Origin of the sequence: Streptomyces sp. NBC_01237, from assembly GCF_035917275.1 — a bacterium.
In the GTDB taxonomy this organism is placed as follows: domain Bacteria; phylum Actinomycetota; class Actinomycetes; order Streptomycetales; family Streptomycetaceae; genus Streptomyces.
In genome coordinates this window covers 3,903,059-4,364,431 of record NZ_CP108508.1, presented here as the reverse complement: position 1 = coordinate 4,364,431, position 461,373 = coordinate 3,903,059, and the positions used below count along the sequence as shown (strand labels likewise).

Genomic DNA, 461,373 nt, shown 5'->3' with positions numbered 1-461,373 from the left:
GGCGGGGGAGGGGGAGGGGACGGGGGTTTCGACGGGCTTGGAGGTCTCGGGGACCTCGGGGACCTCGGCTGCCTCGGGGACCTCGGCTGCCTCGGGGGCCTCGACAGGCTTGACGACCTCGGGAGCCTTGGCGGGCTCGGGGGTTGCGACGGCCGCGACGGGCTCGGAAGCTGCCTCGGGTGCGGGTGCGGGTGCGGGTGCGGGCTCCGGCACCGGGTCGGCATCCGGCTCGACGCTGGCGGACGGCTCGGCTTCGGTGACCGGCGCGGTCTCAATGACCGGCGTGGCTTCGGCGGTCGGCGCCGTCTCGGCGGCCGGCGTGCTTGCCGGTGCCGGTGCCGGTGCCGGTTCCGGGTCCAGGTCGATGGTGATCGGTTCCGCCGTGGCGTCCGACGTGACCTCCGGCTCGACGGCCGACGCGGCCTCGACCGGCTCGGCCTTCTCGGCGGCGGCTGCCGCCTCGGCGGTCTCGACCGGCTCCACGACCTTCACCGGTTCGGGTGACGGCTTCGGCTTCGGGGCCGAGCCCTGGGCCGGGACCGTCGGCGTGGCCGCCTTGTCGAACGCCGCCGCGACCAGGTCCGACGCCAGCCCGCTCCCGTGCCCGGCAGAACCAGAACCGGAACCCGAACCGGAACCGGAAGAAGGCGAAGGTACGGAAGAGACGGAAGAAGAGGAGGAGGTCGAGGAAACCGAAGAAACCGAGGAAGCCGAAGAAGGAGAGGCCGGGGCAGGAACCGAGACCTTCGGTTCCGGTACGGACGCCGCCGCCGGAGTGGTCTCCGGCTCCGACTCCGTGGGCTGGGTGCGCTCGGCCTGGGGCGGGACGGTGGCCGTGGTCGGCTCGTCCCGCTCCGTGCGGCCGAACACCTTGCGCAGCAAGCTCCGAATGCCCATGGGCGAGGCCTTTCGCATGAGTTGAGAGCGGTAAATGCCCGACCTGCGGAATTTGATCCCTGGCCAGGGCGGATACGTAAGGTTAGCGGCCGGATCCGGCCGTTCGGCGGTGCGGCCCGCCCCTGGGGCAGCTGAGCCGCAACCGATCCCTGTCCGAGTCCGGACCGAGCCTCAAGAGAGCAGCGGTGGCCCGGACTTCACTGTCCGTTCACCGCGAGTCCGTCATACCGCGTGGATGCACACCTACCGTCACGCAAGACACATAGACGGAGGGAAACCACGTGCGCAATCTGCTGCCGCTCATCAGCTCGCACCCGGGCGGGCGCTCTGCGCTGACCTGCCGCTACCGCTGCGGTGACGCCTGCTTCAAGGAGATACCGAACACCAGCGACAACGAGTACGCGGGCGATGTCATCGCCGGCGCGCTGTCGCGTCGCTCGATGATGCGTGCCGCCGCCGTGGTGACCGTCGCGGCTGCCGCCGGTACCGCCGCGCTGACCGGCCCGGCCGCTCCGCAGGCCGAGGCCGCGGCGCTCGCCGGCCAGGGTCACAAGCCCGGTCACCCGCACCGGCCCGCCCCCTCCGGCGCCCGTGGCCTGCGGTTCTCGCCCGTCGCCCCCAACAAGAACGACAAGGTCACCGTCCCGGACGGGTACGGCCAGAACGTGGTGATCCGCTGGGGCGAGCCGATCCTGCGCGGGGCCCCCGCCTTCAACCCGGACAAGCAGTCCGCGAAGGCGCAGGCGGGCCAGTTCGGCTACAACAACGACTTCCTCTCCCTGCTCCCGCTCCGTGGTGAGCGCGGTCGTCAGGTCCTGGTCGCCAACCACGAGTACACGGACGAGATCCTGATGTTCCGTGGGTACGATCCGGCCAACCCGACCCGTGAGCAGGTCGAGATCGCCTGGGCCGCGCACGGACTCTCCGTGGTCGTCGTCCAGGAGGAGCACCGCACCGGCAAGCTCGGCCCGGTCAACCGGCACCCGCTGAACCGCCGCCTCACCGCGACCAGCGAGTTCCGGATCACCGGTCCGGCCGCCGGCAGCCCTCTGCTGCGTACGTCCACCGACCGCACCGGGCGCAAGGTGTACGGCACGCTCAACAACTGCGCGGGCGGCACCACGCCGTGGGGCACGACCCTGCACGGCGAGGAGAACTTCAACCAGTACTTCGCCAACGGCTCCACCGACATGCACAAGCGGTACGGCATCGCGGCGGGCGCCACGGAGCGCAAGTGGGAGCGTTTCGACAAGCGCTTCGACCTGGCCAAGGAGCCCAACGAGGCCAACCGGTTCGGCTGGGTCGTCGAGCTCGACCCGTACGACCCGGACTCCACCCCGCGCAAGCGGACCGCGCTGGGCCGGTTCAAGCACGAGGCCGCGCAGCCGCGACTGACCTCCGACGGCCGTCCGGTCGTCTACATGGGCGACGACGAGAAGTTCGACTACTTCTACAAGTTCGTCTCCAGCAAGCGGATGAAGAAGGGGAACTCGCGGGCGGCCCACGCGCACAACCTCACCCTGCTGGACGAGGGCACGCTGTACGTCGCCAAGCTGACCGGTGACTCGCCGGTCAACGAGTTCGACGGCACCGGAAAGCTGCCCTCGGACGGCGAGTTCGACGGCAGCGGCGTCTGGATTCCGCTGGCCACGGGCAACACCTCGCACGTGCCCGGAATGACGGCCGAAGAGGTGTACGTCTACACGCGCCTGGCCGGTGACAAGGTCGGTGCCACGAAGATGGACCGCCCCGAGGACGTCGAGCCCTCGCCGCGCACCGGCCGCGTGTACATCGCGCTCACCAACAACTCCGACCGCGGCAAGGCGGGCAAGGCCGGCGCGGACGAGGCGAACCCGCGTAACGCCAACAAGCACGGTCAGATCCTGGAACTCGCCGAGAACTGGGACGACCCGGCGGGCGACGGCTTCGCCTGGCGGCTCTTCCTCGTCGCGGGCGACCCGAACGACCCGGCGACGTACTTCTCCGGCTTCCCCAAGGAGAAGGTCAGCCCGATCTCCTGCCCGGACAATGTGGCCTTCGACGCCCACGGCAACCTGTGGATCTCCACGGACGGCAACCAGCTCGGTTCGCACGACGGGCTGTTCGGAGTCGCGACCCAGGGCGAACGCCGGGGCGAGCTGAAGCAGTTCCTGACCGTCCCGACCGGCGCCGAGACCTGCGGCCCGCTCATCCAGGACCGCCGGGTCCTGGTCGCCGTGCAGCACCCCGGTGAGATCGACGGCGCGTCCGTCGAGAAGCCCGCGAGCAACTGGCCGGACGGACCCGGGAAGATCGTCCGCCCGTCGGTCGTCGCCGTGTGGCGCAAGGACGGCCGCGACATCGGCGTGTGACCCCCTTGCGAGTGAATGTCCTTCCTGCGGTGCAGTGAGGAAACATCAGGCCCGCGCCCATGGAGGCGTGGGCCTGATGGGCGTGGCCCAAATATGTGTACCCGGACCGGAGTTGCCTGTCGGGGCGGCCGGACGGCGTGAACCGCCATACGGTCGGTGACGTCGTGATCGGCGATCGGTGCCCGGTGATTCCTGATCCGTGCCGGTCAGCGATCTGTGTTGATCCGTACGCGCTCTCAAGAAGGGCTCCTCCATGGGACATCCATCCCGCAGAACACGTCTGGTGGCCTGCGCCGTGGCGGCCGGGGCGATGCTGACCGGACTCGGTCCGGCGGCCGGTGCCGTCGCCGCACCGGTCACCGCCGCCCCCGCCGAGGTTGCCGCGTCCGGCGACCCCGTACCGGGCGACGCCGGCCTGCCTGATGACGGCTTCGCCAACGAACACGAGGGTGAGCAGGACGACCTGGTGGGCCCCGGCGGGACACCCACCGCTTCCGGCCTGGAGGCCGCCCCGGTTCCCGGACGGGTGGCCGACTTCAAGCTGGCGGCGGGCACCAGCCTCTCCGGCCTGGTCGGAAAGCTGGACGCCGCGCTGCCCGCACAGGGCCTCACCGCGCTGATGGAGCAGGCCAACCGGCCCGCCGGCTGGAATGCCGACTGCGGCACCACCGCCATCTACGGCTCCGATCTGTCGACCAGCCACCGTGTCTGCTGGCAGAGCGACGACCTCTCCTCCACCGAGTGGATTCCGCAGGCCATCACCGGGGTTTCGGACGCCCAGGAGGACGAGGACTGGGGCACGTCGAACGCCGAGCCGATCGCGGTGGCCTCGTACGATGACAGGAATCCGGGCCGCAGCGACTACGCGGTCGGCCGTGACGACTGCCTCAAGAGCTCCGCGTCCGATGCCTGCAACGAGAAGGGCGTCCGGGTCAGTTTCTTCGACCAGGCCACGAAGCGGTACCGCCATGTCCTGCTGGCCTGGCCGTACATGAACTCCCAGGACCACATCTCCTTCGACGCGCTGCACGCACGCGAGGGCCTGTGCGATTCCGCGGTGACCACCAGCTGTGCCGCTCAGAACGGCATTCACGCGGGTGGCATGGTCTGGTACGGCAACTATCTGTACGTGGCCGACACCGCCAACGGCATGCGGGTCTTCGACCTCCGCAGGATCATGGACCTCAACCCCGACAACGATGCCGAGAAGAACGACCCGACGCCGGACGGTCTGGTCAGCGACGTCACGGACAAGAAGCGGATCGGCCGGCAGAACAACGTCTGGTACTCCTACGGCTACCGGTACGTGATGCCCCAGGTCGCCTCGTTGAAGTTCACGACGGCGAAGAACGGCGGAACCACCTCGGGCAACCAGTGCTACGCCACCGGGCGCCCCAAGGCTTCGTACATCTCCCTGGACCGGACGGGCACCGATCATCTGATCCTGGGCGAGTACTGCAACCGCAACAACGGCGGCGACAGCACCGGCCGTGTCGGTACGTACCCGATGACCGCGCTCACCGCGGCGGTCGAGGGCGCCGCCGGTACCGCCGCGAGCGCGGACCTCGCCTATGGTCTGCCGACCGAGGGGACGTTCAACGGCGAGCGGCTGTGGCACAAGATCCAGGGCGTGCTGCGCTACGAGGGCACGTGGTACTTCCACCGCAGCAACGCCTACAGCAAGGGCCGGCTGCTCCAGGCCACCCCCGGCGAGGTCGGCGGGGCCACTCAGCTCGTCGGGAATCCGAAGATCCTGGAATCGGCGGTCGGCCCCGAGGACCTGTACCTGGCCCATGGGCGCGGGGACGGCTTCGCTCCGCAGCTGTGGTCGCTCAGCGAACATGCCCCGAGTGCCGAGTGCTCGGGCTGCAAGCGCGAGCTGTACAGCTACGACATGGGTGAAGTGATCGGCGGCTTCGGCTCCTGACGCCATCGGTCGGACCTGGACACCGGTCGGGCGGGGCGGGGCAGGTCGACCGGGGCAGACGGGCCGGGGCAGGCGGACCGGGGCAGGTGGGCGCCGGTCGGGTGGGGTCGGACGGGTGGGGTCGGAATCCCGCTCGTCCGGCGACCGCGTGCGTTCGGCGCACTAGAGTCGGAGCCATGGTTTCCGGTGACGCACCGCAGGCGGAGGGAAGCGTCCGGGTCGACGTCTGGATCTGGTCGGTCCGGCTGACGAAGACCCGTTCGCAGGCCGCTGCCGCCTGCCGGGCAGGACATGTGAAGGTCGCGGGGGAGCGGGCCAAGCCCGCCCAGCCCCTGCGCGTCGGCGACGAGGTACGGCTCCGGCACGCGGGGCGGGACCGGATCGTCGTCGTGTCGAAGATCGTGAAGAAGCGGGTCGGCCCGCCCGTTGCGGCGGAATGCTTCGTCGACAACAGCCCGCCCCCGCCGCCCCGCGAGGTGGCGATCCAGGTCCCGGTCCGTGACCGGGGCGCGGGCCGCCCGACCAAGCGCGACCGGCGGGAGATGGAGCGCCTTCAGGGCCGGTCTCCGGAACGGGCGCCGGGTCCGGAGCAGTAGCCGGTACGCGCCCGGTGCGACGTTTCACGTGAAACGTCGCACCACGCGCCTTACCCGTGAGCCGAGTTGAGCTGAGCCGACTCCGTACCGGGCCAGGCACGGCTCGTGCCGGGTCAGGCGCCGCATCTGTCGGGTCAGGCGCGGCATGTGCCGGGTCAAGGCTGGGGTGAGGCGATCGCACGCGCCGCGGCCACCTCCTGGCGCAGTGGCTCAAGGACGCTGTCCTCGTCGCCCGGCAGCTCGGCCCGTACCTCCACCAGGACCTCGCTGCTGCGTATGCCCTCGGCCAGCTCCCGCAACTGCTGCTCGATGCCGGCCACCTCGTCGGGCGAGGGCTCCGTGGCGCCGTGGTTCACCCGGACCCGGGCGGCCGTCGTCGCGTCCACGATCCGTTCGACGGCGACGACCAGTGGCCACCACGCGGTGGCCCGGGTGCCTACCGGCGGTGGTTCGGTCAGGGCCCGCTGGAACTCGGAGCGCACGGAGGACAGGTCGCGGTAGAGGCGACGCCGGGCCCGTACTCGCTCCGCCTGGTCGGTGCCGCGGCCGTCGAAACCGCACGCCACGTAGTCGGCGATGTCCGTCACGGCGTCCGCGAGCCGGGAGCCGATCCGGGTGTGCCAGCTCTCCGGCCACAGCAGATATCCCGCGATCAGCACGATGCCGCAGCCGATGAGACTGTCCAGGAACCGTGGCCAGACCAGCCCCACGCCCTGGTGGTTCAGCAGGTCGGACAGCAGCAGGATGACCGGTGTGATGGCCGCTGTCTGGAACGCGTACCCCTTGGCCGTGAGCGCCGGGATCAAGGCCGCGAGCACCACCATCGCGGGCACGTCCCACCAGCCGATGGGCACCTCGGACAGCACGGGGGCGGCGACGACCAGCCCCGCCGCCGTGCCCACCGCACGCAGCACGGCACGCGAGAACACCGAACCGAAGTCGGGCTTCAGGACGAAGGTGACGGTCAGCGCGACCCAGTACGAGCGGGGCACCGGGATCAGCGAGGTGAGCGCCTGCGCCAGGCCGATGCAGAGGGCCAGCCGCAGCCCGTAGCGCCAGGACGTCCCCGAGAACAGCACGCTGCGGGTCGCCCGCCGGATGCGCACACCGAGCGCGGCGGGCCGTCCGAGCCGGTCGTCGACGTTGTACGGGTCGGGGTCGGCCTTGTGCACGACGGCCGCCGCGTGCCGCAGGGCGCTGTCCACCGCTCGGGTCGCGGGGGAGTCCGGCGTGGGAAGCCGCAGTTCGGGCTCGCCGGTACGGCTCAGCTCCACGTCGTCCGCGAGCTCACGTACCGCCGCGGGGATCTCGGCGGACAGCGAGAGGTGCCGCACATGCACGGCGGGCGCCGCCTCGACGAGCGGGATGACGACGTTGAGCTGGGACAGCAGCCGCACCATGCGGGCGCTGCGTCCGTGGTAGCGGGCACGCCGGGCGAGAATCAGGTCGTAGGAGGTGTTGAGCGACTGGGTGACCGCCTGGCGCTGCTGCTCGTACTCCGGTGTCCCGGCGGCGGCCAGCAGGTCGGCGCAGGCACGGTAGGTGTCGGCGACCGCGACGCGTTCGGGGAGCTGCCGGCGGAACGGCCAGGACAGCAGGGTCAGGACCAGCACCACCAGGCCGCCGAGCGTGAGCAGGAGCGGGGCCACCCACCACGGGTCGGGCATCGGCAGGCCGGCCCCGACCACCGAGTTGAGCAGGAGGAGCAGGCCGGAGACGGAGGCGACGGCACCGATCGTCGACATCATGCCGGAGACCAGGCCGACGAAGGTCAGCACGGCGACGGCGGCCCAGCCGGTTCCGAACACGAATGTGCCCAGCATGATGCCGAGGGCGCCGAACAGCTGCGGCACGGCGATGTTGAAGATCCGCATCCGGTAGGCGTCGGCGGTGTCGCCGATGACACCGGACAGCGCGCCCATCGAGACCAGCGCGCCGTACGTCGGCCGGTCGACGGCGAAGCCGACGGCGAGCGGGGCGGCCAGGGCGATGGAGGCGCGCAGGACGGCGGCCCAGGGGATGGGCGCGGACTGCGGACGCAGCCCGTTCAGCAGCCACGGTGGTGGCGCGGCCCGCTTCCGGTCGGCGTCGGCATCGGAGTCTGCGTCGGCGGCGTCGGCCGTGGCCACTGCGTACCCCCTGTTTGTTCCGCGCGGTCCTCGGTCAGCTCTGGTACCCCTCCACCTCGTCGGCGGGGCGGACCTTCGCCACCGACGGGTCCTCGCCGTATTCGCTGAGCGCACGCCGCTGCCGCAACAGGTCCCAGCACTGATCGAGTTGGACCTCCACCGTACGCAGGCGCGCTTTCTCCTCGGTGGACAGGCCCAGGTTCCCGGTGGACCGGTCGCGCAGGGTCCGTTCCTCGGAGACCAGCCCGTCGATGTGCTCAAGGATGTCGTGGTCGGCCATGAGTGGCTCCTTCAGTGGGTCCGCCAGGTACGCGCCGGCCGCGACGGCTCGCATGTCGACCGTGACGGCTCGTACGGGGAAGACCTCCCGGTCGCTCCCCGGCAGTCATGATTCCTACTGTCGCCCGGCCCCTGCCCGACCGCACATCGGGTCGGCGGCGGCCGCCTTCGGGCACCCGGTGCTGTTCACAAGGGGGCCTGTCCGGCGATCCGGGGTGTCCGCGCCCTGCGGCGCATCAGCAGCCGCGCCACCACCGCCCCCACCAGAAGGACCGCTCCCACCGCCAGAACCACCCATACCGTCGTCCGCAGCGACGCGGTCAGCGCGTCGACGACCGCCGCGGCCGCGTCCCGGTCACTGTCCGGTACCTCGTCCAGCACCCGGCCCCGGCCGACCGCGACCAGGACCCGCAGCACGATCGCGCCGAGTACGAACCCCGCCCCGACGACCGCCGTGGCCGTCAGCGCGGCCCGCCGGCCACCCCGCACCGTCGCGATGCCCACCACCAGCACCAGGAACACCAGCGTTCCCACGGCCGGCCAGACGCTGCAGTACCGCAGCCACCGGAACGAGCCGCGCAGCTGGTCGGCCTGGTCGGCGGTGAGCACCGTGATGTCCGTGTGCTGGACCGGGATCTGTTCCGCGAACGGCACCCCCTTGCCCACCAGCTCCTGCTTGACCTGTTCGATCACCGGAGCCAGGTCGATGTTCACGGCCTCCCCGCTGTTGCCGTCCAGCGCCGACGTCACCGCCTTGTGCGCCGTGCGGTTCGCGGTGTCCCAGGCCGTGCGGAAGGCATCGGTGTCGGTGAACGACCGCACGCTCTCGTGGAGAAAGTTCCGGACGGTGTCCTGGAGCGGGCCGAGGTCGATCTGCTTCATGGCCTCGTCGGTGATCAGATCACTCACGGTGTCCTGAACGGCGGGATCGGAGGCGAGCGGGGAGACGGCGGCCACGTACCGGTCGGTGTCGTCGATCTCCAGGTCGACCCAGGCGGAGAGCGCGCTCAGCGGCACCAGGACCGCGAGCAGGAGGAGCAGTACTGCCGACAGGGTGGCTGAGAGGGAGGTCCGCACAACCCCAGGGAATCCCGCGGGGAGGCCGCGCGCCCCGGGTCGTACGCCATTCGAGTTGCCGTGCGGCGCGGTCGGGTGTGCTCTGGAGGGACGGGGGCGTGCGACGGGGGCGACGGAAGGAGCTGTCCGCCATGGCCACACACGCAGCCATGCCGACCCGTGGGGGTTCCCGGGCTCGCGCACGGGCACGCCACCACAGCCCGCTCGCCTGGGCGGTACCGCTCACGCTGGGCGTGATCTTCGGTTTCTACGCGGCTTTCATCCGCCGGGACGGTGGCCCGAGCACCGGCGGGCAGGTCCTTCTCGGGCTGGTCTCCGGAGTCGCGCTGGCCGCGCTCTGCTTCGCGCTGGGCCGGATCCAGCATGCGCTGCCGCGCGAGCTGAGGGCGGCGGCGTACGGGGCGCTGACCGCGTGCGCGATCGGGTTCCTGGTCAGCCTCACCGATACCAGCGTGCTGCGGTCCACCGGGCTGGGGGTGCTGGTCGGGGCCGTGATGCTCTGCGTTTCGTTCTACATCTTCTACACGAGGGAGGACTGAGCGCGAAGGCTGGTTTCTCTCCAGGGCGCGACCGCCAGATCGAATCTGGCGGCCGCGCCTCGCCGTCTGGCGCCCATGGGGTGAGGGAGCGGGCTGTGCGGGACCTACGGGGCCCGGCAGCGGGACGGGAGAGGAGGAGAGGGATGACGGGAAGCGCACGGCCGCTGCGCGTCGCGGTGATCATCGGCAGTACGCGCGAGGGGCGTATCGGTGACGCCGTCGGCCGCTGGTTCCTGGCGCGGGCCCGGCTCCGCGACGAGCTGGAGCTGGCCGTGCTGGACCTCGCCGACTTCGACTTCCCGGTGCACTATCCGGAGCGGGCGACCGACCAGATGACGGAGTTCGCCGGATCCATCGGGCGGGCCGAGGCTTTCGTGGTGGTGACCCCGGAGTACAACCGCTCGTTCCCGGCCTCCCTGAAGCAGGCCGTCGACTTCGCGTACGAGGAGTGGCAGGCCAAACCGGTCGCCTTCGTGAGTTACGGGCACGGCTCCGCAGGTCTGTACGCGGTCGAGCAGCTGAGATCGGTCTTCACGGAGCTCCACACGGTGACCATGCGCAACGGGGTGGCCTTCGACTTTCTGACCGAGCGGCTGGACGACAGGTCGGAGGACTACGGGCGGGACCGGGCCGTGGGGCTGATGCTCGACCAGCTCGGCTGGTGGGGCACCGCGTTGAGAGACGCGCGGGCGGCCCGCCCCTATGTCTCATGACGCAGCCCGGCCCCGCCCCCGAACCGACAGCTCCGCAGCTCCCCGGCCCCCGGCCCCCGGCCCCCGGCCCCCGGGGAAGGCTCCTCCGGATCATCAGAACCCACCCGTCGACGTACAAGGAAGGGAACATGAGCACTGAACTGGCCATCGAGACCACGGGGCTGGTGAAGGTCTTCGGCGACAACCGCGCGGTGGACGGCGTCGACCTCGCCGTCCCGGCCGGCACGGTCTACGGCGTCCTCGGACCCAATGGCGCCGGGAAGACCACCACCGTACGCATGCTCGCGACGCTGCTGCGACCGGACGACGGCGAGGCACGGGTGTTCGGCAAGGACGTGGTGAAGGACGCCGACGCGGTCCGCAGCAAGGTCTCCCTCACCGGGCAGTACGCCTCGGTCGACGAGGACCTGACCGGCGCCGAGAATCTGGTGCTGCTCGCACGTCTCCTCGGGCACGGCAAACCGGCCGCCCGGACCCGGGCGGAGCAGCTGTTGGAGGGCTTCGGGCTGAGTGCGGCGGCCGGAAAGCAGGTGAAGAACTACTCGGGAGGCATGCGGCGCCGCATCGACATCGCCGCCTCCATCCTGAACACCCCGGACCTGCTCTTCCTCGACGAGCCGACGACCGGGCTGGACCCGCGCAGCCGTAACCAGGTGTGGGACATCGTGCGAGCCGTCGTCGCCCAGGGCACCACGGTCATGCTGACCACCCAGTATCTGGACGAGGCGGACCATCTGGCGTCCCGGATAGCCGTCATCGACCACGGCAGGGTGATCGCGGAGGGGACGAAGGGCGAGCTGAAGGCATCGGTCGGCTCGGGCTCCGTCCATCTGCGCCTGCGGGACCCCGAACAGCGCCCCGAGGCCGAGCGGGTGCTGGCGATCGCTCTGAACGCGACGGTGCAACTGGACCCGGACCCCGTGGCGCTCACGGCCAGGGTCAACGGGCACGGCACCGAGCAGGGCGCGGCGGAACAGGCCGCCCGGGCACTGGCCGAACTGGCCCGGTCCGGCATCACCGTCGACAACTTCTCGCTGGGGCAGCCCAGCCTCGACGAGGTCTTCCTCGCACTCACGGACAAGAAGGGAGTGGCGGCATGAGCACCGCGACCGCCAAGACAGAGCTCGACGAGGTCGCACTCGCAGCCCCCGACGCGGAGCGCCTCGCCTCCCTCCTGGTCGGTCAGGAACGGCCGCCGAGGCCCAGCGCGCTGTCGGCCTCCCTCACCTTCGGGTGGCGGGCCATGCTGAAGATCAAGCACGTGCCGGACCAGCTGTTCGACGTGACGGCGTTCCCGATCATGCTGGTCCTGATGTACACGTATCTCTTCGGCGGGGCGCTGGCCGGTTCCACCGAGGAGTACATCCAGTTCCTGTTGCCCGGCATCCTGGTGATGAGCGTCGTGATGATCACGATGTACACGGGTGTCTCGGTCAACACCGACATCACCAAGGGAGTCTTCGACCGTTTCCGTACGCTGCCGATCTGGCGGCCCGCACCGATGGTCGGCTATCTGCTCGGCGATGTCCTGCGCTATGTGATGGCCTCGGCGGTGATGCTGACTGTCGGCATGATCATCGGCTTCAGACCGGACGGCGGAGTGGTCGGGGTGCTGGCGGGCGTTGCCCTGTTGCTGGTCTTCGCCTTCGCGTTCTCCTGGATCTGGACGATGTTCGGTCTGCTGCTGCGCTCCGAGAAGTCGGTGATGGGCGTCAGCATGATGGTGATCTTCCCGCTGACGTTCCTCAGCAATGTGTTCGTCGACCCGAAGACGATGCCCGGCTGGTTGCAGGCATTCGTGAACAACAGCCCGGTCACCCATCTGGCCTCGGCGGTACGTGAGTTGATGGCCGGGAAGTGGCCGATGGCGGACATCGCCTGGTCGCTCGGCTGGGCCGCCCTGTTCGTGGTGGTGTTCGGCCCGGTGACGATGCGGCTCTACAACCGCAAGTGACGGGGGTGGGCGAGGTGGTTCTGTCGGTCACGGTGCCTCGCTGACCCTGGATCCTTGACCTTCCCCGCAGGGGAAGCCCCAGCATCGGTGGGGCCGGGCGGAAGCCGCCCGGTACGAGGAGGTACGCGGTGAAACGCGAGGGTCGCGCGGTGGGCTCCGAGGGTGCCGGTGGCGCCGGGGACACCGGTGACACCAAAGGCGCTGATGGTGCCGGTGGTACTGGTGGTGCCGGTGGTGCCGGGCTGGTGTCGATCGGGGAGTTCGCCCGGTTGTCCCGGCTCTCCGCGAAGGTGCTGCGCCGCTACGACGAGCTGGGCCTGCTCCGCCCCGCCCTGGTCGATCCGGTGAACGGCTACCGGTACTACGACCGGGCGCAGGTGGAGACGGCCCGGCTGGTGGCGTGGCTGCGCAGGATCGGGATGCCGCTCACCCGGATCAGCGGGGTGGTGGCACTCGACGCGGGCGCCGCCGCGGCGGAGATCCGCGCCTACTGGGCACGGGTGGAGGCCGAGACGGCGGCCCGGCGCGATCTGGCGACCTTCCTCGTCGACCATCTGTCAGGGGAGGACAGCACGATGTCGAAGGTGCCGAACGATGCACGGGGCGGCCAGGAATCAGGGCCCGGTGACGGCCTGCGGGACAGCAACGGCCGTCCGGGCAGCGCAGGTTCGTGGGCCGGCAGCGGATCAGGGGGCGGGGGCGGTTCACGGGGTCAGGGCGGTTCGGGAGGCGGAGCCGGCGCAGGGCTGGGCACCCTCGGGATTCGGTACGCGGCGCTGTCGGACATGGGGACGGTGCGGGAGTCCAACCAGGACGCGGTCCACGCGGGGGCCCGGTTGCTGGCCGTCGCCGACGGTTTCGGGGCGAGCGGTGCCGAGGCGAGTGCGGCGGCGATCGGTGCGCTGAGGCCCGCCGCGCAGGCGGCGGTGAGCGCGGCGCATCTGCTCAACGCACTGGAGGACGCGGCGGACCTCGCGTCGCGGGCGGTCCGGGACGCGGTTGCGGGGCGCGCCGTTCCGGAGGAGTCGGGGACCACGCTCACCGCGATGGTGTGGACCGGCTCCGGGCTGGGTCTGGTGCACATCGGGGACTCGCGCGCCTATCTGCTGCGGGGCGGCGAGCTGTTCCGGATCACGCACGACCACAGCCTCGTCCAGTCGATGATCGACGACGGCTCGCTGACGGCGGAGGAGGCACGCTCGCATCCGCAGCGCGCGTTGCTGCTCAAGGCGCTGGTGGGCGGGGCATCCACGACCCCGCACCGGCCGGATGTCCGACTGTACGAGGCCCGTCCGGGGGACCGCTACCTCCTGTGCTCGGACGGACTGTCGGCGGTGGTGGACGAGGCGGACCTGACCCGTGCGCTCTTCGCGGCGGACGGTCCCGACACGGCCGTACACGAGCTGGTCGCCCTGGCCGTCGACGCGGGCGGACCCGACAACGTGGCGTGTGTCGTCGCCGATGTCGTGGCCCTGTGAGGCGAGGCATGCGCAGGTCCACCTGATCCTGCACGGGCTGCGGGCTGCGGGCAGGTGAGAACCGCGAGGGGCGGGGGAGAGCTGCGTGAGGAGGGAGGGCGGCGCGAGGGCTCACAGACGCCAGTCGGGGGTGCGGCCGGGGCGGTAGGCGCAGGTGGTGCCTGTGGTCACGGACTCCCGCAGGTGGGAGGCCAGCTGGGGGTGAAGCCCGTCGAGCTTGCGGAGGGTGTCGCGGATGCGGGCGGTGACGGTCTTGCGGGCCCGCTCGGTCTCGTCGCCCAGACGGCGGGTCCTGCCACCGAGACCGGCCGCGCTGCGGAGTTCGTCGAGCAGCGCCTGACGCTCCCGGTCGTACTCCTCGACCCGCCGCACGTCGTCCCGTGCCGCCGCGCGGTCTATCTCCACGTCGAGCCGGTCCAGGCGTTCCTTGTAGCGGTGCTTGGCCTCGTCGTCGAGCACCGGGTCGCCGCCGAGCTGCCGGGCGGCGACGACGAGTTCGCCACCCTCGGGGGCCAGCAGCTGCACGGCAGGGACGTCCGAACCGGGCAGTCCCAGCAGGGTGTGCAGGTCCCGGAGCCCCTTGGCGTCGGGTACGTGCACGGTCACCCCGTGCCAACGGAGCATCCACACAGGCCCGTTCCGCCGGAACTCTCCCGCGGGTGCGGTGGTGTCGCCGGGCGGCACCTGCCGGGCGGCCCCGGCCTGGGGGGAGACGTGCGTTTCGGACGGGGTGCGGGACGTGGGCGTGGCGGCGCCGGGGGCGGGCGCGGTACTCATCCCGGCGCTGCCGGAGGCGGGCGCGTGCAGGGACGCGGTGCTGGTCCCCGCCCGCTGCGCGTGCAGGGACGCGGCACGGGACGTCAGATGGCGCAGGCCCAATTCGGCTGCCTCTCTGCTGACTTCAGCGAGCAGCCGGCCGGCCCGCGCGACATCCCGTGCGGCTTCGCCCGCGATATGCCCTGCGATATCCCCTGCGGCTTCGCCCGTACGGCCCGTACCCGCCGCCGTACCGCCCGTGCCCGCCGTCGTACCGCTCGTACTCGCTGTACCGCCCGGGTCCTCCGCGTCCGGCGGTCCCGCTGTTGTGCCGGCCGTCGCGTCCCTGCCCCGGGCGAGGAGGGATTCCGCCAGGTGGAGGCGGGCGCGTACGGACCAGGGGCGGGCGCCCAGGCGGTCCGAGGAGGCGATGGCCTCGGTGAGCGCGGCCACCGCCGCGTCGCGGTCCCCGCGGGCCGCGGCGAGCAGGCCGAGCCAGAGGTCGACGGGCCCGCTGATGTCGCATCCGTACAGCGAGACGACCCACTGCCCGGCGTACGGCGCGAGGGCGTTCTCCGCTCGGGCGATGAGCTGCGGGTCACCGGTCACCGTGGCCGTCTGGGCCATCAGCCGGAGCCACAGCGGGGTGAAGGCGCGCGGATAGGGGGCCGCCGGGGCGGACCGCTCGGCGATGTGGCGCAGTGCGGGTGCCGCGTCGCCCTGTTCCACCGCCGTGATCGCCTCCAGCAGCCGGGGGTAGGGATATCCGGCGGCGGGCAGCTGGGCGAGGACCTCCTCGGCGTTCTCGTACTGCCCCCGGAGCAGGTGGAGGGCCCAGTGCAGATGGCCCGCCATGAAGCCGAACGGCGCGTGCTCGGACGCCTGTTCGTTCATCGCCTCGTCCGCGAGGGCGGCGTCCGCTTCGGCGAACCGCCCTTGCAGGGAGGCGATCAGGCTGGTGTCGACGGCGATGCCCAGGTCGAACCGGGGCAGGTCGGCGCGCTCGGCGAGCGTGACGAACGTCCGGAACTGGTCCACGAACCCCGGATCGCCCAGCTCCAGCAGGGCCACCCACCGCATCGACGTGGCATGGAGTTCCATTTCGCGGTGGTGGGTGCGGCGGGCGACGTCGATCATCTCGTCGGTCAGCTCAAGGCGTTCCACCGAGGAGCCGAGACCCCATACGGAGTCGTGCCGCGCCCAGAGGGAGAAGGCGAGCGCCTCGTCGTCCGTGCCGCGCCGGGCCAGCGCCACGATGTTGATGGCCAGCTCCTGGGCGAGCCGGTCGGGGGAGAGCTTTTCCTGACCGTCCTTGCCGGTGACCTTGCGGTGCGCGTCGCGCAGCAGGGCGACGGTGGACGCCTCCCGGGACCCCAGGGGTCCCTCGCGATGCAGCGTCATCGCGACCCGGGCGAGCAGCTCGGGGTCGTCCAGTTCCTGCGCGAGGGTGACGGCCCGGTCCAGATAGCGTTGCCCCTCCGCCGGGTCGGCGCCGTGCCGCAGCTGCCCGGCGAGGTCCAGGCAGATCAGTGCCGTCCGGCGGCGGTCCGGTGCCTCCCCCTCCGCCGAGTCCCCGGTCGCCGCGTCCAGGGCGCGCCGGTAGTGGCCGACGGCCTCCTCGTCGGCCAGCCGTCCCGAGGCGTCCTGGGCGGCCGCCGTCATCAGCTCGATCCGGCGTTCGCGCTCCAGCGCGCCGCCCGCGAGGTGGGCGTGCCGGGCGAGATCGCCGGGAAGGACGGACTCGCCGAGCCCGCCGTGCGCGTCCAGGGTCCGTACGACCTGTGCGTGCCGCCCGCGGACCGCCGTCCCGTCCAGCGAGGCGTACAGCGTCTCGCGCACCAGGTCGTGGGCGAAGGCGTAGTGCCCGGTCGGGTGGGCGACGACGACACGGGCCGCTACCGCCCGTTCCAGGAGCCGTTCCACATGGGGGACCGGCTCCCCGTGCACCACGGCGAGGACCTGGCGGCGGAAGTCGCGGCCGAGGACGGCGGCGGTCGTCAGCAGAGCGACCACGGGCTCGGGCAGCAGGGCCAGCCGCTGCCCGACCGCCTCGCGTACGCCCGGCGGAATGGTGGAGACCGGGCTTCCGCTGTGCCAGAGCCGGGCGGTCTGCTCGACGAAGAACGGATTGCCGCCCGTACGCCGGTGGACCTCGTCGACCAGCTTCGGTGCCGGCTCCCGGCCCGCGGTGACGGCCATCAGCGCGCCCACCTCGTCGCGTCCCAGCCCGGTCAGGGTGAGGGTGGCCGAGGCCCGTGAGACGAGCGGCAGGATCAACGGCTGGAGCGGGTGTCCCGGGGCCTCCACCTCCACGTCCCGGTAGGTGCCGACGAGCAGCAGGCGCTCGAACCAGGCGTGCTGGGCGGCGAATCCCAGGAGCCGCAGAGACGCGGGGTCGGCGCTGTGGAGATCGTCGAGGACGACTATCAGCGGGCGGCTCTGGGAGACCGTGACGAGGGCGGTGGTCACCGCGTCGTACAGCCCGAACGCCTCCGCGGCGTCGGACGGACCCGCACCGGAGTCCGCCGTGCCCGAGCCAGGCCCCGTACCCGAGCCGGGCCCCGTACCCGTACCCGTGCCCTCGATCGGCCCCGTACCCGCGCCCGAGCCAGGCCCCGTGCCCGAGATAGGCCCCGTGCCCGGCCCCGTACCCGAGCCCGGCCCCGTACCCCCGCCGGGCCCCGTACCCCCGCTGGACGCCCCGCCCGGTCCTGGGCCCTCGCGGTCCGCCCCGGTCAGGAGTCCGGCCACGGATCCGCCGCCCGGCTCGCCGAGGAGTATCCCCAGCCGTCCGTCAGACGCTTCCTGGGCCGCCGCCCACTCCGCCGCCGTGGCGGAGCGGCGCACGCCGCGCAGCACCTGCACCCACGGCCAGTAACCGGGGGCGCTGTCGGAGTCCCAGCAGGAACCGCCGACCACGAGCGCGCCGCGCCGCCGTGCCTCGTGCGCGGCGTCCGTGACGAGCGTGGTCTTGCCGATGCCGGCCTCGCCCGTGACGAGCACAAGACCGCCGTGGCTGTCCGTCGCCCGGCCGATCTCCGCACGGAGGACGCCTGCGGGATGGTCGCGCCCGAACAGAGCAGGGGTCATGACCACACGATAGGAGGCCCCACTGACAACGGGCGGGCCCGCGCGACATCGCGCAGGTCCGCCCGCCCGCCCGGAAAACCCGGACCGCTCAGCGATCACTCACCGGCAGCTTCCGCACCGTGCCCCGGCAGCGGTCCGTCAGTCGCGCACCACGGTCACCGGGCAGGGCGCGTGCTGGGTGACATGGAGGCTGACCGAGCCGAGGAGCGTCGCCTTGAAGCCGCTGTACCCGCGGGCGCCCACCACCAGCAGGTTCGCGCCCTTGGCCCGGTCGAGCAGGGCCTGGGCCGGGTTGCCGATCACCACGATCTTGCTGACCGCGGCCGCTCCCTCGGCGCCGAGGGACTCCTCAAGGGCCTCGCTGAGGGACACGGTCGCCAGCGCCTGCGGATCGAAGTCCTCCGGCATGCCCGGCATCATGGACGCCCAGCTGGTCGCGGGGTACTCCCAGCTGTTCACGGCCTCCACCGAGTCACCGGTCAGTTCGGCCTGACGTACGGCCCAGCGCAGTGCCTTGATCGACGAATCGGAGCCGTCCACGCCCACGACGATCCTGCCCATATCTGCCTCCAGCTCGGTCACAGCTCGGTTCGATTACGGTCGGTCGGCCGAGGTCGGTCGAGTTTCGCCAAGTCCGGTCAAGTGCGGCCTTTTCTTGGCTTTGCTGTTCTTTGCTCGGCTTTCCAGCCAACTGTAATCAAACAGGACAACCTGCCACGCGGCGGGTCGGTCCGGTCAGTCCAGTCGCAGGTCCGCGAGCTGCTGCTCGAACGGCACGACCGCTTCCTCGCCGTCGTCCACGCCGGGCGTCCTGGCCGCTCCGGAGACCGTCCGGCCCATGACCGCCGAGGCCAGTTCGCCGCCCGCCCGCCTGATGCGGGAGGGCAGGCCCTCGGTGTACTCGTCACCGGACGAGCCCCAGTCCTCCGACGCCGCGTACACGGACGTCGGTACGGTGACCGCCCGCAGGTAGGCGAAGAGCGGACGCAGCGCATGCTCCAGGACCAGCGAGTGCCGGGCCGTGCCGCCGGTCGCCGCGATCACCACCGGCTTTCCGGTCAGGGCCGTGTTGTCGATCAGGTCGAAGAACGACTTGAACAGTCCGCTGTAGGAGGCCGTGAAGATCGGCGTCACCGCTATCAGCCCGTCGGCCTCCGTCACCGCCTCGATCGCCTCCTTCAGGGCACGTGGCGGGAAGCCGGTGACCAGGTGGTTGGCGATGTCGACGGCAAGGTCGCGCAGCTCGACGACCTGGATCTCGACGGTGCGGTCCTGCTCCGCCCCCAGCCGCTCGCGGGCGGCCGCTGCCAGCCGGTCGGCCAGCAGCCGGGTGGAGGAGGGCTGACTCAGCCCGGCCGAGACGGCCACGATCCTCAGCGGCTCGTTCGTGAACGTGGTGGACACGGGGTCAGACCTCCTTCTGGGCGGTAAGGGCGGTAGGGGCGGTACGGGCGGTGTCGTCGGCGTCGGCGATGCGGGCCGCGCGGGCGGCGGTGACCGCCGGGTGGATGGGGGCGGAGTCCGGGACTCCGGCGGGGCGCAGGTTGGCGAACTCCTTGCGCAGTACGGGCACGACTTCCTCGCCGAGGATGTCGAGCTGCTCCAGGACCGTCTTCAGCGGCAGTCCCGCGTGGTCCATCAGGAACAGCTGGCGCTGGTAGTCGCCGACGGACTCCCGGAAGGACAGGGTCCGCTCGATGACCTCCTGCGGGGAACCGACGGTCAGCGGCGTCTGCTCGGTGAACTCCTCCAGGGACGGCCCGTGTCCGTAGACCGGTGCGTTGTCGAAGTACGGGCGGAACTCCCGTACCGCGTCCTGCGAGTTCTTCCGCATGAACACCTGGCCGCCGAGACCCACGATGGCCTGTTCGGCGGTGCCGTGGCCGTAGTGGGCGTAGCGCTTGCGGTAGAGGTCGACCATCTTCCTGGTGTGCTCCATGGGCCAGAAGATGTTGTTGTGGAAGAAGCCGTCGCCGTAGTACGCGGCCTGTTCCGCGATCTCCGGGGAGCGGATGGAGCCGTGCCAGACGAAGGGCGGGATGCCGTCCAGCGGGCGCGGGGTCGCGGTGAACGACTGGAGCGGCGTACGGAACTTGCCCTCCCAGTCGACGACGTCCTCGCGCCACAGCTTGTGGAGCAGGGCGTAGTTCTCGATGGCCATCGGGATGCCCTGGCGGATGTCCTTGCCGAACCAGGGGTAGACCGGTCCGGTGTTGCCGCGGCCCATCATCAGGTCGACGCGGCCGTCCGCGAGGTGCTGGAGGGTGGCGTAGTCCTCGGCGATCTTCACCGGGTCATTGGTGGTGATCAGTGTGGTGGAGGTGGACAGGATCAGGTTCTCGGTGCGGGCGGCGATGTAGCCGAGCGTCGTCGTCGGCGAGGACGGGACGAACGGAGGGTTGTGGTGCTCACCCGTCGCGAAGACGTCCAGACCGACTTCCTCGGCCTTGAGCGCGATGGCGAGGGTCGCCTTGATCCGCTCGTGCTCGCTCGGTGTCGTGCCGGTCGTGGGGTCGGTGGTGACATCCCCGACGGTGAAGATCCCGAACTGCATGGCGCCCGCCTCCAAAGAAGTGGAATCCGCTGTGCGGATAGTTGAACATTGAACTATGTGAACACACCCTACAACGGGTCACCCCATGGTCCTATTCCCTTCCCGCCCCGAGGCCGTCCCGGCCGTACGCTGGAGGCCGGGCCGGAGAGGCCGTAGCCCGGCGCGACAGAGGGCGGCGGCATGAGCGAGAGCGAGCGCTGGAAGGAGCGGGGCGTCGCCCTGCGTGTCTTCGTCTACGTCTTCGCGACGCACATCTTCGCGGGCTTCATCTGGATCCTCTTCTACGTGGGTGAGCACGCCAAGAAGTAGCGGCGGGGGCCGAGGCGGCCGGTTCGGGGCCGAGAGCGCTCAAGCGATCGCAGACCGTAGTGTTTGCGAACTCCCTTTGGTGGAGGCCATGTTCGGCTGCGCACGGGGGTAGAGGAACGGCTGTTCCCGCTTTCCCGTACCCGTACCTCCATCCCCCACATCCGGAGGAAGCCCATGCGCAGAAGGACATGGTTGCGCGGCCTCGCCGTCGCGGCGCTGGCCCCCGCGGGCGGCGCGCTGGTCGCCGCCCCCACGGCGTCGGCCGCCCCCGTTCCCGTTCCCGCTCCCGGTCGCCGGACCGCCGCGCCGGCCGCCGTGGCCGAGCTGCGGGGCATCGACGTCGGCACCACCCAGGCCGGAATCGATTTCGCACTGGCCCGCTCCGAGGGCCAGGAGTTCGCGATCGTCAAAGCGGGCGGCAGCCAGCTGGCCGAGGGGCCCTACGTCAGCCCGCACTACGCCGAGCAGGTCGACGGCGCCCGTGCGGCGGGCCAGCGCGTCGGCCACTACTGGCTGTCCGGCGACTTCCAGACCCCGGCGGACGCGGCCGGATACTTCGTGGACCATCTGCACGACTACCGCCCCGGCGACGTCCTGGCCCTGGACGACGAGGTGCTGGACGACTCCACCCGGCTCTGGGACGACGCTCAGGCGGCGGAGTGGTTCCGGACGGTCCAGGCCCGGCTGGGCGAGATCGTGCCGTGGTTCTACATCGGCGCCGCCAACCTCCGCGCGGGCACCTGGGACCGCACCATCGCCACCGGCGCCCGGCTGTGGGTGGCGGTCTACGGCCCGAACGACGGCACCCGCCACGACGAACCCGACCTCGGCGGCCGGTACCCCGACTGGGCCGTCCACCAGTACACCTCGGTCGGCTCTGCCGGTGGTGCCCCCGCCGTGGACCTCAACCTGGCGCGCGGCTGGGCCTTCGACCCGGTGGACGGGGGCGGTGACCCGCCCGGCGGCACGCTGCCGAAGACACCGACGGAGCAGAGCGGTGTCCCGGACACGGCGTTCTGGAAGCGGGCGCAGCACTGGCTGTCGATCGAGTCGGGCTACACCGGCCCGGTGGACGGGGTACCGGGCCCGAACACGTACGCCGCGCTGCAGCGCAATCTGCGCGACCACTACGGGTACACCGGCCCGGTCGACGGCGTACCGGGCACGAACACCTACGCGGCGCTCCAGCGCTTGGCCGCCGGGCACGGCTACACGGGGCCGGTCGACGGGGTGATGGGCCCCCGGTCGTGGCGGGGAGTGGCACGCTTCCTGAACGAGGACCGCTGGGACTGACGAGGACCGCTGGGGCCACCGGGGCTGACAAGGACCGCTGGGACCACCGGGGCTGACAAGGACCGCTGGGACCACCGGGGCTGACAAGGACCGCTGGGACCGACGGCGTCGGGGCCGACGAGGACCTCCGTGGCCGGTCGCCGGGAGTTCTGGCGGGGCCGGTCGGTGAAGGGCCGTGACCCGGTGACAGGTGCGGGATACACTCGGGCCATGACCTCCGTACTGTGCCGGAATTGGTGGCGCTCCTCCTAGGAGCGGCCACAGCACCTGCACGGGACAAGGGCCGTTCGACAAGGACGGCCCTTTTCGCTGCCCTCGTACGGCACCTCCCGTACGGCAGGGACACGGACAGACACCGGAACCGGCGGGCCGTCCTCCACGCACTCCACCAGCGAGGAGAGACCCCATGACCACCACCCCCACCGATGCCACCACCATGCCCACCCCCGCCGACGCCACCGCTGATCCAGCCGCCTCAGCCGCCTCAGCCGCCTCAGCCGTCTCCGCCGCCTCGGACACCCGGACCGACCCGCTGTCCCTCACCCCCGCCCTGCGCCGCAGCGCCGAGCTGGAGCGGCAGCTCCGGCAGACGCCCGGCCGCTTCCGGGTCCTGACCGGCGACCGTCCCACCGGCGCCCTGCACCTCGGGCACTACTTCGGCACCCTGCACAACCGGGTCCGGCTCCAGGACCTCGGCGTCGACGTCTTCGTCCTCATCGCCGACTACCAGGTCCTGACCGACCGGGACGTGGCCGAGCGGCTCGGCGCGTACACGGACGGGCTGCTGCTCGACTATCTGGCCATCGGCATCGACCCGGCCCGCTCCACGGTCTTCAACCACAGCGCGGTCCCGGCCCTCAACCAGCTCCTGCTGCCCTTCCTCAGCCTCGTCTCCGTCGCCGAACTGGGCCGCAACCCCACCGTCAAGGACGAGATCGCGCACTCCCGGCAGTCCACGGTCAGCGGGCTGATGTTCACCTACCCGGTGCATCAGGCCGCCGACATCCTCTTCTGCAAGGGCAACGTGGTGCCGGTCGGCCAGGACCAGCTGCCGCACCTCCAGATCACCCGTACCGTCGCCCGGCGCTTCAACGAGCGGTACGGGGCCGTCTTCCCGGAACCGGACGCGCTGCTCTCCGACGCGCCGCTGCTCCTCGGCACGGACGGGACCAAGATGAGCAAGAGCCGCGCCAACTCCATCCCCCTCGGGGCCACCGCCGACGAGACGGCGCGCCTCATCAAGGGGGCGAAGACCGACACCGACCGGCACATCACCTACGACCCCGAAGGCCGGCCCGGGGTGTCGAGCCTGGTGCTGCTCGCCGCGCTGTGCCTCGGCCGGGACCCGCACGACGTCGCGGCGGAGATCGGGGGCGGCGGCGGCGCCGCGCTCAAGCGGACCGTGACCGACGCGGTCAACACCCACCTGGCACCGATCCGCGCCCGCCGGGCGGAGTACGCGCGGGACATGGCGTACGTACGGTCGGTGCTCCGCGCGGGCAACGAACGGGCCAACACCGTCGCGGAGGCCACCCTGGACGAGGTACGCGGGGCGATGGGAGCTCTCCGGTAGGGCCACCCCCTCAAGCCCCTGCTCACGTCCCCGCCAGGAGGGTCAGCGGTGCGGTGACACGGAGCTCCGGCGGCGCAGCAGTTCGGCCAGGCCACGGCGGGTCGCGGCGATGACCACCCGGTCCTCGGCGCGCAGGACGTAGCCGGGGTGCAGGTCCCAGATCAGGCCCGAGGGCTGATCGGTGCCTTCCGGGTCGTACGGGGGGACGGCGGCCAGGTCCGGGTTGCGGTCGGCGGGCGGGGTGGCGTCCAGGGCGAGGACCCGCCAGGCGCCCGCGCGGAACGCCTGTTCCACGGTGTGGTCCTCCAGTTGGGGGTGCCCGGCGACCTCCAGCGCGGCGAAGAGCATGACCTTGCGTTCCACCGGGACCGCGCCGAGGATCTGGCGGCCCATCATGGCGACCGCGAAGGATGGGGCGGCCAGGTGGGACACGGAACGCGAGCGGGTCAGGGCCTGGGGGTGTGCGGTGCGCAGGGTGCGGTAGACGGCGGTGGCGAACTCGTCGTCGTACAGCCGCAGAGCCACCCTGAGGTCCGGCTTCACCGAGCGGGCGTACAGCGCGGCCTCCAGATTGGTGGTGTCGATGCTGGTGAGGGCCAGCAGGGCGCGGGCGCGGCGGATCTTGGCCGCTTCCAGGACCCCTTCCTGGGTGACGTCGCCCAGCACCGTCGGGACGTGCAGGCTCCGCGCCAGCGGGATGCCGCGGGCCTCGGGGTCCTCCTCCACGACCACCACGGGAATGTCGAGTTCGCGGAGGTGGACGAGGACCCTCGTACCGATCTTGCCGAGGCCCAGGAGGACGACATGGCCGGAGAGACCGCGTGGCGGGCGGCGCAGCGAGGACGCGGTCCGCAGCGAGCCGAACGCCTCCAGGACCGCGGCGACCAGGAGCGGCAGCAGCATCAGGCCGGCGAGGCCGGAGAGGAGCTGGATGATCTGGCGGGCGGGCCGGTCGCCCTCGGCCGGGTCGCCCATGGCGAACAGGTCCAGCAGGGTGAGGTAGGCGGCGTGCAGCGCATCGTCCCCGGTCGTCAGTACGGAGGCGACGGCCAGGGCGACCACGGCCGTCCCGACCCCCAGCGCCGACCAGCGCAGCCGCCGGGAGAAGACCTGGGCGAGCGGTGCGCCCCTGCCGCCCATCCGTCCGGCGGGCCGGTCCGGATCCGCCCGGCTGATCGCTTCCAGGACGACGGTGCCCCGCCCCGTCGCGGCGGCCACCGAAGCCTCGTCGGGCAGCAGCTGGGGGCCTTCGTCCCCGCTGCTGTCGGAGCCCTCGGCGCCTGCCGGGTCGTGGGTGGTGGAGGAGAGCAGGGCGAGCGTGCACAGGCCGGGGTCGGCCGTCTCGCCCGGCCGGGGCGGGGTGCGTTCGGCGGCGCGCAGGAGCAGGCCCTCGGCCTGTATGACCTTGCTGCTGCCGGTGAGCGCCGTGGCCGCCAGGGCGGGGGCGGCGGTGTCCGCGTCGGACAGGACGGTGGTGGAGGCATCCAGCGCGGTGGGGTCCAGGCCCGGCACGGAGACGGCCGCGGCCTGGTCGAGCAGGGTCTCCAGGTGCTGGCCGAGCTTGCGGTTGTAGAGCCGGATGACCAGGCGCAGACGCGGGTTGAGGCGACGGGCGGTCAGGGCGGCCCGGATGTTGCGCTCGTCGTCGTCGTACACGAGCGCGAGCGCGGCCGCCCGGTCGACACCCGCCTCTTCGAGTACGTCGTCGGAGGGCTCCGGCGCCTCCATGATGCGGACCGCCTCGACCCCGGCGTTGGTGTCGTTGTCGGCGGTCATGGCGCCGGGTCCGGTGCCGTTGGCGGTGCTGCCGTTGCGGTTCATCGCCGACGACATCCGGCCGAACAGGGCGGCGGCCCGGCCCCGTTGGGTCAGCGGCAGCTCCGGGCGGCCGGCGTCGCGGCCCGGCGGCAGCAGGAGGGTGACCCGTTCCCCGTACACATACCGCAGTTCCACGGCGAGCCTGCGGGCCAGCGCGTCGTCGCCGCAGATGACCATGTGTCCGCTGGACGGGGGGCGTTGAGGCTGCGGAGGGAGGGGGAGTGGGGTCACGAAACCCAGCATGCCTTGCTCCGTCCCGATCGGTAAGGAGTGTTGGTGATCATTGCGTGACGGGGCGGGTGGGGCCGCAGCGCTTGCCGGGGCGAGGCGGGCAGGCGGGGGCGGGCGGTACCGAGCCGTCGGGGCGGGGCGGCGGTGACGTCGGTGGGTACGGGCGGTCGGGGCCCGGTGCCGCGGCGCTGAGGACAGCGCCGCAACAGCCGGGTTGTTCCCCTTCGCTCCCCCGTGCTTCCCCCGATTTCCCCCGTGGGTCCCCCGTACTTCCCCCGTGGGTCACCCCGGTTTCCCGCTGTGTTGCTGACCGGATCGTGTCACTGGAGAGCGGACCGACGCACTGCCGGAATCCGGCAATCTTTATGTCCCCCTGATGCCGGGCACCGGCACCGGCCCATGTGCGTTAAGGAAGTGACAAGGAACTTTGGGACTGGAGGGACGTGCGTGGCCGAGCCGGAGATATCCGAGGTGCTTCTGGGGGACTATGCCCGCATTCTGGGGGAAGTCGCCGACACCGGCCGCCGGCTCACGCGTGAGGAACTGGAGACCCGCCGTTCCCTGGGCCGCCAGGCCGCCGAGGCCGGGCACCAGCTGCGCGCCCTGGTGACGCTGCATCTGTCGGTGACCCGCTCCGACTGGCCCCGCATCGCCCTCGCGGGCGCCGACACGGTCACGGATTCCGTGCTGGCCGCGGTGGAGCAGGCCGTCGACGCCTTCGCCGAGGGCTTCGAGCGGGCCCAGCGGCTCACGGTGCGGCGCGAGGAGGCGGCCCGCCGTGAGTTCATCGACGACCTGCTCTACGGGCGCAGCGACCTGGGGCGGCTCGCCGAGCGGGCCACCCGCTTCGGGCTGCGCCTGTCCCGGGCCCACGCGGTCGCGGTGGCCGCGGGCCCCGAGGCGTACACCGAGACCGATGCCGTGCCGCGCCGGGTAGAGGCGGCTCTGCTGGCCCGTTTCAGCGGCCGGAAGATCCTGCTGACGACGAAGGACGGGCGGCTGGTCTGTATCGCCCCCGGCAGTCAGCCGGACGTCCTGAGGTACTTCGCGAAACAGGCCCACGCGGCGACGGACGGCGGCCAGGTCGCCGTCGGCCGCCCGCACCGGGGCCCAGGGGGCGTCGTCCACTCGTACGACGAAGCGCTCGACGCCCTCGACCTCGCCGGCCGGCTGGGACTGGACGACCCCGTGCTGTACTCCGCCGACCTGCTGATCTACCCGGTGCTGACCCGGGACCGGCAGGCGATGGCCGACCTCGTACGCAGCGAACTGGGGCCGCTCCAGGAAGCCAGGGGCGGTGCCGAGCCGCTGCTGAAGACCCTTTCCGTCTACTTCGACGCGGGCTGTGTCGCGGCCGAGACCGCCCGGCGGCTGACACTGAGTGTGCGCGCGCTGACGTATCGGCTGGAGCGCATCCATCAGCTGACCGGGTCCGACCCGTCCGACCCCGCGCACCGCTACACGCTCCAGACCGCGGTGATCGGCGCCCGGCTGCTGGACTGGCCGGCCAAGGAACTCTGAGACCCGGGGCCGGGCGTCCCGAGGTCATGCGTCACGGGGCCGGGCGTCCCGGGTCCACGTGCCCCGACGCCGGGCCACGTGAGCGGCGGCGTCACTCGCCACGCGGCGCGCACCCGGCCGCGCCATTGCCGTAACCCGGCAGCCTCCGCCTGCCGCCGCCCCTGTCTCCGCTGCCCGTCGTCCCTCCCCGCATGCGGGGAGGGATGCCTGCGCCTAGCGTGTGATCCGGGGGTTTTCGGGGTGGGCAGGCGCGCACCGAGGGAGATCCACACATGGCTCGTCGTCCCAGGCAGTCCCGGCAGTCCGGGCAGGCCCGCCAGGCGCGGGACGCCGACACGGACACCGCCGCGGGCGGCGGCTCGGCCGTCCCGGCCGCGGGCCCGGCCGGCGGAACTCCGCAGGAGCGACCCTCCCACCGCTGGTGGGTGCTCGGAGTCATCGGTCTGGCGCAGCTCATGGTGGTGCTCGATGCCACGATCGTGAACATCGCCCTGCCGTCGGCCCAGAAGGATCTCGGCTTCAACAACGGCAATCGGCAGTGGGTCGTCACCGCCTACGCCCTGGCCTTCGGCTCACTGCTGCTGCTCGGCGGCCGCATCGCCGACCTGGTGGGACGCAAGATCGTCTTCCTGGTGGGGCTGGTCGGATTCGCGGGGGCCTCCGCGATCGGCGGCGCCGCGCCCAGCTTCGAGGTCCTGGTGATGGCACGGACCCTCCAGGGAGTCTTCGGCGCACTCCTGGCTCCCGCCGCGCTCTCCCTCCTGACCACGACGTTCACGGTCCCGAAGGAACGGGCGAAGGCGTTCGGGATCTACGGTGCCATCGCGGGCGCGGGCGGCGCCGTCGGGCTGCTGCTCGGTGGTCTGCTCACCGAGTACCTGGACTGGCGCTGGTGCCTGTACGTGAACATGATCTTCGCCGTCGTCGCCTTCGTCGGAGGCTCCCGGCTGCTGACGGCCGGAGCGCCCGGCGACCGTCCGAAGCTCGATGTCCCGGGCGCCGTTCTCGCCTCCTCGGGGCTCTTCTGCATCGTCTACGGATTCTCCAACGCGGAGAAACACGCCTGGGGTTCCGTCGACACCTGGGGCTTCCTGCTGGCGGGCGTCGTCCTCCTGGCGGCGTTCGCCCGGTGGCAGACGCGGGCCGCCCATCCGCTGCTGCCGCTGCGGGTGGTCCTCGACCGGAACCGCGGGGCCTCGTTCCTGGCCATCTTCGTCTCCGGCGCCGGGATGTTCGGCGTGTTCCTCTTCGTCACGTACTACCTCCAGCAGAGCCTGCTGTTCTCCCCGGTCCGCACCGGTCTCGCCTTCCTGCCGATGGTGGCGGTGATGGTGGTGACCTCGGTGGTGACGACGAACTTCTTCGTGCCCCGGTACGGTGCGAAACCGATCGTGCCGCTCGGCATGGGGCTGGCCTCCGCCGCCATGATCTGGATGACGACCTTCGACCTGAACAGCGGATACGCCACCCATGTGCTGCCACCACTGCTCGTTCTGGGCCTCGGTCTCGGGCTGATCTTCGCGCCCGCGATGAACCTGGCCACCTCGGGGGTCGCCCCGCGCGACGCGGGGGTGGCGTCCGCGATGGTCAGCACGATGCAGCAGGTGGGCGGCTCCATCGGCACGGCGCTGCTGAACACCCTCGCGACCAGCGCCGCCGCGAGCTACATGGTGGGCCGCACACCGACCCCGGCCGCCGTCGCCCAGTCGCAGCTGCAGAGTTACTCCACCGCGTACTGGTGGTCGGCGGGCTTCTTCGCCGTCGGCCTGCTGATCACGGTGCTGCTGTACCGCAGGGGAGCGCCCCGCATGTACACGCCGGACACGACGGGCGCGAAGGACACGACGGGCGCGAAGGACACGACGGGCGCGAAGGACGCGACGGGCGGCCCCGCCACCACGTGACAGGGCCGCCCGCCACCGCCTTCACGTGACAGCGCCACACGCTGCGCCCCCACGTGACAGGCGTGCCCGCCCGTCGGCTACGCCCCCACGTCGCGTCGCTGCATGTCGTCCAGCGACTCCCGGCGCACCAGCAGCCGTGCCGTCCCGTCGTCGACGGAGACGACGGGCGGTCTGCCGATCAGGTTGTAACCGGACGCCATCGACAGGTGGTACGCCCCGGCGGCCGGTACCGCGAGCAGGTCCCCTGGCCGTACGTCACCGGGCAGTTCCACACCGTCGGCCAGTACGTCACCCGCCTCGCAGTGCCGTCCCACGACGGTCACCACCCGGTCCGGGGCGGTGGAGGCGCGGCCGACGAGGCGGGGCGCGTACCGCACCCCGTACAGCGCGGGCCGCGGGTTGTCGCTCATCCCGCCGTCGACGGCGACGAAGGTGCGCGCGCCGGTCCGCTTGACCGCGAGGACGCGGTAGACGGCCACCCCGGCGGGCCCGATCAGCGCCCGCCCCGGTTCGACGGTCAGCCGCGGTACGGGAAGTCCCGCCCGCGTACAGCCGTCGTGGAGTTCGGCGCGGACCCGGGCCGCGAGGGCGGGGACGTCGAGGACCGGTTCGCCCGGCCGGTAGGCGATGCCGTGGCCGCCGCCGATGTCGAGCTGGGGCAGGGCGATGCCGTGCTGTTCGCGGACGCGGGCGAGCAGCCCCACCATGCGGCGTACGGCGGAGACGTACGGCTTCACGGCGGTGATCTGCGACCCGATGTGGCAGTGCAGACCGACGAGTTCGAGGCGCGGCTGGCCGAGTACCCGGTCGATGGCGTGCTGCGCGGAACCGTCGGTGAGGGACAGCCCGAACTTCTGGTCGTCGGTGCCGGTACGGACGGCCGCGTGCCCGCCCGCCGAGATGCCCGGCACCACCCGCACCATGATGGGCTGCCGGCTGCCCTGCGGCACGAGGGCCGCGAGCCGGGCGATCTCCGAGGTGCTGTCGACGACGATCCGTCCGACGCCGAGCCGTACGGCGGTCCGCAGATCCTCCGGGCTCTTCGCGTTGCCGTGCAGGACGATCCGCTCGGCGGGGAAGCCCGCGCCGACGGCGAGCAGCAGCTCACCGGCGGAGCAGACGTCGAGCCCCAGCCCTTCCTCGCGGACCCAGCGGACGACGGCCCGGCAGAGGAACGCCTTGGCGGCGTAGACGACATCGGCCTCGGCCGGGGGGAACGCGGCGCGGTAGGTGCGACAGCGTCGGCGCACCTCTCCCTCGTCGAGTACGTAGAGCGGCGTACCGAACCGGTCGGCGGCCTCGGTGAGCGACACCCCGCCGACGGCGACGTCCCCCTCGGGGCCGGGTTGCGCGGAGGCGGGCCAGAGGCCGGAAAGGGAGTCGTCGGCAGCGGCGCCGGACAGGACCTCGGCGGTGACACCGGGCAGGACCCCGGCAGCGGCGCCGGGCAGGAACGTGGCAGGGGCGCCCGGGACGGCATCGGCCGGGGCGGAGGTGCGGACAACGGGCGTGGTGGTCATGGCGCGTGCCTCTCAGCAGCCGTGGCGGACGAGAGCGGCGGCCTGTTCGGTCACCGGTGTCCGGGGGCCGACGCAGGGCGGCCAGGTCGCGGCCCGGGGCGCGGAGAGCTGCGGATCGAGGGTGAGGGCGCTGACCCCCAGCGGGGCCGCGAGCGCGCGCAGGGCCGGTTCGGAGAGCAGGATCCACGGCTGTCCGGCGCCCAGGGTGGCCACGAGCTGCGATACGGAGGTGAAGGCGACGGCCGTGCGGTCGCCGAGGGGGGTACGGAAGAACCGTGCCGTGAAGGAGGGCGAACAGCGGGGGAGGCCCGGCCGGACGGGGACGAAGAGAGGTCCGGCCGGGACGAGTTCGAGAGGGTCGGGGTCCGACATGGTGTTCCTCCTGGCGTTTGCGGGCCGCTGCTGTCACGGCCCTTCTGCCGAAGCTATGCCCAGCCGGGAGGGGGACGGATACGGCCTTGACGCGCACTTGACGCAAAACCCCGCCCCAGTGACGCGATGCTGACGCGCGTACGGGGGCGGGGTGCGGGCGCGCGCGGCGCGAACCGTGCCCGGAGGTGCGGGCCGTGCGAGCCGTGCGGGGGAGGAGGGTGGCCGGGGGTGTGAAGGGGGGGTGACACACCCCCGGCCGTGCCGGGCGCGGACCGGTGGTCAGCCGGTCCGCGGTCTTCCGGCAGTACGGGGGTCGTCCGCCCGCACGGAGGTGTGCCTACAGGTCGAACTCGTGCGGCGGGAGGTCGAGCGCGAAGCACGCCTCCCGCACGACGGCCTGCTCCGACTTGTCGAAGTCGCCGTCGGCGCCGCCGATGATGATGCCGATCTGGATCACGGCACGCGCCTCGGCGGGCTTCTTCTTCGCCTTGGCGATCTCCTGGAGCACGCTGACCTTGCCGAAGGCGAAGTCGGCGGTCAGCTTGTTCACGTAGTCGTTGAAGCGGCGCTGCAGGTCGTCCGCGGGAAAGTTCTGCAGGACGTCGTTGCTCGCGATGAGCGACGCGACGCGCTGCCGCTCGGACGGGTCGATGGAACCGTCGGCGGCGGAGACCAGGGCGCACATGGCCATGCTGGCATCACGGAACGCCCCGCTCTTCAGGTCGTTCTTCTTCGCCTCGAGCTGCGTCTGCATCGTCGACGCGGATTCCTTGATCCGATCCCACAGGGCCATGACATCTCCATACGTTGCGTTGCGGGGCTGTGCATTGCTGTGCATGCCGGAACCAAGGGAAACTCTACAGTTGTGTAGAAGCAGGCGGGAGCGGTGCCCCCCCGTGCCCGGAAGCGGGCACCCAGGGAATCGGGCGTTACGGGACGATCGCCATCCCGAAGGCGGCGGGGTAGAAAGAGGCATGGCCGATCACCGAGAGGCGGGCGGGAGCGATCGCGGCACTCCCGATGCCGCGCGTACGCCGGACGGCGATGTGGAAGCGGTGACCCGGGCGGTGCTGACCGCGTCGCGGTTGCTCGTCGCCGTCGCCGCGCGATCGCTCGCGGAGGTGGAGGAGCGGGTGACGCTGCCCCAGTTCCGTCTGCTGGTGGTGCTCTCCACCCATGGCGACGCCAAGCTCGTGGCGCTGGCCGAACGGCTCGGCGTGAACCCGTCCACCGCGATGCGGATGCTGGACCGGCTGATCACCGCGGGTCTCGCCGAGCGCCGGGTCAACCCGGCCGACCGGCGCGAGACGGTGCTGAGCGTGACCCCGGCGGGGTACCGGCTGGTCGAGGACGTGACGGCGGGCCGCCGTCGGGAGATCGGCGCGATCGTCGAACGGCTCGCCCCCACGCAGCGCACGGCCCTGGTCGAGGCGCTGACGGCGTTCACCGAGGCGGGCGGCGGGGCGGGCGGCGGGGCGAGCGGCGGGGCGTCCGTGCCGACGGACGGCACGGACGCGTACCCGCTGGGCTGGACGTAGACACGTACCTGTTGTGCCGGTCCGGCCGTGGCCCCGCACCGCTGGGGCCGGTCGTGGCCCCGCACCGCTGGGGCCGGTCAGGGACGTCCGGCACCCGGCACGCCCCGGTCCCTAGTCGCGCGGGTCGCCCACGGGTTCGGGCGTGAGGTCGTCGTGCGAGGGCATCCGGCCCTTGGCTTCGGCTCCGGTGCCGGTTCCGGCTCCGGGTGCGACCGTGACGCCGGCCGTCCCGGCTTCGCCCGCCGTGCCGCTCTTGCCTTCCCCACGCCCGCGCAGGCCCTGGATCCTGGCCACGACGGGCTGGGTCCAGCGGGCGGTGAGCGGTCCGACGATGACGAGAATCAGGACGTACGCCGTGGCGATCGGCCCTATCCGCGGCTCGGTGGCCACGGCCAGGCCCGCGATGACGATGGAGAACTCGCCGCGCGCCACGAGCGTGCCGCCCGCCCGCCAGCGCCCGCGCGAACCGATCCCGGCCCGCCGTGCCGCGTACCAACCGGTGAAGATCTTGGTCAGGACGGTGACGACGGCCAGCAGAGCGGCCGGAAGCAGCACCGGCGGGATCTCGGCGGGGTTCGTGGAGAGGCCGAAGAACACGAAGAACACCGCGGCGAACAGGTCGCGCAGCGGCATCAGCAGCTTGCGCGCGCCTTCGGCGACCTCGCCCGAGAGCGCGATACCGACGAGGAACGCGCCGACGGCGGCCGACACCTGCAACTGCTGGGCCACACCGGCCACCAGAACGGTGAGACCGAGGACGACGAGGAGCAGCATCTCCGGGTTGTCGGAGGACACCGCCCGGCTGATGAGCCGCCCGTGACGCAGCGCCAGGTACAGCACGAAGCCGACCGTTCCGAGGGCGATCAGCAGGGCGATGCTGCCACCGGCGAGGCCGACCCCGGCCAGCATCGCGGTGAGCAGCGGCAGGTAGACGGCCATCGAGAGGTCCTCGATGACGAGGACGCCCAGGATGACGGGGGTCTCACGGTTGCCGAGCCGCCCCAGGTCGGTCATCACCTTGGCGATCACGCCGGACGAGGAGATCCAGGTGACTCCGGCGAGCGCGACGGCCCCGACCGGTCCCCACCCGAGCAGCAGGGCGGCGACGGCACCGGGTGTCGCGTTGAGGAAGAAGTCGACGGCCCCGGACGGATACTGCGTCTTGAGGCTGGTGACGAGTTCGGAGGCGCTGTATTCGAGTCCCAGCAGGAGCAGCAGCAGGATGACGCCGATCTCGGCGCCGACGGCGGTGAACTCCTCGCTGGCGCCGAGCGGCAGCAGGCCGCCCTCACCGAAGGCCAGCCCGGCGAGCAGATAGAGCGGAATCGGCGAGAGACCTATCCGGCCGGCGAACCGGCCGATGATCCCCAGCCCGAGGATGACGGAGCCCAGCTCCACCAGCAGTGCTGTGGTGTCATGCACGGTCAGCCCTCCGCAATGATCTCGGAGAGCGTGTCGACGCCCTCACGCGTACCGACGACGACGAGCGTGTCCCCGATGGCCAGGCGGAAGTCCGGTCCTGGCGACGGGTGCGCACTGTGCGTCCGCAGCACGGCGACGATGGACGCCCCGGTCCGGGTCCGCGCCCGGGTGTCGCCCAGCAGCCGTCCGCCGTAGGGGGAGCGGGAGCCGAGCGGAATGTGTTCGGTGACGAGGTCGATCCCCTCGGTCCGTACGGCGTCGATGGGCGCGGGATCGATGAGGTGGGCGAGTGCGGTGGCTTCCGACGTCGTCAGGGGGACCGACAGCCGGCATGAATCGGGGTCGTCCTGTTCGTAGAACCCGATGAACCGCCGTCCGTCGTGGTGGACGACGACGGAGATGTGCTGTCCCGAATCGGTCGTGAAGTCGTACTGAGCTCCGACTCCGGGCAGCGACGTGTGACGGGTTCCCATGACTTCCTCCCGGAGGCGTGCGGCTGTACGCGGCGCACTTGATGATCTCTTTATCTGTTCATGACCCTATCTGGAGGGTTCCACCGCCTCCGATCGAGACGGCCCGCCCTCTCATGGCCCCTCATGGCCATGACCGCGCCGCTTCGGCCGGACGAAGAAAGTTTCCGGAGGCCGCGGAGGGGGCGCGGAAAAGGTCGCGGACGAGGCCGCTGGAGTGGCCGGCGGGGGCCGGGACGCGCCCGTGCCCGGCGGTGATGCTCCACTGCCGGGCACGGGTACTGGGGACGGGGATCGGTTCAGTCAGTGATCTCGATCTTGCCGTTGGCCGTGTTCGACGGCGCGGTCGCGGCCGTCTCCTCGCCCTGGGCGGGCACGTTCGCCGCGGCGGAACCGGGCGTGCGGCCCTTCAGGTTCTGGAGGAGGGCGGCGAAGTCGACACCGGTGGTGGCGTTGAGGAGCTCCATGCCCTGGGCCACGTTGTCGGTCACCGTCCGGGCCAGCTGGCCGGCGCCGTCCGTGGAGATCACGGTCAGCTTGTCGACGGCGCTCAGGGGCTCGGACGCCTTGGCGACGACCTGGGGCAGTACCTCGACCAGCATCTGGAGCACGGCCGCGTCGCCGTACTGGGCGAAGGCGTCGGCCTTCTTCTGCATGGCCTCGGCCTCCGCGGAGCCCTTGGCGGCGATGGCGGCGGCCTCCGCCTCACCCTCGATGCGCACGGCGTCGGCGAGGGCCGAGCGGTGGAGCTTCTCGCCCTGACCGGTCAGGCGGGAGCGCTCCGCGTCGGCCTCGGCCTCCTTGACCTGGGCGATGCGGCGGGCCTCCGCCTCCTGCTCCGCCCGGTAGCGGGCGGCGTCGGCGGGCTTGCGGACCTTGGTGTCGAGTTCGCGGTCGGTCAGGGCGGCCTGGCGCTCGGCGACCTTCTCCTGCTCCTGGAGGACTTCCTGCTGACGGGCGGCCTCGGCGAGCGGGCCGGCCGCGTTGGCCTTGGCGGCCGCCGCCTCCGTCTCGGCCTTGATTTCGGCCTGCTTCAGGTAGAAGGTCCGCTCGGCGATGGCGATCTCCTCGGCCGCCTTCAGCCGGGCCTGCTCCGACGCACGCCGCGCGATCGCCTCGGCGATGTCGGCCTCCTGCTTGGCACGGGCGGCCTCGGGGCGGCCGAGGTCCTCCAGGTAGGAGCCCTCGGTGGTGATGTCCTGGATCTGGAAGGCGTCCAGGATCAGGCCCTGGCCGGAGAGGCTGGCCTCGGCCTCCTCGGCGACCTGCCCGGCGAACGCGGCCCGGTCGCGGATGATGTCCTCGACCGACATCCGGCCGACGATGGCGCGCAGCGCACCCGAGAGCACTTCCTGGGTGAAGCCGACGATGCCGTCCTGCTGCTGGAGGAAACGCTGGGCGGCGGCCCGGATCGCGTCCTCGCTGCCGCCGACCTTGACGATCGCGACGCCTTCGAGGTTGGACTTCACGCCGCGCAGGGTGACGGCCCCGCGGACGGCGATCGGGATGTGGCGGCTGGAGAGGTCCAGGGTGAACTTCTGCTGCACGAACGGCACGACGAAGACGCCGCCGCCGACGACGACCTTCTGACCGCTGTTGTCGATGCTGGTGCGGCCGGTCACCGGGTCGGTCGACTTCTTGCCGCGGCGGCCGGTGATGATGAACGCCTCGCTGGGCCCGGCGACCTTGTAGCGCGTGACGACGGCGAGGGCGAGGAGTACGAGAAGTACGACGATGCCGATGACGGAGATCAGAACTGGACTCATAAGAGGTGTCCCCCCTGCCTCCCGAAGTGGGGACGGCAGATCGTTTTCGGAACAAGTGCGAAACAGTGCTCAACGGTGCGGACAGTGGGCGGCCGGGCAGGTCCGGTCGGTCCGGCGGTCCCGGTGGGCCGCGGCGGTCGGGTGGGCCGCAGCGGTCCGGACCGGCCATCGGGCCGGCCGCGGTGGCCGGGTGACCGGCCGGTTCCGGTCGGGCGTGGTCAGCGCTCGACCGGGCGTACCGCGACCGAGGTGGTGGACAGCGTCGCCTCCACCCAGATCTCGGCACCGCGTTCGACGGGTGCCGTGCTCTTCGCCGCGTACTTCACGGTCTGACCCGCGAGCCGCAGCAGCACCTCGCCGTACCCGTCGGCCGGGATGGAGGTCACGACGGACCCCGAGGTGCCGACGAGATCCTCGCCGCGGGGTGTCGCCGTGGTCTGGTCCCGCATCAGGGTCCGGCTGAGCTTCCAGGTCAGCCAGGCGGCGACGATCCCGGCCAGTGCTCCGGCGGCCGTGGCCACGACCGTTCCGGCGCCGGTGGTGCCGAGGACGATCGCGCCGCCGAAGCCGAGCATCGACAGGAAGCCCGCGATCACCGGCAGCGAGAGGAAGCCGTCGAAGAAGCCTCCCAGTACGCCGCCGAAGAGCCCTTCGAGGATTCCGTCGAAGATCAGGGAGAGGGCGAGAAGAGCGATTCCCGCAATGCCGAGACCCAGGAACAAGGTCACGTGATCACTCCCCCGGCTTTCGATTCCCCCGACTGTTTTCCGTCGAACTGGCTGGATGATCCCATACACCACCACATCGGGACACTGCCGGGATCCGGCAGTCTTTACGCCGCTTTGATGCCGGACAGGCGGTCGGCGAGGGTGTCGAGCGACTGGAACGTGGCCCCGAGCAGCGCGACGTGCTTCCAGCGCAGGATCCCGTCGGGGCCGATGAGGAAGACCGCGCGCCGTACTCCGATGCCGGGCGCCGCGACTCCGTACGTCCTGGCGGTCTCCCGGCCCTCGTCGGCCAGCAGCGGCATGCGCAGTCCGTGGGTGCGGGCGAACGACTCATGGCTGTCCACACCCTGTGGACTGATTCCCCACACCTCGGCGTCGAGCCCGTCGAAGGTCTCCAGACCCGACGAGTACGAGCAGAGCTGCTTGGTGCACACGGGGGTGTTGTCGCCCGGGTAGAAGGCCAGGACCACGGCCCGGCCCAGGGAGGCGGAGAGGCGGTAGTCGCCGCGTTCGAAGTCCTCGCCCGACAGAATCCCCCCGGGAAGGGTGAAGTCGGGTGCGGGACTGCCCGGTTGTGGTCCTGATGCCATGACGGCTCCCTTGTCGGCACTACACGGATGGGTACGGGACTCGTACAGTGAACGGCACTTCTCGCTCATTGACACGTTTGACCCATCCGTAGTCCGCCCCGCACCGAATATGGGGTGAGCGGGTGCGCCGGCCCGCGCCCGGAACTGGAGGTACGTGTGGCGCAACGACCGCCGTCGGCAGCGGTGCTCATCCTTCACGGCGGTCACGAGACGGGGATGGAACCGCCTCCGCCCGGACTCCTGAACCTGGCCGGCCTGCGCATGAGGCCGTTCGCGCGGGCCGTCGCGCGGGCCACTCGCCGCGAAGGAACCCACGAGGCCCACGACTCCCACGAGGCCGGTGACCACCACGAGGCCCACGACGAGCGCGAGGGCGGTGACCACCACGAGGCCCACGACGAGCGCGGGGGCGGCGGGCGCGGCCCGGTCCTGGTGCGGAGTGTCCGCTACACCCACCGGGGCTGGAACGGCGCCCGTGAGGATCCGCTCCATGACGCCGTACGCGCCCTCGACGATCTGACGGAGGAGACGGGCGGCATCCCGGTGGTCCTCCTCGGCCACTCGATGGGCGCCCGTGCGGCACTCCGCGCCGCGGATCACCCCTCGGTCCGTGCGGTGGTCGGTCTCGCTCCGTGGTGCCCGCCGGGCGACCCGGTCACCCAGCTCGCGGGCCGCGACGTCGTCCTGCTGCACAGCACCCGCGACCGTGTCACGAGCCCCCAGGCGACCCAGTCGCTCACGGCGCGGGCCCGTCGCGCGGGTGCCCGTACGTGCATGATCACCGTCCGGGGCGGCGATCACGCGATGATCCGTCGCGCCCCGGTCTGGCACCATCTGACGGCGGCGCTGGTCACCGGACTGCTGGGTCTCACCTCACTGCCGGACCCGGTGACGACGGCCCTCGGCCTTCCGCTGCACGCCGAGGCGACCGAGGGCACCCTGGACCTCGACCGGCTGCGCGCCGACCGGGCGGGCCCGGCGCCCGCCGAGCCGCAGCGGTGACCTACGGCGTGCGGCCGGGGCTGCGGATGCGGGGCGGGGGGCGGCGGCCGACGATGGAGTACCGGTGGCCGACGACGGCAGGAGGTCCTCTTGCAGGACGAACCGCACGACGACGAAGCGCCGGTGCCGTTCGATCCCGCGCCGGTGGCCGCACTGCTCGGCGGTACTACGGTCGGGGTGGCCGTCTTCGACACCGGGCTGAACTACCTCTACGTCAACCCGGCACTCGAACGGATCAACGGCATCCCGGCCGCTGCCCACCTCGGCCGGACCCCCGCCGAGATCCTGCCGGAACTCGACGAGCACAAGGACCTGATGCTGCTGGTACTGGCCGACGGCAAGCCGCGCGAGACCACGGTCAGGGGGCGGACCTGGGTGGCATCGCCACTGGACCAGCGGTACTGGCACTCCGCTTACCACCGCCTGGAGACGGCCGGCCGGGTCCAGGGGCTCGTCGCGATCGTCCTGGACATCACCGACCATGTGCGCCAGCAGCAGGAGCTGGAACGGGCCCGGAGCCATCTGGCCCTCCTGGACACCGCGGCCGTCCGCATCGGTACGACGCTCGACATGGACACCACCTGCCGCGAACTCGCTGACTTCGTCGTGCCCGCGCTGGCCGACATCGCCGCCGTGGAGATCTTCCCGCCGGACATCGGGCACGAGGTGCGGCGCGCGGCGCCGGGGGTGCTGCGGTTGCACCGGGCCGCCTTGTCCGCGGTTCCCGAACTCGCGGAACCAGTACAGCAGTTCGGTCACCCGGGCGAGTACATCGACTACCAGGAGGACGCGGGCGTCGCCCGGTGCCTGGCGGCCAACCAGGCGGTGGTGGAGAACCGGGACGACGACGCGGAGAGCGCGGACGGGTTCGACGGACCGCTGCTCACGGCCGGATTCCGCGCCGCCTACCGTGCCTTCGGCCTGCGCGGGGTGGCCTTCGTGCCGCTCGTGGCGCGCGGTCGTGCGCTGGGCGCCCTGAACCTCGTACGGGCCGGGAAATCGCCCGCGTTCACCGATGAGGACATGTTCGTCGCCCGCGAGCTCGCGGGCCGGGCCGCCGTCGACCTCGACCACGCCCGCCGTTACGCCCACGAACACGGCGTCGCCCTGGAACTCCAGCGCTCCCTGCTCTCCGAACCCTGGGGCCCGCACCCGCACGTGGAGATCGCGACCCGCTATCTGCCCGCCGAGCACGGCGTCCTGGTGGGCGGCGACTGGTTCGACGTCGTACCGCTGCGCGACGGGCGCCATCTGAAGGCGATGGGCGATGTCATGGGCCACGGCGTGGAGGCGGCCGTCGCCATGAGCCACTACCGCTCGCTGCTGCGCCTGCTGGCCGGTGACGACCTGCCGCCGCACCTCATTCTGGAGCGGCTCGACACCATGGTCGAACGGTCCGGCCTGGACCGGGCGGCGACCTGTCTGCTCGCGGTCGTCGACCGGTTCGGCGAGAACTGCGAGGTGGCCAGCGCGGGCCATCTGCCGCCGGTGTTCATCGATCCGGGCAAGGCCGGGCGGGTGGTCCGGGTACCGGTGGGACCGCCGCTCGGCACCGGGTTCGGCGGGTACCGGACCGCGTCGGTGCGGTGCGGTCCGGGGACGGTGCTGTTCATGTACACCGACGGTCTGGTGGAGCGCAGGGGCGAGGACATCGATGTGTCCGTGGGGCGGCTGGCCGAGCTGACCCTGCCGGTGGGCGGGCGGCTCGAAGACCTGCTGGACGCCGTGCTCGACCGGTTCGGGGACGGGGCGGAGGACGACATCGCGGTGCTCGCCTCACGCATCCGGGAGGGTGCGCTGCCGGGCCGCTGAAAGGGCGTTGTCAGTACCCGGTGCGAGGATACGGGGCATGGAGACCGGCACCGCACCGTCCACGCAGCCCCGTACCGACACCCGTACCGATTCCCGTGCCGCTCCTTGGCTCCTCGGTGACATTGAGGCCGCCGTGCGCGGCAGTTGGGACGCCTCCACGACCACACCGGAGCACCGGCCGTCGTGGAGCGCGGACAACCCCGCCCGTGATCAGTGCGGGGTCACCGCACTGGTGATCAACGACCTGCTGGGCGGCGATCTGATCCGCGGCGAGGTGCACGCCGACGGTGAGTGGACGGACTACCACTGGTGGAACCGGCTGGGAGCGGGTGTCGAGATCGACCTCACCCGTGAGCAGTTCGGGCCGCACGAGCGCGTCTCGGGCGGCACGGTGACAGCGCGGCCCGAGGAGATCGTCCGGCTCCGTGAGGAGTACGAGCTGTTGCGCGACCGGGTCCTGGAGCGCCTGCGGCGGGAGTAGGACGTCGGAGCACGGGGACGCCGGCCGATGTGCCGCCCGGTCCGTCCGGCGGGTCAGCCCAGTTCGAGGCTGGTGATGCCGTACAGGCCCGTCCGGTCGAAGACCGGCTCCGGCCCGGTGTACATGCGCGCCGTGTCGAACGACGGTGTCAGACCGAGCTGTTCCGCGAGACGTACCGCCGACGGGTTGATGTCGGGGACATCGATCGCGACGGGGGTGTCCGGCGCGGTGGCCGCGAGGGCGCTCACGAGCGAGGCGGCGACCTCCGGCGAGGCGGCGTACAGCGGACCGATACGGGAAGCGGCCCGGCAGGCGCGCAGGACGCCGAGGCCCTGGAGTTCGCCGTCGCGGACCGCGGCCACCGCGGCGTGCCCGGCGGTCGTGATCCAGGGCGCCAGGAAGCTGTCCCGGGCGGCCGGGAAGAACTGCCGGTCGTACGCGGCGATCCGGCCGAACGGGAGCGTGCGGGCATCGACCAGGGTGATGCCCGGCGGCGCGGCGATGCCCGTGTCGGGCTTTCCTTCGTACCGGGCGTTGCTCCAGCACGAACGGAAGCCGGACCTGCGGTAGTTGTCCTGCTGCGCGGGTACGCCGTCGAGGCCGACGGTACGCCCCGAGAGCCGGGCCATCCCGGCACGCCAGATCTGGATCCCGTACCCCCGGCCCCGCAGCGGGGGGCGGGTCAGATAGAAGCCCAGGAAGCCGAAGCCGTCGCCGTAGCGCACGACCGAGACGGAGGAGACGGGCTCGCCGTCCAGGCGTCCGATCAGGAAGCCGCACGGATCGGTGGCGAAGAAGGGCCGGGTGTCGGCGAGTCCGGGGTTCCAGCCCTCGTCATGGGCCCACCCGGCCAGGGTCGTCATGTCGGCGGCGCTCGCGGTGGTGATCTCGAAAGTCGGCACGGACCAGTCGTACCCCGTCCGGGAGCCGTTCAGCGGTCGTGCCGACAGCCTGGCCGGAAGGGGTACGGCGGGTGGGCGGCCGAAGGGGCCGGCCGGTGTGTCCCGCGCGTCAGCCGAAGGCGTACGCCACCGTCGTGGCCGCGCCCAGCGCCGCCCCGGCCACGGTCTGCGCGACCGAGTGGTACCGCAGCGCCACCCGGGACCAGCACACGGCCACGGTCAGCGTGCCGGCCAGCAGCCACCACGGGGAGTGCACCACGGCGAGCAGCGCGACCACCGCCGAGGCGACCGCCGAGTCCACCGAGATCTTCCAGACGGTGTTGACCGTCAGCAGGACGATCGTCATCGCCCAGAGGGCGAGCATCGCGACGAGGATGCCCGTGGGGGCGTTCCCGACGACCATGACCACCGAGCCGACGCCGATGGAACCGAGGATGACGAAGAAGATCGGGGCCCGTTTGGTGCGGTCGACGACATGGCGGTCGCCCCAGGTACCGCGCTTGCGCTCCCACTCGATGTAGCCCGCGGGGATGAGCCCGGCGCACAGCGCGCCGAGGAAGCCCCAGAGGAGACCGGTCCAGTCGCCCGCGGCGGCCAGCCCGACGCCGAGCATCCCGGCCAGCAGCATGTTGCGGGGCTGGAGCGCGTCGGTGACGGCGCGGGCCACGGGCGCGGTGGCGGCCGGAGGTGCTTCGGGTGCTCCAGGCACTGCCGGTGCCTCGGGTGCGCCAGGTGCCTCGGGTGCTGCCGGTGCTTCAGGTGCGGCCGCTGTTGCCGGTGCTTCGGAACCGGGATCGTTCTCGGTGGTGCTGTTCATGCCGTCTTCGCTGCCCTTCCCGGCTCTTGTGCGGATTCCGCCGCCGGTGCCCCCACGGACGCGAGGAGCCGGCGGGTACGTGCTTCGGTGACCGTCCGGTACGCGTCGGCGACCCGCACCAGCCGGGCCACCTCGCCGTCCTGGTCGGTGGCGTGGTCGCCGTCCTGGTCGGCGTTCTGCTGGGCCGCCACCACCGCCGCGCCACCGGCGGGCGCGCCCGCGGCTCTGGCGGCGAGCGCGGCCTTGATCCAGTACGCGTCGACGAGCGGGCCGGTCCGCCGCGGGTCCCGGGTCTCCTCGGCCGCCGCGCGTTCGGCGGCGGCGAGCAGATCGTCGGGCACGTAGTGCCGCAGCTTCTCGACCGCGTCCGCGATATCGGCGGCCCACCGGTCGACCCGGAGGTCCGACGGGGTGTCGAACCGGGTCAGCTCCCGGGCCAGCGACGCGGGCGGGTCGAAGGGCTGGTCGGGGAAGGCGGTCATCAACTCGTACCAGAGCGCGTGGAGTTTCACCTGGGCCCGCCACAGCTTCGCCCGGTGCGCGCCCTTGCTGAAGGCCGGGATCGAGGCGCCCAGCGCGAAGAACGCGAACAGCACCAGCTGTGCCGCCTCGGTGATCTCGTCGAACCGGAGGGCGAAGTCCTCGCCGGGCGTGTCGATCACGCTGATCCACAGGAACAGGGTCCGGCTGACCGTGTAGCCGACCCCGATGAACATCGCGAAGGTCATCATCCCGAGGCCGACGCGGAGATGGCGCAGCCGTGCGTCGGCGGTGGCCAGGGCCCACTGGTACGCGCACACGGCGGAGGCGGCGCCGAGGTAGAGGTAGAAGACGCTCATGTAGAGCGTGGCGCCCCACTGCCCCGCGTGGTCGGAGACGAACCGGTCCGAGGGGACCGAGCGGTCGACCACGGTGAAGAAGAGCACGGTCAGCAGGATCAGCGTCGCCACGGACGCCTTGGCCGCCACCTGCTGGACGAGGCGGGCGAAGCGGACGTGCCGGGGGACGCCGCCCCCCTCGGGGTAGCGGCCGTAGATGGCGACGATGTAGCTGAGTATGGCCAGGATCGCGATGGTCGCCGTGTAGTGCTTGATCAGTACGGCGAGGTCGGTCACGGCGCTGTTGTTGAGCCCGATGCGTACGGCGCTGGTCTTGGTCCACAGGGCGATGGCGAATCCGGCGTAGCAGCCCCACAGGGCCCGCCGTCGTTTGTCTTCCTCGCCGCCCCACAGGGCTGCGGGCATGCGCCACAGGGCAACGGCCGTCATCAGGCCGGCTATCAGGTAGCCGGCGAGATCGAGGGGGGTCACGGCGGTCCTTGTTCCTTCGGGTGAGGGGAGCGGAAGGGGGTCAGGCGTCGTCCCGCCGGCGGAACAGGCCGCGGCGGCGGTGGGCGACGGGGCGGGACAGCGAGTTGGCGAGCCGCCCCACCATGTCATCGGTGGTCATGTCCCTGGCCATCCGGGGAATCAGCGACGCACCGAATTCGGCCATCCGCTCGTCGTGGGTGTCGTACTGGGCGCGGGCCTGGACCGTGCTGTCCTCGGCCCCGAACGCCTCGGCGACCGTGGGGGAGACCATCCGGGAGATCAGCGAGGTGTCGAAGACCGGGAGGAGCGTGCGGAGTTGGTCCGCCGAGAGGGTGGTTCCGTGGTCGAACCACTCGTGGCACAGCTCATGCAGGATGACGTGCTGGGTCTGGTACGCGGTCGGGCGTCGGCGGTAGAGGACGAAACTGGTGGTGCCCGCCTTCAGACGCAGTCCGCAGGCGGCGTTGACGCGCGCCAGCCGGTCCGGCAATTCGTGCAGACGGATGGTGCGGCCGCGTGCCGCCTCCATGTTCGCCACCAGGCCCGGCAGCGAGAAAGGGGTCGGCAGGGGCAGGTCGGCCAGGCCCGCCTCGCACTCTTTCCGCAGCTTGCGCAGAGACATGGCGCTGACGCCGCCTACGCGGCCGGGCCGCTGGAGCTTCCGGAGCTCCCGCGGCTGTCGGGCCCGGAGCGTGCGGAACCGCCCGGTTCCGGGTCCCTGTCCCGGCCTCTGGAGGCGTCCTCCAGCAGCGACATCGCGAACTGCAGCAGTTCCGGGGAGAGCCCGTCGTCGCCGATGCCCCGGCCCGCCAGGCCGCTGATCTCCCCCGTGCGCCGCTTGGCGAGGAACTGGAGTCCCGCCACGACATCGTCGACGACCTCGGACTCCTCCTTGAAGAAGTGCCAGTCCACGCCGAACCCCAGACCGAGCGCCTTGAGGATCTCCTCGGAGGGCTGGGTGACCTTTCCGGCGAGGATGTTGGAGAAGTAGCTGTGCGAGAGCGAACCGCCGCGCTCCCTGACCAGCTCCGCGAAGACCCGGCCCGAGATCTTCTGGCCGGGGAAGGTCTTCTCGACCATGTACTCGACCTTCTGCCGCAGCGAATTCAGCTCCGGCGCGTGCTCTTCACCGTTGTCCATTGCCATCCGGCCCCCCACGATCACGTCCACCACGGGGCGCTCGGTCGTGCGCTGCGCGATGTTCGATTCGGTCAACGGGCTCGTACTGTAACGAACCCCGACAGGGTTCCGGCAGCGTGGGTGACGAAGCGGACCAATCGGCTTCAGAGCCGGAATGAGCTTGCGCAAACACTCTACGTCACTGTTAACTCAAAAAAACATGGGCAGGGGACCACGAGGGGAGTCCCTTGCCCATGTTTCGTGCAGCCCGGATGCGAGGCCCGCGCGGGAAACGGGGTCCGGGAAACGGGCCCGCGCCGTGGAGTGTGACGCGTGCGGTAAACGCGATATCCGGAATCGTGAAGTCCGTTTGCTGTCACCGGACATGGGTGTAGCCCTTCACGACGGGGGATGCGTGAAGGGCTACGCGTGCATTATGGCCCTTACTCCATCCGGCGACAACTGACCGGTCGGTCAGCTGTGCCGCGCGCCCCGTCCGGCACCCCGCCCCCCGCGCCGGGAATCTGTCCTGGCCGCGATAGACATGGCGTTCTCGTACGATTAGGGTTTCTTGTGCGGTCGAGCTAAACAGCGGTACGCGAGCAGAGGGACACCCTGGGGGCGTACGGCGCCGAGGGTCCTCGGGCACGCGTGGCGGAACATGTGTGACACGAAGAGGTGCAGATGCCCCCGGAAACCCCCTCGCACGCGGGCGATCGGCTCGATGACGACGACTACCCCGCTTACACCATGGGGCGCGCCGCCGAGATGATCGGTGCGACACCGGGTCTCCTGCGGGCGATCGGCAAGGCGCGCCTGATCACCCCGCTGCGTTCCGAGGGCGGCCATCGCCGCTACTCCCGCTACCAGCTCCGCATCGCGGCTCGCGCGCGCGAGCTGGTCGACGCCGGCACGCCGATCGATGCCGCCTGCCGCATCGTGATCCTGGAGGACCAGCTCGAAGAGGCGCTGCGCCTCAACGCGGAGATGCGGCGGCCGACGGACTCCTGAACATATCTGCATTCGCCAGCACAGAATTTTGTGCAATGTGCGATGAGGGTTTATGCCGCGTCAGACGGAGTGATATTACGTACAGCCCTCTTCCGCTCGCATCGTGCTACGGTTGATCTCAGTTGCAGTTGTGGTTCCCAAAACTTCAAGTGCTCTCGCCGGTTCTGTACCGGTGGGTGCGCTTTTGTATTTCCGGTTGTTTTTCCGGACGGGGTAATCATCGCGGCGACGTCGGGCTCGCACAGTGTGAGCCCACGTGGGCACAGCCCCGAAGGAGATATGACATGGCTACTGGCACCGTGAAGTGGTTCAACGCCGAAAAGGGTTTCGGCTTCATCGAGCAGGACGGCGGCGGCGCTGACGTCTTCGCCCACTACTCGAACATCGCCTCCACCGGCTTCCGCGAGCTGCAGGAGGGCCAGAAGGTGAACTTCGACGTCACGCAGGGCCAGAAGGGCCCGCAGGCCGAGAACATCACCCCCGCCTGATCACTCAGGTCGTACTGCGCAGCTGGGGCCCGCACCTTGGGGTGCGGGCCCCGGCTCGTTGTCGTTTCCGGGGCTGGTATTCCGCGCCCCCTCCCGAAGCCGTGTCCGGTGCAGTGATTCCCGGCGGCCGGGCTTCGATTTCCTTTTTCATTTCATCGGCTCGTTCTTGCGATTCTGGGCGCCGTTCCAAGGCTCCTGCCCAAAAAGAATCCCTCGATACGTGCCCCACATCGAGGAAAGGTTCTGCATGAACCGCGAACGAGCATCTCGCACGAACGACCGATTTTCCCGGACCCGCTCGGGCGGTTCCAGCGGCGGCCGCACCGGTGGCGCGCCGAAGTACTCCGGCGGCGGATCGTATTCCGGTGGCGGGTCGCAGCGCTCCGGCGGTGGACCGAAGCGGTCCGGCGGCTTCGGCCGCCGGCCCGCCGCGAAGCAGGGTGAGTTCGCCCTGCCGGTCACCATCACTCCGGCGCTGCCCGCAGCGGCCGCCTTCGACGAGCTCGACATGCCGGCCCCGCTGAAGGCGGCTCTCGTCGCCGAGGGCATGACGGTGCCGTTCCCCATCCAGGCGGCGACCCTGCCGAACAGCCTCGCGGGCCGTGACGTCCTGGGCCGCGGCCGGACCGGATCGGGCAAGACGCTCGCCTTCGGCCTGGCTCTGCTGGCCCGTACCGAGGGCCGGCGCGCCGACGCCCGCCGCCCGCTGGCCCTGGTCCTCGTCCCCACCCGGGAACTGGCCCAGCAGGTCACCGACGCGCTCACCCCGTACGCCCGGTCGCTCAAGCTGCGCATCGCCACCGTCGTCGGCGGCATGTCGATCGGCAGGCAGGCCAGTGCGCTGCGTGGCGGTGCCGAAGTCGTCGTCGCGACCCCGGGCCGGCTCAAGGACCTCATCGAGCGCGGTGACTGCAAGCTGGACCGGGTCACCATCACGGTTCTCGACGAGGCCGACCAGATGGCCGACATGGGCTTCATGCCCCAGGTCACGGAGCTTCTCGACCAGGTGAACCCGGAGGGGCAGCGGATGCTCTTCTCGGCCACCCTGGACCGCAACGTCGACCTCCTGGTCCGTCGCTACCTGCACGACCCGGTCGTCCACTCCGTGGACCCCGCGGCCGGTGCGGTGACGACGATGGAGCACCACGTGCTCTACGTCCAGGGCGCCGACAAGTACGCCACGACCACCGAGATCGCGGCCCGCGACGGCCGCGTCATCATGTTCCTGGACACCAAGCACGCCGTGGACAAGCTGACCGACCACCTGCTGCACAGCGGTGTCCGGGCGGCCGCGCTGCACGGCGGCAAGTCGCAGCCGCAGCGCACCCGCACCCTGGAGCGGTTCAAGACCGGGCACGTCACGGTCCTGGTCGCCACGAACGTCGCCGCCCGCGGCATCCACGTCGACAACCTCGACCTCGTCGTGAACGTCGACCCGCCCAGCGACCACAAGGACTACCTGCACCGCGGCGGCCGTACCGCCCGTGCCGGTGAGTCCGGCAGCGTCGTCACGCTGGTGCTGCCGGGGCAGCGTCGCGAGATGACGCGTCTGATGGCGGATGCCGGGATCACCCCGCAGATCGCCCAGGTCCGTTCCGGCGAGGCCGAGCTGAGCCGGATCACCGGGGCGCAGGCGCCCTCGGGCGTCCCCGTCGTCATCAGCGCGGCGCCCAAGGAGCGGTCCAGGAGCACCGGCGGAGCGTTCATGGGCCGTGGCAGCAAGCGCGGCGGCGGAGCGCCCTCGCGCGGACGCCGTCCGGGCGTGCCCACGCCGGAGGCGCGCGCCGCCGCCTCGCAGCGCCGGAACAACCGCGCCGCGTAGCCTTCCCGGTAGGAGACGGCCGGTACTGGTCTGTTCCGTACCGGCCGTCTCGCATTGGCCGTTCGCTCCTGGCAGTCTCGTACCGGCAGTTCCGTGCCGGCCGTCCCGTGCCGGTAGTTCTCGTACCGGCAGTTCCGGGCCGGTGGTTCGTACCGCCGTCCCGTGCCCGTCCCGTACCGCCAGTTCCTACCGGCAGTCCCCGTCCGGTTTCTCTTCGACTCGACCTTGCTGAGGCACCATGCGCTGTGTCATCGCCCGCTTCCCCTTCGATCTGTTCAAGAACGAAGTGGAGGATTCGATGAAGGGCATCAAGCCCGAACCCGTCACCGGAGACGCCGTGGTCATCAGCCGCCGCGTCTACCCCGTCAAGCAGGTCGGGGAAGTGATCACCCGGCAGGACCGCCGCGACTTCTCCTCCGCCGAGGTGACCAGGGCGCTGACCCGCCTCGGCTTCACCTGCCGTACGGCCCAGGCGGCCGTCCCCGCTCCCGCGCTGACCCCGCTGGAGACGGCGTCCGCGCTGCTCGGGACGCCGGAGCCGCGGCCGGAGCCGGTGCTCCCGGCAGCGGAGCCGCTGCCCGCGCCGGGTGCCGGCCAGGTGTGAGCGGAGGCCGGGTCACCCCGGCCGCCTTACGAACGGGCCCTGTCGGCCGGCGACTTCACCCTCGCCCGGCCGGCCGGGCCCGTTCGGCCGTCCCGGTGCGCGGCCGGTACTGCCGGTGGGGCCGGGACGCGCCCGGGGGCTGCCCGGCCGTGACGGCGACGATGTGACAAGCCGACTGTGCCCAGGTGTGATCGTGTGTAACAAAGACTCCGCCAAACGGATGTGATGCGCAGGTTCCGCTTTCCCGGCAGGGGGAGGATCGGTGCCATGAAGAGCAAGCTGACCGCGCTCGGCGTGACGGTTTTCGCGTCCGTGCTGCCCGCCGCAGGGACCGCGTACGCCGACGAGACACACACGAACGCGCACAACGGCCCTCAAGTGGCTCTGATCTCCACGGGCCAGATCGACGATCCGCTGGAGGACGTGCTGGAGCACGCCACGGTGCTCGGCAGGACGTACGTCATCGGCTGAGGACCCCGGCCGGGCGGCGCGCCACGCCTGTCAGCCGTGTGACGCCAGGTGTGTGCCGTCCGGCCCCGGGGGGCTTTCAGACCCGACGGGGCGCTTCGGACCCCGCGCGTCCCTGCCTCGCCCAGTTCATCCGCGGCTCCACCACATGACGCAGCACCCGCCGGACGGGCGGCGTGCACAGCAGGGTCACCACGACCGCGCCGCCCACGGTCACCGCGACCGTGCCCAGCGGGGTGGAGAGGAACGGCTCGTCGTAGACGCCCCGGTACAGCGCGGTACGGATGACGAAGCCGTGCAGCAGGTAGCCGTAGAGGGTGCACGCTCCCAGCGCGCTCATCCAGGTCCGGCGGTTCGGCACCCAGGCGAGGAAGCACGCGCCGAGCAGTACGGCGCAGCCGAACAGGAGAAGCGTCGCCGACGGCCCCGCCCACGCGGGTGAGCCGAGTTCCTGCGCGCTGTACTGCCGGTAGAACCAGAGGGTCGTCGTCCGCGGCACCGCCCAGTACGCCGCGAGCAGGGCCAGGGCGAACACGGGGAGGGACACGACGCGCACCCAGGTGCGGCGTACGAGGTCGAAGTGGTGGGGGCCCAGCCGCAGGCCCAGCACGTAGAACGGCAGGAACTGGAGCATCCGCTGGACCTGCATCCCCTGGTCGATGCCCAGGGACATCGACGCCAGTGCCGCGACACCCAGAGCCACGGCCACCGGGGCGCGGACCGCCTGCCAGAGCGGTGTGGACAGGCGCCAGAAGAACAGGGCGGGCAGGAACCACAGCAGCCAGTACGGGGCGAACAGCGACGGGAACACCGAAACGGTGGGGTCTCCCACGGCGCGGTGGAAGTACGCGAAGACGATGTCGAAGACGGCGTACGGGACGAGGATCCCGGTGACCAGCTTCCACACCCGGTCGGGCCGCAGCTCGAAGCCGCGCGAGAAGTAGCCCGCGATCATGATGAACACCGGCATGTGGAAGGTGTAGACGAAGGTGTACACCGTCTCGACCAGCCGGCCGCTGTCCGGCAGCGGCTCCCAGGCGTGGCCCATCGCCACCAGCACGATCGCCAGGTACTTGGCGTTGTCGAAGAAGTGGTCCCGCCCGGCGGGGCGTTCGCCGGTGGCCGCGGGCGTGGCCGTCGCCCCCGCGCCGGCGGCGGTGGGGCGTGGCAGCCTGGCGGCCAGTGAGGTCAGCGAAGTCAGCGAGGGCACGCCGACACCCTAAGGGCTGTCCCCGGCCCCCCGCCCTTTCCCCTCCGCGTCCAGATGCGGCAGGATCCGGTCCAGCCAGCGCGGTGTCCACCAGGCGGATCTGTCCAGCAGGGTCATCACGGCGGGCACCAGCAGCAGCCGTACGACGGTGGCGTCGATCAGCACGCTGGCGGCCAGGCCCAGGCCCAGCATCTTCACCACGATGTTGTCGCTGATGACGAAGGCGGCGAACACGCTGACCATGATGAGCGCCGCGCAGGTGATGACCCGGGCGGTGATCTCCAGCGCGTGCGCCACGCTCGCCTTCGGGTCGCCGGTGCGCAGCCAGGCCTCGCGGATGCGGGAGAGCAGGAAGATCTCGTAGTCCATGCTGAGCCCGAAGACGATGGCGAACATCATCATCGGCACATAGCTCTCGATCGGGACGGCCCCCGACACTCCCAGCGCCGGACCGCCCCAGCCCCACTGGAAGACGGCCACCACGACGCCGTAAGAGGCCGCGATCGACAGGACGTTCAGCACGGCTGCCTTGACGGCGACGAGCAGGCCGCGGAACACGGTGAGGATGACGAGGAAGGCGAGGGCGACGACGACCGCGATGATCAGCGGCAGCCGGCTGGAGACGATGTCCAGGAAGTCGACCTGGGCGGCGGTCGTGCCGGTCACATAGGAGCTCGCCCCGGTGCCGGAGACGGCCTGCGGGAGGACGTCGTCGGTCAGCCGGTTCACCAGGGCGGTGCTGCGCTCGTCCTGCGGGGCGGCCACCGAGTACGCGGTGCCGGTCAGGACGTCGCCGTCCGAGGTGGCGGTGAGCGGGGTGATCACGGCGGCGTCGGGCACCCCGGTCAGTGCCTTCTGCGCCTGGTCCGCCAGCGCGGAGCGGTCGGACTGCGGGACCCGGCTCTGGTCGATCACGAGCGTCAGCGGGCCGTTCGAGCCGGGTCCGAAGGCGGTGGACATCAGGTCGAAGGCGCGGCGGTCGGTGAACGACTTCGGGTCGGCGCCGTCCCCGATGTGGCCGAGCTGGATGAAGAAGAGGGGAAAGGCGAGGACGGCCAGGGTGACCACCCCGCCGGCCAGGAACCACCAGGGGCGCCGCTCCACCCGCTGGGCGTACCGGTGCCAGCCGCCGTGTGCCTCCTCGCCGGGCGCCGCGTCGGTCTCCGCGACGGGGGCCCGCACCCGGAGCCGGTCGATGCGCCGTCCGATCAGGCCCAGAACGGCCGGTACGAGGGTGAGGGCCCCGATCACGGCGGTGACCACGGTGACCGCCGCGGCCAGGCCGAGCTTGCCGATGAAGCCGATGCCGGAGACCCACAGCCCGGACAGGGCGATGATCACGGTGCAGCCGGAGAGCAGGACGGCCCGCCCGCTGGTGGCCGCCGCGTTCCCGGCGGCCGTCACCGGGTCCTCGCCGTCGAGGAGGTTCTGGCGGTGCCGGGTGACGAGGAACAGCGCGTAGTCGATGCCGACGCCGATGCCGATCATCGTGGCGAGCGTCGGTGACACGGTGGCGAACGTGGCGGCGGCGGCCAGCAGCCCCAGCAGGGCCAGCCCGCACAGGGCGCAGATCAGCGCGGTCACCAGGGGCAGCACCGCGGCGAGCAGGCTGCCGAAGCCGATCAGCAGGACAAGGATCGCGACGCCGAAGCCGATGGCCTCGCTGGTGCGGTCGTCGGCCTCGGGCCGGGCCAGTTCGCCGAGCGGTCCGCCGTACTCCACCTCGACGCCCGCGGCCCGCAGGGGCTGGACGGCGGCATCGACCCCGTCCAGGTACGACGGGTCGAGCGTGGACGGCTGGACGCTGAACCGGACGGTGATGTACGCCGTCCTCCCGTCGGTGGAGAGCGGCCCGGTGTTCGGCGTGCCGGTGGGCGGCGGGGGCGGTGTCGAGCCGGACGGCGGCAGCGGATTCTGGACCGAGAGCACGTCGGGCAGCTTCTGGAGGTCGGTGACGGCCGTGGAGACCTGGCCGCTGAACTCGCTGAGTGCCTTGGACCCGTCGTGCAGCACCACCTGGCTGCTGTAGCCGCCGGCGGTGGGCGCGTGGGCCCGCAGGACGTCGAGGCCGTCCTGCGACTGGGTGCCGGGGAGCGAGAAGTCGTCCGAGTAGTCGCCGCCGTACGCGTGCTGGAGGGCCTGGAGCCCGGCGAGGGCGGCCAGCCACAGCACGAGGACGATCACGAAGTGCCGGGCGCACCATGCGCCGGTCCGGCGCAGCACACCGGTACGGCGGTCGGCGGCGGGTCCCGGCCCCCGGTGCCCGCGGGCCTGTGTCGACGGCATGGGGGCTCCCGCTCCCGGAGAGGGGCGCCCCGCGGGGCGCCTCGGACACTCCGTATTCAAGGTCGGTTGCCGGGCCGCGGCACGCCGGTGCGGGGGAACGGGTGACGGGCTCCCCGACGAGGCGTACGGCAGGCCGTCCGGCATGCCGCCCGGCGGGAACCCCGACGGGCACCCTGACGGGTTAGCCCCACCCCGGGTCTCGGGTCTGCCGCATGGGAAATGGACGCCACGTCAACAACCCTTGTCCCATGACTACTTGTACGCGAAAGACCCTCCTGCTGGCCCTCTCCGCCACCGCCGTCGCCTCGGCGCTGACCGCCTCCGTCACTCCGGTGGCCCACGCCGGGCCCCGGGCGTCCCCGGCTTCCTCTCCGCCCTCCCTCACCTGGCACGGCTGCGAGCTCCCCGACGGTTCGACCGGTGCCGACGGGCAGCAGTGCGCGGAGCTGCCCGTACCGCTGGACTACCGGAATCCGGACGGCCGCACCCTCACCGTCGCCGTGACCCGGCTGCGCTCCGACCGGCCCGCGGCGCGGCGCGGGACGCTGGTCGTGATCCCCGGCGGGCCGGGCTCGTCGGGCGTGGAGCGGCTCGCGCAGAAGGGGGAGGCGTTGCGGACGGCGACCCGGGGCGCGTACGACCTGGTCAGCCTGGATCCGCGGGGCGTCGGGGGCAGTACCCGGGCGGGCTGCGGAATCGCCGAAGGGGACCGGCAGTTGGTGACGCTGCGGGCCTGGCCGGGGGCGGACGGGGGCATCGCGGAGAACATCGACCGGTCCCGGCGCACCGCCGAGGCGTGTGCCCGTAACGGGGGCGAGGTCCTGCGCTCCTTCTCCACGCAGAACGAGGTCCGCGACATCGACCTGTTCCGGCAGTCGCTGGGCGAGGAGAAACTGTCGGCCTGGAGCACCTCGTACGGGGCCTATGTCGGCGCGGTCTATGCCCAGAAGTACCCGCGGCACACCGACCGTTGGGTCCTGGACGCCAACGGCGACCCGGACCCGGCGCGGGTCGGGCGCGGCTGGATGGAGAACATGGCGGTGGGCGCCGCCGACCGCTTCCCGGACTTCGCGGCCTGGGCGGCGGACCCGGCCCGCGAGGAACAGGGCCTGCGGCTGGCCGAACGGGCCGAGGACGTCGAGCCGTTGTTCCTCGCACTGGCCCGGAAGCTGGACCGGGAGCCGAAGGAGTCGGACGTCCCCGGCCTGCCGCTGACCGGCAACCGGCTGCGGCAGGCACTCCAGAGCGCCCTGTTCAGCGACAGCGCCTTCGCCCCGCTGGCCGGGATGATCCAGGAGGCGCGCGATCCGCAGGGGAGCCCGGTCCTGACGCCGGACCTCGCCCAGGTGATCCCGGACGAGGACGCGGCGGTGATGGTCGCGGTGATCTGCAACGACGTGCGCTGGCCGGGGTCCGTCGCCGGGTACCGGCGGGCGGTGGCCGCCGACCGGGAGCGGAACCCGCTGACGGCCGGGATGCCCGCGAACATCACGCCGTGCGCGTTCTGGAAGGACGCTCCGGCCGACAGGCCCACCCGGATCACGGACGAGGGTCCGTCCAACGTCCTGATGATCCAGAGCCTGCGCGACCCCGCCACCCCGTACAGCGGCGCCCTGAAGATGCGTGCCGCGTTCGGGGACCGGGCCAGGATGGTCACGGTCGGCCGGGGCGGTCACAGCATGTATCTGGGCGGTGGGAACGCGTGCGGCGACCGCACGGTCAGCGAATTCCTCGTCACCGGGCGGCGGCCCGCGCAGGACACGCACTGCGCGAACTGAACCGGAGGGGCGGGAGCGGGGGACCGGTGGGGCGGGCGGGGCGCCCGGACCGGTGGGGCGGGCGAGGCGCCGGAGACCGGTGGGGACTCGGCGCCGGAGACGGGCGGGGCGGGGCGCCGGAGACCGGTGGGGACGGGGCGTCGCCCCGGAGGGCGATATCGGATGATCCGATGCGGTTTCTTGCTATACACGAGCGATGGAGCACCCCGGGACCCTCATCCTGATCATGGCCATGGCGGTCCTCGCGCCGCTGCTCGCCTACGCCGTCGGGCGCAGGCTCTCCGTCCCCGTGGTGATCTTCGAGATCTCGCTGGGCATCATCATCGGACCCGATGTGCTCGGCTGGGCCCATCACGACGCGGTCATCGACGCGCTCTCCGATCTGGGCCTGTCGATGCTGATCTTCCTGGCCGGGTACGAGATCCAGTTCGCCGCCGTGCGCGGCGACACCCTGCGCCGCTCGGGGTGGGCCTGGGCGGTCTCGTTCGCGGCCGGACTCGGTATCGCCCTGGCGCTGACCGGGGCGGACCTGGCGAAGAGCCTGGTCATCGGCACCGCGCTCACCAGCACCGCTCTCGGAGCCGTCCTGCCGATCCTGCGTGACTCGGGGCGCCTGGAGGGGCGGTTCGGCACGGTGGTGATGGCGTTCGGGGCGGTCGGCGAGTTCGGCCCGATCATCGCGATGGCCCTGCTGTTCAGCGGCCGCAGCCCCGGGGCGGCCGGTGCGGTGCTGGCAGCCTTCGCCCTGGTGACCGCGGGCGCGGTGTTCTGGGCGGTGCGGCCCCGGCCGCCGTGGTTCGCCCGGATCATCGCCGGGACCCTGCACAGCAGCGGTCAGTTCGCCGTCCGCTTCGTGATGCTGCTGCTCGCCGGGATGCTCGGCCTGTCCCATGTCTTCGGCCTGGACACCCTGCTCGGCGCCTTCGCCGCCGGAATGCTGACCCGGCTGGTGCTCCAGGGCGCGGTGCCCGACAGCAGTACGGAGATCCTCGGCCGGATCGAGGCGATGGGCTTCGGCTTCCTGGTGCCGTTCTTCTACATCGTCACCGGCATCGACTTCGACCTCGCGGCGCTCCTCGACGGCGGCCGTCCGCTGGTGCTCCTGCCGGTCTTCCTGCTGCTCTTCCTGCTCGTCCGGGGCGCTCCGGCGTATCTGCTCGCCCCACGCGATCTGGCGGGCGGGGCGGAGCGGCCGGCACTGGCGCTGTTCGCGTCCACCTGTCTGCCGCTCGTCGTCGCGATCACCACCATCGGCCTGGACGAGAAGGTGCTCGGGGCGGGCGAGGGCGCCGCGCTCGTGGCGGCCGCCATGGTGTCCGTGCTGACGTTCCCGCTGCTGGCCTTCCGGCTGCTGCGCCGGGGGGCGGGCGCGGCGGGGCCCGGTGCGCCGTCCCTGTCCGCGGAGGGCGCGGACCCGTGGTGAGCGGGGCGTGAGAACGGCGCCGCTCTCACCCGGTTGGCCCGCTCCTCTGCGAAGCGGGGGGCCGGAGCGCAGTCTGGGACCCATGTGGTCCCGCCGACTCGCCCCGGGCGTCCTGCTCCTGCCGCTGGCCTTCCTGGTGTTCCGCGACGCCCCGGCCGGGATCGTGCCGCCCGCTCCCGCCGCGATCGGCCCGGCGGCGCCGCGCGGGCTGCCGCAGCCGGTGATCGTGAGCCGGGCGTCCTGGCACGCGGACGAGGGGCTGGTCAAGGAGGTGCCGCGCTACACGGGGGCGGCGAAGGCGGTGTTCGTCCACCACACGGGCCACTCCAACGGGTACGACTGCGCCGATGCCCCCGAACTGATCCGCGGCGTGCAGGCCGACCACGTCAGGAGCGAGGGCTGGGACGACATCGGCTACAACTTCGTCGTCGACCGGTGCGGAACCATCTACGAGGGCCGCGCGGGCGGCGTCGCCCGTCCGGTGCGCGGGGCTCACACCAAGGGGTTCAACGCCGACACCGTGGGCATCGCGGCCCTCGGCAGCTTCGGCGCCGGTACGACGGTGCCGAAGGCGCTCGCGGACGGGATCGCGAAGGTCGCCGCCTGGAAACTGCGCCCCGGCGCCGATCCGCGCGGCACGGTGGAGCTGGTCTCGACGAACGACGAGAGCCTGTACGACAAGGGCGAGACGGCCAGGCTCCACGTCATCTCGGGGCACCGCGACAGCTACGGGACCCGTTGCCCCGGCGAGGTGCTGTACGCACTGCTGCCCGTGCTGCGGGACAAGGTGGCCGCGCTGCGGGCGAAGACCGGACGGCAGATCGCCACGGCCCGGCTCCGCCCGACGCTCTGACACCGGGCGCCGCACACCGGGCCCCACGCATCAGGTGCCGCACATCCGGCGCCGCACACCGGGGACCCGGCGAGCCCGGGGCGGGTCACGGGGCCCGCGGGCCCTACCGGGCCACGAACTGGGTCAGGATCGCCTGCACTTCGTAGATGTCGACGCCCTTGGTGAACGTCTTCTCGATCGGGGTGGCGCTCCCCGAGATCCAGATCTTCAGCTCCGCGTCCAGGTCGAACGTCCCGGCCGTCTCCACCGCGAAGTGCGTGATGCTGCGGTACGGGACGGAGTGGTACTCCACCTTCTTGCCGGTGATGCCCTGCTTGTCGATGAGGAGGAGCCGACGGTCGGTGAAGAGCATGGTGTCGCGGATCAGCTGGTACGCGGCGTGCACCTGCTCGCCCTGGCCCAGCAGCCGCGCGTAATCCTGCTGCGCCTTGGCCGGGTTGACCGTGTGCGCGTTGCCGAACAGTGCCATGGGGGTCCCCGTCTTTCCTGCGTGTCCACCGTGGATCAAACGTCCCGAGTCGGACGATCTTCGTACGGTATTACGCACCGGACAGGGTCTCCGGTTCCCGGAACGGGCCCCATGGGGAGCGGCGTCTCTAGGATTCCGTTGTGCATCCTGACGACGAGCCGGTATTCAAGCGCAGCAAGTGGGGCTCCAACCGGTACGTGTACAACCCCCAAAACCCCGTCGGCCTGGCGCTGATCGTGATCAGTCTGCTCATCGGGGGCGTGATGATGCTCCTCATGGAGACGCGGTCGGGCCCCTTCGCGCCCCCGGAACCCACCCCGACGCCGACGACCTCGCCGTACGGCGCACCGTGGCCGGTCCACTCGGGCGCGGCGGGGAGCGGCGGGACGCCCGGGACGGCGGATCCCTGAGCCGCCCCGGGCCTCTGAGCCGCCCCGGGCCTCCGAGCCGCAGAAGCACACCGCCGCGGCACCCTCGGAACACAGCGTTGATCAGGACACGGCGGTGATCAGGACACAGGGGTGATCGTGGGCATCTCGCCCTGGACCGTGCCGGTGTCGATCACGGCGAACGTCGCACCCTGCGGGTCGCTGAGCGCGGCGAACCGGCCGAAGGGGCTGTCCATCGGCCCGAACCGCAGCACTCCGCCGTGCTCGGTCGCCTTCGCCACCGCCGCGTCGCAGTTCGCGACGGAGAAGTACACGCTGATGTACGGCGGTACCTCGGGCGGGAAGTCGTCGCCCATCTTCATCCGCCCCAGGATCGGGTCACCGCCGACGTCGAACACCCGGTAGTCGATCTCGCCGCCCTCCATCTGCCGCATGCGGTACGGGAATACGGCCGAGAAGAACGCGTCCGTCGTCGCGGGCTCCCGGGTGAAGACCTCGGCCCAGCAGTACGCGCCGGGCCCGGACGTGGCCTCGAAGCCTTCGTGGGTACCGGCCTGCCACACGCCGAAGACGACCCCGCTCGGGTCGCGCGCCAGCACCATCGTGCCGAACCCGCCGACCGTCATCGGCTCCATCAGCACCTCGCCGCCGTGCTCACGGATCTTGGCGGCGGTCGCGGCGGCGTCCGGTGAGGCGAGGTAGAGGCACCAGGCGGAGTGCCCTTCCGCTCCCGGCATCGGCGGGACGACGGCCGCCGCCGCTCTGCCGTCGGCGTACGCCTGCGTGTAGTTGCCGTACTCCGACGACGACTCGCCGAACGTCCAGCCCAGCACGTCACCGTAGAAGCTCTTCGCGCCCTCGACATCGGCGAACATCGCGTCCGCCCAGCACGGTGTGCCCTCAGGTTGTACAGCCATGGCTCCGACTCTTTCCGCTCGCTGGCGTGGTCCCGCCCCGCACTGTCACGCTAGTCAGCGACCGGGCTCCTCGCGCGTTGGGAACGCACAACGGCTCTTTGCGCTAGTGCATAAAATTATCTGGCTAGTTCAAAGTGGCCTAGACGGCCTAGACTCTCGCCATGCCTGCGACAACCCCACGGCCCGTGACTCTGACCGGGCGCCACATCAGCCTCGTGCCGTTGACGACGGACCACCTCGACGACCTCTTCGAGGCCGGTGGCCGGGACGACGAGGTCTGGCGCTGGCAGGGCGGCCCGACCCCGCGGACGCGCGACGAGCTCGGGGCCAAGCTCACGGGCCTGCTCGAAGCCGCGCGGGAGGGCACGTACTTCCCGTTCGCCGTCATCCACCGGGCGAGCGGCCGGGCGATCGGCTGGACGACGTTCCTGGACGTCGACGAGCAGCACGAGCGCCTGGAGATCGGCTGGACCTGGTACGGCCGCGCCCACTGGCGGTCGGCGGTCAACACCGAGGCGAAGCTGCTCCTGATGACCCATGCCTTCGAGGAGCTGGGCATGGGCCGCGTACAGCTGAAGACCGACCACCTCAACGAGCGTTCGCAGGCCGCGATAGCCCGCCTCGGCGCCCGCCGCGAAGGCGTACTGCGCCGCCACCGGCTGCGCCACGACGGCACCTGGCGGGACACGGTCTACTTCTCGCTGCTCGCCGGGGAATGGCCCGCCGCCAAGGCCCGCCTCGCCGCCCGCCTGGACGCCGGCTCCGGGCGGGGTCGGGCCCCGGCGGACCCGGCCGGCTCCGCGGGCGTGGGGAGCGGGGGCACGATCGCCCCGTGACGTACGAGCACCTGACGCAGTTCGGGCAGCGGTACGGAGACGAGGTCGCCGCCCCGGTCCGCCGCGAGGGCCGCGAGCGCGCCGGCCGCCTGTCCGGTCGCCATGGCCGTGGCCTGGACGCGGAGCGCGGAGTTGGCCGCCTGGTCGGAGCCGATGCAGCGCCCCGCGACCACCGCGTACGGGTTGCCCGCCGGGATCATCGCGTCGCGCGGCACGGACGGGACCACGCCGCGGCGGAGGTAGGTCTTGTCGATCCCGTCGCCGTCCGGGCGGTGGATGTCGATCGGGTAGAAGCTATGGCACACCGCGTCGGGCCGGACGATTCCGCTCAGGTAGTCCTCGCCGGTCACGTTCCTCCGGGCGTCGATCGTCAGACTCTCGCGGACGCCGACCTCCGCCGCGCGGAAGTCGAGCCGGACGCCGTCGAGCCCCGGCAGGGTGCGCAGGAAACGGTAGATGCGCAGGATCGCCGCCCCGCCCGCGAGCTCCGCCGCCGTACGGCCCTCGCTCGTCGCGCCCTCGATGCCGGTGAGATGGATCGCGTTCTCGCCCCTCTTGTCCAGGAACGGCAGCAGCGGCCGCCCCCTGCTGCCCAGGTCCGCGGGGTGCAGCGCCCCCGACCCGACCGCCTGCGTGTACCGGCGGTCCAGTTCGTCCCGGTCGAGGGACGCGACGTCGTAGCCGGACAGCCGGATGTCGATGGTGCCGGGCTGCCGGTCCGGGTTGCGCCTGCGCGGCAGCCCCGCGAGGCCGATCGCGTCGGCGTCGCCCGAGCAGTCGACGAGCCGCCGGGCAAGGACGGGCCGGAGCCCGTCCTTGCCGCAGAGCTGGAGTTCCCACGCCTCGCCGGTCCACCGCGCCGACGCGGGCATCGTGTGGAGGCGCAGATCGACGCCGCGGCTGTGCACCTCCTCCATGAGGAGCGCGCCGTACAGCGGGGCGTTCAGCCGCACCTGGCGCTGCCAGTGGGGCCGTACGTCGTCGTCGGAGAAGTCCGGCAGCTCCTCACCGCTCAACTCGACGGCCCGGCACACCAGATCCCAGCCGATCCCGGCGATGACCTGCTTGCCCCAGGCGTGGAAGAGCCCGGGAAAGGCGATGTTGGCGTACGTGGTGGTGCCGCCGAGGCCGGCGTTCTTCTCCACGAGCAGGGTGCGGGCACCGAGGCGGGCGGCCTGCACGGCGGCCGGGACCCCCGAAGGGCCACCGCCTATGACAACGATGTCGTACGTACTCATGGATCTCTCACACCTCTGCCGATGGGATTGATTCGTTTCAATCGTAGCGACGAAGGTGTGCGCTGGACAGTGGTACGTCGTGCTTCACGCGGATCGTGCGCGGCCGGGCCGGACCGTCGAAGGGGTCCTCACGGGTGGGCTCCATGCCCCATGGGCTGCGCGTTCGCCCGGTGATCGGCGCAGTCGGGGTTCTCGCACGGGCCGGGGCCCCAGACGGGGACGAAGATCCCGAGGGTCTTGTGTCGTTTCAGTTCGGTCGTCACGGGGCGTTTGCAGGTCGGACACATGAATTCGGCCTGCGGCTTGGTCTCATGCTCGGTGCTGGCCATTACCCCACGATAAGCCCGTCCGGGGAATTTGGAAAATTTTTCCTTTTCCTTTGTTGGTGCATGGTCCGCGGGGTCGCGCTATTTCTGGGGGTGACGCAGACTCGCCACGACCGAAACCGTGAGGACCACGACGATGACCGCCAGGCTCAACAGCGACGGGATTTCCGGGATGGATTCATCGATCATCTTGTGGGACGCCTGGAGGATCAGCTTGACGCCGATGAGGGCGAGGATGACGCCGAGCCCCCGGCTCAGGTAGCGGAACCGGTCCAGCAGGCCCGCGAGCAGGAAGTACAGGGCCCGGAGCCCCAGGATGGCGAAGGCGTTGCTGGTGTAGACGACGAAGGTGTCGTCGCTGACCGCGAGCACCGCCGGCACGCTGTCGACGGCGAAGACCAGGTCGGCCGCCTCGATCGCGGCGACGACCGCGAGCAGCGGGGTGCCGACGCGCCTGCCGGCCTCCCTGACGGTGAACTTCGCACCGGCGTAGTCGTCCCGGACGGGAATCGCTCTGCGCAGCAGGCGCACGGCGAAACTCCTGCCCGGGTCGAAGGTTTCCTCTTCACCCCTGAGGATTTTATAGGTGCTGTAGAAAAGGATGGCGGCGAAGACGAACAGCACGGCGGTGAATCGGCCGACGACCGCGACACCGAGGGACAGGAATATCCCGCGAAAAACGAGTGCGCCGAACACGCCGAAGAAAAGGACGCGGTGCTGATAGGCGCGGGGCACCTTGAAATAGGCGAAGATCAGGGCGAAGACGAAAAGGTTGTCGACCGACAGGCTCTTCTCCAGCAGCCAGGCGGTGGCGTACTCCGTTCCCGCCCTCGGTCCGAGGACGAGGAGGACGACCGCGCCGAACGCGAGCGCGAGGCTCACCCACACCCCGCTCCAGAGGGCTGCTTCCTTGAAGCCGATGACATGAGCTGTCCGGTGCGCCAGGAGGTCGATCACCAGCGACACGATCACGGTCGCCGCGAACGCCCCCCACAGCCACCACGGCACGTCGAGCACGTGGGTGACCTCGCAATGATCGCGAGAGGCGGATGGGGCCTCGTTCTACGAGTGTGCACCGGGGGTCCGCGCGTCGCGCGACGGTGGGGACCGCTGCCGATACCGGCCCGCACGGTCCACGTCAGTCCCCGGTACCGCTCCCCGGCCCCGCCGGCAGATGCGCGGTGAACCAGTCCCGCGCCAGCTCCGCGACCGTGTCCAGCGCACCCGGTTCCTCGAAGAGATGGGTCGCGCCGGGGACGATCTCCAGCCGGTTCTCGCACGTCAGCTCCGCTGCGGCCCGCCGGTTGAGGGCCAGCACCGTCGTGTCGTGGCCGCCCACGATCAGGAGCGTGGGCGCGCGTACGCCGCCGAGCCGCGGCCCGGCCAGGTCGGGCCGGCCGCCGCGCGAGACCACCGCGCCGATGTCCGCGTCGGCGGCCGCGGCGGCCCGCAGCGCCGCCGCGGCCCCGGTGCTCGCCCCGAAGTAGCCGATCGGGAGCGGTACGCGCTCGCGCAGCAGGCGGGTGGCCCCGGCCAGGCGCCCGGCCAGGGTCCCGATGTCGAAGACGTGTCCGCGGCCGGCCTCCTCGGCGGGGGTGAGCAGGTCGAAGAGGAGGGTGCCCAGGCCCGCCCCGTTCAGGGCCGCCGCGACGGACCGGTTGCGAGGGCTGTGGCGGCTGCTGCCCGAGCCGTGGGCGAACACCACGACCGCCTCGGCGCCCTCCGGCAGGACGAGATCCCCGACCACCACCAGGCCGCCCGCACCGCCTCCCGTACCGCCCTCACTAGCCGCACCGCCCGCACCGCCCGCACCGCTCAAGTCCAGCCGGAGTTCTCCGTTCCTGGCGGGCCGGGGGTGTCCGGGGCCGTCCGCAGCCCGTGCCAGCAGGGCGACGACCTCCTCGTCGGAGGTCTGGGAGAAGTCCCGGTACCACTCGCCGACCGAGGAGAACGGGTGCGGCGTGGCGAGACACACCACCTCGTCGGCCCCGGTGCGCAGCCGGGCCACCGCGTCCGGTGGTGCCACGGGGACGGCCAGCACGACGCGGGCCGCGCCCTGCGCCCGTACGACCGCGCACGCGGCCTCGGCGGTGGCACCGGTCGCGATCCCGTCGTCCACCACGAGGACCGTCCGGCCGTCCAGGTCCTGCCGCGGCCGGTCCGCGCGGAACCTGCCCGCCCGCCGCAGCAGCTCCGCCTCCTCGGCGCGCTCGACCGCGGCGGCGTCCTCCTCCGTGACGCCGCCGCGGCGCACGATCTCCTCACTGATGACCCGTACGCCGCCTTCGCCGATGGCGCCGAAACCCAGCTCCCGGTGGTACGGGACGCCGAGCTTGCGGACGACGATCACATCGAGCGGCGCACCGAGTGCCCGCGCCACCTCGAAGGCCACCGGGACCCCGCCGCGGGGCAGGCCCAGGACGACGGGGTGTTCGCCTTCCAGCTGCTGGAGCGCCCGAGCGAGCCGGAGTCCGGCATCCGTGCGGTCGGTGAACAGCACGGCGGTTCCACCTCCAGCGGGGAGCGGGGGAGACCACGTACGTACGGCGTACGACCGCGTCCCCACCTCGACGCAACCCCGTCAGCGGCCGTTGCGCAAGTCGGACCCCACCGCCGGCCCGCTTCAGGGGACCCGCACCGCACCGGACTCCCCGCTGTCGCGGGTCCGCCGGGTCGCGGCGGCCACGGAGGCCATGAGTTCCGCGTCGAGGAAGGACGGGTCGGCCAGGCGGGTCGCGGAGGCGTAGGAGCTGAGCAGGGCCTTGGTGACGCGCAGGGCGGCCTCGGGGCGGCGGACGACGGGTCTGGCCCAGGCGGAGACGGCTTCGTCCAGGGCGTCCTCGGGCACGACGCGTTGCAGGATCGACAGACCGTGCGCCTCGGCGGCGTCGAAGGCCCGCCCGGTGAGGATGAGTTCGCGTGCGCGGGCGGCGCCGACCTCGTGGATCAGGCGCGGCAGCACCCCGCCCCAGGCGGTGGGCAGCCCGAGTGCCAGCTCCGGCAGCCGGAATCCGGCGGTGTCGGCCCCGACCCGCAGGTCGCAGGCGAGGGCGAGCGCCAGCCCGGCGCCGATGGCCTTGCCCTGTATCCGGGCGATGGTGACGGCCCGGTTGCCGGAGATCGCCTCGCAGACCCGGCGGGCCTTGTCACCGGCGAGCCGGATGCCCCGCCCGGTCGGGTCCTCCTCCAGCCAGTCGGCGAACTCGTTCCGGTCGCCGCCGAGGCAGAAGTCGTCCCCGGCACCGCTCAGCACCAGCACCCGGACCTCGGGGTCCGGTACGGCCAGGACGTCCAGCAGATCGTCCAGCATCGCCTCGGTGACCGCGTTGCCCGTGGCGGGGCTGTTCAGCTCCATGTGCAGGACGGGGCCCTCGCGAACGGTGCGTACCGTGCCGGGCCGGCCGTAGGGGGTCAGGAAGTCGGGCAGGGAGAGCTTCATATCGCCACGCCCATCGAGGTCACGCGCCGGAAGACCATCCGGGACGCGTAACTGGGCGGCGCGCAGACGCGCAGAGCCGGGAAGCGCTCCAGGAGAGCGGTCAGGAGCGTACGGGCTTCCAGGCGGGCGAGGGCCGCGCCCAGGCAGTAGTGCACGCCGCCGCCGAAGGTGAGGTGGCTGCCGCCCCGCAGGACGTCGAAGGCGTCCGGGTTCTCGTTGCGCCGGGGGTCGTGGTTGGCGGCCCCGTACATGACGTGGACCATGCTGTCCTTCGCGATCGGGACCCCGGCCAGAACGGTGTCCTCGGCGGCGACCCGGCTGTTGATGTGTATGGGCGGGTCGTACCGCAGGACCTCGTCCACCGCGGAGTCGATGTGTTCGGGGTGCTCCCTGAGCCAGGTCCAGCGGCCGGGTTCGCCGAGCAGCAGGTTCACCATGGCGGACAGCAGCGTCGCGGTGGTCTCCAGCGAGGCGATCGTGACGAACATGGTGAGGCGGTAGAGGATCTCGTCCGCCGCCTCCCGGTCGGGTTCGAGCCCGTCCCAGGTGTGGATCCAGCCGGTCAGCACGTCATCGGCGGGTGCGGCGCGGCGTCGCGCGACCAGGTCGGTGAAGTACGCCCGCAGCCGCACGGTCGCCTCGGCGGACACGGCGAGCTGGCTCTTGGTGGGCAGCAGTTCCTGGGCGTGCACCTGGTTGTGGGTGATCTCCAGGATGTGGGGGTGGTCCTCGGGCGGGATGCCCAGCCAGGAGCCGATGGTGCTGATCGGGAGCTGTTCGCTGACGGTGCTGACGAGGTCGGCCTCGCCCCACCGGAGCTTGTCCGCCAGTTCGTCCAGCAGGCGGCCGACGTGCTCCTCGACGACCGGGGTCAGCCGGTCGATGGTCGAACGGTCGAAAAGGTTGCCGAGGGTGCGGCGCTGGCAGGTGTGCGCGGGGGCGTTGAGGCGGGAGAGGGTCTTGGTCATCTCCCGCGTGGCGATGGCGTCCCAGCGCCCGGTGCCGTCCTGGCGTTCCTGCCACGCGAAGTCGGGCGTCAGCCAGTTCCGGCCGCGCAGCACCTCGTTGCACGCGTCGAAACCGGTGACGAAGTAGCCGTTCCACGGAGCGCGTACGACATCCCCCATGGCCCTCAGTTCACCCAGGAGCGGGTAGGGGTCCGCCTGTCCTTCCGGGGAGTTCAGGCGGCGGAGGAGCGAGATCAGGGCGCGACGGTCGACAGGCGGCGTGGCTATGCCACTCACAGTGCTCACGCAGAGTTCCTTGACCTAGGCTCCGGGTTACCGCCAGAACCTACCCCTCCGCATATCGCCGCCAAGCGTCGATCTCTGTTGCCCCCGTCACATGCAAAAGTCGTGAATGCCCTTTGTCATAGGCGAATGGGCATATGCGGAATCACTTGGTGAGCGGCGTCCGCACTCATTCGCGTACCCCCGGACTCATCTGCGCACCCGCCGGGGTCCTGCTACGGGTTTTCACCGGTACGGGGACTCCGCGTGCGTATACGCGGAGTCACCATCGGTATTCCTCCGGAACATTCCGGAGGACACCCGTCGGCCCTTTCCGCACTCACACGCGGAAGACGTCGAGGAAGGAACTCCACCATCCCTTCGACTTCTTCTGCGCGTGCGCGGCGTGATGGTGCGGGGTGGCGGCGGGGGCGGGGGAAGCCTGCCCGGCCGGTTGCGCCGTCGGCGTCGCCGGCGTGCGAACCGCCGTGCCGCTGCCGCGCGCGGGAGTCGGGCTGAAGCGCACCGGCAGCGCGACCAGGGCCCGGTGGAACGGTCCCGGCCGCCATTCGACGCCCGAGGGGTGCACGGCCAGAGCGAGGTCCGGCACGGTGTTGAGGATCTTCTCGATGGCGGTGAGGGCGATCAGCTGGGCGGGCGACTTGGCCGGGCAGACGTGGGGACCCGCGCCCCAGGCCAGGTGGGCGCCCTTGCTCAGGGTCTGGCGCGCGTCGGTGAGCGCGGGGTCGCTGTTCGCGGCGGCGAAACTGATCAGGACGGGGGTGCCCGCCTTCAGCGTCACACCGTCCAGTTCGATGTCCTGGACCGGGTAGTGCGTCGCGTAGTTGGCGATCGGCGGGTTGTTCCACAGCACATCGTCCAGCGCGTCCTCGACCAGCATCCCGGAACCCCGCCGCTCCGAGCCGGGGCCCGGAGTGTCACCGGACAGCAGGAGCAGCAGCGCGTTGGCGATCAGATTGCGCTCCGGCTCGACACCCGCGCCCATCAGCATGACGAGCTGGTCCTTCAGCTCCTCGTCGCGCAGGCCCGCCGGGTGCTGGATGAGCCAGGAGGTGATGTCCTCGCCGGGCTGGCGGCGCTTGAGCGCGACGAGTTCCATCAGGCATTCCGTCAGCTCGTCGTTGGCGCGCAGGACGTCCTCGCCGTCGAAGATGGCGGACATGCTGCGGGTCAGCCGGTCGCCGATGTCGCCGGGGCAGCCGAAGAGCTGGTTGAACAGCAGCAGCGGCAGCAGCTTGGCGTACTCGCCCAGCAGGTCGGCGCTGCCGCGCTCGATGAACTGGTCGATGAGGTAGTCACCGATGCGCTCGACATCGCGGCTCAGCCGGCTGAAGTTGAGACGCCCCAGGCTCTCGGTCACGGCCTTGCGCAGCCGCAGATGCTCGGCGCCGTCCGTGAACAGGCAGTTGGGCCGGTAGGCCATCATCGGCAGCACCGGCGAGTCGAGCGGTACGCGGCCCTCCCGCAGCGCGGTCCACCGGCGCGAGTCGCGGGCGAAGAGGGCCGGGTTCTGCAGGACCCGGAGCGCGGCCTCGTGCTGCACGACGAGCGTGGCCTCCACCCCGGGGGCCAGCTCGATCGGCGAGGCGGGCCCGTTCGCCCGGAACGCGTCGTACACACGGTGCGGATCGGACGCGAACTCCGGCCCGTAGAGGGAGGTCTGGCGTTCCTCGTGCATCGGGCACCCAGCGGGGGCGCTGTACGGGGTGGCTCCCGGCTGAGAGTCCATGTGTGATTCCTCGGTGTGATCGCGGGGCTCCGGGAGCCCCGGGCTTCGGGGGAACGGGGGTCAGGCCACGTGCGCGAGAAGGTGCTGTACGAGGGTGATCAGTGCCTGGGCCGACGATCTCTGGTCCCGGGCGTCGCAGTACACGACCGGGGTGTCGGGCAGCAGATCGAGAGCCTCGCGCAGCTCCTCCTCGGCGTGCTGGGATTGCGCGTCGAAGCTGTTGACCGCGACCGCGTACTCCAGGCCGTACGTCTCGACCAGGTCGATGACGGGGAAGGTGTCGGCGAGCCGGGCCGGGTCGACGAGGAGGAGTGCGCCGAGCGAGCCCCGCGCCATGTCCTCCCACAGTTCGACGAAGCGCTGCTGGCCGGGCGTGCCGAACAGGTACAGCACCAGCTCGTCGCTCAGCGTCAGCCGGCCGAAGTCCAGCGCGACCGTGGTGGTCTTCTTGTCGGGCGCGCCCCGGAGATCGTCGATGTGCGCCCCGGCCTGCGTCATCCGCTCCTCGGTGCGCAGCGGGGTGATCTCGGAGAGGGTGCCGATGAGCGTCGTCTTGCCCACGGCGAAGTGCCCGACGACGAGGATCTTCGCCGCACGCTGCACCGCGTCCGGCACATAGATGCTCTCAGCCGAACCGGACCTGGAGTCCATGCAACACCTCTTCGAGGATCTTCCTGTCAACGAGTTGGGCCGGCGGCGGGGCTTTGCGGCGGAGGAGATGCCCCTGTTCCGCTAAATCCTTCAGCAGCAGGCGCGCCACTCCGACGGGCAGTTCCAGGTGCCCCGCCACCTCGGCCACCGACAGATAGCCGCCGGAACACAGCTCCCAGATCGCCCGGACCTCGGGGCTCGGGCTCGGCGGGGGCTGCCGGTCGGGGGCGAGCGTGACCAGGGTGACGAGGGAGAGATCGTCCGCGGCGGGCAGACCACGCCCGCCGGTGATGACGTAGGAGCGGACGAACCCGCTGCTGACCTGCTGCTCCTCGCCCGGCGCGGTCATACGTCGCTTCCCGCGTTCTGGCGGGGAGGAGTGGTCATCGCCTTCCCCAGTGCGGTGACCTGCTGCTGCATGCGGAAGGACATGGCTTCCATGTCCACATCGGCCGCGGCGGTCGCCGCGAGGTAGGCGCCGGTGCCCGCGGCGATCAGGAAGATCCAGCCGTCCTCGTACTCCAGGAGCGTCTGCCGCCACCGGCCGGGGGAACGGGTGCCGATGAAGGGGGCCACGGCCCGGCTGAGCGACTGCATGGAGCTCATGGCCGCGGCGACGGTCTCCGCGTCGTCCCGGCCGATCTCACTGGAGTTGGCCAGCAACAGGCCGTCGGCGGAGACGAGGATCGCGTGGCGTGCACCGGGTACCTGGAGCACATCGTTCAGTACCCACGACAGATCGGGGTTCACTGGATCTCGGGTCCTTCCATCGTCGTCATGTCACGCCCGGACCGTGTTCCGCGCTGGAACGCACCCAGACGCGAAGCGGTCTCCTCGTTGCTGCGTGCCGGCCCGGCGTCGGCCGACGGCACCGCTGACACGGGGCTCTTGCGGCGGCGCTTGGGCAGCCCACCGGCGGTGGTGACCGGAGCCGCGGAGTGCGCGGCGTGGTCCGGCAGGGCCGTGGCCGGCGGGAACAGTGGCGTGGGCGGCGGTGTGGGAGCCTCGCGCCGCGAGAAGTCCGAGGGGGCCGCGTCGTAGCGGTCGGCGGCCACGGGGGCCGGGGGTACTTCGCTGGTGAGAAGCTCGTCGGGCAGAAGAACCACCGCGCGTACGCCTCCATAGGGGGAAACGGAGTCCACCGAGATCCTGAACCCGTAGCGGGCGGCCAGCAGGCCGGAGACGGCGAATCCGAACTGCGGCGGGATACCCAGGCTGGAGACGCTGATGGCCGCACGGGGCGAGAGGAGAGCCGCCGCGCGGTCCTTCTCCTCCTGGCCCATGCCGAGTCCGGCGTCGTCCACGATCAGGCAGACGCCCGTCGGCACGGCCTGGATGTTGATCTCCACCGGGGTACCGGGGGCGGAGTAGTTGGTGGCGTTGGCCAGCAGCTCGGCGAGGACCACGGCCACCGGCTCCACGGCCTTGCTGACGACCGAGAAGTTCACCTGCCCGTTGATCCGCACCCGGTCGAACTGCCGGATGCGCCCCTGCGCGCTGCGGGCCACGTCGAAGACGGAGGCGACGGTCTCGCGGCGTCCGAGCCAGCCGCCGCAGAGCACGGCGATGCCCTGGGCCCGGCGGCCGAACTGGCTGTTGGCGTGGTCGATGGCCATCAGGTCGGCGAGGATCCCGGGATCGTCGCCGTACTTGTGCTGGGCCTTCTCAAGGACCACCTGCTGCTCGTCCGCGAGCCCCTGCAGGGTGCGTACCGCCGCCTTGAGGACGGCCTTGGTCTCCTCCTCGGCGTCCTTGCGGACCTCGGAGAGCTCCGAGGCGTGCCGGTGGAGCAGACCGTTGTGCGAGACATGGAGCTCGTCGCGCTGCCGCAGCAGCGTGTCGCGTTCTCCTTGGAGTTCGGAGTGGTGTCTGCGCAGTCTGATGTTGGTCGTGCGAGCCCGCAGCACGGCACCCACAGCGACCAGTGCGACGACAGCAAGTGCCCAGATGACGGGGCCCTGCGGAAAGGTCATGAGACTCACTTCAAGTGCCATGGCTGGAAGACGGTGTGACGCTCCCTCATGTGAGGCACCGTCAGGACATGGTCGAGCCCTGGGTGCTCCCGCTTCGGGAAGGCCCCTCCGAACGTGGGGCCGAGGAATTCATCCCTCCCGGAATGCCCCCATACGCCATCAGCCCACTGGAAGTAAGATGATCTTACCATCGGGGTGTCGGCTAATTGTCAAGAAGCCCACGCCAGTTGATTTCCATGCGGAATGTTCACACGGGGCCCGACAAGGACGACAACGCGGACAGAGCCGATTTCTTACCGGGAATCACGGGGAATCGGGGCCATCGGCGCGGCCGCGTCCGCAGGCACCGCCGGACCGGACGATGGCCGACTCGACGGCGGCGATCCGGTCGGCCAGCAGTCCGAGCGCGGCGACGGCGCGGGTGACCGGCTCGTCCTCGGGGCCGCCGAGCGCCCGGGCGCGTACATGCGCGGCCTTGACGGCGGCCCAGCGTGCGGACTGCTCCGGCGTGAGGGCGGAGCGCAGCTCGGCGAGCTTGAGGAGATTGGCCTCGGCGCCGGTGGTGAGGGTCTGGGCCTCGCCGGTGTAGTGGTCCTCGATGACCGCGGCGAGCTCGGCGTCGTTCATCACGGGGTCGATGCGTGCGGCGATCCTGTTCATGTTGCGGTAGGAGCCCTGGAGCTGGAACGGCGGCTCGGTGCGCCCGGCGTCGGGCTGCCCGGCGGAGGCGATATAGGCCGCGTTGACCGCCAGGACGGCCGAGCGTGCGGTGAGCAGGTGCCGCAGTACGGCGAGGACGCGCTCCCGCTCGGCGGGGGCGTAGGGATGGACGAGCCGGTCGGCGCGGGCGGTGGGGTCGCCCTCCGCGAGGCGTACGAGCAGGTCGAGGTCGGTGCGCTCCCGCCCGGCGAGCGGGGCGAGGACGGGGTGGGAGGTGAGGGCGTTCTCGATGAAGCTGAACGCGAAGGCGTCCTCCTTCCCGGTGAGGACATCGCCGAGATTCCAGACATCGGCCCGGTTGGCGAGCATGTCGGGAATGCGGAAACGCCGGCCCGCCTCGGTGTAGGGATTGCCCGCCATGCAGACGGCGAAGCGCTTGCCGCGCAGGTCGTACGTGCGGCTCACGCCGTCCCGGACGCCCTCCATGCGGCGGGTGGTGTCGCACAACGAGACGAACTTCTGGAGGAGTTCGGGTGACGTGTGCTGGATGTCGTCCAGGTGGAGCAGGGTGTTGTTGCCGGTCTCCAGCGCGAAGTTGATCTTCTCTACCTCCCGGCGGGCGGTGGCGTTGGGTGCCTCGGCGGGGTCGAGCGAGGTCACGGCGTGCCCCAGAGCCGGGCCGCTGACCGTGACCAGGACCAGGCCCAGCCGGTCGGCGACGTACTCCATGAGCGTCGTCTTGCCGTAGCCGGGCGGCGAGATGAGCAGCAGCAGGCCGTGCGTGTCGGTCCTGCGGGTGTCGCCGGTGGTGCCGAGCTGCTTGGCGAGACTGTCGCCGATGAGGGGGAGGAAGACCTCGTCCAGGAGGCGGTTGCGGACGAAGGAGGACATGACCCGGGGGCGGTACGCGTCGAGGTGCAGCCGGGCCCGCTCGGCGGCGACGAGCGCGGCGCGCCGCCGCTGGTAGTCGCGGAACCCTTCCGCCCCCCGGGTGCTGAAGTCCCGTCCCCGCGCCAGCACTTCGTCGATACGGAGGGTGAGCCGGCGGCCGGTGACGCGGGGGTGGGTGCCGAGGAGTCCCTCGACCGTCTCGGACAGCGGGGCATGGACCTCGTACCGGTCGAGAGCGGGGCAGAGTTCGACGGCCACGGCCTCCGCGAGTTCGCCGGGTCCAAAGGCCTCGCCCGTCGTGGCGGTGAACGAGGTCAGCCAGGCCTCGACCAGCTGGCGGCGGTCGGCCGGCGAGTCCAGCCGCACCAGATCCTCGTCATAGGCGGCGGTGCCCGCCGCGCGGCGGAACGCGGCGAGCAGGGTGCGGGCGGCCGGACTCGTGGCGAAGCCCTCCGGACCGCTGGTCAGCTCCTCGAAGAGGTACTCGGCGGCGAGCTCCTGGCCGGGACCGCCCATGGCGGTGGCCAGCTCGGCCCGCAGACCGGCGATCGCCGGTGCGGCGCCGAAGACGGCCCGTGCGCGGGCCAGCGACGTCATGCGGCGCACCCACGTCGAGCGCTCCGGCCCGGTCGTACCGTGCGCCCAGAACAGCTGGGCCCCGGCGCGCACCGAGGGCGGGTAGCGCAGCAGCCCCGCGCCGTCGTGCAGGCGCAGCAGGGCACGGAGGAGGGCGGTCGCGTCATGGTCGTGGACACCCCGCTCGTACCCCTCGTCGTAGGCGGCCTCGGCGGCGCTCCGTACGAGGGCGGGAAGGTCGGCTTCGGCCAGGGCCGCGGCACCGTGTGCGGTGAGCAGACGTACGGCGAGGTGTTCGGCGCGGTAGACGTCGGCGTTCTCCGAAGGCAGCGACTGCTCCCAGTACGGGCGGGTGGCCGCGAAGTCCGGGTCGGTGACGGGGGAGCGGTAGTCGGTACCGGTGAGGGCGAAGGCCAGGCCGTCGTCCTGCGGGACCAGGGTGAGTTCCAGGGGCTGGGTGTTCACCGCGAACCGGTGCCGGCCCAGCCGGACGGTCCGGCCGCCGTCCGCGTACAGCTCGGTGCGGTCGCGCAGGGCGCGGGCGGCCTCCTGCCGGGCCGCCTTGAGCCGGCCGTCGAGCTCTTCGGCCCGCACTTCCTCGCCGAGTCCGCGCAGCTCGTCGGCGGTGCGGCGGATCCGGGCGGCCATGGGATCGGAGGCGAAGTAGGTGCTGACCGCGTCGGGATCGGCCAGGGTCGCCGCCCGGCGGGCGATGGTCTCCAGGACGCGGGTGGCCGAGTCCGCCAGACGTTCGGCACGGCGGGCGCGGGCGTCCTGGAGCGTCTGCTTGCGGGCCGAGAACGCCTCGTACACCTCGGTCCGCCTGGTGCCCAGTTCGGCGAGGAAGGCATCGGAGTCCGCGAACCGGGACTCCAGGTTCTCCAGCTGGAGGAGGAGGCCGGCCAGCTGTTCGTCGCACGACTCCGGCGTGTCCGCGGCGGCGAGTGCGCCGGTGACGGCCTGACCGAGCAGGGCGAACTCGGCGGCGAACTCGGCCCGGCCCTCGTGGACGCGGAGCTCGCGGCGGCGGGCGTCGAGGATGGCGCGGGACCGGTTGACGCCCGCGAGTACCTCGGCGATCCGCTCCAGGACGGACGTACGCAGGGTGGCGTCCCCGATGTCGAGTCCGGCCACGACCTCGGTGACGGTCCGGAGCCCCACGGTCCGCTCGTCCAGCCGGGAGGCGATCGGCTCGGCCTCGGCGACGGTACTGATGGCCCCGGCCGCCTCGGTGAGCTGCTCGATGTCGTCGTGGTAGTCGCTGAAGGCGTCCTTCCGCTCCAGGAACGCGATGGCGCGCCGGGCGAAGGACACGATGTCCGTGTCGATGTCGGCGGCCAGCGCGTCGATGCGCCCGGTGTCCGCGTGACGCATCTCCTTGAGGGTGAGCAGGTGCCCCTGCGCACCGCGTAGTTCGGTCAGCCGGTCCACCCATGCACCGGCCCCGCCGGGTACCTCCCCACGGGCGCGGCGTACCAGCGAGGCGATCCGGTCGGCGGACTCCCCCAGTGCGTCGGCGGCCCGGCGGGTCAGGGTCCGCACGGTCTCGAACTCCGACAGCACCTGCTCGGCCGTGGCCCGCACCTCGTCCAGCGGCGTTCCCAGGTCACCGGCCTCCGGATCGCCGAGCCAGTGGTAGCGGTCCCCGGCCCGGACACAGGCGGCGACGAGTGTCTCGTACACGCCGCCGGTGGGCTCGGTCTCGAACACGCCGCGGGCGATCGAGAGGCAGTCGGAGATGCCGCGCACCAGGTCCGCGTTTCCGATGCGGGACAACGCCCCGGAGCCGGTGGCCCGCCCGGCGGCATAGGTGTCGGAGACGTACGAGGAGTGCCACCGCTGGAGGGGATGCACCCGGGACGGTTCGTCGGAACCGGCGCGCAGCACCATGAGCGTGCCGTCGTCGAAGAGCGCGTGGCCGTGGCAGGAGATCGGGGTGGCGACGGCCTTGCGGATGACGTTGTACGGGAGGAGGAGACCGCGCCCGGTCACCGGGGCGTGGAACGCGTACAGCACGTCCTCGCCGTTGGGCGAGCGCACCACCCGCTCGAACTCCATGCCCTCGGTTCCGGTGTCGGTGTCGAAGGTCTTCGCCTCGCCGGAGGTCAGGTAGTAGCCGCCGGGGAAGACGATTCCCTGGTCCTCGGGGAGCCGTCGGCACGCCCGGCCGATGCCGTCGAGGCGCGTGACGGTCCCGGTGACGCCGTTGAAGACGAGGTGGCGCCGCGTCTCCTCCTTGTACGGGCGGACGCGCAGCAGGACCAGCGGTCCCACCCGCGCGTACGCGATCTCGGCGTCGGCGAGCGATTGCAGGGGCTCGTCGACCGGCTCGGAGTGGATGCCCTCGCCGGTCTCGGTGTCGTCCTCGGTCTTCACGGTGAGGGTGCCGCCGACCGCGGCGACGAACACCTGGCCGTCGACGGACACATGGGGGTGACGGCCCAGGACGTGATCCTCGCGGGTGGTGGCGGTCCACTCGACGTCGTGCGACGGGGGGAGGACGTGGTCGCGCTCTCCCCGGGCGTCCAGGAAGGCGGTCCCGCCGTCCGCGTCCAGGGCCCAGCGCAGGACGCGGATGTCGTCGCTCTTCTCCCCCGTCCGGAAGACGGCCAGGAGTCTGCCGTCGACCCGCCGGAGCCGGAGGAGCCGGGCCTCGCGGTAGTAGCGGTACAGGTCGGCGAATTCCCGCAGGAACGCGGGATCGTCGAGAAGGCCGGGGACGGCGTCCTCGGGGAGCGGCTCCAGATCACGGTCGTGCAGGGCGAGGACATCGCCCACGGCCGTCCCGGGCCTGAGGCCGGGCAAGGTGTCGTAGCCGAACAGCAGCCGGTCCCCGACGGCCACGATGTCGCGGGGTACGCCGAGCTGTTCGGTGCGCAGGTGCTCGGTGCCCGCCAGGGTCAGCTCGGTGGAGCCGAACTCCTCGGTGCGGCGGGCGTTGAGCGCCTCGGCCCGGCGGGCCAGTTCGCCGGCCTGTGCGCCGAGTCGGTCCCGCAGCACCTCGTAGGTGCCCGCGTCCATGGGGGACGTGCTGGTCATGGTGATGGCTCCCTGCGGATACGTACGGTGCTCGGCGGTGCTCGGCGGTGCGGTTCCACGGCCGGGGGGTGTGGGTGCCGGCCTGAGCGGTGCGGGGTCGTCCTGAGCGGTCGCACGTGTCGCTCTTCGCGCGACCGCTCCGGCCGTGGCCGTGGTGGTCAGACCTTGGCCGTCCCGGCCCCGTCGAGGCCGGCCCCCAGCTCCGCCAACGGCATGTCCGCTAGCCCCAACTGACCTGCCTTGTCGAGGAGTTCGCGCCACTGACCGGACTGGGCGCCGCCCGAATTCATCAGCTTCATCAGCAGGGCCGACACCGTCAGGTTCCGTACGTCCGCGGTGGAAACGGAGCCCAGGACGCGGGTCAGGTCCTCGGTGAAGTCGGACGTGCCGTCCAGCCAGTTCCTTCCCAGCGCCTGCGCGGTGTCGGAGTGCTGGACGAAGGCGTCGACCCCCTTGCCGAGCGAGATGGAGGAGACCAGCCGGTCGAAGAAGACGGACTCGCCGCCGACGATGTTGATGTCGGCGCTCTCCAGGCCGGTGGCGATCATCGTGGCCTGCGCCTCGGCGACATGGCGCTGTGTGTCGAGCCCGGCCAGCCGGATCTCCTTCTCCGCCGCCAGCCGCAGCCGGTACTCCTCGTGACCGCGCGAAGCCTCGTCCAGCGCCGCCATCGCCGCGGCCTTCTCGGTCAGCCCCGCCGCCTCGGCCTTCAGCTTCTCGCCGATCACCGCCGCGTCCGCCGTCGCCTGCGCCAAGGTGCCCTCCGCGACCGCCAGGGCCTTGAGCTTGGCCCCTTCCGCCTCCGCCCGCAGCCGGGCGGACGTGGCCTCGGCCTCCGCGCGGCCCGCCTTCTCGATCACGTCGGCCTCCTTCTCCCGCACCTGCACCGCGGCGAGACCGGCCGCCGCCGCCTCGGCCTGGTTGCCCTCGGCCAGCCGCAGCTTGGCCCGGGAGTCGAGCTCGGCCGCCTTGACCCGCGCCTCGGCGAGGGTGATCTCCTCGGCGGCCCGGTGCACGGCCGCCGCCTCCGCGGCCTCCGCCGCCTTGATGTCCTTGACCAGCAGCTCCTGGGCCTCGGCCTCGGCGGCGATGACGATCGCCTGACGGTTGCGCTCGGCCTCCTCCACGGCCCGCAGCCGCTTGATCGACTCCTCCTGCTCGGCGACCGTACGGTCCACCGCGACCCGCTCCCGGATCACCTCGGCGATGTCCCGGCGCTCCGCCTCGACCTCCTTCTCGGCGGAGATACGGCTGAGCTGTGTCTCCCGCTCCCGGGCGATGACCTCCAGGAGACGGTCCTTCTCGATGCGCTCGCTCTCGATCGCGATGACCCGCTCACGGTTCTTCTCGGCGACCGCGACCTCACGGGCCTGGTTCTCGCGCTGGATGCCGAGCTGCTCCTCGGTCTTGAGGAAGGCGGCCTGCGAACGGAGCCGCTGCTCCTCCTGGACCTGTGCGGTCTCGGCCTCCTCGCGGGCCCGGACGGTCTCGATCTCACGGTGCTGCTTGATCTCGGCATCGGCCTGACGCCGCTCCAGCTCCAGGATGGCCTCGCGGGCATCGACGTTCTGCCGCGTGATCTCCTTCTCCTCCGTGCGCTGGAACTCATTGGTGCGCACATGCTCGATCGCCGTCAGCTCGGTGATCTTGCGAATGCCCTGGGCGTCGAGGATGTTGGTGGCGTCCAGCTGCTGGAGCGGAGTCTGCTCCAGGTAGTCGATGGCCGCGTCCTCCAGGCTGTACCCGTTCAGGTCGGTGCCGATGACCTGGATGATCCGGTCCCGGAACTCGTCGCGCTTGGTGTAGAGATCGGTGAAGTCGAGCTGCTTGCCGACGGTCTTGAGCGCCTCGGAGAACTTGGCGTTGAACAGCTCCTGCAGCGTCTCCTTGTCGCTCGCCCGTGCCGTGCCGATGGCCTGCGCGACCTTGATGACGTCCTCGACGGTCTTGTTGACGCGCACGAAGAACGAGATCCGGATGTCGGCACGGATGTTGTCCCGGCAGATCAGCCCGTCCCGCCCGGTCCGGCTGATGTCGATGGCCTTGACCGAGATGTCCATGGTCTCGGCCTTGTGCAGAACGGGCAGCACGACCTGCCCGGTGAAGGTGACGTCGACCTTCCGCATCTTCGAGACGATCAGCGCCTTGCCCTGCTCGACCTTCCGGAATAGCCGGCTGACGACGAAGAGCAGAGCGACCGCGATGAGCAGGACAACGGCGATGAGCACGCCGATGCCCAAGGAGATGGCATCCATGGTGAAGTCCTTGCGATGAAGGTACGGCGACAGCCGCCGAAAGTGGGATGAAGTGCGGGCCGGGCGTGAGCTCGTGCGGCTCAGGTGGCGGTGCGTGGGTCGAGCGCCGCGTCGAAGGGCGCGACCCAGAAGAACTCGCCGTCGTCGTCGTACGCGTACAACAGCCCGGTACTGCCGCGCGTCAGTGCGGCCGCGAGGTCCTTGTCGAGGCGGCGGACCTGGACGACGGCGGTGGAACCGTCCTCCGCGGCGACCTCGGCCTGACCGAATCCGGCGTCCACCCGCCCGGTGCGGATGGTGCAGGTCAACCCGATGAAGTCGGACCGGGACGGCCCGGGTTCCTCGGGGAAGAGCGAGGCCAGGGGGCGTACGAGCAGCCGGGTGACCCACCACGCGAGAAGCAGCGAGGCGGCCAGGACTCCGACGGCGAGCGCGGCACGGGCCGGCCCCTCGGCTCCGGCGCGACGCAGCGCCAGGGTCCCGGCCAGGGCGGTGAACCAGGCGGTTCCGGTCAGCAGCGACACCCCGACGGTGACCGGCACACCGTCGGCGATGCCCAGCGCGCCGCCCGGCAGATCCCCGTCGAAGCTGTCGTGCTCGGCGGCACCGAACAGGACCAGCAGCCAGAAGGCGACGACCACGACGAGAGCCGCGCTGAACAGCGAAGCGGGAAATCCGAACGCGGCATCAAGGAATTCCCCCACTGTTCCGCCCCCCCAGTCCGTGATCACCCGCCGCCGGGGGCGCGGTGTCCCCGACGGGACGCGGCGTCGTCCCCGCCCGGAAGCCGCTTCCGTGTTCCGGCAGCGGGGTGGTGCCTCGCGCTCCCCACCGCCATCCTGGCAAAGGGGCACGAGCGTTCGCATTGCCGGAAAGCGGCAATCTTTACGCGTTCTTGATGCCGGGTCCTGTCGGCGGCGGAATGGCCGCGTTCCTCCCGTTCCGGCGCCGTGGCGCGGGGCGGGGGATTCGGGGAGACGGGGAGCGGCGTCCGAGCGCGGGGCCCGGCGCAGGGGGCGTGGGCGTGGCGGCGATACCCACCTGATACACAGCCGTGCGGTGCCCGAAGCGCGGCCCTGACCGGCCGGAAGCGCGGCTGGCGGAGGCTGTGCGGGTACCCGACCTTCGGTGTACGAGAAGGCTGGGAGGCACGTGCCGTGCTGAGTTCTCCGGAGGTTTCCGCACCCACCACCCACGTGGAGCCCACCACCCACGTGGAGCCCGCCACTGACGTGGAGCCCGCCACTGACGCGGAGCCCGCCGCCGATGCCGAGCCCGCCGCCCCGCGCCGTTCCCTCACCGGCGGCCGTCGCGACGGTCTGCTGCTCGCCGTCGCCGCCCTGCTCTGCGCGGCGCTGATGGCGGCGCACGCCCGGATCCCGAACGGGATCGGCAACCTCGGCAGCCTCTTCCAGACGCTGCTGCCCTGGACGGTCCTGAGTGTGCCGGTCCTGCTCGTGCCGGCCGCCCTGTGCCGCTCCCGGCCCGCGGCCGCGGCGGCACTCGTACCCGCCGTGGTGTGGGTGACGCTCTTCGGCGGTGCCCTCACCGACAAGCGCTCCGGGGGCGGAGACCTGACGGTGGTCAGCCACAACGTGGACGAGGGGAACACCGACCCGGTGGGGACCGCCCGGATACTCGCCGACGCGCACGCGGACGTGGTGGCGCTGGAAGAACTGTCGCAGCGGGCCGCACGGGTCTATGAGCGCGAGCTGGCCCCCGCCTACCCGCACCACGCGGTGATCGGCGGTGTCGGCCTGTGGAGCAAGCACCCGCTCAAGGATGTGGAGGCGGTGCCGATCATGCCGTGGACCCGCGCGATACGGGCCACGGCGCAGACGCCGAAGGGGCCGGTCGCCGTCTACGCGGCCCACCTCGCATCGGTACGCGTCCAGCCGGCCGCCGGTTTCACCACGGCCCGCCGCAACGAGGCGGCCCGGGAGCTTGCCGCCGCGATACGGGCGGAGCCGTCGCCCCGCACCGTGGTGGTGGGCGACTTCAACGGCACGTACCAGGACAGCGCGCTGGCCCCGGTGACCTCGCAGCTGCGTTCGGCGCAGCGGGAGTCCGGGGACGGCTTCGGCTTCACCTGGCCGGCGGCGTTCCCGGTGGTCCGTATCGACGACATCCTGGTGAAGGGGATGACTCCGCTCTCCTCCTGGAACCTGCCCGCCACCGGCAGCGACCACCTCCCCGTGGCGGCGTCCCTGCGGCTGTGACCGGCCCGGCCCCGGCCCCGCCCCCGGCCCGCACCACCCCGCGCCCGGACTGCCGACTGACTACGATGCGAGCGACGAATGACCCAGAACGGCCAGGTGGGTGGAGTGTCGGAAGCCCGGGTCCCGGACCCAGTCAGCGTGCTCGTCGTCGAGGACGACGCGACCATCCGCCGCGCCGTCCAACTCGCCCTGCAGCGTTACGGCTACGAGGTCGCGGTGGCCGCCGACGGCCTCAGCGGCCTGGAGGCGTTCCGCGCGGGCGGACACGACCTGCTGATCCTCGATGTGATGCTGCCCGAGCTCGACGGGATCGGCCTGTGCTACCGGATCCGCGAGTCGAGCCTGGTCCCGGTCCTGATGATGTCCGCACGCGGCGACGCCCTCGACGTGGTCGCGGGCCTGGAGGCGGGCGCCGACGACTATGTGATCAAGCCCGTCGACACCGGCGTCCTGGTCGCCCGTATCCGCGCCCTGCTGCGCCGCGCCACCTTCGATCAGCCCGCCGGAGGACCCGCACGGTCCACCACCACGACCGCCTCCACGGCCTCGCCCGCCGCCGGAAGCGCCGGCCGGGACCCCGACGGCGACGGGCTGCTGGTCTTCGGAGACCTGAGCGTGGACACCCTCGGCATGGAGGTGCGCCGGGCCGGGCGGATCGTCCCGCTGACCCCCACCGAACTGCGTCTGCTGCTGGAGTTCGCCGCCGCCCCCGGCGCGGTACTCGACCGCCGCCGCCTGCTGCGCGAGGTGTGGGACTACGGCTGGGAGGGCGACACCCGCGTCGTGGACCTGTGTGTGCTGCGTCTGCGCAAGAAGATCGGCAGCGCTCGGATCGAGACCGTCCGCGGCTTCGGCTACAAACTCGTCCGCGGCTGAGCGCCGTGCGCTTCGTGAACCCCCTCGCCCTGCGCTGGAAGATCGCCGCGCTGACCGCCGCCGCCTGCTGCGCGGTCGCGGCCGTGATCGGCTTCCTCGTCCACGACGCGACCCGCGACAGGGGGATGAAGGTGGGGCGGGAGCGGGTCACCGCGGCCCTGTCCGCGGCGGAACGGGAGTACGCGCGGACGGGAGAGAGGCCGCCCAGCGCCGACATCATGTCCCCGGACCAACTGCCCGAGCCGCTGGCGCGGAACCTGGCCGAGGACACGGGGAGAGGCGGGGCCTACGGCATCTGGTACGACGTCAAGAGCCCCAACTGGTACTGGATGTGGGGAGTCGTGGCCGTCGGGGACCAGATGCTGGTCGTACGGACGGACATGAGCTCCGAGGTGCGCGGCCTCCAGCTCCTGGACCGCAGCATCCTCACGTCCGTGGTCGCCGCACTCGCCGTCGTCGTCCCGCTCGCCGCCCTGGCCACCGAGCCGATCAACCGCCGTCTGCGCCACGGCGCCCGCACTGCCCGCGTGATCGCCGACGGCGACCTCGACGCCCGTATCGGCCGCACCGGGCGGGCCCGCGACGAGATCACCGAGATGTCGGCGGCCGTCGACGGGATGGCCGAGGCCCTGCAACGCAGACTGGAGAACGAGCAGCGCTTCACCGCCGACGTCGCGCACGAACTGCGCACCCCGCTGATGGGGCTGGTCACCGCGGCCGGGCTGCTCCCGGAGGACGACGAGGCGACCGAGCTGGTACGGGACCGGGTGCGGGCGCTGCACGCGCTGATCGAGGACGTGCTGGAGATCTCCCGCCTCGACGCGGGTGCCGAACGGGCCCGTCCCGACGCGGTGCCCCTGGCCGAACTGGTCCTCGACGTGGTGCGGCGCACGGGGACGGACACCCACGTCACCGCCGGGGACGCCACGGTGGTGGAGACCGACCCGCGCCGGGTGGAGCGGGTCGTGGTCAACCTCGTCACCAACGCCCACCGCCACGGAGCCGGTCCCGTCGAGGTCACCGTCACCGGCGCCCGGATCGTGGTGCGCGACCACGGGCCGGGCTTCCCCGCCGCACTGCTCGACCAGGGCCCGCAGCGTTTCCGTACCGGAGCGAGCGAGCGGGGATACGGGCACGGGCTCGGGCTGACCGTCGCGCAGGGGCAGGCAGGCGTCCTCGGGGCCCGGCTGACCTTCGCGAACTCCCCGGACGGAGGCGCGGTCGCGACGCTCGACCTGGCCCCCGGAACGGCCTGAAACGGAACCGATACGCAGTCTCGCGGCGGCGGAAACGGCGTCGCACCGGTCCGGAAGAACGGCTCCTCGAAGGTGATGAGTGTGTGCAAACGGCACACGTCCCCTGGAGGTGCCCATGCTCGCCGTCCGCTCCGGCTTCCGCTGCTCCGTCCTCGTACCGCTGTCCGCCGCCGTCGTACTCGCGACCGGCGCGGGGACCTGGTACGCACTGGCCGGTGACGCCCTGTCCCACCCCGCCGGGTCCACGACCGCCGCCGCGGCCGCTGTGCCGCCGGTCGCTCCCGCCGCGAAGGCCATGGACCTGCCCTGGCCGGCCGAGGGCCAGTCGAGCGTGGAGGTCGAGGGGATCGGCAGCCTCGGTACGAGGGGCGGGCGGACGCCGGTCCCGATAGCCAGCGTCACCAAGGTCATGACCGCCTACGTGATCCTGAAGAACCACCCGATGCGGGCCGACGCCCCCGGCGCGAAGCTGGTCGCCGACCAGCGGTCCGCGGACGAGTCGTACTCGTCCGTGGAGACGACAGCCCCGGTGCTGGCCGGGCGCACGTACACCCAACGCCAGCTGCTGGAACTGATGATGGTGCCCTCGGGCAACAACGTCGCCCGCCTGCTGGCCCGTTGGGACGCGGGGAACGAGAAGGCATTCGTCAGGAAGATGAACGAGGCCGCCGCCGCACTGGGCATGAACCGCACCACCTACACGGGGGTGACCGGCATGGAGGCCAGTACGAGGAGCACGGCCACCGACCAACTGAAGCTGGCCCGAGCCGCCATGAAGGACCCGGCCTTCCGCCGGATCGTGGCCACCCCCACGGTCACGGCCCCCGGCATCGGCGTAGAGATCCCCAACACCAACAGACTCCTCGGCGAGAACGGGGTCATCGGTCTGAAGACGGGCTCCTCCACCCCGGCGGGCGGCAACCTCATGTGGGCCACCACCCAGAAGATCGAAGGCACCTCCCGCCTGATCCTCGGCGTGGTTCTGCACCAGCGCGCCAACACGACCCCCACCGAGGGCGGCATCGCGGCCCAGGAAGCCAGCCGCACCCTGATCACCGCGATCCGGTCCGAGCTCCCGGCAGCCCTCGCCGCTACGGCCGCGCCTTCGCGCGACGGTGGGTCTGCTCCGAACCCGTTGGATGGCCGAATCGCCCGAGCGGCGTGCGCGCCTCGCGCGCTCGCGCCGCCGCCCATGTCAGCCTCGTCCCACCGCGGTGGTTTCACCTGCGCGCCGGTCTCGTGAGCAACCGAAGTCCCGGGGCCGTCCCGCCCCGATGATCTGTGGTGGTTCGTATGATTGACCTTTACGCGATTGGTTCTCGGAATCCAGGCACCGATCCCACCTGGGCCACTGTCGATATCCAGGGCACCGTGAGCCAACAGCCCATCGGCACGGCGAAGGACCTGGCGGGACTGACCTACCATCCGGCGACGCGGCTCTACTACACGGTGGCACCGACCGGCCCGGACGGTCCGCGCCTTTGCAGCCTGAGCACCGGGGGAACGCTGCAGAGCGTGGCCGCGGTCGGCCCGGGACTGAACGGCGGGATCGCCTACCGCGGCCCGGAGAACTGCTTCTACGCGGTCTCGAACGACTCCGACGGAATCGCCCGACTCCATCGGATCACCATGGGCGGCGAGGACACCGTACTGTTCGCGCTCGCGGTCGGTGTGGTCAACGGTCTGACCTACGTTCAGGGGAGCGACACCTTCTACGCACTGGTCACGCTCGACAACTTCACCTGGTTCTACTCCATCAAGCTGAACGGAGTCGTGACCCGGCTCTTCGGTGCCGGACTGCGCGTCTTCGGCGGTCTGTGCCATTCGCCGTCGGAAGACCTCTTCTATTTCGCGGCAAACCAGGCCGACGGCTTTTCCCGGCTGTGGACACTCGCGCTCAACGGCAGCGTCGTCGACCGGATGGGGCTCGGATACAGGTTCAACCACGCCGGGATCAGTATGTCCCCGTGGTTCGGCGGGTCGATGAACATCAAGAGCCCACTTGAGGGAGAGCGATTCGTCAGCGGAGAGAGAACTCCGCTCGACGCGAACATCCTCAACACGACCGGGCCGTCCTGGAACAGCGACGGCATCACCTGGGAGTCGAATCGTGACGGCCCGCTCGGCACGGGCAGCCCCACCGCCACGCTGTCACCGGGAACCCATGTGATCACCGCTTCGAAGGAGCGCTTGAAACGGAGCGTCAACGTCCGCGTATTCGACGATCTATGGGCGCTGTACCGGGCGGCACCGTCACAGGCGGAGATCGATCGAGTGCTCGGCGACTTCGCCTTCGAGTGGGTGGACGGCGCTGCCGGTGATCCGACCCAGCAGTGGGCCTCGTACCCCGGCTATCCGTTCGACCAGACGTCCGCGAATCCGTCGCGGACCGCCGTCATCTGCAAGCTCGACGCGCTCCGGCATCAGCGGTTCCTCCAGCCACTCCCCTTCGGGACGGCCGAGTCCGCCTACGAACACGTACGGCTGCATACCCACACCGTGCGCGTCTCGCTGGGTGACGCGGTCAACATGGCGGGCGGTGGCGTGATCAACCTCAATCGCACGTTTGCGTTGTGGTCGAACAACCCGTCGCAGCCGACCGTGGTCACTCCGTACGTCCACTCGTTGTACCTGTTCAACCACGAGAGCCGTCACAACGAGCCGGGCGATCCCCTGCATGCCTCGTGCGCCACCGCGTGGACGGGCACCGCCGGTATTCCGAACGGCATGGACGCGCAATTCGACCCCGGCAGCGGCTATGCGCGCGCCGCGCTCTACCTCATGTGGGTCTACAAGTACGGCCGATACGACCCCATGTCGATCCGCACGGAGGCGAGGGACGTCGCGGTCTCCCTCAAGGACCGTTTCTGCGCGCACCCCACGAGCACGAACCCCCTCGTACAGGCGCTGCTCGCCGAACTGTGGAACGCCACGTAGGCACTCCCATGAGGGGCTGGTGCCCGTACCCGCGCCGAGCGTCCTGGAACCACGGGTGCCGGACGACGCCACCTGGACGGCTACGGCCGTCGGCCGGCCTCGGTGAGCCCGACGGGCCTCGGTGCGGGGGGAGTCCGTTCAGGCAGAATGGGCCCATGCCGAATCGATCTGTTCTGGTCTACGACGGTGACTGTGCCTTCTGCACGACCTCGGTGAACTTCCTGGTGCGGCGGCTGCGCCCGAACTGCGCGGTCACACCGTGGCAGTTCGCGGACCTGGAGGATCTCGGCGTCACCCAGCGGCGGGCCGAGCACGAACTGCTGTATATCGCCCCTTCCGGCAGGGTGTACGGCGGTGCCCAGGCAGTGGCCAAGCTCTTGTTGAGCGCCGGCGGTGTCTGGGCCTGGCCGGGCGGCCTGCTCACCCTGCCGCCGGTGCGCTGGATCGCCCACGGTGTCTACCGGCTCGTCGCCACCAACCGCGACCGCCTGCCCGGCGGTTCGCCGGCCTGCGCATTGCCGGCGGACCGCAGGCCCGGCGCACGTCCCAGGGGCTGAGGACGACCGCGCACGGGAGACAGCGGGACCGCTCCGCTTCGTCCCCGCGCCTGTTCCTCCCTGTACGTGTCCCTCCCTGTACGGGAAAGTGTCCGTGCGCCGAAGATTTTCGAGCGGGCGCACAGAACTCCGCTCGGCTTTGATTCGCTGTAAACAGACAGCGCGGCGAATGTGTATTTCTTCTTGTGCTGCCCCTGGCTCCCCCCCCCCCGGGTTATCCGGTGATGCGCAAGGAATTGTCCGATGCACTCCGAGTGGTGATTTCTCGCTGGACGACCGGGGTCATGGCGAGCGCCAAGTCGTGTGCAATGAGAAGTGGTTGACCCTTTTCGTGGTAGAGTATTAATGAATTCACAGGACGCCGCGATAAAAGGGGAATGGCGTGAATACCGAGAAGGTTACGGCTCGACGTCTTACGGCCGAAGAGGTTTCAGGCTTGGGCCTCCAGGACGGCATCTTCGTCTCGGCAGGGATGGATGGCCTTCCTCTCGACTGCTACGCACCGGCTTTCCTTACGGAGCCGGGCAAGAATTTCGAGGGAGGGTCCTTCGCCGCGAGGACGGTCTTCGGCGAGGAGATCCACGTCCTCCCGGACAACGCTGAAGAGGGTGGGATCTGGATCGCCGACAAGGCGGGGGAGGAAATCGAGGTTCTCCAGAGTGCCGGCGTCCTCCTGAACCTCGCCCTCTTCGTGCCCAGCGGGAACATGGAATCCCTGGACTCGCTCTACTCCGCCGCGCGGGACGCGTTCGGTGCGGGGGTCGTTCAGCGCTGGAGCGAGGAAGTCGTCGCGGTGCCGGACGTCAAGGTCGACCTGTACGAGGAGCCGGCCCGGGGGCGGAAGAACACGAACAACCAGAACCGCGACCGCCGCGCCCTGGACATCTACCCGACCCGGGTGCGGTTCCTGGAGCCCAGCGAGGGCTGGAAGTTCATTGTCGAGCCGCACAAGGAGATCGTCGACGAGACGCCGACGATCTGACCTGACCTGATGGCAGGTTAGCTCGACCCTTCGCGGGAGCCCGTCAGCTTGCTGACGGGCTCTTCTCCGTCCGCGGGGGGTGTGCGACCCGGAGCGGCTGAGCGAAGGACCCCGCTTCGCGGCGCCTTTCCGGGGCCGTTGCGGCCCCTCGTCCGTCCCGGAGCCTCTGCGTTTGTCGCCGGTCCCCTGCGGGTTCGTCCGCGATCGGTAACAGGGGATCTTGTGGGGGCGTTCCTGTGTCTTCATAGGGGCACGGCATCGGCGGAGAAGGCAAAGGGGTGGGCGGACATGGCGAAGCACAAGGGAAGGGGATGGCACGGCCGGCTCCTCGCCGCGGCGCTCGGGGTGACGGCGGTGGCCGCTGCCACCTCGGTGTGGTCCGCGCAGGCCGACACCGTCGGAGGACGTCAGCCGGAAGCGGGTGTCTCGGCGCCGGATTCCCGGCAGGGCGGGCCCGTGGCCAAGGTGGCGGCGGACATCGCGCATGCCTCGGACCGCGGTGACCGGGGAGTCAACATCACCATCGACGACGGACCGGACCCGGTCTGGACGCCGCAGGTGCTGCGACTGCTGAAGGACAGTGACGTGAAGGCCACGTTCTGCATGGTGGGCACGCAGGCCCAGGCACACCCGGACCTCGTCAAGGACGTGGTGGCGGCCGGGCACCGGCTCTGCAACCACACGGTCTCGCACGACACCGCCATGGACACCAAGTCCGAGGCCTACCAGTCCCAGCAGATCCTGGATGCCGAACGGATGATCACCAAGGCATCCGGAGGCGTCCGGCCGCAGTACTACCGGGCCCCGGGCGGCGCCTTCACCCCGTTCAGCCGGCAGCTCGCCGCGTCCCGCGGGATGCGGCCGCTGGGCTGGAACGTCGACTCCAAGGACTTCGAGCGACCCGGTGTGGACACCATGGTCGCCACCGTCAAGAGGGAGATCTCCAACGGGCCGACCGTCCTCTTCCACGACGCCGGAGGGGACCGCTCCCAGACCTTGGCCGCTCTGCGCGAGGTCCTGCCCTGGCTGAGGGAGCAGGGGTACTCCTACGGGTTCCCCGTGCGCTGAACGAGGAACGCCCGTACCGCCATCACGCCCCGGACCTCCGCTGACGGCGGACCGGGGCGCGGACCGACAACACCGCCGCCCCCGTTACGTCCTGGTCGAGCCGGGCTGCGTCGTCGGGATCCGGTGGGTGAAGAACAGCGCGAGGAGAGCGCTGAGCGCGAGGATGGCGAGCGCGGCGCGCAGACCGTCGAGTCGCGCCTCCGCGTTCGCGTCGAGCGCCGCGTCGGTCACTGCCGCGCTCGCACCGGCGTCGTCGAGGGCGGTCCTGAGCTGAGTGTCCGACAGGAAGGGCGCACCGCCGCGCAGCTGGGTGCTCGCCCGGTCCTTCACCGCGGACGGGACCGCCGGGTTCTGCTCGACGCTGGTCAGGAACGACGTACTGAGCGTGGCGATCAGGATCGACCCGGCGAGTGCCGTGCCGATCGAGGCTCCGAGGTTGGTGACGGAGTTCTGTACGCCGCCGACCTCCGCGCTCTGCTCGTCCGGCACGGCGGACACGGTGACCGAGCCGAGCTGGGAGGCCAGGGCGCCCATGCCCAGCCCGATCAGCAGCAGCGGGACCATGACGGCCTCCGCGCCCGCGTCCGCGTCGAGCGCGGCCATCAGGACGACCGCCCCCGCGAGCATCGCGAGGATGCCGAGCCGTACGACCCGCCGCGGTGAGACGTCCGGGAGGAGACGCGGGATCAGGATCGCGGCGGCCAGCAGGGTCAGCGAGAGCGGCAGGATGCACGCCCCGGTCCTGAGCGCCGACAGGCCGAGCGCGACCGACAGATAGAGCGGTACGACGAAGAACACGCCCATCTGTACGAGGTACTGGAAGAAGAACATCGTCAGGCCGCCGGTGAGCTGCTTGTTCTCCAGCAGTGCCGGATTCACCAGCGGCTCCCTGCCCCGTCCGACGAGCCGGGCCTCCCAGCGGAGGAAGAACCAGATCAGGAACAGACCCGCGAGCATCAGCCACACGACCGGTGAGACCCCCAGCCAGGAGGGCGCGTCGGGCTTCGGCCGGAACCAGCCCCACTGGTCGGAGCGCAGGACACCGAACACGAAGATGCCGAGGCCGAGGGCGGACAGCACGGCCCCGACGACATCGATACGCGGACGCCTGTCGGGCGCCGCGTCGGCGGCCCGCCGGGCGAGCACCAGGATGCCGAGCACCAGTACCACCTCCCCGGCGAACACCCAGCGCCAGGAGAAGTACGTCGTGGCCACACCCCCGACGAGCGGCCCCACCGCGATGGCCGCGGCCCCGGCGGCGGCGACGAGTCCGTAGGCGGCGGGGCGGCGTTCCACGGCGAAGTTGCCGGCGACGAGCGCCACGATCGCGGGCAGGATCAACGCCGCCCCGATGCCCTCCAGCAGTGCCCAGCCGATCAGCAGCACCGGCAGGTTCGGGGCGAGCGCCGTGGTCAGCGACCCGCATCCGTAGATGACACAGCCGATCATGAACGCCCGCTTGCGCCCGATCAGGGCGCCGATCTTGCCACCGGGGATCATGAGCATCGCCATCACGAGGGTGTACGCCGTGATCGCGCCCTGGATCCCGGTGACGGTCGAGTCCACGTCCTCGGCCACCGTGGCGATCGACACGTTCATGACGGAGCTGTCGAGTGCCATCAGGAACTGCCCCGCCGCGAGTGTCAGCAGGACGATCCGCGCTGTCGACGAGCTTCCGTGCGAGTTGGCTGTGGGGGGCATGGGTGGATCGTCGCAACGTACATCGGCTGTCGGTCCGCGACCCGCCGTGGCGATCGGCCGGTTGGCGGGTGGTCCCTTCCGGAACCCGGTCGGCGCGCCCGTGCCGGGCACGGACGGGCGCGTGGTGCCGATCGTGTGCCGGGTGGAGGAGACCACCGAACGCGTCCGGTCCCGCGAAGGCCCCGACCGCACCCGTCACGCCGTGGCCCGCCGCTGCTCACCCAGGTTCGCCTCGTGTCCGATTTGACTCCTGTGCCGTTTCTGTCAGCGTTGTCAGTGCCGTATCCCGTCCATCCTGTGCGTTCTCCGGCGAAGCGACACCTGACCATCAGGGACCGTTCCGCTTCACGTGCGGCACCGGCGACGCGGTCGTGAACGACGCGAAACGCAGCAGTCGGCACGACTCGGCGCGCCGTCCGCTCCAGGGTGACATCGCCGACGGGGCGTTCAGTCGCGGCAAGGAGAAGATCCTGCACCGACCTCGGCCCGGCACAGGGGATCGCGCCATGCTCCGAAAAGTGCTCCCCGTGTCGTCCGGCAGCCATCGCCACCGCCCCGGGCGTCGGCGAGACCACCTCACGGAGCCGCAGCCATGACCGACAACCACCTCGACGGACGCGATGTGCGGCACCGCACCCCGCAGGAGCGGGCCGCGCTGGGCAAGGCCGTGCGGGCCGACGTACCCCGCTCCAGCCACGCCGAGTTCGCACCCGGATCAGGGCGGCCGGACCCATTGAAGATCATCGAGAAGCAGTCGGCGTCCCGGCTGCCCGATCTCGTGCCGGTCCGCTACGGCAGGATGTCCGAGTCACCGTTCCGGTTCTACCGGGGTGCGGCCGCCATCATGGCGTCCGATCTCGCGGGCACCCCGACGACGGGCCTGCGCACACAACTGTGCGGTGACGCGCACATGTTGAACTTCCGGCTGCTGGCCTCCCCCGAGCGCCGCCTGATGTTCGACATCAACGACTTCGACGAGACGTTGCCGGGCCCCTGGGAGTGGGACGTCAAGCGGCTGGCCGCCAGCCTCGTCATCGCGGGCCGGGCGAACGGCTTCAGCACCAAGGAGCGGGCCGCGATCGTACGGGCCACTGTGCGGTCGTACCGCGAGGGCATGAGGTCCTTCGCCGGAGTCGGCAACCTGGCTGTCTGGTACGCCCAGTTCGATGTGGACCGGGTGCAGGACCGCTTCGTGGCCGACCTGTCCGCGCGGGGCCGCGAGCGCTGGGCGCAGGCCGTGACCGAGGCACGTTCGCGCGACACCCTCCAGGTCTTCGGCAAACTCACCCATGTCGTCGACGGCCGGCGCCGCATCACCTCCGACCCTCCGCTCGTCACCCGTCTCGAAGACGTGCTGCCGGACGACCGGCGCGGTGCCGTGGAACAGGAGATCCGCACACTGATCGAGCGGTACGGCGAGACTCTCCAGTCCGACCGGCGGTTCCTGCTGGAGCAGTACCGGGTGGCCGACATGGCCCGCAAGGTCGTCGGGGTCGGCAGCGTGGGCACCCGTTGCTGGATCGTGCTCCTGCTCGGCAAGGACGAAGGCGATCCGCTGTTCCTCCAGGCCAAGGAGGCCGACGAGTCGGTGCTGGCGCCCCACGCGGGGGACAGCGTGTACCGGACGCAGGGCGAGCGGGTGGTCGCCGGACAGCGGCTGATGCAGGCCACCAGCGACATCTTCCTGGGATGGGAGCGCGTCGAGGGCATCGACGGCCGACGCAGGGACTTCTACGTACGGCAGTTGCGCGACTGGAAGTGGGTCGCCACCGCGGAGGACATGGTGCCCCGGGGCATGCGTACCTTCGGCGCACTGTGCGGCGCGACGCTGGCCCGTGCCCACGCGAGATCCGGCGATCGCATCGCCATCGCCGCCTATCTGGGCGGTGGAGACGCCTTCGACCGCGCGCTGGTGACCTTCGCCGAGCGCTACGCCGACCAGAACGAGCGTGACCATCGGAGACTCGTCGACGCCGTCCACGCCGGGCGGCTGTCCGCCACAGCGGTCTGAGGACCTCTGGGACCTTCGGGCGGCACGCCCTTCTTCCCGCTCCACGGCGTGAGCCACGCCGCTGGGGCGCCCGAAGCCCCTCGCAGTCCCAGGAAGTAGTCACAGGCGCAGGCCCGGCGGAGACAGGTGCTCCCGCGGCTACGCGCGCGGGCTGATCGCGCTGTCCTTGTCGTAGATGTTGTCCGGTGTGGCGACCGTGGTGATCGCTCGGGCGAGAAGGGTGGACGGCTCCTGGCCCTCGTACTGGATGTCCGTGTTGATCATGATGACCAGGGTGGCCCTCTTCGAGGGCAGATAGACCGTCACGGTCTCGTAGCCGGGGATCGAGCCGTTGTGCCCGGTCCATCCGTTGGTCCTGAAGATCCCGAGGCCGTAGCTGGTGCCCGGGAAGCCGGTGGGCAGCGTCTTGAGCCGCTGCCGCTGGGTCTCGGGGCTGAGCAGCTTCCCGGTGGCGACGATCGGGGCCCAGCGGCGCAGATCGTGGAGGTTCGAGATCATCGCTCCGGCCGCCCAGGCCCAGCTGGGGTTCCAGTACGTGGTGTCCGCGGTCCCACCGCTCAGCGTCTGGTCGGTGTAGCCGTGCGGGTGCGGCGCGGGGAACTCGGACCCCGTCGGGAACAGCGTGTGGTGCAGGTGGGCCGGGTCGAGCACGCGCTCGTGGATGAAGTCGGCGAGCCGGTGACCGCTGACCTTCTCGATCACCAGGCCGAGCAGGACGAGGTTGGAGTTGCAGTACTGGAACCGCGTCCCCGGCGCGAAGGTGTTCGGGTGCCTGAAGCCGTACGCGAGCGTTTCCCGCGGGGTGAAGGTGCGCTCCGGGTCGCTCAGCAGGTCGTGCGTGAAGTCGGGGTCCGAGGTGTACGGGAACAGGCCGCTGCGCATCTCGGCGAGGTGGCGCAGCGTGATCCGGTGACCGTTGGGCACGCCGCGGACGTAGTCGGAGATTGGGTCGTCCAGCCCGATCCGGCCGTCGTCCACGAGCTCCAGCAGCGCGGTGACGGTGAACGTCTTGGTCTCGCTGCCGATCCGCACGGAGGCGCCGGCGGACATCGGCCTGCCGGTGGCGGTGTCGGCCACGCCGGTCGCGCGGACGTAGCTTCCCACCCCCGGCATCCACAGTCCGACGACGACGCCGGGGATGCCCGCCTGCTCGCGGACCTCCTCGATGGTCCTGTCCAGCCGGGCGGCGAGCTCAGGGCCGAGACCGTCCGGCGTGGGGCCGGCCTTGTCGTGCCGGGCCGTCCCCGTGGCGGGGGCGGCCGTGGCGGGGGCGGCCGTGGCGGGAATCGCGGCCATCGGCGCCAGTACGGAGGCCGCGAGCAGCACCGCGGCGACCAGACGGCGGGAGGGAGTACGTCGCATGGGGGCGCCTCTTCCGGGAAGGGGGCGGACGGCCCGCCTCCGGGAGAGAGCACGGACGGCAGAACATCACCATCCGGACCCGTGACTCAGGCCCCCTTGACGTCCGCGCGCCAAGGAGTCCACTCGTTCGGAGCCACCCGGGCCACCTGCGCGCCCGTACGTCGGCGGGGTGGCCTCGGCGACGTACTCCCGGATCACCACCACTCCTGGCCGCCGCCCCGGAACCACCCCGTCATGGACCCGCCCCTTAGGCTGCTGCCGTTGGCCGAGGCAGCACATGTGGGGGAGCAGGCCGATGGATGAGGTGACGGATGTCTTCCAACCGCTTCAGGCGGCCGACCCGCCCGTGGTGGCGGGTTACCGGCTCGCGGCCCGGCTGGGGGCGGGTGGCATGGGACGGGTCTACCTCTCGCACACCCAGGGCGGACGGCCCGTGGCGATCAAGGTCGTGCGGCCGGAGCTGGCGGACGACCCGGACTTCCGGCGGCGGTTCGGCCGGGAGATCAGGGCGGCCCAGCGGGTCCGGGGGGCGTACACCGCCGAGTTGATCGATGCCGACGCGGATGGCGTACCCCCCTGGCTGGCCACGTTGTACGTACCCGGGCCGTCCCTGGCGGAGGCCGTGGCCCGGCGCGGTCCGCTGTCGGTGACCGCCGTGCTGTGGCTGATGGCGGGGATGGCCGAGGCGTTGCAGGCCATCCATGCCGAGGGCATCGTGCACCGGGACCTCAAGCCGTCGAACGTGCTGCTCGCCGCCGACGGGCCGCGTGTGATCGACTTCGGGATCGCCCTGGCCGCCGACGGAACCTCGTACACAGCGACGGGGCAAATGATCGGCACGCCCACGTACATGGCCCCGGAGCAGGCGTCCGGGGAAGAGGCCACCGCGGCGACCGATGTCTTCGCCCTTGCCCAGACGGCGGCGTTCGCGGCGCTGGGCAGGCCGCTGTACGGCGATGGCCAAGGTGTCAACGTGCTGTACAGGATTGTGCACTCCAGACCCGAACTGTCCCTGCTGCCCGAACCGTTGCGTCCGCTGTTCGCCCGTTGCCTGGCCGCCGACCCGGCTGACCGGGCCACTCCGGCAGAGGTCGTGGAGTGGTGCCGGCAGCGGCTGGGCGCGGACGCCGACGGGGGCGGGGCACCGGCCGTGTGGCGGGAGATCAGCGGGCCGGACGTCGTGGTTCCGCCACCGGTGCCCGATCCCACCCCGGTGCAGCCGCAGCCGCTGATCGGGTACCCGCAACCGCCTGCCGGTTCGCGGCGGCCGACGCGGGCGGAGGGGAAGGGGCGCAGGCGGCGCACCGCGCGGATCATGGTCGTCGGTGCGGTGGGGGGCGTGCTGCTGCTCACGGCCCTGGCCTGGCGGGTCATGGACGCGCAGAGCCGGGGCGATCACCGGGACTCCGCCGGACCGTCGGCGTCCGCCGCGGGACCGGCGGCCGCACGGTCGTCGGATTCCGCGCGGGGATCCTCCTCGGAGTCCTCGGACCCGGCCGACTCCTCGGACCCGGCGGCTTCGGGCGCCGGTGAACCTCCGGCGGGGACGCCCCGGGAGCCGCGACCCGAGCCGTACCCCCTGGTCATGCTGGACGCGAAGAACTCGGTGAACCTCAAGGACCCGGAAGCGGAGGCGAAGGGCCGCACGGGGGACATCCGTTTCGGCTGTGAGTCGGCCGGTTGCCGACTGGAGAGCGACACAAGCGTGTTCCTCCAGCTGTACGGCAAGCCGGGCGGCACCCTCGACGAGTGCCGTCGGATGCTCAAGGACGGAAAGAGCCACCGCCTCCCACTCGCCGGCGCGGCGAACGGCAGCGAGATCTGCATCAAGGGCCCCTCGGGGGACATCGCGCTGTTCGTGATCACGACGAAGTCGACCGCGATGCCGGACATCGCCTTCCTCCAGGGCGCCCTGACGATCTGGCGGGGAGCGGCCTAACCGCTCGGTCGACCGAGCGGTGCCCGCTTCACGACCGAGCCCCGGGACAACGGCCCGGGGCTTTGGTCGTGGAGCGGGTGACGAGAGCCGAACTCGCGCTCCGAGCGCGGGAATCACTCGCCGCTCACGCGCGCATATGCCACTCGACCAGGGCGAACGGGCCGGTGCCGCCCAGGTCCACGTGAGGTGTCGGCACTGGCTCCGACCCGCTCTTCGCCGGTCGCCGCCGGCTCGTTGTGGCGTGGCCGCAGCCGGTGCGGTCCGCGAACCGCCGCCCGGCCGGTGCCGTGGAGATCAGGCTCCGTACCGGCCGCGTCCGCTTCGTTGCGTGTCGCGTGCTGGGGCGCCTCATGTCCCCGGATGGCTGAGGGTGCGCATGAACTGTTCCGCGAGCTGTTCGGTGTCGATGCCGTCCGCGCCGCGCCCGGACAGGATGTGGAAGAAGGGCGGGCCGATCAGGAGGGCGGTCGCCTGTTCGAGCGAGAGGGCGGTGCCGCTCGACTTCCGCGCCGCCTCCACGACCTGTGCGGCGCTTTCTCCGAGGATGTCGCGGGAAGCGAGCAGCGCGGCGACGTCCGCGTCGTGCTGGGCTTCCCCCAGGAGCGCGCGGTAGGCCGCGCCCGCGTGGGAGCGGGACAAGAAGGTGACGAGGGCGTCGAGATACGCCTTGAGGTCCTTGCGGGGGTCGTCGCTGCCGGACACGGACAGTTCGTGCTGGGCATCGATGGCGCTGGCCTCATAGAGGACCTCCGCCTTGTTCGACCACCAGCGGTACACGGTCTGACGGCCCACGCCCGCCCGCTCGGCGATGCCCTTCATGGTCAGGGCCGCGTACCCGACTTCCACCAGAAGGTCGTCGACGGCGTGCAGCACTGCGACGCGTGCGCTTTCACTGCGGGGCCGTCCGCGACCACTTCCATCCACCATGTCGCCACTGTATACGAGGCACGGTGTCTCGTATGTGTTACCTTTACGGTGCACGGTGACTCGTAAAAGGATGTCCGGCCTTCCCCCGCCCTGTCCCGGGAGGCATGCCGGGTGGTGTCCCACCGTGCTTCGTGTACGGCAATCCAGAAGGAATCGAGAGCGATGGCCTACCTACCGGAGGGCGCTCCGCGCCCGGCACAGCGGTCCGGCCCGGTGCTCGCCTGCGTGAGTGTGTGCACTGCCCTGGTCGTCGGATTCGTCGCGGCGATCAACCTGGCAGTGCCGCAACTGGCCGCGAGTCCGCTTCGGCCGACCTCGTCGAACCTGCTGTGGATCGTCGACGCCTATGTCGTGATCTTCGCCTGCCTGGTCATCCCCGCCGGTGCGGCCGGCGACAAGCTCGGCCGCAAGGGCGTCCTCATGGCGGGGCTTGGCATATTCGCGTGCGGCGCCGTTGTGTCGGCGATGGCGCCGAACGTGCCGATCATGCTGATCGGGCGCGCCATCACGGGTCTCGGCGCCGCGTGCGTCCTGCCCAACTGCGTCGGTGTCCTCCTCCACGCCACTGCTCCCGAGCGGCGCCCTCACGCGCTGGCCGTCTGGGCGGCGGCCACCGGTATCGGCGGCGTCGTCGGCAACGTCGGAGGCGGCGCGGTGCTCAGCGCGGGCTCCTGGCGCGCGTTGTTCGCGACGGTCGCCCTCATCGCGGCCTGCTGCCTGGCGTGGGTGGCACGGTCCGTGCCGCGCAGCGCTCGGCTCGACCGCACCCTCGACCTGCCGGGCACGCTGCTGTTCGTGGCAGCCTTCGTGGCACTGCTGACCGGAATCATCGAAGGGCCCGAACAGGGCTGGGGCAGCCCGGTCGTCCTCACCGCCTTCGCCTGCGGCATTCTGCTGAGCCTGTGCTGGGTCCGTGTCGAGCTGCGCGTCCCCCATCCCATGCTCGACCCGCGGCTGTTCCGCAGCCCGGCACTCAGCAGCGCCGCCCTCGGCATGACCATCACCTTCTTCGGAAGCTTCGGGCTCTTCTACGTCAACGCCTCACTCCTGCAGTACGGGCGAGGCTTCTCCGTCCTGGAGGCAGGGATCGGGATCATCCCGCTGACCCTCCCGCTCCTGGTGGGCACCCGCTACGTCCCCGGGCTCATCCGCCGCTTCGGTATCCCCGCGACGCTCTCCGCGGCCTTCGCGCTCACCAGCGGCGGCCTGCTCGGACTCTCGTACGCCTCGACCATGGCCTACCCCGTGTACGCGGCCGGTCTGTTCGTCATCGGGCTCGGCATCATGCTGGCCGCGCCCTGTCTGACCACGCAGATCGCTTCCGCCCTGCCCGTGGAGAGGGCGGGTATCGCCGGAGGTCTGCAGTCCGCGACCCGCGAACTGGGCAGCGCCCTGGGTGTGGCTGTCGTCGGCACCATCCTCACCGCCGGGTTCACCCACCAGCTGGCCGCCGGGCCGACCCGGCCCACGCCGCTCCCGCGAACGGTGCAGGAAGCGCTCGCGTCGGCACCGGCCGACCACACCGCCGTCACCGAAGCGTTCACCCATGGCGCCAACACCGCGCTGCGCGCAGCGGCCCTCGTCGTGCTCCTGGCCGGAGCCCTGGTCGTCGTCGGCTCCCGCCGCGCCCACCGGAGCCCCGCGGTAGCGGAGGGCCTCACGCCGGCTGACTCGGCGTCGGCGCCGTGATCAGGGCACTCCCACCCATCTCCGCCATTCTCATGACCCTTTCAGGGCAAAGGAGGACACGCTGATGACCGCGTCCGCACGGGCGGCGCCCCGGTGCGGCGAGGCGGGATCATCCAGGTCCCCGCGGACGACGCCCGCCTCCTTGGCCGCGACGAATCCGTCGCACCAGGGGACGCCGGAGCCCATTTCGGCTTCGTCGGCAGCTTCTTCGCCCCCGCCATGACCGCGTCCGACCATGCGACCAGGCAGCTTCTCGCCTGGGAGCCCAGCGGGCCGTCCCCGCTCGTGGACATTGACGCAGGTGCCTGCACGGGCTGACGACACGGCCCGGCGCGGGCACGGGAGGACGGTCTGTCAGGTCCGCCCTCCCGTGACACCCATCCACCCATCGCACCGACCCCAGGAGCCCAGTACCGTGCCCACGCATCCCTGCACCCTCGCGGAACCACGTGTCTCCGCCGCCCTGACCCGCATGTTCGAAGCCGCCGCCCGTGACGATGAGACCGCGGCACGTCTGTGGGGCGTTCAGCCCTGGGACCGGGAGTCGCTCACGGCGCAGGAACATGCCGACGCAGCGCAGGAGATCTACATGCCGGTCTCCGCCGACGGCGGCAGACTCCTCTACAACCTCATCCGCGCCGTCAAGCCGGCCGTCGTCGTCGAGTTCGGTACCTCGTACGGCATCTCCACCCTGCACCTGGCCGCTGCCGTTCGCGACAACGGCACAGGCCAGGTCATCACCACGGAGATGAGCCGGACCAAGGCGGCCTGTGCCCGTGACACCTTCGCCGCCACCGGCCTCGACGACGTGATCACCGTGCTGGAGGGGAACGCTCTACAGACACTCGCCGCACTGCGGCAGCCGGTCGACTTCCTGTTCCTGGACGGGTGGAAGGACCTCTGCCTGCCCGTCCTGCAGCTCCTTGAGCCACGCATCGCCCCCGGCACCCTTGTCGTCGCCGACGACGTGGACCTCCCCAGCCTCGGCCCCTACCTCGACCACGTCCACGACACCGCCAACGGCTACCACAGCGTCACGTTCCCCGTTGAGGACGGCCTCGAAATCAGCTGCCGCCTCTGATCAAGCCATGCCCCTCCGGCCGACCTCGGCGGCCGGTTTCCGCCGCCGCCGGTCCGCCGCCGTCCGCCGCCGCCGTCGTCGTCTGCCGCCGTCGTCGTCCGCCCGTTGCGGCCGATGCGCTTTTCCGGGCCCCGGCCGGACGGGCGGATCAGCGCAGTCCGGCGAAAAGGTCGTTCTCGGGCACGGCCGCGCCGGTGGTGTCCTTGACACGGGTGAAGGTCTCCATGCCCATCAACTCGCCGAACCTCTCCTTGCCCATCTTGAGGAAGAAGATGTTCTCGCCCTGACTGGCGTGCGCGGCCAGCGCATCGAACTTCTGACCGCTGAAGGCGGTGGTGTCCACCCACGTGCTGATCTCGTCGTCGGGGAGGCCGATCTCGGCCATCGCGGCGACCTCGGCAGGGTCCGGCTCCGGCATGTCCTCCTGAAACTCGCGCATGGTCTCCCCGAACCGCTGCATCGTCGAGTGGGGCATCGTCGTCCAGTACACCTTCGGTGTCAGCGCGGTCATCTCCAGGGCCGCCATCGTGATGCGGTGGGCCTGGATGTGGTCGGGGTGACCGTAGAAGCCGTTCTCGTCGTAGGTGACAACCACATCGGGCCGGTAGTGCCGCATGAGTTCCGCAAGCCGGGCGGCGCCCTCCGCCACGGGGGTCTGCCAGAAGGATCCGGGGGCGTCGTTGCTCGGCCAGCCGGTCATCCCGGAGTCGGCGTAGTCCAGCATCTCCAGATCGCTGACCTTCAGGACGTCACAGCTCGCCTTGAGCTCTTGACGGCGCATCGAGGCGACGGCCGCCGGATCGTGCCCGGGATCGCCCGGCTTGGCACCCCCCGTTCCGTCACCGCACCCGCCGTCGGTACAGGTCACGAGGACCGTGCGGATGCCTTCCGCCGCGTACCGCGCGAGGACCCCTCCGGTGCTGGTCGCCTCGTCGTCGGGGTGGGCGTGTACTGCCATGAGCGTCAAGGGCCGGTCAGTCATGGAACAGTCCTTCTGTAGAAATACGTCTTGGTCCGAGTACGCGGCGGGGCCGCCGCGATCCTGGAGCCCGGTTCCCGGCGGGGCCGACGACCGTGTGGTCTCCGTGTTCCCCGCCCGTGCGGGGCCGGGCCCCCCGGTCGATGCAACCGTGCCGACCGGACCGGCTGTTCCCGGCGAGGCCGCCCGGCTTTCCGGGCGCCATGCGGTACCGGCGTTAAGATCCCGGGATCCGGCATCGGGCCGGTCATCGCCGCCCACCGGCCCGAGCCCCCGCTCCCTGGCCAAGCACGCTGGAGTATGCACGAGCCGGCCCGGGCTTCTGTCCTCGGCACTGACGGCCGGGACCGCATGCTCCGGGTGGGGACGTCGGGCCGGGGCTGCCCTCGATCGGCGAGCCAGGACTCTGATCGCTGGGGCCGGGCGGGCGAGCGGAGAGCCGTGACCGTCCAGGACCGGTTTCGACGACTCAGGCCAGGCCTGCCCGCAGGGCGCGGCGCACGGCGTCGGCGCGGTCCTTGATGTCCGCCTTGGCGAAGAGGTTGTTGATGTGCGTCTTCACCGTGGCCTCGCTGATGAAGAGCTTCTCGGCGATGGCGCGGTTCGGCAGGCCCTGGCCGATCAGGGTGAGGACCTCGCGCTCGCGCGGGGTGATGTCGTCGGGCAGCGGCTGTCCGGGGGCCGGGGGCTTGGTGCGGACCGTCTCCAGGAGGCGGTTCTGGACTTCGCGGTCGAGGACGGACTGCCCGGCGGCGGCGGCGCGGATGGCGCGGGTGATGTCCTGGCGTCCCGCGTTCTTGGTGAGATAGCCGCTGGCGCCGGCGCTCAGCGCGGCCAGGATGGAGTCGTCGTCGGCGAACGTGGTCAGGATGACCACGGCGACCTCGGGGTGCTCCTCGGTGAGCCGCCGGGTCGCCTCGGTGCCGTCCATCACCGGCATCCGCAGGTCCATCAGGACCACGTCGACCGGGCCCGCGGCGACCGCGGCGAGTACTTCGGTGCCGTCGGCGGCCGAGGCGACGACGTCGATGTCCTCGGCCAGCCCGAGGACCGCGGCCAGCGGCTCCCGTACGGCAGCCTGGTCGTCGGCGACGATCACACGCAGCCGCTGGGGATTCTGCGTCGGTTCACTCATCCCGGTATCACTGCCTCCACTTGCCAGCCGCCTTCGTCCGGTCCTTCGGTGACCGGGCCCGCAGTGATCGTGCCACCCAGCAGGGCGACCCGTTCCCGCATGCCGATCAGCCCCATTCCGCTGCCGACGCCCGCACGCACCGCACGGGTCGCCGCGCTGTTACGGATTCTCAGTGTCGTCGATGCGGCATCGAACGTCAGCTCCACGTGGACCTCGCCGCCGGGCGCGTGCCGGACGGCGTTGGTCAGCGATTCCTGTGCGATCCGCAGCAGATTCTGCGTGACCTGGGACGGTACGTCGCGCGCGGTGCCGGTGAGGGTGAGGGCGTCGTGGTGGCCGGACGAGTCGAGCATCGCGGTCAGGCTGCCCACCAGCGGCAGGGAGTCCTCACGGAGCGCGTGCACGGTCCACTGGGCCTGCTTCAGGCTCTCCTTGACCATGCTGTGCGCCTTCTGGTTCGCCTCACGGACCTTCTCCAGATCTCCGGTTTCGATCAGGGCGTCCGCCAGTTCCAGCTGCATGTTGATGCCCGCGAGGGAGTGGGCCAGGACGTCGTGCACATCGCGGGCGATCCGTCCCCGCTCGGTGAGGACGGCGGCCTGGGCCTCGGCGCGGGCAGCCCGCTCGGCGGACTCCGCGGCCTCGATCACCGCCTGGACGGCGCGCCGGCGGCTGCGGTTGATGATGCCGAGGACGACCGGGGCGCCGGTGGCCAGACCGATCGCCCAGGGCAGCAGGTGGTGGCCGGGGCCGATGCGGAAGTACAGGACTCCGCCGCACAGCAGACCGCAGAACGCCGCGAGGGCCAGGGCCGGCTTGGGCTGTAGCCGGTATCCGGCGTGGCCGACGATGAAGAACGCGAAGAGGTAGCTCGATCCGCTACGGCTGACGGCGATCAGGGCGGCCGCGGCGACGATGCCGAGGGTCAGCCAGACCGGGGCGACGCGGGGCGGGACCCTGTGCTCGGGCAGGTGCCGGGCGAGGAGGGCGAGCGAGTTGACGACGATGAGCGCGGCGACCACGAGTCCCCGGCCGCCGAGACCGATCGGCCGCACCGTGATGAACGCGGAGGCGATGACGCAGAGGGTCAGGACCCAGCCCACGCGAGGATCGTGACCTGTGAAGGGCAGGGGGCCGGACGCCCGGTCCGGGGCCGAGCCCGTATCGGGCGCGCTCTGCTCCGTAGGGGTGCTCTGCTTCTCCGGGACGCTCTGTGCTTCGGGCACGGCGTGACCATAGTCCACGGTCAGGCCGCGCGGTCGAGAGAGGGCGCCGGGTGCGTCGCTGCGATCGTCCGCGCCTGCCCGCCGTTCACCATCCGGCTCCGGACAAAGATCGTCGCGAGTCGCGTGACGACCTCGGTGAGTGCCATCAGGACGAAGGCCGCGACCCAGGCCTGGTCGCTGGTGATGTGGTGGGCGATGCTGAACCGCGCGACGTTGTCGGCGCCGCCGTGCGAGACCCAGAACTGGAAGCCCATGCGGGCGCCCATGCCGAGCACCCAAAGGATGGCGGAGACCGCGCCGGCCTTGATCAGCAGGTGCTCGCCCACAACCCGGATGCGGGTGTAGACGCCGCCCGCGATGCCGAGCGCCGCGCCGACGGCCATGAGCACGCCGATCAGCACCAGGTCGTTGCCCGCGGTGGGCACGCTGTCGAGGTACGTGTGGGCCACGAAGGCCACGATCCCCAGCGGGATCAGGAAGGTCTTGAGGTCGAGACGGCCTTCCCGCAGTTGCCGGAAGACGATCAGGACGAGGGCGATGTCGGTGATCCACTCGGTCGTTGTCATGCCCTCAAGACTGCTGGCCCAGGGCCTCTCGCACCTGGACCCACGGGTGGAACGACGGGTGGAGATCGCCGTCCCACACTCATCCACCCCCCTGTCCCGGCACCGCCAACCGGGCCTGAGCCGCGCCGGCTGATCTACCAGCACTCCACCAAGGAGCACCAGGGCCGGCTCGCGGATGACATCGACGCCGATGTCCGACACCGGCACGCGCGAGTGGAGCGGCGCTCGCACGGCAATGCGCTCACCGGATCGAGGTGGGTGCGGCGAGGGCGGGGCCCCTCGGTCAAGACATTCCGCGCAGCGTTGTGCCACCGCACGCTGGGTAAAGTGCAGCGCCACGAGCGGAAGTGATCACGCCTGATCAGGGAGAGAAACCTACTGTGTGGGATGACCTCGTTGCCCGGTACGCGTGGGCTGATGCGGACGAACTGGAGACGTACACGTTCTCCGTGATCTCGGGGAAAACCGAAAACGAAGTGATCCGAGCGTTCGGCGGCGATCCGGCAGTGTGTCGCACGATGACCTTTGCCGAGGCTGCCGACGAGCAGGCGCGTCACCTCTACGAGGAGTACGCGCTACTGCGCGTCGTCACCGTTGACAAGCACGTCATCGCCATCGAGTCGGGCTACCACGGCAGCATTCCGGAGATCTCCAGGCGGGCCTCGTCGGACGGGGGTGAGTTCTTCAGCGTCTTGAGGACGGTCAATGCTCGGTACCAAGTCATGCACGCGCTCGACGGGCGGGTGGACGGCATGTTCGACCCCTTCGAACTCGAAGACGCCGCTTGGATGGAACCTGAACCCGAGGTTCCCGCATGGGCGGACGGCGTCGCCTTCCACATGGGCACCTTGTGCGCCGAGTCCTTTGCACTGATGGAACACGTGATGGGCATACCGGTCGATCCAGCATGGACGGACGCAGCGCTCCGTACCGTGCTTCTCGCCTCCCCGGACACGCTCTTCAGCGACCCGGAGGCGGCCTGGGTCCCCTGACCGCCGACGCAGACGGAGACCGCGTGTGCTGCGCCGGTGCAGCACACGCGGCTGACATCAATTGACCTGCGGTAGAACTCGGTTGCGATGCATCCGTGATGCACGGTGGTATTCCGGCATGAGCAGAATCGCTGAGGTCATCGTGCTGGCGCAGGACGCGGACGCGGTCATGGAGCCTCTGACGCGGCACGACGGCACACGTACCTGGAACGGCGTGTTCTTCGAGATGCGCCCAGGCGGGAACTGGGGGTTCGGCTGGGGTACGGAGTTCGTGCGGATGCACAGCAGATCCGGACTTCTCAAGCACCTGGAGTCCTTGCCGTGGCCCCGGCCGGAGACGGTGCAGGTCCTGATCCACGACGAGGAGGACGACTGTTTCGGGCTGTGGATGATCCACGACGGCAGGCTGGTGGAGATACCCCTTCCGCGCACGCGGCGGGCCTACTGGTCCGGACCGCACGACGAAGAGTTCCCACCCGACCCCGGGATCCTGAGCCGGACGGATGGCGCCACCGTTGACTGGCCGAAGGAGATCGAGGGCGGCGACCAGTCTCGCCCTCCCGCCTGGTGAGGGCAATCAGGCTTCGAATCGCGCGCTCACGGGCTCCGGCCGGGGCGCTCGGCCCGACCTGTCGCGACGAGTGGTGGCTGAAGCCTCAATCTGACGCGCCGTGAGGGGCACTCATGGCGCGCGAATGGCATGCGGGCCATGAGAGGTCTGGACAACAACGAAGCCCCGGGCCGTTGGCCTGGGGCTTTTTCATGGAGCGGGTGACGAGAATCGAACTCGCGCTCTGAGCTTGGGAATCAGCGGTGCTTGAGTCTTCGGAACGGCTCTGACCTGTACTTTTCTGCGAGGAAGCTGAGGTTGCCATGGTCTCTGGGGGCTGTACCTGACCGCTGTTATCCGCTCTGCTGGGCACGGATGGGGCACGGCCGGGCGTGGGCCGAATGGCCTGGCGTGCACCGTGCTGAGCGCGTCCGGCCTCCATGCGGCCATCAGTCTTCGTGCGGAGTCTCCAGCTCTTGGAGCCGTTCGCCGATGTCGGTGGCCCATGCCTGCGCCCACTGGCGCAGCCCGGTGATCGCTTGTTCGTCGAGTCCGTAGGCGGCGAATTCCGTGTCGTCGATCCAGTCGGCTCCCATCAGTCGCGCTTGGAGCTCGCTCAGGTCGAAGGAGTCGCGGGCGTGGCGTCGACCGAGCTCTTCGAGTTCGATATGGCTCCAGCGGTTCGCGGCAGCCTGTACGTCGATCAGGTCCCTGGCGAGTCCGCGGTCGAAGAGTGCGCGGACTTTGGTTCCGACGACATCTTCGAGGGACAGCACCAATCCGTGGTCGGTGTGTACGGGCGGTCGCCAGAGCGCTTCCTTGAGGATGTCGACTTCGCATTTTTCGTGACTGACGGGATCGGTGACGATCAGGCGTGCGGAGAGCGGGTCTGTTTCCCGAGCGCTGACCTGCCACCCGTGTTGTTCCAGGCCGACGCGCACGGCAGCAGCGATGTCCTCCATGCGATCGGGGTTCTCGGTCGCTACGTCGAGGTCCTGGCTGAGCCGGTCGACCAGGCCGTGTGCCTGAACTGCGTAGCCGCCGGTAAGCGCCAGAGGGTAGGCACCGCCCACGGTGAGTACATCAGCCAGCAGGCGACGGTGCAGGTCGGTGAGGTTCACGCAGCAGCCTGGGCGCTGTTGGCCAGCTCGTCGAAGGAGTGCTCCCAGACTTCACGGACATCACGGCTGATCAGTGTGCGCAGTGTGGGCCACAAGCTGACGAGGACGCCGCGGTTGAGGTACCGGACCAGGTCGTTGTGCTGGCCCTCGGCCAACACGATGCGGTAATAGCTCATCCGTAGCCGTGGCTGGTCGAGGTCGAACATGGTCAGCCCCGACCATGCCAGGTGAAGTGGCAGGCGCACCGTGCCGTGCTCGGGGCCGACAAGCTCGGAGAGCGCTGCGGGCGTTCGCCGGGCGAACTTGGCACGGCGGAGATCAGAAAGACTGGGCTGTGATGCCATACGTCGATTATCCAGGGAGAGGCCACCGAAGCCGACCGGACGCATCCAAGGTGACCCGAACAAAGAAGCCCCGGGCCACTGGCCTGGGGCTTTCATGTGGAACGGGTGACGAGAATCGAACTCGCGCTCTGAGCTTGGGTCAACGGTGCCTGGGCTACCTGATGGGATCTGACCTGTGCTTTCCCGTCGGGCGAGGTGTATGGCTATGCGTTCCGGAAACCGTACATGACCGCTGTTGTCCGCTCTGCTGGGCACGGATGGGGCACCATGGCAGCGGTGCGGCGGACCCTGGCAGGGGGTGTGCTCGGTGGTGGTCCGGCGGGTCAGAGTCAGAGCCGGATGGATGTGGACTGTGTGCCGCGGAGTTGGATCATGTCGGACCCCGCGAGTCGGCCTGAGCCAATCGAGAGGCCTCAGGCCGCCCGATCGACGTCCGGCGGCCCTGTTGAGATCGCCGCTCCTCACGCGGGCCCCCTACAGGCCAAGGGAGATGACGTCCAGAGCGGCGAGCGGCCCCGCCAGACCGATGGCGACCAGGGCTGCGGCCATGACGAGGGACAGCAGGCAGACACAGCCGGCGAAGACCAGAGTTCCCGTGGTGCGGCGGCCGATCTGGGCCGTGTCCCAATCTGGGGCGGGATCGTGGAGGATCTCCACTCGCTCGCCGGACGTGTAGTCGTCGGTGAGACGGCGGGTGCGCCCGGCCCCGCGACGACTCTTTCGGCGGGGCCGGTGGGGTCGCGACGCCAGCCTCGGCAGGCGTCGCGTCCGATGTCATGCAGGCAATCTAGAGCTTGATCCACAAGGCAGGCCCTAGCTGGGACATCATGATTTTTTCCTCTTATATTCAGATAATGCGCTCGACAGAGGTCACACCTTCCCCCGCCAGGTCGACGGAGGCCGCAGGATGAAGGACTCCGGAAGGCTGGAGGCGCTGCGGCTGGCGGGGCTGACCGCGGCAGCCGACCCCGGCATGGACCGCTTCGCCCGGTTGGTCACGCGCGTTCTGCGCGTTCCGGTGTCCCTGGTCTCGCTGCTGGAGGCCGACCGGCAGGTGTTTCCCGGGATGGTTGGGTTGTCCGGGATCTGGGCGGCCCGGCGCGAAACCCCCTTGAGCCACTCCTTCTGCCAGCACGTCGTCGCGGACGGCAAGCCGCTGATCCTCAGCGACACCCGGTCGTCTCCCCGCACCTGCGACAGCCTCGCCATCCCCGATCTCCAGGTGGTCGCGTACGCCGGTATGCCGCTCACCGACGCGGACGGGCGTGTCCTCGGATCGCTCTGCGCTATCGATCACGAGCCTCGCGAGTGGACGGCGGACGAGCTGCGCGACCTTGAGGATCTGACCGCGGCGTGCTCGATGGAGCTGAGGCTGAGGATCGCCTCGGAGCTGATCCAGCGGGACCGCGACCACGCCGGCCTCCTTCTGCGCGCGGCCATCGAGCTCGCCCACGCCCGCGATCTCACGGATCTGACCCGGCGCCTGCGCCACCTGTTCCAGGGGCCGGCCGAGCCCACGTTCGTGGGCCTGCTCCTGGCGGACGGCGGAAAGCTGTGGCGCGTGATCGACGCGGAGGACGTACGGCCGGTGGAGAGCGCCATCGACCATCTGGAGTGGGACGCCTCCTTCCCCAGCGCCCTGGCCATGCGCGAGCAACGCGCCGTCTTCGTACCGGACCGCCCCACGCTCCTGCGCGGCTTCGGGCCCGAAGCCGTCGCCGGGTACGACTCGCTGGGTCTCGAGTCCGTGATGTGCGTTCCGCTGCCGGACCGGCGCGGTGTCCTGACGTGGTGCTGGTCCAGCCCCCATGTGCTGGCGCCGACGGAGGAGGCCGTCCTCACCACGGTCGCGGGGTACGTGAGCCAGGCGGTGGAGCGCACCCGTTTCGTGGCCAACCGGCTGAGCACCGCGGAGCAGCTGCAGGCAGCGATGCTCACCGAGCTGCCGGACGTGCCGGGCCTGGACATGGCGGCCCTGTACCTGCCGGCCGCCGACCAGGACATGGTCGGCGGCGACTGGTACGACGCGTATCCGCTGCCGACGGTGCCGCCCGCGATCCGGCCCGCCCTGATGGTCTCGATCGGCGATGTCATCGGGCACGACGTCCAGGCCGCCACAGTGATGGGCCAGATCCGCAGCATGCTCCGACAGGCGAGCCTCGACGACCCGACCCACTCTCCCTCCGCCGCCCTCGACGCGATCGACCGGGCCATCGGCACCCTGCCCCTGGGTCTGGGTGCCACAGCGGTCCACGCCCGCCTCGACCTCGACGACGGTCGGTGGCGGCTGACGTGGTCCAACGCCGGACACCCGCCGCCGCTGCTGCACACCCCGGAAGAGGGCGTCTTGTCCCTGGGCGACCACGATCTGCTCCTCCTCGGCACGTCGGAGGACGACCCGCCCCGCCACGACCACACGCGCGACCTCCCGCCGGGCAGCGTGCTCCTCCTCTACACCGACGGCCTGGTCGAACGCCGCGACGCGGACATCGACGTCGGCACCGCCCGCGCGACTGCCGTGCTCGCCCGCCACGGTGACAGACCCCTGCCCCTCCTCCTGGAAGCCCTCTCCGAGGACCTGGCGGACATCCCACAACGGGACGACGTGGCGGTACTCGCCGTCCGCGTCACCCGGACGGAGCTATGACGGAACGCCGGCTCCTGATAGGCGCGGACCTCACGCGCCGTTACCCGTGCCACAGCCATCCGCAGCTGGAAAACGTCGGCTGCCGCTACTCTCTGTGGCACGGCTCCGGCCATGGCATTCGGGACCGCGGGCGTGACAGCGTCGGCGCCCTCAAGGAAAGCCGAAAGCCGGCCAGCGGCAGCGTCGAGAGCTTCCTGCTCGGTGAGCCCTGGGGTCGGGCACCATCAACCGTGATGGCGACAACGCCCTCGTGCAGCTCCACCGGGTGGCCGACAGCACCGGGCCGGGCGAGTCACACGGGCCCGGTAACCGGACACGCCACGGCTCCATACGGGCGGACATTCATGATCGACAACCACTGGACAGCCGGTCATGCGCTCGCCGACGCCCATGGAGTCGGTGATCAGCTCACAGCCGAAGCCGAGGTCATGATCTCCACGATCCTCTCCGATCCCGAGTATCTGCCGAGCGTGGCAGCCAGGGCCTGGCGCTGGGCGCCCGAGATGGAAGAGGTCGCCGATACCCTCCGGGCGGCCGACCTGCCCGCCGACATGGCCGAGGCCACGGCTCGGGCCCTTTCGTTCTGGGAACAGGACAAGGACCAGTACGACTTGCCGGTCTCGCAGGTCCTCTCTCAGCTTCGGAAACGCCCCACTTGATCGCAGTTCGGGAGAGGGGAGCCGTACTGCGTGGCACACCGTTCGACCGACAGGCTTGGGCTGCTCGCAAGTTTCCGTTCCTACCGCTCAAGGTGCGGTGGTCCGGGCAGCAAACAGGCCCCAGGTCATCGACCCAGGGCCTTCATCATGGAGCGGGTGACGAGAATCGAACTCGCGCTCTGAGCTTGGGAATCAACGCCTCCCTGGCCCGTCCCGCGCCGCTGACCTGCGGAGATGGGCGCTATGGCGAACCCAGGGGCTGACCTCGGCACCTGTGGTTGACCGTGATTCACCGCCTCGCCGGGCACGGATCGGGCACGGGGTCCTTCTAATCCGTAGCTCTATGCAGCGCGGCTATTGACGGCCATACGGGCCGAACAACGGCTACGGTGGCTCACTGCGGTGTGGCGATGGTTGATGTGGTTGCGGTACTTCGGCGCTGTACCGACTGCGCCAGAAAGTCGCGCGCTCGCCGACTGCATCACAGACCGGTTCGGTGGATGTAGGAGATGACGGTCAAGGTCTCCTCCTCAATGGTCCACGGCGAGGTGCAGTGAAGGACTCCACCGGTTGCGATCACAGGATCAGCGGTGCGGTCCAGCCCGATGGAATGGACGATCACAAGGGCGTTGTCCGGCTCGAACTTGCGCTGCCATTCGACCTCGGCCCGCGTCAGGATGATCTGGCTACCGTCGGACGTCGTGCCCTTAACCTCGAAGTTTCGTGACGGGCCGCCGACGGAGTCGGTGGCCCGTTTTCGTGCCGTGAGCTGAGGGTGGGCAGGCCGAGGGCCCGAGTGTCGTCTCGGGGTGGCGCCGGGTTCCACTGTTCCGGGTGGTGAAGGGCTGTCGTAGGGATGGGTGTCCGCTGTTCAGCCGGGGTTCGGCAGGAGTGCGAGCCGTTCGAGTGCGGCGGTGATGTGGCCGGTCCAGGGCCAGTGCCGGGCCAGGCGGAGGATCCGCTGGCGGCCGGTGGTGACGAGTTGTCCGGCCGCGGTGAACAGGCGGAGCCGCAGGCGGCGGGGCTCCCAGAGCCTGGCTTTGCCGGTGAGCGCGAGCATGGGCATCCAGGCCAGCAGGTCGAGGGCGATCTGGACGATCTCGAGCCAGACCTTGTTCTGCGCTGTGGTGTGGAGGGGCAGGTTGCGCAGGCCGGTGGCCCGGGCGGCCCGGATCCGGTCCTCCGCCCGGGCCCGTAGCCGGTGACGGAGCTCGAGTTCGGCGACCGGCCGGCCAGCGGTGTTGGTCGCGAAGCACGTGATCCGCATGCCGTCCGCGTCCGTGATCCTCAACTGGGCGCCGGGGTGGGGCCGCTCCTTCCGGACGACCAGTCGCATGCCCGCGGGCCAGCCGTCCAGCAGCTTGCCGGTGAGCTCGGCGACCCAGGCCCCGTCACGGACCTCACCATCGGTCTCGACGGCCGCCGTCCAGGCCGAGGCGGGGACTTTCAGCACGTGTTCGTGGATCGCTTCGGTGACCGTCATGCCGACCGAGTAGGACAGCCATCGTCCTCGCCTGGTGAGCCAGGACACGAAGTCGTGGGTGCCGCCCGCGGAGTCCGTGCGGATCAGCGTCTGCCGGCCTCGCCGGTAGCGCTTGGGCAGCTGGGCCAGTGCGAGCTGGGCTGTGGTGATGTGGTCGGCTGCTGTGTTGGAACCCGCGTTTCCCGGCCTGAGGAGGGCGGCGACCGGCTCGCCGGTTCCGCCCGGGCCGTGGTCGACGAAGGCCGTCAGCGGATGGTGGCCGTAGGTCTTCTTCCAGGTCGCGGCCGCGTCCTCCTTGTCGGAGTGCGCGATCACGAGGACGCCGTCAAGATCGACGACGACCTGGCCATCAGCGCCCGGGGCATTCTCACCGGCCAACGACCAGACGCGGTCACGGACTTCGGAGCGTGCGGACCGGATCGCCTGCAAAGCTTTCCCGCCGGAGGCAGCGAGGGTGTCGATCAGGCGGGAGACGGTCGGGTCGGAGGCGACCGGACCGAAGACGGCCGGTTCGGCCCGCAGCACGGCGACATCCGCGAGGCAGTCCCCGCCCAGTGCGACCGCCAGGGCGACATCCAGGAGGGCCTTGCCGGGATCGTGGACGGCCCGCGGTTTGCGCCACGGCGCCAGAGCTGCCGATATGACCTGGTCAAGACCGGTCTTGCGGGCCGTTTCGGCGAGCAGGACCGACCCGGCCTGGGAGACGACCCGGCGGCCGTCGTCCTGGACGCGGACACGGGGATAGGACCCGATAGAGTGCTTCACCTGGGAAGTGCCTCCGGCGATGGCAGGAACAAGGACCTCGACAATCCTCATTCTTGCTGGTCAGAGGCACTTCTGCTTACTTGGCCACCCATCGGACAGCCTGCTTCATGAAAGCGCGAAACTGCATGTTAAACCTCATTTTCGCAGTTCTCGTCCTGGTCCTGGCAGTCCTGCTAGCAGGGCTGTTGAAGCTGCGTCGCGGCGTTAGAGCTCCATGGGACGCGCAGCCTATTGCGCTCGTCGGTGTCGCCGGGGCCGCCTGCGGCTTCATGGCCGTGGTGTGGGGGGTCGGCGTCTTCGCAGGAGGGCTGGACGATCGGGAAACCTGCGAACTTACCCATCACACCAACTACGACCAGGCATGGCGTGACCGCACGGGGGCGGACGGCAAGTCCTTCTTCCCGTTGGCCAACGCATGCAACGAGCACATCAGTCTCGTGCCCGCGTGGGTGAACCCCACGATCGTCTTTCTCGCTGTCCTCGCCGTCAGCGCTCTAGCCCTTGCTCTGTTCCGGATCGCTCATGCGATTTCCCACAGGAAGAAGCTGATCTCCGTGTGAACGGATCAGCGTCTGGCGTCCGGGCGCGCTTCTTCACCCGGGAAGTGCCTCCGACGGCGGCAGGAGCAAGGACCTCGCCGCTCCTCATTGTTGCTGGTCAGAGGTGCCTTTCGCTTACCTGACCACCCGTCGGGCTGCCAGCTTCATGAAAGCGCGAGGTTAACCTCTACATGAAGCTTCTCGTCCCCTCGCGTCAGGTGCAGGTCATACGGCTTGCTGGCGCCGACGTCCTTCACCGTCCATCCCTGGGCTTTGAAGTGATCCATGGCGAGCAGGACGCTGCGCTTCTCGATTGCACTACGTTCGGTGGCGGTCAGAAGGAACCCTTGACCGCCTTTGCGGGCGGTCCTGCGGTTCGCGGTGGTCGCCGCGCTCTGGGTTGCTTCGCGGACTTCCACGGGCAGATCGCCGGGTACATGCGTGGCGTTGTCCGCGGCCTTGTAGAGAAGGCCCAAGAGCCGCGCCATGAAGAGCAGATCTCTGCCCAGTGCATCCGAGTCGGGGATCGAGTCCCGCCGGTACTCGATGGCCACGACGTTGCCCGGCTCGTAGCCCCTGCCGAGCTTCGTGCGGGCGTTGAGACGGATCTCCGTCAGCAAGTCGGCTCGCTCCGCGGCAGCTTGCTCGATGAGCGGGTGTGCCCATTCGATGCGCTTCTTCAGGGCGGCCGGCTCTCGGGGCTTGAGCTCACCGGCGATCCACTCGGTTGTGCCCTGGTTAAGCGACAGGTAGACGCGCTCACCGTCGCCGCTGAACAGGTAGACGACATACCAGCCGTTGGTAGCGCTCGGTGTCCTGCTCTTCGAGTGGACGCGGGTCCACGCGACTTCCGCTCTTTGGCCAGCTCCGTCCTTACCCTCGACCCCCACGTCGTCAACGGGTATGCCCATGGCCTTAGAGAGAGCGCCGACGTGCTCGCGCAACCACGCGCGGATCTCCGTGCGCACGATGACGCCGCGCCGCTGCATCGGCTGGCTGTTCTTGGCTTCCCAGACCTTCTGAAGGTCAAGTACCTCGCTCAGGAGTTCATCCACGCCCCGAACCGTAGCTTGGGGTACTGACATCGAACTGGAGCTCGTCTCGACTGCATACGCGCTGAGCGCAGCCGTCTAGCCTGGGACCCCACACTGTCAGTGGCCAGAACTAACGTTCGAGCATGCGATCAACCTGGGGGATGCGTCTAGTCACGGAACGTAACTCTGATCTATCGTGGCCTTCTCTGTACTTGACCGGGGGGCTGCGGGTGGTGGAACTGATTGGTACGGGCGGCATTGGCAAGCCCCGTGCGAATCACATCGAGGCTGTCGACCCGTCTTCCGTCACTGACATGATGGAGCAGTTGCAGCAGGGATACCTGATGAGTATCGCGGCCTCGGCTGGTTGCACTATGGAGCTGGTCAACAAGGACAAATGGGGCGTCGATGCCCAGTTCGTCCGCCCGCCTCGCTCCCCGCATGAGGAGGAGGGCCTCCTCTTCGCTCAGCTCAAGTGCACGACGCAAACCGTCCCGGATCCGTCAAAAGGGTTCTTTAGTTACCAGTTCACCAAGCGTCAGTATTTCGACCATATGGTCAAGTACAGGAAGAACCTCAAGGCGATTCTGATCGTTATGACGGCGCCTCGACGCCAGAGGGACTGGACGACGGTTGACCATGCCGGCCTACGGACTGCCCGCGCGTGTTACTGGGCACATCTAGAGGGTGTGACTGCCGACCCGAGCGTCATGCGCCCTACGGTACGAGTACCCACGGGTAATTTGCTGGATTCGGATGCTTTGACGGAGATCTTCGATCGGATCGATAGGGGTGAGTCACTTGATGGGTGAGAAGTCGAGCATGAGACTCCCTCGAAAGGTCGATCCAGGAAAACTCGTCGGACTCATGGAAGAGGCAGGGTGGCAGCCTCTTGGGGGGCGCCGGGGTGTCTACAAGAGATTTTCTCCACCACTCTCGACGGAGGCGGGTCGAAGCTCTTCAAGTCTCGTCATTCCGCTAGATGAAGATTCTCCCGAATATACCGACCTGATGCATTCGGCGCTCCAGCAGCTATCGGAGGATAGCGAATCGTGGGTGCGCTTGATCTATCCGCGCCTTCTCATCGATGCTTCTGACCAGTTTAAGTTTCGGCGCGAATCTTCTGCACCTAGCGGTTTCATCGATTGGCGAAGTGGTGAAAGGCTAATCGAATCTGCTAGGCGGACTCTATTGGCTGGAGCCAAGTTCTACTTGAACCCTGATCGCCATTACGTGAACCGAAATGGAAGATTTGCCGGACGGTATCTGGATCAGGTTTTGATGGGCCAAACCTCACCTGGTAGCTATATCGTCACTGCTTACGCTCCTCCCGAAGCGGGCGTATCTCTTTCGTCGGCGGACGCATTTTCGCTTCCGCATGTCGGCTCAGCACCTGCTCGGGACGTATCGCTGGCCGTGGTCAAGGCCGTGGAAGCGACCGCAGAGGCGATCGACCACTACAAGACAAGCGGTTCCCTCTCGGGGTTCGAAGACGGTGTCTCGCGCGGCATTTCGTACGAGATGGCTCAAGCATTGCTTGGGTTGACCGAACACTCCGACGGTGCCGACGTCAGCGTCGAATGGGATTCTGGGGTGGATGTGTTTGCGCCGCCCCCTGTTCGAATTGAGTTCAGCGGTGCGGATGCGGCACCTTTGGCCAAAGCGGCTGTTAGCCTGGCAGAAGACAAATCGTCGCGGACTGTCACCATCATTGGTCGAGTTCACCTATTGGCCAAGAAGCAAGCCGGCAGTCCAGGGGTTTTCGGCGTTGAAGCTTTGGCGCCAAGCCCCGCGCGAAAAGTTCGCGTGCGTTTGGCGGACGAGGAAGATTACCATGAGGCAATTAGGGCCCACGAAGAAGATTTGGCCATTCAGGTTTCCGGAAACCTTGAGAAAGAGGGAAATCTAAGCTGGCTTTACAATGCCACGGTCATTCGCACGATGGGTCATGTAGATGACTATAGGCAAGATAAGCGGCGACGTATCTCGGATGTCGATTCGAGGCAACTAGATTTCTTTTCCGGGGAGTAGCGTGCGAGGCGAGGAAATACCTTAACCACCTATCCCCGCTCCCATCCCGTCCGCCTTCGACCCACACGTCGTGGAGCGGTCGTGGTTCAGGGCGTCAAGGTGGAGCGCGCCACTGTACGAACGACCTTGACGCCCTGGGCCGCGACTGCTCGGCTCTGCCTGGGTCGAAGGTGGTCGGGATGGGAGCCCCACGACGCTCGCCACGCTCCGGCCGGCACTCGCGCACGGCGCCTCTCCCATCCCGGAGTCTGAGCGCCCCCGCCGGAGGCATCGTCTTGAAGCCGCGGGCTTGGTTCTCATCTCATGCCCCGGGCCTATCCAGTTGTGGGCGCGCGTCGGCGGCGGCAGCGCCGAGCGGGCCGAAGGCAGGAGCGCGGGCGCAGCCAGAGCCGGGAAGCGCGCCCGGCGGAGCGGAGCGCAGCCGGGTGCCTTGATGAGGTAGAGAAACCTGTAACAGCTCCGGGTGACGTGAGTAGTCAGGTGCCCGGCTGGGGGCTGATCGCCTGGGCGATGGCTTGCATGGAGTCGGTAACCGCTTCGGCTCCTGCCTCGACGAAGAGTTGGTGCTTGCGCGGTTTGTTGGCGAAGCCGATGGCTGCACTGCCGATCGCGTGGGCGGCCTGGATGTCTGTCAGCGAGTCGCCGATCAAGGCGCACAAGGAGACGTCAACGTCCAGACGTTCAGCCGCTGTGATCAGCGAATGAGGGTTCGGCTTCATCAGCTCCGGATGTCCTTCGGGCCTTCCAACGATCGTGAGCACGTGTTCCGACAACCCATGTCGATCAAGGAACGCGCTCACAGCCTCCGCAGAGTTGTTACTCACCACAGCCGCCCCCCTCCCTGACGCTCGAACTGCTTCCAGAGAGGCAACGGCTCCGGAAACCGGATCTCCAGCCACCCCTACAGCCTCTACCTCGGCCGTGGTCAGCGCCTTCTCGATGGCTAGTCCAGCGGCATCATCTGCTTCGTGCGTCAGTCGCAGGACCTCCAAAGGATCATCGATGCCGGACAGCTTCCCTTCCAGCTCCGGGTTGCCTTCGGCTGCAAGCTTGGAGAGGTCCCTTGCAACCTGGTCCGCCGGACGTCCCGCGAAGACATCGCAGATAGGGCCGTCGAAGTCGAACAGCACCACCGAGGCCCCGGCGAGTGCCGCGTTCAGGTCGTCAGTGTCCATCGAGATCGAATCCCCTCGCGATGGTGTTCCACACGCTGTCGAACCACATGCTGGCCTGCTGGACCTGCTGCGTGCCACTGGACGATTCACCGTCGTTCACGGAGTGATGGAAGAGAACCGTGTCCTTCCCGACCAGGTCGTAAATCTCGACGGGCTCCCCCTGAGCCACAACCTTGTTGGGCTTGATCGGGTAGTACCCGAAGAACGCGTCAGCTCCGTTGATCACGTACAGCTTGAAGAACTGCGTGCCGCTGTGCACCCGAACATCGACGCTCGTGTCAGGGACTAGGCCCAGGTGACTCAGCTCCGCCATTGAGTCACGGATGCTGCGCGCATAGCCGGTCATGATCTCGTGCATGCGCAAGCGGAGCCGTTCGTCGTCCCCGCAGTCCTCACGACGGACCGGGGCAGCCTGAGCAACTGCCATATCCGGAACGAGTATGCGGACCTTGATGCTGGAGGGCGTCAACCTGCCAATGCGGATCTTGTCCAACGGCTCTTGCAGAGCACCGTGCAAGGTCTCACTGGAGAATCCCGCGAAGTCGATGGTGACGTCGGTGGCGGCGAACGCCTGCTCGACGTAGGGGCGGAGCCCTGCCGGCCGTTCCGTTCGGTTGCGGACGAAGACTCCGCTGCCCTTACGAGAGACCACCAACCCCTCGTCTTCGAGATCCCGCAGAGCGCGCTGAATGGTCGCGCGCGCGAACCCGTAGTGCTCCGTCAACTCCTTCTGCGACGGCAGCTTCTCGCCCGGGGCGATCTTCCGTGTCCTGATCGCCGCTCCGAGGCTGCTTGCAACCTGCTCGTAGGGCGGTCGGTCGTCGTCTGGGTCGAGGGGATCGGGGACGAAAGTCATAAGGCGATGGTACGCGGAAGCTCTGGTATTGGGACAGCCAGGATAGCCAGGTGTTGACATGACTAGCCATGTTGCTTACGTTAGTCATGCAGCCAAGAGGGCTAGCCAAGTCAGTCACCTCTGTCAGAGGAGCAATCCCATGCCGTCCTTCAAGATCGATGTTTCGACCGCTGTCGTGTTCGTGGCGACGCCTCCGACGCCGAAGCTCGTGAGCAAGCAGACCGGTGAGATCGCGATCGACCGGGAGACCGGTGCCCCGCTCGCGACGGTGGGTCTGCTGGTCGCGGACGAGGGTGAGGGCAACCTCTACCAGGTGACCGTGCCGAACACGGGCGTCCCGGAGAACCTGGCCCCCGGCACCCCGGTCACGGTGGTCGGCCTCAAGGCCCGGGACTGGGAGAACACGTTCAACGGCCAGACCCGGCACGGGATCAGCTTCCGCGCGGTGGCCATCACGGCGGGTTCCTGACCATGTCGGACCTGTCCACGGTGATCGAGGTGGCGGGGGCCTTATCGGCCGCCGGCGGCCTCGGCTACGCGAAGGCCCGGTCTCCTCGGGTGTTCTGGTCGCTGGTCGGTGCCCCGGTCGCCCGGGTCCGGTTCGCGGTGACGTATCGGGCGACGATGGATGTGTGCGGGCTGACGGTCCAGCCGTCCCGCCTGCGGGCGTTCATGGTCCGCAACGTCGCCCGCCGGCAGGATGTCCAGCCCGTTCCCCCGCAGGTCCGCCGGGTCCGCTACTCCACCACGGGCATGCGGGCGACGCTTCGCCTCCCGGCCGGTCTGGAGCCCGCCGACGTGTCCGCCGCCTCCGAACGGCTCCGCCACGCCTGGGGCGTCCACTCGGTCCACGTGGTGGAGGTGAAGCCGGGGTTCGTGGAACTGCGGATGACCGGCTACGACGTGCTGCGCCGGGTGAAGATGCCCCGCCGGCTCCCGCGCAACACCACCGCCGGCCCGCTGGTCGTCCCCGTCGCTCTGCGGGAGGACGGCACGGCGTTCGTCCGGGACTACCAGAAGGTCCCGCACGCCCTCACGGTCGGCGCGAACCAGTCCGGCAAGTCGATGTATCAGCGCAACCTCATCTCCCAACTCGCGAAGCTCCCGGTCGGCCTGGTCGGGATCGACTGCAAGCGGGGTGTGGAACAGCGCGGCTACGCAGCCCGCCTCTCCGCCCTCGCCATCACCCCGGACGAGGCGGACGGACTCCTGGAAGCCCTCATCGGTGAGATGGAGGAGCGCTTCGACCTCCTCAGCTCCCACGGTGTCCCGGACATGTGGGGCCTGCCGGCGAAGCTGCGCCCGGTGCCGCTGGTCGTCCTGGTCGACGAGGTCGCGGAACTTTTCCTCGTGGCCGCGAAGAAGGACGAGGAACGCCGGGACCGGATGGTGATGCGCATGATCCGGCTCGCCCAGATGGCCCGCGCGGTCGGGATCTTCCTGGAAGTGTGCGGGCAGCGCTTCGGCTCCGACCTCGGCAAGGGCGCGACCGCCCTGCGGGCTCAGCTCACCGGGCGTGTGGTGCACCGGGTCAACGACAAGCAGACCGCCGAGATGGCGCTCGGGGACATCGCCCCGGAAGCGGTCTTCGCCGCGACCACCATCGCGCCGGACCGTCCCGGTGTCGCGGTGGCAGGGGACTCCTCGGGCGGTTGGGCCCGTATCCGCACCCCCGCCATGGCCCCCGCCCAAGCGGTCGCGGTCTGCCGGGAGTTCGCGCACCTCACCCCGCACCTCGCCGCTCTCGCACCGTTCCGCCCGGCTGTTCCTGCCGCGCCGGCACCGGCCGTGCCGCTGTTGAAGCCGCGCCCGGTCACCGAGTAACACGCCGCTCCGCCCGGTCGGCGTGACCGTCTCGCGCCAGGTCCTTACCCCGCCCATGCCCGGAACCGGAAGGAACCACCGCCATGGCACCTCGACGGACCACCACCAAGCCTCAGAAGAACGCCCCGCCCGCCCCGGTCGTGTGCTCGCCGTGCGACGGGTCCGGGATGGTCGCCGCCACGGTGCGGGTCGGACGCAAGCGCCGCCCGGTCGGACAGCAGGACGGCCTCTGCCTCAACTGCCTCGGCTCCGGCACCGACCCCGACGCCTGACCTCCCCTCCTCGCCCCGGTGCCCGGCGGCGGCCCGATCCCCGCCCGGCACCGGCCCACCCCCGAAAGGAGGTGAACCCCCATGTCCCGCATCCGAATCGACGCCGTACTCATCCAAGCCGTGATCGCCGGTGCCCTGTCCTTCGCCCACCTGCACGACCTGGCCGAAGCGGCCGGACAGGACGGCTGGAAGGCCTGGGCCTACCCCGTCAGCGTGGACCTGCTGCTTGTCGCGGCCTGGCGGCGCATGCGCACGACCGCCGACAACCGCGCCGCCTGGGCCTGGTTCGTCATCGCCTTGGCGGCCTCGCTCGGTGCGAACGTCGCCACCGCCGGACTCCTCGACCTGGGCAACGTCCCGGCCTGGCTGCGCATCCTCGTCGCCGGCTGGCCCGCCCTCGCCTTCCTCGGCGGAACCCTCCTCGTCCACACCCCCACCACCTCGCCCGCCGAACCGGACCCCGTCCCGGCTGCCGCACCGCCGGCTGCCCCGGCCACCGAACCGATCCCCGACGTGACGGTGGAACGGGCTCCCGAACCGGCTCCGGAACTCCCGCCGGCACCGGCCGCCGACCCCACCCCGGTGCCTGCTCCGGCTCCTGCCCCGGCGGCTGTGCCACCGGCGCTGCTCGACCACGCCCGGAAGCTGGCCGACACCCACCACGCCACCACCGGTGCCCGGATCGACTCGGCCACCCTCCGCGCCCGCCTCGGCGTCCCCGCACCCCTCGCCGACGCCATCACCGCCCAACTCGCCTGAAAGGCAACCGCTATGAACATGCACCGCTTCAGCACCGTGTCCGAGTTCCTCAACGCGGCACGGGAGATGGCCGAGAGCGGCCGTCCCTTCCTGGCCCAGCTCCTGGTGGAGGAAGCCGCCGACCGCGCGGGCGACCCGGCCAAAGCCGACCGCATCCGCGCCGAGTGGCTTGGCCCCAACTACCGGAAGCAGGGCTGACATGCCGCGTCCGAACCGCTTCACCAACGTGCTCCGCATAGGCCCCGTTCAGGTCGGCACCCACTACGACGGCCGGGGCCGCACCAAACACGTCGCCGTCTGCACCGCCCCCGGCTGCGACTTCTCCGCCGACTACCACGGCCGTCCCGCCGCCGAACTCGCCGCCCGCACCCACCGGTGCAACCCCTGACAAGGAGGCCCAACCGTGTTCACGCCGAAGATCCCGCCCCCGGACACCGCCCCCACCCCGGGAACATCGCTGGTCCCGCCGCTCACCGGCCTCGTGCACCCCCCGGCCTGCACCTGCCACAACGCCCCGACTGTCCCGGCCCCGGTTCCGGCTGCTCCGCCCGCCCGTCCGGCCGTTCATTTCACCCCGGGCTCGCTGCTCGTCGCCGCCGCCGGCGGGACCGCCGTAGTCCTGGTCGTCGGGACGGTCCTGGTCTCGATGCTCCTGGCGACCGCGATCACCGCCGCCTCGGTCGCCGTGTGCGCCGTGGTCCTGCGCTCGCTGCTCAACCGCCCGAACAACCGCTGACAGCCCCCGGGGCGGCTTCCACCGCCAAGTTTCCGCCGCCCCGGGTGCCCACCACTTCCAGATCCAACGGACCCGAAAGGGAGATCCCATCATGCCCCAGCACACCCCGCCCCGGCCGATCTGCGGCCACTGCGACGGCTTCCCCACCGTCACCATCACCACCGGCCAGACCACCCCCACCGGGCAGCGCAAGACCATCACCGCCCACTGCCCCGCCTGCCACGGCACCGGCCACACCACCACCCCCGCCCGCACCCACACCCGGATCGGGGCGTGAGCGCCATGGCCGACCTGACTCCCACCCCGGACCGCCCCGGGCTCCACGTCAGCAAGCCGTCCCCGAACGCCCCCGCGACCGGCTCGGCCGTCTGCCACTGCGGAGCCTCCGCGACCGCCACCGGGGACAGCCAGGTGCAGGCCCTGGTCGAGGGCTACACGGCGAACCACGGTGCGGCCCACCGCGACGGGGGTGCACGCCGATGACCACCCCCGCCCCTCGTGTGCTGGACCTGTTCGCCGGCCCCGGCGGCTGGTCCCAGGGATTACGCGCCCTGGGTGTCCGGGAGATCGGGTTGGAGATCGACACGGCCGCGTGCGCCACCCGCAAGATGGCCGGTCACCTCACGATCCGTACCGACGTCGCGGCCTACCCCACCGGCCCCCTGGCCGGGAAGGTCGTCGGGCTGATCGGGTCGGCCCCCTGCCAGCCCTTCAGCAGCGCCGGCCTCGGTGCCGGACACGACGATATGCACCTGTGCCACCAAGCGTTGGACGACCTCGCCCGCGGCACCGACACCCGCCCCCTCCTGCGCACCGCCTGCTCCGATCCCCGCTCCCTCTTGGTCGCCGAACCGCTGCGCTACGCCCTGGACCTCCACCCCGAGTGGGTCGCCCTGGAGGAAGTCCCCGCGGCACAGCCCCTCTTCGAGCACACCGCCCGCATCCTGCGCACCCGTGGCTACTCGACGTGGGTCGGCATCCTCAACGCCGCCGACCACGGTGTCCCCCAAACCCGCCGGCGTGCCGTGCTGATGGCCTCCCGCACCCGCACCGCCACCCCGCCCGAGCCCACCCACGCCGAGACCGCCCAACCGGAAACCCTCTTCGGACCGGGCCGGCTGCCCTGGGTGTCCATGGGCGAGGCGATCGGCTGCCCCACGGGAGACGTCATCACCCGGGGCAACCACACCTCCGGCGGCACCCGCTTCTCCACCACCGCCCCCGCCTGGGCCCTGACGGGTAGGGCCCGCTCCTGGACCCTGCGCGTCGGCAACCGTCCCCGCTCCACCCACCGCACCCTCGACCGCCCCGCCCCCACCCTCCTGTTCGGCCACCGCCTCAACGACGTCTCCTGGTACGACGACCACGGCACCGCCGTCCGCCGGCTCGCCGCCACAGAAGCGGCCGTCCTCCAGGGCTTCCCCGCCGACTACCTGTGGCAGGGGTCGCGGACCAAGCAGTTCGAGCAGATCGGCAACGCCGTCCCCCCGCCCCTGGCCACCGCCATCCTCACCAGCCTCGGCGCCACCGCCACCGCTGGTCTGGAGGTGGCCGCATGAGCGACACCGCCACCACGGCGGGCCTGGACCCGACCACCCTGGGCGACCTGCTCCGGGTGGTCGGGTCTCCCGGCTTCGACCGCCTCACCGAACAACTCCGCCGCACCGGAGGATGCTCCCAGCCCATCCACCTCACCGGCGCCACCAAGACCATCGACCGGGCGACCGGCACCCTGCTGCACCACTACTCGACCGATGCCGAGCCCGGGGGCCGCCTGCGGATCGCATGCGGCAACCGCCGCGCCTCCCGCTGCCCCGCCTGCGCCTGGACCTACGCGGGAGACACCTACCACCTCATCCGCGCCGGCCTCACCGGCGACCCGGACAAGGGCACCCCGACCACGATCCGGGATCACCCCCGGGTCTTCGCCACCTTGACGGCCCCGTCGTTCGGCCCGGTCCACAACCGGCCCGGCACCCGGTCCTGCCGTTGCGGTGTCCGGCACGCTGAGAACGCCCCGGAGTTGGGCACGCCGCTCGACCCCAGCACGTACGACTACGCGGGGGCGGTGCTGTGGAACAACCACGCCTCCGACCTCTGGCGCTACTTCACGATCTACCTCCGCCGCGAAATCGCCAAGCGAGCCGGACTCACCCAGAAAGCCGCCCGCGAACAGTCCAAAGTCTCCTTCGGCAAAGTAGCCGAGTACCAGAAGCGCGGGGCCGTCCACTTCCACGCGGTAATCCGCTTCGACGGACCCGACGGCCCGGACACCCCGCCCCCGGCCTGGGCCACCCTCGCCCTCCTGGACGACGCGATCCACGCCGCCGCCGCCCGGGTTGAGGTCCTAGTGCCGGCCAACCCGGAAGCCGGGATCGCCACGGGGTGGACGCTGCGGTGGGGCACGCAGCTCGACGTGCAGCCCATCGGCGCGTTCGGAAGCGGCGAAGACCTCACCGAACAGGCCGTCGCCTCCTACGTCGCCAAGTACGCCACCAAAGCAGCCGAAACCACCGGGACCGTGGACCACCGGATCGGCAACAAGGAAGCCCTGGTCCTCCTCGACGTCCCCGAGCACCCGCGCCGGCTGATCGAAGCGTGCTTGGACCTGCACCACGCTTACCCGGAACGCAAGCTCCGCGACTGGGCCCACATGCTCGGCTTCCGCGGCCACTTCTCCACCAAGTCCCGGGCCTACTCCACCACCCTCGGCGCCCTCCGCCAGGTCCGCGCCGACTACCGCGCCGCCGAACAACGCGCCGCCCTCGGCCTCCCCGACCCGGACGACCACCCGGAAGCCACCACCCTCACGCTCGCGCACTGGGCCTACGCCGGCAACGGCCACACCCCCGGCGAATCCTGGCTCGCCGCCAACATCCACCGCGACATCCAACACAACCGCGAAACCGCCCGCGAACACCGCGCCGAACTCGAAGAGACAGGGGAATGCTGATCATGACGAACAGGCTGCTGACCGTTGAGCAGGTTGCCGAACTGCTCGGCACGACCTCCCGATTCCCGCGCCGGCTGATCGCGGAAAGGCGCATTGAATACGTGAAGGTGGGCCGACACGTTCGGATCGCGGAGCACGTGGTGGAGGCGTTCGTGGCCGCCCACACGGTCACGCCCGCGCGTCGTCTGCGGGGTGTCGCCTGATGGCGGGCAAGAAGCGGCAGTTCGGCCGCGTGCGCAAGCTGCCCTCGGGGCGGTACCAGGCTCGCTACCTGGGACCGGACGGTATCGACCGCCCGGCGCCCGAGACGTTCCGGACCAAGCGGGACGCTGATGACTGGCTTGCCGACCGGCAGAGCGAGGTTCGGTCAGGGGACTGGCGCGACCCTGACGCCGGCAAGGTGAACTTCGGTGAGTACGCCCTCCGGTGGGTGGAGGAGCGTGACCTCGCCGCGACGACGGACGAGCTGTATCGCCGCCTGCTCCGACTGCACCTCCTGCCGACCTTCGACGGGGTCGACCTCGACAAGATCACGCCGCCCTCCGTCCGGACATGGCGCACCGAGAGGCTGAAAGCGACGGAAGCACCGACAACGGTGGCCAAGTCGTACCGGCTCCTCAAGGCGATTATGGAGACCGCCGTGGACGACGAGCTGATCCGCCGCAACCCGTGCCGGATCAAGGGCGCGGGCAAGGAGTCGGCGGAGGAGCGCCCCACGGCCACCGTCCCGCAGGTCGATGCCCTGGCCGACGCGATGGGCCCCCGGTGGCGGTTGATGGTCTACATCGCCGCGTACGGACCGGCCCGGCCCGAGGAACAGGCGGCGATGCGTCGCCCGGACGTGGACCTGGAGAACGTCGGTGTCTGGGTCCGTACGGCTGAACCTGAGCTGACCACGGGCCGCCGTGCTCCGGGAGACACCAAGTCGGCGGCCGGTCGGCGCTTCCTCGTGCTGCCGGCGTTCATGGCGACCGACCTGGAACGCCACCTCGACTGGTACGCCGAGAAGACGCCGGACGGGTTGCTGTTCGTGGGGGAGAGGGGCAAGCCGTTTCGCCGCTCCACCTTCGGCCGGAAGTGGCGCAAGGCGCGGGCCACGGTCGGCCTGCCGGAGAACTTCCGCTTCTACGACCTCCGGCACACCGGGCACACCCTCTCGACCCGCTCCGGGGCGACCCTCAAGGACACGATGGTGCGCGCCGGCCAGTCCACCGAGCGGGCCGCGCTGATCTACCAGCACTCCGACACCGAGCGGCAGAAGGAGGTGGCCGACGGCATCGACGCTCACGTGCGCGCCGCACGGCTCCGGGCACAGGAGGAGCAGGACAAGCAGCGATCGGGCACGGAACGGGCACGCGACACCTAGACAGGTCCAGACAACAAACAAGGCCCGGGTCGTTGACCTGGGCCTCAGTCTTGGAGCGGGTGACGAGAATCGAACTCGCGCTCTGAGCTTGGGAAGCTCATGTTCTACCATTAAACTACACCCGCGAAGCTCGCCGATCATCGGCGGTGCATCGTCGCACACTGTACCCCATGGCAGGCCCCCGGCGTATTCGTCGCGGGGTCCGGTCGTCGTTCCGGGGGGTGGGAGGGGTGGATGCGGTTGTGAGGGGCGGGAGTTGGGGGCGTAGCGTGGGTTGTCGGAGTGCCGCGTGGAGCGGCGTCCTGTTCATCCCCTAATGTGGCGTTCTCGTCCAAGGCTTGGTTGGGGAAGGGACTTGATGGAGTCGATGGAGCGCACCGTCGTCCGCTGTGCCGAAGGGCACGTTTTTGCTACCTCGTCGTTCCCGATGCAGCAGCTCGGGGCCGGCCGGATCGGTCCGGGGCGGCTTATTCGGTGTCCGCGTTGTGCCCGGTTGAGGCATGCGGTGCCCGTGGTGTTCGAGGAGCGGTAGGTACGGGACCGAGGGGCGGCGTCCGCGGGTTCGCGGGGGCGTCCAGGGGTCCGGGCAGTGGTGGAGGCAGGCGCGCGGGAGCGGTCCGGTTGGGGCGGGCTCGCGCGTTCTGCGTATCCTCGGGACGTGCTTCTCTCAGATAAGGACATCCGGGCCGAGATCGACGCCGGGCGGGTCCGCATTGATCCGTTCGACCCGTCGATGGTGCAGCCATCGAGCATCGACGTGCGGCTGGACCGCTACTTCCGGGTGTTCGAGAACCACCGCTATCCGCATATCGACCCAGCCGTCGAGCAGGCCGACCTGACCCGCACGGTCGAGCCGGAGGGGGATGAGGCGTTCATCCTGCACCCCGGTGAATTCGTGCTCGCCTCGACGTACGAGGTCATCTCGCTGCCCGACGATCTCGCGTCGCGGCTGGAGGGGAAGAGTTCGCTGGGGCGGCTCGGGCTCGTGACGCATTCGACGGCCGGGTTCATCGATCCGGGGTTCTCGGGGCACGTGACCCTGGAGCTGTCGAATCTCGCGACGCTGCCGATCAAGCTGTGGCCGGGAATGAAGATCGGGCAGCTGTGCATGTTCCGGTTGAGCTCGCCCTCCGAATTCCCGTACGGCTCCGAGCGGTACGGATCGCGTTACCAGGGTCAGCGCGGGCCGACCGCCTCCCGGTCGTACATGAACTTCCATCGGACTCAGGTGTGAGGGCGGATCGATGAGCGGGGCACGCGAGAACCTGACGTACGAGGGCTTCGGGCTCGCGGTGCGGGAGCTGGCCCAGGCGGTGGCCGACGACGGGTACGAGCCCGATGTGGTGCTCAGCATCGCCCGGGGCGGGGTGTTCGTCGCGGGCGGGCTCGCGTACGCGCTGGACTGCAAGAACATCCACCTCGTGAACGTGGAGTTCTACACCGGGATCGGCACCACGCTGGAAATGCCCGTCATGCTGGCGCCCGTTCCGAATGCCATCGATTTCTCGGACAAGAAGGTCCTGATCGCCGATGACGTCGCCGATACGGGCAAGACCCTGAAGCTGGTCCGGGACTTCTGTATCGACCATGTCGCGGAGGTGCGCAGCGCGGTCATCTACGAGAAGTCGCACTCACTCGTGAAATGCGAGTACGTGTGGAAGAAGACCGATCAGTGGATCAACTTCCCGTGGAGTGTGGAGAAGCCCGTCGTACGCCGTGAGGGGCAGGTCCTCGACGCCTGAGAAGGCGTGAGTACGGCGAAGGGCCCCTGGAGCATCCACATGGTGCTCCAGGGGCCCTTCGTCCGTCAGATCGTGCCCAGCTTGATGATCGACAGCAGTGCGATCAGCTGGATCGCCGAGGCGCCCAGCGCCTTCGGCCACGGCAGGTCGTGCGACTTGCTCACCATCGACGTGAACAGCGCTCCGGCCGCCAGCCAGGTGACCCAGCCGACCACCTGGACCAGGGAGTTCTCGCCGCCCAGGAAGAGCGCGAAGAGCAGGCGCGGGGCGTCCGTGATCGACATGATCAGCATCGAGAGGCCCACCGTCGGCTGCCAGGAGCCGGTGCCGCCGAGCTGGCGGGCCAGGGTGTGGGTGACCGCGCCGAGGACCAGGCCGCCGATGACGAAGCCGATGCCGGTGATGACGACGTACGGGACGGCCGTGGAGATCGTCGCGTTGATCGCCTCGTCGCGCGCCTGGTCGAAGCCGAAGAGCGCGAGCAGCCCGTAGAGGAACGTGACGATGAGCGCCGGGCCCCACACGGGGTAGTCGCGCATCTGCCAGAACGTCGGGCCCGGTCGCAGCACCATGCCGGTGAGCAGGTCCTTCCAGGGCAGGCGCGGGCCTGCGGGCTGGGCGGGGGCCTGGCCGGCGCGGTAGGTCTCGCCGCCGCCGTACGGGTCCTCGTCGACTCTGAACGCCTGGGTGTGACCCGGGCTGTTGGCGTACGGGTCGTGGTGCGGGGGTTCCTGGTACGGATCGCCGAAGTACTCGGGCTCCCCGTGTCCGTGGGCGCCGTTGCCGCCCTGCTGTCCGTTGCCGCCGTGTCCGCCGCCGTGCCCGTTGCCGTAGCCGCCGTTGTACGGGGCGCCCTGGGGCGCTCCGTACGGCGGTGCGCCGTTGCCTCCTGCCGGCGGCCACGACTGCCCGCCGTACGGCGGCTGTGGTGCTTGGCCTCCGTACGGCTGCTGCTGCGGGTGCTGCTGCGGTTGTCGCGGGGTGCGGTTGTCCCGGCCGCGTCCGATCCTGAATCCAGCCACGGAATCGAACGTACCTGGTCCGTGTGGGTGTCGTGAGAGGGCCGGGGGAACCGGCGCCCCATTGCTGCCGAGCTGTGACATCCCCTAGGGGGACCCCGGGGGGTGCGCGGGGGGTGGGAGAGGGGCGCGCGGGGGACGGCCGACGCGGTGGCGGGGCCTGCGGCGATGCCGCTCAGCGGAGGAACAGGGCCGTGCTGAACGTGATCAGGGGGCGGCCGGGTGTCCTCGCCGGGAAGAGCGCGATCAGGTCCTGCCGCTCGCCCCGGTGGGTACGGACCGCGGTGTCCGCCTTATTGTCGCCGTCGAAGTCGGCCCGTGCCAGGAGCGTGGTCCCGGTGGCGCCGGTGGCGCCGGTGGTGCGGAGGGGGGCCTCGGGGACCTCCGCGGCCTCGAAGCGGTATGTGCCGCCCGGCCGGGTCGGGCCCTGGGGGGTGCCGAGCAGCAGGGTGGCCTTCGCGGCCGCGCCGGGGGTGTGCGGGCGGGTGGCGTGGACCAGGTCGTCGTAGCCGTCGCCGTTCGTGTCGGCCTTCGGTCCGGGGGCGTAGAGGTACGGGCCGCCGCCGGGGAGCGACTCGGCGGCGCGGGGGGCTCCGGCGCGGGTGAAGGGGCCGCGCAGGAAACTGACCCTGCCCCCGCCGGCCGTGACGGCGAGGTCGGTGCGCCCGTCGCCGTCGAAGTCGCCGCAGACCGGCTGCTGGGGCCAGTCGTTGCCGAAGCGGGCCTTCTGCGGGATGCGCAGGGTGACCGCCCTGCCGGTCAGGCCGGCCGGGGAGCCGAAGAGGATCTGGAGGGGTACGGGCGGGGTGCCGATGCCGTTGTACGGGGGGTCGGTGGAGACGATCAGGTCCGTGAAGCCGTCCCGGTCGAGGTCGCAGGCCGTCTCGGCGTCGAAAGCCGCCGGGAGCGTGTCCCCGGACTTGGCCGCGTTGGCGTGGGCGCTCAGCAGCTGGCGGGCGGCCGGGTCCAGGCCGCGGGCCTCGGAGCCGTACACGACGCCGATGCCCGCGTCGTCCCCGTGGCTGTCCTCGGGCGCCTTCACCAGGTCGTCGATGACGAGGTCCCGCAGGCCGTCCCCGTTGAAGTCGTCCGGGGTGCGGCTCCCCTCGCCGCGCGGGACCGAGGCGCCGGGCGGGGTGTCGCCGTTCTTGCCGGAGGGGGCGGACGGGGCGTGGGCGGCGGAGGGGCTGCCGCAGGCGGTGAGCACCACGAGCAGCGTGGCGCAGCCCGCCCCGAGCGCGGCCGCGGTCCTGGCGGTCACCGTTGCCGTCGGCTGCGTGATGCGTCTGCGCACGGGGTCCTCATCCGTCGGTATCTGTGGCCGGTCGCGGTCGGTCGCCCGCGCGATCAGACGTCTTGGGTCCGCCGCCCGTCTCCGGGACGTACGCCCGTCTCCGGGACGTACGCCCGAGGCCGGGACGTACGCCCGTGGCCGGGACGTATGCCCGTGGCCGGGACGTACGCGCGTGGCCGGGACGTACGTGAACCGTCGTCCGTCGTCCGTCATGCGTGCGCGCCACATGATGCTGCAGTTCGCCCCGCCGCGTACATGTCCCGGCTCACATGCGACCGTGCTCACACGCAGAAGCGGCCGGTCCTGCCCCCGAGGCAGGTCCGGCCGCTTGCGGCGTCGTACGGATCGGTTACGCCGCCGGTTCGGGCTCCGGCGCGTCCGCCGTCTCCGGCTCGTCCGCCGGGTCGGCGGGCGTCTTCACGGACTCCAGCAGGAGCTGCGAGACGTCGACCACCTGGATCGATTCCTTGGCCGTGCCGTCGTTCTTCTTGCCGTTGACCGAGTCGGTCAGCATGACGAGGCAGAACGGGCAGGCGGTGGAGACGATGTCCGGATTGAGGGAGAGGGCTTCGTCGACGCGCTCGTTGTTGACGCGCTTGCCGATCCGCTCCTCCATCCACATCCGGGCACCACCGGCGCCGCAGCAGAAGCCGCGCTCCTTGTGGCGGTGCATCTCCTCGTTCCGCAGACCCGGGACCTTCGCGATGATCTCGCGCGGCGGCGAGTAGATCTTGTTGTGACGGCCCAGGTAGCACGGGTCGTGATACGTGATCAGGCCCTCGACCGGGGTCACCGGGACCAGCTTGCCCTCGTCCACCAGGTGCTGGAGCAGCTGCGTGTGGTGGATGACCTCGTACTCGCCGCCGAGCTGCGGGTACTCGTTGGCGATGGTGTTGAAGCAGTGCGGGCAGGTGGCGACGATCTTCTTCGACGACTTCGGCTTCCTGGTCGCCTCGTCGTCCTCGTCCTCGCCGAACGCCATGTTCAGCATCGCGACGTTCTCCTGGCCGAGCTGCTGGAACAGCGGCTCGTTGCCCAGGCGGCGGGCCGAGTCACCCGTGCACTTCTCGTCGCCGCCCATGATCGCGAACTTGACGCCCGCGATGTGGAGCAGTTCGGCGAACGCCTTCGTCGTCTTCTTGGCCCGGTCCTCCAGGGCGCCCGCGCAGCCGACCCAGTACAGGTAGTCGATCTCGCTGAGGTCCTCGACGTCTTTGCCGACGATCGGGATCTCGAAGTCGACCTCCTTGGTCCACTCGACGCGCTGCTTCTTGGCGAGACCCCAGGGGTTGCCCTTCTTCTCCAGGTTCTTGAGCATCGTGCCCGCCTCGGACGGGAACGCGGACTCGATCATCACCTGGTAGCGGCGCATGTCGACGATGTGGTCGATGTGCTCGATGTCGACCGGGCACTGCTCCACGCACGCACCGCAGGTGGTGCAGGACCACAGCACGTCCGGGTCGATGACGCCGTTCTCCTCGGCGGTGCCGATGAGGGGGCGCTCGGCCTCCGCGAGGGCGGCCGCGGGAACGTCCTTGAGGGCCTCGGCCGAAGCCTTCTCGTTGCCCTCCATGTCCTTGCCGCCACCGGCCAGCAGATACGGGGCCTTGGCGTGCGCGTGGTCGCGCAGCGACATGATCAGGAGCTTCGGGGAGAGCGGCTTTCCGGTGTTCCAGGCGGGGCACTGCGACTGGCAGCGGCCGCACTCGGTGCACGTGGAGAAGTCGAGGATGCCCTTCCAGGAGAACTGCTCGACCTGTGAGACACCGAAGACGTCGTCCTCGCCCGGGTCCTCGAAGTCGATCTCCTTGCCGCCCGACGTCATGGGCTGGAGTGCGCCCAGTGCGACGTCACCGTCGGCGTTCCGCTTGAACCAGATGTTCGGGAAGCCGAGGAAGCGGTGCCAGGCCACACCCATGTTGGTGTTGAGCGAGACCGTGATCATCCAGATCAGCGAGGTGCCGATCTTGATCATCGCGGTGAAGTAGATGAGGTTCTGGAGCGTGCCGAGGGCGAGCCCCTTGAAGGCCAGCACCAGGGGGTACGAGACGAAGTACGCCGCCTCGTAGCCCTCCACGTGGTGGATCGCGCCCTCAAGGCCGCGCAGGGCCAGGATCGCGAGGCCGATGACGAGGATGACGTACTCGACGAAGTACGCCTGCCAGGCCTTGGAGCCCGCGAAGCGCGACTTGCGGCCGGCCCGGGAGGGCAGGTTCAGCAACCGGATCGCCATCAGTGTGACGATCCCGGCCACCGTCATCAGGCCGATGAACTCGATGTACATCTCGAACGGCAGCCAGCCGCCGATGATCGGCAGCACCCAGTCGGCCTGGAAGAGCTGTCCGTACGCCTGGAGCAGCGTCGGTGGCAGGGTCAGGAAGCCGATGGCGACGAACCAGTGGGCGAAGCCGACAATGCCCCACCGGTTCATCCGGGTGTGGCCGAGGAACTCCTTGACCAGGGTGATCGTGCGCTGCTTGGGGTCGTCGGTGCGGCTGCCTGCCGGTACCGGCTGTCCGAGTCGGACGAACCGGTAGATCTGCGCGACGGCTCGGGCGATGAGCGCAACGCCGACGACGGTCAGCACCAGCGACACGATGATCGCGGCGAGTTGCATTAGGGGGCTCCTCGGGCCTGCGAGGGTTGGGATCCAGCACTACTAAGCAGTAACTTAATCAGTCTGTGCTGACACTATCCACTTATTCCGCGACGCTGTAGCCGGGCAAGCGGTGATCTGTGTCGCTCAGGTGTGCCTTGCCGCGCCGGGCGAGCCCGCGAAGCGCCGCACGCAGCGGACGGTGTACGGATTCCGCCAGGATGACGAGGTCGAGCACCGTTCCGCGGTGCTCGGCGTAGTGCTGGTCGAGCAGGTCGGGTTCGTCCCAGGGCATCCCGGAACGGGCCCGTACCTGGGCCAAGCCTGTCAGGCCCGGTCGCAGCTCCCGACGCCAGTGCCCGGTTCCGGCTCCCATGGCCCCCAAGTCGCCCGGCGCGAGCGGGGTCGGGCCGACGAGGGAGAGGTCCCCCCGGACGACGTGGGGCAGCCGGGAGAGGACGTCGAGCCGGAGCCCGCGGGTGCGCAGGGAGCGCAGTTCGAAGGCGCGGCCGTGCAGACCGGTCAGGGTCCGGCGCTCCAGTACGCCGCCGGGCGGGCGTTTCACCGCCAGCGCGAGGGCGCCCGCGGCCAGGGCGGGGGCGGCCAGGACCAGGAGGGCCGAGCCGATCATCAGGTCCAGTACCCGTTTGGCCGTCACGCGGGAGGTGAAGAGGCGTGCCGCGTCCAGTGCTGTCCACGCCGCCGTACGGACCGTCGCGGGCAGCGATGCCGGTCGTACCGCCGTTCGCCGGGGCCGCGCCCGTCCGGGGCCGAACGCGCCGGACCGGCCCCACGCCCCGGACCGGCCCCGGACGGGCGGCCGGCCCCACACCCCGGACCGGCCCCATGTACCGGACCGGTCCCACGCGCCGGGTCGTCGCTGCCGCTCCGCGCGCCGCCGTCTGGGGTTCTGCCTCGCGTTCCGCATCGCGTCCGCCCGGGTTCGAGGTCCGATGGTGTGCCGGTTATGACCGGCTCACGGCATTTTGTGACAGAACGATGCCACGGTGGGATGGTGGGGCGAGGGGTGCGCGGGGCGTGGCGCGGGATGTGCCACGGGATGAACCGCGTGCGGACGGGTCGACGCCTCGGGGAAAGCCCTGGTGGCACTAGGGGTGAGCACCTAAGTTGAGTCAGGCCCGCTCAGGTCTGTTGACTCTGGGGCGGGTGTCATGCATTCTTGAGTCAGATCCACTCAAGTAGTCAGTTGGAGGAATCGAAATGGCACGTGCGGTCGGCATCGACCTGGGCACGACTAATTCCGTCGTCAGCGTTCTCGAAGGCGGCGAGCCCACCGTCATCACCAACGCCGAAGGCGCCAGGACCACGCCGTCCGTCGTCGCCTTCGCCAAGAACGGCGAGGTGCTCGTCGGCGAGGTCGCCAAGCGCCAGGCAGTCACGAACGTCGACAGGACCATCCGCTCGGTCAAGCGCCACATGGGCACTGACTGGAAGATCGACCTGGACGGCAAGAGCTTCAACCCGCAGCAGATGAGCGCCTTCATCCTGCAGAAGCTCAAGCGGGACGCGGAGTCCTACCTGGGCGAGAAGGTGACCGACGCGGTCATCACCGTCCCGGCGTACTTCAACGACTCCGAGCGCCAGGCGACGAAGGAGGCCGGCGAGATCGCGGGCCTGAACGTCCTGCGCATCGTCAACGAGCCGACGGCCGCCGCTCTGGCGTACGGGCTCGACAAGGACGACCAGACGATCCTCGTCTTCGACCTCGGTGGCGGCACCTTCGACGTGTCGCTCCTGGAGATCGGTGACGGCGTCGTCGAGGTGAAGGCCACCAACGGTGACAACCACCTCGGTGGTGACGACTGGGACCAGCGCGTCGTCGACTACCTGGTGAAGCAGTTCGCCAACGGGCACGGCGTGGACCTGTCCAAGGACAAGATGGCTCTCCAGCGTCTCCGCGAGGCCGCGGAGAAGGCGAAGATCGAGCTCTCGTCCTCGACCGAGACCACGATCAACCTGCCCTACATCACGGCGTCCGCCGAGGGCCCGCTGCACCTGGACGAGAAGCTCACGCGCGCCCAGTTCCAGCAGCTCACCGCCGACCTTCTGGACCGGTGCAAGAACCCGTTCCACAACGTCATCAAGGACGCGGGCATCGCGCTCTCCGAGATCGACCACGTCGTTCTCGTCGGTGGCTCGACCCGTATGCCGGCCGTCGCCGAGCTCGTCAAGGAGCTGACCGGTGGCCAGGAGGCCAACAAGGGTGTGAACCCGGACGAGGTCGTCGCCATCGGCGCCTCGCTCCAGGCCGGTGTCCTCAAGGGTGAGGTCAAGGACGTCCTGCTGCTCGACGTCACCCCGCTGTCTCTCGGTATCGAGACCAAGGGCGGCATCATGACGAAGCTCATCGAGCGCAACACGACCATCCCGACCAAGCGCTCCGAGATCTTCACGACGGCCGAGGACAACCAGCCGTCCGTGCAGATCCAGGTCTACCAGGGCGAGCGCGAGATCGCGGCGTACAACAAGAAGCTCGGAATGTTCGAGCTGACCGGTCTGCCGCCGGCCCCGCGTGGTGTGCCGCAGATCGAGGTCGCCTTCGACATCGACGCCAACGGCATCATGCACGTCGCTGCCAAGGACCTCGGCACCGGCAAGGAGCAGAAGATGACCGTCACCGGTGGCTCCTCGCTGCCGAAGGACGAGGTCAACCGGATGCGTGAAGAGGCCGAGCAGTACGCCGACGAGGACCACCGTCGTCGTGAGGCCGCCGAGTCCCGCAACCAGGGCGAGCAGCTCGTCTACCAGACGGAGAAGTTCCTCAAGGACAACGAGGACAAGGTTCCCGCCGATGTGAAGACGGAGGTGGAGACCGCGCTCGGTGAGCTGAAGGAGAAGCTCAAGGGCGAGGACACCGCCGAGATCCGTACCGCCACCGAGAAGGTCGCGGCCGTCTCCCAGAAGCTGGGCCAGGCGATGTACGCCAACGCCGAGGCCGGCGCGACGCCGGGCGCGGACGTGCCGGGCGACGGGGCCAAGGCCGATGACGATGTCGTCGACGCGGAGATCGTGGACGACGAGAAGGACACCAAGGGCGGTGCGGCGTGACCGAGGAGACTCCGGGCTTCGACGAGAAGCCCGACGTCCCCTCCGGCGCCACCTCCGACGACGCCGAGCCGAAGGCCGCCGCTCCCTCCGAGGAGGAGGCGGCGGCCCCGGCCGGGGACGATAACCAGACAGCAGGTCTGACGGCTCAGCTGGACCAGGTCCGCACCGCGCTCGCGGAGCGCACGGCCGACCTCCAGCGGCTCCAGGCCGAATACCAGAACTACCGCCGCCGCGTGGAGCGGGACCGGGTCACGGTCAAGGAGATCGCCTCGGCGAACCTCCTGTCCGAGCTGCTGCCCGTGCTCGACGACGTCGGCCGCGCGCGGGAGCACGGCGAGCTGGTCGGCGGCTTCAAGTCGGTGGCCGAATCGCTGGAGACGACCGTCGCGAAGCTGGGCCTCCAGCAGTTCGGCAAGGAGGGCGAGCCCTTCGACCCGACGATCCACGAGGCCCTGATGCACAGCTATGCGCCGGACGTCACGGAGACGACCTGCGTGGCGATCCTGCAGCCTGGGTATCGCATCGGCGAGCGCACCATCCGCCCCGCGCGGGTGGCCGTCGCCGAGCCGCAGCCGGGTGCCACGCCGGCGGCGGCGAAGGAAGAGAAGGCAGATGACGAGGAGAGCGGTGGCACCGAGGAGGTCTGACATCCCGTCCGACCATCCCGGTGCTCACCGCCCGGCCCAGCGACCGGCCAACAGGCCGGTCGCTCGGCCGATCGTCCGGAAGGAGGGACGTCGATGAGCACGAAGGACTTCGTCGAGAAGGACTACTACAAGGTCCTCGGCGTCCCCAAGGACGCCACCGACGCCGAGATCAAGAAGGCGTACCGCAAGCTCGCCCGCGAGTTCCACCCGGACGCCAACAAGGGCGACGCCAAGGCGGAGTCGCGCTTCAAGGAGATCTCCGAGGCGAACGACGTCCTCGGTGACACCAAGAAGCGCAAGGAGTACGACGAGGCGCGCGCCCTCTTCGGCAACGGTGGCTTCCGCGCCGGTCCCGGTGGCGCGGGAGGCAACTTCGACCTGGGCGACCTCTTCGGCGGCGCCCAGCGGGGCGGCCAGCCCGGTGGCGCGGGCGGGTTCGGCGGCGGTGGCGGTCTGGGCGACGTCTTCGGCGGCCTGTTCAACCGCGGCGGTACGGGCACGCGTGTGCAGCCGCGCCGCGGCCAGGACATCGAGTCCGAGGTGACGCTCAGCTTCACCGAGGCGGTCGACGGGGCCACGGTCCCGCTGCGGATGTCCAGCCAGGCGCCCTGCAAGGCGTGTTCGGGCACCGGCGACAAGAACGGCACCCCGAGGGTCTGCCCGACCTGCGTCGGCACCGGCCAGGTCTCGCGCGGCAGCGGCGGCGGCTTCTCGCTCACCGACCCCTGTGTGGACTGCAAGGGCCGGGGCCTCATCGCCCAGGACCCCTGCGAGGTCTGCAAGGGCAGCGGCCGGGCGAAGTCGGCCCGCACCATGCAGGTCAGGATTCCCGCGGGCGTCCTGGACGGCCAGCGGATCCGGCTGCGCGGCAAGGGCAGCCCGGGGGAGCGCGGCGGTCCGGCCGGCGACCTCTATGTCGTCGTCCATGTCGACGCCCACCCGGTCTTCGGCCGCAAGGGCGACAACCTCACCGTCACCGTGCCCGTCACCTTCACGGAGGCGGCGCTCGGCGGCGAGGTCAAGGTCCCCACGCTCGGCGGACCCGCGGTCACCCTGAAGCTTCCGGCCGGCACCCCCAACGGGCGTACGATGCGGGCCCGCGGAAAGGGCGCGGTACGCAAGGACGGCACTCGCGGCGACCTGCTGGTCACCGTCGAGGTGGATGTGCCCACGGACCTCCCGCAGGAGGCCAGGGACGCGCTGGAGACCTACCGGAAGGCGACCGCGGACCAGGACCCGCGGGCGGAGCTGTTCCAGGCTGCGAAGGGAGCTTGAGATGGACGGCCGTCGACGTAATCCGTATCGGCTGACCGATGAATCACCTGTGTACGTGATCTCGATCGCGGCCCAGCTCTCGGGCCTCCACCCGCAGACGCTGCGTCAGTACGACCGTCTCGGCCTCGTCTCCCCGGACCGCACGGCCGGGCGCGGCAGGCGCTACTCGGCCCGCGACATCGAGCTGCTGCGCACCGTGCAGCAGCTGTCGCAGGACGAGGGCATCAACCTGGCCGGCATCAAACGCATCATCGAGCTGGAGAACCAGGTCGCCGCCCTCCAGCAGCGCGTCGCCGAGCTCTCGGCGGCGGTGGACGGCGCGGCGGTCGCCATGCAGCAGCGCGAGGCGCAGGTGCATGCCTCGTACCGCCGTGATCTGGTGCCGTACCAGGACGTGCAGCACACCAGCGCGCTGGTGGTCTGGCGGCCGAAGAAGCCGAAGGACTGATGCGGGTGGCGCCGCGAGGCGTCGCTCCGGAGCTCGTGCGTGAACCGCAGGGCCCGTCACCCGGGAGTCCACTTCCGGGAGGCGGGCCCTGCGGCGCGCTCCGGGGCGTTCAGGAGTCCTGGTCGAGGATTCCCGACCGGGCGATCAGATAGCCGAGCTGGGCCCGGCTGCTGCTGCCCAGGGCGGCGGAGAGCTTGGCGACGTGCGCCCGGCAGGTCCGGACGTTCATGCCCAGACGCCGGGCGATGGAGTCGTCCACATGGCCCTCGACGAGCAGTTGCGCGATGGAGCGCTGGACCCCGCTGATGCCCTTGGGCGTCGGTTCGTACTTGACTTCCTCCCGCAGCGGCGCGGCGCGGCTCCACAGCTGCTCGAAGACCTTGGCCAGGTACTGCACGAGCCCGGGGTGGCGCAGTTCGAGCGCCACTCGGCGGTCGTCCGTGGCGGGGATGAAGGCGACGGTGTGGTCGAAGATCATCAGCCGTTCGATGAGCTCTTCGAGGGTGCGGATTTCGACCTTGCCCGCTGTCATGCGGTCCGCGTACGTCAGGGTGCCGTGGCTGTGGCGGATGGTGTGCTGGTAGAGCGAGCGCATGCCGACGCCGCGTTCGGCGAGCATGTTCCCGCGCTCCACGGCGATGTTGAGGGTGCCCTCGCTGCGGCCGCCGCCCGGCTGGATGGTCAGGACCTCCGACCGGCACTCGGCCATGGCGAGCTCGATGGAGGCGTTGATCCGGTCGATTCCCTCAAGCACCGTGATCGCGTGCGTGGTGGGTGTCTGGGCGCTGATGGCCATGAACGGTTCGAAGGTGTCGGTCAGCTCGACGGAGAGCTGTCTGCGGGCCTGGATCTCCCGCTCGATCGGATGGAGCCGCTGCGTCAGCGCGGCGGACGGCGGTACCGGCCGGAGCCAGGCGTCGTCGGCCGGATCCGGATGAAGCAGGGCGAACTCCAGCAGACAGGGCGCGGCCGCCACTTCGGAGCGGGCGATCTTGCCCACGCTCAGCGCGCTGGCGTAGAGCCGTATCCCCTCCTCGCACAGGGCGGTGACAGAGTGGGGATGTGTCGTATTTGTGCTGTTTATTGTCAATTCTCCACCCCCCAGGAACATGAAACTACAGGAACATGATGCATCGATCCTGTGGCATTGACGTGCCTGAATGAGCCATCGTCTTGTCATGCGGGGGAGAGGAAACCTTGGAAGTGAGGACGAAGCCGACTATGGGTAGCAAAATGCTTCGCTCGGCGCTTGCCGCGGCCTTCTCCGCTGGGCTGGCGATCGGAGCGATCAGTATCCAGGACCTGGTCTGGGACAGTGCGCCCACCGACACGGCAGGCGCGCAGACGCAGGCCGCACCCCCGCCGGATCTGGTGTGGGACATCGCGCCGACCGGGGCGAAGGCCTCGTACGTCCGGGCCCTGCCCCCGCCGGACCTGGTGTGGGACGTGGCGCCGGTCGGATCGAAGCCGGCGCAGGCCCGGGACGTGGCACCGCCCGACCTGGTGTGGGACATCGCGCCACGAGCGACGGCGCAGGCATGATCCCCCCGGACGACCGCACCTTCCGGCGGGAAATGGCCACGGCCTACCGCTCAGGGTGGCATTTCATCGATCTGCTCACGGCACTCCCCCACCGTGGCGATTCGTTGATGGTCACCCTGTTCGGAGAGCCGATCGTCGTGGTGATGGAGGAGGACGAGGGCGTCCGCGCCTATCGCTGTCTCCGTCGGCCCCGCGGTGCCCCGCAGCCGGTCCGCTGTGCCGTGAGGTACGGCATGATTTTCGTCAATCTCGACCAGCGTGATCATGAGCTGTTCGAAACAGAAGCCATCTCCGCCACCCCCCGCAGTGCCTGAGCGATTCCCCCGTCGTTCCATATCGCTCAGGCGCTTCCCCCACACAGCGGCGCCACCGTGACCTGAACACGGTGGCGCCGTTGTGCTGTTCCGCCGCGGGCTGGCTCAGGCCCTGCCGAGCGCCCGGTCCAGGGCGATCTCGATGACGACCCGGTCGGCGCTGGGCTTCGGCGTGCGCTCGTAGCGCTCCGTGTAGCGGCGTACCGCGTCGTCGACGCTGTCCTGGTCCATGCGGATCGTCGCGCGGCCCTCCAGCGTCGCCCAGCGGGCGCGGTGCGTCTGGCAGACGGCGACCCGTGCCCCGTCCGGGCCCGCGGCCAGGATGTTGGCGACCTTGCGGCTGTTCTTGTTGGTGATGACGCGGGCGAGCCCCGCCCCGGGGTCGTAGGTCACGCCGACGGGCACCACGTGCGGGGTGCCGTTCGGGCGGAGCGTCGTCAGGGTGCACAGATGGCGCTCGCGCCAGAAGGCCAGGTACTCGGGGCTGGGATCGCGTACGTCGGGCATGCCCGAAGCGTAGGCGCCCGAGGGGGCGTGCTGCGGTGGCGGGCCGGGGTGGTGAAAGGTTCACTCGGATCAGGGCCCGGAACGGAACAGCGCCGGGGCGGCCGGGGACGGACCGGAGCCGGGACCGGCGGTGCCGGGCGCGCATATGTGTCCTCGGCCGAAGGGTGGCACACGCCGGGGTACGGCTTCAGGCCGAAGTGCGACACGGGCCGGGGTACGTCTTCAGGCTTGAGTGGAATAGACTCAACTTTGTACACGTTGACTCAGTCAATAGCGGCCGGGCGCTGCCCGGTCCCCGCCGGACCCGAGAAGCACCACCGCAAGGAGGAGAGAGCGCACGTGGACGCCGAGCTGACCAACAAGAGCCGGGACGCCCTCAACGCGGCCACCAGCAGGGCCGTGAAGGACGGGCACCCCGACCTGACCCCCGGGCATCTGCTGCTCGCGCTGCTCGAGGGCGAGGACAACGAGAACGTCATCGACCTGCTGGCCGCCGTCGACGCCGACCAGGTCGCCGTGCGCGCCGCGACCGAGAAGCTGCTGGCCGCACAGCCCAGCGTCACCGGGTCCACCGTCGCGCCGCCGCAGCCCAACCGTGAGCTCCTCGCGGTCATCGCGGACGCCGCGCAGCAGGCCAAGGAGCTGGGCGACGAGTATCTGTCCACCGAACATCTGCTGATCGGCATCGCGGCCAAGGGCGGCCGTGCCGGTGAGATCCTCGGTGAGCAGGGGGCCAGTGCGAAGAAGCTGCTGGACGCGTTCGAGACGAGCAGGGGAGGGCGCCGGGTGACCACACCGGACCCGGAGGGCCAGTACAAGGCGCTGGAGAAGTTCGGCACCGATTTCACGGCCGCCGCACGCGAGGGCAAGCTCGATCCGGTCATCGGGCGTGACCAGGAGATCCGCCGCGTCGTCCAGGTCCTGTCCCGCCGCACGAAGAACAACCCCGTGCTCATCGGTGAGCCCGGTGTCGGCAAGACCGCCGTCGTCGAAGGTCTCGCCCAGCGCATCGTCAAGGGCGACGTACCCGAGAGCCTGAAGAACAAGCGCCTCGTCTCCCTCGACCTGGGGGCGATGGTCGCGGGTGCGAAGTACCGCGGCGAATTCGAGGAGCGCCTGAAGACCGTCCTCTCCGAGATCAAGGAGAGCGGCGGCCAGATCATCACGTTCATCGACGAGCTGCACACCGTCGTGGGCGCCGGCGCGGGCGGCGACTCCGCCATGGACGCGGGCAACATGCTCAAGCCGATGCTGGCCCGCGGCGAGCTGCGGATGGTCGGCGCCACCACGCTGGACGAGTACCGCGAGCGCATCGAGAAGGACCCGGCCCTGGAGCGCCGCTTCCAGCAGGTCCTGGTCGCCGAGCCGTCCGTCGAGGACACCATCGCGATCCTGCGCGGACTCAAGGGCCGCTACGAGGCCCACCACAAGGTCCAGATCGCGGACTCCTCGCTGGTGGCCGCGGCCACGCTCTCCGACCGCTACATCACCTCCCGCTTCCTGCCCGACAAGGCCATCGACCTGGTCGACGAGGCGGCGTCCCGGCTGCGCATGGAGATCGACTCCTCGCCCGTCGAGATCGACGAGCTCCAGCGCGCCGTCGACCGGCTGCGCATGGAGGAGCTGGCCCTCAAGAACGAGACCGACGCCGCCTCCAAGCAGCGCCTGGACAAGCTCCGCCGCGACCTCGCCGACAAGGAGGAGGAGCTGCGCGGCCTGACCGCCCGCTGGGAGAAGGAGAAGGAGGGCCTCAACCGCGTCGGTGAGCTGAAGGAACGGCTCGACGAACTGCGCGGCCAGGCCGAGCGCGCCCAGCGCGACGGCGACTTCGACTCCGCCTCCAAGCTCCTGTACGGGGAGATCCCCGGCCTGGAGCGCGAGCTGGAGGAGGCCGCGGAGGCCGAGCAGGAGGCCGCCAAGGACACGATGGTCAAGGAGGAGGTCGGCCCGGACGACATCGCCGACGTCGTCGGCTCCTGGACCGGCATCCCGGCCGGACGGCTGCTGGAGGGCGAGACCCAGAAGCTGCTGCGCATGGAGGAGGAGCTGGGCAAGCGCCTCATCGGCCAGCGGGAGGCCGTGCAGGCGGTCTCCGACGCGGTACGGCGCACCCGCGCCGGGATCGCCGACCCGGACCGCCCGACCGGCTCGTTCCTCTTCCTCGGCCCGACCGGGGTCGGCAAGACCGAGCTGGCGAAGGCGCTCGCCGACTTCCTGTTCGACGACGAGCGGGCCATGATCCGCATCGACATGAGCGAGTACGGCGAGAAGCACAGCGTCGCGCGGCTCGTCGGCGCGCCGCCCGGCTACGTCGGCTACGAGGAGGGCGGCCAGCTCACCGAGGCGGTCCGCCGCCGCCCGTACAGCGTCGTCCTGCTGGACGAGGTGGAGAAGGCCCACCCCGAGGTCTTCGACGTCCTGCTCCAGGTCCTCGACGACGGCCGGCTCACCGACGGCCAGGGCCGGACGGTGGACTTCCGCAACACCATCCTGATCCTGACCTCCAACCTCGGCAGCCAGTTCCTGGTCGACCCCATGGTCAAGCCCGAGGTGAAGAAGGAGCAGGTCATGGATGTCGTACGGGCATCCTTCAAGCCGGAGTTCCTTAACCGGCTCGACGACATCGTGGTCTTCTCCGCCCTGTCCGGCGACGAGCTCTCGCACATCGCGGGGCTCCAGATCGGCCGCCTCGCCAAGCGGCTGGCCGACCGCAGGCTCACCCTCGACGTCACGCCCGAGGCGCTGGCCTGGCTGGCCGAGGAGGGCAACGACCCGGCGTACGGAGCCCGGCCGCTGCGCCGCCTGATCCAGACGGCGATCGGCGACCGGCTCGCGAAGGAGATCCTCGCGGGCGGGATCACGGACGGCGACACCGTGCTGGTGGACCGGGCCGACGACGGGCTGAGCGTCGGCCGCGCCTCGTAACATTCCGGCCGGACACCCGGCCACCCGGACCCCGGCGGGTCCGGTCCGCACCGGCTGCGTGTCAGCTTGTGGCGGATCGGGGCCGCCGGGGCTTGCCATGCCCCGCCCGCCATGGGGGAGGATGGCCGCAACCATCACGAAGGGAAATAACGGTGAGCATCGATCCGTCCTCGATTCCTAATTTCGGGGGCCAGCCCGAACCGCAGGCGGCAGGACCGGAGGGCCCCGTCGTCCCTGACCAGGACCTCGTCAAGCAGCTCCTGGAGCAGATGGAGCTGAAGTACGTCGTCGACGACGAGGGCGACCTCGCGGCGCCGTGGGAAGAGTTCCGGACGTACTTCATGTTCCGGGGCGAGGACGAGCAGCAGGTCTTCTCGGTCCGTACGTTCTACGACCGCCCGCACGCCCTCGACCAGCGTCCCGTCCTCCTGGACGCGATCGACGACTGGAACCGCCGCACCCTGTGGCCGAAGGTCTACACGCACGCCCACGAGGGCGAGGAGGGCGAGGCGGGTTCCGTCCGGCTGATCGGTGAGGCACAGATGCTCATCGGCACCGGCGTCAGCCTGGAGCACTTCGTCTCCTCGACCGTCAGCTGGGTGCGCGCCTCGATCGAGTTCGACAAGTGGCTCGTGGAGCGCCTGGGCCTGGAGCCGGCCGAGGACAAGGCCGAGGAGAAGGCCGAGGGCGACACGCCCGCCGAGGGCTGAGCCGCCCCCGCGAACGGGAGCCCGGCCGGACAGGGACACGCGTGTCCCCGACCGGCCGGGCTCTGTCGTGTCCGCCCGCACCGCACCCGCACCGCACCGGCCCGCGCCGCATCCGCCCGCACCGCACCGGCCCCGCGGAGTCGGCGCGGGCGAGCGGCCGTTGCGAGCCATGGCGGCCTGATCAGAGCGCAGGCCCGCCACTTTCGTCACTGTTCCGCAACAGGCGTGAACCGCCCCGCCGGGTGCCCCGTACAGCCCGGTGTGCGCGGCTCAGCGGCCGCGGCGACCCAGAACGAGAGAAGGAGCCGACCATGGCGGCCAACGGCAACATCAACATCAGCCCGGAAGAGATGCGGGAGGCCTCGACCTGGCTGCAGCACCAGAAGGAACTGATGCAGCAGAGCCTCCACGAGGCCAACACCAAGATGGACGAGATGGTCGAGGCGGCCTACGCGACGCCGGGCTCCGAGACCAAGTTCCGTCCGTTCTGGGAGGAGTACAAGAACGGCACCGACAAGGCGATCGAGGGCCTCCAGGGCGTCAGCGAGTTCATCAAGCAGGTCGCCGACGCGTTCGTCGACACCGACGACCAGACGTCCGGCTCCATCGGCTGATGTGCCCCTGTGTCCGGTCCCGCCCTTCCGCGGCGGGACCGGACGGCGGCACGGGAGGAGCAGACCGATGACCCGCATCAGTGTCCCCCTCGACGACCTGAACGAGACGGTCAAGTCGCTTGAGGACATCGGGGAACGGATCAGCAAGAGCGCACGGCTCAGCGACATCGGATCGAAGGACGAGGTGGGCGACGCGAAGCTCGCCGACTCCCTCGCCGACTTCGACAGTGCGTGGGGCAGGGGCCACGAGAAGGTGCAGGAGAACGTGAAGGTCTTCTCCGAGAACACGAAGAAGATCTCCGACGCCTTCACGCAGACGGACGACGAGACCGTCAAGACGCTGGACAAATCCAAGACGTGACAAGAGCCTGCCGGCAGAAGGGACACGCGTCATGACGCATCCGGTCACGGACCGGGCCACGGGGGCGCCCGCGCACTACAAGCTGCGCTTCCCCGGCTCCTGGTGGCATCTGGACCTCGACCCGAGCACCCGGGACGCGTCCATCCGCCGCCGTATCGAGCACCAGGCGAAGGGAGTTCCCCAGCTCTCCCGCGAGCGGCTCGACGGCCTGATCCGCGACACCCGCCGGACCGCCCGCGAGGCATACGCCCGCGGGGCGCTCCAGGCGTCGGGGATGGTCAGGTTCCCGGGCGGGGACTCGATGCTCAGTGCCACCTCGGTCGTCCTGCGGATGCCCGTACCCGAGGACGAGCCGGCGGATCTGGCCGAGGTGCTGTTCGGGGCGAGCATGCTGGCCGGGGACCCGCAGAGCAGCGGATATCCGCCGCGCGAGGTGGAACTGCTGGAGCTGCCGGAGGTCGGACCGGTCGGTCGGATCGCCTCGGTCGAGGACATCGACTACCGCGGCACACCGGTGCGCACGGCGCTGCTGCACACGCTGTTCCCGATACCGGACCGCCGCGAGTACCTGCTGGTCTCCAGCTCCACGCCCAACGTGGACCTCAAGGACCAGTTCTTCGAGGTGTTCGACGCCATCGCGGGGACGCTGCGCTTCGTGGGAACCGACGGCGAGGGCACGGCGGGGCCGGCCGCACAGAGCCCGCAGGGCACGGACGAGAACGGAAAGTGAGGGCGGGCAATGGTGCGGGCAGCGGTGTCCGACTGGGAGACGGTCTTCGGGTTCTCGGACCCGACGCCGGGCGATGCGGAGATGCTCGGGAAGCTCGCGGGCCGGTACCGGTCCGTCGCCGACGACGCGGACCAGGCGCTCCCCATCGTCAGCGGACTGAAGAACGGTCAGCTCGGCGAGGGCAAGGCCATGGAGAAACTCCGGGACAAGCTCGGTGACCTGGCCGGTCAGGTGGAGAAGCTGCACAGTTCGTACGACAAGGCGGCGCGTGCGCTGGACACCTACGCCGACCAGCTGGGGGACCATCAGCGCAAGGCCGACAACGCCCTGGTCGAGGGGCGGGACGCCAAGGAGCGGTTGCAGCGGGCCACCGACGCCGCCGCGGCTGTGGGTTCCGTGATCAGCGGGCTGGACTCGGCGGACCCGCCCCCGCCGGACGACGAGGCGGCCCGGCGCAGTGCGCGGCAGGCCATGGAGGACGCCCGGAACGACCAGTCCGCGGCGCAGGGGAACGTCGACAGCGCCCAGCGGGACCTCGACGCCGCCCGCATGCTCGCCGAGGACGCGCGGGAGCTGCGCGAGACGGACGCCGCCACGGCGGCCCGCGCCCTGGACGACGCGACGAGCGAGGCGGTCCCGGGCAAGAGCCTGTGGGAGAAGATCAAGGACATCTTCAAGAAGGTGCTCGGCTTCATCAGTGCGGCCCTGGGCATCATCGCCATGCTCATCCCCGGACTTCAGGGCCTGGGGCTCATCCTGACGATCGCCAGTCTGGTCACCGCCGCCATCCCCTTCATCATGAATATCGTCGACAGCATCCAGTCGGGCGAATGGGACGTGCTCGACATGGTCCTCAGCGGCCTGGGGCTGGTGCTCGGCGGTGTCGGCCTGATCAAGATCGCCAATCTGGGCGGGATCGCGAACACCCTCAAGTCCGTCACGAGCAACCTCAAGACGATACAGATCAACATCAAGACCGTGATCCCCACCATCAAGACGTTCACCGGGTTCAAGAACCCGGGCGACCTGATCGCGAACATCATGAAGAACCTTCCCGGGGGGATCAAGACACCGGACATCATCAAGACGCTGCCGGACATCACCAACATCTGGACGAAGACGGCGGGTTGGATCGACCAGAGCTCGAACCTCATCGGGCTGGCCGGCCTCGCCTGGGCGATCAACAGCGCCGTCCCCAACGGGTCGAAGGGCACGGTCACGCACGACCCCGGTTACGTGGAGGGATCGACCTGATCCGGACCGCGTCCCGTCATGCGTGAGGGCTCCCGCCCCGGCCGTGGCCGGGGCGGGAGCCCTCTGCGGTGAAGTGCCGGACCCCTGTGCGGGCGCTCAGCTCCCGGCCGGCGGAAGCACCGTCTCCGGGACCTGGACGGTGCGCAGCACGCCGTCGCCCAGGTGCAGGATCGCCCGCCCCGGGCGGGTCGCGCCCAGGCGGCTGCGGGGCACCTTGACGCCGATGAGTTCGCCGTCGCTCATGTTCTGCGGCTTCAGCAGCAGACCGCACCGGTTGCGGCGGGCCTCGGTGTGCCAGCCGGAGAAGCCGGAGGAGAGCCGGTCGGTCTGCCCGGAGATCACCAGGCCCCGGCCGCTCTCGGCACCGGACTTGGCGATCTGGGTGAGGACGGGCTCGGCCTTCGTCTTCAGCAGCAGGTCGGCGTCGTCCAGGACCACCACGGCCCCCCGCGGCGAGGACGCCAGCGCCTCCTCCAGCGCCGTCGGGTCGATGTCGGACTCGTCGAAGACCGCGAGGACGCCTGGCCGTCCGGCGAGTTGGCGCAGCGGTGACCTGGCGGGCGCGCCGATGACGACGGACATCCCGGAAGACAGCAGTGAAAGCGTCAGCGTCGCCAGGGCGGTGCTGCGGCCGGAGCGAGCGGGCCCGGCGACGAGGAAGGTCGGTGTGACGCCGAAGTCCGGGCCGTACGCGGCCAGTTCGTCACCACCGACACCGGACATCGCCCACCGCGAGGACGGCAGCGGCTGCGGCACGTAACGGACCGCTTCCTCCCAGCTGAGCCGGTCCGGCAGGGTGTCGACGCGGAACGGCCTGGTGGAGGCGGGCAGTTGGGCCGCCCGGTCGGTGCAGTACTCGGCGATCTGGATGAGCGCCGCGGCCTGCGCCTGGCCTTCCGGGTTGTCCGTGAGGAGCGCGATCTGCACCTCCGCCTTGTCGGCGGCACGGAACGCGCGGCCCGGCGGGATCTCGTCGGGCACGTTGCGCTGGGTGATGCCGATCATCCCGTACTCGGACTTCTCGTTCAGCTTCAGCACGAGCTTGTCCTCGGTGGAGCCGTTGACCCGGCTGGAGAACAGTGCCCGGTCGCCGGTCATCACCAGGTGGATGCCGACGCTCGCACCGTCCCGGAGCAGGGTCAGCACGGAGTTCAGCAGGTTCCCGGAGTCGTACTCGCCGAGCTGCTTGTCGAAGACCTCCCACCGGTCGATGAACAGCACGATGTGCGGGGGGCGTTCGTCCTCCGGCAGCGCGCGCCGGAGCTCCGGCAGGTCGGCGCTGCCGCGGGCGGCGAGCATCTCCTGGCGCCGGGCCAGCTCCCCGGTCAGCCGGGCGAGCAGCCGGGCCACCCGGTCGGGCTGGGTGCGCATCGTGATGGCCCCGCAGTGCGGCAGCCTCTCGATGGGCAGCAGCGCGCCGTTGCCGCAGTCGATGCCGTACATGTGCAGCTTGTCCGGGGAATGGGCGAAGGCCAGGGTGCCGGCGATGGTGCGCAGCGTCTGTGACCTGCCCTGCCGGGGCGAGCCGATGATGTGCAGGTGGCCGAGGGTCGCCGGGTCGATCACCAGGGGCAGCCGGGCCTGCTGTGCGGGCAGGTCCACCACGCCGTACGCGACCGGCGCGAGGTCGTAGTCGGAGGGCGGGGGCGCCGGCAGTTCGCCGGTGACCAGGACCTCGGGCAGCGGCGGGAGCCAGGGGCTGTGCTGCGCGGGGATGCCCATCTCCCGGTCCGCTTCGCGGATCGCGGCGACGAGCCCGGTGAGGTCGGTCTCCACCTCGGCGGGTGCGGCGGCGCCGCGGGGCCTTGGCGGGAGCGGCTCGCCGAGCCGTTCCCAGCCGACCGTCACCGCCCAGGGCGTGGGCAGCGAGGTCGCCGCGGCACCGGGCCGACGGCCGCCGACCCGTCCGGACTGGAACGGCACGAGGGAGTTCTGGCCCAGGCGCACATAGGCACGGCCGGGGGTGCCCTGCGAGATCCCGGCGGCCTCGGGGGAGTTGAGGACGTCCTGGCTCTCGCCGGCGTCCGTCACCCGGAGCGCGATGCGCAGGTTGGTGTTGGCGCGGATCTCCGAGGAGACGACGCCGCTGGGGCGCTGTGTCGCCAGGATCAGGTGGATGCCGAGGCTGCGGCCCCGCTGGGCGATGTTGACCAGACCCTTCACGAAGTCCGGCAGATCGCGCACCATCGAGGCGAACTCGTCGATGACGATCAGCAGCCGGGGCATCGGCGCGCGGCCCGCCGGGTTGCGCTCCAGCAGGTCGACGTAGTCCTCGATGTCCTTGGCGCCGGCCGCGGCGAGGATGTGCTCGCGCCGGGTGAGTTCCGCCGTCAGTGACACCAGGGCCCGCTCGACGAGGTGGGCGTCGAGGTCGGTGACCATGCCGACGGTGTGGGGCAGGTCGACGCAGTCCTTGAACGCGGAGCCGCCCTTGTAGTCGACCAGGACGAACGTCATCGCGTCGGGGCGGTTCGCCACCGCGAGCGAGGCGACCAGCGTCTGGAGGAGTTCGGACTTGCCGGAGCCGGTGGTGCCGGCGATCAGCCCGTGCGGGCCGTCGCGCCGCAGGTCCAGGTGGAACGGGCCGTCCAGGGAGACGCCGACGGCCGCCCGGGTCGAGCGGCCCCCGGCCGTCCAGCGCGCCCGGATCGCCCCGGCCTGCGGCGGGTCGAGGGCGAGGACGTCGAGCAGCCGCGCGGAGCCGGGCAGCACCGCGGCCTCCTCGTCGGCCCCGCCCGGGTCCCGCAGCGGGCCCATCGCGCGGGCCAGCGAACGGCACCAGTCCAGGGACACCACGTCGGGCCGGATGCCCCCGACGGTGCCCCTCCCGGAGCGTCCCACCCGCACGGTTGCGCCGGGCTCCTCGACGACGACGGCGTGGCACTCCTCGGGCAGCAGCCGTTCCTCGGCGTCCAGGCAGAGCGCGCGGACGCCGACGGCCGGTCCGTCGCGCAGGATCTGCGTCACGCCGGGCAGCGAACGCAGCCTGCGGGCTCCGTCGAGGATGACGAGCACGTCGGGCCCGGCGGGCCGGCTCCGCCGGTCCTTGCGTCCGGCGCGCTCGACGATCAGCGCGGTGAGCTCGGCGACCCGCCGGGCGCAGGTCTCCGTGCCGTAGCCGATGCTGGCCGGGGTGTCGCCGGACTTCTTGCGCACATGCGGCAGCCAGCGCAGCCAGGACCAGCCGTCCCTGCCCTGTTCGCCGGTCGTCAGCAGATGGATCTGGAGGTCACGGGGGCTGTGCAGGACGGCGGCCTGGGCGACCACCCAGCGCGCCACGGCGCGTGCGACGGTGCCCTCGCCGGCGATGCCCAGGACGTCGTGCTCCCGCAGCGGAACGGTCACCGGGACGTCGTACGCGGTCCGCGGGTCCTCGCGGCGGTGTTCGTCCTTCGTCGGGTCCTGGAGCACCACCTCGGAGTCTTGATCGGCGGTTCCGATGCGCAGTTCGAGGAAGTCGGCGTCGGAGGTGCGGCGTTCCCACAGACGGCGCCGGGGGCCGACGGCGGTCAGGACGACCTCGGCCGGGTCGGGGAAACCGCGGCGCCGGGCGGTGCGTTCGGCCGTCAGGGCGTCCGCCGCGTCGCCCTCGATCCGTGCCTTCTTCTCCTCGTAGGCGGCGACACTCTCGGCGTGGGACTGGCGCCCCGTGCGCCGGCTCATCACATAGTTGCCGACGATCGCGACCGGGGAGAGCAGCCCGAACAGCAGCATCGTCATACGGTCGAACAGCAGGGCCGCGGCCCCCGCCATCACCAGCGGGGCCAGCGCCGTGATCCACGGGAGCGGCCGGGCCGGGGGCGGGCCGGGCGGGGAGGGCAGGGTGAAGCGGGTGGCGTTCTCGGCCGGCCGCAGCCGCGGCGGCCGGTTGTAGTCGTAGCCGGTGCCGTCCTCCGACGGCTGCACGGCCGCGTCCGGCTTCTGCGGGAGGGCGAGTTCGAGCAGGCTGTCCCCGACGAGGAGCTGTGCGCCGGCCGGCCAGGCGGCCGCCTCGGTGAGGTCCTCGCGGTCCAGTTGCAGGGTGCCGTCGGCAGGCGCGGAGGCGTCCGGCGAGATACGGCAGCGTCCTCCGGGACCCACCGCCAGGACGGCGAACGGACGGTCCGGCACGGAGCGCAGCACCTGGGCGGCCCCGTCGCGGGCCAGCCCGATCCGGTACTCGCCCATGTCCAGCCGGCGCACGGCGCCCGCGCCGGCCCCGCCGACCGTACGGACCTCCACCAGGCCGTTCGGTTCGGCCGAAGCGGTGCCCGCCGGGCCGCCCAGGCCCACGATGGCCGCGTGGTGCAGCGGCGCGTCCCGCAGCCGCATATCGGCGGGCAGCAGCCGGTCGCCGGCGTACAGGCCGAGGCCCTCCGGGGGCCGGTGGACGCCGCCCGCCCCGGCCAGCGCCTCCGCGACAGCGCCCACGGGCGTGTCGGGGTCGGCGTCGAGGTGGACGTCGAACGCGTCACCGCCCTCCTCGACCACGGTCAACATCAACGACACGAGAACGTCCTCCAGCCGACGTGAAATGGGGGCCCCGGCAGCCGCGGACGGCGGCTCCCGTGCCACTGATGGGACCTACGGAGCGCGTCCTCGGATGGTTCACCGCCGCGGCGGTGAACCATCCGCCGACGGGCGCCGTAGTGGCCATCGGGTGCACCGCGCGGCGACCGCGCCGCTCTCGTTCCCGATCGTCCCGGCTCCGCCGCCGGGGCGTCCCGACAAGGAGTCAGAAGATGATCTGGTACGTCCTGGCCGTGGTGCTGGGGCTGGCGCTGATCGGGGCGGTGGCCGCGCTGATCGTCACCGAGCGACGGCCCCGCCCGCCGAAGCCCCGCGCCGCCTCGGTGGCCGTCGTGGGCCGGGAGGCGTTGGACGTGGTCAACGCGGGACTGCGCCGGCTGACGGGCGAGTGCGTGCGCTCCGGCCGGCCGCTGCCCGACCTGTACGCCGTCGTCTACTCCGAGGAGCGGCTCGCCCTGCTGCTCGCCGGTGCCGAGGAGTCCGCCCCCGCGCCCTGGACCGTCGAGGCGGACGGCGAACGCTGGACGATCTCGCCCGACGCCCTGCACCGCCCCGGCCCGGAGGGCGAACCGGCCCTGCCGTACGCGCTGACGGTGACGGTGGGCCTGGACGGACCCGACCGCGTGCTGGTCGACCTCTCCCGGGCGGCGGGGCCCGTCTCGGTGACGGGGCCGGACAAGGAGGTGCACAGCCTGGTGCGGGCCGTCGTCAGCGAGGCGCTCGCCGGGCCGGTGGGGGCGCTCGCCGAGGTGACCCTGGTGGGGTCCCTGGCCGACGGCCGACTGCTCTTCGGCGACGAGCCGCGGACCTCGCGTCTGCACAGCGCGGCCAGCCTGGAGGAGGCGTTCGCCACGGCGGCGTCGGCGGGCACGGGAGCGCCGGAGTTCGGCTCGCCCGACGTCACCCAGATCTACCGGCTGATCGAGGGCAGCAGCCGGATCGCCGTCCCCGGCGAGGCGCCGCATCTGTTCGTCGTGGACGCCTCGCAGCTTCCGCGCCGGGAAGGGGCACTGGCCGGGCTGCGGCGAGGGGACGCGCTGCTGGTGATCGGCGAGGCACCCACGGGGTGGCGCTGGCGTGCCGACGCGGGCGGTGCGCTCGACACCGGGCCGCTCGGCCTGGAGATCACCCGGCACGCGGGACGTCTGGCATGAGTGTCATCCGGCCTCGCGGTACAGGCCGCCCGCGTACAGCCCCCGGTTGTGCAGTGCCTCCCGCAGGGCGCGGGCGGCGTAGTACGTACGGGACTTGACGGTGCCCGGCGGCACACCGAGGACCTCGGCCGTCTGGTTGACGCTGCGTCCCAGGTAGTGCACGTGCATCAGGACCTCGCGCTGTGCCGGGCGCAGGTCCCGCAGCGCGTCGATGAGTACCTGGGAGGTGAGCATGTGGTCCACGCCGTCGGACACCGGCAGATGGGCGAGTTCGGGGTCACCGGTCTCCAGCGGTCTGGCCTGGCGGGCCCGGTGTCCGTCGATGACCAGGTTGCGCAGCGCGGTGAACAGCCAGGGCCGCACCGCGTCCGTGGTCGGGTCGAGTTCCTCGGCGTGCCGCCAGGCGCGTATCGCGACTTCCTGGAGGACGTCCTCGGCGCGGTGCCAGTCACCCTCCAGCCGACGTGCGGCGAACTGGAGCAGCGCGTTCCCGTGCAGGTGGTAGAAGGCTCTGAGGAACTCGTCGGGGTGGGGTTCCGCGGCACGCTGGCCAGGTATGAGGTCTTCGGTCGAAGCGCTGGCCGACAAGGCCTTTCCTCTCCGGTCATCTGTGGGGAGACGGGGCCGCCGACTGCGGGACAACCGGCGGGCGCCGCCGCGGGCCGCCGTGCGACCGTGCGGCGCCCGTCGGCCTGCGGCGGCGGTGAACTCGCCCCGTCGCGCCGTTCAGCCCGGTTCGCGAGAGGAAAGCGAGCCCACCTCACGGGAGGTCAACTCCCGGTCGTAGAGATGTACATCGGCGATATCACCGTTCCAGAAATCGGCTGCCTTCCCATGGAACTTTCCGCGCCCGATCACCGCGGTGCCAGTGGGTTTCACGCTGTTGGAGGCCACTCTGGTTCCCACGGGCCGGCCGTCCACGTAGACCTGCATCCGATGGTCCTTCTGACTGTACGTGCCGGTCAGGTGGTACCAGCGGCCGGGCTGAGGCTTCTCCGGCGTCGTCGCGACCGTACGGGCTCCGCTGAAACTGAAGGCGAAGTTGCCGTCCGGGCCGGAGTACTGGAGGAAGAACGCACTCGTCCGGTCGCCGTCCACGGACAGGGCGGTGCGCATGCCGGTCATGCCCTGGGGGCTGAGGCGCACCCGCGCGGCGACCGAGTAGTCCTGGCTCGCGGTGTCGAGCCGGGTGTGGGAGTCCGCGTATCCGGTGGTGCCGTCCAACCGCAGCGAACCGCCCTCGGGTCCGTCGGTCCACTGCGTGCCGCCCCTGACCGAGGCGTCGTGCTCGCCGGCCTTCGCGGTGCCGGACCGGTGCAGGGGCCACCAGCCGAGGCCCTGTAGTGACTCGGCGTCACCACTCGGGCTCGACGCGGCCGGTTTCGCCCCGGCCTGTTCCTTTCCTTCCGGTTCCTTCTCGGAGTCCTGGCCGCGCACCAGTTGGACGACGACGAAGGCCAACGCGACGGTCAGTACGGTGATCGTGGTGATGAGCGGCCATCTGCGCGTCATGAATTTCCTCAGGAGGTGCGACATAGATGTGTCACTGGTGATCACGGGGCCGGTCCGGAAGTGGTTCAGTGTGCACGCACTTTGTGACATACCCGGAGGACGGCGCACCTGTGCGCCCCCAAAGGCACGGGTTCAGGACGCCAGGCCGCGCAGCCGGTCGACCGCCTCCCGGAGGACGTCGTCCTTCTTGCAGAAGGTGAAGCGGACCTGGCTGCGGCCGGCGTCGGGGTCGTCGTAGAAGACGGAGTTGGGGATGGCGACGACGCCGCAGCGTTCGGGGAGGGCGCGGCAGAAGGCGTAGGCGTCCTTCTCGCCGAATGGGGTGATGTCGGTGGTGATGAAGTACGTGCCCCGGGGACGGTAGACCTCGAACCCGGCCGCGCGCAGGCCGTCGCCGAGCAGGTCGCGCTTGCGACGGAGGTCGCTGCGGAAGTTTTCGAAGTACGAGTCCGGCAGCCGCAGCGCCTCGGCGATCGCGTACTGGAACGGGCCTGCGCTGACGTAGGTCAGGTACTGCTTGGCCGTCCGGACGGCGGAGACGAGCGGGGCGCTCGCCGTGACCCAGCCGACCTTCCAGCCGGTGAAGGAGAAGGTCTTGCCCGCGGAGGAGATGGAGACGGTGCGCTCGCGCATGCCGGGGAACGAGGCGAGCGGGATGTGCTCGCCCTCGAAGACCAGGTGCTCGTACACCTCGTCGGTGACGACGAGCAGGTCGCGTTCGCAGGCGAGCGTGGCGACGGCGGCGAGTTCCTCGCGGGTGAGGACCGTGCCGGTGGGGTTGTGCGGGGTGTTGAGCAGGATCAGGCGGGTGCGGGGGGTGACGGCGGCGCGGAGTTCACCGAGGTCGAGCCGGAAGGTTTTGGTGTCCCGGTCGGGGCGGAGCGTGACCGGGACCCGGGTGCCGCCCGCCATGGCGATGCACGCGGCGTACGAGTCGTAGTAGGGCTCCAGCGCGATGACCTCGTCGCCCGGTTCGAGCAGGGCGAGCATCGCGGCGGCGATGGCCTCGGTGGCGCCCGCCGTGACCAGGACCTCGGTGTCGGGGTCATGGGTGAGGCCGTAGCGCCGCAGCTGGTGGTCCGCGATCGCGGTACGGAGTTCGGGCACGCCGGGTCCCGGCGGATACTGGTTGCCGCGCCCGTCGCGCAGGGCGCGGACGGCGGCCTCGCGGATCTCGTCGGGGCCATCGGTGTCCGGGAAGCCCTGACCGAGGTTGAGGGAGCCGGTCCGTACGGCCAGAGCCGACATCTCCGCGAAGATCGTCGTGCCGAACCCGGCGAGGCGGCGGTTGAGCAGTGGTCGTCCCTGAGTCATGAGCCATCCTGTGCCGAAGCTCTGGAGTTGCTCAAGTCTGCTTTGGCTCCGGCGGGGCGGGGGCATCCCCCACACACGCAAGAAGCGGCATGAACATGAAGCGGGGGATTCCGCTTCGGGGGACGGAAGGATGTGGGGACAGGTGGGAGTCTTCCTCGCGATAGTGATCGTGTTTGTGGTGATCGGATTCGTGCCGGCGCTCGTGGTGCGGGCGGTCAAACGGCGGACGGGAAGGCGCCGGACCGCGGGGGGCGCGGCGGCCGGGGGCAGCTGGTGGGCGGGCGGCGGCGGGGGCGGCTCGTCCTGCGGCGGCGGTGGCGGTGGGCACTCCGGCGGGGGCTCCGATGGGCACTCCGGTGGGCATTCCGGTGGCCACTCGTGCGGAAGCAGCAGTTCGTCGTGCGGGGGCAGCAGCTCCTCGTGCGGCGGTGGCGGGGGCGGCTGCGGCGGAGGCGGCAGCTGACCGAGGAGATGTTCCGTCAGGTGTCCGGTGGGTGAACTCCCGCCGGGCACCTTTTCGTTGATCAACGCGTGGGGTTCGAGTTGAACAGGTGAACCGGGCAGCCCCCGAGGGGATGGAAAGCACGTCAAGTTGGGCAAAAACGCTGTGAGTGAGGCGTACTTCGTGATTCCCTCGCAGTACAGAACATTCAGCCCTCGGACCCCAGTTGGACCTGATCGGGCGTTCCCCCAGTCCCATGCGCGTCGTTACGGGGGGCGCTCCCTGTCCATGTGTCCATGTGTGTTTGCGGAGCCGACCCATGCTCACGACCCTCCAGACGGCCTATTCCGATACCCGAGCTGCCGACCTGGCCTGGGCGTTGGGACGGGAGCCGCTGCCCGCCCTCGCCGTCCTCGACCTCCAGCTCGCCGACACCACCGTCCAGTTGAGGCTTCTCGGTGCCTCCCATCAGGTCCTCCTGGAGGAGGAGAGCGGCACCTGCTCGGAGACCGTTGCCTGCATTCCGGGCAGCAGCACGCCCCTGCCCCTCGGTGTCGCCAAGCGGCTCGGGGACTGGGAGTACGAATTCGCCGCACGCGTGGAGACGCTCTCGGAGGGCTCGTTCGCCGGGCGCGCCCAGGAACTCCTCGCCCTGGTCGCCGACCATCCGCACGGTCTCGCGGGGACCTTTCCGGGCAGTCCGCACGCCTTCACCGCGATGCTGGCGCAGCGGACCGAGGGGCAGGTGCGGTGGCGCACCTGGCATGCGTACCCGCAGGAGGGGCAGTTGGTGGTGACCCGCACCCGGGTGGGCGTGCGGATGCCGGCCCGGGTCTTCTGAACGGGTGGGCCGCCGTGGTGACTTCTCCGGTCCACCCCGGTCACTTGCACCCGTGTGGGTGACAGGTGGCGATCGGTTCGTGACGTAGCGTTCGCTTCATGATCGACCAGCAGGTGTCGCTGCGAGGGGCCGGGGCGGGGCTTCCCGTGCGGCCCCGTACCGGCCGGTTCCTCGTGCTGGCCGCCGTCTTCATCTGTGCTGCCTGCGGTCTGGTCTACGAACTCGAACTGGTGGCGCTCGCCTCCTACTTGATCGGTGACTCGGTCACGCAGGCGTCCGTCGTGCTCTCCGTGATGGTGTTCGCGATGGGCATCGGCTCTCTTCTCGCGAAACGTTTACGCTGCCGCGCCGCGGTCGGTTTCGGGCTCATCGAGGCCGCCCTCGCGCTGATCGGCGGGACCTCGGCGCTCGTGCTGTACGCCTCGTTCGCGTGGCTCGGGGAGTCGCGGTACGCGCTGGTCGGGTTCTCGCTGGCGATCGGGGTGCTGATCGGTGCGGAGATCCCGCTGCTGATGACGCTGATCCAGCGCGTCGACCGGCAGGACCCGGGCGGGGCGGTCGCGGATCTGTTCGCCGCCGACTACGTCGGGGCGCTGGTCGGGGGACTGGCGTTCCCCTTTCTGCTGCTGCCGGTGCTGGGCCAGCTGACCGGTGCCCTGTTCACCGGTGCGGTGAACGCGGCGGCGGGCGGGGCGCTGGTGCTGTGGCTGTTCCGGCGCGACCTCAGCTCCCGGTCCCGGTGGCTCCTCGTCCTCGCCAACCTCTCGGTGATCCTGCTGCTGGCCGTCGCCACGGTGCTGGTGGACGACTTCGAGCGGGCGGCGCGGCGGGCGGTCTACGGGGACGAGGTGCGGGTCGCCGTGCAGACCGGGGTGCAGGAGGTCGTGCTCACCGGGTCCGGCCGCGACTCCCTCGATCTGTATCTGGACGGGCGCCTGCGGGTCAGCGCCCGCGACGAGTACCGCTACCACGAGGCGCTGGTGCACCCGGCGATGAACGGGCGGCACGAGCGGGTGCTGATCCTGGGCGGCGGCGACGGGCTCGCCGCCCGCGAGGTGCTGCGCTACCGGGACGTCCGGGAGCTGACGGTCGTCGAGCTGGACCCGGCCGTCACCCGGTTGGCCCGTACGGACCCCGCGCTCCGCGACCTGAACGGGCACGCGTACCGGGACCCGCGGCTCACCGCGGTCGGCGGGGACGCGTTCACCTGGCTCCGGGCCGGTGATGACCGCTACGACGTGGTGATCTCCGACCTGCCGGACCCGGGCATCACGGCGAGCACCAAGCTCTACTCCGCGGAGTTCTACGGACTGGTCGCGGAGTCCCTCGCGCCGGGCGGGCGGCTGGTGGTGCACGCCGGGCCGCTGAGTGTCCGGCCGGGGACGTTCTGGACGGTGGAGGCATCGGTCCGGGCGGGCGGCCTCATGCCCAGGCCGTACCGCGTCACCGGCAGGCTGTCCGGTTTCGCGGCGAGCCCGGACCGGGTCAACGGCGACGGGCGGGACCCGCGCGACTGGGGCTTCGTCCTGGCCTCCGCGGGCGGCCCGCCACGGCTGGGGCTGGCCGCCGGGGCCCCCGGGCTGCGCTCGCTGGGGGAGCGGGAGGTGCGCACGGCGGGGCGGTCCGCGGAGAGCGCACGGGTGGCGGGGCAGCAGCCGTCGACGCTGGTCCACCCGCGCTACTGGGAGGGGGAGTGATCCTCGGGGGTGGTGTCCGGGGTGTGGTGCTCGGGGGCCGGCAGGGGCTCGGCGGGGCCGGTGGAGGGAGTACGGGGTGCGGAAGCGCTGACGTACCGGCCGGGGCTGAGTAGGCTCGGTTTCCATGGAGCATGAGGTGTTCGTTCCGGTTCCGGCCCCGTCCCTTCGGCGGACGCTGGGCGATCCTGCCCGCGTCGCCCGCTGCGTACCGGGTCTCCAGCAGGACGCCGAGGCGTCGGCCGGGCCCTTGGCCGGCCGGCTGAAGATCCGGGCCGATGGGCACACGATCACGTACCGGGGCGCGCTGCGGCTCTCCGGCCCGGACGGCGACCGCTTCTCGGTGACCGGTGAGGGAGCGGAGGCCCGCGGTACCGGTGCGGCGAAGCTGGAGCTGTCCATCGGCCTCACCGAGACCGACGGCGGTACGACGCTGACGTTCACGGGGACGGCGAGCGGGGACGGCCGGCTCAAGGAGCTGGACGCGGCGGCCGCGCTCTCGGCGGCCCACCGGCTGCTGGACCGCTTCACGCAGCAGCTGGTGACGGAGACGCTGGCCTCCCACGAGGGGGAACAGGTCGCGCCCGTGGCGGGCTCGACCGGGGACGCGTCGGCCGATGAGGGGGGTGCGTCGGCCCCCGAGGCCCAAGACGAGGTCCAGGCCGAAGCCGAGGCCGAGGCCGACGACGAGGCTCTGCTCGGCGATGACGATGACGATGATGCCGAGGGCGGGGTGGCGGCCGTCGGCAACGCGTCGGTGTTCGACGCGCCCGTGCCGCCCCCCTCGCTCGACCCCGTCGTCGAGGTGGAGTTCACCGTGCCGGACGAGCCCCCGGCCGAGGCGGCGCACGCCCGGCGGACCATGATCGGGCGCAGTGCCGAGGAGGTCGACCACGCTCCGCCGCGCGGCCGGTACGCCCCCGTGCCCTCGCCCGACGCGAGCGGTGCGGGCACCGTCCTGCGCTGGGCCGCCCCCGCCGCCGCCCTCGCGATCGCCTCCGCCGTCGTGCTGGGCCGGGCGCTGCGACGCCGGAGGTAGCGGCGCCAGTAGTGTCGGGGGTGTGAGCAGAGCTGCGAAGAACGTCCGGCTGACCGTCGGCGACGCCGAGTTGACCGTTGACCCCGTCCATGGCTGCCGGATCAGCAGCCTGCGGATCGGTGGCACCGAACTGCTGCGCCAGGGGGAGCGGTACGGCTGCTTCCCGATGGTGCCGTGGTGCGGACGTACCGAGAACGGGGTGTTCCGCAACGGTGACGCGATCCACCGGTTGCCGCTGAACGCCCCGCCGCACGCCATCCACGGCACCGGCCGCGACATGGCCTGGCACACCGTCCGGGAGGATGCGGCGGAGGCGGCCTTCTACTACGACCTCGCCGAGCCCTGGCCGTACGAGGGCCGGGTGACGCAGACCTTCGAGCTGACCGAGGACTCGCTCACGCTGCGGCTGTCCGTCGAGACGTACGGGAATTCCTTCCCCGCGCAGGCCGGCTGGCATCCCTGGTTCCGGCGGAACACCGGCGGCCGGGACGCACAGCTCACCTTCGACGCCGCCTGGCAGGAGGAGCGCGGCGAGGACCACCTGCCGACCGGCCGGCGGATCGACCCGCTGCCCGGCCCGTGGGACGACTGTTTCGGGATGCCCGACGGAGTCGATGTGAAGCTCACCTGGCCGGAGCAGCTGGAACTGACGGTGAAGAGCCGGGACGAGTGGGTCGTGATCTACGACGAGCAGGAGGAGGCGGTGTGCGTGGAGCCGCAGTCCGGGCCGCCGAACGGGCTGAACACCACGCCCCGGCTGGTCACTCCGATCGACCCGCTGGAGATCGCGACCACCTGGAGCTGGGTGCGGCTCTGAGCGGGGGCGGCAGCGCTTACCCTCGTTGACATGACTGACGTACGCGCTGACCTGCTCCAGCAGATCAAGGACAAGGCCGTGGTGCACGGCAAGGTGACCCTCTCCTCGGGTCTGGAAGCCGACTGGTACATCGACCTGCGCCGGATCACGCTGGACGGCAAGGCCGCGCCGATGGTCGGCCAGGTCATGCTCGACGCCACCGCCGCACTGGACTACGACTGCGTCGGCGGTCTGACGCTGGGCGCCGACCCGGTCGCCACGTCGATGCTGCACGCCTCCGCGGCACGCGGGGGGAGCCTGGACGCGTTCGTCGTCCGCAAGGCGCAGAAGGCGCACGGCATGCAGCGCCGCATCGAGGGCACGGACGTCAAGGGCCGTCGCTGCTTGGTGGTCGAGGACACCTCGACCACCGGCGGTTCGCCGCTGACCGCCGTCGAGGCGGTGCGCGAGGCGGGTGGCGAGGTGGTCGCCGTCGCCGTGATCGTGGAGCGGGGTGCCGCTTCGGCGATCGCCGAAGCCGGGCTGCCGTATGTCCAGGTCTACTCGGTGGCCGACCTCGACCTCAGCTGATACCTGGCTTGACCTGCGGTTTCTCTCCGGGGTGGGAGGTTTCACGTGAAACCTCCCACCCCGGACACGTTTCTGTGGGGGTCCTCCGGGTGGAGCCGGGGCGGGAGTCTGGGAAGATGGGGGCGACGATGACGTCGCCCCCAGGTCAGGGACCAGCACTGCACACCCGCACATCCCAAGGAGCGGTCAGATGCCCATCGCAACCCCCGAGGTCTACGCCGAGATGCTCGACCGGGCGAAGGCAGGAAAGTTCGCCTACCCGGCCATCAACGTGACCTCGACCCAGACCCTGCACGCTGCGCTGCGCGGCTTCGCGGAGGCCGAGAGCGACGGCATCGTCCAGATCTCCACCGGCGGGGCGGAGTTCCTGGGCGGCCAGTACAACAAGGACATGGTGACGGGCGCCGTAGCCCTGGCCGAGTTCGCGCACATTGTCGCCGCCAAGTACGACATCACGGTCGCGCTGCACACCGACCACTGCCCCAAGGACAAGCTGGACACCTATGTGCGTCCGCTGATCGACATCTCCGCGGAGCGTGTCGCCAAGGGCCTCAACCCGCTGTTCCAGTCGCACATGTGGGACGGTTCGGCCGAGACCCTCGCCGACAACCTGGCCATCGGTCAGGAACTGCTCGCCAAGGCCGCCGCCGCCAAGATCATCCTTGAGGTCGAGATCACCCCGACCGGTGGCGAGGAGGACGGCGTCACGCACGAGATCAACGACGAGCTGTACACGACCGTCGACGACGCGCTGCGTACCGCCGAGGCGCTCGGCCTGGGCGAGAAGGGCCGCTACCTGCTGGCCGCCTCCTTCGGCAACGTCCACGGCGTCTACAAGCCGGGCAACGTCGTGCTCCGCCCCGAGCTCCTGAAGGACCTCCAGGAGGGCGTCGGCGCCAAGTACGGCAAGTCCTCCCCGTTCGACTTCGTCTTCCACGGCGGCTCCGGCTCCACGGCCGAGGAGATCGCCACCGCGCTGGAGAACGGCGTCGTGAAGATGAACCTCGACACCGACACCCAGTACGCCTTCACCCGGCCGATCGTGGACCACATGTTCCGCAACTACGACGGCGTCCTGAAGGTCGACGGCGAGGTCGGCAACAAGAAGTTCTACGACCCGCGCAGCTGGGGCAAGTCCGCCGAGGCGGGCATGGCCAAGCGTGTCACCGAGGCGTGCGCGAACCTGCGCTCCACCGGTACGAAGCTGAAGTAGTCCGTACGGACATCCGTCGTGGGCCCGGTACCCCTTGGGGTACCGGGCCCACGGCATGTCCGGGCGGCATCCATGACGCAGTGAATTGAGGGATCCGTTGTGAGTACGCCGATTTCGTCCTACGACTTCGACACCGTCGTCGACCGCCGCGGTACCTGGTGCGTCCAGTGGGACGGGGTCGCCGACCGGTTCGGAGTGGACGGTCTGCTGCCGTTCACCATCTCCGACATGGACTTCGAGACGGCGCCCGAGGTGCTGAGCGCGCTGCGGGCCCGTCTCGATCACGGGGTGTTCGGCTACACCACCTGGCAGCAGGACGACTTCCGGTCGGCGATAGCCCACTGGTACGCGACCCGCTACGGCACCACGATCGACACGGACCGGCTCGTCTACGCGCCCTCGGTGCTCAGCCAGCTCTCGCAGCTGTTGCAGATGTGGACGCTCAAGGGCGACGGGGTCGTCGTCCACACCCCCACGTACGACGGTTTCCGCAAGGCGGTCACCGGGCTCGGGCGGGAGCTGCGGGGCGTTCCGGTGGGCGACGCGGAGGCGCTGGAGCGGGAGCTGGCGCGGGCGGACGCGAAGGTGCTCGTGCTGTGTTCGCCGCACAATCCGACCGGGCGGGTGTGGACGGAGGCCGAGCTGGAGGCCATGGCGGAGTCGGCCCGGCGGCACGGGGTGGCGGTGATCAGTGACGAGATCCACGCGGACTTCGTCCATGAGGGGTACCGGCACGTGCCGTGGACGCGGGTGGGTGGCGAGGGGCGCTGGGCGGTGATCAGCTCCGCGTCGAAGTCGTTCAACTTTCCGGCGCTGACGGGTTCGTACGGGATCGTCGGCGATCCGGCCGACCGGGCGGAGTTCCTGCGGCGCATGGAGACGGCGGAGGGGCTGGCCTCGCCGGCCGTGCTCTCGCTGACCGCGCACATCGCGGCGTACCGGGACGGCGGGCCGTGGCTGGACGCGGTGCGGGCGTATGTGGCGGGGAACCTGGAGCTGGTCGCGGAACGGCTGAACACGGCCTTCCCCGAGCTGGGCTGGCAGCCGCCGCAGGCGGGCTACCTGGCGTGGATCGACCTGCGGCCGCTGGGCGTGGACGACGAGGCGTTGCAGCGGGTGCTGATCGAGCGGGAGAAGGTCGCGATCATGCCGGGGGCGGTGTACGGGGCGGAGGGGTTCCTGCGGCTGAATGTGGGGTGTCCGCGGAGCAAGGTGGGGGCGGGGGTGGAGGCGTTGATACGGGGGGTGGGGGCGGTGCGGTAGGGGGCGCCTGCGGCGGGCGTGTTCCCCTACCCGCCCCTTCCCGAAACCGGGGCGCTGCCCCGGACCCCGGGGAAGGATGCCCTCAATCGCCGGGCGGGCTGGGTGTGGCCGGGGTGGGGTTTGGTGGTGCTGCCCCGGGCCCTGGGGGAGGGTGCCCTCAATCGCCGGGCGGGCTGGGGTTTGGCCGGGGTGGGGTTTGGTGGTGCTGCCCCGGGCCCTGGGGGAGGGTGCCCTCAATCGCCGGGCGGGCTGGGTGTGGCCGGGGTGGGGGTTGGTGGTGCTGCCCCGGACCTCGGGGAAGGGTGCCCTCAATCGCCGGGCGGGCGCTGGGTTTGGCCGGAGTGGGGTGGGGGTTGCCGGGCGGGCTGGGTGTGGCCGGGGTGGGGTGGGGGTTGCCGGGTGGGCTGGGGTTGGCCGCCGGGTGGGCTGGGTGTGGGTGCCGGGTGGGCTGGATGTGGGCGCCCGGCGCGGGTGGGTCCCGGGTTCCGGGCTGGGGGTATGAGTGGCGGGGCTGGGTTCCGATGGACGGTGCGGTGTGTAGCGGGGATGCTGCTCCTATGCCTGATGCCGAGCCGGGGAGCATTCGCGTAGCGTCGCCTGTCGGGCGTTGGGTCGTACTGACCACGGTGCTCGGCTCCAGCATGGCGATGCTGGACTCCACGGTCATCAATGTCGCCCTGCCCCGCATCGGCGAGGACCTCGGTACCGATCTGGCCGCGTTGCAGTGGACCGTCAACGCGTACATGCTCACCCTCGCCGGGCTGATCCTGCTCGGTGGGGCGCTCGGGGACCGGTACGGGCGGCGGCGGGTCTTCGTCGTCGGGGTCGTGTGGTTCGCGCTCGCCTCGCTGCTGTGCGGGGTGGCGCCGAACGCCGCGGTGCTGATCGCCGCACGGGCCCTCCAGGGGGTCGGCGGGGCGCTGCTCACCCCCGGATCGCTGGCCCTCATCCAGGCGAGCTTCCACCCGGACGACCGGGCCCGCGCCGTCGGCCTGTGGTCGGGGCTCGGCGGGGTCGGTGCCGCGGTCGGGCCCTTCGTCGGCGGCTGGCTCGTCGACGGGCCCGGCTGGCGATGGGTGTTCCTGCTCAATCTGCCGCTCGCCGCGATCTGTGTGCCCGTCGCGCTGCGTCACGTACCGGAGTCCCGGGACCCGGCGGCGCACGGCCGGTTCGACGTCCTGGGAGCCGTGCTCGGGGCGCTCGCGCTCGCCGGGGTGACCTATGCGCTGATCGAGGCGCCGGGGAGCGGTGCGTCGCCGCTCGTCATCGGCTCGGCCGTGGGCGGGGTGCTGCTCGGCGTGGCGTTCGTGCAGGTGGAGCGCCGGCGGTCGGATCCGATGCTGCCGCCGTCGATCTTCAGGTCCCGGCTGTTCACCTCGGTCAACATCGTGACGTTCTGTGTGTACGCGGCTCTCGGTGGTTTCTTCTTCCTCTCCGCGATCCAGCTCCAGGTGGTCGCCGGGTACTCGGCACTGGGCGCGGGCACCGCGCTGCTGCCCACCACCGTCCTGATGCTGCTGTTCTCCGCCTCGGCGGGGGACCTCGGGCGGCGCATCGGCCCCCGCATCCCGCTGACCGTCGGCCCGCTGCTGGCCGCCGCCGGGATGCTGCTGATGCTGCGGGTGGGACCCGGGGCCTCGGTGACCTCGTACCTGAGCGACGTGCTGCCCGCCGTGCTGGTGCTCGGCCTGGGCCTGGTCACGCTCGTCGCGCCGCTCACCGCGACCGTCCTGGCCGCCGTGGACGCCGGGCGGGCGGGGCTGGCCAGTGGCATCAACAACGCGGCGGCCCGTGCCGCCGGGCTGATCGCGGTGGCCGCGCTGCCGCTGCTCGCGGGCATGGGGCCGGAGGCGTACCGGGACGCGGGCGAGTTCGCCGCGACCTTCCGGCGGGCCATGCCGATGTGCGCAGGGCTGCTGGTGGCCGGTGCGGTGATCGCCTTTTGGACGGTACGTACCCCGCCCGCGGCGGACCGCGACACCCGGCCGGAGTGCGCCGTGCACTGCGGGGTCGCGGCGCCGCCCCTGGAGCCGGAGCACGAGCCGCACACACGTGCCGGAACGTGAACCGGGGTGCGGCCCCACCGGCTCCCCGTGCCAGGCACACTTGATCCCATGTCCATCCACGAGAACCTTCTCGGGGGCCCTGCCCCGACCCATCTGCCCGACGACCCCGAACCCCGCGAGCTGCTCGCGGGCGGTACGCCGCCCGCCGACGTCGCGGCGAAGTACCCCACCTCGTCGCTGGCCTGGGCCCAGCTCGCCGACGAGGCGTTCGAGGGCGGCCGGGTCGTCGAGTCGTACGCGTACGCCCGTACCGGCTACCACCGCGGCCTCGACTCCCTGCGCCGCGCGGGCTGGAAGGGCCACGGCCCCGTCCCGTTCGAGCACGAGCCGAACCGCGGCTTCCTGCGCGCGCTGCACGCCCTCGCCCGCGCCGCCCAGGCGATCGGCGAGCAGGACGAGTACGAGCGCTGCTCGACGTTCCTGCGGGACTCCTCGCCGACCGCCGCCGACATCCTGGGCTGAGCCGCCCCCGCCCGTACGCAGTACAGGTCACCGGGGTCCGCGGGCCGCACCACCGCCCGCGGACCCCGGTGCCGTCCCGGTGTCCCGCCCCGCCGTGCGCCGGGAGGGCGGCCGGGTCCGAGGTACGCCCGGCGCGCGCCAGGATTAGGATGCGAACAGGGGACCGGAGCTCCATCACCTCACGGAAGGGGCGGACCGCTACCCGGAAGCTCGTGTCGAGGAGACAGAAATGTCGACCAACCACCCCGACCCCGAAGCCACCGGTGCGCAGGCCCCGCACCTGGACTTCGCGGGAACGACTCCGTACGAGGACTATGTCCAGGCGGATGTCCTGACCCATCTCCAGCAGCTTCGCTCCGACGACCCCGGGGAAATGGTCTTCCTGGTCACCACCCAGGTCATGGAGCTGTGGTTCACCGTCATCGTCCATGAGTGGGAGACCGCGGCGCACGCCCTGCGCGAGGACCGCATACCGGTCGCCCGGGACGCCCTGAAGCGCTCCCTGCGGGAACTGGAGGCGCTCAACGCCTCCTGGACCCCGCTCGCCGCACTCACCCCCGGCCAGTTCAACTCCTACCGCGGCGCGCTCGGCGAGGGCTCCGGCTTCCAGTCGGCGATGTACCGGCGGATGGAGTTCCTGCTCGGCGACAAGTCCGCTTCCATGCTCGTGCCGCACCGGGGCGCGCCCCGTGTCCACGCCGAGCTGGAGAAGGCGCTGGGCGAGCCCAGCCTGTACGACGAGGTCCTCGCCCTGCTCGCCCGGCGCGGCCACGCCGTGCCGCAGGCCGTGCTCGGACGGGACCTGACCCGGAAGTACGAGCCGTCCCCCGAGATCGAGGCCGTCTGGGCGGAGATCTACGGCGATCCGGAGCGGTACGACGACCTCGTCCGGCTCGGTGAGCTGATGACCGACGTCGGCGAACTGGTCTGGCGCTGGCGCAACGACCATCTCGTCGCCACCCGGCGGGCGATGGGTTCCAAGACGGGCACCGGCGGCTCCGCCGGAGTGGCCTGGCTGGAGAAGCGGGCCACGAAGAACGTGTTCCCCGAACTCTGGACGGCGCGCAGCCATGTCTGACACCACCACGGCCACGACGGGCCTCGCCGCGCGGGCCGCCGCGCTCGACGCCGCCGACGAACTCGCCTCCCGGCGCGCCCTGTTCACCCTCGACGACACCGTCTACCTGGACGGCAACTCCCTGGGTGCGCTGCCGGCCCATGTACCCGCCCGCGTCCAGGACGTCCTCACCCGCCAGTGGGGCGAGCTGCGCATCCGGTCCTGGGACGAGAGCGGCTGGTGGACCGCGCCCGAACGGATCGGCGACCGGATCGCGCCGCTCGTCGGGGCCGCCGCCGGGCAGATCGTCGTCGGCGACTCGACCAGCGTGAACGTCTTCAAGGCGGTCGTCGCCGCGAGCCGGCTGGCGACGGACGGACGCGACGAGATCCTTGTTGACGCGACGACGTTTCCCACGGACGGGTACATCGCCGAGTCCGCCGCCCGGATGACCGGCCACCGGATCGTCCCGGTCGCACCCGCCGAGGTGACGGACGCGCTGGGCCCCCGTACGGCCCTCGTCCTGCTCAACCACGTCGACTACCGCACCGGCAGGCTCCACGACCTCCCCGGGCTGACCGCCGCCGTGCACGCGGCGGGCGGCCTCGCGGTCTGGGACCTGTGCCACAGCGCGGGCGCCCTGCCGGTCGGCCTGGACGCGCACGGGGTGGACCTGGCCGTCGGCTGCACGTACAAGTACCTGAACGGCGGCCCCGGTTCGCCCGCCTACCTGTACGTCGCCGAGCGTCATCAGGCCGCCTTCGACTCGCCCCTGCCGGGGTGGACGTCGCACGCGGACCCGTTCGCGATGACGCCGGGGTACGCCCCGGCGGACGGTGCGGTACGGGGCCGGGTCGGCACCCCGGACATCCTGTCCATGCTGGCGCTGGAGGCCTCGCTGGACGTCTGGGACGGGGTGTCCGTCGAGTCCGTACGGGCCAAGTCCCTCGCGCTGACGGACTTCTTCCTGGAGTGCGTCGCCGCGTATGTGCCGGACGGCCGGGTCGGCTCGGTCACCCCTCTCGCGCACGCGGAGCGCGGCAGCCAGGTCGCGCTGCGCTGCGCGGAGGCCGAACCGGTGATGCGGGCGCTCATCGAGCGGGGCGTCGTCGGTGATCTGCGGCGACCGGATGTCCTGCGGTTCGGGTTCACTCCGCTGTACGTGGGGTTCGCGGACGCGGAACGGGCGGCGCGCGTCCTGGCCGAGGTGCTGGCCGAGGTGCCGAAGGGGAAGTGAGGGGAAGCGGGCGATCGGGGGCGGTCCGGACGGTCCGCCCCCGACTGGTACCGTCCCCGCAGGTCACGCCAGTTGGGCAGATGGCCCCGGCACGGTCCCGGCCACGCCGTGAGGGTGCACACTGGCGTCGGGACCACGCACTGGCACAGGCACAGGCATTGGCATTGGACGGTTGGAGCAGCATGTCGGATTCTGCCGCGCGTGAGCGTGACGCCGCCGAGACCGAGTCGGCGTTCGCGCATCCGGTGGTCGCCCCCGATCGGTCCGCCGCCTACGGCAGCCACCCCGACCAGGTGATCGACTTCTTCGCGCCGCGCGACGGCCGGACCGGGGTGCCGCTCGTCGTCCTGTTCCACGGCGGGGCCTGGCGGGCCCCGTACGACCGGGCCCATGTGTCGCCGCTCGCGGACTTCCTGGCCCGGCGCGGCTTCGCCGTCGCCAACGTGGAGTACCGGCGCGGCAGTGAGATCCCGCAGCAGGGTGGCGCGGGGCCGGTCGCGGGCCGCTGGCCCGAGACGTTCGACGATGTCGCCGCCGCGATGGACGCCCTGCCGGGGCTGGCCGCCCGGGAACTGCCGCAGGCCGATCTGCGGCGGACCGTGGTGACCGGACACTCGGCGGGCGGCACCCTGGCGCTGTGGGCGGCGGCCCGGCACGAGCTTCCCGAGGGGTCGCCGTGGCGGCTCCCCTCGCCGCCGCCGCTGCGCGGGGTCGTCGCCCTGGCGCCGATCGCCGACTTCACGGCCGCCGTCGAGCTGGGGATCTGCTCCGGGGCCGTGGGGCAACTCCTGGGTGGGAAGGACGCTTTCGAGGGCCGCCGGGCGTCCAGTGATCCGGCCGCGCTGCTGCCGACCGGCATCGCGACGGCCGTGGTGCAGGGCACCGACGACCTGACCGTGCCGCAGGCGGTGTCGGAGGCGTTCGTCGACGCGGCGGCGAAGGCGGGCGAGACGGTGGGGCTGACCCTGCTGGAGGGCGTCGGCCACTTCCCGCTGATCGACCCCTCGGCGGACGCGTGCGCGGTGGTGGCGGAGGAACTGGCCCAGCTGGCGTGGTGAGGGCGGGCGTGCGCGGGGCGTGCCGCGCCGCCGCGCGGTGGGGCCTGTGCGGGGCTCGCGGCGGTGTGCGGGTGCGCCGTGCGGGCATGTGCGCCGGGCGCACCGGATGCGCCTCGTAGTACTTGAGGGGGACGCTCCGGAATCCGTATCACTGCGGACGACCGGCGCCGCGCCGCCGCCTACCGTGGAGGCGTGACCCAGACCCAGACCCAGACGAAGACCAGAAGCCCGGAGCTGCGGGCCTTCAAGGGCGCGATGGCCGGCCTGCGCCAGGACCTCTTCCACGACATCTTCGCCTACCGCCCGCTGGCCCCGATGAGCGGCGAGGGGCGGTTCTTCCGGCTGGTGCCCTCACGGTTGCGGAAGCACGCCGTCTGGACCCCGCACGCCCTGGTCCTGCTGGCCACGTTCTTCACCGTGATGCTCGCGATCGGCACGTGGAACCGGCAGTTCTTCGTCGGTGCGCTGCCCGCGGTTCCGGTCGCGCTGACCCTGGTCAGGCCGGTCGCCGCGTTCTGGTTGTCGATGGCCGTCTCCTTCATCACCGCTGTGACCAGCAATGAGTGGCTGTGGGGGCCCAGCAGCTTCTTCGCGCACCTGGTGGTCCTGGTGGTCGTGGCGGCCAGGACACGGCCGCGTGCCGCCGCCTGGATGTGGACGGCCGGCCTGCTGCTCGCCCTGCTGATGGAGAACAGCGGGCCCATGCGGGACTCCTCCAGCGTCGGGCCGATGCTCGTGCTCTCCGCCATGGCGCTGCTCGTGGTGGGCATCGTCCACGTCCGGCGCGACGCCCAGCGTGAGGTGACCGTGCAGCGCACCGTCACCGCCGTGGAGCGCGACCGGCGCACGCTGCTGGAGGAGCGCACCACCATCGCCCGTGAGCTGCACGACGTCGTCGCGCACCACATGTCGGTCGTCGCGATCCAGGCGGAGGCCGCCCCCTACCGGGTGGAGAACCCGCCGCCCGAGCTGGAGCAGGCGTTCGTCACCATCCGGGAGAACGCGGTGGCCGCCCTCACGGAGCTGCGCCGGGTCCTCGGGGTGGTCCGCGCGGACGACTACGAGGCGCCGGACGCCCCGCAGCCCACCCTCGACGGGCTCGACGGGCTCCTCGCCAATGTGCGGGAGGCGGGTCTGGAGTCGGAGAAGACGGTCACCGGTGCGGTGCGCGCGCTTCCGCAGGGCGTCGAGCTGTCGGCGTACCGGATCATCCAGGAGGCCCTCAGCAACACGCTGCGGCACGCGCCGGGCGCCACCGCACAGGTCGAGCTCGGCTATGTGCTCGGCGGACTCGGGCTGCGCGTCGTCAACGGGCCGCCCACCGGCCTGGTGAAGCCCTCGCCGGGGGCCGGGCACGGGATCACCGGGATGCGGGAGCGGGTCGCCATGCTGAACGGGGAGATGACGGCGGGGGCGACCGAGGACGGCGGATACGAGATCGCCGCGTTCATCCCCGTACAGACCACGCACGACACGCATGACACGCATGACAGATACGACACCGAGCGGGACGGGAAGGCATGAACGACATCCGGGTCCTGATCGTCGACGACCAGATGATGGTGCGCGAGGGTTTCTCCGTGCTGCTCAACGCGATGCCGGGGATCGAGGTCGCCGGTGAGGCGGTCGACGGGCGGCAGGCCGTCTCGCAGGTCGCGGCCCTGCGCCCCGACGTGGTGCTGATGGACATCCGGATGCCGGTGATGAACGGCATCGAGGCGACCCGCGAGATCGTGGCGCAGGACGCGGACGCGAAGGTGCTGGTACTGACGACGTTCGACCTCGACGAGTACGTGTACCAGGCGCTGCGGGCCGGGGCCTCCGGCTTCCTGCTCAAGGACGCCTCGGCACGGCAACTCGCCGACGGCGTACGGGTGGTGGCGTCCGGTGAGGCGTTGCTCGCGCCGACCGTGACCCGGCGGCTGATCACCGAGTTCGCCAAGGTCGCCGAGACGCCCCGGCCGCCCGCCCTCGCCCGGATCGGTGATCTCACGGAACGGGAGACGGAGGTGCTGGTGCTCATCGCGCAGGGCCTGTCGAACGCGGAGATCGCCTCCCATCTGGTGGTCGCCGAATCCACCATCAAGACGCATGTCAGCCGCATCCTGGTGAAGCTCGGGCTGCGCGACCGGACCCAGGCGGCGGTGTTCGCGTACGAGGCCCGGCTGGTCACGCCCGGCTGAGGACCGGGCCGGGCGGGGCGGCAGGGCGGGGGCCGTGGTGTCGGCTTCCGTGTGGTGTCGGCTTCCGTGTGGTGTCGGCTTCCGTGTGGCGCCGGTCCCGCGTGGTGTCGGCTTCCGTGTGGCGCCGGCCTCCCGGTACGGCGTGAAGCCTCCGCGTACGGGGCCGGCCGGCCCCGTACGCGCCGGAGCCCTTGCGGTGGCGCCCGGCGCCGGTAGCGTCGGGTCATGCACGTGTCCTTCGATCCCTGGTCTCCGGCGTTCGTCGCCGATCCGTACCCCGCCTACGCCGCCCTGCGTGCCACCGGCCGGGCGCACTACTTCGAGCCGACCCGGCAGTGGCTGATCCCGCACTACTCCGATGTGTCGGGCCTGCTGCGTGACCGGCGTCTGGGCCGCACGTATCTGCACCGCTTCACCCACGAGGAGTTCGGCCGCCCGGCACCGCCCGACGCGCACGAGCCGTTCCACACCCTCAACGGGCAGGGTCTCCTCGATCTGGAGGCCCCCGACCACACCCGGATCCGGCGGCTCGTCTCCAAGGCGTTCACCCCGCGTACGGTCGAGGGGCTGGCGCCGACCGTGCGGCGGCTGGCGGCCGAGCTGGTGGACGCGCTCGTCGCCGAGGGCGGCGGCGATCTGCTGGCAGCGGTCGCCGAACCCCTGCCGGTCGCCGTCATCGCCGAAATGCTCGGGGTCCCGGAGTCCGACCGGGCGCTGCTGCGGCCCTGGTCGGCGGCCATCTGCGGGATGTACGAGCTGAACCCGTCCGAGGAGACCGCGCGGGCCGCCGTCCGCGCCTCGGTCGACTTCTCCGCGTACCTGCGCGAACTGATCGCCGAGCGCCGGGGGCAGCCGGGGGACGACCTGATCTCCGCGCTCATCGCCGCCCACGACGAGGGGGAGCGGCTGAGCGAGCAGGAGATGATCTCCACCTGTGTGCTGCTGCTGAACGCGGGGCACGAGGCGACGGTCAACACCACCGTCAACGGGTGGCGCACGCTCTTCGCGCACCCGGACCGGCTCGCGGCGCTGCGCGCGGACCACGGGCTGCTGCCGACGGCCGTGGAGGAGCTGATGCGGTACGACACCCCGTTGCAGATGTTCGAGCGCTGGGTGCTGGACGACATCGAGATCGGCGGCACGGTCATTCCGCGCGGATCGGAGGTGGCGCTGCTGTTCGGCTCGGCCAACCGGGACCCGGAACGGTTCGCGGAGCCGGACGTGCTCGATCTGTCCCGGCAGGACAACCCGCACGTCACGTTCGGGGCAGGTATCCACTACTGTCTGGGCGCGCCGCTGGCCCGTATCGAACTCGCCGCCTCGTTCGGTGAGTTGCTGCGCAGGGCGCCGACGATGCGGGTGACGGCCGAGCCCGAGTGGAATCCCGGGTATGTGATCCGGGGGCTGAAGGAGCTGCGCGTGGAGCTGTGAGCCGACGGGCGGAGTGCGGTGGGCTCAGCAGGGGTCGCCGCACAGCTGGGGTTCCGGGCCGGCCAGGACGTCGAAGCCGTAGCCGAGGGCCGCCAGGGCGGTGACGGCCGTCATCAGGCCCAGTGCGGGGCGCCACCGGCCCCGGACGAGGGCGAAGACGCCCAGCGCGGCGGCGGTTCCGCCGAGCGTCATGACGGGGAGACCGAGCCACACCACGTTCCAGTTGGAGGCGGATTCGAAGCCGCCGAACAGCCCGTCCCGGCCGTACGGGGTCCAGGCCGCGATACCCGCCACGGCGCCGACGGCGGCGACCAGGCATCCGGCGATTCCGGTGACGGCTTCTCGTCGAGTGTCCATGTGCGGGGGGACGCGGCGGGCCGGAGTCCGGTTCCGGCCGCGTCGGACGCGCCCGGAGCGCGGACGTGCGGGGGTCCGGGACGCACCCGGAGCGCGAACGTGCGGCGGTTCGGGTCGCTTCGGCCGTCCCGGTCGCCCCGGAGTGCGGTCGCCCCGGAGCGCGGCGCGTTTCAGGCCAGCAGCGTGCGGTACCAGTCGGCCGAGGCGGCCAGCCGGTCGAGGGGGCCGGGGCCCGGTTCCACTCCGGTGCGCTGCCAGACCGCGTCGGACCGGTACCAGTGGTCCTGCGCGAGGAGATGGAACTGTCTCTCGCTCACGATCCCCGGACGGCCGGCGTGCTCCTGGAGGCAACGGTCCCAGGACCAGTCCTCGTCGGCGGGAGGGGGCACGATCCCGTGCTCGGCGAGGGCCGCGACCAGGTCGCCGATCCGTACCGGCCGGGGATGCGCCGCGTGGAAGACCGCGGGCCCCGGTGGTGCGGGTGCCAGGGCGACTGCGGTGATCAGCCGCCCCAGGTCCGACGCGTCCACGACCGACAGCGAGGCGGCTCCGCCCGCCCACCGGCCGGGCACGCGCTTCAGCAGCTCGGCCAGCGCGGTGACGACCCAGAGGTCGCCCGTTCCCAGGACCAGCCCGGCGCGGAGCACCACCGCTCCGGCCCGCAGTGCGTGCTGTTCGCCCGCGAGCCGCGTCGCGCTGGCGGCCGACACCGGGGCGGGGGTGAGGTCGGGAATGTCCTGGCCGGTGTGCGGGCCCCGGCCGTAGACCGCCGTGGTGGACAGATGCACGACGCGCGGTGTCCCGGCGCGTACCGCCTCCGCCATGAGGGCCGCGGTGCCCGCCTCGTTCACGGCGCGGCAGCTCTCCTCGGTCCCGGAGACCTTGGACGCCAGGTGGACCAGTACGTCGGCGTCCTCGCAGATCCCGTGCAGCGAGCCGGAGTCGGTGAGTTCGGCCCGTACCCACTCCACGCCCGGTGTGCCGGCGTGGACCGGACGCCGGCCGGCGAAGCGGACCGTCACCCCGTCACGGGCGAGCAGCTCCTTGGCGACATGCGCGCCGATGAACCCCGTGCCACCGGTGACGACGATCCGGGTGCCGGTCACCCCGTTTCCCTCACGGGCACGCCGTTCAGGTCGAGTGCGGCGAGCATCTCGGGTGTGGCGATGCCGGGCAGCAGGAAGCGCCACAGGTTCGTGATGCGCAGGGTCAGGTCCGAGCGGCCCGTCGTTATCTCCGACATCAGCTGCGTCCCGGTGTACGCGCCGACGAGTGTCTGCGAGAAGCTCTTCTCGTCGACGTCGTCGCGGAGTTCACCCGCCGCCCTGGCCACCACCAGCTCCTTGTGGAAGAGCGCCGCCCACCAGGAGTAGATCGAGTCGTCGTGCCGGGCCGGTCCCGCGGGGTCCACGGCGAGCCGCACTCCGGCGCGCAGCAGAACATTGTTCTGCATCTCCACGGCCAGCATGAGGGTGACGTTCACCAACTGTTGCAACCCCCGTGGTTCCGCGGGCAGTTCCAGGTCGGCCGCCTGCTCCAGCATGACCGCGTGCGCCAGTTCCTCCTTCGATTTGAAGTGGAAGTACATGGCGCCCTGCGTCATGCCCGCGCGGGCGAGGATTTTGTTGGTACCCGCCCCGTAATATCCGCATTCGTCGAAACACTCGGCCGCGGCCCTGAGGAGGGCCCTCCGGGTCCGGACGGCACGTTCCTGTGGTGGTTTGGACTTCATCAGGATGACCCATGCTTTCTCGACAAACAAAGAGACCTCCCTCTATGTTAATGAAATGATGATCGCCGCTCAACTCGGCGGCGAGTGCTCTTACACGGAGGGGGGCGGTCCTCGTGCCCGCACACGACGCTGCTGGAAACTGCATCCTCGACCCAGTCATCGACCAAGTGCCGCAGCACTATGTGCACAAGTCGAACGCCGCTGAGGTCTACCTCGAGAACTGGACCAGGACAGGGCCCGACGCCTTCCGCGTCGTCGCCGACTGGCCCGCCACGCACGCCTTCTACCGTGTGGGGACGGCGTTCGATCCCCTGCTGCTCTGCGAGACCATCCGTCAGACCTTTCCGCTGCTGTGCCACGCCGCGTACGAGGTGCCGATCGGGCATCAGCTCATCTGGGAGAGCTTCGCCTTCCAGGTCGACAGCGCCGCGTACGGTGCGGACCTCGGCAGTGAGGTCGAACTCCACGTCGAGTGCTTCGATCTGTCGTACCGGGGCAGCCGTCCGGCCGCCCTCTCCATGCGCATGGTCATCACGCGGGGCGGCGTCGAAGTGGCGACTGCCCGGACCAGATTCACCACCCACACCCCGGGGGTCTACCGGCGACTGCGCGGGTCCTACGCCGACGCGTCCGCGGCCATGGCCCGTTCGGTGCCCGCCCCCGCGCCGGCCGCCGCCGAAGACGTCCGGCGGTCGCACGAGGACGATGTCGTGATCAGCTCCGGCACTCCGGGTGAGGACAGGCAGCTCAGAGTCCTCGCCCCGCACCCCGTCCATTTCGACCACCCCGTGGACCATGTGCCGGGCATGCTGCTGCTGGAGTCGGCGCACCAACTGACGTACGACCTGATGCGCGGAGGCGGCCGTCCGGTCGAGATATCCGCCCTGGACTGCACGTTCACCCAGTACGTCGAGCTGGACGTGCCCTGTGCGCTCCGCACCGAGCCCCTCGGCCCCGATGACGCGGGCCGCGCCCGGCTCCGGGTCGAAGCCGTGCAGGCCGGCCGTGTCGCCTTCGCGGCCACGGTCACCACGACAGCGGCGGCGACGGTGGCGGAGACCGGGGCCGACGAACCCGCAGGGAAAGGCAGAGAGGCATGACACAACAACCCGAGGACACTCCCCGAATACCCGCAGCCCCCGTCCCGACCGCACGCATCACGGGGGTCAACCTGCGGCATCTGCACGCCTTCCTCGCCGTTGCCGACACCCTGAGCTTCACCCACGCCGCCGCCAGGATGTCGAGCAACCAGCCCGCCCTGACCCGGTCCATCCGCCGTCTCGAAGAGCACATGGGCGTGCGGCTCTTCCAGCGCACCACCCGCCAGGTCTCCCTGACCCCGGCGGGCGCGGCCCTGCGCGACGAACTCCAAGTGCTGCTGCCCCGCTTCGAGAAGGCCCTGTTCCCCGAGGGCGCCGCGCCCGTTCTGCGGCTCGGGTTCTCCTGGCTGCTCCCCGACGAGTGGGTCCACGAGGCCATCCGGCGCTTCGAGGAGGAGACCGGCGCCCGCGTCGAACTGCGGCGCCGCGACGACGCGTGCGCCGGGGTCGACCAGGCGGCCGTCGATGTGGCGATCCTGCGGGGCCGACCGCGGCGCGGCGGGGTGAAGGAGACGCTGCTCGGCACCGAGCGTTACGTCGCCGCCGTCCCGCGCCGGCATCCGCTGGCCGTACGGGAGCAGCTGGACTGGTTCGAACTGGCCGAGTACCCCCTCGTGCTCAACGAGGTCACCGGCCCCGTGCAGCAGAAGGACTGGGGCCTCGCCCGTCGCCCCGGCACCGTGCTGTGCTGCCTCAACTTCGACGAGTGCATCGAGTCGGTGGCCGCGGGCAAGGGCATCAGCGTGGTGCCCGACCTGGTACTGCGGCGCAATGTCCACCCCTCCGTGGCCTTCGTGCCGCTGCGGGGAGGGCCGAGCATCGCCATCTCGCTGATCCGGCCGGTCCAGGGCAGTCACCCCCTGTCGGATCGGTTCGTCCGCGTGGTCCAGCAGGTCCTGGCACCGGCCGCGCGGCGCTGCGGCACCCGCGAGTCCGCCCTCGCCGCCCCGTCGGCGGGGGACTGACGGCGGGGCCTGGCGGCGCGGTCGGCGTCCGGGCCCGACGGCGGGCCCGGCGGCGGGTTCGGCGGCCGGGGGCCGATGGGGCGCATGGGGTGACCGTCCGGTACGACGGTCACCCCATGCGTCCACGGCAATCGGCAGTGGGGTCACACGGGTACCCGGCGCAGCGTGCGGGGCAGTCCCTCGCATTCCCAGACCGAGTCCAGCGCATGGGCGAAGCCCACGATCTCGTCATCGCTGTGGTGCGGCGCGGGGGTGATGCGCAGCCGCTCCGAACCCACCGGCACACTGGGCGCGTTGACGGGCTGGACATAGCAGGCGTACTGGTCCAGGAGCCGACGGGCGACATTGCGGCACCTGACGGCGTCGCCGACGAGTACCGGCACGATGTGCGCGGCCTCGGACGCCACGGGGATGCCGTCGGCGCGCAGCAGTCCCTGGAGGAGCGCCGCCTTCCGGTGCAGCGCGGCCCGCTCCCCGTCCGAACGCTTGAGATGGCGGACGGCGGCGAGCGCTCCGGCCGCGGCCGCCGGGGGCAGCGAGGCGGTGAAGAGGAACGCGGACGCGAAGCTCCGCACCGCGTCGATCACCGCACCGGACCCGGCGATGTAGCCGCCCGCCGTGCCGAACGCCATCTCCAGCGTTCCCCGGACGACGTCGAAGTGTCCGCCCAGCCCGCGTTCGGCGGCCAGGCCCGCTCCGCGCGGCCCGTAGACGCCCACCGCGTGCGCCTCGTCGAGATAGGTGAACGCGCCGTGGTGTCGGGCGAGTTCGGCGATCCGCTCCAGTGGTGCGGGGTCGCTCCCCATGGCGTAGATGCTCTCCAGGGCGATGATCTTCGGCACCGACGGCTCCGTACCGGCCAGCAGCTCTTCCAGGTGGTCGGTGTCGTTGTGCCGGAAGACATGCTTCTCGGCCCCGCTGTGCTGGATACCGGCGGTCATCGAGGCGTGGTTGAGGTCGTCCGCGAACACGACGCATCCGGGCGGCCGCCCCGCCAGTACCGTCAGCGCGGCGTCGTTCGCCGAGTATCCGGAAGGGAAGATGAGGGCGGACTCCATGCCGTGGAGATCCGCCAACTCCTCTTCCAGCGCGACATGGTGACGGTCGTCGCCCGCGAGGTCCCTGGAACCTCCGCTGCCGGCGCCCGCCTCGTCGGTGGCCTTCTTCCTCGCCGCCAGGACGAGCGGATGCTGCCCCATGCCGAGGCAGTCGTTGCCGCACCACACGCTGATCCGCCTGCCGTCGCCGGGGCCGTACTTCAGCGTGGTGGGGAGGGCGCCGGCTCTGCGCTCGATCTCCAGGAACGTGCGGTAGGCGCCCCGCTTCTGGAGCGTGTCGGTCGGGGGCAGGAAGAATTCATCGTGGTGAAACACTGGCCCTCCGGTGAACACGGATTTCCGGACGTGACGTCAGGAATGTATAGGCGCCTGTCGCGCAAGGGAAATGCCGAATCCGCAGGGTCATGCGGAAGCTGCATAAATCGAGGTCGGGGCGGCTCCGGAAGTACTCATTCCCCACGTGCATAGATGATGTACAGGTCCCATTTCTCATGCTGTGGGTATCGCCCTAAAGTCCATCGGTATGAGTTCCCAGGAGAAACCGCAGCCGCGGTCGGCCGACATGGGTGACATAGAAGAGCTCGTGCGCCTGCGCGGCTGTCTACTCAGCTCGGGGAGCGGCGCCCAGGTGGCCCGTACCCCCGAGGAGGACGACCTCTGGAAGCGCGCCTACCGGGCCTGGCTCGGCCGTGTCCTCGCCGGTGAGGAGGAGACCGTGCATGTCTCGGTGGTCGGCGGTGCGCATGCCCTGGTCGCCTGCGCCGTCGCCGTCGTGGACCAGCGTGCCCCGACCGTGCGATGTCCCAGTGGCCGGTCCGGCTGGGTGCAGACCGTGGTGGTCGACCCGGCGTCGCGGCATCGCGGGCTCGGGGCACGGGTGATGGACCACGCCCTCGGCTGGCTCCGCGCGGCGGGCGCCGAAGCGGTCGTCCTGCAGACCACCGAGGCCGGCTCCCCGCTCTACCGCAGGCTCGGATTCCGGCCGTCCGGCGAAGAGCTGCTTTCCCTGAGCCTGGAGGCGTCCGACTCCTCAAGGTCCTGATCATCGGAATCGTGGATGCCGGAATCGGGTATGCGGGGGAAATGATTCCGCGCCGCCCTCGTTGACCCCCGGGTGCCGGGGGAATTCGCGTATGGGGGGCGCTTGCGCAAGGCCGTGGACATTCCCTGATTCCCGCTACGAGATCGAACTGGATGTCTGACCCCGCCCCGGCCGCTGCCCCGGCTCCCGCCGCCGACCGGCAGGGATGATCCGCTGACGGGAACAGGGGCGAGGAACTCCGGCTCGGGCCGGGAACTCGGGGGCGGGCGGTGAGTTCCCGGTCGGGTGGTGAGCTCCGGGTCAGGTCACTATGTCGCGGCGTCGCAGCGCCGCCAGGCCCGCCGTCACCACGACCGCCGCGACCGCGGTCAGCAGCAGCACCGGGGTCCAGGCCATCTCCCCGCCCGGCAGCTTCGGCAGGTGGCTGAACGGCGAGAGGTTCATCGCGGTGCGCGGCAGGTCCACCGCCGGACCGATCCAGCCGATCGCCAGGCAGAGCCCGGCGACGCCCCACGAGGCCGATGCCAGCTTCGGCGCTGCCCCGTGGAGCAGGACCGCGATGCTGCCGAGCAGCCAGACCGCGGGGACCTGGACCAGGGTCGCGCCCAGGATCGCGGGAAGGCGATGGCCGTATCCGAGGGCCAGACCGAGGCCGCCGACGGCCATGATGAGCGCGGCGCCGCCGAAGGCGATGACCAGGTGCCCGGCGGCCCAGCCGATGCGGCCGACCCCGCCCGCGAGGACGGGTTCGGCGCGCTGGCCGGTCTCCTCGCCGTGCAGCCGGAGCACCGAGGCGACGATGTACAGCGCGGCCACCATCCCCAGCATCCCGACCATCGTCGCCAGGAACGCGTCGGTCAGCCCGGACTGACCGCCCATCCGCTCGAAGATCTCCTTCGTCTTCTCGTTGTCGCCGACCAGCTCCGCCGCTCCGCCGGTCAGCCCGCCGAAGATCACGCCGACGGCGGCGAAGGAGAGCGTCCAGCCGATCAGTGAACCGCGCTGGAGCCGCAGCGCCAGTCCGGCCGCTGTGGAGAGCCGCCCCGTGGCCGGGCCCGGACGGGTCGCCAGGAAGCTCATGCCGACATCGCGCCGCCCGGCCAGGGTGTACGCGAGCACGGCCTGGACCCCGATCGCGGCGGCCAGGATGAGCAGGACCCACCAGCGCTCGACGGCGTAGGCCCGGACATGCTCGGCCCAGCCGATGGGGGAGAGCCAGGTCAGCGCGGAGGAGCCGTCGGCCGACGCGGAGTCGCCCGCCGCCTTCAGGACGAACGCGGCCCCGATCACCGCTGCCGTCAGCCCCTTCGCCAGCCGGGCGCTCTCGGTGAACTGGGCGGCGATGCCCGCCGTGCAGGCGAAGAGCACGCCCGTACCGGCCACCGACAGGGCCAGCGCCACCGCTCCCGCGCCGCCCGCACCGGCGCCCGCCAGCGCGGCCACGATCACCAGGGCCAGCGCGGCGTTGGCGATCACGGCGGCCAGGAGGGCGGCGGTCAGCGGAGCGCGCCGGCCCACCATCGCGGAGGAGAGCATCTCCTGCCGCCCGGTCTCCTCCTCCTCGCGGGTGTGCCGGATCACGATGATCAGGCTCATCACGGCGGCCAGCGCGGCTCCGAAGCCGACCATGCGCCAGGTCACGAGCCCGCCGAGCGAGTCGTCGAAGATCGGCCCGTACAGCGCGCGGATCGAGCTGTTGCCGTTCATCGAGGCGGCCAGTTCGGCGCGCTGGGCGGCCGTCCCGTACAGCGAGGAGTAGGACTTGGCCACGGAGGAGAAGGAACCTCCGAGCACCAGGACCCAGATCGGCATCATCAGCCGGTCCCGGCGCAGGGCGAGCCGCAGCAGGCTCCCGGTCCCGGCGAGCGGGGCGTGACGCGGCGCCGGGCGGCGTACGGCGGTGGGGGCGGTCAAGGTCGCGGTCATCGCGCCGTCATCTCCTCGGGCGCCTGGTCGGCGGCGTAGTGCCGCATGAACAGCTCCTCCAGCGTGGGTGGGGTGCTGATCAGCGAACGGACCCCGGAGGCGGTGAGCGACGCGAGCACCGCGTTCAGCTTGTCCGTGTCCACCTGGAGCTTGACCCGGCCGCCCTGGATGTCGAGATCGTGCACCCCGGGCAGCCGCGTGAGCCCGTCGGGTGCGCGGGAGAGCTCTGCGGTGATGCTCGTACGGGTCAGGTGGCGCATGTCCGCGAGCGAACCCGTCTCCACCGTCCGGCCCTGCCGGATGATGCTGACCCGGTCGCAGAGCGCTTCGACCTCGCTGAGGATGTGGCTGGAGAGCAGCACGGTCCGGCCGCGGTCCCGCTCCTCCTCGACGCAGCTCTGGAAGACCTCCTCCATCAGCGGGTCCAGCCCGCTGGTCGGCTCGTCCAGGATCAGGAGGTCGACGTCGGAGGCGAAGGCGGCGACGAGGGCGACCTTCTGGCGGTTGCCCTTGGAGTACGTACGCCCCTTCTTCGTCGGGTCCAGCTCGAACCGTTCGATCAGGTCGGCGCGGCGGGAGAGGTCCAGCCCGCCGCGCAGCCGCCCGTAGAGGTCGATGACCTCGCCGCCGGAGAGATTGCGCCACAGGGTGACGTCACCGGGGACGTACGCCACGCGCCGGTGCAGGGCTACCGCGTCGTGCCACGGGTCCCGGCCGAGCAGCTGCGTGGCGCCCGAGTCGGCCCGCAGCAGCCCCAGCAGAACCCGGATGGTGGTGGACTTCCCGGCACCGTTGGGCCCGAGGAAGCCGTGGACCTCGCCGGTCTCGACCGTGAGATCGAGGCCGTCCAGCGCATGTGTCCGCCCGAACGACTTGTGCAGTCCGGCCACGGTGATTGCCTTCGTCATGTTCTGAACGTACGCTACTTTCACAAACTTGTGAAGTTAAGGAAGCGTATAAAATTGAGCCGTGATCCGGGCAGGGGAGACGATGTGGCGATGAACAGCGAGAACGGCGCGGACGCGCGTGAGGGACAGGCCGAGCGGGACGCTGCGGCCGTGTCGCGGTTCATCGAGCGGTTCGCCGCCGACATGACGGAGGCGGGCATGCAGCGGATGGCCTCCCGGGTCTTCGCGGCGCTCCTCGCCGACGACGACGCGTCGATGACGTCGGCGGAGCTGGCCCTCGCGCTCCAGATCAGCCCGGCCGCCGTGTCCGGCGCGGTCAGCTATCTCACCCAGGTCGACATGGTGAGCCGCGAGCGCGAGCCCGGCTCCCGCCGCGACCGCTACCGCTTGCACGACGAGATCTGGTACACCACGTTCGCCAGCCGGGACCGGGTGCTCACCCGCTGGGAGGACACCCTCAGGGAGGGCGCCCGCACGCTGGGCGACGACTCCCCGGCCGGGGCCAGGATGGCGGAGACGGCGGCGTTCTTCGAGTTCCTCCAGTCGGAGGTGGCGGGGATGATGGACCGCTGGAAGGCCCACCGCGAGACACTGCGTTTCCCGCCGGAGCAGGAGTGAGGGAGCGGGCGGGAGCAAGCGGTCAGGAGTGCCTGGTCAGGAGTGAGCGACCAGGAGTGAGCGGGCAGCGCTGATCCGGCCGGATCAGCTGGGATCCCGCCGGATCGGTGTGCTCCTGCGGATCGGGTGTGAGCCCGCGGACCGGGTGTGATCCGGCGGTTTCGGGTGTGATCCCGCAGCGGACAGATCGGTGGACGTGGGGGCGGCAGCAGTGGCCGGCCGGTCACGTCAACGGTGGCGAACGGCGTCCTGCTACGTCAGCGGGTACGACGTCCTGCCGGAGGCCTCGTCGATCTCCTCGTGTGCCTTGGTCAGCAGCCTCATCGCCAGTTCGTTGAGCGCACGCGCTCCCGCGATCTCCTCGCCGACCCTCTGCTGATCCGCGTCGGAGGGGTGGCGGCTGGCGTATCCGTGCGCCCGCACCTCGCTCCCGTCGGAGAGCCTCACCATCGCCGCCGCGCGGGTGCGGTGGGTGTCCTCCTCGAATTCCAGCTCGATGTGCCAGCCGACAGCCGTCCGGGTCATGACAGTCACCTCCGAAACCTCCAGAGCCCCCGCGAACCCCCTGGCCCCCGCACCCCTCCCCTCTCAGAGTGCGCCCGTTCCCCCGTCCGCGCTCGCCGGGCAGGGCAGCATCAGCCCCCAGGCGCCGGCCCGCACCGTCCACGTCCGGGTCCGGACCGGGCCGCCGACCTGTATGTCCGCCCGGTAGCGGAAGTCCGCGCCGGAGACGGTGACGGCCTTCGCCTCCGCCGTGACCGTCCCGCCCGCCGATGTGTGCACCACCACATCGGCGAGTCCGCCGTCGCCCTGCGACGTCACCGAGACGCACTCGACCGGCCGGTCCAGGTCATTGAGCAGGATCCCGTCCGCCTCGACCCGCAGCCGGTGTTTCCGCAGCGGCGTGGCATGGGAGGGCAGCCCCGGGCGCACCAGGGACGCCATCAGCGAGCGGCAGGTGTCCCAGACCGCCGTGACACCCGTGTGCGGCTCACCCGAGCCCGAGCCGGAACCCGAGCCCGAGCCGGAACCCGAGCCCGATCCCGAGCCGTAACCAGAGCGCGAGCCGGAACCCGAGCCTGAGCCGTAGCCCGACCCCGGGCCCCCTTCGTGCCCCGGACCCGGACCAGCGCCCGTCCCCGGGCCCGGAAGCGGGCCGGGGATGCGCAGGTGGCCCAGGACGACGCCGTCGCTGTCGTCCACCAGCAGGTCCAGTTTCCGTACGGCTCCGTCGAGCGCCGTTCTCGCGGCGGCCACCGCGCCCCGGGGCACGCCGAGTGCGCGGGCCAGTTCCAGCGCGTGCGCGGCGCCGACCGGGATCAGGGAGAGCACGCCGTCGGCCAGCTCCCGCTCGCGGTGCAGCTGGGCCACCGCGCGCAGCAGCGCATGGTCGTCGCCGACGACCACCGGCCTTCGGTTGCCCCGGCGGGCCAGGGCCCGCGCGAACTCCTCCGGACTGTCCGGGAGGCAGATCTTGGCGTGCGAGCCGGCGCTCAGCACGTCCTTGGCGATACGTACGGACTCGCCGTCGGTCCGGCGGGCAACCGGGTCGATGAGCACCAGAAGCTGGTGGTCGCCGTCGTCGGGGGGCTCTGCAGCCGACACCTCGGTCCTTCCTCGGGTAGCATCTTGGTGCAAGAGCCCCTTGCGCTATTGCGCCAGGGGCTTCGTCTATTCCGGGGCACCCGGTTCGACGGCTCAGGCTTTGCCGTACATCGTCGTGCGGCAGGTACGACCTTTACGTACGCCCCCTGACCTTGGACATGCCCCGCCCGGAAGGGGTGTACGCCTGTGCCCGCACTTGTGCTGCTCGGTGCTCAGTGGGGTGACGAGGGCAAGGGGAAGGCCACCGACCTCCTCGGTGGATCCGTGGACTATGTGGTGCGTTACCAAGGCGGCAACAACGCCGGTCACACGGTCGTCGTAGGCGACCAGAAGTACGCACTGCATCTCCTCCCCTCCGGAATCCTGTCGCCGGGGTGTACCCCGGTCATCGGAAACGGTGTCGTGGTCGACCCGGCGGTCCTGCTCTCCGAGCTGAGCGGTCTGAACGAGCGAGGCGTCGACACGTCCAAGCTTCTGATCAGCGGCAACGCTCATTTGATCACTCCGTACAACGTCACGCTCGACAAGGTGACGGAACGCTTCCTCGGTAAGCGGAAGATCGGCACGACGGGCCGCGGTATCGGCCCGACGTACGCCGACAAGATCAACCGGGTGGGCATCCGCGTCCAGGACCTCTACGACGAGTCGATCCTGGAGCAGAAGGTCGAAGCGGCCCTGGAGCAGAAGAACCAGCTTCTGGCCAAGGTCTTCAACCGGCGCGCGATCGAGGCCGGAAAGATCGTCGAGGAGATGCTCCAGTACGCGGAGCAGATCAAGCCCTACGTCGCCGACACGACGCTGATCCTCAACGACGCCATCGACGAGGGCAAGGTCGTCCTGTTCGAGGGCGGCCAGGGCACCCTGCTCGACGTCGACCACGGCACGTACCCCTTCGTCACCTCCTCGAACCCGACCGCGGGCGGCGCCTGCACCGGTTCCGGGGTGGGCCCGACGAAGATCAGCCGGGTCATCGGCATCCTCAAGGCGTACACGACGCGCGTCGGCGCCGGGCCGTTCCCCACGGAGCTGCTCGACGAGGACGGCGAGGCGCTGCGGCGCATCGGTGGCGAGCGCGGTGTCACCACCGGCCGTGACCGTCGCTGCGGCTGGTTCGACGCCCCGATCGCGCGGTACGCGACCCGGGTCAACGGCCTCACCGACTTCTTCCTCACCAAGCTGGACGTGCTCACCGGCTGGGAGCAGATCCCGGTCTGCGTCGCGTACGAGATCGACGGCAAGCGCGTCGAGGAACTCCCGTACAACCAGACCGACTTCCACCACGCGAAGCCGATCTACGAGAACCTGCCGGGCTGGTCCGAGGACATCACCAAGGCCAAGACCTTCGACGACCTGCCGAAGAACGCGCAGGCGTACGTGAAGGCCCTGGAGGAGATGTCGGGCGCACCGATCTCCGCGATCGGTGTCGGCCCCGGCCGTACCGAGACCATCGAGATCAACTCGTTCCTGTAGGGACCACGCCAGGGACCGGACAGGAACACCGCGGTACGTGACGAAGGGCCCCGGGGCCGGCGTGACAGCGCCGGTCGGGGGCCCTTCCCCGTGGTGGCGGGTCAGCCGGCGCGGCGGTAGCTGGAGGGCTCGGCGTCCTCGCCCAGCCAGGTGAGGGAGAGTCCGTCGGCGCCCTTCATGCGGACCGTGCGGGAGTTCCCGGCCTCGCACTGGTCCTCCGGTTCCGCCGCCGTCACCACGCGCGGGCCCAGCCGCAGACCGTTGCTGTTCGCGTCGACGAGGACGCTCTCCCACTCGCAGTGGTACGCGGGGCCGTCGCCGGTGTACTTGGCGACCACCTCGCCGTACGCGCCCTGGCTCAGGACCAGCGTGGTGGTCTCGCCGGGACCGGCGTCCCCGTCCGTGCCGGAGTTCACGTACTTCCAGGTGCCGAGGAAACCGGCCGGGATCGGCGCGGAGTTCTCCGCGGCCCGGCTCAGGACCACGCTCTCGTCGCCGTCGCCGCTGGTCCAGATCAGGGTGCCGTTGTCGTGGGCGCGCAGGGTCTGCTTCCCGCCGTCGGAGCAGCCTTCCTCGGGGATGCTGCTGACCTTGCGGGACTCCAGCACCATCAGGTTGTCGAACGAGACGAGTTCGGCGGCCCCGGTGCACAGCACGTCGTCGAAGGAGTTGAACGTCGTGGCGACGTCGGCGCCCTCGGAGCCCTGGGTGATGGTGATCCGCCGGAACGAGACGACATCCCCGTCGCCGTTCTTGCCCGAGCCCTGCCAGGTGCCCAGGTACTCCTTGCCGATCACGCCCTCCACGGCGGCGGAGACGGACGGGCCGGGCGAGGCGGTCACCGGGGTCTTGCCGTCCTCGGAGGGGTCGGCGGAGGGATCGGTCCTGTCGGACGCGGAGCCGCCCTTGCCGTCGCCCGCGCTGTTGCGCTTGTCCCCGTCGTCGTCCTCGCCCCCGTTCATCGCGGCGTAGGTGAGGCCGCCCGCGAGCAGCGCGACGGCGGCGACGACCGCGGCGACGGTGAGCGTGGTGCGCCTGCCGCGGGCGGGCCGTGGCTCGGTCGTGAGGGATACGGGGGTGGGCGCGCCGAACACGCCGAGCGGGGGAGGGGGCGTCGGGCCGGGCGGCGCCGACGGAGCCGCGTGTGGGGCTTGAGGGGCCTGTGCGACGCCGGGAGCCGGCGTCTCCGGAGCCGCCGGTGCTTCCGCGGCCGGAGCGCCGGACGGAGGGGTGCCGGGCGGGACCGGAGCCGGGCTCACCGGGGGCGGTGGTGCCGACGGGGCCGGGGGCGCGGCGGCGAGGGGCACGGACGCGGTGGGCGGTGCGGTCGGGGGAGGGGGCGTCGGAGCGGCGGACGGTGCCGGCGGCCCGCTCCGGAGCCGGGTCTTCGGCGCCTCGGAGTCCAGCAACTCGGCTGCCCGGCGGCCCAGTTCGGCGATCAGTGTGCCCGGCAGCCATGGCTCGGCCCCGTCCGCGCCATCGGTCGCGTCCGTCGTGCGTGCCACTACCTCGGCCGGGGTGGGCCGGTCCGCCGGATCCTTCGCCAGGCAGTCCCGCACCAGTTCCGCGAGGCCCGCCGGGAGACCGCTCAGATCCGGCTCCTCCTGGGCGATCCGGAACATCACCGCGTGCATCCCGCTGGTGGAGGTGCCGAACGGCTGGCGGCGGGTGGCGGCGAAGGCCAGCACCGAGCCGAGCGAGAACACGTCGCTGACGGGCGTGAGGGTCTCGCCGCGCACCTGTTCCGGGGACATGTAACCGGGCGAGCCGATCACGGCTCCGGTACGGGTCAGCTTTCCGTCGGCGGTCACCGCGTCCAGCGCACGGGCGATCCCGAAGTCGATGACGCGGGGTCCGTCGATGGTCACCAGGATGTTCGCGGGCTTGAGGTCCCGGTGGATCAGCCCGGCGGAGTGCACGGCGGTGAGCGCCTGGGCCAGCCGGTGGGCCAGGATGCGCACCGAACGTTCCGGCAGCGGCTCGGTCCGGCCCGCGATCACCGCGTGCAGCGAGGGGCCGGGGACATAGCCCGTGGCCACCCAGGGGGCGGGCGCGTCGGTGTCGGCGTCCAGCACCGGGGCGGTCCACTCGCCGCCCACCCGGCGGGCGGCGGCGACCTCCTGGGCGAACCGCCTGCGGAACTCGGGTTCCGTGGCGAGTTCGGACCGGACGAGTTTCACGGCGACGGTCCGTCCGCCCGCGGAACGCGCCAGATACACCTCGCCCATGCCGCCCGCGCCGAGCCGGGCAAGAAGGCGATAGGGACCGATGTGTGACGGGTCGTCATGTGTCAGCTGATCCACCGGGGAATCCTTGCACAGCCGCTGCGCAGCAGGTCCGGGGAGCGTGAGCAGTGGTGCCGTTCCGTTACGCGGCCGGAGCCGGGCGGCGGGATATGTCCCTCTTCGGGCGGGGCCGGTGGAAGCCCGCCGCCGGGACCCCCCGAAGGGAGACCCCACGGAGGGACCCCGCGCCGGGGCCGCACCGGGGCGTCGGCGCAGGGCCTCAGTCCTCGCCGCAGATCCGCAGCCCCTTCGGGGTCGCGCACGGCAGATGCCCGTGCGTGCTGATCACGTCCTGGCCGCTGCCCCGGCTCAGATAGCCGAGGAAGCTGGAGGCCAGCGAGTCGGCGGGCGGCCGGCCGTAGGTGTACGCGTACTCGATCTCCCGGTACGGGTAGGAGCTGTCGCCGATCGTGTCGACGGACGGGGTGGCCCCGTCGATCGCGATCCGGTGCAGCCCGGCCGGCTCGCTGCCCGCGCGCAGTTCGCTGTAGCCGATGGCGCCGTCCAGCCGGGCGACCGTGTCCAGGACCTGGTCGGTGCCGTCGAGTTCGCAGCGCACGACCCGGGCCCGCGCGTCGTCCTTCGTGGCGCAGTCGCGGGAGGACTGGGCGGGCTCGTTGCGGTCCAGCACCCGGCGCTGGAACACCTCGCGGGTACCGGAGTTGGCGTCCCGGCTGACCAGCAGGATGTCCAGGTCCGGGCCGCCGATCTGCCGCCAGTTGCGGACCTCTCCCCGGTAGATCCGCCGTACGTCACTCAGGCTGAGGTCGCGGACCGGCACCTTGTCGTTGACGACGAGCGAGAAGAGCGAGACGGCGACGCGGGTCTCGCGCAGCTGCGGATAGCCGGCCGGTTTCGGGCCGTCGGAGAGTGCGATCAGCGCGGGCGCGCCGGGCTTCCCGGCCTTCGCGCCCCTGGCCGCCAGCTCCCGTATCCCGGAGGTGCTGCCGTGTGTCTCCACGCGGACGGTGGAGCCCTCGCACTGCTTCATGTACCTGTCCGCCAGCTCCCTGACGACCGGGTCGAAGGCGGTCGAGCCGGTCACCCGCAGCTCGCCCCGGGCGCAGTCGAGGGGCGGCGGGGTGTCGTCCCGGATCAGGATGATCGAGGCGAGCGTGATCACGCAGATGGTCAGGGCCACCGTGATCAGCCGGGCGGCCCGGCCGAAGAGCGGGGGCTTGTCGTCGGGGCGGGCGGCGCTGTTCGGGGTCACCTCGCCGTCGCGGATGCCGCCGGTGATCCGGATGGGGCTGCCGATGTTCGCCCCGGTGAGCAGGACCAGCAGCTTGAAGTGCTCGCCCCGGTTGAGCGGTACCCGGGGCAGCCGGATGAACGGGCCGGTGTGCCGCATCCCGGCCGCCGGGGTGAAGTGCTCCATCAGGTGATCGGCGCCCGGCGACTGGGTGACGGCGATGCCGCGTACGACGCGCCCGGTGAACTCGACGGTCAGGCCGTGCGGTTCACGGCCGGTGTAGTCGCTGTCGGCGATGGACTGCGAGCCGTCGTTCTCGACGCGCAGCAGGACGAGCGTGGCATCGGACATCTCCGGGGTCTCGCTGAAGAGCCCGAGCCGTACGTTGGCCCGCCCCAGGCTGACGTCGCTGCCGATCGGGGTGTCCATCTGGACGCGGTACCCGACGCGCTTGCGGCGCGGTACGCGGCGCTCGTACCAGAGCACCCCTACCGAGGCCAGGACGCCGAGGACGGCGGTGAGTACGGCCACGACGTTCTCGGCGCTGAACCACTCCACGGTTTCCCCCGCACTCCCCCTGCGCGCATGGGCGCGCGCGGTGCGAACCATCAGTTCGTGTCACCGTACGGGCGTGCGGGAGGGGCAGGGAGGGATGGCGGCAGGGCGTCGTGCGATGTTCGCCCGCCGTTCAGTGAGGGAGCGTCATGGACCTTCGGGGCAGGGGCGCTTCATGGTCTAGACCTTGACAGGTCCAGACCAGCAGGGCTTGAGTGTTCGGCACGTCAAGTCGGCACGTCAACTCCGCCCGCCGTGGCGTTCGGCGCGCCGCGTCGAAGGAGTGAGCAGCGCTGAACCGCATCAAGAGTTTCCTGACCGTCCTGAGCGCCGTCGTCGCGGCGGCCGCCTTCGTCCCCGCGGCCTCCGCGACGGCCGCCGCCACCGGACCTGCGGCCGCCTCCGCCGGGCTCGCCGAAACCTCCGCGTGTGCGCCGCTCTGGAGTTCCTCGACCGCCTACACGGCCGGTGGCACCGTCTCCCACCACGGGCGCAACTGGAGCGCCAAGTGGTGGACGCGGAACGAGAATCCGGGTGCCACCACCGTCTGGTCCGACCGGGGAGCCTGTACGGGCGGGGTCTCGGACTTCGTGATCAGCGAGGCGCGGTTCGACGAGATCTTCCCGGACCGCGACGCCTTCTACACCTACCAGGGGCTGATCGACGCCCTGCACGCCTATCCGCGCTTCGCCAACACCGGGACGCCCGGGACGCGGGCCCGCGAGGCCGCCGCCTTCCTGACGCACGCGCACTTCGAGTCGGTCGGTCTGAAGTACGTGAAGGAGATCAACGAGGCCAACTACTGGCGCAAGTGCGACTACAGCCGGCCCTACGGCTGCCCGGCGGGCCAGAAGGCGTACTACGGCCGCGGCCCGATCATGTTCAGCTGGAACTTCAACTACAAGGCCGCCGGTGACGCGCTCGGCCTCGATCTGCTGAACAACCCGTGGCTCGTCGAGCAGGACCCGTCGGTCGCCTGGCAGACCGCCCTCTGGTACTGGAACACCCAGAACGGCCCCGGCACCATGACCTCGCACGAGGCCATGGTCGGCGGTGCGGGCTTCGGCGAGACCATCCGTTCGCTCAACGGCGCGCTGGAGTGCAACGGCGGCAACCCCGGGTCGGTGGCGGCGCGGGTGGCCACGTACGAGCGGATCACCGGGATCATCGGTACGGCGCCGGGCTCCGGTCTCACCTGCTGAGCCGGGCTCCTGGATTCGAACGTTCCACATGCTGGACGGGCCCGCAGGTTTTTCCTCCGGGTCCATCGGCGGCCGATGTCGCGATGCGGACCGAGTGCCCCTGGAATCACCGCTGTTGAGAGCGCTCCCAGCCGCATCGGCCGGGGTGGTCCGGCGTCTGTGCGTGCCGAAGAACATGTGAAGGGAACATGTCTTCGGGTTGGTCTAGACCTTGACAGGTCCAGACCATAATCGCTTGAGTGGCGGTCACCCCCATGGCGGCGTGCACGGTCGAACGTGGCGCCGCACCGAAGGAGTGATCACGTGATCAGACGCGTCATGAGTCTTCTGGCCGCGCTCGGCGCGGTCGTCGCGACGATCGTCGTTCTCCCCGCCACCACGGCCGCGGCGGCCGACTGCGCCCCGGCCTGGAACTCCTCGTCCGTCTACACGGGCGGCGGCTCCGCCTCGTACAACGGGCACAACTGGTCCGCCAAGTGGTGGACCCAGAACGAGAAGCCGGGCACCTCGGACGTCTGGGCGGACAAGGGCTCCTGCGGCAGCGGCGGCACCGACCCGGGGGAGCCCAACCCGTCGGGCTTCGTCGTCAGCGAGTCGCAGTTCAACCAGATGTTCCCGAACCGGAACCCGTTCTACACCTACAGCGGCCTGACCGCCGCGCTGAGCGCCTACCCGGGCTTCGCCAACACCGGCAGCGACACGGTCAAGCGCCAGGAGGCGGCGGCGTTCCTCGCCAACGTCAGCCATGAGACCGGCGGTCTGGTCTACATCGTCGAGCAGAACCAGAGCAACTACCCGCACTACTGCGACGCGACCCAGCCCTACGGCTGCCCGGCGGGGCAGGCCGCGTACTACGGCCGCGGCCCCATCCAGCTCAGCTGGAACTTCAACTACAAGGCCGCGGGCGACGCGCTCGGCATCGACCTGCTGGGCAACCCGTACCTGGTGGAGCAGAACGCTTCCGTGGCCTGGAAGACCGGCCTGTGGTACTGGAACACCCAGAACGGCCCCGGCACCATGACGCCCCACAACGCCATGGTCAACGGCGCCGGTTTCGGTGAGACGATCCGCTCGATCAACGGCAGCCTGGAGTGCAACGGCGGCAACCCCGGCCAGGTCCAGAGCCGCATCAACAAGTACACGGCGTTCACCCAGATCCTCGGCACCACCACCGGCTCGAACCTGAGCTGCTGACCGTCGGTCCCCCATCCGGGACGGGGGTGTGTCCGGCCACGGCCGGACACACCCCCGTCCCGGCGTTCGACTCCCTTGAGGGGCAGGCGGATCCGGGGGGCGGCGGGGTCGCGGCGGCCCCGCCGGGGGCCTGTGCGGGCCGGTGCTAGATCAGGGGCGGTTTCACCGACATCAGCAGGTGCCGGTGGGTCTCCGTACCCGCCTCGTCCGTGATCATCGCGCGCTGCCCCGGGCCCAGCAGGAGCAGCCGGATCACCGGTTCCTCGAACGAGGACAGGGCGTCCATCAGATACGAGGGGTTGAACGCGACCGTCATCCCCTCGGAGCCCTCCAGCGTCGCCGGCAGCCGCTGGGACGCCACATCGTCCTCGTAACCGGCTTGCAGCAGTACGGAGTTGTCGTCGGCCGAAAAGGTCATCTGGAGCGGGCTGTCCCCGTCCGCGACCACCGCGACGCGCTTGACGGCTTCCACCAGCCGGGCCCGGTCCACCACCGCGACGGCGGGGTCCGGCATCGCGAACAGCTTGTCGTGGCGCGGCAGCCGGCCGTCCAGGAGACGCACCGTCGTCCGCATCCCGGCGTGCTCGAAGCCGACGGACCCCGTGTCCAGCGCGACGCTCACGAGACCGGACCGGCCCAGCGAGCGGGCGATCTCGGTCAGCCTGCGCGCCGAGACCACGACATCGGCCGACGTGTCGGGCCCGGCCGCCTTCCAGGGCAGCGTACGCACCGCGAACCGGTACCGGTCGGTGGCGGCGAGCGTCATCGTCGTCCCGTCGAGCCCCAGCCGGATTCCGGTGAGCGTCGGCAGGGTGTCGTCCCGCCCCGCGGCCACCGTCACATGGGCGACCGCCGCCGCGAACTCCGCCGCGTCCACCGCCCCGCGGACCTCCGGCAGCGGCGGCAGCGCCGGATAGTCGTCCAGCGGCAGCACCGAGAGCCCGAACCGGGCCCCGTCCCCCGACACCGTGAACCGCGAGCCCTCCACCGCGCACTCCACGGCCCCTTCGGGGAGCACCTTGCAGATGTCCAGCAGCCGCCGCCCCATGACCAGCACCTTCCCGGGGCGTACGGTCTCCGCCTCCACGCCGATGCACGCGGACGCCTCGTAGTCCAGCCCGGAGACGCGCAGCCGCCCGCCGTCCGTCTCCAGCAGCAGCCCGCCCAGTACGGGGACGGGCGACCGGGTCGGCAGTACGCGGGCCGCCCAGGCCACGGCGTCGGTCAGCGCGCCTCGCTCGATGCGGAACTCCATGGCGGCAGGCCCTCTTCTCGTCGGTCGTCCGGACTCCGGATGTCCGGCACGGCTCCCGACGACGCTATGCGCCACCACTGACAGTCCCGCGTCCCGACGGCCGGGGGCGGGGCGGCCGCGGCCCGTCAGGCGCCGGTGACCAGGTCCGCGTACGGCGGAGGCAGGGGGATGCCGAACTGCCGGTGCAGGGCCAGCACATCGCGGATGTCGTCGTCGTCGATGGCGTAGCCGGTGTGCGAGTGGACCTGGAACTCGGCGGTCCCGCAGGGCACCGTCCGCCCGAGGACCGTGCCGGTGCCGTCGAGCGAACCCACGGGGTACGCGATCCCGTCGGGGCCGTGGACGTGTGCGCCCCGCTCGTCGAGGCGGGTCGAGGAGAGGTCCACGAGATGGACGTCCACCCGGCGGTCCGCCGTGTCGCTCAGCACCCAGTTCCAGGGGCCGTCGTCACGCCAGAGGGTGAAGGAGGCGGCTGCCATGACCTCGGAGTACCGGGCACGGTCACGGGTGCGCACCGCGATGTCGAGATCGTCGTGCGCGCGGGTCTGTCTGCCGAGCAGCGCGTCGACGCCCCAGCCGCCGTCGAGCCACACGTCCACCCCGGCGCCGCCGAGCAGATCGAGGATTTCCAGCACGTCTTCGGCGCTCATCATGGGAGTCATGATCACAGGAACCGACGACAGCGACCACCCCCGTGAGCCGCTGCCGTCGTGCTCCCCCGACTGTTCCGGCGCTGTTCCCCGTCGTCCCCCGACGACTTCCCCCGTCCCCCGTCGCCGTCGACGGGCCGGAACACGTTTCGCACCCTAGGCCGGTGGGCAGCGGAGCGGCAGATGCATTTCGCCCAGTGTGGCGACGCGGGGGTATCAGTCCGCACAGCCAAACCGGTAGCCTGCATTCCGGTTTCGGGGCGGCGGGTGACGGGGCCGGTCGGACAGCGAGCACCCGGCCAGTGAGCACAGGAGGACACGTGCACGTGCGGGAGCGGGCCGAGGACCTGGTGCGGATGCACCGGCTGGCCCGCACCGGCGGTACGCAGGAGCTGTTGCGCTGGCTCTCCGGGCGCGCGGACGGCTGGGCCGGGCTGCTCGACGGCGAAGGGACCGTGCTGCACGCGGCGGCCCGCACCCCGGCGGCGGCCACCCCGCAGGCCGCCGCACTCGCGGCCGAGGGAGCGAAGGCCCTGACGGCGCGCGGCGCGCAGGCGCACTCCCTGGACTCGGACACGCACACCGCGCTGCTGTTCCCGCTCGACGGGGAGGGAGCCCCGGTGCTGGCCGTCGTCGCGCCCCGGCCCGTGCCCGCCGGGCTCACCGTGCTGCTGGGTGATGTGCTGATGCCGCTGACCCTCTGCCGGCAGGCCGAGACCGTCGAACGCAAACGGCGCCGGGTCGACCTCGCCGAGTCACGCGGCCGGGAAGCAGTGCTCCACCTGCTGATGACGGGCCGGCTGTCCATCGCCCACCAGGTGGCCGGCGCCCTGCGCCCCAGGCTCCCCGACCCGGTGCGGGTGTGCGTCGTGGAGTGTTCGGGCGGACAGCGCGACGAGGTGGCGCGGGTCTGCGCGGAGGCGGACGGCGGCCGTTCCTGGATCGTGCGGTGCCCGGTGTACGCCCGCCACCTCATCCTCGTCATGCCGGCGGGCCGGGGGAGGAACGGGCCGCTGGACGAGAGGGTCGCCGCGCTCGTGGACGACTGCGTCGTGGGCGCCAGCGAGCAGATACCGCTCTCCGACACCGCGACCGGCTACCGCCAGGCCTTCCACGCCCTCGCCGTCGCCCGTGGACTCCCCGGCCGGCACGCCGGGTTCGGGACCTCCCCGGAACCGGCGCTCGTCGTCGGCGAGACCGGCGCGCGGTGGGCGGACGCCCTGCTCGCCCCGCTCCTGCACCATCTGCCGCGCCGCTCCCAGGACCCGGGAAGCCAGGAACTGGCCGCCACCGCCGCGTCCTGGCTGGCCTTCTCGACCCACGCCACACAGCATCTGAAGATCCACCGCAACACCCTGGCCGCCCGGCTCAGGTTCATAGGCGATCTGCTCGGCCTCGACCTCGGCACGCTGGCCGACCAGGCGGCGCTGGACCTGGCCCTCCGCATCCGGGACACCCCCGCCGCCCGCCCGGCGGAAACGGCGGCGAAGGCGGCGCGCGACCTCGACGAGATCCTGCGCCGCCCCGCGCTCCAGGCGTGGGCGTCCCAGCAACTGCGCCCGATCGAAACGCTCACCACGCCGGGTACCGCCTCGGGCGTGGCCTCCGGTGCGGCGGAACGGACCCTGCGCACCTGGCTGGCCTGCGAGGCCCAGCTCGGCCCGACCGCGGCCGAGCTGGGCATCTCCCTGCCCGGAACCCGCAAGCGCCTCGCCCGGCTCGAAACCGTGCTCCGGCGCTCGCTGCTCCAGGCCCCGAGCGCCCGCTACGACCTGTGGCTGGCGTTCAGGGCACGGGATCTCACCGCTCCCGACCTCACTACTTCGTGAAGATGAAGTACTTCCAGCTGCCGTGGGTGGTCGAGTTCACGCTGTCACCCGAGGAACCGTTCACGTACGAGGCGCGGACACGCATCTTGTAGCCGGTCTCGTGGGGGCCGGTCAGCGTCACGATCGACTTCCCACCGGTGCCGAGCCTGAAGTACTGCTGTCCCGCGTCGTACCACTTGCCCTGGTAGTACAGCTCCAGGGACAGCTTGTGCGAGCGGCCCGGGTAGTAGGTCATCGTGTTGGTGAAGACCGGGTTCTTCTTCTTGTGGAAGTACGCGTACGACGTCTTGCCGATCTTCGCCGTCTTGTACTGCTTGGAGATGGAGGTCGAGACCTTCACCTTCGCGTACGCGGTCGACTTGACCGACTTCGACGCGTTCCGGGCGTCCCCCGCGAACACGGCGGTGACCGTCGTGTCGCGCTTCATGTCGACCGTGACGGACAGGTTCCCCTTGGAGTTGACCTTGCCCTTCTTGGCCAGCTTCTTCGGCTTGTCCGATCCGAAGGGGTCCACCCACAGCTCGACGACCCGGTTCTTGTACGTCTTGCCGAGGTGCGCCGTGAACGAGACGTCCTTGCCGTACGAGTAGACGGCCTTGTTCCGGTTCAGCGTGAGCGAGGTCGAGGCGCGCGAGACGGCGACCGAGTCGGACCCGGACGCCGCGGAGTGCGTCGCGTCGCCCGCGTACGTCACCTTGTACGTCACCTTGCCGCCGGCGGGCGGGGTGTCGGTGAAGGAGAACGTGCCGCCGGACTTCAGCGCCACCGTGCCGAGCGACTTGCCCTTCGGCGAGTCGATGTCGGTCCGGACGACCGAGACCTTGGTCCCCGCCGCCAGCGCCACCCCGGAGGCGGCCTTGCCGGTCACCGTGAGCTTCTTGGCGCGGGTCGCCTTGGACGGCGCGTTCACCGTGACGCCCACCGCCGACTTCGTCGGGTCGGTCAGCACGCGCAGGGCGTAGATCTCGCTGTACACGTTGGTCGTGAGGGCGAAGACGCGGCTGCGGTCGGGCGCCCAGGCGAGGCCCGCCTCATGGAGGTCGTTGGTCGCCGTGGTGCTGCTGTCGACGTACGGGATGTCGTACGTGCGCAGCGGCTTCGTGCCGCCCTGCTTGTAGACGAAGACGTCGGGGGAGGACTGGCTGGTGCCGGTGGCGACCATGCCGTCCGGAGCGACGGCCACGGCGGCGCCGTGCGAGCCGGTGCTGTACGCACCCACCCGGGACAGGTCCGCGGTGGAGTACGCCTGCGCGTGGTACGGGGTCCCGCCGCCCGTCACCAGCAGCTGCTTGCCGTCCGGCGTGACGTCGAAGTCGGACAGGTAGGACTGGTATTCGCCGCCGGAGCTGTCGGGACCGTACGCCACGCGCTCGGGCGTACCCTCCGCCACGTCGTACACGGCGAGCGAGATGAAGCTGCTGCCCTCCTGTGCGGCGGCCAGCACGTTGGGCGCGGCGGGGTCGGACGCCAGCCTCGGGGCGGAGTACCAGCTGTTCTCCCCACCGCTCGGGAGCGTCACGGTGGCTTCCGGAACCGTCAGGTCGATCGACCCGATCTGGCCCCGGTAGGCGACGTCCGGGCCGTTGAAGCCGAACCAGAGCTTGCCGCCCGCGAGAGCCGGGTACTTCGGCTCGATGCCCTTGCCGAGCGCGTAACGCTTGCTCTCGGTGAGGGAGGCGGTGTCGATCGCGGCGATCGCCCCGTCGCCGGGCACCGCCGCGTACACGGTGCCGGAGTCCTTGGACAGCTCCAGCCCGAGAACGCCGGGCAGGGAGGCGATCGTGCCGACGACCTTGCCGTTGTAGTCGGTCGCGACGACCTTGCCGGACTTCGGGTCACTGATGAAGACCCGGTGGTGGACGCCGTCCACCACGATGTCGCCGCTCGACCTGATCGGCAGCGAAGCGCTGGAGTCGGCGGCGGCCGGGTTCGCGGCGCCGCCGACCAGTACTACTGAACTGAAGAGGACCGCGAGCGCTGTCGCGGTCGAGATTCTGCGCGTACGCACAGTGACGTATACCCCCACGGTAAGTGGGCCTTGTGACACCCGGAGATGAGAGAGGGGTGCGGCCCGATCGCAGGGTATGGCATGACAATGACACCCAGGGCGCAATTAAGGTGACGATAGGGGAGCGGGGGGGGGTGTTCCCGCGCTCCCCGTCGTACCGTCGCGGGCGTTGCGCCGTGCGGGCCGCTACTGCTGGTGGTCGCCGCCCAGGAGGGTTCCGGAGATCGAGGGCAGTCCGAGCTGCGCCGTCCCGAAGGAGACCGCGGACGTGAACACCGGCTTCGCCGCCCCTCCCGGCAGCACCCACACCGCGCCCCGGCCGTCCTCCCAGCAGGCCCCGACGGCCAGTTCGGGCCGGGCGTCACGGGTGAGGTCGGCGGCCGCGACCGTGCAGCCGAACGCGTCCCTCTCCTCCGCCCCGCCGGGCACCCCGGCGGTGTTCTGCGTGAAGCTGTAGGAACCCGCGCCCAGTTGTCCGTTACGCAGACCGGGTACGACGACCACGGCCCCGGCCCCACTTCTCGCGCCGATGCCCTCGCCGGGCGCACCCACGACGATGTCGTCGAGCCCGTCCCGGTTCAGGTCGGCGACGGCGACGGAGGCCCCGAAGCCGTCGTACCGCTCACCACCGCCCGGCACCCCGGCCGTGTCCTGGTGGATGGTCATGGGCGCCTTCTCGTAGGACACCCCCTTGGCGGACCCGAACCACACGTGCACCGCGCCCCCGAGGTGGCCGAAGAGCCCCTCGACAGCACCCGGGTCGTCGGGGTCGCCGAGGACCAGATCCCCGTAGCCGTCCCCGTTGACATCCCCGATCACCGGGGTGAGACCGTCGCCCCCCTTCATTCTGTGGGTCGACTGGAAGGGGTCGCTCAGTGCGGAGTTCACATACGCGAGCCCGCCGCTCCACCCGCCCATACGGCCGCTGACCAGCACCCGGTCCGCCGCCCGGTCCCCGTTCAGGTCGCCGAACGCGGCGGAGCGCATCCAACCGGTCTCGTCGTGCAGCGTGGACGAGCCCACCTTTCCCGCGCGGGTGAACGGGCCCGTCAGCCGTGTGGTGGTGCTGTCGTTGACGATCAGGACCGATGTGCCGTCCGGTCCCGACCAGGCGGCCACGTCCCGGCCGGCCTGCCCGTCCTTCTCCACCCGTGTCGGCAGCGTGGCCCCGGACACCAGGCCCTGCTTGCTGCCCCACAGCACGGTGGCCGAACCCGCCGCCGTCGCGGAACCGATGCTCTCGCCCGGCGCCCCCACCACCAGATCGGCGAAGCCGTCCCGGTCCAGATCGGCCAACGACGCGGACGCGCCGAACCAGTCACCCGCCTCGGCCGCCCCCGGCACCCCCGGCGAACTCTGGCTGATCACGGCCCGCTTGGCGGCGGAGACGCCCTTGGCCGACCCGTACAGGACGACGACCGACCCGGCGTAGTCCAGGCCCTTCACGGTGGCCGCGGGCGCCGGGACGACGAGGTCCCGGTAGCCGTCGCCGTTGATGTCCTGCGGTACGGGCATCGGCGCCGCGTGAGCCGTCCCCCCGGACAGCCCGGCCGCGACGGCGGTCATCGCGGCCAGCGCGGCGATGCGTCTGGTACGGGAAGAGTGTCCAGCCATGGTGTGTGTGCCCCCACCCCTGAGGAATCCAGTGTTGTGAGGGCATTCAGCCACGAGTGATCATGCTCCCGCAATCGGGGAGCGGGACCCGGTTCGCGGGACCCATGGCCGAGACCGGATTTTCGGACACCGCTGGGAGCGAGTACGCACCGACGAAGGATCGCTGGTCAGGAGCCCCTCGTCCGGTACTTCCAGGTAGAGAAGCCGTTCGTGAGCCGGCGTCTCTACGAGGTTCATGTCGCCCCGGTCGCCTGCGTATTGGCCGTACTTGCCACAGTCCAAGGGCGGCACATACAGCGATCGTCGGGGGGTGGCGGGGCCGGTATCAGTCGATCAGGTTGCTGAGGCTGAGGTAGAGCACCGGGTACTGACCGTTGTCCGTGACTCCGATGCACAGGTCGCGGCGGTCCAGGAGCCAGCCGTTGGGGCGGCAGCTCTCGTGCGGGCGGTTCAGCCGGCGGATGATCTCCTGGCGGGACAGATTCTCCGTGCTGCCTATCCGCACCGTGCGGTAGCAGCCGCCCGACCCGCATCCCGTGCCCTGCGAGACGACCGTGAGACCGGACGGCAGATCCGGGACCGCACTGGCGGGCGGCGCGTCCGAGCCCTCGCTGTTGAGCAGGACGTACAGCAGGGAGGCCACCAGGGTGAGGGCGAACTGTGTCCCCAGGAAGCCGATGGCGCCGTTGCGCCGGGGAATCCACTCCGCCGGGCCGGGGCCCCTCTCACCGTGTTCCAGGACCGCGCCGAACGCGACGATGAGCGGTGCGAGGACCGAGTGGATGAGGTGTGCGTCGGCCCGGGGCACGGACAGCCAGCCCTGCTGGGCGGCGACCAGCAGGCACGCCTCGGCCAGCAGGAATCCGCCGATCGTCAGGCCGACCCCCCGGCTGCGGGCGATCATCCTCCAGACGACCAGCGGAGCGGCGGCGAAGAGTATCCCCAGGACAGACCACATGTGGCGCACGCCCCCCACTGGACGACAAACGGCAGCAGGAGGAGGGACGTCGTGCCGCCGTTGTCCGGTTCCGCGGTTTGACGGAGTCTCAGTCCGACTTCTTGTAGACCAGGCTCTCGTCGGTGCCCGCGGTCGTCCGGCGCAGGGTGCCGTCGGGGAGCAGGGTCAGATCGGTGGCCTTCCCCGGGCTGCACGAGGTCGCGGGCTCGCCCACGGAGACGGTCGAGGGGCCGATGTGGACCGGGTCCCCGTTGGCGGGCCGGTCGGCCAGGGGGGCGGCGAACACGCAGCGGTACGTGCCGCCGGAGGCCAGTGGGCCTTTCACGGTGAGGGAGAGGACCGTGTCGCCCACTCCGCCCTGCCGGATGACGAGGCGCCGGGTGGACGCGCCTGCCGAGCCGTCGACGGTGCCGGTCCAGGTGCCGAGGTAGTCGTCGGGGAGGGCGCTGCCCTGCCCCTTCTCCCCGTCACCGGAGGGGGAGTCGGTGGGCGAGCCGGTGGTGCCCTTGCCGTTCTCGTTCATGAAGGCGTAGACCGATCCGCCCGCACCGATGGCGACGAGTACGGCGATGGTGACGAGCGCGATGGTGGACCCGGTGGACCGGCGCGCGGGGGCGGGGGCCGGGTAGGGCGTCGGGTAGGACTGGCTGAACGTCCGGCCCACCTGTTGGGGCCGCTGGGAGTGGGGCTGGGGCTGCTGATGTGGAGGCTGCCGCTGTGCCGGGTGCCGCTGCCGGTGGTACGGCGGCGGGGTGGGGGCCGCGACGTGCGGTGGGCGCGCGGGGGCCGCTGCGGGGGTGGGCCGTCCGGGCCGGGCAAGCAGTCCGTGCGTCCCGGAAGGCGGCTGCTCCGGATCTTCGGCGTTGAGCAACTCGACGGCTTGGCGCCCGAGTTCGGCTATGAGGGTGCTGGGCAGCCAGGGCTCGGTGGCCTCGGGCTCGCCCAGCCGCTCCAGGATCTCGTCGGTGGACGGCCGGCCGGCCGGGTCCTTGGCGAGGCAGTCCGCTATCAGTTCGACCAGATCCACCGGGACGCCGGTCAGATCCGGTTCCTCCTGAGCGATGCGGAACATCAGGGCGTGGACGCCGCCGCTGTCCGCGGTGCCGAACGGGAGGCGGCCCGTCGCCGCGTACGCGAGGACGGAGCCCAGGCAGAAGATGTCGCACGCGGTGGTCACGCGCTGGCCGCGCACCTGCTCCGGGGCCATGAACCCGGGTGATCCGACCAGAGCTCCGGTGCGGGTGAGACCGGCGTCGGCCGCTTCCATGGCGCGGGCTATCCCGAAGTCGATGACGCGGGGGCCGTCGATGGTCATCAGGACGTTGGACGGCTTCAGGTCGCGGTGGACGAGCCCGGCGCCGTGGATGTGCTGGAGGGCGTGGGCGAGCCCGGAGCCCAGGAGCTGGACCGAGCGTTCGGGCAGGGGGCCGTAGGCGCCCGAGGCCGGGCCGGGGGCGCCCGTGCGGCCGGAGACGATGCCCTGGAGCGAGGGCCCGGCGACGTAGCCGGTGGCGACCCAGGGGACGGGGGCCTCGGTGTCGGCGTCCAGGACCGGGGCGGTCCAGGCGCCGCCGACCTGCTGCGCGGCGCGGACCTCCTGGCGGAACCGGGCGCGGAACTCGGGCTGTTCGGCCAGTTCGCGGCGGACGAGCTTGAGGGCGACGGTGCGTCCGCGGTCGGAGCGGGCCAGGAAGACCTGTCCCATGCCGCCCTCTCCCAGGCGGCTCAGGAGCCGGTACGCGCCGATGCGGTGCGGGTCGTCGGGCCCTAGCTTCTCCATGGTGCGCTTCCTCCCGTACGGCCGTGGCGGACCGTGGTCGAGAATAGCGGCGGCCCCCGCCCCCGGGGTCCGGGGGCGGAGGCCGAGAGGCGTCCGCGGCCCTCGGCGGCCCTCGGTGGAGCGGGCTTCCCCGCAGCGGCCCGAAGGTGGTCCCGGCGTGGTTCCGGAGAGGTGGTCCCGGAGGCGCGCTTTCGGAATTCATCCCATGAGTTACCGGTGGTAGCGCATATTATTTCCGCTCGCCGAAGTGCCGCGCGCACCGAAAGCGCGCGGCGAGTGCCCGTGGAATAGTCCTCTACCCACGGGTAATTGATCGTTCATCGAATGACGCTTCGCCGTCCGCGCGTGGAACACGGTATTTGCGAACGGGGAACCGGATTGCGGATGTCAGGTGGGGGGCTGTCGGATTTGCTCGTGCGATCGGTGGTGGTGGAGGACGGTCACATCTGTGCGGACGCCGTGCGGCAGGGCAACGGTTGCAATCCAGTCCGGCGGCAGACTCAGCCCGCGCACGGACCAGGTGGCCGGGGTGCCCGGAACGCCGGCCGCGACCGTGACCGGGTCCGGGAGGCCCGGATGGGTCTCGATGCGCGTCAGATCGGCGGCCAGGCCGATGCCGACCGCCTTGAGCACGGCCTCCTTCCGGGTCCAGCAGCGCAGAAAGGCCCTGCTGCGCGGCATGCCCGCCGGGGCGTCGCGGACATGGCGGAGCTCGGCCGCCGTGAGTGCGACCCGCGCCAGTTCCTCGGTGTCCAGCGTGCGTACGCCTTCGACGTCCACGCCCACCGGAACCCGTGCGACGGCGAGAACGCAGCAGCCCGCGGAGTGGGAGAGGCTGATCCGGAAGGGGCTGGAAGGGCGGACGACGGCGGGGGGTCCATGCCTCGGGTCCCCGCATCCGGGGCAGGGCAGCCGCCCCAGTCCGATCTCCGCCGGGCCGACGTCGAGAAGGTCCGACAGCACGCGCCGGGTGCCCGCGCGGCTGCCGGCGAACTCGGCCGCCCTGGCGGGGTGGCCGATGTCGCTCAGCCGCTCGCGCTCGCCGTCGTCCAGAAGGGCGAGATCGGCCGGATCGGGCCTTTCGCCTTCCAGGCGCCACCATCTGACGGTCACTTCGGTCGCCGTGCGCGGAGGGGATTCGGTCACGGGAGGAGGGTAGGTCGGCCGGTGGTGCCCAGGGGGCCGATGGCCTCTATGGGACAGGGGTGACTGCGGCGCGTGAGGGGCTGATCACGTACGGCACGGTAAGTGGAATGCGAAGGGTTCGAATGGGCGGCCCGGATGCAGCTTGGTGACATTTTCGCGTGGGAGGGCGGTGCGGGGGCCGGTCGGGGGCGAACTTGCGGAGTTGGCCGGTCCGCTTGCAACGGTGAGCCGTTGACTGGTTCACGTCCGCGATCTAATGTCTGGTCACGTTGAGCGATGGCTTGTAAGTGTCCCAGGGATCCCGTCACTTGGATTTCGGATAACCTCACACGGCTGATGCGCCCTGAGGAATAAATCCAGCACAAGTAATTGGTTTTCCGGGGCGGCTGAATAATTATCGGGGGAGCGGAATGGGTTCGGGGGTGGCGGATGCACCTGAGGACGTGCACCGAGTTGATTCCGTGGAGGGCGCGCTTCTGCAGGCGCGGGCTCTGATCGAGTCCTCGATGTCGATGCACCGCAGGCAGCCGGGAGGCGCCTCGCTGCTGGTACGCGCGGACGACGGCTCGGTGGTCGAGGCCGTGAAGCGCGTCATGGCGGGCGCGAGGTACTCGGCGCATCTGGCGGTGACGGGCAACTGGAAGCACTCGTCCGTGGTGATCGCGGCGGTCGCCGCGGCCGTGGCCCCACCCCCGGCGCCGCACGGCCGGGGGCAGCTCGCCGTGCGACTGCTCGCGGCGGGACGGGCGCTGGAACTGTCCGCCGACTGCCGTCAGGCGTTCGGCGACACCACGCTGGAAGTGCGGATGTCGAAGGGCGAGTTGCGCGAGGCGTTGATCGTCGACGGCCGGACCGCCCTGGTCCAGTCGGGCAACGGGTCGGCGGGCCGGCACGCCGCGGTCATCAGCGACCCGGCGGCGGTGGGCGCGCTCGACCTCCTCTTCGCCGGGGCGTGGGCCAACGCCCGCCCCGTCGCCGATGAACTCCGCCTCGACCGCAGTCTGCGCGGCGCGCTGGCGCGGCGCATCCTGGAGCAGCTCCGTGCGGGACGTACGGACGACGTGGCCGCGCGGGAGATCGACGTCTCGCTGCGTACCTACCGGCGGCATGTCGCGGAGATCATGCGGGTACTCGGAGCGAACTCCCGGTTCCAGGCCGGGGTACGCGCGGTCGAGCTGGGGTTGCTGGAACGGTCCTGAGACGCCGGCCCGTGCGGTGACACCGACTGTGGAACAACGGGGGCAGCAAGAGATGACCACGACACCTGCGAGAGGCCCGAACGAGCCGGGCGGCGACGGGCAGAGACCCGACGGACCGGGCGCCGAGGGGCAGAGACCCGGGGAGCCGGGGGAGGACCCCCCCGGCCCGGCGCCGGACGGCGGCCCCGAGCGACCGGGGCCGGGTGAGGGGCAGGACGCCATCGAGCGGGCCCTGATCGAAGTCCGGGCCCTGATCGAGACGACGATGGAGCGCCATCGCAACCGGGTCTCGTCGGACCGGCAGATCGTCGCCATGGACGGCCACCGGACGGAAGTGCTCGGCGAGGCGCGCAAACTGGTGCTGCAAGCCGTCCGCAGCATCGATGTGGTGCTGGCCTCGGGGCCGAGCTGCGGCACCGAGACCAAGACCCATCTGCGCGCACTGATCCATCTGGTGCCGGAAGGGGTGCGGCTGCGTCTGCTCTGCTCCCCGGCCATGATCGACGAGGACTTCGTCCGCGAACAGCGGAAGGCGGATTCCCTCGTCGACATCCGGGTGGCACGGGTCCCGCCGCTCCAGGGCGTGATCGTGGACGAGGAGGTGGGGCTGGTCTCGACGGAGTCGCCGACCGGCCGCCGGGCGTCGCTCATCCGGGTGCCCGATGTCATCCACACGCTCTGCACGCTCTACAACGGGGTGTGGCGCAACGCCGTGCCCGCCGACGCCCGCGTCACCTTCGGCGACCACTGCCGAACCGAGCTGGCACGGCAGATTCTCGGTGCCCTGCGCGCCGGAGTCACCGACGAGGTCGCCGCCCGCGAACTCGTGGTCTCGGTCAGGACCTACCGGCGGTACGTCGCGGAGATCATGACGCTGCTCGATGCCAGCTCACGCTTCCAGGCGGGTGTGCGGGCCGCTGAACTGGGCCTGCTGGGGCCGATGGAGGCTCCGGGGCAGTCCGGCCCGCCACCGCGCGGCGCGGACTGACCGGGGGCGGCGCCGGTGCCGTCCTGGCAGCTTCCTGAAGTTCCCGTTGTCGGGGCGGGAGCAGGCGGCTAGAACTGGCGGAGTCGATCGGAGTCCGCCGGGGCGGGCCCGTCGCCGTACCGCTACGAAGTACCGCTGACGCGAGGTGCGAAGAGATGAAGGCCGGCATCGGCGTCGGACGGCTCCGTGGTCACCGGGCGACCGCTTCCCGCAGCCCCGGGGCGTCCGGGGGCGGCGGGGAGGAGCGGGGCGGGGCCGCTCCGGCGGACGTACCGGCGTCGTGCCCGGAGGAAACCCGCGTACCGGCGGAGTCCCTGGAGGGCACCCGATGACCACCTGGACCCACCCCGCCGTTCCTTCCCGCCACGACAGCGGGGTCGCCGTGCTGGACAAGGCGTCCCTGCTGCTGAGCGTGCTGGAGGACGGCCCCGCCTCGGTGTCCCGGATCGTCAGGGTCACCGGGCTGACCCGTCCCACCGCCTACCGGCTGGCCCTGGCCCTGCAACGGCTCCGGCTGGTCACCCGCGACGCCAGGGGCCGGTATCTGCTCGGCCCCCGGCTGAGCGAGATGGCGGTCCTGGAGCACGGCGACCGGATGCTGGCCCTGGCCGCGACCGTACTGCCCGAACTGCGTGACCGGACCGGTGCCGGGGTCCGGCTCCACCGGCGCTGCGACGGCGGCCAGTTGTGCGTGGCGGCGGCCGAGTCCTCGCCGCGGGTGGCGGACGCCGTGCCGGTGGGGACCGCCTTCTCGATGCGGTCCGGGGCGGTGGCACAGGTGCTGCTCGCCTGGGAGGAGCCCGAGGTCCTGTACCGGGGGCTCGCCAGGGCCCGTTTCACCGCCGCCGCACTGGCCCAGGTGCGCCGCCGGGGCTGGGCGCAGGGCGCCGGTGCCTTGGACGGCGACGCGGTCACGCTGGCCGCGCCGGTACGGGGACCCGGCGGCCGGGTGGTCGCGGCGCTCTCCCTCTCCGGGCCGGCCGCACTGCTGGCCGGCGGCCCCGCGAGGGAGTTCGGCGGTGCCATGATCGATGCCGCACTGCGCCTGGGTGAAGCGTCGGACGGATGACCCTTTCCCCCGGGGCCGGGCGGCGGCCCGTATGACACGTCGGGAAGATCCGGCGGCACAGATGGAGTTCAGGATTCTCGGCCCCACCGAGATCTGGGCCCGGGGGGCCCGTATCCCGCTCACCGCGGCCAAGCAGCGCACGGTGCTCGCGGCGCTCCTGGTCTCCCCCGGTCACTTCGTCTCCGATCAGTGGCTCGCCGAACTGCTGTGGGGGCCGTCGCCGCCCGCGACGATGTCCGCCCAGCTCTACACCTACGTCTCGCGGCTGCGGCGCAGCTGCGGGCCGGGGCTCCGGCTGGTGCGCAGGCACCGCGGCTACGGTCTGGTCCTGGGGGACGCGTGGTTCGACTGGGAGGTGTTCCAGCAACTCGCCGAGCAGGGGCGCGAGGACCTGGTGAAGCACCGCTACGCCGCGGCCGCGGCCTGTCTGGAGCCCGCACTGGCGCTGTGGAACGGCCCGGCGCTGTCGGACGTCACCGAGTTCCTGAGCCGGACCGAGCTTCCGCTGCTGGAGGAGGCCCGGCTGCGCGCGGTGGACAACCGGATGGCGGCCGTCCTTGCCCTGGGCCGGCACGACAGTGCCCTGCCCGAGCTGACCCGGCTGGTGGCGGAGCACCCCACGCGGGAGTCGTTGCGCGGCCAGCTGATGACCGCCCTGTACCGCTGCGACCGGCAGATGGACGCCCTGCGCGTGTACGAGCAGGGGCGGCGCGTGCTCCACAAGGAGCTGGGCGTGGCCCCGGGGGCGTCGCTGCGGCAGCTGCACCGCGCGGTGCTGCTGGAGGCGCTGCCCGGCCCGGCCGCCGCCGAGCCACTGATCCTGACCGGGCCGACCGCGGCGGCCACCGCCGCACCGGTGGCCGCCGCGGCGGGCGGCCCGCGGTTCCACGGCCCGCACAGTCCGTGGACCGGCCTGGTACCGGCCATGCTGCCGATGGACACCGTGGGATTCGTCGGCCGCCGCACCGAACTCGCCGATGTGCTCGGAGAGTTGCGCAGCACCCGGAGCGCGTACCGGGGCGTCGTGCTGACCGGTGCGGCCGGGATGGGCAAGACGGCGCTGGCCGTGCGGGCGGGGCACGCCTGCCGGGACGACTTCCGGCAGGGCCAGCTCTACATCGACCTGCGGGACGAGAACGGCGGTGCCAAGAATCCGCTGGAGGTGCTCGGCAGCTTCCTGCGCGCGCTGACGTCCGTACGGGACGAGGACCTGCCCGGCACGCTGGACGAGCGCGTCCAGCTGTACCGCAGCGCGCTGTCCCGGCGCCGGGTCCTCGTCGTGCTCGACAACGCGGTGGACGACCGTCAGGTGCGGCCGTTGCTGGCGAGCGGCCCCGGCTGCCGGGTGCTGATCAGCGGCTGCCGTCCGCTGGCGTCGCTGGAGGGTGTCCGGGCGGTGCAGGTCGGGCGGCTCGACGACGCGGAGGCGCGGGAGCTGATCGTGGCGGGGGTCGGACACAGGCGCCTGGACGCCGAACCCGTGGCGGCCCGAAGGATGCTGGAGCTGTGCGACGGGCTGCCGCTGGCCCTGCGGTTCTGCGCGGCCCGGCTGGTCGCCCGGCCGCACTGTCCGGTGGCCCGGCTGGTGGAGCGGCTGGAGCGCGGGGAGGTGCGGTCGGACGAGTGGGGGGAGGGGGCCCACGATCTGCGTACGGTGCTCCGCGCGAGCGTCATGCAGCTGGAACCCCCGCTGCGCCCGGTCCTGCGCACGCTGGCCCGTACCGAACCGGGCGTCTTCTCACCGGCCGGTGTCGCACGACGGCTGAACTGGTCCGAGGAGCGGGCCCGGGGGGCGCTGGACGCGCTGGTGGAGGGCGGGCTGCTGGAACTCGCCACGGGACCGGGCGGGTTCCTTCTCCACCCGTCGGGCGGTCCGTCCGCCCTGGCCCCGGCACAGGAGCGCTACCGGTGCACGCCCCTGGTCAGGCTCCTGGTGCACTGAGGGTCCGCGCGCTCACCCGCCGGTCGGGGTACGGGTGCGCCCTCGTGAGGGCCGAGGGCCGAGGGGCGTGGGGTGCGCTCCGTCGTGGTTACGGGGGCGCGGGGCTCGGCCCGTTCCGTCAGCCGGTCGTCGGCCGGGGCCGTTCGGCCGTGGCGCCGGGCGGGGGGACGCTCCCGCCGGGGGCGGCGGGCAGCGGGGCCTGCATGTCGTTGATGAACGCCGCCAGCAGCGCGGCCCAGCGCAGACCCTGATCGTCCGCCGCCGAGCCGTCCTCCATGTCCAGGCCCCCGAGCTCGTCCGGGCCGAAGTCCGGGCCCAAGTCCGGCTCGGACGGGAACGGGCCCTGCCGCGGTGCCGGGCGGGTTCCTTCCCCGGCCGACACGTGCCACCGTGCCCCGGACGGGGTCTCCCGCCGCGGGTGCTCCGGACCGCCGTCCTCCGTCACCGCCGCCGGATCCGGTGCAGCCTCCTGGCTCATGTTCCCCTCCTCCTCGGGCCGCCCCTGCCGGGCGTTCCTTCCAGGGTTGGGTACGTGCCTATGCGCTTTCTATACTCCGGCTCCCCCGGATGCACACCGGCGCGCCACCCCCCGTCCCCCTGGCAGCTTCCTGTAGCGGGCATTGCCGTTGAGGGGGCGGGCGCAGTTCCATGGGCGCGTCAGGTGCAGTGCTCGCCCCTATAGCGGAGCCTCCCTGTCCGGCGGGCGATCCCCCCCCATGTTCCGCCGGGATGTCGGAGGCCCGGCCCCTTCGGGGACCGGGCCGTCGGCCCGATGCGTGAGCGACCGCACCCTGCGCCGTTCCCCTGTGCGGAGAAAGAGGTTCCGGTTCCGGCCGCCGGGCTCCCGACGAGGTCCGCAGGCCGGGCACCCCGGCGTCGCCCGAGGCCGGCTGGCAGGAAGAGGCCAGCGCCGTTGCCGGGTGCGAAGGGCGGAGCCGATCCTCGGACCGCCGTCGACGCCGGTGGACCCGGCTCCGGTACGCACCCACCCCGTGCACACGTCACGACCCGCTGAAGAAGAGGACGAGGACATGACCGTCACGGCCCCGCCCGGCTCCGAACTGCTGGCCCATATCGCCGCGCAGGAACCGTCGTTCGAGCGACGGACGGCCGAGTCGCTGCTCGCCGTCGAGAAGCGCCTGCTGGACTGCGCCTCGGGCGCCCCCGATCCCCGGGTGGCGGAGCTGACGTGTCACCTCGCCGCGGCGGGCGGCAAGCGGCTGCGCCCCCTGCTCGTCCTGCTCGGCGCGGAGTTCGGCGAATCGTGGCGGGACGGGATCGTCGATGCCGCCGTGATCGCCGAGCTCGTCCATATCTCCTCGCTCTACCACGACGACGTGATGGACGGGGCGGCCCTGCGGCACGGCGTGGACAGCGCCAACGCCCGCTGGGGCGAGCGCCTCGCCGTGGCGGGCGGCAACTGGCTGCTCGCCCGCGCCGCCCGGCTCGCCGCCGAACTGGGCCCGGACATGGTGCGGTTCCAGGCGGACGTGGCGAGCGAACTGGTCGTGGGCCAGCTGCGCGAGATGTCCGGACCCGCCGAGGGCGAGGACCCCGTCAGCCACTTCTTCCAGGTCACCTCGGGCAAGACCGCGGCCCTGCTCTCCATGTCGCTGGGCGCCGGGGCGCTCCGGGCGGGGGCCCCGGCCGCGCACCGCGCCGACCTCGCCGAGTACGGCCTCCAGCTGGGTATCGCCTTCCAGATATCCGACGACCTCCTCGACCTGGCCGCGCCCGCCGAGCTCACCGGCAAGGAGCAGGGCACGGACCTGGCCGCCGGGGTGCCGAGCCTGCCGGTGCTGCTGGCCACCGCCGATCCGGGCCCGGCCGGTGCCGAGCTGCGGGAGCTGCTGGCGGCCGGGCCGCTGGAGGACCCCGGTGACCGGCGGCGCGCCCTGGAGCTGTTCGCCGCGTCGCCCGCTCCGGCGGCCGCACGCGCCCATCTGCGGCAGCGGCTGGACCGGGCGGGGGCCGTGCTGGACACGCTGCCGCCCGGCCCGGCGCGCCGGGCCCTGCACGCCCTGTGCGACTACGTCGACACCCGTGTCGCCCGCACGGTGGCGTCGGCCCGCTGACTTGACCGGCAGACACGACAAGGGGGTTGGACATGCCACAGGAAACGATGGATGAACTCGCCGTCATCCGCGCCGAAGCGCTGCGTGGACCGAGCGAGCGTGCCACCGAGGCGCAGCACGCGAAGGGGAAGCTGACGGCGCGTGAGCGTATCGGGCTGCTGCTGGACCCGGATTCGTTCAGGGAGGTCGAGCAGTTGCGTCGCCACCGGGCGACGGGGTTCGGCCTGGAGGCGAAGAGGCCCTATACGGACGGTGTGATCACGGGGTGGGGCACGGTCGAGGGCCGGACGGTCTTCGTGTACGCGCATGATTTCCGGATCTTCGGCGGGGCGCTGGGCGAGGCTCATGCGACGAAGATCCACAAGATCATGGACATGGCGATCTCGGCGGGTGCGCCGCTGGTGTCGCTGAACGACGGTGCGGGTGCGCGTATCCAGGAGGGCGTCTCGGCGCTGGCGGGGTACGGGGGGATCTTCCAGCGGAACACGCGGGCGTCGGGGGTGATCCCGCAGATCAGTGTGATGCTGGGTCCGTGTGCGGGCGGTGCGGCCTACAGTCCGGCGCTGACGGACTTCGTGTTCATGGTGCGTGAGACGTCGCAGATGTTCATCACGGGTCCGGACGTGGTGAAGGCGGTGACGGGCGAGGAGATCTCGCAGAACGGTCTGGGCGGTGCGGATGTGCACGCCGAGACGTCGGGCGTGGCGCATTTCGCGTACGACGACGAGGAGACCTGTATCGCGGAGGTGCGGTACCTGATCGGGATGCTGCCCTCGAACAACCGGGAGAACCCGCCGACGGTGGCGAGCGACGACCCGGCCGACCGGCGCGGTGACGTCCTGCTGGACCTGGTCCCCGCCGACGGCAACCGCCCGTACGACATGCACAAGGTCATCGAGGAGCTCGTCGACGACGGCGACTACCTGGAGATCCACGAACGCTGGGCCACCAACATCATCTGCGCGATGGCCCGGCTCGACGGCCATGTCGTGGGCGTCGTGGCCAGCCAGCCCCTGTCGTACGCCGGGGTGCTGGACATCCACTCCTCCGAGAAGGCCGCGCGCTTCGTGCAGTTCTGCGACGCGTTCAACATCCCGCTGGTGACCCTGGTCGACGTACCCGGCTTCCTGCCCGGTGTCGATCAGGAGCACGGTGGGATCATCCGGCACGGCGCGAAGCTGCTGTACGCGTACTGCAACGCCACCGTGCCGAGGATCTCGCTGATCCTGCGCAAGGCCTACGGAGGCGCCTACATCGTCATGGACAGCCAGTCCATCGGCGCCGACCTCTGTTACGCCTGGCCCACCAACGAGATCGCCGTCATGGGCGCGGAGGGTGCGGCGAACGTCATCTTCCGCCGCCGGATCGCCGAGTCCGACGACCCCGAGGGGGTGCGCGGCCAGCTGGTCAAGGAGTACAGGGCCGAGCTGATGCACCCCTACTACGCGGCCGAACGCGGCCTGGTGGACGACGTCATCGACCCCGCCGGGACGCGGCACCTGCTGATCCGCTCGCTGGAGATGCTCCGTTCCAAGCACGCCGATCTGCCGTCGCGCAAGCACGGCAACCAGCCCGCGTGAGTGCCGCGTCCGGGCCGGACGGGTCCCCGCTGAGAGTGGTCCACGGGTCGCCGACCCCGGAGGAGCTGGCGGCGGCGGTCGCGGTGGTGCTCACCGTCCTCCAGCACCGCGGTGCGGCCGGGCCGCACGGACCGACGCCCGCCCCGTGGCGCCGGGCGGAGTCGCCCGCCTCCCCGCGGGTCTCCTGGCGGGGCGGTCGCTGAGGGCCGCATGCAGGTAACTGCACGGCGCCTTGTAGACGTTCGGCGCCTTGCGGAACGTGGCGGTCCAAGTACAGGTACTCGGCGGTGGGCCCAAGCCGCAGCTCAAATTCGTGGAGGAATTCCCATGTTCCAAGGAATCGGGCGGTTCTCGGTGAACCGCCCATGGCTGGTCATCGCGCTCTGGCTGGTGGCCACCGCCGCCCTGATCGCGCTGGCACCGCAGCTGAAGCCGACGAACGACCAGGCGGAATTCCTCCCGTCGAGCTACGAGTCGGTGCAGGCCGCGAAGATCCAGCAGAACTCCTTTCCGCAGAGCCGTCAGCCGATGGCCATCGGTGTCGTCCAGCGCGCGGACGGCGGCGAGCTGACCGACGCCGACAAGAAGGCCGTCGGTGAGGTCGCGGCCGGGCTTCAGGGCAAGAAGTTCGACAGGATCAGCGAGGTGGTGGCGGACCCGAAGGCGGTCTCGCCGGACGGCAGGATCAGCCTGATCCATGTGTTCGCCTCGACGAAGACGCCGCAGGACGAGAAGCTGGTCGATTCCGTCGGGAAGCTGCGGACCGAGGCCGCAGACCTGCTCCCGGGCAAGGACCTGAAGCTCGGTTTCACAGGTCCGTCCGCCACGGTGCTGGACTCGCAGGAGGCATCGGACAGCACCGACGCCATGGTCATGATGGCCACCCTGGTGCTCATCATCGTGCTGTTGCTGGTCATCTTCCGCAGCCCCGTCATCGCGTTGATGCCGGTCCTGATCATCGGGCTCGTGTTCATGGTGACCATGGGGGTCATCGCGTTCGCCAGCGAGATGGCCGGACTTGAGGCACCCGCCTCCATCTCCGCCATCCTCATCGTGGTGCTCTTCGGCGTCGGCACCGACTACACGCTCTTCCTGCTGTTCCGCTACCGCGAGTACCTGCGGGAGGGCCAACAGCCCAAGGAGGCGCTGGCCCTGGCCGCCGGGCGGGTCGGCGAGACCATCGCGTCCGCCGCGGGTGTCGTCATCGCCGCGTTCCTCTCGCTGCTGCTGTCGTCCATGGGCATGCTCAGCAGCATGGGCATGTCGCTCGCGATCGCCGTCGCCGTCACGCTGATCGCCGCGCTGACGCTCGTTCCCGCGGTCTTCTCCCTGCTGGGCACCAAGGCGTTCTGGCCGTCCAAGGCCTGGCGCAAGCAGCCCAAGAACGTGATCGCGGGCCGCGTGGGCGGCTTCGCCTCCCGCAAGCCGGCTCTCATCACCCTCGTGTCCGGCGGTGTGCTGGCGGCACTGGCCGTGGGCGTGTTCGGCTTCACGGCGGAGTACGACACCGAGAGCTCGCTCCCGGACAACCTGGAGTCCGTCCAGGCGATGGAGCACCTCCAGCGCGGCTTCTCGGCCGGGCAGTCCGACCCGACGTCCGTCTATGTGAAGGCCGACGGCGGGGCGGCGCTCGACAAGGACGCGCTGGCCGCGTACGGCAAGGAGCTGGCGGGGGTCAAGGGCGTGGACACCGTGTCCCCGGCCCTGGTCAACCCGAAGGGCGACGTCGCGCAGTACAGCGTCGTGCTCGACTTCCGCCCGAGCGGCGACGAGGCCCTGGGCCTGGTCGGCGGTGAGCTGCGGGACACGGTCCACCGGGCCGCGCCGAAGGGAACCGAGCAGTACGTCGGCGGCAGCACGGCCGTGCTCGCGGACGTCCGTACCGCCGTCAACCGCGACTACAAGCTGGTGTTCCCGGTGGCCGCGGTGGCGATCATGGTCATCCTGGGCCTGATGCTGCGCAGCTTCATCGCCCCGGTGTACCTGATGATCTCGGTGGGTCTCGGATTCGGCGGCACGCTCGGCGCCACCGTCTGGATCTTCCAGGACGGTTCGAACGGGCTGCTGTTCATGCTCCCGGTCATCGTCTATCTCTTCGTGGTGGCCATCGGGACGGACTACAACATCCTGATGGTGGCCCGGCTGCGCGAGGAGATCCGGAGCGGCAAGGAGCCCCGTGAGGCCGTCCGGCTGGCCGTCACCCAGTCCGCTCCCACCATCGGCGCCGCCGCGGTCATTCTCGCGGGCACCTTCGGGGTGCTGATGCTCGCCGACAACTCCATGCTGAAGCAGATGGGCTTCGCGGTCGCGTTCGGGATCATGCTGAGCGCGTCTCTGATGGCGATTCTCCTGGTCCCGGCCGTCACCACCCTGGTGGGACCGCGCGCCTGGTGGCCGGGCAACCGGCACGACCGGTCCGGCGACGGAGATCAGGAGCCGGTGCGTGAGCCCGATGCCGATGCGCTCGTCACCACACCGAGCCGCTAGCCCGGCAGGCGCTTGAGAGCTGTCCCACGGCCGCCGGCCGTCCCCCTGGCCCGAGAGCGCCCCGGGGGACGGCCGGCGGCTTCCTGCTGCCCGCGGTGACAACACCCGCGGGCGGCGGGCCTCTTGGACCTCCGCCACCCCGTGCAGCTTCCTGAAAGCGGAGGGGAGCCGCGTCCGGCCTGTCGGTAACCTGCTGATACGGCGTCCTTGGTCATCAGGATTTTCTGCCGTGGTGCCGGCCAGATATGAGGTGTGATGCACGAGCGCGAGTTCAGAGCTTTCGTTTCGATCGCGGAAACCGGACGAATGGATGCCGCGGCCCGACAACTCGGTTATTCCCAGCCGGCGATCACCTATCAGATCAAGTGTCTGGAACGGTCCCTCGGCTTCAAGCTGTTCACCCGGCACCCCAGCGGTGCGCGGCTGACCCGTGACGGGCGGATGGTCCTGTCCTCGGCGCAGGCCGTACTCATGCTGATCGACAACATCCGCAACATGCGCGGGAGCGAGGACGCCGAGGCCGCCGGGCCGTCCGTGCGCGCCGCCCTCCCGGTGGGCGGGCGGAGCACCGCCTGAGGCGGTCGCCGTACGGCGCCGGGAGTCGCGGGCGGGAGACTCCGCCCTGCGGGCAGGAGTCTCCGTACGGAGAGTTCTTCCTCGCTTCACGGACACCCGGCCGGTGATTCCGGCCGGGTTGACAATGACGAATGCCGAGCACGTGGGAGAGAAAACGATGAGCACCAATCCCTTCGAGGACAACGACGCCAGCTACTACGTACTGGCGAACGAGGAGGGCCAGCACTCGCTGTGGCCCGCGTTCGCCGAGATTCCCGCGGGCTGGACGGTGAAGCACGGCCAGGACAGCCGTCAGGCATGCCTGGACTACGTCAACGAGAACTGGACCGACATGCGCCCGCAGAGCCTGGTGCGCCAGATGGAAGCCGCCAAGTAGTCCGGCGGCCGGAGAGGACGACCATGCGGACGGGTTCCCGCGCCGCGGTATACCGGCCCAGGCCGCGCCCGAGGGCCGGCCGGGTGCTGGTGTGCCTGAGTTACTGCGGCGGAGGCACCGCCCCGTTCCGGCGGTGGGCCGAAACCGTGCCGGACGACGTGGAGTTGGCGCTCGTCTGCTATCCGGGCCGGGAGGCACGCTTCAACACGCCGTTCGCCCGTGACTGGGTCGCCCTGCGCGACGACGTGGTGCACGCGGTCCGGGGTCTCGTGGACCGGCCCTACACCCTGTTCGGCCACAGCATGGGGTCCTGGGTGGCGTTCGAGACAGCGGCACAGCTCGACCGCCTCGGCGTCACCCCGCCCTCGGCGCTCGTCGTCTCCGGCGGGGTGGCCCCGCACAGGAGGGAGTCGCGCACCGATGTGCCCCGCTCGGCCGACAGCGACGACGCGCTCGTCACCTGGATGCGCGAGTTCGGGCAGATGAGCGCGGTGGTCGCCGACGAACCGGAGCTGCGCAAACTCGCGGTGGAACTGCTCCGTGCGGACCTGGAGGTCACGGAGTCCTACCGCTTCGTGCCGGGCACCCGGGCGACGGCGCCGCTGCGGGTCCTCTACGGCACCGAGGACACCGGCGCCTTCAGCGAGGTGGAGCGGGACTGGAAGTCCCTGGCGGACGGCGGCTTCGAGGCGCTGGAGCTGCCGGGCGGGCACTTCTACGAGGCGGACGTATGGGCCGCTCTGCCGCGGTGGTGCACCGAAGCCGCCCCGGACGCGGGGCGTTGAAGGGCTGCCCGGCACACCGCGGTCCCTTCCCGCGTGCCGGGCAGTCATCAGCAGTGAGGAACGCCGCGTCGACGAGGTCGGCGCGGCGTTCCTCACCGGGTCGCGGGTGCGGTTCAGGCCGCCTCGCGCAGAGCGCGCCTGCGGTCGTGCAGGACCAGCAGGAGGACCATGCCCATGGTCACTCCCAGGACGGTGCCGGCCTGTCCGGCCAGCAGGAGCGACAGTTCGTACTCGGGTGAGGGGCGCTTCGTGCCGACGCTCGTGAGAAGGCTGTAGACGCTGTACGAGAAGAGCATGCCGGACGCGATCCAGGCCGCCGCCATGGGCGGCAGGAACCTCCGCGATCCCCGGCGGTCGGTCAGCACCAGGATGCCCCAGGCCCCCACGAAGGCCCAGACGCCGGTGCTCGCCGACAGCAGGTGCCACCACATGTCACGGTGCACCAGCTTGACCGGGTCGAGGCCGAGGGTGCCGCCGAGCGCCCAGAACAGCTTGACGGCGCCGAGCCCGGCGCAGCCCACCGCGAGCAGCCGGGCCGCGGTGGTCTGCAACTCCCGGCTGTTTCCCGGGGTGTCCGCGTGGTCGGTCGGCCCGCCCAGCGCCTCCGGCCACCGGCTCCTGGCGTAGCCCGCCAGGGCGAGCGGCAGGCCGATGCCGACGCCGACCAGCGAGATCATGACGAAGACCTGCTCGTAGACCCAGAAGTCGGTGGAGGAGTCCGCCTGTTCGTCGCGGGACATGGCGGCCGGGCCGAGCACCGGGGCCAGCACCAGCATGGGGACGAGCAGCCCGGTGCCCACCCAGACGGGCAGGATGATCAGCCAGGAGGGGAGCCGTTCGCCCCAGGGCCGGATGAACGCCATCGCCAGCAGAATGCCCACCGCGGCGAGAACCGCGGTGGTCGCATTGATGGCGCGCCAATCGGCTTCGCCCATTTCCTCGGTCGGAAGGAAGAGGCCGAACGCCCAGGCGATTTTGATCAGCATGTACGGCATAACCGCAATGGCGGTGCCATAGCCGCAGATTCTGCGTATCTTGAGCAATCGTGAGGTCGGTTGCGCCGCCATTACTGTCATGCGGGCACAATATCCGAGCCGTCATTGGGGGTCAAAGTTTTCTCCCCCCTTATATAGATATGCGCTTTTCGGTGGTTCTGTGAAATCCGGGTCGGGCGGGGCCGGTAAGTGCTATGGCGGTGAGATGGCCGGATTCCGATACGGACACCAGCAGCGCGGGCTCCGCCGCACGGGCCAGGGCGATCAGTTCCAGCAGGCCGGACACCGCGCAGTGCCGGGCCTCGGCCATCGCCTCGGCGGGGTCGCGCAGCGAGCCTCCCCCGGCGCCGAGCGCCGCCGCGACGGCGTCGCGGACCGCGCGGCCGAAGGGTGCGGCACCGGCCGGACCGCTGACGACGAGCCGCAGGCCGTTCGCGCCGTCGGCCAGGGCGGCGATCCGCCGTCCGGCCGCCGCGAGCGCCGCCGGGTCCCGGGCGCCGTCGGCGCCCGGGGCGACGAACCGGGAGAGCCCGCCGGTGAGCGTGGCGAGCGCGCCGGTCCGGCCGGCCGGGTCCGGTGCCGACAGGACGACGGCGGCGGCGCCGTCGTACTGACCACCGCCGCACCCCGCACCGTCCCCGTCGGGCGCCCGGTCGGTCGCCGCGGCCACCACCCGGTCGGCACGGCCGGTACGCAGCGCGGTCATCGCGAAGTGCACCGCCTCCAGGCCCGCGGTGACGGGGTTGGTCAGCGTGACCGAGAAGGCGCGGGCGCCCACCGTGATGGCGAGCTGGCTGCCGGGGGTGCTCATCGAGAACGCGGGCACCTCGGCCGGGCTGATGCCCCGGACGCCCTCGGTGCGCAGGACGTCGTCCATCCGCCGGTGCGCGCGGTCGATCGCGTACTGGGTGCCGGTGACCACACCGAGGCGGCTGCTCGGCCCGCCGGTGAGGGGCGGGTCGTCATGGCGTCTGCCGAGCGCCAGGTGTCCGGCCGCGAGCAGATAGCGGGTGGCCGGGCTGTGGTACTTCCACCCGCGCCGGCCGAGATGCGCGGCCGGGTCGAACCAGGCCGCGTCCCCCGGCTCCCCGGCCGCCCGGGGCTCCTGCGCGACCGCGCCGGTGCCCGTGATCAGGATGTTCATCCGGTGGCCTCCCAGGCGAGCACCGCGTTGTTGCCGCCGAAACCGGTGCCGCTCACCAGCACCGACGGCCGGGACAGAGGGACCGGCCCGCCCAGGGGCACAGCCATCGGGCAGGCGGGATCGACACTCTCCACATGGGCGTTCGGCGGAACCAGGCCGTGCCGCAGGATGCGGGCCGCTATCACGCAGCCGAAGACGCCCGCGGCGCCCGCGGTGTGGCCCATCACCGCCTTCGGCGCGTACCCGGCGACCTCGGCGGCGTCGCCGCCCGCGGCCGTCACGGCCCCGCTGACCGCGATGCTCTCCACGGAGTCGTTGAGCGCCACCCCGGCCCGGTGCAGCACCACGGCACCGGGGGGCCCGGAGGTGGTGGCGAGGGCCCCGGCGACCGCGCGGCCCAGCTGCTCGCCGGACGGCTCCGGGGCCATCGGGTGGTGGGCGTCGCAGCTCCAGCCCTGCCCGGCGAGCACCGCCTGCGCGCTCACGCCCCGGCGCCGGGCGGACGCGGCCGACTCCAGCACCACGGCCGCCGCGCCCTCGCCGGTGACCATGCCCGCACGGCCGGTGTCGAAGGGGCGGCAGCACAGCGGGTCCAGCAGCCCGAACCGGTGCAGTGTGCCGACCGCGACCCGTGAGAAGGCGTCGCCGCCGCAGGCGATGACGACATCGGCCTGCCCGGTCTCGATCAGCTCGGCGGCCCAGCCCACCGCGTACGTCCCGGCGGAGCAGGCGGTGGACAGGGTGTGGCCGGGCCCGCCGATCCCGAACCGGCCGGCGACCACGGCGGCCACCCGGTGGGTGGCGGGCGGCCGGCCGGGCGCCGCGGGCCCCTCCGCCAGGTCGATGTCACCGAGCGACGTGCCGACGGTCAGTCCCGCGTCGAGCAGGTCCTCGTCCGTCAGCCCGGCCTCGGCGACCGCCTCCGCGACCGCCGAGAGCAGCAGCGCGCCGGTGCGCCCGGCCCCTTCGCCGTGGGTGGGCGGGAACCCCGGCGCCGACGGGTCCGGATCGGCCGCGTACAGGGGAGGGGGCTCCGGCAGCCCGCAGGCGTCCGGCGCGGGCACCGGCAGCCGGTCGGCACGCAGCAGACCGTCCCACAGCGCGTCGACTCCGGCGCCGAAGCAGGTCACCGCTCCCAGCCCCGTGACCACGACCGTCACCGGCGCACCTCACTCCTGTGGACCGTAGAAAACAATTCTCGATACGACCAGAGTGCCTTCGGTAAAGAGCCGCGGCCGTCGCGCCTGCAAGTACCTGCAGTATTCCTGTGCGCGTCTCCTCGGCCGTAAGGCCCCTGCAATACCATCGGCGGCGATCGACGCGGCTGGGTACCGTCCGGAAAGATGAGAACCGGAATGGTGTGAAGCCGAATGAATGGCCAAAGGAAAGGGAATCCGGTGAGTGCCGAAATCACGCTGAATACGTCGGAACTCCGGGAGCTGGTGGCGGACACCCTGGATGTCGAATCCTCGGCGCTGACCGACGACGCGCTCTTCATCGAGGAGCTGGGGGTCGACTCGGTGGTGGCACTGGAACTCGCGGTCACCCTGGAACAGCGTTACGGGATCAGGATTCCCGAGGAGGAGCTGGTCGAGCTCCGCACGTTTCCCGACATCCGCGACCTGCTCAGCCGGAAGCTGGGCGGTTGACGGCCGTGCGGCCGGCCGGTTCACCGGACACCGGCGGGGGTGCCGCCTCCTATTTCCTGATCGAGAGCAAGGGGAACTGGGCGGGCCCCAACGCGGGCACCTTTCTCCTGGACGCCGCGGCGCTCGCCGGAGCCGGACACCGGGTACGGGTCTATCTCGTCGAGGACGGTGTGCTGAGCGCCGTGGGCACCGAGGTGTCGGAGATCGAGCGCCTCGCCGGGGCCGGGGTCGAGATCCTCGTGGACGACTTCTCGGCGGCGCAGCGCGCGCTCGGCGCCATGACGCTGTCGCCGCACGTGAGACTCGCCGGGATGGAGACCGTCGCGGCGGCGCTGGCCGAGGACGACTGCAGAGGTGTGTGGCACTGATGGGTACCCCCATGAAGCGCCGGATGTGGGACCTGCTGCTCATCCTGACGGCGGCCCCGCACTCCAGCGATGTGGTGACCTCCGCGCTGCGGCTCTCGCACGCGGTGCTCGACAACGGCGGCTCGGTACGGATCTGGGCGTGCGGTTACGCCAACATGCTCACCCAGAACACGTTCGGTGACACCAAGCTGCCCAACACCCGTGACCCGGAGGGGCATTACCCCTCGTCGTCGGCGATCGTGGCGCGGCTGACGGCCGACAGCGGTGGCCGCTTCGGCTGGATCACCTGCACCGCGTGCGCCGAGGAGCGCGGCGCGACCCACCACATCCCGCAGGTGCGGCACCGCTCGCCGCTCCGGCTGGCCGGGACCATGGCCGCGGCCAGGCAGACGCTCTACCTCGGGGGAGCCTGATGACCACCACCTCACAGGAACGGCCGCGTCAGCGGGTGCTCTGCGTGCTCGACCGCGCCTACCGGGGCGCCGTGGAGGTGCAGTTCTTCCACCCGCTGTACGGACTGCTCGACCTGCACGGCCAGTTCGAGCAGGTGGATCTGGCGCTGCGCGGGGCGACGGTGACGATGGCCGTCGAGGAGGACGACTACGTACCGGCCGTACGGATCGGCTCGACGGTGCTGGACACGCTGCCCGACTACCGGGGTGCCGTGCGGGACCTGCTCGCCGAGGGGTTCAGCGTCTTCGTGGACGAGAGCGCCCTGGACGGACTCGGCGTCACCCCGGAGCAGCTGGTGCCGGGTGTCACCACTCTCGCCCCGGCCGAACTGGCGCTCCGCTGGCCGGAGTACGACCAGGTGTGGTTCGTGTGACCGGCGGCATTCCGACCCGGACCGGGGAGCCGGCAGAGGCGCGGGCAGAGGCGCGGCGCACGTTCGCGACCCCGTTGTGCGCGGTCGACCGGCTGGAGCCGGACGCGGGCGGACCGGACCTCCGGTTCCGCGCGTTCAAGACGGTCAGCGCCGACGACCCGTACATGGAGGGGCACTTCCCCGGACTCACGCTGCTGCCCGCCGTGTTCGTGCTCGAAGCGCTCCGGCAGGCGCTGTCCACCCTGGTGGGCGGCGACGAGCCGCTGAACCTGCTGGAGGTCGCCTCCGGCCGGTGGCTGGCGCCCATGCGCGGCGGTGACGAGATCCGGCTGGACGTCACGGCGAGGAAGGACGACGGCGGGCGATGGCGGGTCACCGCCGGCGGGGTGCGGCAGGACGGTACCCCGGTCGTGGCCGCGAAGGTGGTGCTCGGCGACCGGAACACCGCCCCGGCCGGCGGGCCACTCGCCCCCGCGGGCGCGCCGCCCCTCCCGCCCGCGACCGCGTACGGACCGGACTACACCGCGATCCTGGACCGGCTGCCGGTACGGCACCCCATGCTCCTGGTGGACCGGGTGGAATCCTTCGACCCCGGCCGGGAGATCACGACCGTGAAGGCCGTCTCCGGCTCCGAGCCCTGCTACCGGTCGATGGCGGACGGGCTCCCGCTGTCGCGGTACATGTACCCCAGGGCGCTGATGCTGGAGTCCTTCGGACAGTCCTCCGTGCTCCTGTGGCTGTCCAGCGGCACCACCGAAGGCGTACAGGTCGCCGCCGCCTTCCGTGACTGCCGCTTCGCCGGGGAGGTACGGCCGGGTGCCGTACTGCGCCATGTGGCCCGGATCGACCGGCTGATGGCCGACAACGTCTTCGTGTCCGGGGAGACCTGGGACGGAGACCGGTGCGTCATGACGGTCGGCGCCCTCATCGGCGCGAACCGGCCGCGCGAGCGGATGGACGGGACGATGAACACGGCACCCCCTCCGGCCATCCCCGGCCCGCCCGGCGCTTGAGGACAGCCGGACCCCAGGCCGGCGCCCCCACCCTCAGCTCCTCCGGCCAACCCAGCCCGCCCGGCGTTTGAGGACAGCCCTTCCCGAGCGCCGGGGGCCGGCGACCCTACCCCCAGCCCCTCCGGCCATCCCCGGCCCGCCCGGCGCTTGAGGGCATCCTTTCCCCGAGCGCCAGGGCCGGCGCCCCCACCCCCAGCCCTTCCTCCCAGCCCTTCCGGCCACCCCCAGCCCGCCCGGCGCTTGAGGGCATCCTTTTTCCCCGAGCGCGGGGCCCGGCGACCCCACTCCCAGCCCCTCCGGCGTTTGAGGAGCGGGGTCCGGGGCGGCGCCCCGGTTTCGGGAAGGGGCGGGTAGGGGACAAGCTCGCCGCAGGCGCCCCACCCGCACGGCCCCCGTCAGGACGACGCGTAACTGCCGACGATCTCGCCGACGACCTCCGCCGTCCGAGCACTGCGCAGGATGTCCACGTGGTCGACCGGCACCTCGACGGTCCGCGCCGCCAGCAGGGCCCCCTCGGTCGGCTGCCGGGAACTCACCGCGGTGGCGGTGCGCCAGGCGGCGGCCGGTTCGATCTGCCGGGCCGCGTCCAGATACGACACGAACGACCGGAACACCGCCGCGAACTCCTCCAGCAGTTCCGTGTCGAGCTCCTCGCGTGCGAACGCCGCGCCCGCCTGCTCCCGGAAGATCCGGACCAGCTCGGCGCCGAAGGCGGCGAAGTCCGGGGCGCCCGCCCGCGCAGCCTGTGCGGCCTGTCGGGCGGCGGACACCTCGTCGGCGGACAGCACCGAGGCGAACTGGTTCATCATCGCGGCGAAGTCCCGGTCCAGACCGGCCGGGGACGGCACCTCCGGATCGAACATCACGAACCGGGGCGGCCGCGCCTGCCACCCCGCGACCCGGGCGGCGATCTCACCGGCGAAGACGCTGCCCGCGCAGTAGCCGAGCACCGCCCGGACCGTACGGCCACTGTCCTCGGCCTCACGGACCCACAGGTCGATGTAGTCCCGCGCGGACATGCCGTCGCCCGTGTCGGGCTGGCGGGTCTCCCACACGGCGAGGTGCGGGTCGAGCCGGGGGACGAGGTCGGTGAAACTGGAGTCGGAACGACCCGTGGTGGCGAAGTCGACGGCGAGCACGAGGTCGGTGCCCCGCCCCTCGTTGAGGACTTTCCATCCGGTGAGCCTGCTCATGTGTGCTGTCCACTCTGGTCGGCGCTGTGCGGGGAATGCGGGGCGGGCGGGCGCCGGGCCCGTCACCGCGCGGGCGGTGACGGGCCCCGGGGCCGCCGCTCAGCCCTCGGTGATCCGGATGGCCTTCGACGGGCAGATGTGCTCGACGAGCTTGCGCGTGTGCGCGGCATCGGCGTCCGATGGGCTGTCGTCCAGCAGGATCACCAGGCCGTCGTCCTCACCCTGGTCGAAGACGGCGGGGGCGCTCATCACGCACAGCCCGGCGCCGATACAGCGGTCGCGGTCCACCTGCACCTTCACCGCGCTCACCAGCCGACCACGAGCTTGTGCACCGGCGGCAGCCCGTCGATGAGCTCGATCGGCTCGTCGGACTCGACCACGTGCAGATCCGGGAACCGGGTGAACAGCGAGGTGAAGCACAGCTCCATCATCAGCCGGGCCACATGCTGGCCGAGGCACTGGTGGACGCCGTAGCCGAAGGCGAGGTGGTCCCGGGCGTCGCGGTGGATGTCGAAGGCGTCGGGGTCCGTGTACTTGGCCGGGTCGCGGTCGCCGAGACCCTTCAGTACGAGGATGCCCTCGCCCTCCTTGATGGTCACGCCGTCGATCTCCACGTCGGCGAGCGCCACCCGGGCCAGGACCTCGTCGACGAGGCTGAAGTAGCGCAGCACCTCGTTCACGGCCTTCGGCATGAGCCCCGCCGGGTCGCCCTGGAGCGCCTTGAGCTGTCCGGGGTGGTCCAGGAGCGTCTGGGTGCCGAGCGCGATGCGGTTCACGATGAACTCGTAACCCGCGAGCAGCAGCATCTTCGTCATCAGCGTCAGACCGTGGTGGTCGAACTCGTCGGTCCGGCCCGCCCGGGTGATGAAGCCGCCGAGCATGTCGTCGGCGGGGTTCTCCCGCTTCTCGGTGACGAGGGTGGCGAAGTACGCCATCAACTCGTTGTTGGCGGCCATCTTCTCGTCCATGGTGTACGAGTGCCGCGTACCCACCATGATCGCGGCGTTGCGCGTGAACACGTCCCGCTCGGCCTCGGGAATGCCGGCCAGTTCGCAGATCACCTGGGCCGGCAGCGGCAGGGCCAGCGCCTGGACGAGGTCGGTGGGGCCGCCGGCCGCCTCCATCCCGTCGAGGTAGCGGTCGATCAGCTCCTGCACCTTCGGGCGCAGCTTCTCGACGGCCTTGATGGTGAAGTCCGGCAGCGCCATCTGACGGACGCGGGTGTGCCGGGGCGGGTCCATGGTCACCAGCAGGTTCTTGGAGTCCCTGGCGATCATGTCCAGCAGTTCCTGCGGCGCGGGGAACCTGATGGGGAACGTGGGGTGCGGCTCCACGCTGAACCGGGCGTCCGCCAGCAGCCGTTGGATGTGGTCGTGCCGCGAGACCAGCCACGCCTTGCTGCCCGACGGCATGGTCACCTGGGTCAGCGGACGTCCCTCCGGCACCTGGTCGTACTCAGGCAGAAGGGGGTTGGGCCAGCCGCGTGGCGCGACGGGGCAGGTGGCCTGCTTCTCCATGGCGTCGGTCATAGGGGTATTCCCTGTCTTTGTCGTGGTCATGGGTCTGCTCGCCGTGATGCTACGGACGGAATTCCCGCCCGCCGGAGACCCTTGCCACTTGCTGCAACAGGACCCGGTTCGAAGAATCTGAATTCCGCGCGCCCGGCCAGAAGATCCGTTTCCGGTAATTGCAGCGGCCTGCGACAGAGCTTGTCGGTACGTGTATTCGTTTACCGAACGTCGATTGACCGCCGTCAGCGGATCCGGTGCACGGACGAAGGGCGCTGCCGCGCCCGCCCCAGGGCTGTTCCGGCCCGGGACCGCCCCGAACACGGCGCTGACAGCAGGCCCGCCGGAGCCGCCCGTGGCTGCCGACCCGTTGGATCACCGACCGACTCGAAGGTCGGCCTGGCCCGAAGAAACAGAGGACAGATGTCTGACTCGTCAGCCACGGTTCTGCCGCTGACCGCCGGCCAGGCCGGAATCTGGTACGCGCAGAGCCTCAGCGGTCCGAACGCGACGTTCAACGCGGCCCTTTACCTGGAAATAGCGGGGGCCGTCGATCCCGTGCTGTTCGCCACCGCGATGCGCCGGATCGTCGTGGAGACCGAGGCGCTGCGTGCCCGGTTCACCGACGAGGGGTCCGGTCCGGTACAGGTGATCGAGCCGGTCACCGACTGGTCGGCGCAGCCGGTCCATGTCCTGGACCTCGCCGCCGAGGACCGGCCGGACGAGAAGGCCGACGCGTGGATGTGGGCGGACGCGAACACCCCGGTCGAGGTGATCGGGGGCGCGCTGTACCGCTTCGCGCTCATCAAGGTCGCCGAGGACCGGTTCCTCTTCTACTACCGCTACCACCACCTGGTGATGGACAGCTTCGGCGCGAGCCTCATCGCCTCCCGTCTGGCCGATGTCTACACCCGGCTCACCGAGGGGCAGGACCCGGCCGACGGGGCGTTCCCGCCGTTGCGCGAGCTGATCGAGGACGAACTGGTCTACCGGCGGTCCGCCGAGTTCGCCGAGGACCAGTCCTTCTGGACGGGGGAGTTCGCCGACAGGCCGGCCGCCGTGAGCCTCGGTGACCGTCCGACGGCGCTGCCCACCGGCCTGTTCCGGGACACCGCGTACGTATCGGCCGCGAAGGGCGACGAGATCCGCGACGCGGCCCGTGCCGGACGGGTCGGCTGGCCCGCCGCGGTGCTGGCGGCGCTCGCCGTGTACACCAGCCGGATCACCGGCAGCAGCGACGTGGTGATCGCCCTGTCCGTCGCCGCCCGCACCACGGCCGCGGCCCGCACCGTGCCCGGCATGGTGTCCAACGTGGTCGGCGTACGGATGACGGTGCGCCCCGACATGACGGCGACGGAACTCGTCCGCCACGCCCACCAGCGCATGCGCGCCGTCTCCCGGCACAAGCGCTACCGCTACGAGGACCTGCGGCGCGACCTCGGACTCCTGGGCTCCGACGGCCGGTTGCTCGGGCCAAGGCTCAACCTCCATGTCGTCGCCCCGGCCCTGCGCGTCGCGGGTCTGCCGACGACCCTGCACCCCCTGATGGCCGGACACGACGACGACCTCTCGCTGATCGTGGTCGGCCGCCAGGACGGCGGCCTCCAGCTCGACCTCTCCGCCAACCCGGACGTCTACAGCCCCGACGCGGCGCGGCAGCACCACCGCCTGATCATCCGGCTGCTCGGCGAGCTGGCCGCGCATCCCGACCGCCCGGTCGGCGCCCTGGACATCGTGGAGCCCGAGACGCTGGAGCGGCTGGTCGGCGAGTGGGGCGGCGCCGCCCGGACGCCCGCGGCAGCCGAACGCGCCACCCTGACCGAGCGGTTCGCCGGCACCGTGGCGGCCCATCCGGACCGCACGGCGGTGGTCTGCCCCGACGGCGCGGACCACCGGGCCCTGACCTACCGGGAACTGGACGAGCGGTCCAACCGGCTGGCCCGGCTGCTGATCGACCGAGGGGTGCGGCGCGGTCAGCTCGTCGCGCTGGCGATGCCGCGCTCGGTGGACCTGCCCGTGGCGCTGCTGGCGACGCTGAAGGCCGGCGCGGCGTATCTGCCGGTCGACCCCGAGTACCCCGCGGACCGGGTCGCCCACATGCTGGCCGACGCCCGGCCCACCGCCGTGATCACCGCACGGCGCGACACCTTCGCCCAGCCGGTGCCGGGCACACCGGAGATCGCGCTCGACCACCCGGACACGGCGGCCGAACTGGCCGCGCTGGCGCACACCCCGGTCCGGGACGCCGAGCGCGGCGGACCGGTCCTGCCCGACCAGGCCGCGTACGTCATCTACACCTCCGGGTCTACCGGCCGGCCCAAGGGTGTCGTGGTCGCCCACCACAATGTGCTCCGGCTCTTCGAGTCGACCGCGTCCTGGTCCGGCTTCGGGCCGGACGACGTGTGGTCGCTGTTCCACTCCTACGCCTTCGACTTCTCGGTGTGGGAGATCTGGGGCGCCCTGCTGCACGGCGGGAAGCTCGTGGTGGTGCCGTTCGCGGTGAGCCGCTCGCCGGAGGAGTTCCTGCGGCTGCTGGTACGGGAGCGGGTCACCGTCCTCAACCAGACGCCGTCGGCGTTCTACCAGCTGGTCCAGGCCGACCGGGACGACCCGGGGACCGGAAGCCGGCTCGCCCTGCGCCGGGTGATCTTCGGCGGTGCGGCGCTGGAGTTCGGCAGGCTGGCCGAGTGGTACGAGCGGCACGCCGAGGACGCCCCGCTGCTGGTCAACATGTACGGCATCACCGAGACCACCGTGCACACCACGGAGCTGATGCTCGACGCGTCCGTCGCGTCGGCCGGCACCGGCAGCATGATCGGCCGGGGCCTCGACGACCTGCGCGTCTACGTGCTGGACACCGCGCTGCGCCCGGTCCCGCCCGGGGTCGCCGGTGAGCTGTACGTCGGCGGCCCCGCGGTGGCCGACGGCTATCTGGGGCGGCCGGACCTGAGCTGCACGCGGTTCGTCGCGGACCCCTTCGGCCCGGCGGGACAGCGCATGTACCGGTCCGGCGACCTGGCCCGCTGGGCCGCGGACGGCGGCGCGAACCTGGAGTACCTGGGGCGCGCCGACCAGCAGGTCAAGATCCGCGGCTTCCGGATCGAGCCGGGCGAGATCGAGGCCGCGGTCCTGCGGCACCCCGATGTGCGGCAGGCTGCCGTCGTCGTCCGTGAGGACACCCCCGACGACCGGCGGCTGGTGGCCTACGTCATCGGCGGCCACGGCGCCGGGGGCCGGGTCGCCCTGGACACCACCGACCTGCGCAAGCACACGGCCGCCGCCCTGCCCGAGCACATGGTGCCGAGCTGGTTCGTGCAGCTGGACGCGCTGCCGCTGACCGGGAACGGGAAGCTCGACACCCGGGCCCTGCCCGCCCCGGACCTGACGGGCCTCGTCGGCGGCCGGCCGGCCCGTACCCCGGAGGAGGAGATCTTCTGCGGTCTCTTCGCGGAGATCCTGGGCGTGCCGTCGGTCTCCATGGACGACAACTTCTTCGACCTGGGCGGGCATTCGCTGCTCGCCACCAGGCTGGTCAGCCGGGTCCGCGCGGCGTTCGGCGTCGAACTCACCATCCGTACCGTCTTCGAGGCCCCGTCCCCGGCCGAGCTGATCGCCTGGCTCGCGGGCAACGGTGACGTACCGAGCGCCCGGCGCCCGCTGACCCCCATGGACAGGCCGGAGGAGATCCCGCTCTCCTTCGCCCAGCTGCGGCTGTGGTTCATCGACAAGATCGACGGCGGCTCGGGCACGTACAACATCCCGCTCGTCGTGCGGCTGAACGGCGATCTGGACCGTACGGCCCTTCAGGCCGCGATCGGCGATGTCGTCGCCCGGCACGAGAGCCTGCGCACCGTCTTCCCCGACCGCGACGGCACCCCGCGCCAGCACATCCTGTCCGCCGAGGAGGCGACGCCGGTCATGGGCGTCACCGGCATCACCGCCGACCGGCTGGCCGGGGCGCTGACCGAACGCGCCGCCGTCGGCTTCGACCTGGCCACCGAGGCGCCCATCCGCGCGCACCTGTTCGCCCTGTCGGACCGGGAACACGCGCTGCTCCTGCCGGTGCACCACATCGCGGGCGACGGCTGGTCCCTGGTGCCGCTCACCCGCGACCTCCAGACCGCCTACACCGCCCGCTGCCGGGGCGACCTCCCGGAGTGGCAGCCGCTGCCCGTCAGCTACGCGGACTACACCCTGTGGCAGCGCGAGATCCTGGGCGACGAGGACACCCCGGGCTCGGCGATCTCCGGCCAGCTCGCCTTCTGGACGGAGTACCTGCGGGGACTTCCCGAGGAAGTCACCCTGCCCACCGACCGGCCCCGGCCCGCCGTCGCCTCCTACCGGGGCGAGACCCTGCGCTTCGATCTGCCGGCCGCGCTGCACCGGCAGCTGACACGGTGCTCGCGCGAGCACGACGTGAGCCCGTTCATGGTGGTGCAGACCGCGCTGGCGGTGCTGCTGAGCAAGCTCGGAGCCGGTGAGGACGTCCCGCTCGGCATCTCGATCGCGGGACGGACCGACGAGGCGCTGGACGACCTGGTCGGCTTCCTCGTCAACACCCTGGTGATGCGCACCGACCTCACCGGGGACCCCAGCTTCGCCGACCTGCTGGGCCGGGCCCGCACGGACGGCCTGGCCGCCTTCGCCAACCAGGACCTGCCCTTCGAGCGGCTGGTCGAGGCCGTCAACCCGGAGCGCTCGGCCGGCCGGCACCCGCTGGTCCAGATCGGCCTGGGCTTCCAGAACAACGCGACACCGGGGCTGGACCTGCCCGGTCTCGACGCCTGGATCGAACCCGCCGTCACCCACACCGCCAAACTGGACCTCCTCTTCGACTTCCGCGAGGTGCGGGGCGAGGGGGGCGGACCGGACCACACCACCTGCGCCGTCGAGTACGCCACCGACCTGTACGACGAGGCCACCGTCGAGCTGCTCATCAGCAGGCTGACGCGTCTGCTGGACCGGGCGACCGGACGGCCGCAGAGTCGGCTGAGCGAGCTGGACGTGCTGGGCGCCGACGAGCGCGAGCGCATCCTCGTCGAGTGGAACGACACCGCGTGCGAGGTCGCCGCGGGCACCCTGCCCGAACTGTTCGCCGACCGGGTGGTGCGCACCCCCGGTGCCCTCGCGGTGGTGGCCGGTGAGCGGGAGCTGCGTTACGCGGAGCTGGGCGAGCGGGTCAACCGGCTCGCCCGCCATCTGATCGCACGCGGGATCGGCGCCGAGGACCGTGTCCTGCTGGTGATGCCGAAGTCGCTGGACCTCCTCGTGGCGCAGCTCGCCGTGGTCACGGCGGGTGCCGCGTTCGTGCCGGTCGACCCCGGCTATCCGCGTGAGCGGGTCGCCTTCATGGCCGACGACGCCGCGCCCGCGCTGCTGCTGACCATCAGGTCGGTGGCCCCGCAGGCCGATGAGGTGATCCCGGACCTGCCCAGGATCGTGCTCGACGACCCGGGGACGGCCATCGTGGTCGCGGCACGGCCCGCCACCCCGCTGTCGGACGCGGAGCGGCGGGTGCCCGTCGCGCTCGACCAGGCCGCCTACGTCATCTACACCTCAGGCTCGACCGGCCGGCCCAAGGGTGTCGTGGTGACCCACCGGGGCATCGGCAACCTGGCCGCCGCGCAGGGCGAACGGTTCGCTGTCCGGCCGGACAGCCGGGTCGTCCAGTACGCGGCACCGAGCTTCGACGCCGCGGTGTCCGAGACCTGCGTCGCCCTGCTCGCCGGTGCCACGCTGGTGCTCCCGGTCGAACAGGGCCTGCTGCTCGGTGACGAACTGGCCCGGTTCCTGACCGGCCTGCGGATCAGCCACGCGACGATCCCGCCGATCGCGCTGACCGGGCTCGACCCCGCCGCCGTGCCGGCCGGGATGGTGCTGACGGTCGCCGGTGAACCGTGCTCGGCGGAGCTGGCCGGGACCTGGTCGGCCGGCCGCCGCATGATCAACGCGTACGGCCCTACGGAGACGACGGTGTGCGCCACGATGAGCGCGCCGCTGTCCGGGGCGCTCACCCCGCCGATCGGCACCCCGATCGCCAACGCCCGGGTGTACGTGCTCGACGCGAGGCTCAGCCCGGTCGCCCCCGGCGTCCTCGGCGAGCTGTACGTGTCCGGGGTCAACCTGGCCCGCGGCTACCTCGGCCGGCCGGGGCTCACCTCGGAACGCTTCGTCGCCTCCCCGTTCGGCACGGCCGGGGAGCGGATGTACCGCACCGGCGACGTGGTGCGCTGGCGGGCCGGGGGCGTGCTGGAGTTCGGGGGCCGGGCGGACGACCAGGTGAAGCTGCGCGGCTTCCGGGTGGAGCTGGGCGAGGTCACGAGCGCGCTGACCGATCAGCCGCAGGTGGAGACGGCCGCCGTCGTGGTCCGGGAGGACCGGCCCGGTGAGCGCAGGCTGGTCGGCTATGTGGTGCCCGCCGGACGCGACGCCGGTTCCCGTGACACCGGCCTGGAGACCGATCAGGTCGGCAAGTGGCAGGTCATCAACGACGAGGTCTACGGCGCCCCGGACCGGGAAGGCCCGCCGCTCGGCGAGAACTTCAGCGGCTGGCACAGCAGTTACGACGGATCCGAGCTGCCCGAGGCGGAGATGCGGGCCTGGCGTGCGGCGACCGTCGACCGGATTCTGGAGCTGCGGCCGCGCCGGGTGCTGGAGATCGGCGTCGGCGCCGGGCTGATCATGGCGCCGGTCGCCCCCCATGTGGAGCTGTACTGGGGCACCGACCTGTCCGGCGAGGTGATCGCCACCCTGCGGCGGCAGACCGCGCGGGACCCGGAACTGGCGGCGCGCACCCGGTTCACCGCGACCCCGGCGCACGCCCTGGACGACCTGCCCGCGGGGACGTTCGACACCGTCGTGATCAACTCGGTGGCGCAGTACTTCCCGAGCGTGGACTACCTGACCGACGTCATCACGAAGGCGTTCGCGCTGCTCGGCGACACCGGCACGGTCTTCCTCGGCGACATCCGCGATCTGCGGCTGCTGCGCTGCATGCGGACGGCCATCCACCGCCTGGCGGGCCCCGGCGACGGCGAGGACGCCACCCGGTACGCGGTGGACCGGGCCGTGGAGCGCGAGACCGAACTGCTGGTCGATCCCGCCCTGTTCGACAGCCTCGCCGGAGTGCTGGACGGCTTCGGCGGTGCGGACATCCGGATCAAGCGCGGGGAGTACGCCAACGAGCTCAGCCGCTACCGCTACGACGTGGTCCTGCACAAGCGGCCGGCCGCCCCGGTCTCCCTGGCGGCGGTGCCCGCCGTCTCCTGGGAGCGCATCGGCGGCCTCGACGTACTGGCCGCACGGCTGCGCGAGGCGCACCCGGCCGGGCTGCGGGTCACCGGCATCCCCAACGGCAGGCTCGGTGCGGACCTGGCCGCAGTGGCCGGGACCGACGGCCCCGTGTCGGCGGACGTCGATGTCACGGAGCTGCACGAGGTGGGCTCGCCCTTCGGCTACCGGGCGCTGGTCACCTGGACGGCGGGGGCGGACGACGGCCGGCTGGACGCCGTGTTCGTACCGGAGCACGCTCCGGACGGCACGGACGGCACGAGCAGCACGGACGGCACGAGCAGCACGGACGGCACGAGCAGCACGGACGGCACGAGCAGCACGGACGGCACGGACGGCACGGGCAGCGCGAACGGCCTCAACGGCGCTTACCGTGGCGGCGGTTCGGACGGTGCCGCGGTGCTCGCCTACCGGGATCTGTACCTCCCGGGCGCGGCCCCGGCGCGGTACGCGAACGACCCGCTCGTGGGCCGCAGGAGCGGCGCCCTGGTGGCCGAGCTGCGGGACGCGCTGGCCGAGCGGCTGCCCGACCACATGGTGCCCGCCGCGCTGGTCCTGCTGGACGCCCTGCCCGTCACGCTGAACGGCAAGCTCGACCACAAGGCGCTGCCCGCGCCCGACGCGGCGGAGCCCGCCTCCGGCGCCGCGCCCGTGACCGCCGGGGAGAAGACCCTCGCCCGGCTCTTCGCCGAGGTCCTGGGGCTCTCCCGCGCCGGGGTGGACGACGACTTCTTCCGCCGGGGCGGCGACAGCATCGTCTCGATCCAACTCGTCAGCCGGGCCCGCGCCGAGGGGCTCCGGTTCACCCCGCAGGACGTGTTCGCCCACCGCACCGTGCGGGCCATCGCCGCGATCGCCGCGCCGGAGCCCGCCGAGGCCGCCACGCCGGGCCCGGCCGCCGGAAGCGAGTGGGACATGGACCTGGTCTCGCAGGACGAACTCGATCAGTTCGAGTCGAAATGGAGCGTTTCGGAATGAGCACGAAGGACAAGTCGTCGCTGGAAGCCGTACTGCCGCTCACCCCGTTGCAGGAGGGTCTGCTCTTCCACGCGCAGTACGACGACCGGTCGGGCCCGGACGTCTACGTCATGCAGCTCGGCATGGACATCGACGGCCCGCTCGACGTGCCGGCCCTGCGCTCCGCCGCGCACGCCCTGCTGGAACGGCACGGCAACCTGCGCGCCGGATTCCGGCACGACGGCCCGCGTGCGCTGCAGTTCATCCCGAAGGCGGTCGAACTGCCCTGGCACGAGAGCGATGTGTCCGGGCTGCCCGAGCGGGAGCGGGAAGCGGCCCTGCGCGAGATCACCGAACGCGACCGCGCGGCCCGCTTCGACCTGCGCACGCCCCCGTTGCTGCGGTTCACCGTGGTCCGGGTCGCGGACGGCCGGCACCGGCTGCTGGTGACCAACCACCACATCCTGCTGGACGGCTGGTCGGCCCCGGTCCTGGTACGCGAGCTGTTCGAGCTGTACGCCGCGGGCGGCGACGCCACCGCGCTGCCCGCGGTCACCCCGTACCGCTACCACCTGGCGTGGCTCGCCAAGCAGGACCGCGAGGGCGCCGTCAGCGCCTGGCGCGGTGCGCTGGACGGGCTCGCCGAGCCGACCCTGCTGGCCGCGATGCCCGACGACCGCTCCACATCGGTGCTGCCCAGCAGGGTCAGTCACCTGCTCCCCCCGGAGACGGCACGGCGGCTCACCGAGCGGGCCCGCGAGCACGGCATCACCCTCAACACCGTGGTGCAGGCCGCGTGGGGACTGCTGCTGGGCAGGCTGACCGACCGCCGGGACGTCACCTTCGGCATGACGCTGGCCGGACGCTCACCGGAGATCCCCGGTGTGCACACCATGGTCGGGCTCTTCCTCAACACCGTGCCCGTGCGGGTCCGGATCCGGCGCGAGGAGTCGCTGCTCGCGCTCTGCGGGCGGCTCCAGGACGAGCAGCGGACGCTGATGGCCCACCAGCACCTCGGTCTGGCGGAGATCCAGCGGGCGGCCGGGCACGGCGACCTGTTCGACACCCTCACCGTGCTGGAGAACTTCCCGGTCGACCCGGCCACGCTCACCCTGCCCGGCGGGCTGTCGGTCGCGGACTTCTTCTCCACGGACGGCGCGCACTACCCGCTCGCCCTCATGGTCATCCCCGGCCCGTCCCTCGAACTGCGCTTCACCTACCGGTCCGACGCCTTCGGGGAGACCGAGATCGAGGGCTTCGCCGAGCGGCTGGCCGCCCTGCTCACGGCCTTCGCCGACGAGCCCTCCGCGCGGGCCGGCGCGGTCGAGCTGCTGGACGCCGACGAGCGGTCACGGCTGCTCGACGGATGGAACCCGGTCCCCGTCCCGGCACCGGGGCGCACGGTGCCGGAACTGCTCGCGCTGCGCACCGCCGAGCACCCGGACCGGCAGGCGGTGGTCCGCGGCGACCGGTCGCTGACGTACGCGGAGCTGACCGCCCGCGTGGAGGAGATCGCCGCCTGGCTGCTGGAGCGCGGTGTGCGCCCCGAGGAGCCGGTCGGCATCGCCATGGACCGCTCCGTCGACTTCGTGGTGGCCGTGCTCGGTGTGCTCCGGGCGGGCGCCGCGTACGTACCCATCGACCACCGCTGGCCGCGCTCCCGGCGCGCGGACGTGCTGAGCGACAGCGGGACCTCGCTGGTCCTGGAGCAGGGCGACCTGCCCGCGAGCCACCCGGTGCCCGAGGGCGGCGTGCCGATGCCGCCCGGCCCGGAGCGGATCGCCTACGTCATGTACACCTCCGGCTCGACGGGCCGGCCGAAGGGGGTCGCCGTCACCCATCGCGGCATCGGGGACCTGGTCGCCGACAGCCGGTTCGCGGGCGGCGCGCAGGAGCGGGTGCTGATGCACTCGGCCCACGCGTTCGACGCGTCGACGTACGAGATGTGGACCCCGCTGCTGAACGGCGGCACCCTGGTCGTCGGCCCGCCCGGTGAGCTGGACATGGCCACCATCGCCAGGACCCTCACCGAGGGCCGGGTCACCGCGGCCCTGTTCACCACCGGCCTGTTCCGGCTGATCGCCGCCGAGGCACCGGAGACGTTCCGGCCGCTGCGCGAGGTGTGGGCGGGCGGTGAGGCGGTGCCCGCCGCGTCGGTGCGCCAGGTCCTGGAAGCCTGCCCGGACATCACGGTCGTGGACGCGTACGGACCGACCGAGGTCACCGTCATCGCCGCCGCGCACCCGCTGACCGCCGAGCGGCCCGTGCCGGACCCGGTGCCGATCGGCCGCCCCTTCGACGGCAAGCAGGTCTACGTCCTCGACGGCGACCTGCGGCTCTGCCCGGTGGGGGTGCCGGGGGAGCTGTACGTCTCCGGGGTGGGGCTGGCGCGCGGTTATCTGGGGCGTGCGGGGCTGACCTCGGAGCGGTTCGTGGCGAACCCGTTCGGTGCTCCGGGCACCCGGTTGTACCGCACCGGTGATGTGGTGCGGTGGCGCACCGACGGGGAGCTGGAGTTCGTCGGCCGCCGGGACAGCCAGGTGAAGCTGCGGGGCTTCCGCATCGAGCTGGGCGAGATCGAATCCGTACTCGCGGGCCACGAGGCGGTCGGCCAGGTCGCCGTCATGGTCCGCGAGGACCGTCCCGGTGTCCGGCAGCTCGTCGGCTACGCGGTGCCCGCCGCGGGCACCCCGCTCGACCCGGACGAACTGCGCGCCTGGGCGGGCGAGCGGCTCCCGGAGTACATGGTCCCGCGGCCGGTCGTCGTCCTGGACGCGCTGCCGCTGACCACCAACGGAAAGCTGGACACGAAGGCGCTGCCGGTTCCCGAGCACACCGCGGAGGACACCCGCGGACCGCGGACCCCGCACGAGGAGCTGCTGTGCGGGCTGTTCGAGGAGGTGCTCGGGCTGCCCGCCGTGTCCGTCCACGACAACTTCTTCGAGCTGGGCGGCCACTCGCTGCTCGCCACCCGGCTCGTCAGCCGGGTACGGGCGGTCCTGGGCGTCGAGCTGTCGATCCGGCGGGTCTTCGAGGAACCGACCGTGGCCCGGCTCGCCGTCCGGCTGACGGACACCCCCTCGGCGGCCCGGACGCCGTTGCGCCCGGCCGAGCGTCCGGAACGGGTGCCGCTGTCGTTCGCCCAGCGCAGGCTGTGGTTCCTCAACCGGATGGAGGGGCCGAGCGCCACGTACAACATCCCGTTCGCCGTCCGGCTCTCCGGAGAGCTGCGGGTCGACGCGCTGAGAGCCGCGTTCGGCGATGTGCTGGGCCGGCACGAGGCGCTGCGCACCGTGTTCCCGGACACCGACGGCGAGCCGTGGCAGCGGGTCGTCGCGGCCGGATCGGCGACGGTGGCCATCGAGGTCCGCGACCTGCCCGAGGCGGAGCTGTCCGCCGCGCTGGACGCGGCCGGTGCGGTCGGCTTCGACCTCGCGCACGACCTGCCGGTACGGGCCCGGCTCTTCCGGACCGCCCCCGGCGAGCATGTGCTGTGCGTCGTCGTCCATCACATCGCCGGGGACGGCTGGTCGCAGGCCCCGCTCGCCCGCGACCTCGGTGAGGCGTACCGGGCCCGGCTGGACGGCGCCGCACCGGACTGGCAGCCGCTGCCGGTGCAGTACGCGGACTACACGCTGTGGCAGCAGCGGCTGCTGGGCGACGAGCGGGACGAGAACAGCCTGGCCGCCTCGCAGCGGGCCTACTGGGCCGAACAGCTCCTCGGCTCCCCGCAGGAACTGGAACTCCCGGCCGACCGGCCGCGCCCGCCGGTGGCCACTCACCGGGGCGCCGTCGTGCCGGTGACGATCGACCCCGAACTGGGCGCCGGTCTGCGCAAGCTCGCCGCCGGGACCGACACCACCCCCTTCATGGTCTTCCAGGCCGCGCTGGCCGCACTGCTGTCCCGCCTCGGGGCCGGAACGGACATCCCCATCGGTACGCCGGTCGCGGGCCGGACGGACGCGGCGACCGACGACCTCATCGGGTTCTTCGTCAACACGCTGGTCCTGCGCACCGATGTGTCCGGCGACCCCGGCTTCGTCGCGCTGCTGCGCCGGGCCCGCACCACCGCACTGGGCGCCTACGCGCACCAGGACCTGCCCTTCGAGCGGCTGGTCGACCTCGTCGGCGCCGACCGCTCGCTGTCGCACAACCCGCTGTTCCAGGTGCTGCTCGCCTACCAGAACAACACCTCGGGGGAGCTGGAGCTCCCCGGCCTGCGGGTCACCGGCCAGGACCTGCTGCTGCCGGTCGCCAAGGTGGACCTGGAACTCAGCCTGGCCGAGGACGCCGGGGGCGGGATCTCCGGCATCCTCGGCTACAGCACGGACCTGTTCGACCGGGCGAGCGCGGAGCGCGTCGTCGGCCACCTGATCGCCCTGCTGCGCGCCGTCGTCGCGGACCCGGTCCGGCCGGTGCGGCTCCTGGACATCCTGCCGCCGGCACAGCGCGAGGACCTGCTCGACGGCTGGAACGACAGCGACCGGCCGGTGCCCGCCGGTACCGTCCCGGACCTGTTCGCCCGGCAGGCCGCCGCCGTCCCCGCCCGGCCCGCGGTGGCCGGTGACGGCGTCACCGTGGACTACGCCACCCTGGCCGCACGTGCCGCGCGGCTCGCCAGGCTGCTGATCGCACGCGGTGTCGGACCGGAGGACCGGGTCGCCCTGGTCCTGCCCCGGTCGGTCGACCTCACCACCGCGCTGCTCGCGGTGATGACCTGCGGCGGAGCCTACGTACCGGTCGATCCGAACCATCCGGCCGACCGGATCGCGTACATGATCGAGGACAGCGAACCCACGCTCGTGGTCACCGTCTCCGGCCTGACCGCCCGGCTCCCGGAGCACCTCACCGATCCGCTCGTCCTCGACGGCCCCGAGGCCGTCGAGGCGCTCGCGGCGCTGTCCGGGGCCGAGGTCACCGACGCCGACCGCCGTACGCCGCTGTCGGTCGACCACCCCGCGTACGTGATCTACACCTCCGGGTCCACCGGGCAGCCCAAGGGCGTCTCGGTCACGCACCGGGGACTGGTCAGCCTCGCCGCCTGGCACGCCGACCGGCTCGGGGTGAACAGCACCAGCCGGATCGGGCAGTTCGCCGCCCCCAGCTTCGACGCGTCCGCCTGGGAAACGGTCATGGCCCTGCTCAACGGCGCCGCTCTGGTCCTCACCCCGTCCGACGGTCCGGTGCTGGGCACCGACCTCACCGATTTCCTGACCACCGAGCGGATCACACACGCCACCCTCACCCCGACGGCGCTGTCCGGAGCCGATCCGCAGGCGGCACCCGCCGGGCTGACCCTGGTGACCGCCGGGGAGGCGTGCCCCCGCGAGCTGGCCGCCCGGTGGTCGCCCGGCCGCCGGGTGATCAACGCCTACGGGCCGACCGAGACCACGGTGTGCGCGACGGCGAGCGACCCGGTGGACGGCACGGTCACCCCGCCCATCGGCGGGCCGATCGCCAACACCCGGGTCCATGTCCTGGACGCCGCGCTGAACCTCTGCCCGGTGGGGGTGCCGGGGGAGCTGTATGTCTCCGGGGTGGGGCTGGCGCGCGGTTATCTGGGGCGTGCGGGGCTGACCTCGGAGCGGTTCGTGGCGAACCCGTTCGGTGCTCCGGGGGCCCGGCTGTACCGCACCGGTGATGTGGTGCGGTGGCGCGCCGAAGGAGTGCTGGAGTTCGTCGGCCGCCGGGACAGCCAGGTGAAGCTGCGGGGCTTCCGCATCGAGCTGGGCGAGATCGAATCCGTACTCGCGGGCTGTGCCGGGGTCGACGGCGCGGCCGTCGTCATCCGTGAGGACCGGCCCGGTGTACGCCAGCTCGTCGGCTATGTGGTGCCCGAGGAGGGCACCGGCCCGGACATCGCCGCCGTGCGCGCGTGGGCGGCCGGGCGGCTGCCGGAGTACATGGTGCCGCAGGCGTTCGTGGTCGTGGACGGTCTGCCCCTGACGGTCAACGGGAAACTGGACCACGCGGCCCTGCCCGCACCCGGGTCCGCCCGTACCGGCGGCGAGGGCCAGGGGCCCGCCACGGAGGCGGAGAAGGTGCTCGCCGAGGCGTTCGGCACGGTGCTCTCGCTGCCCGAGGTGGGCGCCGACGACAACTTCTTCGAGCTGGGCGGCGACAGCATCGTCTCCATCAAGCTGGTCAGCGAGGTGCGCAAGGGCGGGCTGGTCATCACCCCCCGGGACGTGTTCGCGCACAAGACGGTCGCCGGACTCGCGGCGGTCGCCCGCTCCGTCGACGAACTGGCCCCGCAGGACCCCGACGCCGGTATCGGCGAGGTGCCGCTCACCCCGATGACGCACTGGCTGCGTGACCACGGCGGCCGTATCGAGCGGTTCCACCAGTCGGTGCTGCTGCGGGTGCCCGCGGAGGTCACCCTGGACACGCTGACCTCCGCGGTCGGTACCGTGCTCGACCACCACGACGCGCTGCGGCTGCGGCTGACCGTGCGCGCGGGGGAGTGGTCCTACGCGGTCCGGCCGCGCGGCGCGGTGGACCCGTCCGGCTGTGTGGGCCGGGTCGACATCGCCGGTGCGGACGGCGAGAAGGTACGGGCCGTCATCGCCGAACAGGCGGAGCGGGCGGTGTCGCGCCTGTCCCCGGCCGAGGGCGCGATCGTACGGGTCGTCTGGTTCGACGCCGGTCCCCACGAGCCGGGCCGGCTGCTGGTCCTCGGCCACCACCTGGCCGTCGACGGGGTGTCCTGGCGGATTCTCGTACCCGACCTGGCCGAGGCGTGGCAGGCGGCGTACGAGTCCAGGGACGCCACGCTCCAGCCGGTCGGCACCTCGTGGCGCCGGTGGGCGCAGTGGCTCACCGAGACGGCCGCCGAACCCGCCCGCGAGGACCGGGTCTCCTGGTGGGCCGACCAGCTCGCCCCCGAGGACGTCCCGGTGACGGCGGAGCCGCGGGACCCGGCCGTCGACACCATGGGCACCCAGGAAGCGCTCGTCCTGACCCTGCCGGAAACGGTCACCGAACCGCTCCTGACGAAGGTGCCCGCCGCGATGCGCGGCGGCGTCGAGGACGTGCTGCTGACCGCGTTCACCCTGGCGGTCGCCGACTGGCGGCGGCGGCGCGGGCTGGGCGCGGGCACCGCGGTGCTGGTCGACGTCGAGCGCCACGGCCGGCAGATCCCGGAGGGGGCCGACCTCGACATCTCCCGTACGGTCGGCTGGTTCACCAGCCTCGCGCCGGTACGGCTGGATCTCGGGCCGGTGTCGTGGGGCCGGGTCCTCACCGACCCCGCCGCCCTGCACAAGGCCCTCGACCGGGTCAAGGAGACGCTGCGGGAGATGCCGGATGAGGGCGTGGGCTTCGGCCTGCTGCGCCACCTCAACCCGCGCACCCGCGAGGAGCTGGCCGCGCTCGGCACACCGCAGTTCGGCTTCAACTACCTGGGCCGGGCCGAAGTCGCCGGGAACACGACCGCCGGGGACGGAGCCGCCGGGGATGCGACAGCCTGGGGCGAGGCGGCCTCCGGTGACCGGTCGGCACCGAACGCCGGGGCCGACGGATGGACCATGTCCGCGGACGGCGAGGTGCTCCGGGAGCTCGGCGGCGACCCCGGCATGCCCGCCACGCACTCCGTATCGCTCAACGTGCTCGTCCAGGACGACGTGAACGGCCCCCGGCTGGTCGCCAACTGGACCTGGCCGCGACGCCTGCTGAGCCACGACGACGTACACGCGCTGGCCGAGGGATGGTTCCGCGCGCTCACCGCCCTCTCGGAGCACGCCGCCGAGGGGGAGCCGGCCGGCCTCGCCCTGTCGGACCTGTCACTGATCGACCTCGAACTCGACGATCTCGGGGTACTGGAAGCTGAGTGGAGGAAGACCCGGTGACCCGCAAGGATCTTTTTGAGGACATCCTGCCGCTCGCGCCGTTGCAGGAGGGAATGTTCTTCCACGCGACCTACGACGAGGGCGCGCTGGACGTCTACACCGTCCGGCTGGCCGTCGACTTCGAGGGGCCGTTCGACCTGGACGTCTTCCGCGACGCCGTACGGGCCCTGCTGATCCGCCGTAACAACCTGCGGGCCGGCTTCCTGTCGGAGAACCTGAGCAAGCCGGTCCAGGTGGTGCCGCGCGAGTTCGCGACCCCGGTCGTCGTGCACGACCTGTCCGGGCTGGACGAGGGCGAGCGCGAGAGGCGGCTGGCCGAGCTGTCCGCGGCCGAGGAGGCCGTGCGCTTCGACCTCTCCGACCCGCCGCTGCTGCGGTTCACGATGGTGCGCCTGACCGGGCGCGCCTGGCGGCTGATGTTCAGCTGCCACCACATCCTGCTGGACGGCTGGTCCATGCCGCTCGTCCTCGGAGAGCTGTTCGCGCTCTACGGGCGCGGCGGCGACGCGGCGGGACTGCCGCCCGCGACACCGTTCAAGCTGTACCTCGCCTGGCTGCGCCGACAGGACAAGCAGGCCGGACTGGCGGCGTGGCGGGACGCGTTCGACGGCCTCGGCGCTCCCACCCTGGTGGCCCCGCAGGCCGACGACACCGTCTCCCGGCTGCCCGGCCGGCTCACCCTCGATCTGTCCGAGGAGCAGAGCGGTCGGCTGGCCGCGCTGGCCCGCAGGCTCGGCATCACCGTCAACACCATGGTGCAGGTGGCGTGGGGCCTCCAACTGGCCCGGCTCACCGGCAGCGACGACATCGTGTTCGGCGCGACCGTGTCCGGCCGCCCGCCGGAGATCGAGGGTGTCGAGGGCATCGTCGGTCTCTTCATCAACACCGTGCCGGTACGTATCCGGCTGGACGCGGGCGAGTCGCTGCGGGCGCTGCTGCTGCGGGTCCAGGACGAGCAGTCGGCCCTGCTCGACCACCACTACATCGGGCTGACCGAGATCCAGCGGGCCGCCGGACACGGTGAACTCTTCGACACTCTGGTCGCCTTCGAGAGCTACCCGGTGGATGCCGAGAGCCTGCGGGGCTCACTCGGGGACCTCACGATCACCGGGACCTCCGGGTCCGACGCCACGCACTACCCGCTGACGCTCATCGCCGTCCCCGGCCGACGCCTCCAACTGCGCCTGGGATTCCGGACCGGTCTGTTCGCCGAGGACACCGTCGCCGGCCTCCTCGACCGTCTGGAGGCCGTCCTGCGGACCCTCTCCGAGGACGGCACCCGGCCGGTCGCCGAGGTGCTGGAGTCGGTCGCCCTGCCCGCGGGCTGGGAGGTCCCCCGCCCTGCCCCGGTCACGGGCGGCGCCCCGTCGGTGTCGGACCTGAGTGCCGCCCCCTCCGGGGGCCGGGCGCCGCGGACCCCGCACGAGGAGATGCTGTGCGGGCTGTTCGCCGAGGTCCTGGGCGTTCCGACGGTGTCGATCGACGACAACTTCTTCGATCTGGGCGGGCATTCGCTGCTGGCCACCCGTCTGGTGAGCCGGATCAGGAGCGTCTTCGAGATCGAGCTGCCGGTACGCGCCCTGTTCGACGCGCAGACGGTGGTGGCGTTGGCGGAGCGGGTGGTGGGTTCGTCGTCGGGCGGTCGTGCGGCGTTGGTGCCGATGGTGCGTCCGGTGCGGGTGCCGTTGTCGTTCGCGCAGCGTCGGTTGTGGTTCCTGAACCGGATGGAGGGTCCGAGCGGGACGTACAACATTCCGCTGGGTGTGCGGTTGTCCGGTGCGCTGGACGTGGCGGCCCTGCGGGCGGCCTTGACCGATGTGGTGGAACGCCATGAGTCGCTGCGGACGGTGTTCCCCGATGTGGGCGGTGAGCCATGGCAGCAGGTGGTCACGGCCGGGGACCTGACCGTGCCGTTCGAGGTGCGGGAGGTCGCGGCCGACGAGCTTGGCGCGGCACTGGCTTCGGCGGCGTCCACGGGCTTCGATCTGGCGCACGAACTGCCCGTACGCGTACGGCTGTTCAAGGTGTCGGCCGATGAGCATGTGCTGTGTGTGGTGGTGCACCACATCGCCGGGGACGGCTGGTCGCAGGCGCCGTTGGCGCGCGACCTGGGGGTCGCGTACCGGGCACGGGTCGCGGGGGAGGCTCCGCGGTGGGAGCCGTTGCCGGTGCAGTACGCGGACTACGCGCTGTGGCAGCGCGAGGTCCTGGGCGGCGAGGACGACGAGGATTCGGCGATCGCCGGTCAACTGGTCTATTGGCGTGAGGCGTTGGCAGGGCTGCCGGACGAGCTGAGACTCCCGGTGGACCGGGCGCGCCCCGAGGTGTCGAGCTACCGCGGCGGTCTGGTCCCGGTGGAGCTGGGCGCGCGGCTGCACCGGGATCTGCTGGGCCTGGCGCGGTCGTCGCGGTCGAGCCTGTTCATGGTGTTGCAGGCGGGTGTGTCGGGGCTGTTGTCGAGGTTGGGCGGCGGGTCGGACATTGCGTTGGGGACGGCGATCGCGGGTCGTACGGACGCGGCGCTGGATGATCTGGTCGGGTTCTTCGTCAATACGCTGGTGCTGCGGGCGGATGTGTCCGGCGACCCGGGGTTCGGAGAACTCGTCGAACGGGTCCGGGTCACCGACCTGGCGGCGTACGCGCATCAGGATCTGCCGTTCGAGCAGTTGGTGCACGCGTTGCAGCCGTCGCGGTCGATGGCGCGGCATCCGTTGTTCCAGGTGATGATCGTGCTCCAGAACAACGCGGTCGCCTCGCTGGACCTGCCGGGTCTCGTGGCGCGTCCTGTCGACGGTGAGGGCGGTGCGGCCAAGTTCGACCTCGGGTTCAACTTCGTCGAGCGCACCGACCCGGACGGCGCTCCGGCCGGTATCGAGGTCACGGTGGAGTACAGCGCCGACCTCTTCGACGAGGCAACGGTGACGGACCTGGGACGTCGGCTGGTACGCATGCTGTCCCTGGGCGCCGCCGACCCGTCCATGCCCATCAGCCAGCTCGATCTGCTCGAATCACGCGAGTGGCGGCAGGTGCTGACCGGGGGGAACGACACCGTCCGGGCACCGGAGCCGCTGTCGGCGTCGGGTCCCGGGCCGGAGACGGTCACCGGGCTCTTCGCCGCCCAGGTGGGGAAGACCCCGGACGGGCTCGCGCTGGTGGCCGGTGACACCCGGCTCGGCTACGCGGAACTGGACGCGCGGTCCGCGAGGGCGGCCGCGCTGCTGGTGGCCTGCGGAGTGCGCCGGGGCGACACCGTCGCCGTCGCCGTACCCCGCTCCGCCGCACTGACCGTCGCGCACCTCGCGGTGCTGCGGGCGGGTGCGGTCTGCCTGCCCATCGAGCCGGACCACCCCGCCGCGCGCATACGCCGACTGCTGGCCTACGCCGCACCCGCCGCGGTCATCACCGCACGGGACTGCCGGTCCCTGTTCCAGGAGCCGGACTCCTCGGTCGTGGTGCTGGACGACCCGGGTACCGAAGAGGCCCTGGCCGCCCTGCCGGCCACCGCCGCGCTGCCGGGACCGCTGCCGGACTCCCCGGCGTACCTGATCCCCACCGCCGACCCGGAGGGCGTCCCGCGCGGAGTCGTCCTGCCGCACCGGGCCGTCGTGAACCGGCTGCTGTGGATGCGGGACGCCCACGGGCTCGGTGCGGACGACCGCGTCCTGCACCAGGCGCCCGCGGACCTGGACGCATCGGTCTGGGAGCTGCTGGCACCGCTGGTGACCGGCGCCGCCCAGGTCGTCGCCCCGCCCGGCGGCCACCGCGACATGGTCGGGCTGGCCCGGCTGATCCGGAGCGAAGGGGTGACCGCCGCCCACTTCGCGCCGGCCCCGCTGGAGGCGTTCCTCGCCGGGCCCGAGGCGGCCCGGTGCACCGGACTGCGCCATGTGCTGTGCAGCGGTGAGGCGCTGCCGGCCGGACTGCGCGACCGGTTGGGGCAGGCCGTGCCCGGCGCGGAACTGCATGTCCTGCACGGGCCGACGGAGGCGTCGTCCGGCGTCACCGCGTGGTCCGGCGCCACCGGGACCGAAGGGGCGTACCCACCGGCCGGGCGACCGGTCCGCAACAGCCGCGCCTTTGTGCTCGACGCCCACCTCACCCCCCTGCCCCCGGGCAGCGCGGGGGAGCTCTACGTCGGCGGAGTCCAGCTGGCGCACGGCTACCACGCACGGGCCGGTCTGACGGCCGAGCGCTTCGTGGCCGACCCCTACGGCCCGCCCGGCTCCCGGCTCCACCGCACCGGCGACCTGGCCCGGATCACCCGCGACGGAACGATCGAGCTGCTGGGCCGTACCGACGACCGGCTCACGGTCGACGGCCGGAGCATCGAACCCGGCGAGGCCGAAGGCGTCCTCGCCGGGCACGCCGACGTCGCCGCCGCGGCCGTGACCGCACGGCCGGGCCCCTCGGGCGACATCGCGCTGGTGGCGTACCACGTCCCCGCCGACCCGATGGCTCCGGCGGACACCGCGACCCTGCGGGCGCACGCCGCCGCCGCGCTCCCGCACCACGCGATACCCGCGCACTACGTGGAGCTCGACGCGCTCCCGTACACCGCTGACGGGCGGATCGACCGTGCGGCGCTGCCCGACCCGCGGCACAGCGAGGCCCGCGCGCCGCGCGACGATGTCGAGCGGACGCTCTGCGAGCTGTTCGCCGAGCTGCTCGGTGTCGAGTCGGTGTCGATCGACGACAGCTTCTTCGATCTGGGCGGGCATTCGCTGCTGGCCACCCGTCTGGTGAGCCGCGTCCGTTCGCTGTTCGGCATCGAGCTGCCCTTCCGGGACATCTTCGACGCGCAGACGGTGGTGGCGTTGGCGGAGCGGGTGGTGGGTTCGTCGTCGGGCGGTCGTGCGGCGTTGGTGCCGATGGTGCGTCCGGTGCGGGTGCCGTTGTCGTTCGCGCAGCGTCGGTTGTGGTTCCTGAACCGGATGGAGGGTCCGAGCGGGACGTACAACATTCCGCTGGGTGTGCGGTTGTCCGGTGCGCTGGACGTGGCGGCCCTGCGGGCGGCGCTGGTGGATGTGGTGGGGCGCCATGAGTCGCTGCGGACGGTGTTCCCTGAAGTGGGCGGTGAGCCGTGGCAGCATGTCGTCGCTGCCGGGGACGCGGTCGTGCCGTTCGAGGTGCGGGACGTCGCGGCCGGCGAGCTGGACGCGGCGCTGGGCCGGGTCGCCTCGGTCGGCTTCGATCTGGCGGCCGAACTGCCGGTGCGGGTGACGCTGTTCAATGTGTCGGCCGATGAGCATGTGCTGTGTGTGGTGGTGCACCACATCGCCGGGGACGGCTGGTCGCAGGCGCCGTTGGCGCGCGACCTCGGCGTGGCGTACCGGGCACGGGCGACGGGCAGTGTTCCCGGCTGGGAGCCGTTGCCGGTGCAGTACGCGGACTACGCGCTGTGGCAGCGCGAGGTCATGGGGCGCGAGGACGACGAGGAATCACCGATCTCCAGGCAACTCGCCTACTGGCAGAAGGCGTTGAGCGGCCTACCGGACGAGGTGAGCCTGCCGGTGGACCGGCCGCGCCCCGCGGTGTCGAGCTACCGCGGCGGGACCGTGACACTGGAACTCGACGCGCGGCTGCACCGGAAACTGGCCGGTCTGGCGCGGTCGTCGCGGTCGAGTCTGTTCATGGTGTTGCAGGCGGGTGTGTCGGGGTTGTTGTCGAGGTTGGGCGGCGGGTCGGACATTGCGTTGGGGACGGCGATCGCGGGTCGTACGGACGCGGCGCTGGATGATCTGGTCGGGTTCTTCGTCAATACGCTGGTGCTGCGGGCGGATGTGTCCGGCGACCCGGGGTTCGGGGAGCTGGTGGACCGGGTGCGGGTGGCGGATCTGGCGGCGTACGCGCATCAGGATCTGCCGTTCGAGCAGTTGGTGCACGCGTTGCAGCCGTCGCGGTCGATGGCGCGGCATCCGTTGTTCCAGGTGATGATCGTGCTCCAGAACAACGCGGTCGCCTCGCTGGACCTGCCGGGCCTGGTGGCGCGTCCTGTCGACGGTGAGGGCGGTGCGGCCAAGTTCGACCTCGGGTTCAACTTCGTCGAGCGCACCGACCTGGACGGCGCTCCGGCCGGTATCGAGGTCACGGTGGACTACAGCGCCGACCTCTTCGACGGGAGCACGGTCCGGCACATCGGTGAACGGCTGGTCCGGCTCCTCGCCGCGGGCACCGCCGACCCGCTGACGCCGCTCAGCCGGATCGGCATCCTCGACGCCGCCGAGCGCGAGCAGCTGCTGACCGGGTGGAACGACACCGCGCGGGTGCTGGAGCTGCCGGCGGCGACGGCGTCGGGCCCCGAGCCGGAGACGATCGCCGGACTCTTCGCCGCCCAGGTGGAGAAGACCCCGGACGGGCTCGCGCTGGTGGCCGGGGACACCCGCCTCAGCTACGCGGAACTGGACGCGCGGTCCGCGAGGCTGGCCGCCCTCCTCATCGCCCGCGGAGTGCGCCGGGGCGACACCGTCGCCGTCGCCGTACCCCGCTCCGCCGCGCTGACCGTCGCCCTCCTGGCCACGATCAGGGCGGGCGCGGCCTATCTGCCGGTCGAGCTGGACTACCCGGCCGAGCGGATCGCGTACATGCTGGATGATGCCGCCCCGGCCGTCGTGATCACCACGCGCGAAGGGCGGGACGGCCTCCCCGGGAGTGGAGCGGGCGCCGCCGGGAAGCTGCTCGTGCTCGATGTCCCCGGCACCGAGGCGGAGCTGGCAGCCCTGCCCGCCACCGTGGCACTGCCGGGACCGCTGCCGGACTCCCCGGCGTATCTGATCTACACCTCCGGCTCGACCGGCCGCCCGAAGGGCGTCGTCGTGCCGCACCGGGGCATAGTGAACCGGCTGCTGTGGATGCAGGACGCCTACCCGCTCGGCCCGGACGACCGGGTGCTGCAGAAGACCCCCTCCGGCTTCGACGTGTCGGTCTGGGAGTTCTTCTGGCCGCTGGTGACCGGTGCGGTGCAGGTGTCCGCCGAGCCCGGCGGTCACCGGGACCCGGAGTACCTGGCACGGCTGATCCAGGACGAGGGCGTGACCACCGCCCACTTCGTCCCGTCCATGCTGGAGGTGTTCCTCGCCGGGCCCGAGGCGGCCCGGTGCACCGGGCTGCGCCGTGTGCTGTGCAGCGGTGAGGCGCTGCCCGCCGGGCTGCGCGACCGGTTCCGTGCCCTGCTGCCGGCCGGGCTGCACAACCTCTACGGGCCGACCGAGGCGTCCGTGGACGTGACGGCGTGGGACTGCGCGACCGACTCCGACACTGTGGTGGTCCCCATCGGCAGGCCGGTCTGGAACACCAGAACCTATGTACTGGACGCCGCGCTCGCCCCGGCCCCGGTCGGCAGCGGCGGTGAACTGTATCTGGGCGGAGTGCAGTTGGCCCACGGCTACCGCGGGCGGCCCGGTCTGACGGCGGAGCGGTTCGTGGCCGACCCCTACGGCCCGCCCGGCTCCCGGCTCTACCGCACCGGGGACCTGGCCCGGATCACCCGGACCGGGGTGATCGAATTCCTCGGCCGCACCGACGACCAGGTGAAGATCCGCGGCCAGCGCGTGGAGTTGGGCGAGATCGAGCACGCGCTCGCGCGGCACGCCCTGGTGGGCAGCGCCGTCGTGACGGTGCACCCGGCACCCACGGGCGGCACCGGCCTCGCCGCGTACCTCACGTCCGCCGACCCGGGGACGCCCCCCGACCCGGCGGCGCTGCGCGATCATCTGGCCACCGTGCTGCCCGCCCACATGGTGCCCGCCCACTACACGGTGATCGAATCCGTACCGGTCACCCCCAACGGGAAGGTCGACAAGAAGGCACTTCCCGCGCCGCACCTGCTGGAACGTCCGCCGGGCCGCACGCCCCGCGACGGGACCGAGACGGCGCTCTGCGAGATCTTCGCCGAACTGCTCGGCCACGACACGGTCGGGATCGACGACAACTTCTTCGAACTCGGCGGCCACTCCCTGCTCGCCACCCGGCTCATCAGCCGGGTCCGGGACCGGCTGGGCGCCGAGATGTCGGTGGTGGCGATCTTCGAGGCGCCGACGGTGGCGGCGCTGGCGGTCCGGCTCGCACGGGCCGACGCGGCGGGACCGCTGAGCCGGCTGCTGCCGCTGCGCTCCGGCGGCACCGGGGCGCCGGTGTTCTGTGTGCACCCGCTGGGCGGGCTCAGCTGGCCCTACGCCGGTCTCGCGGAGCATCTGCCCGCGGAGGTCGACCTGTACGGCCTCCAGTCGGCCGGGCTCGGCGACGACGAGCCGCTGCCGGACTCCGTCGAGGAGATGGCCGCCGACTACGTGGCCCGTATCCGTACCGTGCAGCCCGAAGGCCCCTACCGGCTGCTCGGCTGGTCGCTCGGCGGCCGGGTCGCGCACGCCATGGCCGGGCAACTGGAGTTGGCCGGACAGGAGGTGGAACTGCTCGCCCTGCTGGACGCCTATCCGCGTACGGAGCAGGAGCCCGCCGCTTCCTTCTCCGAGGGCGAGTTCCTCGAAGGCATCCTGGTGGCGATCGGCATGGAGGCGTCGGACCTCGACGGTCCGCCGGAGTTCGGCCGGGTGATGGCCGCGATGCGGTCCTCCGGCAAGGAGCTCGCCGGTCTGTCGGAGGAGCAGCTGCGCCGGCTCCAGCGGGTGATGGCCAACAGCTTCCGCGTCGAAGCGGGTTCCGTCACCGGACGCTGCCGGGCGGACGCCCTGATGTTCGCGGCGACGGTCGACCCGGCGGGCGACCCGGCCGACTGGCTGCACCACCTCGACGGCGGTCTGGAGATCCACCGGGTGGCCGTCGCCCACAACGACCTGATGGGGCCGCGGCCGCTCGCCGAGATGGGAGCGGTGCTGGCGAAGAGGCTGGCCCCGGCCGCTCGTACCGATCGTGCGTGAGACCCCGGGCCGGACACGGCCCGACGGTGCTCACCCGACAGCAGAAAGAGGAGTGAACATGCCCCGAACGACGGTTCTCTGTGTTCCGTTCGCCGGTGCGGGAGCCTCGGTCTTCCGCCCCTGGCTCCCGCTCTGCGAGAACCGCTTCGACCTCGCGGCCGTCCAGCTGCCGGGCCGCGAGCAGCGTTTCGCCGAGGAGCCCTACCAGGATGTGGCGGTGGCGGTCGAAGGGCTGATGCCCGAGGTGCTGGAGCGGGTCTCCGGCGGGGGGCCGGTCGTCCTCTTCGGGCACAGCCTCGGCGCGGTGCTGTCCTACGAGATCGCCCACCGGCTGGCCGCGACCGACGGGGTCGAGCTGGCCGCGCTGGTGGTCAGCGGTTCGCCCGGTCCGTGGACCCGCCGGGAGAACGGCGCGAGCGGCCTGGACGACGAGCAGTTCCTGGAGCGGGTCAAGGAGTTCGCCGGGTACCGGCACGAAGCCCTTGAGGACCCGGAGATGCGCGAGCTGCTGCTGCCCTCGCTGCGGGCGGACGTCGAGATGCACGAGAGCTACGTCGCCCTGTCGGACACCCCGCTGCCCGTCCCGATCACTTCGGTGCGGGGCAGTACCGACACCCTCGTGACCCCCGACCAGGCCATGGAGTGGGGCAAGGCCACCGGCAGGGAGTTCGACTTCGTGGAGGTCGAGGGTGGTCACATGTATCTGGTCGACAATGCCGAGGGCCTGATCCGGGTACTCGCGGACGTCTGCCCCGGATGAGTGGAGCGGGCGAGTCTGCCGACCGCCCCCAACGTGAAGGAGTCCTGGTGCGCCTGCAAGGAAAGACCGTCATCGTGACGGGAGCCGCGCGCGGTGTCGGCCGTGCCTGTGCGCTGGCGTTCGCCCGGGAGGGCGCCGATCTGGCGCTGCTCGACGTGTGCGGCGACATCGACGGCGTTCCGTACCCGCTCGGCACCACGAGCCAGCTCGCACACACCGCCGGGCTGTGCCGTGAACAGGGGGCGGCCGTCCTCACGGCGGAGGCCGACATCCGTGACCGCGACGCGCTGCGCACGGCCGTGGACCGGACGGTCGAGCGGTTCGGCCGCGTCGACGTGCTCGTCAACAACGCCGGGATCGCGGCGCCTTCGGGAAAGCCGGCCCATGAGGTCACCGAGGACGAGTGGCAGGTGATGATCGACATCAATCTGACGGGCGCCTGGCGGATGACCTCGGTGGTGGGCCCCCTGATGCTCGCGCAGCGCTCGGGCAGCGTGATCAACGTGGCCTCCACCGCCGGTCTGGTCGGCTACCGGAACTTCGCCGGATACGCGGCGTCCAAACACGGGCTGATCGGCCTGACCAAGGCGACCGCGCTCGACTACGCGCCGCTGAAGGTACGGGTCAACGCCCTGTGCCCCGGCTCGATCCGGGACGACGACCGGGCCGAGGGCCGGATGCTCGCCGAGATCGCGAGGTCGCTCGACCTCCCGGTCGCCGAGCACGAGGAGACCTTCGTCCAGTCGCAGCCGATGAACGCGCTGATCGAGCCGGAGGACGTGGCCGGGGCGGCCCTCTGGCTGGCCTCGGACGAGTCCCGGCAGGTGACCGGCTCCGTGCTCACCGTCGACGGGGGCTTCACCGCTCGGTGAGGCACCGCAACCATGCCAAGGGAACCAGTCGTGTCGATCTCTGAACAGGACGCCGTCGCCGCTCTCACACCGGCCCGGCGCTCCGTCGTCCCTCCCCGTGACCGGGTCCGCGAGAGCGGCCCCGAAGCCCCCGGCGCGGTGTGCCACGCGCTGTGCGTGCGGCTCACCGGCACCGTGCGCGCGGACGCGCCGGACGGGCTGTCCCGGCGGTTCGCCTCCCTCGCCGCCGCGCTGCTGCCCGCCACCGCGACGGCAGCGGTCTTCCCGGCCGCCGCCCGGCTGTGGCGGCAGCCGGTGCCCTGCCGCTCCGACGCGCCCGACGCCGAGCGGTGGCGGACACGGGAGCTCGCCCGGCCGCTGGTCGCCCACCGGGACGCGGCGGTGCGCGCGGTGCTGCTGACGTACGCCGACGAGGTGGCCGAGCTGGTCGTGGTCGCGCACCGCGCGGTGCTCGGCGCCGGAGCGCTGCACGACTTCACCGCGGAGCTGCTGGGCCGTGCGCCGGTCCCCGCCGCCGGGGCGAGCGGCGACGGCCGGACCCCCGACCCCGCCGGGCAGGCCGCCGAACTGGCGGGCGGCCGGTTCGACGCCCGCCCGGACTGGGGGCTCGGCCGCCCGTCCGGCCCGGACGCGACGGCGACGCGCGTACGGACGGTGCCCGCCGGAGCCCCGGCGGGCGACACCGGGAGCTGGAGCGCCGCACTCGGCATCGTCCTCGCCCGCTACGAAGGACTCACCCGGCCCGTCCTCCCGGCGCTGGTCACCGACCCCTTCGACGCGTACGGCGCCGAGGGCGTCGCTCTCCTGGCGGTGGACGCCGACCCGGCGCACACGCTCGGCACCGTGGACAAGCGGGTCCGCGCGGGCCTGGCCGGCGGTCCGGCCTGGCACACCGAGGACCTGCGGCGGGAACTGGCGTCCGTGCTCGGTGACCAGGCGGCCATCCCCGCCGTGGGGATCGTCGTCCACGACGACGACGGCCCGGCGGACTTCCCCGGCGCGGACCCGGTCGCGTACCGGCCGTTCCAGTGCGCCCCGTTCCCGGTGACCCTCTCGGTGACCTACGACGCCGGGGGCCACCGGGAACTGCGCTGCGACTTCTCGACGCGGACCCTGCACGCGGACATCGCCGATCAGCTTCTGCGGCACGTCTGCCGGGTGCACCGGACACTCGTCGAGTCGCCGGACACCCCGGTCGCGGACGTGGAACTGCTGGACGAGGACGAGCTGGACAGGACGGCGGCGCCGGACCGTCACGACCCGGACCGGGCCGCCCGGCGGACGCCGTTCGAGCCCGAGCGGATCGACGCGGCGATAGCCGCCCTCGCGGCGTCCCGCCCGGACGCCGTCGCGGTGTCCTTCGAAGGCTCCCGGCTCAGCTACGGCGAGCTCGACGGGCGGGCCGACCGGCTCGCCCACGCCCTTCGCCGGCTCGGCGTGGCCGACGGCGACCGGGTCGGGGTGTGCCTGGAGCGATCGGCCGAGCTGATCGTCACCCTGCTCGCCGTGCTCAAGGCGGGCGCCACCTATGTGCCGATGGACCCCGCCTACCCGCGCGACCGGCTGTCCTACACCGCAGGTGACGCCGAACTCGTCGCGGTCGTCACCGACCTCGCGGACTTCCCCGGCCGTGACGGCGACGGCGACGGCGGTGACGGCCGTGGCGGTGACGGTGACGGCCGTGGCGGTGACGGCGGTGTCCGCGTGATCGGTACCGCCGCGCTCGCGGAACTGGCTCCCGAGGAGTGCGACGGACCGCCGCCCTCGGCGACCGGTCCGCGGGACCCGGCGTACGTCATCTACACCTCCGGTTCGACCGGGCGTCCGAAGGGCGTCGTCGTCCCGCATGTGAACGTGCTCGCCCTGATGGCCGCCACGACGGAGGACTTCGGCCTCGGCACGGACGACACCTGGACGCTGTTCCACTCCAGCGCCTTCGACTTCTCGGTGTGGGAGATCTGGGGCTGCCTGCTCACCGGCGGCCGTCTGGTCGTGGTGCCCTACTGGGTGTCGCGCTCGCCGGAGGAGTTCCACCGGCTGCTCGTCCAGGAACGGGTCTCGGTGCTCAGCCAGACCCCGTCGGCCTTCGCCCACCTGCTGGACGTCGAACGGGACGGCGCGGAGCCCGTCCCCGTACGCCTGGTGGTCTTCGGCGGCGAGGGGCTCGAACCGCGCATGCTCCTGCCGTGGTTCGACCGGCATCCGGAGACCGTGTGCCGGGTCGTCAACATGTACGGCATCACCGAGACGACGGTGCATGTGACCGCGCAGACCGTCACCAGGGCCGAGGCGCTCACCGGTTCGAAGTCGGTCGGACACGCCCTGCCCGGCTGGTGGGTGCGGATCGTCGACCCTGACGGCAGGCCCCTGCCGGTCGGGGTCGCCGGGGAGATCCAGGTCGGCGGAGCCGGGCTCGCCGCGCACTATCTGAACAGGCCGGAGCTCACCGGGCAGCGGTTCCTGAGCGATCCGCGCACCGGGGAGCGGCTGTACCGCAGCGGCGACAGGGGCAGGCTGCTGCCCGACGGCCGGCTGGAGCACCTGGGCCGGCTGGACAACCAGGTCAAGCTGCGCGGCTTCCGCATCGAACTGGACGAGATCCGCGCGGTGCTGCTGGACGATCCGCTGGTCGGCGCCGCCGCCGTCGTGCTGAACAGGACCGATCCGGAGGACCGGGCGACCGCGCAGCTCGACGCGTTCGTGGTGCTGGAGGGGGAGGACACCGCGGCCGTGCGGCAGCGGGCCGCCAGATATCTGCCCGAGTACATGGTGCCGTCGACGGTCACCGCGCTCGACCGGATGCCGCTGACCACCAATGGCAAACTCGACGCGGCCGGGCTGCCCCGGCCCGCCCCGGCGCCCCGCCCCGCCCGGCCGGACACCGCGCCCGCCCCCGCGTCCGCCGCCCCCGCGTCCGCCGTCGCCGCTTCCGCCGTCGCCGTGGAGGCGCCGGACACCGCGGACGGGAACGCGGACGCGGCCGGTGACATCTCCCCGGCCGCCCCGCAGGACGCGTTCGCGGCCGTGCTCCTCGATGTCTGGCAGGACGTGCTCGGCGTCCCCGTCGGGCCGGACGACAACTTCTTCGACCTGGGCGGCAATTCACTGCTGGCCATGCGGGTCGGCGCGGCGCTGCGCCGGCGCGGTGGCTCCACGGTCTCCATGCGCGACCTGTACATGTTCCCGACGATCCGCCGGCTGGCGGCCGGACGTGCCGGGTGAACCACCTGCCCACGAACACGAGGCGTCCCGTGAAGAGGGAAGACCCGATGGCTGCATCGCTCCTGCCCGATCTCTTTCAGCTCCAGGCGGCGCGCACCCCGCACGCCGTCGCCGTCCGCTCCGGCGGGCGGAGCCTGACCTATGCCCGGCTGAACGCTCACGCGAACCGGTTGGCGCACCATCTGATCGCCCGCGGTGTCGGCCCGGAGCACCTGGTCGGGGTACGGCTGCCCCGGTCGGCCGACCTGGTGGTGGCGCTGCTCGGGGTCCTCAAGTCCGGTGCGGCGTACGTCCCGATGGACAGCGACGCCCCGGCCGAGCGGCTGGCGTTCATCGTCGAGGACACCGGGCTGGACCTGGTGCTGGGCGAGTCGGCCGCACCGCGCGGGGCGGCCGGCGACCCGGAGACGCTGACGGTCGCGGGGGCCCTCGCCGCCGCCGGGGCGGACGGGTCGGCGGACCACGACCCGACCGATGCCGACCGGGCGGCGCCGCTCACCGCGGACAACCTCGCGTATGTCATCCACACCTCCGGATCGACCGGCCGCCCCAAGGGCGTTACCGTGCAGCACGACACCCTCGCGCGCTATCTCGACTTCGCGTGCGCGCAGTACCCGGGGCTGGCGGACGGGGCGCTGCTGCACTCCCCGGTGGCCTTCGACCTCACCGTCACCGCGCTGTACGGTCCGCTGCTCCTGGGCGGCTGCCTGCGGGTCGCGGAGCTGGACCGCGAACCGGCCGACGGCACGGCGGACGGACGGCCGGGCTTCGTCAAGGCGACCCCGTCGCACCTTCCCCTGCTGACCGCGCTGCCGAGTTCGCTCTCGCCCACGCGTGATCTGGTGGTGGGCGGCGAGATGCTGCTCGGCGACGTCGTCGAGCGGTGGCGCGAGACCCATCCGGGCGCGGCGGTCATCAATGAGTACGGTCCCACCGAGGCGACCGTCGGGTGCTGCACGTTCCGGATCGAGCCGGGGGACCGGATAGCGCCGGGCGCCACCCCCATCGGCGTACCGACGCCGGGCACCGAGCTGTATGTGCTGGACGAGCGGCTCGCGCCGGTCGGGGCCGGTACGGCGGGCGAGCTGTACATCGCGGGCGGCCAGGTCGCCCGCGGCTATCTCGACCGGCCCGGCCTCACCGCGGAACGGTTCGTGGCCGACCCCTTCGGCGGTGGGCGGATGTACCGTACCGGCGACATCGCCAGGGCGCGGCCCGACGGGGTGCTGGAGTACCTGGGCCGCACCGACGACCAGGTCAAGATCCGCGGCTACCGGATCGAGCTGGGCGAGGTCACCTCGGTGCTCGGCTCGCAGCCGGGGGTGCGGCTGGCCGCCGTGGTCGTGCGTGAGGACCGCTCCGGCGACCGGTATCTGGCGGGTTACGCCGTCCCCGCGGACGGGGCGCGGGTGGATCCGGCAGCGTTGCGCGAGGCGCTCGCGCGGGTGCTCCCCGCCTATATGGTGCCCGCGCGGATCATGGTGACCGGTGACCTTCCGCTGACCGCCAACGGGAAGCTCGACCAGGCCGCGCTGCCCGAACCGCCGGGCGCGGACGGGGCGCCGGGCGCGGAGCCGGAGACGGCGGCGCAGGCGCGGATGTGTGCCCTGTTCGCCGAGGTCCTCGATGTGCCCGCCGCCTACCTCGACGACGACTTCTTCGGCCGGGGCGGCGACAGCCTGCGGGCGGTCCGCCTGGCGTCCAAGGCCCGCAGGGACGGCTGGACCTTCGGCCTGCGCGATGTGCTGGAGCTGCGCACGCCGCGCGCTCTGGCCGCCGAGGTCCGGGCCGCCGAGCACCGGAGCGCCGAGGTCCGGGCCGCCGAGCCCGTCACCGGCGGAGCGGCGTCATGAGCGTCGGACGTGTGGTGATCGTCGGCGCCTCGGTCGGGGGCAGCCGGGTCGCGACGGGCCTGCGGGCGGCGGGCTACACGGGGGCGATAGCCCTCGTGGACCCGGACCCGGACGCGCCCTACGACCGGCCCCCGCTGTCCAAGCAGATCCTCGCCGGTGACTGGGCCCCCGACCGCGCGTCGCTGGGGGACCCCGTGCGGTGGCGGGCGGAACGGCATGTCGCCGCCGCCGGTTCCCTGGACCCGGCGAACCGGGTGCTGCGGCTGGCCTCCGGCGTCGCACTGCCCTACGACAGGCTGGTGCTGGCCTGTGGCGCCGCGCCCCGTTCGCTGCCCGGAATGCCGCTGCCGGGGGTGCACCTGCTGCGGACCATGGCGGACTCCCTGGCGCTGCGGGACCGTCTGGACCGCATCGGGTCCGGCCGCCTGGTGATCGTCGGCGGCGGTTTCGTCGGCGCGGAGGTGGCCTCCACCGCCCGCGCGCGCGGGATCGACGTGACGGTCGTGGAGGCGCTGCCCGCGCCGCTGTCCGGGCTGCTCGGCGAGGAGGTGGCCGCCGAACTGGCCCTGCTGCACGCGGACAACGGCGTGCGGCTGATGTGTGGCACCTCGGTCGGCGCTCTGGTGGGCGAACGGGAGGTCACCGGGGTGGAGTTGACCGACGGGACGACGCTGCCCGCGGACACCGTCGTGGTGGGCGTCGGGGTGCGGCCCGGCACGGACTGGCTGGCCGGCTCCGGCATCCCGCTGGACGCCGACGGCGGGGTGCTGTGCGACGAGTACTGCGCGGTCGACGCCGACCGGACGGTGTACGCGATCGGTGACGTCGCCCGGTGCCGTGATCCGCTGCTGGACCGGCACCCGCGGGTCGAGCACTGGACCAACGCGGTGGAGCAGGCGGACGTCGTCGTACGCAACATCCTCGAACCGGAGCCGACGGCGCACCGGCACGCGTTCTTCGTCTGGTCCGACCAGTACGGCGGCAAGATCGCGCTGCTCGGCCGCCCGGAACCGGGCGACGAGGCGGCCGTGGTGCGCGCCGAGGGTCCGCGCCGGAGGTTCGCCGTCGCCTATCTCCGGGGCGGCCGGCCGTGCGCCGCGCTGACCGTGAACTGGCCGAAGGCCCTGTTGGCCGCCCGCCGGTCGCTGGGCTCACCGGGCGGCTGTGACGACGTCGTCGCCGCTTGGAAGAATTTGTAGTCGCAGCTTGCTGAAAAGGCCCTGTCCGTACGCCGTGATTCTCCGGCACGATCGGACCAGCGCCGAGGGCAACCGGGGACCGCTTTTCCCATGAAGCCACCCGCCGGTCACCACAGGTGCTGAATCACTGCCTCTTCGTGAAGGGGTGCGCCCGCATTCTTCTCGACGTGGGCGTGGCACTTTCATTTTCTCGAATCAGCCGCTCCTGAAGGTCCGTTCGGCCCTCATTCATGGTGTCCATGTCTGCGGGCGATTTTGCCGGACCCGAAGGGCGCTCCGCCTTTCCTCCCCCGTTTCCCGCTTGCTATTCCCATTCCCTCGGAAGGGTTTTCCGGTGTTCCGAAACAGCGAGGTCGAGCCGCTCGTGGTCCGACAGCAAGGCGTTCCCGCGCAAGCGGGCCACCGCGCTCTGCTGTTGCACGGCCTCGGCAGCAGCGAGAGCTGCTGGGACTCCTTCCTCGCCCACCGGCCGCCGGGGCTCGACGTGTGGACGGCCGGTCTGCCGTGGCGGGCCGGCGGCCCGTACGCGGTGTCCGAGCGGGACGACTCGGCATGGATCGGTGAAGCGGTCGCCCGGGTCCCCGGCGGTGTCGACGTGGTGATCGCGCACTCCTACGCGACGCTGCTGCTGCTCGCTCTGCTCGCCGGCACGGCGTCCGAGGGCGCGGACCCGTGCGAGGCGCTGGGCATCCGGGCCGTGGTGCTGGTCTCGCCGTTCTTCCGGCAGGACCCGAAGGAGTTCGCCTGGGCCCAGCTGCCGGCGACCCTCGACGCGATGCGCCGCAGCGCGGACGAGAACATCCGGCTGATGTCCCGCAGCGGCCTGGACGCGGGTGTGCGGGCCGACATGGCCGAACTCGCCTGCGCACGGCTCGGGCCGCACTGGGCGGTCCGGTATCTCGACGCCTATCTGCGCACCCCCTTCCTGGCGGCCGGCCGGATCGGTCTGCCCGTCCATGTCGTCGTCGGGGACCGCGACACGATCGCGTCGCCCGCCGAGGGCGAGACCCTGGCCGGCGCGCTCGGCCACGCCTCGATCGAGCGGATCGAGGACTGCGGGCACTCCCCGATGGCCGAGCGGCCGGAGCGGTTCTCGCACGCTGTCCAGCAATTCCTCGCCACCCTGTCCGCCGGGCACACACCCCCGGCGACGGTCAACTGAGTACGGGAGCACACGATGACCACCCTGTCCGACGTCGCGCTCAAGAAGCTGCTGAACGAACCGAGTTCGGTGACGATGCGGCCGCCCTACGAGGGCGGCAACATCAACACCGCGATCGGGTTCAAGTGCGTCAACTACCTGCTTGAGGCCGCCGTCCTCGACCACTTCCGGGCCGTCGGCCTCGGCGCCACCGAGCTGTACCTCGTGCATGGCCTCAACTTCGACGTGACGGGCCTCGAAACCCGGCTGCACACGGTGCTCACGCTGGATGACGACGTCCTGCTGGAGGTGACGCCGAAGACGAAGGACAAGGACGACGCCCTGGTCTTCGGGGTCACGGCGACCGTCCAGCGCGACGGTGCGCCGAAGAAGGCCGTCAGCTCCAAGCTGCGGGTGCTGCTGCGCCGTGACACCCAGGTGGACGCCGCGGCCCCGCTGCCCGAGGAGCTCCGGCGCTTCGTCGTGGACCGGCTGGCCACCGCGGAGCCCACCGCGCTCGCCGCCACCCCCGTGGACGACTTCGCCGGTGCCGTCCACCGCGGTGAGAGCGGCGACACCGACCCGGTGCTCGCCGAGATCATCGGCGGCGACAACGCGGTCGGCTGGAAGTGGAAGGTCCCGTACTACTACTGCCACTTCACCGAGCGCATGCAGATGTCGGGCTACCTGCGCCAGATGGAGGAGGCGAAGCACGTCTTCGTCGCCTCGCGCGGCATCAGCATCAAGCGGATGCTCAACGAGCGCGGCTGGATACCCGTCGTGACGCAGTGCAAGATCCGGTTCACCGACGAGACGATCATGGAGGAGAACCTCTACACCGTGTACACGGTGGAATCCGTCTTCAAGGACATGCTCTACACCTCCCGCGTGGACTTCTACGTCGTGCGGGACGGCGCACTCGTCCAGACCGCCACCGGCTCGATCACCCATGGCTACTGCCACAAGGAGTCGCCGGATGCCGAGTGGCAGATGACCGTCTTCGACGACGAGGTCCTGCACGCGCTGCGCGGCGAGTGACCCACCCGACGTCCACAGTCCCGGAGGACCCATGGCTCCCAAGCGTCGGCCGCGCTGGTACTTCTCGCTGCGCAGCCCGTATTCCTGGTTCGCTTACCGCGATCTGATGACCGCCCACCCCGAGGTGCTCGACGCCATCGACTGGCTGCCGTTCTGGGAGCCGGACGAGGGGACCGCGAAGCTGCTGGCGGAGGAGGGAGTCACCCTTCCGATCGTCGCGATGAGCCGCGCGAAGAACTTCTACATCCTGCAGGACACGCGCAGGCTCGCGACCGACCGCGGTCTGACGGAGATCAGCTGGCCCATCGACCGTGCCCCGTGCTGGGAGGTCGCCCACCTCGCGTGGATCGCGGCCGAGGACGAGGGACGCGGCAAGGACTTCGTCGCGGCGGCCTACCGGGCACGCTGGCAGGACGGCAGGAACATCTCCGAGCCCGAGGTGATCGCGGAGATCGCGGACGGGCTCGGTCTGGACGCACAGCGGCTGTCCACGGCCGCGCAGGACGAGGAACTGCGCAAGCGGGGCGCCGCCCTGCTCGCCGAGTCGGCCCACGACGGCCTGTTCGGTGTGCCGTTCTTCATCAACGGCCGTGACAAGTACTGGGGACTGGACCGGGTCGAGCCCTTCGTCCGGGCCGTCCTGGGCACCGAGCCGCCCGCCCCGCCGGTCACCGCCGTACCGGACCCGGCCACCCATGCCGAACTGCTGCCGGTGGGCGGCGACCAGGGGCACGCCGGCGGCTGCGGCTGAGACCGGCCGGTGGCCGCGGCACGGAACGCGGCCACCGGCCCTGCGCCCCACCGGGGAAGCGCAGAGGCACACGAGGCACCAGCAGCGCGGAAGCCGAACAGCGCGGAGCGAAGAAGCACGCGGCAAGCGACGAGGAGACCACTGTGGACAGCAATCCCGACGGCACCGGGCGCGGCGCCGGTCGACGGCCCGCGGGCGGCGGCCACTGGGACGCCGTCGTGGTCGGCGCCGGTCTGGGCGGGCTGACGGCCGCCGCGTACCTGGCCGCGGCGGGACGGCGCGTTCTGGTGCTGGAGCAGTTCTCGGTGGTGGGCGGCAACAGCCATGTCTTCCGCAGGCGCCGCAGTTACGAGTTCGACGTCGGCGTCCACTACCTCGGCGACTGCGCTCCCGGCGGTGTCATCCCGTCCATCCTGAGCGGCGTCGGGCTCCGTGACCGGGTCGAGTTCCTGGAGATGGACCGGAACGGGTTCGACCTGATCAGGGTGCCCGGGGTCTCCGTGGACATGCCCACCGGCTGGTCGGCGTACCGCGAGCGGCTCATCGCCGCGATGCCGGGCCAGGCGGAGGGGCTGCGCACCTTCACCGACATCTGCTCGGCCGTCGGTGAGGAGCAGCGGGCCGCCCTGTTCGAGTCCCACACCTGGTCGGCGCAGGACATCGCCGCCGGCACCGTCGCCGTACGCGCATGGGGCAGGCGGACGCTGGACGACCTGTTCCACCACTGCGGGCTGTCCTCGCAGGCGCGTACCGTGCTCGCGGCGCAGGCACCGAACTACGGGCTGACCCCGCGCCAGGCCACCGTCGCCCGGCACACCAGCGTCACCGACCACTACCTGCGCGGGGCGTACTACCCCGCCGGGGGCGGCCAGACGCTGGCGGCGGGCCTGGTCGAGGTGATCGAGTCGCACGGCGGCGAGGTCCGCACCCGCAGCAGGGTGCGGCGCATCCTGGTGGAGGACCGCAAGGTCACGGGTGTCGGCCTGGACGGCGGCGAGAGGGTCACCGCCGATCTGGTGGTGTCCAACGCGGACTACCGGCGTACGGTGCTCGACCTGGTCGGCGCCGAGCACTTCTCCGCGTCGCTGGTCAACCGCACCCGGAACGCCCGGATGGGCATGCCGTGGCTGGTGCTCTACCTGGGCCTCGACATCGACCTGCGGGACCGGCCGAACGCCAACCTGTGGTGGTACGACACCGACGACCTCGACGGCTACTTCGACCGGGCCCGCGCGGGCGACGTGGACGAGGTGCCCTTCCTCTTCTGCTCGTTCGCCTCGCTCAAGGACCCGGGCAACCGGGCCCTGTGCCCGCCGGGCCACGCCAACCTCCAGGTGATGACGCTCTGCCCGCCCGACTACGAGTGGTGGGGCGTCAAGGACGGGCTGGAGGAGGACGGCGGCTCCTACCGGCGCAACGCCCAGTACCTGCGCCGCAAGCAGGAGTTGACCGACTCCACGCTGCGTGCGGCGGAGCGGGCCGTCGGCCCGCTGCGGGAGCACATCACGTACCTGGAGGCGGCGACCCCGCTGACCCACGAGCGGTACACCCTGTCCTCGGGCGGCACCCCGTTCGGCATGGCCGAGTGGGGCGGCACCGCCCGTCCGGGCACGACGACCCACATCGACGGGCTGCATGTGGTCGGCGCCAGCACACAGGCGGGCAACGGTGTCGCGGGCGTCATGCTCGGCGGCATCTCGTGCGCCTCCCAGATCCTCGGCGAGCCCCTGCTCGCCCGCGCCCGGCAGGGAGCGGTCTCCGGCGATCCGGACCTGCTCCCCGACCGCCCGGACGGCTGGGACCCGAGGGACGTCTGCCGGGGCCTCTCCCGGCGGACCCGCGCGGGCTCCCCGGCAGCGGTCCGGGACCCGGCCGGCACGTCCGGCTGAGAACGGGCGGTCCGCGACTCACACTGGGGACCGCCGCGCAGTGACCGACGTACCCACGCACCACGAGACGAACAGAGAGTGATTCACATGAGCTCGACCATCACCGCTGAGCACCAGGCCCGGATCAAGGAGATCGTCTGCGACATCCTCGAACTGGAGGAGGACGAGGTGACCGGCGGCGGCCTCTTCAAGGAGGAGTACGGCGCGGACTCGCTGCGGGCCATCGAGATCCTGGCCGGTCTGGAGAAGGAGTTCAAGGTGACCATCGACCAGTCCGAGCTGGAGCGCATGGTCAACCTCGACGGCGTCTACGCCGTGGTCCAAGAGTCCATCGACGCCAAGTAGGCGCACTTCCGGCTGGATGCGAGTACGCGGAGAGCCGGCGGCACCGCCGCCGGCTCTCCGGCCCGGCGGCAGCCCCGGCCCCCTTCGGCCGGCGTTCCGTCCCGACCCCCCTTTCCGTGGTGAACCAGGCCGTACCGAGGGAGATTGATGTCCGAGAGCCTTTCTGACGCGATGCGCGACGACGCGGCGTCCCGGGTGGTGCTGACCGGGTTCGGCGTGTTCTCCAGCATCGGTGTGGGTGCCGATGAGTTCGCCGAGGGTCTGCGCGCGGGCCGCAGCGGCGCGAAGCCGATCACGGTGTTCGACACCGAGGGTTTCGCGCACGCCAACGGCTGCGAGATCGACGGTTCCGAGCCGGAGCGCTGGATCCACAACCTGCCCGTGGAGACGCTGGGCCGGGCGACGAAGTTCTCGGTCGCCGCGGCCCGCATGGCCGTCGAGGCCGCCGGTGTCGGGCTCGACTCGCTGCGCGCGAAGCGCGGCATGATCTCCATCGGCACCACCGACGGCGAGTCCTACGATCTCGACCACCTGGTGGAGACCGAGATCAACTCCGGTCCCGAGGCGATGGATCCGACCGTGGCGCGGCGGATCTCGCCGAACCGGCTGTCCATCGCCGCCGCCCAGGAGCTGGGGCTGTCCAACGTCGACGCGGTGACCATCGCCACCGCCTGCTCGGCCGGCAACTACGCGATCGGCCAGGGCTTCGACGCCATCCGCTCCGGCGCGGTCGACTACGCGCTCTGCGGCGGCGCGGACGCGATGTGCCGCAAGACGTTCACCGGTTTCTACCGGCTCGGCACCATCGCCCCCGACGTCTGCCGCCCCTTCGACTCCGAGCGCAAGGGCATCCTGACCGGTGAGGGCGCGGGCGTGCTGATGCTGGAGAGCCTCGCCTCCGCGCGGGCCCGCGGCGCCCGGATCTACGCCGAGGTGCTCGGCTACGGCATGAACTGCGACGCGTACCACCAGGTCGCCCCGAACCAGGCGAGTGTCGCCCGGTGCATGGAGATCGCCCTGGAGAACGCCGGGGTGAAGGCGGAGGAGGTCGATCTCGTCTCCGCCCACGGCACCGGGACCAAGGCCAATGACGTGACCGAGGCGCGGGCGATCCACGACGTGTACGGGGACAACCCGCCGCGCACCGTCTCGCTGAAGTCGATGCTCGGCCACACGATGGGCGCCGCCAGCGCGCTCGCCGCCATCGCCTGCGCCCTGTCGGCCTACCACGGCTTCATACCGCCGACCATCAACCACCGCGAGACCGACCCCGAGTGCGAGATCGACTGCGTGCCCAACCACTCCGTCGAGGCGGACCTGCGCATCGTGCAGAACAACGGGCTGGCCTTCGGCGGCAACAACGCGATCGTGATCCTGGGCAAGTACCGGGACGGTGAGCGGTGAGGCTGCCCATCACCGGCGTCGGCGCGGTCGCGAGCATCGGCCGGGACGCGGACGAGATCTTCGAGAGCCTCTGCGCCGGGCGCGGCGGGCTGGGTCCCATGCGGGGCTTCGACCACGGACTGTACGGCGGGACGCGGCTGTTCGAGATCGACAACCGGCCGGAGCCGGGTGTGGACCGCCCGCTGCGCGCGACCGGCTTCCTGCTGGAGGCCGTGGGCCAGGCGGCCGCGGCCGCCGGTCTCGGCGAGGACCTGTCGGACTGCCCGGTGCTCGTGGGTACGGGGCTGCGCGAGCTGCGCTCGGCCGAGCTGTGGTGGCGCGACGGTGCGCCGTTCGGCGTGGAGCGGCTGCACTTCGGCACCGCGCTGCGGGAGCGGTTCGGCACCGCCGACACACACACCTTCTCCAACGCGTGCTCCGCGTCGCTGTACACCCTGGCGCTGGGCGCGGACATGCTGGCGCTCGGCGAGGCGGACACCGTGATCGTCGCGGGCGTCGACTCGATCACCGAGAGCATGTTCGGCCTGGCCGACCGGGTCCAGCCGGAGCCGCCCCCCGCGCTGCGGACCCTGGACGTCAACCGCAAGGGCACGATCCTCGGCGACGGGGCCGCCGCCGTCGTCCTGCGCCGCGAGGACGTCGAGCCGGGCGGCCGGCTGTGGGGCAGGCTGCGCGGGGTCGGGATGACCTGCGACGCCAAGCACCCCACCGCTCCCGACCAGCAGCAGGTCGCCGAGGCGATACGGCAGGCGCACCGGCACGCGGGCACCCGGCCGGCCGACATCGATCTGCTGATGCTGCACGGCACCGGGACACCGCTCAACGACCTGGTCGAGGCATCGGCGTACGGCGAGGTCTTCGGCGAGGACGCGGGCGTGCCGGTGGTGACCGGCATCAAGCCGATGACCGGGCACACCAGCGGCTCGGCCGGGCTGCTGAGCCTGGTCGTCGCCCTTCAGGTGATGGCGACGGGCAAGGTCCCGCCGCTGATCGGGCTGGACGAGCCGATCGAGCAGGCCGCGGGTCTGCGTCTGGTACGCGACCGGGAGGCCGAGCACAAGGTTTCGCTCGCGCAGGTACACGGGTTCGGATTCGGCGGGATCAACGCCGTGGCGATTGTCGAGGCACCATGAGGATCTTCGTGACCGGCGTCGGTGTCGCACTGCCGGGCGCCGACTCCACGGCCGCACTGGCGGCGGCCCGGCAGCCGGAAGGCGCGGTCGAACCGGCCGCCGTCCTGGGGAAGAAGGGACTGCGCTACAAGGACCGCGCCACCCAGCTCGGGCTGGTCGCCGGGTACCGGGTGCTGACGGACGCGGGGCTGCTGAAGGACGGCGAACTGACCGCCGACAGCAGCCGGGTGGCGGTGCTGGTCAGTTCCAACCTGGGCAACGTGGACACCGTCTGCCGGGTGGCGAGGACCATCTCGGACGAGGGCAGCACCCGCGGGCTGAGCCCGATGGACACCCCGAACGCCTCCAGCAACATCATCGCCTCCGAGATCGCCATCAGGTTCGGCCTGCACGGCCCCAACCTGATGGTGTGCAACGGGCCGACCTCCGGCCTCGACGCGGTGCGCTGGGGTGCGGCCCTGCTGCGCTCGGGCCGCGCCGACCAGGCGGTCGTGGTCGGGGTGGAGCCGGACAACGAGATCGTCCGTGAGCTCGTCGGCGGCCCGGTCGCCGACGGCGGTGCGGCGCTGGTGCTGGAGCGGGCCGAGGTCGCCGGGGCCCGTGGCGCCACGGTGCGCGCGGAGATCGGCGGCCAGGTCCGGGGAGCGGGGGTGGCCCGCAACTTCGCGCGGCTCGCCGCCGGGGAACCCGCCGCCCTCGTCGGCTGGTTCGCCCCGGCCGGTGCCGCCGGGTCCCTGCCGGCCGAGCTGCCCGGCCACGACCTGGCCGCGATCTGGGGCGAGTTGTCCGGGGCGCTCGGGGTCGTGCAGTGCGCGGCGGCGATCGGCGCCTTCGATACCCGTACCGACGGCCCGGTGTGTCTGGTCGCGGGCGGCGACGAAGACGACGGCAGCGCCGCGCTGGTGCTGCGGCCGCCCGCCCCGACGGCCTCCGGGCCGGTCGCGGTCTGACGAACTATCGGCCTTCGAGTACTGAGCAGGACGGATTGTGACCATGACCCTTTCGGCGAGCGCGTCAGCGACCCTGAACCGGCCGGTGATCACCGCGTGGTCCGCGGTGTCGCCGTACGGCATCGGCAAGGACGAGTTTGTGACCGGCATGCTGGCCGGGAAGAGCGCGGCGTCCGAACTGGACGACGAGGAGTGGGCGGTTCCGGACAACCGCGCCTGTGTGGTGCCCGGTTTCGCGCTCCGTGAGGTCCTCGGCAAGAAGGGCACCCGGTCCATGGACCGGGTGACCGGGCTGGCCGTCACCGCGGTCCGCGATCTGCTGCGGGACTGCGAGGACAGCCGCCGGGGCGGTGACGAGGAGACCGCCCTGGTGCTGGGGACGACCACCGGCAGCGCGCAGAGCATGATGGACTTCACCCGCGCCTCGCTGGTCGGTGAACGCCCCTTCTACGTGGACCCGTCGCTGATGCCGAACGCGGTGATGAACTGCGCCGCCGGCCAGTGCGCCATCTGGCACCGGCTGAAGGGCCCGAACACCACGATCGCCGGAGGCCGGGTCGCCGGACTGTCCGCGCTGAGTTACGCGGGCGGGCTGCTGGGTTCCGGCCGCGCCGAGACCGTGCTGTGCGGCGCCGTCGAGGAGTTCTCCAACGCGCGGGCCTGGCTGGACCACCACCGCCGGCGTGCGGATGCCGCGGGCGCGCTGCTCGGTGAGGGATGCGCCATGTTCATGCTGGAGTCCGCGTCCGTGGCCCGGCAGAGCGGCCCGGTCCTGGCCGAGGTGCTGGCCGTGGAGTCACGGGTGTACTTCGGCACCGAGCTGCGCCCGGTGCTCGACGCGTGCCTCGACGGGGTCCTGAAGCGTGGCGGGCTGAACGCGGGCGATGTGTGGGCGGTCTCGGCATCGGACCTGGCGGGCGGCGCCGGTGAGCAGGAACGTGCGGTGCTCACGGCCCGCTTCGGGGCGCCGGCACTGGACCGGGCACCGTCGCTGAGCGCCATCGGGGACACCTCGGGGGCCTCCGCGGCCTTCCAGATCGGGTCCCTGCTGAGCATCGCCGCGCAGGGGGAGGTGCCCGCGGGCAGCGTCGCCGTCGTCTCCTCGGTGGACGACGACGGCATCGTCGCCTGCGCCGCGCTGCGCCTGCTCGCGGACTGACCCGCCGCCTTTGACCGACCGGCCGTTTTTCGGGTGACAGGAAGGAAGAGCATGCCAATCGACGCGGTGGCCCGGCTCGATCGTGAAGAGCTGCGGGCGTTGCTGGCCGAGACCATCGACACCGAGGTGAGCGAGGTCGGCGACGACACGGACTTCGTACAGACGCTGGGGGTCGACTCACTGATGGCCCTGGAGGTCGTCGTGGTGCTGGAACGCACGTACGCCATCAAGTTCACCGAGGACGAGATGCGCTCGGTGAGGACGCTGAACAGCGCCCACGACGAGGTGCTCCGCAAGCTGCGGGAGCGCTCGTGACCAGTCCGGTGCTGGCCGGGCGGCGGGTGGTGCGGGAGCCGGGCCCCGACCCGGCCACCGGGAAGTGGTCGGCCTCGTTCGCGGTGGAGGTCACCGCGGACGAGCCGGTCTTCGCCGGGCACTATCCCCACTTCCCGATCTTTCCCGGCGTGTGCGTGCTGGAGTGCGTACGGCACGCCGCCGAGTCCGCCACCCCGCCGGACGCCGGTGAACTGCGGCTGGCCGCCGTGGAGTCCGGCCGGTTCCTCGGCCCGGTCCACCCCGGTGACGTCATGACGGTCGAGCTGACCTGGGTGCCGTACGGCACCGACTGGCGCTGCCACGCGAAGGCGGCGACCGCCCGCGGCCCGGCCGCGTCGTTCCGCTGCCGCTACCGGAGCGGGGGGACGGCATGATCACCTCCGCGGGAGTACGCGCCCTGCTGCCCCACCGGTACCCGATGCTCCTGGTCGACCGGGTCCTGACGGCGGGCGCCGAGGACATCCGGTCCCTCAAGGCCGTCACGCTCAACGAACCGTGGTACGCCCGGCTCGGCCCGCGGCCCGCGGAGGCGGACTTCGCCTACCCCGAGGTGCTGCTGGTCGAGTCCTGGACCCAGACCGCGGGACTGCTGGCCCGGCGACTGGCCGGCGGCGGGGACGACGACCGGACGATGCTGTTCGGCTCCATGAGGGACGTCGCGTTCCACCGCCGGGTGTTCCCCGGTGACGTGGTCGAGCACCACGCCCGGCTGCAACGCGCGGTGAACGACACGGTGATCTTCGAGGGGAGCAGCCGGGTCGGCGACGAGCCGGTTCTGACCATCGGTGCCATCACGGTCGCCTTCCGCCCCCGGGAGGGGTTCGACCCCGAACACACCGGTCCGGCACATCCGTTGACCGGCAGCCAGCGAGGAGAGAAGTCATGACGGACAACGCAGCACCGGTCGCCCTGGTGAGCGGGGGATCGCGCGGGATCGGCCGGGCCGTCGTCCTGCGGCTCGCGGCCGAGGGGTACGACGTCGGTTTCTGCTACCAGTCCAACGAGCGGGCGGCACGGGAGCTGGAGAAGGAGGCGGGCGAGCTCGGCGTACGCGCGATGGCGGTGCGGGCCGATGTGACCGACTCCGCCTCGGTCAAGGAGTGGGTGGCCCGGACGGAGTCCGACCTCGGCCCGATCGGGGTGGTGGTCTGCTCCGCGGGCATCACCCGCGACAACCCGCTGCTGCTGATGTCCGACGAGGACTGGCACAGCGTGCTGGACACCAACCTCGACGGCGTCTACCACGTCTGCCGCGCGGTGATCTTCGAGATGATGAAGCGCAAGTCCGGCACGATCATCAATCTCTCCTCGGTCGCGGGCGTCTACGGAAACGCCACCCAGTCCAACTACTCCGCCTCCAAGGCCGGAATCATCGGCTTCTCCAAGGCGCTCGCCAAGGAGGTCGGCCGCTACAACATCCGCGCCAACGTGGTGGCGCCGGGCTTCATCGAGACCGACATGACCGCCGAGCTGACCGACAAGGTCAAGAAGGACGCGGCGAAGCAGATCCCGCTGCGCCGCTTCGGCGGGGCGGACGAGGTCGCGGACCTGGTCGCCTTCCTGGCGAGCGACCGTGCCGCGTACATCACGGGCTCGGTCCTCCAGATCGACGGCGGCATCACCATCTGAGTGCCGTCCGGGTGCGAGAGGAGACGGCCCGACACCGTCCCCGCACCACGGACGGCATTCCGGTCATGCCTCCAGCCGTTTCCCCGAAGGCGCCGGTGGCCGCGGCGAATTCCCGAAGTGCTCGTGAACGGGACGCTGTTCGCCGACTTCCGCAACCTGCAGCGCTCCGTTCCCGGAGGTCGCGCACTTTTAGTATGGCCACCCGGCGCCGGTGGCTATTCCGAGCCCACATTCGAACCGGGGCCTGCCACCGGGCACCGGAAATAGCAACGGAGGCCCTGCACGTGGCCAAACCCATGATTGAGGCAGTCGACGTCATAAAGTCGTTCGGTGACGTCAAGGCACTGAACGGGGTGAATGTTTCCGTTCCCGAAGGTTCGATCCACGGTTTGCTCGGCCACAACGGCGCCGGCAAGACCACCCTGGTGCACATTCTCTCCACCCTGCTTCCGCCGACCGGCGGCTCCGCCCGGATCTGCGGCTTCGACGTGGCGACCCGGCCGAAGGAAGTCCGCCGCTGCATCGGACTGACCGGCCAGTTCGCGTCCGTCGACGAGCAGCTCAACGGCCGGGAGAACCTGGCCCTCGTCGCCCGTCTGCTGGGCGCGAGCAGGCGCCAGGCGGTCGCCCGTGCCGATGAGCTGCTGGAGACGTTCGAGCTGACCGACGCGGCGAAGCGCCCGGTGCTCCAGTACTCCGGCGGTATGCGCAGGCGGCTGGACATCGCGGCGAGCCTCGTCGGCGGCCCCCGGGTCATCTTCCTCGACGAACCGACGACCGGACTGGACCCGAACGCCCGGATCGGTGTGTGGGAGACGATCGAGCGGCTGGCCAAGGACGGCACGGCCGTCCTGCTCACCACGCAGTACCTGGAGGAGGCCGACCGCCTCTGCGAGCAGATCACCGTGCTGTCCGAGGGAAGCGTGGTCGCGGGCGGCAACCCCGCCGACCTCAAGGCCGAGGTCGGTCAGCGCATGGTGACCGTGACGATGGCGGCGGAGTCCGACGTGCCGGTCGCGGTGAAGGCTCTGGAGGGTGCCGGTATCCGCGCGACGCCGCAGGAGTCGGGGAAGGCCATCAGCGCCCCGGTGGCCGCCGCGGCGGACCTCGCCGTCGTCGTACGCATCCTGAGCGACGCCGACACGGAGATCGCCGAACTGGCGCTCACCGAGCCGACCCTGGACGACGTCTACCTGACGCTGACCCACGAGGCCGCCGGAAAGCCGGTGCCCGCGTGACCGTCCCCATCACTCCCATCGAAGAAGGAGCGTCGCGATGACGGTCATCGACGCCGAGATCAGCCCGCAGCCGACGGCACGGCTGACCCGGAGCACCGCCGAACAGTGGGGCGGCAGCAGCCTGTTCACCCAGACCCTGGCGCTCACCGCACGGTCCGTCCGGCCGTACCTCCAGGCCGGGGTGCTCGTCGTGACGTTCATCGAGCCGCTGGTCATGCTGCTGATGTTCGGCGGTGTGCTGCGCGTGCTCGGCGACACCGCCGTGCCCGAGAACGACATGTCCTACATCGCCGGCCTGGCCCCCGCGATCATGATCATCACCGCGGTCGCGGCCGGTGCCCAGGCGGGCAACGGCCTGATCAACGACCTGCGCAACGATGTGATCACCCGGTTCCACACGATGCCGATCTCCCGGTTCAGCGTGCTGCTGGCCAGGAGCTTCGCGGACGCCGCCCGGTCGCTCTACCAGCTGATCGCCGTGGCCGTACTGGCCTGGCTGATCTTCGACTTCGAGCCGCCGGGCGGATTCCTCGGTGTGGTCGGCTCGATCCTGCTGGCCCTGCTCGTCGGCTGGTCCATGAGCTGGATCTTCATCGCGCTGGCCGCCGTGCTGCGCAACGGTGATGTGCTGCGCATGATCACGACCCTGTGCACCTTCCCGCTGCTGTTCGCCTCCAACGCGTTCGTGGACCCGGAGTCGATGCCGGTCTGGCTGCGCGTGGTCGCCGAGGCGAACCCGATCTCGTACGCCAACGACGCGATGCGCGGACTGGTGGCCGGGCAGGCCACGCTCACGGAGATGCTCGCCACCCTGGCCGTCTCCTTCGTCCTGGTGGCGGTGTGCGCACCGATCGCGAACCGTTCCTTCCGGGTGCTGTGACCGCCGGCCCCCCTGTGCTCCGGCCGGTGCCGCTCTGACCGGTGCCGGCCGGATGCGGGCCGGGAGGCGAGGTGCGAGCGCCTCCCGGCCGGCGTGTGCGGTCAGCCCCGGCCCCGGGAGATCGAGAAGATCACCCGGAGTACGAGAATGCAGCTGATCACCAGCAGGTTGTAGCCGATCAGCTGGCTGAGGGAGACGGAACCGATGATCGTCGGTTTGCTGTCGATGCTCAGCAGCACGGCACCGACCAGCGCGATGATCCCGCCGATGAAGGACAGCAGCACATCGTGGACGAGCCCGCGCAGGAAGCGCCGGTCGCGCTCGTCCGCGAGCAGCCGTATCTGTATGCCGAGCCGGCCGCCCTCCAGCGCGCTGCTGATCCGGTCCACCCGCCGGGGCAGCCGTCGCAGCACGGAGGTGAGCGAGATCGTCTCCTCGACCAGGGTGTCCTTGACCCGCTCGTAGGTCAGCCGCTCCTGCACCCGGGCGGCGGCGAACCTGCGGGCCTCCGTCACGATGTCGAAGTCCGCGACGAGCCGTTCGACGGTCCCCTCGACGGTGGCCAGCGCCCGGAAGGTCGCCGCCACCTCAGGCGGGACCGTCAGACCGTGCCGGGCGACGAGCAGGAAGAGCTCGGAGAAGATCTCGCGGTTCGGCCTGCTGCCGGGACTCAGGTAGCGCGCCATGAACCTCCCCAGCGACCGTTCCAGCTTCTTCTCGTCGATCTGCTCCGGACGGTCGACCACCTCCAGCAGCGCGTCGCTGAGCGCCGTCGGATCGTTGCGGTGGAAGGCGAGGAGCAGGTCGCGCAGCGCGGAGCGCATCGTCCGGTCGAGCCGGCCGACCGAGCCGAAGTCGATCAGGCCCAGCTCCCCGGTGCTCAGCAGCAGTACGTTCCCCGGGTGCGGGTCGGCGTGGAACACCCCGCCGAGCATGATCTGTTCGAGGATGCAGTCCAGCAGCTGCTGGGCGAGGGCCGCGCCGTCCAGTCCGCGTGCGGCGATCGCGCCCCCGGCGGAGGTGAGGGGAACACCGTCCAGCCACTCCAGGGTCAGGACCCGCTCGGTGCTGAACTCCTCGTACACACGCGGCGTACGGATGGTGCCGGTGGCTCCCGATTCCGCGGCTCCGGCGGTGATGGCGGCCATGTTGCGGGCTTCGGTCCGGAAGTCCAGCTCCTCGTGGAGCGAGGCGGCGAACCCGCCGATCAGGTCGCAGAGCCCCAGGCTCCGGGCCCAGTGGGTGTGCTCCTCCAGCTTGCGGCCGATCCGGAGCAGGATGTCCAGGTCACGGTCGACGACCTGCTCGGCGCCGGGGCGCTGGACCTTCACCGCGATCTCCTGGCCGTCCGCCAGCCGGGCCCGGTGCACCTGGGCCATCGACCCCGCGGCCAGTGGCTCCCGGTCGAACGAGGCGAAGACCGTCTCCGGGTCGCGGCCCAGCTCCTCGGTCAGCGCCTCCCGCACCCGCTCCCACGGCTCGGCCGCCGCCTGGTGGTGGAGGCGCGAGAACTCCTCGACGTACTCGGCGGGGAGCAGGTCGTAGCGGGTGGACAGCATCTGCCCGAGCTTCACGAACGTCGCGCCCGCCTCCTCCAGGGCCAGCCGCAGCCGGCGCGCGGACTGCTGGCGGCCCGCGACCGATCCCTTCGGCGAACCGGCCCGTGCGAGTCCGCGCAGTGACGGCGAGAGACCGTTCCGCATGGCGATGGCGCTGAGTTCCGCGTAACGCCGGGTACGTGCCACCCGGCGGCGTATCACTCCGGGCAGCCGGACGAGGTCGGACAGCATGCTGCTGGGCAGCAGGACCTCCGAGATCGCCAGGAACAGCATCGTGACCAGGATTCCGCAGCCCACCTGCACGGAGGTCATCGCCGGACGGTGACTGCTCGGGCCCATGGCCGAGATGATCTGCATCGTCGCCAGAACACCCACGGTCCCGCCGATCGCCGCACGGATCTTGCCGATTCTTATACCGAGCAGTCGCCGGGCGCCCATGGAGAGGCCGACCAGCGTGAACACGAAGAGGACCGGTATGAGGATCAGGAACGCTGTGTGCTGCATGGGCTGTGCCTTCCCGGACCGGAGTCCGCGTGCGGGTTCGGGTACGGGGCCTCGGATACGGGGACCTGCCCACGGAGGCCGGGGTGCTGACGGCGGTTCAGGCAGGTCCGGGGGCCGGCCGGTGTGCGGCCCCTCCTGGCTGGGGGGCCATTGTCCGTGCCCCGGTGGAGCCGCTCCACCGGGGCACGTTGCAGGAAACTGCAGATGCGCGGGACGGCGGGAGGGTGGCGGCGATGTGCGGCCCCGTCACGGGGGAGGCGCACCGGCCCCGGATGCGGCCCCGGATGCGGCCCCGGTTTTCGTTCCGGGATTCGTCCCGGCCCCGGAAGGACGTCGGCCGGCCGACCGCGGTGCGAAGTGTTGACGCGCGCACACTCAGCCATGTCCCTCTTGCGCGGCGGCCGTTCAGTGACCGGTCCGACGAAGGCGGCGTCCCGAGAAGGGCGTCACACGGCGGTGGTTCGATCCGGAACGGGCTTGGATGGGTGCTTCCGTCGCCTTGGCCGGGAACGTGGTCACTCTTCCGGGAAGGCAGGAAACGCACCGCGGGTAGATGGCCTGTTCTGCCGCCTACCCGGCCCCGCGGTGGGGGAAACCCGAGCGGCCGTGGCACCAAGCTGTCGAAACGGGTCCTCGGACGCGCCGACTGTGGTGGACGCGGCCTAAGTTGACCTCGACAGAGCGGGCGGAGGGTTCGCCCGTGAGAAGGAAACTGCCGAGAGGTTGATGTGGCGGACACGGGGATCGGTCTGGATGCGCGGTCGGAGCTTCTGTACCGGAAGCTGCTTCTGCGGGCGACATGGAGGACGCACGAACTGGCGCAGGCCCTGGCGTGGTCGGCGGACCAGGTGATGCGAGCGCTGGACGGGCTGCGCACCGAAGGTCTGGCCAGTGCCTCGGGGGAGGACGGAGCGGCCTTCCGCGCCGTCGAGCCGTGCATAGCCCTGCCGGCGCTGCTGGCCTGGCGGATGCGTGAGGGCCGCTCGCCACAGCCCTGCCCCATCCAGATCGGCAGGTTCATCGCCCTGCACGAGCAGGCGGAGCGTTTCGGTGACCCCGTCGGCGGCGGCGAGAGCCGGCACGATGTGTCGGTGACGATCGAACGCCTGGTCGCCAAGGTCGAGCGCGAGGTCGTGTTCCTGGTCCCCCAGCACAGCGAGGGCGGCTTCGAGTTCTCCCGCCCCATCGTGGACATGGTGCTGAGGCGCGGTGCGCGATTCCGGTCCGTGTGGGCCTCCTCGGTGCTCCAGTCGCCGGGAGCCATGGCGCATGCCCAGTGGCTCACGCAGGAGGGCGCGGCGCTGCGCTCGGTCGGTACGGTGCCGCCGCGCGCCATGATCATGGACGGCGCTGTCGCGGTGGTCATCGACGAGACCGAAGGGGCCCGTGTCGTGCGCTCCGCCGCCGAACTGGAGCGGCTGTGCGCCCTCGCCGAGCGGTTCTGGGAGCGCGGAGCGACGGTCCGCCAGACCGGCAGGCAGCCCGGTGCCACCACGCGTCGGCCCCGTTCGGAAGTCGTCCTGCGGCTCCTGTCCGAAGGGCTGACCGACGACGCGATCGCCCGCCGGCTGGGTTGCAGCGTCCGCACGGTGCGCAATGACGTCGCGTCCGCGATGGCCGCCCTCGACGCGCGCAGCCGTTTCCAGGCCGGGGCGCGGGCCATGCAGGTCGGCCTGATCTGAACACCCGGCGCCCCGCGCCCCGTCGAGCCGGAAGGCGGCTCCACGGCGCGGACGGGCAGCCGATGACCGGGCCGATGGGCCCGAGCAGGAACGGGCGGTGCCGGTGCGCCGGTCGCGGCGGGCGATGACCACATCGCGGGCCGCGCGTTCATCGGCCGGTACCCCCCACGCCGCCCGAACCCGCCGTGCTCAGGCCCGCCGTTCCCGGCAACCCACCCAGGTGCCCCACCGAAGCGTCCTGCCCAGGCCCCTGAGCGCTGTCGAGGTACTTCGGTTACGGGGCTTCCCCGCCCGGAGACGCGGACGTCACCGTGTCCAGCGCCGCCGACAGCCGCTCCAGCGCCTGCACGGCCCGCGTGAACTCCTCCTCGCCCAGTTCCTCGGCCAGCCGCGCCGCGAACTCCTTGTGTCCGGGGTTGATTCCGCCCACGGCCGCCAGCCCCTCCGCGGTGGGCCGGAGCAGCTTGGCGCGCCGGTGGGCCGGGTTCTCCACGTACTCCGCGAGCCCCTTCGTGACCAGCAGGTCCGCGATCCGCTGCACGCTCTGGCGGGTGATCCCCATCGCCCGGGCGATCCCGGCCACGGGCAACGGCTCGGGCAGCACCGCGCCCAGCACCTGCCACCACGCCGCCGTCAGCCCGACGGGCCGGGCCAGCCCGTCCGCGACGGCGAGGAACTGTCCGTTCAGCCGGAAGACCGTGAGCGCCGCCCGGCTCAGCCGGTCCTGGTCCTCCCGGCTCATCCCTGCAACACCTCGAACGCGCTCACGTCGGAGTCGTGGAACAGCCGGTACCAGGCGTCCAGCTTCTTCGGCTCGTACACCCCCAGCAGCCCGAACACCTCGCGGGCGAACGCCACCGGCTCGGTCGGCCCCGCCGTGACGAGGAGCCCGCCGTCCGTCACCGCGTCGGCCTCCACGTAGCGCTCGGCGCCTCCGTATCCGGTGGCGGCCAGGTAGAAGGAGACGGCGCTGGTGTGCGCCCGGTCGTCGAGGAGCCCTTCGCGGGCCAGTCCCGCCGTCGCCCCGCAGATCGCGGCGACCGGCACCCCCGCGTCGAGGAAGGCGCGGGCCTCGCGGGCGAACGGGGCCAGCTCGTCGCCGGAGTCCCAGAGGTCCGCCCCGGTGAGGAGGAGCAGCGCGCTGTCCTCGGGCCGCAGCTCGTCCAGTGTCAGATCGGGCAGGACGCGCAGGCCGCCCATGGTGGTGACGGCCTCCGGGCCCGCGCCCACGGTCCGGACGGTGTAGCCGTTTTTGGCGAGATGGGCGGTCGTGTGTCCCGTCTCCCAGTCGGCGAACGTGTCGTATACAGCCAGGTGAACGGTCGTGCGGGGCATGGCGAACTCCTTCGATTCAATGACAGAATGCTGTCATATCGACAGTGTGCTGTCAAATATTCGGGGCGCTCGAAACCCGACACCCTGCCGAACCGCACGCCTTACGCCATACAAGGTGGCCATGGAGCGCCGCCCCTGCCACGGCCTACGCTCGCCGCATGACCCCTCATGCCCCTCATGCCCCGTATGTCGACTCCGCGGCCGGTGCGGCCGTGAAGGCCGCAGACCGCGCGCACGTGTTCCACTCCTGGTCCGCCCAGGGCCTGATCGACCCGCTCGCCGTCGCCGGCGCCGAGGGGGCGTATTTCTGGGACTACGACGGCAACCGCTACCTCGACTTCACCAGCGGTCTCGTCTACACCAACATCGGCTACCAGCACCCCACCGTCGTCGCCGCGATCCAGGAGCAGGCGGGCAAACTCGTCACGTTCGCCCCCGCCTTCGCCGTCGAGGCGCGCTCCGAGGCCGCACGCCTCATCGCCGAGCGCACCCCCGGCGACCTGGACAAGATCTTCTTCACCAACGGCGGCGCCGAGGCCGTCGAGAACGCCATCCGCATGGCCCGGCTGCACACCGGCCGCACGAAGGTGTTCTCCGCCTACCGCTCGTACCACGGCGCCACCTCCACCGCGATCAACCTCACCGGCGACCCGCGCCGCTGGCCCTCCGACAACGGCTCCGCGGGCGTCGTCCGTTTCTGGACCCCGTTCCTCTACCGCTCGCCGTTCCACGCCGGGACCGAGGCCGAGGAGTGCGCCCGCGCACTCCAGCACCTGGAGGACACCCTCGCCTTCGAGGGCCCGGCCACCGTCGCCGCCATCATCCTGGAGACGATCCCCGGCACCGCGGGCATCATGACCCCGCCGCCCGGCTACCTCGCGGGCGTCCGCGAGATCTGCGACCGGCACGGCATCGTGTTCGTCCTCGACGAGGTCATGGCCGGTTTCGGCCGCACCGGCAAGTGGTTCGCCGCCGACCACTACGACGTGGTGCCGGACCTGATGACCTTCGCCAAGGGCGTCAACTCCGGTTACGTACCGCTCGGTGGCGTCGCCATCAACGCCGAGATCGCCGCCACCTTCGACACCCGCCCCTACCCGGGCGGCCTCACCTATTCCGGCCACCCGCTGGCCTGCGCCGCCGCCGTCGCCACCATCCGTGTGATGGAGGACGAGAAGGTCATCGAGAACGCCGCGCACATCGGTGAGACGGTCCTCGGCCCCGGCCTGCGCGAGCTGGCCGAGCGCCACCCCTCGGTCGGCGAGGTCCGCGGCCTCGGCGCGTTCTGGGCGCTGGACCTGGTCCGCGACAAGGAGACCCGCGAGCCGCTCGTGCCGTACAACGCCACGGGCGAGGCCAACGCCCCGATGGCGGCCTTCGGAGCGGCGGCGAAGAAGCACGGCCTGTGGCCCTTCATCAACATGAACCGCACCCACGCCGTTCCCGCCTGCAACGTCACGGAGGCGGAGGCGAAGGAAGGGCTCGCGGCTCTGGACGCGGCCCTCGCGGTCGCCGACGAGCACACGGCGTAGCCGTCCGCGCACGACCCCCTCCCCCTGCCCGGATCCGGGCACGGTGACCTGGCTTAAGGTGACCGAAGCCGAAAAGGGGAGGGGGCGTCATGTGTGCGAGCGGAGGTGTGACCCGCAGTACGCTGCGCCAGCAGATCGCCGACGCGCTGCGTGACGAGGTGCTCGCAGGGCGTTTGCCGCCGGGGCGGGAATTCACGGTCAAACAGATCGCCGAGCAGTACGGAGTCTCCGCGACGCCCGTCCGCGAGGCGCTCTTCGACCTCTCCGCGCAGGGGCTGCTCGCGTCCGATCAGCACCGCGGCTTCCAGGTCCGCGAATTCACCGTCGCCGACTACCGCTCCATGGTGGAGGCGCGCTCCCTCGTGGTGGAGGGCATCTTCCGCAGCCCAGGGGACCAGGTGGCCACCCGGGACGACGCGATGGCGTCGATCCGACGGCGCGCGGCGGAGGCGGTACGGGCGGCGAAGGGCGGCGACCTCGACGTACTGATCGGGTACGACCTGCGGTTCTGGCGGGAGCTCGGGGCGTTCGTCATGAACCCGTACATCAGCGACTTCCTCACCAAACTCCGCGTCCAGGCATGGGTGTTCGCCGTGCACCGGCTGCGCGGCGACGAGGACAACGGGAACTGGCTGTGGTTCGGCCACGAGGAACTGGTCGAGGCGATCGCCCGCGGCGACCGGGACCAGGTCCACGCGACGATGCGGTCCTACTACGCGCACGCGCTGGCCTGGGCGGACCGGCTGGCCGAGGAGGAGGCCCGGGACAGGGCCCCCGCCGCCGAGCCCGCCCCGGAAGAGACCCGCGCCTGACGCCGGGCACCCGCCCCCGAAGAGCCCCGCCCCTGCCCCCGTGGCCCCCGTCTGCTTCCGGTCGGGGCCCTGTGCGCGACGTGACGGCCGCATTACGCTGTCCCGACGATCGCCGAACCCATTGGAGAGCGAGACTTCGTGGCCTGTGACCTGTGGCTGGTCCCCCTCGTCGATGTGCTGTGCCACAGCCCCGACAATCCGTTCGCCGAAGAGATCGCCATCTACGACAAGGCGCTGAGCGACGCGGGGCTGCCGCCCGTCCCCGTCTACGCCTACATGCCGGGCCTGAACGGGGACGTCGCCCCCGTCGCGGGATTCGACTACGACGCCCTGCACTTCCTGCGCCGGGCCTACCTGCTCACGCTGAGCGGACTCGCCGTCACCCCCATCGGTGAACTGGGCGGGGACTACCAGCAGTTGCTGGAGATGTTCGAGCAGAACGCACAGGCGTCGCACCTGGTCTGGCACTACGACCACGCCGGAGCGTACGTCCCGGTGGACTTCCCGTACCCGCTCTCGGACGACCGGCTCCTGGAGGGCGGCGGCCCGCTGGGCTCGGCGCACGGGCTGCTGCGGGAGCTGGAGTTCGTCGCCCCGGCCATCGGTATCGACCCGGCCAACCCCCCGGCGACCCCTCAGCCGCCCGCCCGTCCGACCTCGCTGGAGGAACCGGCGGGCCCGATCCCGTACGACGAGAGCCCGTTCGCCCGCGAACGGCACGTCTGGCTCGGCCTCCACGCGGCAGCGACCCGCAGCCTGGCCCAAGGCTCAATGATCATCTTCAGCTGACACCACACAGCCCCGGCCCACCACTGTTCAGCCCGTCCGGCGCAGGGGCGGTCCGGGGCCACTCCTCAACCCACCCGACTGTTCAGCCGCTTCCCCGCTCGCGCGGTCCGGGTGCACATTTCAGCCTGTCCCCCGCTCGCGCGGTCCGGGCCCGCATTTCAGCCCGTCCGGCGATTGAGGACCGGGGGTCCGGGGGCGGCGCCCCCGAAAGTTTTCGCTCCTGCGCCCTGGGCGCGCATGTCGGCCGGGGCTCCCGCACGGGTGGTCCGGGTGCACATTTCAGCCCGTCCGGCGATTGAGGACCGGGGGTCCGGGGGCGGCGCCCCCGAAAGTTTTCGCTCCTGCGCCCTGGGCGCGCATGTCAGCCCGTCCCCCTCGCACGCGCGGTCCGGGTGCACATTTCAGCCCGTCCGGCGATTGAGGACCAGGGGTCCGGGGGCAGCGCCCCCGAAAGAAAGCCCCCACCCCACCCCACCCCGCCCCACCTCAGCGCGGCGACTCCGGCGGCCGCTGCCGCGGCATGTTCGGCCGGGTGGCAACCGACGGCATCGCGAACCGCCCCGCCCCCGCCCCCGGCTCCGCCCGCGCCGCCCCGCCCCCGGACACCAGTGACTGCATCCCCATCGGCGCGGGCCCGGCCCGGAACTCCACCATCCAGTCCGCGGTCTCCGACCTGACCAGCTCGGTGACGTCCTCCGAGAACCTCCGCAGCACCCCGAGGCACCGCTCGGCGGCCTCGCTGGCCGTTCCCTCGGACGGCCCGAGGACCTCGCGCACGCACTCCGACGCCCAGTCGAACTGGAGCACCTGAAGGCGCCGCTGCACGGCCTGGGCCGTCGCGAGATCCCTTATCCAGCCGGAGGTGAGACCGAAGTACCGGTCGCACGCCATGCAGGCGGCGCCCAGGAGTAACGACAGATAGCCCCAGCCGGCCGACCCGGACAGGGCGCCCGTGAGGTCGAGCAGCGGCAGCGCCGTGCCCGCGACCACCCCGGCGGCGGTGCCGAGCCGCAGCGCGCGGGCCCCGCGCCGCTTCCGGATCCGGTCGTTCAGATACCAGTCGGCGGTACGCAGGGCGCCCGTCTCGACCCAGCGGTACAGCTCGTCGAGGCGTTCGGCGGGCTCGCCCCAGTCGCCGAGCGGGAAGGCGCGACCGGTCAGGTCACGTCCCGCGGCGGAAATCGGAACAGATTGTTCCGCCTCGGTACCCCCACCGGATCCCGCGTCGGACTCCTTGCGGGGCGGCCCCTCGGGCTGCATCTCCGGCTGACTCACCGGGGCACTCCTCTGCACTCTGCTTAAGGACTCTGCTTAAGGACTCGACGTGACTCGACGTGCTCCGGGCGTGGCTCGGGCACGGGAGGGCAGTCGGCGCGGCCGACGGCCTCGCCCGGGTAACTCTGCGTTACCGGCGGTGCGGGTGTGTGTACTGATACGCGTGCCCTTCCTACCGCCGAATGGTGGGCCGTGGGGTCGAAATCGCGGGATTCCTGCCTTCGCACGGCCTGTGATCAGGTATAGGAGGCGGGGAGGGGCTCCCGCGATCTCACCCGAAAGAGTTGGTCCCCGGCGGGTGGGGCGCGGCGACCGGTGAACACGTAGGCTCGGCTTACCGAAACATTTGTCGTCGAAATGCCAGGAGTGACCGTGATTCCCGGTGGTGGTCAGCCCAACATGCAGCAGCTGCTCCAGCAGGCCCAGAAGATGCAGCAGGACCTTGCCGTGGCCCAGGAGGAACTGGCCAGGACCGAGGTCGACGGCCAGGCGGGCGGGGGCCTGGTGCGGGCCACCGTGACCGGCTCGGGCGAGCTCCGTGCCCTGGTGATCGACCCCAAGGCCGTGGACCCGGAGGACACCGAGACGCTGGCCGACCTGGTGGTCGCCGCGGTCCAGGCGGCCAACGAGAACGCGCAGGCGCTCCAGCAGCAGAAGCTGGGCCCGCTGGCCCAGGGCCTGGGCGGCATGCCCGGTCTCCCCTTCTGACCTTCCGGACCTCCGGACCCTTCCGGGTCCTCACGAGACCTACTGGTACCCACGCGTACCCACTACGGTACGAAGCAGGAATAAGGGAAAGGCGTTCCGTTGTACGAAGGCGTTGTTCAGGACCTCATCGACGAGTTGGGCAGGCTGCCCGGCGTCGGTCCCAAGAGCGCCCAGCGGATCGCCTTCCACATTCTTCAGACCGAGCCCACCGACGTACGCCGTCTCGCCCATGCCCTCCTGGAGGTCAAGGACAAGGTCCGGTTCTGCGCCGTGTGCGGCAACGTCGCCCAGCAGGAACAGTGCGGGATCTGCCGGGACCCGCGCCGCGATCAGACGGTCATCTGTGTGGTCGAGGAACCCAAGGATGTCGTCGCGATCGAGCGGACCCGTGAATTCCGGGGCCGCTACCACGTCCTCGGCGGCGCGATCAGCCCGATCGAGGGCGTCGGCCCGGACGACCTGCGCATCCGGGAACTGCTGGCCCGGCTCGCGGACGGTTCCATCACGGAACTGATCCTGGCGACCGACCCCAACCTGGAGGGCGAGGCCACCGCGACGTACCTGGCGCGGATGGTCAAGCCGATGGGCCTCAGAGTGACCCGGCTGGCCAGTGGCCTGCCCGTGGGCGGCGACCTGGAGTACGCCGACGAGGTCACCCTGGGCCGCGCCTTCGAAGGAAGGCGGCTGCTGGATGTCTGATGCCCACCTGGTGCTTTTCCGGCCCCACTCACCGTTCGTGACCGCGCCCACGGGAGGTCCCCTCGATGTCTGACGCCACGCTGAACTCCGTCACGCAGGACCCGGACGACTTCGCCGTCCAGATCGCGGACCAGATCAAGACGTTCATCGTCGCGGTCACCGAGGTGTCCAAGGTCGACGAGCCCGAGGAGGCCGTCCCGGTCCTGCTCCTCCAGGTCTCCCAGCTCCTGCTCGCGGGCGGCCGCCTCGGTGCGTACGAGGACGTCCTGCCCGACGAGCGGTACGAACCGGACCTCGGCGCCGAGCCGGACGCGGACGGGCTGCGCGAACGCTTCGCGGCCCTCCTGGAGCCGATCGACGTCTACTCCGAGGTCTTCGACCCGTACGAGCCCCGCAAGCCCCCGGTCCCGCACCGCATCTCGGACGACCTGGCCGATCTGGTCACCGACCTCGGCCACGGACTGGCCCACTACGATGCCGACCGCACCGCCGAGGCGCTGTGGTGGTGGCAGTTCTCGTACTTCTCCAACTGGGGCTCCACCGCCTCCGCCACCCTGCGCGCCCTCCAGTCCCTGATCGCCCACATCCGCCTCAACCAGCCCCTCGAAGAGCTCGACGGCCTGGACATCGACCAGGACCCGGGCGAGGACGACCTGGCGGAGGAGGCGGGGCGCGTGATGGTGGCGGAGATCGCGGGACCGCTGGGGCTGCGACCGGTGAAGTAGCGGACGGCACCGCGGTCTACGACGACGCGACGGACGAGGTCGGGCTCTATGTGAACGGCCGGACGAACGCGGAGGCCGGTGCGGAGTTCCACGACGCGCGGAAGAGCACCGGCGGCCTTCAGGTCGGGCGCGGGATCGCGTCCGACGGATGGGGCGAGTACCTGCACGGCGACGTCGACCAGGTGCGGGCCTTCGCCGGTGCGCTGACCGGCAGCGAGATCGCCCTGCTCGGCTAGCAGGGCTCAGCCCGCACCCCCCTCACTCCTCTCACCGCCCCACCCTCACCGCCCCGCCCTCCCGAAGTGCCGTGACAGTGCGTGGAAGGACTCCTTCGGTTCCCAGTGCCAGGGGGACGCCGGGTCGTCGGGGTCGCCGTCGCGGATCGTCTTCACGAGGTTGTACGTGGCCATGTCCAGGTCGTGCAGCGGGTCGTCGGGGCGGTGGGGGGCGTCGGGGGCGGAGAAGGCGTAGACCAGCGCCGCGTACAGGCCCAGCGACTCGAAGACGTCGAACACGTCGGTCAGGTACGCCGCCTGGACCCGCTCGCTGCGGACCAGGTCGCCCTTGATCTCGCCCTTCTCGTAGTCGACGACGTTCCAGCCCATGCCGCCCTGCTCGGGTGCCCCGACGTACGTGCACGTGCCGCACTCGGTGATGGCGACCGGCTTGCCCCACCGCAGATACGGGCGCAGGTCGCGGACGTATCCGGCCCGACTGCCGTGATACGCGTAGTAGTTGACGCTCACCAGGTCGAAGAGGTCCCAGTCCACCACGTCCTCGTGCGCCGCGCCGTACGTCAGCGGCCCCCGGAACACGGATCGTCCGGCCTTCGCCGCCCGTGCGATGAACGAGGTGAGACGCCGCCGCATCAGCACGGGATCGAACGTCCCGTTGAGCAGGTTCTCCACGCGTTCGAGCGCCGAGTCCCCCGGGACGATCCCCGGTACGTACAGCACGAACTCGCACCCGACGCTGAGGTGTACGCGCGCCCCCTGGCGTCGCAGCCGTTCCGCGTGCCGGCCGGTCTCGGCGAGGTGGTCGAGGATGTCCGCCTCCGGGACGTCGCCCAGGCGCGGCTGGAGCCAGACGTGCAGGCCGCGTTCGGCCGCCTCGGCCGCCGTGGCCGCGAGCCGTTCGACGCCGTCGCCCCAGACCGAGACGGAGTTGGCGTGCAGATCGTTCCTGATCACCCGGAGGTCGGCGCGCATACGCTTCGCGTTCCACCCGGTCGCCGGGTTCTCGCCGTCGGCGACCTCGTACAGCACGCCCCGATACGTCAGTCCCGGTCGCGGTGACGCGCCGGCCGGGGCCGCCGAGAGCAGCGGACCGGCCGCTCCCGCCACCCCCAGCGCCGCCGTCCCGGCCAGAAACCGTGCCCGGCTGATTCCACTGCTCCGCACTGGGTGCCTCCCGTTCGTTCCCGTGATCCGGTGTTCCCGTGATCCGGTCGAGGCGTCCAGTGTCGTGAGCGAGGGGCGGCCGGGGCGTCGGCCGATGGTCTACGGGAGGCTGACGAAAGTCGTACGGGGCCGCGGCGCCGGCGGTCGCGGGCTCACTGCTCGGGCACCGCCACGCGGATCAGCGTCTGCTGGCCGTTGGCGACCAGTTTCCTCCGGCCGTCCTGGACGCCGAACACCTCCAGCAGGCACACGGTCAGGGTCCGCCCGGACTTCAGGACGGTTCCGACCGCCTCGATGTGGTCGCCGACGGCGGGCGCGAGGAGGTTGATCTTGTACTCGACCGTGAGTACCTCGGCGTTCTCCGGGAACAGCGTGCACGCCGCGAAACCACCGGCGGTGTCCGCGATCGCGCTGGTGGCGCCCGCGTGGATGTAGCCGTTGTGCTGGGTGACCTCGGGGCGGCTCGGGAGCTCGATGTGCACGCGGCCCGGCGCGATCCGCGTCATCCGTGCGCCGAGGTGGTGCATCAGCCCGTGGCGGTCGAATCCGGCCCGGATACGGGCCCGCACCTCGGGGCTCGCCTGCTCCTGCTCCTGCCGCGTCCGCTCTTCCATGTGGTCTCCTCCGCTTCTCCTCGGCCGGCCGGGCGTTCCGTCGGAGGAACCCGCCGGCGGCGATCATCATGGCACCGCGGGGCCGGGGGACCCGCGTGCCGCTGACGGCCGCGTCTTCTGCGAGGAGTGGGCGAGTGGCGTCGTTCGTCGCTGTTGCCGCAGGTCGTCCCGAGGCTCAAGCCCCGAGTCCCGGGCCTCGGGCTCCGAGCTCTTTTCTGTAGGAATGGGTGGTGGAGGTTGAACCCACCCACCCTCCCAAGTCCCGCGCGGACCTGCGCAGATGAGCCGGCAGGAGACGCGGGGGTGACATTCGGTGATCGGTTTGCGCCGCAGCGTATGCGCACTCTAGATTCACGGTGAGCAACCCACAGTCCGAAAAACGGACGACCCCGGCGGTGCTACCAACACCATCCGGGGTCTGACCGTTCCAGATCGAAATGAGGCTTCGATCCGCATGGCTGCTGCCCATGTTAGTGCTGCCCTGCGTGCGCCCGCCCATCCCATGGCCAAAGCCGGGTACGGAAAGCGTCACGCCCCCGACGAAGCCCCGCGCGGAGCCGATGACTTCGGCCACCTGGACGCCCGGGAAGCGGCCATCGCCGCGTACATCGACCGACTCCCCGAAGGCGCCGCCGTCGGCTACAAGGCGCTGGCCGAGGAACTGCCGGAACACGGCCAACAGGCGTGCCGCAGCGCGCTGGACCGGCTGACCCGCGCCGGGCATCTGCGCCGGATCAAGGTGCACCTCACCGTGACCGACGGCGGGAAGCGCTGGGTGACGCGTACGTACTTCTCGCGGACCGCCCGCGACGCCGACTGGTGGGCGCGGTACGTGCGGTTCGTACGGGGCGTCGACGCCCCCGGTCAGCCGCCTGCCCCGGACGCGGTGTCGCGGCAACAACCACAGCAGCAACCACAGCAACAGCAAGGGCAGTCGCAGCGGCGGCCGGAGTCGGAGCCCGAGCCCGGCGTTCCGCCCGTGCGCTCGGAGGCGTACAGCGTGCTCGCGGGGCTCGGCGGCCAGGAGCCGAGGCTCCAGCTGTCCGACGGGGAGTGCGTGGCGCTGGAACACCTCGTCGACGAGTGGCTCGTACGCGGGCTCGGCCGTGAACAGGTCACCAGGTCCCTGGTGGCGGGGCTGCCCGCCTCCGTGCATTCCGCCGGAGCCTTCCTCCGTACCCGACTGGAGAACAAGATGCCCCCTGCGCCGCAGTCCGCCAGGACGGACACCCACCGCGAGGAGATCGTGGGCGCTCTGATGATGTGCGCCTTCTGCGACGAGGACGAGACCACGACCGCGCTGGTCGACGGCGTCTGTGCGGGCTGCCGCGCCGACATCGACCGCGACGAGGCGAGCGGGGCGACCGGCGACGTACCGGATACGTTCCTGTCCCGCCCGCGCGGACAGCTGGACGTCGCCGCCCGCGTGGCCGAGCTGCGATCGGCGGCGGGACGCGGAACGGCCGCGGTGCCGAGGCCGCGCCGGTGAGCGTGAGAACTGGGCGATGACCCCCGGCGCCGCCGACCGGCGGACCGGCCGACCGGCCGCGGGCGGGGCTTCCCGGCATGTGGGCTGGGCCACATGGGGGAGTGCGGGGGCGATCGGCGGGCAGCAGCCCGGTACGAGCAGTTCGGGTCGACACGCCGGATCATGTGGTGGGCGGGACATCTCACCATCTGGTATGAGGCGGGCGATTCCGGACTGCTCGTTAAACTGAGCCGACCGCAGTAATGGACTGAGCGAGGAGCGCACGTGGGCCTTGTCGTGCAGAAGTACGGAGGCTCCTCCGTAGCCGATGCCGAGGGCATCAAGCGCGTCGCCAAGCGAATCGTCGATGCCAAGAAGAACGGCAACCAGGTGGTTGTCGTGGTGTCAGCGATGGGCGACACGACGGACGAGTTGATCGATCTCGCCGAGCAGGTATCCCCGATTCCTGCCGGGCGCGAATTCGACATGCTGCTGACCGCCGGAGAGCGGATCTCCATGGCCCTGCTGGCGATGGCGATCAAAAACCTGGGCCACGAGGCCCAGTCGTTCACGGGCAGCCAGGCCGGTGTCATCACCGACTCGGTTCACAACAAAGCGCGGATCATCGATGTCACGCCGGGCCGGATTCGTACCGCGCTCGACGAGGGCAATATCGCGATCGTCGCCGGATTCCAGGGTGTGTCCCAGGACAAGAAGGACATCACCACTCTGGGCCGCGGCGGATCCGACACCACCGCGGTCGCGCTCGCGGCCGCGTTGGACGCCGAGGTCTGTGAGATCTACACCGATGTGGACGGTGTCTTCACCGCCGACCCGCGGGTCGTGAAGAAGGCCCGTAAGATCGACTGGATCTCCTTCGAGGACATGCTGGAGCTGGCGGCGTCCGGCTCCAAGGTGCTGCTGCACCGCTGCGTGGAGTACGCACGCCGATACAACATTCCGATCCACGTCCGTTCGTCCTTCTCCGGACTGCGCGGCACCTGGGTCAGCAACGAGCCGCAAGGGGACCAGCAGGTGGAGCACGCGATCATCTCCGGAGTCGCCCATGACGTCTCGGAGGCCAAGATCACCGTCGTCGGCGTCCCCGACAAGCCGGGCGAGGCCGCCGCGATCTTCCGCGCCATCGCGAACGCGGAAGTCAACATCGACATGGTGGTGCAGAACGTCTCCGCCGCGTCGACGGGGCTGACGGACATCTCCTTCACGCTGCCCAAGGCCGAGGGCCGCAAGGCCATCGACGCCCTGGAGCGGACCAAGGGCACCATCGGCTTCGACTCGCTGCGCTACGACGACCAGATCGCCAAGATCTCCCTGGTCGGCGCCGGTATGAAGACCAACCCGGGCGTCACGGCGGGCTTCTTCGAGGCGCTGTCCGACGCGGGCGTGAACATCGAGCTGATCTCGACCTCCGAGATCCGTATCTCGGTGGTCACCCGCGCCGACGACGTCAACGAGGCCGTGCGCGCCGTGCACACCGCCTTCGGCCTCGACAGCGACTCCGACGAGGCCGTCGTCTACGGGGGCACCGGACGATGACCGCCCGCCGCCCTTCGCTCGCGGTCGTCGGCGCGACCGGGGCGATCGGTGGCGTCATGCTCCAGATCCTTTCGCAGCACGCGGATGTCTGGGGCGAGGTGAAACTGATCGCCTCGCCGCGTTCGGCCGGCCGCAAGCTGGTCGTACGCGGTGAGGAGACCGAGGTCCTCGCGCTCGGCGAGGACGTGTTCGACGGGGTCGACGTGGCCCTGTTCCTGGTGCCGGACGAGGTGTCCGCGCGATGGGGACCGATCGCCGCGTCCAAGGGCGTCGTGGTCATCGACGACTCGGCGGCCTTCCGGCTCGACGACGACGTACCGCTGGTCGTCCCCGAGATCAACCCGCACGCCGTACGGCTCCGGTCGCGCGGAATCGTCGCCTCCCCGAACTGCACCACGCTGTCACTGATCGTCGCGGTCGGTGCGCTGCACGCCGAGTTCGGGCTGCGGGAACTGATCGTCTCCTCCTACCAGGCGGTGAGCGGCGTGGGCCGGGACGGTGTCGCGGCCCTGCGCGAGGAACTGTCCCTGGTGGCCGGTACGGAGCTGGGCACGCACCCCGGTGACGTACGGCGGGCCCTCGGCGACCGCGAGAAGAGCCCCTTCGCCGCACCCGTGGCCCTGAACGTCGTGCCGTGGGCCGGTACCGACGCCGGGGACGGCTGGTCGTCCGAGGAACTGGCGATCCGCGAGGAGTGCCGCAAGGTCCTGGACCTGCCTGACCTGAAGGTCACGGCGACCTGTGTGTACGTCCCCGTCGTCGCGACGCACTCGATGTCCGTCCACGCGCACTTCGAGAACGAGGTAGCCGTCGACCGGGCGCACGAGATCCTGGCGACCGCGCCCGGAGTGGTGCTGTTCGACAGCCCGGCGTCCGGCGACTTCCCCACACCGTCCGACGTCGTGGGCACCGACCCGACGTGGGTCGGACGGGTCCGGCGCTCGATGGACGATCCACGGGCATTGGAAATGTTCGTTTGTGGTGACAATCTCCGAAAAGGTGCGGCTTTGAACGTCGCCCAGATCGCCGAATCCGTGGCTGCCGAATTCCCCCGAGCCTGATCGAACTTGTTTTGTAGGATCCGTGAACGCTCTATGAGCAATTCGCTGGTCTGAACCCCTTGAGCTGGGGCGTTGTCATATCCGACGATGATCTCCCGGCCTTCTGCAACCGCACGTCGGTCGGGCAGCGTCTATGCCGTCACTTCTTGCGTGGCGGGGCGCATTTATGGGGCATTTGGGGAAGAGCAGGTACGTATGAGGGCATGTCGCACAGCGCTGAACGCGGTGCCGTACGCGTACAACCCTGACGGGGGGCAGCGTGTCCAACTGGCGTGGCAGAGGTTCTCGATATCACAGTGGTGGGCCAGTGGCGGGGCGCTTCGGTGCGTCCGCTCCGGCGGCCCCGCGCGGCCGGTGGCATGCCGGTGATCGCGCCCATGCCCGCTGCGCGTCCGGCGAGGCTGCCGTCGCAGCGCGAGGGCGCTGAGGAGACGGTGGCAGCGGGGACCACGGTCGACCATCTCACCGAGACCTATCGCGCCCACTACCGTTCGCTGCTCGGCCTCGCGGCCCTGCTGCTGGACGACACCGCGTCCTGTGAAGACGTGGTGCAGGAGGCGTTCATCCGCGTGCACTCGGCGCGCAACCGGGTACGGGAACCGGAGAAGACTCTCGCGTACCTCCGCCAGACCGTCGTCAACCTCTCCCGTTCCGCCCTGCGTCGGCGCATCCTCGGGCTGAAGCTGCTCTCCAAGCCGATGCCGGACATGGCGAGCGCGGAGGAGGGCGCGTACGACCAACTGGAGCGGGACGCGCTGATCAAGGCGATGAAGGGGCTTCAGCGACGCCAGCGCGAGGTGCTGGTGCTGCGCTACTTCGCGGACATGACGGAAGCCCAGGTCGCGGAGACGCTGGGAGTGTCACTGGGTTCGGTCAAGGCGTACGGTTCCCGCGGTATCGCGGCACTGCGCGTCGTGATGGAGGCGCAGGCATGAGCGGGCCCGAGGGCAGGCACGAGACTGACCGGACTGGAAACGGAATTGTGAACCACGGGCCGGAGAGCACCCCGGAGAACACCCCGGAGAACACCCCGGGCAACGATGCCGCGGACGACGCCCGGAGCGATACGCGGAAAGACGTGCCGCGCCACGCGTCGGAAGGTGCGTCGGGGGATGCGTCGGGGAACGTCGTGGGCATTGATACGGGCGGCGTCGACGCGGGTGGAGAGGGATCGGGCGCCGGTGCGGGTGGCCGCCTTTCGGGCGGCGACGCCTCGGGCACGCTGACCGACCTCTTCGCCGGCCGCACGCGCGACGGCGGGGAACTGGACGAGGTGGCCCTGCGCCGCATGCTGCGCGGCGCGGTCCACGACCTCGCGCCCTCCGAGGGCACCCTGGACCATCTGCACCGTGCGGTTCCCGCCCGGCGCGCCAGGCGGCGGCAGGCCGTCGTCGGGGCGGCCGCGGCGGCCCTGCTGATCGGCACGGCCGTTCCCGCCTTCGTCCACGTCGCGAGTTCGGACGGCTCGTCCACCGACCGGCCCGCCATCGCCGGTCACGGAGAGCAGACCCAGGGCGGCAACGGCACCGAGACCGGTTCCGAGGCCGGCAACGACCTGCCGTCCAATGCCTCCGAGCGGGAGAACGAGGGCGGCAAGGGCCTCCCGGACGCCTCCGGCAGCCCCTCGGCGAGCGGCGGTACGGACACCGAGGGCAACGCGATTGGCGGCGTCGCCGACTCACCCCGCTCCGAAGTGGCCTCCATGCCGACCTGCGACCCCAGCCAGCTCGGGGTCGCCTCGGCGGGGACGGGCGCGACGGGTGCCGACGGCACGGTGTACGGAAGTTTCAAGATCGCCAACGTGTCCGGCAAGGACTGCTCGGTGAGCAGCAACGGCACCGTGAGCTTCCTGGCCAGCGGCGCGGCCGACCCGCTCAAGATCGACGTGGTCCAGCACACCGCGGGAGACGCGGCGTCCGGACTCCCCGACCCCTCGACGGAACCGGGAACGGTGTTGCTGAAGCCGTCCATGGCGTACGAGGTGAAGTTCGCCTGGGTGCCGACGGACACCTGCCCGACCACCGGCGCCACTCCCAGCCCGACCCCGACGGACGGCGCCGGGGGCTCGACCGGCGAAGGCTCCCCGCAGGACGGTACGCAGGCACAGCTCGCGGGCGAGGAGGGCGGCCCGGCGGACGGCAGCGTCGCCGTGACGCACACCCCGGAATCGGGCGCGCCGACAGCCGAGACGAAGATCGACAACGCGTGCGCGGGCACGATCTACCGGACAGGCGTGCTCACCGCGTCCTAGCCCGCACCCGCCCGGTCCCGCACAGACGGGGGGCTGGGCTGCCGTCCGACCGGGTGGGGCCTGGCCACGGATACGGACATGGATACGGCCACGGGCACGGGCACGGGTACGGGTACGGGTACGGCCACGGGCACGGGTACGGCCACGGGCACGACCACGCGGCTGACGAGGCCCGAAGAGCCCGCAGGTCCGGATGACCGGCCGGTCCGACAGGCGGCCTCCAGGGCCCACGGCCGGTCCGACAGGCAGTCCGACGGCCGGTCCGACACATGGCCTCCCAGCCCCATTGGACCGGCGTGCAGCTCCCTCAGGACTCATGGACCAGCAGACTGTCCCAGGCCCCCAGGCCCCCAGGCCCCCAGAGCAACAGGCGGCCCCAAACCCCCACGGCGCCGGACCGACGCGTGGTCGCCCAGGCCCGCAGGGGCGGATGCGGGTGGGTCAGTCGGCGTCGGGGACGAGACCCAGCTCTATGTCACGGGCGGCCTCGGCCTCGCGCCGGACGAGCCGGAACCACATGAAGAGCACGAAGCCGGCGAAGACGAACCACTCGCCGGTGTAGCCGAGGTTCTGGAACGCCTTCAGGTCGAGTCCGCTGCCCTGCGGCGCGGCGGCCGGGACCGGCTTCATCGCGCCGCCCGTACCCCCGGCCTCGGCCTCGGGGAGGGTCACCCAGGCGTCGTACACGTCGTACGGGACGAGGTTCACCAGGGACGCGGCGCTGATGATGCCCACCTGGCCGTCGGGGAGCCCGCCCTCGGAGTGGACGCCGTCGCTGTTCATGTTCTCGGAGGCCTGGAGGTCCCCGGTCACGGTGACCTCGCCCTTCGGCGCGGCGGGAACCGCGGCGCTCCCCGCGCTGCCGGGCAGCCAGCCGCGGACGACCGGCAGGGCCTTGCCGCTGTCGGTACGCAGCAGGTTCAGGACGTAGAAGCCGTTGCGGTCGTCCAACTCGCGGCCGGGAACCAGGAACTGGTCGGCGTACGTGCCGGACGCGACGGCCGGACGGCCGGACGTCACCTTGTCGACGGGCAGCAGCGTGTCGAGCGGCTTGGCCGCCCGCGTACTCGGATCGGGCTGCTTCTCGGCCTCCTCGTGCGACTGCACGCGGTCCTCGAAACGGCCGAGCTGCCAGGTGCCCATGAACACGCAGAACGGGATGGCCAGCACGACGAAGAGGTTGATCCCCCACCATCGCGGGGTCAGCAGGAACCGGTACACCCCTCCACGGTACGGTCCCCGCCCCGGCGGCCCGGAGCGGGGTACACCATTTATCCAGCCCTTACGCGTGCGCGAGGGCGTCGGCAGCCCGTCACCACGTTGACGTCGGGCCTGCGCCCGGAACACCGCGTGGCACCATCCACGCGGCCCCGCCGCCGTCCGGCCGCCCCCGTTGCCGCGACGCCCCGCCCCGACTCGCTCCGACCCGCATTGCCGCGACGCCCCGCGACGCCCCGCGCCGACTCACCCTGCCCCGACGCCCCGCCCCGACTCGCCCAACTCGACACCGGGCGAGGAACCGTGCCTCGCCGTCCCGTCGTCCCGCTCGGCCGCCGCGCCCTCCCGTCAGCCGCCGTCGTTGTCGGGGGCGCCCGCCAGGTGCTTCAGGGCGAAGTCGAGCTCCAGCCGGACCTGTTTGATCCGTTCCTCCACCACGAGGGAGCCGTGCCCGGCGTCGTACCGGTACACCTCGTGCACCGCGCCGCGCGCCTTCAGGCGGTCCACGTAGTTCTCCACCTGACGAATGGGGCAGCGCGGATCGTTGACGCCCGCCGAGATGTAGACGGGTGCGCGCACCGCGTCGACGTACGTCAGCGGCGACGAGGCCGCGAACCGCTCGGGCACCTCCTCGGGGGTGCCGCCGAGCAGCGTGCGGTCCATCGCCTTCAGGGCCTCCATCTCGTCGTGGTAGGCCGTGACGTAGTCGGCGACCGGCACGGCGGCCAGGCCGAGGGCCCACGACTCGGGCTGCGTGCCGAGGCCGAGCAGGGTCAGATAGCCGCCCCACGAGCCACCGGCCAGGACCAGCCGCTGCGGGTCCGCGAGCCCGGACTTCACCGACCAGTCCCGTACCGCCGCGATGTCCTCCAGCTCGATCAGGCCGACGCGGTGCTTGAGCGCGTCCGTCCAGGCGCGGCCATAGCCGGTCGAACCGCGGTAGTTGACCCGTACGACCGCGAAACCGTGATCCACCCAGGCGGCCGGACCGGAGGCGAAGGCGTCGCTGTCGTGCCAGGTCGGCCCGCCGTGGATCTCGAAGATGGTGGGGAACGGGCCGTCACCGGTCGCGGGCCGCTGCACGAGGGCGTGGATGCGGCCGCCGGGACCCTCCACCCACGCGTCCTGGACCGGTACCGACGCCGGGGCCTTGGCGCCGGGCGGGTCGAGCACCACGGAACCGGCCGTGGAACGGACGACGGGCGGCTGCGCGGCCGACGACCAGAGGTACTCCACGGTGCCGTCAGGGCGGGCCGTGGCACCCGAGACCGTACCGGCGGGGGTCAGGACCCGGACCGGCTCCTCCGCACCCGGCTCGTACCGCCACAACTCGCTGCGGGCCTCGAAGCTGTGCTCGATCAGCAGCGCGGAGCCGTCCGGATACCACTCGGCGCCCACGTCACCGGGCAGTTCGACGGGCAGGGCGGTCTCGGTGCCCGCGACCGGGTCCCAGATCATCGGCTCCCAGCGGCCCCGGCGCTGATGCCCGACGAGCAGCCGGGAGTCACCGGCCACGGGCGCGAAGCCCAGCACCGCGAGGCCCAGCTCCTTGGTGCCGCCCTCGGTGTCGTCCAGCTCGGCGACCGTGGAACCGTCCGGGCGCACGACGCGCAGCGCGGAGTGCATCGCGTCGCCGTGCTCCGTGTGCTCCAGGGCGATCAGCGTGCCGTCGTGGGAGAGATCCCCGACCCCGGCGGACTCCCGGTGCCGGTAGATCTCGGCGGGCTCCTCCTGCGGGCGTACGAGATGGATCGTCGTGCCGTCCTCGTCGGTGGAGCGGCCGATCACCGAGGTCCCGTCGCGCCCGATGGCGAGGCCCGCAGGGTACGAGGGCTCCAGACCGGGAGCCGCCGGCTCGTCGGCGCCACCGGCGAAGGGCTGCCGCATCCACACACCGAACTCGTCGCCATCGGTGTCGCTGAACCACCAGATGGTCCGACCGTCCGGGGTCAGCACACCGTCGGTCGTCCCGTTGGGCCGGTCGGTCGCCTGGCGCTGTTCCCCGCTGGACCGGTCCCAGGCGTACAGCTCATACGTCCCCGTGGCATTGGAGACGAACAGTGAGCGCTCAGGGGCGTCCTCGGCCCAGTCGGGCAGGGAAACCCGGGGTGCGCGGAACCGCTGCTCCCACTCCGGCGTGGACGAGGCGTTCTGTGTATCGCTCATGCCACCATCCAACCCGATCGGACGCGCGACCGGGTGGCCTGTGGATAACCCCTCGCACCAGCCCCCAGCCTGTGGGTAACTTTCCGCCCATGTACTCACCGACTCCGGACGACTGGCACGACGCCAACCGCGCCCGCTGGGACGAGCGCGTGGCGATCCACGCGGCGAGCGACTTCTACGAACTGGATGCCTTCCGGGAGGGCAAGGACGCCCTGCGCGCGTTCGAGGTCGCGGAGGTCGGTGACGTCACCGGCAGGACCCTGCTGCACCTCCAGTGCCACATCGGGCTCGACACCCTGTCCTGGGCCCGGCACGGCGCCGAGCATGTCGTCGGTCTGGACTTCTCCGAGCCCGCCGTCGAGACGGCCCGCGGCCTCGCCAGGTCGCTGGGACTCGGCCCGGACCGGGCGGCATTCGTCGCCGCCGATGTGTACGACGCGCGGGAAGCCGTCCCCGACCCCTCGTACGACATCGTCTATACGGGCGTCGGTGCGCTGAACTGGCTTCCCGACATCGGGCGTTGGGCGGAGACGGCGGCCTCGCTCGTCGCACCCGGCGGATTCCTCTACCTCGCCGAGTTCCATCCGCTGACCGACACGCTGGACGACTCGACCGGGTCGACGATCACCTACGACTACTTCAGCCGCGAGGCGTGGGTGGACGAGACGCCGGGGACGTACGCCGACTTCGACGCCCCGACCGTCCACAACCGCAGTGTCGAGTGGCAGCACCCGGTGGGCGAGGTGGTCTCGGCGCTCGCGGCGGCCGGGCTGCGGATCGAGTTCCTGCACGAGCACGACGTCTCGCTGTTCGCCCGCTTCGGCTCGCTGGAGCGGCACGAGGACGGCCACTACCGCTTCCCGGCGGACCGGCCCCGCATCCCGCTGATGTACTCGATCAAGGCATCGCGCCAGGTCAACGCCTGAACAACGGCCGCGCCCGGCTGATCCGTCAGTGCCGCTCGGCGGGGAGCGATCCGGGGAGGCGGTCGGGCAGCGGGTCGGGCAGCGGTCCGGCGCGGTCCCAGCCCGGGGCGCGGACGTCCGCGGTGAGGGTGTCCGTCGCGATCTCCTGGCCACAGGTCCGGCAGACCCAGACGGCATCGAGATCGTGCGCGCGCCCGTGCCCGTCGCCGGGGGCGCCTTCGGCGCTGGGCCCGCTCCCTTCGCCACGCTCGCGCTCGTCGGCGTGCCCGCCCCCGTCGCAGTGCCCGTCGCGGGGCTCGCCGTCGCCACGCTCGCGTTCGCCGGCGTTCCCCGGATCGTGCACCATCACGACCGGCGGCACCTCGTTCACCCAGCGGTCGCCCCAGTCCAGCAGCGCCCGGATCACCGGTGCGAGATCCCGGCCGGACGCCGTCAGGTGGTACTCGTAACGCGGCGGCCGCTCGTTGTACGGCCGACGCTCGACCACGCCGGCCTGCTCCAGTGCGCGCAGCCGGGCGGCGATGCGGTCCCGTGGCGCACCGGTGTTCCGGGCGATCGCCTCGAACCGGTGGTTGCCGAAGAAGATCTCGCGCACCGCGAGCAGCGCCCATTTCTCGCCCACCACATGGAGTGCGGCGGCAGCGGAACAGGGCCGTCCGGGCAGCGTGACGGCGAGGGGTCCAGGGCTCTTCGAAGCGTTCATCCCTACTAGGTTGCCATCTCAAACTCACTGGCGCTAGCTTGCCGTCATGACAGTTGGAAAATCAAACTCACTCCCATCCGCCCCACCCACGAGCCCAGTCCCCGCTTCAGGCCCCGCTCCAGCCCCAGCCCCGGCCCCGGTCTCGTCGCGCGCCGCCGTCTGGATCATTTCGGCCGGTGTCTTCGTCGTGAACCTCGATCTGTTCATCGTCAACGTCGCCGTGCCCGCGCTGGACGATTCCTTCGGCGGCAGTTCTCTCGCTTCGTTGTCCTGGGTGCTCAACGCGTACGCGATCGTCTTCGCCGCGCTGCTCGTCGTCGCGGGACGGCTCGCCGACCGCTACGGCCACCGGCGCGGGTTCCTGCTGGGCCTGGCGGTCTTCACCGTCGCCTCCGCGCTCTGCGCCCTCGCCCCGGATGTCGGCTGGCTGGTCGCGGCCCGGATCCTTCAGGCCGCCGGGGCCGCGGCCCTGATGCCGACCTCGCTCGCGCTGCTGCTCGCCAACACCCCTGCGGAACGCCGCCCGCGGGCCATCCGCAGCTGGGCCGCGATCGGCGGGATAGCCGCGGGACTCGGCCCGGTCGTCGGCGGCCTGCTGGTGGAGGCCGACTGGCGCTGGGTGTTCCTGGTCAACGTCCCGGTGGGAGTGGTCGGTCTGCTGGCCGGGGCCCGGCTGCTGCCCGACGCCCGCCCGGACCGCGAGGGCCGCCTGCCGGACCTGGTGGGCGCCGCGCTGCTGACCCTCGCGATCGGGGCCCTGGCCTTCGGGCTGGTCAAGGCCGATGCCTGGGGCTGGGGTTCGCCCGGGGTCCTCGTTCCGCTCCTGGCGGCGGTCGGCCTCACGGCGGCCTTCGTCCTGCGCTCGGCCCGGCATCCGGCACCGATCGTCGAGCTGCCGCTGCTGCGTACGCCGGCCTTCGCGGCGGCCACGCTGGCGGCCCTGCTCTTCACGGTGGCGTTCGCGGCGATGCTGCTCACCTCGGTGCTCTGGTGCCAGCAGGTGTGGGGGTACTCGGCGATCCGTACCGGGCTGGCGATCGCTCCGGGCCCGCTGGTCGTGCCGCTGCTGGCGGTCGCCTCCGGCCCGGTGGTCCGCCGTATCGGGGCCGGGCGCACGGCCGCGCTCGGGTGCCTGCTGTTCGGCGCGGGCCTGGCCTGGTGGGCCGTCCAGCTCGGTACGGACCCGAGTTACGCCACCGGGTTCCTGCCCGGCATGGTCGTCACCGGTATCGGCGTCGGCCTCGCCCTGCCCACTCTGGTCGGCGCGGCGGCCGCGGCCCTGCCGCCCACCCGCTTCGCGACCGGCTCGGCCGTCACGACGATGGCGCGCCAGACCGGTTCGGTGCTCGGCGTCGCCCTGATGGTCACGCTGCTCGGTGCCCCCGCCGCCCCCGACGCGGTACTGGAGGCGTTCCGGCACGGCTGGTGGGCTGCCGCCGCCACTGCCGTACTGGCTGCCGCGGCCGCTCTCGCACTGCCCCGTCCGACGGCTGCGCCGAGCGGGCCCTGAACACGGCAGCGGCGGTCCACCGGGCCGAACCCGGTGAACCGCCGCGCCTGTGGGGGGTGGAGCTCCGCGTCCCTAGACCGCCGAACGGAAGGCGGGCAGATAGCCGCCCGACTGTCCCGCGGCCTTGGGGTGGTACGAGTTGTAGACCGGAAGCGTCACGCTGTGGAGCCAGGCGTCACCGGAGCAGAGCTCATGACCGGTGAACTCGTCCGCCACACCGGAGAACGTGAACCCGGCGTCGGCCGCCCGCTTGGCGAGGACGCCGTTCAGCACGTCCGACGCGTTGTTGATGGCACTGCGCTCGGTCTCGGTGAGCCCGGCGATGCAGCTTCCCGAGAGCTTGTAGAAGCGCGGGTAGCCCAGCACGACCACCTGGGCCTGCGGGGCCCGTGCCCGGATGCCGCTGTAGAGCGAATCGAGGCTCGACGGCAGGGAGTTCTGGATCTGCGAGATCGCCGTGTTCACGCTGCTGACGCAGGTGGCCTCACTGGACAGGACGCAGTCCTGCATGACATCGGCGAACCCGACGTCGTTGCCGCCCGCGGTGACGCTGACCAGCGTCGTCGACGAACTCAGCACGCCCAGCTGGGTGCTGGCGACGGAACCGGTCGTCGCCCCGGAGCAGGCGACGAAGTCGAACGAGGCGGGGGAGTTCGCCGCTGCCCAGAGGTAGGGGTAGGCATTGGTGCTGCGCCGGCAGTCGCCGCTGTCGGAGAGGTAACTTCCCGCGCCGACACCGGAGGAGTAGGAGTCGCCGAGCGCGACATAACCGCCCGCGGCGGCCGAGTCGGCGGCCGAGGCCGGCCCGGCAACGCCAAGGGCGGCAACGGCCGCGAGGGCCAGAGTGGATACGGATGCCCAAATTCTTCGTACTGACATGGCTGCCAGCCCTTCGAAGTGTGGGGGGTGGGTGGGGGGACTTCGATGGAGCGAACCAGTTTCTAGCAGCTCCCGGTACCCGCCGGTAATGGCCTCGCGAGAAGTCGTCTGATATGCCCGAATGATCGTTCGGTGATCGAAGCTCCGCGCGTAGATAAACCCTCAACTCGATGGGAGAACCGGTAATTTCGGCGGAACTCTCCACGTGGCCGACGATTGCGGCGGATCAGTGACGGCCGGCCGAACACCGGCTCCCGACGATGCGGAGCGACGGCCCGAAGACACCGCCCGCCCGCTCTCGGACCCCACCCTTCGCCGTTGCCCTTCTCCCGCGCTCTCCGCCCGCGCTCTTCGTCCGGGCTCTTGGCCCGCGTCGACGGTTCGGCGACCGCGGCGGTACCGTGCCACTTCCTGTCCCACGCAAGGAGAACGTCACGTGCTGCGCGGTATCCGTACGGTCATGGTCTTCGTGGAGGACCCAGAAGCCGCGGCACGATGGTGGGGCGAGAACTTCGACGCCGAAGTCGAGCTCGACATCGACGGCACCTCCGTCTACGCCTGGCTCGACATCGACGGCGTCGAGTTCGGCTTTCACCCCGCATCCCCCGAGGCCAACCCCCACGGCGGAAGCACCGTTCCCTACTGGTCCGTCGAAGACCTCGACACCGAACGCCAACGCCTCCTGACCAGTGGCTGCACCCACCACCGGGGCCCTCTCGCGGTGTCACCCGGCCGACGTGTCTGCCAGCTCGTGGACCCGTTCGGCACGGTCTTCGGACTCGACGGCCCCTGATGTACGGCTCTGATGTACGGCCCGCACGTACGACGCTGATGTACGGCCCTGATGCACGGGGCCCGTGCAACGCATCACGCCGCAGTCAGCCGTCGAAGGGCGATCGAAACCACGACCTGCGGCCTCCGGCGCACGGCGGACTCTGCGTTTGGCCCCCACCGGCCGCCCAAGCGGCCCCCCAACGCACATCAGGCCCGGTACTGATTTCTCAGTACCGGGCCTGACCTGGTATTTCGGCTGTCGGGGTGGCGGGATTTGAACCCACGACCTCTTCGTCCCGAACGAAGCGCGCTGCCAAGCTGCGCTACACCCCGATGTCCACCGGTCTCCCGGCGACATCGATTACTTTAGCCCACCGGCGCCCGGAGGCGAAATCTGCTTTCTTCGGCGCCGGGCCCGTTCCGGTACGCCCGGCCGGCCGTGCCCGGGGCCGGGGCGGCGCCCGGTGGCCGGTAGCGGCGGCTCCGGCCGGTCCCGGGGCGCCGGCGTCAGTCGCGGGGCGTCAGCGTGAGCAGGGTCACCTCGGGCGGGCAGGCGAAGCGGATCGGGGTGTAGCGGTTGGCGCCGCAGCCCGCGGAGACGTGGAGGTAGGCGCGCCGGGAGCCCACCGTGTGGCTGGAGAGGCCCTTGACCCGGTCGGTGTCGAGGTCGCAGTTGGTGACGAGTGCCCCGTAGAACGGGATGCAGATCTGGCCGCCGTGTGTGTGTCCCGCCAGGATGAGCGGGTATCCGTCGGCCGTGAAGGCGTCCAGGGAGCGCAGGTAGGGGGCGTGGACCACGCCGATGGAGAGGTCGGCGCCCGTCTCGGGGCCGCCGGAGACCTCCGCGTAACGGTCCCGCTTGATGTGCGGGTCGTCCAGCCCGGTGAACGCGATCTCCAGGCCGTCGGCCTTGAGCCGGCCGCGGGTGTTGGACAGGCCCAGCCAGCCCGCCTCGTCGAACGTGTCGCGCATCGGCTCCCACGGGTTGTGGACCACTCCGACCGCCGGGGCGTTCCCGTTCAGGCCGTGCTTGCCGTGGGCCTTCTCCAGGAGGTAGCGGGCCGGGTTGCGCAGCTTGGGGCCGTAGTAGTCGTTGGAGCCGAAGACGTACACCCCGGGGAACTCCATCAGCGGACCGAGCGCGTCGAGCAGCTCCGGTACCGCCTCCGGGTCGGAGAGGTTGTCGCCCGTGTTCACGACGAAGTCGGGCCGCAGCCCGGCCAGCGACTGGAGCCAGGCCCGCTTCTTGCGCTGACCGCTCACCATGTGGATGTCGGAGACCTGGAGCACGCGCAACGGGCGTGCCCCGTGCGGGAGTACGGGGACGGTGACCCGCCGCAGGCGGAACGAGCGGGCCTCGAATCCGGCGGCGTAGGCGAGGCCGGCAGCGCCGACCGCTGCGCCGACTGCCGTGACTTTCAGGGGTACTCCGTAGCGTGCGCGCATGCGTCCATCGTCGCAGACACGGTGCGGCGACCGGAAAACCGGCGGGCGGCAGGTGGCCCGCACCTGTCACAATCGCGGCATGACCACGCTCAAGTCCAAGCTCAAGGAAGACCTCCACACGGCCATGAAGGCGCGCGACGAGCTGACCTCGTCCACCCTTCGGCTCACCCTCACCGCGATCACCAAGGAAGAGGTCAGCGGCAAGACGGCGCGCGAACTCTCCGACGACGAGGTGCAGAAGGTGATCGCCAAGGAGGCGAAGAAGCGCCGCGAGGCGGCCGAGGCCTTCGCCCAGGGCGGCCGTGCCGAGCAGGCGGAGCGGGAGAAGGCGGAGGGCGAGCTGCTCGACGGCTACCTGCCCAAGCAGCTCTCCGACGACGAGCTGAACGCGATCGTCGGATCCGCCGTCGAGGAGGCGAAGGCCGCCGGGGCCGAGGGGCCGCGCGCGATGGGCGCCGTCATGAAGATCGTGAACCCGAAGGTGGCCGGGCTCGCCGAGGGTGGCCGGGTGGCCGCCGCGGTGAAGAAGCTCCTCGCGGGCTGAGCGGACTTCCCGTACGTACGGCGGTGCCCCGTACGACGGTGGGGCGTACGACGGTGGGGCTGCGGGTCTCGTACGGGCCGGGGACTCGCCCCGTACGCCGTTGGGCGTGCGACCGTACGCCCGGCGGAGGCGGAGCCCGTACCCGTATATACGAAGGTGGGGCGCTCCCGGTCGACGTGACCGGGAGCGCCCCACCTTCATACGTACGCCGGACGGGTCAGGGACCGTTCCTTCCGCCGCCGTGGTTGCCGCGGGAGTCGCCACCGAGGCCGCCGATCATGCCGGGGAACGGGTCGGTGTCGCCGGGCTTGCCGTCCTCGCGGTCGTCGTCCTCGTCGCGGCCCTTGTCCTTCTCCTTGTCCTCCTTCGGCTTCGTCCGGGGGACGGAGACCGGGTTGAAGGAAGGAGTCTCGGAGGCGTTCAGCGCCCCGGTCATCGCGATCTTCCAGATCGGGCCGGGGAGGCAGCCACCGCAGACCTTGTCGTAGTACTGGCCACCGATGGTGACGTTGTACATCGAGCTCTTCTCGCCGATGTCGTCACCGACCCACACCGCCGTGGAGAGGTTGGGGGTGTAGCCGACGAACCAGGCGTCCTTGCGGTCGTTCGTCGTACCGGTCTTGCCCGCGTTGTCACGGTCGCTGAGCCCGGCCTGCGTACCGGTGCCGTCCTCGACGACGCCCTTGAGCATCTGGTTGATCGTGTCGGCGGTGCGCTCGTTCATCGCCCGCGAGCAGGAGGACTTCGGAACCTTGATCTTCTTGCCGTTGGCGTCGGTGATCGACTCGATGGCGATCGGCGTGCAGTACGAACCGCGGTTGGCGAACGTCGCGTACGCGGCGGCCATCGAGAGCGGGGTGCTCACCTCACCGCCGAGGGTGATCGACGGGTTCTCACCGATCTGCTTGCCGTCGCCCCGCTCGTAGCCGACCTTCTTCGCCATCTTGACCGTGTCGCACAGACCGGCCTTCTGCTCCAGCAGCGCGAAGTAGGTGTTGATGGACTTGCCGAGCGCGCTCGTCATGTCCCAGGAGCCCTTCTCCGACTCCAGCTCGTTCTGCAGGTCCCAGTTGCCGCCACCGGCAGTGGAACCCGAGCAGGTGGTGAAGGAGCTCATCGGGACCGAGAGCTTCCAGTCCGTGGAGAACGAAGTGGCCGGGCTGATGCCCTTCTCCAGCGCCGCCGCAGCGGTGATCGGCTTGAACGTCGAGCCGACCTGGAAGCCGTAGGTGCTGCCGCCCATCTTGTTGCTGACGGAGAGGTTGAGCACCGTCTCGTTCTTCTTCTGGTCCAGGCCGTAGGGGCGGGACTGGCCCATGGAGAGGATCTTGCCGGTGCCCGGCTGGACCTGCACGACCGACGCCGCGAACTTGTCGTCCTTGTTGACCCTCGCGGTGGCCGCGTCATTGGCGGCCTGCTGCGCGCGGGGGTCGAGCGTGGTCTTGACGGTCAGACCACCGAGGTTCCAGAGCTTGGAACGATCCTCGTCGGTCTTGCCGAACGCGGGGTCGCTGAGGATCGCCTTGCGTACGTAGTCACAGAAGAAGCCGGAGCCGCTGACGGCGGTGATGCAGCCGTTCTTCGGCTTCCTGACCTTCAGCTTGATCGGGGTGGCCATGGCCTTGTCGGCCTCGGCCTGCGAGATGCTGCGGACGGCGGCCATCCGGGCGAGCACGGTGTTGCGGCGCTTGGTCGCCTCTTCCGTGTCGTTGACCGGGTCGTAACGGCTCGGCGACTGGACGATGCCGGCGAGCAGCGCGGCCTCCTCCAGCTTCAGGTCCTTGGCGTGCTTGGAGAAGTAGCGCTGGGACGCGGCCTCGATGCCGTACGCCTGCTGTCCGAAGAAGGTGATGTTGAGGTAGTTCTCCAGGATCTTCTTCTTGCCGAGCTCTTCCTCCACCTGGATCGCGTACTTCAGCTCGCGGACCTTGCGGCCCAGCGTCTGCTGGGTGGCTTCCGCGACCTTGTCGGGGTCGTCGCCCGCCTCCTCGACGAAGACGTTCTTCACGTACTGCTGGGTGAGGGTCGACGCGCCCTGCGCCGCTCCGCCCGCCTGAACATTGCGGTTCATCGCGCGCAGGATGCCCTTGAGGTCGATCGCCCCGTGCTCGTAGAAGCGGGAGTCCTCGATCGCGACGATCGCGTCCTGCATGTACGGGGAGATGTCCTTGAGGGGAACGACGGTGCGGTCACGCGAGTAGACCGTCGCGATCGCACCGCCCTCGCGGTCGAGGATCGTGGTGCGCTGGCTGAGCGGCGGAGTCTTGAGGTTGGAAGGGATCTCGTCGAATCCCTCGACCGTCCCCTTGGCGGCGAGACCCAGTGCTCCGGCTGCGGGCAGCGCGATGCCCGCCAGCACAGCTCCGGAGAGTGCGGCGACACCGAGGAACTTGGCGGCCTGCTGGGTCGTCGTGAGACCCCCGCCCGAGCGCTTCTTTGGCATGGGGGCAGCCTACGTTCTCATTTGCCGGACAGGCGTATATGCATTGGCCTAAGCTGCTCACAACTGTCACAGCAGTCCGGTTTCGTATCAAGCCCCGTGCGCAATTTCCGGTCATTCTCTCCCTGGCCGGGGCGCAGTTGGACCAAGCACCGAGACGTTCCCGAAATCGCCTCGTGTGTCAGGGAACGTCCGTTGCAACTCGGGTGTACTGTCCCGTTTTCGCGGAGATAGTCCCGCATGTCCTCACCTCACTCCCCTGGGTGATCTGCCGCGTACGCATAGTCCGTTCGGACCATTCAAGATTGGGCCCGAAGGGGGTGTTGTGGTGTCCCTACCTTCCGTAACGTCCTCAACTGGCAACGGTGAATATGCCGCTGCCGCCGTGGGGGAGCCTCGATTCGGGAGAGGACGGCGCCGGCATGGGCTGGGTAACCGACTGGAGTGCGCAGGCAGCCTGCCGCACTACCGATCCGGATGAACTGTTCGTACAAGGAGCAGCGCAGAACAGGGCCAAGGCGGTGTGCACCGGATGCCCGGTGCGGACCGAGTGCCTGGCCGATGCGCTGGACAATCGCGTCGAATTCGGCGTGTGGGGCGGAATGACGGAGCGGGAAAGGCGCGCACTGCTGCGCCGTCGGCCCACCGTCACGTCCTGGCGTCGACTGCTGGAGACCGCTCGCAGCGAGTACGAGCGGTCCACGGGCATCCTGCCCGCGGTGATCGGGCTGGAGGACGACGAACTGCACGAGACGTACGCCGCTGTGGGGTAGGGACAGGTACGACGACTGCTTCCGTTTTCCGGCACCAGGTTCCTTCCGGCACCCGGTGCGGTGCTGCCTGCCATGGCGGTGAGCGGCGTTCCCGCCGTCGGGTGGGGCGCGGTGCGGCACCACGGCGACGTGGCGTGCTGCCAGGGTGTGGCGTGGGTACTGACGTGTCCTGGCGTTGCTACGCGGATTCGGCCGGGGCCGAACCGGAGCCGGTCGCGAGCCGGTCTCCGATGGTCCGAAGGCCGACGAGATCGTGCACATCCCCCGGCAGGGCCGCGACTTCGGTCACCGGCACCTCGGGATGCAGCGCGGCGAAGCGGTCACGGGTGTGCTGTTCGCGCGCGACGACCTGCATGCGCTCGGCGTGCAGCCGCAGCAGACCTGCGGTCAGTTCCTCGACGGGGACCACAGGGGCTGCGGGAACGGCGGGGGCAACGGCTGGAGCGTTCTCGGGAGCGCGGTCGGGTGCGGATGCCGGGTCACGCTCGGATTCGCGCACGCCTGCGGATTTCGGGGCGGGTTCCGGGGCGGGCCCAGATGACGGCTCAGATGTGGGGTCGGGCTCGGGGGAGAGCGGCGGTTCGGGGGCTTCGGGAGAGGTGACCGCCGGGTCACAAAGGGCAGCCTTCCCGGCCGCCTGATCCACAATGCGGGTCTCTTCAAGATTTTCTGCGGCGGCAAGCGCCTGCTCGGCGGAGAGCCGGGATGCCTCGCTGCCGTGGACCCGGTTGAGGACGAGGCCGGCCAGGGGCATGTCCTCCGCGGCGAGCCGTTCCACGAAGTACGCGGCCTCGCGCAGCGCGTCCCGCTCCGGCGTCGCGACCACGAGGAAAGCCGTGCCGGGCGCCTGGAGCAGCTTGTACGTCGCGTCGGCCCGGGTGCGGAAGCCGCCGAACATCGTGTCCATCGCGGCTACGAAGGTCTGTACGTCCCGCAGGAACTGGCCGCCGAGCAGTTTGCCCAGCGTCCCCGTCATCATCGACATGCCCACGTTGAGGAACTTCATCCCGGCCCGCCCGCCCATCTTCGCGGGGGCCATCAGCAGCCGGATGAACGTGCCGTCCAGGAAGGAGCCCAGCCGCTTCGGAGCGTCCAGGAAGTCCAGCGCGGAGCGCGAGGGCGGGGTGTCGACGATGATCAGGTCCCACTCGTCACGTGCCCTGAGCTGCCCGAGCTTCTCCATCGCCATGTACTCCTGCGTACCGGCGAACCCGGCGGACAGGGACTGGTAGAAGGGGTTCTCCAGGATCGCGCGGGCCCGCTCGGCGTCCGCGTGGGCCTCGACGGTCTCGTCGAAGGTCCGCTTCATGTCGAGCATCATGGCGTGGAGTTCGCCGTCGCCCGCGATGCCCTCGACCCGGCGCGGGATGTTGTCCAGCTGGTCGATGCCCATCGACTGGGCGAGGCGCCGGGCCGGATCGATGGTCAGGACGACGACCTTCCGGCCGCGCTCGGCCGCCCGTACGCCGAGGGCCGCCGCGGTCGTGGTCTTGCCGACACCGCCCGAACCGCAGCACACGATGATCCGGATGTCCGGGTCGTCGAGCAGCGCGTCGGTGTCCAGCCCGGGTGCCGCGTCCGTGTCCGCTGTGACCGGGGTCATGAACCCACCTCTTCCCCTGCGCCCTGTTTTCGGAGCTCTGCCGCCAGGTCGTACAGCGCGGAGAGGTCCACCCCCTCGCCGATCAGCGGGAGCTCCGCGGTCGGCAGCTCGAGACCGGCCAGCACGGCACGCTGCTCGCGCTCCAGACCGACCCGCTGGGCATGCTCGGCGGCCTGCTCGACCAGCGGTCGTACGAGGGCTGCGGAACCGGTCACTCCGGCCCGGGTCAGCGTCTTCGCGATCTCCTTGCGGCGGCCGCCGGACGCGGTGCGCAGCGCGTCCTCGTCCAGCAGGTGCGGGCGCACCATGTTCACGACGACGCGGCCCACGGGCAGTTCGGCGGCCCGGAGCTCCGCGATGCCGTCCACGGTCTCCTGGACCGGCATCTCCTCAAGGAGGGTCACCAGGTGGACCGCGGTCTCCGGGGACTTCAGGACCCGCATCACGGCCTGTGCCTGATTGTGTATCGGGCCGATCCTGGCCAGTCCCGCCACCTCGTCGTTCACATTGAGGAAGCGGGTGATACGCCCGGTCGGCGGGGCGTCCATGATCACGTGGTCGTAGACGAAACGCCCCTGCTTGTCCTTGCGGCGGACGGCCTCGCAGGCCTTGCCGGTCAGCAGGACGTCCCGCACGCCGGGCGCGATGGTGGTCGCGAAATCGATCGCGCCGAGCTTCTTGAGCGCCCGGCCCGCGCTGCCGAGCTTGTAGAACATCTGGAGGTAGTCGAGGAGCGCGCGCTCCGCGTCGATCGCGAGGGCGTACACCTCGCCACCGCCCGGGGCGACGGCGATTTTCCGCTCCTCGTAGGGAAGGGCCTCCGACTCGAAGAGCTGGGCGATGCCCTGTCTGCCCTCGACCTCGACGAGGAGGGTGCGCCCGCCCTCGGTCGCGAGGGCGAGCGCGAGGGCGGCGGCCACCGTGGTCTTACCGGTACCGCCCTTGCCGCTGACGACCTGGAACCTGCTCACGTATTCGAGCCTAACCAGTCCGGCCCCGGGCTACGCACGGGACCGCACGTGCCAGGCATTACAGTCGGCCCATGACCAAGTGGGAATACGCGACCGTGCCCCTTCTCGTGCACGCGACCAAGCAGATTCTGGACACCTGGGGCGAGGACGGCTGGGAGCTCGTCCAGGTCGTCCCCGGCCCGAACAACCCCGAGCAGCTCGTGGCCTACCTGAAGCGGGAGAAGGCGTAGTGGCGGGCGCCGTCGAGGCGAAGCTCGCCGAACTCGGCCTGACCCTGCCCGGCGTCGTGCCTCCGCTGGCCTCGTACCAGCCGGCCGTGCGGTCGGGCGTGTACGTGTACACCTCGGGCCAGCTGCCGATGGTGGACGGCAAGCTCGCCGTCACCGGCAAGGTCGGCGCCGAGGTGACGCCCGACGAGGCGAAGGAACTCGCGAAGATCTGCGCGCTCAACGCGCTGGCCGCCGTGAAGTCGGTCGCGGGCGACCTGGACCGGATCGCACGCGTCGTGAAGGTCGTGGGCTTCGTCGCCTCGGCCTCCGACTTCACCGGACAGCCCGCCGTGATCAACGGTGCGAGCGAGCTGCTGGGCGCCGTGCTCGGCGACAAGGGCGTGCACGCACGCAGCGCCGTGGGCGTCGCGGTGCTGCCGCTGGACGCACCGGTGGAGGTCGAGGTCCAGGTCGAGCTGGTCGACGCCTGAGACGTCACCGCGCGGTGCGCGAAGACATCATGATCCCGTCCGGTCGATGCGACCGGGCGGGGTCTTCTTTTTGCCTCGCCTTTTTTTGGGACTCGTTCCGCTGCCTCCATGCCAGTGGTCCTCGGCTCCGGGGCGGACGCGCTGCGGTGTCTTCCCCGGCGGTCGCGGGTGAAACGGCGGACGTGCTGCGGTGTCTTCCCCGGCGGTCGCGGGCGAAACGGGCACGGGTCATGGGCCGCCCCCGGGCGACGGCGGGTCCTGCGACGGTCTTCCCGGCGGCCTCTCGAACATCGGCGCGCTTCCGGATAGCCTCCGGCCATGTCCAATGGTCAGTGGTACCCACCGGAATGGCCCGACCGGATCCGGGCACTCGCCGCCGGAGAGCTGACGGCCGTGACACCCCGGCGGGCCGCCACCGTGATGCTGCTGCGTGACCGGGTGGGCGCGGATGCCGCAAGCGGTCCGGTGGTGCACATGCTGCGCCGCCGTGCGTCCATGGCATTCGCCGGAGGCGCGTACGCCTACCCGGGGGGCGGCGTGGACCCGCGCGACGACGACCGCCTCATCGGCTGGGCAGGGCCGTCCCTGGAGAGCTGGGCCGCCCGGCTCGGCGTCGACACGGTCACCGAGGCGCAGGCCATCGTCTGCGCGGCGGTCCGCGAGACGTACGAGGAGGCGGGCGTCCTGCTCGCCGGGCCGGCCGTCGACACGGTCGTCGGGGATGTCACCGGAGCCGACTGGGAGGCCGACCGCGAGGCGCTGGTGGCCCGCGAGCTGTCGTTCGCCGAGTTCCTGGACCGGCGTGGACTGGTGCTGCGCTCCGATCTGCTGGGCGCCTGGGCGCGCTGGATCACCCCGGCCTTCGAACCGCGGCGGTACGACACCTGGTTCTTCGTCGCGGCGCTCCCGGACGGGCAGCGCACCCGCAACGCCTCCACCGAGGCGGACCGTACGGTGTGGATCGCCCCCGGGGAGGCGGCCGACGGCTACGACCGGGGCGAGCTCCTGATGATGCCGCCCACCGTGTCGACGTTGCGGACGCTGAGGCCGTACGGGACGGCCGCCGAGGCCCTGGAGGCGGCGGATTCCCAGGACCTGACTCCCGTACTCGCACAGGCCCGGCTGGAGGGCGACGAGTTGGTGCTGAGCTGGCCCGGGCACGACGAGTTCACCAAACACATCCCGGGCGCGGGAGGTGGGGCCGCGTGAGCGACGCAGCCGCACTGCCGGGACAGCCGCGCGGCGGTGTGCTCTCCGGCCCCGCCACCGCCCGTACGGTCAACGTCCTCGCCCCCAACGCCTCGGCGATGACGCTCGACGGCACCAACACCTGGATCGTCGCCGAGCCCGACTCCGATCTCGCCGTCGTCATCGACCCCGGACCGCTCGACGACGTACACCTGCGGGCCGTCATCGACACGGCCGAGCGGGCCGGGCGACGCATCGCCCTCACCCTTCTCACCCACGGGCACCCAGACCACGCGGAGGGCGCGGCACGCTTCGCCGAGCTGACGCGTACGAAGGTGCGGGCCCTGGACGCGGCGCTGCGGCTGGGCGACGAGGGGCTGGCGGCCGGTGACGTGATCACCACCGGAGGGCTCGAACTGCGGGTGGTGCCGACCCCCGGGCACACCGCGGACTCGCTCTCGTTCCATCTGCCCGCCGACCGGGCCGTGCTGACGGGAGACACGATTCTCGGCCGCGGTACGACCGTCGTCGCGCACCCGGACGGGCGGCTCGGCGACTACCTGGACACGCTGCGGCGGCTGCGCTCGCTGACGGTCGACGACGGGGTGCACACGGTGCTGCCGGGCCACGGACCGGTGCTGGAGGACGCCCAGGGGGCCGTCGAGTTCTACCTGGCCCACCGCGCGCACCGCCTGGCACAGGTGGAGACGGCGGTGGAGGCGGGGCACCGCTCGCCGACGGAGGTGGTGGCGCAGGTGTACGCCGATGTGGACCGCTCCCTGTGGCCGGCCGCGGAGCTTTCGGTACGGGCCCAGCTGGAATACCTCACCGAGCACGGCCTGATCTGAGGGCTGTGCCGTACTCCGGCAGCGCGCGAGGAAGGGCCCCGCCGTCCGGCGGGGCCCTTCCTCACACGTGACACATCTGCACGCAACGCAGCCGTGCGCGACGCATCGGCACGCGACACGGCGCACGTGTCAGCGCGGCAGCCGCACGTATCAGCGCGACCGCTTCGCCAGCCGCTCCACGTCCAGCAGGATCACCGCACGGGCTTCCAGCCGCAGCCAACCGCGTCCGGCGAAGTCCGCGAGCGCCTTGTTGACCGTCTCACGGGAGGCGCCGACCAGCTGGGCCAGCTCTTCCTGGGTCAGGTCGTGGACGACGTGGATGCCCTCTTCCGACTGGACGCCGAAGCGGCGCGACAGGTCCAGGAGCGCCCGTGCGACGCGGCCCGGAACGTCGGAGAAGACCAGGTCGGACATCTGGTCGTTCGTCTTGCGCAGGCGCCGGGCAACGGCGCGCAGCAGGGCGGTGGCCACCTCGGGGCGGGCATTCAGCCAGGGCTGGAGGTCGCCGTGGCCGAGGCCGAGGAGCTTGACCTCGGTCAGCGCCGTCGCGGTCGCGGTACGCGGTCCCGGGTCGAAGAGCGACAGCTCACCGATCAGCTCGCCGGGGCCGAGGACGGCCAGCATGTTCTCGCGCCCGTCGGGGGAGGTGCGGTGGAGCTTCACCTTGCCCTCGGTGACCACGTACAGGCGGTCCCCCGGGTCGCCCTCGTGGAAGAGCGCGTCGCCGCGCGCGAGGGTCACCTCACTCATCGAGGCGCGGAGCTCCGCGGCCTGCTCATCATCGAGCGCCGCGAAAAGCGGGGCGCGCCGCAGAACGTCGTCCACGAGTTCTCTCCTTGTCGGCCTGTTCAGGGAACCGTGGTCCCCATCATGCCGGACGGTAAAACAGTGCGATCAATCACAAACCAGTTTGACGCACGGGCGTGCCGGACCCTACGGCAGGGGGCCGATCGGGCGTGGATACGCGGTGACCGGGGCGGATGTCAGTGGCGGGCTCTAGGCTGGCCGGGTGTCCAGAATGCCGGTGAGAGCGCAGGCCAAGGGGGCTGATGGGGTGCCGGAAAGCCGCAATTCCGCTGTGGGCGAACATCTCGCTCGGCGCTCGAAAAATGCCGCAAAAGGCCCCGCTGGGGGCGTTGGCCCGGAGCCGGCCGGGAGGCCCGAAGTGAAGACGACCGCACCGAACGCGACCACAGCCAAGGCGACCACACCGAAGGCCGGAACGACCACACCGAACGCGACCGCGCAGAAGTCGGCCCCATCGAGGTCGGCCCCATCGAAGTCGGCCAAGCCGAAGACCTCCAAGACCTCCAGGACCACCAAGGGCTCCGGGACCTCCAGAACCTCCAAGCCTCCGAAACCGGAATCGCACCTCGCGATGGTCCGCCGGGCCCGCCGGATCAACCGCGAGCTCGCCGAGGTCTATCCGTACGCCCACCCCGAACTGGACTTCCGTAACCCTTTCGAGCTTCTGGTCGCCACGGTGCTGTCCGCTCAGACCACCGATCTGAGGGTCAACCAGACCACTCCCGCGCTGTTCGCCGCCTACCCCACTCCCGAGGACATGGCCGCGGCCGTCCCGGAGGAGATGGAGGAGATCATCCGGCCGACCGGCTTCTTCCGGGCCAAGACGAAGTCGCTGCTCGGCCTGTCCGCGGCTCTCAGGGACAACTTCGGCGGTGAGGTCCCCGGTCGCCTGGAGGACCTCGTCACGTTGCCGGGTGTCGGCCGCAAGACCGCCAACGTGGTGCTCGGCAACGCGTTCGGTGTCCCCGGCATCACCGTCGACACCCACTTCGGCCGACTCGTCCGCCGCTGGAAGTGGACCGAGGAGGAGGACCCGGTGAAGGTCGAGGCCGATGTCGCCGCGATCTTCCCGAAGAGCGAGTGGACGATGCTCTCGCACCGGGTGGTGTTTCACGGCCGCCGGATCTGCCACTCCCGCAAACCCGCCTGCGGCGCCTGTCCGATCGCCCCGCTCTGCCCCTCGTACGGTGAGGGCGAGACGGACCCGGAGAAGGCCAGGAAGCTCCTGAAGTACGAGATGGGCGGCTATCCGGGCCAGCGGCTCAGCCCGCCCGCGGACTACCCGGGCAAGCCCGCGCCCGCTCTGGGGGCCGAATGAGTGACGGAGCGGCACGGGAGACGGGCCCGCGGGGGAGACGGCGCCGTACGACGGGCAGCGCCACATGAGGAAAGCACCCTCCCCACGGAATGGCTCGGAACGAAATGGCCGACGACAGGCGTTGTAAAGCGACGGGGGTGCCTATGACGCACGCACAGAGCACGACACACACGCAGGGTGCGTCGCCCGCACCGGACACCCGGACCGCGCCGCGCACGGCGAACGGGCCGGGCACAGAGCACGGACCGGGCACAGGAAACGGCCCGGACGAGGCGCACGGCCCGGACATGGCGCACGGCCCAGGGACGGCGCACGGCCCGGACGTGGCTCACGGTCCGCGCACGAAGTCCGCCGTCAGCACGATGACCGACAGTGCGATGGCCGTCACCAGCGACGGTCTGCCCGGCTGGCTCGACCCCGTCGCCGGTGCGGCGCGCACCGTGCGCCCCCAGCAGCTCAGCCGTTTTCTGCCACCCGAGAGCGGCGCGGGACGGCAGTCCGCCGTCCTGATCCTCTTCGGTGACGGGGCGCGCGGTCCCGAACTGCTCCTGATGGAGCGCTCCGGCTCCCTGCGTTCCCATGCCGGACAGCCGTCCTTCCCCGGCGGCGCCCTGGACCCCGAGGACGGCGACCAGGCGACGACCGGGCCGCTCAGGGCCGCGTTGCGGGAGGCCGAGGAGGAGACCGGGCTCGATCCGCGGGGCGTCCAGCTCTTCGGCGTGCTGCCCCGCCTGTACATCCCGGTCAGCGGCTTCGTCGTGACCCCCGTACTCGGCTGGTGGCGGGAGCCCAGCCCGGTCGGGGTGGTCGACCCGGCCGAGACCGCCCGTGTCTTCACGGTTCCCGTGGCGGATCTCACGGACCCGGCCAACCGGGCGACGGCAGTTCATCCGAGCGGCCACCAAGGACCGGCGTTTATGGTCGAATCTGCCCTGGTCTGGGGTTTCACGGCCGGCGTGATCGACCGGATTCTGCACTACGCCGGGTGGGAACGCCCGTGGGACCGGGCCAAGCAGGTGCCGCTCGACTGGCGTGCATGACAGGCTGACCCCACCTGCTGCGCTGTTCCGGGCCCGGCCCGGACCCCGTCGTACGGACGGGCCAGGTGACGAATCTGCGAGGCTATAGACGGTGAACGTGCTGGACATCCTGCTGTTGGTCGGCGCCGTGTGGTTCGCGGTCATCGGCTACCGCCAGGGTTTCGTCGTCGGCATCCTTTCGGTGATCGGCTTTCTGGGCGGCGGACTCGTCGCCGTCTACCTCCTGCCGCTCATCTGGGACCGGGCGACCGACGGGTCCGAGGTCTCCTCCACGGCCGCCATCGTCGCGGTCGTCATCGTGATCGTGTGTGCCTCGGTCGGCCAGGCATTCACCACCCACCTGGGCAACAGACTCCGCCGGTACATCACCTGGTCGCCCGCGCGCGCCCTGGACGCCACCGGGGGCTCACTCGTCAACGTGGTGGCGATGCTGCTGGTCTCCTGGTTGATCGGTTCCGCGCTCGCCGGTACGTCGCTGCCGACGCTGGGCAAGGAGGTCCGCAGCTCCTCGGTCCTGCTCGGCGTCTCCCGGGTGATGCCCCGACAGGCGTCCACCTGGTTCACGGACTTCACCTCGGTCCTCGCGCAGAAGGGCTTCCCGCAGGTCTTCAGCCCCTTCGCCAACGAGCCGATCACCGACGTCAAGGCCCCGGACCCGGCCCTGGCCGGCAGCCCCGTCGCCGCCCGCGCGAAGAAGTCCATCGTCAAGGTCATGGGCATGGCCCCGAGCTGCGGCAAGGCCCTCGAAGGCACCGGTTTCGTCTTCTCCGACCGCCGCGTGATGACCAACGCCCATGTGGTCGGCGGCGTCGACGAGCCGACCGTCCAGATCGGCGGCGAGGGACGGCTGTACGACGCGAAGGTCGTCCTCTACGACTGGCAGCGCGACATCGCCGTACTGGACGTCCCGGACCTTCGGGCCGAGCCGCTCAAGTTCACCGGCACCGACGACGACGCGGAGTCGGGCGACAGCGCCATCGTCGCGGGCTTCCCGGAGAACGGCGCCTATGACGTGCGCTCCGCCCGCGTACGGGGTCGCATCGACGCCGACGGCCCGGACATCTACCACCGGGGCACCGTGCGCCGTGATGTGTACTCGCTCTACGCGACCGTGCGCCAGGGCAACTCCGGCGGGCCGCTGCTCACTCCGGACGGAAAGGTGTACGGAGTGGTGTTCGCCAAATCGCTCGATGATCCGGACACCGGCTACGCGCTGACGGCGGACGAGATCCGCCCGGACATCGCACGCGGCCGTACCGCCAACCAGCAGGTCGACAGCCAGGGCTGCGCGCTCTGAGTCCCGGCCGCCACCGGCCGGCCTGTCCGCCGGAGCCTTCGCCGCCGGCTGCCGGACTGTCGCCCTCCGACGGCCGGAGCCGCCGCCCCTTGACCGACCGGATCTCGTGGTGCGGTCGGTGAGCCGGAGCGGGCGGCCCGTTGTCAGAGTGCCGTTGAGTCATCTCCGCGATCAGTTGCGCGGGTGACGCAGCCGCGCCGAGACCCAGCGGGCCCGACGGCGGAGAATGCGCGGAATCCCGAGCCGGTGATGGGTCCGGGGATGGTGAAGGTCATGCGCATCGTGCAGCCGGCCCTGAGGGCCGCCCCCCTCGTGAGTGCCCACACCGGCTGTCGCGGTGGAGCGGCGGTTGCGTGCTTCGTCAGTGAAGTCGTGCGTCCAGCCCATACCCCGACGTCTGCCCGTGACCCAAGGTCGGTAATCGTGTGGGAGTCAGCCAATTGGCCTATGCGGCAGGCAAGTGGCTGCTCGCCGGACGGCTGTGCCCCGGTGCTACCGGTCGGGCTCGGGATCCTTGAGCCAGTTGATGAGTTCGGTCGAGAAGCCGACCGGATCCTCTTCGTGGGGGAAGTGCCCGAGACCGTCGAAAAGTCGCCAACGGTAGGGCGCCTCGACATACTCGCCCGACCCCGCGGAACTCCGTGTCCTGACCGCAGGGTCGAGTGACCCGTGCAGGTGCAGCGTCGGTACGCGTACCGGCCGCTTCATCCGCCGGTTGAACTGGATACCGTCCGGTCGCGCCATGGACCGCACCATCCAGCGGTACGGCTCGATCGCGCAGTGCGCCGTTGATGGGATGCACATGGCACGCCGGTAGACGTTCACGGCCTCCTCGTCGGGGAAGTCCGCGGTCCGCGGCCCCGACCAGTCCCGGATCAGACGGCCCACCAGGGCGGCGTCGTCCGCGACGAGCTGACGTTCCGGCAGCCACGGCCGCTGGAAACCCCAGATGTACGAACCCGCCCGGGACTGCGAGAAGTCGGAGAGCATCGCGGAGCGCCAGCGGCGCGGATGCGGCATCGAGGACACCACGAGCCGCCGCACCAGCTTCGGCCGCATCACCGCCGCCGTCCACGCGAGATAGCCGCCCATGTCGTGGCCGACCAGTGCGGCGTCGGGTTCACCGAGCGAGCGGATCACGCCGGTGACGTCGAGCGCCAGGTTGGCGGGGTCGTAGCCCCGGGGCGTGCGGTCGCTGCCGCCCACCCCGCGAAGGTCCATGGCCACGGCACGGAAACCCGCGTCGGCGAGTGCGGTCAGCTGGTGGCGCCATGTCCACCAGAACTGCGGGAAGCCGTGCAGCAGCAGCACCAACGGCCCGTCGCCCATCTCCGCGATGTGGAAGCGCGCACCGTTGGCCGCCACGTCGCGGTGGGTCCAGGGGCCGTCGAGACGTACAGGACTACCGGTGCCGGACGGACTCGACGAGCCTGCCGGACCGAATGGGCTGGAATCGGGGACCGTCATGTGGACGAGCGTGCCACAGCGTCGGCCTTGTCCTTACCCGGGCGGTTCTCGATGGCCTTGTCCGCCAGGGTGCTGCCGGAGCGCCGCAGGATCGCGTCGGCCTCCACCGAGGGCCGGGGGTGCGGCTTGACGGCCTGGAGCACGGCGGCGGTCTGCTTGGCCGAGGCGATCGACTTCTCCGGCGGCTTGACCTTCTTGAACTTGGCGATCGCGATCAGCGCCAGCAGCACCGCCAGCAGAATGAACGCGCCGCCCACGATCAGGAACGACCAGGCGAGTCCGAGCCCCAGATTATGGATCCCGTACGCGGCCGCGAAGCTCAGTACGGGCAGCGCGAACAGAATCAGCACGCCCGCGACGATGAAGGCCACGCTGCCGATGACGCCGCGCTTGACGTCCTGTCGTACCTCGGCCTTGGCCAGGGCGATCTCATCGTGCACCAGCGCGGACATCTCGGCCGTCGCCGAGGCGACCAGCTGTCCGAGACTGCGGTCCGCGCTGCCCGCGTAGTTGCCGGGGTCGCTCATCCCTGACTCCTTCTCCTCTTCAACACATCCGATGTCAGATCATGCCGGACTGTCCGGCTTGTTGCTCGCTGCCCCCGCCAGTTCGGCCAGACGGCGGTGCTCGGCCGCCTTCCTCTCATGGATCACGGCCATCCGCAGGTGATACTCCGGGTCGTCCTGTTCGTAGATGTCGGGTACGCCGGACTGGTCCTCGTCGAGCTCCTCCGCCTCGTACAGGGCCCGGTATCTGCGTACCCGGAGTTTGAGCAGTACACCGGAGATCACGGCCGCTATCAGGGAGCCGATCAGTACGGCCGCCTTGATCTCGTTGACCGTTTCCGTGTCGCCCTCGAAGGCGAGCTCGCCGATGAGCAGCGAAACGGTGAAGCCGATTCCGGCGAGCGAGGCGACCGCGAAGACATCTGCCCAGGCCAGGTCCTTGTTCAGCTCCGCCTTGGTGAAACGGGTCGCGAGCCAGGTGCCGCCGAAGATGCCCACGGTCTTGCCGAGGACCAGTCCGAGGACGACACCGAGGGTCTCGGGCCGGGTGAAGACACCGGCGAGCGCGTCGCCCTTGAGGGAGACACCGGCCGAGAAGAGCGCGAACAGCGGCACGGCGAGCCCGGCCGACAGCGGGCGGACCAGATGCTCGATGTGCTCACCGGGGGAGTGCTTCTCGCCCTCGCGCCTGGTGCAGCGCATCATCAGGCCCATCGCCACACCGGCGATGGTGGCGTGGACGCCGCTGTTGTACATCAGGCCCCAGATGACCAGGGCCAGCGGTATGTAGATGTACCAGCCCCGGACCCTCTTGCGGATCAGCACATAGAAGACGGCCAGTCCGGCGAAGGCTCCGCCGAGCGCCATGAAGTCGATGCTGTCCGTGAAGAAGACCGCGATGATCAGGATCGCGAAGAGGTCGTCGACGACGGCGAGGGTCAGCAGGAACGCGCGCAGGGCGGACGGCAGCGAGGTACCGATGACCGCGAGCACGGCGAGCGCGAACGCGATGTCCGTGGCCGTGGGGACGGCCCAGCCGTCCGCAGACCCGCCGCCGAGGGACGTGGTCAGGAAGTAGACCAGCGCGGGCACGGCCATGCCGCACAGCGCCGCGACGACCGGGAGGGCGGCCGCCTTGGGGTCCCGGAGTTCGCCCGCGACCAGCTCACGCTTGAGTTCGACGCCCGCGACGAAGAAGAAGACGGCGAGCAGCCCGTCGGCCGCCCAGTGCGCCACGGAGAGGTTCAGGCCCAGCGTCTCGGGACCGAAGTGGAAGTCGCTGATCGTCGCGTAGCTGGACTGGAAGGTGTTCGCCCAGGCGAGGGCCGCGACGGCGGCGACCAGCAGGATCACTCCGCCGACCGTCTCGGTACGCAGCGCTTCCGCGACATAGTTCCGCTCGGGCAGCGGAAGACGGCCGAGCAGGGTGCGACGGGGGGACGGGGGTGCGGGGGTGGGCGCGGCCACGAGTGGGGACCTCCGGGTCGGTACGGCAGCGATGGCATGGCTGATGCACTTGCCGACCAGACTTCCCGGCACACCCTTTGGAAATTTCTTATTGCGTTGTTGACGCAGCGACCACTGTACCTGGGAGGCCGGAAACCGTATCCAGTGGTTTTCACCCTAAATGCCCGATGGGCACCCGGCGCGTCGCCGGATGCCCATCGGGGTCGTACGTACAGATGTCTCTCGGTGCGTCCTGGCCGCCTGCGCGTCAACGGCCAGGTACGCGGTGGCGGGCGGTCAGTCCTCGGAGGAGGCCGGCAGCTGCGTCTGGATCAGGTCCATCACCGAGGAGTCGGTGAGCGTGGTGACGTCACCCAGCTCGCGGTTCTCGGCGACGTCGCGCAGCAGACGGCGCATGATCTTGCCCGAGCGGGTCTTGGGCAGCTCGGCGACCGGCAGAACCCGCTTGGGCTTGGCGATCGGTCCGAGCGTGGTGCCGACGTGGTTGCGCAGCTCCGCGACCAGCTCGTCGGAGGCGGTCGCCGAACCTCGCAGGATCACGAACGCGACGATCGCCTGGCCCGTCGTCTCGTCGGCCGCGCCGACCACGGCGGCCTCGGCGACCGACGGGTGCGACACGAGCGCCGACTCGACCTCGGTGGTCGAGATGTTGTGCCCGGACACGAGCATCACGTCGTCCACCCGGCCGAGCAGCCAGATGTCGCCGTCCTCGTCCTTCTTCGCTCCGTCGCCCGCGAAGTACTTGCCCTCGAAGCGCGACCAGTACGTGTCGAGGTAGCGCTGGTCGTCGCCCCAGATGGTGCGGAGCATGGAGGGCCACGGCTCGGTGAGGACGAGGTAGCCGCCCCCGCCGTCCGGCACTTCCCGCGCCTCGTCGTCGACTACCGTGGCGGAGATGCCCGGCAGCGCGCGCTGGGCGCTTCCCGGCTTGGTCTCCGTCACGCCCGGCAGCGGCGAAATCATCATCGCGCCGGTCTCGGTCTGCCACCAGGTGTCCACGATCGGGCACTTGTCGGCGCCGATGTGCTTGCGGTACCACATCCATGCCTCGGGGTTGATCGGCTCACCGACCGAACCGAGGACGCGCAGCGAGGTCAGATCGAACTTCGCGGGGATGTCGTCCCCCCACTTCATGAACGTACGGATCGCGGTCGGCGCGGTGTAGAGGATCGTGACGCCGTACTTCTGCACGATCTCCCAGAAACGCCCCTGGTGGGGGGAGTCGGGTGTGCCCTCGTACATGACCTGGGTGGCGCCGTTGGCCAGCGGACCGTAGACGATGTACGAGTGTCCGGTCACCCAGCCGATGTCGGCGGTGCACCAGTAGACGTCGGACTCCGGCTTGAGGTCGAAGACCGCGTGGTGGGTGTACGCCGCCTGGGTGAGGTAGCCGCCCGAGGTGTGCAGGATGCCCTTCGGCTTACCCGTGGTGCCCGAGGTGTAGAGGATGAAGAGCGGCTGCTCCGCCTCGAACGCCTCGGGGGTGTGCTCGGCGGACTGCCGGGCGGTGATCTCGTGCCACCAGACGTCGCGGCCCTCGGTCCACGCGGTGTCCTGACCGGTGCGGCGCACCACGAGGACGTGCTCGACGCTCTCGATACGGGAGACGGCGTCGTCGACCGCGGGCTTGAGCGCGGAGGGCTTGCCGCGGCGGAAGCCGCCGTCGGCGGTGATGACGACCTTGGCGTCCGCGTCCTGGATGCGGGCGGCGATGGCGTCGGCCGAGAAGCCGCCGAAGACCACCGAGTGCGCGGCACCGATGCGGGCGCAGGCCAGCATCGCGATGGCGGCCTCGGGGATCATCGGCAGATACACGGCGACCCGGTCGCCCGTACCGACACCGAGTTCGGTGAGGGCGTTGGCGGCGCGGGAGACCTCGTCCTTCAGTTCCGCGTAGGTGATGGCGCGGCTGTCGCCGGGCTCACCCTCGAAGTGGATGGCGACCCGGTCGCCGTTGCCCGCCTCGACGTGGCGGTCCACGCAGTTGTACGCGACGTTGAGCTTGCCGTCCGCGAACCACTTCGCGAAGGGCGGGTTGCTCCAGTCGAGCGTCTCGGTCGGCTCCGTGGCCCAGGTCAGGCGACGGGCCTGCTCGGCCCAGAAGCCCAGCCGGTCCGCCTCGGCCTGCTCGTACGCCTGTGCTGTGACGTTGGCGTTAGCGGCCAGCTCGGCAGGCGGCGCGAATTTCCGCTCTTCCCGAAGCAGGTTGGCCAGGCTTTCGTTGCTCACGACTTCTCCCAGTCCCAGGGTGTCCGTTGTGTCCCGGGGCATAGCTCATCAGGCCAAGGGCCAGGTGACAAGTGTCTGCCGGGAATTGGTTTAGACCTGTGTCTTCGTGTATGGAGGCACGATCCCGCTCCCGGCAGGGACCTCGCACGGCTCCTTGGCGGGGTCGCACGGGCACCTCACGGCACCGCACGATCCCCAGGGGCAACGCGTTGTCCTGGTAGGAAGCGGGATCACAAGGTCTCACGGACTGGGGGTGTGTCCGGTTCAGACGTGGGTACGTTCCAACTCGCCCGGACCGGAGGGGTCGATGAACGGGGTGGCGGGTGGACCGGCGGGCATATCCGGATCGGCGCCCGGCCCGACCCGGTCGAAGACCTCATCGGGCCCCGTACCGGAACTGGAACCCTCGGTCAGCAGATATGCCTGCGCCTCGCCGACATGGAAGTACATGCCGTGCAGCTGCAGCGTGCCTTCCGCGAGCCGTCGCGCCACCGCCTCGTGCGCCCGAAGATGCTCCAACTGCTGAACCACGTTGGTGAGACAGAGCTGTTCCACCGCATCGGTGGGCAGCCGGCCGGAGATCCGCGCCCAGGAATGATGGCGGGACGCCATCCGCTCCAGGCTCGGCAGCCCGTACCGCAGCCAGCGCCACAACGGCGTCCTGGGGGTCTCGGGACCGGCGTTGAGCAGGGCGTGCATGGCCCCGCAGCCGGAGTGCCCGCAGACGGTGATGGACTCGACCCTCAGCACGTCCACCGCGTACTCGATCGCCGCGGCCACCGAGTCGTCGCCGCTCTCCGGTGATTCGATGTCCGGGGTGGGGACCAGGTTGCCGACATTGCGCACGGTGAAGAGGTCACCCGGACCACTGGACGTGATCATGCTGGTGACCAGGCGGGAGTCGGCGCAGGTGATGAAGAGCTGGGAGGGGCGCTGACCCTCGGCGGCGAGCCTGGCCAGCTCCTCGCGCACCAGCGGTGCCGTATTGCGCTGGAACGAGCTGAGGCCGCTGAGCAGGCGCTGGGCCCCGGTCGGGCGCATCGTGTCCGTGGCGCCGTCGGCGGATCCGATGGCTCCCGCCCCGGCGGCGTTGCCGAGGGCGCCGATGCCGGGCTCGTGGAGCGTGTCGGCGGCGGTGGTGGGCTGTGTGGGGCGGTCATGGCAGTCGTGATTGCGCCACGGGGTCCAGGGGCGGCAGCAGGAATGCGCCGCCGCGGCCGGTTCGGCGATGCGGCTGCCCGATCTCCCGGTGAAGACGATCCGTCCGCCCTGGGCGAGCTGAGCGGTGCGCCAGTCCTGGATGGCCTCGTACGCCCCGTGGTCCATGAAGAACCCGTCCAGCTCGACGGTGGCGTCGACCCCCTGCGGAAGCTGGCCGAGCGTCCGGGTGAGGCGCGGGACGGCCAGAAAGGTCAGCTGACCGCGCACGATCACCAGATGCCGGCCGTTCTGCTCGCTCACCGTGATTCTGGTACGGGCCAGCCGATGCAGCGCGACGGCCACGGCCACGGCGATACCGATCGCCACGCCCTTGAGCACACCGAAGACGAGCACGCCCGTGATCGTCGCCCCGTACACCAGGAACTCCCGGTGTTTATGGACGTTGCGGATGTGGGCGAAGCTCACCATCTGGATGCCGACGACCATCACCAGGGCGGCGAGGGCGGCCAGCGGAATCCATTCGAGCACCGTGACGAGCAGCGCCGCCGCGAGCAGTACCCAGACGCCGTGCAGCACGGTGGCGGCACGGCTGGTCGCCCCGGCCCGCACGTTGGCCGAACTGCGGACCGCGCCGCCGGACACCGGAAGCCCGCCGAGCAGTCCCGCGAGCGCATTGGCGATGCCCTGCCCGCGCAACTCGCGGTCGAGATCGGAGCGTTGGACGGGAGCGGGTGGCTGACCGGACTGCTCGGCGGTCACCTGGGAGGTCCGAGGGGGGTCCGGGGCGGCTGGACGGGCGGGCGACGGATCGGACGCCTGGGCGGCCGGCGGGCCGGACAGGGAGGGAGCCTCCTCCGACGCGCGGTCGGCCTGGTTCGCCGCACGCTCGGCGGTCAGTTTGTCCACGGCCACCGCGGCGAGCAGTGACTCCAGGCTGGCCACCAGCATCACCGTGAACACCGCTGTGGCCAGGGCCAGTACGGGGCCCTGGGGCAGCTCGGCCAGGGCGTGCGAGCGCCAGGACGGCAGATCGACCCGGGCGATCCGGGGCGTCACCGCGGCGGCCACCGCCGTGGCGATCACCACCGAGGCGAGCGCGGCCGGAATTCTCCGTACCGCTCTCCCGGCACGCCCCGGCAGCCGTGGCCACAGCACCAGGACGGCGATGGTCAGCGCACCGATCACCGGGGCGGCCGGACTGAGCCGGGCCAACTGGGCGGGCAGCGAAAGGGCGTTGCCCATGGCCGAGCTCTGGGGTGAACCGCCGAGCACGATGTGCAGCTGAGCGAGGGCGATGGCCACACCGATACCGGCGAGCGTGCCGTGCACGATGGCGGGGCTGACGGCCAGTGCGCTGCGGGCCGCGCGCAGGGAGCCCAGCAGGATCTGAAGGAGGCCGGCGCCGATGGTGATGGCGCAGGTCGTGCGCCAGCCGTAGATCTGGATCAACTCGGCTGTGACCACGGTCAGTCCGGCAGAAGGGCCGCTGACCTGGAGAGGGGTCCCGCCGAGCAGCCCGGCGACGATCCCGCCGATGGCCGCGGAGACCAGACCGGCGGACAGCGGTGCGTCGATGGCGACGGCCAGGCCGAGGGACATCGGGACGGCGATAAGGAAAACAGTGATCGATGCGGACACATCCGCGCCCGCGATACGGAATCGGCGCCCACCGGGCGGCGGGCTGTGGGGGCGCTTGACTCCCGAGGCGCGGGGAGGGCGCGAGCTGGGGGTTCGTTCATGACGAGTGGGGACGCAGGCAGACATGTTCCCGTCTCCTCCGGGGCAGCGCGGTCGCGGGGGTGTGGGGGACGCGGCCGTGGGTCACGGCGTGCAGCAGCGGGATTTCTCAACTCTCAGTAAACGAATCGTAATGCAGAGTAAAGTCGCATGTCTCACATTTAGGGCAAATGGGCCATCGAATCACCCATTCAAGTGAATAAGCGTCTTTTCATACGGCCTGTCGCCTGTGGCTTGCAGGGCTGCGTGCGACTTTGACCGCGCTTGTCGGCACTTCGACGCGAATAACCTGCAAGGAAGAGGGTGGGCGGATGATGGCCGCCACGAAAAGGATCGCCGTGGGCCTCACGGCCACGGCGCTGATCGCGGGACTCGCGGGCTGTTCCGGTCCGGAATCCGGTGACACCGGTTCCCGGGCGCCCGGCTCCGGCGCCGAGAAGAAGGCCCCGGAAGCCAAGCAGAAAGGCCCTGGCGGCGCCCCCAAGAACGCGGTCAAGCTCATCGGCGACGGCTCGACCGCCTTCACCGGTGTCCAGCCGAAGCTCCCGGTGGCCAAGCGGATGGCGCCCGGTCAGAAGCCTCCGCAGTTCGTGGTGTTCTCCTGGGACGGTGCGGGGGAGGACAGCCAGAAGCTCTTCTCGCACTTCCGCGGTGTCGCCAAGAGGTACAACGCCAGCATGACCTACTTCCTCAGCGGCGTGTACCTGCTCCCGGAGGAGAAGAAGACCCTCTACGACCCGCCCAAGCACTCGGCCGGCCGCTCCGACATCGGCTTCAACGACACCGAGGGAATCCGCGACACCCTCAACGAGGTGCGTGCCGCCTGGCAGGACGGCAACGAGATCGGCACCCACTTCAACGGCCACTTCTGCGGCAAGGACGGCGGGGTGGGGACCTGGTCCGTGGAGGAGTGGAAGAGCGAGATCAACCAGGCCAAGTCCTTCATCAAGAACTGGAAGACCAATACCCCGGAGCTCAAGGCGGAAGCGCCCCTGCCCTTCGACTACGACAAGGAGCTCGTCGGCGGTCGCACCCCCTGCCTCGAAGGGCAGAAGAACATGGTCGCCGCAGCCCGGACGATGGGCTTCCGCTACGACTCCAGCGGCGTCGGCAACCAGGTCTGGCCAGAGAAGAAGGGCGGCGTCTGGGACCTCCCGCTCCAGCTCGTCCCGGTGCCGGGCCGCGACTTCGAGACCCTCTCGATGGACTACAACTTCATGTTCAACCAGTCCGGTACGACCCAGGGCGACCCGGACCAGCACGAGTACTGGGGCGACCAGATGCGTGACGGTCTGCTCCAGGCATTCGACCGCTCGTACAACGGCAACCGCGCCCCGCTGATCATCGGCAACCACTTCGAGTCCTGGAACGGCGGCACGTATATGCGTGCCATCGAGGAGACCATCAAGAACGTCTGCACCAAGGAAGGCGTGCGCTGCGTGTCCTTCCGGCAGCTGGCCGACTGGCTGGACGCGCAGGACCCGGCGGCACTGGCCAAGCTCACCACTCTCGGTGTCGGCCAGGCGCCCAAGGGGGGCTGGCCGGCCTACCTCTCGGCCCGGACCGCTCCCGCCAAGCCCGCGGACAAGGGTGCGGACCAGCCCGCGGAGAAGGGCGGGGCCGGCAAGCCCGCGGACAAGGGTGAGGCCGAGGCCGCCCACGCGAAGTCGGCTGACCGGAGCGCCGGTTAGGGCGTTCCTTTCGATCCCGCCGGGCTCGGATGTCCCCGCACGGGCATCTGCGGCATACCCGGGACGCCGGACCGGCCGGACTCACCCGGCCGGTCCGGCGTCCACCACTACGCGGGTGCCGCGACGCCCGTCGTCGCGTGATGCTCGTCGAGCACGAAGGCGGGGTCGACCTGCGCGGCCAGGTCGGCGCCCGTCTTCTCGTTGCCCCAGCTCTCCGCGTTCTTCAGGTGGAAGTGCACCATCTGCCGTGTGTAGCGCTCCCAGTCGCGCAGTTCGTACGAGTCCTCCGCGGCGTCCTGCAGGGCCTGAAGTGCCATCCGGTTGTCCGCCTCCAGCAGCTCGAACCGGGACGGGCGGCCCTTCTCCATCGCCCGGACCCAGTCGGAGTGGCCCACCCCGACGAGCAGATCGTCGCCGACCTCCGCGCGCAGGAAGTTCAGATCGTCCTGACCCTGCACCTTGTTTCCGATGACCTTCAGGGCGATGCCGAAGTCCCGCGCGTACTCCTTGTACTGGCGGTACACCGACACCCCCTTCCTGGTCGGTTCCGCGACCAGGAACGTCATGTCGAAGCGGGTGAACATCCCGGAGGCGAAGGAGTCCGACCCCGCGGTCATGTCGACCACGACGTACTCGTCCGGACCGTCGATCAGGTGGTTGAGGCAGAGCTCGACCGCCCCGACCTTGGAGTGGTAGCAGGCCACACCGAGGTCGGACTCGGTGAACGGGCCGGTGGCCATCAGCCGGATGTCCCCGTCGTCCAGCCGGACCGTACGCGCGCAGGCGTCGTAGACCGGGTTGTCCTCGCGGACGCGCAGCAGCCGCGATCCCTCGCCGGGCGGCGTCGTCTTGATCATCGTCTCGGCGGAGGCGATGCGGGGGTTGCTTCCCCGCAGATAGTCCTTGATGAGGGGCAGCTGCGCGCCCATGGCGGGCAGCGCGGCCGCTTCCTCCTCGTCGAGCCCGAGTGCGACTCCGAGGTGCTGGTTGATGTCGGCGTCCACTGCGACGACATGGGCTTCATTGGCAGCGAGGTGGCGGATGAAGAGCGAGGACAGCGTCGTCTTGCCGCTGCCGCCCTTCCCGACGAAAGCGATCTTCATGTTCACCTAGGGTAGCCGGATGAGCGCGTTCCGCTGCCATGGTTCGTGAAGAAGACCACTCCAAGGCGGTAAGGGTGTAGGGGGCGCGTAGCCTCGCTACTTATGAGTACGACTGCCTCAGATCCGCTTGCCGCCCTCGGTGCCCTCCCCGGGGTCGCCGACGCCGTGGACTCCGTACGCAAGGCCGTGGACCGGGTCTACGGTCACCGCGTGATGCGTCGTCGCAGCAATGAGGTCACCGCCGAAGCGGCGCTGCGGGGTTCCCGCGGTTCCGCGGCGCTGGCCGGCGCCGACTGGAATCTGGAGGAGGTGCGCCGGCGCACCGACTTCCGGGGTGAGGACGAGGCGCGCACCGTCGGGGCCGCGCTGCGGCTGACCGCGGAGGCCGGTCAACTGCTCTCCATCTGGCGGCAGTCGCCGCTGCGGGTCCTTGCCCGGCTGCATCTGGTGGCGGCCGGTGGAGCTGGCCCCGATGACGCGGTCGGACGTCCGCGGCTGGCCGGTGAGCCCGTCGACGAGCCCCTGATCGAGGCGCCGCTGCCTGATGCCGACGAGGTGGCCGGACGGCTCGAAGGTCTTTCGCGGCTGATCATCGCGGGCGGTGCGGCCCCGGCGCTGGTCACCGCCGCGGTCGTGCACGGTGAACTGCTCGCCCTGCGTCCCTTCGGCTCCAGCAACGGCTTGGTCGCACGGACGGCGGAGCGGATCGTGCTGATCGGCAGCGGGCTGGATCCCAAGTCCATCTGCCCCGCCGAAGTGGGTCACGCGGAACAGGGCCGGGCGGCCTATGTCGCGGCGTTCGAAGGCTATGTGTCGGGGAGGCCCGAGGGGATGGCCGCCTGGATCGCGCACTGCGGACGCGCGGTCGAGCTGGGTGTCAGGGAATCGACCGCGGTCTGTGAGGCGCTGCAGCGCGGCGCCGCGTAGGCGCGGAAGCTTCGCATGCTTCGGCCGTAGGGCGGGGCGAGAGGGGCGCCGGTTCGTGGTTCCTGGGTTCCGGACGCCAGGGGAACGGGTTGCGGCGGTACCGGAACCGGTACCGCCGCTGGCACGTCCGCCCAGTTACCAAGCGTCCTCGAAATATGCCCATCAGGTCGGGAGCTTTGCCCGTCACCTGGTGCGGCTGGCCCGTAATCGACGGGTCGACGTCGCGTGGGTGCTCGGCTTTCGTGCTCGGTCCGTGGGGCCTTGTCTGCGTGAAAGGTCATCCTCTCGGATGTCCCTGGTCTCGCGGGCCGTTGAGTCCTTTGTACTCCTGTACCAGGGGAAGGGAAACCCCTGGCTCCACTTCTTTACTTTTAGGTTCAAACAAGGGTGAATCGGGCGGTCGGCCGAAGGCCGGCCATCAGGCGGAGAGCGCGCCGGCGGTGCGTCGGCGGTTGGCGTACCAGACCAGCCCCGCGGTCACGGCTGCCGCCCCGACCGCCGCCGCTGCCACGAGTGCCGGGCGCGGTGGCATCGAGAAGGCGGGCAGTCGCTGCTTGAGGCGGACGGGGCGGTCGAAGACGAGAATCGGCCACTCTCTGAGGGTCGCTTCGCGTCGCAGCGCGCGGTCGGGGTTGACCGCGTGCGGGTGCCCGACCGCTTCCAGCATCGGCACATCGGTGGCGGAATCGCTGTAGGCGTAGCAGCGCGAAAGGTCGTACCCCTCCGACACCGCGAGCGCCTTGACGGCCTCGGCCTTGGTCGGTCCGTACGCGTAGTACTCGACCTCGCCCGTGAAGCAGCCGTCGTCGCCGACGACCATCCGGGTGGCGACAACCCGGTCGGCGCCGAGCAGCTCGCCGATCGGTTCCACGACCTCGGCGCCCGAGGTCGAGACGATGACCACATCGCGTCCGGCGGTGTGATGCTCCTCGATGAGGGTGGCCGCCTCGTCGTAGATGATCGGATCGATCAGCTCGTGCAGGGTCTCGGCGACGATCTCCTTGACCTGTTGGACGTTCCATCCCTTGCAGAGGGCGGAGAGATATTCACGCATCCGCTCCATCTGATCGTGATCTGCGCCCCCGGCGAGGAACACGAACTGTGCGTACGCGGTGCGCAGTACGGCACGGCGGTTGATCAGTCCGCCTTGGTAGAAGGACTTGCTGAAGGTCAGAGTCGAAGACTTCGCAATGACCGTCTTGTCCAGGTCAAAGAAGGCTGCTGTACGCGGCGAGAAGCAGTTTTCCACAAAGGTGAGCATAGGGGCCCACCATTCGGCGTAAAGTCCGGCGCGTGGGTTTGCCTGAGAAGGCTGTCGGGTACACCATGGAAGTCACGGATCGTTCGCGACCGTGCTAACCCGGTCCGACTCCTCCCCCCCCGAGTCGGCCGTGGGGACGACCCCCGCTCTCCCCCCCGGCGGGGGTCGTCGCATGTCCGGACGCGTTTTTGACGCTCGGATCCAAGGTTTTTCGCCTCCTCCCGGCCGCGGCGGCCCTTCTCCCGCCCGCGCTCCGTCCACCATGCCTCGTCACAGTGTGTAGCGGAAGTGCTGCGCTCCGGAAGTCGCCTGTATGAGCTACGGAGTTATTCACAACGTCGAAGTTGTCCACAGTTTTTCAGCAAGATCCACATGTTTTTCCGAGGTGTTGCACGTTGATTCCACCCGCGAAGTCCGCGGGTTCCGGAATCGCGCATCTCGGAACGTTCCGAGATCGCCGCGAACCGCACTGAAGGGGCAGTGGGAAGGGGCGGAGATCGTGGCTGGATCGCTTGCACGGGAAGGTCTGCCGTGCGTCGAAGGGCGGCGGGGCGGGCCGCTGATCGTGACCGAGGACATGGAGCTGCTCGACGATCTGCTGCGGCTGTGCGCGGCGGCCGGAGCGGAACCGGAAGTGCATCACGGACCGCCCGAACGCAGGGGCGGCTGGGAGCGGGCGCCAATGGTGCTGGTGGGCGACGACGCGGCCCTGCGGTGCCGCGGTGCCGCCCGCAGGAGTGGCGTGATGCTGGTCGGACGGGACCAGGACGACCCGGACGTCTGGCGGCGGGCGGTGGAGATCGGGGCCGAATATGTGCTGAGGCTGCCCGATTCCGAGAGCTGGCTCGTCGACCAGATCGCCAACGCGGTCGAAGGGGTGGGCCGGCCCGCCCTCACCGTCGGGGTGATCGGAGGAAGGGGCGGCTCCGGCGCATCCACGCTGGCCTGCGCCCTCGCGGTGACTGCGGCGAGGTCCGGCCGACGGACCATGCTGATCGACGGCGATCCACTGGGCGGAGGCATCGATGTACTGCTCGGGGGTGAGCGGGCCGAAGGAATACGGTGGCCGGATTTCGTCCATTCCAAGGGCCGCCTCGGCGGTGGGGCACTGGAGGATTCCCTGCCGGCGCTTCATGGCCTGCGGGTGCTCAGCTGGGGCCGGGACGACGAGGTGGTCATCCCGGCGCAAGCGATGCAGGCCGTACTCGCCGCCGCGCGACGGCTCGGTGGTGCGGTCGTCGTGGATCTCCCGCGAAGGGTCGACGAAGGAGTTGCGGAGGCACTCGCTCAGCTGGACCTCGGCCTGCTCGTGGTACCGGGTGAGCTGAGGGCGGTCGCGGCGGCGAAGCGGGTGGCGTCGATGGCCGGAATGGTGCTGGGCGACCTTCGGGTGGTGACCCGAGGGCCGTATGCGGCGGGCCTGGACGAACGATGGGTGGCGCAGGCGCTCGGCCTGCCGCTCGTGGGCGAACTTCCCTGGGAATCAGGGCTGCTGGCGGCTCAGGACGGGGGTGCGCCACCGGGCGGCAACACGCGCGGACCACTGGCCCGGTTCTGTACGGCGTTCTGGGACCGGGCGGACGTCACGGGCGGCGGCAGCCTCGCCGCGGGCGTGCCCGGGGGAGGTGCGTCATGACGGAGGCGCTGCTCGACGCGGTACGGCAGCGACTGGCGCGCAGCGGTGCCGCACCCACACCCTCCGGAGTGGCCGCCGCGCTGCGGGCTCAGGGGCGGTTGCTGGGGGACGCGGAAGTGCTCGGCACGGCAGCGCTGTTGCGTGGCGAGCTGGTCGGCACCGGAGTGCTGGAGCCACTGCTGGCGGACCCGGCGGTGAGCGATGTGCTGGTGTCCGCGCCGGACCGGGTGTGGGTCGACCGGGGCAGCGGTCTCGAACTGACGGGAATTTCCTTTCCGGACGCGGCGGCGGTGCGGAGGCTCGCGCAGCGGCTTGCGGCGGTGGCCGGGCGGCGGCTGGACGATGCCCGCCCGTGGGTGGACGCGCGGCTGCCGGACGGGACCCGGATGCATGCCGTTCTGCCGCCGGTGTCCGTCGGCTCGACGTGTCTGTCGCTGCGCGTGGTGCGGCCCCGGGCCTTCACCCTGGCGGAGCTGGTCCAGGCGGGGACGGTGCCTCCGGGTGGCGACCGGGTTCTGCGGGCGCTGGTGGAGGCCCGGATCTCCTATCTGATCAGCGGGGGGACGGGTGCAGGGAAGACGACCCTGTTGGCAAGCCTGCTGGGAGCGGTCGGCGCACAGGAGCGGATCGTGCTCGCCGAGGACTCCGCGGAACTGCGGCCGGACCATCCGCATGTGGTGCGCCTGGAATCCCGCCCCGCGAATCAGGAGGGCGCGGGGCGGGTGACCCTTCGGGATCTGGTGCGGCAGGCGTTGCGGATGCGTCCCGACCGGCTGGTGGTCGGGGAGGTGCGCGGGGCCGAAGTGACGGACCTGTTGGCCGCTCTGAACACAGGTCACGAAGGTGGCTCCGGCACTGTTCACGCGAACGCGGCCGAGCACGTCCCCGCCCGGCTGGAGGCCCTGGGGACAGCTGCGGGGCTCGACCGGGTGGCGTTGCACAGTCAGTTGGCGGCCGCGCTCTCGGTGGTGGTCCATCTCGTACGGGACCGGTCCGGGCAGCGGCGGATCGCGGAGGTGCATGTGTTGGAGCGGGATGCGGCGGGGCTGGTGCTGACGGTTCCGGCGTTGCGCTGGGGTGCTCAGGGCTTCGTGCGGGAGCGGGGCTGGGAGCGCTTGGCGGCGCTGATCGGGGGTGCGCCATGACCGGAGGGGCTTCGGCGTACGCGATGGCGGTCTGCGTGGGGTCGGCGGCGTGGCTGGCCGCGGCACGGGACCTGGGGGCACGGCGGGCGCGGGTGCTGTTCGTGGACGAGGCGGAGGTGCCTCGGCGGCCGTGGGCGGGGCTCGCCGCGGTGCGGGTGTTCGCCCTGGAGCGGCGGGAGTGGTGGTGCGTGCCGGTGGCGGTGCTGCTTGCCGTGCTGGGGGCTTCGGTGCTGCCGCTGGTGGCGGGGGCCGTGGCGGTTCCGTCGGTGCGACGGTGGCTGAGGGGGCGGTCCCGGCGACGGGCGAGAGAACGCGGGGCGGAGGCGGTGACCGCGCTGTGCGGTGCGGTGGTGGGGGAGTTGCGCGCCGGGCGGGAGCCGGGTCAGGCGTTGCTGGTCGCCGTGCGGGACGCGGTGGCGCCGGACGGGGCACTGGATGGGGCGGAGGCCGCGGTGCTGGCGGCGGCGCGGTTCGGCGGGGATGTGCCGGATGCGTTGAGGAAGGCGGCGGACGGGCCGGGCCTGGGCGGGATGGCCGGAATGGCGGCGTGCTGGCGGGTGGCGGTGGACGGCGGGGCCGGGCTCGCGGCCGGACTGGACCGCCTTGAGGGGGCGTTGCGGGCCGAGCGGCTTCGGCGGGAGGAGCTGCGGGCCCAACTGGCGGGCGCCTGGTCGACGGTGGTGGTGCTGGCCCTGCTGCCGGTGGCGGGTCTGGGGCTGGGCGCGGCGCTCGGGGCGGACCCGCTGGGGGTGCTGCTGCACAGTCCGGGCGGGCTGATGTGCCTGGCCGTGGGCGGACTGCTGGAGGCGGCAGGGCTGTTGTGGGCGGCCCGGATCGTACGGGGAGGGGAGGCGGCGTGAACGTGGTGACCGGTGAAGTTGCCTATGGTCCGGGCGCATGGGGGGCGATGGTGGGTGCAGTCGCGTATCTGGCCCTCGTGTGGGCCGGATGGCGGCGGGAGCGGGCGGTGCGCGACCGGGGAGCGGTGTTGCTGGCCCTGGATGCCAGGGGGCGGGGGCGCTGGTGGGACCGGGTGGGGTGGGCGGGTCTGACCGGCGACGGCAGCCGGCTGAGGCGGTGGGCGGCGCCGCTGGGGGCACTCGCGGCCGGGTGGATTCTGGTCGGTGGGGTCCTGGGATGCGTGACCGGTTCCGCTGCCGCGTACGGGACTTGGCGCTGGCAACGGTCCCGGCCGGAAGCTCGGCCGGACGCCCCGGACGAGGATGCGGTCCGGGAGGCTCGGCAACTCCCTCTTGCGGCAGATCTGTTGGCGGCCTGCATCGCGGCGGGGGCGGGGCCTCGGGATGCCGCGGAGGCGGTCGGGGAGTCGATGGGCGGCCCGGTCGGCGACCGGTTGGCCCGCGCCGCGGCGGAGATCCGGCTCGGCGGTGAACCGTCCCTGGCGTGGGGCCGGTTCGGGGAGATAGCGGGTGCTGGACCGTTGGCCCGCTGTCTGTACCGGGCCGGGGCGACCGGGGCTCCGGCGGCGGAGGCGGTCGCCAGGCTGGCCGAGGCGATACGTGCCGAGCGGGCCGGTGTGGCCGTGGCACGCGCACAGCGGGCGGGTGTGCTGATCACCGCGCCGGTCGGGCTCTGCTTCCTCCCCGCGTTCCTGGCGGTCGGGGTGGCGCCCGTGGTGATCGGTCTGGCGACCGGGCTGTTGGGCGGCGGCTAGCACCTCTCCCAGGGCAACTCCCAGGGCAACGATTCCTGGGCTGCCTCTCCTCGGGCGGGTCCTTCGGCCGAGCCGTGGAGGCGTGAACTTCGCGGATTCTCGCGGGTGTTACTTCGGGCGCCCGCTCCATATCGCTGTCAATCGGGGGTTGAAATGAACAAGAACATCATGGAATGGGTAGCCGGTGCGCTGTGCCGCGCGCGGTCGGTGAAGTGGCCTCCGGAGTGGCCGGTGAGGTGGTCGGCACGGTGTTCGGGCCGACTTGTCCGGTCCGATCGAGGGATGACGACATCCGAGTACGCGGTGGGGACCATCGCGGCCTGCGCCTTCGCGGCCGTGCTCTACAAGGTGGTCAACAGCGGGCCCGTGCTGTCGGCCATGCAGGCGTTGATCAAGGACGCGCTCGATGCCAAGTTCTGAGGCCGTACCGGAAGGCCGGTCGGTCGTGCGGGAGCGTGCGTGGTGTCCGGACAGGGGTGCGGTGACGGCGGAGGCGGCCGTGGTCATTCCCGTGCTGGTGGCGTTCGCCATGGCTCTGGTCTGGGCGCTGGTGGCGGCGTCCGCACAGATCCGGTGTGTGGACGCCGCGCGGGCGGGGGCGCGGGCGGCTGCGCGCTCGGAGCCGGAGGCGGCGGTGCTGGCGGCTGCCCGCGCCGCGGCGCCGGACCGGGCCCGGGTCGGGGTGGAGCGGGCGGGGGAGTGGTGGCGGGTCCGGGTGGAGGCGCCGACTCCGGGTCCGGGCGCGCTGGCCCTGACGCTGAGCGCCGAGGCCGTGGCGCTGGCTGAGGACACGGTGGGGGCTTCGCGGTGACGGGGACGGCGGTGGCCGTGACGGGGCCGGGCGCGAAGGGGGCCGTCGGGGCGCCCGGCGAGTGGCGGGGCGGGGCAGCGGGGGCGGGGTTCCGGAGAACGGCCGGTAGAAGGACCGGCGGGCGGTGGGCCAAGAGGGCGGCGAGGGTTGGGAGCACGGGGAGGGCCGGGAGATGCGGGAGGACGGGGAGTGCCGGGAGGCCCCGGAGCGGGGACCGGGGGGTGGCGACGGTGTGGGTGGCGATCACCACGGCCTCCCTGTGCACGGTGTTCGCGATCGTGCTGGCGCTGGGGCAGGCGGTGGCCGCGCGGCACAGAGCCGGCGGGGCAGCGGACCTGGCGGCCCTCGCGGCGGCCGACCGCGCGCTTCTGGGGGCCGCGACGGCGTGCGGGGCGGCGCGGGAGGTGGCCGGGGCGCAGGACGCCGTGGTGGTGCGGTGCGTGGTGCGGGGGGAGGTGGCCGATGTGACGGCGCGGGCGAGCTTCGGCCCGTACCGGCCCGAGGTCAGGTCCCGGGCGGGGCCCGCGGGTCCTACGGGCCCGTCTCCTGCGGGCCCGTCCCGGGCCGGGCCCGCAGGTCCTGCAAGCCTGGTGGACCCATTGGGCTCCGCGGACCCGGTGGACCCTGCGGGTTCTGCGGGAGCTGCGGCCCTGGGCGGGTCCTTGCGGGCCCTGGGGGCCTGTGTGGCTGCCTGCCGCCCCCGGAACGTCTCCGAGGTCACGAAGGTCGGCCACGGTCTCCGACGCGTTGTCGCGGCGTCCTGCGGCCCCTCGGCGTGCTGGGCGCCCTGCCGGGTCGACGCCGCCTCCCGTCGCCCTGTCCAGGCCGCCCACTCCGCCTACTCCGCCGTCCCTGGCTCGTTGGGCTGCTCCGGCTCTTCCGCCGCCTTCGGTTCTTCGGAGTCGGGCGGTGCGGCCCTGAGGAGTTCGGTGAGCAGACGTACGGCGCCCCGCTTGTGGAGCGGCTCGTTGCCGTTGCCGCATTTGGGGGACTGGATGCAGGAGGGGCAGCCCGCCTCGCACTCGCAGGACGCGATGGCCTGGCGGGTCGCGGTCAGCCACGTACGGGCGGTGTGGAAGGCCCGCTCGGCGAATCCCGCCCCGCCGGGATGACCGTCGTACACGAAGACCGTCGGCAGCAGTGTGTCCGGGTGGAGCGGGACCGAGACACCGCCGATGTCCCAGCGGTCGCAGGTGGCGAAGAGCGGGAGCATCCCGATGGACGCGTGTTCGGCGGCGTGCAGGGCGCCACCGAGGATCTCCGGGTTGATCCGGGCGGCGTCGAGCTGGTCCTCGGTGACCGTCCACCAGACGGCGCGGGTGCGCAGGGTGCGGGGAGGCAGGTCGAGCTTGGTCTCGCCCAGGACTTCCCCGGTGATCAGTTTGCGGCGCAGGAAGGAGACGACCTGGTTGGTGACCTCCACGGAGCCGTAGCAGAGCCGTCCGTCGCCCCAGGGGATCTCGGTGTCGGTCTCCAGGACGGCGATGGCGGTGGTGTCGCGGGCGGTCGTGGAGTAGGGCGGGACGGCCTCCTCGACGAGGGCGACGGAGTCCTCCAGATCCAGTTGCCGGACCAGATAGGTGCGGCCCTGGTGGAGGTGGACCGCGCCTTCGTGGACGGCGGTGTGAGCGGCCGATTCGTCGACGGTGCCCAGCAGCCGGCCGGTGCCCTCCTCGACGATCTGGACGGGACGGCCGCCCTCACCCCGGATGTCGGTGAGGTCGGCGGCCCGCTCGCGACGGGTCCAGTGCCAGCCCGATGCCCGCTTGCGCAGCAGCTTCGCGGCTTCCAGCTGCGGCAGCAGCTCGGGCACGGCGGGCCCGAAGAGCGCGATGTCGGGTTCGGTGAGCGGGAGCTCGGCCGCTGCGGCGCACAGGTGCGGGGCGAGGACGTACGGGTTGTCGGGGTCCAGCACGGTCGATTCCACGGGCTGCTGGAACAGCGCCTCGGGGTGGTGCACCAGGAAGGTGTCCAGCGGGTCGTCCCTGGCGATGAGGATGGCCAGCGCGCCGTGCCCGGAGCGCCCCGCGCGGCCCGCCTGCTGCCAGAGGGAGGCCCGGGTGCCCGGATAGCCGGCGATGAGGACGGCGTCGAGGCCGGAGACGTCGATGCCGAGTTCGAGGGCGGTGGTGGCGGCCAGGCCGAGCAGTTCGCCGGAGTGCAGGGCGCGCTCCAGGGCGCGGCGCTCCTCGGGGAGGTAGCCGCCGCGGTAGGCGGCGACCCGTTTCGGCAGCGCGCGGTCCACCTCGGCCAGGCGCTCCTTGGCGATGACGGAGATGAGTTCCGCGCCGCGCCGGGAGCGTACGAAGGCGACCGAGCGGACGCCCTGGACGGTCAGGTCGGTGAGGAGGTCCGCGGTCTCGGCCGTGGCGGTGCGGCGCACGGGGGCGCCCTTCTCACCGTGCAGCTCGGTCAGCGGGGGCTCCCAGAGGGCGAAGACCATCTCGCCGCGCGGCGAGGCGTCGTCGGAGACCTCCTTGACCGGCAGGCCGGTGAGACGGCCGGCGGCGACCGAGGGCTCCGCCGCGGTGGCGGAGGCGAGGAGGAAGACCGGATGCGCGCCGTAGCGGGCACACAGGCGGCGCAGACGGCGCAGGACCTGGGCGACATGGGAGCCGAAGACGCCGCGGTAGGTGTGGCACTCGTCGATGACGACGAAGCGCAGGGCGCGCAGGAAGGAGGCCCAGCGGGGGTGGGACGGGAGGATTCCGCGGTGCAGCATGTCGGGGTTGGTCAGGACGTAGTTGGCGTACTGGCGCACCCATTCGCGTTCCTCGACGGGGGTGTCCCCGTCGTAGACCGCGGGCCTGATCGCGTTGCCGAGGGGCGCCGCGAGTGCTTTCACCGAGCGGCGCTGGTCGGCGGCGAGGGCCTTGGTGGGGGCCAGGTACAGGGCGGTCGCTCCCCTGCCGTTGGGGGCCTCGGAGCCGTCGAGGAGGGTGCTGAGTACCGGGGCCAGGTAGGCGAGCGACTTGCCGGACGCCGTGCCGGTGGCGATCACGACGGATTCACCGTCCAGGGCGTGCTCGGCGGCGGCGGCCTGGTGCGCCCACGGATGGTCGATTCCGATTTTCTGAATCGCCGCGATCACTTCTGGCCGGATGCGTTCCGGCCAGATGGCATGGGTTCCCGTACGCGGGGGCAAGTGCTCCGTATGAGTGATGCGCGCGGCCCGGCCCGCCCCTGCGGCGAGCCGGTCGAGGATCATGGCGGGAGGGGGGCGGAAGTCCCCGCTCTCGGGTGGTCGACTGGGGCGGTGATTCTTGGCCATCGGCACCGAGTGTGTCACTGGCGTGACGGACAATGGTCCCAAGGCGTCGTGCATGGCTGCTGGTAAGTGATTGAATGCCATCGCGGCTGGCGATCCGTCCCCTGGCTCCGTCGGGGAGACCGAGGGGCGACCGCTCGATAGCAAGGTGCTGGAGGATCCGTGGACCTGTCCCTGTCGACTCGCAATGTGTCCGGCCCTGGTGGCGACCGTACGGTCGTCGAGGTCGGTGGCGAGATTGATGTGTATACCGCGCCCAAGCTGCGCGAGCAGTTGGTCGAGTTGGTGAATGACGGCAGCTACCACCTGGTTGTCGACATGGAAGGTGTCGACTTCCTCGACTCCACCGGCCTCGGCGTGCTCGTGGGTGGCTTGAAGCGTGTCCGAGCCCATGAGGGCTCGCTGCGCCTGGTCTGCAACCAGGAGCGCATTCTCAAGATCTTCCGGATCACAGGTCTGACCAAGGTGTTCCCGATTCACACCACGGTCGACGAGGCTGTCGCGGCCACCGACTGACGTCGGCGCAGGCCGGCCAATCGGTCGGCAGGCAGGCAGTGACGGACCGGCAGCGGCAGCAGGCAGGCCGTGACGGGCAGGCGGTCGACCTTTGGTCGGCTGTCGGCTTTGTCGGCTTCCGGAGGAGGAGAGCAGGGGTACCGGGCGGCACGCCCGGGCCCCTGAGACGCACGCCCGAACGTTCGAGGGGGATCACATGGCCACCGTTGAACTCCGCTTCAGCGCTCAGCCTGAACATGTCAGGACGGCCCGCCTCGTGGCAGCCGCCGTGGCGCGCAGGGCCGGCGTGGACGAGGCGGTGCTCGACGAGGTCAGACTCGCGGTCGGCGAGGCGTGCAGCCGCGCCGTCGGGCTGCATCGCAGCCATGGCATCACCTCTCCGGTCAGCGTTGTGCTGACCGATGAGGACAAGACGTTCTCGATCGAGGTCGGCGACGAGGTTCCCGGCCCCGGGAGCGTCCCCGCCACCGGCGCACCGGGAGCGGCCGGCGCCACGCCCGAGGTGGGCCTCGATGAACCCGATCCCGAGACCGACGGTGAGGGCGAGGACGAAATGGGCCTCGCGGTCATCAGTGGGCTGGTGGACGACATGGAAGTCCGCTCGGGCGCCAACGGCGGAGTGATCCGCATGAGCTGGCCCATGACCCACGCGACCCTGCTTTCCTGACACGTGCGGGTGCCCGGGGCGGCCGCACGGCCTCCTCGACCCGTGTTTTTGATCACTCGGCCGCCCGGTGAGATCCCGCGCCGCCCGGTGAGACCTCGCGACGCCCGGTTGCCTCCCGCGCGCTGCCCAGTAGTCCCGTTGTGGGCTGGTGGTGCTGCGGCCCCCATTGGTCCGGTGCGCCCGGTGGTCTGGTGGTGACTGGTGGTGCTGCGGCCTCCGGTGATCCCGTGTGGCCGGCGATCCGGTGCGTCCGGTGATCCTGTGCCGCCCCGTGAGCCCGCGCCGCTCGGTGGTCCGGGTCGCCCGGTGATCCTTCCGTTTGTTTCGATTTTCAGGGCCTTGCTGAGCAGGGCCCTTTTTCCTTTTGCTTGATCAATGATCTCCAGGACAAATGTGCCTGCCCCATTACTGCATTCGGGCCGATTTGGTGGCCTGATCTTTTGGCGTTGGGGGGAGAGTTTCCTATTCCGTTCCCTGCCCACTGTTTTGATCAGGTTCCGCTCCCTACAATCCGTCCACGTCTTGAGCGCTGAGCGTCAAGGAGGACGTATGGCGGAGTTCGTCAACACACCCGTGGCAGTACTGACGCAAGAATCCGCACTTTCCGGCCGTCCCGCCTCACTCGCGGCGGCGGAACTCACCGACGGCAACCGGCTGATCGTCGTCGTCATCGCGGTCGTCGCCGTCGCCGCGCTGGTCGTCGCCCGGTTGCTGGTGCGCCAGGTGCTGGCCGCCGGTGAGGGAACCGAGCGCATGAAGGAGATCGCGGCGGCCGTCCAGGAAGGCGCGAATGCCTATCTGGCCAGGCAGCTGCGTACGGTCGGTGTCTTTGCCGTCGTCGTATTCTTCCTGCTTCTGTTGTTGCCGGCCGACAACTGGTCGCAGCGCGCGGGACGTTCGTTGTTCTTCCTGGTGGGTGCGCTTTTCTCGGCGGCCACCGGATACATCGGTATGCGACTCGCGGTGCGCAGTAATGTGCGTGTGGCGGCTGCTGCGCGTGAGGCGACTCCGGCAGAAGGTGAACCGGAGAAAGATCTCACCTCCGTCTCGCACAAAGCAATGAAGATCGCCTTTCGCACCGGTGGTGTGGTCGGCATGATCACGGTGGGTCTCGGCCTGCTCGGCGCCTCCTGCGTGGTCCTCGTCTACGCCGCCGACGCGCCCAAGGTGCTGGAGGGCTTCGGCCTCGGAGCCGCGCTGATCGCCATGTTCATGAGGGTCGGGGGCGGCATCTTCACCAAGGCCGCCGATGTGGGCGCCGACCTCGTCGGCAAGGTGGAGCAGGGCATCCCGGAGGACGACCCGCGCAATGCCGCCACCATCGCCGACAACGTGGGCGACAACGTCGGTGACTGCGCGGGTATGGCCGCCGACCTCTTCGAGTCGTACGCCGTGACCCTCGTGGCCGCGCTCATCCTCGGCAAGGCCGCCTTCGGGGACGCCGGACTGGCCTTCCCTCTGATCGTTCCGGCGATCGGCGTGCTCACCGCGATGATCGGGATCTTCGCCGTCGCCCCGAGGCGCGCCGACCGCAGTGGGATGACCGCGATCAACCGGGGTTTCTTCATCTCCGCGGTGATCTCGCTCGTCCTGGTGGCGGTGGCGGTGTTCGTCTACCTCCCGTCCTCGTACGCGAAACTGGACGGGGTCACCGATGCCTCGATCACCTCGCACGGTGGGGATCCGCGGGTCTTCGCCCTGGTCGCCGTCGCCATCGGCATCGTCCTGGCGGCACTGATCCAGCAGCTCACCGGCTACTTCACCGAGACCAATCGCCGCCCCGTCCAGGACATCGGGAAGTCCTCGCTGACCGGGCCGGCGACGGTGGTGCTCGCGGGCATCTCCATCGGCCTGGAGTCGGCCGTCTACACCGCGCTGCTGATCGGTCTCGGCGTCTACGGGGCCTTCCTGCTCGGCGGGACATCGATCATGCTCGCGCTCTTCGCGGTGGCTCTCGCCGGAACCGGGCTGCTCACCACCGTGGGTGTCATCGTCGCCATGGACACCTTCGGGCCGGTCTCCGACAACGCCCAGGGCATCGCGGAGATGTCCGGCGATGTCACGGGCGCCGGTGCTCAGGTCCTCACCGACCTGGACGCCGTGGGCAACACCACCAAGGCCATCACCAAGGGCATCGCCATCGCCACCGCCGTACTGGCGGCCGCGGCGCTCTTCGGCTCGTACCGCGACGCCATCGCCACCGCGGTCGACGATGTGGGGGCCAGTGCTGGGGAGATGGGGCTGAGCCTCGACATCTCGCAGCCCAACAACCTGGTCGGCCTGATCCTCGGCGCGGCGGTCGTCTTCCTCTTCTCCGGGCTCGCCATCAACGCGGTCTCGCGGTCGGCCGGGGCCGTGGTCTACGAGGTGCGGCGGCAGTTCCGTGAGCATCCCGGGATCATGGACTACACGGAGAAGCCGGAGTACGGGCGCGTGGTCGACATCTGCACCAAGGACGCCCTGCGTGAGCTGGCCACCCCCGGGCTGCTCGCGGTCCTGGCGCCGATCGCGGTCGGGTTCACCCTCGGGGTCGGCGCGCTCGGCTCGTATCTCGCGGGTGCGATCGGTACGGGCACCCTGATGGCGGTCTTCCTGGCCAACTCCGGCGGCGCGTGGGACAACGCCAAGAAGCTCGTCGAGGACGGGCACTACGGCGGCAAGGGCAGCGATGCCCATGCCGCGACGGTCATCGGTGACACGGTCGGAGACCCGTTCAAGGACACGGCGGGCCCGGCGATCAACCCGTTGCTCAAGGTGATGAACCTCGTGGCGTTGCTCATCGCTCCGGCGGTGGTGCAGTTCAGTTACGGACAGGACGCGAGCGCCGGAGTGCGGGCCGTGGTGGCCGTCTTCGCCCTCGCGGTCATCGTCGGTGCCGTCTACATCTCCAAACGGCGCGGAATCGCCGTGGGTGATGACGACGGCTCCGGGGGCGAGGGCGGTCAGCCGGCCAAGTCGCCCGATCCCGCAGCGGCTTCATGACCGGTTCGGCCGGGCGGACCACGGGATCTCGCGGATCCTGTCCGATCGATACGCGGTAGAACACGGTCAAGGGGTGGACGGGCGGCGCGTTCTGATGTGCCGTCCGTCTCCGCGTCCACCCCCCAGGCCCGTCCCGATGTCCGCCCCTGTCCGTCTTCGCGCCCGTGTGCCTGTGTGCCCGTGTGCCCGTTTGCCCGTGGGGTCTTGGGGCCGTGATCTCGGGTCGGCCGGAAGCCGCAGGGTCAGTCGGCCGGGTGAGTGTCCGTACGAGTGGCCGAGCGCGTAGGTGAGTTGTATCTCCCTCATTTCCCTTGGTGCAAATGGCTGCAAAAGCATGTACATCGGATGCCCGGCACCCGGATGTCGCCCACTTGGCGTGTAAGTTCCGGGGCCGAGAGCCTTGGAAGGGACCAATCCGGTGAACAAGAAGCTTGCTGCCGCACTGTCCGGCGGTGCGGTACTCGTACTGACGCTGTCGGGCTGCAGCGACGACAGCGACAACAAGGTGAACGACTGGGCCAAGGACGTCTGCGACCAGGTGCAGCCCCAGCTGCAGAAGATCGCGAACGCCAACGCGGCCATCCAGCAGCAGACCGCGGACAACAGCAAGCCCGCGGATGTCCAGAAGACCGACTCCGCCGCCTTCCAGCAGATCTCGCAGGCGTACAAGGCGCTGGGCACGGCCGTGGACTCGGCAGGCGCGCCGCCGGTCGACGACGGCGAGACCACGCAGAAGGAGGCCGTGAAGGAGCTCAACGCCTCCTCCGTGGCCTACGCCGGCCTGAAGACCAAGGTCGATGCCCTCGACACGAAGGACCAGGCGAAGTTCGCCGACGGTCTGAAGGGCATCGCCGACGAGCTGAACAAGATCAGCACCAACGGTGACCAGGCACTGAAGAAGCTTCAGTCCGGCGATGTCGGCACCGCGATGGCCAAGCAGAAGGGCTGCCAGAAGCCGACGGCTTCGGCGCCGCCGGCCGCGGCTCCCCCGGCGTCCGAGCCCGCGTCGCCCACCCCCTCGGCCAGCAAGAAGGCCTGACCCGAGGTCGCACGGTACGGCCCGGACGCCCCCTGCGGGTGGCCGGGCCGCTGCCGTTGTCGGTGGGAGCGGACACAATGGGCGGGTGAGTACGACCAGCCTTCCCGCGCCCGACCGTATCCCCGGCCTCCGTGAGGCCCTGCTCGCCGCCGCGTTCACCGCCGACGGGCTCCTCGAACTGCTCGGTGCGCCCGCGTACGCCGCGCTCGCCCGCAGCGAGACGGTCCCCGCCCTGCGGGCCACCCGGGGCGAAACACCGCTCGACACGCTGGTGCGGCTGTTTCTTCTTCAGCACTCCGTCCCGCACGAGCGGGCCCGTGCCGCGCTTCCCCTGGAGGAGTGCGTCGAGGACGGCTGGCTGAGGCGACAGGACGGCCTGGTCCGGGCCACCGTCGACATCCGGCCGTACAGCGGGCCCGATGGCCAGGACTGGTTCATCGTCTCCGATCTCGGCTGCGCGGTCGGCGGCGCGGGCGGCATCGGCTCGCACGAGGAGGGGGTCGTCCTGGGCGTCGGCGGAGCGTCCACCACGCTCGCCGGGATCACCGTCCGTACGCCGGTCGCCACCGCCCTCGACCTCGGTACGGGCTCCGGTATCCAGGCGCTGCACGCCGCCCAGCACGCCACCCGGGTCACCGCCACCGACCTCAACCCGCGCGCCCTCGACTTCACCCGGCTCACCCTCGCCCTGTCCGGTGCCGCCCCGGCCGACCTGCGCGAGGGCTCCCTGTTCGAGCCGGTCGGCACCGAGACCTTCGACCTGATCGTCTCCAACCCGCCGTTCGTCATCTCCCCCGGCGCCCGCCTCACCTACCGCGACGGCGGCATGGGCGGCGACGACCTGTGCCGGACCCTGGTGCGCGATTCCGGCGACCGGCTGAACGAGGGCGGCTACGCCCAGTTCCTCGCCAACTGGCAGCACGTGGAAGGCGAGGAGTGGCAGGACCGGCTGCGTTCCTGGGTGCCGCAGGGCTGCGATGCCTGGATCGTGCAGCGTGAGGTGCAGGACGTCACGCAGTACGCGGAGCTGTGGCTGCGCGACAGCGGCGACCACCGCACGGACCCGGCCGAGTACGCCGCCCGTTACGAGGCGTGGCTGGACGAGTTCGAGGCCCGCCGGACCCGGGCCGTCGGCTTCGGCTGGATCACCCTGCGGAAGTCCGCCGCGGCCGTCGCCGGGAATCCGTCGATCGTGGTCGAGGAGTGGCCGCACGCGGTGGAGCAGCCGCTCGGACCGGCCGTCCTGGACCACTTCGCCCGTCAGGACTACCTCCGGGAGCAGGACGACGCGGCCCTGCTGGCCGGGCACTTCACCCTGGCCGCGGAGGTCGTGCAGGAGCAGGTCGGGATGCCCGGCGCCGAGGACCCCGAGCATGTGGTGCTGCGCCAGCACCGAGGGATGATGCGGGCGACGAAGGTGGACGCGGTCGCCGCGGGGTTCGCGGGCGTGTGCGACGGTTCGCTGCCCGCGGGCCGGATTCTGGACGCCATCGCCCAGTTGATGTCCGAGGACCCGGTGCTGCTGCGCGACCGGACCCCGCAGGCGATCCGGCTGCTGGTCGAGGAGGGCTTCCTGGAGCCGGTGATGCCCTCGGCCGGGTGACGGCGTGAGGCCGGGTGGCGGGGCCCGAGGCCGGACGACGCCGACCACCGGGCGGGCGGGCGAGGGCTGTTGCCGGGGCCCGGATCCCGGTACCCCGACCCTTCCGGGCACCCGTGGCCGGATCTGTGACCGGACCTGTGACCGGACCTGTGACCGGACGGGCGGCCGGACCCGTGACCGGACCCGTGACCGGACCGGCGGCCGGACTTGCCGGACCCGTGACCGGACCCGTTGCAGGACCCGCTGCCGCACCCGTGGGCGGCCCGCCGTTGTCCCGGCCGCCGTTCCCCGCCGCTGGGCTCCGCTCCGGCATGGCCCGGCCCCGCCCTACGTACGCAACGGCCTTCTCACCAGCCTCTTCACACGCGCCACCGCCTTTCTCCCGCTCGGTCCGCTGATTCCGGTCCCGGCCCTTCCGGGGGCCTCCGCAGGAGCCCCGCGCGGGCATCGGGCGGGCATCGGGCAGGGGGCCGACGCGGCCGTTGCCGCCGGGGGAGTGCTGTTCACCCGGGGTTCGTGTCGGCGATGCCCCGGCGTGGCAGCCTCCCCCTGCCGGGCGGTCACTGCCGGACGGGTTCATCACCACAGGTTCGCGACGGGTTGAGGGGTACGACATGGAGAGCGTCTCAGCGGTCTTCGCCGGTGCGGCCTTCGCACTGTTCGGCACTGCCCTTCTGGTCTGGACGGGGGCGCGTGCTCTTCACCGCGCGCCGGTGGCGCACGGTGTGAGCCCCGTCGCTTCCACCGCCCTCGCCACACTCTTCGGCGTGGTTTTCCTCGGCCTCGGCCTGTGGTGTTTCGCGCTCATCTGATCCTCGTTCCCCGCAGGGCCGGACACCCGGTGGGCCCGCCGCCCACGGGCGGCCCGAGGGCATCCGGAAATCCGCAGGCCGCAGGCCATGACGGCGCGGACCGGACGGTCCGGGCGGCAGGAATGGCGGAAGTCGGGTTACCGTTCGAGTGGCCGTTGCGGGCTTTTGCCGTTTGACACGGGGGCGGGTTGTACCGTCACACTCCGCAGCGACAGCACCGCGGGCAGCGTCACGGCGCTGCCCGGATGCCCACCGAGTGTCGACCGGAGAGAAGAGCGAAGTTGTCCCCGACCAGCGAGACCGCACAGGGCGGCCGCCGACTCGTCATCGTCGAGTCGCCTGCCAAGGCGAAGACGATCAAGGGCTATCTCGGCCCCGGATACGTCGTCGAGGCGAGCGTCGGGCACATCCGTGACCTGCCGAACGGCGCCGCCGAGGTGCCGGACGAGTACACCGGCGAGGTGCGTCGTCTCGGCGTGGATGTCGAGAACGACTTCCAGCCCATCTATGTTGTCAATGCCGACAAGAAGGCCCAGGTCAGGAAGCTGAAGCAGCTTCTTGCCGAGTCCGACGAACTCTTCCTCGCCACCGATGAGGACCGCGAGGGCGAAGCCATCGCGTGGCACCTCCAGGAAGTCCTGAAGCCCAAGGTCCCGGTCCACCGGATGGTCTTCCACGAGATCACCAAGGACGCGATCCGGGCCGCCGTCGCCAACCCGCGCGAGCTCAATCAGCGCATGGTCGACGCCCAGGAGACCCGCCGTATCCTCGACCGCCTCTACGGCTACGAGGTCTCGCCGGTCCTGTGGAAGAAGGTCATGCCGAAGCTCTCGGCGGGCCGTGTCCAGTCGGTCGCCACCCGCCTCGTCGTCGAGCGGGAGCGCGAGCGCATCGCCTTCCGCTCCGCCGAGTACTGGGACCTGACCGGCACCTTCTCCACCGGCCGAGCCGGTGACGCGTCCGACCCGTCGACCCTCACCGCCCGGCTCAGCGCGGTCGACGGCCGCCGGATCGCCCAGGGCCGCGACTTCGGTCCGGACGGGCAGCTCAAGTCCGCCTCCGGCCAGACGCTGCACCTGGACGAGACGAACGCCCGCGCCCTGGCCGCCGCGCTCGCCGACTCCACGTTCGCGGTCCGGTCCGTCGAGTCGAAGCCGTACCGCCGCTCCCCGTACGCGCCCTTCCGTACGACGACCCTCCAGCAGGAGGCGAGCCGCAAGCTGGGCTTCGGGGCCAAGGCCACCATGCAGGTCGCGCAGAAGCTGTACGAGAACGGCTTCATCACCTACATGCGTACCGACTCCACGACGCTCTCGGAGACCGCGATCTCCGCGGCCCGCGCCCAGGTCACGCAGCTGTACGGGGCGAGCTACCTGCCCGACAAGCCGCGTACGTACGCCGGCAAGGTCAAGAACGCGCAGGAGGCGCACGAGGCGATCCGCCCCTCCGGCGATCGCTTCCGTACGCCCGCCGAGACCGGGCTCACCGGCGACCAGTTCCGGCTCTACGAGCTGATCTGGAAGCGGACCGTCGCCTCCCAGATGAAGGACGCGGTCGGCAACTCCGTCACCGTCAAGATCGGCGGCCGGGCGAGCGACGGCCGGGACGCCGAGTTCTCCGCCTCCGGCAAGACGATCACCTTCCACGGCTTCATGAAGGCGTACGTCGAAGGCGCCGACGACCCGAACGCCGAGCTCGACGACCGTGAGCGGCGCCTGCCGCAGGTCGGCGAGGGCGACGCGCTGTCCGCCGAGGAGATCTCGGTCGACGGTCACGCCACGAAGCCCCCGGCCCGTTACACCGAGGCCTCGCTGGTCAAGGAGCTCGAAGAGCGCGAGATCGGCCGTCCGTCGACGTACGCCTCGATCATCGGGACGATCCTCGACCGCGGCTACGTCTTCAAGAAGGGCACGGCGCTCGTCCCGTCCTTCCTCTCCTTCGCCGTGGTCAACCTGCTGGAGAAGCACTTCGGCCGGCTCGTCGACTACGACTTCACCGCCCGCATGGAGGACGACCTCGACCGCATCGCGCGGGGCGAGGCCCAGTCCGTGCCGTGGCTGAAGCGTTTCTACTTCGGCGCGGTCCCCGGTGATGACACGGCCGGTGCCGGTGCGGCGTCCGACGCGGGCAACGGCGACGGCGACCACCTCGGCGGCCTGAAGGAACTGGTCACCGACCTCGGCGCCATCGACGCCCGGGAGATCTCCTCGTTCCCGGTCGGCAACGACATCAAGCTCCGGGTCGGCCGGTACGGCCCGTACATCGAGCGCGGCGAGAAGGACTCCGAGGGCCACCAGCGCGCCGACGTGCCCGAGGACCTGGCACCCGACGAGCTGACCGTGGAGCTGGCGGAGGAGCTGCTGGCCAAGCCCAGCGGCGACTTCGAGCTCGGCGCGGACCCGGTGAGCGGGAACCAGATCATCGCCAAGGACGGGCGCTACGGCCCGTACGTCACCGAGGTACTGCCCGAGGGCACGCCGAAGACCGGGAAGAACGCGGTGAAGCCGCGGACCGCCTCGCTCTTCAAGTCCATGTCGCTGGACACGGTGACGCTGGCCGACGCGCTCAAGCTGATGTCGCTGCCGCGCGTCGTCGGCGAGGACGCCGAGGGCGTCGAGATCACCGCGCAGAACGGCCGCTACGGTCCGTATCTGAAGAAGGGCACGGACTCGCGTTCGCTGACCTCCGAGGACCAGCTGTTCGACATCACGCTCGACGAGGCCCTCGCGATCTACGCCCAGCCCAAGCAGCGGGGCCGCGCCGCGGCCAAGCCGCCGCTGAAGGAACTGGGCACGGACCCGGTGAGCGGGGCGCCGGTGGTCGTGAAGGACGGCCGCTTCGGCGCGTACGTCACCGACGGCGAGACGAACGCGACGCTGCGGACCGACGACAGCGTCGAGGACATCACGCCGGAGCGCGGCTACGAGCTCCTCGCCGAGAAGCGCGCCAAGGGACCCGCCAAGAAGAAGACGGCGAAGAAGGCCCCTGCGAAGAAGGCCCCGGCCAAGAAGGCGACGGCCAAGAAGACGGCCGCGAAGACCACGGCGGCCAAGACCACGACAGCCAAGAAGACCGCCGCGAAGAAGACCACGACGGCCAAGAAGGCCACGACCACGAAGACGGCGGCGAAGAAGACCGCCGCTTCCGGTTCGACTGTCAAGGACTGACCCGTCGGGGGCCCACCCGTCGGGGGTCCCACCCGTCAGGGTTCGGCCGGGCGGGGTTCGACCGGTTGGGGGACTGACCGGTCGGGGGCTGACCGGTGGGGAGACTTACCGGTCGGGGACTGATACGCCGAACGTTCTGCCCGTCGAGGTCGGATGCCTTGTGCGGGCGCGCGGACCGTCGGCTCACGCCCGGTGCCTCTCCAGGCACCGGGCGGAGTCATGTCCCGGCTTGACCCGTCCTGTCCCGCTGCTCGGCGGCGGCTCTTCGGTGGCCGCACGTCCGCCGCCGCGCGCTCGGCGACCATATGTTCGGACGGGGCCGACGGCCACCGTGCCGCTGCCGATAGGCTGGGCGGATGACGCGAGCCGAGCAGCCAACGGTCGTGAGCCCCACCTCCGACACACTTGCCGCAGACTCACGCGAGCGCGCCGTACGAGCCCTGTTGCGTATTCCTCCGCTGAAGCGGTTGTGGAGCGCCCAGCTCGTCGGAAGTATCGGCGATGCACTCGCCCTTCTCGTGCTGGTGTTGTTGTCGCTGCAAGCGGCGGTCCTGGAGGGCTCATTCGGAGCCGGATACCGCGGGGCGGCCTTTGCCGTCGCCGCCGTGTTCGGTGCCCGGATTATTTCCACCCTGCTCTTCGGAGCCGTACTCCTGGGGCCGTTGACGTCGCTCACGGCGCCCGGCGGGCCGCTGGACCGGCGCTGGCTGATGATCGGGACGGACGGGCTGCGGCTCGCGCTGCTGGTCGTCGCCCCGCTGTGGATCGACTGGGCACCCGACCAGGCGCTCCTGATGATCCTGATCACCGTCTTCGTGACCGGTGTCGCCGAGCGGCTGTGGACGGTGGCCAAGGAGAGCGCGGCCCCCGCGCTGCTGCCCGCCCCGCCGCTCGAAGGCGCCGCCGTACGTCCGCTGCCCGACCGCCTCGACGCGCTGCGCCGGCTCTCCCTGCGGACGAACTTCCTGGCCGTACCCGCCGCCGCGGTGGTCCTGCTGGTCGCCACGCTGATCGGCAATCTGCTCGGCTCCGGCCTTGAGTGGTTCTCCTTCCACCAGGCGGCCCTCGGCTCGTACATCGCGGCCGGGCTCTTCTCCGCCTCGATCTCCACGCTGTACTTCCTCGAACTGCCCGCCACCCCGACGCCCCGCCCGCGCTCGCCGCTGGAGGGTCTGCGCAGGCCGACCTATGGCAACGGCCCCGAAAAGGGCCGCACCGGGTCCCTCCCGCTGGTCGTCGGCGCCTGCGCCGCCGTCGCCGGGGCGATCGCCGCGGCCGCCGCCGTCTCCGTGCTGCACGCGGCCGACCTGGGTGGCGGACCCGCCACGTTCGCGCTGCTGATCCTCGCGCTGACCGGCGGCACCGCACTCGGTATCCGTACCGCGCAGAAGGTGCTGCCCACCCTGTCGCGGCGCCGGCTGCTGGCCCTCGCCACCGCCGTCACCGGCATCGCGCTCCTCGCGCTCGGACTGGTGCCCGACACCGCGACCGGGCTGATGATCGCGCTGCTCGCCGGCTACACCGCCGGAGTCGCCGCGAACACCGGCCACGCACTGGTGGACCAGGAGACCGAGGAGCCCCGGCGCGCCAGGACCACCGAGCACCTCCAGGCCGTCGTCCGGGTGCTCGTCGCCCTCGGCGCCGTCGGGGGACCGCTGCTCGCCGCCGCCATCGGCCGGCACCGCCTGGGCTCCGGCGACTTCGTCTTCGCCCATGGCGGAGCGGCCTTCGTCCTGATGCTGTTCGGCGCGCTGCTGCTGCCCGTCGCCGCGATCGTCCTGGCCAGGACGGACGACCGTGCGGGCGTACCGCTCCGCCGCGACCTGCGGGAGGCGCTGCGCGGGGGCGACCCGGCGGTCGCGCCCGCGGCCACCGGCTTCTTCCTCGCCCTGGAGGGCGGCGACGGGGCCGGAAAGTCCACCCAGGTGGAGGCGCTCGCCGAGTGGATCCGGGCCAAGGGCCACGAGGTCGTCGTGACCCGTGAGCCGGGCGCCACCCCGGTCGGCAAGCGGCTGCGTTCGATCCTGCTCGACGTGTCCTCCGCCGGGCTCTCCAACCGGGCCGAGGCGCTGCTGTACGCCGCCGACCGGGCCGAGCACGTCGACTCCGTCGTCCGTCCGGCGCTGGAGCGGGGCGCGATCGTCCTCTCCGACCGCTACATCGACTCGTCCGTCGCCTACCAGGGTGCGGGCCGCGATCTGGCCCCGACCGAGATCGCCCGGATCTCCCGGTGGGCGACGAGCGGCCTCGTACCGCATCTGACCGTGCTGCTGGACGTCGACCCGGAGACCGCGCGGGAACGCTTCACCGAGGCTCCGGACCGGCTGGAGTCCGAGCCGCCGGAGTTCCACGCCCGGGTGCGTTCCGGCTTCCTCACCCTCGCGGCGGCCGACCCGTCCCGCTATCTGGTGGTGGACGCCGGCCAGGAGCCGGAAGCGATCACCACGGTCGTACGCCACCGGCTCGACCAGCTCCTTCCGCTCTCCGAGGCCGAGATCGAGGCGCAGGCGAAGGCCCGCCGCGAGGCCGAGGAAGAGGCCCGGCGCAAGGCCGAGGAAGAGGCTGCCCGCAAGGCGGAGGAGGAGCGGCTGGAGCGCGAGCGCCAAGAGCAGCTCGCCAAGCTCCGTGCCGAGGAGGAGGAGCGCAAGCGCCGCGAGCTGGAGGAGGCCCGGCAGCGCGAGGCCGAACGCCAGGCCGAGGAGGCCCGGCAGCGCGCCGAGGAGGCCCGCCGTCGCGCCGAGGAGGACCGGCTGCGGCTCGAAGCCGAGGAGAAGGCGCGCGAGGCCGAGCAGGAACGCCTCCGCAGGCAGGCCGCGGAAGAGGCCCGGCTGCGCAAGGAGGCGGAGGAGCGGCGCCTGGAGAAGCAGCGCAAGGCGGAAGAGGCGCTGATGCGGGCCGAGGAGGCCCGGCGCCAGGCGGAGGCCGCCGCCGCGGTCCGTACGGAGGCGGCGCGCGCCGAGGCCGAACGCATGGAGGTGGCGCGTGCCGAAGCCGCACGTGCCGAGGCCGCGCGGGCCGCAGCCGCTTCGCGGGCCGAGGCGGCTTCGCGGGCGGAGGAGGCTTCACGGGCGGAGGAGGCTTCCCGTGCCGAGGCTGCTTCCCGTGCCGAGGCCCCTGCGACCCCGTCCGTACCGGACAACGAGCTGACGGTGCCGACGCCGATCGTGAACCCGAACGAGGTGACGCAGCCGGTCCCGAAGGCGCAGCCGACCGACCGCCCGGCCGACGGCGGCTCGTCGTCCGGCCGGGCCCGGTCCGACCGCCCGGCCTCGGACAACGAGGAGACGGCCATGCTGCCCAGGGTCACCGACCCGGCCGCGGGGCGTTCCGGCCACCGTCCGGTGCGGGACGCGGAGGAGACGGCTGTCCTTCCGCCCGTCCGCGGCGAGGAGCCCGCCGACCGGGTGCCGCCGGGCATCTTCCGGGACGAGCGCCCGTCCGCGGCGGAGAGCGAGAACGAACGCACCCGCGAACTGCCGCAGATCAGCGACGACCCGCAGGCCGCCCGCGACCAGCCGGAACAGGGCCGGCGCAACCGGCCCCGGCCGGACTGGGCGGAGGAGACCCCGCTGGACGATCTGCCCTCCCTCGCCGACGAACTGCTCGGCGAGCACGAAGAGGACCCGGGCACGTCGCGCCGGGGCCGTCGGCCGCGCGGCTGACGGGGCGGGCGGGACCGTCGGCTGACGGGGCGGGCCCGCCCGTCGGCCGTCGGGCGGGCCGGACTGTCGGTCCCTTCCCCCACAATGGGAAGGGACGGGACGCCTCCCGCGGCGCCGCATGATGGCGCCGCGGCCCCGCCACCCCGCACGACACCACCGCACGACACCACCGGAAGGGCGGTGACCCATGACCGTATGGGACGACCTGGTCGGACAGGACCGAGTGCAGGAACAGCTCGGTGCCGCCGCCAAGGACGCCGATGCGCTGGTCACCGCCCATTCCGCGGGTCAGCCCGTGCCCCCGGGTTCGAAGATGACCCACGCCTGGCTGTTCACCGGACCGCCGGGCTCCGGGCGGTCCACCGCCGCCCGCGCCTTCGCCGCCGCGCTCCAGTGCACCAGCCCGGACCGGGCCCTGGGCGGGGAGCCCGGCTGCGGTTTCTGCGACGGCTGCCACACCAGCCTGATCGGTACGCACGCCGATGTCGAAGTCATCCGTACGGACCTGCTCTCCATCGGCGTGAAGGACACCCGCGAGCTGGTCCGCCGGGCCCAGCTCTCCCCGGCCGTGGGCCGGTGGCAGGTCATCGTCATGGAGGACGCCGACCGCCTCACCGAGGGGGCGGGGAACGTGCTGCTGAAGGCGGTCGAGGAGCCCGCGCCCCGCACGGTCTGGATGCTGTGCGCGCCCTCCCTCGAAGACGTCCTGCCCACGATCCGGTCCCGCTGCCGCCACCTCACCCTGCGCACGCCGCCGGTCGAGGCCGTCGCCGACGTACTGATCCGGCGGGACGGCATCGACCCGGAGCGGGCCCATGCGGCGGCCCGCGCCACCCAGGGGCACATCGGCCGGGCGCGCCGCCTGGCCACGGACGAGCGGGCCCGCGCGCGGCGTGCCGCCGTGCTCAAGGTGCCGCTGCGGGTCGCCGACGTCGGCGGCTGTCTCAAGGCGGCCCAGGAGCTGATCGACACGGCCACCGACGACGCCAAGCAGATGGCGGAGGAGGTCGACGTCAAGGAGACCGAGGACATGAAGGCGGCGCTCGGCGCGGTCGCCGGGGGCCGGATGCCGCGCGGTACCGCGGGCGTGATGAAGGACCTGGAGGACAAGCAGAAGCGCCGCAAGACGCGTACGCAGCGCGACAGCCTGGATCTGGCGCTCACCGAACTGACCGGGTTCTACCGCGATGTGCTGGCGCTCCAGCTCGGCTCACAGATCGCCATCGCCAACGCCGATGTACGCGACAGCCTCGACCGGATCGCGGAGTCGTCGGCCCCGGCGCACACGCTGCGCAGGATCGAGGCGGTGATCGCCTGCCGCAGGGCGCTGGACCGCAATGTGGCGCCGCTGCTCGCGGTGGAGGCGATGACGATGTCGCTGCGGGCGGGCTGAGGCGCATGTGCGGCTCCGGTCCGGGGCCTTCGCAACCGTTCACCCGATTGAGCAGGGAATCGGACGAGTCGTCACCCGGCGACTACGCTCCCAGGATGAACACCAGGCGCCTGCTCCGCACCCTCGCCACCGGTCTCGGCACTGCCGGCCTGCTCGTCTCAGGCTGTAGCAGCGGCAGTTCGACCTCCAGCGCTTCGGCCACCGGTACGGCCGCCCCCAAGGGCCTCACGTCGTACTACACGCAGAAGCTGAGCTGGCGCGACTGCGGTGTCGAGGGTTTCCAGTGCACGTCGATGAAGGCACCGCTGGACTACGGGAAGCCGGACGACGGGGACATCAAGCTGGCGGTCTCCCGCAAGAAGGCCACCGGCCCGGGCAAGCGGATCGGCTCCCTCCTGGTGAATCCGGGCGGCCCCGGCGGTTCGGCGGTCGGCTACCTCCAGGGGTACGCGGCGATCGGCTACCCCGCCCAGGTCCGCGCCCGGTACGACATGGTGGCCATCGACCCGCGCGGTGTGGCCCGGAGCGAGCCCGTCGAATGCCTCACCGGCAAGGAGATGGACGCCTTCACCCAGGTCGACCAGACGCCCGACGACGACGGCGAGGCCACCAGGCTCAGCGGCGCCTTCGAGAAGTTCGCGGGCGGCTGCGAGAAGCGTTCGGGCAAGATCCTTCCGCATGTCTCCACGGTCGAGACGGCCCGCGACATGGATGTGCTGCGCGCCCTGCTCGGCGACGAGAAGCTGCACTACGTCGGGGCCTCGTACGGCACCTTCCTGGGTGCGACGTACGCGGACCTGTTCCCCACCCGCGCGGGCCGCCTGGTCCTGGACGGTGCGATGGACCCGTCTCTTGAGGCCATCGACATGAACCGCGACCAGACGGCCGGGTTCGAGGGGGCGTTCCAGTCGTTCGCCGCCGACTGCGTGAAGAAGACGGACTGCCCGCTGGGCACCACGTCCACCGCGGACGCGGCCACCGCCCTCAAGAAGCTCTTCACGGACCTGGACGCCGAGCCGGTCCCGACGGGGGAGAGCCGCGACCTGGGTGAGTCCCTGGCCACCACCGGTGTGATCGCCGCCATGTACGACGAGACGGCCTGGCCGCAGCTCCGCGAGGCCCTGGCGGGGGCCCGGCGCGGCGACGGCGCCGGGCTCCTGGCGCTCGCCGACAGCTACTACGAGCGCGAGCCGAACGGTGAGTACGCCAACCTGATGTACGCCAACGCCGCCGTGAACTGTCTCGATCTGCCGCCCGCCTTCGACGGTCCGGACGCGGTGCGCGAGGCCGTCCCCAGCTTCGAGAAGGCGTCCCCGGTCTTCGGCCGCGGCTTCGCCTGGGCGTCCCTGAACTGCGCCTACTGGCCGACGAAGGCCACGGGCTCCCCGCACCGCACCGAGGCGAAGGGCGCCGACCCGATCGTCGTGGTCGGCACCACCCGCGACCCGGCCACCCCCTACAAGTGGGCGCGGTCCCTCGCCGGCCAGCTCTCCTCCGGCACCCTCCTCACCTACGAGGGTGACGGCCACACGGCGTACGGCCGCGGCAGCGACTGCATCGACACGGCGATCAACACCTACCTCCTGGAGGGCACCCCGCCCACCGACGGCAAGAAGTGCACCTGACCCGCCCGATCCGTCTGACCTGCGCTGATGGCCCCGGGGGTGCCCGGTACGGAGCACCTGCCGAAACTGTGTAGACTTGGCGTCGCTGCTGATCGCACCATGGTGCGACAGGGCGCGCCGCCTTAGCTCAGTTGGCCAGAGCAACGCACTCGTAATGCGTAGGTCTCGGGTTCGAATCCCGAAGGCGGCTCGGAGAAACCCCAGGTCGGACATTTCTGACCTGGGGTTTTCCGGTTTCCGGGGTACGGCGGGGGTATGCCGTGTCACCGCTGGTCGCGGGCCCGTTTGAATCTGGCCAGGGCGTCGGGGAGTTCCACCAGGGGGGCCGGGTAGGCGTAGCGGGCTCGTTCCGGGGGTGGGAGTTTCCAGGGCTGGTGGATCGTGGCGCCTTCCAGGCCGGAGAGCTCGGGTACCCAGCGGCGCACGTAGTCGCCCTGCGGGTCGTGGCGTTTGGCCTGGGTGAGGGGGTTGAGGACCCGGTTGGGGCGGGTGTCGGTGCCGGTGCCCGCCATCCACTGCCAGTTGAGCTGGTTGTTGGCCACGTCCCCGTCGACCAGCAGGTCCAGGAAGTGCCGGGCGCCCAGGCGCCAGTCCAGGTAGAGCGTCTTGGTGAGGAAGCTCGCGGTCAGCATGCGTGCCCGGCCCGGCATCCAGCCCTCGTGACTCAGCTGGCGCATCGCCGCGTCGATCACCGGATAGCCGGTCAGGCCGTCCCGCCAGGCCTGTGCCTCGGCCTCGGCGTGGCGCCAGTGGTCGTGCCGGGGGCGGTAGTCGGTGTGGGCCGCGTCCGGCCGGGCCGCGAGGACCTGGTGGTGGAAGTCGCGCCAGGCCAGCTGGCGTACGAAGGCGTCGGCGCCGGGGTTGGTGGGGTGGTCGGCCCGGTGCACCAGTTCGGTGGCGGACAGGGTGCCGAAGTGCAGATGGGGGGAGAGCCGGGAGGTGGCGTCGGCCGCGAGGTCGGAGTTCCGGTCGGCGTAGGCGTCCAGGGAGCCGCGCAGCCAGGACGTGACGCGTCCGCGGGCCTCCCGCTCGCCGCCCTTCGCGAGGCCCGGCGACACCCCGGTGACGGCCCGGCGTTCGGGCAGGTCCAGGGAGGCGATGTGCTCGGGAACCGGTACGGACCGCGGGGCGCCCAGGGGTTTTCGGACCGCCGTCTCCCGCCAGCGCCGGAGGTAGGGGGTGAACACGGCGAAGTGGTCCTTCTGGTGCGGGACGTGTGCCCCCGGGGGGACGACCGTGACCACCGCGTCGTGGACCCGGAGCGTGCGGCCCTGTCCGGCGAGGGCCGTGTGCAGCTGTTCCTCGCGCCGCCGCGCGTAGGCACTGGCGCCCCCGGCCACGTGCACCTCGCGGGCGCCGGACCGGGCGGCGACCGAGCAGACCTCCTCGACCACCCCGCCGGAACGCAGCACCAGCCGTCCGCCGCGTTCGCGCAGCCCGGCGTCCAGATCGGCCAGACAGTCGGCGAGGAACGCCATCCGGTTGGGTGCGTCGAACCCGGCCGCGCGCACACCCTCGTCGAGGACGAACAGCGGCACCACCCGCTCGCTGTCCCGCAGCGCGGCGGTCAGGACCGGGTTGTCGCGCAGCCGCAGATCGGCGGTGAACAGACAGATGGACACGCTCACTTCGGCACGCCTTCCTGGCCGGGGAACGGAAGATCTCCGCCGGCCGTCCGGTACGACTCCCTGTCGGTCATATGACCGGCCCTTCTCGCTGGTGTCTCCTCCACCGGTCCGGAGCGGATCCGGCGGTGGATCGGTCTGCGAGTGGGAACGTATCGGACGGCCGGCGGAGCCGGACCGGGACGTGCCGGTGGGTCAGGCGTTCGTGTCGGAGGGGTACGTGGCTTCGAACGCGGCCCGGAAGAGGGCGGTGACGTCCTGGCCGCTGAGCCCTTCGGCGTGTGCCTGGCGTATCCATTCGGACAGCGCGCTGTGCAGCGGGGAGTCGGGGCCCGTCAGGGGCTGCGCGAGGGAGCGGGTGATGAAGGTGCCCGCTCCCTGGCGGACCTCGGCGAGGCCCGCGCGCTCCAGCTCGCGGTACGCCTTGAGGGTGGTGTTCGGGTTGACCTTGGTGGTCGCCGCGACCTGGGCTGCCGTGGGCAGCCGGTCACCCTCCTCCAGGGCGCCCATCCGCAGGGCCTGTTCGACCTGGTGGACGATCTGGAGATACGTTGCGACTCCGCTGCGCCGGTCGATGCGGAATACGACCACGGACTTCACCTTCCGCTCGATGCCGACACTTTACGTAGAACGAGGGGGCGCGCCCTACAGGGGACGCCGGGGGACCTGCCACAGGGTGAACGCCGTCAGCAGTGCCGTTCCGGCGAGCAGGATGCCGGCGCCGGTCCACTGCATGGCCGCCATCTGGTCGTAGCCGAGGTACTCGATGACATTGTTGACGATGCCCCTGTCCTTGATGCACGCGTTCGACGCCTTCTCGGTCGCCTCGCTGCAGGACCCCCAGCCGTAGAGATGTCCGTCGGCGCTGCCGATCCACCGGTCCAGTTCGTACGTCTCGGACAGCCGGGCCGGGAGTTCCTCGTCCAGGGGATAGGTGAACGTGCGGGACGGAGCCAGGCTCGCCCGGAACTCGCCCCAGGCGACCGTGACGACGGTGGAGAAGACGAAGGTCACCACCATGGAGGCCAGCACACGGCGCAGCAGTACGCCGATGGTGATGCCCGCTGCCGTGAGGAAGAGACACAGGGCCGGGAGCATGGGGCCGGTGTTGTCGAAGATGGTGCCTTCCATCCAGGTGTACGGGAACACCGAGCGGTAGGGCTCCCACCACCAGGTGAAGCACACGGAGAGCACTGTCCCGGCCAGCAGGGCGATGCCGAGGCCCCAGGCGCACTTCGCGGCCAGCCAGCGGCGGCGCGTCACGGACTGGGTGGTGGCCAGCTGGGCGGTGCCGTTCTCCTGGTCGGCCGCGATCAGCGGGGCGCCGAGGAAGACGCCGAGGACGACCGGGATGGCGTTCAGCAGGGTGGAGAGATGGCCGAACTGCTGCCCCAGGGGATCCTGTGGCGCCTCCTTCTCGGGCCAGCCCACCGCGTCGAGCGTCTGGATCAGGTCGGCGCGCTGGTACAGGATCCAGGCGGCGCCGAACACCACCAGGGCGAGAACGCCGCCCAGCGTGGCGCGGTGCTGGCGTACGAACAGCCAGTTCAGGCCGCGCAGCATCCGGGGCCGGGAGGTCTTCCCGGTGCGGGGTTCGGTCAGGGTGGTGCTCATGCGGTCCTGGTCCCTTCGGCCTCGATACGGGCGCCGGGTGTGTACAGCGCGGGTGCGTCCGGCGAGCGGAGGTGGGCGAGCAGCACTTCTTCGAGGCTGGGCTCGGTGATCTGCCAGGGACCGCCCAGCGGGCCCTGCGGCCGCACCATCGCGTGGAACTGGCGGCCCTGGATCCGGGCCTCGATCAGCGTGTGGGCGGCGAGTGCGGCGGGCAGCGCCCCGTCCTCGGTCACCCCGGTGACCAGGGCGTGCGCCGGAACCAGCGCGTCGGCGTCACCGGCCATCCTGATCCGGCCTCCGGCGACGACCAGCAGGTAGTCGCACATGTCCTCCAGCTCCGTCAGCATGTGTGAGGACATCACCACGGTGGTGCCGCGCTCGACGGCCTCCGCCATCAGCAGCGTGCTCATCTCGTCGCGCGCCAGCGGGTCCAGGTCCGACATCGGCTCGTCGAGCAGCAGCAGATCGGGCCGCTTGCCGAAGGCGAGCGCGAAGGCGACGCGGGTGCGCTGACCGCCGGAGAGCGTGCCGACCCGGGCGTGCATCGCTACCTGGCCCGAGCGGACGATGCGCTCGGCCGCCGCCATGTCCCAGCCGGGGTTGAGCTCGCTGCCCATGCGCAGGGTCTCGGCCACGGTGAACCGCTTGAACAGGGGCTTGTCCTGTCCGAGGAACGCGAATCTGGGCATCACCGCGGGGTCGTCCACCGGCACGCCGAAGACGTGCAGTTCGCCCTCGGTCGCCTCCACCTGACGGGTGGCCAGTCCGAGCAGGGTGCTCTTGCCCGCGCCGTTGGGGCCGACGAGACCGCAGATCCGGCCGGCCGGGAGCCGGAAGGAGCAGTCGCGCAGGGCCCAGCCGCGCCGGTAACGCTTGCTCAGACCGCGGGCCTCCAGTGCCCACGTGCCCGAAGTCCCGTTCGGGGTGCTCGTGTCCGCCACGCGCCTCGCCTCGATTCCACTAGTCAACTAATGGAATCATTGTCTGAGGGGTGAGCGGGTGTCAAGGCGGGTCGTGGCGGGGGGTGTGCGGACAACGCGCGAGGCGCCGGCCGAGGAACCCCCCTGGGTACCTTCTCGGCCGACGCCTCGCGTGGTGGCTGCCCGGTTATCGGGTCCAGGGCAGGTCCGGGTCCGGCTCATCCGTGTCGGTGCCGGTGCCCGGCTCGGGGTCACCGGACGTGGTGCCGACGGTGACCGCGGCGAGGAGCGACGGCGGGGCCGGCGAGGGGGTGGGGCCGGTCCAGGGCAGATCGTCGTCCGTGCCGGCCGTCGGGGTGAGCGACGCGCCGGCCGTCGGGGCCGCCTTCGTCCAGGGCAGGTCCTCGTCGGTTCCGGCGTTCGCCGTGCCGGCGAAGAGCAGGACGTTCAGGCAGGCCGCACCGATGACCGCCGCGAAGAAAGTTCTGTTCTTACGCATTCTTGAGATCCCCCTCGATTGCTGCTTCGTTCGTTCTGGTCAAACCGTACCCCACCCAATTTTTAACTACATTTTTCCGCGATTTCCTGCTGGGGAATCCACGCAAAAATGTGCCGAAACCGTGTGCGGCTAAGCTCCCCCCGAGAAGCCGGTGGGATGGGGTTGAATTCCCTCCGGTGCCGCCTGCTTCGGCAGTGACGTGGGCATCAGGGAAACGGTTCGTTCCTTGTGTGGTGTGGGGGAACGCCGTGGCACGGAGGGGGAGTGGCATGCTCAAGGAGATCGGGCTCGGCCAGGATGCGGAATACGCCTATCGCACCCTGTTGAAAGAACCGACAGCAGAGGTGCAGGTGCTGGCGGAACAGTTCGGCTGGTCCGTCGACCGGGTTTCTTCCGCGCTCGCCGAGCTTTCCGATCTTTCGCTCGTGCGACCGTCCTGGGAGAACCGCGGAAGTTCGCGGCTGGTGGATCCCGAACTCGGACTGAAAATGCTGATCCAGTCCCAGGAAATGGAACTGCTGAAACTCCAGCAGACGCTTTCGGAGAGCAAGCTCGCGGTGGCACGGCTGATCGCCGACTACCGGGACGAGGAGGACCGGTTCGCCCCGAGCACGGTCAAGCTGGCGAGCGGACCGGACGCGATCCAGTCCTGCATCGAGAAGGTCAGCCATGAATGCCGCGACGAGGTCGAGGTGTTCCTGCCGGGCGGCGCACAGCCGGCGGTGAGCCTGAAGGAGTCCCGGCCGCTGGATCTCATGCTGCTGGAGCGTTCGGTGCGGGTCAGATGCGTCTACTTGGACAGCATCCGCAACGACCGGCCGACCAGCGAGTACGCCCAGTGGCTCGGCGAGCAGGGCGGGCAGGTGCGGACGGTTCCCCAGCTGCCGCTGCGGATGATCATCTGGGACCGGCGGGTGGCGCTCGTACCGGTGGATCCCCATGATCCGGACCGGGGCGCGTTCCTGTTGTCGAGCCCGGGGCCGGTCGCGGCCCTCCAGGCACTGTTCGAGCAGGTCTGGCAGATGGGTTCACGCTTCGGTGAGGAGCGCGACCGTGATCGCTGCCGCAATTCCGACGGTGCCCCGGCCGATCAGGAGGCCGCCGTGCTGGGGCTGCTCGCCGCCGGGCTCACCGACGAGGTCATCGCCCGCAAGCTCGGTGTCTCCGTACGCACCAGCCGCCGGATCACCGCCGAGCTGATGAGCCGACTGGGAGCGCGCAGCCGGTTCCAGCTGGGCGCGCTGGCGGCGCAGCGCGGCTGGCTCGCGGGATGAGCGGAGCGGCGCGGGCGCGGCGGGCGGCGTGGCGGGGCGGGGCGACCGGGTGACGTTCTGGTGGGTGTGGGCGGTCGGGGGGTGCCTGTGGGCGGTGTGGTCAGCCGCGCAGGTAGGCCAGTACGGCGAGGACCCGGCGGTTGGTGGAGTCGGACAGGCTGAGGTCGAGCTTGGTGAGGATCGAGCCGAAGTGCTTGCTGACCGTGCCTTCGCTGACGGTCAGGGCCGCGGCGATGGAGGCGTTGGACTTGCCCTCCGCCATGAGGGCCAGCACCTCCTGCTCACGGGCCGTCAGCCTCGACATGGGGTCGCGGCGGTGCCGGATCAGCTGCCTGACGACTTCCGGGTCGACCACCGTGGCGCCCTCGGCCACCCGGTGCAGGGCGTCGATGAACTCCTCGACGTTGCCGATGCGTTCCTTGAGCAGATAGCCGACGCCGGTGCCGTCCGATGAGTCCAGCAGATCCTCGGCGTAGGCGCGCTGGACGTACTGGCTGAGCACCAGGACGGGCAGGTCCGGCTGCTTCCTGCGCAGCTCGACCGCGGCTCGCAGACCCTCGTCGGAGAAGCCGGGCGGCATCCGTACGTCGGTCACCACGATGTCCGGGCGGTGTTCGAGCACCGCCGCGGTCAGCTCCTCGGCCGTGCCCGCTCCGGCGACCACCTGATGGCCGAACCGCTCCAGGAGACCGACCAGGCCTTCCCGCAGGAGCACGCTGTCCTCGGCCAGTACGATGCGCAACATCAAGTCCTCGATCGGGCGGGTGAGCAGGGGACTTGAAGACGGAACACCGTGGGACCCCCGGGCGGACTGGACACTAGCAGGTGGCCGCCGAGCACCGAGATGCGATCGGCGACGCCCTGGAGCCCCGTGCCGTCGACCGTGTCGGCGCCGCCGATCCCGTTGTCCTCGACCTCCACCGTCAGCCGGCCCTTCTCGGCCCGGCCGGTGACTTTCGCCCGGGTCGCGCGGCTGTGTTTGGCCACGTTCGCCAGGGCCTCGCAGATCGCGAAGTAGACGGCGGTCTCGATGGCTTCGAGCATCCGGCCGGGCAGGTCGAAGCTCACGTCCACCGGCACCGCGGAACGGTCGGCGATGTCCTCCACGGCGGCCTCCAGGCCCCGGTCGGTGAGGACTTGGGGGTGGATGCCCCGGATCAGCTCCCGGATCTCCACCAGGGCCACCCCCGCCTCCTCGTGCGCCTTGGTCAGCAGGCTGCCGAGCGGCTCGGCGGGGTTCTCCAGCCTGGCCAGGCCCAGCGTCATGGAGAGGGCGACGAGCCGCTGCTGCGCCCCGTCGTGCAGGTCGCGTTCGATACGGCGGCGTTCCGCCTCGAAGGCGTCCACCAGACGCATCCGGGAGCGGCCCAGCTCCTGGATGCGGGAGTCGAGCCCGGATTCCGGGATGGTGAGCAACTGCCGGGTCAGTACGGCGCGGCCGGCGGCCAGCACACCCAACGGATAGGCGAGCAGCGGGAGAAGAAGGACACCGGCGACCAGGGCGGCGAACGCCTCCGGGTAGGAGTCGGCGATCCAGAGCTTGAGTACGCGGGCCTCCTCGTCGCCGCCCGCGGCCATCATCGCGGGCGTGGCGATCAGACCCCCGCACACGGTCAGGACGGTCCCGACGGCCAGCCCCTCAAGGGGCCACAGCAGGCAGGCGAACAGCAGCGCGTACCCCAACTCCCGCCAGGTGGCCCGCTCCTGGAGCCGCGTACGCAGCCAGGAGTACAGCCCCGTGCTCTGCGGCTCGCGGTGCGGGCCGGGGATCGGGTCGCGGTCCAGGAGCCGGAGCCTGCGGCGTTCCAGGGCGGCCAGCGGGATGCCGGTGAGGACGAGCGTGAGGAGCAGGGGCACACCGATCAGGACCACGGTGAGCACGCTGCCGGCGAGCGCGAGCAGCAGCAGGGTGGCCAGCGTGGCGATACCGAGCGGCACGCTGGTCAGCAGATAGAGCGCCGAGCGCCACGGCCAACTGCTGAGGACATAGCGGCGCTGCTGGAGTGCCTGCCAGAGGCTGGGGGAGTGCATGAGGGCACGCTATGAGACGCCGTGCGGGCGGACCACCCAGCTAGCTCCACCCTTGGGGTGGGCACTGCCTCTCCCGGAAGAGTCCTCCCAGTTGCAATGTGCCGGACCCGCCCGCTCGGGTCTCCTTGAGGCAGTGGGCAGCCGACTGCTCCCGCCCCGCACTTCGGGGCCGTGCCACATCGAGGGGACTTCCATGGACTGGCTCCAGACCCAGTTGTCAGCCGTGCCTGTCTGGCTGACGCTGGTGATCGTGTTCCTGCTACCCACGATGGAACCGGTGCTTCCGGTGTTGGGCATGCTGCTTCCTTCCCAGACCGCTCTGGTGGTGAGCGGGGTGCTCGCGCACCACGGCACGCTTCCGCTGGCCGGTGCGCTCACCGTCGCGGTGCTCGGTGCGGTGGCGGGCAATGTGCTCGGTCATCTCGTCGGACGGGTGTGGGGGGCCAGGATCGCCGCCGGGCTGCCCGCCCGGGTCACGCAATCGCGCAAGTACCGGGCCGCGTTGAGCGCGGTCAGTACGTACAGCGGCCGGGCGGTGCTGCTCGGGCGGTTCAATGTGGCGCTGCGCACGATGGTTCCGGTCATGAGCGGCACCGTGCGGGTGCCCTGGTCGCGGTATCTGCTGTGGTCGGTCGTGGGCAGCCTGCTGTGGGCCCCGGCGTGTGTGGTGATGGGGCTCCTGGCGGGCAGTTCGTGGCAGCAGTGGGGCGGCTCCGGCGTACTGGCCGGCGCCTCGGTGCTGCTGCTCGTCACCACCTCGCTCCCGGCGCTCCTGTCGCTGCGGCGCGGCGGGACGGTTCAGAGGCGGTCGCCGATGAACGTCAGCAGTTCCGCCTCCTTCGGCACCAAGTAGAAGTGGTCGCCGGGGAAGACCCGGCTCTCGAATCCGGCCGTGGTGAGCGATGACCAGGATTCCAGTTCCGTGACCTGGCAGCCCGGATCGCGGTCCCCGCCCACCGCGGTGACCGGTGCCCGGAGCGGGGTGGTGTCGCGGGGCCGGTAGGACTCGATCAGCCGGAAGTCGCCCCGCAGGGACGGCAGCAGCAGCGGGCGCAGATCGGGGTCGTCGTACACGGACGAGGCCATGTCGCCCAGGCGCCGTGCCGAGGCGATGAGCCGCTCGTCGTCCAGGGTGTGCAGGGTGCCGCCGCGCTCGGTGTGCGGCGCGCCGCGTCCCGACACGATGACGCGGGCGGGGACGACGCCGTGCCGTTCGTCGAGGCGGCGCGCGACCTCGTAGGCGACCGCGGAGCCGAGGCTGTGGCCGAACAGGACGACCGGCAGCTTCCGTGCGCCGGTGACCACGGGTTCCAGCGCGTCGGTGATGCGGTCGGCCAGCTCGGCCATGGTCTCGACGCAGGGTTCGGCGAACCGCTCCTGCCTGCCGGGGTACTGGGTGGCGAGCAGTTCCACATCGGCGGGCAGACGTCCCGGCCAGCGGTGGAACAGGGTCGCCGTGCCGCCCGCGTGCGGGAAGCAGACCATCCTGGCCCTGACCTTCCCGGCCCTCCGGTACGTCCGGAACCACTGGTTCCCATTTTCGGCGTCGATGACCGCCACGCGAATCCACCCCTTCGGGGCCTCGGCCGGCCCCACTCGTGCACGTCATGATCCGGCCTCGAAGTGGCCGACGGACGTCCTCGGGCGTGCAGGGTCCTGTCGGCGCAGCTTCCTGCCTTCCGGTTCGCTGCCTTTTCGGCACCGGTGCAGCCATCGTGCACAGAAAGGTGGAGCTAACTCCACCACCAAGATTCCGCTCCGCTCCGATGTGTCGGAAGCGCGGGCCCTATTGAGTGGACACCATGAATCAAGCAGCCGTCCGGCTCAGTTCGGTCACCCGGTCCTACGGCAAGGACGCCAGCGCGGTCACCGCGCTGGACCGGGTCAGCCTGGACATTCCCCAGGGCACCTTCACCGCCATCATGGGCCCGTCGGGCTCCGGCAAGTCGACTCTGCTCCAGTGCACCGCGGGACTGGACCGGCCCACCAGCGGCCAGGTGTTCCTGGGTGACACGGACCTGACCCGGCTCAGCGAGAAGAAGCTGACGCTGCTGCGCCGCAAGCGCATCGGGTTCGTCTTCCAGGCGTTCAACCTGCTGCCCTCGCTGACCGCCGAGCAGAACGTGGCGCTCCCGCTGCGACTGGCCGGGCGCCGTCCCAAGCGGGCCCAGGTGCTGGAGGTGCTGGAGCAGGTGGGGCTGCGCGAGCGGGCCGGGCACCGGCCCAGTGAGATGTCCGGCGGCCAGCAGCAGCGCGTGGCCCTGGCCCGCGCCCTGGTGACCCGCCCCGAGGTGCTCTTCGGGGACGAGCCGACCGGTGCCCTGGATTCCACCACCAGCCGGGAGGTGCTGTCCATGCTCCGCTCGATGGTGGACCGCGGCCAGACCGTGATCATGGTGACGCACGACCCGGTCGCCGCCTCCTACGCGGACCGGGTGCTGTTCCTCGCCGACGGCGTGGTGCAGGACGAGCTGTACTCGCCCTCCGCCGAGCAGGTCGCCGCGCGCATGACGAAGCTGGCGGCGGTCCCGTGCTGAGCCTCGCACTGCAGGGCATGAAGACCCGCTGGGTCACCTTCGTCGGCTCCTTCATCGCGCTGGCCCTGGGCGTCGGGCTCATCGCGACCACCGGGCTCGCGCTCGCGGCCACCTTCAGCGCCCCCGACCGGGGCCCCGAACGGTTCGCCCAGGCCCCCGTCGTCGTCCAGGCGTCCGACCGGCTCCGCGTGGACACTCCGATCGGCATCCGTACCCAGCCGCTCGACAACCCCCGCCCGGTGCCCGCGAAGCTGGCCGCCGAACTGGCCGGACTCGGCCGCACGGTCCAGGACCGGACCTTCCCGGTCACCGTCGAGGACGCGAACCTGGACGGCGATGTCGAGGCGACGGTCGGCCACCCCTGGTCGGTCGCGGGCTCCACTCCGTACCGACTCTCCGGCGGACGCACCCCCTCGGCGCCCGGCGAGGTCGTCGTCACGGCCGGGCCCGGCGCCGATGTGCGGACCGGGGACCGGATCCGGGTCGCCACCCCGGCCGGCACCGGCACCAGGACCGTGGTCGGCACCGTGGCGGCCGCGGGCTTCGAGACCGCCGTGTTCTTCACCGACGCCGAGGCCGCCAGGATCTCCCCGGCCATCGACGCCGTGGTGGTGCACGCGGCCGCCGGCAAGGTACGGGAGGTGGCCGGCGAGAAGACCGGCCTGACCGTCCTCACCGGCGACGACCGGCGCCGCGCCGACCCCGACCCGGACCGTGACGACGAGGCCCTGGTCTCCGTCAACGCGCTGCTGGGCACCGCGGCGGCCATCACCGGCTTCGTCTCCGTCTTCGTCGTCGCCTCGACGTTCTCCTTCGCCGTGGCCCAGCGCAGGCGCGAGTTCGGCCTGCTGCGCACGGCGGGCGCGACCCCCAACCAGGTGCGCCGGATGGTGTACGCGGAAGCCGTCGTCATCGGCGTCCTGGCCTCGGCCGCGGGCTGCTGGCTGGGGGCCGCCGGAGCGCCGCGGCTGGCCTCCTGGATGGTCGATGTGAAGATCGCGCCGCACTGGTTCGCCATCGGTGACCAGACCTGGCCGCTGCACACCGCCTTCTGGACCGGACTGTTCGTGGCGATGGCCGGGGTACTGGTCTCCTCCTACCGGGCCGGGAAGGTCGGCCCCACCGAGGCGCTGCGCGAATCGGCCGTCGACAGCCGGGCGATGCCGGTGAGCCGCTGGCTGATGGCCACGCTCGTGCTGCTGACCGGACTGGGGCTGCTGGGCATGGCGCTGGTCAACGACCCCGGGGACGTACTCAAGCGCAAGACCTACATCACCCAGCCGATGCTGCTGATCGTCGGGTTCGCCCTGTTCGCCCCGGTCCTGGTGCGTCCGCTGACCCGGCTGCTGACCTGGCTGCCCGCCCAGCTGCCCGGCGCCACCGGCGTACTGGCCAGGGAGAACGCAGCCGCCGGAGTGCGCAGGACCGCGGCCGTGGCCGCCCCCGTCATCATCACCGTCGCCCTCGCCGCCTCGCTCATGGGGACGACGGCCACCATCAACGAGGCCAAGGCCACCGAGGCGCGCAACCACACCGTCGCCGACTTCGTCGTGGTCTCCGAGGGCGAAGGCCGGGCGATCGCGCCGCGGTTCGTCCAGCGCACCCGGAACATCGAGGGCGCCACGGTCAGCGCGTCGCGCTCCACCGGGGTGACCGTGCTCGAAGAGGGCACGGCGCTCGTCAAGTCCGAGGCAAGGGCGGTCACTCCGGCCGGTCTGGCCGCCGTGTCCGACCTGCCGGTGGTGGCGGGCCGGCTCACCGACCTCGACGACCGCAGCATCGTCGTCAACGAGGAGTGGCTGACCACGACCGTGGGGCAGCGGGTCTCCGTCTGGCTGGGCGACGGCCGCAAGGTCTCGCTCAGGGTCGCCGCCGTCCTCGGCACGGGCACCGGCAGCAACGGGGTGTATCTGACCCCCCGCAACGCCGCGGGCGCGGGCATCGACCGGATCGACGTCAAGGTGAAGGACGGCGCCGACCGGGCGGCCGTCGCCGCGGCCCTGCGCGAGGCGGGTGCGGCCACCGGGACCGAGGTGCTCACGAAGAGCGAATGGGTGGACGAGCACTACCCGCGCTCCAGCGAGAACACCCGGCTCGGCCTGCTGATGATCCTGGGCATCGCCCTCGTCTACACGGGCATCGCCCTGGCCAACACCCTGGTGATGGCCACCTCGGACCGGGTCCGTGACCTCGCGGTGCTCCGCCTCTCCGGCGCCACCAAGGCGCAGGTCCTGCGCCTGGTCGCGGTGGAGGCGCTGGTGGTGGTCGCGGTCGGGGCCGTGATCGGCGGTGCCGTCGCCGGGCTCAATCTGCTCGGGGTGTGGGGCGCGCTGGGACTGCTGGACGTGTGGTCGGCGGTCGTCGTGCCCTGGGGGACCGTCGGCGCGGTCGTCGCGGCCAGCGCCGTACTGGCCACCGTGTCCGCCGTCCTGCCCGCCTCCTTCGCACTGCGCATCCGGCCGGTCGAACTGGCCGGCATGCGCGAGTAGTCCGGGCTCCGGCAGGGGCCCGGAGCGGTCCGGGGCCGACGGCGGCCCCGGGCCGTCCGCGGCCCGGGACGGCGAGCGGCCATCACCATACGAACCTGAGAGGCAGAGCACGTTGACGAGCGACACCGGGGTGATGCTCCATGAGTTTCTGCGGTCCCCCTTGCAGGTCGGCGCGGTGGCGCCGAGCTCGCGCAGGCTCGCTGCGGCGGTAACGGCCCCCGTACCCGAGGCCGGTGACCCCGTGGTCGTCGAACTCGGACCGGGTACCGGCGCGTTCACCGGAATGATCCAGGAGCTGCTGGGCGGCCGCGGTCACCACGTGGCCGTGGAGATCAACCCCCGGCTGGCCGACTCCCTGCGCAGACGCTTCCCACGGGTCGAGGTGCTCACCGCCGACGCCTCCCGGCTGCCGCGGCTGCTGGCCGAGTGCGGCCACGGCACGGCGGACGTCGTCATCAGCGGTCTGCCGTGGGTGTCGCTGCCCGGACATGTGCAGCACGAGACGCTGTGCGCCGTCCGCGATGTGCTTCCGGTGGACGGGGCGTTCACGACCTTCGGATACGTCCACGCGATGCGGCTCGCGCCGGCCAGGCGGTTCCGCCGGATGCTCGGCGTGAACTTCGAGGAGGTGGTGGCGGGCCGCACCGTGTGGGGCAACCTGCCGCCCGCGTTCGTCTACCACAGCAGGCGGCCGCGCGACATCAAGCCGATCCGCCGGCTGTACGGGCCGGAGGGGCACGGCTGCACATGCGTGGCCACGGGCGGCACATGCGTGGCCACGGGCGGCACGGGGCACTGCTGACCCCGTGCCCCGCCCCGGCGCGGTACCGGCCCCGCGACTGAGTCCGCCGCCGCACCTCTTCGGTGCGGCGGCGGACTCAGTGGTGCCGGTGCGTGTCTCCTGGTACGTCAGCCCGCGGACGGCTCCGCCATCGCCACCGCGATCCTGCGCGGACCGGTGAACGGCTCGCGGGCGTGCGCGGCGAGCATGTTGTCCACCACCAGGATGTCGTGGCGCTCCCAGTCGAACCGGGTACTGGCGTCCCGGTAGCACTGGCGCAGATGCGCCACCACGTCGTCCGGGATCGGCGCGCCGTCCCCGTAGTACGAGTTGGTCGGCAGGTCCTCGGGCGCGAAGATCTCCTCCAGGCCCTCCCTGACGTCCGCTCCCAGCGTGCTGACGTGGAAGAACGTGATGTGGTTGAACCACACCGGCTCGCCCGTCACCGGGTGGCTGTGCACCGCGTCGCGGATCGCGGTGGTCCGCATGCCGCCCTCGGTGAACTCCACGCCGATGCCCTTGTCACGGCAGTACGCGGCGACCGCGTCCCGGTCGTCGGTGTTGAACGCCTGCTGCCACGGGACCCCGAAGTCCTGGTGGAAGTTGCGCACCACACGCCAGCGGCGCCGGGTGAACTCCTCCCGTACGTCCGGGTCGATGGCCGCGTACACCTTGCGGATGTCCGCGAGCGGGGTGGCGCCCAGGGTGATCGCCGGCTCGATGCAGAAGAAGTACAGCGCGTGGGGCCAGACCGCCTGGTAGGAGTTCTCGTTGTGCAGGAAGATCTCCTCGTCCGCCGGATAGTCGGTCGAGGTGTACACCTGCCCCTTGATGGTGCTGCGCGGCGAGGAGCGCTCCGCGTACGTCAGGGGCGGCATCCCGGACAGGGCGTGCACGGACCCGTTGAAGCCGTCCACGCCCTCGACCCGGAAGCCGCGCAGCAGCACGGCTCCCCGCTCGGTGAGGGCGGCGCGCAGCTCCGGTCTGTTGCGGGTGATGAAGGCGCTGACCTCGGTGTCGGGGCCGGGCGCCAGGAAGACGCGGGGCAGATGTCCGGGCAGGTCGGTGCCGGTGGGCAGGGTGATCGCTGATGTCGTCATGAGGTGTCGGCTCCTTCAGGAGCGGAAGGGTTCGAGGACGGAGTGGGAGCCCGGCTGCCGGGCCGCGGCGTCCGGGGCGTGCGGATCGCGCAGGAGCACCGGTCCGGTGGAGCCGGCCGGGCGGGCGAGTGCCACGAACAGGCCGCGCTCGCTGGGCAGGTCCTGGACCAGCCAGTCGTCGCCGCCCGACGGTTCGCCGCCGTGCACGACCAGGGGGCCCGGGTGCTCGGGGCGGACCTCCAGGGCCTTGAGGTCCGCGGTGATACCGGTGCCGATCGCCTTCACAACCGCCTCCTTGCGGGTCCAGCACCGCAGGAAGGCGGCCTGTCGTGCGCCGTCGTCCAGCAGGCCGTCCAGATGGGCCAGTTCGGATGGGGACATGACCAGGGAGGCGGCGCCGGCCGGGTTTCCCGACCTGCCGTCCTCCACATCGACGCCGACCTGTCCCGAGGTGGTCACCGCGAGGGCCCAGTGCGGCCCCGCGTGGGAGAGGTTGAAGTCGAGGGCGGTGGGCGGCCCGATCACGACCGGTCTGCCGTGATCGGGGTCCGCGCACCAGGGACAGGGCTTCGTGCCGAACCGGATTCCGGCCGGAGGTACCTCCAGGTACCGGGCCAGGACCCGGCGTACGGCGATGTGCGCGCCCGCGTACCGCTGCCCCTCGGCTGGCGGTCTGCGGCGCATCACCGTGCGCTCGGCGGCGGAGAGGAGCCGCAGGTCGGCGCCGGGCGGGGCACCGTGGGTGGTGCCCTGCCAGACGTGCGTGCCGCCGCTGTCCCACAGTGCGCGGTACTCGCGCTCGGTGGTGCTCACCCGGCTCAGTCGGACATCGCCACGAGCACGCGGCGCGCACCCGTGAACGGGCGGCGGCCGTGCGACACGAGCATGTTGTCGATGAGCATCAGGTCACCGGTGCGCCAGTCGCAGTTCTGCGCCGCCGCCAGGCCCCGGTCGCGGACCTGGATGACGTAGTCGTCCGGGATCGGCGAGCCGTCGGCGAACGTCACCGACTGGGGCAGCTCGTCCGCCGGGAGGATCGCCGCCAGCGCGGCGGCGGTGTCGTCGCCGAGGCCCGCCGGGTGCCACTGGTCGGACTGGTTGAACCAGACCTCCGCGCCGGTCACCGGGTGGATCGCGGTGGACGGGCGCACCTGGCTGACGCGCAGCGAGCCGTCGGGCTTCCACTCCCAGGTGGCGCCGGTGTTGCCGAGGAAGGTCTCGACCTCGGCCCGGTCCTTCGTCTCGAAGGTGTCCTGCCAGCTCTTGCCGAGGCCGAAGCCGTCATGGAGGTTCTGCTGGTAGCGCACGCCGCCCCTGAACGCCTCGCGGACCTCGGGGTCCAGGGACTCCAGCCACAGCGCGGAGTCCGTGACCGGGGTCGCCCCGCCGGTCTCGGCGGCCTGCTGGCAGAAGAACAGCAGCCGGGCCGGCCACTGGTGGGCGTACGACATCTCGTTGTGCATCGAGATGGTGAACTCCTGCGGGTACTCCGTGGAGGTGTAGACGTTCTTGCCGACCTTCGTACGGGGCGAGTTGCCGTGCACATAGGCCAGCCGGTTGGGCAGCAGCTCGTTCATGATCTTTTCGAGCTCGTCCTCGGTGACACCGAAGCCGCGGAAGATCAGGGCCTTCTCCTTGACGAGCTGGTCGGAGATGGCCGAGGTGTCGCTCACCACCTCGAACAGACCCGCGCTCGATGCCTCCACCCCGGCGTTCTCGGGAGTGATGACGAGCGGAACCCAGCTGGTGGACGCGTTCATGCGGTTTCTCCTTGTTTGTCGGACGGTGCGTCGGGTGGTGTGTCGGACGGTGTGGTGGATGGTGCGGGTGATGCGTGAGTGAGCCGGTGGAGCCGGGAGAGCTTGGACAGGGCGGCGGTGAGCGCCAGCAGGGCCATCACCGCGCCGAGGGCGGCGGCGGTGACCGCGGCGCCGAAGGCGTCCAGGAGCAGCCCGCCGGCCAGGACGCCGAGCGAGTTGGCCCCCGAACCGAACAGCTGGAGCACGCTGTTGACGCGTCCCTGGAGCGGGTCGGGCGTGATCTCGACCTGGTAGATCCCCCCGGCGACGTTGACCACCCCGCCGACGAAGCTCATCCCGGCGAACAGCGCCCCGAGCACGACGGGGGACCTGGTCAGGGCCAGGGCCGGGACCAGGAGGGCCCAGGCCGCCAGGGCCGCGCAGACCAGCACGGGCAGCCCGAGCCGGCGCGTGGTCCAGCCCCCGGTGAGCGCCCCGCAGGCCCCGCCGGCCCCGCTGATCGCGGCGATCACGCCCACCGTCCCGGCCGAGAGGCCGTCCTCGTACAGGACGAAGGCGGGCAGCAGCGCGAGCGCCTGGAAGACCACGTTGCTGCCGGAGATCAGCAGCGTGATCCGCCGCAGGAAGCGGCGCTGCCACAGCCACCGCACCCCTTCGGCGATCTCGGGGCCGATCCTGCGCCGCGCGGCCGACCTCCGGGGCTGCTGGAACGGCTTCCTGATCAGCAGGACCGCGGCCAGCGAGAGCAGGTGCGCCACTCCGGCCAGCAGGAACGGCGACCACCTGACCGCCGCGAACGCGACGCTTCCGGCGGGCTGCCCGATGAGCCCGGCGGCCCGTCCCCGCGCCTCGTTCCCGGCGAGCGCCGCCGTCAGCTGCGACGCCGGGACCACATGGCGTACGCCGGCCCGCTCGGCCAGCCGGTAGCAGACCATCAGGGTGCCCTCGACGAACGCGGCGGCGGCCAGATGCGGCAGCCACACCCGCCCGAGGGCCACCGCGACGACGACACCGACCGCGCTCAGGGCGCACCCCGCGCTGCACAGGATCATCATCCGTTTGCGGTCCCAGCGGTCCACCAGCGCACCGGCCGGCAACTGGATGAGCAGCTGCGGCAGTTGCGCGGCGAACCCCGCCACGGCCGCCGCCGACGCCGATCCGGTGGACCAGAGCAGCAGCAGCGGGTAGGCCACGGAGGAGGCGCGGGAGCCGAGGAGGGTGAGCCCCGCGCCGCTCCACAGCAGCAGGAAGTCGCGGTTGCGGCGCAGCGGGACCGGGGAGGGTCCCGCCGCGTCCGCCACCGGCGGCGCCGCTTCGCCGGTGATGCTCATCCGCGCTGCGCGGCGCCCGTGGAGGCCGCCGGGGTGCCCGAGGCCCCCGCGCGGCACCACTTCAGTACCGCCATCGCGCTGTGCATCTTGTTCTCGGCCTGCTCGAAGGCGATGCTCCGGGGCCCGTCCAGCACCCCGCCGGTGACCTCGTCGCCCCGGTGCGCGGGCAGGTCGTGCAGGAAGACCGCCTTGGGGCTGGTGTCCCAGAGCGCTTCGGACACCTGGAAGGGGGCGAAGACCGTGCGCCAGTCGGGATCGGCCTTCGCCGTGCCGGTGGTCTGCCAGCGGGTGGTGTAGATGGCGTCGAACCCTTCGGGCAGGTCCGCCATGTCGTGGCGTTCGCGGATGCGCGCGCCCGAGACGCCCGCGTTCCGCTCGGCCCGTCGGAGCGTCGCCGGGTCGAGCCCGTAGCCGGGCGGGGTGCGCAGCTCCAGCTCGGTGCCCTCGAAGCGGGTGAGCGCGAGGGCCAGGGCGGCGGCGGAGTTGTTGCCCTCGCCGACGTACAGGACGCGCAGGCCGGTGAGGCGGCCGAACGTCATCCGGAGCGTGGTGAGGTCGGTGAGCGCCTGGGTGGGGTGTTCGTCGGCGCTCATCGCGTTGATGACGGACATGCGGTCCTGCCGGGCCCAGGCCCGCATCTCCGCCGGGTCGCCCGCGGTCCGGGCGACCAGCACATCGAGCATCCGGGACAGCACGGCCCCGGTGTCCTCGCTGGTCTCCCCGGTGTTGAGCTGGAGGTCGCCGGGCCCGTAGGTGAGCAGCGAGGCGCCGAGCCGCAGCGCGCCGCTGGAGAACGCGGTACGGGTCCGGGTGGACGTCTTGCTGAAGTAGACGCCCACCACCTCGTCGGTCAGCGGCCGTTCGCCGCGGACGCCGTCGGAGGCGAACGCGCAGCCGTCGGCGACGATGGTGTCGATGTCCTGGTCGGTGAGGTCGTCGATGGATATCAGGTGGCGTACGGATGAGTCCTGCACGGTGTCCTCCGGATCGGTCTGCCGGCGCGGGGTCGGGTGTGCTCGTCCTGTCATGCGCGGTCCTCCTCGGTGACCACCGCGCTCAGCAGCGGATGGTTCGCCGGTGCCCGGTCGCCGGTGCCCGCCGCCGCCCAGTCGGCCATCAACGTGCCCCGGCCGAAGCTCTGTTCGCGGCGGCTGAGGGTGGCGGTCAGATGCTTGACGACGCCCTTGCCGCTGTCGGAGTTGGTCAGGGCGACCAGTCCGACGCCGGTGCTGAGGTGGCTGAGGGAGAGGTTCCAGTAGCCGGCGGGTTCGCCGCCGTGCCCGAACTCGGCGTCGTCACCGGTGTCGTCGACGATGGTGCCGAGGCCGTAGAAGCTCCCGGGGTGTCCGGTGAGCAGCTCCCCGGCGACCTCGGTGGGCAGCAGCCCGCCCGGCAGGCCGAGCAGCGAGGCGCGCGCCTGGCGGGCGACCCTGGCGATGTCCTCGGCCGTCGTCCACAGTCCGGCGGCGGCGAGATGGGCGCGGTTGCGCCAGCCGCCGTCGAGCGCGACGCCCTTGGCGTGGTGCCCGAGCGCCACCGGGCGACCGGCGGTGAGCGGGAACTCCTGGTCGAAGCTGCTGCCCGTCATCTCCAGCGGGGTGAACACGAGCCGGTCCATCAGCTCCTGGAACGACTCCCCGGTGACGTCCTCCAGCAGCTGCTGGAGCACCCAGTAGTGGGTGCTGCTCTTGCGGAACGTGGAGCCGGGGACGAGCTGCCGCTTCACCTGCGGGGTGGTGACCGGGCCGGTGCCCGACAGCAGGTCCAGCAGCGTGGGCACCTCCTCGCCGGGCGGGAACCCGACGCTGCGGTGCCGGGCCAGCCCCGCCGTGTGGCCCAGGAGATGGCGGACGGTGACCTCTCCGGGGGCGGTGGCGAGGTCCGGGAGCCGCCAGGAGGTCAGGTGCTTCCCGATCGGGTCGTCCAGGGCGATGCGGCCCTCCGCCACCAGCCGCAGGGCGGCCAGTGCCGTGACGTGCTTGCTGATCGAGCCGACCTGGAACAGCGTGTCCGGGGTGACCGGTTCGTCGCCGCCGGTGGACAGCACCCCGGCCCCGTGCAGCTCGGTCGAGCCGTCGGCGCCGAGTACGGCGATGCTCACGCCGGGCACCTGGTGCTCGGCCATGAGCGCGCGCAGATCGTCCAGCGGGAAGGCGGCCGAAGCCGCCCGGTCAGCCGTAGCCGCCCGGTCAGCCGCAGTCGTCCGATCCGCCCGATCCACCTGGGGAGTTGCCGTGGCGGCCAGCCCCAGCAGCGCCGCGACCTCTGCCAGCGGGCCCTCGGCCAGCCGGCTCCGGTCGCCGCCCGACGCCTGTTCCAGCAGCGTCGCGAGCAGCTCCGCCGACATCACCACATCGGCGGGCTTCGCCTCCTCCACGACGGGCTCCGGCTCCGGCTCCGCCGCCCGGCGGGCCGCCTCCGCGTCCTCGTCGATCGCCGCGGCGAGGTCGATCAGCGTCCCGTGCTGGTACATGCGCCAGACCGAGACGGCCAGCCCCTCGCGGCGGGCCGCGGCCAGCACCTGAATCATCAGGATCGAGTGCCCGCCCAGCTCGAAGAACTTGTCGTGGATGCCGATCTGGTCGACGCCCAGGACCTCGGACCAGATCTTGGCGAGCATCCGCTCCGTCGCCGTCCTCGGCGCCACATAGGCGTCCTCGGAGCGCATCGACGCGCGGTCCGGCGCGGCCAGCGCCCGCCGGTCCACCTTGCCGTTGGCGTTGAGCGGGATGCTCTCCAGCGCCACGAAGGCGGAGGGGACCATGTACTCCGGCAGGTGACGGGCACAGTCGTCGGCCAGCACCGCGGCGCTCGGCAGCTCCTGGCCCGCGACCGGCACGCAGTACGCCACCAGGCGCCTGTCGCCCGGGGTGGGCTCGTGCACCGTGACCACCGCGTCGCGCACGGCCGGGTGGGCGGTCACGACCGCCTGCACCTCGCCCAGCTCGATCCGGTAGCCGCGGATCTTGATCTGGTCGTCCAGCCGTCCCAGGAACTCCACGTTCCCGTCGGCCAGCAGCCGCGCCCGGTCACCCGTGCGGTACAGCCGCGCTCCGGCGGGCCCGAACGGGTCCGGTACGAAGCGCTCCGCCGTCAGGTCCGGGCGGCCCGCGTAGCCGCGCGCCACTCCCGTACCGCCGACGTACAGCTCGCCCAGCACACCCGCCGGCACCGGCCGCATCGACGCGTCCAGCACATACGCCGTCATGTTCGGCAGCGGGCGGCCGATCGGCACCACGTCGAGGGCGACATGGCCGGTCACCGGGTGGATCGTGGAGCCGACCGATGCCTCCGTCGGCCCGTACTCATTGATCATCCGCCCCTCGCCGAGCACCTCCAGCGAGCGGTTGGCCGTCTCGCCGGGCAGTGCCTCGCCCGCCACCACGTACACCTGGCTGAGCCGCTCCACCTGCTCGGTGGTGAGCTGCTCGGTCAGGATGTCCAGGTGGCCGGGGGTCAGCTTGACGAAGCTGTACGGGCCCGACGCGAGCAGCGCGGCGGACAGGTCGGCCGGAGCCGTGTCCTGCGCCACCACATGCACGGCCTGCCCGGTCACCAGCGGTCCCCACAGGTTGGGCACCACCAGGTCGAAGGCCACCGAGGAGAACAGCGGCGCCCCGCCCGTGCCCCGGGAGGCCAGGTCCTCGGCCGCCCAGGCGACGTGGTTGGCCAGCCCGCGGTGCGGGATCTGGACGCCCTTGGGCCGGCCCGTGGAGCCGGAGGTGAAGATGACGTACGCGAGGCGGTCCGGGTCCTCGCTCCGGGCGGGCGCCGTGCCCGTGCCGTCGTCGGTGCCCGCCCGCTCCAGGTCCTCCAGCAGCAGCACCGGAACGCCGGTGGGGAAGCCGTCCGCGTACGGGGGCTCCGTCACCGCGGCGACGACGCCCGCGCTCTCGCACATGCTCGCGATGCGCTCGGCCGGGTACGACGGGTCGATCGGCACATAGGCGCCGCCCGCCTTCCACACCCCGAGCAGCGTGGCGATCAGCCCCGGGCTCCGGTCCAGGAGCACCGCGACGGCGCTCTCCGCACCGATGCCCGCGGCGACCAGCCGGTGCGCGACGCGGTCGGCACGGGCGTCCAGCTCCGCGTAGGCGACCTCCTCGCCCCGGTGGCTCACGGCCACGGCGTGCGGGGTGCGGGCCGCCTGCTCCTCGAAGCGGCGGAGCACGGTCCGCTCCGGGAACTCCCGTCCGGTCGCGTTCTGTTCCCGCAGCCACGCGTGCTCGCCCTCGGGGAGGAACGTCGCCTCGGCGCTGCCGCCGGGATCGGCGGCCATCGCCTCCAGGACCTGCCGGTACAGACCGGTGAGCCGGTCCGCGTGGCCTCGGCCCAGGGCGTGGGTGTGCGTGGTCAGCAGCAGGTGACCGGAGACGGCCGAGACCGCGAGCGCGAACTCCGTGCCGCCCTCGCCGCTGCTCGCCTCCGCGTCGACCAGCTTGGTGTCGACATGGTCGAAGTCCTGGTAGCTGAACCGGACATGGAGCAGCCGGCCGAGGTCCGCATCGCGCTGGATGACGGGCATCGGGAACCTGCGGCGGTCCCAGACCTCCGCCTCGCGGGCGAAGACCTGGCGCACCAGGTCGCTCCAGCTGCCGCTCGCCCGGTCGAAGGCGAAGGGCAGCGTGTTGAGGTACATGCCGTAGACCCGCTCGGCGCCCGGCGACTCGGGCCGTGCGCTGCACACCAGGCCGCTGAAGAAGGCGTCCTCCTCGGTGACCATGCTCATCACCTTCAGGTGCGCGGCCAGCAGCACGCTCTTGAACGACACCTGGGCCGAGGTGGCCAGGGCGCGCAGGCGCGGCTCCAGATCGTGCACGGGCACGGCGACCCGGTACTTCTCGCGCGGCGCGGAGGTGTCGCCCTCCCACACGGGCGGCAGCGCGAACGGCGCGTACCGGCCGATGACGTGCCTCCAGTACGCCCGGTCGTCCGCGGACTCCAGGGAGGCGAGCTCCGCCGCGATGAAGTCGGCGTAACGCACCGGGGGAGCGGTGAACGCGGCCGGGGCCGTGCCGTCGCGCAGCTCGCGGTAGACGTCGAGCAGTTCCATGAGCAGGGCGCGGTGGCTCCACCCCTCGGTGATCGCGTGGCAGACCGTCACCACGAGCCGCCAGGAGCCCTCGTCCTCCACCTGGGCGGTCATCCGCAGCAGCGGAGCCGTGGCCAGGTCGAAGGGGATGGAGCGCTCCTCGGCCATGATGCCGGCCACCCGCTGCTCGCGGTCCTGCGCTCCGCGCAGATCCTCGACCGTCAGCGGAATCACGGTGTCCGCGGCGACGAGCTGGAGCGGGGTGGTGAAGGAGTCGAGGTGGAAGGAGGTGCGCAGCATCTCGTGCCGGCCGGTGACCACGTCCAGGGCCCGGCGCAGCGCGGCCCCGTCGAACGGTGTGCCGTCCGTGATGCGGAACGAGGCGACGTTGAGATAGGCCCGCTTCTCCTGGTCGGCCAGCATCTCCACGAGCATGCCGAGCTGCACCTGGGACATCGGGTACGCGTCGACCACACCCTCGGGCAGCCGTACCCGGTCCTCCTCGGCCAGCAGCGCGAAGGGCTCCACCGGCGGGGCCGGCTCGGCGGGGGCCGGGCGTCCGGTGAGGAACTGGCTCAGCTCGGCCACCGTGCGGTACTCGAAGACCTCCCGTACGCCGACGTCGAAGCCCGCCGCGCGCAGCGCGCCGACCAGGGCGACCGCGCGGATCGAGTGACCGCCGAGGTCGAAGAAGCCGTCGTCGACGCCGACCCGGTCCCGTTCGAGGACCGTGCACCAGATCTCGGCGACCCGCGCCTCGGTGAGGGTGCGCGGGGCGACGTAGGGGGTGCCGCCGTCCAGTTCCTCCGCTTCGGGGGCGGGCAGCGCGCGCTTGTCGGTCTTGCCGTTGGCGTTGAGGGGGATCTCGGCCAGCGGTACGTAGACCTGCGGGAGCATGTAGTCGGGCAGCCGGGTCGCGCAGTGCGCGGCCAGGTCCGCCGAGGTCACCTCCGTACCGTCCGCCGGCACGTAGTAGGCGACCAGCCGCAGATCGCCGGTGGACGGGCCCTCCAGGGGGACGACGACGGCGTCACGGACCGAGGGGTGCTCGGCGACGACGCTCTGGATCTCTCCGGGCTCGATCCGGTATCCACGGATCTTGACCTGGTCGTCCAGCCGTCCCAGGAACTCCACGGCGCCGTCGGCACGGGTCCGGGCCAGGTCGCCGGTGCGGTAGAGGCGGGCACCGGCCGGTCCGAAGGGGTCGGGGACGAAGCGTTCGGCGGTGAGGTCGGGGCGGCCCGCGTAGCCGCGTGCGACGCCCGTGCCGCCGACGTACAGCTCACCGGGCACACCGACGGACACCGGGGAGAGCCCCGCGTCCAGGACGTACATGGTCATGTTCGGCAGCGGGTGGCCGATGGCCAGCACCTCCGCCGACTCGTCCTCGGGCACCGGGTAGACGCAGGTGCCGACGGACGCCTCGGTCGGCCCGTACTCGTTGATGAGCCGTGTGCCGGGCGCCAGCGCGCGCCAGCGGTCCAGGGTCGCCCGGGTGAACGCCTCACCGGCCACCACCAGCACCGGCGCGAGCGCACTCGCCTGCCCGGCGGTCAACTGCTCGGCCAGGACGTCCAGATGGCCGGGGGTCAGCTTGATGAAGCTGTACGGTCCCGCCTCGGCGAGCACCCCGCCCAGGTCGGCGATGTCCGTGTCCTGCGGAACGGTGTGGACCTGCTGCCCGGTGACGAGCGGCGCCCACAGGTTGGGGACGACGAGGTCGAAGGCGACCGAGGAGAACAGCGGTGCGCCTCCGGTGCCCTGCGGGGCGAGGTCGCGCGCGGCCCAGCCGACATGGTTGGCGAGTCCCCGGTGGGTGACGCCGACGCCCTTGGGGCGGCCGGTCGAACCCGAGGTGAAGATGGTGTACGCGAGTGCGTCGGCGTCCTCGTGGCGCTCCGGCGCGGTCGCCGGAAGTGCCTCCAGCGCGGGCCGGTCGCGGTCGACCAGGACGGTGCCGAGGGCGCCGAAGCGGTCCGCGTACGCCTCCTCGGTGATCGCGAGGACGGCGCCCGAGGTGCTGAGCATCGCGGCGATGCGCTCGGCCGGGTACGACGGGTCGATCGGCACATAGGCCCCGCCCGCCTTCCACACGCCGAGCAGGCTCGCGAGGAGGTTCGGCCCGCGGTCCAGCAGCACGCCGACGACGGAGCCCGCCCCGGCACCCGAGGCGAGCAGCCGGTGCGCGAGGCGGTTGGCCCGCGCGTCCAGTTCCGCGTAGCTCAGCGAGACCTCTCCGAAGCCCACGGCGGGCGCGTCCGGGGTGCGCAGGACCTGCTCCTCGAAGCGCCGCAGGACCGGGGCGGAGGCGAAGTCGGCCTGCTCGCCCGTGCCTTCGGCGAGCAGCCGCCCGCGCTCCGCCGCCGGCAGGTACGAGGCCGCGGCGTCGCCCTCCGGGTCGGCGGCCATCGCTTCCAGGACCTGGCGCAGTGTGCCCGCGAGCCGGTCGAGCGCGACCTCGTCGAGGTGTTTGCGGCCACCGGTCAGGAAGAGGTGGCCCAGCCGCGCCGAGACGCCCAGCGGGAACTCGGTCGGGCTGTCGTCGATGCTCGCCAGGTAGTCGACCTGCTCGCGGTCGACCTGGTCGAAGTCGTGGTAGCTGAAGCGCACGGAGACCAGCCGCTGCCCGTCCTCCGCCTCGCGCTGGATGTCCGGCATCGGGAAGCTGCGGTGCGGCCACAGCTCGACCTCGCGGGCGAAGACCCGCTCCACCAGCTCGCGCCAGGTGCCGGTGGCCCCGTCGAACGCGAACGGCAGCGTGTTCAGGTGCATGCCGTAGACGCCGTCGGCGCCGAGCGCCTCGGGCCGGGCGTTGCAGACCAGGCCGGTGAAGAACCGCTCGTCCCCGGTGACCGAGCTCATCACCTTCAGGTGTGCCGCGTGCAGCACGCTCTTCAGCGAAGCGCCCGCCGCCGAGGCCAGCGCGCGCAGCCGGTCCTCCAGGTCGTGGAAGGGCACCCTGACGCGGTACGGGGCACCCGCCTCACCGTCCCCGGACCAGGCGTCGGGGAGGGCGAAGGCCGGGTAGTCCCGGACGATGCCGCTCCAGTACGCCCGGTCGTCCCCGGCCTCGCGGGAGGTGACCTCGGCCGCGATGAAGTCCGCGAACCGCACGTCGGGGGCGGCGGGCGTCTCGATGGCACGGCCGTCGCGGGCCGTGCGGTAGCCCTCGACGATCTCCATGAGCAGCGAGTGGTGGCTCCAGCCGTCCAGGATCGCGTGGTTCTCGGTGATCGTGAGCCACCAGCTCCCGTCGTCGCGGGAGTGGCCGATCAGCCGCAGCAGCGGCGGGGTGTCCAGACCGATCAGCTCGGCCCGCTCCCGCCGGGTGAACTCGCGCAGCGACAGCTGTACTTCGTCGTCGGTGAGCCCGCGCAGATCGCGCTCGGTCACCGGCACCGCGACCTCGCTGTGCACCAACTGCATCGGCACCGCGTAGGAGTTCAGGTCGAAAGAGGTGCGCAGGACGTCGTGCCGGTCGATCACGGAGCGGACCGAGGCCCGCAGCGCCGCGACGTCGAAGGGCCGCTCGTCACGGATCCGGAAGGAGGTGACGTTGTGGTACGGGTGCCGGCCGGTGTCGCTGAGCATCTCCACGACCATGCCGATCTGCACCTGCGACATCGGGTACGCGTCGTCCAGGCCCTCCGGGAGCCGCTCCCGGTCCGGGGCCGTGACCAGCGCGAACGGCCGCACACCGTGTGCCGCGCGCACCTCGGGCCGGTCGGCCAGCCGCTCGGCCAGCAGCGCCACGGTGCGGTGCTCGAAGATGTCCCGTACGGACACGTCGAGACCCGCCTCGCGCAGGTGCCCCGCGAGGTTGATGGCGCGCAGCGAGTGGCCGCCGAGGTCGAAGAAGCTGTCGTGGACGCCGATCGGGTCGACGCCGAGCACGTCCCGCCAGATGGCGGCGACGCGGTGCTCCAGCGGGGTGCGCGGGGCGGCGTAGACCTTGCCCGCGGCGCGCACGGCGCCCGCGGCGGGGGCGGGCAGCGCCTTGGTGTCGAGCTTGCCGTTGACCGTCAGCGGCAGGCGCTCCAGGACCACGAAGGTGGCCGGGACCATGTAGTCGGGCAGATCACGGGCGAGCGCGGCGCGCAGGTCACCGGTGTCGGGGGCGGTGTCCACCGACTCCGCCGGGACGACATAGGCGACGAGTTGCTTGTCGCCCGGTGTGCTCTCGCGGACCAGGACGACGGCGTCCAGCACCCCGTCCTGGGCGGCGAGGGCGGCGTTGATCTCGCCCAGCTCGATGCGGAAGCCGCGGATCTTGACCTGCTCGTCGTTGCGGCCGAGGAACTCCAGGCTGCCGTCGGCGAGCCGGCGGGCCACGTCGCCGCTGCGGTACAGCCGGTCGCCGGGCGCCCCGAACGCGTCGGGCACGAAGCGCTCGGCGGTGAGCCCCGGACGGCCGAGGTAGCCGCGGGCGATGCCGCGCCCCGCGACATGGATCTCGCCCGGGACGCCGATCGGCGCCGGGTTGCCGTGCCGGTCCAGGATCCGTATCGAGAGGTCGTCCAGCGGGACGCCGACGGGGCTGCCGGTGCCCGTGAGGTCCTGTGCGCCCAGCTCGTGGTGGGTGACATGGACGGTCGTCTCGGTGATCCCGTACATGTTGACGAGCGTCGGGGCCGCCAGACCCAGCCGGTCCGCCCACGGCCGCAGGTCCGCGACCTCCAGCTTCTCGCCGCCGAACACCACGGTGCGCAGGGCGAGCCGGTCGATGCGGGGGTCGCCCTCGCGGGCGGCGCTCACCAGCGAACGGAACGCGGAGGGCGTCTGGTTGAGCACCGTCACGCGCCGCTCGACCAGCAGGTCGAGGAACTTGTCGGGGTCGCGCGCCACGTCCTTCGGGACGACGACCAGGCTGCCGCCGTGCAGCAGCGCACCCCACATCTCCCAGACGGAGAAGTCGAACGCGTAGGAGTGGAACAGCGTCCACACGTCGGAGGCGGGGAACCGGGTCTGTTCCGCCGTCACCGTGAACAGCCGCAGCACATTGGCGTGGGTGAGGCAGACGCCCTTGGGGCGGCCCGTCGACCCGGAGGTGTAGATGACGTAGATCAGGCTGTCGGCGTCGGCGGTGGGCGCCGGGTCGGTGTCCGGCTGCCCGGCCAGCGCCTCGGCGTCGCGGTCGAGCACCACCAGCGGGCCGGTGTGGATGCCGGAGAACATCTCCTGGTGCGCGCTCTGGGTCACCACGACCGGGACGGCGGCGTCCTCCAGCATGAAGCCGATCCGCTCGGCGGGGACCGAGGGGTCGAGCGGCAGATAGGCGCCGCCCGCCTTCAGCACGCCGATCAGGGCGGGCAGCAGGTCGAGCCCGCGCTCCAGGCAGACCCCCACGAGCGTCTCCGGGCCGACCCCGAGACCGCGCAGGTGGTGCGCGACCCGGTTGGCCCGCGCGTTCAGTTCGGCGTACGTCAGGTCGTGGCCGTCGAAGTGGACGGCGACGGCGTCCGGGGTGCGGTGAGCCTGCTCCTCGAACACCTGGTGCACGGTGCCGGTGACCTCGCCGGAGAGCGCCGCGCCCGCGGTGAGCAGGTCCAGCTCGCTCTCCCCGAGGAAGTCCAGTTCGGCGACGCTCGTGTGCGGGGCGGTGACCGCGGCGTCCAGGAGCCGCACCAGGTGCGCGGTCAGCCGCTCGGCGCTCTCGCGGTCGAACAGCTCGACGGCGTACTCCAGATGGCCGTGCAGGGTGCCGTCGGCGGCCTCCCGCAGCTGGAGGTCGAGGTCGTACTTGGCGGCGTTGCCCTCGCCCTGGAACGGCTCGGCGCGCAGCCCCGGCAGGGTGAACGCGCTGGTGCGCTCGCCGTGCATGGTGAGGGCGACGTCGAACAGCGGGGTGCGCGACAGGTCGCGCTCCGGCTGGACCGCGTCGATCAGCCGGGCGAAGGGGGTGCTCTGGTGGTCGAAGGCGCCCAGGACCGTGTCCTTGGTGCGGGCCAGCAGCTCCTGGAACGACGGGTCGTCGCTCCATTCGGCGCGCAGCACCAGGCTGTTGATGCCGAAGCCGACCATGCCCTGGAGCTCGGGACGGCCGCGCCCGGAGACCACGGTGCCGACCGCGATGTCGGTGGAGCCGGTGTAGCGGGCCAGCAGGCTCTGGAAGGCGGTGAGCACCACCATGAACGGGGTGGCGTCGTGGCGCTGCGCGAACTCCCGCAGCCGGCCCGCGAGGGAGTCCGGTACCCCGAAGGCGACGGAGGCGCCCGTCGCGTCGCGGACCGCCCTGCGCGGCCGGTCGGTGGGCAGCTCGATGGGGGTGAGACCCGCCAGGGTCGTCCTCCAGTAGTCGAGCTGCGCTTCGAGGGCGGCGCCGGACAGTTCGGTGCGCTGCCAGGCCGCGAAGTCGGCGTACTGGACGGGAACGGCGGGCAGTTCCGGCTCGGTGCCGGTGGACAGCGCCGCGTACAGGGCGCTCAGTTCCCGGCCGATGACCTCGGTGGACCAGGCGTCGCAGGCGATGTGGTGGAAGACGATGCCGAGGACGTGCTCGTCGTCCGCGAGACGGATCAGGCGGGCGCGCACCGGGAGGTCCCGGGCGAGGTCGATCGGGACGAACAGGTCGTCGGCGATGATCGATCCGACCCGGGCCTCGCGCTCGGACGCCGGAAGGCCGGTGAGGTCGTCCAGCGGCAGGGTGACCCGCTCGGCGGGCGAGATCAGCTGGACGGGCTCCTCCCCCGCCACGCCGTAGCGGGTACGCAGGATCTCGTGCCGGTCCGTCAGCCGCTGCCAGGACTCGGCGAGCGCGGCGGTGTCCAGCTCACCGGTGAGGCGGACGATCAGCGGGACGAGGTACTGGGTGCTGTCCGGGTCGAGGCGGCTGAGGAACCACATCTGCTCCTGGCCGGGGGACAGGCGCAGCGGGGCGGACCGGTCGGCGCGGGGGATGGTGGCCCGGCGTCCGCTGCGGCGGCCGGCGAGCCGCTGACGCAGCAGCTCCTCTCTCGCCCCGTCCGCGTCGAAACCGGCGGGTGTGATCGCGGCGGTACTCATGCGGTGAACTCCTTAGCCAGTTCCTGGCCGTTCGTCAGCTCTGCTGGGGAAAGTGCGGCGATCTCCGCACGGATGGCGTTCTCGGTGGCGACGGCCAGCCGGGCCACGGTGGGGCCCTCGAAAACGGTGCGCACCTTGAAGTCGATGTCGAACTCCTCCTGGATGCGCGAGATCAGCCGGATGGCGAGGATCGAGTTGCCGCCGGAGTGGAAGAAGCTGTCCTCCACACCGACCCGCACCCCGAGCAGTTCGGCCCAGATGTCGGCGATGCGCTCCTCGGTGGCGGTGCGCGGCTCGACACGTCCGGCGGCGCCCTCGGCCCCGGTGCCCTCGGGCGACGGGAGCCGCTTGCGGTCGGTCTTGCCGTTGGCGTTGAGGGGGATCTCGGCCAGCGGTACGTAGACCTGCGGGAGCATGTAGTCGGGCAGCCGGGTCGCGCAGTGCGCGGCCAGGTCCGACGCGGTCACGGCCGGGTCCTCGGCGCTGTCGGCCGGGACGTAGTACGCGAGGAGCTGCTGCTCACCAGCCGGCGTTTCACGCGCCACCACGACCGCGTCACGGACCGAGGGGTGCTCGGCCACGACGGTCTGGATCTCTCCGGGTTCGATGCGGTAGCCACGGATCTTTACCTGATCGTCGAGTCGGCCCAGGAACTCCACGGCGCCGTCGGCACGGGTCCGGGTGAGGTCGCCGGTGCGGTAGAGCCGGGCTCCCGCAGGGCCGAAGGGGTCGGGGACGAAGCGTTCGGCGGTGAGGTCGGGGCGGCCCGCGTAGCCGCGGGCGACGCCCGTGCCACCGACGTACAGCTCACCGGGCACACCGACCGGAACGGGTTCGAGGTGCTCGTCCAGGACGTACATGGTCATGTTCGGCAGCGGGTGGCCGATGGCCAGCACCTCGGCCGACTCCCCGGCCGGGACCGGGTAGACGCAGGTGCCCACGGACGCCTCGGTCGGCCCGTACTCGTTGATGAGCGCGGTCTGGGGCGCCAGCGCGCGCCAGCGCTCCAGCGTGGCCCGGGTGAACGCCTCACCGGCCACCACCAGCACCGGCGCGAGCGCGCTCGCCTGCTCGGCGGTGAGCTGCTCCGCGAGGATGTCGAGGTGTCCCGGCGTCAGCTTGATGAAGCTGTACGGTCCCGCCTCGGCGAGCACGGCGCCCAGGGCGTCGATGTCGGTGTCCTGCGCGACGGTGTGGACGCGCTGCCCGGTGACGAGCGGCGCCCACAGGTTGGGGACGACGAGGTCGAAGGCGACGGAGGAGAACAGCGGCGCGCCCCGCCCGCCCCGGGAAGCCAGCTCACGGGCCGCCCAGCCGACATGGTTGGCGAGCCCCCGGTGGGTGACGCCGACGCCCTTGGGGCGGCCGGTCGAACCCGAGGTGAAGATGGTGTACGCCAGCGAATCGGCGTCCTCGTCACGCTCCGGCGCGGTCCGGGGACGCTCGTCCAGCGCGGGCCGGTCGCGGTCGACCAGGACGGTGCCGAGGGCGCCGAAGCGGTCCGCGTACGCCTCCTCGGTGATCGCGAGGACGGCGCCCGAGGTGCTGAGCATCGCGGCGATGCGCTCGGCCGGGTACGAGGGGTCGATCGGCACATAGGCCGCGCCGGCCTTCCACACGCCGAGCAGGCTCGCGAGGAGGTTCGGCCCGCGGTCCAGCAGCACGCCGACGACGGACTCCTGGCCGACGCCCGAGGCGAGCAGCTGGTGGGCCATCTGGTTGGCGCGCACGTCCAGTTGCCGGTACGTCACCGTGCCGTCGGCGAAGCCGATCGCGGGCGCGTCCGGGGTGCGCAGCGCCTGCTCCTCGAAGCTCCGGCACACCGACGCGTCGCCGAAGCCGGCCCGCTCGCCCGTCCCCAGCTCCAGCAGCCGCCGTGTCTCCTCGGCGGGCAGCAGGGACACGGTGGAGAGCCGGGCGGCCGGGTCGGCCGTGACCCCGGTCAGGAAGCGGATGAACTGCTCCTTGATCCGGACGACGGTCGCCGCGTCGAAGAGCGAGGTCGCGTACTCGAAGACCCCTTCCAGCGACCCGTCGGCCGAGCGCCCGATGAAGACCGAGAGGTCCGTCTTGGCGACCGTCCACGCCTCCGCGAAGGCCCGCAGGTCCGCCGCGTCGGTGGCGACACTGGTGACGCCCTCGCTGTGCATGTCGAAGGCGACCTGGTAGAGCGGCGTACGGGACATGTCACGCTCGGGCTGCATCTCCTCGACGAGCCGGTCGAAGGGCAGCTCCTGGTGCGCGAACGCGGCCACGGACGCGGCCCGGACCCGCCCCAGCGCCTCGGCGAAGGAGAGATCGCCCGCCAACGAGCAGCGCACCACGAGGGAGTTGAGGAAGAAGCCGACCGTGTCGGCCAGCTCGGAACGGGTCCGCCCGGCGACCGGGGTGCCGACCGGCACGTCCCACTGGCCGCTCTGCCGGGCCAGCACCGAGGCGAACGCGGTGAGCAGCGTCATGAACGGGGTGGCGCCGTGCCTGCGGCCCAGCTCCTCCACCTTCGCCGCCAGCTCCGGCTCCACCCGGACCGGGACGACCGCGCCGCGCGGATCGCGCTCGGGCGGCCGGGGCCGGTCGGTGGGCAGCTCCAGCGGGGTGATGCCGTCCAGCGCGGTGCGCCAGTGCGCCAGCTCCCCGGCGGTGAACTCCGCGGTCTGCCGCTCGTGCTGCCAGGACGCGTAGTCGGCGTACTGCACCCCGGTCGCGGGCAGCACCGGCTCGCGGCCCGACAGCCGGGCTGCGCACAGCTCCCGCAGCTCACGCTCCAGGACGACGGTGGACCAGCCGTCACAGGCGATGTGGTGCATGGTGACGAGCAGGACGTGCTCCTCGCCCGGCACCCGGGCCAGCAGGACCCGCCACAGCGGACCCGTCGCGAGGTCGAAGCCGCGGGCGAACTGCTCCTCGAAGCGGGCCGCGAGGCCGTCGCGGGTGGTGTCGAGGACCCGGAGCTCCACCGGCCCCGCCGGGCCGATCACCTGGCGGGGCTCGCCGCCGTCGTCCAGGTAGCGGGTGCGCAGCGCCTCGTGGCGTCCGCCGAGCGCGGTCAGCGCGGACTGGAGGGTGTCCACCGAGGTGTCGGCGGGCAGCCGCAGGATCAGTGGCGCGACCCACTCGCGGCTGCCCGGGTTCAGCCGGTCCAGGAACCAGAGCCGGCGCTGCCCGGAGGAGAGCGGCAGGGCCCCGGCGCGGGACACGACCGGGATCGGGCGGGCACTGTCGGACGGTGCGCCGATCAGCCTGGCCTGGGCCTCCACGGTGGTGGCGCTGAACAGGCCGCGCATCGAGATGGCGACGCCGGAGGCGCGGAGCCTGGCGGCGAGGCGGGTGAGCTGGAGCGACGTACCGCCCAGGGCGAAGAAGTCGTCGTGCGCGCCGACCTTCTCCCGGCCCAGCAGTGCGGCCCAGACCTCGGCGACCTGCTCCTCGGCGGCGTTGCGCGGGGCGATGTAGCCGCCCTGCCCGGCCATGGCACCGGTCTCGTCCATGGTGGCGGCCAGCGCGGCCCGGTCCACCTTGCCGTTGGGGGTCAGGGGGAGGGCGTCCACGGTGTGGAAGACCGAGGGGACATGGCTGTCGGGCAGCCGCTCCCGCAGGAACCGGCGCAGCTCCGTCGGGCCGAGCGGGGTGCGCGTGGTGAGTGCCGCGCCGATCCGCTTGCCGCCGCCCTCCGCCGTGAACGCGACGACGGCCGCGCCGCTGACGTCCGGGTGGGAGGTGAGGGCGGCCTCGATCTCACCGGGCTCGATGCGTACGCCGTTGACCTTGAGCTGGGCGTCGGCGCGGCCCTGGTACTCCAGGTAGCCCTCGGCGCTCCAGCGGACCAGGTCCCCGGTGCGGTAGAGGCGCGAGCCGGGGGTGCCGTACGGGTTGGGGACGAACTGCTCCGCGGTCAGGTCGGGGCGGCCCAGGTACCCCTGGGCGAGGCCGACCCCGTCCGCGTACAGCTCGCCGGTGACGCCCTTGGGGACCGGGGTGCCGTCGGGGCCCATGACCAGGACCCGCATGTTGCTCAGCGCACGGCCGATCGGCACCGGGCCGGACGTCTGCTCCGGGGCCACGCGGTGGGCGGTGATGTCGATGGAGCACTCGGTGGGCCCGTAGGTGTTCCACACGCCGAGGGTCCGGCCGGCCCGGTCGCGGACCTGCTCGACGAGTTCGGCGTGCAGCGGCTCACCGGCGGAGAAGAGCAGGCGCAGCGCGTGGCAGCGGGCCCAGCCGTCCTCCTCGACCAGGAGGCGCAGCACGGAGGGCACCACCTGGAGGACGGTGACGCCGCCGTCGGCGACGGCGGCCAGCAGCGCCGACGGGTCGCGCTCGGTGCCGTCCGGGGCGATCACGACGCTTCCGCCGCCGATCAGCGGGGCGAAGATCTCCCAGCCCGCCGCGTCGAAGCCGACGGAGGTCTTGAACAGAATGCGGTCGTCGGCGCCCAGCTCGTGCGTCCGCACGGCCCAGGTGACCCGGTTGGCGATGCCCGCGTGGGTGACCTGCACGCCCTTGGGCTGCCCGGTCGAACCCGAGGTGAAGATCGTGTACGCGACACCGAGCGGATCGATGTCCGTGGCGGCGGCGGTGTCCGCGAGGGTGCCGGCCCCGTCGCGGATGTCCTGCGGGGTGAGCGTGCGGGTGCCCCCGGCGGCCAGCGGGCCGGTCAGTTCCGGCTCGGTGACCACCAGTGCGGTGCCGCACTGGAGCAGGAGGGACTTCAGCCGCTCCTGGGGGTGGCCGGGGTCCAGGGGCACATATCCGGCCCCCGTCCGCCACACCCCCAGGAGGGTGACGACCAGGTCGATTCCCCGGCCCAGACACACGCCGACCAGCGAACCGGGGCCTGCGCCGGCCGAGCGCAGAAAGCGCGCCGTGCGGTCGGCGGCGAGATCGAGCTCCCGGTAGGTCAGCGTGCGGGCCCCGTCGAGGACGGCGGCCGCGTCGGGCGTACGGGCGGCCTGCTGTGCGACGAGCACGGGCAGGGTGGGAGTGACAGTTCCGCTCAGGGAAGTCCCCGGCAACTGTGCGGCGTTCAACAGGTGCTCCTTCGAATGACCTGGCGCCAAATGCGACTCAGAACTCGGTGGTGGTGAGGGGCCCGCCGGGGATGACGGGGCATCCCCCGGGGGCGGCGGATCAGGCGGCCGCGTTCCGGCTCTCCATGCGGCGGCGCAGACTCGCCGGGCGCATGTCGCTCCACACGTCGTTGATGCGGGCGAGGCACTCCTCGCGGGTGCCCTCGGTGCCCTCGGCGCTCCAGCCGGCGGGCAGCTCGCGCCCGGCACGCCAGATCGAGTACTGCTCCTCGACGTTGAGGACGACGCGGTAGACGGTGGTGTCGGTCAGCTCGCTGGACATGGTTCTCCTCGGTGAGGTGCGCGGGGTGGGCGGTGGTGCGGACAACTGCGGTTCTCGTGGGCGGGGTTCAGGACAGGAAGTCCGTGATCTCCACACCCAGGCCGAGCGCGCGGGCGCTCTCGTGCACATCCACGGCCAGGGCGAGGTCGAGGACCCCGAGCCCGAACGGCGAGTAGATGGTGACCTTCTTCGGGGACGGCGTGAACGTCTTCGTACCGGCGATGAGCTGGCCGATGGACGCGTCGATGAAGGCCCGGCCCCCGGTCATCCGCTCGGCGAGGTGGAGCGAGGTGCGCTCGCGGCACACATGGTCCGCGTCGTCCACGATGTTGTGCGCCTGGACGAGCGTCTCGGGGTCGATGTCGCGCAGCGAGATGTGCAGCACCACCGTGCCGGGCGCCGCGGCCGTCAGATCGGTGTGGGGCTCGCCCGCCGAGGTGGCGAAGGAGATCAGGGACTGTGCGGCCAGCGCCTCGTCGATGCTCGCCGCGAGAGAAATGCGGGCCTCGGGAAGAATGGCCTCGCAGGCGCGGGCGAATTCCTCGGCACGGGCCGTGGAACTGTCGTAGATCGTCACTTCTTCGAGGCCGTCGATGGCGGCCTTGAGATAGCGGAGGATCTCCAGGTTGATGACACCGCAGCCGATGAGGGAAACCCCGCCGGGGCGGCGGTCGCGGGTCAGCATCTCGGCGGCGAGTGCGGCACTGGCCGCGGTGCGCGCGGCCGAGATCAGGGAGCCTTCGAGAAGGGCCTCCGGATGGCCGGTGCGCAGTGAGTTGAGGAGCATCGCCGCACTGGCGCGTGCGATGCCGGACTGGATGTTCCCGGGGAACGAGGAAATCCACTTCATTCCGGCGGCGGGCCGGTCGCCACCGCGGTACGAAGGGAGGCCGATGATCCGGTTGGCGGGCTGGTCCGGAAAGCGGAGGAAAATGGAGTGCGGGACTGTCGTGGCGCCCTGTTCGTGCAGTTCGTAGGTCGCCCGGACCGTCTCGATGTGTTCCCGTTCCTTTCCGCTGAGGAGCTTCTCCACATCGGATTGACGGATTACCAGCATGAGGCGGATCAACCCTTCCACAGGTGCGAGACTTCACCGAAGTTCTCGCGCACCCAGTCGTCGGAATAGATGGTCTTGAGATAGCGGTCTCCCCCGTCGGGGAAGATCAGCGCGGAGACGGAGCCGGGCGGAATGCGCGGCAGCATCTTGTCCACCGCGGCGAGCACGGCCCCCGACGATCCGCCGGCCAGGATCGCTTCGCGCGCCACCAGCCGCCGGCAGTACACGACGCAGTCGAGGTCCGAGACGTGCACCACGTCGTCGGCCGCTCCCGGGTCCATCAGCGCCGGGCGCACGGAGGCGCCGTGGCCGGGGATCAGCCGTCGGGCCGGGGGGCGGCCGAAGATGGCGCTGCCGTCGGCGTCGACCGCCACGATCGTGGTCGGCAGACCGGCCCGGCGGATGTAGTCCGCGCAGCCGCGCAGGGTGCCGAAGGTGCTGACCGAGCAGAAGAGGAAGTCGAGCTGCCCGTCGAGGGCCTCGACTATCTCGTGCATCGTGCTCTGGTGAGCCTTCGGATTGAACAGATTCGCATACTGATTGGGCGAGTACGCGTGGGGAACGGTCTCCAGCAGTTCGCGTACCCGGCGCAGTCTGACGGGCAGGAACTCCCCGGTAGCGGCGTCCCTTTCGTCGACCACCTCGACCTCGGCCCGGTAGGCCTTGAGGATGGCCAGGTTCTGCTCCGTGGTCTTGGCGTCGACCACACAGATGAAGCGCAGTCCGAAGTACCTGCATATCTGGGCGAGTCCGACCGCCAGATTTCCCGAACTCGACTCCACGACCACCGAACGCCCCGGCGTGATCTCGCCGCTGCGCAGCGCCTCGACGATCATATTGAGGCCGCTTCGGTCTTTTATACTGCCACCTGGGTTGAAACGCTCGATCTTGGCGAAGACTTCTGACTGCCCCTCGGGAAACATTCTTTCCAGCTTCACGAGGGGCGTCTTGCCGATCGTACCCAGAATCCCCGAATTCGATCTTTTCGGCATGGATTCCCTCTCACCTGTAGGCGTGCAATGGAGACAGTAGCCGCCGCTCAAACGGGGTTACGGGTTCTTCGCTGGCAGGGAAGTGCCACCGCAAGGTCCTGTCAGCCCGGGTCCGGGACAGCGCTCCGGTGAGTGCCCAAGACTGGGCTTCTTCCGGAATTCACGCGTTCTCTGATTCAGGTGGAGTTGTGACGAAACCTCAGCTTGTACCGGACGGGCCGGCGCGCTACGCGCCGTACGACCTGGCCGGCCGATTCGACCAGGACCTGGGCGATCCGCACCGCCGGGACCTCCCCTTCTTCGCGGGCCGGCTCCGTGAACTCGACGCGCTGGAGGCTTTTCCCGAGGACGCGGTCCGGCTGCTCGACGAGCGGGGACTGCCCGCGTACTACGTGCCCGTACGGCACGGCGGTGAGCTGCGGAGTTACGAGGACCTGCTCCAGCTGGTCCGCGTGGTGGCCCGTCGCGATCTGACAGTGGCCATCGCCCACACCAAGACCTATCTCGGCGCGGTCAGCACCTGGGTGGGCGGTACGGAGGAGCAGGCGCGGGCGCTCGGGGAGCGGGTGTCGGCCGGTGCGGTGGTCTCCTGGGGTCTCACCGAGCGGGACCACGGCAGCGACCTGCTGTCCGGCGGGCTGAGCGCCACCCCCGGACCGGACGGGTACCGGCTCGACGGGGAGAAGTGGCTGATCAACAACGCCACCCGGTCCCATCTGGTCTGCGTCCTCGCCCGCACCGCACCCGAGGGCGGCACCCGCGGCTACAGCCTGCTGCTGGCCGACAAGACGGCGCTCGCCCCGGACACGTACAGCACGCTGCCCGCCGCGAGGACGCACGGCATCCGGGGCGCGGACATCAGCGGCATCGCGTTCCACGGGGCCGGGGTCCCGGCCGGTGCGCTGATCGGCGCCGAGGGCCAGGGCATCGAGATCGTCCTGCGCAGCCTCCAGATCACCCGCACCATCTGCGCCGCCCTCTCGCTCGGAGCCGCCGACCGGGCCCTGCGCATCGCCGCGGGATTCGGCCTGGAGCACGAGCTGTACGGGAAGCGGCTCATCGACCTGCCGCAGGCACACCGCGGCCTGACCGAGGCCTATGCCGATCTGCTCGCCATGGAGGCGGTCACCCTCGTCGCCGGGCGCGGAGTCCACGCGCTCACCGAGGAGATGAGCGTCACGTCGAGCGCGGTGAAGTACCTGGTGCCGAGCACGGTCGACGAACTGGTCTCCTCCATGGGCCAGTTCCTCGGGGCGCGGTCCTTCCTCAGCGAGGAGTTCGCGCACGGCGCCTTCGCCAAGCTGGAGCGCGACCACCGCATCGTCGGCATCTTCGACGGCAACACCCTGGTCAACCTGAACGCCCTGATCAACCAGTTCGGCTCCCTCGCCCGCGGCTACCGCGCGGGCCGCACGGACGCCGAGGGCCTCACCACCGCCGCGACCCTGACCGCACCGGTCCCCGACTTCGACCCGGCCCGGCTCGTGCTGACCTCGCGCACCGGCAACAGCCTCGCCGCCTCGCTGCCCGCGGGCGTCGCCGAGCTGCGGCGGCTGGCCGCCGACGGCGAGGTCTCCCCGGCGCTGCTGGCCCTGGCGGAGGACCTGCTGAAGACCACCGACGAGACGCACCGGCGGATGGCGGCCCACCGGCCCACCCCGCGCGATGTGCCGGCCGGGGCCTTCTCGCTGGCCCACCGCTACACCCTGTGCACGGCCGCGGCCGCCTGCGTCCAGGTCTGGCTGCGCAACCGGGACACGGTGGCCCGGGACACCCCGGCGGTCGACGCGCTCTGGCAGGACGGCCTGTGGCTGGAGGCGTGCCTGAGCCGGCTGGTGAGCCGCCTCGCACCGGGCGTGCTGCCGACGGCGGCCACGGGCGGTGCGCGGGACGACGGCGGCGAGAACGGCTACGGCGACGGCGGTGCGACGAACGGCGACGGCGCGAAGGGCGACCTCACGGCCGACCCCACGGCCGTGCTCGACCGGCTGATGCCACCGCTCCTGGACCAGCACCGGACGGGTCAGATGTTCTCCCTGCTCCCCTTCCCGCTGGCCGCGCCCGACGCCGGCCCCGTGCACATGGCACAGCCCCTTCTGGAGACGTCATGAATCCGACAGCCGCCACCCCGTGCACCACGGACGACCTCGAAAGGGTCCTCGGGGACGCCGACGACCCCACCAATCCGCTGGGTTTCGGGGCGGTACTGGAAGCGGACGAACGCGCCGAGATCCTGCCCGCGGGCGAAAAGGCCCTGGACGCCTTCGGGTTCAACGCCGAGTTCGTCCCCCGACGGCTCGGCGGCCACCTCGTCGGCATCGAGCGCCTGATGCTCATGATGCGTACGGTCTCCCGCCGCGACCCCACCCTGGCGCTCGGCTACGGGTTCACCAACTACATCTCCGGCTCCGCGATGTGGACCTCCGGCAACGAGAGCCAGCAGCGCCGGATGGCCGACATCCTGCTCGGCGGCGGCAAGACCGCGGCCGGGTACAACGAGCTGGCCCACGGCAACGACTTCACCCGCACGGACCTCGCCGCCACCACCCACGGCGACCGCATCCTGATCAACGGCCGCAAGCAGATCGTCAACAACCTCGGCCGGGCCGACGCCGTCCTGCTGCTCGCCCGCACCGGCGACGGGCCGGGCAACCGCAGCCACTCCCACCTCTTCGTCGACCTCGCCGCAGGACCCGCCGACCGGGTCGACCGCGATGTCCGCTACCCCACCGTGGGGCTGCGCGGATGCCTCATCGGGGGCGCCGAGTTCACCGACTACCCGGTGCCCGGCGACGCGACCGTCGGCCCCGTCGGCGGGGCGATGGAGACCGTGCTGCGGGCCTTCCAGACCACCCGCGCGATCCTCCCCGGCATGATGGTCGGCACCTCCGACACCCTGCTGCGCACCGTGACCCGCTTCGCGCTCGACCGGAAGCTGTACGGGCGACGCGTCGCCGACCTCCCGCACGCCAGGGCCACCCTGACCGGCGCCTTCCTCGACCTGCTGGCCGGTGACTGCCTGTCCACCGTGGCCTGCCGCGCCCTGCACGTGCTGCCCGGCCAGACCAGCGTCCTGACAGCGGCCAACAAGTACCTGGTGCCCAAGGTGCTGCACCGCTCTTCGCACGCGCTCGGCACGGTGCTCGGCGCCAACTCCTATCTGCGCGACGGCACGTACGGCATCTTCCAGAAGTTCGCCCGCGACCTGCCCGCCATCACCTTCGCGCACGCCAACGCCTCCGTGTGCCAGGCCACGATGCTGCCCCAGCTGCCCCGGCTCGCCGCGAGAAGCTGGGGCAGCGCCCCGCGCCCGCCCAAGGAGCTGTTCGAGCTCGACGCCCCACTGGGCGACATCGACTACGGGGCCCTGGAGCTGACCTCCCGGGGCGCCGACCACCTGACCGCGGTGCTCACCCACCCGGGCACCCGGGCCCTGCTGCCCGACACCGCGGTGAGCCTGGTGGAGCTGCTGGCCGCGGACCTCGCGGACCTGCGCGAGCGCTGCCTCGCGCTGCCGCCGGGCGAGCACTCGGTGGTCGCCGGCCGGGCCGGATTCGCCCTGGCCGACCGGTACGCCCAGCTCGCCATGGCCGCGGCCTGCCTCGGCGTCCAGCAGCACAACCAGCACAGCGACGACGCGTTCCTGCGCGGGACCGACTGGCTGACCGGTGTCCTGCACCGGATCGCCGCCCGGCTCGGCCACGACGTGGGTGCCCTGCCCGACTCGACGGAGCGACGGCTCTTCGAGGAACTCGTCTCCAGGGAGGAAAACCATGAGGGCTTCGACCTCGGCCGTCCGCCGCTGGCGCGCGCCTGACATCACGGCGTACCCGAACCCGTACCCCTACCCGGACCAAAAGCCCCTTCCGACCAACTTCCACACCCTGCACATCTCAAGGAGCCTTCTCATGTCCGATCTGACCACCGACTTCAGCGCCGACCTCGGCACCGGCTCCACCGTCGAGACCATCCGCACCTGGCTGACCGAGCGTGTGGCGTACTTCCTCGACATCGCCCCGCAGGAGATCGCCCCCGACGACCTCCTCGTCGAGATCGGTCTCGACTCCGTCTACGCCCTGACGCTGTGCGGCGACGTCGAGGACGAGTACGGCATCCTCGTCGAGGCGACCCTCGCCTGGGACCACCCCACCATCGACGCGCTCACGGCCCACATCCACTCCGAGCTCGGCGCCCGCTGATGGCGGAGACCGGACCCGGGGCCAGAGCCCTGTCGGTCGGGCAGGAAGCGCTCTGGTTCCTGTACTGGATGGCTCCCGAAAGCCCCGCGTACAACGTGCAGGCAGCCCTGCGGATCCGCGGTCCGCTCGACGAGGACCGGGTCCGCCGGGCCCTGCGCACCGTGGTGGAGCGGCACGATGTGCTCCGCTCCACCTTCGCGGACACCCCGGCGGGCCCCCGGCGGCTCGTCGGGGCGCCGGAGTCGGTCACCCTCCGGGTGCGCGAGGCTCCGGGCGTCACCGAGGACAGCCGGATCGTCAAGGCGGTACGGGAGTTCGGGGACACCCCGTTCGACCTGACCGGAGAGGGCACCTGCCGGGCACTGCTGCTGCGGTCGGCGCCGGACGACGCGGTGCTGGTGGTCTCCACCCACCACATCGTCACCGACGCCACCTCCCAGTGGCTGCTGCTCCAGGAGCTGCTGGACGCCTACGCGGCGGACGGCGCCACCTCACCGGCCCCGCTGAAGCGCGGATACGACGACTACGTCACCCAGGAACAGGAGCTGCTGGCCGGACCGCGCCGGGAACGGCTCCAGGAGTTCTGGCGGGAGTTCACCGAGGGCGCGGTCGCCGCTGAGCTGCTGCCCGACCGCCCGCGCGGCGAGGACCGGCCCGGTGTGTTCAACGGGGCCACCTGTGAACTGCGCATCCCCGACGCGCTGCTGCCGCAGCTGCGCGAGACGGCGAGGCGGTCGGGCGTCACCGGCTTCGCCCTGCTCCTGGGCGTCTTCCAGACCCTCGTCCACCGCTACACCGGCCGCACCGACTTCCTCATCGGCTGCCCGACCACGGCCCGCAGCGGCCCCGGCATGCGCCAGGTCGTCGGCTATCTGGTGAACACCCTGGTGCTGCCGGCCCGCTTCACGGCGACCACGACCTTCGAGGAGGCGGCGGGCCAGGCACAGCGCCAGGTCATGTCGGCGATGAAGCACATCGGCTACCCGTACGCCCTGCTCGCCGGGGAGGACCGCTACGGCAGCCGGAACCCGCCGGTGCGCATGGCCTTCACGATGGTCGCGCCGAGCCGGCTGGAACCGCTGCTCCAGAAGGTCACCGAGGCGGCGGCGCACGGCACGCGCACGGAGTACGGCGGTCTCAGCGTCGAACTCGTCGATGTGCCGCAGCTGGAGGGCCAGTTCGACATCTCGGTGGAGATGCGGCAGAGCGCCTCCTCGCTGACCGCGGTGTTCCGCTACGCCACGGACCTGTTCGACGAGGGCACCGTCAGGCGGCTCCTGGACCACTACGTGCATCTGCTCACCGCCGCCGTCGCCGACCCCGGCGCACCGGTGTCGCAGCCCGCGCTGATCGACACCGGCGAGCTGGACGCGCTGCTGGCGCTGGGGGCGGCCGATGACTGGTGACCCCGCCGGTGACGCCCGGTCCCCGCGCATTCCCGCCCACTTCCCGACCCAGGGGGTTTCCATGTCCCAGCACCACCAGCTCATGCGGGCTCCGAGCGCCACGGCGCGCATCCGCGAGAACGCGCTGACCACTCCTGACGAGCCCGCGGTGATCTTCGTCCGCGACCCGTCCGCCCCCGACGGCGCCGAGACCTGGTCCTACGCCCGGCTGGATCACGAGGCCCGCAAGGTGGCGGGCTGGCTCCAGGCGCGGTACGCACCGGGCGACCGGGTCCTGCTGCTGTACCCGGAGAGCCTGGAGTTCGCGGCCGCGTTCGTCGGGTGCCTCTACGCCGGAATGGTCGCCATCCCGTCCTCGCTGCCGGGCCAGTACAGCCACCAGCGGCGCCGGGTGGACTCCATCGTGGAGAACGCCGCCGTCGCGGCCATCCTCACCAGCGAGGCCGCCGCCCCTTCCGTACTGGACTGGGCGGGCTCGGACTCCGCCTCCGGTATCGACTGCGCCGTCACGGACGGTCCCGCGTTCACCGACGCCCACGCGGCCGCCTGGCGCATGCCGGAGGCGGACCACGACAGCCTGGCGCTGCTCCAGTACACCTCAGGGTCGACCTCCACCCCCAAGGGCGTGATGGTCAACCAGGGAAACCTGCTGCACAACTCGCAGATCCTCAGCGAGGCGTTCGGGCTCGACCGCACCACCCGCTTCGGCTCCTGGATCCCGCAGTACCACGACATGGGGCTGCTCGCGATCCTGCTGCCGCCGCTGCTGCTGGGCGGCTCCTGCGTGCTGATGAGCCCGACCACGTTCCTGAAGCGGCCGCACTGGTGGCTCCGGATGATCGACAGGTACGACATCACCTGGTCGGCGGCGCCGAACTTCGCGTACGAGCTCTGCGTGCGCCAGGTCACCGACGAGCAGCTGTCCCAACTGGACCTTTCGCGCTGGCGGTTCGCCGCCAACGGCTCCGAGCCCGTGCAGGCGTCCACGCTGACCGCCTTCGCCAAGCGCTTCGCCCCGGCCGGCTTCCGCAGCGACACCATGGCCCCGTGCTACGGCATGGCCGAGGCGACGGTGTTCATCTCCGGCACCGGCCCCCGCGAGCTCACCGTCAGCCATATCGACGAGGAGCGCCTGGAGCGCCACGAGTTCCACCCGGTGAGCCTCGCGGAGTCCGGCCGTGACGTCGTCAGCTGCGGTGCGGCGGCCGCCTACGACGTACGCGTGGTCGACCCGGGCACCCGCGAGGTGCTGCCCGACGGCCGGATCGGCGAGATCTGGCTGCGGGGCCCGAGCGTCGCGCAGGGGTACTGGGGGCGCGAGGACGCCACCCGCGAGACGTTCCGGGTGGAGACCGCGGACGGCGACGGCGGCTATGTCAGGAGCGGTGACCTGGGCACGGTCCACGACGGCGAGATCTATGTCACCGGCCGGATCAAGGAACTGATCATCCTGCGCGGGCGGAACATCTACCCCCAGGACGTCGAGCACTTCCTGCGGGTGGAGGAGGACGAGCTGGTCGGCCTGTTCGGCGCGGCCTTCGTCGTCCCCGTCCAGCTCCCCGACGGTGGCGTCGAGGAGCAGCTGGTCGTCGCCCACGAGGTGCGCGGCGGCATCAAGGAGGACGGTCTCCGGGAGCTGGCCACCCGGATCAAGGCCCACATCGCCCGCGGCTTCAGTGTGCGGCCGGGGGCCGTCGCCCTGGTCCGGCGCGGTGGCATCCTGCGGACGACGAGCGGCAAGATCCAGCGCGCGGCGATCCGGGAGACGTTCCTGAAGGGCGGGCTGGAGAGCCGCTACCTGGACGTCAACGGCCAGGTCGGCGCGCTGCTCGCGGAGGCCGGGGAGTCCCGGGCGGCTGCCTGAGGGAGCTGAGCGGGAGTCCCGGGCGGCTGCCTGAACGGGCTGAGCGGGAGTCCCGGGCGGCTGCCCGAAGGGGCTGACGGAACGCGAAGGGCGGGCCCGGTCGGACCGGCCCGCCCTTCGCGTGCGAGGGGTGCCGCCCGCCCCTTGCGCGGAACAGTGCTCAGTGGTGTTCGAGGCTGCGCAGCACCAGGCCGGTGGGCGGCTTGGGCCCGAACGAGGTCGACTTGCGCGGCATCGTGACCCCTTCCCCGGCGAGCAGCCGGACGACCTCCTCGCGCACCGGATGCAGCAGGACCGCGGTACCGCCCTGCCGGCGCGCCCGGTCGACGGCGGCGCGGGCGTCATGGACATAGGCGATGTCCGCCGGTCCGTCCGGGACGCGCCACAGGTGGTCGAGCAGCGTGGCGTGCAGGACCGCGGCGTCCAGCGCCCGCCAGGCCGGGGGCCGGTCCTCGGGGAGCGTCCGGGCGAGCAGGTCCGGGTCGGGGCGGTCGATGAGGTGGAAGTCCGTGCCGCCGGTGAGCAGGAAGGCATTGCCGTACCGGGCGGCCTCGGCCAGCACCTCCAGGGCGGCGGGCAGCGGGGCCGCGACCGGGCGGACGCGGAAGGAGCCCGCGACGGCCGCCAGCGCCTCGGCCACCGGCAGGCGGCACAGGACCCGGTGGATCGCGCGGACCTGGAAGGGGTGGCGGGCGGTGTCGACCAGCAGCACCAGGCCGAAGTCCCACGCGTCCGAGCGCGGCTGTTCGGAGCGGAGACGGAGGTACGTCGCCCAGCGGTGGTGCCCGTCCGCGATCAGGGCCTGCCGGCCGGAGAGGTCGGTGTCGATCTCCGCCAGTTCGGCGGGGTCCGTGACGGCCCACAGCCGGTGGCGGGTGCCGTCCCGGGTGGTCGTCGTCAGCAGCGGGGGGCGCCGTGCGGTCCGCTCGACGACGGCCCCGGCCCCGCACCGGCCGCCGTCGCCCCGGTAGGCGAGCAGCAGCGGTTCCAGATGGGCGGCCGTCGCCCGCATCAGACCGGCCCGGTCCTCGACGACGTGCGGCAGCACGGCCTCGTGCGGCAGCACGATGCCCTCGTCGGGCTCGGACAGCCGCAGCGCCCCGATGATCCCGCGCTGGACGAAGCCCTCGCCGCGCTGCTCGCACACATACAGCGCGGGCTCGGCATCCGGCACGAGTACGCCCCCCGACAGCCAGCCGCGCAGCGTGGCGGCGGCCCGTTCGGCACGGGCGGCGGGGGTGGCCCCCTGCGGCAGGATCAGCCGCACGATGTTGTGCGGATCCGCGGAGTCCGGATGGTGCGGCCCGTCCGGGCCCGCCCCGGCGGCGTACGGCGGCGAGGTCACGGCGGCGAGGCTGCCGACGCGCTCGGGGACGTAGCGCAGGCCGCGGAAGGGAAAGAGCTGCAGGCCGTTGCCCGCAGGGCCCGTAAATGTCATTGGCGCATCGTAGGAAGGCGCCTTTTCGATCCGATTTCACGTCGGGAATCCGATTTCGCGCCGGAAAAGCGGAAGGCGGCCGGGACGCCGCGGCCCCGACCGCTCCCCGGCTACCGGGTGCCCAGCAGCCGGGCCAGCGTGTCCGCGTCGACGTGGACGCCCTGCCGGGTGGTGCCGACCGTCTCCGTGATCTGGGCGGTGCGTTCCTCCCATGCCGTCGCGGCCAGGAAGCGGAAGATGTCCCGGGCGCGCTGGAGCCGGGCGACCGCGGCGGAATCCCCCCGGATGGCCTCGGCGCAGGCCCGGTCGGTCTCGATCCTGGCCTGGAGGAACCGGTCCCCGACGTCCTCGGCGGCGGTGAGCGCGTCCCGCAGAATGGCCTCCGCCTCGGTGGAACGATTCTGCCGCCAGTACGCCTCGCCCAGGGCCCGCAGGGCGTACGCCTCGCCCAGCCGGTCGCCCTGTGCACGTGTCAATGCGATGACCTCGCGGCAGGTCTCCTCCACGCGGGGCAGCTCACCCGCCCGGAGGTACGCCTCGGCCAGCCGGTAGATGTTCTGCGCCTTTCCGCGGACGGAACCGGCCTCGTCGCTCGTCCTGATCGCCTCGCGCAGCAGCGTGATCCCGAGGCCGGTCTCGCCGCGCTCCAGCTCGATCTGGGCGAGCAGACCGAGCGCGTGGGACCGGCTGGTCGGGTCGTCGGTCCGGCCGAAGTGGTCGAGCGCCTCGCGGCAGTACCGGGCGGCGTTGTCGAGGTCGCCCTTGAAACGGGAGCACAGCGCCAGGTTGCGCAGCACGATGGCCCGTTCATGGAGGTCGTCGCTCCCCTCCAGCAGCTCCATCGCCGACGAGAGCAGGGAGTCGGCCTCCGCGTAACGCCGCTGGTAGATCGCCAGCGTGCCGAGCGAGCGCAGCATGATCGTGGCCCCCGGATCGTCCCCCGCGCTGCGGGCGCCGTCCAGGGCGGTCTGCGCGGTCTGCTGCCAGTCCTCCAGGTAGTTGCGCATCTCGAAGAGCGGCATGGTGCGCGCGGTCAGACCCCAGGCGTGCGCGGAGGCCCCGCTCTGCGCGGCGTGGGCGACCATGCTGACGAGGGAGGTGCGCTCGGACTCGAACCACTCCAGGGGGTCGGCCAGCAGTTCCCCGACCGTCTCCTCGGGCAGGGTCACTTCGAGTCTGGCCCGGTGCGGGGCCAGGTGGCCCTTGCCGTAGAGCTGCCGGTGCGCGGTGTCGGCCAGGGTGAGCATGGTGCCGTACGCCCGCTCGATCGTGTCGTCCCGGTCGCCGTCGGAGTCCTCGGCGTGGGCGCGCTCCCAGGCGAACAGCCGCAGCAGCTCCTGGAAGCGGAAGCGCACCGGGGCGCCCGGGACGAGGGTGGAGACCTCCAGCAGCTGGGCGTCCACGAGCTGTTCGAGCAGATCCTCGGCCTGGTCGATGTCCACGTCGAGGACGGCGGCGGCCGTCCACGCGGCGAACGTGGTCACGGGCAGCAGCCCGAGCCGCCGGTAGAGCCGGGCGGCGTCCGGAGACAACTCCCGGTAGCTGAGCCAGAATCCGGCCCGCACCCCGCCGTCGTTCGGGCTCAGGACGTCCAGACGGCGGTAGCGGTCCTCCAGGCGGGTGGTCAGCTGGCGCAGCGACCAGTGGGGACGGGTGGCCAGCCGGCCCGCGGCGATCCGCAGGGCCAGCGGCAGCCGCCCGCACAGATCCACCAGCCGGGCGGCGGAGGCGGGATCGGTGGCGACCCGCTCCGCCCCGATCACGGTGGCGAGCATGCTGTCGGCCTCGTCCGGCGTCATGACCTTCAGATGGATCCGTACCGCCGCGTAGTCACTGGTCAGTTCGTCCAGCGGGTCCCGGCTCGTGATCAGTACGAAGCACTGGCCGCGCCCCGGAAGCAGCGGCTGGATCTGGGTGAACGACCGCACGTCGTCCAGGATGATCAGCAGCTTGCGGTTGTTCAGGAGCGAGCGGTAGAGGGCGGACCGCTCCTGGAGGTGGGCCGGGATCTGCGCGCTGGGCACGCCGAGACCGCGCAGCGACTGGTCGAGCACGGACATGGGCGACAGCGGCTTGTCGAACTCGTGATAGCCGTGCACATCGATGAACAGCTGTCCGTCGGGGAAGCGTTCGGCGACCCGGTTCGCCCAGTGCGCGGCCAGCGCGCTCTTGCCGATGCCGCTCACCCCGGAGATGACGGCGACCGAGAGCGGGCCGCGCTCGTTGTCACCGGGCAGCAGCCCGTCCAGCACGCTGATCGCGGGCAGGCGCCCGGTGAACGCATGTACGGGGAGGGGGAGTTGGGCGGGCACGGCGACGGTCACGCCGTGGGTGTTCCCGGCGGGCGCGGGCGCGGGTGTGTGCGGCTGGGCGGGGGCCGGGGTGTGCGCGGGGGCGGCCGTCGTGCCCCGGTCCGCGTTCGTGTCGACGGTCGCGTCGGCGGGAGCGGGGGAGGCGGCGTGGAGAGGAGCGAGCGAGGGGAACAGGAGGGCGGGGGGTGCGGTGGCGGCGGGCCGCTCGCCGAACCCCTCCAGCTCGTTCGCGTCCTGAAGGATCTGCTGGTGCAGTTCCTGGAGCGCGGGTCCCGGTTCGATGCCCAGTTCGTCGACGAGGGCCCGGCGCCCCTCCCGGTACACCTGGAGAGCCTCGGCGCGCCGGCCCGCCAGGTTGTGGGCGTGCATGAGGTGGGCCCTGGCCTGCTCGCGCAGGGGGTGCTCCTTGACCAGAGCGGTGAGCCGGGTGATGACCGAGTGGTGTCCGCCCAGGCGCAGCTGTAGCGCGGCGTATTCCTCGTTGATGTCCAGTCGAAATTCGGACAGTTGCGTGACCGTGTCGTCGATCCGGTCGCCCGCCAGTCCCTCCAGTACGGGTCCCCGCCACAGGGCCAGGGCGTGCTCGAAGAGAGCGGTGGCCTCGTCGAGGCGTTCGTCGTGCGCCGAGGTCAGACGGGCGCGTGCGACGGATTCGCTCAGATCCTGAAGATCGATATAGCAGTTCTTCGAATGGAGGATATAACCAGGATGCCGCGTCTCGATCAGATCTTCGACCGAAGCCTTTTCCCGGAAAAGCTTACGAAGCGTAGTAATGCAAATGGCGATTTGGTTACGTGCGGTGGTCGGCGGAGTCCCCTGCCACACGGCCTCGGTCAGGGCCGCCACCGATACGGTGCGGTCCGGAGAGAGCAACAGCGTTGCCAGTACGGCCCGTTGGCGTGCACTGCTCACCCGGATCGTCTCGCCGTCCGCCGAAATCTCCAACGGCCCCAGCAGTTTGAAGGACAGCGTGCGGGTCACTGCATGTTCCCATCCCGGTCGTATGCCCCACGGCATTCGGGCGCCATGAACCGTTCCTGTGCGAGGTGGCTGGAACTCGCACGCGGACGGTCGGGCTCCGGAATCGTGCTGCACCGCGTACGGGAGCCGGCGCGACAACCGGGTATCGCCTCTGACGCTCCGGTCCCCTGGCCGGTCGGCCCGTAACCCGCGGACGGCCGAGCGGCGTTGGTCGAAAGCGGGCAATGGGCAACAGTAGGCATGTTTCCAATGATCACTACATGCGGCACAAAGTCAATGCAGATTCCCCGCATCAATGCGTGTCGCGTTTCTCGGCATAATTTGAGCATAGTGGGCGTCGGGTGGCGGGCCGGTCTCCGCGTGGCCTCTCCGGCCGCGGCCCGCCGCGCACCGTCGGATGGGGCGCTCGTACGCCCCTGAGCAGGTACGACGGCGTCGTCGTCGCTGTCCGGCGCGCGGCGGCAAGATCGTTACCGTACCTGCCCCGGGTGGATTTCGTGCGGCGGGGTCCAATCCGGCGGGGAATCCTGTGAACCGGTATTGCGGAAGCCGGTCGCGCGGCGGAGACCTCGGGCGCGGTTACCCGGAATGCAATAGTCCGCAGCCTGTTTCGGTCGCTTTATCCGGTATCTTCCGATGAATCGATGCAGCGCGTTCGGTGGACCGGATATCGGTGACGGATAGTGATCCCGCCGGGTTCCCCGCCCGGCTCTCCCCGGAGCTGCGTGCGGGTATTGACGGATCCTCAGCGACGCGGAATGAAAGGGATGTTGGAGCGGATTGTCCGGGCCCTTCGGCCGGTATAGCGCAATGGCCGGTGCCGTCGTTCCCCGGAGTCCGCCCGCCCGCGCGGCGTGGTAATTGGCCCGGCGGATTAGGCGGGGCGGGCACCGTGCCGGAGGGCGCGGGGAGCACGCGCTGTAAGTTCCTGGGCCTGGACGATGTTCCCGGGCCCGGACGCCGGTCCCGCCCGGACCGGTACGCCTGGAGTGATCGTGATCGAGGACGAATCGCCGTACGCCCGCCTGAACGACGGCTCCGTACCCCCGCTGCCCGGAGTCCTGCCCGGATTCCTGCCAGGAGCCCTGCCCGGGCCTCTCGTCGGGATCGGCTGGCTCGCGCCGCGCCTGGGGACGCCGGGCCTGGTGGTGCTCGACGCGTCGGTGGGCGCGCACCGCGGGGCGGACCGGCGAATCCCGGGCGCGCGGGCCTTCGACATCGACGGGGCGCTGTCCGACCCCTCCTCACCGGTGCCCCATACGATGCCCGGCGCCGACCGGTTCGCACGGGAGCTGCGCGCCCTCGGCGTGGGGGACACGGACACCGTCGTCGTCTACGACGCGGCGGGTGTCTACTCCAGTGCCCGCGCCTGGTGGATGCTCCGTGCGATGGGCTTCGACCGGGCCGCCGTGCTCGACGGCGGTCTGCCCGCCTGGTCGGGCGCCGGACTGCCGGTGGAGGAGGGCGCACCCGGTCCCGCACCGGCTCCGGGGGACTTCACGGCGCGGCCGCGCGCGGGGCTGTTCGCCGACAGCGCGGACGTGGTGGCGGCCCTGGCCGAGCCGGGGACGGCGGTCCTGGACGCACGCTCCCGGGAACGGTTCTCGGGCGCCGCCCCCGAGCCCCGTGCCGGGCTGCGCGGGGGCCATATGCCGGGGGCGGTGAACCTGCCCTTCGGGGAGCTCCAGCACGAGGGCCGGATGCGCCCGGCGACGGAACTGCGGGCCGTCCTCGGGGACCTGGTGGGGGAGCGGGAGCGGCTGGTCGTCAGCTGCGGGTCGGGGGTGACCGCCTGTGTGCTGGCGCTGGGGGCCGAGCTGGCGGGTTTCCGCGGGACGGCCGTGTACGACGGATCGTGGAGCGAGTGGGGCCTGCCGTCCCCGCTCCCGGTCGTCCGGGAGCAGGGCGGGACGGAGGCCCCGCACGGCGTGTGAGGGCGCGAGGGCGTCCGGGAAAGGGGAGTGCGCCCGCCCGGCGCGTGAGCGGTCGCGGACCGGCCCACCGGCGGCTCCCGGTCACCGCCCACCGCCCGCGCGTCCACCCCTCCCCCCCCCCGTATCCGGATCACGGCACATGGCTCCGTACGAGCGCCACCGCCTCGTCCAGCGCCCCTGCCTCGCGCTCCGTCAGCCGCGGGTCCGCCGCCCGGCGGGCCCGTGCGCGGGCCAGGTCGGCGACGGACACACCGCCGTCGGCGGCCAGCTCCGTCAGCAGCGCCGTGAGCAGCGACCGGACGCCCGTGGCCGCGGGCGCTGCCGGAGTGCGGGGCGCTCCCGTCGCCGTCCCCGCTGCCTCCTGTCCCGCCGTCCCCTTCCCCGCCGCCGGGAACGCGGGGTCGAGGGCGACCTGGGCCAGGATCAGGGCCGACATGGCCCGGTCGAGCCCCGGCGGGCCCTCCACGGTGTTGCTCCAGTCGATGACCACCGGCCCCCGGTCCGTCAGCATCACGTTCTCCGGATGCAGGTCGAGGTGGAGGATGCGCTCCTCCGGGTCCGGGGAGAGACGGGCCGGTATGGCGTGCAGTTCGCGCAGGAGCCCGGCGAGCAGCGCGCCGCCCTCCGCCGCCTCCAGCGCGCCCGTCAGCAGGGCCTCGGCCATCGTCGGACCGGTCAGCCGTTGCAGCACCAGATCGGTGGCGCGGGCCCCGTCGGCGCGCGGGCCGATGCGGGGGACCGGGAAACCGAAGGCGCAGAGGTAGGACATCACGGCCAGTTCGGGGGTGGTGTCGGTGCTGTCGCGGTAGCGGCGAAGGACCCAGGAGCCGTCGAGTGCGTACACATCGGCGGTGCGTCCCGAGCCCAGAAGTTGGCCTGTGTGCATGGGGCCGAACCTACCCGTGCGTACTCGCGAAAGGGAGCCGCCGGAGGTCCCCGGTGCTGATCGGGCGCGTAATCGCCGGTCGGCCGGGGGCTCCGGGGCCCGCCCCATAACGCGAAGTGAGGGGGTGAACGGGATCTCCTCGGCCCTCCGGCGCGCGACTACGGTTTCGGCAATTCCCGAGTCCGGCTCGCCCCGGGTCCCCCACCCGGGAGCCCGGCACTCCCCTTGGGCCGCCGCCCCCCGAGCCCAAGCCCCCGACACCGAGGAGAGTTACGTGGACAACACCAAGCTCCGAAGACGCGCACTCGCCGCCTGTACCGCCACCGTCGCGGTGGGTGCGCTCGGTCTCGCCGGTCTGACCGGTGTCGCGTCGGCCGACCCCACCGGCGCCGCGACCCCGGCCGCCGCGGCCGGCCTCTCGCCCGGTCTGCTCCGGGCCATGGAGCGCGACCTGGGCCTGGACGCCGACGAGGCCAAGAGCCGGATCGGCAACGAGTACCGGGCCGCGGCCGTCGCCGCCGGGCTGGAGAAGTCGCTCGGCGCCAGCTTCGCCGGAGCCAGGGTGAGCGGCGACCGGGCGACGCTCACCGTCGCCACCACCGACGCCTCCGAGACGGCGGGCATCACGAAGGCGGGAGCGCGGGCCGAGGTCGTCGGCCACAGCCTGGACCGCCTCGAAGCGGCCAAGGCCGCGCTGGACGCGGTCGCCCTGCGCAAGGCGCCCGCGGGCGTTCCCGTCTGGTACGTCGACGTACGCGCCAACCGGGTCGTCGTCAACGCCGCGAGCCCCCGGGCGGCCGACACGTTCCTCACCGCGGCCGGGGTCCGCCGCGATCTGGTGACCGTCGCCGCGTCCACCGAGCAGCCCCGTACCTACGCGGATCTGCGCGGCGGCGACGCGTACTACATGAACGGCTCCGGCCGCTGCTCCATCGGCTTCCCCGTGAAGCGCGGCACCCAGAACGGCTTCGTCAGCGCCGGTCACTGCGGCACCCCGGGGGTGAGCACGAGCGGGTACAACCAGCAGGCGCAGGGCTCCTTCCAGGGCTCCACCTTCCCCGGCCGCGACTACTCCTGGGTCGCCACGAACGCCAACTGGACGCCGCGCGCCCTGGTGAACGGGTACGGCAACGGTGATGTGACCGTCACCGGCTCCACCCAGGCCGTCGTCGGCTCGTCCGTCTGCCGCTCCGGTTCCACGACGGGCTGGCACTGCGGCACGATCCAGCAGCTCAACACCAGCGTCACCTACCCCGAGGGCACCATCTCCGGGGTGACCCGTACCAACGTCTGCGCCGAACCCGGCGACTCCGGCGGCTCGTTCCTCACCGGCAGCCAGGCGCAGGGCGTGACCTCCGGCGGCTCCGGCAACTGCTCCCAGGGCGGTACGACGTACTTCCAGCCGGTCAACCCCGCGCTCCAGGCGTACGGGCTGACGCTGGTCACCAGCGGCACGCCGACCGACCCGCCCACCGACCCGACCGATCCGCCGACCGAGCCGGGCGGTACCTGGGCGGCCGGGACGACCTACGCCACCGGTGCCACGGTGACGTACGGCGGATCGACCTACCGCTGCCTCCAGGGCCACCAGGCGCAGCCGGGCTGGACCCCGCCGAACGTCCCCGCGCTCTGGCAGCAGGTCTGACCGTCCCCGCGCCTCCCCGCGCACCGCGCTCCTTCCCTCTCCGTCCCGCCTCTCCTCGCTCCGCCTCCCCGTACCTCCCCGCTCCGAGGAACCCCGAGGAATCCGACATGACTCCAGAAGCAAGCGACGACCTTCCCCGCAACCGCCGGATCAGCCGTAAGAGCATCCTGAAAGCCGCGCTCGTCGCGAGTGCCGCCCCGCTGCTCGCCGGAGGGGGTGTCGCGCTCGCCCGTGACGTCGGCTCCGGCGGCGCCCCCCTGACGCCCACCCCGGCCTGCGACGACGGGGACGACCCGACGCCGCCGCAGATGGAGGGCCCGTACTTCAAGCCCAACTCCCCGCTGCGCACCAGCCTGGTGACACCGAGCACCCCCGGCATCCCGCTCACCGTCAGCGGCTATATGTTCGGCCGGGCCTGCAAGCCCATCGCGGGAGTCCTCCTGGACTTCTGGCAGGCCGACACCAACGGTGCGTACGACATGTCGGGATTCGCCTTCCGCGGGCACCAGTTCACCGACAAGGGCGGGGCGTTCAGCCTCACCACGATCGTGGCGGGCCTCTACCCCGGCCGCACCCGGCACATCCATGTGAAGGTCCAGGCCCCCGGCCGTCCGGTCCTGACCACGCAGCTGTACTTCCCCGACGAGCCGCGCAACAACACGGACGCGCTCTTCGATCCGGCGCTGCTGATGAACGTGCGCAGCGTCGGGAACGGGCGGCAGGGCACGTTCGACTTCGTCCTCGACATCGCCCAGACTCCGAACCCGACCGATCCGCCCACCGACCCCCCGACCGACCCGCCCACCGGAACGTGGTCGGCCGGGGCCTCCTACCGCGCGGGAGACCGCGTCACCCACGGCGGGGTCGCCTACCGCTGCCTACAGGCCCATGTGGCCATGGCGGGCTGGGAACCGCCGAACGTCCCCGCGTTGTGGGAACGCGGGTAGACGCACGGCAGCAGGTGCGCACCACCGCCCAACGGGCCCCGTCCACGCGGACTTCCGCGTGGGCGGGGCCCTTCCGCCGTTCGTCTGAAACATTTCCGATGCCCCGTCGCGTCGAAGGGGTGCGGGGCGGGGCAACGGGACCCGGGCCGGGCGAACGGGGAGGGCATGAGGAAGTCGCGTACGGAGGACTTCAGGGAGTTCGCGGCCGGACGCGCGAGCCATCTGTACCGTTCGGCCTGCCTGCTGACCAGCGGCGACGTTCATCTGGCCGAGGATCTGGTGCAGGAGACGCTGGGGCGGATGTATCTGCTCTGGGGCCGTGTCCACCGCATAGACAACCCGGCGGCGTACGCGCAGACCGTGCTCGTACGGACGTTCCTGACCCACCGCCGGCGCCGGTCGGCGGCCGAGCGTCCGCAGGCCGAGCTGCCCGACACCGGGGCGGCGGCGGGTGATGACCCGGCGCTGCGGATGACGCTGCTGCGGGCCCTGTCACAACTGGCGCCCAAGGACCGTGCGGTGGTGGTGCTGAGGTACTGGGAGGACCGGAGCATCGAGGAGACCGCCGAGGCCCTCCAGGTCAGCTCCGCCGCGGTACGGACCCGCTGTGTACGGGCGCTCGCCAGACTGCGCGAGCTGCTGGGCGGCAGCATCACGGAGTTCGCGTCCCGCTGACCGCCCCGATCACGGAATCGCCGTTCGCCGTACGGCATTCACTCAACTCAGAACGAGAAGTGGTGTTTCGCATGCCCTTTGAAGAAGAACTCAGCGAGGAACTGCGCCGGACGGGCGAGACCTTCGACCTCGGCAACCGGCCCGCCGTGGTGGCCGGCGGACTCGAAGCGGGCGTCCGCCGTCAGCGGCGCCGCCGGGCGACCGCCGTGACCGGCAGCGTGCTGGCGCTCGCCCTGATCGGCGCGGGCGGGGCGTTCGCGGGCGGACTGCTCGACGGTTCCGGCACCACGTCCGACGTGGCGAGCGCGGAGCGGACCGTGACGGCGGGGGCCGGGAGGGGCATCTCCGACGGCAGCCCCGTGGCGACGGGCTCCCCCTCCGGTTCGCCTGCTCCGACCCCGACACCCAGCCCGACGCACCCCTCGACCGCGACGCCCACCCCGACGCCCACGGCCTCCACGACCAAGCCCCCGGCTCCCTCTCCGACTCCGACCCCCTCCGCGTCGGTGCCCGCGGGCGCCCCTTCCCCCGAGCTCGACTACACGAAGCTCATGCCCACCTTCCAAAAGCTCCTGCCCAAGGGTCTCCCGATCGTGGAGAAGGGGCACGAGGGCGGTGAGTACGCCTATGTCGTCGCCGACGACGGCAAGGGCAGGTCCCTGGTGCAGATCAATGTGCAGCGGGACATGCGGGACGCCGCCGACGAGCTGTATGCCGGCGCGAAGACGCTGCCCGACGGCACGAAGCTCAAGACCACCAAGCAGCCGGGGGAGAAGGGCGGCGAGGGCGTCGTCTGGTGGACGGCCGACACGATGCGCACGGACGGCATGCGCGTCGTCGTCTCCGCCTTCAACTCCGGCGAGCAGTCGACGCCCGCCACCCGCGCCGAGCCCGCGCTGACCATGAAGCAGCTCATCTCGCTGGCGACCAGTGCCCAGTGGCTGAAGCTCCAGCAGAAATAGCGCTCACTTGGCGTCGGAATACCGCTCCACGACCGCTGTGGTGAACGGGAACCGGACCGGTGTCGTCCCGAAGGCGGTCCGCCCGGCCAGTTCCCCGGCCGCGCGGATCGCCTCGACGACCGTATCGGCCTCCTCGGCCGGACAGTGCACGATCACCTCGTCGTGCTGGAAGAACACCAGCTCCGCCCGGAGACCGGCCGTGGACAGCGTCCGCCGCAGGGCGGCCAGGAGCAGCAGGGCCCAGTCGGCGGCGCTGCCCTGCACCACGAAGTTACGGGTGAAGCGCCCGCGGGCACGGGAGTTGGAGGAGGCGTACCCGGGGATGAACTCGCCGTCGCGTTGCCCCGGACGTTCCCCGTCGGCCCCTTCGCCCTCCTCCTGGGGAATCCCGGCCTCGCCGTCCGCGTCGTCGTCCGCCCGGACGGCGGGCGGGCTGGTGCGGCCGAGCCACGTCCGTACGAGACGTCCCTCCTCACCGGCCTTCGCCGCGTCGTCGACATAGGCGACGGCGCGCGGGAAGCGCCGCCGCAGGGCCGCCAGATTCTTCAGGCCGTCACCGGACGTCTGGCCGTAGATCGCACCGAGCAGGGCGAGCTTGGCGTGCTCCCGGTCGCCGTGGAACGCCCGGTCGGACAGGGCCTTGTAGAGATCGCCGTCATGACCGGCCACCTCCATCAGACCCGGATCGCGGGAGATCGCGGCCAGCACCCGCGGCTCCATCTGATCGGCGTCGGCGACGACGAGGCGCCACCCGTCGTCGGCGACGACGGCCTGCCGGATCACCTTGGGGATCTGCAGCGCTCCGCCGCCATTGGTCGTCCAGCGCCCGCTGACCGTGCCGCCGGGCTGGTACTCCGGACGGAAACGGCCCTCGCGCACCCAGTCCTGGAGCCAGCTCCAGCCGTGCGCCGTCCAGATCCGGTACAGCTTCTTGTACGCGATGAGCGGCTCCACCGCCGGATGGTCCAGCTCCGCGAGCTCCCAGCGCCGGGTCGACTTCACCTTGATCCCGGCCCGGGCGAACGCCTTCACGACATCGGCGGGCAGATCGGGACGCACCCTCCTGCCGAACGCCGCCGACACCTCGTCCACCAGCTCGGCCAGTCTGCGGGGCTCGCCGCCGCCCGCGTACCGCTCGCCCAGCAGGTCGTTGAGCACGTCCCGGTGCACATCGGCCCGCCAGGGGAGGCCCGCCCGGTGCATCTCGGCGGCCACGAGCATCCCGGCCGACTCGGAGGCGGTCAGCAGCCGCATCCGCTCCGGGTGGGCGCCCGCGTCATGGCGCCGCACCTGATCGGCGTAGACCGCGAGGAGCCCTTCGAAGGGCACACCGGTCCCCGAGGGCGGCTCGAAGAGCGAGGACTGCGAGCCCGGTTCGGCGGAGCGGGGCGGTGGGTCGGGAGGTACCGGAAGACGGCTCAGACGGGCCCAGGCGGCGGCCGCGGACCGGGGCTCGCCCAGTCGCCCCTCGTGCCCGAGCAGCAGCAGCTCGGCGCACTCGATGTCGTAACACCGCTCGACCCGCACCCCGGCGGCGAGCAGCCGGGGATAGATCTCGCCGGTCGACCGCCACACCCAGCGCGCCACATCGGGCCGCGACCGGACCGCCTCGACGAGGTCGGGCTCGGCGAGGACGGGGCCGGCGGGCGTGCCGTCCCGCTCCAGCGGCACGAGAAGCGCACCGCCGCCCTCTGCCGTGGCCAGAGCCCAACGTTCGGTCATGGCTCCGAGTCTGGCAGCCGCCACTGACAGCGGCCCGGACCTCACCTCCGGGTCGCCGGAGGGGGGACCGGCCACGAGGATCGAGAAATGGAAGCGATCCTTTACGAAGAGTTCGGCGGCCCCGAGGTCCTGCACCTGGCGCAGGTGGACGAGGTGCGCCCCGGACCCGGCCAGGTACGGGTCAGGGTCCGGGCTGCCGGGGTCAACCCGATCGACTACAAGATCCGGCACGGCTGGATGGAGCCGGTCTTCCCCACGCCGCTGCCCGCGACGCCGGGCAGCGAGTTCGCCGGGGTAGTCGAGGAGACCGGTGAGGGCGTCACCGCGTTCGCGCCCGGCGACGAGGTCCTCGGCTGGAGTGCCACCGGCGCCTACGCCACCCACGCCCTGGCGGACGTCGGCTCCCTCGCCGCCAAACCGGAGGGCCTGGCCTGGGAGGAGGCCGCCGCGCTGCCCATCGCGACCGAGACCGCGTCCCGCGTACTGGACGAACTGGCGGTGGCCGAGGGCGACACCCTCCTGCTGCACGGCGCGGCCGGAGCGGTCGGCTCCGCCGCGGTCCAGCTGGCGACGGCCCGCGGCGCCACGGTCATCGGCACCGCGTCCCCGGCCAACCACGACTACCTGCGGGTCCTGGGCGCGGTCCCGGTGGCGTACGGGGACGGCCTGGTCGAACGGGTCCGCGAGCTGGCACCCCAGGGCGTGGACGCGGTGTTCGACGCCTCGGGCCGCGGCGCGCTGCCCGACTCCATCGAACTGCGCGGCGGCACGACGGACCGGATCGTCACCATCGCGGACGCCGACGCGCAGAAGCTGGGCATCACGTTCTCCGCGGGCGGCAACGGCCCCTCCCCGACCCGCCTGACCCGCAACGCCCGCCTCGCGGCCCTGGGCGAACTCCGTGTGCCGGTGGCCCGGACATTCCCCCTGGCCGACGCGAGAACAGCCCACGAACTGAGCGAAGCGGGCCACGTCCGAGGAAAACTGATCCTCCTCCCCTGAACCCCACCCCGAACCCGGGGCCGGCCAACCCCGGCCCGTCCGGTCAACCCGGCCATCCCCAGTCCGTCCGGCCACTCCCAGCCCCTCTGACCACTCCCCGCCCGTCCGGCCAACCCCGGCCCGCCAGGCCATCCCCAGCCCCTCCGGCCACGCCCAGCCCGCCCGGCGCTTGAGGGCATCCTTTCCCCGAGCGCGGGGCCCGGCGCCCCCACTCCCAGCCCTTCCGGCCACCCCCAGCCCCTCCGGCCATCCCCAGCCCGCCCGGCGCTTGAGGGCATCCTTTCCCCGAGCGCGGGGCCCGGCGCCCCCATCCCCAGCCCTTCCGGCCACCCCCAGCCCCTCCGGCGTTTGAGGAGCGGGGTCCGGGGCGGCGCCCCGGTTTCGGGAAGGGGCGGGTAGGGGACAAGCCCGCCGCAGGCGCCCCACCCGCCCCCGGCCGCGCCCCACCCGCACCCCACCCGCACCCCACCCACCCCCGGCCACACCGCCCCCGCGTTCCGCCCCCGCCTACCCTGACCGCATGGACCCGGTGATCGACCACGCATTCGCGGCAGCCCTCTACTCCGACGGCGACCCCGCCCTCGACACCGGCGCCTCCCTCCTCGCCGCCGCCCCCACCGCCGACGACGCCCTGCACCACCGTGGCGAGGAGTTCGTCCGCCGCGCCTGGGACCGCGGCTGGCACCCCGCCGACCTCGTCCGCTTCGTCCGGCGCGAGCTCGACGAGGGCCGTGCCGCCCTCGCCGCCACCCTGATCACGGCCGAGACCGCCCGCTACGCCGCCCTCCCGCCCCGCTGGGGGGCCCAGCTCGCCGATCTCCCCGCCCCCGTACCGCGCAACCGCCCCGACCGGTTCTCGTACGCCGCCGGCCTGCTGGAGCTGTACCGCGTACTGCTGCGGCTGCCCTCGATCGAGCCCGTCGGACCGCCGCCCGGCACGGTCACCGACCACCTGCATCTGCCGCCCGCCCACGACGAGCCCCGCATACTCACCCGTATCCGGGCCCTGCTGGCGAAGGCGGAGGCGACCGGTTTCCCGGAGGAGGCCGAGGCGCTGACCACCAAGGCGCAGGAGCTGATGGCCCGGCACAGCATCGACGAGGCGCTGCTCGCCGCCCGGAACCACAGCACACAGGCGCCCGGAGCCTGCCGGATCGGGGTCGATGCCCCGTACGAGACGGCGAAGGCGATCCTGCTCGACGCCGTGGCCTCCGCGAACCGCTGCCGGGCCGTGTGGAACAGCGACCTCGGCTTCTCCACGGTCGTCGGCTTCGAGCCCGACCTGGAGGCGGTGGAACTGCTCTTCACCTCGCTGCTGGTGCAGGGCACGGCCGCGATGACCGCGGCGGAGGCGGGCCAGCGCGCCGGCGGCCGTAAGCGGACCAAGACCTTCCGGCAGTCCTTCCTGATGGCGTACGCGCAGCGCCTCGGCAGCCGCCTCGCCGCCGACACCGAACGGGTCACCGCGGCGGCGGACGCCGGCCCCGCGGACGGCGACGGCACCGCGCCGGGCGCCCCCGGCGGCCTGCTGCCCGTCCTGGCCGCCCGGGACGTCGCGGTCACCGACACCGCGGAGCGGATGTTCCCGCGCACCACCACCACCCGGGTCCGGGGCGCCACGGACATGGCCGGGTGGACCCATGGCACGGCCGCCGCCGACCGCGCCCGGATGGGCAGACGCGAAGGCGAAATCGCCCCTTAAAGGGGACTTGTCCAAGATCCCGGCTAGGCTCGGGCCATGAGTTGGCTCCGGGCGCTGAAGGAGACCGCCCGCGCGGGCCTGACGATCGAGCGGCGCAGGCTGGAACCCCTCATCGCCCTCCGCGGCGCGGCCGGTCTCGCCCTCGTCGTCGGAGTCAGCCTCTCGCTGTTCGGGCCGGCGATCGCCGCCAGCTCCGCGTTCGGCGCGTTCCAGGCGGCCATCGCCACCTTCCAGCGCAGCTGGCGCCCGCGCCCCGTGCTCGCCCTGGTGTCCGGCGCCAGCCTCGCCGTGTCGACGTTCCTGGGCTATCTCACCGGCTCCCACACCGTCGTGTTCATGTGTCTGCTCGCCGTCTGGACGTTCGTCGCCGGGATGGCCTGGGCCGCGGGCCCGACGGGCGGCATCATCGCCGCGTCCAACGTCGCGATCATGCTGGTGACGGTCACCCTGCCCACCTCGGTCGTGGACGCCGCCGCGCACGCCGGGATGATCGCGGTCGGCGGGGTGGTCCAGGCGGCGTTGATCGTGCTGTTCCCGGTACGCCGATGGGGCGCCCAGCGCGACGCGCTCGCCGACGCGCTGGCCGCCGAGGCCGACTACGCCCGCAGGCTGCGCGACGACCCGGTCGCCCCGTTCGACCCGCTGCCCCTGATGACCGCCCGCAGCGCCGCCGCCGTCACCCCCCGCGAGGCCCGCCGCCGCCCCGCCGACCTGCACGGCGCCCGGGGCATCGCCGAGCGGCTGCGCCCCGTGCTGGCCTCACTGGCCGACCCCGCGCTGGGGGTGCCCGCGGAAGGGCTGGAACGGGTCTGGGTGCGCGAGCTGCTGGGCGCCGCCGGTTCCGTACTCGACGCGGCCGCCCGCGCGGTACGGAGCGGGGACCCCGTCCACCTCGCCCCGACCGACCTGGGAGTCCTGAGGACCCCCGACAACGAGGTGATCCTCGTCGGACCGGCCCGCCGCGCGGCCGACCGGCTCGACGCGCTGCTCGCCGACGTCATCGAGATCGCCGAGGGCACCGGCACCCGCGAACCGACGGACCGGGCCGATCACGCCGGACGGCACCGGCAGCCCGACCCGCGTCACCGGCCCGACCCGGCCCACGAGCCCGACCCGGCCCACGAGCCCGACCCGGATCACCCGGCCGCCCCCGTCCACCCGGCCGACCTCGCCCCCTCGGCCACGGACGGCCGGACCCGTCCCACTCTCCTGCGGCTGATTCCGGTGATCCTCAAGGCGATGCGCCGGGAACTGCACCACGGCTCCCCGATCCTGCGGCACGCGATCCGGGTCTCCGTGGTGGCCGCCGCCGGATTCCTCCTCGGCACCGCGCTGCCGTTCGGCCACGGCTACTGGGCGCCGATGGCCGCCGTCATGGTGATGCGGCCGGAGTTCTCGCAGACGTACTCGCGCTCCGTGGCCCGCTTCGGCGGCACCCTCGTCGGTGTCGGGGTCGCCACCGGCATCGTGCAGGCCGCGCACCCGGACGCGACGCTCTCCGCGATCCTCGCGGTGTTCTGCGCCTGGCTGATGTACCTGCTGATGGGCACCGGTTACGCGGTCGGCCAGGTCTGTGTCTCCGCCTACGTCGTCTTCCTGCTCGGGATGGCGGGTGACGAGCTGTCCCAGACCGTCACCGAACGCGTGGTGCTGACCCTCGTGGGCGGACTGCTCGCGATGATCTCGTACGCCCTCTACCCGGCCTGGGAGACCCCGCGGCTGCGCAACCGGCTGGCCGACTGGCTGATCTCGGACGGGCGGTACGCGGCCACGGTCATCGAGCAGTACGCCGATCCCACGGCCACGAGCCACGAGGACGTGCGGGCCGCCCTGCTCGCCACCCGGGAGGCGCGGGTCGCCTGGCAGGAGGCGCTGGCGACCGCCCAGCACGAACCCGTACGCCACCGGGGCATCTCCCGGGCGGCCGCCGCCGACGCCCAGCACGCGCTCTCCCAGCTCGGCCGGTCCGCCATGCTGCTGGAGGCCCATCTCCCGGCGGCCTCGTCCGCTTCCGTGCCCGGCGCGGCCGAACTGGCCGACGCACTGCGCCGGGCGACGGAGAGGGGCGCGAAGGCGGTACGGGAGAGAAGGGTCCCGGACTGGCAGCCGGTCGCCGAGGAGGTGGCGCGCTGGGACGTACCGGCCACCGCGGCCGACCCCGCCCCCGACCCCGTCGTGCGCAAGGGCGCGACGCTGCTCCTCGAAGCACTGGAGGAGTTCTCGCAGGCGTTGGACTACCGGGGCGGCAGCAGACGCGCGGACATCGCCCCGCGCGCCGACTGAGCCCGTCCGTCAGGGGGTGGGCATGCCCGGCAGCCCGGTCGGCAGCTTGCCCGGCTCGGTCTTGGCCAGGGTGTCCTTGGCCCCGCCCTCCCACGAGACGACGACGGTCTTGCCGTCATTGGACTCGATGGACCCCATGGTGCGGTCCTTCGTGCCGTCGGTGCACTTCAGCGCGAGCATCACCTCGCCCATGTCCTTCACCTCGCCCTGGCAGACGGCCTGGTCGGCGACGAGCGCGACCTTGCCGGAGGCGATGGAGAGGGCGACGGCCTTGCCGTCGGTCAGTCCCGCCCAGGTGCCCTCCAGCGCGGCGGCGTCCGTGCCGCCGGAGCCGGTGTCCTCACTGCCGCCGCCGGGCTTCTCGCTCTGCGCGGCACCCGAACCGGCACCCTTGCCCGGGTCGCTGTCACCGCCGCTGTCACTGTCACCGCCGCAGCCGGTCAGTGCGATCGTGGCGAGAAGACCGGCGGCGACGACGGCGCCGGTGCGTACGAACCTGTCCACGTAAAGTTCCCCCTTGCTGATTCATGGTCGAAAGACCGCGCCAAGCTACCAGGGCCCGCAGGATCAACTCCGTTAAGCGGGAGCGGAATAGGCGTGCCGTTCGTCTCTCTTCCGGGACGCGCGAAGGAGAAGAAAAGCTGTAATCAAAGGAACACCCCGCGTGCACGTGCATCTGCTCATGCATTGGCATATGAACACAGCTATGATCCGAGCTAGTTGACACTTGCACCTTGCAACTCGGGGAGCGTCCTGTGCACCACGTGTACAACGGCATGGCGGCCACAGAGCTTCGCGGAGTCGTCTGGCAGAAGAGCAGACACAGCAACTCCCAGGGGTCCTGCGTGGAGTTCGCGAAACTGCCCGGAGGGAATGTGGCGATGCGGAACTCGCGCCACCCCGACGGGCCCGCCCTGGTCTATACGCCGGCCGAGATCGAGGCGCTGCTGCTGGGCGTCAAGGACGGGGAGTTCGACCATCTGGCGTCCGGCGGCTGATACGTCCGCACGTCCGGGGCCGCCCGCGCGGACGGCGCGGCGGGCACGGCATCAGGGCATGCCGCGCCGCTGACCGCCGCTCCTGGCCGCCCCTGTCCGCCCCGTCGGTGACTGTGCGCTACTCCGCGTAACTGACCGCGGGTTCCTGCGGCTTCGCGTTGTCCGTCAGCTCGTTGTCCGCGAGCCGGAAGAGCGCCCAGACCACCTTGCCGTACAGCGCGCCGGACGGGCTCTCGCCCATCGGTGCGGGGGCGGGGTGCCAGCCCCAGCTGTCGCTGAAGGACTCCACCAGGAACAGGCCACGGCCCGACTCGGCGGAGTCCGCCGCCTCGCCCGCCACCGGGCTCGCCTGACTGGGGTCCCGTACGGCGCACACCAGACGCGAGGTCCAGCGCATCAAATGCAGCCGCACCGGCGGTTCCTGGGGGTCCCGGGGGGTGTCGGCGGGCAGCGCGTGGCGCAGCGCGTTGGTGACGAGTTCGGACACGACGAGTGCGACATCGTCGAAACGGTCGGTCAGTTCCCACTGGCTGAGCGTCGTTCTGGTGAACTTCCGTGCCCCGCTCACCGCCTCGTAGCAGGCGGGCAGCATGCAGGATGCCGATCCGGCGACCGCCGAGGGGTCGGTGGGGGGAAGCCCCTGCCGTAACGGCTCGAGCATCGTCGATCCATTCGTCCCCATACGAGGCACTCCCGGGATTCGCGGCTGTAGCGGCACTGCCTGTAGCGGTACTGCGGGGGGTACAGCGGCACAACACGAGCACGCAGGTGCGCGAGGACCATGGTTCCGAATGCGCAGGGCAGATGCAAGGGCAGATGCACGTGCACGCGCCGGACCTGCCCGATAGCGTGCCGGTTCTGCCGTATTTCTTCCGTCAGGTAGTTTCGGAGCTTTCAGGACGGCTTCTCATTTCCGTAATCGAATGAGTACGGGCTGAAGCGTTTTGGTGGCAGAATCCGGCACCGGGGTTCGGGGGGACCTCGGTGCCCGGTAAGCGATGGGGAGGGTCGGACCAGTGTCGGCAGGCGAGTCGAGTGGATCTGTGGTGCGGCGCATCCTGCTGGGCTCTCAGCTCAGACGCCTGCGTGAGTCGCGCGGCATCACCCGTGAGGCGGCCGGCTACTCCATCCGGGCCTCCGAATCGAAGATCAGCCGCATGGAGTTGGGACGGGTGAGCTTCAAGGCCAGGGACGTCGAGGACCTGCTCACGCTCTACGGTGTCGCGGACGAGGCGGAGCGTGACTCCCTTCTCGGTCTGGCCCGGGAGGCCAACGTGGCGGGGTGGTGGCACAGTTACGGAGACGTGCTGCCCGGCTGGTTCCAGACATATGTCGGTCTGGAGGGGGCGGCCTCGCTCATCCGTATCTATGAGGTCCAGTTCGTCCACGGTCTGCTGCAGACCGAGGCCTATGCCCATGCGGTCGTCTCCCGGGGCATGCGCGGCGCACCCGCCGCCGAGGTCGACCGGCGGGTCGCGCTGCGGCTGGAGCGCCAGAAAGCCCTCGTCTCCGAGCGCGCGCCGCGTTTCCACGCGGTGCTCGACGAGGCGGCGCTGCGCCGTCCGTACGGCGAACGCGAGGTGATGCGCGCACAATTGCGGCATCTGATCGAAATGTCGGAGCAGCCGAACATCACTCTTCAAGTGATGCCCTTCAGTTTTGGCGGGCATGCGGGCGAGAGCGGTTCCTTTACGATGCTGCGTTTTCCGGAATCCGATCTGTCGGACATTGTCTATTTGGAGCAGCTGACGAGCGCGCTCTATGTGGACAAGCCGGAGGAGGTCGCACAGTACGAAAAGGCCATGGTGCGGCTGCACGACGACAGTCCGGGACCGGAAGAGAGCCGGGATCTCCTTCGTGGACTCCTCCAACTGACATGATTTGTCAGTACGATGACGTCGCATCAGGAGTCTGCGAACGCCTGCAGTAAGGGATTGCATGTCCTACTTCCACGCCTTGGCCCACCAGTACATCGACGGCGAGTGGCTGACCGGAAGCGGCTCGTGGGACATCATCGATTTCAATCCCTACAACGGTGAGAAACTCGGTTCCATCACCGTCGCCACGGCGCTGGAGGTCGACCGGGCCTACCGCGCCGCCGAACGCGCCCAGCAGCAGTGGGCCGCCACCAATCCGTACGAGCGCCGAGCCGTCCTCGAACGCGCGCTGCGCATCACCGAGGAACGCACCGAGGAAATCGTCGAGGCGATCATCGACGAACTGGGCGGCACCCGGATCAGGGCGGAGTACGAGGTCCGCAGCGGCCGGGAATTCCTGAGCGAGGCGATCCGGCAGGCCCTGCGTCCCACCGGGCGGCTGCTGCCGTCGGTGACGGACGGCAAGGAGAACCGCCTCTACCGGCTGCCCATCGGGGTCATCGGTGTGATCAGCGCCTTCAACTTCCCTTTCCTGGTGACCATGAAGTCGGTCGCACCCGCGCTGGCGCTCGGCAACGCGGTCGTCGTGAAACCCCATCAGAACGCCCCGATCGTCGGCGGAGCGCTGATCGCCCGGATCTTCGAGGACGCCGGACTGCCGGCCGGGCTGCTCAATGTCGTGGTCACCGACAGCGCCGAGATAGGCGACGCGTTCATCACGCACCCCGTGCCCAAGGTGATCTCCTTCACCGGCTCCGACCGGACGGGCCGGCATGTGGCCGCCACCGCCGCCGGGCTCTTCAAGCGGACCATCCTGGAACTGAGCGGCAACAGCGCGCTGGTGGTGCTGGAGGACGCGGATGTGGAGTACGCCGTCCAGGCGGCCGTGTTCAGCCGCTTCCTGTACCAGGGGCAGGTCAGCATGGCCGCCAACCGCATCCTGGTGGACCGCCGGGTGGCAGCGGAGTTCACCGGGCGGTTCACCGCCGAGGTGGCGGCGCTCAAGGCCGGTGACCCGCGCGACCCGGAGACCCGGATCGGCCCGGTCATCAACACCTTCCAGGCCGACGCGCTGGCCGCGATGGTCGAGGAGGCGGTCGCGGGCGGGGCGACCGCGCTCGTACGGGGCCGTATCCGCGGCAATGTCGTGGAGCCGACCGTGCTGACCGGCCTCGCGGACGACTCGCCGCTGCTGGCGCAGGAGATCTTCGGCCCGGTGGCGCTGCTGATGACGTTCGACGGCGAGGAGGAGGCCGTACGGCTGGTCAACAGCAGCCCGTACGGACTGAGCGGCGCCGTGCACACCGCCGACGCCGAACGCGGGGTGCGGTTCGCGCAGCGCATCGTCAGCGGGATGTTCCACGTCAACGACTCCACCGTGCAGGACGACCCGCTGGTCGCCTTCGGCGGCGAGAAGATGTCCGGGACCGGGCGGCTGAACGGCGAGGCGGTGGTGGAGGCGTTCACCACGCAGAAGTGGATGTCGATCCAGCACGGGCGGACGGTCTTCCCGCTCTGACGCTTCCCCTCTTCGCGCCACCGCCCTTCGCGCCGCCCTCCTTATGCCTTCCTTCTGCCCCGACCTTGCCTGCCCCGCCTTTCTGTGCCCCGACGCGGGATACGCTGAGGGCTGTCCTGTAGTCAAAGTTGAATACGAAGGAAGGGCGGGTGGGATGTCCGCGATCCGGCTGCTCGTCCTCGGCGCCGTACGGCAGCACGGTCGCGCGCACGGCTACCAGGTCCGCAACGACCTGGAGTACTGGGGCGCGCACGAGTGGTCCAACGCCAAGCCGGGGTCGATCTATCACGCCCTGAAGCAGATGGCGAAGCAAGGGCTGCTGCTCGCGCACGAGACCGCTCCGTCCACGGCGGGCGGCCCGCCCCGCACGGAGTACGAGATCACCGACGAGGGCGTCCGGGAGTACCGCTCCCTGCTGCGCGCGGCCATCACCTCGTACGACCAGAAGATGGACGTGCTCTCGGCGGCCGTCGGCTTCATCGTCGACCTGGAGCGGGGCGAGGCGGTCGCGTTGCTCCAGGAGCGGATCGCGGCCATCGAGGCGTGGCGCGCCTCGGTCACGGAGTACTACACCCCCGCGGAAGGCCCCGAGTCGCTCGGGCACATCGGCGAGCTCATGAACCTGTGGGTGCACTCGGCGGACGCGGGGGCGGAGTGGACCCGGGGGCTGATCGAGCGGATCGAGGGCGGGGCGTACACCTTCTCGGGTGAGGGTGAACCGTTCGTCGGGGTCCTCGCGGAGGGCGAGGAGAACCCGTACGCGACAGGGGCCCCCGATCCGGGGGACGACCACTAATCAAGTTTGACGAATGACCCTCGGCCGGTTACCTTTGCCCATCTAGTCAAGTTTGACTAAAAGGGTGGAGGGATTTTGACCGACGCGATCGTCGTGGAAGGCGTACGCAAGCGGTACGGGGACAAGCACGCCCTGGACGGCCTGGACCTCACGGTCGGCAGGGGCACCGTGCACGGGGTGCTCGGCCCCAACGGGGCGGGCAAGACCACCGCCGTACGCATCATGTCGACGCTCCTGCGGCACGACGAGGGCCGCGTGGAGGTGGCGGGCCTCGACGTCCGCGAACGGGCCGGGGAGGTGCGGCGCAGGATCGGCCTGCTCGGGCAGCACGCGGCGGTGGACGAGGAGCTGGGCGGCCGGCAGAACCTGGAGATGTTCGGCCGGCTGTACCACCTGGGTGCGCGCCGGGCGGGCGCCCGAGCCGACGAACTCCTGGAGCGCTTCGGGCTGGCGGGCACCGGGCGCAAGGCCGTCAGGCAGTACAGCGGAGGCATGCGTCGACGGCTCGATCTGGCCGCCTCGCTGATCACCGACCCGGAGGTGCTGTTCCTGGACGAACCGACGACGGGCCTGGACCCGCGCGGCCGGGCCGAGGTGTGGGAGGCCGTCCGTTCCCTGGTCGGCGGCGGCACCACGGTCCTGCTGACCACGCAGTATCTGGAGGAGGCGGACCAGCTGGCCGACCGGATCTCGGTGATCGACCACGGCCGGGTGGCGGCGGAGGGAACCGCCGACGGACTGAAGGCGCTGGTCGGCGGCGACCGGATCGACGTGACCCTGCGCGACGCGTCCCGGCTGGGGGAGGCGGCGGTGCTCCTGGGCGGCACGGACCTGCGCGTCGACGAGGACCGGCGGCTGCTCAGCGCCCCGGCCCCGGACCGGATGGCGACGCTGACCCGGACCGTACGGGCACTGGAGGAGGCGGGCATCGAGGCGGAGGACATCGCGGTGCGCCGCCCGACCCTGGACGAGGTGTTCCTGTCCCTCACCGGCAGGAGCGCGGACCGCACGGAGGTGGCGGCATGAGCGCGGCGGCGATCAGCACGGCGGATTCGGCCGGCGGGCCGTCCTCGGGTACGGGCTCCTCGGCTACGGGCTCGTCCGGCGGGAAACCCCCGGGCGCGGGCCGGTCGGGTCTCGCCGGGCTCGGCTGGGCCCTGGCCGACTCATGGACGATGACCCGGCGCGAACTGGCGCACTGGGCGCGGCAGCCGGTCCAGGTGGTGGTGGGCCTGGTCTTCCCGGTGATGCTGCTCCTGATGTTCAACTACCTGGTCGGCGGCGGCCGGGGCGTCGAGGGCGACAACACCGAGTTCCTGGTGCCCGGCATGCTCGCCCTCACCATGGCCTTCGGCCTGGAGGCGACGATGCTCGCGGTCACCCAGGACCTGGGCAAGGGGGTCATCGACCGGTTCCGCTCGATGCCGATGGTCTCGGGTGCCGTGCTGGTCGGCCGGAGTGTCGCGGACATGCTCCAGTCGGTGGCGGCCCTGGCCGTGATGATCGGCGTCGGCTACGCGGTCGGCTGGCGCTGGCACAACGGACTCGGCGCGGCCCTGGGGGCGGTGGGGCTGCTGCTCCTGCTGAGGTTCGCGATGCTGTGGGTCGGGATCCAGCTGGCGATGGTGGCGGGCCGGCCGGAGATGGTGCAGGCGGTGCAGATCCTCGTCTGGCCGGTGGGCTTCCTCTCCAATGTCTTCGCGACGCCGGAGTCGATGCCGGGGTGGCTGGGCGCGGTGGTCGAGTGGAACCCCATGTCGGCGACGGCCACGGCGGTACGCGACCTGTTCGGCAATCCGGGCGGTGCGGCCGACTCCTGGGCGGCCAGCCACGCCGAACTCCTGGCGGTGCTCTGGCCGGTGGCACTGGTCGCGGTGTTCTTCCCGCTGGCGGTACGGAGGTTCAGCCGGCTGAACCGCTGATCGGCACCGCGTCCGGCGGCCGGGCACCGGAGCCCGGACGCCGGACGGGCGCCGGCCCCCCGCCCGGCCGGGCCGCCTGACGCGCTCCTCAGTGATGGAACGACGTGGGCACCGGCCGGTCATGGCTCAACGGGTGCCGCTGTGCACGCAGTTCCGGCAGCAGCACGCGCAGATCCTCCACCAGCAGCTCCCCCAGATCCGCCGAGAACCCGTTGCGGCAGACCACCCGCAGCACCGACAGATCCTGCCGGTTGGCGGGGAACGTGTACGCGGGCACCAGCCACCCGTGCTCCCGCAGCCGCCGCGACACGTCGAACACGTCGTACGCACCGACCTCCGGCGTCGTCGTGAAGGCGAACACCGGCAGCTCGTCCCCCCGGGTCAGGAGCTGGAAGTCCCCCAGGTCCTCGATCGCGCGGGCGAGGCCGCCCGCGACATCCCTCGACGCCTGCTGGACGGCCCGGTAGCCCTCCCGGCCCAGCCGCAGGAACGTGTAGTACTGCGCCACCACCTGCGCACCCGGCCGGGAGAAGTTCAGCGCGAAGGTCGGCATGTCGCCGCCCAGATAGTTGACCCGGAAGACCAGCTCCTCCGGCAGCTCGGCGGCCGAACGCCACAGCGCCCAGCCGACCCCGGGGTAGACGAGCCCGTACTTGTGCCCGGACGTGTTGATGGACGACACCCGGGGGAGCCGGAAGTCCCACACCACGTCCTCGTCCAGGAACGGCGCCACCATCGCCCCGGACGCCCCGTCCACATGGACCGGGATGTCGAGCCCCGTACGCTCCTGGAGGTCGTCCAGTGCCGCGCACAGCTCCGCGATCGGCTCGTAGGAGCCGTCGAACGTGGAGCCGAGGATGCCGACGACCCCGATGGTGTTCTCGTCGCACAGCTCCGCCGCGGCCTGCGGGTCCAGATGGAAGCGGCCGCCCTCCATCGGTACCTGCCGCGCCTCGACCTCCCAGAACGTGCAGAACTTCTCCCAGCAGACCTGCACATTGATGCCCATCACCAGATTGGGCCGCGCGGTGGCCGGGTAGCGGTCGGCGTTCCGGTTCGCCCAGCGCCGTTTCAGCGCCAGCCCGGCCAGCATGCACGCCTCGCTCGACCCGGTGGTCGAACACCCCACGGCCGCCGCCGGATCGGGGGCGTTCCACAGATCGGCGAGCATCGCCACACAGCGCCGTTCCAGCTCGGCGGTGCGCGGGTACTCGTCCTTGTCGATCATGTTCTTGTCCCGGCACTCACCCATCAGCACCCCGGCCTGGGGCTCCATCCAGGTGGTGACGAACGTGGCCAGGTTGAGACGGGAGTTGCCGTCGAGCATCAGCTCGTCATGGACGAGCCGGTACGCCGTCGAGGGCGGCAGCGGCCCGTCCGGCAGCCGGTGCCGGGGCGGCGCGGACTCCATCCCCGCCGCCGGGTCGGCCTCGCCGAAGAACGGGTTGAGGGCGAGCCTGCGCCGCTCCTCGGTGGGTTCGTCCTGGTGCGGATGGGCACCTCGGTGGAGCGCCATGGTGTCGCACCCTTCTCAGTTCTCGGCGGCGGGGCCGGACGTGATGGCCCGGCCGGACCCGTGGGCGGCGGCGTGGAGGGGCGTGGGCATGCGGAGACCTCCGTCGAACCGTCGGCGATGAAGCCAGACGTAACGTTACGAAGGCGACGATACGGACATCGCGCACAACCGGCGCGCCGGACACCGGGCCCGTCAGCACCCGCGAAGGGCGCCGTCTTCGTGGGGGCGCCCCTCACCGCAGCGGTGTGCCGTCCTCGTGCAGCTGCATCTGGGGCCGCCCGGTCACCAGCAGCCAGGCGGGCAGCGTGGCCACGCAGAGCAGCGGCAGTACGGCCATGTCGCTGACGAGCACCGCCGCCGTGAACAGGCTCAGCCAGCCCTGCCGGGTGATCGCGAGCAGGACGCCCAGCACCGCACAGGACACCGCGAGGGCGGGCGGCACCGCGTCGACCAGCGCATGGGCGCAGAATCCGAGCGCCACCCCCACGAAGACGGCCGGGAAGATGCGGCCGCCACGGAAGCCGCAGGTCGCCGCGATCACCAGGGCGGCCATCTTCACCACCGCCATCACCGCGAAACCCCCGGCCGACCACCCGTCCGGGTCCTCGGCGAGCTCCTTCACCTCTTCGAGCCCCTTGAAGAGGGTGAGGTGCCCGCCCAGCGCACCCAGCAGCCCCAGCACCAGCCCGCCCGCGGTCAGCGCGAGGACCGGATGCCTCAGGGCCCTGAACGCCCGGTGCGTCACGGGGAAGGCGTACACCGCCACCAGACCGAGCAGTGCTCCCGCCGAGGCGATCACCAGGGAGGCGAGCAGGTCGCCCCACCCCGGATGCGCGAAGTCCGGCAGCGACAGGTCGAAGCTCGGGTGGTCGATCAGCGTCATGGTCAGCGCCCCGGCCGCGCCCGCCGCGAGCGGGGCGAAGAGCTTGTCCCAGAGCGCTCCCGGGCCGGGGCGCGCGGCGAGGGTCTCGGAGAGGATCAGGGCCGCGGCGACCGGGGTGCCGAACAGGGCGCCGATGGTGCCGGCCGCGGCGAGCGCGACCCACAGCTCGGCCGGCGCTCCGGGCGCGGCGCGGCGGCCGAGCCAGAAGGCGAGCGCGATGTTGGCGGCGGTGATCGGGTTCTCCGGCCCCAGGCTCACCCCGCCCGCCAGGGCCAGCATGGTCACCAGGAGCAGTCCGGGGACGACGCCGGGCGTCATGGGGGCGTCGACCAGGCCGGTGGTGGCCGGGTCGGGCCCGCCGTGGCCGTGCACGGTGTGCACGACCAGGCCGACCGCGAGGCCGGTCGCGGTGAGCATCACGATCATCCACAGCGAGGAGTACCGGCCGACGCCGAGCGCGTCGGGAAGGGTCTCCCAGAGCACGTCCTGGAGCTGCTCCGCGAGGAGGCTGACGCCGAGCAGGACGAGCGCGGAGACCACGCCCACGACCAGCGCGGGCAGAACGACCGGCAGCAGCCGCCGGGCGGTGGTGGGCGCGGGGAGTGCGGGGGCGGCGGAATCGGGGGTCACCGGGTCACCATAACGGCGTATAAGCCTCATATCGCCGAAGCCGGCGCGTGTACGGAAACGGGATGAACTCCCCGCACACGCCGCCCCGGCGCTCGGCGCCCGCCGCCCCGGCGCCCGCCGCCCCCGGAACGTCGCCCCGACCGGCTAGGTCTTGCTGATCACCGCCGCCGTGCCGTACGCGCACACCTCGGTGCCCACGTCGGCCGCCTCGGAGACATCGAACCGCATCATCAGCACCGCGTTCGCGCCGCGCGCCTTCGCCTGATCGACGAGCCGCTCCATCGCCTGGTTGCGGGTCTCGACCAGGGTCTTGGTCAGCCCCTTCAGCTCGCCGCCGATCATCGACTTCAGCCCGGCGCCGATCTGACTGCCGAGGTGGCGGGAGCGCACGGTCAGCCCGAACACCTCGCCGATCACCTGGGTGACCTGGTGGCCGGGTACGTCATTCGTCGTGACGACCAGGACGTCGGCCTTGGCCGTCTGTCCGCCGCCGTAATCCTCAATGCCCATGGGTTGGCACCTCCTGAGGACAGCTTTGCCCCGGTTCGTACAGCGCGCATTTCCGCGGCCGCTACTGGAACCCGGAGCGGGGTCCGGGCGTTGATAGCTTGGGGCGGCCACGCAGCCGCCATCGAACGATCCTGGAGCCCGGACCCTTGAATACGCTTGCGCTCGGCCCGAGCTGGCTGGACCCGGACTATCTGCTCAACACCTTCGGACTTCCCGGCCTTCTTCTCATCGTCTTCGCCGAGTCCGGACTGCTGATCGGCTTCTTCCTGCCGGGCGACTCCCTGCTGTTCACCACGGGTCTGCTGGTGACCACGGGCGATCTGAAGTACCCGCTCTGGCTGGTCTGCACCCTGGTGGCGCTGGCGGCGATCATCGGCGACCAGGTCGGCTATCTCTTCGGCCGCAAGGTGGGCCCGTCCCTCTTCAGGCGCCCCGACTCCCGCCTCTTCAAACAGGAGAACGTGGAGAAGGCCCACGACTTCTTCGAGAAGTACGGTCCGAAGTCGCTGGTCCTGGCCCGCTTCGTGCCCATCGTGCGGACCTTCACGCCGATCATCGCCGGTGTGAGCCGGATGAACTACCGCTCGTTCATCACGTACAACATCATCGGCGGCATCCTCTGGGGTGTCGGCGTCACGCTGCTCGGCGCCATGCTCGGCAAGATCGACTTCGTGCACGCGCACATCGAGCTGATCCTCATCCTGATCGTCCTGATCTCGGTGGTGCCGATCGTGATCGAGTTCCTGCGCGCCCGCAGCAAGTCGAAGAAGGCCGCCCGTCAGCAGGACGGCGACGGCGGTCCGTCGGCGGGCGGGAGCCCGTCCTCGGGCGGACGCGGCCGTCACGCCAAGCGCTGAGCCTCCGGCACGACGCACGACGCACGACGCACGACGCACGGCACCACGCATTCACGCACACGCATTCCGTACGGCGCCCCCTCCGACACCGGAGGGGGCGCCGTCCGCGTGGCGGAGCCACGCGTCACACGGATCAGAAGCCACGCGTCCGCTTGGCCGCACGGCGGTTCGCGCCGTCGACCGCGCCCGGCACCCGCATGAAGAGCCGGGAGATCTCGCTCCCCAGGTTCACGCCGATCGCGATGGCCAGCGCGGTCGCCACCGCCGTCGACAGCGAGGCCAGCCCGGTGTCCAACTCGCCCTGTGCCACACCCAGCAGCCCGAAGTACGTCGCCGAACCGGGCAGCAGCGGTCCGATCGCCGCCGTGATGAACGGCAGCGAGGACGTGTACCGGTAGCGCGAGAACAACTGCCCGAACAGGCCCACCAGACCGGCCGCCACCGCTGTGGCCGCCACCGCCGAGATGCCGCCGGTGCGGGCCATCGCCCCGTAGATGATCCAGGCCACGCCCCCGTTGAGGGTCACCGCGAGCACGGTGGATCGTTCCTGCTGGAGCAGGACGGCGAACGCCAGGCTGAGGGCCATCGACGCCAGGATCTGGAGCACCGGCCGGTCGTTGGGCACGAACCGGGCTTCCGGATTCAGCCCGACGCCCAGCTGGACCCCCAGATAGAGGATCAGCAGCACACCGGTGACGATGCCGATGAAGAAGTACATGACTTCGAGCAGCCGCGCCGCCGCGGTGATGTAGTAGCCGGTCAGGCCGTCCTGCACACCGGCGACCAGCGCCCGCCCCGGCAGCAGCGCGAACAGCCCACCGGTGATCACCGCGGACGGGCGGACATCGGTCGAATGGGTCAGGGTCAGCGCGACGCCCATCGCGGCGGGCGGCATGGCCGCGACCATGAACTGGTAGAACTCCGGCAGCCCGCGCCCGGCGCAGAGCCAGGCCAGCCGGTCCCCGAGCATCGCGCCGGCCGCCGCCACGATGAAGACCAGCACTCCACCGCCGACCAGCACCGATGCCGAACCGGCGAGCAGCCCGGCGGCGGCCGTCAGCACCCAGCCCGGGTACGGGTGCCGATTGCGCCGGATCTCCGCGAGGCGCCGGTACGCCTCCTCCAGCGAGACGTCGATGTCCTCCGTGGCGATGTCGTCGATGAGCCGGAACACCGCGGCCAGCCGGGTGTAGTCGGTGCCCCGGCGGCGTACGGTACGGCTCGCCGTCACCGGGTCCTCGACCAGCGACGGCTGGTGCGAGATGGACAGCAGGGTGAAGGTGACGGTCGGCTCGCACCGGTCGAGACCGTACGAACGCGTCACCGCGAACATCGCCGCCTCGACGTCCTCGGCGCCCTCACCGCCCGCCAGCAGCAGTTCGCCGATACGCAGCGTCAGGTCGAGCACCCGCGGCACGGCGGGGCCCGAGTCGTCGGTCCGCTGCACGCTCTCGGGGGCCGGGCGCTCGGTCACCGGCATCCGCAGCATCGTGCGCATCCGGTCCTGCCACGGGGCTTCCTTGGTCAGCCGGATCATCGGGATGCCCTGCGCCGGGGTGAACGCGGGCGGCGAATGCTGGGCGCTGTACGTCAGGGGCGGGGCGAAGGCCGAACTCAGCGTGTCGGAGTTCGAGCCGCTTCCCGATCCGCCGCCCGAACCACCCCCGGAACCCGAACCGGAACCGGAACCCGGTCCGGCACCGCCCGGCGCATCGGTCTGCAGACCGGGCGGCACGGCGAACTCCGACGTCGGCTGGTCGTCCTCGGGCGGGGAGGTGGGCCGACCCGTCCCGGCAGGCGGGACGAAGGCGCTGCGCGCCTCGTCGGACTGGGGCTTCTGGTCCTCAGGACCGCCCGATTCCGCCACCACTCGACCTCGCTCCTCGTCTCTGCACACCCTCGGCGGCTCGTGTGCCCAGTATGGCCGCGGACATGGGCGCGCACCCGGAAACAGCCCGCGCGCGAAACGGGCGCACACCGCGGGCGGACGCTGCCGACACACGGAACGGGCGGCACACCCAGGTGGGTGTGCCGCCCGTTCCCGTACGGCCGTCCGGCTCACAAACGGAACCGGAAGAGCTACGTCAGTGCGCGCCGCCCTGGGCCTCAAGACGCTTGTACGAAGCCTCGATCTCGGCCTCCGCCTCGGCGCGGCCGACCCAGTCGGCACCCTCGACGGACTTGCCGGGCTCCAGGTCCTTGTAGACCTCGAAGAAGTGCTGGATCTCCAGGCGGTCGAACTCCGACACATGGTGGATGTCGCGCAGGTGCTCCACCCGGGGGTCGGACGCCGGGACACACAGCAGCTTGTCGTCGCCGCCGGCCTCGTCCGTCATACGGAACATGCCGATGGCGCGGCACTTGATGAGGCAGCCGGGGAAGGTCGGCTCGTCCAGGATGACCAGCGCGTCCAGCGGGTCGCCGTCCTCGCCCAGGGTGTTCTCGACGAATCCGTAGTCGGCGGGGTAGCTGGTCGAGGTGAAGAGCCGACGGTCCAGACGGATCCGACCGGTCTCGTGGTCCACCTCGTACTTGTTCCGCGAACCCTTCGGAATCTCGATGGTGACGTCGAACTCCACGGGTGGCTCCTCCATGATCAACACATACGACTGGTGATTAAGTGTCCCCCACGCAGAAGTGTGCTCGCGAAAGGGGCTGGTCAACGGTGGCCGAGCCGGTGGAAAGACCCTCGATCAAGCCGTTGAACAAATGGGGCAGGCTCAAAGACACGCTGAAGGACAAGCTGAAAGACCCGAAGAGAACACTCGGGTCGGACAACTGGCCGCTCGTCGCAGGCTCCGCTGTGCTCGGCCTGGTCGTCGCGGCCGGCGCCGTCATCGCCGCCGGTCCCTGGGACTCCGGTCAGCGTAAGGCCGAGCGGGACCGGGCCGCCGTCCGGGATCGTACAGGTGGCGCACATCACGGCCGGACCGCGCCCGGCGGAGCGGACCCCGCCCCCAGCGCGCCCGCCGTACTCGGCGCGCTCGGCTCCACCGTCCCCCGTTCGGCCCCCGAGGGCGCGTCCGGTCTTCCGGACACCCTCGCCCCGCTGCTCGACTCACCCGCACTCGGCACCCGCAGCACCGCCGTCGTGATCGACACGGCCACCGGCAAGCAGCTGTACGGACACGGCGCCACCACCCCCATGACCCCGGCCTCCACCGTCAAGATCGCCACCGCGGCCGCCGCGCTCTCCGCCCTCGGCCCCGACCACCGCATCGCCACGACGGTCCGGGCGTCGCCCGACGGGCGCACCCTCACCCTCGTCGGCGGCGGTGACCCCACCCTCGACAAGGCCGCCCTGCGCGCGCTGGCCGCCGACACCGTGCGGGCCCTGCGCGCGAAGGGCATCACCTCCGTCAAGCTGGCCTACGACACCTCCCGTTACTCCGGGCCCGCCCTGCACCCCATCGGCCCCAACGAGAACATCGCCCCCGTCAGCGCCCTGATGGTCAACGAGGGACGCCTCGACAGCACCGACCGCGGTCCGGCCCCGCGCACCACCGACCCGGCCGGGGACGCCGCCCGCGCCTTCGCCGGGTATCTCGACGACGACGGCGTCGCGACGAAGCGGGCCCCCCGGGCCGGCCGCCCCGCCGCCGCGTCCGAGCCGGTGGCCACGCACCGCTCCGCCCCGCTGTCCTCCCTCGTCGAACGGGCCCTGACCAACAGCGACAACGACATCGCCGAGGCGCTCGCCCGGCAGACCGCCCTCGCGGCGGGCGAACCGGCCGACTTCAAGGGCTCCCGGCGCGCCGTCACCGCGCAGCTCAAGAAACTGAAGATGCCGGTGACCGGTGCCCGCCTCGCCGACGGCAGCGGCCTCGACCGCGAAGACCGGGTCACCGCGGGACTCCTCGCCGCCCTGCTGGCCCGCGCCGCCGACCCTGACCACCCCGAACTCCGCCCCGTCCTCACCGGCCTCCCGGTGGCGGGGTTCAGCGGCACACTCGGCAACCGCTACTCCGCGACCGACCGCGGCACCGGTGTGATCCGCGCCAAGACCGGCACCCTCACCGGCGTCAACGCCCTCGCCGGAACGGTCCTGGACCACCGGGGGCGGCTCCTCGCCTTCGCCTTCCTGGCGTCGGGCACCCCGTCCGCCGCCGAGGCCGAGCCGGCCCTCGACGCCCTGGCCACCGCGCTCACCGGGAAGACCCGATGAGCGGTGCAACACCCCGCCACCGGGCGCCCGCCTCACGTACGGTTGGCGCATGACGAGCATCGGTGGTGCCGAGATGGTCGACTGGAAACTCGCGGTCGCGACCGCGACCCGGCTCGTGCGGCCGGGCCCCGACATCAGCCGCGAGGAGGCCCGCGCCGTCGTCGCGGAGCTGCGCCGGCATGCCAAGGCCTCGGAGGAACACGTACGCGGGTTCACCCGGATGATTCCGGAGGGGAGCCGGCCGGAGGACACCCCCGTCCTGGTCGTGGACCGCGCGGGCTGGATCAAGGCCAACGTCGCGGGCTTCCGCGAGCTGCTCCGCCCCCTCCTGGAGAAGATGCAGGACCGGCGAGGCGGCGGCCCCGGCGGCGCCGTCCTCGGTGCGGTCGGCGGCAAGGTGACCGGCGTCGAGCTGGGCATGCTGCTGTCGTTCCTGGCCTCCCGCATCCTCGGCCAGTACGAGACGTTCGCCCCCGCCACCCGTGAGCTGCCCGGCTCCGCCACCGGCGGCGGCCGACTGCTGCTGGTCGCCCCCAACATCGTCCACGTCGAGCGGGAACTGGACGTCGACCCGCACGACTTCAGGCTCTGGGTGGCCCTCCACGAGGAGACCCACCGCACCCAGTTCACCGGTGTGCCCTGGCTCCGCGACCATCTGCGGGGCGAGATCCAGTCGTTCCTCGACGAGACCGACGTCGACCCGGTGACCGTCCTGGAGCGGCTGCGCGAGGCCGCCCAGACCCTGTCCGGCGGCAGCCGCCCCGAGGGCGAGCAGGGCGAGGAGGGCGGACGCAGCCTCGTCGAGATCGTGCAGACGCCCGGTCAGCGCGAGACCCTCGGCCGCCTCACCGCCGTGATGTCGCTGCTCGAAGGCCACGCGGACTTCGTGATGGACGGCGTCGGTCCCGAGGTGGTCGGCTCCGTCGGTGAGATCCGCGAGAAGTTCCAGCAGCGCAGGGCGAACGGGGCGGGCCGCCTCGACCTGGCCCTGCGCAAGCTCCTGGGCCTCGACGCCAAGCTGCGGCAGTACCGCGACGGCGAGAAGTTCGTCCGGTCCGTGGTCGACGAGGTCGGTATGGACGGCTTCAACCGGATCTGGACCTCACCGAACACCCTGCCGACCAAGGCGGAGATCGCCAAGCCGGAGGACTGGGTCGCGCGGGTGCACCGTAAGGCAGAGTCGTGATCCCGTACCGCCCGACGACCGCGGAATGGCCCTCCAATCACCCATCCGAGGGACCATAGGGGCATGGGAAGGCGTGCAATGCTCGATGGACAGCTTGGCTCTGTCACCATCGACGCACTCTGAGTGACGGAACGCACCCGTTCCGGCGCTCGACGCACCCCCAACTCCATGAAGGGCACCGGACATGGGTCCCCATCCTGCGGTCGCGGCGATACGCCTGGCGGTCCGCCGCGTACTCCACGACGTACTCACCGACTACAACCGGCACTCCGACCACGACCGGCACCCGGAACAGGCGCGGCGCTCCCCGCTCGCCGAACGCGCCCGGTTCGCCGAAGCCGGTGCGGGCAGCGGCCGCGCCGCACTCCCCGAACGGCCCGACACCCCCCTCGTGCTCGTCGCCTGCTCCGGCGGCGCCGACTCCATGGCGCTGGCCTCCGCCCTCGCCTTCGAGTCCCGCAAGCTCTCCGTCCGGGCCGGCGGGATCACCGTCGACCACAACCTCCAGGCAGGCTCCGACCTGCGTGCCGCCGAGGTCGTCGCCCGGCTCGCCGCCATGGACCTCGACCCGGTCGAGTCCGTCGCCGTGGACGTCGGCCGTGAGGGCGGCCCCGAGGCCGCCGCCCGCGACGCCCGCTACGCAGCCCTGGACGCCGCCGCCGAGCGCCACGGCGCGGCCGCCGTCCTCCTCGGCCACACCCGCGACGACCAGGCGGAGACGGTTCTGCTCGGCCTCGCCCGCGGCTCCGGCATCCGCTCGCTCTCCGGGATGGCCGCCGCTTCCGGACCGGCCGGCCGCTACCGCCGCCCCTTCCTCCAGCTCGACCGGCAGACCGCCCGCAAGGCGTGCCTGGTCCAGTCCCTCCCCGTCTGGGACGACCCGCACAACATCGACCCCGCCTACACCCGCTCCCGGCTGCGCCACGAGGGCCTGCCCGCCCTGGAGAAGGCGCTCGGCAAGGGTGTCGTCGAAGCCCTCGCCCGTACGGCCCAGCTCTCCCGCGACGACGCCGACGCCCTCGACACCTGGGCCGCCGAGGCCGAGACCTCCGTACGCGACGACGACGGCCGGCTGGAGTGCGCCAAGCTCTACGTCCTGCCGCCCGCCGTACGCCGCCGGGTGCTGCGCCGGGCCGTGCTCGACGCCGGGGCTCCGGCCGGTTCGCTGTTCGCCCGGCACATCGAGGAAGTCGACCGCCTGATCACCGGCTGGCGCGGCCAGCGGGCCATCAACCTGCCCGGCCGCGTCGAAGCCCGGCGGCAGGGTGGCAGACTGGTGATTCGGCAGAGCTGAAGCGCAAGCGGCTGAAGTGCAGGCGAAACAGCCGGGCCGGTCCGGGGTGCGCCCCGGGTCCGGCAGGCAAAGAAAGAGACGCGGGTGAACGAGAAGGACATGGGCACCGACCTTCAGTCGGTGCTCCTCACCAAGGAAGAGATCGACGCGAAGCTCGTCGAGCTGGCCGCGAAGATCGACGCGGAGTACGCGGGCAAGGACCTGCTCATCGTCGGCGTGCTCAAGGGCGCGGTGATGGTGATGGCGGACCTGGCGCGCGCGCTGTCCACCCCCGTCACGATGGACTGGATGGCCGTCTCCTCGTACGGCGCGGGCACCCAGTCCTCCGGCGTCGTCCGGATCCTCAAGGACCTGGACACCGACATCAAGGGCAAGCACGTCCTGATCGTCGAGGACATCATCGACTCCGGTCTGACGCTGTCCTGGCTGCTGTCCAACCTGGGCTCGCGGGAGCCGGCCACCCTTGAGGTCTGCACCCTGCTGCGCAAGCCGGATGCCGCGAAGGTCGCGATCGATGTGAAGTGGATCGGTTTCGACATCCCCAACGAGTTCGTCGTCGGCTACGGACTGGACTACGCGGAGAAGTACCGCAACCTTCCGTTCGTCGGCACGCTCGCTCCGCACGTCTACGGCGGCTGACAGCCCGCAGGGGCCCGAACGGGCCCGAACCCGCCCGAACTCTGGGGAACCCTCACTGATTTCCCGCCGTTGAAGGCTTCGAAAGCGGGTTTGTCAGACGTCCCCGGCGGTCGCAGGTGACAATGCTGGGGTACCGTCCGAAGAACAGTCTTTATCTCACAGCAGCATTTACCTACGGGCAGGAGGGACGGGGCGTCTTCGCTCCGTATGGATGGACGTGAAGCGATACTTCCGTGGGCCGGTCATGTGGATCGTGCTGGCCGTCCTCGCCGTGGTCGTGTTGATGCAGGTCGTCGGCTCGTCTGGCGGCTATAAGACGGTGGACACCGGCAAGGTGATCCAGGCGATCAGCAAGGACCAGGTGGAGCAGGCCAAGCTGACCACCGGTGACGAACAGATTCTCAAGATTGAGCTGAAGGGCGGCCAGAAGCTCGACGGCGAGTCCGGCAGCAAGTTCCAGGCGAGCTACATCGGCAACCAGGGCGTCGAGCTTGCCGACACGCTGCAGAAGAAGTTCGAGAGCGGTGACATCGAGAAGGGTTACACCGTCTCGCCGTCGAAGCAGTCCCCGTTCGTCTCGATCCTCCTCTCGCTGCTGCCCTTCGTCCTGATCGTGGTCGTCTTCCTGTTTCTGATGAATCAGATGCAGGGCGGCGGATCCAAGGTCATGCAGTTCGGCAAGTCCAAGGCCAAGCTGATCACCAAGGACACCCCGAAGACGACGTTCGCCGATGTGGCGGGGTCCGACGAGGCTGTCGAGGAGCTCCACGAGATCAAGGAGTTCCTCCAGGAGCCGGCGAAGTTCCAGGCCGTCGGCGCCAAGATCCCCAAGGGTGTCCTGCTGTACGGGCCGCCCGGTACGGGCAAGACGCTGCTCGCTCGCGCCGTCGCGGGCGAGGCGGGTGTGCCGTTCTACTCGATCTCCGGTTCCGACTTCGTCGAGATGTTCGTCGGTGTCGGTGCCTCCCGAGTGCGTGACCTCTTCGAGCAGGCCAAGGCGAACGCCCCGGCGATCGTCTTCGTCGACGAGATCGACGCCGTCGGCCGGCACCGCGGTGCGGGCATGGGCGGCGGTCACGACGAGCGCGAGCAGACCCTCAACCAGCTGCTCGTCGAGATGGACGGCTTCGATGTGAAGGGCGGCGTGATTCTGATCGCCGCCACGAACCGGCCGGACATCCTCGACCCGGCGCTGCTGCGTCCGGGACGATTCGACCGGCAGATCGCGGTCGACCGTCCGGACATGCTGGGCCGTCTCGAAATCCTCAAGGTGCACCAGAAGGGCAAGCCGGTAGCGAAGGACGTCGATCTCGGCGCCGTCGCCCGCCGTACGCCCGGCTTCACCGGTGCCGACCTGTCGAACGTGCTGAACGAGGCCGCGCTCCTCACGGCGCGCAGCAACAAGACGCTGATCGACAACAGCATGCTCGACGAGGCCATCGACCGCGTCGTGGCGGGCCCGCAGAAGCGGACCCGGATCATGTCCGAGCGGGAAAAGAAGATCACCGCGTACCACGAGGGCGGCCACGCCCTGGTCGCGGCGGCTTCTCCCCAGTCGGACCCGGTCCACAAGATCACGATCCTCTCCCGCGGCCGCGCCCTCGGTTACACGATGGTGCTCCCGGAGGAGGACAAGTACTCCACGACGCGCAACGAGATGCTCGACCAGCTCGCTTACATGCTGGGCGGGCGCGCGGCCGAGGAGCTGGTCTTCCACGACCCGACCACCGGTGCGGCGAACGACATCGAGAAGGCCAGTGCCACGGCCCGCGCGATGGTCACGCAGTACGGCATGACGGAGCGGCTCGGCGCGATCAAGTTCGGCGGCGACAACACCGAGCCCTTCGTGGGCCGGGAGCTGGGTCACCAGCGCGACTACTCGGAAGAGGTCGCGGCGCTCGTCGACGAAGAGGTCAAGAAGCTCATCGAGACCGCGCACAACGACGCGTGGGAGATCCTCGTCGAGAATCGCGACATCCTCGACGCCCTCGTGCTCGAACTCCTTGAGAAGGAGACGCTCGGCAAGGAGCAGATCGCCGAGATCTTCGCCCCGATCGTGAAGCGCCCGGCCCGCCCGGCGTGGACCGGTTCCGCCCGGCGCACCCCGTCGACGCGGCCGCCGGTGCTCTCGCCGAAGGAGCTGGCCCTCACCAATGGCGCCTCCACCGCCAATGGTTCGGCCACTCCGGCGGAGATCGCCCCGACGGACCTGACGAAGGATGACGCCCCGTCCACCGAGGCGACACCGGAAGAGCGTCCGGAGAGCTAGCCCCGTACCGACCTCGGTGTGGCCCCTGTCACGGGAGTCCTACCGGGCCCGGAATGGATGCCGCGCCCCCCAGGTTTTAGCCTGTGGGGGCGCGGCTTTTCCGTATGCCTGCGAGCTCTGCGCGCAGCCCGCGCTTGTGACAGCACAGAGGAACGAGGCACAGATGACCGACCCGGTGACGTTGGACGGCGAGGGTCCGATCGGCGAGTTCGACGAGAAGCGGGCCGAGGCGGCGGTACGCGAACTTCTCATCGCGGTAGGCGAGAACCCGGACCGTGAGGGCCTGCGGGAGACGCCGGGGCGCGTGGCACGGGCGTACAAGGAGATATTCGCGGGCCTGTACCAGGAGCCCGAGGACGTCCTGACGACCACGTTCGACCTGGGTCACGACGAGATGGTGCTCGTCAAGGACATCGAGGTGTTCAGCACCTGTGAGCACCACCTGGTGCCGTTCCGGGGCGTCGCGCACGTCGGCTACATTCCCGCGGCCACCGGAAAGATCACCGGTCTGTCGAAGCTGGCCCGGCTGGTCGACGTCTACGCCCGCCGCCCGCAGGTCCAGGAGCGGCTCACCACACAGGTCGCCGACTCGCTGATGCAGATACTGGAGCCGCGCGGCGTCATCGTCGTCATCGAGTGCGAGCACATGTGCATGTCGATGCGGGGCATCCGCAAGCCCGGTGCGAAGACGATCACCTCGGCGGTACGCGGCCAGCTCCGTGCCCCCGCGACGCGCGCGGAGGCGATGAGCCTCATCATGGCGCGCTGACGCCGGGGCGGACGCGGATACCGGCGCCGGGACGGATGGTCACGGCGCCGGGGAGCCACGGAGGAGCGCGGCGGACCGCCTACGCGGCTGCCGCGCTCTTGTTGTCGTCGTCGTGGTCCTCCGGGAGCTTGCAGACGCGCTCCAGGAACAGGGCGGCCGCTATGACCGCGATCCCGGCCACGACCGAGAGGCCCGCGTAGATGGCCTGGTCGCGGCGGGGCGGGATGTCGAGGAAGCCGAGCAGGAAGACGCCCGTGCCGCCGTACATCCCCGCGACCAGGGCGGCCACGAGGGCGCTCGCCTGACCGAAGACGACCGAGCGGGCCGCCATCAGCGGCTCGACGCCCTTCGCCCCCGGACGGCGCTCCCGCTGGGCGCGCAGCCGGGCACGGATGGAGAGCGCGGTGGCGAGCAGGACGACCGCGATCACCGCGAGCACGATGGGGGCGGCCAGCGGGACGCTCGGCAGGCTGTCCAGGGAGTCCCAGAGCCTGGCCGCGCCCCAGGAGAGCACTCCGGCGGCGGCGAAGAGGCCCGCCAGTACCCCGAGCCGTAGTTCCTTCACCGCGTGAGCCGCCCTTCTCCGTCCTGATGGCCGGGCCGCCCGTGCCGGCCCGGTGTCCTTCGAGCCTAACGACTACTCGGGCAGCCGGAGTTCCAGATCGGCCCGGGGCAGTACGCCGTCGCGTCCGACACCGGCCAGCAGGTCGGCGACCGCGCCGGCGCCCGGCAGCTGGGCCTCGGGGTCCACGTCGTGCCACGGGGCGAGCACGAAGGCCCGCTCGTGGGCGCGGGGGTGGGGGAGGGTGAGCAGCGGGTCGTCGGAGACCACATCGGCGTACGCCACGATGTCGACGTCGATGGTGCGCGGGGCCCAGCGCTCGTCGCGGACCCGGTCGAACGCCTCCTCGATGGCCTGGCCGCGCTCCAGCAGGGAGGACGGGGGCAGGGTCGTCTTCACGACGATCACCGCGTTGAAGTACGAGGGCTGGGAGCCGGCCTCGACGCCCCAGGGCTCCGTCTCGTAGACCGGGGAGACCGCTTTGACCCGCAGGCCGGGGGTGTCCTCCAGCGCGTCGATGGCGCCCTGGAGGGTCTCCAGGCGGTTGCCCAGGTTCGAGCCGAGCGAGAGCACGGCGCGCTTGGGGTTGGAGAGGGTGATGTCCGCGGCGTCCACCTGCTCGACCACGGCGGCGGGCACCGGCTGTACGGTCGGGTCGCTCTGCCCCTCGGTGGAAAATGCGGTCATGCTCGGCTCCGGGTGATGGTGATGGTCACGTCGTCGAAGGGGACGGTGATCGGGGCGTCCGGCTTGTGCACGACGACCTCGACCTCCTGGACGCCTTCGTGCTTCAGGCACTGCTGGGCGATGCGCTCGGCCAGTGTCTCGATCAGATCGACCGGTTCGCCCGTGACGACGTCGACGACCTCCTCCGCGACCACGCCGTAGTGCACGGTGCGCGCCAGGTCGTCGGCGGCCGCCGCGGGGCGGGTGTCGAGGCCGAGCACCAGATCCACGATGAAGGTCTGGCCCTCTTCCCGTTCCCGGGGGAAGACGCCATGGTGCCCACGGGCCTTGAGGCCGCGCAGCGCGACACGATCCACGCGAATCACTCCTGCTGTCGTTGGTCGGCAAGGCACCCTGCCGCGTGCGGGCGGCGGGACGACTTGCTTCGAATCTACCTGCGAGCACCGACAGTGCTCGCCCGTGGGGGCTATGGACGGGACCTCACGGGGCTGGTAGCCGCCCCTACCCCGTGGTTCCGGGGCCCAACCCCTCGTGGACGGGTACCCGCTCAGGAGGGTGTTTCCTCGTCGTCTTCCTCATCGGTTTCGGTGAGCACGGGGGAGCCGTGGTGCGACCAGAGCTTCCATCCGTCGGGGGTACGCCGGAACACGTTGGTGGCGACGACGAGCTGGCCCACGAGCGGGCCCAGGGCGTTGCCGTCCTCGGCCGGGCCGCCGCTGAGGATGTTCTCGGTACAGGTGACCAGTGCCGTGTCACCGGTCATGGCGACCGAGACATCGGTCAGGAAGAACTGGATGTACTCGGTGTTCGCCATGATCAGCGCGTAGCTGCGCAGCACCTCGCCGCGGCCGGTGAGGACCGGCCAGCCCGGGTGCACGCAGGAGACGGTGAGGTCCTCGCCCGGCAGCCAGAGGCCGGAGAGCTCCTCGAAGTCGCCGCGTTCCATCGCCTCGTAGAAGGCCGTATTGGCCTGTTCGACCTCCGCGATGTCCTCGGCGGCCTGTGCGCGGTCGTCGTTCACGCGGCTCCTTCCACGGCGCGGGCGACCCGCACGGCGTCGGCGGTGGCCCGCACCTCGTGGACCCGGACCGCCCAGGCACCCGCCTGTGCGGAGAGGGCGGAGATCGCGGCGGTGGCCGCGTCGCGCTCGCGGGCGGGGGGTGGTGCGGAGCCCGGCCCGGCCAGGACATGGCCGAGGAAGCGCTTGCGGGAGGCGGCCACCAGCAGCGGGCGGCCCAGATCGCGCAGGTCGGAGAGGTGCGCGACGAGCGCGAGGTCGTGGGAGGCGTCCTTGGCGAAGCCGAGGCCGGGGTCGATCACCAGGCGCTCCGGGGCCACGCCGCCCGCTGTCACGGCTTCCATGCGCTCGCGCAGTTCGGCGACGACTTCGGCGACGACGTCCTCGTACACCGCCCGGCTGTTCATGGACTCGCTGAAGCCGCGCCAGTGCATGACGACGAACGGGACACCGGCGGCGGCGACCACCGGGATCATGTCGGGGTCGGCGAGGCCGCCGCTCACGTCGTTGACGAGGGTCGCCCCGGCGGCGACGGCCTGTTCGGCGACGCGGGCCCGCATGGTGTCCACGGAGACGGTGACGCCCTCGGAGGCCAGGGCCCGCACGACGGGGACGACGCGCCGCAGCTCCTCCGACGCGTCCACCCGGCTGGCGCCGGGCCGGGTCGACTCACCGCCGACGTCGACCAGGTCGGCGCCCTCGGCCACCAGATCGAGGCCACGCTTGATCGCGGCCCCGGTGTCGAACCAGCGGCCCCCGTCGGAGAAGGAGTCGGGCGTCACATTGACGACTCCCATGACCGCACAGCGGTCCCAGTCCGGCAGGCCTCGCACCGTGCCGCGTCCGCGCAACGTACTCATACGACCAGCGTAGGCCCGTACGGCGGCCCGTTACGCCGCGCGCACCCCGTGCTCCGGGCCGCGCTGGGGCGGATGGGCGCAGGGGCGGGGCCGGCGGGCCGGGAACGGCCGGGGGAGCGAGAGGTTCACGAAGCCCTCCGCCTGCATCGCCGCGAAGCCGATGCGGGGCAGGTCACGGCTGGTGCGGAAAACCACGAAGCGGGGCTCCCAGCGCGGCCGGAACTTGGCGTTGAACTTGTACAGCGACTCGATCTGGAACCAGCGCGAAAGAAAGATCAGGAGCCCGCGCCAGCAGCGCAGCACCGGCCCCGCGCCCAGCCGCTCACCCCGCGCGAGCGCCGAGCGGAACATGGCGAAGTTCAGCGACACACGTGTGACACCGAGCTTCGGGGCGGCCTGGAGGGAGGCGACGATCAGCAGCTCGTTCATACCCGGGTCGGCGGAGCGGTCGCGGCGCATCAGTTCCAGGGACATCCCGTCGCGCCCCCAGGGCACGAAGTGGAGGACGGCCTTCAGGTCCCCGTAAGGGGAGTCCTCGGGGCCGGAGCCGGCCAGGTGGGCGGTGGCGATGACGCAGTCGCCGTCACCGGGGTCGCCGATCCGGCCGAGCGCCATGGAGAAGCCGCGTTCGGTGTCGGTGCCGCGCCAGTCGGCGGCGGCCGACCGGATGCGTTCCAGCTCGGTGTCGCCGATGTCGCGTACGCGCCGGACCCGGGTCTCGTAGCCGTTACGTTCGATGCGCTTGACCATCTGGCGCACGTTCCGCATCGCCCGCCCGGCGAGGGAGAAATCCGCGACGTCCACCACCGCCTCGTCGCCCAGTTCCAGGGCCAGGAGTCCGGTCTCACGGGTCCAGACCTCGCCGCCGGTCTCGCTGCAGCCCATCACCGCAGGGGTCCAGGAGTGCGCCTTCGCCTCGTCCATGAAGCGTTCGATGGCGCCGGGCCACGCCTCCACGTCGCCGATCGGGTCGCCGCTGGCCAGCATCACCCCGGACACGACCCGGTAGCAGACGGCCGCCTTGCCGCTGGGGGAGAAGACGACGCCCTTGTCGCGGCGGAGCGCGAAGTGGCCGAGCGAGTCACGGCCGCCGTGCCGCTCCAGCAGCGCCCGCAGCCGGGCCTCGTCGTCCTCGGTGAGGCGGGCGGCAGGATGTTCGGGGCGGAAGGCGAGGTACACGGTGGTGACGGCGGTCAGCAGGCCGAGGGCGCCGAGCGAGTACGCCACGGTCCAGGAGGTCCGCCCGGCGTAGTCGACGGGCCCCTCGAAGCCGAACAGTCCGTACATCACGTGCTGGAGGCGGTCGGCTATGGACGGGTTCCCGACGACCCGGCCGGGGTGGACGCTGACGATGACCAGACCGAGCACGAGGGAACCGGCGCCGAGCAGGACGAAGTTGGCCAGTGCCCTCCAACGGCTCCGGGGGTCGGGGAGGGCCCGGAATTCACTCCGGTGGCGCACCAGCAGGTAACACAGCGTCAGGGAGACGAGGACGCCGACGATCGAGTGCCGGTACGCGAACTGGGCCACGGCCCCCGCCGGAAGCAGCACCACGGCGGCCCGCCAGGCCCTCCGCTTGTGCCGCTTCAGCCCGTGCGCGAGCAGGAGCAGCAGCATGCCCGCGCTCAGCGAGAGCGCCGCGGCGAACGGGCCGAGGGCGCCGGGGAGCACCTCGGCGACCGTGTGCATCCGGCTGTGCCGGAAGCGCGGGAAGACCCCGGCGGCGACGTCGATCAGGCCGACGACGGCGCAGGCACCGCCGACCAGGGCCGGTACGGATTCGGGGCGGGGCCCGCGTACGAACTGGCGTACGCGATGCGGAACCGACCCTGTTTTATCCCCATCTACCGTGACAGACATCGCTTCCCGTGGCTCCGCGAGAGATTCTTAGGTCCGTCGGCCGAAGCCCCTACGGACGATGTGCGCCCTCTAGGACGAGGCTTCCGGGGAGTAGGTTCCCCCACATTCCGGAAAATTCATGCACAGAAAGCTCTACTTCACTCATGGGTCTCACCAGTAACGCAGTTCTGGCGCTGGCGGCATCACTGGCCGTCGTGCTGTTCGCCGCCACCATCTGGCTGTGGCCGCGGCTGGCGCGGCGTGGCGTCCGTGCGGTCTCGGGCCGGATCGGACTGCTGCTGGCGACCCAGGTGATGGTGTTCGCCTCGGTCGGCCTGGCGGCCAACAACTCGTTCCTCTTCTACGGTTCCTGGGCCGATCTCTTCGGGCAGAAGCAGGACCTGGGCGTGGTCAACGACCACGCGGACGGCGCGTCGGGGTCCGCGAACATGGTCCGGGTGGGCACCCAGCGGCCGGACGGGCCCGGTGGCACGCGGCCCGCCACCGGCGGACGGCTCGACAAGGTCGTCGTCTCCGGGCAGATCTCGGGCATCGAGAGCTCGGCGTACGTCTATCTGCCGCCGGAGTACTTCCAGCCCGCCTACGCCCGGCGGAGCTTCCCGGCCGTCGTCGTGCTCACGGGGTACCCGGGCACGGCCGAGAACCTGTTCAAGGGGCTGCGCTATCCGCAGACGGCCCTCGCACGGGTGAAGGCGGGCAAGGCCCAGCCGATGATCCTGGTGATGCTGCGGCCGACGGTGGCGCCGCCGAGGGACACCGAGTGCGTGGACATCCCCAAGGGCCCGAAGACGGAGACGTTCTTCGCGAAGGACCTGCCGCAGGCGATCTCGGAGTCGTACCGGGTCGGGAACCGGGCCCGTAACTGGGGCATCATCGGCAACTCGACCGGCGGCTACTGCGCGCTGAAGATCGGGCTGCACCACCCGGACCGGTTCACGGTGAGTGCCGGACTCTCCGCGTACTACCGGGCGGCCGAGGACCCGACGACGGGCGACCTGTTCCACGGCGACGAGGCGGCGCGCAACCGTGCCGACCTGCTGTGGACCCTGGAGAACCGGCCGCCGCCCGGCGGGTCCTTCCTGGTCACGACGTCCCGGCAGGGCGAGGGGAACCTCAAGGCGACCAAGGAGTTCATCAAGCGGGTGAAGGCTCCCGCCCGGGTGTCGTCGATCGTGCTCGACAGCGGCGGGCACAACTTCACCACCTGGCGGCGGGAGATCCCGGCGGCCCTGGACTGGATGAGCGGCAGGCTCAGCGAGAACTGACGCGGGCGGTCCGGGTCACCCCGCCTTCGTGCCCGGTGCCCCCGCCGTCTCCACCTTCGCCACGGTCTCCACGGCGACCTCCGCGCGCGGTACGTCCTGGGCGTCCGCGTCGATCGAGCGGCGCAGGGCCTCGTGCAGCCGGGCCGGGGTGAGGACGCCGAGGAAGCGGCCGGCGCTCTCCTTGTCGATGACCGCGATCCAGCCCGCGTCGTGCTGGAGCATCGTGGCGAACGCCTGCTTGAGCGGGGCGCCGAGCGGGAGCCACGCCTCCATGCGGCGGGCGTGCTCGCGGACCGTTCCCCCGGCGGTGGCCGACGCCGCGCTGGTGGCGGAGATCCAGCCGTGCAGGTTGTCCCGGCCGTCCAGGACGACCGCCCAGCGCGCGCCCTCGGACCGGAGCCGTTCGGTCGCCGTCGCGAGCGGGTCGTCGAGGTGGACGACGGGCGGCTGGTCGAGGTCGCTCTCCTCGATGGGCGTCACCGAGAGCCGCTTCAGTCCCCGGTCGGCGCCGACGAAGTCCGCGACGTACGGGGTCGCGGGGGCGCCGAGCACGGTGGCGGGGGAGTCGAACTGCTCGATGCGGCCCTGCCCGTAGACGGCGATACGGTCGCCGAGCCGGACGGCCTCCTCGATGTCGTGCGTGACGAACAGCACGGTTTTACGGACCTGGGCCTGGAGTTTCAGGAATTCGTTCTGCAGCCGTTCACGGACGACGGGGTCGACCGCCCCGAAAGGTTCGTCCATCAGCAGGACCGGGGGGTCGGCGGCCAATGCGCGGGCCACTCCGACGCGTTGGCGCTGACCGCCGGAGAGCTGTTCCGGATAGCGGCCGCCATAAACGGAAGGATCAAGTCCGACCAGGTCGAGGAGTTCGGCGGCGCGCTCGCGCCCCTTTCCGCGATTCCAGCCGAGGAGGTGGGGGACGGTCGCGGTGTTCTCCAGGACCGTTTTGTGCGGGAAGAGGCCGACCTGCTGGATGACATAGCCGATCCGGCGCCTGAGCTGGACGGGGTCGATGGCGGATATGTCGTCCCCGTCGAGGAATATCCTCCCCTCGGTCGGTTCGATCAGCCGGTTCACCATCTTCATGGTGGTCGTCTTGCCGCAGCCGGAAGGTCCGACGAGCGTGACCAGTTCGCCCTCGCCGACCTCGAAGGAAAGGTCGTCGACGGCGGTGGTGCCGTCCGCGTACCGCTTGGTGACGTGCTCGAAACGGATCATGATTCCCCATTGTGACGGGCGTTCTGTGAAGGACATGTTGCCGGAATGCGACAGCCTCGGCGATTGTCAGTGGTCGAGGATAGGCTCGCCAGACATCAGTTCGGGGCGGCATCACGAAGGAAAGCTGGGGGTGGGGGACGGATGGCCGGAGAGAACTGCCTGGTGGCGAACGACTGGATCTGCGGGGAGTATCTGCGCTCCCGCAGCCAGGAGTTGACCGACGCCACCGTGCAGCACATCTGGATCACCGCGGTCTCGGTGCTGATCGGGCTCGCGGTCGCCTTTCCGCTGGCGCTGCTCGCGCGCCGCGGACGGCATTTCGCGGGGCCGGTGCTGGGGCTGACGACCGTGCTCTACACCGTGCCGTCGCTGGCGATGTTCTCGCTGCTGCTGCCGTTGTTCGGACTCTCCGCGGCGCTGGTCGTCACTGGCCTGGTGCTCTATTCGCTGACCATCCTCGTACGGAACATCCTGGCGGGGCTCGAAGCGGTGCCGCAGGAGGCGAAGGACGCCGCCAAGGGCATGGGGTACGGCCCCGCCCGGCTGCTCTGGGAAGTGGAACTCCCGCTCGCGCTGCCCGCGTTGATGGCGGGCCTGCGCATCGCCACGGTGTCGACGGTCGCGCTGACGACCGTCGGCTCACTCGTCGGCAAGGGCGGGCTCGGCAATCTCATCGAGGACGCGCTGCCGAGCTTCTTCAAGGCCCAGGTGCTGACCGCGTCGGTGCTCTGCGTACTGCTCGCGGTGGCGGCGGATCTGCTGCTGCTCGGGCTCCAGCGACTGCTGACGCCCTGGACCCGAATACGCCCGACGACGGGTGCGGCGGGACGGACGGGGCCGGCGGGTCGGGGTGGAGCGACCGGCGGCCCGGCGGGATCGCCCGTCGTCACGAAGGTGGAGGCGGGCTGACCCGTGGGAGTCATCGAGGGGGCCTGGACCTGGCTCACCACCGGGGCCAACTGGTCGGGGGAGAACGGGGCCGCGCACCGGCTTTCCGAGCATCTCTATGTCAGCGGGGTGGCGCTCGCGGTGGCCTGTGCCATCGCCCTGCCGCTCGCCCTGTATCTGGGGCACATCGGCAAGGGGGGTGCGCTCGCGGTCAATATCTCCAACGTCGGCCGGGCGATCCCCGTCTTCGCGGTGCTGGCCCTCTTCATGGTCACGCCCCTGCGCAACTCCGGCTATCTGCCCACGATCATCGCGCTGGTCCTGTTCGCCGTGCCCCCGCTGCTGACCAACGCCTACGTCGGGATGACGGAGGTGGACCGGTCGGTGGTGGAGGCCGCGCGCGGCATGGGGATGTCCGGCGGGCAGCTCTTCGTGCGGGTCGAGCTGCCGCTGGCCTACCCGATGATCATGACCGGACTGCGGTCCGCCGCGGTCCAGGTCGTGGCCACCGCCTCGATCGCCGCGATGGTCGGCCTCGGCGGCCTGGGCCGGATCATCACCGCCGGATTCAACACGTACGACACCGCGCAGGTCTTCGCCGGTGCCGTGCTGGTCGCCCTGCTGGCCCTGCTGGTGGAGGGAGTGCTGATGGCGCTGGACCGGCTGCTGTCGCCGCAGCGCCGCCGCGGGACCGTATGACCTCGTGCCGTACGTGACCTTTTCTTGATGGTTTGTCACCCCATTTCGTTCGGACGGAGAACAACATGAGCAGGACCTCGCGCATAGCGGGTGCGGTCATCGGCATGGTGGCGCTGGCCGGGTCGCTCGCGGCCTGCGGCGGCGACAGCCTGGAGAAGGAGAAGGGGGGCTCCGGCACATCGGCCGGCTCGGGCAAGAAGGGCACGCTCGTCGTGGGCTCCGCCTCGTTCACCGAGTCCAAGGTGCTCGCCGAGCTGTACGCGCAGATCCTGGCCGACGCCGGTTACAGCACCTCGATCACCACGGTGAAGAACCGCGAGCTGTACGAGCCCTCGCTGGAGAAGGGCGAGATCGACGTCGTCCCGGAATACGCCGCCACGATCGCCGAATTCCTCAACGCCAAGGTGAACGGGGCCGCGCAGGCGGAGAAGAAGCCGGTCGCCTCCGGGGATGCCACGGCCACGGTCGCCGCCCTGGAGAAGCTCGCCACTCCGCTCGGTCTGAAGGTGCTCCCGGTCGGCGCCGCCGTCGACCAGAACGCCTTCGCGGTGTCCAAGGAATTCGCCGAGAAGAACAACCTCAAGACGCTTTCCGATCTTGGTAAGTCGAAGCTCAAGGTGAAGATCGCGGCGGGCGACGAGTGCGAGGTGCGGCCCTTCTGCGCACCGGGTCTCAAGAAGACGTACGGCATTGACGTCACCGGTATCGACCCCAAGGGCGTCGGCACCCCGCAGTCCAAGCAGGCGGTCAAGGACGGCAAGGACCAGTTGGTTCTGACGACCACCACGGACGCGGTGCTGGACGGGCTGGTGTTCCTGGACGACGACAAGAAGCTCCAGAACGCCGACAACGTACTTCCGGTGCTCAATGCCAAGGACGCGGGCGCCCAGGACATCGCCGACGCGCTCGGGAAGCTCACCGACACGCTCACCACGGAAGATCTCGCGGAACTGAACCGCAAGATCGACGCCGAACGCGCCAAGCCCGCCGATGTCGCCAAGGACTATCTGCAGTCCAAAGGTTTGATCAAGAAGTAGGGCGGTACGCGGCACGAACGGGCGCCCGATTGAACCGGAATCGGGCGCCCGGAGAGCGCTTTTCGGGCTTCCGCCGACCTTTTCGGACTTCCGGCGACACTCGCGGAAGCCCTTTCCGGCGCCGCCAGGTCACCGGCGGGGAACAGATTGCCGGGCGGCCCCCCAAGGCGCCCGTACACACGGTAAATTTCAGGCCATGCCACGTGGACGCCACCGCCATTCGCCGCCCCTTCACAGAATTCTGCCGCCCTCCGTGGTCGCCGGAGTGTCGGTTGTCGGTGCCGCCGGCGCCTGGCTGCTCGCCGAACCCCTCGTCCTGCGCGGACTGGTGGCCGCCGTGGCGGCCACCGCCGCCACCGGCGCGTATCTGATGCGCAGCTGGGACCGGGCCGCCGGGCTGCGGGTCGCCGAGCTGACGCGCGCCCGTGCCGGTGACGAGTGGCGCGCCGAGGAGCGGACAGCCGAACTGGAGCAGGACCTGGAGGAGGCGCGCGAACTGCGCGCCCGGCTGGAGACGAAGCTGCGCCGCAAGCGCGTGGAGCTCGCCGGACTGCGCGGGGAGCACGCCGCACTGCTGCGCCGGTACGCGAACGCGGAGACCGAGCGGGCCAGCGCGCTGGAGGGCCGCCGGCAGCTCGCGATCGAAGCGGCCGCCGCCCCCCGGGAGCTGCCCGCCGCCCGGTCCACGCCGACCCCGGCCGCGTATCTGCGCGCCGCCCAGGCCCTTGCGGACCTCACGCGCAACGCGGAGCTCCAGAAGACCCGCCGCGCCGCCGAGCAGGCCAGGCAGCGCGATCTCGCGGAGCGGGCGAAGGCACGGAACACGGAGGCGGAGGGCCCGCAGGGGAAGCACGCGGCGGCCACCGGCGCGGGCGACCACCAGCACCGCCGTCCGTCGGCCGCCCTGCCCGCCCCGCAGCCCGCCGCCCAGCCCGCCCCGGCGGCGTCCACCGCACCGGTCCATGTGCCGCGCACCGTACCGGCGGCCTCGGCCGTCGTCCCGTACGCCGCCGCGCGCCGTCACCTGGTCCCGCAGGGAAGCTTCGACTTCTTCGGTACGCAGAAGGCCGGCGCCGCGATCGAGGCCGTGCAGAACGAGGACCTCGCGGACGTGGTGGGCGAGGAGGCGCTGGCCGCCCATCGCACGGGCGCCGCCGAGAACCGTGCCGTGGGCAAGGTCATCGACCTCACCGCGCACGACGAGACCGAGCAGCTGGACCTGGCGGAACTGCGCACCGCCATCTCGTAGCGGTCCCGCTCGCCCGCCGCGGGGCGGGGCCGCTCACCCGGCGGCCCCGCGGGGGCTACTTGTCGATGTCCCCGACGACGAAGAAGAGCGAGCCCAGGATCGCCACCATGTCGGCGACCAGCGTGCCCGGCAGCAGTTCCGTGAGCGCCTGGATGTTGTTGAACGAGGCGGAGCGCAGCTTCAGCCGGTACGGGGTCTTCTCGCCCTTGGACACCAGGTAGTAGCCGTTGACGCCGAGCGGGTTCTCGGTCCAGGCGTAGGTGTGGCCCTCCGGGGCCTTCAGCACCTTGGGCAGCCGCTGGTTGATCGGCCCGGGTGCCAGGTCGTCCATCCGGTCCAGACAGGCGTCCGCCAGGTCCAGCGCGTTGGCCGTCTGCTCCAGCAGGCACTCGAAGCGGGCCAGGCAGTCGCCCTCGGTACGGGTGACGACCTTCAGGGTGTCCTGGAGCTCCCCGTACGCGAGATACGGCTCGTCGCGCCGCAGGTCGAAGTCGACCCCGGAGGCGCGGGCGATCGGCCCCGACACCCCGTAGGCGTGCACCGCCTCGGCCGACAGGACGCCCACACCGCGGGTACGGCCCCGGAAGATCTCGTTGCCGAGGACCAGATCGTCGTACACGCCCATCCGCGACCGGACCGAGGCGACCGCGTCCCGGGCCCGGCCGAGCCAGCCCGCCGGAAGGTCCTCCTTGAGGCCGCCCACCCGGTTGAACATGTAGTGCATCCGGCCGCCGGAGACCTCCTCCATCACCGCCTGGAGCTCCTCGCGCTCCCGGAACGCGTAGAAGACCGGGGTGATCCCGCCGAGTTCGAGGGGGTACGAGCCGAGGAACATCAGATGATTGAGGACCCGGTTCAGTTCGGCGAGGAGTGTGCGCGTCCAGACGGCGCGCTCGGGGACCTCCATGCCGAGCATGCGCTCGACGGCCATGACGACGCCCAGCTCGTTCGAGAACGCCGACAGCCAGTCGTGGCGGTTGGCGAGCATCACGATCTGCCGGTAGTCGCGGGCCTCGAAGAGCTTCTCCGCACCGCGGTGCATATAGCCGATGACCGGCTCCGCGTGCTGGATCCGTTCACCGTCCAGGACGAGCCGCAGACGGAGCACGCCGTGGGTGGAGGGGTGCTGTGGCCCGATGTTGAGCACCATGTCGGTGCTCTCCGCCGCGCCGCCGATGCCGACTGTCGTCTCCGTCATGCGGGACAGTATTCCCTGACCGGTGGCACCACCCGGTGCGTCAGCCATCCGAAGTCGCCCAGACCGCCCCGCGCGGTCAGTTCCGCCGCCTCGCCCGCCGCCGACAGCGCCCGGACGTAACCGGCCGGATCGGTGGATGCCATCGCCAGGGGCGGCCGTTCCCCGGCGATGCCCAGCCCGCGCAGGGCCGCCCGCTGATCCGTCAGCTCCGGCGGTACGGCGCCCCGCGCCACCTCCACCGCCGCCGCACACGCGTCCAGCGCCACATGCGAGGTCAGATCGCAGGAACCGTCCGGCACGGCCCGGACCTCCCGCCCCGCCCGGAAGCCGGTCAGGGTCCCGTACGGCGGCCGCGCGCCCCGTACATGCGCGTAGTCCACCGCCACCGCGAGACCGCCGGACAGCGACCCGACCGCGCGCGCCCACGCCTCGTCGCGGGTCCGGCCGATCTCCGCCCGCTCGCCGGGCCGGGACAGCGGCCACCAGCGTCGCAGCCATCGCGCGTCCGCGCCGGTCACCGGCTCCCCCAGCCGCTCCGTACCGTCCGAGGGCCGGACGAGGACGTACCGGGCGATCCCGTCGCCGTCCGCCTCCGCGATCTCCGTGGGCACGTTGTCCAGCCACTCGTTGGCGAAGAGCACCCCGGTGGTTCCCCGAGGCAGCTCGGCGCACCACTCGATCCGGGGATCGAGGCCCGCGGGGCGCGCGGCGACCTCCACGGCGTACGCCCGTACCGTCAGACCGTCCGGGACGGCCGCCAGCACTCCGGTCACCAGCTCGCCCCGGCCCGCGCCCACGTCCACCAGGTCGACGGTGTCCGTCCCCAGCTCACGCGCGGTTCCGGTCAGCAGCCGGGCGACGGCGGCGGCGAACAGCGGCGAGGCATGGACCGAGGTGCGGAAATGACCCGCCGGTCCTTCCGGGCTCCGGTAGAAGCCCCCGTCTCCGTACAAAGCGGTCTCCGCCGCTTCCCGCCACCCGCGCCACTCATCCGTCACGTTGGCAAGTCTCCACCTTGGGGAGTACGGTCCCGGGACCTGGATCGGTCCTCCGGTTGACCCGGGCACGGGTCGGCTGTCCCTACGCTGGGTTACGTGCAGCGCCTCTACGATTTCATCCGCAGACACCCGACGGGCGTCGACAGCTTCTGGGCCGTCTTCCTCCTCGGGCTCTCCGGCGTGTCGATCGTCGTGGACGACTTCGGTTCCGCCCGGGACCGCGTGCTGCTGGTTCCGGTCGCGATGGGCCTGTGCACCGTCGTCGCCCTGCGCCGCCGCGCCCCCGAGAAGATGCTGCTCCTCACCATCCTGGTGGGTGTCGTACAGCTGGTCCTCGGCATCCGGCCGAACCTCGCGAACTTCGCCATGCTCGTGATCATCTTCACCGTGGCCACGGTCGGGGAGCGCTGGGCGTCCAGGCTCGCCCTGGTCTGCAGCCTGGGCGCGGCCGGTCTGGCGCAGCTGCGCTGGCCGGAGGGGAACACGGACACCTGGGTCCAGTCGGTCGTCGTCGCGATCATCATGACGGTGCCGTTCGTGCTCGCCTGGGTGCTCGGCGACTCGATGCGGACCCGGCGGGCCTACTTCGATCAGCTGGAGGAGCGCGCAGCCCGGCTGGAGCGGGAGCGCGAGGCGCAGTCCAAGGTCGCCGTCGCCGCCGAACGGGCCCGGATCGCCCGTGAGCTGCACGATGTCGTCGCGCACAACGTCTCCGTGATGGTGGTGCAGGCCGATGGCGCCGCCTATGTCATGGACGCCGCACCCGATCAGGCCCGGCAGGCGCTGGAGACCATCTCCAGCACCGGCCGCCAGGCGCTCGCCGAGATGCGCCGGCTGCTCGGGGTGCTGCGTACGGGGGACACCCGGGAGAGCGGCGAGTATGTGCCGCAGCCCGACGTCGAGCAGATCGAGGACCTGATCGAGCAGGTCAGGCAGACCGGCCTGGCCGTGGACTTCAAGATCGAGGGCACCCCGCGCCCCCTGCCGAGCGGCGTGGAGCTGACCGCGTACCGCATCGTGCAGGAGGCCCTCACCAATACGCGCAAGCACGGCGGTCCGGACGCCGGCGCCAGTGTGCGGCTGGTCTACTTCGACGATGGCCTCGGGCTGCTGGTGGAGGACGACGGCCGGGGCGCGGCGCACGAACTGTACGAGGACGGCGGCGCCGACGGTGCCGGGCACGGGATGATCGGTATGCGGGAGCGGGTCGGCATGGTCGGAGGCACGCTGGACGCGGGACCGCGGCCGGGCGGCGGCTTCCGGATCAGCGCGCTGCTGCCGCTCAAGCCCGCCAGCTGAAGGGCCGGGCGCTCGCCCGCCCGTTCCGTCCACCCTGGGCCGCCCCGTCCGGTCCGCTCGTCCAGCCCGTCCGTTTCGCCCGCCCACCGACCGCTGAACCTCGATCGCAAGACAAGGACCCTCATGGCCATCCGCGTGATGCTCGTCGACGACCAGGTGCTGCTGCGCACCGGCTTCCGGATGGTGCTCGCCGCCCAGCCGGACATGGAGGTCGTGGCCGAGGCCGGTGACGGCGCCGAGGCGATCGAGGTCCTGCGCTCCGCCGCCGTCGACGTGGTGCTGATGGACGTCCGGATGCCGAGGCTGGACGGTGTCGAGGCGACCCGCCGCATCTGCGCCCAGCCGGACCCGCCCAAGGTGCTCATCCTGACCACGTTCGACCTGGACGAGTACGCCTTCTCGGGGCTGAAGGCGGGCGCCAGCGGGTTCATGCTCAAGGACGTGCCGCCGGGCGAGCTGCTGGCCGCGATCCGTTCCGTGCACAGCGGGGACGCCGTCGTCGCCCCGTCGACCACGCGCAGGCTCCTCGACCGGTTCGCGCCGATGCTGCCGAGCAGCGGCAGGGAGCCGCAGCACAAGCACGTCGAGAAGCTCACCGAACGCGAGCGCGAAGTGATGCTGCTGGTCGCCCAGGGGCTGTCGAACGGGGAGATCGCGGCGCGGCTCGTGCTCTCGGAGGCGACCGTGAAGACACATGTCGGCCGCATCCTCACCAAGCTGAACCTGCGCGACCGGGTCCAGGTCGTCGTCCTCGCGTACGAGACCGGGCTGGTCCGGGCGGGCGGCGGCACGGGCTGAGCGGCGACCGTCGCCCTCCGGCCTCCGTCCCCCTCCGGCCTCCGTCGCCGGCCCCGGCCCCCGAGGTGCTGTACCGCGTTACCGCAGCACGCCCTCCAGGAAGTCGCTGCCGAGCCGTGCGACGACGGTCAGGTCCAGCTGGTGCAGCACATAGCGGCCGCGCCGCCGGGTCGTCACGAGACCGGCCTTCTTGAGCAGCGAGAGATGGCGGGAGACCTCGGGGGGCGTGATGCCGTGCGAGTCGGCGAGTTCGCCCGTGGTGTACGGGGAACGGGCGAGGTTGCGGCACAGCCGCATCCGCATGGGGTGGGCCAGCGCCTCCATCCGGAGCTGGAGCAGCTCGACGGAGGCGGGGGAGGGCAGTTCGGGAAGGTGCACCGGGTAGTGGATCACCGGCCGCCAGCCCGGGGCGTGCAGCACCATCAGGTGCGGCCAGCCGAAGGTGCTGGGGATCATGGTGAGGCCGGGGCCGACCGCGGGGTCGGCGGCGTTGGTCCGGCCCTCGGACAGCTTGTCGACGCTGATCCGGCTCGCGTCCTCGTTCAGCGACAGCGCGGCGGAGACCGCTCCCAGCGCCTCCCCGAGTCCCTTGCGCCGCAGCAGCTCCGTCTTGTACCGGGCGTCGGCGACCAGCTGGACCCGCACCCGTCGCCAGGTGTCCGAGAAGAACGCCTGGTCGCAGTCCTCGAAGAGGCGGCGTATCCAGCTCCGTACGGTGACGGGGTCGGCCAGCAGCCGCTGTGTGAACTCCACCTGCTGCGGGCCGCGGGCGGCCGCCAGATCCAGGGCGCGGGCCCGCATGGCCGCACTCGCGAGCGGGGACGGCGCCCCGCTCCCGTACAGGCCGGCGCAGGTGAACTCCAGCGCGGCGGAGACGAACCGCTCGTCGTCCAGCCGGTCGAGGATGTCCAGGTCCTCGGCGAGGCTCGCCCCGGTCCTGCCGTCGCCGCCGTGGACACCGGCGAACGGCATGAAGATGTCGGAGAACGTGTTGCGCCAGAGGAACTCCGCCTCCAGCATCCGGTCCGCGAGGTCCGGTTCCAGTCCGGCGGCGGTCGCGGTCGCCCAGCCGTGCAGCCCCGGGTGGTGACCGGGCTCGGAGAGCGCATGCAGAGCCAGCCCCAGCTCGGCGAGGGGCGAGGTCTCGAAGACGATGCGTTCCGGGGGCAGACCCGCGATGTCGATGTTCACGCTCACCGCTCCATAGTGGGGCTACGTGAACGGGGCCGGGCGCCACTTGACGGCGGTCGTCAATCGGCGGGCCGCACGGCCGTGATCTGCGCAGTCTGAGGGCATGGACGCCATTCAGCAGCAGATGTTCGACACCTACCGCGCGGCCCGGCTGGGCGAGATCCCGCCCCCGCTGCCGGGACGCCACGACTGGGACGTACTGCGCACCCTCCGCGACCACTGGCGCTCCCGCCACACGCTCCGCGCCAACGACCACGAGCACCCGTAGCCCCACTCGCCGAGCCGTGTGGCGTGACCCCGCCGTACTCGCGGAACGCCACTCGCCGAGCGCCGCGGCCGTGAGTGCCGGGGCGGTGAGCGCCTGGGTGGTGAGTCCCGCGCGTCCCCGTCCAGCCATGAGCCCCCGCGGCCGTGAGTCCCGCGGCCGTGAGTCCCGCGTCCCCGCCTACCCCAACCGCGCCACGAACTCCCCCACGGCCTCCCGGACCTCCCCCGCGGTCCACTCCAGCCCCTCGGCCCCCACCGTCACCTCGGTGAACGACACCCCCGGAGGCAGGCCCGCCCCCGCCGCCCCCTCGAACCACTTCCGGAACAGGGTCACCCCCGTCTCCTCCGCCTGCCGCACCGAAGCCTCGTTCAGCGCCTCGGCGCCGTAGGGCAGCCAGACCACGAACTGGTGCGTGTGCGGCGGCTCCGGATGCACCCGGAACCACGGCACCCCGGAGCCCGCGAAACCCTCCGCCAGCGCCCCGGCCACCACCTTGGCCTGCGCCACGTAGTCCGGCAGCCTCGGCAGCTCCCGCTCCAGGCCCAGCAGCGCGGACAGCGCCGCCGGATACTGCTGGAAGACCTGGCCCCCGTACCGGTGGCGCCATGTGCGCGCCTCCTCGACCAGCGTCTCCGGACCGGCCAGCACCGCCCCGGACAGCCCGTTGAGCGACTTGTAGAACGAGACGTACACGCTGTCCGCGAGCCCCGCGATCTGCGACAGCTCCCGCCCGAAGTGCGGGCCGCACTCCCAGAGCCGCGCCCCGTCCAGATGCACGACCGCGTCCCGCTCGCGGGCGGCGGCCACGACGGCCTCCAGCTCCTCCCAGGTGGGCAGGACGAAACCGGCGTCCCGCAACGGCAGCTCCAGCATCAGCGTGCCGAACGGCTCGGGGAAGCCGCGGATCTCGTCCGCCGTGGGGAGCCGGGGGGCGGACGTCGGATGCACCGTGCGCAGTCCGCTCACCGCCGCGAGCGCACCCCGCTCGTGCACCTCCGGATGGGAGAGCGGATGCAGCGCCACCGTCGCGTTGCCCGTACGCCCCGCCCAGCAGCGCAGCGCGACCTGCTGGGCCATCGTCCCGGTCGGGAAGAACGCCGCGTCCTCCATGCCGAGGAGCGCCGCGACCCGCCGTTCGACCTCGGCGACGACCCCGTCCCCGTAGACGTCCGTCCACTCGTCCAGGTCATGGACGGCTCCCGCGTCGGCCACCAGCGCGGCCAGCCGTCCGCCGAGCGTGCCCTCCGCCGAAGCCCGCGCCAGGACCCGGTGGGATCGCCGCCAAGCGGTCAGTCTGCGCTGCCTCTGCTCCTGCTCATCGGTGACTGCCATGGGACGATCATCGCCCGGACCGCTGACATCGCCCAGCCGGTTTCCGCCCGGACCGCAGAGTTACCCACAGGCTGTGGACAGCCGGGAGGTCTCCCGAAACGCTGGCGTAGCATGCAGAGAAATCGTCCGGTACCCCCCGCGGACTGGAACGGAAGGCCGTCGCCGCGTGAACACAACAGCTTCGAAGGAACCCCTCGACGCGAGGGACCGCCCCGCCCGCCTCACCGTCGGTGTCGTCGGCGCGGGCCGGGTCGGTCCCGCCCTCGCCGCCGCGCTCCAGCTCGCCGGGCACCGCCCGGTGGCCGTGTCGGGCGTCTCCGACGCGTCGGTGCGCCGTGCGGCCACGCTGCTCCCCGACGTACCGCTGGTGCCGCCCGCCGAGGTCCTCGCGCGCGCCGAGCTGGTGCTGCTGACCGTCCCCGACGACGCCCTGCCCGGCCTGGTCGAGGGCCTTGCCGAGACCGGCGCCGTACGGCCGGGACAGCTGATCGTCCACACATCGGGGCGGTACGGGGCCAAGGTCCTGGACCCCGCCCGGCGGGCCGGTGCACTGCCGCTCGCCCTGCACCCGGCGATGACGTTCACCGGCAGTTCCGTCGACGTCCAGCGGCTGGCCGGCTGCTCCTTCGGGGTCACCGCCCCCGAGGAGCTGAGACTGGCGGCCGAGGCCCTGGTCATCGAGATGGGCGGCGAGCCGGAGTGGATCGCCGAGGAGGCCCGCCCGCTCTATCACGCGGCCCTCGCCCTTGGGGCGAACCACCTGGTCACCCTGGTCGCGGAGGCCATGGAGCTGCTGGCCAAGGCCGGGGTCACGGCGCCCGACCGGATGCTCGGCCCGCTCCTCGGCGCGGCGCTGGACAACGCCCTGCGCTCCGGCGACGCGGCGCTGACCGGACCCGTGGCCCGTGGCGACGCGGGCACGGTCGCCGCCCATGTCGGCGAGCTGCGCGAGCACGCCCCGCAGACGGTGGCCGGCTATCTCGCGATGGCCCGCGCCACGGCCGACCGGGCGCTCGCCCACGGCCTGCTCAAGCCGGAGCTGGCCGAGGACCTGCTCGTCGTCCTGGCCGACGGCGAGAGCGGAGCGGGGGAGGCCCGATGAACGTCCTGCGTACCGCCGCCGAGCTGGACGCCCTGCACCGCCCGGCCGGTGCGGTGCGTGCCGTCGTCATGACGATGGGCGCCCTCCACGACGGCCACGCCACCCTGATCCGGGCCGCGCGCGCCGCCGCCGGTCCGGCCGGCCAGGTCGTGGTCACGGTCTTCGTGAACCCGCTCCAGTTCGGTGAGGCCGCCGACCTGGACCGCTACCCGCGCACCCTCGACGCCGATGTGGCGGTCGCCTCGGACGCGGGGGCCGACGCGGTCTTCGCGCCCTCCGTCGACGAGGTGTATCCCGGCGGCGAACCCCAGGTCCGGATCACCGCGGGCCCCATGGGCGAGCGCCTCGAAGGCGCCTCCCGCCCCGGGCACTTCGACGGCATGCTCACCGTCGTCGCCAAGCTCCTCCACCTCACCCGCCCCGACGCGGCGTTCTACGGGCAGAAGGACGCCCAGCAGCTGGCGCTGATCCGCCGCATGGTGCGCGACCTGAATTTCGGCGTCGAGATCACCGGCGTACCCACGGTGCGCGACCCGGACGGCCTGGCGCTCTCCAGCCGTAACCGCTTCCTCTCCGCCGAGGAACGGCACACCGCCCTCGCCCTGCCCCGCGCGCTGTTCGCGGCCCGGGACAGACTGGCCGCCCAGCAGGCGCTGCACGAGCGCGCGCAGGCGACCGCGTCGAGCACGGGCCGGGCCGCCGGGCTCACCGCGCTCGGCGAGTCCCGCTTGGCGGCCGACGCCCAGGCGGTGGCGCTGGCCCGGCCGAGCGGCGGACCCGCCGCCGTACGGGCAGCCGCGCAGCTGGTCCTCCTGGACGCCGCCCGGGAACGGCAGCCGCTCGTCCTGGACTATCTGGCCCTCGTGGACCCGGCGGACTTCACCGAGATCCCCGACGACCGCGAGAGCGGGGAGGCGATCCTCGCCATCGCGGCGCGGGTCGGTGCCACCCGTCTGATCGACAACATCCCCCTGACCTTCGGAGCCCTCACGTGACCGGAATACGGCTGACCGCCCCTGCCCCCGGCTGGGCCATCGACGCTGATGTCGTGGTGGTCGGCTCCGGCGTGGCCGGTCTCACCACCGCCCTGCGCTGCGCGGCCGCGGGCCTCGCCACCGTCGTCGTCACCAAGGCCCGGCTGGACGACGGCTCCACCCGCTGGGCCCAGGGCGGTATCGCCGCGGCCCTGGGCGAGGGCGACACCCCCGAGCAGCATCTCGACGACACCCTCGTCGCGGGCGTCGGCCTGTGCGACGAGGCGGCGGTACGGACCCTGGTCACCGAGGGCCCCGACGCCGTACGCAGGCTGATCGAGACCGGCGCCCACTTCGACACCACCGACGACGGCGACATCGCGCTGACCCGTGAGGGCGGCCACCACCGCCGCCGTATCGCGCACGCGGGCGGCGACGCGACGGGCGCCGAGATCTCCCGCGCGCTGGTCGAGGCGGTCCGCTCGGCCGCCCTGCACACCGTCGAGAACGCCCTGGTCCTGGACCTGCTCACCGACGCCGAAGGCCGTACGGCGGGCGTCACCCTGCACGTCATGGGCGAGGGCCAGCACGACGGTGTCGGCGCCGTCCGCGCCCCCGCGGTCGTCCTCGCCACCGGTGGCATGGGCCAGGTCTTCTCCGCCACCACCAACCCGCCGGTCTCCACCGGCGACGGGGTGGCGCTCGCGCTGCGGGCCGGTGCGGAGGTCTCCGACCTCGAATTCGTCCAGTTCCACCCGACCGTCCTCTTCCTCGGCGCCGACTCCGAGGGCCAGCAGCCGCTCGTGTCGGAAGCGGTACGGGGCGAGGGCGCCCATCTCGTGGACGCGTCCGGTACGCGCTTCATGCTCGGGCAGCACGAGCTGGCGGAGCTGGCCCCGCGCGACATCGTCGCCAAGGCCATCACCCGGCAGATGGTCCTGCACGGCACCGGGCACATGTATCTGGACGCCCGGCACTTCGGCGCCGAGATGTGGGAGCAGCGCTTCCCCACCATCCTGGCGGCCTGCCGCGCCCACGGCATCGACCCGGTCACCGAGCCGATCCCGGTGGCGCCCGCCGCGCACTACGCCTCCGGCGGCATCCGCACCGACCTGCGGGGACGTACGACCGTGCCCGGTCTGTACGCCTGCGGGGAGGTCGCCTGCACCGGGGTGCACGGAGCCAACCGGCTGGCGTCCAACTCCCTCCTGGAGGGACTGGTCTTCGCCGAGAGCATCGCCGCGGACATCGCCGAGGACCGCCCGCGGCGCACGGAGGCGGTGCCCGGCGGCGACGGCGCGCCCGCGCCGCTGCTCGCCCCCGAGTCCCGTACCGCGATCCAGCGGATCATGACCCGGGGCGCGGGGGTGCTGCGCTCCGCCGACAGCCTCGCCGCCGCGGCCGACGAGCTGGAGGCCCTGCACCGCGACGCGGTCGCCGACGCCGGGAGCGCCGGTACGGCCGAGGCCAAGGCCACCGTGCCCGGGGTCGAGGCGTGGGAGGTCACCAACCTGCTCCTCGTCTCCCGGGTCCTGGTCGCCGCCGCCCGCGCCCGTGAGGAGACCCGCGGCTGCCACTGGCGCGAGGACCGGCCCGACCGCGACGACGAGCACTGGCGCCGCCACCTCGTGGTCCGGATCGCGCCGGACCGGACGCCGGTGCTGCACCTGACGGAGACCGCCGCGTTCCCGCCCGTACGTCCCGCGAATTGAGCAGACTGCTCAGCAGGCCCGCGACCGACCGGGACCGGGACCCGGGCCGCTGAGCGAACCCCGCACCACCCGCGGCCCGGCCGCACCGACCCGTACCACCCGCAGACGCCCCCGAGGAGCCGTAACCGTGAGCACGCCCGAAGAGAATCCGCGCCCCACACCCGTGGACGTACCGCTGATCCAGATCGGCGCGCCCGCACCGTCCGCGGGCGGCTGCGGCGACGACTGCGGCTGTGGCGACGGCTACGACCCCGACGGCCTGGAGTGCGGTCTGGACCCCGCGCTCGCCCAGCTCCTCGCCGAGGCGGGTCTGGACCCCGTCCAGGTCGAGGACGTCGCCCATGTCGCGATCGAGGAGGACCTCGACGGCGGTGTGGACATCACGACCGTGGCGACCGTGGACGAGGACGCCGTCGCCACCGGTGACTTCACCGCCCGTGAGGCGGGCGTGGTCGCCGGTCTGCGGGTCGCCGAGGCCGTCCTGTCCATCGTCTGCACCAGCGAGTTCGAGGTCGAGCGCCATGTCGAGGACGGCGACCGCGTCGCCCCCGGCCAGAAGCTGCTGACCGTCACCACCCGCACCCGTGATCTGCTCACCGGCGAGCGCAGCGCGCTCAACCTGCTGTGCCGCCTCTCCGGCATCGCGACCGCCACCCGTGCCTGGGCCGACGTGCTCGAAGGGACGAAGGCGGAGGTCCGCGACACCCGTAAGACGACGCCGGGCCTGCGCGCCCTGGAGAAGTACGCGGTGCGCTGCGGCGGCGGGGTCAACCACCGCATGTCGCTCTCCGACGCGGCCCTGGTCAAGGACAACCACGTCATCGCGGCGGGCGGGGTGGCCAAGGCGTTCAAGCGGGTGCGGGAGGAGTTCCCCGATGTACCGATCGAGGTCGAGGTCGACACGATGCAGCAGGTCCGCGAGGTGCTCGACGCGGGCGTCGACCTGATCCTGCTGGACAACTTCACACCGGGCGAGACCGCCGAGGCCGTCGCCCTGGTCGGTGGCCGCGCGGTGCTGGAGTCCTCCGGCCGGCTCACCCTCGACTCGGCCCGCGCCTACGCCGAGGCGGGCGTCGACTATCTGGCCGTCGGCGCGCTCACCCACTCCTCGCCGATCCTCGACATCGGCCTGGACTTCCGGGACGCCGCCCCGGCCACCGGTGAGGCCCGCGCCTGATGCTGCTCACCATCGACGTCGGCAACACCCACACCGTCCTCGGCCTGTTCGACGGCGAGGAGATCGTCGAGCACTGGCGGATCTCCACCGACGCCCGCCGCACCGCCGACGAGCTCGCCGTACTGCTCCAGGGGCTGATGGGCACGCATCCGCTGCTCGGCATGGAGCTGGGCGACGGCATCGAGGGCATCG

Annotated in this window: 374 protein-coding genes, 3 tRNA genes and 3 pseudogenes (2 of these 380 only partly in view); 226 read left to right on the top strand and 154 right to left on the bottom strand. The window is 71.3% G+C overall.

Annotated features, from left to right (window positions below):
* Positions 1-897 carry the 5' portion of a VWA domain-containing protein gene (locus OG251_RS19155; protein ID WP_326678343.1) on the bottom strand. Its footprint begins 714 nt before the window's first position, so 897 of the gene's 1,611 nt are visible here — the first part of the coding sequence; its start codon is at positions 895-897; its stop codon lies off the left edge, out of view.
* Positions 898-1,178: 281 nt separating this feature from the next.
* On the opposite strand from OG251_RS19155, the gene OG251_RS19150 reads away from it, so the two are divergent.
* The 3 genes from OG251_RS19150 (at position 1,179) to OG251_RS19140 (ending at position 5,771) form a co-directional block, all read left to right on the top strand.
* Positions 1,179-3,248, top strand: a complete 2,070-nt coding sequence (locus OG251_RS19150; RefSeq protein ID WP_326678342.1) for a PhoX family protein — start codon at positions 1,179-1,181, stop codon at positions 3,246-3,248.
* Between the two features lie 253 nt (positions 3,249-3,501).
* Entirely contained in the window at positions 3,502-5,175 is a 1,674-nt protein-coding gene (locus OG251_RS19145) for a hypothetical protein (protein ID WP_326678341.1), read from the top strand.
* Between the two features lie 176 nt (positions 5,176-5,351).
* Positions 5,352-5,771, top strand: coding sequence for an RNA-binding S4 domain-containing protein (locus OG251_RS19140; protein WP_326678340.1), 420 nt, complete (start codon positions 5,352-5,354; stop codon positions 5,769-5,771).
* Positions 5,772-5,926: 155 nt separating this feature from the next.
* Here OG251_RS19140 and OG251_RS19135 read toward each other — a convergent pair whose 3' ends face one another.
* The 3 genes from OG251_RS19135 to OG251_RS19125 form a co-directional block, all read right to left on the bottom strand.
* Positions 5,927-7,792 (bottom strand): FUSC family protein, encoded by a 1,866-nt coding sequence (locus tag OG251_RS19135; RefSeq protein WP_326681318.1) that lies wholly within the window; start codon positions 7,790-7,792, stop codon positions 5,927-5,929.
* A gap of 142 nt (positions 7,793-7,934) precedes the next feature.
* Complete coding sequence (locus OG251_RS19130) at positions 7,935-8,180, bottom strand: DUF2630 family protein (RefSeq protein ID WP_326678339.1); 246 nt, start codon at positions 8,178-8,180, stop codon at positions 7,935-7,937.
* A gap of 185 nt (positions 8,181-8,365) precedes the next feature.
* Complete coding sequence (locus tag OG251_RS19125; protein WP_326678338.1) at positions 8,366-9,256, bottom strand: hypothetical protein; 891 nt, start codon at positions 9,254-9,256, stop codon at positions 8,366-8,368.
* Positions 9,257-9,387: 131 nt separating this feature from the next.
* On the opposite strand from OG251_RS19125, the gene OG251_RS19120 reads away from it, so the two are divergent.
* The 5 genes from OG251_RS19120 (at position 9,388) to OG251_RS19100 (ending at position 13,940) form a co-directional block, all read left to right on the top strand.
* Complete coding sequence (locus OG251_RS19120) at positions 9,388-9,795, top strand: hypothetical protein (RefSeq protein WP_326678337.1); 408 nt, start codon at positions 9,388-9,390, stop codon at positions 9,793-9,795.
* Positions 9,796-9,938: 143 nt separating this feature from the next.
* Complete coding sequence (locus OG251_RS19115) at positions 9,939-10,508, top strand: NADPH-dependent FMN reductase (RefSeq protein WP_326678336.1); 570 nt, start codon at positions 9,939-9,941, stop codon at positions 10,506-10,508.
* 128 nt (positions 10,509-10,636) lie between these two features.
* Positions 10,637-11,608 (top strand): ATP-binding cassette domain-containing protein, encoded by a 972-nt coding sequence (locus OG251_RS19110; RefSeq protein WP_326678335.1) that lies wholly within the window; start codon positions 10,637-10,639, stop codon positions 11,606-11,608.
* Positions 11,605-12,462 (top strand): ABC transporter permease, encoded by an 858-nt coding sequence (locus OG251_RS19105; RefSeq protein ID WP_326678334.1) that lies wholly within the window; start codon positions 11,605-11,607, stop codon positions 12,460-12,462. Before OG251_RS19110 ends, OG251_RS19105 begins: the two co-directional genes overlap by 4 nt.
* 242 nt (positions 12,463-12,704) lie before the next feature.
* Complete coding sequence (locus OG251_RS19100) at positions 12,705-13,940, top strand: MerR family transcriptional regulator (RefSeq protein ID WP_326681317.1); 1,236 nt, start codon at positions 12,705-12,707, stop codon at positions 13,938-13,940.
* Positions 13,941-14,051: 111 nt separating this feature from the next.
* Here the strand turns inward: OG251_RS19100 and OG251_RS19095 are convergent, their stop codons facing one another.
* The 4 genes from OG251_RS19095 to OG251_RS19080 form a co-directional block, all read right to left on the bottom strand.
* On the bottom strand, positions 14,052-17,786 hold the full coding sequence (locus OG251_RS19095; RefSeq protein WP_326678333.1) for an ATP-binding protein: 3,735 nt from the start codon (positions 17,784-17,786) through the stop codon (positions 14,052-14,054).
* A gap of 138 nt (positions 17,787-17,924) precedes the next feature.
* Positions 17,925-18,347 (bottom strand): universal stress protein, encoded by a 423-nt coding sequence (locus tag OG251_RS19090; protein WP_326678332.1) that lies wholly within the window; start codon positions 18,345-18,347, stop codon positions 17,925-17,927.
* Between the two features lie 174 nt (positions 18,348-18,521).
* Positions 18,522-19,190 carry an FMN reductase gene (locus tag OG251_RS19085; protein ID WP_326678331.1) on the bottom strand — a complete coding sequence of 223 codons (669 nt, stop codon included), beginning with the start codon at positions 19,188-19,190 and terminating at the stop codon, positions 18,522-18,524.
* A gap of 4 nt (positions 19,191-19,194) precedes the next feature.
* Positions 19,195-20,340, bottom strand: a complete 1,146-nt coding sequence (locus OG251_RS19080) for an LLM class flavin-dependent oxidoreductase (protein WP_326678330.1) — start codon at positions 20,338-20,340, stop codon at positions 19,195-19,197.
* Between the two features lie 180 nt (positions 20,341-20,520).
* Here OG251_RS19080 and OG251_RS19075 point away from each other — a divergent pair, with 180 nt between their 5' ends.
* From OG251_RS19075 to trpS, 3 genes are all read left to right on the top strand, one after another.
* Positions 20,521-20,649 carry a DUF6126 family protein gene (locus OG251_RS19075; protein WP_241838796.1) on the top strand — a complete coding sequence of 43 codons (129 nt, stop codon included), beginning with the start codon at positions 20,521-20,523 and terminating at the stop codon, positions 20,647-20,649.
* 174 nt (positions 20,650-20,823) lie between these two features.
* On the top strand, positions 20,824-21,942 hold the full coding sequence (locus OG251_RS19070; RefSeq protein WP_326678329.1) for a GH25 family lysozyme: 1,119 nt from the start codon (positions 20,824-20,826) through the stop codon (positions 21,940-21,942).
* A 406-nt stretch (positions 21,943-22,348) separates the two neighbouring features.
* Positions 22,349-23,515 carry a tryptophan--tRNA ligase gene (gene trpS / locus OG251_RS19065; protein ID WP_442818347.1) on the top strand — a complete coding sequence of 389 codons (1,167 nt, stop codon included), beginning with the start codon at positions 22,349-22,351 and terminating at the stop codon, positions 23,513-23,515.
* A 42-nt stretch (positions 23,516-23,557) separates the two neighbouring features.
* Here the strand turns inward: trpS and OG251_RS19060 are convergent, their stop codons facing one another.
* Complete coding sequence (locus OG251_RS19060) at positions 23,558-25,576, bottom strand: NAD-binding protein (protein WP_326678328.1); 2,019 nt, start codon at positions 25,574-25,576, stop codon at positions 23,558-23,560.
* Between the two features lie 435 nt (positions 25,577-26,011).
* Here OG251_RS19060 and OG251_RS19055 point away from each other — a divergent pair, with 435 nt between their 5' ends.
* The gene (locus OG251_RS19055; RefSeq protein WP_326678327.1) at positions 26,012-27,085 is read left to right on the top strand and encodes a PucR family transcriptional regulator; all 1,074 of its coding nucleotides are present in this window, start codon (positions 26,012-26,014) and stop codon (positions 27,083-27,085) included.
* Between the two features lie 272 nt (positions 27,086-27,357).
* Positions 27,358-28,989 (top strand): MFS transporter, encoded by a 1,632-nt coding sequence (locus tag OG251_RS19050; protein ID WP_326678326.1) that lies wholly within the window; start codon positions 27,358-27,360, stop codon positions 28,987-28,989.
* 77 nt (positions 28,990-29,066) lie between these two features.
* On the opposite strand, the gene lysA is transcribed toward OG251_RS19050, so the two are convergent.
* The 3 genes from lysA to OG251_RS19035 form a co-directional block, all read right to left on the bottom strand.
* Positions 29,067-30,509, bottom strand: coding sequence for a diaminopimelate decarboxylase (gene lysA, locus OG251_RS19045; RefSeq protein ID WP_326678325.1), 1,443 nt, complete (start codon positions 30,507-30,509; stop codon positions 29,067-29,069).
* Between the two features lie 12 nt (positions 30,510-30,521).
* Positions 30,522-30,881: an SAV_915 family protein gene (locus OG251_RS19040; RefSeq protein WP_326678324.1), complete on the bottom strand. Its 360-nt coding sequence runs from the start codon at positions 30,879-30,881 to the stop codon at positions 30,522-30,524.
* Between the two features lie 337 nt (positions 30,882-31,218).
* Positions 31,219-31,674: a tellurite resistance TerB family protein gene (locus tag OG251_RS19035; RefSeq protein WP_073727960.1), complete on the bottom strand. Its 456-nt coding sequence runs from the start codon at positions 31,672-31,674 to the stop codon at positions 31,219-31,221.
* A 181-nt stretch (positions 31,675-31,855) separates the two neighbouring features.
* On the opposite strand from OG251_RS19035, the gene OG251_RS19030 reads away from it, so the two are divergent.
* Positions 31,856-32,419 (top strand): MarR family winged helix-turn-helix transcriptional regulator, encoded by a 564-nt coding sequence (locus tag OG251_RS19030; RefSeq protein WP_326678323.1) that lies wholly within the window; start codon positions 31,856-31,858, stop codon positions 32,417-32,419.
* A 111-nt stretch (positions 32,420-32,530) separates the two neighbouring features.
* Here OG251_RS19030 and OG251_RS19025 read toward each other — a convergent pair whose 3' ends face one another.
* The 5 genes from OG251_RS19025 to OG251_RS19005 form a co-directional block, all read right to left on the bottom strand.
* Positions 32,531-33,841, bottom strand: a complete 1,311-nt coding sequence (locus tag OG251_RS19025) for a cation:proton antiporter (RefSeq protein ID WP_326678322.1) — start codon at positions 33,839-33,841, stop codon at positions 32,531-32,533.
* 2 nt (positions 33,842-33,843) lie between these two features.
* Positions 33,844-34,314, bottom strand: a complete 471-nt coding sequence (locus tag OG251_RS19020) for a cation:proton antiporter regulatory subunit (RefSeq protein ID WP_073727966.1) — start codon at positions 34,312-34,314, stop codon at positions 33,844-33,846.
* A gap of 296 nt (positions 34,315-34,610) precedes the next feature.
* A complete protein-coding gene (locus tag OG251_RS19015; RefSeq protein ID WP_326678321.1) occupies positions 34,611-36,077 on the bottom strand; it encodes a flotillin family protein in 1,467 nt (488 codons plus the stop codon).
* 218 nt (positions 36,078-36,295) lie between these two features.
* Positions 36,296-36,805, bottom strand: coding sequence for a hypothetical protein (locus OG251_RS19010; protein WP_326678320.1), 510 nt, complete (start codon positions 36,803-36,805; stop codon positions 36,296-36,298).
* A 104-nt stretch (positions 36,806-36,909) separates the two neighbouring features.
* A complete protein-coding gene (locus OG251_RS19005; protein WP_326678319.1) occupies positions 36,910-37,395 on the bottom strand; it encodes a peroxiredoxin in 486 nt (161 codons plus the stop codon).
* A 156-nt stretch (positions 37,396-37,551) separates the two neighbouring features.
* Between OG251_RS19005 and OG251_RS19000 the strand changes: the two genes are divergently transcribed.
* From OG251_RS19000 to OG251_RS18990, 3 genes are all read left to right on the top strand, one after another.
* The gene (locus tag OG251_RS19000) at positions 37,552-38,397 is read left to right on the top strand and encodes an alpha/beta hydrolase (protein WP_326678318.1); all 846 of its coding nucleotides are present in this window, start codon (positions 37,552-37,554) and stop codon (positions 38,395-38,397) included.
* A 90-nt stretch (positions 38,398-38,487) separates the two neighbouring features.
* Entirely contained in the window at positions 38,488-40,209 is a 1,722-nt protein-coding gene (locus tag OG251_RS18995; protein WP_326678317.1) for a SpoIIE family protein phosphatase, read from the top strand.
* A gap of 37 nt (positions 40,210-40,246) precedes the next feature.
* On the top strand, positions 40,247-40,690 hold the full coding sequence (locus OG251_RS18990) for a YunG family protein (RefSeq protein ID WP_326678316.1): 444 nt from the start codon (positions 40,247-40,249) through the stop codon (positions 40,688-40,690).
* Positions 40,691-40,743: 53 nt separating this feature from the next.
* Here OG251_RS18990 and OG251_RS18985 read toward each other — a convergent pair whose 3' ends face one another.
* The 5 genes from OG251_RS18985 to OG251_RS18965 form a co-directional block, all read right to left on the bottom strand.
* The gene (locus OG251_RS18985) at positions 40,744-41,592 is read right to left on the bottom strand and encodes a GNAT family N-acetyltransferase (protein ID WP_326678315.1); all 849 of its coding nucleotides are present in this window, start codon (positions 41,590-41,592) and stop codon (positions 40,744-40,746) included.
* A gap of 109 nt (positions 41,593-41,701) precedes the next feature.
* Positions 41,702-42,220 carry a hypothetical protein gene (locus OG251_RS18980; RefSeq protein ID WP_326681315.1) on the bottom strand — a complete coding sequence of 173 codons (519 nt, stop codon included), beginning with the start codon at positions 42,218-42,220 and terminating at the stop codon, positions 41,702-41,704.
* Between the two features lie 185 nt (positions 42,221-42,405).
* Positions 42,406-43,719, bottom strand: a complete 1,314-nt coding sequence (locus tag OG251_RS18975; RefSeq protein ID WP_326678314.1) for an MAB_1171c family putative transporter — start codon at positions 43,717-43,719, stop codon at positions 42,406-42,408.
* A 40-nt stretch (positions 43,720-43,759) separates the two neighbouring features.
* The gene (locus OG251_RS18970; protein ID WP_326678313.1) at positions 43,760-44,341 is read right to left on the bottom strand and encodes a toxin; all 582 of its coding nucleotides are present in this window, start codon (positions 44,339-44,341) and stop codon (positions 43,760-43,762) included.
* 14 nt (positions 44,342-44,355) lie between these two features.
* Entirely contained in the window at positions 44,356-44,859 is a 504-nt protein-coding gene (locus OG251_RS18965) for a hypothetical protein (RefSeq protein WP_326681314.1), read from the bottom strand.
* Between the two features lie 663 nt (positions 44,860-45,522).
* Here OG251_RS18965 and OG251_RS18960 point away from each other — a divergent pair.
* The 5 genes from OG251_RS18960 to OG251_RS18940 all read left to right on the top strand — a co-directional run bounded on the left by OG251_RS18960 (position 45,523) and on the right by OG251_RS18940 (position 49,234).
* On the top strand, positions 45,523-45,849 hold the full coding sequence (locus tag OG251_RS18960) for a MerR family transcriptional regulator (RefSeq protein WP_326678312.1): 327 nt from the start codon (positions 45,523-45,525) through the stop codon (positions 45,847-45,849).
* A gap of 284 nt (positions 45,850-46,133) precedes the next feature.
* Complete coding sequence (locus OG251_RS18955; protein WP_326678311.1) at positions 46,134-46,337, top strand: cold-shock protein; 204 nt, start codon at positions 46,134-46,136, stop codon at positions 46,335-46,337.
* A gap of 247 nt (positions 46,338-46,584) precedes the next feature.
* Positions 46,585-48,159: a DEAD/DEAH box helicase gene (locus tag OG251_RS18950; RefSeq protein ID WP_326678310.1), complete on the top strand. Its 1,575-nt coding sequence runs from the start codon at positions 46,585-46,587 to the stop codon at positions 48,157-48,159.
* Between the two features lie 238 nt (positions 48,160-48,397).
* On the top strand, positions 48,398-48,763 hold the full coding sequence (locus OG251_RS18945; RefSeq protein ID WP_326678309.1) for an SCO5918 family protein: 366 nt from the start codon (positions 48,398-48,400) through the stop codon (positions 48,761-48,763).
* Between the two features lie 267 nt (positions 48,764-49,030).
* Positions 49,031-49,234 (top strand): hypothetical protein, encoded by a 204-nt coding sequence (locus OG251_RS18940; protein WP_326678308.1) that lies wholly within the window; start codon positions 49,031-49,033, stop codon positions 49,232-49,234.
* Between the two features lie 76 nt (positions 49,235-49,310).
* Here OG251_RS18940 and OG251_RS18935 read toward each other — a convergent pair whose 3' ends face one another.
* Together OG251_RS18935 and OG251_RS18930 are read right to left on the bottom strand one after the other, a co-directional pair.
* Positions 49,311-50,441, bottom strand: coding sequence for an acyltransferase family protein (locus tag OG251_RS18935; RefSeq protein ID WP_326678307.1), 1,131 nt, complete (start codon positions 50,439-50,441; stop codon positions 49,311-49,313).
* Between the two features lie 9 nt (positions 50,442-50,450).
* Positions 50,451-52,727, bottom strand: a complete 2,277-nt coding sequence (locus OG251_RS18930) for an MMPL family transporter (protein WP_326678306.1) — start codon at positions 52,725-52,727, stop codon at positions 50,451-50,453.
* Between the two features lie 248 nt (positions 52,728-52,975).
* On the opposite strand from OG251_RS18930, the gene OG251_RS18925 reads away from it, so the two are divergent.
* From OG251_RS18925 to OG251_RS18915, 3 genes are all read left to right on the top strand, one after another.
* Positions 52,976-54,505, top strand: a complete 1,530-nt coding sequence (locus tag OG251_RS18925) for an alpha/beta hydrolase (protein WP_326678305.1) — start codon at positions 52,976-52,978, stop codon at positions 54,503-54,505.
* A gap of 196 nt (positions 54,506-54,701) precedes the next feature.
* Complete coding sequence (locus OG251_RS18920; protein WP_326678304.1) at positions 54,702-55,928, top strand: cation:proton antiporter; 1,227 nt, start codon at positions 54,702-54,704, stop codon at positions 55,926-55,928.
* A gap of 82 nt (positions 55,929-56,010) precedes the next feature.
* Positions 56,011-56,781, top strand: a complete 771-nt coding sequence (locus tag OG251_RS18915; RefSeq protein ID WP_326678303.1) for a peptidoglycan recognition protein family protein — start codon at positions 56,011-56,013, stop codon at positions 56,779-56,781.
* Between the two features lie 103 nt (positions 56,782-56,884).
* On the opposite strand, the gene OG251_RS18910 is transcribed toward OG251_RS18915, so the two are convergent.
* Entirely contained in the window at positions 56,885-57,250 is a 366-nt protein-coding gene (locus OG251_RS18910; RefSeq protein WP_073728004.1) for a PH domain-containing protein, read from the bottom strand.
* A 140-nt stretch (positions 57,251-57,390) separates the two neighbouring features.
* Between OG251_RS18910 and OG251_RS18905 the strand changes: the two genes are divergently transcribed.
* Positions 57,391-57,660, top strand: a complete 270-nt coding sequence (locus OG251_RS18905) for a hypothetical protein (RefSeq protein ID WP_326681538.1) — start codon at positions 57,391-57,393, stop codon at positions 57,658-57,660.
* Between the two features lie 98 nt (positions 57,661-57,758).
* On the opposite strand, the gene OG251_RS18900 is transcribed toward OG251_RS18905, so the two are convergent.
* A complete protein-coding gene (locus OG251_RS18900; protein WP_326678302.1) occupies positions 57,759-58,556 on the bottom strand; it encodes a VOC family protein in 798 nt (265 codons plus the stop codon).
* 161 nt (positions 58,557-58,717) lie between these two features.
* Here OG251_RS18900 and OG251_RS18895 point away from each other — a divergent pair, with 161 nt between their 5' ends.
* Positions 58,718-59,392, top strand: a complete 675-nt coding sequence (locus OG251_RS18895; protein ID WP_326678301.1) for a GNAT family N-acetyltransferase — start codon at positions 58,718-58,720, stop codon at positions 59,390-59,392.
* 17 nt (positions 59,393-59,409) lie between these two features.
* On the opposite strand, the pseudogene OG251_RS18890 reads toward OG251_RS18895, so the two are convergent.
* From OG251_RS18890 to OG251_RS18825, 14 genes and pseudogenes are all read right to left on the bottom strand, one after another.
* Positions 59,410-60,630 (bottom strand): annotated as a pseudogene (locus tag OG251_RS18890) (FAD-dependent oxidoreductase); the annotation flags it as partial.
* 128 nt (positions 60,631-60,758) lie between these two features.
* Positions 60,759-60,959: a hypothetical protein gene (locus OG251_RS18885; RefSeq protein WP_326678300.1), complete on the bottom strand. Its 201-nt coding sequence runs from the start codon at positions 60,957-60,959 to the stop codon at positions 60,759-60,761.
* A gap of 78 nt (positions 60,960-61,037) precedes the next feature.
* The gene (locus OG251_RS18880) at positions 61,038-61,973 is read right to left on the bottom strand and encodes a TerC family protein (protein ID WP_326678299.1); all 936 of its coding nucleotides are present in this window, start codon (positions 61,971-61,973) and stop codon (positions 61,038-61,040) included.
* 121 nt (positions 61,974-62,094) lie between these two features.
* Positions 62,095-63,456, bottom strand: a complete 1,362-nt coding sequence (locus OG251_RS18875) for a phosphoribosyltransferase family protein (protein WP_326678298.1) — start codon at positions 63,454-63,456, stop codon at positions 62,095-62,097.
* A gap of 123 nt (positions 63,457-63,579) precedes the next feature.
* A complete protein-coding gene (locus tag OG251_RS18870) occupies positions 63,580-64,395 on the bottom strand; it encodes an enoyl-CoA hydratase/isomerase family protein (RefSeq protein ID WP_326678297.1) in 816 nt (271 codons plus the stop codon).
* Positions 64,392-65,522, bottom strand: a complete 1,131-nt coding sequence (locus tag OG251_RS18865; RefSeq protein WP_326681313.1) for a cytochrome P450 — start codon at positions 65,520-65,522, stop codon at positions 64,392-64,394. Before OG251_RS18865 ends, OG251_RS18870 begins: the two co-directional genes overlap by 4 nt.
* Positions 65,523-65,964: 442 nt before the next feature.
* The gene (locus OG251_RS18860; protein WP_326678296.1) at positions 65,965-67,374 is read right to left on the bottom strand and encodes a cytochrome P450; all 1,410 of its coding nucleotides are present in this window, start codon (positions 67,372-67,374) and stop codon (positions 65,965-65,967) included.
* 60 nt (positions 67,375-67,434) lie between these two features.
* Positions 67,435-68,025 carry a GTP-binding protein gene (locus OG251_RS18855; protein WP_073728020.1) on the bottom strand — a complete coding sequence of 197 codons (591 nt, stop codon included), beginning with the start codon at positions 68,023-68,025 and terminating at the stop codon, positions 67,435-67,437.
* Positions 68,000-68,374: a DUF742 domain-containing protein gene (locus tag OG251_RS18850; protein WP_073728022.1), complete on the bottom strand. Its 375-nt coding sequence runs from the start codon at positions 68,372-68,374 to the stop codon at positions 68,000-68,002. The genes OG251_RS18855 and OG251_RS18850 overlap by 26 nt, the downstream gene beginning before the upstream one ends.
* Positions 68,371-68,775, bottom strand: coding sequence for a roadblock/LC7 domain-containing protein (locus OG251_RS18845; protein ID WP_073728024.1), 405 nt, complete (start codon positions 68,773-68,775; stop codon positions 68,371-68,373). Before OG251_RS18845 ends, OG251_RS18850 begins: the two co-directional genes overlap by 4 nt.
* Positions 68,772-69,998 (bottom strand): ATP-binding protein, encoded by a 1,227-nt coding sequence (locus OG251_RS18840; RefSeq protein ID WP_326678295.1) that lies wholly within the window; start codon positions 69,996-69,998, stop codon positions 68,772-68,774. Before OG251_RS18840 ends, OG251_RS18845 begins: the two co-directional genes overlap by 4 nt.
* Positions 69,999-70,301: 303 nt before the next feature.
* On the bottom strand, positions 70,302-75,164 hold the full coding sequence (locus OG251_RS18835; protein ID WP_326678294.1) for a DNA repair ATPase: 4,863 nt from the start codon (positions 75,162-75,164) through the stop codon (positions 70,302-70,304).
* Between the two features lie 158 nt (positions 75,165-75,322).
* Entirely contained in the window at positions 75,323-77,419 is a 2,097-nt protein-coding gene (locus OG251_RS18830) for a flotillin family protein (protein WP_326678293.1), read from the bottom strand.
* An 80-nt stretch (positions 77,420-77,499) separates the two neighbouring features.
* Complete coding sequence (locus OG251_RS18825) at positions 77,500-78,123, bottom strand: hypothetical protein (RefSeq protein ID WP_326678292.1); 624 nt, start codon at positions 78,121-78,123, stop codon at positions 77,500-77,502.
* A 615-nt stretch (positions 78,124-78,738) separates the two neighbouring features.
* On the opposite strand from OG251_RS18825, the gene OG251_RS18820 reads away from it, so the two are divergent.
* The 8 genes from OG251_RS18820 to OG251_RS18785 all read left to right on the top strand — a co-directional run bounded on the left by OG251_RS18820 (position 78,739) and on the right by OG251_RS18785 (position 87,314).
* A complete protein-coding gene (locus tag OG251_RS18820; protein WP_442818424.1) occupies positions 78,739-79,638 on the top strand; it encodes an endonuclease/exonuclease/phosphatase family protein in 900 nt (299 codons plus the stop codon).
* 78 nt (positions 79,639-79,716) lie between these two features.
* Positions 79,717-80,514: a two-component system response regulator CseB gene (cseB, locus tag OG251_RS18815; RefSeq protein WP_326678290.1), complete on the top strand. Its 798-nt coding sequence runs from the start codon at positions 79,717-79,719 to the stop codon at positions 80,512-80,514.
* A 5-nt stretch (positions 80,515-80,519) separates the two neighbouring features.
* The gene (locus OG251_RS18810) at positions 80,520-81,770 is read left to right on the top strand and encodes a sensor histidine kinase (RefSeq protein ID WP_326678289.1); all 1,251 of its coding nucleotides are present in this window, start codon (positions 80,520-80,522) and stop codon (positions 81,768-81,770) included.
* 115 nt (positions 81,771-81,885) lie between these two features.
* Positions 81,886-83,013: a D-alanyl-D-alanine carboxypeptidase family protein gene (locus OG251_RS18805; RefSeq protein WP_326678288.1), complete on the top strand. Its 1,128-nt coding sequence runs from the start codon at positions 81,886-81,888 to the stop codon at positions 83,011-83,013.
* Between the two features lie 128 nt (positions 83,014-83,141).
* Complete coding sequence (locus OG251_RS18800) at positions 83,142-84,707, top strand: hypothetical protein (RefSeq protein WP_326678287.1); 1,566 nt, start codon at positions 83,142-83,144, stop codon at positions 84,705-84,707.
* A 155-nt stretch (positions 84,708-84,862) separates the two neighbouring features.
* Complete coding sequence (locus OG251_RS18795; protein WP_326678286.1) at positions 84,863-85,264, top strand: thiol-disulfide oxidoreductase DCC family protein; 402 nt, start codon at positions 84,863-84,865, stop codon at positions 85,262-85,264.
* 382 nt (positions 85,265-85,646) lie between these two features.
* Positions 85,647-86,246, top strand: a complete 600-nt coding sequence (locus OG251_RS18790; RefSeq protein WP_326678285.1) for a hypothetical protein — start codon at positions 85,647-85,649, stop codon at positions 86,244-86,246.
* Between the two features lie 288 nt (positions 86,247-86,534).
* Positions 86,535-87,314 carry a polysaccharide deacetylase family protein gene (locus tag OG251_RS18785; protein ID WP_326678284.1) on the top strand — a complete coding sequence of 260 codons (780 nt, stop codon included), beginning with the start codon at positions 86,535-86,537 and terminating at the stop codon, positions 87,312-87,314.
* 84 nt (positions 87,315-87,398) lie between these two features.
* Here OG251_RS18785 and OG251_RS18780 read toward each other — a convergent pair whose 3' ends face one another.
* Positions 87,399-89,015: an MFS transporter gene (locus tag OG251_RS18780; protein WP_326678282.1), complete on the bottom strand. Its 1,617-nt coding sequence runs from the start codon at positions 89,013-89,015 to the stop codon at positions 87,399-87,401.
* A gap of 592 nt (positions 89,016-89,607) precedes the next feature.
* Here OG251_RS18780 and OG251_RS18775 point away from each other — a divergent pair.
* A complete protein-coding gene (locus OG251_RS18775) occupies positions 89,608-91,026 on the top strand; it encodes a DUF2252 domain-containing protein (RefSeq protein WP_326678281.1) in 1,419 nt (472 codons plus the stop codon).
* A 138-nt stretch (positions 91,027-91,164) separates the two neighbouring features.
* Here OG251_RS18775 and OG251_RS18770 read toward each other — a convergent pair whose 3' ends face one another.
* Complete coding sequence (locus OG251_RS18770; RefSeq protein ID WP_326678280.1) at positions 91,165-92,388, bottom strand: serine hydrolase domain-containing protein; 1,224 nt, start codon at positions 92,386-92,388, stop codon at positions 91,165-91,167.
* A gap of 295 nt (positions 92,389-92,683) precedes the next feature.
* On the opposite strand from OG251_RS18770, the gene OG251_RS18765 reads away from it, so the two are divergent.
* Positions 92,684-94,327, top strand: a complete 1,644-nt coding sequence (locus tag OG251_RS18765) for a serine/threonine-protein kinase (protein WP_326678279.1) — start codon at positions 92,684-92,686, stop codon at positions 94,325-94,327.
* Between the two features lie 348 nt (positions 94,328-94,675).
* Here the strand turns inward: OG251_RS18765 and OG251_RS18760 are convergent, their stop codons facing one another.
* Positions 94,676-95,254 (bottom strand): TetR/AcrR family transcriptional regulator, encoded by a 579-nt coding sequence (locus OG251_RS18760; protein ID WP_326678278.1) that lies wholly within the window; start codon positions 95,252-95,254, stop codon positions 94,676-94,678.
* 162 nt (positions 95,255-95,416) lie between these two features.
* Here OG251_RS18760 and OG251_RS18755 point away from each other — a divergent pair, with 162 nt between their 5' ends.
* Together OG251_RS18755 and OG251_RS18750 are read left to right on the top strand one after the other, a co-directional pair.
* Complete coding sequence (locus tag OG251_RS18755) at positions 95,417-96,943, top strand: MFS transporter (RefSeq protein WP_326678277.1); 1,527 nt, start codon at positions 95,417-95,419, stop codon at positions 96,941-96,943.
* A gap of 415 nt (positions 96,944-97,358) precedes the next feature.
* Positions 97,359-98,024 carry an O-methyltransferase gene (locus OG251_RS18750; protein WP_326678276.1) on the top strand — a complete coding sequence of 222 codons (666 nt, stop codon included), beginning with the start codon at positions 97,359-97,361 and terminating at the stop codon, positions 98,022-98,024.
* A gap of 148 nt (positions 98,025-98,172) precedes the next feature.
* Here the strand turns inward: OG251_RS18750 and OG251_RS18745 are convergent, their stop codons facing one another.
* From OG251_RS18745 to OG251_RS18730, 4 genes are all read right to left on the bottom strand, one after another.
* Positions 98,173-99,006, bottom strand: a complete 834-nt coding sequence (locus OG251_RS18745) for a PIG-L family deacetylase (protein WP_326678275.1) — start codon at positions 99,004-99,006, stop codon at positions 98,173-98,175.
* A gap of 466 nt (positions 99,007-99,472) precedes the next feature.
* Positions 99,473-100,138, bottom strand: coding sequence for a response regulator transcription factor (locus OG251_RS18740; RefSeq protein WP_326678274.1), 666 nt, complete (start codon positions 100,136-100,138; stop codon positions 99,473-99,475).
* On the bottom strand, positions 100,135-101,241 hold the full coding sequence (locus OG251_RS18735; RefSeq protein ID WP_326681312.1) for a sensor histidine kinase: 1,107 nt from the start codon (positions 101,239-101,241) through the stop codon (positions 100,135-100,137). The genes OG251_RS18740 and OG251_RS18735 overlap by 4 nt, the downstream gene beginning before the upstream one ends.
* A gap of 143 nt (positions 101,242-101,384) precedes the next feature.
* Positions 101,385-101,930 carry a hypothetical protein gene (locus OG251_RS18730; protein WP_326678273.1) on the bottom strand — a complete coding sequence of 182 codons (546 nt, stop codon included), beginning with the start codon at positions 101,928-101,930 and terminating at the stop codon, positions 101,385-101,387.
* A gap of 347 nt (positions 101,931-102,277) precedes the next feature.
* Here OG251_RS18730 and OG251_RS18725 point away from each other — a divergent pair, with 347 nt between their 5' ends.
* A complete protein-coding gene (locus OG251_RS18725; protein ID WP_326678272.1) occupies positions 102,278-102,922 on the top strand; it encodes a DUF6461 domain-containing protein in 645 nt (214 codons plus the stop codon).
* A 118-nt stretch (positions 102,923-103,040) separates the two neighbouring features.
* Positions 103,041-103,493, top strand: a complete 453-nt coding sequence (locus OG251_RS18720; protein WP_326678271.1) for a hypothetical protein — start codon at positions 103,041-103,043, stop codon at positions 103,491-103,493.
* 428 nt (positions 103,494-103,921) lie between these two features.
* On the opposite strand, the gene OG251_RS18715 is transcribed toward OG251_RS18720, so the two are convergent.
* From OG251_RS18715 to OG251_RS18705, 3 genes are all read right to left on the bottom strand, one after another.
* The gene (locus tag OG251_RS18715) at positions 103,922-104,593 is read right to left on the bottom strand and encodes a nucleotidyl transferase AbiEii/AbiGii toxin family protein (protein ID WP_326678270.1); all 672 of its coding nucleotides are present in this window, start codon (positions 104,591-104,593) and stop codon (positions 103,922-103,924) included.
* Positions 104,590-104,937: a transcriptional regulator gene (locus OG251_RS18710; protein ID WP_326678269.1), complete on the bottom strand. Its 348-nt coding sequence runs from the start codon at positions 104,935-104,937 to the stop codon at positions 104,590-104,592. Before OG251_RS18710 ends, OG251_RS18715 begins: the two co-directional genes overlap by 4 nt.
* A gap of 474 nt (positions 104,938-105,411) precedes the next feature.
* On the bottom strand, positions 105,412-105,594 hold the full coding sequence (locus tag OG251_RS18705; protein WP_326678268.1) for a hypothetical protein: 183 nt from the start codon (positions 105,592-105,594) through the stop codon (positions 105,412-105,414).
* 250 nt (positions 105,595-105,844) lie between these two features.
* Here OG251_RS18705 and OG251_RS18700 point away from each other — a divergent pair, with 250 nt between their 5' ends.
* From OG251_RS18700 to OG251_RS18690, 3 genes are all read left to right on the top strand, one after another.
* Positions 105,845-107,584 carry a GAF domain-containing SpoIIE family protein phosphatase gene (locus OG251_RS18700; RefSeq protein WP_326678267.1) on the top strand — a complete coding sequence of 580 codons (1,740 nt, stop codon included), beginning with the start codon at positions 105,845-105,847 and terminating at the stop codon, positions 107,582-107,584.
* A gap of 344 nt (positions 107,585-107,928) precedes the next feature.
* Entirely contained in the window at positions 107,929-108,243 is a 315-nt protein-coding gene (locus OG251_RS18695; protein WP_442818346.1) for a DUF1932 domain-containing protein, read from the top strand.
* Between the two features lie 553 nt (positions 108,244-108,796).
* The gene (locus OG251_RS18690) at positions 108,797-108,970 is read left to right on the top strand and encodes a hypothetical protein (RefSeq protein ID WP_326678266.1); all 174 of its coding nucleotides are present in this window, start codon (positions 108,797-108,799) and stop codon (positions 108,968-108,970) included.
* Between the two features lie 144 nt (positions 108,971-109,114).
* On the opposite strand, the gene OG251_RS18685 is transcribed toward OG251_RS18690, so the two are convergent.
* Positions 109,115-110,491, bottom strand: a complete 1,377-nt coding sequence (locus tag OG251_RS18685; protein ID WP_326678265.1) for an IS1380 family transposase — start codon at positions 110,489-110,491, stop codon at positions 109,115-109,117.
* A 107-nt stretch (positions 110,492-110,598) separates the two neighbouring features.
* Between OG251_RS18685 and OG251_RS18680 the strand changes: the two genes are divergently transcribed.
* Positions 110,599-111,051: a hypothetical protein gene (locus OG251_RS18680; protein ID WP_326678264.1), complete on the top strand. Its 453-nt coding sequence runs from the start codon at positions 110,599-110,601 to the stop codon at positions 111,049-111,051.
* Between the two features lie 143 nt (positions 111,052-111,194).
* On the opposite strand, the gene OG251_RS18675 is transcribed toward OG251_RS18680, so the two are convergent.
* The gene (locus tag OG251_RS18675; RefSeq protein ID WP_326678263.1) at positions 111,195-112,085 is read right to left on the bottom strand and encodes an MrcB family domain-containing protein; all 891 of its coding nucleotides are present in this window, start codon (positions 112,083-112,085) and stop codon (positions 111,195-111,197) included.
* 209 nt (positions 112,086-112,294) lie between these two features.
* Between OG251_RS18675 and OG251_RS18670 the strand changes: the two genes are divergently transcribed.
* On the top strand, positions 112,295-112,876 hold the full coding sequence (locus OG251_RS18670) for a DUF4365 domain-containing protein (RefSeq protein ID WP_326678262.1): 582 nt from the start codon (positions 112,295-112,297) through the stop codon (positions 112,874-112,876).
* Positions 112,869-114,095 (top strand): hypothetical protein, encoded by a 1,227-nt coding sequence (locus OG251_RS18665; RefSeq protein ID WP_326678261.1) that lies wholly within the window; start codon positions 112,869-112,871, stop codon positions 114,093-114,095. Before OG251_RS18670 ends, OG251_RS18665 begins: the two co-directional genes overlap by 8 nt.
* 476 nt (positions 114,096-114,571) lie before the next feature.
* On the opposite strand, the gene OG251_RS18660 is transcribed toward OG251_RS18665, so the two are convergent.
* Positions 114,572-115,270, bottom strand: coding sequence for an HAD family hydrolase (locus OG251_RS18660; protein WP_326678260.1), 699 nt, complete (start codon positions 115,268-115,270; stop codon positions 114,572-114,574).
* Positions 115,260-116,126, bottom strand: coding sequence for a GntR family transcriptional regulator (locus tag OG251_RS18655; RefSeq protein ID WP_326678259.1), 867 nt, complete (start codon positions 116,124-116,126; stop codon positions 115,260-115,262). Before OG251_RS18655 ends, OG251_RS18660 begins: the two co-directional genes overlap by 11 nt.
* Positions 116,127-116,265: 139 nt before the next feature.
* Between OG251_RS18655 and OG251_RS18650 the strand changes: the two genes are divergently transcribed.
* The 13 genes from OG251_RS18650 to OG251_RS18590 all read left to right on the top strand — a co-directional run bounded on the left by OG251_RS18650 (position 116,266) and on the right by OG251_RS18590 (position 124,036).
* A complete protein-coding gene (locus tag OG251_RS18650; protein WP_326678258.1) occupies positions 116,266-116,595 on the top strand; it encodes an SCO3933 family regulatory protein in 330 nt (109 codons plus the stop codon).
* A gap of 2 nt (positions 116,596-116,597) precedes the next feature.
* Positions 116,598-117,950, top strand: coding sequence for an FtsK/SpoIIIE domain-containing protein (locus OG251_RS18645; RefSeq protein WP_326678257.1), 1,353 nt, complete (start codon positions 116,598-116,600; stop codon positions 117,948-117,950).
* An 83-nt stretch (positions 117,951-118,033) separates the two neighbouring features.
* Positions 118,034-118,222 carry a hypothetical protein gene (locus OG251_RS18640; RefSeq protein WP_326678256.1) on the top strand — a complete coding sequence of 63 codons (189 nt, stop codon included), beginning with the start codon at positions 118,034-118,036 and terminating at the stop codon, positions 118,220-118,222.
* 81 nt (positions 118,223-118,303) lie between these two features.
* Positions 118,304-118,981: a DUF2637 domain-containing protein gene (locus OG251_RS18635; RefSeq protein ID WP_326678255.1), complete on the top strand. Its 678-nt coding sequence runs from the start codon at positions 118,304-118,306 to the stop codon at positions 118,979-118,981.
* 12 nt (positions 118,982-118,993) lie between these two features.
* A complete protein-coding gene (locus OG251_RS18630) occupies positions 118,994-119,179 on the top strand; it encodes a hypothetical protein (protein ID WP_326678254.1) in 186 nt (61 codons plus the stop codon).
* Position 119,180: 1 nt separating this feature from the next.
* Positions 119,181-119,369, top strand: a complete 189-nt coding sequence (locus tag OG251_RS18625; RefSeq protein ID WP_326678253.1) for a mobile element transfer protein — start codon at positions 119,181-119,183, stop codon at positions 119,367-119,369.
* A 15-nt stretch (positions 119,370-119,384) separates the two neighbouring features.
* Entirely contained in the window at positions 119,385-119,717 is a 333-nt protein-coding gene (locus OG251_RS18620) for a SpdD protein (protein WP_326678252.1), read from the top strand.
* 91 nt (positions 119,718-119,808) lie between these two features.
* Positions 119,809-119,994 carry a hypothetical protein gene (locus tag OG251_RS18615; protein WP_326678251.1) on the top strand — a complete coding sequence of 62 codons (186 nt, stop codon included), beginning with the start codon at positions 119,809-119,811 and terminating at the stop codon, positions 119,992-119,994.
* Positions 119,995-119,999: 5 nt separating this feature from the next.
* Complete coding sequence (locus OG251_RS18610; RefSeq protein WP_326681311.1) at positions 120,000-120,200, top strand: hypothetical protein; 201 nt, start codon at positions 120,000-120,002, stop codon at positions 120,198-120,200.
* Positions 120,197-121,276, top strand: a complete 1,080-nt coding sequence (locus OG251_RS18605) for a DNA cytosine methyltransferase (RefSeq protein WP_326678250.1) — start codon at positions 120,197-120,199, stop codon at positions 121,274-121,276. Before OG251_RS18610 ends, OG251_RS18605 begins: the two co-directional genes overlap by 4 nt.
* Entirely contained in the window at positions 121,273-122,670 is a 1,398-nt protein-coding gene (repSA, locus tag OG251_RS18600) for a replication initiator protein RepSA (protein WP_326678249.1), read from the top strand. The genes OG251_RS18605 and repSA overlap by 4 nt, the downstream gene beginning before the upstream one ends.
* Before the next feature lie 2 nt (positions 122,671-122,672).
* Positions 122,673-122,873, top strand: coding sequence for an excisionase family DNA-binding protein (locus OG251_RS18595; RefSeq protein WP_030295425.1), 201 nt, complete (start codon positions 122,673-122,675; stop codon positions 122,871-122,873).
* Positions 122,873-124,036: a tyrosine-type recombinase/integrase gene (locus OG251_RS18590; RefSeq protein ID WP_326678248.1), complete on the top strand. Its 1,164-nt coding sequence runs from the start codon at positions 122,873-122,875 to the stop codon at positions 124,034-124,036. The genes OG251_RS18595 and OG251_RS18590 overlap by 1 nt, the downstream gene beginning before the upstream one ends.
* 51 nt (positions 124,037-124,087) lie before the next feature.
* Here the strand turns inward: OG251_RS18590 and OG251_RS18585 are convergent.
* Positions 124,088-124,161: transfer RNA gene (locus OG251_RS18585), tRNA-Gly, on the bottom strand.
* Positions 124,162-124,694: 533 nt separating this feature from the next.
* Here OG251_RS18585 and dcd point away from each other — a divergent pair.
* A complete protein-coding gene (gene dcd / locus OG251_RS18580) occupies positions 124,695-125,270 on the top strand; it encodes a dCTP deaminase (protein ID WP_326681310.1) in 576 nt (191 codons plus the stop codon).
* Positions 125,271-125,280: 10 nt separating this feature from the next.
* Positions 125,281-125,778 (top strand): phosphoribosyltransferase, encoded by a 498-nt coding sequence (locus OG251_RS18575; protein WP_073719390.1) that lies wholly within the window; start codon positions 125,281-125,283, stop codon positions 125,776-125,778.
* Positions 125,779-125,843: 65 nt separating this feature from the next.
* On the opposite strand, the gene OG251_RS18570 is transcribed toward OG251_RS18575, so the two are convergent.
* From OG251_RS18570 to OG251_RS18555, 4 genes are all read right to left on the bottom strand, one after another.
* Positions 125,844-126,800 (bottom strand): Yip1 family protein, encoded by a 957-nt coding sequence (locus tag OG251_RS18570; RefSeq protein ID WP_326678247.1) that lies wholly within the window; start codon positions 126,798-126,800, stop codon positions 125,844-125,846.
* Positions 126,801-126,972: 172 nt separating this feature from the next.
* On the bottom strand, positions 126,973-128,091 hold the full coding sequence (locus tag OG251_RS18565; protein WP_326678246.1) for an FG-GAP repeat domain-containing protein: 1,119 nt from the start codon (positions 128,089-128,091) through the stop codon (positions 126,973-126,975).
* Positions 128,092-128,440: 349 nt separating this feature from the next.
* Positions 128,441-130,708: a (Fe-S)-binding protein gene (locus OG251_RS18560; RefSeq protein ID WP_326678245.1), complete on the bottom strand. Its 2,268-nt coding sequence runs from the start codon at positions 130,706-130,708 to the stop codon at positions 128,441-128,443.
* An 82-nt stretch (positions 130,709-130,790) separates the two neighbouring features.
* Positions 130,791-131,345, bottom strand: a complete 555-nt coding sequence (locus OG251_RS18555; RefSeq protein ID WP_442818345.1) for a sugar transferase — start codon at positions 131,343-131,345, stop codon at positions 130,791-130,793.
* 563 nt (positions 131,346-131,908) lie between these two features.
* Here OG251_RS18555 and dnaK point away from each other — a divergent pair.
* From dnaK to OG251_RS18535, 4 genes are all read left to right on the top strand, one after another.
* On the top strand, positions 131,909-133,756 hold the full coding sequence (gene dnaK / locus OG251_RS18550; protein ID WP_326678244.1) for a molecular chaperone DnaK: 1,848 nt from the start codon (positions 131,909-131,911) through the stop codon (positions 133,754-133,756).
* Positions 133,753-134,403: a nucleotide exchange factor GrpE gene (gene grpE, locus OG251_RS18545; protein ID WP_326678243.1), complete on the top strand. Its 651-nt coding sequence runs from the start codon at positions 133,753-133,755 to the stop codon at positions 134,401-134,403. Before dnaK ends, grpE begins: the two co-directional genes overlap by 4 nt.
* Positions 134,404-134,496: 93 nt before the next feature.
* Positions 134,497-135,678, top strand: a complete 1,182-nt coding sequence (gene dnaJ, locus OG251_RS18540) for a molecular chaperone DnaJ (protein WP_326678242.1) — start codon at positions 134,497-134,499, stop codon at positions 135,676-135,678.
* A 1-nt stretch (position 135,679) separates the two neighbouring features.
* Positions 135,680-136,126 (top strand): heat shock protein transcriptional repressor HspR, encoded by a 447-nt coding sequence (locus tag OG251_RS18535; RefSeq protein WP_326678241.1) that lies wholly within the window; start codon positions 135,680-135,682, stop codon positions 136,124-136,126.
* 109 nt (positions 136,127-136,235) lie between these two features.
* On the opposite strand, the gene OG251_RS18530 is transcribed toward OG251_RS18535, so the two are convergent.
* Positions 136,236-137,237: a helix-turn-helix transcriptional regulator gene (locus tag OG251_RS18530; protein ID WP_198953027.1), complete on the bottom strand. Its 1,002-nt coding sequence runs from the start codon at positions 137,235-137,237 to the stop codon at positions 136,236-136,238.
* Positions 137,238-137,347: 110 nt separating this feature from the next.
* Here OG251_RS18530 and OG251_RS18525 point away from each other — a divergent pair, with 110 nt between their 5' ends.
* Together OG251_RS18525 and OG251_RS18520 are read left to right on the top strand one after the other, a co-directional pair.
* Positions 137,348-137,668, top strand: coding sequence for a hypothetical protein (locus tag OG251_RS18525; RefSeq protein WP_326678240.1), 321 nt, complete (start codon positions 137,348-137,350; stop codon positions 137,666-137,668).
* Positions 137,665-137,982 carry a (2Fe-2S)-binding protein gene (locus OG251_RS18520; RefSeq protein ID WP_073719400.1) on the top strand — a complete coding sequence of 106 codons (318 nt, stop codon included), beginning with the start codon at positions 137,665-137,667 and terminating at the stop codon, positions 137,980-137,982. The genes OG251_RS18525 and OG251_RS18520 overlap by 4 nt, the downstream gene beginning before the upstream one ends.
* 105 nt (positions 137,983-138,087) lie before the next feature.
* Here OG251_RS18520 and OG251_RS18515 read toward each other — a convergent pair whose 3' ends face one another.
* Positions 138,088-138,489: a pyridoxamine 5'-phosphate oxidase family protein gene (locus OG251_RS18515; protein WP_326678239.1), complete on the bottom strand. Its 402-nt coding sequence runs from the start codon at positions 138,487-138,489 to the stop codon at positions 138,088-138,090.
* Between the two features lie 339 nt (positions 138,490-138,828).
* Between OG251_RS18515 and clpB the strand changes: the two genes are divergently transcribed.
* From clpB to OG251_RS18485, 6 genes are all read left to right on the top strand, one after another.
* On the top strand, positions 138,829-141,414 hold the full coding sequence (clpB, locus tag OG251_RS18510; RefSeq protein WP_326678238.1) for an ATP-dependent chaperone ClpB: 2,586 nt from the start codon (positions 138,829-138,831) through the stop codon (positions 141,412-141,414).
* 152 nt (positions 141,415-141,566) lie between these two features.
* The gene (locus tag OG251_RS18505; RefSeq protein ID WP_073719403.1) at positions 141,567-142,124 is read left to right on the top strand and encodes a YbjN domain-containing protein; all 558 of its coding nucleotides are present in this window, start codon (positions 141,567-141,569) and stop codon (positions 142,122-142,124) included.
* Between the two features lie 311 nt (positions 142,125-142,435).
* Positions 142,436-142,738 carry a WXG100 family type VII secretion target gene (locus OG251_RS18500; protein ID WP_073719404.1) on the top strand — a complete coding sequence of 101 codons (303 nt, stop codon included), beginning with the start codon at positions 142,436-142,438 and terminating at the stop codon, positions 142,736-142,738.
* A 67-nt stretch (positions 142,739-142,805) separates the two neighbouring features.
* The gene (locus tag OG251_RS18495; protein ID WP_326678237.1) at positions 142,806-143,099 is read left to right on the top strand and encodes a hypothetical protein; all 294 of its coding nucleotides are present in this window, start codon (positions 142,806-142,808) and stop codon (positions 143,097-143,099) included.
* Positions 143,100-143,130: 31 nt separating this feature from the next.
* A complete protein-coding gene (locus OG251_RS18490; protein ID WP_326678236.1) occupies positions 143,131-143,829 on the top strand; it encodes a hypothetical protein in 699 nt (232 codons plus the stop codon).
* Positions 143,830-143,853: 24 nt separating this feature from the next.
* The gene (locus tag OG251_RS18485) at positions 143,854-145,083 is read left to right on the top strand and encodes a hypothetical protein (RefSeq protein ID WP_326678235.1); all 1,230 of its coding nucleotides are present in this window, start codon (positions 143,854-143,856) and stop codon (positions 145,081-145,083) included.
* A gap of 96 nt (positions 145,084-145,179) precedes the next feature.
* On the opposite strand, the gene OG251_RS18480 is transcribed toward OG251_RS18485, so the two are convergent.
* Positions 145,180-149,562 carry an FtsK/SpoIIIE domain-containing protein gene (locus OG251_RS18480; RefSeq protein ID WP_326681308.1) on the bottom strand — a complete coding sequence of 1,461 codons (4,383 nt, stop codon included), beginning with the start codon at positions 149,560-149,562 and terminating at the stop codon, positions 145,180-145,182.
* Positions 149,563-149,804: 242 nt separating this feature from the next.
* Between OG251_RS18480 and OG251_RS18475 the strand changes: the two genes are divergently transcribed.
* On the top strand, positions 149,805-150,746 hold the full coding sequence (locus OG251_RS18475; RefSeq protein WP_326678234.1) for a hypothetical protein: 942 nt from the start codon (positions 149,805-149,807) through the stop codon (positions 150,744-150,746).
* Between the two features lie 3 nt (positions 150,747-150,749).
* Here the strand turns inward: OG251_RS18475 and OG251_RS18470 are convergent, their stop codons facing one another.
* The 3 genes from OG251_RS18470 to OG251_RS18460 form a co-directional block, all read right to left on the bottom strand.
* Positions 150,750-151,334 (bottom strand): sigma-70 family RNA polymerase sigma factor, encoded by a 585-nt coding sequence (locus OG251_RS18470; RefSeq protein ID WP_326678233.1) that lies wholly within the window; start codon positions 151,332-151,334, stop codon positions 150,750-150,752.
* A 138-nt stretch (positions 151,335-151,472) separates the two neighbouring features.
* Positions 151,473-152,258 carry a LamG domain-containing protein gene (locus OG251_RS18465; protein ID WP_326678232.1) on the bottom strand — a complete coding sequence of 262 codons (786 nt, stop codon included), beginning with the start codon at positions 152,256-152,258 and terminating at the stop codon, positions 151,473-151,475.
* A 132-nt stretch (positions 152,259-152,390) separates the two neighbouring features.
* Positions 152,391-153,572: a pyridoxal phosphate-dependent aminotransferase gene (locus OG251_RS18460; RefSeq protein WP_326678231.1), complete on the bottom strand. Its 1,182-nt coding sequence runs from the start codon at positions 153,570-153,572 to the stop codon at positions 152,391-152,393.
* A 761-nt stretch (positions 153,573-154,333) separates the two neighbouring features.
* Between OG251_RS18460 and OG251_RS18455 the strand changes: the two genes are divergently transcribed.
* The 15 genes from OG251_RS18455 to OG251_RS18385 all read left to right on the top strand — a co-directional run bounded on the left by OG251_RS18455 (position 154,334) and on the right by OG251_RS18385 (position 170,945).
* Complete coding sequence (locus OG251_RS18455) at positions 154,334-154,855, top strand: DUF2617 family protein (protein WP_326678230.1); 522 nt, start codon at positions 154,334-154,336, stop codon at positions 154,853-154,855.
* Between the two features lie 98 nt (positions 154,856-154,953).
* Entirely contained in the window at positions 154,954-156,552 is a 1,599-nt protein-coding gene (locus tag OG251_RS18450) for a polyamine aminopropyltransferase (RefSeq protein WP_326678229.1), read from the top strand.
* A 124-nt stretch (positions 156,553-156,676) separates the two neighbouring features.
* Complete coding sequence (locus OG251_RS18445; RefSeq protein ID WP_326678228.1) at positions 156,677-157,588, top strand: SRPBCC domain-containing protein; 912 nt, start codon at positions 156,677-156,679, stop codon at positions 157,586-157,588.
* A 22-nt stretch (positions 157,589-157,610) separates the two neighbouring features.
* Positions 157,611-158,405, top strand: coding sequence for an aldose epimerase family protein (locus OG251_RS18440; RefSeq protein WP_326678227.1), 795 nt, complete (start codon positions 157,611-157,613; stop codon positions 158,403-158,405).
* Between the two features lie 30 nt (positions 158,406-158,435).
* Entirely contained in the window at positions 158,436-158,975 is a 540-nt protein-coding gene (pyrE, locus tag OG251_RS18435; RefSeq protein ID WP_326678226.1) for an orotate phosphoribosyltransferase, read from the top strand.
* A 190-nt stretch (positions 158,976-159,165) separates the two neighbouring features.
* Complete coding sequence (gene fbaA, locus OG251_RS18430) at positions 159,166-160,188, top strand: class II fructose-bisphosphate aldolase (RefSeq protein WP_326678225.1); 1,023 nt, start codon at positions 159,166-159,168, stop codon at positions 160,186-160,188.
* 99 nt (positions 160,189-160,287) lie between these two features.
* A complete protein-coding gene (locus OG251_RS18425) occupies positions 160,288-161,451 on the top strand; it encodes a MalY/PatB family protein (protein WP_326678224.1) in 1,164 nt (387 codons plus the stop codon).
* A 557-nt stretch (positions 161,452-162,008) separates the two neighbouring features.
* Complete coding sequence (locus OG251_RS18420) at positions 162,009-163,517, top strand: DHA2 family efflux MFS transporter permease subunit (RefSeq protein ID WP_326678223.1); 1,509 nt, start codon at positions 162,009-162,011, stop codon at positions 163,515-163,517.
* Between the two features lie 48 nt (positions 163,518-163,565).
* Positions 163,566-163,979 carry a DUF3151 domain-containing protein gene (locus OG251_RS18415; protein ID WP_326678222.1) on the top strand — a complete coding sequence of 138 codons (414 nt, stop codon included), beginning with the start codon at positions 163,566-163,568 and terminating at the stop codon, positions 163,977-163,979.
* A 229-nt stretch (positions 163,980-164,208) separates the two neighbouring features.
* Positions 164,209-165,057: a tryptophan 2,3-dioxygenase family protein gene (locus tag OG251_RS18410; protein WP_326678221.1), complete on the top strand. Its 849-nt coding sequence runs from the start codon at positions 164,209-164,211 to the stop codon at positions 165,055-165,057.
* Positions 165,050-166,273 (top strand): kynureninase, encoded by a 1,224-nt coding sequence (gene kynU / locus OG251_RS18405; protein WP_326678220.1) that lies wholly within the window; start codon positions 165,050-165,052, stop codon positions 166,271-166,273. The genes OG251_RS18410 and kynU overlap by 8 nt, the downstream gene beginning before the upstream one ends.
* A 182-nt stretch (positions 166,274-166,455) precedes the next feature.
* Positions 166,456-167,331 carry an alpha/beta hydrolase gene (locus OG251_RS18400; RefSeq protein ID WP_326678219.1) on the top strand — a complete coding sequence of 292 codons (876 nt, stop codon included), beginning with the start codon at positions 166,456-166,458 and terminating at the stop codon, positions 167,329-167,331.
* A gap of 255 nt (positions 167,332-167,586) precedes the next feature.
* The gene (locus OG251_RS18395) at positions 167,587-168,855 is read left to right on the top strand and encodes a sensor histidine kinase (protein ID WP_326681307.1); all 1,269 of its coding nucleotides are present in this window, start codon (positions 167,587-167,589) and stop codon (positions 168,853-168,855) included.
* Positions 168,852-169,514 (top strand): response regulator transcription factor, encoded by a 663-nt coding sequence (locus OG251_RS18390; RefSeq protein WP_326678218.1) that lies wholly within the window; start codon positions 168,852-168,854, stop codon positions 169,512-169,514. Before OG251_RS18395 ends, OG251_RS18390 begins: the two co-directional genes overlap by 4 nt.
* 225 nt (positions 169,515-169,739) lie before the next feature.
* A complete protein-coding gene (locus tag OG251_RS18385) occupies positions 169,740-170,945 on the top strand; it encodes a cytochrome P450 (protein WP_326678217.1) in 1,206 nt (401 codons plus the stop codon).
* Positions 170,946-170,969: 24 nt separating this feature from the next.
* Here OG251_RS18385 and OG251_RS18380 read toward each other — a convergent pair whose 3' ends face one another.
* The 3 genes from OG251_RS18380 to OG251_RS18370 all read right to left on the bottom strand — a co-directional run bounded on the left by OG251_RS18380 (position 170,970) and on the right by OG251_RS18370 (position 173,034).
* On the bottom strand, positions 170,970-171,302 hold the full coding sequence (locus OG251_RS18380) for a hypothetical protein (RefSeq protein WP_326678216.1): 333 nt from the start codon (positions 171,300-171,302) through the stop codon (positions 170,970-170,972).
* A gap of 170 nt (positions 171,303-171,472) precedes the next feature.
* On the bottom strand, positions 171,473-172,408 hold the full coding sequence (locus OG251_RS18375; protein WP_326678215.1) for an NAD-dependent epimerase/dehydratase family protein: 936 nt from the start codon (positions 172,406-172,408) through the stop codon (positions 171,473-171,475).
* Positions 172,405-173,034, bottom strand: coding sequence for a ScbR family autoregulator-binding transcription factor (locus OG251_RS18370; RefSeq protein WP_326681306.1), 630 nt, complete (start codon positions 173,032-173,034; stop codon positions 172,405-172,407). The genes OG251_RS18375 and OG251_RS18370 overlap by 4 nt, the downstream gene beginning before the upstream one ends.
* Positions 173,035-173,147: 113 nt before the next feature.
* On the opposite strand from OG251_RS18370, the gene OG251_RS18365 reads away from it, so the two are divergent.
* Together OG251_RS18365 and OG251_RS18360 are read left to right on the top strand one after the other, a co-directional pair.
* Entirely contained in the window at positions 173,148-174,134 is a 987-nt protein-coding gene (locus tag OG251_RS18365; RefSeq protein ID WP_326678214.1) for a ScbA/BarX family gamma-butyrolactone biosynthesis protein, read from the top strand.
* Positions 174,131-175,099, top strand: coding sequence for a LysR family transcriptional regulator (locus tag OG251_RS18360; protein ID WP_326678213.1), 969 nt, complete (start codon positions 174,131-174,133; stop codon positions 175,097-175,099). Before OG251_RS18365 ends, OG251_RS18360 begins: the two co-directional genes overlap by 4 nt.
* 143 nt (positions 175,100-175,242) lie before the next feature.
* On the opposite strand, the gene hemA is transcribed toward OG251_RS18360, so the two are convergent.
* A complete protein-coding gene (gene hemA, locus OG251_RS18355; RefSeq protein WP_326678212.1) occupies positions 175,243-176,472 on the bottom strand; it encodes a 5-aminolevulinate synthase in 1,230 nt (409 codons plus the stop codon).
* 208 nt (positions 176,473-176,680) lie between these two features.
* Between hemA and OG251_RS18350 the strand changes: the two genes are divergently transcribed.
* Positions 176,681-177,199 (top strand): GNAT family N-acetyltransferase, encoded by a 519-nt coding sequence (locus OG251_RS18350; RefSeq protein WP_326678211.1) that lies wholly within the window; start codon positions 176,681-176,683, stop codon positions 177,197-177,199.
* 300 nt (positions 177,200-177,499) lie between these two features.
* Here the strand turns inward: OG251_RS18350 and OG251_RS18345 are convergent, their stop codons facing one another.
* Together OG251_RS18345 and OG251_RS18340 are read right to left on the bottom strand one after the other, a co-directional pair.
* Positions 177,500-179,125, bottom strand: coding sequence for an ABC transporter permease (locus OG251_RS18345; protein ID WP_326678210.1), 1,626 nt, complete (start codon positions 179,123-179,125; stop codon positions 177,500-177,502).
* On the bottom strand, positions 179,122-180,033 hold the full coding sequence (locus OG251_RS18340) for an ABC transporter ATP-binding protein (RefSeq protein ID WP_326678209.1): 912 nt from the start codon (positions 180,031-180,033) through the stop codon (positions 179,122-179,124). Before OG251_RS18340 ends, OG251_RS18345 begins: the two co-directional genes overlap by 4 nt.
* Before the next feature lie 90 nt (positions 180,034-180,123).
* Between OG251_RS18340 and OG251_RS18335 the strand changes: the two genes are divergently transcribed.
* Positions 180,124-180,651, top strand: coding sequence for a GbsR/MarR family transcriptional regulator (locus OG251_RS18335; protein WP_326678208.1), 528 nt, complete (start codon positions 180,124-180,126; stop codon positions 180,649-180,651).
* Between the two features lie 252 nt (positions 180,652-180,903).
* Here the strand turns inward: OG251_RS18335 and OG251_RS18330 are convergent, their stop codons facing one another.
* The gene (locus tag OG251_RS18330) at positions 180,904-181,176 is read right to left on the bottom strand and encodes a DUF1876 domain-containing protein (protein ID WP_326678207.1); all 273 of its coding nucleotides are present in this window, start codon (positions 181,174-181,176) and stop codon (positions 180,904-180,906) included.
* 63 nt (positions 181,177-181,239) lie between these two features.
* Complete coding sequence (locus OG251_RS18325) at positions 181,240-182,256, bottom strand: diacylglycerol kinase (protein ID WP_326678206.1); 1,017 nt, start codon at positions 182,254-182,256, stop codon at positions 181,240-181,242.
* 186 nt (positions 182,257-182,442) lie between these two features.
* On the opposite strand from OG251_RS18325, the gene OG251_RS18320 reads away from it, so the two are divergent.
* Positions 182,443-183,726: an adenylosuccinate synthase gene (locus OG251_RS18320; protein WP_326678205.1), complete on the top strand. Its 1,284-nt coding sequence runs from the start codon at positions 182,443-182,445 to the stop codon at positions 183,724-183,726.
* A 101-nt stretch (positions 183,727-183,827) separates the two neighbouring features.
* Here the strand turns inward: OG251_RS18320 and OG251_RS18315 are convergent, their stop codons facing one another.
* Together OG251_RS18315 and OG251_RS18310 are read right to left on the bottom strand one after the other, a co-directional pair.
* A complete protein-coding gene (locus OG251_RS18315) occupies positions 183,828-186,029 on the bottom strand; it encodes a serine/threonine-protein kinase (RefSeq protein ID WP_326678204.1) in 2,202 nt (733 codons plus the stop codon).
* Between the two features lie 202 nt (positions 186,030-186,231).
* Positions 186,232-187,761 carry a substrate-binding domain-containing protein gene (locus tag OG251_RS18310; RefSeq protein WP_326678203.1) on the bottom strand — a complete coding sequence of 510 codons (1,530 nt, stop codon included), beginning with the start codon at positions 187,759-187,761 and terminating at the stop codon, positions 186,232-186,234.
* Between the two features lie 290 nt (positions 187,762-188,051).
* Here OG251_RS18310 and OG251_RS18305 point away from each other — a divergent pair, with 290 nt between their 5' ends.
* Positions 188,052-188,960, top strand: a complete 909-nt coding sequence (locus tag OG251_RS18305) for a glycoside hydrolase family 19 protein (RefSeq protein WP_326681305.1) — start codon at positions 188,052-188,054, stop codon at positions 188,958-188,960.
* A gap of 303 nt (positions 188,961-189,263) precedes the next feature.
* Positions 189,264-190,154 (top strand): glycoside hydrolase family 19 protein, encoded by an 891-nt coding sequence (locus OG251_RS18300; protein WP_326678202.1) that lies wholly within the window; start codon positions 189,264-189,266, stop codon positions 190,152-190,154.
* Positions 190,155-190,299: 145 nt separating this feature from the next.
* On the opposite strand, the gene dnaN is transcribed toward OG251_RS18300, so the two are convergent.
* Together dnaN and OG251_RS18290 are read right to left on the bottom strand one after the other, a co-directional pair.
* Positions 190,300-191,409, bottom strand: a complete 1,110-nt coding sequence (dnaN, locus tag OG251_RS18295; protein WP_326678201.1) for a DNA polymerase III subunit beta — start codon at positions 191,407-191,409, stop codon at positions 190,300-190,302.
* A gap of 125 nt (positions 191,410-191,534) precedes the next feature.
* Entirely contained in the window at positions 191,535-192,062 is a 528-nt protein-coding gene (locus OG251_RS18290) for a nucleotidyltransferase domain-containing protein (protein WP_326678200.1), read from the bottom strand.
* A 353-nt stretch (positions 192,063-192,415) separates the two neighbouring features.
* On the opposite strand from OG251_RS18290, the gene OG251_RS18285 reads away from it, so the two are divergent.
* A complete protein-coding gene (locus OG251_RS18285) occupies positions 192,416-193,888 on the top strand; it encodes a helix-turn-helix domain-containing protein (protein WP_326681304.1) in 1,473 nt (490 codons plus the stop codon).
* On the opposite strand, the gene OG251_RS18280 is transcribed toward OG251_RS18285, so the two are convergent.
* The 5 genes from OG251_RS18280 to OG251_RS18260 all read right to left on the bottom strand — a co-directional run bounded on the left by OG251_RS18280 (position 193,878) and on the right by OG251_RS18260 (position 201,394).
* Complete coding sequence (locus tag OG251_RS18280; RefSeq protein WP_326678199.1) at positions 193,878-195,896, bottom strand: YncE family protein; 2,019 nt, start codon at positions 195,894-195,896, stop codon at positions 193,878-193,880. The two genes, OG251_RS18285 and OG251_RS18280, sit on opposite strands and share 11 nt — an antisense overlap.
* Before the next feature lie 186 nt (positions 195,897-196,082).
* Positions 196,083-197,510: an FG-GAP repeat protein gene (locus OG251_RS18275; protein ID WP_326678198.1), complete on the bottom strand. Its 1,428-nt coding sequence runs from the start codon at positions 197,508-197,510 to the stop codon at positions 196,083-196,085.
* A gap of 325 nt (positions 197,511-197,835) precedes the next feature.
* Positions 197,836-198,468 (bottom strand): hypothetical protein, encoded by a 633-nt coding sequence (locus OG251_RS18270; protein WP_326678197.1) that lies wholly within the window; start codon positions 198,466-198,468, stop codon positions 197,836-197,838.
* Positions 198,469-198,556: 88 nt separating this feature from the next.
* Positions 198,557-200,248 (bottom strand): serine/threonine-protein kinase, encoded by a 1,692-nt coding sequence (locus OG251_RS18265; protein ID WP_326678196.1) that lies wholly within the window; start codon positions 200,246-200,248, stop codon positions 198,557-198,559.
* Between the two features lie 387 nt (positions 200,249-200,635).
* Positions 200,636-201,394 carry a 4'-phosphopantetheinyl transferase family protein gene (locus OG251_RS18260; RefSeq protein WP_326678195.1) on the bottom strand — a complete coding sequence of 253 codons (759 nt, stop codon included), beginning with the start codon at positions 201,392-201,394 and terminating at the stop codon, positions 200,636-200,638.
* A 461-nt stretch (positions 201,395-201,855) separates the two neighbouring features.
* Between OG251_RS18260 and OG251_RS18255 the strand changes: the two genes are divergently transcribed.
* From OG251_RS18255 to OG251_RS18240, 4 genes are all read left to right on the top strand, one after another.
* Entirely contained in the window at positions 201,856-202,593 is a 738-nt protein-coding gene (locus OG251_RS18255; RefSeq protein WP_326678194.1) for a helix-turn-helix transcriptional regulator, read from the top strand.
* A gap of 52 nt (positions 202,594-202,645) precedes the next feature.
* On the top strand, positions 202,646-203,581 hold the full coding sequence (locus OG251_RS18250) for a TrmB family transcriptional regulator sugar-binding domain-containing protein (RefSeq protein ID WP_326678193.1): 936 nt from the start codon (positions 202,646-202,648) through the stop codon (positions 203,579-203,581).
* 328 nt (positions 203,582-203,909) lie between these two features.
* Positions 203,910-204,650, top strand: a complete 741-nt coding sequence (locus OG251_RS18245) for an IclR family transcriptional regulator (RefSeq protein WP_326678192.1) — start codon at positions 203,910-203,912, stop codon at positions 204,648-204,650.
* Positions 204,651-204,681: 31 nt separating this feature from the next.
* Positions 204,682-206,592, top strand: coding sequence for an AfsR/SARP family transcriptional regulator (locus tag OG251_RS18240; protein ID WP_326678191.1), 1,911 nt, complete (start codon positions 204,682-204,684; stop codon positions 206,590-206,592).
* Positions 206,593-206,710: 118 nt separating this feature from the next.
* On the opposite strand, the gene OG251_RS18235 is transcribed toward OG251_RS18240, so the two are convergent.
* Entirely contained in the window at positions 206,711-207,070 is a 360-nt protein-coding gene (locus tag OG251_RS18235; RefSeq protein ID WP_326678190.1) for a hypothetical protein, read from the bottom strand.
* Between the two features lie 553 nt (positions 207,071-207,623).
* Between OG251_RS18235 and OG251_RS18230 the strand changes: the two genes are divergently transcribed.
* The 7 genes from OG251_RS18230 (at position 207,624) to OG251_RS18200 (ending at position 214,471) form a co-directional block, all read left to right on the top strand.
* Positions 207,624-208,667 (top strand): polyprenyl synthetase family protein, encoded by a 1,044-nt coding sequence (locus OG251_RS18230; RefSeq protein ID WP_326678189.1) that lies wholly within the window; start codon positions 207,624-207,626, stop codon positions 208,665-208,667.
* A gap of 32 nt (positions 208,668-208,699) precedes the next feature.
* Positions 208,700-210,247, top strand: coding sequence for an acyl-CoA carboxylase subunit beta (locus tag OG251_RS18225; protein WP_326678188.1), 1,548 nt, complete (start codon positions 208,700-208,702; stop codon positions 210,245-210,247).
* On the top strand, positions 210,244-210,450 hold the full coding sequence (locus OG251_RS18220; RefSeq protein WP_326678187.1) for an acyl-CoA carboxylase epsilon subunit: 207 nt from the start codon (positions 210,244-210,246) through the stop codon (positions 210,448-210,450). The genes OG251_RS18225 and OG251_RS18220 overlap by 4 nt, the downstream gene beginning before the upstream one ends.
* A 124-nt stretch (positions 210,451-210,574) precedes the next feature.
* A complete protein-coding gene (locus OG251_RS18215) occupies positions 210,575-212,734 on the top strand; it encodes an MMPL family transporter (protein WP_326678186.1) in 2,160 nt (719 codons plus the stop codon).
* A 255-nt stretch (positions 212,735-212,989) separates the two neighbouring features.
* Complete coding sequence (locus OG251_RS18210) at positions 212,990-213,310, top strand: LysR family transcriptional regulator (RefSeq protein ID WP_326678185.1); 321 nt, start codon at positions 212,990-212,992, stop codon at positions 213,308-213,310.
* A gap of 157 nt (positions 213,311-213,467) precedes the next feature.
* Positions 213,468-213,686: an MbtH family protein gene (locus OG251_RS18205; RefSeq protein ID WP_326678184.1), complete on the top strand. Its 219-nt coding sequence runs from the start codon at positions 213,468-213,470 to the stop codon at positions 213,684-213,686.
* A 23-nt stretch (positions 213,687-213,709) separates the two neighbouring features.
* Positions 213,710-214,471 (top strand): thioesterase II family protein, encoded by a 762-nt coding sequence (locus tag OG251_RS18200; RefSeq protein ID WP_326678183.1) that lies wholly within the window; start codon positions 213,710-213,712, stop codon positions 214,469-214,471.
* A 113-nt stretch (positions 214,472-214,584) separates the two neighbouring features.
* Here the strand turns inward: OG251_RS18200 and OG251_RS18195 are convergent, their stop codons facing one another.
* From OG251_RS18195 to OG251_RS18185, 3 genes are all read right to left on the bottom strand, one after another.
* On the bottom strand, positions 214,585-215,457 hold the full coding sequence (locus OG251_RS18195; RefSeq protein ID WP_326678182.1) for a hypothetical protein: 873 nt from the start codon (positions 215,455-215,457) through the stop codon (positions 214,585-214,587).
* Positions 215,458-215,596: 139 nt separating this feature from the next.
* Positions 215,597-216,610, bottom strand: coding sequence for a beta-ketoacyl synthase N-terminal-like domain-containing protein (locus tag OG251_RS18190; RefSeq protein WP_326678181.1), 1,014 nt, complete (start codon positions 216,608-216,610; stop codon positions 215,597-215,599).
* On the bottom strand, positions 216,607-217,770 hold the full coding sequence (locus OG251_RS18185; RefSeq protein WP_326678180.1) for a beta-ketoacyl-[acyl-carrier-protein] synthase family protein: 1,164 nt from the start codon (positions 217,768-217,770) through the stop codon (positions 216,607-216,609). Before OG251_RS18185 ends, OG251_RS18190 begins: the two co-directional genes overlap by 4 nt.
* 237 nt (positions 217,771-218,007) lie before the next feature.
* Here OG251_RS18185 and OG251_RS18180 point away from each other — a divergent pair, with 237 nt between their 5' ends.
* The 5 genes from OG251_RS18180 to OG251_RS18160 are packed head-to-tail and all read left to right on the top strand — an operon-like array spanning position 218,008 to position 220,466.
* Positions 218,008-218,259 carry an acyl carrier protein gene (locus OG251_RS18180; protein WP_241838396.1) on the top strand — a complete coding sequence of 84 codons (252 nt, stop codon included), beginning with the start codon at positions 218,008-218,010 and terminating at the stop codon, positions 218,257-218,259.
* Entirely contained in the window at positions 218,256-218,627 is a 372-nt protein-coding gene (locus tag OG251_RS18175) for a hypothetical protein (RefSeq protein WP_442818344.1), read from the top strand. The genes OG251_RS18180 and OG251_RS18175 overlap by 4 nt, the downstream gene beginning before the upstream one ends.
* Positions 218,627-219,040, top strand: coding sequence for a hypothetical protein (locus OG251_RS18170; RefSeq protein ID WP_326678179.1), 414 nt, complete (start codon positions 218,627-218,629; stop codon positions 219,038-219,040). The genes OG251_RS18175 and OG251_RS18170 overlap by 1 nt, the downstream gene beginning before the upstream one ends.
* The gene (locus tag OG251_RS18165; protein ID WP_326678178.1) at positions 219,040-219,453 is read left to right on the top strand and encodes a hypothetical protein; all 414 of its coding nucleotides are present in this window, start codon (positions 219,040-219,042) and stop codon (positions 219,451-219,453) included. Before OG251_RS18170 ends, OG251_RS18165 begins: the two co-directional genes overlap by 1 nt.
* Positions 219,450-220,466, top strand: coding sequence for a 3-hydroxyacyl-ACP dehydratase FabZ family protein (locus OG251_RS18160; protein WP_326678177.1), 1,017 nt, complete (start codon positions 219,450-219,452; stop codon positions 220,464-220,466). The genes OG251_RS18165 and OG251_RS18160 overlap by 4 nt, the downstream gene beginning before the upstream one ends.
* A 395-nt stretch (positions 220,467-220,861) precedes the next feature.
* On the opposite strand, the gene OG251_RS18155 is transcribed toward OG251_RS18160, so the two are convergent.
* The 3 genes from OG251_RS18155 to OG251_RS18145 form a co-directional block, all read right to left on the bottom strand.
* Positions 220,862-221,659, bottom strand: a complete 798-nt coding sequence (locus OG251_RS18155) for a hypothetical protein (RefSeq protein WP_326678176.1) — start codon at positions 221,657-221,659, stop codon at positions 220,862-220,864.
* Positions 221,660-221,758: 99 nt separating this feature from the next.
* A complete protein-coding gene (locus tag OG251_RS18150; RefSeq protein WP_326678175.1) occupies positions 221,759-221,968 on the bottom strand; it encodes a ferredoxin in 210 nt (69 codons plus the stop codon).
* Complete coding sequence (locus OG251_RS18145; protein WP_326678174.1) at positions 221,965-223,188, bottom strand: cytochrome P450; 1,224 nt, start codon at positions 223,186-223,188, stop codon at positions 221,965-221,967. The genes OG251_RS18150 and OG251_RS18145 overlap by 4 nt, the downstream gene beginning before the upstream one ends.
* Before the next feature lie 402 nt (positions 223,189-223,590).
* On the opposite strand from OG251_RS18145, the gene OG251_RS18140 reads away from it, so the two are divergent.
* The 23 genes from OG251_RS18140 (at position 223,591) to OG251_RS18030 (ending at position 269,933) form a co-directional block, all read left to right on the top strand.
* Entirely contained in the window at positions 223,591-231,435 is a 7,845-nt protein-coding gene (locus OG251_RS18140) for a non-ribosomal peptide synthetase (protein ID WP_326678173.1), read from the top strand.
* Complete coding sequence (locus tag OG251_RS18135) at positions 231,432-239,261, top strand: non-ribosomal peptide synthetase (RefSeq protein ID WP_326678172.1); 7,830 nt, start codon at positions 231,432-231,434, stop codon at positions 239,259-239,261. The genes OG251_RS18140 and OG251_RS18135 overlap by 4 nt, the downstream gene beginning before the upstream one ends.
* Entirely contained in the window at positions 239,258-248,134 is an 8,877-nt protein-coding gene (locus OG251_RS18130) for a non-ribosomal peptide synthetase (RefSeq protein ID WP_326678171.1), read from the top strand. Before OG251_RS18135 ends, OG251_RS18130 begins: the two co-directional genes overlap by 4 nt.
* 58 nt (positions 248,135-248,192) lie before the next feature.
* A complete protein-coding gene (locus tag OG251_RS18125; protein WP_326678170.1) occupies positions 248,193-248,894 on the top strand; it encodes a thioesterase II family protein in 702 nt (233 codons plus the stop codon).
* Between the two features lie 47 nt (positions 248,895-248,941).
* Positions 248,942-249,766 carry a mycofactocin-coupled SDR family oxidoreductase gene (locus OG251_RS18120; RefSeq protein WP_326678169.1) on the top strand — a complete coding sequence of 275 codons (825 nt, stop codon included), beginning with the start codon at positions 248,942-248,944 and terminating at the stop codon, positions 249,764-249,766.
* 30 nt (positions 249,767-249,796) lie between these two features.
* Entirely contained in the window at positions 249,797-252,988 is a 3,192-nt protein-coding gene (locus tag OG251_RS18115; RefSeq protein WP_326678168.1) for an amino acid adenylation domain-containing protein, read from the top strand.
* Between the two features lie 47 nt (positions 252,989-253,035).
* The gene (locus OG251_RS18110) at positions 253,036-254,841 is read left to right on the top strand and encodes a non-ribosomal peptide synthetase (protein WP_326678167.1); all 1,806 of its coding nucleotides are present in this window, start codon (positions 253,036-253,038) and stop codon (positions 254,839-254,841) included.
* Entirely contained in the window at positions 254,838-256,040 is a 1,203-nt protein-coding gene (locus OG251_RS18105) for an NAD(P)/FAD-dependent oxidoreductase (protein WP_326678166.1), read from the top strand. Before OG251_RS18110 ends, OG251_RS18105 begins: the two co-directional genes overlap by 4 nt.
* A gap of 334 nt (positions 256,041-256,374) precedes the next feature.
* The gene (locus tag OG251_RS18100; RefSeq protein ID WP_326678165.1) at positions 256,375-257,202 is read left to right on the top strand and encodes an alpha/beta fold hydrolase; all 828 of its coding nucleotides are present in this window, start codon (positions 256,375-256,377) and stop codon (positions 257,200-257,202) included.
* A 15-nt stretch (positions 257,203-257,217) separates the two neighbouring features.
* Positions 257,218-258,219, top strand: a complete 1,002-nt coding sequence (locus tag OG251_RS18095; protein ID WP_326678164.1) for a thioesterase family protein — start codon at positions 257,218-257,220, stop codon at positions 258,217-258,219.
* Between the two features lie 31 nt (positions 258,220-258,250).
* Positions 258,251-258,970, top strand: a complete 720-nt coding sequence (locus tag OG251_RS18090; RefSeq protein WP_326678163.1) for a 2-hydroxychromene-2-carboxylate isomerase — start codon at positions 258,251-258,253, stop codon at positions 258,968-258,970.
* A 143-nt stretch (positions 258,971-259,113) separates the two neighbouring features.
* On the top strand, positions 259,114-260,859 hold the full coding sequence (locus OG251_RS18085; RefSeq protein WP_326678162.1) for a phytoene desaturase family protein: 1,746 nt from the start codon (positions 259,114-259,116) through the stop codon (positions 260,857-260,859).
* Positions 260,860-260,946: 87 nt separating this feature from the next.
* On the top strand, positions 260,947-261,204 hold the full coding sequence (locus tag OG251_RS18080) for an acyl carrier protein (RefSeq protein WP_073719484.1): 258 nt from the start codon (positions 260,947-260,949) through the stop codon (positions 261,202-261,204).
* Between the two features lie 147 nt (positions 261,205-261,351).
* Positions 261,352-262,608: a beta-ketoacyl-[acyl-carrier-protein] synthase family protein gene (locus tag OG251_RS18075; RefSeq protein WP_326678161.1), complete on the top strand. Its 1,257-nt coding sequence runs from the start codon at positions 261,352-261,354 to the stop codon at positions 262,606-262,608.
* Complete coding sequence (locus tag OG251_RS18070; protein ID WP_326678160.1) at positions 262,605-263,741, top strand: beta-ketoacyl synthase N-terminal-like domain-containing protein; 1,137 nt, start codon at positions 262,605-262,607, stop codon at positions 263,739-263,741. The genes OG251_RS18075 and OG251_RS18070 overlap by 4 nt, the downstream gene beginning before the upstream one ends.
* The gene (locus tag OG251_RS18065) at positions 263,738-264,691 is read left to right on the top strand and encodes a beta-ketoacyl synthase N-terminal-like domain-containing protein (protein ID WP_326678159.1); all 954 of its coding nucleotides are present in this window, start codon (positions 263,738-263,740) and stop codon (positions 264,689-264,691) included. Before OG251_RS18070 ends, OG251_RS18065 begins: the two co-directional genes overlap by 4 nt.
* Before the next feature lie 43 nt (positions 264,692-264,734).
* The gene (locus OG251_RS18060) at positions 264,735-265,850 is read left to right on the top strand and encodes a beta-ketoacyl synthase N-terminal-like domain-containing protein (RefSeq protein ID WP_326678158.1); all 1,116 of its coding nucleotides are present in this window, start codon (positions 264,735-264,737) and stop codon (positions 265,848-265,850) included.
* Positions 265,851-265,901: 51 nt separating this feature from the next.
* On the top strand, positions 265,902-266,165 hold the full coding sequence (locus OG251_RS18055; RefSeq protein WP_326678157.1) for an acyl carrier protein: 264 nt from the start codon (positions 265,902-265,904) through the stop codon (positions 266,163-266,165).
* Positions 266,162-266,560, top strand: coding sequence for a 3-hydroxyacyl-ACP dehydratase FabZ family protein (locus OG251_RS18050; protein ID WP_326678156.1), 399 nt, complete (start codon positions 266,162-266,164; stop codon positions 266,558-266,560). The genes OG251_RS18055 and OG251_RS18050 overlap by 4 nt, the downstream gene beginning before the upstream one ends.
* On the top strand, positions 266,557-267,072 hold the full coding sequence (locus OG251_RS18045) for a 3-hydroxyacyl-ACP dehydratase FabZ family protein (protein WP_326678155.1): 516 nt from the start codon (positions 266,557-266,559) through the stop codon (positions 267,070-267,072). The genes OG251_RS18050 and OG251_RS18045 overlap by 4 nt, the downstream gene beginning before the upstream one ends.
* Entirely contained in the window at positions 267,069-267,815 is a 747-nt protein-coding gene (fabG, locus tag OG251_RS18040; protein ID WP_326678154.1) for a 3-oxoacyl-[acyl-carrier-protein] reductase, read from the top strand. Before OG251_RS18045 ends, fabG begins: the two co-directional genes overlap by 4 nt.
* A gap of 296 nt (positions 267,816-268,111) precedes the next feature.
* Positions 268,112-269,053, top strand: coding sequence for an ATP-binding cassette domain-containing protein (locus tag OG251_RS18035; protein ID WP_326678153.1), 942 nt, complete (start codon positions 268,112-268,114; stop codon positions 269,051-269,053).
* A 37-nt stretch (positions 269,054-269,090) separates the two neighbouring features.
* Positions 269,091-269,933 (top strand): ABC transporter permease, encoded by an 843-nt coding sequence (locus OG251_RS18030; RefSeq protein ID WP_326678152.1) that lies wholly within the window; start codon positions 269,091-269,093, stop codon positions 269,931-269,933.
* Positions 269,934-270,034: 101 nt separating this feature from the next.
* Here OG251_RS18030 and OG251_RS18025 read toward each other — a convergent pair whose 3' ends face one another.
* Positions 270,035-271,996 carry an ABC1 kinase family protein gene (locus OG251_RS18025; RefSeq protein ID WP_326678151.1) on the bottom strand — a complete coding sequence of 654 codons (1,962 nt, stop codon included), beginning with the start codon at positions 271,994-271,996 and terminating at the stop codon, positions 270,035-270,037.
* 728 nt (positions 271,997-272,724) lie between these two features.
* Here OG251_RS18025 and OG251_RS18020 point away from each other — a divergent pair.
* Positions 272,725-273,678, top strand: coding sequence for a helix-turn-helix transcriptional regulator (locus tag OG251_RS18020; protein WP_326678150.1), 954 nt, complete (start codon positions 272,725-272,727; stop codon positions 273,676-273,678).
* A gap of 274 nt (positions 273,679-273,952) precedes the next feature.
* On the opposite strand, the gene OG251_RS18015 is transcribed toward OG251_RS18020, so the two are convergent.
* Complete coding sequence (locus OG251_RS18015) at positions 273,953-274,420, bottom strand: MarR family winged helix-turn-helix transcriptional regulator (protein ID WP_326678149.1); 468 nt, start codon at positions 274,418-274,420, stop codon at positions 273,953-273,955.
* Positions 274,417-275,013 (bottom strand): type 1 glutamine amidotransferase family protein, encoded by a 597-nt coding sequence (locus OG251_RS18010; protein ID WP_326678148.1) that lies wholly within the window; start codon positions 275,011-275,013, stop codon positions 274,417-274,419. Before OG251_RS18010 ends, OG251_RS18015 begins: the two co-directional genes overlap by 4 nt.
* A 158-nt stretch (positions 275,014-275,171) precedes the next feature.
* Between OG251_RS18010 and OG251_RS18005 the strand changes: the two genes are divergently transcribed.
* From OG251_RS18005 to OG251_RS17995, 3 genes are all read left to right on the top strand, one after another.
* Positions 275,172-276,545 carry an aspartate aminotransferase family protein gene (locus OG251_RS18005; protein ID WP_326678147.1) on the top strand — a complete coding sequence of 458 codons (1,374 nt, stop codon included), beginning with the start codon at positions 275,172-275,174 and terminating at the stop codon, positions 276,543-276,545.
* Between the two features lie 89 nt (positions 276,546-276,634).
* Positions 276,635-277,357, top strand: a complete 723-nt coding sequence (locus tag OG251_RS18000) for a GntR family transcriptional regulator (protein WP_326678146.1) — start codon at positions 276,635-276,637, stop codon at positions 277,355-277,357.
* A gap of 138 nt (positions 277,358-277,495) precedes the next feature.
* Entirely contained in the window at positions 277,496-278,146 is a 651-nt protein-coding gene (locus OG251_RS17995; RefSeq protein ID WP_266805106.1) for a hypothetical protein, read from the top strand.
* A 486-nt stretch (positions 278,147-278,632) separates the two neighbouring features.
* Here OG251_RS17995 and OG251_RS17990 read toward each other — a convergent pair whose 3' ends face one another.
* Entirely contained in the window at positions 278,633-279,421 is a 789-nt protein-coding gene (locus tag OG251_RS17990) for an SLATT domain-containing protein (protein WP_326678145.1), read from the bottom strand.
* Positions 279,422-279,793: 372 nt separating this feature from the next.
* On the opposite strand from OG251_RS17990, the gene OG251_RS17985 reads away from it, so the two are divergent.
* The 4 genes and pseudogenes from OG251_RS17985 to OG251_RS17970 all read left to right on the top strand — a co-directional run.
* Positions 279,794-280,129, top strand: a complete 336-nt coding sequence (locus OG251_RS17985) for a YbaB/EbfC family nucleoid-associated protein (RefSeq protein WP_073719500.1) — start codon at positions 279,794-279,796, stop codon at positions 280,127-280,129.
* Between the two features lie 99 nt (positions 280,130-280,228).
* The gene (gene recR / locus OG251_RS17980) at positions 280,229-280,828 is read left to right on the top strand and encodes a recombination mediator RecR (RefSeq protein ID WP_326678144.1); all 600 of its coding nucleotides are present in this window, start codon (positions 280,229-280,231) and stop codon (positions 280,826-280,828) included.
* Positions 280,829-280,893: 65 nt separating this feature from the next.
* A complete protein-coding gene (locus OG251_RS17975) occupies positions 280,894-281,553 on the top strand; it encodes a DUF5063 domain-containing protein (protein WP_326678143.1) in 660 nt (219 codons plus the stop codon).
* A 47-nt stretch (positions 281,554-281,600) separates the two neighbouring features.
* Positions 281,601-281,789, top strand: a pseudogene (locus OG251_RS17970) (LamG domain-containing protein); the annotation flags it as partial.
* A 45-nt stretch (positions 281,790-281,834) separates the two neighbouring features.
* On the opposite strand, the gene OG251_RS17965 reads toward OG251_RS17970, so the two are convergent.
* Positions 281,835-282,953 (bottom strand): abortive phage infection protein, encoded by a 1,119-nt coding sequence (locus tag OG251_RS17965; RefSeq protein ID WP_326678142.1) that lies wholly within the window; start codon positions 282,951-282,953, stop codon positions 281,835-281,837.
* 152 nt (positions 282,954-283,105) lie between these two features.
* Entirely contained in the window at positions 283,106-283,567 is a 462-nt protein-coding gene (locus OG251_RS17960) for a PaaI family thioesterase (RefSeq protein WP_326678141.1), read from the bottom strand.
* Between the two features lie 502 nt (positions 283,568-284,069).
* On the opposite strand from OG251_RS17960, the gene OG251_RS17955 reads away from it, so the two are divergent.
* The 5 genes from OG251_RS17955 to OG251_RS17935 all read left to right on the top strand — a co-directional run bounded on the left by OG251_RS17955 (position 284,070) and on the right by OG251_RS17935 (position 289,904).
* Complete coding sequence (locus tag OG251_RS17955; protein ID WP_326678140.1) at positions 284,070-285,056, top strand: hypothetical protein; 987 nt, start codon at positions 284,070-284,072, stop codon at positions 285,054-285,056.
* Between the two features lie 264 nt (positions 285,057-285,320).
* Positions 285,321-286,592, top strand: coding sequence for an aspartate kinase (locus OG251_RS17950; protein ID WP_326678139.1), 1,272 nt, complete (start codon positions 285,321-285,323; stop codon positions 286,590-286,592).
* Positions 286,589-287,653, top strand: coding sequence for an aspartate-semialdehyde dehydrogenase (locus tag OG251_RS17945; protein ID WP_326678138.1), 1,065 nt, complete (start codon positions 286,589-286,591; stop codon positions 287,651-287,653). The genes OG251_RS17950 and OG251_RS17945 overlap by 4 nt, the downstream gene beginning before the upstream one ends.
* Positions 287,654-288,012: 359 nt before the next feature.
* The gene (locus OG251_RS17940; protein ID WP_073719508.1) at positions 288,013-288,588 is read left to right on the top strand and encodes a SigE family RNA polymerase sigma factor; all 576 of its coding nucleotides are present in this window, start codon (positions 288,013-288,015) and stop codon (positions 288,586-288,588) included.
* Complete coding sequence (locus OG251_RS17935) at positions 288,585-289,904, top strand: hypothetical protein (protein WP_326678137.1); 1,320 nt, start codon at positions 288,585-288,587, stop codon at positions 289,902-289,904. Before OG251_RS17940 ends, OG251_RS17935 begins: the two co-directional genes overlap by 4 nt.
* 441 nt (positions 289,905-290,345) lie before the next feature.
* On the opposite strand, the gene OG251_RS17930 is transcribed toward OG251_RS17935, so the two are convergent.
* Both OG251_RS17930 and OG251_RS17925 read right to left on the bottom strand, forming a co-directional pair.
* The gene (locus OG251_RS17930) at positions 290,346-291,125 is read right to left on the bottom strand and encodes an SURF1 family protein (protein ID WP_326678136.1); all 780 of its coding nucleotides are present in this window, start codon (positions 291,123-291,125) and stop codon (positions 290,346-290,348) included.
* 345 nt (positions 291,126-291,470) lie between these two features.
* On the bottom strand, positions 291,471-293,288 hold the full coding sequence (locus OG251_RS17925; protein ID WP_326678135.1) for a S9 family peptidase: 1,818 nt from the start codon (positions 293,286-293,288) through the stop codon (positions 291,471-291,473).
* A gap of 89 nt (positions 293,289-293,377) precedes the next feature.
* On the opposite strand from OG251_RS17925, the gene OG251_RS17920 reads away from it, so the two are divergent.
* Complete coding sequence (locus OG251_RS17920; protein ID WP_326678134.1) at positions 293,378-294,214, top strand: class I SAM-dependent methyltransferase; 837 nt, start codon at positions 293,378-293,380, stop codon at positions 294,212-294,214.
* Positions 294,215-294,239: 25 nt separating this feature from the next.
* Here the strand turns inward: OG251_RS17920 and OG251_RS17915 are convergent, their stop codons facing one another.
* A complete protein-coding gene (locus OG251_RS17915) occupies positions 294,240-294,917 on the bottom strand; it encodes a winged helix-turn-helix transcriptional regulator (protein WP_326678133.1) in 678 nt (225 codons plus the stop codon).
* 46 nt (positions 294,918-294,963) lie between these two features.
* Between OG251_RS17915 and OG251_RS17910 the strand changes: the two genes are divergently transcribed.
* Positions 294,964-296,427, top strand: a complete 1,464-nt coding sequence (locus OG251_RS17910; RefSeq protein ID WP_326678132.1) for an MFS transporter — start codon at positions 294,964-294,966, stop codon at positions 296,425-296,427.
* Between the two features lie 72 nt (positions 296,428-296,499).
* On the opposite strand, the gene OG251_RS17905 is transcribed toward OG251_RS17910, so the two are convergent.
* Positions 296,500-297,306, bottom strand: a complete 807-nt coding sequence (locus OG251_RS17905) for an SGNH/GDSL hydrolase family protein (protein WP_326678131.1) — start codon at positions 297,304-297,306, stop codon at positions 296,500-296,502.
* A gap of 436 nt (positions 297,307-297,742) precedes the next feature.
* On the opposite strand from OG251_RS17905, the gene OG251_RS17900 reads away from it, so the two are divergent.
* Positions 297,743-298,099 (top strand): VOC family protein, encoded by a 357-nt coding sequence (locus OG251_RS17900; RefSeq protein WP_326678130.1) that lies wholly within the window; start codon positions 297,743-297,745, stop codon positions 298,097-298,099.
* Positions 298,100-298,339: 240 nt separating this feature from the next.
* On the opposite strand, the gene OG251_RS17895 is transcribed toward OG251_RS17900, so the two are convergent.
* Together OG251_RS17895 and OG251_RS17890 are read right to left on the bottom strand one after the other, a co-directional pair.
* Positions 298,340-298,413 (bottom strand) — tRNA-Pro (locus tag OG251_RS17895).
* 174 nt (positions 298,414-298,587) lie between these two features.
* Positions 298,588-299,526 (bottom strand): metallophosphoesterase, encoded by a 939-nt coding sequence (locus tag OG251_RS17890; RefSeq protein WP_326678129.1) that lies wholly within the window; start codon positions 299,524-299,526, stop codon positions 298,588-298,590.
* Between the two features lie 79 nt (positions 299,527-299,605).
* Between OG251_RS17890 and OG251_RS17885 the strand changes: the two genes are divergently transcribed.
* On the top strand, positions 299,606-300,070 hold the full coding sequence (locus tag OG251_RS17885) for a GatB/YqeY domain-containing protein (RefSeq protein ID WP_073719662.1): 465 nt from the start codon (positions 299,606-299,608) through the stop codon (positions 300,068-300,070).
* A gap of 217 nt (positions 300,071-300,287) precedes the next feature.
* On the opposite strand, the gene OG251_RS17880 is transcribed toward OG251_RS17885, so the two are convergent.
* Positions 300,288-302,513, bottom strand: coding sequence for a transglycosylase domain-containing protein (locus OG251_RS17880; protein ID WP_326678128.1), 2,226 nt, complete (start codon positions 302,511-302,513; stop codon positions 300,288-300,290).
* Between the two features lie 419 nt (positions 302,514-302,932).
* On the opposite strand from OG251_RS17880, the gene OG251_RS17875 reads away from it, so the two are divergent.
* Entirely contained in the window at positions 302,933-303,283 is a 351-nt protein-coding gene (locus OG251_RS17875) for a WhiB family transcriptional regulator (protein WP_015609457.1), read from the top strand.
* 178 nt (positions 303,284-303,461) lie between these two features.
* On the opposite strand, the gene OG251_RS17870 is transcribed toward OG251_RS17875, so the two are convergent.
* Entirely contained in the window at positions 303,462-304,886 is a 1,425-nt protein-coding gene (locus OG251_RS17870) for an ArsA family ATPase (protein WP_326678127.1), read from the bottom strand.
* Positions 304,883-305,857, bottom strand: coding sequence for an ArsA family ATPase (locus tag OG251_RS17865; protein WP_326678126.1), 975 nt, complete (start codon positions 305,855-305,857; stop codon positions 304,883-304,885). The genes OG251_RS17870 and OG251_RS17865 overlap by 4 nt, the downstream gene beginning before the upstream one ends.
* 71 nt (positions 305,858-305,928) lie before the next feature.
* Here OG251_RS17865 and OG251_RS17860 point away from each other — a divergent pair, with 71 nt between their 5' ends.
* The 4 genes from OG251_RS17860 (at position 305,929) to OG251_RS17845 (ending at position 308,593) form a co-directional block, all read left to right on the top strand.
* Positions 305,929-306,087 (top strand): DUF4177 domain-containing protein, encoded by a 159-nt coding sequence (locus OG251_RS17860; protein WP_003967454.1) that lies wholly within the window; start codon positions 305,929-305,931, stop codon positions 306,085-306,087.
* Positions 306,087-306,557: a RidA family protein gene (locus OG251_RS17855; protein ID WP_073719525.1), complete on the top strand. Its 471-nt coding sequence runs from the start codon at positions 306,087-306,089 to the stop codon at positions 306,555-306,557. The genes OG251_RS17860 and OG251_RS17855 overlap by 1 nt, the downstream gene beginning before the upstream one ends.
* Before the next feature lie 318 nt (positions 306,558-306,875).
* Positions 306,876-307,766 carry an NUDIX hydrolase gene (locus OG251_RS17850; RefSeq protein ID WP_326678125.1) on the top strand — a complete coding sequence of 297 codons (891 nt, stop codon included), beginning with the start codon at positions 306,876-306,878 and terminating at the stop codon, positions 307,764-307,766.
* Positions 307,763-308,593 (top strand): MBL fold metallo-hydrolase, encoded by an 831-nt coding sequence (locus OG251_RS17845; RefSeq protein ID WP_326678124.1) that lies wholly within the window; start codon positions 307,763-307,765, stop codon positions 308,591-308,593. The genes OG251_RS17850 and OG251_RS17845 overlap by 4 nt, the downstream gene beginning before the upstream one ends.
* A 150-nt stretch (positions 308,594-308,743) precedes the next feature.
* Here OG251_RS17845 and OG251_RS17840 read toward each other — a convergent pair whose 3' ends face one another.
* Positions 308,744-309,418, bottom strand: a complete 675-nt coding sequence (locus tag OG251_RS17840) for a Crp/Fnr family transcriptional regulator (RefSeq protein ID WP_014046869.1) — start codon at positions 309,416-309,418, stop codon at positions 308,744-308,746.
* A gap of 340 nt (positions 309,419-309,758) precedes the next feature.
* Between OG251_RS17840 and nth the strand changes: the two genes are divergently transcribed.
* The 3 genes from nth to OG251_RS17825 all read left to right on the top strand — a co-directional run bounded on the left by nth (position 309,759) and on the right by OG251_RS17825 (position 313,055).
* Positions 309,759-310,718 carry an endonuclease III gene (gene nth / locus OG251_RS17835; RefSeq protein ID WP_326678123.1) on the top strand — a complete coding sequence of 320 codons (960 nt, stop codon included), beginning with the start codon at positions 309,759-309,761 and terminating at the stop codon, positions 310,716-310,718.
* Positions 310,719-311,080: 362 nt separating this feature from the next.
* Positions 311,081-311,758: an NUDIX hydrolase gene (locus tag OG251_RS17830; RefSeq protein WP_326681302.1), complete on the top strand. Its 678-nt coding sequence runs from the start codon at positions 311,081-311,083 to the stop codon at positions 311,756-311,758.
* A gap of 91 nt (positions 311,759-311,849) precedes the next feature.
* Entirely contained in the window at positions 311,850-313,055 is a 1,206-nt protein-coding gene (locus OG251_RS17825; protein ID WP_326678122.1) for a MarP family serine protease, read from the top strand.
* Between the two features lie 171 nt (positions 313,056-313,226).
* Here OG251_RS17825 and OG251_RS17820 read toward each other — a convergent pair whose 3' ends face one another.
* The 6 genes from OG251_RS17820 to OG251_RS17795 form a co-directional block, all read right to left on the bottom strand.
* Entirely contained in the window at positions 313,227-313,442 is a 216-nt protein-coding gene (locus OG251_RS17820) for a hypothetical protein (protein ID WP_326678121.1), read from the bottom strand.
* Between the two features lie 105 nt (positions 313,443-313,547).
* Positions 313,548-314,522, bottom strand: a complete 975-nt coding sequence (locus OG251_RS17815; RefSeq protein ID WP_266805159.1) for an alpha/beta fold hydrolase — start codon at positions 314,520-314,522, stop codon at positions 313,548-313,550.
* The gene (locus OG251_RS17810) at positions 314,519-315,049 is read right to left on the bottom strand and encodes a phage holin family protein (protein ID WP_326678120.1); all 531 of its coding nucleotides are present in this window, start codon (positions 315,047-315,049) and stop codon (positions 314,519-314,521) included. Before OG251_RS17810 ends, OG251_RS17815 begins: the two co-directional genes overlap by 4 nt.
* Before the next feature lie 39 nt (positions 315,050-315,088).
* Positions 315,089-316,495, bottom strand: a complete 1,407-nt coding sequence (gene nhaA / locus OG251_RS17805; protein WP_326678119.1) for a Na+/H+ antiporter NhaA — start codon at positions 316,493-316,495, stop codon at positions 315,089-315,091.
* 276 nt (positions 316,496-316,771) lie between these two features.
* Positions 316,772-318,766 (bottom strand): acetate--CoA ligase, encoded by a 1,995-nt coding sequence (gene acs, locus OG251_RS17800; RefSeq protein WP_326678118.1) that lies wholly within the window; start codon positions 318,764-318,766, stop codon positions 316,772-316,774.
* Between the two features lie 222 nt (positions 318,767-318,988).
* Entirely contained in the window at positions 318,989-321,649 is a 2,661-nt protein-coding gene (locus OG251_RS17795; protein ID WP_326678117.1) for a SulP family inorganic anion transporter, read from the bottom strand.
* Between the two features lie 284 nt (positions 321,650-321,933).
* On the opposite strand from OG251_RS17795, the gene OG251_RS17790 reads away from it, so the two are divergent.
* On the top strand, positions 321,934-323,313 hold the full coding sequence (locus tag OG251_RS17790) for a hypothetical protein (RefSeq protein WP_326678116.1): 1,380 nt from the start codon (positions 321,934-321,936) through the stop codon (positions 323,311-323,313).
* A 107-nt stretch (positions 323,314-323,420) separates the two neighbouring features.
* On the opposite strand, the gene OG251_RS17785 is transcribed toward OG251_RS17790, so the two are convergent.
* Positions 323,421-324,416, bottom strand: coding sequence for an ATP-binding protein (locus OG251_RS17785; protein ID WP_326678115.1), 996 nt, complete (start codon positions 324,414-324,416; stop codon positions 323,421-323,423).
* A gap of 102 nt (positions 324,417-324,518) precedes the next feature.
* On the opposite strand from OG251_RS17785, the gene OG251_RS17780 reads away from it, so the two are divergent.
* Positions 324,519-325,343 carry an oxidoreductase gene (locus OG251_RS17780; RefSeq protein WP_326678114.1) on the top strand — a complete coding sequence of 275 codons (825 nt, stop codon included), beginning with the start codon at positions 324,519-324,521 and terminating at the stop codon, positions 325,341-325,343.
* A 418-nt stretch (positions 325,344-325,761) separates the two neighbouring features.
* Here OG251_RS17780 and OG251_RS17775 read toward each other — a convergent pair whose 3' ends face one another.
* Positions 325,762-326,604, bottom strand: a complete 843-nt coding sequence (locus OG251_RS17775) for an HAD family hydrolase (protein ID WP_073719540.1) — start codon at positions 326,602-326,604, stop codon at positions 325,762-325,764.
* A 499-nt stretch (positions 326,605-327,103) separates the two neighbouring features.
* Between OG251_RS17775 and ssd the strand changes: the two genes are divergently transcribed.
* The 7 genes and pseudogenes from ssd to OG251_RS17740 form a co-directional block, all read left to right on the top strand.
* A complete protein-coding gene (ssd, locus tag OG251_RS17770) occupies positions 327,104-328,240 on the top strand; it encodes a septum site-determining protein Ssd (protein WP_326678113.1) in 1,137 nt (378 codons plus the stop codon).
* Positions 328,237-329,385: a TadA family conjugal transfer-associated ATPase gene (locus OG251_RS17765; protein ID WP_326678112.1), complete on the top strand. Its 1,149-nt coding sequence runs from the start codon at positions 328,237-328,239 to the stop codon at positions 329,383-329,385. The genes ssd and OG251_RS17765 overlap by 4 nt, the downstream gene beginning before the upstream one ends.
* Complete coding sequence (locus OG251_RS17760; protein WP_326678111.1) at positions 329,382-330,245, top strand: type II secretion system F family protein; 864 nt, start codon at positions 329,382-329,384, stop codon at positions 330,243-330,245. Before OG251_RS17765 ends, OG251_RS17760 begins: the two co-directional genes overlap by 4 nt.
* Before the next feature lie 47 nt (positions 330,246-330,292).
* Positions 330,293-331,060, top strand: coding sequence for a type II secretion system F family protein (locus tag OG251_RS17755; RefSeq protein WP_326678110.1), 768 nt, complete (start codon positions 330,293-330,295; stop codon positions 331,058-331,060).
* Between the two features lie 153 nt (positions 331,061-331,213).
* Positions 331,214-331,480, top strand: coding sequence for a DUF4244 domain-containing protein (locus OG251_RS17750; protein ID WP_385896422.1), 267 nt, complete (start codon positions 331,214-331,216; stop codon positions 331,478-331,480).
* A complete protein-coding gene (locus OG251_RS17745; protein WP_326678109.1) occupies positions 331,467-331,871 on the top strand; it encodes a TadE family type IV pilus minor pilin in 405 nt (134 codons plus the stop codon). Before OG251_RS17750 ends, OG251_RS17745 begins: the two co-directional genes overlap by 14 nt.
* A pseudogene (locus OG251_RS17740) lies at positions 331,868-332,335 on the top strand (Rv3654c family TadE-like protein); the annotation flags it as partial. The gene OG251_RS17745 and the pseudogene OG251_RS17740, both read left to right, overlap by 4 nt.
* Before the next feature lie 374 nt (positions 332,336-332,709).
* On the opposite strand, the gene OG251_RS17735 reads toward OG251_RS17740, so the two are convergent.
* Positions 332,710-335,223 carry a DEAD/DEAH box helicase gene (locus OG251_RS17735; RefSeq protein WP_326678108.1) on the bottom strand — a complete coding sequence of 838 codons (2,514 nt, stop codon included), beginning with the start codon at positions 335,221-335,223 and terminating at the stop codon, positions 332,710-332,712.
* A gap of 78 nt (positions 335,224-335,301) precedes the next feature.
* Between OG251_RS17735 and OG251_RS17730 the strand changes: the two genes are divergently transcribed.
* The 11 genes from OG251_RS17730 to OG251_RS17680 all read left to right on the top strand — a co-directional run bounded on the left by OG251_RS17730 (position 335,302) and on the right by OG251_RS17680 (position 352,795).
* Entirely contained in the window at positions 335,302-335,655 is a 354-nt protein-coding gene (locus OG251_RS17730; protein ID WP_003967428.1) for an STAS domain-containing protein, read from the top strand.
* Between the two features lie 196 nt (positions 335,656-335,851).
* Entirely contained in the window at positions 335,852-336,322 is a 471-nt protein-coding gene (locus OG251_RS17725) for an ATP-binding protein (protein ID WP_326678107.1), read from the top strand.
* Between the two features lie 549 nt (positions 336,323-336,871).
* Positions 336,872-339,304: a sodium-translocating pyrophosphatase gene (locus tag OG251_RS17720; protein WP_326678106.1), complete on the top strand. Its 2,433-nt coding sequence runs from the start codon at positions 336,872-336,874 to the stop codon at positions 339,302-339,304.
* Positions 339,305-339,722: 418 nt separating this feature from the next.
* Complete coding sequence (locus OG251_RS17715; RefSeq protein WP_326678105.1) at positions 339,723-340,343, top strand: small secreted protein; 621 nt, start codon at positions 339,723-339,725, stop codon at positions 340,341-340,343.
* 85 nt (positions 340,344-340,428) lie between these two features.
* Complete coding sequence (locus OG251_RS17710) at positions 340,429-341,946, top strand: DUF7059 domain-containing protein (protein ID WP_326678104.1); 1,518 nt, start codon at positions 340,429-340,431, stop codon at positions 341,944-341,946.
* A gap of 614 nt (positions 341,947-342,560) precedes the next feature.
* Complete coding sequence (locus tag OG251_RS17705; protein ID WP_326678103.1) at positions 342,561-342,758, top strand: hypothetical protein; 198 nt, start codon at positions 342,561-342,563, stop codon at positions 342,756-342,758.
* 281 nt (positions 342,759-343,039) lie between these two features.
* On the top strand, positions 343,040-345,925 hold the full coding sequence (topA, locus tag OG251_RS17700) for a type I DNA topoisomerase (RefSeq protein WP_326678102.1): 2,886 nt from the start codon (positions 343,040-343,042) through the stop codon (positions 345,923-345,925).
* Positions 345,926-346,281: 356 nt separating this feature from the next.
* Positions 346,282-349,587 (top strand): dTMP kinase, encoded by a 3,306-nt coding sequence (gene tmk / locus OG251_RS17695; RefSeq protein ID WP_326678101.1) that lies wholly within the window; start codon positions 346,282-346,284, stop codon positions 349,585-349,587.
* 187 nt (positions 349,588-349,774) lie between these two features.
* Positions 349,775-350,980: a DNA polymerase III subunit delta' gene (locus OG251_RS17690; RefSeq protein WP_326678100.1), complete on the top strand. Its 1,206-nt coding sequence runs from the start codon at positions 349,775-349,777 to the stop codon at positions 350,978-350,980.
* Positions 350,981-351,075: 95 nt separating this feature from the next.
* Complete coding sequence (locus OG251_RS17685) at positions 351,076-352,605, top strand: alpha/beta hydrolase (protein WP_326678099.1); 1,530 nt, start codon at positions 351,076-351,078, stop codon at positions 352,603-352,605.
* 116 nt (positions 352,606-352,721) lie between these two features.
* Positions 352,722-352,795 (top strand) — tRNA-Thr (locus tag OG251_RS17680).
* Positions 352,796-352,868: 73 nt separating this feature from the next.
* Here the strand turns inward: OG251_RS17680 and OG251_RS17675 are convergent.
* The 5 genes from OG251_RS17675 to OG251_RS17655 all read right to left on the bottom strand — a co-directional run bounded on the left by OG251_RS17675 (position 352,869) and on the right by OG251_RS17655 (position 357,263).
* Positions 352,869-354,233, bottom strand: a complete 1,365-nt coding sequence (locus tag OG251_RS17675; protein WP_326678098.1) for a cryptochrome/photolyase family protein — start codon at positions 354,231-354,233, stop codon at positions 352,869-352,871.
* A gap of 192 nt (positions 354,234-354,425) precedes the next feature.
* Positions 354,426-354,830 carry a GntR family transcriptional regulator gene (locus OG251_RS17670; protein ID WP_326678097.1) on the bottom strand — a complete coding sequence of 135 codons (405 nt, stop codon included), beginning with the start codon at positions 354,828-354,830 and terminating at the stop codon, positions 354,426-354,428.
* 45 nt (positions 354,831-354,875) lie between these two features.
* Entirely contained in the window at positions 354,876-355,844 is a 969-nt protein-coding gene (locus OG251_RS17665) for an ABC transporter permease (protein ID WP_326678096.1), read from the bottom strand.
* Positions 355,841-356,785: an ABC transporter ATP-binding protein gene (locus OG251_RS17660; protein ID WP_326678095.1), complete on the bottom strand. Its 945-nt coding sequence runs from the start codon at positions 356,783-356,785 to the stop codon at positions 355,841-355,843. The genes OG251_RS17665 and OG251_RS17660 overlap by 4 nt, the downstream gene beginning before the upstream one ends.
* A gap of 166 nt (positions 356,786-356,951) precedes the next feature.
* Entirely contained in the window at positions 356,952-357,263 is a 312-nt protein-coding gene (locus OG251_RS17655; RefSeq protein ID WP_326678094.1) for a hypothetical protein, read from the bottom strand.
* A 269-nt stretch (positions 357,264-357,532) separates the two neighbouring features.
* On the opposite strand from OG251_RS17655, the gene OG251_RS17650 reads away from it, so the two are divergent.
* Entirely contained in the window at positions 357,533-358,537 is a 1,005-nt protein-coding gene (locus OG251_RS17650) for a LuxR C-terminal-related transcriptional regulator (RefSeq protein ID WP_326678093.1), read from the top strand.
* Between the two features lie 100 nt (positions 358,538-358,637).
* Here OG251_RS17650 and OG251_RS17645 read toward each other — a convergent pair whose 3' ends face one another.
* Together OG251_RS17645 and OG251_RS17640 are read right to left on the bottom strand one after the other, a co-directional pair.
* The gene (locus OG251_RS17645; RefSeq protein WP_326678092.1) at positions 358,638-359,282 is read right to left on the bottom strand and encodes a response regulator transcription factor; all 645 of its coding nucleotides are present in this window, start codon (positions 359,280-359,282) and stop codon (positions 358,638-358,640) included.
* Positions 359,282-360,568 carry a sensor histidine kinase gene (locus OG251_RS17640; protein ID WP_326678091.1) on the bottom strand — a complete coding sequence of 429 codons (1,287 nt, stop codon included), beginning with the start codon at positions 360,566-360,568 and terminating at the stop codon, positions 359,282-359,284. Before OG251_RS17640 ends, OG251_RS17645 begins: the two co-directional genes overlap by 1 nt.
* A gap of 193 nt (positions 360,569-360,761) precedes the next feature.
* On the opposite strand from OG251_RS17640, the gene OG251_RS17635 reads away from it, so the two are divergent.
* Positions 360,762-361,421, top strand: a complete 660-nt coding sequence (locus OG251_RS17635) for a DedA family protein (protein ID WP_326678090.1) — start codon at positions 360,762-360,764, stop codon at positions 361,419-361,421.
* Here the strand turns inward: OG251_RS17635 and OG251_RS17630 are convergent.
* Positions 361,367-362,128, bottom strand: a complete 762-nt coding sequence (locus OG251_RS17630; RefSeq protein WP_326678089.1) for a thioesterase II family protein — start codon at positions 362,126-362,128, stop codon at positions 361,367-361,369. The two genes, OG251_RS17635 and OG251_RS17630, sit on opposite strands and share 55 nt — an antisense overlap.
* A gap of 242 nt (positions 362,129-362,370) precedes the next feature.
* Here OG251_RS17630 and OG251_RS17625 point away from each other — a divergent pair, with 242 nt between their 5' ends.
* The 3 genes from OG251_RS17625 to OG251_RS17615 all read left to right on the top strand — a co-directional run bounded on the left by OG251_RS17625 (position 362,371) and on the right by OG251_RS17615 (position 366,396).
* Entirely contained in the window at positions 362,371-363,105 is a 735-nt protein-coding gene (locus OG251_RS17625; protein ID WP_073719564.1) for an ABC transporter ATP-binding protein, read from the top strand.
* On the top strand, positions 363,099-365,594 hold the full coding sequence (locus OG251_RS17620; protein ID WP_326678088.1) for an FtsX-like permease family protein: 2,496 nt from the start codon (positions 363,099-363,101) through the stop codon (positions 365,592-365,594). Before OG251_RS17625 ends, OG251_RS17620 begins: the two co-directional genes overlap by 7 nt.
* A gap of 112 nt (positions 365,595-365,706) precedes the next feature.
* On the top strand, positions 365,707-366,396 hold the full coding sequence (locus OG251_RS17615) for a class I SAM-dependent methyltransferase (RefSeq protein WP_326678087.1): 690 nt from the start codon (positions 365,707-365,709) through the stop codon (positions 366,394-366,396).
* A 107-nt stretch (positions 366,397-366,503) separates the two neighbouring features.
* On the opposite strand, the gene OG251_RS17610 is transcribed toward OG251_RS17615, so the two are convergent.
* From OG251_RS17610 to sbnA, 10 genes are all read right to left on the bottom strand, one after another.
* Positions 366,504-367,475 carry a TauD/TfdA family dioxygenase gene (locus OG251_RS17610; protein WP_326678086.1) on the bottom strand — a complete coding sequence of 324 codons (972 nt, stop codon included), beginning with the start codon at positions 367,473-367,475 and terminating at the stop codon, positions 366,504-366,506.
* A 15-nt stretch (positions 367,476-367,490) separates the two neighbouring features.
* On the bottom strand, positions 367,491-368,288 hold the full coding sequence (locus tag OG251_RS17605) for a 4'-phosphopantetheinyl transferase family protein (RefSeq protein ID WP_326678085.1): 798 nt from the start codon (positions 368,286-368,288) through the stop codon (positions 367,491-367,493).
* A gap of 5 nt (positions 368,289-368,293) precedes the next feature.
* Positions 368,294-369,235 (bottom strand): TauD/TfdA family dioxygenase, encoded by a 942-nt coding sequence (locus OG251_RS17600; protein WP_326678084.1) that lies wholly within the window; start codon positions 369,233-369,235, stop codon positions 368,294-368,296.
* Positions 369,232-370,566: an MFS transporter gene (locus OG251_RS17595; RefSeq protein ID WP_326678083.1), complete on the bottom strand. Its 1,335-nt coding sequence runs from the start codon at positions 370,564-370,566 to the stop codon at positions 369,232-369,234. The genes OG251_RS17600 and OG251_RS17595 overlap by 4 nt, the downstream gene beginning before the upstream one ends.
* On the bottom strand, positions 370,563-371,594 hold the full coding sequence (locus OG251_RS17590) for an ornithine carbamoyltransferase (protein ID WP_326678082.1): 1,032 nt from the start codon (positions 371,592-371,594) through the stop codon (positions 370,563-370,565). Before OG251_RS17590 ends, OG251_RS17595 begins: the two co-directional genes overlap by 4 nt.
* A complete protein-coding gene (locus OG251_RS17585) occupies positions 371,591-382,600 on the bottom strand; it encodes a non-ribosomal peptide synthetase (RefSeq protein ID WP_326678081.1) in 11,010 nt (3,669 codons plus the stop codon). Before OG251_RS17585 ends, OG251_RS17590 begins: the two co-directional genes overlap by 4 nt.
* The gene (locus OG251_RS17580) at positions 382,597-387,627 is read right to left on the bottom strand and encodes a non-ribosomal peptide synthetase (protein WP_326678080.1); all 5,031 of its coding nucleotides are present in this window, start codon (positions 387,625-387,627) and stop codon (positions 382,597-382,599) included. Before OG251_RS17580 ends, OG251_RS17585 begins: the two co-directional genes overlap by 4 nt.
* A gap of 100 nt (positions 387,628-387,727) precedes the next feature.
* On the bottom strand, positions 387,728-387,949 hold the full coding sequence (locus OG251_RS17575) for an MbtH family protein (RefSeq protein WP_326678079.1): 222 nt from the start codon (positions 387,947-387,949) through the stop codon (positions 387,728-387,730).
* Positions 387,950-388,016: 67 nt separating this feature from the next.
* Complete coding sequence (gene sbnB / locus OG251_RS17570; protein ID WP_326678078.1) at positions 388,017-389,006, bottom strand: 2,3-diaminopropionate biosynthesis protein SbnB; 990 nt, start codon at positions 389,004-389,006, stop codon at positions 388,017-388,019.
* 8 nt (positions 389,007-389,014) lie between these two features.
* Complete coding sequence (sbnA, locus tag OG251_RS17565) at positions 389,015-389,998, bottom strand: 2,3-diaminopropionate biosynthesis protein SbnA (RefSeq protein WP_326678077.1); 984 nt, start codon at positions 389,996-389,998, stop codon at positions 389,015-389,017.
* A gap of 188 nt (positions 389,999-390,186) precedes the next feature.
* On the opposite strand from sbnA, the gene OG251_RS17560 reads away from it, so the two are divergent.
* The 5 genes from OG251_RS17560 (at position 390,187) to OG251_RS17540 (ending at position 397,467) form a co-directional block, all read left to right on the top strand.
* On the top strand, positions 390,187-392,109 hold the full coding sequence (locus OG251_RS17560) for an acyl-CoA dehydrogenase family protein (protein ID WP_326678076.1): 1,923 nt from the start codon (positions 390,187-390,189) through the stop codon (positions 392,107-392,109).
* Complete coding sequence (locus OG251_RS17555) at positions 392,106-393,815, top strand: acyl-CoA dehydrogenase (RefSeq protein WP_326678075.1); 1,710 nt, start codon at positions 392,106-392,108, stop codon at positions 393,813-393,815. The genes OG251_RS17560 and OG251_RS17555 overlap by 4 nt, the downstream gene beginning before the upstream one ends.
* 91 nt (positions 393,816-393,906) lie before the next feature.
* The gene (locus OG251_RS17550) at positions 393,907-394,197 is read left to right on the top strand and encodes an acyl carrier protein (protein ID WP_326678074.1); all 291 of its coding nucleotides are present in this window, start codon (positions 393,907-393,909) and stop codon (positions 394,195-394,197) included.
* A complete protein-coding gene (locus OG251_RS17545; RefSeq protein WP_326678073.1) occupies positions 394,197-395,603 on the top strand; it encodes a condensation domain-containing protein in 1,407 nt (468 codons plus the stop codon). The genes OG251_RS17550 and OG251_RS17545 overlap by 1 nt, the downstream gene beginning before the upstream one ends.
* 61 nt (positions 395,604-395,664) lie before the next feature.
* Positions 395,665-397,467 (top strand): fatty acyl-AMP ligase, encoded by a 1,803-nt coding sequence (locus tag OG251_RS17540; protein ID WP_326678072.1) that lies wholly within the window; start codon positions 395,665-395,667, stop codon positions 397,465-397,467.
* 160 nt (positions 397,468-397,627) lie between these two features.
* Here the strand turns inward: OG251_RS17540 and OG251_RS17535 are convergent, their stop codons facing one another.
* Both OG251_RS17535 and OG251_RS17530 read right to left on the bottom strand, forming a co-directional pair.
* Positions 397,628-398,905, bottom strand: a complete 1,278-nt coding sequence (locus OG251_RS17535; protein WP_326678071.1) for a DUF1015 domain-containing protein — start codon at positions 398,903-398,905, stop codon at positions 397,628-397,630.
* Between the two features lie 110 nt (positions 398,906-399,015).
* Positions 399,016-402,198: an AfsR/SARP family transcriptional regulator gene (locus OG251_RS17530; protein ID WP_326678070.1), complete on the bottom strand. Its 3,183-nt coding sequence runs from the start codon at positions 402,196-402,198 to the stop codon at positions 399,016-399,018.
* Between the two features lie 1,049 nt (positions 402,199-403,247).
* Here OG251_RS17530 and OG251_RS17525 point away from each other — a divergent pair.
* Positions 403,248-404,132: a sulfurtransferase gene (locus tag OG251_RS17525; RefSeq protein WP_326681300.1), complete on the top strand. Its 885-nt coding sequence runs from the start codon at positions 403,248-403,250 to the stop codon at positions 404,130-404,132.
* A gap of 130 nt (positions 404,133-404,262) precedes the next feature.
* Here the strand turns inward: OG251_RS17525 and OG251_RS17520 are convergent, their stop codons facing one another.
* Positions 404,263-405,018, bottom strand: coding sequence for an aminoglycoside phosphotransferase family protein (locus OG251_RS17520; RefSeq protein WP_326678069.1), 756 nt, complete (start codon positions 405,016-405,018; stop codon positions 404,263-404,265).
* Positions 405,019-405,292: 274 nt separating this feature from the next.
* Here OG251_RS17520 and OG251_RS17515 point away from each other — a divergent pair, with 274 nt between their 5' ends.
* From OG251_RS17515 to OG251_RS17500, 4 genes are all read left to right on the top strand, one after another.
* Positions 405,293-406,663: a carbohydrate-binding protein gene (locus OG251_RS17515; RefSeq protein WP_326678068.1), complete on the top strand. Its 1,371-nt coding sequence runs from the start codon at positions 405,293-405,295 to the stop codon at positions 406,661-406,663.
* Between the two features lie 107 nt (positions 406,664-406,770).
* The gene (locus tag OG251_RS17510; RefSeq protein WP_326678067.1) at positions 406,771-407,610 is read left to right on the top strand and encodes a carbohydrate-binding protein; all 840 of its coding nucleotides are present in this window, start codon (positions 406,771-406,773) and stop codon (positions 407,608-407,610) included.
* Positions 407,611-407,775: 165 nt separating this feature from the next.
* Positions 407,776-408,285: a SigE family RNA polymerase sigma factor gene (locus OG251_RS17505; RefSeq protein ID WP_326678066.1), complete on the top strand. Its 510-nt coding sequence runs from the start codon at positions 407,776-407,778 to the stop codon at positions 408,283-408,285.
* Positions 408,286-408,356: 71 nt separating this feature from the next.
* Complete coding sequence (locus OG251_RS17500; protein WP_326678065.1) at positions 408,357-409,247, top strand: hypothetical protein; 891 nt, start codon at positions 408,357-408,359, stop codon at positions 409,245-409,247.
* 3 nt (positions 409,248-409,250) lie between these two features.
* Here the strand turns inward: OG251_RS17500 and OG251_RS17495 are convergent, their stop codons facing one another.
* A complete protein-coding gene (locus OG251_RS17495) occupies positions 409,251-410,969 on the bottom strand; it encodes a bifunctional 3'-5' exonuclease/DNA polymerase (RefSeq protein WP_326678064.1) in 1,719 nt (572 codons plus the stop codon).
* An 87-nt stretch (positions 410,970-411,056) separates the two neighbouring features.
* On the opposite strand from OG251_RS17495, the gene OG251_RS17490 reads away from it, so the two are divergent.
* The 3 genes from OG251_RS17490 to OG251_RS17480 all read left to right on the top strand — a co-directional run bounded on the left by OG251_RS17490 (position 411,057) and on the right by OG251_RS17480 (position 415,956).
* Complete coding sequence (locus OG251_RS17490) at positions 411,057-411,971, top strand: NADP-dependent oxidoreductase (protein ID WP_326678063.1); 915 nt, start codon at positions 411,057-411,059, stop codon at positions 411,969-411,971.
* A gap of 520 nt (positions 411,972-412,491) precedes the next feature.
* A complete protein-coding gene (locus OG251_RS17485) occupies positions 412,492-413,673 on the top strand; it encodes a DUF2786 domain-containing protein (RefSeq protein WP_326678062.1) in 1,182 nt (393 codons plus the stop codon).
* A gap of 36 nt (positions 413,674-413,709) precedes the next feature.
* Positions 413,710-415,956 (top strand): FUSC family protein, encoded by a 2,247-nt coding sequence (locus OG251_RS17480; RefSeq protein WP_326678061.1) that lies wholly within the window; start codon positions 413,710-413,712, stop codon positions 415,954-415,956.
* A 9-nt stretch (positions 415,957-415,965) separates the two neighbouring features.
* On the opposite strand, the gene OG251_RS17475 is transcribed toward OG251_RS17480, so the two are convergent.
* On the bottom strand, positions 415,966-416,460 hold the full coding sequence (locus OG251_RS17475; protein WP_326678060.1) for a hypothetical protein: 495 nt from the start codon (positions 416,458-416,460) through the stop codon (positions 415,966-415,968).
* A 251-nt stretch (positions 416,461-416,711) separates the two neighbouring features.
* Here OG251_RS17475 and OG251_RS17470 point away from each other — a divergent pair, with 251 nt between their 5' ends.
* A complete protein-coding gene (locus tag OG251_RS17470; RefSeq protein ID WP_073719577.1) occupies positions 416,712-416,954 on the top strand; it encodes a DUF397 domain-containing protein in 243 nt (80 codons plus the stop codon).
* Positions 416,955-417,072: 118 nt separating this feature from the next.
* On the opposite strand, the gene OG251_RS17465 is transcribed toward OG251_RS17470, so the two are convergent.
* A complete protein-coding gene (locus OG251_RS17465) occupies positions 417,073-417,615 on the bottom strand; it encodes an ATP-binding protein (RefSeq protein ID WP_326678059.1) in 543 nt (180 codons plus the stop codon).
* 337 nt (positions 417,616-417,952) lie between these two features.
* Between OG251_RS17465 and OG251_RS17460 the strand changes: the two genes are divergently transcribed.
* From OG251_RS17460 to OG251_RS17440, 5 genes are all read left to right on the top strand, one after another.
* Complete coding sequence (locus OG251_RS17460) at positions 417,953-418,834, top strand: helix-turn-helix domain-containing protein (RefSeq protein ID WP_326678058.1); 882 nt, start codon at positions 417,953-417,955, stop codon at positions 418,832-418,834.
* Between the two features lie 58 nt (positions 418,835-418,892).
* A complete protein-coding gene (locus tag OG251_RS17455; protein ID WP_326678057.1) occupies positions 418,893-420,350 on the top strand; it encodes an aldehyde dehydrogenase family protein in 1,458 nt (485 codons plus the stop codon).
* 154 nt (positions 420,351-420,504) lie between these two features.
* Positions 420,505-421,146, top strand: coding sequence for a PadR family transcriptional regulator (locus OG251_RS17450; RefSeq protein ID WP_326678056.1), 642 nt, complete (start codon positions 420,505-420,507; stop codon positions 421,144-421,146).
* 75 nt (positions 421,147-421,221) lie between these two features.
* Complete coding sequence (locus tag OG251_RS17445) at positions 421,222-422,172, top strand: ATP-binding cassette domain-containing protein (RefSeq protein ID WP_326678055.1); 951 nt, start codon at positions 421,222-421,224, stop codon at positions 422,170-422,172.
* A gap of 149 nt (positions 422,173-422,321) precedes the next feature.
* On the top strand, positions 422,322-423,068 hold the full coding sequence (locus OG251_RS17440) for an ABC transporter permease (protein WP_326681299.1): 747 nt from the start codon (positions 422,322-422,324) through the stop codon (positions 423,066-423,068).
* A gap of 88 nt (positions 423,069-423,156) precedes the next feature.
* Here the strand turns inward: OG251_RS17440 and OG251_RS17435 are convergent, their stop codons facing one another.
* From OG251_RS17435 to OG251_RS17425, 3 genes are all read right to left on the bottom strand, one after another.
* Positions 423,157-424,584: a glutamate decarboxylase gene (locus OG251_RS17435; RefSeq protein ID WP_326678054.1), complete on the bottom strand. Its 1,428-nt coding sequence runs from the start codon at positions 424,582-424,584 to the stop codon at positions 423,157-423,159.
* A 232-nt stretch (positions 424,585-424,816) separates the two neighbouring features.
* Complete coding sequence (locus OG251_RS17430; RefSeq protein WP_326678053.1) at positions 424,817-426,097, bottom strand: ion channel protein; 1,281 nt, start codon at positions 426,095-426,097, stop codon at positions 424,817-424,819.
* Positions 426,098-426,241: 144 nt separating this feature from the next.
* Entirely contained in the window at positions 426,242-426,607 is a 366-nt protein-coding gene (locus tag OG251_RS17425) for a YbjQ family protein (protein ID WP_326678052.1), read from the bottom strand.
* A 146-nt stretch (positions 426,608-426,753) separates the two neighbouring features.
* Between OG251_RS17425 and OG251_RS17420 the strand changes: the two genes are divergently transcribed.
* Positions 426,754-427,464: a DedA family protein gene (locus OG251_RS17420; protein WP_326678051.1), complete on the top strand. Its 711-nt coding sequence runs from the start codon at positions 426,754-426,756 to the stop codon at positions 427,462-427,464.
* A 133-nt stretch (positions 427,465-427,597) separates the two neighbouring features.
* Here the strand turns inward: OG251_RS17420 and OG251_RS17415 are convergent, their stop codons facing one another.
* The gene (locus OG251_RS17415; RefSeq protein WP_326678050.1) at positions 427,598-429,334 is read right to left on the bottom strand and encodes a threonine/serine ThrE exporter family protein; all 1,737 of its coding nucleotides are present in this window, start codon (positions 429,332-429,334) and stop codon (positions 427,598-427,600) included.
* Positions 429,335-429,548: 214 nt separating this feature from the next.
* Complete coding sequence (locus OG251_RS17410; RefSeq protein ID WP_003968257.1) at positions 429,549-430,043, bottom strand: inorganic diphosphatase; 495 nt, start codon at positions 430,041-430,043, stop codon at positions 429,549-429,551.
* Between the two features lie 86 nt (positions 430,044-430,129).
* Between OG251_RS17410 and dacB the strand changes: the two genes are divergently transcribed.
* The 6 genes from dacB to folE all read left to right on the top strand — a co-directional run bounded on the left by dacB (position 430,130) and on the right by folE (position 437,786).
* Positions 430,130-431,629: a D-alanyl-D-alanine carboxypeptidase/D-alanyl-D-alanine endopeptidase gene (gene dacB / locus OG251_RS17405; RefSeq protein ID WP_326678049.1), complete on the top strand. Its 1,500-nt coding sequence runs from the start codon at positions 430,130-430,132 to the stop codon at positions 431,627-431,629.
* A 49-nt stretch (positions 431,630-431,678) separates the two neighbouring features.
* The gene (locus OG251_RS17400) at positions 431,679-432,815 is read left to right on the top strand and encodes a zinc-dependent metalloprotease (RefSeq protein ID WP_326678048.1); all 1,137 of its coding nucleotides are present in this window, start codon (positions 431,679-431,681) and stop codon (positions 432,813-432,815) included.
* A gap of 184 nt (positions 432,816-432,999) precedes the next feature.
* Positions 433,000-434,109 (top strand): tRNA lysidine(34) synthetase TilS, encoded by a 1,110-nt coding sequence (gene tilS, locus OG251_RS17395; RefSeq protein ID WP_326678047.1) that lies wholly within the window; start codon positions 433,000-433,002, stop codon positions 434,107-434,109.
* Between the two features lie 99 nt (positions 434,110-434,208).
* The gene (gene hpt / locus OG251_RS17390) at positions 434,209-434,748 is read left to right on the top strand and encodes a hypoxanthine phosphoribosyltransferase (RefSeq protein WP_073719669.1); all 540 of its coding nucleotides are present in this window, start codon (positions 434,209-434,211) and stop codon (positions 434,746-434,748) included.
* Positions 434,749-434,959: 211 nt separating this feature from the next.
* The gene (ftsH, locus tag OG251_RS17385; RefSeq protein ID WP_326678046.1) at positions 434,960-437,017 is read left to right on the top strand and encodes an ATP-dependent zinc metalloprotease FtsH; all 2,058 of its coding nucleotides are present in this window, start codon (positions 434,960-434,962) and stop codon (positions 437,015-437,017) included.
* 163 nt (positions 437,018-437,180) lie between these two features.
* Positions 437,181-437,786, top strand: coding sequence for a GTP cyclohydrolase I FolE (gene folE, locus OG251_RS17380; RefSeq protein WP_266805405.1), 606 nt, complete (start codon positions 437,181-437,183; stop codon positions 437,784-437,786).
* A 79-nt stretch (positions 437,787-437,865) separates the two neighbouring features.
* Here folE and OG251_RS17375 read toward each other — a convergent pair whose 3' ends face one another.
* From OG251_RS17375 to OG251_RS17350, 6 genes are all read right to left on the bottom strand, one after another.
* Complete coding sequence (locus tag OG251_RS17375) at positions 437,866-438,351, bottom strand: DUF3180 domain-containing protein (protein ID WP_326678045.1); 486 nt, start codon at positions 438,349-438,351, stop codon at positions 437,866-437,868.
* Positions 438,352-438,423: 72 nt separating this feature from the next.
* Complete coding sequence (folK, locus tag OG251_RS17370) at positions 438,424-439,035, bottom strand: 2-amino-4-hydroxy-6-hydroxymethyldihydropteridine diphosphokinase (protein ID WP_326678044.1); 612 nt, start codon at positions 439,033-439,035, stop codon at positions 438,424-438,426.
* The gene (gene folB, locus OG251_RS17365; RefSeq protein WP_010063731.1) at positions 439,032-439,391 is read right to left on the bottom strand and encodes a dihydroneopterin aldolase; all 360 of its coding nucleotides are present in this window, start codon (positions 439,389-439,391) and stop codon (positions 439,032-439,034) included. The genes folK and folB overlap by 4 nt, the downstream gene beginning before the upstream one ends.
* Positions 439,392-439,582: 191 nt before the next feature.
* Positions 439,583-440,056, bottom strand: coding sequence for a nuclear transport factor 2 family protein (locus OG251_RS17360; RefSeq protein ID WP_326678043.1), 474 nt, complete (start codon positions 440,054-440,056; stop codon positions 439,583-439,585).
* Positions 440,053-440,913 carry a dihydropteroate synthase gene (gene folP, locus OG251_RS17355; RefSeq protein WP_442818343.1) on the bottom strand — a complete coding sequence of 287 codons (861 nt, stop codon included), beginning with the start codon at positions 440,911-440,913 and terminating at the stop codon, positions 440,053-440,055. Before folP ends, OG251_RS17360 begins: the two co-directional genes overlap by 4 nt.
* Positions 440,914-440,943: 30 nt before the next feature.
* Entirely contained in the window at positions 440,944-442,773 is a 1,830-nt protein-coding gene (locus tag OG251_RS17350; protein WP_326678042.1) for a phosphatidylglycerol lysyltransferase domain-containing protein, read from the bottom strand.
* 143 nt (positions 442,774-442,916) lie between these two features.
* Here OG251_RS17350 and OG251_RS17345 point away from each other — a divergent pair, with 143 nt between their 5' ends.
* Entirely contained in the window at positions 442,917-444,038 is a 1,122-nt protein-coding gene (locus tag OG251_RS17345; RefSeq protein WP_326678041.1) for an alpha/beta hydrolase, read from the top strand.
* Between the two features lie 15 nt (positions 444,039-444,053).
* Here OG251_RS17345 and OG251_RS17340 read toward each other — a convergent pair whose 3' ends face one another.
* Positions 444,054-445,259 carry an ABC transporter ATP-binding protein gene (locus OG251_RS17340; RefSeq protein ID WP_326678040.1) on the bottom strand — a complete coding sequence of 402 codons (1,206 nt, stop codon included), beginning with the start codon at positions 445,257-445,259 and terminating at the stop codon, positions 444,054-444,056.
* 141 nt (positions 445,260-445,400) lie between these two features.
* Here OG251_RS17340 and OG251_RS17335 point away from each other — a divergent pair, with 141 nt between their 5' ends.
* From OG251_RS17335 to OG251_RS17320, 4 genes are all read left to right on the top strand, one after another.
* Entirely contained in the window at positions 445,401-446,168 is a 768-nt protein-coding gene (locus tag OG251_RS17335) for an ABC transporter permease (protein ID WP_326678039.1), read from the top strand.
* A gap of 3 nt (positions 446,169-446,171) precedes the next feature.
* Positions 446,172-446,846, top strand: coding sequence for an ABC transporter permease (locus tag OG251_RS17330; RefSeq protein WP_326678038.1), 675 nt, complete (start codon positions 446,172-446,174; stop codon positions 446,844-446,846).
* 65 nt (positions 446,847-446,911) lie between these two features.
* Positions 446,912-447,883 (top strand): ABC transporter substrate-binding protein, encoded by a 972-nt coding sequence (locus OG251_RS17325; RefSeq protein ID WP_326678037.1) that lies wholly within the window; start codon positions 446,912-446,914, stop codon positions 447,881-447,883.
* 196 nt (positions 447,884-448,079) lie between these two features.
* Positions 448,080-449,132: a hypothetical protein gene (locus tag OG251_RS17320; protein ID WP_326678036.1), complete on the top strand. Its 1,053-nt coding sequence runs from the start codon at positions 448,080-448,082 to the stop codon at positions 449,130-449,132.
* Positions 449,133-449,187: 55 nt separating this feature from the next.
* Here the strand turns inward: OG251_RS17320 and OG251_RS17315 are convergent, their stop codons facing one another.
* Together OG251_RS17315 and OG251_RS17310 are read right to left on the bottom strand one after the other, a co-directional pair.
* Complete coding sequence (locus OG251_RS17315) at positions 449,188-450,330, bottom strand: NADH-quinone oxidoreductase subunit D (RefSeq protein ID WP_326678035.1); 1,143 nt, start codon at positions 450,328-450,330, stop codon at positions 449,188-449,190.
* The gene (locus OG251_RS17310) at positions 450,327-451,328 is read right to left on the bottom strand and encodes an SAM-dependent methyltransferase (protein ID WP_326678034.1); all 1,002 of its coding nucleotides are present in this window, start codon (positions 451,326-451,328) and stop codon (positions 450,327-450,329) included. Before OG251_RS17310 ends, OG251_RS17315 begins: the two co-directional genes overlap by 4 nt.
* A gap of 96 nt (positions 451,329-451,424) precedes the next feature.
* Between OG251_RS17310 and OG251_RS17305 the strand changes: the two genes are divergently transcribed.
* Both OG251_RS17305 and OG251_RS17300 read left to right on the top strand, forming a co-directional pair.
* Positions 451,425-452,627, top strand: a complete 1,203-nt coding sequence (locus tag OG251_RS17305) for a sensor histidine kinase (protein ID WP_326678033.1) — start codon at positions 451,425-451,427, stop codon at positions 452,625-452,627.
* A 123-nt stretch (positions 452,628-452,750) separates the two neighbouring features.
* On the top strand, positions 452,751-453,425 hold the full coding sequence (locus OG251_RS17300; RefSeq protein WP_073719606.1) for a response regulator: 675 nt from the start codon (positions 452,751-452,753) through the stop codon (positions 453,423-453,425).
* A 78-nt stretch (positions 453,426-453,503) separates the two neighbouring features.
* Here OG251_RS17300 and OG251_RS17295 read toward each other — a convergent pair whose 3' ends face one another.
* Complete coding sequence (locus tag OG251_RS17295) at positions 453,504-454,616, bottom strand: DUF5937 family protein (protein WP_326681297.1); 1,113 nt, start codon at positions 454,614-454,616, stop codon at positions 453,504-453,506.
* Between the two features lie 103 nt (positions 454,617-454,719).
* Between OG251_RS17295 and OG251_RS17290 the strand changes: the two genes are divergently transcribed.
* Positions 454,720-454,884 (top strand): hypothetical protein, encoded by a 165-nt coding sequence (locus tag OG251_RS17290; protein WP_326678032.1) that lies wholly within the window; start codon positions 454,720-454,722, stop codon positions 454,882-454,884.
* 177 nt (positions 454,885-455,061) lie between these two features.
* On the opposite strand, the gene OG251_RS17285 is transcribed toward OG251_RS17290, so the two are convergent.
* Positions 455,062-456,216, bottom strand: coding sequence for a threonine aldolase family protein (locus tag OG251_RS17285; protein WP_326678031.1), 1,155 nt, complete (start codon positions 456,214-456,216; stop codon positions 455,062-455,064).
* Positions 456,217-456,382: 166 nt separating this feature from the next.
* Between OG251_RS17285 and OG251_RS17280 the strand changes: the two genes are divergently transcribed.
* The 5 genes from OG251_RS17280 to OG251_RS17260 form a co-directional block, all read left to right on the top strand.
* The gene (locus OG251_RS17280; RefSeq protein WP_326678030.1) at positions 456,383-457,318 is read left to right on the top strand and encodes a Rossmann-like and DUF2520 domain-containing protein; all 936 of its coding nucleotides are present in this window, start codon (positions 456,383-456,385) and stop codon (positions 457,316-457,318) included.
* Complete coding sequence (gene panC / locus OG251_RS17275) at positions 457,315-458,313, top strand: pantoate--beta-alanine ligase (RefSeq protein WP_326678029.1); 999 nt, start codon at positions 457,315-457,317, stop codon at positions 458,311-458,313. Before OG251_RS17280 ends, panC begins: the two co-directional genes overlap by 4 nt.
* Complete coding sequence (locus tag OG251_RS17270) at positions 458,310-460,004, top strand: L-aspartate oxidase (protein ID WP_326678028.1); 1,695 nt, start codon at positions 458,310-458,312, stop codon at positions 460,002-460,004. Before panC ends, OG251_RS17270 begins: the two co-directional genes overlap by 4 nt.
* Positions 460,005-460,131: 127 nt before the next feature.
* Complete coding sequence (gene nadC / locus OG251_RS17265; protein ID WP_326678027.1) at positions 460,132-461,181, top strand: carboxylating nicotinate-nucleotide diphosphorylase; 1,050 nt, start codon at positions 460,132-460,134, stop codon at positions 461,179-461,181.
* On the top strand, positions 461,181-461,373 hold the beginning of the coding sequence (locus OG251_RS17260; RefSeq protein WP_073719613.1) for a type III pantothenate kinase. 605 nt of this gene lie beyond the right edge of the window; 193 of the gene's 798 nt are visible here — the first part of the coding sequence; the start codon lies at positions 461,181-461,183; the stop codon falls past the right edge of the window. The genes nadC and OG251_RS17260 overlap by 1 nt, the downstream gene beginning before the upstream one ends.

Excerpts from the sequence above, each read along its gene's own strand:
- OG251_RS19145 (WP_326678341.1), top strand. The coding sequence starts at position 3,502 with ATGGGACATCCATCCCGCAGAACACGTCTGGTGGCCTGCGCCGTGGCG.
- OG251_RS19140 (WP_326678340.1), top strand. The coding sequence starts at position 5,352 with ATGGTTTCCGGTGACGCACCGCAGGCGGAGGGAAGCGTCCGGGTCGAC.
- OG251_RS19130 (WP_326678339.1), bottom strand. The coding sequence starts at position 8,180 with ATGGCCGACCACGACATCCTTGAGCACATCGACGGGCTGGTCTCCGAG.
- OG251_RS19120 (WP_326678337.1), top strand. The coding sequence starts at position 9,388 with ATGGCCACACACGCAGCCATGCCGACCCGTGGGGGTTCCCGGGCTCGC.
- OG251_RS19115 (WP_326678336.1), top strand. The coding sequence starts at position 9,939 with ATGACGGGAAGCGCACGGCCGCTGCGCGTCGCGGTGATCATCGGCAGT.
- OG251_RS19110 (WP_326678335.1), top strand. The coding sequence starts at position 10,637 with ATGAGCACTGAACTGGCCATCGAGACCACGGGGCTGGTGAAGGTCTTC.
- OG251_RS19105 (WP_326678334.1), top strand. The coding sequence starts at position 11,605 with ATGAGCACCGCGACCGCCAAGACAGAGCTCGACGAGGTCGCACTCGCA.
- OG251_RS19095 (WP_326678333.1), bottom strand. The coding sequence starts at position 17,786 with ATGACCCCTGCTCTGTTCGGGCGCGACCATCCCGCAGGCGTCCTCCGT.
- OG251_RS19090 (WP_326678332.1), bottom strand. The coding sequence starts at position 18,347 with ATGGGCAGGATCGTCGTGGGCGTGGACGGCTCCGATTCGTCGATCAAG.
- OG251_RS19080 (WP_326678330.1), bottom strand. The coding sequence starts at position 20,340 with ATGCAGTTCGGGATCTTCACCGTCGGGGATGTCACCACCGACCCCACG.
- OG251_RS19075 (WP_241838796.1), top strand. The coding sequence starts at position 20,521 with ATGAGCGAGAGCGAGCGCTGGAAGGAGCGGGGCGTCGCCCTGCGTGTC.
- OG251_RS19070 (WP_326678329.1), top strand. The coding sequence starts at position 20,824 with ATGCGCAGAAGGACATGGTTGCGCGGCCTCGCCGTCGCGGCGCTGGCC.
- trpS (WP_442818347.1), top strand. The coding sequence starts at position 22,349 with ATGACCACCACCCCCACCGATGCCACCACCATGCCCACCCCCGCCGAC.
- OG251_RS19060 (WP_326678328.1), bottom strand. The coding sequence starts at position 25,576 with ATGCTGGGTTTCGTGACCCCACTCCCCCTCCCTCCGCAGCCTCAACGC.
- OG251_RS19050 (WP_326678326.1), top strand. The coding sequence starts at position 27,358 with ATGGCTCGTCGTCCCAGGCAGTCCCGGCAGTCCGGGCAGGCCCGCCAG.
- lysA (WP_326678325.1), bottom strand. The coding sequence starts at position 30,509 with ATGACCACCACGCCCGTTGTCCGCACCTCCGCCCCGGCCGATGCCGTC.
- OG251_RS19040 (WP_326678324.1), bottom strand. The coding sequence starts at position 30,881 with ATGTCGGACCCCGACCCTCTCGAACTCGTCCCGGCCGGACCTCTCTTC.
- OG251_RS19035 (WP_073727960.1), bottom strand. The coding sequence starts at position 31,674 with ATGGCCCTGTGGGATCGGATCAAGGAATCCGCGTCGACGATGCAGACG.
- OG251_RS19030 (WP_326678323.1), top strand. The coding sequence starts at position 31,856 with ATGGCCGATCACCGAGAGGCGGGCGGGAGCGATCGCGGCACTCCCGAT.
- OG251_RS19020 (WP_073727966.1), bottom strand. The coding sequence starts at position 34,314 with ATGGGAACCCGTCACACGTCGCTGCCCGGAGTCGGAGCTCAGTACGAC.
- OG251_RS19015 (WP_326678321.1), bottom strand. The coding sequence starts at position 36,077 with ATGAGTCCAGTTCTGATCTCCGTCATCGGCATCGTCGTACTTCTCGTA.
- OG251_RS19005 (WP_326678319.1), bottom strand. The coding sequence starts at position 37,395 with ATGGCATCAGGACCACAACCGGGCAGTCCCGCACCCGACTTCACCCTT.
- OG251_RS18990 (WP_326678316.1), top strand. The coding sequence starts at position 40,247 with ATGGAGACCGGCACCGCACCGTCCACGCAGCCCCGTACCGACACCCGT.
- OG251_RS18980 (WP_326681315.1), bottom strand. The coding sequence starts at position 42,220 with ATGCTGCTGGCCGGGATGCTCGGCGTCGGGCTGGCCGCCGCGGGCGAC.
- OG251_RS18970 (WP_326678313.1), bottom strand. The coding sequence starts at position 44,341 with ATGTCTCTGCGCAAGCTGCGGAAAGAGTGCGAGGCGGGCCTGGCCGAC.
- OG251_RS18965 (WP_326681314.1), bottom strand. The coding sequence starts at position 44,859 with ATGGACAACGGTGAAGAGCACGCGCCGGAGCTGAATTCGCTGCGGCAG.
- OG251_RS18960 (WP_326678312.1), top strand. The coding sequence starts at position 45,523 with ATGCCCCCGGAAACCCCCTCGCACGCGGGCGATCGGCTCGATGACGAC.
- OG251_RS18955 (WP_326678311.1), top strand. The coding sequence starts at position 46,134 with ATGGCTACTGGCACCGTGAAGTGGTTCAACGCCGAAAAGGGTTTCGGC.
- OG251_RS18950 (WP_326678310.1), top strand. The coding sequence starts at position 46,585 with ATGAACCGCGAACGAGCATCTCGCACGAACGACCGATTTTCCCGGACC.
- OG251_RS18945 (WP_326678309.1), top strand. The coding sequence starts at position 48,398 with ATGCGCTGTGTCATCGCCCGCTTCCCCTTCGATCTGTTCAAGAACGAA.
- OG251_RS18940 (WP_326678308.1), top strand. The coding sequence starts at position 49,031 with ATGAAGAGCAAGCTGACCGCGCTCGGCGTGACGGTTTTCGCGTCCGTG.
- OG251_RS18930 (WP_326678306.1), bottom strand. The coding sequence starts at position 52,727 with ATGCCGTCGACACAGGCCCGCGGGCACCGGGGGCCGGGACCCGCCGCC.
- OG251_RS18925 (WP_326678305.1), top strand. The coding sequence starts at position 52,976 with ATGACTACTTGTACGCGAAAGACCCTCCTGCTGGCCCTCTCCGCCACC.
- OG251_RS18920 (WP_326678304.1), top strand. The coding sequence starts at position 54,702 with ATGGAGCACCCCGGGACCCTCATCCTGATCATGGCCATGGCGGTCCTC.
- OG251_RS18915 (WP_326678303.1), top strand. The coding sequence starts at position 56,011 with ATGTGGTCCCGCCGACTCGCCCCGGGCGTCCTGCTCCTGCCGCTGGCC.
- OG251_RS18910 (WP_073728004.1), bottom strand. The coding sequence starts at position 57,250 with ATGGCACTGTTCGGCAACGCGCACACGGTCAACCCGGCCAAGGCGCAG.
- OG251_RS18900 (WP_326678302.1), bottom strand. The coding sequence starts at position 58,556 with ATGGCTGTACAACCTGAGGGCACACCGTGCTGGGCGGACGCGATGTTC.
- OG251_RS18895 (WP_326678301.1), top strand. The coding sequence starts at position 58,718 with ATGCCTGCGACAACCCCACGGCCCGTGACTCTGACCGGGCGCCACATC.
- OG251_RS18885 (WP_326678300.1), bottom strand. The coding sequence starts at position 60,959 with ATGGCCAGCACCGAGCATGAGACCAAGCCGCAGGCCGAATTCATGTGT.
- OG251_RS18870 (WP_326678297.1), bottom strand. The coding sequence starts at position 64,395 with ATGAAGCTCTCCCTGCCCGACTTCCTGACCCCCTACGGCCGGCCCGGC.
- OG251_RS18865 (WP_326681313.1), bottom strand. The coding sequence starts at position 65,522 with ATGGGGGATGTCGTACGCGCTCCGTGGAACGGCTACTTCGTCACCGGT.
- OG251_RS18860 (WP_326678296.1), bottom strand. The coding sequence starts at position 67,374 with ATGGACTCTCAGCCGGGAGCCACCCCGTACAGCGCCCCCGCTGGGTGC.
- OG251_RS18855 (WP_073728020.1), bottom strand. The coding sequence starts at position 68,025 with ATGGACTCCAGGTCCGGTTCGGCTGAGAGCATCTATGTGCCGGACGCG.
- OG251_RS18850 (WP_073728022.1), bottom strand. The coding sequence starts at position 68,374 with ATGACCGCGCCGGGCGAGGAGCAGCAGGTCAGCAGCGGGTTCGTCCGC.
- OG251_RS18840 (WP_326678295.1), bottom strand. The coding sequence starts at position 69,998 with ATGACCTTTCCGCAGGGCCCCGTCATCTGGGCACTTGCTGTCGTCGCA.
- OG251_RS18835 (WP_326678294.1), bottom strand. The coding sequence starts at position 75,164 with ATGACCAGCACGTCCCCCATGGACGCGGGCACCTACGAGGTGCTGCGG.
- OG251_RS18830 (WP_326678293.1), bottom strand. The coding sequence starts at position 77,419 with ATGGATGCCATCTCCTTGGGCATCGGCGTGCTCATCGCCGTTGTCCTG.
- cseB (WP_326678290.1), top strand. The coding sequence starts at position 79,717 with ATGACCCAGAACGGCCAGGTGGGTGGAGTGTCGGAAGCCCGGGTCCCG.
- OG251_RS18805 (WP_326678288.1), top strand. The coding sequence starts at position 81,886 with ATGCTCGCCGTCCGCTCCGGCTTCCGCTGCTCCGTCCTCGTACCGCTG.
- OG251_RS18795 (WP_326678286.1), top strand. The coding sequence starts at position 84,863 with ATGCCGAATCGATCTGTTCTGGTCTACGACGGTGACTGTGCCTTCTGC.
- OG251_RS18785 (WP_326678284.1), top strand. The coding sequence starts at position 86,535 with ATGGCGAAGCACAAGGGAAGGGGATGGCACGGCCGGCTCCTCGCCGCG.
- OG251_RS18780 (WP_326678282.1), bottom strand. The coding sequence starts at position 89,015 with ATGCCCCCCACAGCCAACTCGCACGGAAGCTCGTCGACAGCGCGGATC.
- OG251_RS18775 (WP_326678281.1), top strand. The coding sequence starts at position 89,608 with ATGACCGACAACCACCTCGACGGACGCGATGTGCGGCACCGCACCCCG.
- OG251_RS18770 (WP_326678280.1), bottom strand. The coding sequence starts at position 92,388 with ATGCGACGTACTCCCTCCCGCCGTCTGGTCGCCGCGGTGCTGCTCGCG.
- OG251_RS18765 (WP_326678279.1), top strand. The coding sequence starts at position 92,684 with ATGGATGAGGTGACGGATGTCTTCCAACCGCTTCAGGCGGCCGACCCG.
- OG251_RS18760 (WP_326678278.1), bottom strand. The coding sequence starts at position 95,254 with ATGGTGGATGGAAGTGGTCGCGGACGGCCCCGCAGTGAAAGCGCACGC.
- OG251_RS18755 (WP_326678277.1), top strand. The coding sequence starts at position 95,417 with ATGGCCTACCTACCGGAGGGCGCTCCGCGCCCGGCACAGCGGTCCGGC.
- OG251_RS18745 (WP_326678275.1), bottom strand. The coding sequence starts at position 99,006 with ATGACTGACCGGCCCTTGACGCTCATGGCAGTACACGCCCACCCCGAC.
- OG251_RS18740 (WP_326678274.1), bottom strand. The coding sequence starts at position 100,138 with ATGAGTGAACCGACGCAGAATCCCCAGCGGCTGCGTGTGATCGTCGCC.
- OG251_RS18730 (WP_326678273.1), bottom strand. The coding sequence starts at position 101,930 with ATGACAACGACCGAGTGGATCACCGACATCGCCCTCGTCCTGATCGTC.
- OG251_RS18720 (WP_326678271.1), top strand. The coding sequence starts at position 103,041 with ATGAGCAGAATCGCTGAGGTCATCGTGCTGGCGCAGGACGCGGACGCG.
- OG251_RS18710 (WP_326678269.1), bottom strand. The coding sequence starts at position 104,937 with ATGGCATCACAGCCCAGTCTTTCTGATCTCCGCCGTGCCAAGTTCGCC.
- OG251_RS18700 (WP_326678267.1), top strand. The coding sequence starts at position 105,845 with ATGAAGGACTCCGGAAGGCTGGAGGCGCTGCGGCTGGCGGGGCTGACC.
- OG251_RS18695 (WP_442818346.1), top strand. The coding sequence starts at position 107,929 with ATGATCGACAACCACTGGACAGCCGGTCATGCGCTCGCCGACGCCCAT.
- OG251_RS18680 (WP_326678264.1), top strand. The coding sequence starts at position 110,599 with ATGAAAGCGCGAAACTGCATGTTAAACCTCATTTTCGCAGTTCTCGTC.
- OG251_RS18665 (WP_326678261.1), top strand. The coding sequence starts at position 112,869 with ATGGGTGAGAAGTCGAGCATGAGACTCCCTCGAAAGGTCGATCCAGGA.
- OG251_RS18660 (WP_326678260.1), bottom strand. The coding sequence starts at position 115,270 with ATGGACACTGACGACCTGAACGCGGCACTCGCCGGGGCCTCGGTGGTG.
- OG251_RS18655 (WP_326678259.1), bottom strand. The coding sequence starts at position 116,126 with ATGACTTTCGTCCCCGATCCCCTCGACCCAGACGACGACCGACCGCCC.
- OG251_RS18650 (WP_326678258.1), top strand. The coding sequence starts at position 116,266 with ATGCCGTCCTTCAAGATCGATGTTTCGACCGCTGTCGTGTTCGTGGCG.
- OG251_RS18645 (WP_326678257.1), top strand. The coding sequence starts at position 116,598 with ATGTCGGACCTGTCCACGGTGATCGAGGTGGCGGGGGCCTTATCGGCC.
- OG251_RS18640 (WP_326678256.1), top strand. The coding sequence starts at position 118,034 with ATGGCACCTCGACGGACCACCACCAAGCCTCAGAAGAACGCCCCGCCC.
- OG251_RS18635 (WP_326678255.1), top strand. The coding sequence starts at position 118,304 with ATGTCCCGCATCCGAATCGACGCCGTACTCATCCAAGCCGTGATCGCC.
- OG251_RS18630 (WP_326678254.1), top strand. The coding sequence starts at position 118,994 with ATGAACATGCACCGCTTCAGCACCGTGTCCGAGTTCCTCAACGCGGCA.
- OG251_RS18625 (WP_326678253.1), top strand. The coding sequence starts at position 119,181 with ATGCCGCGTCCGAACCGCTTCACCAACGTGCTCCGCATAGGCCCCGTT.
- OG251_RS18615 (WP_326678251.1), top strand. The coding sequence starts at position 119,809 with ATGCCCCAGCACACCCCGCCCCGGCCGATCTGCGGCCACTGCGACGGC.
- OG251_RS18610 (WP_326681311.1), top strand. The coding sequence starts at position 120,000 with ATGGCCGACCTGACTCCCACCCCGGACCGCCCCGGGCTCCACGTCAGC.
- OG251_RS18605 (WP_326678250.1), top strand. The coding sequence starts at position 120,197 with ATGACCACCCCCGCCCCTCGTGTGCTGGACCTGTTCGCCGGCCCCGGC.
- repSA (WP_326678249.1), top strand. The coding sequence starts at position 121,273 with ATGAGCGACACCGCCACCACGGCGGGCCTGGACCCGACCACCCTGGGC.
- OG251_RS18595 (WP_030295425.1), top strand. The coding sequence starts at position 122,673 with ATGACGAACAGGCTGCTGACCGTTGAGCAGGTTGCCGAACTGCTCGGC.
- OG251_RS18590 (WP_326678248.1), top strand. The coding sequence starts at position 122,873 with ATGGCGGGCAAGAAGCGGCAGTTCGGCCGCGTGCGCAAGCTGCCCTCG.
- OG251_RS18575 (WP_073719390.1), top strand. The coding sequence starts at position 125,281 with ATGAGCGGGGCACGCGAGAACCTGACGTACGAGGGCTTCGGGCTCGCG.
- OG251_RS18560 (WP_326678245.1), bottom strand. The coding sequence starts at position 130,708 with ATGCAACTCGCCGCGATCATCGTGTCGCTGGTGCTGACCGTCGTCGGC.
- dnaK (WP_326678244.1), top strand. The coding sequence starts at position 131,909 with ATGGCACGTGCGGTCGGCATCGACCTGGGCACGACTAATTCCGTCGTC.
- dnaJ (WP_326678242.1), top strand. The coding sequence starts at position 134,497 with ATGAGCACGAAGGACTTCGTCGAGAAGGACTACTACAAGGTCCTCGGC.
- OG251_RS18535 (WP_326678241.1), top strand. The coding sequence starts at position 135,680 with ATGGACGGCCGTCGACGTAATCCGTATCGGCTGACCGATGAATCACCT.
- OG251_RS18530 (WP_198953027.1), bottom strand. The coding sequence starts at position 137,237 with ATGTTCCTGGGGGGTGGAGAATTGACAATAAACAGCACAAATACGACA.
- OG251_RS18525 (WP_326678240.1), top strand. The coding sequence starts at position 137,348 with ATGGGTAGCAAAATGCTTCGCTCGGCGCTTGCCGCGGCCTTCTCCGCT.
- OG251_RS18520 (WP_073719400.1), top strand. The coding sequence starts at position 137,665 with ATGATCCCCCCGGACGACCGCACCTTCCGGCGGGAAATGGCCACGGCC.
- OG251_RS18515 (WP_326678239.1), bottom strand. The coding sequence starts at position 138,489 with ATGCCCGACGTACGCGATCCCAGCCCCGAGTACCTGGCCTTCTGGCGC.
- OG251_RS18500 (WP_073719404.1), top strand. The coding sequence starts at position 142,436 with ATGGCGGCCAACGGCAACATCAACATCAGCCCGGAAGAGATGCGGGAG.
- OG251_RS18495 (WP_326678237.1), top strand. The coding sequence starts at position 142,806 with ATGACCCGCATCAGTGTCCCCCTCGACGACCTGAACGAGACGGTCAAG.
- OG251_RS18490 (WP_326678236.1), top strand. The coding sequence starts at position 143,131 with ATGACGCATCCGGTCACGGACCGGGCCACGGGGGCGCCCGCGCACTAC.
- OG251_RS18480 (WP_326681308.1), bottom strand. The coding sequence starts at position 149,562 with ATGTTGACCGTGGTCGAGGAGGGCGGTGACGCGTTCGACGTCCACCTC.
- OG251_RS18475 (WP_326678234.1), top strand. The coding sequence starts at position 149,805 with ATGATCTGGTACGTCCTGGCCGTGGTGCTGGGGCTGGCGCTGATCGGG.
- OG251_RS18465 (WP_326678232.1), bottom strand. The coding sequence starts at position 152,258 with ATGACGCGCAGATGGCCGCTCATCACCACGATCACCGTACTGACCGTC.
- OG251_RS18460 (WP_326678231.1), bottom strand. The coding sequence starts at position 153,572 with ATGACTCAGGGACGACCACTGCTCAACCGCCGCCTCGCCGGGTTCGGC.
- OG251_RS18455 (WP_326678230.1), top strand. The coding sequence starts at position 154,334 with ATGCTCACGACCCTCCAGACGGCCTATTCCGATACCCGAGCTGCCGAC.
- OG251_RS18450 (WP_326678229.1), top strand. The coding sequence starts at position 154,954 with ATGATCGACCAGCAGGTGTCGCTGCGAGGGGCCGGGGCGGGGCTTCCC.
- OG251_RS18445 (WP_326678228.1), top strand. The coding sequence starts at position 156,677 with ATGGAGCATGAGGTGTTCGTTCCGGTTCCGGCCCCGTCCCTTCGGCGG.
- pyrE (WP_326678226.1), top strand. The coding sequence starts at position 158,436 with ATGACTGACGTACGCGCTGACCTGCTCCAGCAGATCAAGGACAAGGCC.
- fbaA (WP_326678225.1), top strand. The coding sequence starts at position 159,166 with ATGCCCATCGCAACCCCCGAGGTCTACGCCGAGATGCTCGACCGGGCG.
- OG251_RS18420 (WP_326678223.1), top strand. The coding sequence starts at position 162,009 with ATGCCTGATGCCGAGCCGGGGAGCATTCGCGTAGCGTCGCCTGTCGGG.
- OG251_RS18415 (WP_326678222.1), top strand. The coding sequence starts at position 163,566 with ATGTCCATCCACGAGAACCTTCTCGGGGGCCCTGCCCCGACCCATCTG.
- OG251_RS18410 (WP_326678221.1), top strand. The coding sequence starts at position 164,209 with ATGTCGACCAACCACCCCGACCCCGAAGCCACCGGTGCGCAGGCCCCG.
- kynU (WP_326678220.1), top strand. The coding sequence starts at position 165,050 with ATGTCTGACACCACCACGGCCACGACGGGCCTCGCCGCGCGGGCCGCC.
- OG251_RS18400 (WP_326678219.1), top strand. The coding sequence starts at position 166,456 with ATGTCGGATTCTGCCGCGCGTGAGCGTGACGCCGCCGAGACCGAGTCG.
- OG251_RS18395 (WP_326681307.1), top strand. The coding sequence starts at position 167,587 with ATGGCCGGCCTGCGCCAGGACCTCTTCCACGACATCTTCGCCTACCGC.
- OG251_RS18390 (WP_326678218.1), top strand. The coding sequence starts at position 168,852 with ATGAACGACATCCGGGTCCTGATCGTCGACGACCAGATGATGGTGCGC.
- OG251_RS18385 (WP_326678217.1), top strand. The coding sequence starts at position 169,740 with ATGCACGTGTCCTTCGATCCCTGGTCTCCGGCGTTCGTCGCCGATCCG.
- OG251_RS18380 (WP_326678216.1), bottom strand. The coding sequence starts at position 171,302 with ATGGACACTCGACGAGAAGCCGTCACCGGAATCGCCGGATGCCTGGTC.
- OG251_RS18370 (WP_326681306.1), bottom strand. The coding sequence starts at position 173,034 with ATGAAGTCCAAACCACCACAGGAACGTGCCGTCCGGACCCGGAGGGCC.
- OG251_RS18360 (WP_326678213.1), top strand. The coding sequence starts at position 174,131 with ATGACACAACAACCCGAGGACACTCCCCGAATACCCGCAGCCCCCGTC.
- OG251_RS18350 (WP_326678211.1), top strand. The coding sequence starts at position 176,681 with ATGAGTTCCCAGGAGAAACCGCAGCCGCGGTCGGCCGACATGGGTGAC.
- OG251_RS18345 (WP_326678210.1), bottom strand. The coding sequence starts at position 179,125 with ATGACCGCGACCTTGACCGCCCCCACCGCCGTACGCCGCCCGGCGCCG.
- OG251_RS18340 (WP_326678209.1), bottom strand. The coding sequence starts at position 180,033 with ATGACGAAGGCAATCACCGTGGCCGGACTGCACAAGTCGTTCGGGCGG.
- OG251_RS18335 (WP_326678208.1), top strand. The coding sequence starts at position 180,124 with ATGAACAGCGAGAACGGCGCGGACGCGCGTGAGGGACAGGCCGAGCGG.
- OG251_RS18330 (WP_326678207.1), bottom strand. The coding sequence starts at position 181,176 with ATGACCCGGACGGCTGTCGGCTGGCACATCGAGCTGGAATTCGAGGAG.
- dnaN (WP_326678201.1), bottom strand. The coding sequence starts at position 191,409 with ATGGAGTTCCGCATCGAGCGAGGCGCGCTGACCGACGCCGTGGCCTGG.
- OG251_RS18290 (WP_326678200.1), bottom strand. The coding sequence starts at position 192,062 with ATGATGAGCGCCGAAGACGTGCTGGAAATCCTCGATCTGCTCGGCGGC.
- OG251_RS18285 (WP_326681304.1), top strand. The coding sequence starts at position 192,416 with ATGCACCGGCTGGCCCGCACCGGCGGTACGCAGGAGCTGTTGCGCTGG.
- OG251_RS18275 (WP_326678198.1), bottom strand. The coding sequence starts at position 197,510 with ATGGCTGGACACTCTTCCCGTACCAGACGCATCGCCGCGCTGGCCGCG.
- OG251_RS18270 (WP_326678197.1), bottom strand. The coding sequence starts at position 198,468 with ATGTGGTCTGTCCTGGGGATACTCTTCGCCGCCGCTCCGCTGGTCGTC.
- OG251_RS18265 (WP_326678196.1), bottom strand. The coding sequence starts at position 200,248 with ATGGAGAAGCTAGGGCCCGACGACCCGCACCGCATCGGCGCGTACCGG.
- OG251_RS18250 (WP_326678193.1), top strand. The coding sequence starts at position 202,646 with ATGACCACGACACCTGCGAGAGGCCCGAACGAGCCGGGCGGCGACGGG.
- OG251_RS18245 (WP_326678192.1), top strand. The coding sequence starts at position 203,910 with ATGACCACCTGGACCCACCCCGCCGTTCCTTCCCGCCACGACAGCGGG.
- OG251_RS18240 (WP_326678191.1), top strand. The coding sequence starts at position 204,682 with ATGACACGTCGGGAAGATCCGGCGGCACAGATGGAGTTCAGGATTCTC.
- OG251_RS18235 (WP_326678190.1), bottom strand. The coding sequence starts at position 207,070 with ATGAGCCAGGAGGCTGCACCGGATCCGGCGGCGGTGACGGAGGACGGC.
- OG251_RS18230 (WP_326678189.1), top strand. The coding sequence starts at position 207,624 with ATGACCGTCACGGCCCCGCCCGGCTCCGAACTGCTGGCCCATATCGCC.
- OG251_RS18225 (WP_326678188.1), top strand. The coding sequence starts at position 208,700 with ATGCCACAGGAAACGATGGATGAACTCGCCGTCATCCGCGCCGAAGCG.
- OG251_RS18215 (WP_326678186.1), top strand. The coding sequence starts at position 210,575 with ATGTTCCAAGGAATCGGGCGGTTCTCGGTGAACCGCCCATGGCTGGTC.
- OG251_RS18210 (WP_326678185.1), top strand. The coding sequence starts at position 212,990 with ATGCACGAGCGCGAGTTCAGAGCTTTCGTTTCGATCGCGGAAACCGGA.
- OG251_RS18205 (WP_326678184.1), top strand. The coding sequence starts at position 213,468 with ATGAGCACCAATCCCTTCGAGGACAACGACGCCAGCTACTACGTACTG.
- OG251_RS18200 (WP_326678183.1), top strand. The coding sequence starts at position 213,710 with ATGCGGACGGGTTCCCGCGCCGCGGTATACCGGCCCAGGCCGCGCCCG.
- OG251_RS18195 (WP_326678182.1), bottom strand. The coding sequence starts at position 215,457 with ATGCTGATCAAAATCGCCTGGGCGTTCGGCCTCTTCCTTCCGACCGAG.
- OG251_RS18190 (WP_326678181.1), bottom strand. The coding sequence starts at position 216,610 with ATGAACATCCTGATCACGGGCACCGGCGCGGTCGCGCAGGAGCCCCGG.
- OG251_RS18170 (WP_326678179.1), top strand. The coding sequence starts at position 218,627 with ATGGGTACCCCCATGAAGCGCCGGATGTGGGACCTGCTGCTCATCCTG.
- OG251_RS18165 (WP_326678178.1), top strand. The coding sequence starts at position 219,040 with ATGACCACCACCTCACAGGAACGGCCGCGTCAGCGGGTGCTCTGCGTG.
- OG251_RS18155 (WP_326678176.1), bottom strand. The coding sequence starts at position 221,659 with ATGAGCAGGCTCACCGGATGGAAAGTCCTCAACGAGGGGCGGGGCACC.
- OG251_RS18145 (WP_326678174.1), bottom strand. The coding sequence starts at position 223,188 with ATGACCGACGCCATGGAGAAGCAGGCCACCTGCCCCGTCGCGCCACGC.
- OG251_RS18140 (WP_326678173.1), top strand. The coding sequence starts at position 223,591 with ATGTCTGACTCGTCAGCCACGGTTCTGCCGCTGACCGCCGGCCAGGCC.
- OG251_RS18135 (WP_326678172.1), top strand. The coding sequence starts at position 231,432 with ATGAGCACGAAGGACAAGTCGTCGCTGGAAGCCGTACTGCCGCTCACC.
- OG251_RS18125 (WP_326678170.1), top strand. The coding sequence starts at position 248,193 with ATGCCCCGAACGACGGTTCTCTGTGTTCCGTTCGCCGGTGCGGGAGCC.
- OG251_RS18110 (WP_326678167.1), top strand. The coding sequence starts at position 253,036 with ATGGCTGCATCGCTCCTGCCCGATCTCTTTCAGCTCCAGGCGGCGCGC.
- OG251_RS18105 (WP_326678166.1), top strand. The coding sequence starts at position 254,838 with ATGAGCGTCGGACGTGTGGTGATCGTCGGCGCCTCGGTCGGGGGCAGC.
- OG251_RS18095 (WP_326678164.1), top strand. The coding sequence starts at position 257,218 with ATGACCACCCTGTCCGACGTCGCGCTCAAGAAGCTGCTGAACGAACCG.
- OG251_RS18090 (WP_326678163.1), top strand. The coding sequence starts at position 258,251 with ATGGCTCCCAAGCGTCGGCCGCGCTGGTACTTCTCGCTGCGCAGCCCG.
- OG251_RS18080 (WP_073719484.1), top strand. The coding sequence starts at position 260,947 with ATGAGCTCGACCATCACCGCTGAGCACCAGGCCCGGATCAAGGAGATC.
- OG251_RS18075 (WP_326678161.1), top strand. The coding sequence starts at position 261,352 with ATGTCCGAGAGCCTTTCTGACGCGATGCGCGACGACGCGGCGTCCCGG.
- OG251_RS18065 (WP_326678159.1), top strand. The coding sequence starts at position 263,738 with ATGAGGATCTTCGTGACCGGCGTCGGTGTCGCACTGCCGGGCGCCGAC.
- OG251_RS18060 (WP_326678158.1), top strand. The coding sequence starts at position 264,735 with ATGACCCTTTCGGCGAGCGCGTCAGCGACCCTGAACCGGCCGGTGATC.
- OG251_RS18055 (WP_326678157.1), top strand. The coding sequence starts at position 265,902 with ATGCCAATCGACGCGGTGGCCCGGCTCGATCGTGAAGAGCTGCGGGCG.
- OG251_RS18045 (WP_326678155.1), top strand. The coding sequence starts at position 266,557 with ATGATCACCTCCGCGGGAGTACGCGCCCTGCTGCCCCACCGGTACCCG.
- fabG (WP_326678154.1), top strand. The coding sequence starts at position 267,069 with ATGACGGACAACGCAGCACCGGTCGCCCTGGTGAGCGGGGGATCGCGC.
- OG251_RS18035 (WP_326678153.1), top strand. The coding sequence starts at position 268,112 with ATGATTGAGGCAGTCGACGTCATAAAGTCGTTCGGTGACGTCAAGGCA.
- OG251_RS18030 (WP_326678152.1), top strand. The coding sequence starts at position 269,091 with ATGACGGTCATCGACGCCGAGATCAGCCCGCAGCCGACGGCACGGCTG.
- OG251_RS18025 (WP_326678151.1), bottom strand. The coding sequence starts at position 271,996 with ATGCAGCACACAGCGTTCCTGATCCTCATACCGGTCCTCTTCGTGTTC.
- OG251_RS18015 (WP_326678149.1), bottom strand. The coding sequence starts at position 274,420 with ATGAGCCGGGAGGACCAGGACCGGCTGAGCCGGGCGGCGCTCACGGTC.
- OG251_RS18010 (WP_326678148.1), bottom strand. The coding sequence starts at position 275,013 with ATGCCCCGCACGACCGTTCACCTGGCTGTATACGACACGTTCGCCGAC.
- OG251_RS18005 (WP_326678147.1), top strand. The coding sequence starts at position 275,172 with ATGACCCCTCATGCCCCTCATGCCCCGTATGTCGACTCCGCGGCCGGT.
- OG251_RS18000 (WP_326678146.1), top strand. The coding sequence starts at position 276,635 with ATGTGTGCGAGCGGAGGTGTGACCCGCAGTACGCTGCGCCAGCAGATC.
- OG251_RS17975 (WP_326678143.1), top strand. The coding sequence starts at position 280,894 with ATGTCTGACGCCACGCTGAACTCCGTCACGCAGGACCCGGACGACTTC.
- OG251_RS17960 (WP_326678141.1), bottom strand. The coding sequence starts at position 283,567 with ATGGAAGAGCGGACGCGGCAGGAGCAGGAGCAGGCGAGCCCCGAGGTG.
- OG251_RS17955 (WP_326678140.1), top strand. The coding sequence starts at position 284,070 with ATGGCCAAAGCCGGGTACGGAAAGCGTCACGCCCCCGACGAAGCCCCG.
- OG251_RS17945 (WP_326678138.1), top strand. The coding sequence starts at position 286,589 with ATGACCGCCCGCCGCCCTTCGCTCGCGGTCGTCGGCGCGACCGGGGCG.
- OG251_RS17940 (WP_073719508.1), top strand. The coding sequence starts at position 288,013 with ATGCCGGTGATCGCGCCCATGCCCGCTGCGCGTCCGGCGAGGCTGCCG.
- OG251_RS17935 (WP_326678137.1), top strand. The coding sequence starts at position 288,585 with ATGAGCGGGCCCGAGGGCAGGCACGAGACTGACCGGACTGGAAACGGA.
- OG251_RS17925 (WP_326678135.1), bottom strand. The coding sequence starts at position 293,288 with ATGAGCGATACACAGAACGCCTCGTCCACGCCGGAGTGGGAGCAGCGG.
- OG251_RS17920 (WP_326678134.1), top strand. The coding sequence starts at position 293,378 with ATGTACTCACCGACTCCGGACGACTGGCACGACGCCAACCGCGCCCGC.
- OG251_RS17915 (WP_326678133.1), bottom strand. The coding sequence starts at position 294,917 with ATGAACGCTTCGAAGAGCCCTGGACCCCTCGCCGTCACGCTGCCCGGA.
- OG251_RS17910 (WP_326678132.1), top strand. The coding sequence starts at position 294,964 with ATGACAGTTGGAAAATCAAACTCACTCCCATCCGCCCCACCCACGAGC.
- OG251_RS17905 (WP_326678131.1), bottom strand. The coding sequence starts at position 297,306 with ATGTCAGTACGAAGAATTTGGGCATCCGTATCCACTCTGGCCCTCGCG.
- OG251_RS17890 (WP_326678129.1), bottom strand. The coding sequence starts at position 299,526 with ATGCGCGCACGCTACGGAGTACCCCTGAAAGTCACGGCAGTCGGCGCA.
- OG251_RS17885 (WP_073719662.1), top strand. The coding sequence starts at position 299,606 with ATGACCACGCTCAAGTCCAAGCTCAAGGAAGACCTCCACACGGCCATG.
- OG251_RS17880 (WP_326678128.1), bottom strand. The coding sequence starts at position 302,513 with ATGCCAAAGAAGCGCTCGGGCGGGGGTCTCACGACGACCCAGCAGGCC.
- OG251_RS17875 (WP_015609457.1), top strand. The coding sequence starts at position 302,933 with ATGGGCTGGGTAACCGACTGGAGTGCGCAGGCAGCCTGCCGCACTACC.
- OG251_RS17870 (WP_326678127.1), bottom strand. The coding sequence starts at position 304,886 with ATGACCCCGGTCACAGCGGACACGGACGCGGCACCCGGGCTGGACACC.
- OG251_RS17860 (WP_003967454.1), top strand. The coding sequence starts at position 305,929 with ATGACCAAGTGGGAATACGCGACCGTGCCCCTTCTCGTGCACGCGACC.
- OG251_RS17850 (WP_326678125.1), top strand. The coding sequence starts at position 306,876 with ATGTCCAATGGTCAGTGGTACCCACCGGAATGGCCCGACCGGATCCGG.
- OG251_RS17830 (WP_326681302.1), top strand. The coding sequence starts at position 311,081 with ATGACCGACAGTGCGATGGCCGTCACCAGCGACGGTCTGCCCGGCTGG.
- OG251_RS17820 (WP_326678121.1), bottom strand. The coding sequence starts at position 313,442 with ATGGGCTGGACGCACGACTTCACTGACGAAGCACGCAACCGCCGCTCC.
- OG251_RS17815 (WP_266805159.1), bottom strand. The coding sequence starts at position 314,522 with ATGACGGTCCCCGATTCCAGCCCATTCGGTCCGGCAGGCTCGTCGAGT.
- OG251_RS17810 (WP_326678120.1), bottom strand. The coding sequence starts at position 315,049 with ATGAGCGACCCCGGCAACTACGCGGGCAGCGCGGACCGCAGTCTCGGA.
- acs (WP_326678118.1), bottom strand. The coding sequence starts at position 318,766 with ATGCCCCGGGACACAACGGACACCCTGGGACTGGGAGAAGTCGTGAGC.
- OG251_RS17795 (WP_326678117.1), bottom strand. The coding sequence starts at position 321,649 with ATGTCTGCCTGCGTCCCCACTCGTCATGAACGAACCCCCAGCTCGCGC.
- OG251_RS17790 (WP_326678116.1), top strand. The coding sequence starts at position 321,934 with ATGATGGCCGCCACGAAAAGGATCGCCGTGGGCCTCACGGCCACGGCG.
- OG251_RS17785 (WP_326678115.1), bottom strand. The coding sequence starts at position 324,416 with ATGAAGATCGCTTTCGTCGGGAAGGGCGGCAGCGGCAAGACGACGCTG.
- OG251_RS17780 (WP_326678114.1), top strand. The coding sequence starts at position 324,519 with ATGAGTACGACTGCCTCAGATCCGCTTGCCGCCCTCGGTGCCCTCCCC.
- OG251_RS17775 (WP_073719540.1), bottom strand. The coding sequence starts at position 326,604 with ATGCTCACCTTTGTGGAAAACTGCTTCTCGCCGCGTACAGCAGCCTTC.
- OG251_RS17765 (WP_326678112.1), top strand. The coding sequence starts at position 328,237 with ATGACGGAGGCGCTGCTCGACGCGGTACGGCAGCGACTGGCGCGCAGC.
- OG251_RS17760 (WP_326678111.1), top strand. The coding sequence starts at position 329,382 with ATGACCGGAGGGGCTTCGGCGTACGCGATGGCGGTCTGCGTGGGGTCG.
- OG251_RS17755 (WP_326678110.1), top strand. The coding sequence starts at position 330,293 with ATGGTGGGTGCAGTCGCGTATCTGGCCCTCGTGTGGGCCGGATGGCGG.
- OG251_RS17750 (WP_385896422.1), top strand. The coding sequence starts at position 331,214 with ATGAACAAGAACATCATGGAATGGGTAGCCGGTGCGCTGTGCCGCGCG.
- OG251_RS17745 (WP_326678109.1), top strand. The coding sequence starts at position 331,467 with ATGCCAAGTTCTGAGGCCGTACCGGAAGGCCGGTCGGTCGTGCGGGAG.
- OG251_RS17735 (WP_326678108.1), bottom strand. The coding sequence starts at position 335,223 with ATGGCATTCAATCACTTACCAGCAGCCATGCACGACGCCTTGGGACCA.
- OG251_RS17725 (WP_326678107.1), top strand. The coding sequence starts at position 335,852 with ATGGCCACCGTTGAACTCCGCTTCAGCGCTCAGCCTGAACATGTCAGG.
- OG251_RS17720 (WP_326678106.1), top strand. The coding sequence starts at position 336,872 with ATGGCGGAGTTCGTCAACACACCCGTGGCAGTACTGACGCAAGAATCC.
- OG251_RS17705 (WP_326678103.1), top strand. The coding sequence starts at position 342,561 with ATGGAGAGCGTCTCAGCGGTCTTCGCCGGTGCGGCCTTCGCACTGTTC.
- tmk (WP_326678101.1), top strand. The coding sequence starts at position 346,282 with ATGACGCGAGCCGAGCAGCCAACGGTCGTGAGCCCCACCTCCGACACA.
- OG251_RS17690 (WP_326678100.1), top strand. The coding sequence starts at position 349,775 with ATGACCGTATGGGACGACCTGGTCGGACAGGACCGAGTGCAGGAACAG.
- OG251_RS17685 (WP_326678099.1), top strand. The coding sequence starts at position 351,076 with ATGAACACCAGGCGCCTGCTCCGCACCCTCGCCACCGGTCTCGGCACT.
- OG251_RS17665 (WP_326678096.1), bottom strand. The coding sequence starts at position 355,844 with ATGAGCACCACCCTGACCGAACCCCGCACCGGGAAGACCTCCCGGCCC.
- OG251_RS17655 (WP_326678094.1), bottom strand. The coding sequence starts at position 357,263 with ATGCGTAAGAACAGAACTTTCTTCGCGGCGGTCATCGGTGCGGCCTGC.
- OG251_RS17650 (WP_326678093.1), top strand. The coding sequence starts at position 357,533 with ATGCTCAAGGAGATCGGGCTCGGCCAGGATGCGGAATACGCCTATCGC.
- OG251_RS17645 (WP_326678092.1), bottom strand. The coding sequence starts at position 359,282 with ATGTTGCGCATCGTACTGGCCGAGGACAGCGTGCTCCTGCGGGAAGGC.
- OG251_RS17640 (WP_326678091.1), bottom strand. The coding sequence starts at position 360,568 with ATGCACTCCCCCAGCCTCTGGCAGGCACTCCAGCAGCGCCGCTATGTC.
- OG251_RS17635 (WP_326678090.1), top strand. The coding sequence starts at position 360,762 with ATGGACTGGCTCCAGACCCAGTTGTCAGCCGTGCCTGTCTGGCTGACG.
- OG251_RS17625 (WP_073719564.1), top strand. The coding sequence starts at position 362,371 with ATGAATCAAGCAGCCGTCCGGCTCAGTTCGGTCACCCGGTCCTACGGC.
- OG251_RS17610 (WP_326678086.1), bottom strand. The coding sequence starts at position 367,475 with ATGACGACATCAGCGATCACCCTGCCCACCGGCACCGACCTGCCCGGA.
- OG251_RS17600 (WP_326678084.1), bottom strand. The coding sequence starts at position 369,235 with ATGAACGCGTCCACCAGCTGGGTTCCGCTCGTCATCACTCCCGAGAAC.
- OG251_RS17595 (WP_326678083.1), bottom strand. The coding sequence starts at position 370,566 with ATGAGCATCACCGGCGAAGCGGCGCCGCCGGTGGCGGACGCGGCGGGA.
- OG251_RS17590 (WP_326678082.1), bottom strand. The coding sequence starts at position 371,594 with ATGACAGGACGAGCACACCCGACCCCGCGCCGGCAGACCGATCCGGAG.
- OG251_RS17585 (WP_326678081.1), bottom strand. The coding sequence starts at position 382,600 with ATGAGTACCGCCGCGATCACACCCGCCGGTTTCGACGCGGACGGGGCG.
- OG251_RS17575 (WP_326678079.1), bottom strand. The coding sequence starts at position 387,949 with ATGTCCAGCGAGCTGACCGACACCACCGTCTACCGCGTCGTCCTCAAC.
- sbnB (WP_326678078.1), bottom strand. The coding sequence starts at position 389,006 with ATGCTGGTAATCCGTCAATCCGATGTGGAGAAGCTCCTCAGCGGAAAG.
- sbnA (WP_326678077.1), bottom strand. The coding sequence starts at position 389,998 with ATGCCGAAAAGATCGAATTCGGGGATTCTGGGTACGATCGGCAAGACG.
- OG251_RS17555 (WP_326678075.1), top strand. The coding sequence starts at position 392,106 with ATGAATCCGACAGCCGCCACCCCGTGCACCACGGACGACCTCGAAAGG.
- OG251_RS17550 (WP_326678074.1), top strand. The coding sequence starts at position 393,907 with ATGTCCGATCTGACCACCGACTTCAGCGCCGACCTCGGCACCGGCTCC.
- OG251_RS17545 (WP_326678073.1), top strand. The coding sequence starts at position 394,197 with ATGGCGGAGACCGGACCCGGGGCCAGAGCCCTGTCGGTCGGGCAGGAA.
- OG251_RS17540 (WP_326678072.1), top strand. The coding sequence starts at position 395,665 with ATGTCCCAGCACCACCAGCTCATGCGGGCTCCGAGCGCCACGGCGCGC.
- OG251_RS17535 (WP_326678071.1), bottom strand. The coding sequence starts at position 398,905 with ATGACATTTACGGGCCCTGCGGGCAACGGCCTGCAGCTCTTTCCCTTC.
- OG251_RS17520 (WP_326678069.1), bottom strand. The coding sequence starts at position 405,018 with ATGCACACAGGCCAACTTCTGGGCTCGGGACGCACCGCCGATGTGTAC.
- OG251_RS17510 (WP_326678067.1), top strand. The coding sequence starts at position 406,771 with ATGACTCCAGAAGCAAGCGACGACCTTCCCCGCAACCGCCGGATCAGC.
- OG251_RS17505 (WP_326678066.1), top strand. The coding sequence starts at position 407,776 with ATGAGGAAGTCGCGTACGGAGGACTTCAGGGAGTTCGCGGCCGGACGC.
- OG251_RS17500 (WP_326678065.1), top strand. The coding sequence starts at position 408,357 with ATGCCCTTTGAAGAAGAACTCAGCGAGGAACTGCGCCGGACGGGCGAG.
- OG251_RS17495 (WP_326678064.1), bottom strand. The coding sequence starts at position 410,969 with ATGACCGAACGTTGGGCTCTGGCCACGGCAGAGGGCGGCGGTGCGCTT.
- OG251_RS17490 (WP_326678063.1), top strand. The coding sequence starts at position 411,057 with ATGGAAGCGATCCTTTACGAAGAGTTCGGCGGCCCCGAGGTCCTGCAC.
- OG251_RS17485 (WP_326678062.1), top strand. The coding sequence starts at position 412,492 with ATGGACCCGGTGATCGACCACGCATTCGCGGCAGCCCTCTACTCCGAC.
- OG251_RS17480 (WP_326678061.1), top strand. The coding sequence starts at position 413,710 with ATGAGTTGGCTCCGGGCGCTGAAGGAGACCGCCCGCGCGGGCCTGACG.
- OG251_RS17465 (WP_326678059.1), bottom strand. The coding sequence starts at position 417,615 with ATGCTCGAGCCGTTACGGCAGGGGCTTCCCCCCACCGACCCCTCGGCG.
- OG251_RS17460 (WP_326678058.1), top strand. The coding sequence starts at position 417,953 with ATGGGGAGGGTCGGACCAGTGTCGGCAGGCGAGTCGAGTGGATCTGTG.
- OG251_RS17455 (WP_326678057.1), top strand. The coding sequence starts at position 418,893 with ATGTCCTACTTCCACGCCTTGGCCCACCAGTACATCGACGGCGAGTGG.
- OG251_RS17450 (WP_326678056.1), top strand. The coding sequence starts at position 420,505 with ATGTCCGCGATCCGGCTGCTCGTCCTCGGCGCCGTACGGCAGCACGGT.
- OG251_RS17440 (WP_326681299.1), top strand. The coding sequence starts at position 422,322 with ATGACCCGGCGCGAACTGGCGCACTGGGCGCGGCAGCCGGTCCAGGTG.
- OG251_RS17435 (WP_326678054.1), bottom strand. The coding sequence starts at position 424,584 with ATGGCGCTCCACCGAGGTGCCCATCCGCACCAGGACGAACCCACCGAG.
- OG251_RS17425 (WP_326678052.1), bottom strand. The coding sequence starts at position 426,607 with ATGGGCATTGAGGATTACGGCGGCGGACAGACGGCCAAGGCCGACGTC.
- OG251_RS17400 (WP_326678048.1), top strand. The coding sequence starts at position 431,679 with ATGACGAGCATCGGTGGTGCCGAGATGGTCGACTGGAAACTCGCGGTC.
- tilS (WP_326678047.1), top strand. The coding sequence starts at position 433,000 with ATGGGTCCCCATCCTGCGGTCGCGGCGATACGCCTGGCGGTCCGCCGC.
- hpt (WP_073719669.1), top strand. The coding sequence starts at position 434,209 with ATGGGCACCGACCTTCAGTCGGTGCTCCTCACCAAGGAAGAGATCGAC.
- ftsH (WP_326678046.1), top strand. The coding sequence starts at position 434,960 with ATGGACGTGAAGCGATACTTCCGTGGGCCGGTCATGTGGATCGTGCTG.
- folE (WP_266805405.1), top strand. The coding sequence starts at position 437,181 with ATGACCGACCCGGTGACGTTGGACGGCGAGGGTCCGATCGGCGAGTTC.
- folK (WP_326678044.1), bottom strand. The coding sequence starts at position 439,035 with ATGACCGCATTTTCCACCGAGGGGCAGAGCGACCCGACCGTACAGCCG.
- folP (WP_442818343.1), bottom strand. The coding sequence starts at position 440,913 with ATGAGTACGTTGCGCGGACGCGGCACGGTGCGAGGCCTGCCGGACTGG.
- OG251_RS17350 (WP_326678042.1), bottom strand. The coding sequence starts at position 442,773 with ATGTCTGTCACGGTAGATGGGGATAAAACAGGGTCGGTTCCGCATCGC.
- OG251_RS17345 (WP_326678041.1), top strand. The coding sequence starts at position 442,917 with ATGGGTCTCACCAGTAACGCAGTTCTGGCGCTGGCGGCATCACTGGCC.
- OG251_RS17340 (WP_326678040.1), bottom strand. The coding sequence starts at position 445,259 with ATGATCCGTTTCGAGCACGTCACCAAGCGGTACGCGGACGGCACCACC.
- OG251_RS17335 (WP_326678039.1), top strand. The coding sequence starts at position 445,401 with ATGGCCGGAGAGAACTGCCTGGTGGCGAACGACTGGATCTGCGGGGAG.
- OG251_RS17325 (WP_326678037.1), top strand. The coding sequence starts at position 446,912 with ATGAGCAGGACCTCGCGCATAGCGGGTGCGGTCATCGGCATGGTGGCG.
- OG251_RS17320 (WP_326678036.1), top strand. The coding sequence starts at position 448,080 with ATGCCACGTGGACGCCACCGCCATTCGCCGCCCCTTCACAGAATTCTG.
- OG251_RS17315 (WP_326678035.1), bottom strand. The coding sequence starts at position 450,330 with ATGACGGAGACGACAGTCGGCATCGGCGGCGCGGCGGAGAGCACCGAC.
- OG251_RS17300 (WP_073719606.1), top strand. The coding sequence starts at position 452,751 with ATGGCCATCCGCGTGATGCTCGTCGACGACCAGGTGCTGCTGCGCACC.
- OG251_RS17290 (WP_326678032.1), top strand. The coding sequence starts at position 454,720 with ATGGACGCCATTCAGCAGCAGATGTTCGACACCTACCGCGCGGCCCGG.
- OG251_RS17285 (WP_326678031.1), bottom strand. The coding sequence starts at position 456,216 with ATGGCAGTCACCGATGAGCAGGAGCAGAGGCAGCGCAGACTGACCGCT.
- panC (WP_326678029.1), top strand. The coding sequence starts at position 457,315 with ATGAACGTCCTGCGTACCGCCGCCGAGCTGGACGCCCTGCACCGCCCG.